This is a genomic window from Bradyrhizobium sp. AZCC 2289 (genome assembly GCF_036924615.1).
In the GTDB taxonomy this organism is placed as follows: domain Bacteria; phylum Pseudomonadota; class Alphaproteobacteria; order Rhizobiales; family Xanthobacteraceae; genus Bradyrhizobium.
Genome location: NZ_JAZHRY010000001.1, coordinates 6,495,687 through 6,951,233, shown reverse-complemented (window position 1 = coordinate 6,951,233; position 455,547 = coordinate 6,495,687). Strand labels below are relative to the sequence as shown.

Genomic DNA, 455,547 nt, shown 5'->3' with positions numbered 1-455,547 from the left:
GACGAACGTGAAGGGATAATTGCTCCTCACGCCATGGATTAGATGCCCGATACCCTCCGAGAACGTTGCGCCATCCCCGCCGAAGGCGATGACTGGCACCTTCATATTTGCAAGCTTGGCGCCTGCTGCAAACGGGATGACACGGCCATGGAGCCCGTGGAAGCGATAGCCCTCGATCTTGTCCGAGCCGTTGCCGTTACAACCGACATCGTAGCAAAGGCAAACCTGCCAGGGATGCAAATTCAATTCCACCAGCGCATACTTCACGGCCGTCCAAATGCCATAGTTGCCGCAACCGTCGCACCAGATGCATTTGGTTTCCGAATAGTACTCGGAAACAGCGGGCGTGCGGGTCTGCGGAGCGATATTCATGATGAGGCACCTGCATGCTCGAAACCGGGAAACTTCGCTTCGCTCTCCGAAATATTCGCGCATCGCTCCAGGACCGACGAAAGCAGCTCATCGTAGAAAAACGGCCGGCCGTCGTACTTGAGAATTCTGTCCGGGATATCCAGACCGCACTCCATCCTGATCAGCATGCCCAGCTGCCCCTGATAGTTCTGCTCCACCAGGACAACGCGTTTGGACCGCTTGACCAGTCTCTGAAGCTCCTGGGTGCGGAGCGGCCAGAGATACGTGTAGTGCAAATACGCAATCTTCCGCCCCCGCAGTTCATCGCTACGCATGACATCCTGCAATACGTCGCCCGTGCTTCCCCAACCGATCGCGAGCAACTCGATTTCGTCGCCTGCATCCATCCAATCGGCTGTCTTCGCGCTGCGACCGCCGGTGCTCAAATGAGGTGCGGGCAGCACCGCTTTTAATCCATGGAACTTCCGCAACCGCTTTTCCATTTGCAACCTGGTATTCAGGCTGGACTCATCCACCGCGCCCACAGCATTGTGTTCATCGCCCTGGGCGCAATAGGTCGCCGCGTCACTGCCGGGAAGCCATCGCAACGAAACGCCGCCCTTGGCGTGCGGGTCAAATCGATCAGACGATTTCAGGAATTTCAGCTTGTCGGGATCGACGACGAGCCGGCCACGATCAATTTCGGCCTTTTCCAGATCGTAGGGGTGTTGGGTGTAGAGCGCCTCGGCGATCTGCTTGTCGGTGAGGACAATGACACTGATTTGATACTGCTCTGCCAGATTGAATGCGACCGGCATCAAATCGAATGCATCCTGGCTATTGCTGACCGAGATTACGCAGCGCGTGAATTCGCCAGCCGAGCAGTTCGCGGCCTGCAAGAGACTGCCTTGGGCCGTCCAGGTCGGCAGGCCGGTCGCCGGACCGGGGCGTTGCGCGAGCACAAACACCGTCGGATTCTCGATCATGGCGTTGAGAGACAGTGTCTCGCTCATGAGATCAAATCCGACACCGGAGGTCGCGGTGAGCGCGCGGGTTCCCATGTACATCGCCCCGCTCACGATCTGCGCGGCGGTGATTTCGTCTTCGGCCTGCTTGACCACCATGTGACTCTTGTTTTCGAACTCGGCAATGAACGACAGCAGCGGGCTTGAGGGCGTCATCGGGTAGCCGGCATAGAGCCGCACCCCCGCATGAACCGCGCCCAGTCCCATCGCCTGACTGCCGGTAATCAGAAGATGGCTGGCAAAGCCTTTGTCAGGCGGCGGCAACGAGACGGAGATCGTCCCCTGCTCTGGATCAACAAAGGAAAATCCCTCATCGATGCATCGCATGTTGAGTTCGAGCAGCGCTTTCTTTTTCGCGAATTTCCCTCCGACGAGGGACTTGAGGGCTTCGATATCCTGGTCAAGCATGGACCAGACAAAGGCGGTCAGCAGCACGTTCGACAGAATTGCCGCCGCACCAAGGCGATTGAGAATATCTTCAACCGGGAAATAGATGACGTGAAGATTTCGCTCCGCGATGAGCTTCTGGTGATGCTCCGGAAACTGCCACCCGGGCGTCACGTGCAGTACGATCCCTCCCGGTTTCAGTTCCTCCATGTTCAGTTCGAGTGCGTGGTGATTGAGCGCGACAAGCAGGTTCACACTGGTTTCGGTGCTGCGGATGTGCTGATTCGAGATGTCGACCTGATAGCTCGCATGCCCGCCCTTGATGAGCGAGGGATACTCGCGATAGCCGAACACGCAATATCCGGATCTCTTGAGACCTTTGGCGATAATCGCGCCAATTGAGTTTATTCCCTGTCCGGAAGCGCCGACGATTTTGAGAGAGATGCGAGACATCGCCTAAGACCAATCTGCCGGCAACGAAGCATCCACCAACTGTTTGCCCCAAACTCTTACTGCCTCCTCCTGGCCGTAGGGTTCGTCTATGATTTTAAGCGTTGGAACAACCAACCGACCATTATGGGCCTCGACGTAGTTCTGCAAATGATCCGCCGTTCGCGCCATGTAAAAGTATCGATGGTCCCCGAGCGCGATACACGCACACGGTTTGCCGGCCAGGTCCAGAGTCTTCGCCTTGCCATGGAGCAGCACCCACATGTGTGGGTTCAATTGTCCTTCGATGCCCCCGGTATTCCAGGTCGAGGAAGCGAGCAGAAGAACATCTCCGCTTAGCAGATCCTGTGGCTGCGCTTTTTCGGCCATCGTTTCCTCGATCTCCCAGCTGGGGGTAGTGCTCTTCAAAGAATCGATCAGCGCCTCCACCACGTACGCCGTGTGACCGCTAGTCGAGGCAAAGACGACATGGAGGGACCGACGCTGAATGAAGTGCGGCACAGCCTCGGCGGTATTGGCGATGTTATTCACGATTTACCTTTGCTTACCCGGTGACAGTTCCCGGCTGGCTTACTTTATCGATAGAAGCTTCCAAGCCGCTCGATGGATTACGCTGCTTTGGCCAAACCAACGTCCGCCCATATCTCCACCAGCGCCTGTACCAAATGTTCGATATCGGCGTCGGTGTGATGCGGGGACGGGGTAATCCGCAGCCTCTCGGTGCCTCGCGGCACCGTCGGATAGTTAATTGGCTGGACATAAATGCCATAGCGATCAATCAGTATGTCGCTGATCTTCTTGCACAGTACCGGATCACGAACCATGACCGGCACGATATGACTGGGATTGTTGAGATGCACGACGCCGGCTTCATCGAGCCGGGAACGCAGCCGCGCCACCCGGTTTTGATGCCGCGCCCGTTCTTCTGAGCTCGATTTCAAATGGCGAATGCTGGTCAGCGCACCAGCAGCTATCGCGGGCGGCAGCGATGTGGTGAAGATAAATCCGGAGGCGAAGCTGCGGACGAAATCGCAGATCGTGGCGGACGCCGCGATATAGCCGCCGATCACGCCAAAGGCCTTTGCCAGTGTGCCCTCGATCACGGTGAGACGATGGCTCAGGCCCTCACGGTCGGCGATGCCGCCACCGTTCGGGCCATAAAGCCCCACGCCATGCACTTCGTCGAGATAGGTCATGGCATTGTGGGCGTCCGCAACGTCGCAGAGTTCCGCGATCGGGGCGATATCACCGTCCATGGAGTATACCGACTCGAAGGCCACCAGCTTCGGCGCGTCCGGATCGAGATCGGACAGTTTTCGTTCGAGATCACGCGGATCGTTATGGTCGAATATCCGCGTTTCGCTACGGCTGTGCCGGATACCCTCGATCATCGAGGCGTGATTGAGTTCGTCCGACAAGATCGTGCAGCCTGGCATGTGCGAGGCCAGCGTGCTGAGCGAGGCCATGTTCGACACATATCCAGACGTAAACAAAAGCGCGGCTTCCTTGCCGTGCAGATCGGCTAGTTCGCGTTCCAGCAGCACATGAAAGTGGTTGGTGCCAGCAATGTTACGCGTGCCACCAGCACCCGCGCCACTGCTGTCCAGTGCCTCGTGCATCGCCGCGAGCACCACGGGATGTTGGCCCATCCCAAGATAATCGTTGGAACACCACACGGTTACTTCGCCAGCGCGGCCGAATTGGTGATGCTTGGCACGGGGAAACGCGCCAACCTTGCGCTCTAGGTCGGCGAATAGGCGATAGCGACCCTCGTGACGAAGAACTTCAAGTTGACGGTGAAAATGAGCTTCGTAGTTCATAACGATCTTCCGTTAACCGCAATCCATTCCAGAGAGTCGCCCTCTTTTTGCGTGTTGAATAGCTGACGGGAGCAGGACACCTGCATTCAGCACACGTCGATAGTTGGAGGCGGATGAAGACCGCACCATGCATACCCTGCGGCCAAGCTCGCGCTTATCTGCCACGCTGCCGTTCGCGGCCTGCATCGAGAGCGAGCTCTCGCGTACAACGAGAAGATAGCCGACTGGGTCCGCTCACGTCGCGTTAGAATGTGTTAGAATTGGTTAGCGCGACCGCCAAAGCAGAGTTCGCGCGCGAGCGCCTCCTGGACCGCCAGACCCTTTTCGCCCAGCGAGGCGAGCGTGCCGCAGGCGCGCCCAGATTCGAACACCTCAATGCGAGGCCTGATCTCCTTGAGACGATCGCGATGACGCAGGACGGTGGCGAGCAGCCTTGCCAGCGAGCTTCAATCCCGCGCTGTTGAATTTTACGTCTGACCGCATTGGTCTTCTCCAAATGCAAATGGGACGCGCCGCGAGATCCATGCGGCCCTGCCAGAAAGCGACGAGGCTGTTGGCCCGACTATTCGAAGATGGTGTTGCAACCGAACCGGCGGGGGCCGGTTCGGCAAAGGCAATTACGACCGTATGAAAGCGAGCAGATCCGCGTTGATCACGTCTGCGTTCGTCGTGCACATGCCGTGTGGAAAGCCCGGGTATACCTTGAGCGTGCCGTTCTTGAGCAGCTTGGCCTGAAGTAATGACGCGTCCTTGTAGGGGACGACCTGATCGTCGTCGCCCTGCATTGCCAACGTCGGCACCGCGATCGCTTTCAGGTCTTCCGTTTGATCGGTCTCCGAGAAGGCCTTGATCCCTTCATAGTGGGCCTTAGCGCTGCCCATCATGCCCTGGCGCCACCAATTCTGGACAATGCCTTGCGAAACTTTCGCGCCCGACCGATTGAAGCCATAGAACGGGCCCGAGGCCACATCGAGAAAGAACTGCGAGCGGTTGGCGGCCAGCGCCTCGCGGAAGCCGTCGAACACCTCGATCGGGGTACCATCCGGGTTTCTCTCGGTCTTGAGCATGAGCGGCGGAACGGCGCTGACCAGAACGGCCTTGGCGACACGGCCTTGCGGCTGTCCATACTTCGCAACATACCGGGCGACCTCGCCGCCGCCGGTCGAATGGCCGATATGGACCGCGTTCTTCAGGTTGAGGTGTTCCGCCACGGCTAAGGCGTCCGCTGCATAATGATCCATGTCGTGACCGTCGCTAACTTGCGACGAACGGCCGTGACCCCGGCGGTCGTGGGCGACGACGCGGTAGCCTTGAGCGAGGAAGAACAGCATCTGCGCGTCCCAGTCGTCCGAGCTCAGGGGCCATCCGTGATGAAAGACAATGGGCTGGGCGCTCTTCGGCCCCCAATCCTTGTAGAAAATCTGTGTCCCGTCCTTAGTCGTTGCGAATGTCATGGTCTCGGCTCCTTGTTCTTGGGTGGAATGGCTCACCTGGATTGAGCGGTTGCGGTGATGGGGGAGAGCAGCGGCGCCGCGGCGACTGCGGCGCCGATGGCAAGGGCTGTCCGTCGGGATGGCGCTGCCACTATCGCTTTCGTTGTTCGGCTTCATCGAGCTCCTTGAAAACTGGATTTGCGGGGTATCGAGCACTGGGAACGGACACCCGAGATCCTGGATCACGCGCGCGAACAGCGCGTTCGCTGTGCCGGGCACCGTGATGGCTTTGCGCTGGCCGATGAGGCGTTTGAGTTCTGCTGCCGACGTCATGAAGCTTCTCCGCGTGTGAGCTGGAGGTCTCCGCGATGTGCACTACCGCACACTCGATGTCCCCGAGCGTTTCGATTGTCATGTTGCTCTTCTCTCGACAGATTATTTCTCTGCGACCGATGGAACCGTGAACATTGGGGTGCAGGACCGAAGATTCCTCGCGATGCGCATGGTCTATCTCCTTAAAACAGAACGAGATGTTGCATGCGAACGAAGGCGAGCACCTGATCGGTCATCACGCCCGCGAGCCCGAGGTAGTTCGCCGGGTCGGTCAATGCTTGAATCTCGTCTCGAGAGAGGTGCGCCATGACGGTCTGCTGCTCGGCGAGCAAGTCTGCCAGCGGCCGATTCTGCTCCAGCGCCTTACGGCAAAGGTCGTAGACAAGATCGTGCGCCTCGTCGCGGCCGAGCGCCGGGGCGAGGCCCATCATCACGGCTTCCGACACGATGAGCCCGTGCGTGGCTTCGAGGTTTGCCCGCATTCGGTCAGGATGCACCTCAAGACCCTTAAGGACAAACACGGCCTGATTGAGCGCACCGGCCGCCAGCGTGAAGATGCTGGGCAGCGTGATCCATTCGATTTCCCAGGGTCCGGTGGCGCGCTCATGATCCTCATCCATGGCGGTGAGCAGTGCTGCTACCGACTGCCGTACTGATGCCGCGGAGGCCGTGATATAGACGCAGGAGATCGGATTGCGCTTTTGCGGCATAGTCGAAGAGGACCCGCGGTTGGCTACGAACGGCTCGCTGGCTTCGCCGACTTCCGTTTGCATCATCAACTTCAGGTCGGTCGCGAACTTTGCGAGCGTGCCTGTCAGGAGACCTAGAAAACAGCCTGCCTCGGCGATACGATCACGCTCCGTGTGCCAGGCAATATCAGGCTGAGCTAAGCCGAGTTCGCGCGCGAGCGCCTCCTGGACCGCCAGACCCATTTCGCCCAGCGAGGCGAGCGTGCCGCAGGCGCCCCCAAATTCGAACACCTCAATGCGAGGCCGGATCTCCTTGAGACGATCGCGATGGCGCAGGAAGGTGGCGAGCAGCCTTGCCATCTTGAAGCCGAATGTGATCGGCACCGCCTGCTGAAGGTTGCTGCGGCCCGCCATGGGCAGGTCGCGATGATCGCGGGCTAGGTTGGCAGTAGCGGCGATCGCTTCGTCCAGCTTGTTCGCGATGATGTCGAAAGAGGCACGGATCTGGAAGACGGTGGCTGAATCAGTGACATCCTGCGTGGTCGCGCCCCAATGGCACCAGTTGCCCGCGTCACCACGGCACAGATGGCTGATCTGATGGACGACACCCAGCACCGGATAGCCGATGTTGAGTGATTCTTCCTCGAGCCTGGAGAAGTCGATATTTTCGACTTTGCAGACGCGGTTGATCTCGGTGGCGGCGTCCTGTGGAATGAGACCAAGTCCCGCCTGGGCACGCGCGAGCGCCGCTTCCCAGTCGAGGTAGCATTGCGTGCGATACTCGTCCGACCAGATCTGCCGAACTTCTCGGTCGCCGAACATATTGCGGAATACTAGCGAGTCGATCGCGCTGGTTGGCATTCGAAGTCTCCTGTCGATATGGACGCAGATCAGGGATCACTTTTTGGATGCCGATTGATACCTCATACTTCTGAGTACGTGACACGGTCTTTCATTGCGATGCGCACTTCGAGGCCCATTCCGTGGGCCGGCAAGCGTGCCAATTTGAGCTCTGGGTCGGCAAGCCGGCTGCTCAATTCGACGGCCGCCCAGGTAGCGCATCGACCTGGACCGTCGCCGTCATACCGGCGACCAGACGAACTCCATCAGGCACCCGATCGATCTCGATGTGCACCGGCACACGTTGAGCAAGGCGTACCCAAGTGAAGATCGGGTTCACCATGGCAAGCCCCTGCCGGTTTGGTTGCGCGTTTGAGACGTTAATGCCGCGCGCGACGCTGCCGACCTTGCCGCGAACGATCTGGCGGTAGCTCATCAATTTGATCTCGGCAGGATCGCCCTCCTGCATGGAGGCAAGTTGCGTTTCCTCAAAATATGCATCGACCCAGAAGGAATCGGCGTCGACGATCGAGATCTCGTTCTGTCCGACGGTGGCATAGTCACCCAGCTGCACCAGGAGATTGGTCACCCAGCCGTTCACCGGAGAACGGATCTGGGTGCGCTCCAGGTTAACCTTGGCCTGATCGCGGTTGGCGACTGCCTGCTGATATTGCGCCTGGGCCGCGACGGCGTTCGCGTTGAAGATCTGTTTCTGCTCCACCGAGACTGACAGGTCGTCGAGTTTACGCCGGCGCTCTGCCTCGCGCTGTGCATTCTGGGCCGTGGCCTGAGCCTGATCGACCGCTGCATCGGCCAACTGAAGGGCGATCTTGTAGTTGGTCGGATCGATTACCAGCAGCAAATCGCCCTTGTGCACGAACTGATTGTCGGCCGCCGATAGCGCGACGATGCGTCCTGCGACCTCCGGCGCCATGGTGACGACATAGGTGCGCACCGTGCCGTCGCGTGTCCATGGCGCCGCCATATACGCGTCCCACATCGCCCACCCGAGTACCATGGCACACCCGGTCGTCGCGAGCGTTATCAGGAGTGGGATAATTCGGATCGGCGCCCTGTGCATGTTGCGCGCCGTTGGCCGGACGGCACAGAAGGCGTGAAGATCACCATTCTTACTCTCCGGTTGGGCTTCAGCATCGAACATTTTGGTTTCAGGATCAGACATGGCGACCTCAGCGTGAAACGGCGAGGACAATTGTCGACAGCACGATGATATACACCGAGAAAACGAACAGCGCCGAATGCCAGACGTAGGCCAGCAAGCCAAAGCGGCCCCCGGCCCTGCGCAAGACCATGGTAACGCACCATGCCGCCAGCATCATCACGGAGATCGGCGCAACGTAGACGCCGAGCAGATTGACCTCGACGAACTTCAAATTGATGCTCCTGCGTCAAAATAAGAGTGATGTCGGACCAAAGCGTCGCAGATCGCCAGAACTCGGCCACGCGCTCGCAGCACAAACGATGTCTGCGGGTTGCCTTGCCCGAGTGAGGCAAGCCGTTGATCGAGTGTGGTCAGCCCCGCGGTTGCAGTAACGCTGTTCCCCTGCGCAAGGGCCTCGAGCGCAGAGTCGAGCTCCGAGACCAGGCCCAATTGGGGTGCGAGGTGGCGAAGGCGGATGATGTCGGTCCCGACCGACAGTGCCGCCAAGAGCTGCGCCCGCTGCAGCGGATCGGCTTGGTCTGGCAAAGCCGCGAGGCGGCTGTACATACGGTTTTCCCAATCGTCTGGTGACCGCTGCACGGCAGCCGTCGCGAGGCGACGCAGGTCGCGCAAGGTCAGCGCCAGCAGCCTTTCGCTCTGCTTTGCCGGAGACAGCGGCGGCAGCAGGCGAAACGACAGGGCCGCAGCGCCGCAGCCCAGAACGATCGCCAGCGCGGCGTTATAGAATTGCACGGTGTCGTAGCTCGTCTGGTTGGCCGGCGCGAGCAGCGGCACGAAATTGCCGGCCAGGGCGGCAAACATCGTTGCCTGCCATGATTGGGCCATCAGGGCACCCGCCGGAACCAGAAAGAGTCCGATCACGATGCTGAAGCCGGCGAAGGTCTCTACATTCGGCAAGCCCGCAAATGCAACGATTGCGGCGCAAACCGCGGCAAGCCCTACCCCCACCGTGAAGCTCATCGCTACCGCGTAGGCCACATCGGCTTTCGGCGCGAAGATGATGACCGAAATCGCCGTAAAGGTGATGGCCAACGCGCCGTTTGGCCAAGCGGTCACAATCCAGAAAACCTCGACCGCCCCTATGGCCACGAATGCGCGCCCAGCATTTATGAGCGGCGGCACCCAATCGGGCACGTGGAGTCTTGTGCGGCGGCGGCGACCTTGGTGACGGGCAGAGTCGTCGACCAGTAACGCCAGTCCGTCAAGGACATTCGACAAGCCAGCAAGCAATCGGGCGGTTTGGTCGGCAATCAACCGTAGCGACGGCGTACCGGCCGGCATGGCGATCAGCCGCCGCACTGCCGCGTCACACAGCTGGCGCATCCTGCTTGGGTCGGTCACCCAAGGCGTCGCATGGCCCTGCGACGGCACGGACCGCAGCTCCAGTGGCACGCTGTTCAGCACAGCATCGGCTTCCTGCCGAGCTGCGTCATCCGGCAAGCGCGCGAGCCGCCACACCACGGCCGACCAACCGGCCAGCGCTTCAAACAAGCTGTCCTTTGCCGCCTGTAGCACTTGCGAATGATAGCGAAGCCTCGAGGATTCTCCGATCGCATGGTCGATCGCAGGGTCGAGCGCGATGACCTGCCGTACGAGCTCGCGTCGAACCGGCTGCATGTCAGACAACGCCGATCCGGCCAGTGTCAATGCGGAGCCGAACCTGCTTGCGATTTGGGCTGACAGGGCCCCGAGCAGCGCCGCGAGCCGCCGTGGAGCACCGCCGAAATCCGTCCCGGCAAGGACGATTCCGGCGCACGCGATACCAATCCAGATCTCGCTCACACGGGTGATTGCGAGTGTGAAGGCTTCGCCGTTGGGGCCGCCGATGGCGCCGAGTTCATCGCCGGCAATGATCGCAGCCGTGTAGCCGGCCAGCGCCGCTGCGTAGCTCGCGAAATTACCCAAGAGCGTGGCGACAAGCGCGCAGGCCGCGCCCCAGAGCGCAAGACTGACGAGAAAACCAGTGCGGTTCTGCGGAAAACACGCCGTCAGCGCCACGATCGCGATCCCACCCACCAAGGTGCCGATCATGCGAAACCATCCCTTGCGCAGCGAGGCGCCGAGAAGCGGCTGGCACACCAGCGCCGCGGACGTGCCGGCCCAGGAAGCATTGTCGAGTTCCAGCCAGAACGCGACGTAGAGAGCAAGACAGACGGAGGCCCACAGTCGCAGACCGAACAGCATCGGCGGGCCGGAGGTCCGCGCAGCGTTCGCCAAAACCGCCTCCCATCGGCTAACCGCCTTCCGGTCCGGCGCCAGCGCGCCCTTGTCGACGGTGTCCACCATCTTTAGTCCTCCCGATAGCGCGGAAGCATCAAAATTAGCGCCACAGATTCGACCGCGTGAGATCGATGACTTTGTCGGTCCGCCCATTCATGATCGTGCCGGCCGCTCCTCGTGCACATCGTGTGTCAGCCCGCGCTGCGGGCAGGTGCGTCACTTGCGACATAGGGCTTCACCATTTTCTTCGGATCGACGACCCGGTCGAATTCGGCCTCCGTGACAAAGCCCAGTTTCAATGCCGCGGCTTTCAATGTGACATCATTGTCCATGGCGTAGTGGGCCATCTTCGACGCCTTATCGTAGCCGATGACCGGGGAAAGTGCCGTGACGAGCATCAGCGAGCGCTCGACGTATGAATTGATCTTCTTCAGGTTAGGCTTGGTGCCCTCGATCAGGAACTTCCGGAAGTTCACGCAGCCGTCGGTCATGATCGTGATGGAGTGGGTGATGTTGAAGATCATCAGCGGCTTGTAGACATTCATCTCGAGGTAACCACCGGCACCACCGAAGCCTACCGCGACGTCATTGGCCATAACCTGCACGGCAATCATTGTCAGCGCTTCACACTGGGTCGGATTGACCTTGCCCGGCATGATCGAGGAGCCCGGCTCATTCTCCGGGATTTCCAATTCCGCAAATCCGGCGCGCGGTCCGCATGACATGAGGCGAATGTCATTTGCGATCTTGTAGAGTGACACCGCCAACGTGCGCAGCGTTCCGGAGAGCTGAACCAGCGCGTCGTGGGAGCCCTGCACAGTGAATTTGTTCGGCGCGGTGATAAACGGCAGCCCGGTGAGCTCGGCAATCTCGGCAGCCGCCGCTTCGGCAAAGCCCGGTGCCGAGTTGATGCCGGTTCCGACCGCCGTGCCACCGAGTGCCAGGCGATACACGCCTTGCAGGGCTGCTTCAATCCGGTCTAGATCGTCCGATAACATTCCGGCGTACCCGGACCACTCCTGGCCCAAGGTTAGCGGCGTTGCGTCCTGCATGTGGGTTCGCCCGATCTTGACGATGTCGCTCCATGCCTGCGATTTCGTGGCAATCGCGTCGCGTAGCGCGGTGACCGCGGGAATAAGGCGCTGTTTGGTGTTGACGGCCGCGGCGATATACATGGCCGACGGAAACGAGTCGTTCGAGGACTGCGCCATGTTGACGTGATCGTTGGGATGAACCGGGGCGTGGCTGCCGAGAGGGGTCCCGGCGAGCTGGCAGCAACGGTTCGAGATCACCTCGTTGACGTTCATGTTGAACTGGGTGCCGCTGCCCGTCATCCAGACATGCAACGGAAACACGTCGTGGTGCTGGCCGGCGAGGATTTCGTCGCAGGTCTGAACGATCAGTTTATATCGCCGATCGTCAAGCCGCTTGCCGATGTGGTTCGCGGTGGCGGCGGCCTTCTTCAGGATGGCGTAGGAGGTGATCATCTCGCGGGGGATCAGATCCGTGCCGATACTGAAGTGCTCGAGCGACCGCTGGGTCTGTGCACCCCATAGCTTGTTCGCCGGCACGTCGACCACTCCGAGGCTATCGGTCTCTTTTCTCATCTCGACCATGGATCTCTCCTGGAATTGCTGCGTAAAGCTACCTATGGGCAGGATCTTTCTCGCGAGCCGGCGGACACTGCGGATCTGGAGCTGCTGAGATGTCGTTGATCTTGAGCACTAGCGCCGTTTCAGCGCGGGCGCGCCGGCAAGCATCCGCGTCGGTCTTGAGATCAATCCCGTATGTCGGGATGATCGCTTTTAGCCGAGGTAACCAGGCGCCTTCGGTCAGCTCGTTTCCAAAGCATTTCTTGAGCACGTCGATCGAGATGGACGCAGCCGTAGAGGCTCCCGGCGAAGCACCCAGCAACGCCACGATCGACTTGTCTTTCGCCGCCACCAGCTCGGTGCCGAATTCAAGATCACCTACCTCGTGATGGGGCCAACCCTTGCTCTGGTGCGGCTTTATGGTTTGCACGCGTACCCCGGCGACGGCCTCTTTCCAATCGGTCTTCACGGCGCGCGGGAAGAACTGCTTCAGGGTCGCAAACTGATGGCTCGAACTCTGCAGGACCTGACCAATGAGATATTCCGACAACTCGATATTGTCGCGTGCCACGTCGAGCAGCGGGATGATGTTGACGAAGCTCAGTGACGTGAACAGGTCGGTAATTGCACCTCGCTTGAGGAAGCGCGTGGAAAATCCTGCGTAAGGGCCGAACAGCAGCGAGTGTTTGCCGCCGATGATGCGTGTGTCGAGGTGCGGCACCGACATTGGAGGCGAGCCCGAGGCGGCCTTGCCATAGACCTTGGCATGATGGCGTTGACTGACGGTGTCGACATCGCAGCGCAGCCAAATGCCGCTAACGGGGAATCCACCATAACCTCTGCTCTCGGGGATTCTCGACTTCTGCAGCAGCGGCAGGGAGCCACCGCCTGCTCCGATGAAGACGAATTTGGCCGACACGGTTACGAGGCCCCCATCATTGGTGTCCTTGACCGATACGCGCCAGCGTCCGTCGCCTTCGCGGTCCAGACCAACGACCTCGCGATTATAGTGAACGTCGAAGCCAGGCTGATCAGACAGGTGTTTGACAAGCAGGTGGGTCAGCGCGCCATAATCGACATCGGTGCCGGTGACGATGCGGGTTGCCGCGAACGGCTCTTGGTCACCCCGCCCGTCCATGATGAGCGGCGCCCACTCAGCGATTTTACTGCGGTCCCCGCTGTACTCCATGCCGTAATAGCAGTGGTGGGCGGACATTTCTTTGAACCGCTCGCGCAGGAACGCGACATTACCAGCGCTCCAGACAAAGCTCATGTGCGGGCACGGGTGTATGAAAGCGCGCGGGTCGGAGATTGCGCCCTTTTTGACTAAGTACGACCAGAGCTGGCGCGACAGGTCGAACTCGGTGTTGACCTCGAGCGCCTTGGAGATATCGACGCTACCGTCTTTGCGTTGGGGTGTGTAATTCAGTTCGCAATTGGCGGCGTGGCCGGTTCCAGCGTTATTCCAGCCCTCCGAGCTTTCCTGTGCGCAGTCGTCAAGCGTCTCGAACATGGCGACAGTCAGCGACGGTTCGAGCTCCTTCAGGAAGATCCCGAGCGTCGCACTCATGATACCGCCGCCGATTAGAACGACGTCGGGACTATCCGAATTACTGAAGGTGGACATGGGAAGTGCTCCTCATCGAGATCGAACGCGTTCAATGCGGTGACGTGTCGTTCGTAACCGCAAGATCAATGATCCGTTTTGCGGAAGGATGCCGCGACGTTGGGCGCTAGAATCACGTAGGCGCGGCGCCAGGACTGGTCGTCCACCAGCCGCCAGCTATGCCCGGTGCCGGTGGTATCCTCGGCCAGCAAAATGTCACCGGGACGGATGATGAAGGTCTCGTTCTTGGCGGTCTTGAACTCAAGCGTACCGGATAGGGTGATGACGAACTGGCGCGTCGGCGCATCATGCGGCGCAAACGTGCCGCCTGACCTGGTCTCGCGGAACGAGATGCTCGACGACACGATCTTGTCGCCGAGAATATCGCCGCGCTCACCCTTTGGAAGATCGATCGTCCCTTCCTCGAATAGCGAGTTACCATCTTGTGCCGTCCAGATCCGCACGCATCGTATCATCACATCTCTCCTTTGAAGAATGGCTGGGCGCAACGTTGTTTACGTCAGGCGAGCTGCGCCTCACCGCTGCCGAACGACCAGTTTTCGCGTTTCACTTCGACGAGATTGACTACAAGGTCCTCCGGACGCAGCCCAATGCGCTCGTGCAGGCTGTCTGCCAGGGTTTTGTAGAAGCCCCTCTTCACTTCGGCATCACGACCCTCGTTCAGCGTCACCTGAACCACGATCGCATTAGCGGAGCGTTCGATGCCGAGGTAGATCCGGTCGATCAGAAGGTCGCCGGGCGCATGCTCGGTGAAGATGTGGAATCGCTCTCCCAGCGGGACCTTGAGAGCCGCATGCATGGCTTGCTGGATCGCTTCGCCCGCCGCCGTTCGATACTCGGCAGGTTTGCCAGCAGGCAGTTCAACGCGAACGAGGGGCATCGGTTTGTCTCCTATCCGGATATTGCGCCTTCTGGCGAGGCTGTGGCGGCGATAGACGTTGAGGATTGTAATCTGGCTAGTCCCTCCGCCTCCGCTCGGCCAAAGCGACACGCGATCTGATCGAACATAGATGCGAGCTCGTCGAACATGGCCGCGTCGCGCGGAATATCCGTTAAAGCTGCGGCAAGCCGGTAATGTTGTGCCCGCTTGCGAAAGTCAGCCGATGTTACTTGTGCGGGCGGGCTCCTTTTGACTTGTTCAGCGCTCATGGTGTGCCTCCCTCGTTTCACTGTTTTGCCGACGTCACGACTTTGCCTCTGAACACGGTCAGGCTGATCGCGGTGTAAAGCAGCATGAGCGGGAATACGAAGAGACCCGCTCCCCAGAACATGAAGGCAAGGCTTGAGTGGGGGGCGGCCGCCTGTTCGACCGTGATCGAAAACGGAACCATGTAGGGCCAAAACGAGATCGCCAGCGTGCCGAAGGCCGCCGCGAAAATGATGGCAGCCATCAGGAACGGCAGTGCATCCTGTCTGCGCTGAATGCTGGCGGCGAGCGTGATTGCGGCTAACATGCCGGCCGCGGGGAAGACGAACAAAAAGGGCCGGTCGAGCCACCGCGTCATGACCCTGAAGTTATCGGAGAGGGCGTAGACGAGCACGACGATCAGGAAGACGAGCAGCGCCGCCGATAGATAAGGGATGAGACGATAGGCGTCGTCGCGTACGTCGTCCTCGCATTTCCGCACCAGCCAACAGGTGCCGAGCAGCGCGTAGCCCACACATAGGCCGATGCCGCAAAGCACCGCAAAGGGACTGAACCAGCCGAATTCGCCGCCGACATATCGGCCGTCAGAGATCGGCAGACCCTGCACGAGAGCGCCCACCATCAAGCCCTGGGTGAACGCCGCGACAAGCGAACCTCCCGCAAAGCTTGCACTCCAGATCCAGCGTAGCCGCTCGGCCCTGTAGCGAAACTCGAACGCGACGCCGCGCAGGATCAGCCCCGCCAGCATCAAGAGGACCGGAAGATAGAACGCCGACATCAAAATCGAATAGACGACCGGAAAGGCTCCCCAGAGGATCACGCCCGAGACGACGAGCCAGGTCTCGTTGCCATCCCAGACCGGCGCCACTGCACTCATCATGGCGTGCCGTCGCGCCTCGTCGGAGGCCACGCCAAAAAGCATGCCAACGCCCAGGTCGAACCCGTCCAGCAACACGTAGATGAGAATGCTGACGGCCAAGAGCGTTACCCAGAACATGACCATGGCTTATTCTCCCGCCGGAACGCGAAGGGCGACCGCAGTGACCGGCTCGTGGACGACCGACAAGGGGCGGTTGGGGATGGCGGCCGCGGGCGGCAGCACGAGGTGCCCGACCGGTCCCGCGCGCAGCAGCCGGTAGATATAGAAAATGCCGAAGGCAAAAATGAAGGTGTAGATTGCACAGAAGACGATGATCGAGATGGAGGCCGCGCGCACGGTCAGCAAGGGCGTCATCGCATCTGCGGTTCTCAGCACGCCGTAAACCGTCCAGGGTTGGCGTCCCACCTCCGCCGTGAACCACCCGGTCAATGTTGCGATGAAGGGGAGCGGAAAGCTGAAGAATGTCGCCCAGAGCACCAGCCTATTGCGCTCGAGACGTCCGTCTCGATTCAGATACGTTCCGGTCCAGGCCAAGGCCAACATGAGCAGGCCGCAGCCGACCATGATCCTGAAACCGAAGAAAGGAATGAGTATCGGTGGCCAGTCGTTTTCGGGAATGCTTTCGAGCCCCACTTCAGCGGCATCGAGACTGTCGGAGTCGATCAAGCTGCCGAAGGGCGCCGGCAAGGTGATCGCGAAGAGATTGCGCCGCTGCGCAACGTCCGGCCACGCGAGCAGGACTTCGGATGCCGGCTGTTCATCGTGCCATCGCGCCTCGATGGCGGCCATCTTCGCGGGTTGGTAACGCACGACGTATTTACCGTTGAGGTGCCCGAAGAAGAGCTGAATTGGCATCAGCACGGCGGCCAGATACAGGCCCATGCGGAGCATGATCTTCGCCTCGGCGGCGAACGTGCCACGCAGCAGATACCACGCGCCGGTGGCAGCAACGCAGAACGCACCGGTCAGGTAAGCGGCAAGCAGCATGTGCGGAAAACGCGACCAGACCACCGAGTTGAAGATGATCTTGGTCCAATCATTCGGCACGAACATGCCGTTCTCGACGACATAGCCGACCGGAACCTGCATCCAGCTGTTGTTGATCATGATCCAGAACGCCGACAGCGTGGTGCCGAGGGCGACCATCGCGGTCGAAAACAGGTAGAACCAGGGGGCGACCCTCTGACGGCCGAACAGAAGCACGCCGAAGAAAGTCGCCTCCAATGCAAAAGCGGTGAAGGTCTCGTAGGCGAGCAAGGGCCCCTGAACTGGTCCGGACATGCGGGACAGTTCGCTCCAATTGGTACCGAATTCGAATGCCATGACGATCCCGGAGACAACGCCGAATCCGAAAGCCACACCGAAGATTTTGAGCCAGAACTCGAACAAGAGGCGGTAGGTCGGGCGCCCCGTCGCGAGATGAAGGGATTCCAGCACGGTGAGCCAGGCTGCCAGTCCGATCGTGAAGGACGGGAAGATGATGTGAAACGATACGGTGAACGCGAACTGCAGCCGCGAGAGAAGGAGTGCCGTGATGTCCATGGTGCGACGCGCCCCTAACGCCAGAGATTGGTCTTTGCGAGATCGATAACCTCGTCGGCCCGGCCGCCCATGATCGCCTTCACCATGTAGAGCGAGAAGCCCTTCGCCATCTCGACGGTGACCGAGGGTGGCATCGCAAGCTCTGTCCGGTTGACGACCGCATCGATGAGAACGGGGCCGTCATGCGCAAAGGCAGCGGCGATTCCGTCCTCGACCTTGGCGGGGTCTTCGATCCGAATGCCGCGAATACCGACGGCTTCAGCCATTGCCGCGAAATTCGGATTCTTGAGCTCAGTGCCAAAATCGAGAAAGCCCGTGGACTTCTGTTCAAGCTCGATGAAACCGAGCGCACCGTTGTTGAACACGACCACCTTGGCCGGAAGGCGGTGCTGCACGAGGGTGAGCAAGTCGCCCATCAGCATGGTAAAGCCCCCGTCACCCGATAGCGAGATCACCTGCCTGCCGGGAAACGCGGCTTGGGCGCCAATCGCCTGTGGCATCGCATTGGCCATCGAGCCGTGCCAGAATGATCCGATCAGGCGTCGCTTGCCGTTCATCGCAAGGTAACGGGCTGCCCAGACCGTCGGCAGACCGACGTCGCAGGTGAACACTGCATCCTCCGCCGCCAGGTCGTTGATCGCCTTGGCGATCTGCTGGGGGTGAATCGGCGTCTTGCCGGTGGCCGGACGAGCAAGCTCATCGAGGCCTTTGCGCGCTTTGCGATAATGTTCGCGAGCCTGGTCGAGATGAGTGCCGTCTCGCTTCTCCCTGAGGCGCGGCAGGAGTGCGTCGATAGTTGCGCGCACGTCGCCAATTACCGCGAGATCAACCGGTGTTCGGCGTCCGATCACTTCCGCCCTCAAGTCGACCTGGGCGATCCGGACTCCTGAGCCGCGTGGGTAGAATTGTCGATAGGGGAAATCGGTCCCGAGCATGAGCAGGACGTCGCAATCGGTCATCGCGTAATAGCCCGATGAAAATCCGATGAGCCCGGTCATGCCGACGTCATACGGATTCTCCCACTCGACATGTTCCTTGCCCTTCAGCGCGTGAACGACGGGTGCCTCGAGACGCTCGGCGAGAGCTACGATCTGATCATGCGCTCCTTGGCAGCCAGATCCGCACAGCATCGTCACGCGGCTCTCTCCGTTGAGCAATGCGGCCAATTGATCCAAAGCTTCATTTGCCGCCGGCACCGCGGGCCGAACTGGCAGGAGATTCGCAGGAAGCGGATCAGACGTCGGAGCGGCTGGCTGTAACGCAACATCGCCGGGGATAACGACCACAGAAACGCCGCGATTGGTGACGGCTTGACGGATCGCAAGCTCCAGCGTGCGCTGCAGCTGGTTGGCACCGGACACAAACTCGCAATAGTGACTGCACTCCTTGAACAGCTGCTCCGGATGCGTCTCCTGGAAATATCCGGAGCCGATCTCACTCGATGGAATTTGCGCGGCGATAGCGAGGACCGGCACGCGGGACCGATGACAGTCGAACAGACCGTTGATGAGATGCAGGTTGCCCGGCCCGCAACTGCCGGCACAGACCGCAAGCTCTCCCGTCAGATGCGCCTCGGCGCCGGCGGCGAAGGCGGCGACCTCTTCGTGCCTGACATGCACCCATTCGATCTTGCCCTGCCGACGAATTGAATCCGTCAGGCCGTTGAGGCTATCCCCGACGATGCCATAAATCCGTTTGACTCCGGCTGCGATGAGGATTTCCGCGAATTGATCAGCCACCGTCTTTGCCATGATCGCTCTCTTCTCAGTTAACGTGGAAGGTCGTGAGACCTTCGATGACCACGCGGGTCCTGCGCAGTCGATTAGGCGATGCGTTTTTATCCTCACACCAGATGAAGATGTTTGGCTGCTTGAGTCAGCTCGTCGCGGAACTCGGGATGCGCGAGCTCGATCAGTCTGAGCGCGCGTTCGGTCGAGGACAGGCCCTTGAGATTCACGGCTCCGAACTCGGTAACGATGTAATGAGTGTCGATGCGCGGCGTGGTAACTGGCCCGTCCAGCCGAGGCACGATGCGTGATACTTTGCCCTTCGCCGCTGTCGAGCGCGCGGCGATGATCGACTTGCCGCCTTTCGACGCATAGGCGCCGCGCACGAAATCGAGCTGGCCGCCCGAGGCGCTGTACTGGTGGCCCAGCATGTGCTCGGAGTTGCAGGCGCCGGTCAAATCGATCTGAATCGTGGCGTTGATCGAGATGACATTATCATTCCGCGCGATGATCTGCGGGTCATTGACATAGTCGACCGGTGCGCTCACGACTGCCGGATTGTCGTTCAAGAAGTCGTACATCGCCTTCTGACCCATGGCGAAAGTGAAGACGGTCTTGCCGCGATCAATCGCCTTGCGCCGGTTATTGACAACCCCGGCGCGCACGAGATCAACGAGGCCAGGATTTAATGCTTCGGTGTGAATACCGAGATCGTTGCGGCCTTTCAGTTCCGCGCAGACGAGGTTTGGCAAGGCCCCAACACCCATCTGCAAGCAGGCGCCATCGGGCACCAGGCGCGCAATAGTCTGGCCGATCACTTCATCCTCGGCCGCAGGTCCGCGTACAGGGAGTTCGAGCAGCGGTACGTGGTGTTCGACAATGGCGTCCACCTCGGACACATGGAGCTCCGCCCCAGCACCATTCACGCGCGGCATGTTCTTGTTGACCTCGACGATGAGCCGCTTGGCCGCGCGGGCGACCTTGGTCGAATAATCGTTACCGGTGCCGAAGCTGAAATAGCCGTGGCGGTCCATCGGCGAGACGGTGCAAACGAAGGTGTCGATGCCGATCTCTTCGATCAGCAGACGAGGGGCCTGATGAAAGTTGTTGGGCACATAGTTGATAACCTTGCGGTCGCCATCCTCGACGCCCCGCTTGATCAGTGCTCGTTCGATCTCGGTGATGAACATGCAGTACGGGCGGATGCGGTCGTTCAGCTCGTAGCGAAGGATCGTCTTTCCGGCGATGCTGGTGGCCTCGAAGTAATAGACATTGAGATTCTCGATACCGCCGGCTTCGGCACGGTCGGCCAGCGCCTTCAGAAGTGCTGGTGGCTCGGTCATAGCCATACCGAATGAGAGCTTTGATCCCGAAGGAATGGATGACACTGCCTCGTCGGGCGTGGTCAATTTCGATTGGTATCGCGCGTCGATATCCATCGTCGTGTCTCCCGTTATTCAAGCGCTCAGTAATTGGCGGCTTCTTCCGGCGAATGGCCGCGGCGATGGACGAGCATGGTGCGTTCGAAACTCATCACCTCGGCGTCGTCCTGGTTGATACCCCGCGTCCGGACTGTGACGATCCCCTGGGTTGGTCGGCTCTTGGACTCACGCTTATGCAGCACAGTGCTCTCGGCATAGAGCGTGTCGCCGGCGAACACCGGATGGCTCGCCTTCACCTTGTCCCAGCCGAGGTTGGCGACGACCTTGGCGCTGACCGTGCGCACGCTCATGCCGGTGAGCAACGCAAGCGTGAAGGTTGAATCGACCAGCATCTTCTTCCACTCGGTTTTGGCGGCGTACGCCGCATCAAAATGGACCTGCTGGATATTGAGGGTCAGCAGGGTGAAGTAGGTGTTGTCGACGTCTAGGACGGTGCGACCGGGGCGATGCTCGAACACGTCGCCGGGCTCGAAGTCCTCAAAATAGAGGCCGGAGGTTTCACGGTAGCGTCGCTCGCCGACGGCCTTGTAAGCTGGCAAGATGATTTCCATTACATTGTCTCCTTCATCACAGTGGGGTCGAGGGGAATCCGTTGTTGGCTCAGGCCTCGAGTCCTGCCGAAACGAGCGTGCGGCGTGCTTTGCGGGCGACAGCCTCGTCGATCATCTGGCCGTCTACCGTGCCGACTCCCTTGGTGTTCTCGGCGAGAATCGCGCGGGCTCTTTTCACTGCTTCGGCACTCGGCGTAAGCGCCGCATTGATTGCGCCGATTTGTGCAGGGTGAATGGCGGCCTTGGCGCTGAAGCCGAACGTTACCGCGCCGTTGACCTCCCGTTTGAGGCCGGGCTCGTCATGCAGGTCGAAGTACGGCGAATCGACTGACACCGCGCCTGCCAAGGCACAGGCGGCGATGAGGCGGCAGCGCACAACGGCGAGAGGTTCCCATGCGACGGTCGCGCCCAGGTCGGCCGCCATATCCGCCGCACCCAGCATCAGACCCGCGAGCCGCGGCGTAGCCGTCGCGATCGCTTCGACCGCGGCGAGGCCACGGGCGCTCTCGATGAGACCGATGAGACGGGTCGCTTTGCCAGCAGCCGTCAGGAGGCGATCGAGTATTTCAAGATGGCCGGCCGTCTCCGTCTTAGGCAGCACCAGAAAGTCCGGAGCAGCCTGGGATCCGAGCAACGCGTCCAGGTCAGAAATGCCCGTACGCGTGTCGAGCCCGTTAATTCGCAGCGCGTGTAGCGCACCATCGGAAGGCTTTCCCGCCAGGTAATCGAGAGCATTGATCCTGGCACGCGCCTTGTCCCCGGGCGCAACAGCGTCCTCGAGATCCAGGATTGCGACATCGGCGCCGACTTGGGAAGCCTTCACAAAGCGTTCCGGGCGGGTTGCCGGCGTGAACAGCCAGCTTCGAGTGCGGATCGGCGCGGTCATGCGGTTGCCTTTCTGGATAAGTTGCGGCCCGCATCACTGGCCTCTCTGCCGGGTGCCTTTGCGTGGCTAAGCAGTTTCACCAAGTCGCGTGCCTGGATGCTTTCGAGGGAAAGCACGGCGTCTTTGATCTCCCGGCTCAACCCCGCGTCGATGCGACCGACCACGAGTCCATCGAATTTTTCGACGGATTCCTCCCATGTGAACGGACGGGAAGCGAGACCCGGGTAGTCTTGGACCTCGTGCTCAATCACGGTCCCATCTTGCAGCCGGATGGTGATCTTGGCGGGCATCTTGCGCGGATATAGAGCCGTGAACTCGTGGTTCGGACGGGTCGAAACCCTCTTCAACAACGCTTGCACGTCAGGCTTGGCGATGCGGTCCGGCTTGAATTGTGCGGGCGTCACATCGCCATCGATGAGGGCGACCGAAAGCAGGTACGGCAAGCTGTGATCCGCCTGTTCCTTGGTACGAATGACTTTGTCCACGCCGTAAAGTCCGCCACCGGCGAAGTCGAAGGCGAGTTGGAACACCTCCGCCTCGATCGAGACAATCTTGTTGGGATCGATTTTTTTCTGCCTGACCAGCTCGACCATGCAATGGACCGCGGATTGCGTGTGGATCATGGAGTTGTACTTCTTGATGGTGCTCTCCGTGACGCCCTCATATCCCTGTTTGTCCCAGTCGATCTCGATCTTCATCCCAAGAAGGTGGTCGATTCCCAGCGGGCCCTCGATCACTTGCAGCGGTCCCTCCACGCCACGACGGGCAAGGAACAAAGTGTTCATGGCACCGAGCGCCGACTGCGCCGAGGCGAGACCCTTCCATTGCGACAGCGGTTTTGCCCGAACGACGGCGAATGACGCATCGCTCACCGCGGCCATTGCCATCGCGTGACCGATCTGCTGCTCGCTCAAGCCGAGCAGTCGCCCAGCGGCAGCGTTGTGCGAGAAGGCCAGTTGCGCTGTGTGGTCTAAGCCGCGCGTCATGAAGTTGGCATGATCAACGAAGCGCGACTGGACCGTGTAGCCCAGGGCCACCCCGAGCATCAGTTCCCTGCCGCTGCCACCGACGTAGTCGGCAATAGTCAGCGCAACGCCGAAATTGTCCGCCGTATGGCAGGTTTCGCTCTGGGCCAGGAAATTGTCCATGATATCGACGTAGCGCACGAGTGCGGTGTGCCAGAACGCGGCGTAGATCGGGTTCGCCCTTCCACCGCCGATCAGCGTGCACGGGCCGGTGCCACCAAATTCTGCAATTTGCTCGCGACAAGCCTGAACAGGGCCGGCCCCGAGGGCGGCGATGCAGCAGCCCAGCGAATCCAGGATGTGAACCGGCAGTTGCTTGCGCGACTCCGCCGAGAGGTCGTCGAATTTGGCGCGAGCGGCGTACCTGGCGAGAGCTTCGACTTGGGTCATGACGAGAATCTCCTTTTTTGGTGGACAGGTTGGTGTTTTTAAGAAGTCAGAGCGATGAAAATCCCCATCGTAACGATCGAGCCGATGACGCTGAGGAATACGGCGGAAGCTGCCTCCTCCTGCGCCACGCGGTATTGCAGCGCGAACATGATCACTATCGGCATGGTTGGAATCGCCGTCGCCAGCACCGCTTCGCTGACAGTGGGTTCGCCGTAGCCGACCCATCGCAATCCACCCAAGACCAGGGCGGGCTGCAGGATGTTCTTAAGGAATACGAGCAACAAGACGTGCAAGCTGGCTTTGATTTTGCCGGATGCGAGCACAATGCCGCTGGCAAACAGAGCGACGCCCCCGGAGGCGTTTCCCAGCAGGGAAAGCGAGTGGACGATGAGCTGAGGAATGTGGAGGCCCACTCAGTACGACCACGAAAGCGAGAATCGGCGCCCAAACCATCGGCTGTTTGACCGTTTCCGCAAGTTTGGCTGCGGGCGACGCCAATTGCTCCTTGCCCTGCGCGGCCAAGCTCGTTCCCTGCGGCTCTCTCCCAGCCGTATCCAGTGCGAGAAGAAGAATCGTGATTGGCACGACGGTGAGGTTGATGACGAGACTGGCTATCGCTATCGGAATGGCGCTAAGCCCACCGAACAGATCACCGAGGACGGCTGGACCTACAAAGGGTACTGCTGGCGCGGAAGCCGTCAGCGCGTACAAGGCGCTGACGCTCGTTGGCAAGCGAAAGATAATACGGTGGAAAAGAAACACCACGCCGTAGAGGCCAATGATGGCGAGGCACAGAGCGATGACTAACGGAATGTCCTGACTGAGTGCCGTGCGCGACGTCGTGACGGTTCCGGTAAAAAGCGTCAGCGGGACGGCATAAAGCAACACCATCCGATTCAGGACCGAGGCATCTTTTGGACCGAGATCGTGACGCCATGCCGCTATGAAGCCGAGCAAGAAGGTGACGACCATCGGAAGGAGTGCGCCTAATATGGTGTTCAGCATTGGCGTCCTCCTCGATCACCGAGCGTTTCAAATGAGGTGAAACGCCCTGACGCTTCGGGTGCTCTCGACCTCCGGCGCCGTTTTCACGGAGCCACGGAAAGCGAGTTCTTGTGCAAGCGCAGCGCATGGACTAGGCGGCGACCGGTTTCTCTTTGAAAAGTTCGGCGACCAGAGCCGAGTCGAGATAAGCTCGAACTGGTACGATCTTGTCGGCCTCGAAAAGGAGGATCCAACAGTAACGATTGTCGAATCTCATGCCGTTCCTCGCCGTCGCCAAGGAATGAAGTTCGACCACTGCCTCGTCGCCTTTGACGATAAGATATTCCAGGTGGAGCTGAGTTCCCTGTGGAACCAATCGACGTCGTCGGCCACGTGTGAAAACGCCGTTCTCCAGACCTTTCACGAACGTAGTCAGGTGTAACAGCCATCTGAATTCTCCTTGACGTTGTGTACTGGTCGACCCTTTGCCACTGCGATGATCAGAGCTTTGGCTCGGCCGCGATCCGCTGCCTACCGTAAGAATTTACGCAGAAGCCGTGGGAAACGCTTGTTAGCTGTTGTAAGATGCCGTTTGTTGTCGTCAGCAGCAGCAACTCGCAGAGCTTGTTGGGCTGAGGTTGGTAGCCAATAACGACAGTCTCCATTGTGACTGTGCAAAACCGGTCCTCGGCTTAAATCCAAACCCGGTGGTCAGGCGGCTACGAAAGATGACGCCATGATGGAACAGGCCACGGCGACCGGAAACGCAATGTCGTTTGGTCCTTTCAGCCTGGACGCGACCGACGGTTCCTCGTGAGAGGCGGACGACGCCTATGAATAATCGGCGCAACCCACAGTCCAAGGATGTGCTTTCTTTTGGCCCGTTCAGCCTGTTTGCGGCCGAGAGGTTGCTCAAGAAGGCTGACGAGCCGGTGCCGCTCGGTGGCCGCGCGCTTGATATCCTGATCGCACTCGCTGAGCGAGCCGGAGAAGTCGTCACTCAGAAGGAACTAATCTCGACCGTGTGGCCAGACGTGACGGTTGAGGAAGCCAACCTCCGCTTCCAAATGTCTGCCCTTCGGAAGGCGCTTGGTGACGGACGAGGCGGCGCTCGCTATGTGTCGAATGTTGCTGGTCGGGGGTATTGTTTCGTCGCTCCCATCACACGCTCGACAGCCGCCCGAACGGTTCCGGTCAACGGGATCGCCACAACGGAAAGAGTTCAAAAGCTGCCACCGCGACTAGCGCGAATGGTCGGCCGCGATGACACCGTTCGAGCGTTGGCGGATCAACTCCAGATGCGGCGCTTCGTCAGCATCGTCGGTCCCGGCGGTGTCGGCAAAACCACCGTGGCAATCTCCGTCGCTCATGCGCTGATTGACGGATTCCAAGATGCGGCGTTCTTCATCGATTTGGCTGCGCTGACCGATGCCAAGCTCGTGCCGACAGCTGTTGCGTCGGCACTCGGGTTGATAGTGCAGACCCAGGACCCGATCGTTGGTCTGCTGGCCTTCATTGGCGACAGGAAGATCCTTCTGGTGCTCGACAGTTGCGAGCACGTGATCGGCGTTGCGGCAGCGCTGGCCGAACGCGTCGTCAGCGAGGCACCACAGGCGCACATCCTGGCCACCAGCTGCGAGGCACTTCGGGTCGAAGGCGAACATGTCCACCTGTTGCACTCACTTGATTGTCCACCCGAGGATGCCGGCCTGACGGCTATGGAAGCGCTCCGGTATCCCGCCGCCCAGCTGTTCATGGAGCGGGCGGCGGCGAGCGGCTATGACGCCGAGCTTAGCGATACCGATGCACCGATCGCCGCCCGGATCTGCCGCCGGCTTGACGGGATCGCACTTGCCATTGAGCTCGCGGCCAGTCGCGTCGGCTCTCTCGGAATCCGTGGAACCGCGGAGCTGCTCGACAACCGCTTCAGCTTGCTCTGGCATGGCCGTCGCACCGCGTTGCCGCGGCACGAGACGCTGAACGCGATGCTCGATTGGAGTTACAGCCTGCTTTCGGAGCGCGAGAAGGTAGTCCTGTGCGGGCTGTCAGTCTTTGTCGGAAACTTCACGCTTCAGGCCGCCGGCTCCGTTGCGGCGGAGACAGAGACAAACGAGGCGGAAATTATCGACGCGGTCGCGAGCCTCGTTGCAAAATCCCTGATCTCCACGACCGTCATCAATGGATCGGCATACTATCGGCTGCTCGACGCCACACGCGCCTACGCCATTGCCAAACTCGCAGAGCGTGGCGAAGCGGATCGCATCGCCAGGCGCCACGTGATCTATTACTCCAAATTTCTCGAACACGACGAGACCATCCAGTCATTGTTCGCGGAACATTGTCTTTCGGGATACGCCCCGCATATCGGCAACGTGCGGGCGGCGCTCGGATGGGCGCTGTCGGACCATGGCGATGCCGCGGTCGGCGTCGAGCTCGCCACCTGGGCCGCGCCGCTGTTCTTCGGACTGTCGCTGTTCGAGGAATGCAGGGGTTGGTGCGAACGGGCGCTGGCCGCGCTCGACGACGCCAGCCGCGGCACCAGACAGGAGATGATTCTTCAGGAAACTCTGGCGCTGTCGTCGATGCTCACCAGGGGTCACACCGATCGGGTTCGCGCCGCAATCGGGCGTGGACTTGCGCTGGCAGAGGTTCGCCAGGACCGTGTGCGCCAACTGCGCCTTCTCTTCGGTCTATCCATCTTTTTCACGCGACTAGGCGACATCCGCGGCGCCCTGGCGGTCGCGGAACAGGGCAGCGTCATCGCTCAGACTGCCAAGTACCCGGCCGGCGCCGTCTGGGCGGAGTGCTGGGTGGGAAATGCTCACCACTTTCTGGGCCACCAAGCCGTCGCACAACTCCATTGTGAGCGTGCCTTGGCACTGGCAGTCGAGCTTGGTACGTTCAACTTCTTCGGTTTTGATCAGCGCATCCGCGCGCTCGTCGTTCTCTGCCGCATTTTGTGGCTGCGTGGCTTTTCTGATCAGGCGCTTCGAATCGCGCAAAAGATAATCGATGAGGCGGCGAGCCGAGATCACCCAATTCTGATCTGTACTACGCTATTTTATGCCTCGAAGTTGTTACTGTGGACCGGTGATTTGTTGAGAGCCGGCGACCTCAGCGAGCAGCTGATCGCATATGCCGGACGATACTCGCTTGCACCGTACCGTGCTCTTGGCATCGCGCTGAAAGGCGAGCTTGCCATTGCCCGCGACGAGCCGGAAGCCGGTCTCGATTTGCTACGGAGCGCGCTGGAGACCCTGCACGCTCAACAGTACAATCTCCTGATCCCGGGCTTCATCGGCGCGTCGGCGGAAGGCCTGCGAAAGACCGGACGATTCGAGGAGGCGCTGTTCACGATCAATGGAGCCATTGCGCGCGCGACAAATAGTGGGGTGGAACTGGACTTGTCCGAACTGCTCCGGATCAAATCGCAGATTCTCGCGGCGCAAGATGACTGCGAATCAGCGATGACCTACCTGACCGAAGCGCTCGCCGTTGCACACGAGCAATCGGCGCTCGCTTGGGAACTTAGGTCGACGATGGTCCTGGCCCACTTGCTCTCCGAAGACGGCCAGCGCGATCACGCTCGGCATACGCTGGCTCTCATGTACGACCGCTTCACGGAAGGATTCGAAACCGCAGATCTCAAGCTGGCGCGCGCGCTGCTTGAGGATTTGCGATAGCTATTTTGGCCGCTCCAAAGCACGCTGGTAGCCACGATACCATTGCCACTCGCAGAGCTGGTGGGTAGCCAATCGTGGCAACCTTTGTTGTTATTGTGCGGAACCGGCTATTGGCCTAAAATCCGAACCAGGTGATCGCTACGAAAGATCACGCCATGATGGAGCCTGCGACAGAGGCCAGAAACGCAATATCGTTTGGCCCCTTCAGCCTGTTCGTGGCCGAGAGGCTGCTCAAGAAGGTCGACAAGCCGATACCGCTCGGTGGCCGCGCGCTCGACATCCTGATCGCACTCGCGGAGCGGCCCGGGGAAGTCGTCACTCACAAGGAACTTATCTCGACGGCGTGGCCGGATGTGACGGTGGAGGAAGCCAACCTCCGCTTTCAAATGGCTGCCCTTCGGAAGGCACTTGGCGACGGACGAGACGGTGCTCGCTACATATCCAATGTTGCCGGTAGGGGCTATTGCTTTGTTGCGCCAGTTACACGCTCGAGCGCCAAGCAACCGGCTCCGGTGACTGAGATCGGCACAACGGAACGAGTCAAAAAGCTGCCGCCGCGACTGGCGCGAATGGTCGGCCGTGATGACACTGTTCGATCCTTGGCGGAGCAACTCCAGAGGTGGCGCTTCGTCAGCATCGTCGGTCCCGGCGGTGTCGGCAAAACCACCGTAGCGATCTCAGTCGCTCATGCGCTGGTTGACGGATTCCAAGGCGCGGTCTTCTTCATCGATCTGGCTGTTCTGACCGATGCCAAACTCGTGCCGACAGCGATCGCGTCGGTACTGGGGTTGATGGTGCAAACCCAGGACCCGGTCGTTGGTCTGCTGGCCTTTATTGGCGACAGGAAGATCCTGCTCGTGCTCGACAATTGCGAGCATGTGATCGGCGTGGCGGCAGCTCTGGCCGAACGCGTCGTCAGCGAGACACCGCAGGCGCACGTCCTGGCGACCAGCCGCGAAGCGCTCCGGGTGGAAGGTGAACATGTCCACCTATTGTACTCACTCGATTGTCCCCCCGAGGATGTCGGCTCGACTGCTATGGAAGTGCTCAAGTATCCCGCCGCCCAGCTTTTCATGGAGCGGGCCGCGGCGAGCGGCTATGGCGCCGAACTGCGCGATATCGATGCGCCGATAGTAGCCCGGAGCTGCCGCCGGCTTGACGGGATCGCCCTTGCCATCGAGCTCGCGGCCAGTCGCGTCGGCTCCCTTGGGATTTTTGGAACCGCGGAATTGCTCGACAACCGCTTCGGCTTGCTCTGGCAGGGCCGCCGCACCGCGCTGCCGCGGCACGAGACGCTGAACGCGATGCTCGACTGGAGTTACAGCCTGCTTTCGGAGCGCGAGAAGGTAGTGCTGTGCGGGCTGTCGGTCTTTGTCGGGGACTTCACGCTTCAGGCCGCCGGCTCCGTTGCGTCGGAGACGGAGGCAGACGAAGCGGACGTTATCAACGCGGTCACGAGCCTGGTTGCAAAATCCCTGATATCCACGACCGTCATCAACGAATCGACCTATTATCGGCTGCTCGACACCACGAGGGCCTATGCCGCCGCCAAGCTCGCCGAGCGTGGCGGGGCAGATCGCGTCGCCCGGCGCCATGCGATCTTCTTTGCCAAGTTTCTCGAGCACGACGAGATCATCCAGTCGTTGTTTGGCGAACACGATCTATCGGGATACGCTTCGCATATCGGCAACGTGCGGGCGGCGCTCGGATGGGCGCTGTCGGACCACGGCGATGCCGCGGTCGGCGTCGAGCTCGCCACCTGGGCGGCGCCGCTGTTCATCGGATTGTCGCTATTCGGGGAATGCAGGGGTTGGTGTGAACGGGCGCTGGCCGCTCTCGACGCGTCCAGCCGAGGCACCAGACAGGAGATGATTCTTCAGGAAGCCCTGGCACTGGCGTCGATGTTCACCAGGGGTCACAGCGATCAGATTCGCGCCGAATACGAGCGCGGGCTTGCGCTGGCGGAAGCGTTCCAGGATCCTGCGCGCCAACTTAGCCTTCTCGTCGGTCTGAACATTTTTCTCACACGACTCGGCGACCTCCGCGACGCCATGGCGGTCGCGGAACGGGGCGGCGCCATCGCGCAGGCTGCCAAGGACCCGGCCGGCACCGTCTGGGCGGAGTGGAGGGTGGGCATGGCGCACCACTATCTGGGCGACCAAGCCGCGGCACAACTCCATCTTGAGCACGGCATGACGCTCGCGGTCGAGCTTGGTGTCTTCAACGCCAACTTCTTCGGTCTTGATCCGCGCATCTCTGCGCTCAGCTGTCTTGCCCGCACCTTGTGGCTGCGCGGCTTCTCCGATCAGGCGCTTCGAATCGTGCAAAACGCCATAGACGAAGCGGCAAGCCGAGGTCACCCAGTTTCGGTCTGCGGTTCGCTGCTTCATGCCCCGATGTTGTTACTGTGGACCGGCGATTTGCAGGGCGCCAGCGACCTCATCGAGCAGCTGATCGTATACGCCGGACGATACTCGCTTGCACCGTACCTTGCTCATGGCATCGCGCTGAAAGGCGAACTTGCCATCGCCCGCGATGAGCCGGAAGCTGGTCTCGATTTGCTACGGGGCGTGCTGGAGTCCCTGCGCGCCCAGCAGCACAATATCCTCATCACAGATTTCATCGGCGCGTTGGCGGAAGGCCTGCGCAAGACCGGGCAATTCAAGGAGGCGCTTTTTACGATCAACGGAGCTATTGCGCGCGCGACAAATAGTGAAGTGGAAATTAATTTGTCCGAACTGCTTCGGATTAAATCGCAGATTCTCGCGGCACGACATGACCGTGAATCCGCCCTGAACTGCCTGACCGAAGCGCTCACCGTCGCGCGCGCGCAATCTGCACTCGCTTGGGAGCTGAGATCAGCGATGGCCCTGGCACGCTTGCTCGCCGAAGACGGCCAGCGCGATCAGGCCCGGCATGCGCTGGCCATCGTCTACGATCGCTTCACGGAAGGATTCGAAACCGCAGACCTCAGGCTTGCGCGCGCGCTGCTTGAGGATTTGCGATAGCCATTTTAGTCGCTCCACGCCAAGCCGACGACCTCCGCAACATTCTTTCCGCCTGGAGACCCGGCGGAACCGGACTCCCTGCACCCGTCTAACACTTTCTAACGTAATCAAACGGGCCAAGCCGTCGTCCATCGGGCATGGTCGTCGCGTGCAAATTGCCCAGAATCTTTCGAGCCCGACACCATGATGAAATCCTCCGTTCCGCCAAACGCTCCCGTCGCCCTCCCACCCCTGGTGGCCGCCTACGTTGAAGCAACCAACAGCTTCGATCTCGAGCGGTTGATGTTCACTTTCGCCGAAGATGCTCTCGTCAATGACCAGTTACGGGACTACTGGGGAAAGCCGACCATCAGAGAGTGGGCGAAACGCGATATTATCGGCGAGAGACTGACGATGAACGTAACCAAAGTCATCAGCCACTACGGGAACTTCATCGTGACAGCCAACGTCGACGGCAACTATGACAAACGCGGCTTACCCGATCCGCTGGTACTCGCTTTCTATTTCATCCCCCAGAGCGATTTGATCGTTCAACTGATCATTCTTCGTAATCGATACGATATTTGAGAATCAACATGGCCGTCGCTATGGTCATTTCAACCAACGAGATCACCTCATCTAGCTGAAGCTCCCTGGGAGTCGATGCGTCGCCCAAAACGCGCGCCTCAGCAGCATGACTAACACAATCTTACAAAGTCAAACTCGCGTACGTCGCGAGATTGCGCGACGCTTTCAATCAGATTTGTTCAATGCCTCCCAACTAGGAGAGCACGTCATGCGCGAGACACACGGACATGTCAAAGCGACAGAAGGCAGCGCGGCTTTTGGTACCCCACGGATGCCAACGCGACCCATGACTTGGAGCATGACGGCCAAGGCGAAACCACACAAGCCGTCCGAGTTTGAGTCAGTGTTACTTGCGATAGCGGCACACGATCTTCGACAGCCACTTCAAGTCATCCAACTCGCTCACGATTTTCTCGGTCGCGGCGATCGAACGACGTCTGAGCTATGCCAGCTACAGTCCGGTCAAGCCGCCATCGATCGATTGAAAAATCAGCTTGACGAATTGGTTGCCGCCCTTCAGCTCAGCGAGCCCGCCAAGAGAGTGAAACTAACTCCGGTGCGGGTCGGGCCGTTGCTGCAGCAAGCTACCTACGCGAAAAAAGTCGCAGCTCTAACAAAGAGAGTCAGCGTTCGTACGGTTCCGACGAGTGCCACGATTAATAGCAACGCGCTGCTTCTCGGTACCGTGCTGCGCAACTTGGTCAGCAACGCGGTCAAATACACACAGCCCGGTGGCCGCATTCTCGTCGGTTGCCGCCACACCGGCCGGAGCATCCGTATTGACGTGTATGACACCGGGATCGGAATTGCCGGGGACCAGATGCCTCTCATGTTCGATGCCTTCACCCGTCTTGATCCTACGCGACGCGACAGTCTGGGCATCGGCCTCTTCATCGTGCGCCAGGCGATCGGAATACTGGGACACCGCATCGACGTCTCTTCCACTCCCTGTCGCGGGTCCCGCTTTTCCATTTTTGCGAGCCGGGCCAAATGAAAGTGAAATGAGCACCACCTATCCCGGCAATAACCGCCATGGAATCGCGCCGCCGCGCAACACCATCGCAAGTTCTACAGTAGGAAAAAATGCGTGACCATCGTCAATATGCTTCGAACGGTGCAGCCAAGCGTTGCGCTATCTGTGATGGCAAGTTTGGTCTCGTCCGATACTACTCGTGGCGAACCTCCTTTTGTTCCAAGAAATGCGTCGATCGCTTTAGAGCTCGCCGGGCAAGTGACTGCAATTGGCTACCCTGGCTCCAAGTTGCCTTAGACCAGGCCCCGAGAACCGCGTGAGGGCACTATGACATTCCAGCTCTCACAACGAGGCAACGAATACCTAAAAACAGCACAGACTTTGCTCCGCGCGGCCAAAACCATGACCGACCAAGCGATTGTGGATCAGCTTAAGGCTCTTGCCGACGACTACCAGCGGCGAGCGGAGAAAGCTTCGCGTGTTGATGCGGCGAAAGCATCGGCTCGCTCGGCTGCTAATGCTGAAAGCGAGGCATTGTTCGAAGGAGGTTGAACATGACCCAGGTGTATTTCCATTGCTCTAACAAAACGAAGGTTTTGGTCGATCGCTGCGGCGCGGTAGTGGACGACCTCGCGGAGGCCCGTGATCACGCGGCCTGCGTCGTGCGATCCCTCACCACCGCGCGCAGCCTCGAAGATTGGCGCGGCTGGATCTTACACGTTAACGACGACCTGGGTGATGAGCTATTCGTTGTCCCCTTCGCTTTCGTGCTCGGCAAGCCCCATTGAGGCTTGCGATCCGGCCACCGATAACGCCGCTTCGCGATAGGCAGTTGGTATCAAGAGAAGCTGCAGCAAAGGTAAGGTTACAAGAGCTTTTCCATTTTTGCGAACCGAGCCGAAAAGAAGTGAATGAGCGCCACTTATCCCACCATCGGAGCAACGCAAAGACGCACGGCAACGAAGAATGGGAGGTGTTTGCGAACAGTTGCGATCGCTCTCGATTTTAAATCCCGCCGACAATGAAATCCGTTTTCTTGGTCGGTAGGCGCTATCCCGGAGCAGCGATCGGTGACGACGTTGCGAACACTGATGATTGTTGCCGGCACTCTTCCTCAAGTACTTTCTGACGGTCGCAGAGTGCCGTGAGCACCGATCACGTTTGGTTTGCTGCATCCATAAAGGAAGTTCAATGATCACAATCAAGCTATTGTCGGCGGGATTGATCGCCACCGTCATGCTCGCACCGCCTACCATGGCCTGCAAGAATTGCTTAGCCAAGCGGCATGTTGCGAAGAAAGCCGATGCGAGCGCGTCCCCCACCGCTCGCTATATTGACGGCTATGCTCGCATTCCAGCGCCGCACGTCGGCCCATTTGCTACACCGCCAGACGGAGAAAATTGCGATGTCGGCGACAACCCGTTTTTATGCTGAGCTGCGCAGAGGAGCGAGCCGACGGTGTCAAGGAGCGAGAACGTCCCCTTTAACGCTACCGTCCCAGTAGCCAACTCTAATTTTACGCAAAGGAGAACTTCCATGAATAGCCAAGACAATCTTCGGCCAAGGTATCCAATGAATCGACGCGCATTCGTAAGCATGGTGGCCGCGGGGGCAGCGAGCACTCTTGTCCAGGGCACCGCCGCCGCTGCACAGCCGGCGCCGACGGCCAAAAACATCGTCCTTGTGCACGGGCTGTTCGCCGACGGGTCATCCTGGTCCGAGGTGATTGCACGATTGCAGGCAGCGGGGCTCAATGCCACATCCGTGCAAAACCCGCTGACAACCCTGCCTGACGCGGTAGCCTCGGCCGAGCGCGTGCTGGCGCGGCAGGATGGTCCGACGGTCCTGGTTGGGCATTCCTTCTCCGGAATGATCGTAACCGAGGCCGGCATGCATCCGAACGTGTCGGCGCTTGTCTATGTGGCGGCGCGGGCACCGGATGCAGGCGAGGACTACACGGCGTTGGCCAAGACATATCCGACGCCCCCGGCATCCGCCGGGATTCTCTTCGACGGTGATGAAGGACGCCTTTCCGAGCAGGCTTTCCTTCACGATTTTGCCGGCGACCTGCCCGAAGCGAAAGCCAGGGTGCTCTATGCCGTGCAGGAACCATTCCACAAGGCTCTGCTCACAGGCATGACCACGCACGCGGCGTGGCGATCGAAACCGAGCTACTATGCGGTTTCAACGGAAGACCGCACCATCAATCCGGACCTTGAGCGCTTCATGGCCAAGCGGATGAACGCCAAGACCATCGAAGTGAAGGCCAGCCATCTGTCGCTGATTTCCCATCCCGAGGAAATCACGCGGCTGATCCTCGAAGCCGCGGGACAGCAAGCCTGACGAGCCCAGCACGTGCAGAGCACGAAAGGAGCAAGGAGCCATGAAACGCTTTGGATCTGCCGCCTGGAACGGCGGTTCGCGTGAAGGCAAGGGTTCGGTCTCGGCCGAAAGCCACGCGCTGGAAACCCATCCCTACACTTTCTTCAGCCGCTACCATGAAAAGCCCGGTACCAATCGGGAGAAATTGCTTGGCGCGGCTTACGCCACCTGTTTCACCATGTCGTTCGTCAGACTGCTCGACATAGCGAACTTCGTGCCGGAGCAGAACGGCCCTGTCACACATTGGAGGCCGAGTTCAACCGAAAACACGCGCGACGATTGAAGCGCAGAGGTAACGGCATAGCGGATAACGAGGCAAGTACGACAGGAGCTAATGATGACGACCATCAAGACCAGAGACGGTGTCGAGATTTACTATAAGGATTGGGGCTCCGGTCAGCCCATCGTGTTCAGCCATGGCTGGCCGCTATCATCGGATGACTGGGACGCGCAGATGCTGTTCTTCCTCAATCACGGCTATCGCGTCATCGCCCATGACCGCCGCGGCCATGGTCGCTCTAGCCAGACCGGCGAAGGCCACGATATAGATCATTATGCCGACGATCTCGCTGCCGTGACATCGCATCTTGACCTGAAGAAGGCCATTCACGTCGGCCATTCCACCGGTGGCGGCGAAGTGGTGCATTACCTGGCGCGGCATGGCGAGAGCCGGGTGGCGAAGGCGGCCATTCTCTGCGCGGTGCCGCCGTTGATGGTAAGGACGCCGGCCAATCCCAACGGCCTTCCCAAGGAAGTCTTTGACGGATTTCAGATACAGCTCGCGGCCAATCGCTCGCAGTTCTATCGCGACGTCGCCTCAGGTCCGTTCTATGGCTACAACCGGCCGGGCGCCAAATCTTCTGAGGCTGTTATCCAGAATTGGTGGCGTCAGGGCATGACGGGCGGTGCCAAGGCGCATTACGACGGCATTGTCGCTTTCTCGCAGACCGATTTCACCGAAGACCTCAAGAAGATTACCGTGCCGGTGCTGGTGATGCATAGCGAGGACGATCAGATCGTTCCCTATGTGGCCGCCGGGCCGTTGTCAGCCAAGCTCCTGAAGAAAGGGACGCTGAAGACCTATAAGGGCTTTCCGCACGGCATGCCCACGACCGAAGCGGCCACCATCAACATAGACCTACTCGCCTTCATCAAGGGTTAGCTGCCAGCCGAATGCCAAAGGCTTCCGGGACAGGGAATTTGCCGGCCCCTTCCCGAGCCTGATTCCAGACTAATAGGCCCTCAACTCACGGCAGTCACGAAGTGCTGTTTGCGCACGAACGGCCGCTTCGCGCCAATAGCGGCCGGTCGCGAAAACCTGTACGGGAAACTTTGGACTGATTGCTGTGCCGCGTAATATCTAATTCCGGCATCAGCCGGCTTGTTGTAAAGCAAAGGGGTCGATGTGTGTACCTGCGGGAGCCGGATATCCAACTCCCGCAAGCCGGTTTTCGTGCTTACCACCTGCCGGAATGCGCGCCGCCATCGACGTGCAGGGATTCCCCTGTGACATTCTGGGCTTCGGTCAAATAGACGATGGCGTCGACGATGTCCTTGACGCTGGAAATCTTACCCAGCGGCGCCAGAGTTTTCAGGAATTCCGCCGGATCGTCCTTGTGCAATGGCGTATCGACCATGCCGGGCGCAACCGTGTTGAAACGAATACCTTGCTTCCCGTATTCGATCGCCAGGTTACGGGTCATGGCATCAAGGCCGCCCTTGGTAATCATCGGTACCGAAACATTCAAGCCCGCGATGGGATTCTCAACCAACGACGACGTGACGCCGACAACACTGCCACCCGACTTCTGGGCCAGCATCTGCTTCACTGCAAACTGCGTGATGTAGAGATAGCCTTCCAGATTGGTTGACGACAGCTTTTTCAGATCTTCACCCGTGTAATCGGTGAATGCCTTCGGAAAGAAGATGCCGGCATTGTTGACCAGCGCATCGATGGAACCGAACTTTCTGATCGCGGTTTCGGCGACCTTCGCGGCCACAGATGCATCACCGATGTCGCCGTCGACCACTGCGAGCTTGGGGGATGCCGGCAATTCCTTCGACTTGGAAACGCTACGCGACGTGGCGACGACGTTATAGCCCTTGTCAAGAAAGGCTTTTACAGCGCCTGCACCGATACCCTGTGAAGCACCCGTTACGATAACTGTCTTACTCATGATCTTCTCCGTTGTTTGGGTTAGCTGCTGATAGATTCGTTGGCTTCTGCTCGAAACACCGGATCGATTGAAATCGGATTCAGGTGATCGAGATAGTTACTCATCGTCTTGAGGGCGACGCCGATTAGAACCTCCATCATTGTGGCTTCGTTGTACCTGGCCTTGAAGAATCGCTCCTTGACACTTTCCGCGACGAAGCCGCGCTCTCTGACCAGTTCTCGAGTCAAAGCAACCAGCGCATCCTGCCTCTCGTCGGGCAGCGATTTCCTGCAGCGAATTGCCTTGATGACCGCGACGTCGAGTTTCATTGCCTTCAGCACCGTGGCATGAGCCGCCGTGCCGTAGAGGCACCTATTTTCGACCGAAGCGGTAAGGAGGATGATCTGCCTTTCCGTCGCAGACAGCGACGAGCCTTCCCAAGCCGTATCAAGCGCAAGATAGCCATTCAGGACTGATGGCGAATTAGCGAACGTCGCCATCAGATTCGAGATAAACCCGAACTTCTTCCGGAAGGCTTTCATAGCTTCCTTCGAGCCAACGGGCGCTGACTCGACAGTTTGGGGTTCAAGGCATTTCATCGTGGTTTACTTTTTCCGGGAGGGACCGGACCGTTTATCGAACGGCAACTTCACTGAGCTGCGTCGACGATGTTCAGGCGCACGTTGAGGCTGCCGCGCGTTGCATCCGAGTAGGGGCAAACGTGATGAGCCTTTTGCACCAGGGTTTCGGCATCGGCCTTCGTCAACCCGGGCGCGTAAATCGCCAGAGCGACGTCAAGGCCAAAACCGCCATCGGCGCGCGGACCGATCCCCACTGTCGCTGTGACGCTGGCGTCGGCGGTCACCTTCGGGCCACCTTGAGCGCCGACGTACTGCATCGAGCTGAGGAAACAGGCCGCATAACCGGCAGCAAACAACTGCTCCGGATTGGTGCCGGCGGCACCATTGCCGCCCAGTTCCTTGGGTCTGGTGAGGTCGACACTCAGGTTTCCGTCTGCAGTGGCAGCGTGGCCAACACGGCCGCCGGTCGCCTTGGCGTTGGTTTGGTACAGGACTTTGGTCGGCATAACTGACTCCTCTTCATCTTCGGCGATGTTCTTCATCGGCGATGCTCTTCATCGATGGGTCTAACAAATGGGGGCAGAGGGTCCGATTGATTAGTCGGAAATATCTGGAATCACTTTTCCATTTATGGAATAGTCGACGAATGGTCGATTTGAATGATATCGCCGTTTTCGTCAGGGTCGCGCAGTTCGAAAGCTTCAGTCGCGCGGCACACGCCCTCGGCATGCCCGTGTCTACGGTCAGCCGGAAAGTTTCGGCGCTCGAAGCAGAGCTGGGCGTCACGCTGCTGCAAAGGACGACGCGCAAGCTTGCGCTGACTTCACAAGGCCGGGATTATTTCAATCAGTGCAGTGAACCGCTCAACCTGTTGTTCGACGCGGAACGGGTTTTGACGCAGACCCAGAAGAAGCCGGAGGGGTCACTCAAAATCTCCGTGCCCGTGGCTTTGGGGCAAGGCCCTTTTCTGGAATTCATTTCTGATTTTATGAAAAACTATCCGCGCATCAAGATCGATCTTTTCATCACCAACGTCTTCTTGGATCTGATCGCTGAAAATGTGGATGTCGGCATTCGCTTTGGTGAATTGAAGGACTCGACGTTAATTGCCAAAAAGCTGGGCAACCAGGTCCGCTATGTCGTGGCCTCTTCCGAATATTTGAAAGATCGAAAACCTCCGATCAAACCCGAAGACCTCAAGCTTCATCAGTGTGTCTTGCTCAACGGCAAGAACGGCGAGGCGGAGTGGGAATTGCTGAATGGACGAAAACGCGCCAGAATTCGTGTTTCAGGTCCCATTTCTAGCCGAGATTTCCAATCGGTCGGTACGTTTGTTGACCGAGGGCACGGCGTTGGTTTTTTGCCTTCGACCTATTGCGACGACAAAATCAGAAAAGGTGAACTCTTGAGGTTGCTGCCCGACTGGACTTCCGAGGAAGTCGACGTCCATACCGTCTACCCCAGAAGAGACTTCCTGCCTTCAAGGCTCCATGTATTTCTCGAAGCATTGAGGGCCTGGAAGAGCCCACTATGGAGCTGAGGCCGAAAAAAAGAAGGTCAGAATCGAAATCCAGCGGCCTGACGACTTGAAGCTGCTCCGCGAAGGGGTTGTCACGCCAAGGGCGCATCGCCGCCGCCGAGGCCGTTGCGTCCCGTCTCTCAACCCGCTCATCGTGTCCGGCCGAGCCATTGTGCCGAAATACGAAAGAGTGTCTTCCTGCCGCCGGCTGTTCGTCCGACGGTCAAGTCCTCCCATATACCGAACAAGCTCAGGGAGTTCCTGGCTTGCCCAAACGTAACCAAGCAAATAGCGAGCGGCCTTTCCATGACAAAAACGGTCAAGATCGACTTCATATCTGATGTGTCATGCCCCTGGTGCGTGATTGGGTTAGGAAATCTGGATGCGGCGCTGAACCGCCTCGATGGGCAATTGACGGCCGACATCCGTTTTCAGCCCTTCGAGCTCAATCCGGGCATCCCACCGGAGGGTGAGAGCCGCTTCGACAACGTAGCGCGCAAATATGGCGTCGGGCGCGAGCAGGCGATCGCGAACCGCGAGCGCCAGCGCGTTCTGGCCGCGCAAGTGGGCTTCGACATGGTGACAACCGACGAAAGCCGGTTCTACAACACATTCGACGCGCATCGTCTGCTGCACTGGGCCCGGATCGAGGGACGACAGGAAGAGCTGAAGCGCGCGCTGCTCGCCGCCTACCATACCAACATGCAGAATCCAGGTGACCGCAGCGTGCTCGTGGCCTCTGCTAAATCTGCTGGCCTTGACGGCGCCGCTGCGCACGATGTGCTTACCTCAGGGCGCTACGCCGACGAAGTGCGCGACGCAGAAGAGAAATGGCAACGAGCTGGGATAAGCAGCGTTCCTGCTGTGGTGATCAACGATCGCTATCTGATCACAGGGGCCCAGCCGCCCGAGGCGTTCGAGCAGGCCATCCGCAAGGCCGTTTCCGAAGCCGCCTGACCGGCGACGCTGCCCTGACCGGACTGCCCTGATCGACGCCTCAAAGGACACGTCATCGCACTAAAGAAACACTGGCATCGGGCCGTAGACGCCCCCAAGCACGCCAGGAAATGCATTGCGCTTGCCGTCCACGGTACCTAAGTCCCAAGCCTGCCAAGGAGCCAAGCAAACGATCTGTGTGACTAGCGCTCGCGTGGTTTGACAAATCGTAACGCCCATTGGTCAGTCTGCCCTTGCACCTGTTTGTCCTTGACGGGCAAGGTATGGTCATCGTCAGGCCGCCGCAGAAAATTGCCTTCTGCAACCAGTTCGAATCCAGCCGCGGTTACCTCGTGGATCACCTGCGCTTTCTCGATGCGATGCAGCCGCGCAATCGTTGGAAGATCGATTCCAACCGGCGCTTCGTGATCGAGTATAAAATAAGTGCCACCCGGCTTGAGACTGCCAAAAACCGCTCTATTAAACGCTACGGTGTCGACTTGGCCATATTGCGCGATCTTGAGGTCATGATAGTTCTGGGTCAGCCAGACCAGGTCGAGAGGCTTAGGGAAGCTGACGGTCCCGAACGGTAGTGCCTCCTCGCTAACGTTGGTCAGTCGCCCCTCTGCAAGCACCGCCGTGAGCCGCCCCGCCCAGTTCACATTCTCGATCGCGTAGACGTGGCCGCTAACGCCCACCGCACCACTCAACATGCGCGTAAAATAGCCGCCGCCAGGAAAGAACTCACCGACGCTCATGCCTGGCTTCACATCGGCAAACGCAAGAGTTTCCGCTGGCTTACGATTTAAGTCAGTTTTCACATCGCCGGCGGGTCGGGTTGAGTCTGCGACAGCCGCCGCCACATTGGCGGGAACAGGACCATCAGCGGCGAGGACATCTCCAACCGTAGCCAACCCGACGGCTGTGAAAGCGCCCAACAACATCAGCCGGAACATAACAACTCCCATCTTTGTCATTTCGCTTCTAACGAACCAGATATAATCGGCTTCGCGCAGCCGGATCGTACCGCCGCTGCCCGTGGTCGCGGCAAGCATCCCACGGTAAGCCACCTAGGATTGATTGTTCGAACCATCGGCGACCAGCTGCGGCGGTCGCGGGTGCTGCACCGCTCGTCGTCAACGAAAGTGTAATGACGGAAACCACGAAGGCTTGGCCCACGCCGGCCACGAGGGCCGGCGACCTGCGCGATGCTACGATTTGGACTACCGAAGCTGTGTGCGGTATGACAATCCCCTCGGTTGACGCGGCCCGTTTTAACCGGGAGTCGCGCGAGGAAATTTGACTCTTGCCATACAGAGCCGAAGGCTTGAACAGCTCGCCGGTCAGGCCTTCAACTGCGCCGCTACCCCGGCGAGATCGCCCATGCCCCAATGCTCGACAATCAGGCCGTCTTGAACCTTGAAAATATCGCAGGACGTGAATCGGAGCGCACGACCGGTGGGCGCAACTCCCGCGAGCGGGCCGTTATGGGTGCCGCTATAGACGAAGCTTGCGGCCGCAATATTGCCGGACACGACCGTGGCCTCGATCTCCACCTTGAGGTCCGGTATTCCCGCCAGCCGTGCAGTGAAAACTGCCACTATCCCCTGCTTCGGCGACTTGCCCTGTGGTGGCGGCGGTGCGGCCGCGCTCGTCTGATGGTTGACGAAATTATCCGAGAACAGCGCCGCGAATGCCGTGAGGTCGTGCGCGCTCAATGTCGCCGCGAACTTTTCGATCCACGGTGCGGTTGCGTTCTTGTCGGCCGCCAAGGCCGGCGCGACAAGGGCCGGCACGGCAAGAGCCGATCCCGCCAACGTGACCGCCTTCAAAAGATTCCTTCTATCCATAAGGGTTCCCCAATCTGATCATCACATTACGCCGCCACTGAATGAACAGGCGGAACAAGAAGCCGATTAGCATCGATATCACTTGGCGGCCAAACCACTTTTCATTGTAGCCGACGAATCTTTCAGAGAGCTGGTATCGGCCAAAACGATTGCTGGAATCTCACTGCTTACTTTCTGCCGACAAACTCAGACAGTAATCATGCCTTTCGCTACTCCCACCCGAACCGCTCAGAGACGACACCATTGAACTCCGCCCTTGTCGCACATTTCTTCGCGTGAGCGGCCTCAATCGTAGCTCGCTCTCTCAGTCAAGCTTCGATGCAGCAGCGGCGAACAACAACTCTGAGGCCGAAAAGATCCGTCGCGACGTCAGCCAGCATCCATTGAAGACCTTGATAACGGAGAGAATTAGTTCTCCTGTTTGTACCCGACGAACATATTGATCGAGCTGAACAGGCGAGCCGTACTCCGCTATCAAGCCGGCAACCGCGCTGTGCACAGCAAGACTGAACGCAAACAGAAAGTCCGCCGAGGCCAAGACTCTGAGGACATTTCCCACGCGGAGATAGGCAGGCCCAAACCACCGTGCTCAACTCCAATCTTGAGCGATCCAATTCCAACATTGATCGCTTCCCGGAGCTCAGTCGTTGCCACGCTCTCGACTTTTCCCAAGCGGCAGCTCGCGGCATAATTATATTGCGCGCGAATTATTCAGCGATAGTGATGATGCCCATTGTTATCTCGACTCAGCTGTTGGATCGGGCCGGCATTCAGCCGTGATACGCAAACAGTTCGATTGGGTCGTTGAAGCCGCGCACCGGAAATTCGCCGACGCGTTCGAGATCAAACTCGCCTCCGACAGCATCGGCGAACGCACGGGATAGCAGCACCGTTCTGCTTAATTGCTTGGTGAGGGCTTCAAGGCGCGAGGCCATATTGACCGCCGGACCGATGACGGTGAAGTCGAGCCGGGTGCGCGACCCGATATTACCATACATGACGTCTCCGACGTGGACACCTATGCCGTAATTCAGCGACGCACGCCCGGTTTCACTATTCTTCTCGTTCAGGGCAACCATGGCCTGACGGGCTTCGGCCACGGCATGCAGCAGATTGGCGCAGGCCTTGGGCTCGCTGAGCGGAATAATCGCAAGCATGCCGTCGCCGATAAATTTCAGGATTTCCCCGCCATGCCGCACGATCGGCTCCGACATTGCGTCAAAATAGCCGTTCAGGAGATCAATGACGTCATCGCGCGGCCAGTTGTCGGAGATCCGGGTGAAATCACGCAGATCGCAGATCATGATGGCGGCATGTACCGTCGTCCCGCTTCCGCGCCTGGTAGCGCCGGCCAAAATGAGCTCGCTGGCATGCGACCCGACATAGGTTTCGAGCAACGTTCGCGCCAGCCGGTTCTTGACACGGATTTCGCTGACCAGCGCTAGAGCCGGCAACAGTTTCAACAAGCCGGCAATATGCGCATCGTCGAAACCGCCGGGCCGGCCGGTTGCAAAGGTCACGACATGCCGCTTGCCGAGCGTATGATACAGCGGCCACGCCACATAGTCGGTCAGGCCTTTCGCCCGCATCTCGTCGTAGACGGCGTGTTTACGGCCCAGCGAAGGATCGCGCTCGAGATTTTCGCGCACCTCGGCGGCCCCCTCATGGATTTCGTTGCCGGGACTATCGATATATTCGGATCGCTCTCTGACATCGTAGTCGACTCTCGTAAGCTCGGCCTCGCGCATCCCGTCGGCCCACATGATCCGGCCGCCAAGCCATTGCGGATGGTGGATCATGACATGAAGCGATGCGCGCTCGACAGGTATGCCCGCGCGCTGGAGCCGGATACACATTTCACCGAAAATTTTGTCAAGGAAGCGCTCATCGCGGGTGTCGTTCGTCAGCCAGTGCACGACGTCGCCGACAGAATACGCCGTGACGGGATCGATGTTTGGCGGCGCGTTCATATTATTGCTCCTGAGCGATGACCTGGATCGACGGCACAGGATAGGTCATGTCCCCGCTCGACGGCGTCGCCGGTCCGCTCGCGCCCATCGGGCTATCCGAAACTCGCTGCGCGGGATGGCGCCGCGGTAGCGCTGCGCTTTCCCTTTCTACCCACAACCCACCTTTGGCAATTCGAGGGCTTTCGACTTCGACCGCGGTTCAAACGAGCTTCGTCTCGACCGCGATGTTGCCGTGCGTCGCCCGGGAATACGGACACACCTCATGCGTCGCCTCGATCAGGCGCAGCGCCACGTCGGCCGCGATACCGGGCAGGCTGACGTTCAGGCGGACCGCGACATCGAAGCCGGCGCCGTTGGGTCCGACGCCGACCTCTGCGTCGACGGCAAGGTCAGCCGGCAGCGCGACCTTCATCCTGCGAGCCACGTGTTCCATCGCCGGCTCGTGGCAAGCGGACCAGCCTGCGGCGAACAGTCGCTCCAGGTTGGTGCCGGTGCCAGAGGCGCCCGGCCTCGACAACTTGATGTCCAGTTTGCCATCATCGCTACGCGATGATCCAACCCGCCCACCGGTGGTATGGACCTTCGCGGCGTGGATTACTTTCTCTGGTCGATTCATGGTGTTCTCCCGTTAACGCTATTTGCTGGCCGGCGGAACCCCTGACGGTGGGGGCTCAAAGTCGGGACGGCGCCTACGCGTACTCGGTCGATCTCGTGACCGATTCCCATGCATCGATTTCCTTGCCTAACGAATTCAACTTCTCCCGGACCAATCTCAATGCGTCGTTGCCAAGCAGTAGATGCATTGGTGGATCGTCGGTTTCCACGGCTTTCAAGATCGCACGCGCAGCTCTGGCCGGATCACCTGCTTGCTGGCCGCTTTTTTCTTCTCGAGCCCGTCGGATGGGGTCAAAGAGCAAATCGTAATCAGCGATGCTCCGCGGCGAACGGATCATCGATCGCCCCGCCCAGTCGGTCCGGAAGGAACCTGGCGCAACTGCCGTTACCTTGATGCCGAAGCCGCGCACCTCATTCGCCAACACTTCAGATATGCCTTCGAGAGCGAATTTGCTGCCCGCGTAATAGGGAATGCCTGCCAAGCCCACATATCCCGCCATCGAGGTAATGTTGATGATGTGCCCACGGCGCCTCTCACGCATGAATGGCAGCACCGCCTTGATCATCTGACGTCGAACTGACGCTTCATCTCTTCGAGTGAGCTCTCTTCAATAGTCCCTTCGTGGCCGTATCCTGCACTGTTGACGAGGACGTCTATTGGACCGACATCCCTTTCGGCCTGTGCGACCTCGGGACCGATGGCCGCGAAATCCGTGACATCCAATATGATGGCTCGCGCGCGTGCGGAGTCCATCGCACCGAACTCCTGTCGCGCTGCTTCGTTCCGCACCGTGCCGATCACGGAATATCCAGACGAGAGCGCTTCTCTTGCCAGCGCCTGTCCGAGGCCGGAACCAGCACCCGTGATCAGAACATTCCGCTTTGCACTCATCGCCATGTCGTTCCTCCACCATCGTAGCTGTGCTCGATGATCTCGTAATTCGCTGACATGGCGTTGGGTCCAGAGACATGCCCGAAGAACGTTGGGAAATGCCGAGGCAATTGTTCCCGCCGCGCCCGTTCTGGCGTTACGAACCTTCGCCTGACGGCGGACTTGATATTACTGGATAAGTCACAGCTCGCCGATTCGACCCGCTCGCATCCGGCGAGCGGGTCGACGCCAAAGCGTCGGCCGGCGACGGGGGGATGAACCGTCTTTGCCTTTCGCTGGAAGGAAAGGGAAGAACTCGAAATCACGAAGGAATCTCTATCATCCGGTCCTGCGCATTTTGAACCTGGAACCACGAATAGCGCAGGCATACATATTGATCTCCATTCCAACCGACACTTCGATAACTTTTGGCGCCGTCCATTTCATGTGGTCACCTCCTGTATTTAGCAATAGCTCCGCTATTGTGCTGTATCCGGCCCTCACTGAAGCGAAGCGGTCGACCAGAGGACCTTGGGACATGCTATTTCTTCGATCGAATTGCGTCGGCCGTCCCCTGGATGAACGCCTGGATCTTCACGACATCGTCATCGGACAATCTGCCCGTAAAATCGGGCATGCCAAGCGACATGAACGGGCCCTTGAAAACGATGTCTTTCAGGTTTGCTATGGTAGCGCTGTCGGAATAGCCTAGGTTCTTAATATTGCCACCCTTGTCGACGCCAGGAGTACCGTGACAGAATCCGCAGTGGCTAACATACAGTTGTGTACCAGGGCCGACGTTCGCCACATCGTACTTTACGCCCTCCAGCAAGTCTCCAATCGGATACTTTGCGAACTCGGGAAGTGGCGCTTTGCCGCCGATGGCAAAGGTGAACACCGTACCTGGACCTTCCTTGTCGGTCGCGCGCTGCATCTCACCATAGACGCCACCCCATCCTACCGCCACCGACACGTATTGTGTGCCATCGACCAAATAGGTTGCAGGCCCGGCGACGACTCCCGTGCCCGTCGGAGAGTCCCAGAGCTTCTCACCCGTTTTTGCATTGTAGGCAACGAAGCGACCGTCAGCCGTTCCCTGGAACACGAGATTACCCGCCGTCGCCAGCGTTCCTCCATTCCACGGAGACGCATAATCCTGCTTCCACACCTGTTCCTGCTTCACCGGATCCCACGCGATCAAACGACCGAAAGGCTGGCTCTTGGGCGGTGTCAGGTTCACATCGTAGCCGAGATTCCAGCCCAATCCGCTCATCGGATTGCCGGGGACGCTGGCGTTGTGTGTCCAGTTCTTCTGGGCCGTCAGATTCATCGGCACATTCTGCGCCGGGATATAGACGAGGCCCGTTTGTGGATTGAACGACATCGGATGCCAGTTATGAGCGCCGAACGGACCCGGGATCGAATCAAATGATTTGTCGCTCCGAGCTTCCGGCACCTCGATCGGTCTCCCACTCGCATCGTAACCGGTCGCCCAATTCACATCGACGTAGTTCTTTGCCGAAATAAATTTGCCGTTGGTGCGATCGATGACGAAGAAAAAGCCGTTTTTCGGCGCATGGAGGATGACCTTGCGCTCCTGGCCATTGAGCATGATATCCGCGAGGATGATCTGTTGCGTCGACGTGTAATCCCAGTTGTCGCCCGGTGTTTCCTGATAGTGCCAGACGTACTTTCCCGTGTCGGGGTTCAGCGCAACGATCGACGCAAGATACAAATTATCACCGCCTGCAGGGCTCCGCAGATTGCGGGTCCATGGAGCTCCGTTGCCGGTTCCGATGTAAACCAGATTCAGATCCGGGTCGTACGCCATCGTGTCCCACGGCGTACCACCTCCGCCATTGACCCAGTATTTTCCCGCCGGATCCCAAGTCTTGGCCGCGGCTGCCATCGACTCATCTTCGTAGGGCTTGCTCGGATCACCGGGTACGACAAACCAACGCCAAGCTTGCTCACCCGTCTCTGCATCATAGGCGGTGATATAGCCACGCACACCGAACTCGGCTCCGCCGTTGCCGATCAGCACCTTTCCTTTCACAACGCGCGGCGCGCCAGTGACAGTGTAAGAATGGCTGTGATCGATGATCGTATCTTTTTCCCAGACCTTTTTTCCGGTGGCGGCATCGATGGCGACCAACCGGCCATCGTAGGATCCGACAAAGACCTTGCCTTTGTAGAGCGCGACTCCGCGGTTCACGACGTCGCAGCAGCCCTTGTAACCGCCCGTCCGCGGTACTTCAGGATCATACGTCCATATCCGCTTTCCGGTACGCACATCGATGGCATGGACCACGCTCCATGACGCCGATACATACATAATTCCGTCAACAATAAGCGGCGTCGCTTCGACACCACGCAGAGACTCGAGATTATAGGTCCACTTAAGACCAAGATTTTTTACGCTTTCCGTATTGATCTGGCTCAGCTTGCTGTAGCGAGTTTCGTAATAATCAAGTCCGTAACTCAACCAGTCTTTGGTGACTTTCGCGTTGGCTATGATCGCTTCGCTGTCGATTGCCGACGTAATCGACTGGATACGTTGCGGCGACAATGCCTGACCACCCGCGTCCTCGCCCGACGCGCTTGTTCCCCACAATATTGTTCCAAGGAGCGCGATCACGACCCCCGCTATATTCAACTTGGATATGGAACGGGTAACAAACTGTGCGGAACAGTAGTGGGGCGCCCTGAGCTTCATTTTCTTCCCCTTGGTTCAAGACGTTAATTTGGACGTTTGCTTAACTCGGCGTATTTTTTATTTGTCCAAAGTAAAGTCCATGTGCTTCGCTTGTTTGGCTGCAGAGAAAATCAGCGGCGTCGGCACATCCAGACTCAAACATGATCGAACTCGATGTCTGATTGACCGCACCCAGTCGCGACGGCACCCGCTCACTGCTATGGGGCGACTAGTGTTACGCCAATTTCGCGTCATACTCGGAGATTCAGCGTACGTTGCTGCCTGGCTGACGTCCAAGTGAGAGGTTCTTTCGAAATTAAAATGACCATCCGCGCTCAAGAGGGTCAAACGAATAAACTTGATAATCTTATCGCCGAAAGAGATGGGTCTTTCGTTCTCACGTGTAATAGCGCCCGAATCTCGATTGGACGACGTTCCATGCGGACGCCAGCGACCAGGAGTGGATGGTGCTGAAGTTCGTAGCTACCTGATTTCAATGTGGTAAGCTTGTGGTCGGCAACGGCTTGTCTCTTAGGTGGGAGGGGACATGAGGCGACGTGATTTCCTGACCGCGCTCGTCGGTACTGCTCTTCTGGCTAAAACAAACGCACAGCAGCCGCGACCGGTTATCGGCTTCCTGCACCAAGGGGCGCTCCCGCCGCCTTCATTGAAGGCTGCCTTCAGGAAAGGACTGATTGAAGTCGGCATCAGTGATGGCCTTGATATTCGCATTGAAGATCGCGCCGCAGACGGCAAATACGATCAACTTCCTGCGCTGGCGGCAGACTTGGTCAACCGTAAGGTGGCGGTCATAGCTGCAGAACTTCTGCCTGCAGCGTTGGCCGCAAAGGCTGCTACTCAGTCGATCCCGATCGTTTTCCTTAGCGGCAGTGATCCGATCAGGTCAGGTCTGGTGTCGAGCATTAACCGGCCCACGAGCAACGTCACCGGCATTGCATTCATGTTCACTAGATTGGGAGCAAAGAATTTGGAATTGTTGCGCGCGCTGGTACCACAAGCCACGGTAATCGCGGCGCTTGCGAACCCGATCAATCCTAACGCTGTGCCTCAGATCAATGACCTGCAAGCCGCAGCAAGAGCCCTTGGCCTGCAACTTGTCACTCTTGGCGCCAGTAACGACGCAGAGCTTGAGAGTGTCTTCCCGACGCTTTCTCAGCAGCAGATCGGAGCGCTGATCGTTATCGCCGATGGCTACCTTATCAGTCGGCAGGACCGACTTGTGGACTTAGCGAACCGCCTTGCGGTACCCACGATCTATCCCCTGCGGCAGTATGCGGTGGCAGGCGGACTATTGAGCTATGGCGCAAAGCTTCCCGACGCGTTTCGCCAATGCGGAAATTATGTGGGGAACATCCTAAACGGCGCCAAGCCCGCCGATCTACCTATTTTGCAGCCGGAAACCTACGAGCTCGTTATCAATCTCAAGACCGCGAAACAGCTCGGCATCACAGTATCACCCAATCTGCTGGCGCTCGCTGACGAGGTGATCGAATGAGGCGGCGCGAGTTGATCAACGTACGTTGCTGCTCAGCGGACGTCGAGGTCGCATGTACTTTCTAGTCAAATGACCATCCGCGTTCGCGAGGGGCAAACATCTCTCTCGCCGAAAGAGATGGGTCTTTCGTCCTCTCCACACGTAATCGACTGGCAAGTCGCGTAAAAGCGCCGGGATCTCGAAGTATCTCGGCAAGTTTAGGCATGGGCGATTATTCTGATGCCCGGAGAGATAACCTTTGCCGCCGAGGCGCGGATCAGTGCGAATTACTGGTTCACCCGTCACCAGTCGTCATGTCATTGAAAACTGTCAGCGCTCGCTGCGCCATCACCCTGATCAGGTTGGCCCGGTAATCCGAGGAGCCGTGGAGATCATTCAACAGACCGTCGGCTGAGATTTTCACACCGTCGAGTGTGCCCGCTGACCAGTTCGGTTTCAGCGCCGCTTCGATCGCCGGTACCCGTATAACTCCGCTTTGGGATGCCCCCGTGGCAGCGGCGCGCACATCGCCCGATATGGTCTTGGCGACGAACACGCCGGCCAGCGCGAGGCGGGATGCGGGAATTTCGCATAGCCCGCCTTAGCCGGGACAGGAAACGAGACGGCGGTGCTCCCGACTTTATGTTCTCCTGACCTCGTCCAAATCAACGGCAGCGCCCACCAGGATTCGCCGTTCTTCGAGATCACCAAGGCTGTTACCGTTTTGCCGTTGGAGCAATGAACGGGCCAAGCTGGGGATCAAATTTGTGTGCCGTGCCGTGTGCCACTTTCCGGGCGCCCCGCTTTTCGGCCGCATAGATCTGCCCCGTCCTCGTCAGCCTTTTTCGACGGAGCTACCGGTACGCAACAATCAAGGTCGGGCTCAGCACCGCAAATAGTTCTCACTCCAGTCGCGATCTTGCCCCGTCATCAAAAACTCATTCGTCCGGCGGACATTATAGTTATTCTCACTTAAGCAAGCGACAAAAGGTCGTCATAGCACCACCGGTCACACTAATACCGATGGTACCAGCGCGTTGGATGATTTCCCACGATGCAAACATCAGCTCGGCTTCTGCACTGATCGCCATTACCGCGCCAGAATTCACACAGCCGCGGCCGTGCGGCCGCCAGACCAAAGAAAATGCCGGGGTCCAAAGACCCCGGCCAGTCTGGGAGGAAACCTTCAAGACTTCGGTACTGTTCATCGCTACAGCGATGTACCAGCCGTACGGGCTCATTGGGTCGCCGGGATCGCCTCGGACATCGGTTACCCGGCCGCTGGAGAAACGCAGGCGAATTCGATCCGAGTGCCGCCAGGCTCTCGCACCATAAAGTGCACCTTGGGGCCCTTGCCCGATCGTTCCGGCGCGAACTCGATCATGGTGCCGGGCCATGCCGCGACACGCTCATGCAAGGCGTCAAGCGCGCTGCGGTCCGCCACCTTCAATGCAAGGTGGTGCAAACCGATATTGCGACGGCGGTCAAACGGCACGCATTTCTCCGGATCCTCAACCTGCCAGAGCGTCACGATGCCGTTTCCGTCCGATACGAACGATGCCGGATAGCTTTGATTCTCACCAACAACCCTCCAACCTAGGCAATCACAAAAGAAGCTCCGCGCAAGCGCGAGGTCCTTTACAGCAAGTCCAACGTGATCGACGCCGACCGTCAACGGGACATTATCCTGCATAGCTGATCTCCTGGTGCTCGCGCGCGTTGTCAATTGCTTCCAATAACTAGACGGACGCCCCGAACAAGACACGCCCCTGAATTGATGGGGACGGCTGATGTCAACAAGGTTAGCATCAGTCATAAAATGCTGGTAGCAACTTAAGGCCGTCAGTTTGCTTCTTGTCGTGATTGATGAACAATGTAGCTCTGTAGTCCCTGATGATCTGCCTGATCCGTTCCATCGATTCGATGGATGCTTGTCTATCTGTGTTGAGCGAAGGAACCCTGCTCTTAGCGAAGTTCTCTTCTAGATGGACAACATCGCCCGACAGTATGATGAAGCCAGAATTTCTCAGGTGGACGAGCAGCGACTGACTACCGGGCGTATGCCCCGGCGTCGATATGAGAAAAATACTTCCATCACCGAACACGTCGAGGTCTCCGTCGATCAGTCGTAAATTCCTGGGATTTCCCATAAGGCGGCGCGCCAGCGCCATCAACTGATTAACGTTTTCGTTTGGCCCATTGCCTCCGTGTATCCATTCATATTCTGTCCGCTGTATCAGAATCTCGGCATTGGGAAACAGAGTGACGTTGCCAATGTGGTCCCCGTGGCTGTGTGAAATGACGACGTAGGTTACGTCGGGCAGCTTGAGACCAATCTCTGCAAGCTGACCCGTTAATGTCTTGTCCAGGTGATAGAGGATCAGCTTGGGCAGAGTCGACCAACCGTTCGGATCGTTAGCCGTCGCCTCCGGCACTCCAGTGTCCCAAAGTAGCCACTGGCTTCCTCGCTTTATGAGCCAGCATGTCGATGAAAACTCTATACTGTGGCCTTGGTTTTCGCCGGGAGTCCAAATCGATTCATCGTTGGCAATTGAGCGTCCGCAATCCAGTCTGAACAGCTTCTCCGCGAAACCAGCGCTACTTGCGTTCGGCAACTCTCCAGAAGAAGCAATCGTGGTACCCGCCAGCAGGGACAGAAGCAGAAACCTACATGCGGAACCAAGATAACGCTTGCGGATCATATTTTCACTCGGCGATCGTTGAGAAAGGACAGTTCAGCTTCGAACTTGAAAGCTCCGAATTACGTCTACATCTGGTTCGACTCCTAAACCGGGTCCTTGGGGAACAGTGATCATTCCGTTCTTCGGAAGCGCTGCATCGCCGTATAGTTGAGCCTCAAGATCAAAGTACCGCCACTCCACTAGGGCGTCTTCCGAGCCTAGCGCGGCGCTTGCGTGTACACTCGCGAGCAAACCAGGGCCGTCATAGAACGAATGGACCATCACCACGGTCGCATTTGCCGCGGCAACCGCGAATACCTTCTGAAGTTCGGAGATACCTCCCATCTTGGCCGGGCTGGGTTGGACGAAGTCGACCGCGCCAGCAGAAAGCATCTGCTGGAACTCCACCAGCGTTGAGGCATTTTCCCCTGCCGCAATGGGTATCCCACCTTCACGACGCAATCGAGCCAAACCGTCGAAGTTCTCTGGAGGCCAAATTGGTTCTTCCAGCCAGCGCAGATTGAACGGTCGCAGCCTGGCGCTCATATCGAGAGCCTCTCGCACGGTCCATGGACAGTTGACGTCCAGTGTGATCTCCACGTTTTCGCCGGCAGCTTTTCGCGCCTCACGGACTGCATCCACGGTGATTTCATGGAGCTTCAAATGGGAGAAGCCATCGGCCAAAGCTCGATTGACGTTTTCGACCAGAATCTGCGGATCGGTGTAGCGAATGAGACTTGCATAGCAAGATAGCTCCGACACCGCAGTACCACCCAATAGTCGGTGTATAGGTTGGCCGGTTGCCTTTCCCAGAATATCCCATAATGCGATATCGATCGCCGAAATCCCGAACATGATAGCGCCACTGCGCCCGAATATATGAAGCCGTTTCTGAACATCGAGCATCAACGATCCGATGTTCAACGCGCTAACGCCGATACACAACGGAGCGACGACCTTTTCTATCGCAGCCTTGACGGCTGGAATTGCGGTGAAGCCGAACGCCTCGCCCCAGCCAATAATCCCGCCCTCGGTCGTTACCTTGACCAGCAAGGAGTCGGCGCTACTTGCATTCTTCTTTCCCCAAGCCGACGCGGCCGACTTGCCGCCTCCTGCGAACGGAATGCTGACAACGATGACTTCGATCATCGCGATCTTCATATCTCGGCCGGCAGTTCCCTGGTCAGGTGGCACCAGCACTCTCCAATGCCCTCGTCTCCAACTTGGCAGGCGCACCGGCCTCGTACAGTGCAAGGACATCGGCGATGGCTCGGTTAAGCGGCGTCGCAACCCCCACAGCGCTCCCAAGTTGGACTACTCCGCCGGATAACCACCGGATCTCCAACGGCCTGCTGCGTTGCAGGTCATGATGCATCGATGACGTCATGTCGGGCGCCACGTCGTCGGCAAGCGCGAGGCGACGCTCGGCATAATCCGCCTGGAGTTTCGCGCCATGGGCGTTTGCAACCGCGACAACCTCCCGCATGACGTCGAGCAGGAACGCCCGCGTCTGCCGATTCTCCCTGATTGGACCGATCGCACTTCGCATGGCGGTAGTGGTGCCGGACAAGCCGACAAGAAACACGTACTTCTCCCAGATTTCCCGAACAACGTTGGTGGACAGTTCGGCGTTGATGCCTCCCTTCTTACAGGCTTGCAAAAGCTCTTCAGCGCGCGTCGACCGGCGGCCATCGAACTCGCCGAAGATCAGTCGTTGCATCGGTCCCGTCTGCCGGATGACGCCAGGGCGATCGATCGTGGTCGCGACGTAGCCGACCCCGCCCATGATCTGGGCCGGGTCATAGGCATTTCGTAACGCGTCGTCCTTGAGCACACCATTTTGGAACGAAATCAGAGTCGTGTCCGGTCCAACCATCGGCTTGATCTGCTCGAGGACCGTCTCCGTGTCCCACAGCTTGACAGCCAGCAATACGAAATCCGCCACACCGAGATCACTGGGATTGTCTGAGGCTCTCACGGGATTGACGCACACCTTTTCAGGACCGCCTTCGACGACTAGTCCGTTCGCGCGGATGGCCGCCAGGTGAGAGCCCCGCGCAAGGAAGCAAACATCTGCGCCGCCTTGCGCAAGGCGGGCGCCAAAGTAGCCGCCGAAACCTCCTGCACCGATCATCGCTATGCGCATAGTGAGCCCCTGACTTATTGAAATGGGGGAATGGTCGAAATACCGACCGAATCGAGGCGCGTATCTTGCATCGATCCAGCTCGCTCTTTGCAAAGAGCCCAGCTCCATTTCGTAAGGGCACAATGTCAATCCGAAAAACGAATAGTTTAGATTACACCTATCTCGACAACAGATTGCGGGCAGACCAGAGGGTATCGCCCGTAAGGACTAAACTGCTTGGGAACTGCATCCGCTGCGTGACAGCGACCTGAGACCAACCGACCTGTACTCGCGCGACCAGACCTGCCCCGCCATAGCGTTGATCCGCCTTACCACTCATACAACATTGATCCCTCATTCAACCGCACAACGGAACAGTGTTCGCCGAACAATGAACGTTCACGTTCGTGCGAACGAGTCATAAACTGAGTTACTGGATGCGATTTTCGCCTCGCGCTGACGGTTGGCAGAGCATGAGAGGCTAATCGACATGCGGCCTAATCCGATCTTGCGTTGAACTCGTATGCCACCGCCCAACACCTGGAGTTCCAAAAATGACCACCTCGCTCGATTATGCGCCGCCGAAAGTCTGGAGTTGGGACAAGCCGAACGGCGGACGGTTCGCGAACGTCAATCGACCGATCGCCGGCCCGACGCACGAGAAGGAGCTGCCCGTCGGTCGCCATCCCCTCCAACTCTACTCCCAGGGAACACCGAACGGCGTGAAGGTGGCCGTGATGCTTGAGGAGCTATTGGCGCTCGGCCACACTGGCGCAGAATACGACGCCTGGCTGATCAGAATCGACCGCGGCGATCAGTTCGGGAGCGGCTTTGTTGAGCTAAACCCCAACTCCAAGATCCCGGCCCTGGTTGATCAAAGCGGACCGATACCGATCCGGGTTTTCGAGTCCGGTGCCATCCTGATATACCTAGCCGAGAAGTTCGGCGCCTTTCTGCCGACCGGACATGGCGCACGCGCCGAATGTCTGTCGTGGCTGTTCTGGCAGGCGGGAAGCGCGCCATATGCGGGCGGAGGCTTCGGCCACTTTTATGCGTACGCGCCGACCAAGATCGAATACGCCATAGATCGTTTCGCCATGGAGACGAAACGCCAACTCGACGTGCTCGACCGGCGCCTCGAAACAAGCAAATTTATCGCTGGCAGCGACTACACGATCGCCGATATCGCCGCCTGGCCCTGGTACGCTGGTCTGACAAGGGGTTGGCTCTATGATGCGGCTGAGTTCCTTCAGGTGCAAGAGTACAAGAACGTTGCGCGCTGGGTAGACGCGATCGCCGAGCGGCCGGCCGTCCGGCGCGGACGAATGGTCAACCGCGTCAACGGCGAAGCCTCAAGTCAACTGCATGAGCGGCACGATGCCAGTGATTTTGAGACAAAAACGCAAGACAAGCTGGCGACTGGAAGGTAGCAGCTCGCGCATTGGGCGTGTCCGGCGACACGCTCAGCGCAGATATCGGTTCGATCACGCGTTGGTGGCTCGCCACCTTGCTCACATTGCTCAAGTTGGATGGCAAGTGGCAGATCATGAACAAGGTCTTCCATCTTGATAGTTGATATTGGGGTCAACGTTCAAGATGGCCAGCGGGAATTTGTAATTCCTTTCCGCGGCATGCGACATCCCCCGTGAGACCGTTGGACCCGGCTTCGGTCAGGTCCAATTTTTTCCATTCTTCGCATCCGGCGTCTAGACTAGCCGAGGGTCTACGACGCCGGCAGGACCCAGCCGCGCGGCGCCGCACGACGTAATACTAGTTAATTCACGAACCGCGATGCAGGAAGTCGACGACGAGTTTTGTCGTCGCGGCCGGCTGTTCTTCCGTAATCCAGTGCCCGCAATCCGGAATGATCACATCTTCGACGTTTTCGGCGACACACCGAACCACCTCGCCGATCATTGAGCCGAATGTAGCTTCACCACCCAAGGCCAAGACCGGCATCCGAAGCTTACCTTTCGCAAGCAACGCTTTGTTGTCGGCCGCATCCTGGCTGAACGACAGAAACTGGGCAAAGCCCGCTCGCATTGCGCCGGGTTGCGCATAGAGCGCCGCATAATGCTGGCGCTTCGCTTCGTCAAACCGCTCCGGGTGCCGGGAAAGTTCGTTCCAGAAGCGGTCGAGATAGATGCGCTCGCGGCCGGCGACCAGGCGCTCCATATCATGACCACCGAAGCCAAAGTGCCACATCGCCGGCTCCTGCAGGATCTTATCCCAGGGTCCGATGCCGGGCAGCGGCGCATCGATCGCCACCCATCGGCTTACGCGCTCGGGGTGGGTAGCCGCAACTGCGTAGCCGACCATGATGCCGATGTCGTGCGCCACCAGTTCGAACGTACGCACACCCAGAGTATCTAGGGCGCCCACCACGTCCGCCGCCAGATTCTTCTTGTCATAGCCGCCATCAGGCTTCGACGAGAAGCCGGACCCACGCAGGTCTGGTACGATAATCGTGCGGTCTCCGATGAGTGCGCTCGCCAGATGACCCCACATGTCGCCCGATGTGCCGAAGCCGTGCAGCAGGACGACTGCCGGGCCATGACCACCGACCCGCACATGGATCGATGTACCGTTGGTTTCGATCGTCTGCGTCTGCATTACAGCCGGGAAGGGATAAATCCCATCTACTTGGACATGCTCGCTCATTTGTTTGCTCCTGGTCTGGGCGCGTGCCGCACCCGTGAGTGTGAACTGGGCTACCGCGCCCAGGCCGATAGCGGTCGTGCTCATAAAATCGCGGCGAGAGGGGTTGGGGTGCTTGATCATGCGAATTTCTCCTCTGCAGATCGAGGTCGGCGAGTACGTAAAGAGCCGTGCCAAAGCCGGGGTCGAGCCTCCGACTATCGGTGATCGAGGCTGGGCGCGGCATCGGCTCGGCACGTTTTAAAACGATCGTAATAAAACCGGAGCAATTGGTCCTCCAGTCCAGGTACCTCGCCTTAAACCAATCTATATTGAGCGTCCGACAAGACGTACTGTGCACCTTTGTCTGCGATCATGATTGTCGGCGTATTGGTGTTACCCGACGTGATAGTCGGCATTACCGATGCATCGATAACGCGTAGCCCATCGAGTCCGATCACGCGTAGGTGCCGGTCCACAACCGTCAGCGGATCATGTTCTATTCCCATTTTCGCTGTGCCGACCGGATGAAAGATCGTCGTTCCGATGTCGCCAGCGGCCTTGGCGAGATCAGCTTCGTTGTCACCGATCGACGGCCCTGGAAGATACTCCTGCGGATGAAAACGACTAAGCGCCTTTTGCTTCATCAAGCGACGGGTCACGCGGATCGCATCGGCTGCGACACGTCGATCCGCGTCAGTCGAAAGATAATTCGGCGCGATGACCGGTTTCGCTAATGGGTCCGCCGAGCGCAGGCGTAAGGTGCCGCGGGACGTCGGCCGGAGATTGCAGGCCGAAACCGTGATCGCCGGGAAGCGATGCAACGGATCCCCAAATCTGTCGAGCGAGAGTGGCTGGACGTGAAACTGGATGTTTGCGCGGTCGAAGTCGGGCGATGAGGTCGTGAAAATTCCAAGCTGGGACGGCGCCATGGTGAGAGGCCCCCGCCGAAACAGTGCATATTCAAGGCCCATCAGCGCGCGTCCTACCAGCGAGTGATAGGTCTCGTTGAGCGTCTTGGTGCCATGCACCCGGTAGATCGCTCTTTGCTGCAGGTGGTCTTGCAGATTGCGCCCAACGCCAGGCCTGTTGGCGACAGTGGTGATACCAAATTCGCCCAGCCATTCTGCCGGCCCCACACCGGAGCGTTGGAGGATTTCGGGTGACCCGATGGAGCCAGCGGACAGGATCACCTCGCCTTTTGCGCGCGCCTCTACTGTGCGTCCATGCTGCCGAAATCGAACACCCACGGCACGCTTACCTTCGAACAGCACCTTCTCGACCAAAACCCCTGTTTCGAGACGCAAGTTGGTGCGATGCAGCACTGGCTTCAGGAAGCCACGCGCCGAAGACCAGCGGAAACCACGCTTCTGATTGACGTGGAAGTAGCCAACGCCGGTATTGTCCCCAGTGTTGAAGTCCTTCGTCATCGGGATACCCATTTCGACGGCGGCCTTCGTCACGCTGTCGAGGACATCCCATCTCACTCCTGGCGGCTCAACACGCCACTCACCGCCGACACCGTGATGTTCAGACTCGCCCATAAAATGATCATCAAGGCGTTTGAAGACTGGACGAACATCCTCCCATCCCCAGCCGGTAAGACCGAGTTGTCGCCAGTGATCGTAATCAGACGCCTGGCCGCGCATGGAGATCATGGCATTGATCGCGGAGGAGCCGCCCACCACCTTGCCGCGCGGATATTTCAGCGACCGGCCGTTAAGGCCCGCTTCGCTCTCTGTCTCGAACATCCAGTCGGACCGTGGATTGCCGATGGCGAAGAGATAGCCAACCGGAATGTGAAACCAGATCCAGTTGTCGTTGCCGCCGGCTTCCAGAACCAGGACACGGTTGTTGCGATTAGTCGATAGTCGATTCGCAACGACGCAACCCGCGGATCCGGCTCCCACGACAATATAGTCATAGTCGCCGTCCAGTTCAGTGCTGGGAACCACCGTCTTCTCCAATGTTGGGATTTCCATTTGCGCTACGAGAACGCCTGCGGGTGCGGATCACACATCGCAGTAGCCGCCCGAAACACAGAGCAGCTCAGCGATGGCGGAAGATCGGGGCCCGTTTGTTGACGAAGGCGTTCATACCCTCCTTCTGCCCTTCGGTTGCGAACGCAGCCTGGAACAGAAGACGCTCATGGCGCAAACCCTCTGAAAGCGGTCCCTCGAATGCGCGATTGACCGCTTCCTTCGCCATCCTCACGGCTGGTGCGTTGTAGCCGGCGATCGTATGCGCAGCTTCCAACGCAACCTGCAAAAGGTCCGTACTCGATACGACGCGCGCAACGAGACCGACGGCCTTCGCCTCCGCAGCACCGATGGTACGACCGGTAAGGATGAGATCCATGGCAAGCGATTTTCCGATTGCACGCGTCAGCCGTTGTGAACCTCCAATACCGGGTAGAATGCCCAGCTTTACCTCGGGTTGGCCGAACTGCGCGTCTTCCGATGCAATAATGAAGTCACAGAGCATCGCGAGCTCGCACCCACCGCCAAGAGCAAACCCGCCGACTGCCGCTACGATAGGCTTGGAGATCGATTTGACTTCGTCCCACGGGCCAAGAAAATCGTTCATGTAGAAGTCGGTGAAGGCCTTCTCGGCCATTTCCGCAACATCTGCGCCGGCGGCGAAGGCGCGCACACTGCCCGTGATCACGATCGCCCCGACCTGATCGTCAGCGTCGAACGCCTTCAAAGCCGCCAGCGTCTCGATCGCCAGTTGGCCGTTCAAGGCGTTCAAGCTCTTTGGCCGATTCAAGGTAATGAGGCCGACACGGTCGCGGCGCTCGACGATGATCGTCCGCAGCGAGTTATTCGCGGGCGTGGCCTCCGGCTGCTCTGAAGGGGACGGGCTGTCTTCGCGGATTGTTGCGACCGTATTGCTCATCGCCTGTTTCCTTCGTTTCGGAGATACCCGTATCATTCCGCCGCTCGCGGCAGCGAGCCGGAGGCATCGATTTCGGTAAGCAGGACATCATCCGGCGCCGCGTTAGCGTAAGCGCCATGAGTAGCCATCAGTTCGTTCAGAATCGCTTCGCGGTGTTGATTGAGCGCCGGCGAAACGGCGGGCGTTTCAACATCGTTCTCGGGATACCCGGAAAGGCGGATGGGGTTGCCCGCAGTACGGATATGACGCAGCCCCTCACCTTTCACTTTCACGATCATGTTGCGGGCTTTGAGTTGCGGATGGTCGAATAGTCTGTCGATTGTATTGATCGGAGAGCAAGGAACGCCGGCCTCGTTCAGCTTGGCAATCCAGCACTCGACAGGCTCTCGCTTCGTAATTGCTTCAATAGCCGTGACCATTGCGGGTCGATTGCTGCAACGCAGGTCATTGCTCATGAAACGGGGATCGAGCGCCAACTCAGGCGATCCGAGCGCATCCGCCATCAACATGAAAAGCGTATCGTTGCCGGCGGCTATGATGACGCGTCCGTCCATCGCGGCGAAGCTTTCGAATGGGGCCAATGAGGGGTGACTGTCGCCCGTGCGACCAGGTATCTTGCCCTCCACATCATAGCGTGCGAGCGCCGTCTCCATTAGCGCCGCTTGGCAGTCAAGCATGCCAATATCGATGCGCGCTCCCTGTGCGTTTTGCACTCGCTTGTAGAGGGCAGAGACGATGCCTACGGTGGCGAAAAGCGCCGCTCCGAGATCGCCAAAACTGGTCCCGACGCGTGAGGGCGGGCCATCCGGCCATCCCGTCAAGCTCATCACGCCTCCCATGGCTTGCACGACCATGTCGTAGCCCGGCAGATCACTGAATGGCCCGGTATGGCCAAATCCCGAAATCGACGCGTAGACAATATGCGGATGCGTTTTGGCCAGCCGCTCGGCGCCATAGCCGAGACGATCCATAACACCAGGACGAAAGTTCTCAACAACCACATCGGCCCGATCAAGGAGCCGTTCGAGCAATTCTCTATCGCGCGGCGATTTGATATCGAGCGCGATGCTCTCCTTGCCGCGGTTGAAGCACATGAAATAGGCTGACTCACCATCGACAAACGGGCCAAACTCACGCGTGTCATCACCGCTGCCAAGCTTCTCGATCTTGATTACACGCGCACCCAAGTCGGCCAGCACCATGGTGCAATAGGGTCCGGCCAATACGCGTGAGAAGTCGAGCACCGTGATGCCCTCGAGCGGTCCCTTTTTTAGAGCCTCCGCGCCCTGCATGATAACTCCTCCAAGACCTTGGCCGTTGCGCATTTGGTACGCAAACAAACACTTAGAACTCTGGCCGATTAGCTTTCGCGTTACCCCCTTCCCGGCTTTCATCCGACGCGAGAAGCGATCAATCGGTCGCCGTCGTCGACCGTATGGCATCTCAGCCCAAAGCAGCGGGGGCCGATATTTCAGCCCGAAAGCTCGGTCGGTGAAGTACCGGTCCACACCAAAGACCTGAATCCGCCCCCACCCCCGGAGCTTAGGCCGACACCAGCAGATTCGTGGTGACCGGCGCTCGATTCGAACCGGTCGCTAGATCGACGGACGAAGGCTCGGGTAGGTATCGAACGTACTGGCATCGAGGGTGCAGCGGCTCTAGCCGCAGCTCCATTCTGATCAATGGCCGGCGCTCTGGCCTCCATCGACATGCAGGATTTCGCCGGTGACAAAGGGAGCGCTTTCCAGAAACATGATCGCGTCGACGATATCTTGAATTTCTCCCATACGTCCGACTGGATGCAGCTTCGCCTTGAAATCATGTGTTTCTGGAGCGTGCATCGGCGTCTTCATAACGCCGGGCGCAACGGCGTTAACCCGAACTCCCTTTTTTGCGTATTCGATCGCCAGGGATTTCGTGGCTGCGTTCAGCCCACCTTTAGTCATCGAGGCAAGGACCGACGGAACGTTGCTGTTGGCGTGATCGATAAGGCTAGTCGTAATCTGCACGATGTGACCCGACTGCTGCTTTAGCATTTCGACCGCGACGCGTTTGGTAACCCGGAAGAAGCCTCCGAGATTGATCGCTATGACCGAACCGTAATCGTCCTCGGTATAATCAACCAGTGGCTTTGCTATGAAGATTCCTGCATTGTTGATGAGAGTGTCGATGCGTCCGAAACGTGCCAAACCTTCCTCGACAATGCGGTCGGCTGTTTTCGGATCGGCAACGTCTCCCGCGATAGTCAGGACGTCCGAATCCTTGCTGGGCTTGATGGACCGGGAATTGGCGATCACTCGGTAGTTGCGATCGCGATACGCCTTCACAAGCCCTGCGCCGAAGCCCTGCGATGCACCTGTGATGATGGCGACTTTCTGCTCTGTTCCCATCGGGTTTCTCATTGATCAGCAGACGACCTGATTGTCATCCGTCGGACGGTCCACGTCTGATGGGTTACTCATAGTACCATTTGCGCGTTTTTCGAATGGCCGCTGGCCGGCAGCTTCTGTTCCCGAAATCGGAACAGTGCACGGTCGAGCAACGCCTGAAGGCGTGAATTGCAGTCAGCTCATGAATTCTCGACGGGCCGCGCGCACGCTTGTCACGATATGCGCATGCACTTCCGACACTCGACGCGTATGATGGGTGTCGGGGTGCGAAACCAGCCAGTAGTTTCGCACGAAGCGGATCTCTGGTAGCAACCGCTTAAGCTCCGGAAATCGTCGCGCGGCGTAGTCGTGCAGTATTCCTATGCCGTGGCCACCCCTCACCGCCTCCATCTGTGCCACCACGCTCCCACACTCGTAGTGCTTGTTCATGAACTTTCCGAGCGCCGATGCGTAGTCGAGCGCCCGGCTGTAGACAAAATCCTCGACATGCGTGACGAAGAGGTGGCCGGCGAGATCGGCCTGTTTCTTGATTGGCCCCAGGCGCTTCAGATAGCTTTCAGCGCCATAGACGCTGAGCGTGTAGTCGGTAAGCTTCTTGACAATGAGCCTACCCTGCTTTGGACGATCCAGCGTGATCGCAATGTCAGCCTCCCGCCTCGACAGCGAGAATGTCCGCGGCAGGGGAACAAGTTGAATGAGCAAGTCGGGATGTTGTGCGGCAAGGGCGCCGAGCTGACCAGCAAGAAAGTAGTTCCCCAGCCCATCGGGAGCGCCGACGCGAACAGTGCCTGAGATTGCCTCCGACGATCTGCCAAGGTGAGCACCGACCTGAAGGAACTCCGATTCAGCCCGCTCGGCTGCAGCAACGAGGGCCTCGCCTGCACTTGTCAGGACGCAGCCCGTCGTACGCCGTTCGACCAATTGAGTTTTCAATTCCTGCTCGAGGGCGGTGAGCTGCCGCGCCACGGTCGCATGATTCACGCCCAAACGCCTGGCAGCACCGAGAATTTGGCCGGTGCGGGCGATCTCCAGGAATATGCGGATACGATCCCAATCCATCGACTTCAATTTCCGCACAACAAATCCGCGATAGCTCTCGCTGATGTGCAGACGTTAACATTTCATGCCGGACTTGTGGAAACAAACAAACAGGTCGGTGCCGGCTGCTCGGTGCTGACAAACGGTGATTTCGGCGGCATGACAACATTGAGCCAAATAATAGCAACCGGGAGGACTGTTCCAATAGGCGTAACAGTGTCTACCGATAAACGTTACACCAATCACACGCCACAACAGCACGGTGATCAAAGTCGTTCCACACTGGCCGGTGCCGATGTTCGCTCCGATCAGAACGCCAGCTGGTCCACCGATCCCGTAGGAAGAGGACACCGACTCGGGGATTGCGCAGGCCTCACAACAACGCGAATGACAGGAACAATACTCGCGTAGAAATTTGGACGGTGTTACCATGCAGCCGATAGAAGCACGCTCAGCAGAGACGGCCCAATGAACTATTCAGAATTGCCACTGACGCGTTATGCGATGAGTGGCGACGTAAGCGTCGCTTATCAGACCATGGGAGATGGTCCCGTCAACATCATAGCCATCCCCGGAATCGTTTCACACGTCGAGTTCTTGCATGAAATGCCTGGGTATACGCCGTTCTTGCAACGTCTTTCAAAATTCGCCCGCGTCATTACGTTTGACAAGCGCGGCCAGGGACTGTCGGACATGATATCTGGCGCCCCCACTCTCGAAGAGCGCATGGATGACGTTCGAGCCGTGCTGGACGCCGTTGGCGCACAACGCGCAGTCCTGCTCGGATTTTCCGAAGGTTGCGCAATGAGCGCAATGTTTGCCGCGTCTTATCCCGAGCGCGTTTCACACCTCGCTTTGTTCGGAGCGTTTGTCCGCTACGCGGAGCTTTTTCCGGTCGCTGACCCGCAGGTAATCGTTCAGGAGCAGATGAAATATTGGGGGACCGGGGCCCTGATGAAAGGTGTGATGGCCAGCAGGGCGACCGATCCTGACGCGGTTGCGAAGTTTGCCAAATTTGAGCGCCTCTCGGCCAGCCCCGGCGCAATGAAGGCCCTCCAGCTATTGAATTTCCAGATCGACGTGGGTCATATCCTCCCAACCGTGCATATCCCGACACTCGTGCTGCACCGTGCAGCCGACGCACAGGTCCCGGTCCAGTTGGGACGCGACTTTGCTGCGCAAATTCCCGGTGCCAAATATATCGAATATCCCGGCATCGATCATGCATTCTGGTCAGGCGACGTAGAGGCATTGCTCGGCGACATCGAAGAGTTCATCACTGGGCATCGCGAGACTGAATCGGCCGATCTGGAGCGCGTCCTGGCCACCGTGCTGTTCACCGACATCGTCGATTCGACGCGTCGCGCTGCCGAAATGGGCGATCAGAACTGGCGTCGGTTGCTGGACAGCCACGATCAGCTGGCGCGTCAGACGGTCGAAAGACACCGTGGCAACTTGATCAAGAACACCGGTGACGGCATTCTTGCCACCTTCGACGGACCAGGTCGCGCCGTTCGTTGCGCGCTGGCATTTTCGGCCGCAGCCAAGCAAATTGGCTTGCCCCTGCGTTCGGGTCTGCATACTGGAGAGATCGAGGTCAGGGGCCGCGATATCGGCGGCATCGCAGTCCACGCGGCGGCCCGCGTAATGGCAAATTCCGGGCCCGAGGAAATCCTCGTATCGCGCGTAGTCTCGGATCTCGTAGCGGGAGCAGGACTGAAGTTCGACGAACGGGGAGCATATGAGCTCAAAGGCCTCCCCGGTCGATGGGATTTGTTTGCAGCCAGTGCGCAATGAGGGCGCTTGGAACGTCAGTCCGTCAATACGGACGGGTCGATAGTGAAGCCCCAACCCGGCCGGCTGGAGACGATGCTGGCGCCTGTTTCGTCTCTCATCAGGGGCTCCTGGTAGAGCGTGTCAAACCAACTGACATATTCATGATAGCTCGCGTTAGGCACGCACGCCATGAGCGCGAGGCTCATTTGCGGAAAGACGTGGGACGACACAGGGATATCGAATGCCTCGCAGAGCGCTGCGGCCTTCATGAACTCTGGAGGTCCCCCCATTCTTTGCAGATCGGGCATCAGAATGTCAGCAGCTTTGAGCTGCAGCAGCTCAAAGATTCCCTGGTGGTTATACGTGTACTCACCAGTGGCAACAGGGATATCGATTGCGGCGACAACCTTGGCTTCTGACTGCGGATTGCTCCCTATAACGGGCTCTTCGTACCAGCCGATATCGAACTCCTCGATCCGGCGCGCGAGCCGGATAGAGGCTTTAGGCGACGCAATCAATTGCGCTGCATCAACCAGCAGTACGACATCGGGACCCAACATCTCTCGAACCGCCCTGACGCGCTCCACGTCCTTGTTGGGATCCGGCAATCCAACGTGCATCTTGATTGCGCGAAAGCCCTGTTCTAGGAGGCCTTCTGCTTCCTTGTGAAGATCGTCGATCGTAGCCGATAGCCACATTGAGTTCACGTAGCTGGGCACGGTGATTCGACAGGCGCCAAGGACATGCGCAACATTGACGCCAAATTGCTTGCCCCGCAGGTCCCAAAGCGCCTCCTCGACGGCAGAAATCGCCAGAGCCGAGACCCCTTGCCGCCCAAAGGCGCGAACGTCGTTAAATGCGTTGAGAACAAAGCTGCCGCTCTGGCCAAGCTGGAGACCGACGACAAGATGTTCGAGGCTCGCGACCATCTCTCGCAGCACCTTTAATCGACGCCCGTTCGTCACATAGCACATCCCCTCGCCGACGAGACCTGCGTCCGTCTCCAGAAATACGCACACACAGTCGATAGACCGCACGTCGTACCTTCCCGTTGAAAAGGGCTTTGCGACAGGCAAGTGGGCGACACGGGTGCGCAGGCGCGTGATCTTCATAGACTTCCTCGCTGGATGCTGGGGTGCCGTCGCGGAAGTGGTTGGAGTGTCGTGTCGGGCGAACTCCGGCGAAGTTCAGGGTAGCGTGTCAAGCAGCGAGGTCAATGGGCTGTGCAATACGCAATTGCTCCGATCTAAGAATCAAAGTGCGTACCTGGAGACTCCGCGATGGGGCGTACCCCAACGCGGACTGATCTTAATCGAAATGACTACCGCTCAATTCGCCTGTTTTGCGGCATCCTCAATCACCTGAGCTACCGCGGCCGGCTGAGAGACAAAAACCGCGTGGCTTGCGGGCACTTCGGTGACCTTGGCGTTCGAACGCTGATACATCCAGCGCTGAAGCTCGGGGGCTATTACGCGATCCTGGGTGGTCAGGATCGCGTAGCTGGGCTTGCTGTGCCAAGCCGCCACAGAGAGGGGGGCAGCCATGGCCTTCTGGGCAAGCTGCTGCTCCGAGTCCGCCATGAACTGAGCTTGCGCCTCCGGTACGTCCGCGGCATAGGTTTCCCGGAACTTCGACGGCGGGATGTAGAAATACTTCTTGTCCGGCGTGGCCCGATTGGTGGCCACCCGCATGGCATCGTTCGGCGCGGCGAACTTCGACATGACCTGACCGCTCGCCTCCCCCTTATCGGGCTGCAGGGCGGCTACATAGACGAGGGCGCTGACTTTAGGATCGGCGCCCGCTTCGGTGATCACCGATCCGCCATAGCTGTGGCCGACCAGCACGACCGGCCCGGTCTGCTGATCGATAACGCGTTTGGTGGCGTCGACGTCCTCGGCGAGGCTGGTGAGCGGCTCCTGGACGATAGTCACGTGGAAGCCGTCTTTGGTTAGGATGTCGTAGACGGCACGCCAGCCTGAGCCGTCCGTCAGCGCGCCATGGACAATGACAATGTCCTTTGCGGCCGGCTTCGTCTCGGCGTGAGCCACCGCGGCTCCCATGGTGATCATGAGGGCTATGGCAACGTTCTTTCGTAGTGTGGGCATGATTGACTCCAAGCTTGGGGCTGAACCGGGACGCGCTAGTAGGAGGCTCGGCTGCGGTGTGCGCGAAATCCGCCGCAACCTCTGTGGCCGGCTTGGCTGGTTCGCAGCTCCGCGGCAGCAGGCATCAGATCTCATGCAAACTGGGGTGTCGTCGCTTGGTAGCTTTGCATTGCCTGTATCTGCTCCCACCACCCGGCGAACCCATCCACCGCGAAGACTTCGTTGGCGTCCGGGGTAAGCGAAACGAGGAAGCAGAGCGGGGCGAGATAGAAATCACCAAGCGAGGGCCGCTCGCCCGCGATAAAGGCACTGCCGCCACGAAGTTTCATTAGCTCCTGCAGCACAAGACGGCTGTTAACGATCCCATTCTTTCTCTTTTCTTCATTTGGTCCGTCGGCGCCGGGGAACAAGTGATATGCAGCGACAGCGATCAGGGCGCTATAACCATAGGATTCAACGATGCCCATCGCCATGCGCATACGCGCTCGGTCCTTTGAATTATCCGGGGTGAACGACGGGCCCGGCAGCACCTCATCCAGATATGGCGCGATTGCGCCGGTTTCGATGAGGCGGACCCCATCGTGGTCGAGCACTGGTACTTTGCCGAACGGATTGCGGGCCAAATGCTCGGGCTGGCGGGGCTCGCCCTTGAGCACGTTCACCGGCACCTGTTCGTAGCGCGCGCCCTTCTCGGCGAGCAACATCCGGATGGTCCGGACATACGTACTGCCGTCGAAACCGTAGAGAACGATCCCAGTCATTTTATTCCCTTCTGCTTGGATTTCGCGCGAACACTGAGATTGCCTCGCCCCGGCAAGAGGCTCACCTTTCCGAGTTAGTTAGACCTTCTGGATGGTCTGAAAATGCCCGTCGTACGGCAATCAGTATTCCTTCATGCGAAACATTGAATGAACCTCACTACGCGATTGGCGTCCTCGTTCTGACGATCCAAGCGGATGCCGGTGAAGACCGTCAGGAATATGCAGATGCGATCCCGACTCATCGACTTCAATTTGCGCACAACAATTCCGCGATAGTTCTCGTTGATATGCAGGTTTCAACGCTTCATATCGAGCTTGTGGAAACAACTTGGAGGTCGTCGTGGTCACGCAAGTCAAGCATTACATCAATGGCAAGCAAATCTCTGGTCGCAGTGGGCGGACGTCGTCCGTCTTCAATCCCGCGACAGGCGAGCAGACGGGACTATTGCCGATCGCGAACGCCGCGGATGTCGCGGATGCCGTCGCTGCGGCAACAAAGGCTGCGCCGGGATGGGCGGCGACGACCCCATTGCGGCGAGCCAGGATACTCAACCGCTTCCTCAGAATTCTCGAGGAACGTATCGACGAACTCGCTGATGTCATTGTCGCCGAGCACGGCAAGGTCCATTCGGATGCCGTCGGTGAAATTCAGCGCGGTATGGAGGTCGTGGAATTCGCGACCGCCGCTCCGCAGCTGTTAAAGGGTGAGTTGACCGAGAACGTCGGCACGCGCGTGGACAGCTACTCCATGCGTCAGCCCCTCGGCGTGGTCGCCGGCATTACTCCGTTCAATTTCCCTGCGATGGTGCCGATGTGGATGTTTCCTGTCGCGCTTGCCTGTGGAAACGCCTTTATCCTGAAGCCCTCCGAACGGGATCCTTCGGCGTCACTGCTAGTCGCGGAATGGCTCAAGGAAGCGGGTCTTCCCGATGGCGTATTCAGCGTGGTCCATGGCGATAAGGAAACCGTTGACGCGCTGCTGCATCACCCCGACATCTCGGCGATCAGCTTCGTGGGATCGACGCCGATCGCGCGGTACATCTATGAAACGGCCGCGACGACAGGAAAGCGTTGCCAGGCGCTGGGCGGCGCCAAGAACCACATGATCATCATGCCCGATGCCGACATGGACCAGGCCGTCGACGCGCTGATGGGCGCCGCTTATGGTTCCGCCGGCGAACGTTGCATGGCGATTTCCGTCGCGGTCCCGGTGGGCGAAACGACTGCCAACAGGTTAATCTCCGCGTTGGCGCCGAAGATTCGTAGCCTCAAAATCGGACCCGGCACCGATCCGGAAGCGGAAATGGGCCCTCTCGTCACCAAGCAGCATCTGGACAAGGTCCGCGGTTACATCGACGCAGGTGTCGCGGAGGGTGCAAAATTGCTCGTGGACGGTCGTGGCTTCACAATGCAGGGCTACCAGGACGGCTACTTCATCGGCGGATCCCTGTTTGATCATGTCACGCCGAATATGAAGATCTACAAGGAAGAGATCTTTGGGCCGGTCCTGTCCGTCGTCCGTGCTCCCGACTACGACACCGCCGCACGGATGATCAACGAGCACGAATTCGGCAACGGCACATCGATCTTCACGCGTGATGGCGATGCAGCTCGGGAATTTGCGCACCAGATCAAGATCGGTATGGTTGGAATCAACGTCCCGATCCCTGTGCCGATGGCATTCCATTCCTTCGGCGGATGGAAAGCGTCGATCTTCGGCGACCACTACATGCACGGCCCGGAAGGCGTTCGCTTCTATACAAGATTGAAAACGATCACGAGCCGCTGGCCAACCGGCATTCGAGCTGGCGCTGAATTCGTAATGCCCACGATGTCTTGATCGCGGCGACGGGCCCGCTGCGCGCTCACGCAGCAGGTCGCGTCCCTCAATCACATGGAGAATTATCATGCCACTCTTGTGCTTCGATCTAATCACGGGTCGTTCGGAAAACCAGATCAAAAAGATATTGGACGTCACCCACGAAGTGATGGTCAACGCCTTCAAGGTACCCGAGCGCGACCGCTATCAAATCGTCAGAGAGCATGCGCCATCTAGAATGATCATCGAGGATACCGGTCTCGGTATCGAACGAACTCCGAACATGATGGTCCTTCAAGTCACCACCCGGCCTCGCAATCGGGCCATGAAGCAAGCGTTCTATAGGTCGTTGGTGGAGAAGCTGGAGGCCGCATGCGGCATAGCTCCAAGCGACGTTGTCGTGACGTTCGTAACGAACACCGACGAGGATTGGTCATTTGGGCTCGGACGCGCTCAGTTCCTCACGGGAGAACTCCAGCAATCGCCGATTGCGGCTGAATAGTTCCCATCGAAACCTAGATCGTCTCAAGCCGCTTCAGCTTGGCTTCGTCCCACTCAATCCCGCTACCGATCCTTTCGGAAGTGAGAACCTTTCCGTCGCAAATGATCAGAGGCTCCTGGACGATTGCGTCTGCCCAGTCGACGTACTCAAGCCAATGGGCGGTGGGCGTCGCGCAAAGGAGGTGCGCGCTGATCTCGGGCATCAGATGCGACGACATCTCGACGCCGTGGGCTGCGGCTATGCCAGCCGCATGTAGCCAACCGGTTACGCCACCTATCCGCGCTACATCGACCATAACGTAATCACTGGCCCGGGCATTAACGGCACGCAGCAAACCTTCCGGACCGTTGAAGTTCTCGCCGATCTGGATGGGGACCCTCAGTTCGCGTGCTATTTCCGCGCTTGCGACATAATCATCATGAGCCATCGGCTCCTCGAGCCAATAGATTCCCTCCCTTTCCAGCTCCCTTCCGCGAAGAATGGCCTCCGCGCTCGTCAGGGCCTGATTGTAGTCCACCATGATCGCAACATCATCGCCGGAAATGCTCCTGCGAACTGCCCGCAAAGCGGCCAGATCCTCGAAGAGAGAGGGATATCCGAGCCGGAGCTTGACGGCCCGGAGCCCGCTCTGCAGAAGAGTTTTGGCCTCTTCCGCAAGGCGATCCGGTTCCATCAGCCCGAGCCCGCGACTGTCATAGGCGCGGAGCGGCTTCGGGCTGGACCCGAGCAGCGAAGACAGAGGAACCCGCTGCACCTGCGCCATCGCGTCCCACATCGCCATGTCCAACAGCGAAAGCGCCATCCGCACGGCGCCAGTCACCCCAAGCAGGGCAAACTGACGCGAAAGGGTCTGCATCGCATCAAACGGCGTGCAATCCCTGCCTTTCAGAAGATCGACCGCCTCGGAGAGATGCGACGATATCGCAACCGCCCCCGAAGGCCGGTAGCAAAACGCATATGCCCTTCCCGTTACGCCGTCTTCGTTGAGCAAATCAACCACCAGCAGCGGCACGGCCTTGACGATCGCCGCACTCGTCCCGAGCGTAAACTTCAGCGGGACCATCATGCCGCGGGTCCTCACCGAGCGAACTCGCTGCGCTCCTGCACTCAAGCCGTCAGCCATCTTGATCATTCAACACTCTTCAGAAAACGCGGCCACTGAGGGTGTCGTAACACAACGCCACCGAAGCCGCTCGCACTGCACATCGCATCATAGCTCGATTCCATCTGCAGCCTATCGGGCTCAGGCTGCCCGGACCGAGCGCCATTGAATGCCCAAGCTCAGGCTTCACGCCTTCTCGACGACCTGCTTCGGGGCCTCTTCGCCGTGAATTCGTCCGGAAATACTCATGTTGTCAGCCGGATGCTCAAACAGAAGAACATTGATGATCTTCGGATCGGACCCGATGGAGTCGTGAGTGACTTTAACGATGTCACGGATCAGCTGCGTCTTGCGGGCCTTGGTAAGGCCGGCGGCGATATGACATTCAATATAGGGCATGGTTACCTCCGATTTGTCATTTCAAACGGGCGATCAGATCTTTATCATTGGCATTGCCTTCGACGAATTCAGGCAAATGCTGCCCGTGTTCCACGAAGTTGATGCCCCGTCCCTCTCTGATGACGAAAAATACGTTGTCGGTGGTTTCGCCGGTCGCCTCGCTGACGACGCGCAGCAGTCCGGCTGAAAGCGCGCGCTTCTGCTCGTCCGAGCGGCCGTACCGCATGTCGCACGAAATCATTGACATCGAGATCCTCCTCAGTTGACGGGAATGACTATTGAATTCCGGGATGAAATGCCGGATAGACGGCCGCGGGGTCGACTTTGCCAAGAAGACCCATCAAGTCGGCGATGGGTCGCTCGTCGATTTTCACGACCGCTTCGACGATGTTGTGGCGTAGCTCCGCATCCGCAAACGGTTCGCTGAGCCAGTTGAACTTCTCGACCGCGCGTTCCCACGATAATGGATTACCGAGACCGCCTTCGTATCCGACCTGTTCACGATCGAACGTGCGGCCATCCCTGGTCTTGATGGCGACACGCGTGCCCAGTTCGTGCGGATATTTCGCAGTGAAGGCATCGTCCGGACGAATCTCCACCCTGCTTAGCAAGGCTTGAGCATCGGCGGCCTGGACACGCGACTGCTCAAGCTGGGCCGGTCCTACCTCGTCATCCAGAAGCGCTGCTGCAATCAGGTACTTCAGATTGTAATCCGCTTGTTCCTTTGTTTGCGGTCTATCCTTCAGGCCGAATGCGCCTCCACCCGCGATATCAAATCCCGATTGGAAGATGTCGCAGCGGACGCCCTCGATGTCTTCGGCCACCAAATCATTGTCGCGCTTCAGCTTGAGTACAGCCTCCAGAACCGGCTGACCATGAATGAGCGAGCAGAACTTCTTCATGATCGTACTCTTGATGATCTCAAGAGAGTCGTTTGACCAGTCAACGTCGATCTTCTGGTCAAACATCCGCAGCAAGCCGTTTGGACCCTCAAAGAGCCCGGACGGACCCGTGAAGCCCCGCTTGGCGAGCGATGCGGAGTAGACGGCCCGCATACCCGTCATTCCCGGTGAAAAGCCCTTCCACTGCGATACCGGTTCAACGTGGACGCAGGTGAGGGAAATGTTGTCGACAGTTGCGATCGAGATCGCATGCGCGATCTGCTCGTCGGTCAGTCCGAACAGCTTTCCTGCTCCCGCTGCCGCGGAGATTGCGAGCTGAATGGCGTGGTTGAATCCCTTGGCCATCACTGGCACGACGGCGGTGAATCGGCACTGGATCTCATAGGCGACCGCAAGGGCAAGCATGAAGTCTTCGCCCGACACCTTTGCGTGTTCCGCGGCAGCCAGGATGGCGCCAAAATTGTCACTAGGATGGCACAGTCCGCCCGGCGACATGTAGCTGTCGAGCAGGTCGACATACCTGACCAGCCCGGAATTGAACAGCGCCGCCTGATCCGGCGCCGTCTTACCGCCGCCAATCAACGTGCACGATCCGCCGGAACGATACTCAGCAAACTGTTCTCGCAGCGCTGCGAACGGCGCCCCCGGAAGCGCAGAGATCGCGCAGCCCAAGCTGTCCAGAATATTTCGTTTGTAGAGCTTGCGCGCGTCAGGCTTCAGCGATGTTGAAACAGCCCGGTCGGCAAAGCTCGCGATCGCATTCACCGTAGAAAGGGATGTTGAACTTTTCATCAGCATGTGAGCGTCCTTGGCCGAATCCAATTCGATCGATCTGGTTTTCGTCGTGCGGGAGAAGCGTGCCTCCGTCAATTGTGATCATCAAGCGAATAGATTCGAGAGGGCAATCTGTGCCGCAGATTGCTCGAGCTACTTTAGAAATCGCTTGAGGAGTGAGCCAACATCACGTGACGAAATCGGGCGGAGTGTAGTCACCCTGAGCCGACGCCATCGATTCTGGCGATTGACCGATCAAATATCGTTGCCACTCAAGCAGGGCTGCGACCCAGATCGGCACACCAAAGCGCGAGCGTTTGCGTCTGCTGAAACGGAATGAGGTTGGGCCTGGCGAGCGAGCGGCACAGGAAATCGTTCGGAGAACCAACCCGCTTGCTCCGCGTACCGGCGGAGAAGGCTATTCGGCGGCTATATGCAATTCCGCGTCCGGTCGTACAATCTGAAGGAAGGCCGAGAGCGCACTGGACACGTAAGAGTCCGTGCGCCGAATGAACACGGTCTGCACTTCAGCAAACTCGGGCGCCAGTTCATGCACCGCGACCTGGCCGTCCTGCCAGGCCGCTGCGACTATGCCCTTGGGCAACAGCGTGATCCCGACACCGGCGGCCACACAGCCCAGAATCGCGTCGATTGAGCCGAATTCCAGAGGCTGTGCAACGAGTATTCCCGCTTTGCTCAACAGATTTTCCAGCCTTATTCGATATGAGCAACCGATGCGGAAAACGATCGTTTTCAGTTCGGTTATCGAGGAAAGATCTTCAATGCCGCGAATTGAGCGAGGAGTTACCAGAACAAGCTCCTCGCGAAAGACGCTCTCCTGTTGCAAATCTTGGTGGTCGACCGGCCCCGCTACAAACGCGCCCTCAAGTCTGCATTCGACAACATCCTCGATGAGACTACAGGTCGTTCCCGTCGTGACCACGGGACGGACCTTCGGGTAGGCTTTTGTAAAGCTTGCGAGTACTGATGGGAGCCGAAGCGCAGCCGTCGTTTCCAGGGTGCCGATTTCCAGCACACCGCCCGGAACGCCGTCATCCCTTGCAGCGGCCTTGGCGTCGCTCAGCAGCCTGGCTATGCGTGCCGAAAAGGGGAGCATCCGCCGCCCAGCAGGCGTGACCTTCACGCCGCGTGCATGCCGCTGGAATAGAAGAACACCAAGCTCGAGCTCCAACGCCCTCACTCGCGCAGTGACATTTGATTGCACAGTGTTCAGCTCAGCCGCCGCCCGGTTCATGCTGCCGTGCCGAGCAACTGCCTCAAAGACTTTCAGATCGGTTGCGTCCATAACATGCCCTATCTTCAAAAGTGAGGGGTTCGGCATTCACGCGCTTGAACGGGTGATATCATGATCCAACCTGTTCGTTTTACAAGACAGAATCCCAGCCACTTCTCTCCAATTTTTGAGCGGCGAGCGGAGTAGGCGATGACAAGGTATCTCCAGAAATAATACCCTTATCGCCAAGGAAGATATCGGCGCGATGGTCAGTGGTGTCCTAGAACCGAGAAATCTGGCTTTCGGCCATCAACAGAGGAAATTGGCCAATGAAGCGATGTCATTAGTTGGTAAGTTGTCGCCATCACCCATTGTGGGGCGGCCCCAAATAAGGAAACTCGCTAAGCAGATCGATGTGGGGCCCAACCTTGTCCCCGATCACCTTCCCGTTTGTGAGGACTGCCAGGAAGACGTCGGCGGCATCCTCGGTGAGCGTACGGCCATTGCTCGGAAACGACGGGGGACACGTCGGGTCGTAGGACAGCACGTCCGGCAGCAGTGATCCCGCCACCCGCCTTGCTTCCTCCGGCGAATAGCCACCGGTGTGCTCCAGCGCATGCGCGAAGACGCCGATGAAACGGGCATCGTCTGCCGGCTCGCCCGCGTGGTAGCTATCGCGCTCGGAGCCGACAAGAAAGACCGCTTGCGCAGGTAACGCACCCCGGTCTGCCTGGATCCAAACTCCGCCCGCGCCGTCCAGCGTGCGCGCCCAAAGGCCGACTCGTTTGGGTCCAAGGGCAGAGTTGGGCAGTTCCAGCACTATGCTGCACACGTCTTTGTCGATAAAGAAATCGTCGCCGGTGAACTGCAGATCGTTCAACGCCCCCCGGGTGTCGAAGAAGAAGGGATCGCTGCGCCAACCCGCGAAGAACCGGTATCGGCCGGCCTCCGTCACGCGCGCGTCCCGACCCATCGACACAGGTGCTGCTTCGAATATGACCTGTCCACTGTCACCCGTTTCGGCGGCCTGCGCACCCTCGACGCGACGCACGGTCGCGGTTTGCGATCCCTCCGCGGAGGACGAGAAGCGCACCCGATACGCGATGTCGGCGACGGCATCGCCGTTCGTATCGATCTTGAGTTCGTACAACGCCTCGGGCGCGAACGGCTCGCGCGTGGTGGGCCCCAGCGGGTTCACGACGGCGGACGGATGGACGTTCATGATGAGGATCGACTTGTCCGCCTCGCCTGGCTTCGAGAAGGCATACAAGTCCGTAAGGTCCAAGCGCGCATCTCCGTGCGGGAAACCGAAATCGGGACCAGAATAATGGTGCGACATGGATCATTTACTCCTCGGTCCTGCCCGCCGGCGCATGAAAGCGGCCGGTTCCCGCGGCAGGCCTCCGCGGCCTCATCTAGGAGGCGGCGTCAAAGAACTCTGCCAACCAAAGCACGTCTGTCAGACGGAACTTCAAAGCAGCGTCGCCTCCAGCGTAATCTTGGTATTAAACAACTTCGAGACCGGGCAGTTCACCTTGGCCAGGCCTGCCAACTTGGCGAACATTGCGTTGTCTGCACCCGGGATCTTCGCCAGTAGCGTCAGATGGACGGACGTAATGGCAAAGCCGTCACCCTGCTTTTCAAGAGTAACTTCAGCCTTGGTCTCCGTATGTTCAACGATGAGTTCGGCCTCGCCGAGGATCCGCGATAGTGTCATGGTGAAACAGGCAGCATGCGCGGCACCGATCAGCTCTTCGGGGTTCGAACCTGGCTTGTCTTCGAGGCGGCTGCCGAACCCATAGGGATAATCCGTTAGTGCGCCGCTATTGGTCGAAATTGCGCCCTCTCCATCCCAAATGCGCCCCTGCCATTTGGCCGAGCCGAATGTCGTCGTCATGGTTACTCCTTTTCGACTGTGGGTGCCTGTCAGGCACGTGACGTAGCCCAACTAAATGACGCCGCCAATATCCGCTAGTCGGAAGACACTTTTTCGCGAAGCGATTGAATGCCGCGTTGATACCTCGCGGCGTTGCATACAAGGCGAGAAAAATGTGTCTTGAGGCGAGGCATGGCGAAATCCACGAATGCACGGACCTTTGGAACGGCAAGCCGACCTTGTGGGGAAATGAGGTGCACGGGCACGGCGGCGGGTTCGTCTTGCGCTAGAAGAATTTGCAGCGCGCCTTGCGAAAGTTGCTCGGCAATGTGATAGGAAAACAGTCGAGTGATGCCACGCCCTTCGACGGTTGAGGCGACGGCGCCACGAACGCTATTCACGACCCAACGTGGCGAGAATTGAACCGACCGAGGGATCGATGATCCCTTCGCTGGCGGAAAGCTCCAGGAGTCGATCCCGAAGTGAGTCATCGCAATGATCTTGTGTTTTGCGAGATCCGCGGGCTGTTCGATTTTCGGATGCGTGGACAAATAGCGGGGCGATGCCGCTACGACACGCCGAACCTCGCCCAACCGGATCGCCACGTGTGTGGAATCCGTCAAATGGGCAATTCGCAAAGCAATATCGATGCCCTCATCAATTAGGCTGACCGGCCTATCCAGCAAAAGTAATCTGACTGAAACGGTCGGATAAGCGTCCATGAAGGCGTCTAAAACCGAACGCAAGACGTCTTCACCTGCCGCAACCGGAGCCGTTATGGTAAGCGTGCCGCGCGGAGCCGATCGCTCACCCGCTGCAACAAGATCAGCTTCTTCGAGATCTGAAATGACGCGGCGACAGACGGCCGCATACCGTTCGCCCGCTTCGCTCAATTTGAACGAACGCGTCGTGCGATGAAGGAGGGTAACGCCAACATGAGCTTCAAGAAACGCAAGCGCACGGCTTATCGCAGCAGGAGACCGCCCCAACTTGCGCCCTGCTTTCCGCAAGCCACCCTCGTCGAGGGCGGCGATGAAGACCTTCATCGCGTCGATTCGGTCCACTTCACTACCGCTTCAAATTGACCCCAAGGCAAACGTAGGGGATCGCCCGGAACGCGACAATAGGGCGAACGCATGATCGATTCTGATAGGGGTATCTGCATCGACGGCTGCTCGGCGAAAGCCTCGTCACGAAAGAGCCGGAACCAAGATCCCGGCTCTCGCGGTGAACACCGTGAGGCGACCGCGACCGGGATAGCCGGTCGCGCGCCTCCATGCCTTCAGATCGGCGGCACCACACCATCTTTTTCTACGAGAAGCACATGCGTCTCAAAGACACCCTGCTTCGTCGGAGTCGTGAGAACGAATACCTTCCTCCCCGCCGTCAGGTCGGCTCGCGTTGCCGGAGCAAAGGTTACAACTGGTGCGCTTTCCGGTACCGTTACCACCTTGCTGCCGCCCTTATAGGAAAGCTTGTGATCAATCCGGCACTATGCGCAGGTTCGCCGATCGTTCTTCCTTTATCCCGCTGCGTTATGGATATTCGAATTTAGGAAATCCGTCGCGCAATCAACACTCTACAGTCTGATGGCCGCGCATCCGCGCCGCCCCTGGATCAGATCAATCACGAGAGCTGCACACAGCAATCGCATTCGCAGATGGCTCCGCGCTGGGCGTCGATTTCCACACTCAACCACGTATCGTCGCAGGCCGCGCGGTCTCCGTTAAGGTGTTCGAGGAGAAGGCTCGCGGGCTCAGGAGCGAACGGCGTCGACACTCGCAGCTACATATCGCCGCTTGTGATCGGAGTTATCACTAAACTTCAATTACCCGTGGGTGAGCCAAGGCCTATGCTCGACTTCTGTCGAAGAAAGGCGAAACGCTCAACATGTTCATCCGTGCCTTTTCCGTCATGGCCGTAGCATCTATGATAATTACGTCCAGCGCTTTCGGCGCGGAACTGGTCGTCATGAGCTCGGTTGGAGCGCGATCTGTGATGGACGAACTCGGGCCTCAATTTGAGCGCGCCAGCGGCGTCGTCCTCAGTTTTAGATACGATACAGCCGCCGCATTGCAGCGTGCGATGGAGGATGGTGCGCGCTTCGATGTCGCCGTGTTAACGTCACCCGTGATGTCAGTGCTTACTGCCGCAAATAAAATAGCAGGGGCTGACCAGTCAACGTTCGCGAGCGCTCTGATTGCAGTAGCGGTCAAACACGGAGCCGCGAAACCCGACATTTCGACGCGGGAGATGTTCGTTCAGACGCTGCTTAGCGCGGACAAGATCTCATACGCCAAGCAAGGGGCGAGCGGCCAGCATTTTCAACGAGTTCTGAAGCAGTTAAATCTTGATGAGGCGCTGAGGGACAAGCTGTTGCCCATGACGGGGGCAAAGGAGATCGAGGCGGTGGCCGACGGATTGGCGACGCTGGGGGTGCAGCTGATCAGCGAGATTCTTCCAATTGAAGGTGTTGACTTGGTTGGACCGCTCCCCGGTGATCTTCAAAATGGCATTGAGCTGAAGATCGCCGTCAGCGCGGAAACCAAGTCGGCCGACATGGCGAGACGATTTATCGCCTACGCCACCTCAAGCGCTGCCGCGGATGTGATCCGCGCGAAGGGTATGATACCGCCGTAGCGCAAGGGCGCACGCGATGGTTCGAGGCGCGCTACGGCCCTTCGATATCGTCGATTGGCCGACTAGATTCCAGCGTTCACCTCTGCAGCAGCACGATAGCCGGACCTGACCGCGCCCTCGATCCACGCTGCATATTCGAGTGAAGTATGCTCGCCGGCAAAGTGGATGCGGCCCTCCGGTCGGATAAGATGCTCCTTCCAGGCGCGGAGCTGCCCTGATGCTGCGATGCCGTATGCACCGCGGGCCCATGGGTCGCGTTGCCACGAATACTCGAAGACCTCATCGATGATCTCCGTGGCACCCGGGAAAACGCGCTCGATGGTACCGGACGCAAACGCATGGCGATCGACCACGCCCATCGCGTCCATGGCAGTTGCGAGTTCACCCTGCTGATAGAGTTGCAGGACACCCGATTCCCCCTGATCGTTGTCGCGGGGACTCCAGATTTCAGCCATCGTGTCGAGCTGGGCGAACCCGCTCAGGCCTTCACGTTCCCACGGTCGCTTTCGTGTCTTGAAGGCGACCTTGGTGGCTGTAGTGTAGCGCATCTGCGCGACAATCAACTGTTTGGCGGAACTCAGAGCCGGGACGATTTCAATGTTCGCCAGCACCGAGAATGGAATCGTGCAAATGACGGCGTCTGCAACGATGTGGTGCTGTCCCGTCGAACTTTCAGCGCTTACCCCAACCTGCAGAGGTTCTTGGCGAATGCTTCGTACAATGCATCCGTAGGCAATCGGCGACCTTAGTCGTACTGCCATGGCCCTTGGCAGAAGATCGTTACCGCCACGAATTCTGCGCAGGCGTGTTCGATCGTAGGTCGCGAGAACGCGAAACAACGTCAAAGCCGAAATCGTCTGCGGAAATGCGCCCAGCGTAAGAAGATTGACCGCGGCGTCCGAAAGTCCCCTGCTCGCCAGGTAATCACGCGCCGTTAGTTCATCGAACCTCATGAGACCCGTGGCCGGCCAATCGGGCCCGTTCATCGTCCCGCTGGCCTTGACCAGTTCAACGCCCGAGAGCATGTGGGTCTTGGTAAGCCCGTCAAGACCGAGCGCCTTCTCCGCGTCAGTCAGATCGAAATGTTGCGCAGGATCGGCGCCCGGGCCAAGAACGAAGCGCCTACCTTGGGCGTATATCACCGCGCTCAGACCGTCGGGATAGAGCGGGTCTGTCTCCAAGCCCATGCGGTCAACATAGTCCATGGCCCATGTGTGCGTTTGAGGAATGCGCCCGGCACCAGCTTCCGCAATCGGCGATCCGCGTCCGTCGCGCATCGTGAGCACCCGCCCACCTGGTCGCGCCTGTGCCTCAACGACGATGACGGCGTGACTAGCCCGCTCAAGTTCAAGAGCCGCCGTCAGGCCGCTCATCCCTGCCCCCAAGACCAGAATGCGCCGTGGGTGTCGTTTCGGAAGCGGCGTCGGCAAGGAAGTCATGGTTCATTGACGGCGATAGGGGCCCAGTCGGTCAAATCGTCAGCGCGTAACCAAATCTTGCAGGTCGTGAGACCCCCGCTGTGCTTGTACGGATCAGGCCTTGACTATTCCGCGTACTGAGCGACGGAAGGTTGCGTCAGCCGCCGATCCCGCTCGGCTTCAGCCGTTGCGATCGATACCAGCCAGCAGACGAGCAGAGTAAGGGGCACGGTGAAAAGTGCCGGGGAGTCATATGGAAAGATCGCGGGACCAAGACCCAGCACTTTTGACCAGATAGTTGGGCCCATTGCCGTCAAAACAACCGACGAGACAAGGCCGAAGGTACCGCCAACGACCGCGCCACGGGTCGTCAAACCGTCCCAGTATATTGCCAACAGTAGCAACGGGAAGTTTGCGCTGGCCGCGATTGCGGTGGCAAGTGCAAGAAGGTAGGCGACGTTCTGACCTTCACACGCCAGTCCAAGCAGTATCCCGAGTACTCCCAGTGTCATCGCGGCGATCCGTGATATCCGAAGCCGCATGCGCTCATCGAGATGCCGGCCGGACAGGCCAACAACGAGATCGTTGGCCGCCGAGGAAGCCCCTGCTATCAGCAATCCCGATACAACGGCCAGGATCGTCGCGAACGCAACCGCCGAGATGAAACCCGCCAGGATGCTTCCACCAACGGCCCGCGCCAAATGGATGGGAGCCAGATTATTTCCGCCAAACAGCACGCCGCTGGCGTTGGCATAGGTGGCATCGCCACGGAGGATTGCGATGCTGCCATATCCGATGACAAACAGCATCGCAAAGAACAGGCCAATGAGACACGTCGCGTAGAAGACTGATACACGCGCTGCTCGCTCGTCGCTAACCGTGAAAAAGCGCATCAGGATGTGAGGCAGCCCTGCGGTACCAAACAGGATTCCGACGCCGAGAGAAAGCGTTGCAACTGCGTCTTGGGCAAAGCCGCGAATATCCATGATCTTGTTGCCGTTCGGATGATTGGTCACCGCCGCTTTGAAGAGGTCGGACACATTGAAACCGAACCTGGCCAGTACCAACGCCGCGATCATGACGCTTCCGCCAATCATTAGAATAGCCTTGATGATCTGTACCCATGTGGCAGCGCGCATGCCGCCGAGGGTCGAAAACACGATCATAAGCAGCCCGACCATGATGACGGACGGCGCGTAACCTATTCCGAACAGCAGTGAAATGAGCTCTCCGGCGCCGACCATTTGCGCGACCAGATAGAAGCTGACGATGACCAGGGTGGAAGCCCCGGCCAGGATGCGAATCGGCCGCTCTCTCAACTTGTGAGTCAGCACGTCGGCGAACGAGTACTTTCCTAGGCGACGGAGCGGTTCTGCGACGAGAAACAGGACGATAGGCCAACTGGCAAGATAGCTTGCAGCTAGGAACATTCCATCCAGACCGGATGCATAGATCGCACCCGACAGCCCAAGGAAGGCACCGGCTGACATATAGTCGCCGGCAATAGCCAGGCCATTCTGGCCTGCCGAGATCGAACTTCCCGCCGTAAGATATTCCGACGAACTTGTTGCACGCCGGGCCGCCCAAAAGCTGATGAGCAGCGTAAGCACCGCGAAGACCACAAAGAACACGATCGTGGAAGATTCAGCCTGGCGAATTTGTGAATCGGATTGCGCAGAGTACGCCGCGTCGCCGACGCCGAAAGTGGATACAGTTGCGAAAAGGAACGGCATGCAGTTCCGTGGAATGCGCATCATTCAATCCTCATGCCGTACGAACACAAACAGGCCGGTCAAAACCACACTGAATGCCATGCAGCTCGCCAACGCGATCATCGCTGGACTGAAGTCAGGTGCAACAACGGCGGCTTGCGTCGTATGCCGTGCGCTGTGGATCAAAAAGGCCATCATCGCCAAGTATGGAACGATCATCACGAGCACCAGCCGGAAACGAAGCGCTCCCGATCTGTTCGCGGTAACGCGCGACGGAACGTATTCGGTGGCTTCATGCACGGTCGTCCCCCTGACGCTTCTGCGTCGCATATCTTGCGATCGGCGGCTTTACGCTAGGCAGCGACTGGTATCGTCATCAAACGATTTTTCGAGATAGCCGTATCTTCCCCGGAGATTGACATGCTGTTTTCTCGGCACACTCAGGCTTGCTGACGCATAGCATGCCCATAGCGGATCGATTCTGCGCCCCTGATTGAAGGTGACGAAGCTCCGGCTCCCGGTCTTATCGTCGCGACAGATACGCCGTTCAGTTCAAATCGCTTCGATATCGAAGATCGGCTCGGATACGATGCCAGCCACCTTGGCGGCTGAAAAAACCTGCCGATCGCCGCCCAACAAACGCCGCACGTCACGCGTTCGCACCATGCTTCGAAACAGGAAGAAATCATGACTGAACGACTCGGGAAAGAACGCGACCGGCCGTCGGCGCTACGGCCAGGCATTTCCAGGCGCGAGGCCCTTTCGCTTGCCACAGCGACGCTCGCCGCCCCGCTGCTGCCAGCATTCGCCAATGCGGCTCAAGGGGCAGAGAGCTCAAACATCCGTCACGCCAATAGGAGTACGCTCATGAGTTTCGTCAAGGTTGGAGACGAAAATTCCACACCCATCGAGATCTATTATGAGGATCATGGTTCGGGTTCGCCGGTCGTCCTCATTCACGGTTGGCCTCTAAACGGCGACGCGTGGGAGAAGCAGGTCAGCGCGCTGTTGGCTGCCGGCCATCGGGTCATCACCTACGATCGACGCGGCTTTGGCCGGTCAAGCAAGCCGGGCATGGGATACAACTACGATACCTTCGCATCCGACCTCAACATCTTGCTGAGTACATTGAATCTCGCCAACGTCTCGCTTGTCGGACACTCCATGGGGACGGGCGAGATTGCCCGATACATCGGCAAGTATGGCACGAAGCGGCTGCACAGGGCCGTGTTGATCGGCACGCTTGGGCCCTATCTGTTAAAGGCGGCGGACAATCCGGATGGCGTGCCAGCAAGTGTATTTAACGGCGTCCGTGCCGGGATCAAAGCCGACCGGCCCGCCGCAATCACGGAGTTCCTCAAGAATTTCTACAGCGTTGGCGGCGCGGACGGAAAGCTCGTCAGCGAACGCGTGATTGAGGCGAATTGGACGGTCGCAATGGGCGCGTCACCCATAGGCACGTTGGCTTGCGTCGACAGTTGGGTCGAGGACTTTCGCAAGGACATTGAACGCAATGACGTGCCGACAATGATTGTACATGGCGATGATGATCGCATTCTACCGGCCGATGCAACGTCGCGGCGGCAAGCGAAACTCATCAAGAACGTCAAGTACGTGGAAATCAAGGGCGGATCTCACGGCATAACATGGACGCGCGCGGAGGAAATCAACGCCGCGCTCGTTGAATTTCTCGCGTAGCGAGAGGCCTTTTACATCGTTCGGGAGTGAACATGAGTTATAAAATTGAAGTCAACGGCAATCCCCACCTCGTCGATGTCGACGGCGATACGCCGCTGCTATGGGTGCTGCGAGACGTGCTCGGTATGACTGGCACCAAATTCGGGTGCGGCATCGCGCAGTGCGGCGCGTGCACCGTGCATATCGATGGCGTCGCGACACGGTCCTGCATCACCAGCGTCGACAGCCTCGGCAAATCTAAGGTCACGACAATCGAGGCGATCGGTAACACGCCGGCAGGCGCCAAGATCCAGAAAGCCTGGCTTGACCATGAGGTCGTCCAGTGCGGCTACTGCCAATCCGGACAGATCATGTCGGCTTCGGCGCTCCTGGCAAGCAATCCACATCCGAGCAATGCCGACATCGATAATGCCATGAGCGGCAACATCTGTCGCTGTGGAACCTATGTACGCATCCGCGAAGCGATCAATCTCGCCGCGCAGACGAATGAGAAACGAGGCTGACCATGATCCGCGATCGCATAGCTTCTTGCGCTTCTGACACCCACCTGTCGCGGCGCAGTTTTCTGGGCACCGGCGCAGCCATCGGCGGCGGCCTGATGCTGAGCCTGAGCCTGCCCCTCGGCCGAAGCGAAGCTGCCAGTTCCGATAGTTTCACGCCGAACGCCTTTATTCGTATCGGCGGAGACGGCCAGGTCGTTCTGACCATGCCTTATGTCGAAATGGGACAGGGCACCTATACCTCGATCCCGATGCTGATCGCCGAAGAGCTTGAAGTGAGCTTGAGCCAGGTGCGCCTCGAGCATGCGCCACCGAACGAAAAGCTCTATGCCAACCCGCTGCTCGGCGTTCAGGCGACCGGCAATTCGAACGCGATGCGCGGCGCGTGGAAGCCGCTGCGCGAAGCTGGCGCCACCGCTCGGATGATGCTGGTCGCGGCGGCCGCCAAGCGTTGGGGCGTCGATGCAAACTCATGCCGCGCGCAGGGCGGCGAGGTGATCCACCACTCGACCGGTCGGCGCCTGAAATACGGTGAGCTTGTCTCTGAGGCGGCCAACATGCCCGTTCCAGGAAACGCCACGCTGAAATCCCCGGGAGATTTCAAGCTGATCGGCACGCGGACCAAACGGCTCGATACACCGGGAAAGGTCAACGGGACCGCGATCTACGGTATCGACGCGCGACCGGCCGGCGTGAAGGTCGCGACGTTGGCGCAATCGCCGGTATTTGGTGGCCGCGTAAAAAGCGTCGACGACACCGCTGCAAAGGCGGTGAAAGGCGTGCGGCAGATCGTTCGGCTGGACGATGCAGTTGCGGTCGTGGCTGATCACATGGGAGCTGCAAAGAAAGGTCTGGCAGCGCTCAAGATCGAATGGGACGATGGTCAGTACGCAAAACTCACCACCGGAAAGATCGCGCGCGAACTCGAACAGGCGACGCTCGGTTCAGGCGCTGTCGCGCAAAGCATCGGTCATGTCGACGAGGCCCTGGCGCGTGCCGCCATCCGGGTCGAGGCGACCTACCAGGTGCCGTTCCTCGCGCACGCAACGATGGAACCGATGAACTGCACGGTCCATGTTCGCAAGGACAGGTGTGATATCTGGATCGGAAACCAGGCCGTAGCCCGTGTTCAGGCGATGGTGGCAAAGGCCGTGGACTTACCTGTCGAGAAAGTCATCGTGCACAATCATCTGATCGGCGGCGGCTTCGGCCGCCGGCTGGAGGCTGACGGCGCGGTCCGCGCGGTCGAGATCGCCAAACATGTTGATGGTCCCGTCAAGGTCGTATGGACCCGCGAGGAAGACATCCAGCACGACATGTACCGGCCCTACTGGTTTGATCGCATCGCGGCCGGCTTGGACGACAAAGGTAGGCCTATAGCGTGGAAGAACCGCTTTGCGGGCTCTTCCGTGATCGCGCGATGGCTGCCGCCGGCCTTCAAGGACGGACTCGATCCCGACTCGACAGAAGGTGCGATCGACCTCGTCTATGACTTGCCGAATTTCCACGTGGAGTTTGTGCGCGTGGAGCCGCCGGCTATTCGGACGGGCTTCTGGCGCAGTGTGGGTCCCTCGCACAACGTCTTCGTGACTGAAAGCTTCATCGACGAGTTGGCGGCGGCAGCCAAGCAGGACGCGGTCGCCTACCGAAGAGCGCTACTCGACAAGTCCCCGCGTGCCAAAGCCGTCCTCGATCTTGCCGCGGAAAAAGCCGGCTGGGGGCAAGCTTTGCCCAAGGGAAGCGGCCGCGGCGTCTCGCTGCAGTTCGCCTTCGGCAGCTGGCTGGCACAGGTAGCTGAGGTCGAAGTCTCGAAAGAAGGCGCCGTCCGCGTTCGCCGTGTGGTCTGCGCGATGGATTGCGGCACCGTGATCAATCCCGACACGGTGCAGGCGCAACTCCAGAGCGGAATCATCTTTGGCGCCACCGCCGCGCTTTACGGCGAGATCACGCTGAAGAGCGGTCGTGTCGAGCAAACCAACTTCGATACCTATCAAATGTTGCGTATGAACGAGACGCCTTCCATTGAGATCCACATCGTAAAAAGCACGGAACCGCCGGGTGGTATGGGCGAGACCGGGACATCGGCAATCGTTCCCGCGATCGCCAATGCGATCTTTGCGGCCACCGGCAAGCGCCTGCGCAAGATGCCAGTCGATGCCAGCCTGCTGAAGCAGGCCTGAGTAAGTGCGTTTTACGTGGAGAGTTTTCGCGATGATTTATGAACTTCGGGTGTATCAGGCCCTTCCGGGCCAAATGGCGAAGTTGCAGACCAGGTTTAAGGACCTGCTTCCTCCCATCTGGAAAAAGCACGGCATCCACGCCATCGGCTTTTGGACGACTCTTGTCGGGGAATCCAGCAACCAACTGACTTACATACTCCAGTGGGAGTCGCTGGCCGATCTCGAGACGACGTGGGCGGCGTTCATGAACGACCCCGCTTGGCACAAGGTGCGCGACGAGGGCGAACGCGATGGACCGATTGTTGCAAACATCAGCAGTGAAATTCTGATGCCAACCGCCTACTCGGCGTTGAAGTAGATTGGCGCTTTCGCAAAGTCCGCAATTCTGATTGAGCAGAGCAAGACCACGCAACATTGGCAGCATCAACTCAAACGTCTCTCTGGATATCCTCATGTAAGCTGTATTGGTCGCCTAACTCCCCCTTTGCGCGAAAGGTAGTCGTGGCTACCAAGGAAATGGGGATCGATCATTGTGTCGAACGCATCGAAACATCTGCAATTCCGACAATGGCGAACGAGGTGCTTTCGGCGCTCAATCCGCTGACCCGCATCCCAACGCTCCAATTGAATACCGGTGAAGTTCTTTTTGATAGCAGCTTGATCTGTGAGTACCTCAATGAGTTCTCGGACGGCAGGTTACTGCCGGAGCCGGGGCCCGCCCGTAGACGAGTTCTCAAGCTGGAACTCTTTGGCGTAGACATCATGGATCGCGCTGTCGTCTGCCGCCAGGAAACTCTCCGGCCAGAAAGCCATCGCTGGAGCGGATGGGTGGATGCTCAGTTTGATCGGATCGGCATGATCCTTGACACTCTCGACGCCAACGTACCGTCTCTCAGTCCTGACCTCGGGACCATCACTGTCGGTTGCGCCCTCGAATATCTTGACTTTCGCTTCCGCGACCGTGCCTGGCGATCGAAACGACCGCGGCTGAGCGCCTGGCACGAGCAATTTGCTTTGCGACCGAGCATGGCAAGCACAAAGCACCCTGAGTAATCAGTTCAATGAGTAGCGGCATGTTCGGTAGGTGTTGTCAAATTGCAGAGGCCGGTCGCCCCGAATCCGTTCACCCTCGGCGGGACGGTCACTTTTGACTGGGAAGGGAGGCATCGCCCTCTGGTGTTTCTCCCAGACTTGCCGGGATCTCTTTCGAGATCCCGGCTCCCTTTTTAGCTCAAACCTGACAATTCTCAGGCAAAGCCCGATGATTTGGTGCCAGCTCCATGGCGGGATTGCCGGCCGCTTTCCTAGACCTCCACAAGCTAAAGGTTGTGCGGAAACAGGCATAACTCCCCGGATATCCGTATCGAAGACTGCTGCCTCACCCCGCCTAGCGGCGTGGCAGCGACTTGAGCAGCGACTTGGCCATCTCCGTGGCCCGATTGATGGCGTTCCGATCGCGATAAACCCTCGAAACGACGAAGCCGCCCTGCACTACCGTTATGAGCATCAGCGCAAGCTCGTTGGCGTCGAGGCGCTTTGCAATTTCGCCGTCGGCTTGAGCTTCGCGCAGAGCTCCTGCAAGGATCTTCTGGAGTTCGCGAAAATAGCGTTCGACCGGCTTCCTCAACGAGGCCTCTGCAATGGACGATTCGCAGGCAAATCTGCCCATCCTGCAACCTTTGAGGCCGTCGCGAGAAACGTCGAGATAGCGGATAACGCGATCCAAAGCAGAACCGTCCGTTCCCACGGTCTCGCGCGCGAGCTCGCACATTTCATCAGACACCTCACCGAAAGCCACAGACGCCAGGTCCATCTTTCCCTTGAAGTGGTGATAGAGGCTGCCTTGCCCCGCACCGCTTTCTTTCAGCAAGTCTCGCGGGCTTACGGCCTCGTAGCCACGCTCCCACATCAACTTCTTGGCTGCCTTAACGAGCTCGCCCTTGGCCTTCATGACACCCTCATGATCGCGTCGAATCAACCGAACGTGATTAGATTTTGTAACTACTAGTATGTACAGACAACCGTCATTAACGGGTATCAGCCATGTTTTCCCCATGCGCGCGTCCATGATCGCGGCACTGTCATGACAGGGACTACGTCTCCGTTTCACGCCGGCGAGCAAACGATCCAAAGTCTCGCCGGTGTGCGCGATCGCATCGAGCGCAAAGGGCGCGCCGTTATTCGGGACTACATGCCGGAGCAGCATCGGGCCTTCTTCGCGGCACTACCGTTCATGGTCGTGGGATTGGCGGACGAGAACGGCTATCCTTGGGCCACCACCTTGTCTGGCCCACCAGGGTTCCTGAATTCGGCGGAACAGAATCTACTTACCATCAAGGCATGGCTCGATCCGGGCGATCCTTTGCGTTCGTGTATTCGGGATGGGGCCCCAATCGGCGGCCTGGGAATCGAATTGTCAACGCGTCGCCGAAACCGGGTCAACGGTCGCATCGAAAATTGCATTGTCGGTGAAGGTTTCGCGATGAGGGTTCAGCAGAGCTTTGGAAACTGCCCGAAATACATTCAGGCACGCAGCGAGCGGCCGCGGATTCGTTCGAGGCCCGTGCCTGAATTCCGAATTGCTCCTCATCTAGGCGATAGCGAGGTCAGCCTTATTGCCGGATCCGACACGTTCTTTGTCGCATCCCGATCGGCGCAACTCGACCAGGAGGAGGCCTCGCAAGGTCTCGACGTCTCCCACCGTGGCGGACGTCCCGGCTTCGTGCGGGTGGTTTCACCCAACGAACTTTGCTTTCCGGATTTCAGCGGCAACCTGCTCTTTAACACGCTCGGGAATCTGGAAGTTGACCCGCGCGCCGGACTTCTGTTCATCGACTTCCAAAGCGGCAGGATGCTGCACATCATCGGCAGGGCCAGGATCTGCTGGGACGTGCCGGAGACGATGCGATCCGCTGGAGTCGAACGGCTCATCTTTTTCGACATCCAATGCGTCGTGACCCGCGACCACGCATTTCCGCATTCGTTCGATTTTGTCAGCTACTCGCCACATTTGGGAACGGAGGGCCAGGATTCCAAAATTCCCCAGTAGGAAGACTCTTCACACGAGGCGCCGACTTCGACCAGCGGACCGCATGTCCGTCCTCGCAAACAAAGCAAGGAGATAGCGATGTTAGATCTAACCCGCCGTAATGCCCCGTTGACGGCAGCATGTGCAGGAGCAGCATTCGGCTGGCCGAAGCGACGCGGCGCAAACTGTTCGACCGCGTCGTGGCCGACAAGGCGCTTGTTACCGGCTACCACTTCCCGTTCCCGGCCGTTGGCAAGATCGTAGCGGACGGCGCAGGTTACACCTTCGCGCCTGCTGCGTAATTTAAGACGACGCCTACGGAGGCGACCATCGTCATCCCGTCGATGGCCGCTTTCGACGCAAAATGGTTTTGGATTCTTCAAGGAAAGGTTCATCGAATGCGCTGGTTTTTGATATCTATCGTCGCCGCGGTCGTTGCGATCGGGGTCTACATCGGGTCTGCCATTGTCTCCCTAAACGGTTTGGTCGGGGCGGCGAAGGCTGGCAACGGCGCCGAGATTCTGGCGCGAACCGATGTGCCTCGACTGAAACGTTCTCTGGTCGACCAGATTGTGATTGCATACCTGATCAGGACCGGTCAGAACCGCCCGATTAAGCCAATTGAGCGGTTGCTGGCAAATACCTACGGAGCAACGATTGCGGATGCACTGGTTGCGAAAATGCTCACCGCGGAAAATCTCACCAATATTCTGAAAAACGGATCGCTTGGTGTCGATGGCGACAGTCAATTGATTGCGCTCGCGGGCATCGATACGTCAAAGGTGCTAGAATCGCTTGGTCGCTTGTCCCTTGTAAAGCCGGTCGAGCTGTCAATCCGGCTGGGCGATGAAGACGGTGCTGGAGCTATCAGTATTCACTTCGAAGGAAACGGCTGGAAACTTTCAGGCCTTAATCTTCCAACGAAAGCCGCCGAAGAACTCGCCATGGGTCTACAGGAAACCAGGCCCGGGAAGGGATAAACCCATCGATGGCGATTCGCGTGAATGTTCCTGAACTTCCGCGCGGATCGTCCAGGAGATAGAGCCGGAATTGTTGAGCGGTGGCGAAGCGGCGGGCGGGTCCGGGGACAAGTGCAGCCCGCGGGGGCGACCGAATTTCTTAAACCGGCTGAAGGCAAACGCCAGCCCAGAACCAAGGGACGAAGCAAAGCCGAATCGGTGATCCGGTTCGCCCTCGGGGAGCCACTGCAAACCTTCGGACATCAGTTCGTCTCAGACCACGAACGGCCGCTTCGCGCCACAAGCGGCCGGTCGGGAATTCTGTTTGCTGAGAGCCCGACTGCTCACTCGTTATAAATAACGGTTACGCGCGCCCCGGCTCGAACCCGCGCGCGATCGCAAGGAGTGATTGCGATGGACGTGACCTACCATGTCGCGACGACGGCGTAGCCGCTAGCGAAGCGGTGAGTGCCCGAGCGCCATACGGCCGTCACGCGCGCGGAGGCGCTCTCGCGCAAGCCCAGCGCGTTGAGCCGCAACGGGGATCCGGCGACCGGCGTGATCCGGAAATTCGGTGACGTGCGCTGTGAGGCCCGACTACCCATCGAGCGAATGCTCGAGGAAGAAACGCAGCATTTCCCTCGTCGCGTCCGGCCCTCGCGGATCGGTGTAGGAGCCGGCGGGACTGCCGCCCGACCACGCGTGGCCGGCGCCGTGAATGTTCCAGTGTTCGGAGATCGCCCGCCCGCCCGAGTCGGTGAGGATGGTGCGGGTATAGGCATGGCCGTCGGGTACGCGGCCAAGAAGCACCTTCGTTGTCGGACTCGTCGCCTTGGCGGACTGCTCGAGAATCCGGTCGCCGTTGTTCGGATGCACCGTGGTGTCGCGATCACCATGGAAAACGATGGTCGGCACAGGAGAGCCGGCCTTCCGAATTGCCTCACCGTTCCCCTGCCGCATCGCGACGAATGCGGAGGGAAGGTCGCTGGCGGCACCGCAGGCGAGGCCGGAATGTATGCCGACAGATGCGTACAGGTCGGCATACGTCGCGCCCATGATGGCGGCGGCAGCCCCGCCGGCCGACAAGCCCGCGACGTAGACGCGCTTCGGATCGATCGCAAGGTCCCGCATGATCTGGCGGGTGATGCCGGCGATCAGCGAGGGTTCGCCCCCACCGCGGCGCTGGTCGCCCGTGCGAAACCAGTTCCAGCATTTCGCCTGGTTGGCTCCGCTCGGCTGTTCGGGATAGGCCACGAAGCAATTCTGCTCTTCCGCCAGGAAGTTCATCCGGGTGCCGGCGGCGAAATCGTCGGGCGACTGGGTGCAGCCATGAAGCATGACCACCAGGGGAAGCGGTTGTCCCTGACAGCGGCTTGGGATGAATAGCTTGTAGGTCCGGCTTCCCGCCGCGTTGCTGAAGGTGCCTTCGATGAACCTTGTGCCCTCGGGCACGATATCCGACGTCGACGGCGGAGCCCGCTTGATCTTACCTCGCAGGCCGAGCCCGGATAACTCTCTCATGCCGTCGAGCGGCGCGGGACGTTTGCGTCTTTGAGCGGAGGCCGCCTGCGGGGGCCGCCGACCTTCGCTCTCCTCGACGACATTAGCCTTTGCGTCAATGGTTGGCGGCTCGAGTCTCGCGAAAGCGGTGCGGGCAGTGCTGCCGGACGTCGGTCCTGGGACCCACTCGCCGCGGAGCATGCGCTGCAGGAGCGCGGTGGCCTCGACCAATTGGCCTGCACGCGTGAGACGGGTTGCTTCACGGACTGTGGTTTGATTCAGCATCGTTTCACCTCATCCTGTCGGCGAGAGCGGCCTTGACCGCGGGAGTGGCATGCAAGGCCCCCAGTACCGAGACCGAGGCGATGGTGGCGCGGGCCAACTCGGGAGTGACGTCCTGGGTGATGGTCGCCAGGCCGAGCACGTTGATGTGCAGCATCTCGCCGGCGCGCTGCGCCGCTTCGAGATCTTCGCGGCTATAATTTCGCAGCCCGAGGTCCAGGCTCTTCCGGGCCGTGGATTGCCTGACGACGTCTGCGTGGCGTTCGAGCTGGTTCCGGATCGCCGTCCGGATGAAATCCGTCCGGTTCGAATAGAACCCTTCCTGCACCATGAGATCGACGTGACCGAGGTCGACATAGCCAAGATTGACCGTGATCTTCTCTGTGTCGGGGGTCCGGGGTCGCAGTTCGCGCACATTATCGGCCATCAAAGCATCCATTTTGCCATCCAGCGGGATGGTATACGGATGTCAGATGGATGTTCCGGTGCAACTTTCAAGGGGTGGCAGGAATGGGAATCGCGGCCAATACGCGAAGGTCGCGGCTATCCGTACTAAAGAATGGTTCACTTCCGTGATGGGCCAGCTCTCCCCGGCCGGTATCACGCGCATCTTTCCGCCGCCGCCGATCAGCGCGTGAGAGCTGACCTCGTCGTCGGTGGGCACGACCGACAGTTCGGTTTCTGGTTTCCAGCCGAGGGTGAGGTCGAGGTCGCCCGGGAAGATCTGCCACCGCGAGCCGTCATCCAGTTCGACGATGTGGCTCTCGGAATGGGACCGATCCTCATGGCGCGTTTCGCGTCGGGCTGGCTCAATGGCGTCGTCCGATCGGCTACTTCTGCCCGGACGGGGCCTGCGCGTTCGAGTCGTTGGGATTGGGCTTGTTGGCCTCGTGATGGCCGACCACACAGCCCGCTGCAGCGCCGAGCTTACCGTGGCCAGCCATGTGGCCAGCAACGCCGCCGACGATGGCGCCCTTGATGCATCCCTTGGCCTCCGCCGGCGAGAAGGAGGTGAGTGCCAGCAGGCAAACGGAGGTGAAAATTGATTTCATGGCTGTTCTCCGAAATCAGGGATGTCCGGCGGGTCAAGTCGTTGGAGGAGGGCCAGTTCCGTCTCGCAACGATTTTGCTAAGTTGGCTACGATGCCCGAGCGTTCGCCTCGACCTTGCGGACACTGGGATGCGATCGACTTAGGCGCCGGCGGCGGCGTCCTCAATTACGAGATCGCCCCGCTCCCCGAGCCTGTCTACTTATTTCTTATCAGTCACGGATGCTGCTTGCGTATGAACGGCCGCTTTGCGCCAGTAGCAGACCTTGGGTCTTGATCCGCTCAGTTGATGGCAAGGGCCGCACTCTCCCCCTCAGTTGCGTGTTGATGCGTTGAGATCGAGTAGCTTTCGCGCTTGAGCTCACTCCAGAGCTCGACCAGGATCTTCGCCGACAAGTGCGCCACATTCTGCTTCACCTCGGCGACGTCGGCTTTTAGTTCGGTCTACGCGCCGCGATCAAGGCTATGCACCTGCGTTGCACTGTCAGGGCCGCCCGTCCCGATTGGCAATGACAGTACCGTGGCCCGCCACAAATTCTACGGGCTCTCAACCCTGTATGGTTATGCTCGCGCCTTCCTCTTCGCCAACCAATCCCGTAAAAGGCCTTCAACGGTCCCGGACACCTTCGTCCCATCTTCGATCGCCGCGATTTTGGCGGCTTTGATCAGGTCTTCGTCAATGATGACCATTAGCGGCCTTTTCCCGACTGGTGCCCTGGGGCCGCTCCTGCCCTTCGCCACCTTCGCTGAACTCCTTTTCACCATCCAACCCTCCCGATTCGAGCATTAACCATAATGCGATTCGATGGGCAGACAGGCAACAATGGAGCGGCACTTGCGCACGCGTGCGCAGTATATATAGTGCGCGCGTTAGCCATCCGTAACTCAATTCACACTTCAACGAGAGAAAGAGCGAGAGACCATGACGCTGTTTTCTGCCAACGACTCCGTGCAGCCCGCCTGCACCACTAACGTCCACCGCCCGATGGGCGATATCGCCGGCCTGCGCGAGGTCCACGACGATGCCGGCCGCCTCACGGTGTCGGCCTTCCCGGTTGCGATGGTGAAGGAGCTGTCGCCGGCGCGTGCTTCGGTTCCGGCCTGCTATGTCCTCGCCAACCACGCCATGGTCCGGATCGGGGAGACCGGGAATGCCCTCCGCAGGCTGTCCACCCACGCCGCCGATCCCACCATGGCTTTCGCCCGTGAGATCTATGTGATCTCGGGCTATCAGCGGGCGTGGTTCGACAAGACGGCTGCGATCTACCTGCAGTACCGCCTGACGGATATTGCCGAACAGGCAGGTCTGGTCGACGTGATCAAGGGCGTGAACCCGCAGGTGCTGGAGTTGCCCAGCCACAAGCGGGCCTCCCTCGACCACTTCGTCGAACATGGCGAAAGGTTGTTGTTCGATGCCGGCTGCCGCGCGTTCCGTTCGAATTTCGCGAGTCAGCGCGGGACGGTGATCGAGACCGAGACCATCATCAGCCCGGACGAAGACGGGCCGATGGAGATCGGGGTGAGCGCGACGCCTTCCATCGGCAGCGAACTCGAGCTCGCTTATGTGGACCTCTGGGCGCGGGGTTACCCGGCGCAGAATGGTTTCGTGGTGATGGCGGGCTCGGAAATCCGCACCGCGGTGAACCCGAGCGTCAACCCGATCCTGCACACCCGCCGCGCGGAGCTCGCGGCCGCGCAGGCCCTGACGCCGATCCCCGGTGTTCAGGACCGGCAGCGCCTGCGCGTGGCGGTCTGGTTCCCGTCGGCCGCTATTGCGGCGAAGACGGTGACCGGCGCCCACGTCGACAGCAGCAAGTGGCAGGCGCCGCGCTACCCGCAGCCGATGTTGATCGCGGTCTAGGGAGCAGAAAATGTCCAAATCAACGAAGGTGCCGGAGCGCAAGCTCCGGCAGGAAGGTGACAATGTCGTCGAGACGGGGCACGGCGGCAACGGTGGGCCGTCGCCAGCTGACAATTCGTCGGATATCGTCAGCCGCATCCCGGACCTGACGCTCCCCGAACCGGCGACCCGCCCCTGGCCGTTCAACCGGGAGGACGCCTCGCCGCTTGCCTGGTGGCGGACGCTGCTGTCGGGCGCGTTCGGGGATGCCGAGCGCCTGCTCCTGCTGACGACGCTCGAACAGATCGACGTGCTCCACGGCGGTGACGACTTCGCGGCCGCGCTCAAGGGCGACCCGTCGGCCGCCATCGACGTCGCATTCTCCATGATGCCGGTGGAGGAGATGACGCTGAAGGTCGACATCGCCATGACGGCGCTGCTGCGGTGTGTGCTTGAGCGCAATGTCGCGGCGGCGCTGGTGCTGGCGCAGGTCCTCGGCCTGACCGACCTCGGCCATGCCTTCGCGACGGAGCTGGCCGCGTCGTGGCTGGCGTATGGCAAGCGCTACTCGGACAATCCGCGCAAGTTCAGCGAGGCCGAGACCGTGCTGCTGACTGCTTTTCAGGAACGTCACCATTATGGAGATGACGCATGAGGGCCCAAATCTTCTCGGATCTCCACGTGAACGTCTCTCCGATCAAACCCATCACCATCGTCCCCGGCGTCGATGTCGTGATCGTCGCCGGCGACGTCTGTGAAGGGATGCTCCGTGCCTTCGAGCAGTTGCGCCGGATCGTCCCGATGGACATCCCGGTCGTGATGGTGCCCGGGAATCACGAATTTTACCGCAAGTTCATCCCTGACGAACTCGCGGTAGCCTTTGCTAACGCCGGTGCGTTCAACCTCCACTTTTTGAACGACACCGCTGTTGAACTAGGTGGCGTCCGGTTCCTGGGTGCAGCGCTCTGGACCGACTATCGAATTTACGGGGAAGCCAACCAGGCCGCGGTGATGAACGCCTGCGCCAAAACCATGAACGATCATCGCTTGATCGGGTGGCAGAAACAGCCATGGTTGCGGTTTAGGCCGCAAGAGGCGGCGCTTTTGCATCACCAGTCGAAGGCGCTCCTGGCCGAAACCCTCGCAGTGCCGTTCGCCGGATCGACTGTCGTTATCAGCCATCACGCAGTGCATTGGAACTCGATCCATCCGCGATTCCGCAGCGATCCGGTGACCGGAGCGTTCCTTTCGGACCAGTCCGCGCTGATCGAGCGTTACCAGCCGACGCTGTGGGTGCACGGTCACGTTCACAACTCGGCCGATTATCACGTCGGGACGAGTCGGATCGTGTGTAATCCGCACGGGTACGGGTCCGAGAATCCCGACTTTAACGCCGCACTAGTGGTGGAACTCAAAGCATGAGCGCCGATAACTCAGACGATTTCGATCTGCCCGCGGTCCAGCGGGATGCCGTCGTCACTGGCGCGGCGGCTGATTCGGCTGACTGGGACGAGCGCCTTGAAGGTCTGCCCAGGCTGCTGCGTTACGCGATGTTGGTCAACGACAATGCCCGTCATGTCGAACAGCGACTGACCGCCGAGATCGACGAACTTTGTCCCAACTTGCCGCTCAACGCGGCCTGGGCGGCGGCGCCGACGGTGGAGGCGGGCCTTGCAGTGGCCGCCGAACTCGACTGCCGTGCCGTCACGGAGAACGATCCGAAGTTACGCGGCTTTGCCGACTGCGTCCGGCTATTGTGCCTGCCGGTACCGCGCGGCGGCGCCTTCTTCGAGGGTCACCAGCGTGTGGCAAAGGCCTTACTGCTCGCGTTTGAGCATGTCCGTGACGGCGATGAGCGGCTCTGCAGCGACATTGAGCGGCTTGTCTTCGGCTGGGCGGCCCTACCCGCCTGCAGCCACATGGTCCTGAGCCACCAATCGGCCGCGCGAAACGCGGTTCTCATCGGCTCGGGCATGGCCAAGCACAGGATCGCCGCCGTGAAGGCTGCGGCTAGACGGGAAAAAGAAAAAGAGAGACGAGCGCGTGAGGAAGCGGAGAAAGAAGCGGCCCAACCCCTACAACAAGGTTCACCTTCGGCCGAAGTGGTGCCTGCAAATCACCTCGTGGTCGCTCGCCTGAGCCGCGAGGCGATGAAGAACGCCAAACTGAGGGAGATACTCGGCCCGCTCAAGGACATCATCAACCTGCCGTTGCCGCTGGTCGCGGTTCCGCCGCTGAACCAAGTGCGCAACACGCTCCTTTACGAATTTCCCTATGCATCAGATGTGATCGACTTTGTGCTCGCCGACCTCGTTGGTCGTACCACGGTGAAGCTGCGTCCACTAATTTTGGTCGGCGATTTTGGCGGCGGCAAATCTCGGTTTGCACGCCGCCTCGGAGAGGTCCTCGGCTTGAGCGTCTGGTGCGAGGACTGCTCGCGCGCCGACGGTGCAGTATTCGGCGGCACTGACCGACGCTGGTATTCCGCCGAGCCGTGTCATCCTTTCCTCGCGATTGCGCAGGCAAAACAGGCCAGCGTTTTGATCCAGCTTGAGGAATTGGAGAAGGCTGCGGTGCGGAATGACTATGGACGGCTATGGGATTGCCTCCTCGGCTTCCTCGAGCTCGAGACAAGTGCGCGCTACCCCGATCCGGCGCTTCAAACGAACCTCCAATTATCACAAGTGTCTTTCCTGGCAACGGTCAACAGTATCGAGCCTCTGCCCGGTCCGCTCCGCGACCGCTTTCGCGTGATCAAGTTTCCGAAGCCAAGCGCGGACGATCTCGATGCGCTCTTGCCGGCCGTGATCGCGGACCTCGCCCAAGAACGCGGTCTGGACGGAAGCTGGGTGCCGCCTCTCGACGGCACCGAACATGCCGCAGTGGCGCAACACTGGCGCGGCGGCTCGGTGCGCCGCCTCCGCCGCATCGTCGAGGCCATCCTGCGCGAACGCGACCTGCGTGCCACGAGGAACTGACCATGACGCACGATCCCACCGAGAAGCCAAAGCCGACGACACCGAACGGGGTGTCGCGGTTGCCACGGCCAGCACGATTGCCGGGGATAACGCCGCGGCCCAGCCCGAGCGGCACCGGGAAAAGCGATAAGATCACCACCAACAATGACAGGACCGACACCGTGACCGACCCTCAGATCGTCTGCCCGAAGTGCAGCACCGAGATCAAGCTGACCGAATCGCTCGCGGCGCCCATGATCGCTGCAACCCGCAAACAATTCGAAGCGCAGCTCGCGGCCAAGGAGGCCGATTTCAATCGCCGTGAGGCCCACCTCAAGCAAACGCAGGCCGACCTCGCCAAGGCACGCGAAACCATAGATGAACAGGTTGCAGCCAAGTTGCGGACCGAACGCGGCGGTATTGCTGAAACCGAGGCCAAAAAGGCGCGCCTTGCGCTCGCGGACGATCTCGGCCAGCGCGACCGCCAGCTTGCGGATCTGCAGCAGATGCTCGCCACCAACAATGCGAAGCTTGCCGAAGCCCAGCAGGTCCAGGCCGAAATGTTGCGCAAGGAACGGGAACTTGAGGACGCCAAGCGCGAGTTGGATCTCACGGTGGAGAAAAAGGTTCAGGAGAACCTGGTTGCGGTTCGCGACAAGGCAAGGCTCGACGCCGAAGATTCGTTGAAGGCCAAGGTGACTGAAAAGGAGATCCAGATCGCCGGCATGCAGCGCCAGATCGAGGAACTGCGCCGCAAGGCCGACCAAGGCTCGCAGCAGCTACAGGGCGAAGCCCTCGAAGTCGAACTCGAATCCCTGCTCCGCAGCCGCTTTCAGCGTGACTTGATCGAGCCTGTCGCCAAGGGCGAGTTCGGCGGCGACGTGGTACATCGCGTGCTCGGCCCCGGCGGCAAAGCCTGCGGCACGATCCTCTGGGAGTCCAAGCGAACGAAGGCCTGGAACCCAGCTTGGGTCGGCAAGCTGCGCGATGACCAGCGCGCCGCCAAAGCGGAGGTGGGGCTGATCGTCTCAAGTGCTCTGCCCAAGGGCATCGCGGGCTTTGACCTCGTCGAGAACGTTTGGGTCACGGAGCCCCGGTTTGCGATCCCCCTCGCCGTCGCGCTCCGCCAGTCGCTGATCGACATCGCCGCCAGCCGCCAAGCACAGGAAGGCCAGCAGACCAAGATGAAGATGGTGTACGCCTACCTGACCGGCCCGCGTTTCCGCCACCGCATCGACGCCATCGTCGAAAAATTCACCGATATGCAGGCCGATCTCGATCGCGAACGCAAGACCATGACGCGGCTGTGGGCCAAGAGGGAGGAACAGCTTAGGGGCGTGCTCGATTCGACCGCCGGGTTGTACGGGGATCTCCAGGGGATCGCCGGTCGCGCTATGCAGGAGATCGAGAGCCTGGACGTGTTGATGATCGAGGTGAAGGGCGAGGCAGCTGAGTAGGCTTTACCAGTCTGTTGCGCGTCCCTAGATCGAGTAGAGCTCGTCGGTCCGCCAAAAGCCTGTCTCGTATCGATGATCCCGCCAATATGGCCACCGCCCTAAACCAAGGATTGTAGGACTGGTCGACACGCGGTCAAGCTCCCCCGCGCTCGGGCTTATCGCCCGCCGAATGAGCCAGCCAGTCTATTCCGGTCGACTAGCCTTATGTTTCGCTGCCCGTCGATTGACTTCTAGGCTAAGTACCCGAAATTGCGAATTCTAAGTGACCCGTCGGCGCGCGCCTGCTTCCCACAGTCATTACCGCCTTTTAGGAGCACGTCGGCTTGCCCTCGCTAGAGGTTTTTGGTCAAGCAAGACCCAAGATCCAGTCAAGTATCTGAGCTCGGATCCCTCCCCGCGCGCGCACTTCGCAGAACCTGAGCGTGGCGGCTGGATCTCGCATGGCCGCGGTAGCCGCTCGCAGCGGCGCCTCCACCGAACCTTCGGCAGCGACCTTGTTGAAGCTGCCGACCAATACGCTAATGGCCTTCAAGAGCACGCCATTCTCGGCCAACTGAGCGAGACATTGAGCCAGTTCGCCATTCGCTTCGGCAACCTTTGCCATCTGCAATAGACCACCGGATCGGGCCGCTTTGGCAATCAAGGTCATGCCTCCTGGCTCCAAAGATGTGCAATCGACAGTCTCGCGGAGCAGAGGATTCGATACGAGAGCGACTAGGGTACGATAAAATTCACGATCCCCAATGAGAGCCATCGCAACTATCCTGATCGCCTTCAGCGCGGTGCCGTCTTCGACCAGTTGAGCAAGGCACTGAGTAAGTTCACCGTCCGCGGCCGCAACCGAGGCCATCCGCAACAGACCGCCGGTCCGAGCCGCCTTTGCGATCAAAACCGCGCCACCAGCAGAAGAAGTCGCGCAATCGACGATTTCGCGAACCGCCGGATCCGATACGAGCGCGTCGAAAGTATGATGAACTTTTCGATCTTTGATCAGCGTAGCCGCGACCGTCTTCACAGTTTCTTTTAGCGCCGGGTCGTCGATGGGCATCTTCACATTGAAGTAATGGAATCCGCCATTCTCATCGATTTTTCGTTGCTTGCGCTTTCGCCCCGCCTCCGAAGATACGCCATCTTCGGGTTCGGGGGGCTCCTGCTGAAGCCCCGCCAGGTCGTCGACGGAAACATAAGCGACCGTCTCCTTCAATCGCAGGCGAGCGAGCTCCCTCCCCGATGGGCGGCCACGCCGCGAGCCGTTACCGCGCGCAGCACTATCGTTATGAACCTCGTCTTGCGAGGAAGGGTCTTCATGAGCGCGCATCGTCATCCACTGTGACTAGTCCCGTGACCAGTCCGCTCCCTAAGCTTGAGTTACGCAAAGCAGGTCGGATTCCGGTCGTGGCCGGAAACTGCGACATGCGTCGAGCGCTAGTTCATGTGAAAACGATTTGGATGCCTTTTGGCCTATGGGCCCAAGGCTTACATTTTACCAAGCGAGTGGATCCGCCTGGAGGGATTGAGCCGCTCAGAAGAGCCGGCGAACCCTGCATGTCTTCAGCCCGCTACGAATTCCACCGTAGAACAGGCGACCACCCTCAAGAGTGGCCGACGCCAACAAGATGGGCCGCGCAAACGCGCCTATCAAGGCCGATAAATCGGCATGGTTAACGAGTAAATGAAGCGCCTCGCGGTAGCGCCGTCTAACGCCTGATGCAATTCTGCCGCGTAGCATCGAATAGCCCGGCGCAAGCTGCAAGGTTCGCCGAAATCAAACCACCGATTAACCGAGATCGATGATCGGTCGAGTTACTTTTTTATCTTTGCTGCGGCACGCCTTACGGCTTCCTCACTAACCTTGCCGGTCCTTTCCCTCATCGTGCCCAGTGTCGCATTTGGCGAAAACTGAGGAATGGGCCTTGAGAGATTCTTGTTCAGTGTATCGCTACGCTTTTGCTGAATCTCCCCGTCGTTATCACGGTGACGACCATCCAATCCTGGTTCCTTCATGGGCAGTTCTCCCGTTGCAAATCGACCACATCAATTGTCGCGCGTCGACGCTGCAATACACTACACGAGCGCAACAGAATGGCCCTCTTGGGGGCCAAATGAGAACTCCCTCTAAGCGACACCGTACGATTCTTCCCAAATAGCAACCTTGCCCGCAAGCTTTACAAGCTCGGCGAGCGTTGCGACAGCATAGCTTAAATGCAAGGATAGCAGATTCGCAACCCATGCGAGAGTAGCCGCGTGCCTAAACCGAAGTCGGGTACAAAGAAAAAGAAGGCGGCGGGCCGAGCTCCCGCGCGGATCGAAAATCCGAGCTGGCTGCGAGAAGACCCAACAGGCGCCGCACCGAACCCGCCGGTGCGGCCGCGAACCGATGTCCTGCCCTTTACGAGTCTGACATGGGAGGACTTCGAAAGGCTTTGCGTTCGGTTGGCCGAACGCGGTGCGAACGTCGAAGCGGCATGGGCTTACGGAAAGACCGGGCATGCCCAGCACGGCATCGATGTGCTCGTTCGTCTGCCGGATGGCACCTATCATGTTTGGCAAAGCAAGCGTCACACGTCCATATCTAAAGCCAAGATCGACGCTGCCGTTCAATATTTTCTTAGACGCAAATGGGCGCAGCGAGCTACGCGTTTCGTGCTGGCGGTCGCATGTGAGTTTTCATCGCCAGCGGTCATAGATGCGATCGAGGCAGCGCGCGATAAGCTACGAGCCCGGAACATAGATTTTGAGGCTCTCGATGCTTCGCACTTGACGCAGCAACTCAAAGACGAACCCATAGTCGTCGATGATTTTTTCAAGCGGCAATGGGTCGAAGCCATTTGCCTACCCGAAGCTGTCGAGCAGTTGCGGCAGAGGCTTTCCCGGTTTGACGCGGCCGACCTGAAAAACGGACTGCAGAGTTGCTACAACTCTTGGATTTCGACCGTCGATCCTGGTCTCCCGATCGTCGGAGTCGACGCACAAGGTCGGACCCGGGCTACTACTCCGTTGCCCAAGCGCTATGTTCGGCCAGACTTGCTCATTCAATCCTCGGAGACCGGAGATACAGCCCCGCCAGAGAGAGATTTGGCCGCAAATCGCCAACCTTCTCGAAATGCGGAATCTGGCAGTAGAGAACCTGATCACAGAGCTTCTGATGTACGGCCCCCACGCGCGTTCTTGCGCGAGCGGAGGATGGAGCTGGATGAATATCTCGGCTCGCATACGCGCTCCCTCGTGCTCGGGGACGCGGGCTCAGGCAAGAGCACGCTGCTACGCTTCCTGGCGCTTGATATTCTATCTAGTGAACCCGTGCTGAAGGTCACACAGGAGCGCTTTAGGACCTTGATCCCGGTGTGGCTGCCTTTTGCGCTCTGGGTCCGAATGAGTGCCGACCGCCACGCCCCAGCTCCCCTTGAAGATGTTGCCGCCGAGTATGTGCACGCGCAAGGCGGGCCCGAGCTGGCTGAAAACATGCGGCGCGCAGTCCTTGGAAAGCGAATTGTGCTCCTCGTTGACGGTATTGACGAGGCCGCCAATCCGGCTGTAGCGCAAACGCTGCTTGCGGTCCTGACGACGCTCATTGATCAAACCGGGATCTCAGTTGTTGCTACATCCCGTCCACACGGCGCGCGCAGCTTAAACGGGCTCGGCGACGCCTGGGAACGCGCGACGCTTGCGCCATTGTCCGACGATCAACGCCATGCGTTGGCAAACTTGTGGTTTGGCCTCTTGGAGCGCTTCGAGGCGGACAACGCAACAGATGCCCAGATTCGTACTCGCTCGCGACAGAAAGCAAATGCGTTCGTTTCCGCGCTTCAAGGAAATGTTGGCATCAACCGCCTCTCGCAGACACCGTTGTTCTTGCTCGCCTTCATAAATCTACATAGCCGCGGGCAGGACCTGCCGAGAAACCGGTTCGCTGCGAGCAAAGAAATTGTCGATCAATTGATGGAGCATCAACCCAATCGTCGCGCCGTCAGCGCACTCTCAACGGATCCATCTCAAGCCGAACCTCGCCTTCGAAACCGGATCATTTCAGACTTCGCCTTTGCGCTGCAAGCCGGAGATTTGCGCGGCGCGATACCCGACGCAGCGGATGAGGATGACGCAGTTGCTCGTGGCGCGCGTCTTATCCTGCACAGACAGAATTCAGGGAATCAAGACGCAGCCGAGGCTTCCGCGCGAGCGATTTTTTCTTTCACCGAGGAACGGGCGGGGCTGCTGGTGAACAAGGCACCTGGCAACATCGGTTTCCTGCATCTTTCACTACAGGAGTATCTAGCCGCACGACATCTGATGCAGCTTTCGGCCGATGACAAAATCGCATTCGTAAGTGTGAACGCCGGCACGCTTCGGTGGCGGGAACCAATTCTCTATCTTCTCGCGATGACACCGAACGAGGCCGACACCGGACAGCTCATCGAGGCCATCGAAAAGGCTCAACCAAAAGACGTCGCTGAACAAGCCGCCCGCGACACCTTGCTGGCCGACGCGGTGTTCGCGGATTTTTCGCATGACCTGGGCGTTGTCCGGCGTGTAGCGAAGGAGTGTCTAGCCGAGGCAGAATCAACGGCATGGGGAGAACGGCAGAGGCATTTGCTCACGGCCGCGGTTGACGGGCTGTTTTCGGAATCCGTCCGCAGTCTATGTCAGACGAAATTGGCCGAATGGGTGCCAGACCGACATGGGTATGCTCGCGGAGCAGCTATTGATGCGATTGGGGGTTGGGATGTTTCTTCGCGAACCGCGGCCATTCCAGCGCTCCTGCGTTGCCTCCGATCCGAGAACGAACACATCTGGCGAAAAGCCGCGCAGGTCCTGCCGCTGATTGCCGAGCGACGCGTCGATGTCAAAGACCAACTTCTCCGATTGGCCAGGACGGCCCCCTCGGTTCAGACAGCCCAGGCAGCGTTGTTTTCAGTGGGGTTTGGCTGGACGCAAGACGAAGATGTTGGGGAGATCGCCCGAAGACTCCGCGCAAGCAGCCATGACGGTCTATCTCTTGACGCGATCCGGATACGCGCGCATCGCGGCGAAACCGATGCGGAAGACTTAGACTGTTTCTACGCGATTGCGTATGGGAGGGAGCGCTATTCCGACAGCCTCTTTGCCCACGATCTTGCTGAATATTTCGCCCTCCACCACCGGGATGCCTTCGCCAAGAAATTGGAGTCATCAATTGCTGCACAATTGGGTGACGGCCCCTTTCGCATGAAGCCGCTTGTGGGCGCCCTCCTTCTCTGCGACTCCAACAACGCCAGCGCACGAAGGGAGCTCTCACAATTGTTGGACAGGGACTGGATGTTGGCCGATCTTTTTACCCGTGGAAATTTCCCGGTTGATCGCGTGACATGGACACCCGACCTGGTCGCCAAGATCGAGACCCAAATCGCAGACAAAAAGCGCTATGGTGACCATGATCTCTATTGGATCGCGAAAACCCTGCGTCTGCCGTACCTGAAACAGAGGTTCCTGGATGGCCTGCGCCAAGGCGAGCATCTGGGCTTCTGGTACTCGCGTGGCCTCGCCGAAATATGGGGAAGAGATGATCCAGAAGTGCAGGATCTCTTCGCGTCAATGCTCGATGCAGATCCAAAGCATTTATCTGATGTGGCTGAAGAGCTTCCGCTCATCATCGATGATCGCGCAGCATGCCGCGCGACCCTTCTGCGCGGCATGCACGCCGATGTTCCACGCTATGACTTCCTGTTGAAGGGCTGCAAAAATTTAGGTGTTACAGCCGAGGACGAGGAAATGGTGCAGGCCGCCCTTGCTGCCGGGGAGCGAAAAAGAGCTCCTCTCTATAGGGACATGTGGTGTGCCAACATTATCGCGACCTTTCCAGCGCACCCGCGGGTACGCATAATCGCAGAAGATGAACTTTTACGACGTGATGGCTCGCTTGGCGCGGTCGCGTTTGGCTACCCGAACGACCCTGATATGTGCCACCGCGTGCTGAACGTTCTTTGTCCGCTTGATCAAAGCGCTCGCATGACCCTTATTCGTGCGCTCGAGACAGCCGCACCTGCGAACGCTGTAGCTCACGAGCTTTTGCTGAACGGCCGACAGGACACGGACGGCCTGGTTTGCGCGGAAAGCATCATGGGCGGGATTGAGGCAACGATTGCTCGCGGTCCATTACCCGAGCAAGATCTTCGCTGGCTCGTCGATGAACTAGACACGGTCGGTCCAGAATATGAAAAGCGCAGAACAGCAGCAGTGATTGGGCTGTTGTTGACCGGCAATATCGACCATTTTGTCAGCGCAAAAGAGCACAGTGGGAAACCTCTCGATGTCGCAATCAATCCGGACTTAGCTAAAGAGGATATTTATCTACGTCGGTTGTTACCGCGGTGGCCTGAATTGAGCCAAGCGCTTGGTGGCGATGCGGAGATATTAAGCCGCTTCGAGATCACTCCCGAACGAACCTTAAAATCATTGCACGCCGGGACTCCTCAAGCGGATAGACTGTTTGGTCTTTTGATGGACAAGGTTCCGTCCGCCCAACATCTTCACAAGAAGGATTTGATTACCGCTTTGGCGGAATTTGCGCCGCAAGGCCAAAGCATGCGTGAGCTGCTCGAAACCATGCTGCGTGACTCGCTTCATGGACGAACGATCGGCGACATCACCGCCATGCTTCACGGCGGCCAAATCTTCGCGGACTATTTCCACGACGATCGTGCCTTGCGTGCCTTGGCGATCGACGCGTTCAACGCTTATCCTGGCAATGCAATGGCAACGGGCGCGCTGGTCGAGATTCTGCTTCGTGAGAACGACCGCGCTCTTGCGGACTCAGTATTCGAGAGGGTTCGCGACCGGCAGTATGATACCGGGACAAATTTGAAGCTCATGGCCGCGTTCAGTTCAAGCGAGGGCGTGATCGAGACGCTAACGGACTTCCTCGCTGAAGATATTGAACAGCAGAGCTGGGCCATTCCCTATTGGGTCCCAGCACTGGTTCGGCGGATCAAAGCGGATCCCACCTTGCAAACGCACATGCGCGCAGCTCTGGCTCAAGCGAGCGTGGCCTCAATCAAGGTGACGTTCGCCGCGCTCTTGGGACGCGGGATGGGTTCCGCCGACGATCTACGGCAGTACGCGATCGAGGAACTAGACAGACTTAATAAGGATCCGATACCGGTCATCGGCTACGATCTAACGACCAATTCGCATCGGCTGCTGTTTCAGGTGCTGACCGAACTCACGCTTTAGGTGTTTCACGTCATCCGGTACATCATCGCGACGTATTCGTTCAGCGAGGGACCAAACGGCATGTAGGTGGCCGCTTCTGCCAGCCAATCGCCACCACCGCGAGCGATTTTCGACGCATGCGCATAGGGGTGAAACTCAGACAGCAGGCAGTTGTAAGCGGTAACAATGTCGGCCGGCCCGGCATGTTCGGCAGAATAAAAAAGCACACAAGCACCGGCGCTCCTTTGATCTGGACTCCGTTGCTGGAAGGTAGCCGCCATGCCGTTGGGCCGCCCCACCACGTCCCTAGGCCTTGAGGCCATCGCCTCAAAATCGAGCCCCTCAAACATCGACCAGTCGATTTCCTTGGGCAGGTCGAAGCTTGCCAGTTCCCGGCACGGCTTGCGGCGCAAGGCCGAGCGTTCGCGGTAGTTGCTGTGGACGTCATCCGGCTCATCGCCCATCTGCAATCGGGTCTTGCGTTTCCTGGAAGCTTGGCTGAACCAAATGATGGGTGGCCGAGGTTAGCGAGAATCCGAGCTGCCGAATGGCCAAATCGTCTTATCTCATGACCATGCTATGCGTCTCCTCAGGCTCAGCAATCGTATTGCTATCGGCCTCTATCGATTTCGTCTCCGCGTCTGTTTTCTTCGACAAGGCGGCGCTCCTGTCGAATTTACGAGCCGTGGCGCGCACGAGCAGAAGGCGCGCCATGTCAAAACGCCATATTTTCTTTGCCCGCTTAGAACCGTCGCGTCGCTTTCCATAGTGCTCGGCCGCAGTACCATCCGCTGCGTGATTAACGATCACCGCAATCTCCGCACGGGAGAATCCGCTCGCCTTCAGGCACGAAATCGCAAAGTGCCTAAAGGTATACGTGCAAACCCGCTTTATTTTGCACTCCTTGCTGGCCCTTGCGAGGTGCGCGTTGAGATTATCCTGTAGCCCAACCCTTCCCCCGTAGTGAGCTTCCCACTTGCGTGTATCAGCCGTCCATTTGTCGAATTCGGAACCGAGACACACGTTCTTGAAAAGCCGCGACCTCTCAAAGTAAGCGCCGATATCAATTTCGCAGGTGTCCGTCAGGCCGCGGCCGTTGGTATGCTTTTCGGCGCCAGCGCGAAGAAAATGCCTTTCGCGCCGCAGAATAAGCATTTCACCAGGACGCCAACCGAGGCGGGAGGCAAGAATAATATATCCGGCGATCCAATTCGAAAATTCATCGTCTCTTGAGCGAAAATAGCGAACGAGCTCACGAACCTCGCTCACGGGGATCGATTTGCGGGGGTTCGTCTTTTTAATCGTCTTGGCCGCCACTTTTTTCTGATGGGCGACTTGTTTGCCTTTTTTGGAAGTCTTGGTCTTGGTGATCGGGCTGGGCCAGTCGGTTTTCAGACGCCGGAGTAGTAATGCTTCCTCGCTTCGTGGATCGAACGCATCGTACTCCAGCATCTTTCTCAGCTCCTGCTCGAGCGCGCTGGCATAGAGCTCGATGGTGTGGCCAGCCCACCGGGCGTGCCCGTTCAGGAACCAATGGACGGTTTGCAGGAGCGGCGACCATGGCGCCTCGTTAGGGTTCTCACGCTGATACTGTGCGACCAGCCTGCTGGTCTCACGTTCGTAGGCAGCGATGGCCTCAGCAGTTCTCTGGTTGCTCGGGCTGGGCCGGTCGGTTTTTAGGCGCCGAAGTAGCAACGCTTCCTCGCTGCGTGGATCGAAAGCGTCGTATTCCAACATCCGTCCCACCTCCTGCTCGAGCGCGTTGGCATAGAGCCGGATGGTGTTGCCAGCCCACCGGGCGTGCCCGTTCAGGAACCAATGGACGGTTTGTAGGAGCGGCGACCATGGCGCGTCGTTAGGGTTCTCACGCTGACACTGGGCGACCAGCCTGCTGGTTTCGCGTTCGTAGGCAACGATGGTGTCGGCACTTCTCTGGCTGCTGGCAAGCACGTCCTGTCCTCCCGGAGTAGCGGTCGCGCCGGCAAGAGAGAAGCGATTCGCGAGAGTGGTTGACGCTTTCCGAATTCCGAAGATCATGGTGAGGCGGGCACCTGAGCCCGCGTCAGTAGCGAAAGGAGACCAAGATGCCCCCAATCCAGGGCTATGAAGCGTCGGTCGAGGCCGCCAAGAGGGTTCTCGAGGCGGCAGAAAGCGCTTTGCCGCGCGACATTGCACAGGCCGTTGCGAATGCGGGCTGGGCAGCGTTTCTGCGCGACAGGCATGACGTGCAGGCGCTGGTCGATCACATCGCCGAGACGGCCCAGCAGCGTGACTTCGTTAGCAAGCTGCATGCTGCCGCCGACAAGGCAAGGCAACAGCAGCCCCAGCGGGGCAGGCCGCCGAAGTCGAACCAGGAGACGGCGCAGAACGTCTCCGGTCATACCGATGTAGGCGCAAACGGCAGCGCCGCTACGATCTAATGTTTCTATAACGTTAGAAAATCCGATCGGCCCTGGCGGCCATTGCTGAGGGGTTCGCGCGGATGTATCATTGATACATTCCCTCGTGTGAACAGCGATCGGTCAAGACTAGGAATTACAATAGTTTACCGGGAATGTGGTAGCGAGAGAGGGACTCGAACCCCCGACCCCAGGATTATGATTCCCGTGCTCTAACCAGCTGAGCTACCTCGCCACGGTTCACCGGCGCGGCCAACTATACCGCATTCGCGAACGCGCGGCATATAAGGAGTGGCTCAAGGACCTGTCAAGCAAAGCCGACCGTCCAGCCAAGTGTCTGCAAAACGGAGTTATTTCGGCCGGATCGTGGGGTCGCCACCGGGGCTGCCGGGGGGCGGGATCACCGGCGTGTTGCCGGCGTCGGGGGTCGGCGCGCGCATCTCGGGGTCGACGCCTGCGGGTGGGCACAGCACACCGTCCGACCGGGCCAGTTTATCGCCCAGCGGTTCGGTCCGCTGGCCGGTCGTGGTTCCTTCCGGCACTGCCGTACCTGGGTGTTGCGGGGCCTGTTGCATCGGCGCGCAATTGGTGGCGCGCGATGGCGACGGCGGGGCGGTCTGGGCTGGCGGTGTCGCCGGCGCAGGCGGGGCCTGGGCTGCCGCCACGCCGGAGGCAGCCATCAGCACACATGAAAGAAGCAGCGCGTGTTTTGTCCTCATGGGGAGAAAACGGCCCGCGCGCGCGGTGGTTCCGGGGAAATTTCAGGATTTGCGGAAGCGGATCAGCGAAAAATGCCCCATCGGCGGCATCGGCCGACGCTCGGCCAGGCTGACGCCGCCATGTTTGGCGGCCCACTCGGTCAACCGCGCCCAGGGAAATTCCGGCCGCCAGCCGAGCCGCCGCGCCAGCGGCGCGAACGCCAGCTCGAAGACACGGCGCGGCCCGCTTTCGGCGCCGATGTGATTGACCAGGATCAGTTCGCCGCCGGGTTTCAGCACACGGATGAAATCATCCAGCGTCGCTTCCGGATCCGGCACCGCCGTGATGACATATTGCGCCACCACCGCGTCGAAAAACGAATCCGGAAACGCCAGATTCTTGGCGTCCATCACCGCCAGCGTTTCGACATTGGTCAGGCCGAGCGCACGCACGCGCTGCTGCGCCCGGCGCAGCATCGGTTCGGAAATATCGACGCCGCATAATTTCGTGCTGCGCGAATAATCCGACAGCGACAATCCCGTGCCGACGCCGACGTCGAGGATTCTGCCGCCGATCTTGTCGGCCTCCGCAATGGTCGATTGGCGGCCGGCGTCGAACACCTTGCCGAAGACGAGGTCGTAGACCGGCGCCCAGCGCCCATAAGCCTTTTCGACCCCCTCGCGGTCGATGTCCCCAGCCATTCCCTGCCCCGAACTTTTTTTATCCACGCACGGCTTCAGCGAGCGGAGGTGGCGCGATGGCTTCCCGCGCCCCCCTCGGCGCCGCGTTTTTCGCGGTTGCGCTCTTGATGAATCCGCCGCCGAGCACGCGCGCCTGCCCCGAAGGCGCGTCGTAAAACACGCAGGCCTGGCCCGGCGATACGCCCTCTTCGCCGGCGACGAGTTCGACCTCAAAGCCGCCCTCCACCGCGCGCAACCAGGCCGGCTGCGGCGCCCGCGTCGAGCGCACCCGCACGAACATCTCGATGCCGTCGCCGATCACGTGCTCCAGCGCGCCATCGCCGATCCAGTTGATGTCGCGCAGCGCGATGCGGTCCATCCGCAGGGCCTCGCGCGGCCCCACCACGACGCGGCGGCTGGCGGCATCGAGCCGCACCACGTAAAGGGGCGCGCTGGCCGCGATGCCCAATCCCTTACGCTGGCCCACGGTGAAATGAACGATGCCCTGGTGCCGGCCGATGACGCGGCCGTCGAGGTCGACGATGTCCCCGGGCTCGATCGCGCCAGGCTTCAAGCGGCCGATGATGTCGGTGTAGCGCCCGGTCGGCACGAAGCAGATATCCTGGCTATCCTGCTTGTCGGCGACCTCGAGATCGAAACGTCGCGCCAGCTCGCGCGCCTGCGGCTTGGTCATGTCGCCGAGCGGAAAGCGCAGATAGTCGAGTTGCTCGCGCGTGGTCGCGAACAGGAAGTAGCTCTGGTCGCGATCGGAATCGGCGGCGCAAACCAGCGCGCGCGATCCATCGCCGAGGCGGCGCGATGCGACATAATGGCCGGTCGCCAGCGCCTTGGCGCCAAGCTCGCGCGCGGTCGCCAGCAGATCGCGAAACTTGATCGACCGATTGCACTCGATGCAGGGCACCGGCGTCTCGCCGAGCGCGTAGCTGTCGGCGAAATTGTCGATCACCGATTCCTGGAAACGGCTCTCATAGTCGAGCACGTAATGCGGAATGCCGATCCGCTCGGCGACATTGCGGGCATCGTGGATGTCGCGGCCGGCGCAGCAGGCGCCCTTGCGATGGGTGGCCGCGCCATGGTCGTAAAGCTGCAGCGTGATCCCGACCACGTCGTAGCCCTCGGCCTTCAGCAAGGCAGCCGTCACCGAGGAGTCGACGCCGCCGGACATGGCGACCACGATCCGTGTGTCCTCTGGGCGGCCTTCAAGATCCAGACTGTTCAGCATGACAGGGGTCATCGACTTAAATCGCGAGCCAACGTCTCGCGGAAAGAGTGAAAAAGCCTTTTACATATAAGGCCTTATGGCATCTTTCGGCCTTCTTGGGCCGGATCGGAAGCCGCTCTTTAATATAGGCCGTATTCCCGGGAGGCAATCAGCCGAACCGGTTTTGGCACGCCGGAGACGGCAAATCTTGCCGCCGGGCAGAAAAGGGGGCCACGGCGACGTCGCTGAGGTCCACCTCTCCAGCTATCAAACCATTGAAAATAAAAGGTATTTTTCGGAAGTCACTGGTGGCCCGGTCCTTGCTGACTGGTAGTTGGAAGTTTCATCAAGAGGATCGCCTGTGGTCAGTGTCACGTCAGAAGCATCGTCAAACCTGTCTTTTCAGGGCACGACGCAGCGATCCACCCGGACCGACTTGGCCCAAGCGCAGAATAACGACAGTTTCTCGGCGCTGGTCGACAGCAATACCTCCGCCAGCAACAGCGACAATCGCCCGCAAGATACCGGCCGCCCGCAAGACACCAGCGCGCCCGCCCCGCGTCGCGGCGACGATCAGGCACCGGCCACCGACAGTGCACCACGCGACAACACTGCGGCGGCCGACAAAACGGCGCAAATCAATGCGGACGACCAGAATGCCGCCGCCAGCGCGCCCGCCAATACCAATGCGGATGCCAACGCCACCGCCAATGCCGATGCGTCCGGCCGCGCGAAAGCGAAATCCGCCTCGAAATCCGACGATACGAAGTCGACGTCAAAATCAAAATTGTCTTCCGCCGAAACTAGCTCGGCGAAGGATCAACCCCAGGCAAAGCAGGACGGCGCAGTCGCAGCGGCCGTCAGCGCCGTCGCCACCGCAATTCCCGTCGCCGCGGCGCCGACCACTGTCCCCGCTGCGCCAACCTCGACGGCCGACAAACCCGCCGCTCCGCTTGCAATCGCCGCGGCCGCGATAGCCGCCACCGCGGCAATTACCGAGGCCGCTCCAGCTGCGACATCCGCGGTAACCGGCACCGACGCCAGCGCATCAACGGCTGCAACCGCAATTGCGGCCAAGGCTGCCGATTCAAAAATCGATCTGCACGCCGCATTTACCGAGGCCCTAAGCGTGCAAGGCATGGCCGGCGACGCCACCGCGACGACCGGGGTTGCGTTGGCAGGATCGGTTGCGACCGGCGCTCCGGCAACGTCGAAAGCCGCAGCGCCGGCGAAAGGCCCGGTCATCGCCAAGGAAGGCATCACAATTTCGGGCGATCAGAACACCGCAACCGGCACGACGGGCGCTCCCGCAACGGCCGCGCCCACCGCAATCGTTCCCGGCGTCACCCAGCCCACCGCGGTCGCCGGCAAACAGAAGGCCGAAGGCGGTGTCGTCGACGCCGTCAAGACCGACGCATCGGGCAATTCCACGCCGCCTTTGGTCGCCAACGCCGCCGCCAATGGCGCTTCCGCGGCTGCCGATGCCGGACAGAACTCGGTCAACGCATCCGACAACAGCCTGCAGGCGGCGGGCGCGCTGCAGCCGCAGTTGCAATCGCCGACCGCCGCTCCGGTCGCCGCGTCACAACTGACGGTCACGGCCGCGACCAACGGGGCCGTGCCCTTGAGCGGCGTCGCCATGGAGATCGCGGCATCGGCCAAGAGCGGCAAGAGCCGCTTCGAAATCCGGCTCGATCCAGCCGACCTCGGCCGCATCGATGTCCGCATCGATGTCGATCGCAACGGCCAAGTGACGTCGCATTTGACGGTCGACAAACCGGAAACGCTGTCGCTGTTGCGGCAGGACGCGCCCCAGTTGCAGCGCGCGTTGGATGACGCCGGCTTCAAGACCGGCGGCAGCGGCCTTCAATTCAGCCTGCGCGACCAGTCGTCATCAGGTCAGAACAGCGGCAACGACAGCGGTCGCAACGCGCAGCGGCTGGTGATCAGCGATGACGACACCACCCGCGCCGCAGTAACGGGCCGGACCTATGGCCGCATGCTCGGATCGAGCAGCGGCGTGGACATCAGGGTTTGAGGAGACGGACATGACGACAGCAGCGGCAGCAGCAGGCGCAAACGCGGCCAGCCCAGTGGTTTCGGGGACGACCCCCCAAACCTCCTCTTCCAGTTCGTCCGGAAGTTCGCTGAGTTCGACCACCGGCGCCACGCTGGCAGGAAACTTTCAAACCTTCCTGACGCTGCTGACGACGCAGCTGCAAAACCAGAATCCGCTCGATCCGCTGGACACCAACCAGTTCACGCAGCAATTGGTGCAATTCGCAGGGGTCGAGCAGCAACTCAAAACCAACGATCAGCTGACGACGCTGGTGTCGCTGCAGCAGACCGCCCAATCGACTCAGGCGCTAGGCTTCGTCGGCAAGACTGCGGTGGTAGATGGCAGCACCACGGCTGTTAAGAATGGCAGCGCGACCTGGGAGCTGAGCGTTCCGACCAATTCCAACGTCAATATCTCGATCAGCAACAGCACCGGGCAAACCGTCTTCACGGGCGCCTATGGCGTCAACGCCGGCAACAATCAACCCTTCACATGGGATGGCAAGGGCAACGATGGCACCCAGTGGCCGGACGGCCAATACAAGCTGACCGCCACCGGGGCGGACAGTTCCGGCAATACCGTCGCGATCTCAACCCAGATTCAAGGCGTGGTCGATTCTGTGGACCTCACCCAGTCGCCACCTTTGCTGTCCATCAATAACCAGACCTATACGGTCAACCAGATCAAGAGCATCGCGCAGTAGCCTGCGCGGCCCGGACAACCACCCGTTCGTTCAGATCCTGCTCCGGCCCGGCCTCCTCCAGAGGCCGGGCCGCATGGCATTACGGTCATTTTCAAGGAGATTCGTATTGAAGCCTTGGGCTTAGGCAAATTTTAAGTCGCTCGGCGTAGGTTGTTAGCTGTGAGTTCAGTGGTTGAGAGTTTGTGAGTACGCCATGACAGAACCCCATCGCCCGAGGGTAAAATACGTCATCGGGCCTGACGGCAGTCCGTTAACAATTGCGGACTTGCCCGCGCCCGGGACCAAACGGTGGGTGATCCGCCGCAAGGCCGAAGTCGTTGCCGCGGTTCGCGGCGGCCTGCTCTCCCTTGAGGAGGCCTGCAGCCGCTACACGCTGACGGTCGACGAGTTCCTCTCCTGGCAGTTTTCCATAGACCAGCATGGTCTGGCCGGGCTGCGGACCACCCGCATCCAGCAATATCGCCAGTAAGCGCGCCCAGAACCCGAAAGATTTGATGAAAATCGGCCTTGTCTTGCAAGGCCGATTTTTTTCATGCCGAACTTTCGCGCCAGGTTTTAACCGTCGTTAACCATATCGAAACCATCCCCTAGGCAATAATTGCCCAGTCGGTCCTTGGGGCCGAATCCCTGGGGGCAGTTGGTGCAAAGTCTCGTTGCTTTCCTGAGAGGTCTGGGTGCGTCACGGTTGATGGCGATGGTGGCGGTGACGACCGCGCTGCTCGGCTTCTTCGCGTTTGTCATCATGCGCGTCACCACGCCGCAGATGACGACCCTGTTTACCGACCTCTCGACCGAGGACTCCTCCGGCATCATCAAGGAGCTGGAACGGCAGGCGATTCCCTTCGAGCTGCGCAACGAAGGCGCCGTCATCATGGTGCCGAAGGACAAGGTCACCCGGCTGCGCATGAAGCTGGCCGAAGGCGGCCTGCCCAAGGGCGGCGGCGTCGGCTACGAGATCTTCGACAAATCCGACGCGCTGGGCACCACGAGCTTCGTCCAGAACATCAATCATTTGCGCGCGCTGGAGGGCGAACTCGCCCGCACCATCCGCGCCATCGACCGCATCCAGGCCGCGCGCGTCCATCTGGTGCTGCCGGAACGTCCGCTGTTCTCGCGCGAAACGCCGGAGCCGTCGGCCTCGATCGTGGTGCGGGTGCGCGGCAGCCTGGAGCCGCAGCAGATCCGCGCCATCCGCCACGTGGTCGCCTCCGCCGTCAACGGGCTGAAGCCGCAGCGGGTGTCGATCGTCGACGAAGCCGGTCAATTGCTCGCCGACGGCGCCTCGGGCGAAGGCGACAACGCGGCCGGCGACGAGCGCCGCACGGCCTTCGAGAAGCGGATGCGCAACCAGGTCGAGGCGATCGTCTCCTCGGTGGTGGGCGCAGGGCGCGCGCGCGTCCAGCTCTCGGCCGACTTCGACTACAACAAGGTCACCCAGACTTCGGACAAGTTCGATCCGGAAGGACGGGTGCTGCGCTCCAGCCAGACCCGCGAGGAATCCTCGGCGACCGCCGAAACCAACGGCCAGGTCACCGTCAACAATGAATTGCCGGGCAACCAGAACAACAACGGCGCGGCACAGGCGCGCGACCAGAGCAAGAAGAGCGAAGAGACCAACAATTACGAGATCTCCCGCACCACCAAGACCGAGGTCACCGAGGCCGGGCGGGTCAACCGGATCTCGGTCGCGGTGCTGGTCGACGGCAGCTATTCCAAGAACGAAAAAGGCGAGATGGTCTATGCCGACCGCACCAAAGAGCAGCTCGACCGGATCGCAGCCCTGGTGCGCTCGTCGATCGGCTTCGACCAGAAGCGCGGCGACCAGGTCGAAGTCGTCAATCTCCGATTTGCCGAAGCGCCGGCCGTCCCCCCGGTGGCCGAGCCGACCGGCCTGCTCGGCATGCTGCAATTCACCAAGGACGACGTCATGTACGTCATCGAGCTCGGCGTGATGATGCTGCTCGGCCTGGTGGTGCTGTTCATGGTGATCCGGCCGCTGGTCAAGCGAATCCTGGCTGCCGAAGTCGTCCCGACCCCCGCCCCGCTACCCGCGCTGACCGACGCTCAATCCGCTGAGGCGCCCGGCCAGGCCCTGATTCCCGGTGGCGCCGCCCAATTGATCGACGTCGCCCAGGTTCAGGGCCAGGTCCACGCGCAAGCCGTGCATCGGGTCGGCGAACTGGCCGAGCGAAATCCGAACGAAACCGCCTCCATTGTTCGTCAATGGCTCAGCGAACCGGTCGAGTGATCTGACATGGCCGTACCGCAAACCACCAACGCCAACGACATCACCACCGTCATCTCGGCGCTGGCGAGCCGTCAGGCCAGCCGGCCCAAGGGCAAGCCCCTGACCGGGCCGAAGCGCGCCGCCATCCTGATGCTGGCGCTGGGCGAGCAATATGGCGGCAAGGTCTGGGCGCTGCTCGACGACGACGAGGTCCGCGAGCTGTCGATTCACATGTCGACGCTCGGCACCGTCGAGGCTGACATCGTCGAAGACCTGCTGCTCGAATTCGTCTCGCGGATGTCGGCGTCCGGCGCGCTGATGGGAACGTTCGACGCCACCGAACGGCTGCTGCAGCAATATCTGCCCGTCGAGCGCGTCACCGGCATCATGGACGAAATTCGCGGTCCCGCCGGCCGCAACATGTGGGAGAAGCTCTCCAACGTCCAGGAAGAGGTGCTCGCCAACTACCTCAAGAACGAATACCCGCAGACCATCGCGGTGGTGCTGTCGAAGCTGAAACCGGAGCACGCCGCCCGCGTGCTGGCAATCCTGCCCGAGGATCTGGCGCTCGACGTGGTCGGCCGGATGCTGAAGATGGAAGCGGTGCAAAAGGAAGTCATCGAGCGCGTCGAGCAGACGCTGCGCACCGAATTCATGTCCAATCTGTCGCAGACCCGCCGCCGCGACGCCCACGAGGTGATGGCCGAAATCTTCAACAATTTCGACCGCCAGACCGAGACCCGCTTCATCACCTCGCTGGAAGAGGAAAACCGCGAATCCGCCGAACGTATCAAGGCGCTGATGTTCACGTTCGACGATCTGATCAAGCTGGACTCCGCCTCGGCTCAGACGCTGATGCGCAATATCGACAAGGACAAGCTCGGTATCGCGCTGAAGAGCGCCAACGAGGAGGTCCGCAACTTCTTCTTCGGCAACATGTCCTCGCGCGCCGGCAAGATGCTGATGGACGACATGGCGGCGATGGGACCGGTTCGGCTGCGCGACGTCGACGAGGCGCAGGCGCTGCTGGTCAATCTCGCCAAGGACATGGCGGCCAAGGGCGAAATCACGCTGACCAAGAACCGCGCCGACGACGAGCTGGTGTACTGATGGCCGCGCCCGCAAAATTCCTGTTCGACATGGACTTCGGGGTGCCCGACAAGGCGCGCGAGAAGCCCGCTACGGCTTCCGAGATCGCGCAGAAGATCGCGTCCGCCGAGGCCCGCGCCTATCGCGACGGCTACGACGCGGCGCAGCGCGAGGCGAAGGCGGAAAGCGACCGCCGCACCGCGCTGGCGCTCGAAGAGATCGGGATCGCGATCAAGGGCATCGCAACGCGCTTCTCCGGCGTCGAAACCCGGATGGAGACCGAAGCCGTCGACGTCGCGGTCGCGGTCGCGCGCAAGCTCTGCAACGAGCTGATTTCCGGCGAACCGCTGGCCGAAATCACCGCCCTGGTCGCCGATTGCTTCTCGCATCTGGTGTCGACGCCTCACCTCGTGGTCCGCATCAACGATTCTCTCTACGAGGCCGCCCGCGAAAAGATCGAACGGCAGGCCGCTCAGAGCGGCTTCGAGGGCCGGCTGGTGATCCTGGCCGAGCCGGAGATCGCAACCGGCGACTGCCGGATCGAGTGGGCCGACGGCGGCGTGGTGCTGGAACGCGCCGCCATCGAAGCCAAGATCAACGAACTTGTCGGGCGCTATATGGCGTCCCGCGATCAGGCCGGGTAGCGGCCATGAGGATTGAGCCATGAGTGACACCGACGCACAGGTTCCGCTGCCCGATCTCAACGCCGCCAATCCGGGGCCGGTCGACGACATCTCCTATAATGAAGACGAACAGGCCTCGCGCATTGCCGCCGATCTGGAGGCCGTGTTCGACGTGCCGGTACAGGTCTCGGCCGTGCTCGGCCGCTCCAAGATGGATGTCGGCGAGCTCCTGAAGCTCGGACCCGGCACCGTGCTGGAACTGGATCGCCGGGTCGGCGAAGCCATCGATATCTACGTCAACAACCGGCTGGTGGCGCGTGGCGAGGTCGTACTGGTGGAAGACAAGCTTGGCGTGACCATGACGGAAATCATCAAGGCGGAACGCAACTAACGTTTTTGACGACACGCGCATGAGCGGCGCGAACAGACGAACAGGAGATTATCATGCGGCTTCTCATCGTTGGCACCCTGAAGGGCCAACTTACGACCGCCACCAAGATCGCGATGGACAACGGCGCGTCCGTGACCCACGCCGAGGTGATCGAGCAGGCGATGGCCGTGCTGCGCGGCGGCAAGGGCGCCGACCTGCTGCTGGTCGATGTCGCGCTCGACATCCGCGACCTGGTGATGCGGCTGGAAGCCGAGCACATCCACGTGCCGATCGTGGCCTGCGGCATCTCCAATGACGCCCGCGCTGCGGTCGCCGCCATCCATGCCGGCGCCAAGGAATACATCCCGCTGCCGCCCGATCCCGAACTGATCGCCGCGGTACTCGCAGCCGTCGCCAACGATTCACGCGACCTCGTCTGGCGCGACGAGGCGATGGGCAAGGTGATCAAGCTGGCGCAGCAGATCGCGGGCTCCGACGCTTCGGTCATGATCACCGGCGAGTCCGGCACCGGCAAGGAAGTGCTGGCGCGCTATGTCCACACCCGCTCGGCCCGCGCCAAGCGGCCGTTCATTTCGATCAACTGCGCGGCGATCCCCGAGCATCTCCTGGAATCCGAACTGTTCGGCCACGAGAAGGGCGCATTCACGGGTGCGGTGGCGCGGCGGATCGGCAAATTCGAGGAGGCCACCGGCGGCACGCTGCTGCTCGACGAAATCTCCGAAATGGACGTGCGGCTGCAATCGAAATTGCTGCGCGCGATTCAGGAGCGCGTTATCGACCGCGTCGGCGGCACCAAGCCGGTTCCGGTCGATATCCGCATCATCGCGACCTCGAACCGCAATCTGGCGGACGCGGTGCGCGACGGTACGTTTCGCGAGGATTTGCTGTTTCGCCTCAACGTCGTCAACCTGAAGATCCCGCCCTTGCGCGATCGTCCGGCGGATATTCTCGAACTGGCGCAGCATTTTGCCAAGAAATATGCCGATGCCAATGGCGTGCCGCTGCGCACGATTTCCGCGGACGCACGGCGGGTGCTGACGTCCAACCGCTGGCAGGGCAACGTTCGCGAGCTGGAAAACACCATGCACCGTTCGGTGCTGATGGCCCAGGGCGACGAGATCGGCGCCGACGCCATCCTGACGCCCGACGGCGACCGTCTCGATCTCGCCAAAACGCCGCCCGCGGTAGCGCATGCGACATTCGCCGCCGAACAGGTCACGCGCGCCCTCGTCGGACGTACGGTCGCCGATGTCGAGCGCGACCTGATCCTGGAGACGCTCAAGCATTGCCTGGGCAACCGGACCCACGCCGCCAACATCCTGGGGATCTCGATCCGCACGCTGCGCAACAAGCTGAACGAATATGCCGACGGCGGCCTGCCGATCACGCCGGCAGGCTCGGGCGAGTATGCGCGGTTTGTGGCGGCGGGCTAACACCCAACGCGTTCCCCGGACGCAGCGCAGCGCGTGAGCGGTGCGCTGCAGATCCGGGGTCCATCGTTGCGCGAAAAAGATGAGCATAGGTCGCGGCTCTGCGGAGCAGCGTGAAGGACGCTGCACCGCGTCCGGGACACGAGACCATCATGAATAACTCGGCGCATCCGGCTTGCGGAAGATGTGAATGGGGTCGCCCGGCTGCAGGTCGCGGCCGGTGAAGACAGCATAGGCGTAGAGCGCCAGATAGGCGATCGCAAGCGCGCCGATCCCGTAGAACGCCCAGACCGCAATACGCTTCATCAAATCATCCCACAGCGTTGAGCGACCATGGCAAAACGGTATCGCCATGGCCACGATAGCCGCGCTCATCTAGCTCGACGGAAAACACCGGGCCTTCTAGTCCGCGCGCGGCCAAAACGCCACCACAAGCGGCATCGATGGCGTTGCCGCGTTATCAAATTTTCACGCACCGATGTTCGTGAATCCATTTGTCCCGCAAGCCCGCTATCCCGCCGCGACCTTCTGCGCCGGTGCGACATTGACCGCCAGTTTGCCGTAACGATCCCTAAACGCCTCGGTGTCGATCTCCTCGAGCTGGATCGCGCCGCTCATCACGCCTTTCTTCCAGGCCTCGTGCTCGGGATCGTTCTGGAATTCCGGCATCACTTCCCTGGCGAACAGTTCCAGCGAGTCGCAGATGTGCTCGTGGCTGTTCTTGCCGGCCTGGTTGAGCAGGATCACCTGATCAATGTGCGAGCTGCGGAACCGGCGCAGCTTCTTGCGGAGGGTTTCCGGCGATCCGATCAGGCCGCCGCGCAACGCCGCCTCCTGGGCTTCCGGATTTTCCCGCTTCCACTTGTGGTACTCGTCCCACATGTTGACGGTGCCCGGTGCGGGACGCGCCCGGTTCTGACCCTGGCCGTAATAGCGCAGCGCGAACTGGAAGAAGGTGGCGCCATCGGCGCGCGCCCGCGCCTCCTCGTCGGTCTTCGCGCACATGAAGAACGACACCAGCGCCATGTTCGGATTGATCTCGTAATCGGCGAGCTTCTTCAGCCGCTTGGTGATCGCATTGTAATAGGCGTGCACCCAGGCGTGCGCCGCATCCGCGCTGACGAACTGGAAGCCGAGCGCGCCGAAACCGTGCTGGCCCGCGCGTTCGATGGTCGGCAATTGCGAGCACGCCATCCACAACGGCGGATGCGGTTTCTGAACCGGTTTGGGCACCACGTTGCGCAAGGGAATGTCGAAATACTTGCCGTGATGCTCGGTGCCGACTTTGGTGAACATCGGGAAAATTGCCTGCACCGCTTCCTCGAACACCTCCTTCTTGGTTTCCATGTCGCGGCCGAACGGCGTCAGTTCGGTGATCGAGGCGCTCTCGCCCATCCCGAATTCGCAGCGGCCGTTGCTCAGCAGATCGAGCACCGCGACGCGCTCGGCAACGCGCGCTGGATGATTGGTGGTGAGCTGAAAAATGCCGTGGCCGAGCCGGATTTTTTTGGTGCGCTGGGAAGCGGCGGCGAGAAAGGATTCCGGGGACGGCGAATGCGAATATTCCTCGAGGAAATGATGCTCCACCACCCAGGCATGGTCGTAGCCGCACCGGTCGGCGGTCTCAAGCTGCGTCAGCGCGTTCTGGTAGAGCTTGAGCTCGTCGCCCTCTTCCCACGGACGCGGCAATTGCAGCTCATAGAAGATGCCGAATTTCATGACGTTCGCTCCCAAGGCCGTTTGCTGGACCGCTTGTTGTTTTCGGTCAGTCTATTCGCGGCGCGGGCCAAGTCTAGCCTCGGTTGTGAAACTCCAATTCCGCGCTGCGGAAGTCGGCTTGATTGGAGCGCGCGAATGGTTAGCTTGTGGCGTGTGAGTCGCGGCCGCGCTCCGCTGCCCGCCTCACCCTCCGCCGAGACCCCATGACCATTTTTACGCCGCATCAGGACTCCGCGCTCAAAGCCGTTGCCGACTGGCTCAAGGCAAAGCCTGGCAAGAACGGCACGCCGCCGGTGTTCCGGCTGTTCGGCTATGCCGGCACCGGCAAGACCACGCTGGCGCGGCACATTGCCGACGCCGTCGACGGCGAGGTGAAGTTTGCGGCCTTCACCGGCAAGGCAGCGCTGGTGATGCGCAACAAGGGTTGCGACAACGCCTCCACCATCCACTCGCTGATCTATCGCGCCCGCGAATCCGGCGTCGAGCAGCCGAGCTTTGAACTCTGGGACGACGCGCCGGCCTCGAAGGCAAAACTGATCGTGATCGACGAATGTTCGATGGTCGATGCCGAGCTTGGCCGCGATCTGATGTCGTTCGACTGTCCGCTGCTGGTGCTCGGCGACCCCGCGCAATTGCCGCCGATCCAGGGCGGCGGCTTCTTCACGGATTGCGAGCCCGACGCGATGCTGACCGAAGTGCACCGCCAGGCGCAGGACGACCCGATCGTGCGGATGTCGATGGATATCCGTGAGGGCCGCGAGCTCGAGATCGGCCGCCACGGCGAAAGCGAAGTGGTCACGCGCAACGAATTGGATCCCGATCGGGTGATGAGCGCCGACCAGGTGCTGGTCGGGCGCAACAACACCCGCCGCGCCTACAACATGCGGGTGCGGCAGAAGCAGAACATCGAGGATCCCTTGCCGGTCGCCGGCGACAAGCTCGTCTGCCTGCGCAACAACCGCAAGAAGGGCCTGTTCAACGGCGGGCTGTGGCGGGTGAAATCGCGCGCGCAGTCGAAGTCCAAAATCATTACCATGCGGCTGTCGCCCGACGAGGACTTTGGCCACAAGGTCACGAAAGTCTCGGTGCGCGGCGATTGCTTCGGCGGCGCGATCGAGACCATCCCGTGGGAACAGCGCAAGCCCTATGACGAATTCGATTACGGCTATGTGCTCACGGTGCACAAGTCGCAGGGCTCGCAATGGGACGACGTGGTGCTGTTCGACGAAAGCTTCGCGTTCCAGGACAGCCGCGCCAGGTGGCTCTATACCGGCATCACGCGCGCGGCGAAGCGGCTGAGTGTGGTGGTGTGAGTTCGTTGCTCCGGCTCGCCCCCTAAGGCCTTGCGCAGGGCGTGGCTTTATTCACGAAACCGTGTGTTTTGGCCGGTGTCTCGGGCCGTAACAAAACCCGCCTTTCTCCGTATCTAGGGGCATCGGAGCGAGCCGCAGCGATTGCGAAACGCGGCTTCCGCTCTAGACTGCTCCCCAACCACCACTCCACGAGGAAACCATGTCCCGTAGCCAATTCAGCCGTCTTTCGCTGTGTGCCGCCGCCATCGGGGCACTGGCCATCGCCGCCTTCAACGTTGCGCCCTCGCTTGCCGCGGAAGATGCTGTCGTCATCCCCGCCCCCACCACCGACGCGCAGGCGGCCGGCGGGATCCAGACCGCAGTGATCGCGGGCGGCTGCTTCTGGGGTGTGCAGGGCGTGTTCCAGCACACCGCGGGCGTGGTCAATGCCGTGTCCGGTTACGCCGGCGGCAGCAAGGCGACCGCCGACTACTCGACGGTCTCCACCGGAACCACCGGCCACGCGGAATCGGTCGAGATCAAATACGACCCGAAGAAGATCTCTTATGGCAAGATTTTGCAGATCTTCTTTTCCGTCGCGCACGATCCGACCCAGTTGAACCGCCAGGGCCCGGACTCGGGCACGCAATATCGCTCGGCGATCTTCACCACCTCCGACGAGCAGAAGAAGGTCGCGGAGGCCTATATCGCCCAGCTCAACGCCGCCAAGGTCTACAAGAAGCCGATCGTGACCAAGGTCGGAGCGCTGGAGGCGTTCTATCCGGCGGAGGCCTATCACCAGGACTATCTGACGCTGCACCCGAGTCAGCCCTATATTGCCTATAACGACATCCCGAAGGTCGAGAATTTGAAGAAGATCTTTGCGGACAACTATATCGAGAAGCCGACGTTGGTGAGCAGCGCGAAAGTCACCAACTGAGAAATTAGTTCCCGTCATTGCGAGGAGCGAAGCGACGAAGCAATCCATTCTTTCTTTATGCCGTTAGATGGATTGCTTCGCTTCGCTCGCAATGACGATCAACCATGGGAGATTCCATGTCCGACACCAAAACGACGGTCAAGGTCGAGAAGAGCGACGCCGAGTGGCGCCGCGAACTGACGCCGATGCAGTACGCGGTGCTGCGCGAGAAGGCGACCGAACGGCCGTTCTCCGGCGAGTACGAGCATGAGCACCGCCAGGGCACCTATACCTGCGCCGGCTGCGGGCAGACGCTGTTCGAATCGGACGCCAAGTTCGATTCCGGCTGCGGCTGGCCGAGCTTTACCGCACCTGCGATCGACAGCCATGTCGACGAGGAACGCGACATCAGCCACGGCATGATCCGGACCGAGGTGCTGTGCTCGAAATGCAATGGCCATCTCGGCCACGTCTTCGATGACGGCCCCGGCCCGACCGGCCTGCGCTACTGCATCAATTCGGCGGCGCTGAAGCTGCAGCCGAAATAACCCGCCTTTCCGTTCGAACGTATTCGAACTTGTCTTTCGCCCCGTGCGACCAAGAGCTGGTCGCGCGGGGTTTTTCTTTGCTTCTTCATGTCCTGCCATGCCGGCGCGCAAAACAAGGGAAGTCGAATGCACATATCCAAACGTCTGTTGCTCGGTCTCGGCCTTGCCGGCCTCATCATGGAGAGCGTTGTGGTCCAGCCCGCCTTTGCCGCCGATAAAGTATCGCTGTTCAAGGTCATCACCGCGAAGGATGAAGTCGTCATCGGGCTTTCGGACGACGAGCTGGCAGAGGTCGACGGCAAGAATGCTGGCGGCATCGCCAGGATGCTGGTCGCCAAGGGCTCGATGAGCGTGTGGCAATACGCGGTGCACAAGTCCGCGTCCGGCGATCTCGAACAGGCGCCGCTGCACAGAATAGGCCTGATCGCCACCGACTCGCTGCGCGTCGAACCCTATGCATCGCCGCTGAAGGTGCTGCCGATCGACGAGACGAAGAAGTGACGGCTCTTCCTTCTGCCCTTGTGGGAGAAGGTGATCCATAGGCGGCCTTCGGCCGCCGTTCTTAAGGCAGGACGCCGATGCTTTGCATCGGCTACGGCAAAGCCGCGCCGGATGAGGGGTCTCTATCCGCGGAGACAGACCCCTCACCCGTCGCCTCGCTTCGTGAGGCGCCACCCTCTCCCACAAGGGGAGAGGGGAAGGGCGCGCAATGACGACCTCAGTTCTCGGCGGATCGACCCTGAGCCCTCGCGATCCGGAATCTGCTTGGTTCCGGCCCGCGAGGGCGTAATATCGGGCGATCGGCCGCCGTCGCGGGAGAATGCCATGTCGCTTGGAGCGATACTCATCATCATCCTGATTATCGTCCTGCTGGGCGGCTTCAGCGGCCGGATCGGCGGCTATGGCTACGGCATGGGCCATTCAGGCATGGGTCTCGGCGGCGTGATTTTAATCGTCCTGGTCATCCTGTGGCTGCTCGGCAAGCTGTAACCCGCATAGGCCATTGAAATAACAGGATTAATTCCGGCTGCCGCGGAGCCATGCGCGGATTCATCATCACCCCCGATATGCGCCGTCAGGAGTCGCATTTCTGTCAAACAGGCTTATATTGGGGCCTGACATGACGTGCACGGCGCGCCGCCGGGATGCGGCCGACCGTCATCCAATCCCCATACGCTCTAACGCAAGAGCCAAAAAGATTGAGGTCACAGACCATGCGTCCATTCAGTTACGATACCGCCGCCGAACTGTTTCCTGCCGCGATCCGCAAGAAGAAGCGGGCGGGTTTTGCATATCGGCGTTTTGGCACCGCGGCCGAAGCGGTTCGCTTCGCGATCGAGGAACTGCCGGCGGACTCGCTGAACGGCGCCTATCTGCAGGTCGAGGAGGCCCGCTTCGACCAGAGCGGCATCCGCACCCTGTATGAGAGCGAAGCCTTTCCGCTGCCGCGCCGTCCCCGTGCGCCCGCGCCTTCGGATGCCGACGCCGACGCCGCCTGATATTTAGCGTCGCTGGACGTCACTGCCCTCGGACCTGGTCCGGGGGCTTTGTTTATTGGCGCGGCTGCTTGTCCATCCAGCGCTTCAGCATCCGCACATTGCGGACATTGGCGCGGAACATGACATCGAAGGCGTCGCCCGCGAGCGGCACCATTCCGACCACGCCATCCACCGCCACATTGGCCAGCATCCTTGCGGTGATATGCCAGGGCGCGCCGAGCGCGCGCGCCTCGCGCACCAGCCACAGCGAGATCGCGGTGGTGATGAGATCGCCGATCACCGGGATCAAACCGATAATGCCGTCGATGCCGTAGCGGATATTGGTGCCGGGCAGGATGAAGGCGACGTCGAGCAATTTCGCCAGCGCATCGAGCCGCGCCAGCCGCTGCTCGCGGGTGAGATTGCCGAACGGATTGGCGCTCGACGTGCCGAAATCGAACCGGAATCCCTCGAACTGCGGATGCAGCCCGGCTTCCGGGATTTCGCGCCCGTCCTGGTCGATCACCTTGCCGCGTGCCTGCGCGCCGCCGAACGGCGGCCGCGAACGCGTGCGGTTGGGGGAATAGATTTCGTCGTTGGACATGGCCATCAGATGGTAACGCCAAACCGCGGCGCAAGTTGCCTCACATTACCACCCTGTCACCTTCCCCGCGCCGCTGACGGCGTCAAGCGGCGGCTGTCGCGGCAATAACGTAACGGCGCTCGTAGGATGGGCAAAGGCGCGCTTGCGCCGTGCCCACCATCTACCAGCGATGATTATCCCGAATGGTGGGCACGCTTTCGCTTTGCCCACCCTACGATTCCTGTAGTCGTCATTGCGAGCGCAAGCGAAGCAATCCATCGTGCGGCAAAGCAAGTGTGGATTGCTTCGTCGCTTTCGCTCCTCGCAATGACGTTGATGGAATTTCCTGATTCAAATTTCAAACAGCTCCCGACACGCCTTCGCGTTCTCGCGGCGCGACGCGCCCGAAGTTTTGCACGAACCTTGTCCCTCGAGAAAAGAGGGAGCAGGGAATGCCGGGTGCGCGCTGCACCCGCGGTCTCGCGTGCAAAGATACAGAAAGAAAAACGCACACGAGCATACAGGTTCAGCGGAAACACTCCGGCATTCCCCGCGCAATGGCTTTACGGCTTATATCGGGCTCCCCGGCGACGAATTCGTCTTGTCACCGTCGCTGCCGGCTTGATGGCGGGACTGATCCGGTCGGATCGAACTCACCACCGGCAGCTTGGCACCAGCAACGGGTGTCGGGACCACACGGTTTTGCCGTACGCTTTGGCGCCGTTCGTCCTGCGCGCCGTTGCTCGCTCACGGAAAACCGCCCTGCGAACACACTTGCGCGCCGACGCTGCCGCGTCCACCGCATCCCCGCCCCACGTCCGTGACGATCGCGATACGCCCCTCTTGCGGGCCGGGATGTCGCGAGCTGGTAGCGCTGATTTGCCCGACGGGACAAGCGGAATATTTTCTTAAGGTAGGCTTGACAGAAAATCACTGATTTGCCCGACGGGCGCGTTTCATCTCTCGCTTAAGATGACGTCGAAATCACCGGCTGCGGTTCGTCGACATATTTATGCACCAGCCACGACGAGATCGTCGCGGGGACAAGGCCGACGATACCGTACAGGAAGAACTGCACCACGCCGGAGTCCGACCCGCGCGAGCCATAGAGCAATTCCGCCGCGGCGAATCCGATCACGCCTACGATCAGCATCCGCAGCACCGGGCGAATGCGCGGGACGTGCAGCAAAATGTCGTCCACCGCGCCGACCATCAGCCCCGGCACGATACCGAACAGATAGCTGAAGGGCAGCGTCTTGACGAAGGTTGCGAAAAACTTTCCGACCTCTCCCCAATTGGCCTGGGTCCAGTATCCCGACGACACCGTGGTCGCGAGCAGCAGCAGGAACCCGCCGAAGAAGGGGCCTATTGCGCCGAAGATCAGATAGCGTTTCATATCGCCCCCTCAAACTCAGGACCTGATGCGCCCTCAGTCTTACGATGCTTTTGCGAAAAGTTCGACAGGCTTCAAGCATCATCCCGGGACGAAGAAGGAAGACGTGGATGCCCGGCATGACGCGGAGATCGCGGTATGAAAAATGGGAACGTCAGGCGGTCGCAGATAACGCCCCAGCCCTACTCCCCCCACGCCGCGAACGCGTCGTTGAACGCGCGTTCGCCGGGGGCGCCTTTTTCGATCGCTATGATGGCGCGGCGCTGGTTGACGTAGACCAGCGGCACGTCGAACCACGAACGCTCCTTCAGGAGCTGCAGATTGCGCGCGCGGTCGGCGTCGACATTGGACAGGCCGACCAGGAAGAAGCCGTCGGTGACTTTCACCGCGAGCCCGGCCAGCGGCGTGCCGCGCGCCTGCTCGTTGGATTTCATCAGAATCCCGGGCACGTTGCCGACGCCGCCGCCGGCGAAATCCTGCGGCAGGATGAAGGTCAGTTCGGCGGTGTGGCTGGCCGGCAGCGACGTGTCGGTATTGCGGCGGAACGACATCGTCATCTTGAACTTGCGGTCGGGAATTTCGATGTCGGCGCGCACGGCGATGTCGGCCTTCTGGTTGCCGCTCGCCTTGATCGGTTCGGTGCGCCAGATCACCGAGCCGACATATTGCTTGCCCTTCGGGTCCGACGGATCCTCGTCATACAGCACCACGCGCTGCGCCACCGGCGCTACCTGCTCCGACGAGCCGGGCTGGCCGACGCGATCGGCGATCTTCGGCTTCGACTGCGGCGCGCTGGCATCCTTCGGCGCTTCCACGGCGGGGGAAGATTTGAACAGGCCGCTCACGGTCGTGACGGCCGACTTGCCCCACAGGATCCCGGCGCCGACCAGAATCAGCACGATGCCGATCGCGATCGCGCTCTTGAACGGAAACACCGTGCCGGCGCGCGCGCGCTTTCTCAGCTCGCGATCGCTGCCCTGCCCGATCCGCGAGCGCGGCTGCGGCGGCTGCGGCATCTGCTGCGGCGGCGGCGCGTAGCGATCGGCTTCCTCGATCGACTCGTCGTAGGAATAGGGCGCTTCCGGATCGGCGCCGCGGTTTTCCATGTTCGGCTCGAGCCGGTCGAATTCCGGCGAGGGCGAAGGAACGTTGGCGTAGGTTTTCCGCGCGTTGCGGCTGGCTTGCGCCGCGGCGCGGCCGAGATCGTCGGCGTCGGCGGCAATGTCGCGGAAGCCGCGCACGCCCGGCGGCTGCGGCATTTGCGGTGCGGAATTGTCGGGGCCGCGGCGCGGCGCGCCGGTGCGCTCACGGGTCGGCGGCAGTTGCGGGTCCTGCATCCCGGCCGGCGGCTGCGGACGCGGCGGCGCGGGCGGCGGGGTGTCGGGGCGCAGATTGCGCGGCGGGCGCTGCGGGTCGCCCTCGCCGAGCGGCGGGCGGGCATCGCGCGGTGGCGGCGGTCCCGGCGGGCGCGGACGGGGTGCCGCCGAGGGTGGCGGTGCCGCCGATGGCGGGCCAGACTCCGGGCGCGCATTGGCGCGGCGGAACGCATCGCCGCCCCGCGCAGCTCCGCCGCCGCCGGGGCGCGAGGCCTCGCGGGCGCGCTGGGCGGCCTCGGATTCGACCTTGCGCACAGCCTCTTCCAGCGACAGCCGCTCGCGGGTGATTTCGGATTCGGACAGCGGCGGCTGCACGCCGCGCAGCTGCGCGATCAGCGCGGCGCGGGCCCGCTCGTAGAGCGCACGGCGGCTCTCGCCGGGGGCACTGGGGTCCAGTCCGGCAATGGCGCGGGCGATCAGCGGGTAATAATCAGCCATAACGACTCAACAATGCGGACTTATGGGTAACAACTCGTTAAGCCTCGAACGGGTTTTGAACCAGAATAGTATCTTCGCGTTCGGGGCTGGTGGAAAGCAGCGCGATGGGACAGCCCACCAGTTCCTCGACCCGCCGGACATATTTAATGGCCTGGGCCGGCAGATCCGCCCAGGAACGGGCGTTGGCGGTCGGCTCCTTCCAGCCCTCGATGGTCTCGTAGACCGGCACCACCCGGGCCTGGGCACCCTCGCCGGCCGGCAAATGGTCGATTTCCTTGCCGTCCAGCATATAGCCGGTGCAGACCTCGATGGAGTCGAATCCGTCCAGAATATCGAGTTTGGTCAGCGCCAGGCCGGTGATGCCGCAGGTGCGGACCGTTTGCCGCACCAGCACGGCGTCGAACCAGCCGCAGCGCCGCTTGCGCCCGGTGTTGACGCCGAATTCCTTGCCGCGGCGGCCGATCTCCTCGCCGATCTCGTTGTTCAGTTCGGTCGGGAACGGGCCCTGGCCGACCCGGGTCGTATAGGCCTTGCAGATGCCGAGCACATAGCCGACCGCGCCCGGGCCCATGCCGGTGCCGGTCGCCGCCTGCGCCGCCACGGTGTTGGACGAGGTGACGTAGGGATAGGTGCCGTGGTCGACGTCGAGCAGCGCGCCCTGCGCGCCCTCGAACAGGATGCGTTTGCCCTCGCGGCGCTTGAGGTCGAGCAGCCGCCACACGGTTTCGGCATAAGGCAGAAGCTTCGGCGCCAGCGCGGTCAGCTCCTTCAGGATGCCGCCGCCATCGATTTCTTCCAGATTGAGCCCGCGGCGCAGCGCGTTGTGATGCGCCAGCAGGCGGTCGATCTTGTGCGGCAGGGTGTCGAGATCGGCGAGGTCCATCAGGCGGATGGCGCGGCGGCCGACCTTGTCCTCGTAGGCCGGGCCAATGCCGCGGCGGGTGGTGCCGATCGCGGTGGCGGCGTTGGAGGATTCCCTGAGCGCATCGAGCTCGCGATGCAGCGGCAGGATCAGCGTGACGTTTTCGGCCACCCGCAGGTTTTCCGGGCTGATGGCGACGCCCTGGCCCTTCAGCTTGGTGACTTCATCGAGGAACGCCTGCGGGTCGAACACCACGCCATTGCCGATCACGGCGAGCTTGGACGGCCGCAACACGCCGGACGGCAGCAGTGCCAGTTTATAGGTCTCGCCATTGATGACGAGCGTATGGCCGGCATTGTGGCCGCCCTGGAAGCGCACGACGATGTCGGCCTGCTCCGACAACCAGTCGACGATCTTGCCCTTCCCCTCGTCGCCCCACTGGGCGCCGACGACGACAACATTGGCCATTTCGAAAGTGTTCCCTGCAACTCAGATGTTTCAGACATGACCTCGCCGGAAAAGAACTGCCCGTCTTTCCGGATCATGCGGTAGCGTGCCCAGCCAAAATCACGGCCGGGGGCCGTTCGCATGCAAGGCAGCCCAACCGGATAAAGGAAGCGGGTGATCTAGGCAAGCAAGAAGGGGGCTTTTAGGCCGCTTTGGATGGTATCCAACCCATTGATATCCCCCGAAAATTTATGGCCGCGCCAAGGCGGTGCGGCGGCAGGGCGCGAACACGGAGCGATCCCCCAGATGTCCAAAACAACGCGTGCGACGCAGGCGCTGGAAAAGCTCGGCGTCAAATTCAGGCTGCACACCTACACGTACGATTCCGACGCCGACCGCATCGGCCTGCAGGCCGCCGAGGCGCTCGGCGTCGAGCCGTATCGGATGCTCAAGACGCTGATGGCCGAGGTCGATGGTAAACCCGTGTGCGTCGTGGTGCCGTCGGACTGCGAGGTCAGCATGAAGAAACTCGCCGCCGCGTTCGGGGCCAAGGCCGCCAAGATGATGCGCCCAGGCGATGCCGAACGGCTCACCGGCTACCATGTCGGCGGCATCAGTCCGTTCGGCCAGAAGAAACGCGTACCGGTCGCGATCGAGCAGGCAGCGCTCGGCCACGCCACCGTGTTCGTCAATGGCGGCCAGCGCGGCCTGCAGATCGAACTCGACCCCAACGATGCCGCGAAGGCGGTTGAAGCGATTGTGCAGGCGCTGACGGCGTGAGTGTCAGCGCCTGACGTCCGTTGCTCAATTCGGTTTGTCTTCGCTGGCGAGGCCAACGCTGACGAAATCGGCGAGCCCGGACAATTCCTCCTCGGAGACGTCGTTGATCGTCAGGCGAAGCTGCATGATCGCCAGATCGATCAGATGCGCGGCAAAGGAAGTGCCCGCGGCATTGACGACGCCGCGTTGCTCCACCAGCACTGCAATGACGCCACGCAGACTGCGGGCGCTCACTTCATCCATGTGTCTTGCTTTCATCTTGGCCATCCCGGTTGCGGTGTTCATTGCGATTCCGAATAGAGCGTATCGGCGGGAACGACGCCGACCGGCGGAACGTAGGGCAGCTCCACGCCGGCCTCGAACAGGGTGTTGCGCCGCCGCGCCTGCCGCAATTCGATCGCGATGTTCATCGGCGGCGGCACCAGCGTCACCGAGGCTTTCGGCCACGGCGCCGGGTTCGGCGAAACGCCGGTGAAGCGATAGGCCGCGGCCATTTCCAGCGCGAGCAGTTGCAGCTCCAGCATCGCAACCCCCATACCCGCGCAGGCGCGCGGGCCGGCGCCGAACGGCACATAGGCATCGGTGGTGTAGCGCCGCGTCATCAGGAAGCGATCGGGCTGCTCCCAATGCCTGGGATCGCGCTGCAATTGCCACGGGCAGATCAGCAGCGAGGTGCCGACCTTGAGATCGCGCCCGCCGAACGAGACCGGCGCCATGACCTCGCGCGAGAACCACCAGGCGCTCGGATAAAGCCGGCACACTTCTTTCACCAGCGTGGCGCTGACGTCGGCGCGCCTGACTGCCTCGACGCGCAGCTCGCCATTGTCGCCGAGGCACTCCGCCGCCTCGTCGGCGACCTCGTCCATCAGGGCCGGCTCCGCGGCCATGTGGTACAATAGCCAGGCCGCGGTCGATCCGGTGGTGTGGTGGCCAGCCAGCAGCAGCGTCAGGATCTCGTCGTGGAGATCCCGGTCGCTCAAGCCGAGCGCCTCGAGATCCCTGAGCGCGCTGGTCGAACCGGCGCTGGCGCGCAGACGCTGGACCACGGTCGACATCGCAAGCTTGGCGCAGACCCGGTTCTTGTTGCGACGATACCAGGCCAGCGGACCAATCGGCAGCACGCGGAACATCTCGTCGGCGAGATCGTCCTCGATCGTTCCGACCGCCTGCACCAGCGCCTCTTCGTCGCCGGAGGAAATCACCTGCGCGCCGAACACGGCGATGCAGATCGTCCGCAGCGCCAGCGTTGCCGTGAAGCGATGCGGATCGAACGATCCGAGGCGAGCGATCCTGGCGCCGACCGCGCGGATCTCAGCGCACATCTGCGGCAGATATTTTTCGACGGCGCCCTTGGCCATGTGCTTTTGCAGCACCGCCCGCCGCCGCTTGTGCTCCTCACCATGCAGCATCAGCGAACTCTCGCCGAGCACCGGCGTCAGCTTCTTGATCAGCCGGCCTTTGCCGACCTCGGTCTCCGGCGCCTTCAGGATCGGCCGGATCAGATCGGGATCGTTGACCAAAAGGACCGGGCTTGGGCCGAGATGCAGTGGCTCGAGCCCCAGCGGAGCGGCGTTGCCGCGCTCCAGCAGAAACTGCAGCGGGTCACGCCGAAATGCTCGAACGTCCGAGAACATGTGTGGCATCGGTTATCTCCAGTTGCCGTCCAAGATCGAGAAATTTGCCAAGGCCCGGATTGTCGCCTTGTTTGACCGGGATTTCGCCGGCGACCGCGGTCAGCGAGCGGCCCCGGCTGTCGGCGCCGATCACTTGCGGGGGGCCGAACCGTCGAGTGCGGATGTTCATCCGCTGTAGGAAACGCTCGTAGCTGAGATCGGCCATCGCGACCAAAGCCTCGGCGCCGCGCAGTTCCGCAAAGCGGAACATCAGCGCGTAATTGAGCCGCGCCGACCATGCTTGGGCGGCGGCCGGCAGGACGCCGAACCGGCTGATTTCCCAGACGTTTCGCCGGTTCGGAAAGCGCCGCACCGCGAGCTGGGGAAACACCGACTGGGTCAGATAGGGGTAATCGGTCCGGATTGCGCGGAAGCCGCCGACGAGGTCCGATCCGAAAAACAGCAGGCAGTGTTCGGTGTACCAGGCATCGAACTGGTCGCGCTCGACCTCGCCGATGGTCGAGAGCATCCAGCCGCAATGGTCGACGAACAGGCGCTTGCGGAGCCGGAGCATCGCCTGCACATGGGCAGGGTCAAGCTCTTCGGTGGTGAATAAAGCATGGTACCGATCGAATGGGTGCGGCATGCCATGTCTCCAGATGACGGGATCATCTGGAACAGAAACTGGAAATTGTGATACCCCCTAAAACCGGGGGTTTTAGTAAAATGGTTCTGGAAGAAGCGATCTCCGCTATCGAGTCATCGGATACGATGGACGAACTCCGCGTGTCGCTGCATCGCATTATTCAGGACTACGGATTTTCGGGCTTCGCCTTCATCGACGCAGGCCGGCCCGAACTCGATCTGCCCTACTACACCGGCACCTATCCGCCGGCCTGGGAACGCGCCTACATCCAGAACGATTTCGTGCACACCGATCCCGCTTTGGCGCGGGTGCGCCGAACCAACACGCCGTTTCACTGGGGCAGCCTGAAACTCCCGGAACGCCAGGGAAGGAAACGGCCTCCCGAAGTGAAGATGATGGACGCAGCCCGAGACCATGGCTTCAAGGAAGGCTTCGTGGTGCCGTTTCACTATCGCGACCGGCTCGGCGCCATCCACTCCAGCTCGACCGTGTTCTTCTGGGAAGACGAGCCACGCTGGTTTCAAAAACTGTTCACCTGCCATCGCAATGAGCTGCATTTGCTGATGATCTACTGGGTGCAGCGGGCGATGGATATCGTCAACCGCGATCAGCGCAACGCGCCGACCATTTTGCGGCCGTCCGACGAGGCGGCGGCGATCCAACTCACGGCGCGCGAGAAGGAAGTGATGGCCTGGGCCGCGCGCGGCAAGACGGTTGCCGATACTGCGCAGATCCTCGGGATTTCGCCGGAGACCGTCGAGGGCTTCATCAAGCAGGCGCTGCGCAAGCTCGATGCGTCGAACAAGACGCACGGGGTCGCCAAAAGCATCGCGCTCGGGATCATCGACCTGTGAGCTGCGCGCGCCGGTGGAACATTACAGGTTGGGTTCCGGGCGATTTACGTCCTATGATTGCGAAATCGTGCCATTTCTGGCAACAATAGAGGGAGGTTAGACGGGTGATTGGCATGCGATCGTTTGAAACGATGCGCGGAACGCGTCGATGACGGACAACCCGACCGATGCGCAAACCGACCGGTTGATAAGAGCGCGATTGCGCGAGATCGGGCTTTCGCAAGCCGATCTTGCCGAATTGCTCGACGCGGCGTTTCAGTCGCCGGCGAAGAACGGCGACAGACCGGCCGGGCCCGACGCCGGCCGGCTGGCCGAGGTCGCCGCCGCGCTTGGCCTCCCGGCCCGCCTGGAAAAAGCCGCGCCCTCATCGGCCGAGAGTTGGGGATCGCAGCAATCGCTGCTCGAATTGCGGTTGCTGCGGGCGTTCTGCGAACTGCGCGATCCCCGTGCCCAGCGGATGCTGGTCTATCTCGCCGAGCAGCTTGCGACATGCGCGGGGCGCAGCCCCGGAGATGCGGGTTAGCGCTGCGGTTTCACGCTGGATCGGGCTTCGCGCATGGTCGCGATGCATCTCCGCCATTGATGAATGTCGAAAATCCGTGTCTGTGACGCAGGCCGGGCGAACCTTCCGGCCCGGCGTCGGTCGCCGGGCAGGCCGCGGCGTCACGAACCGGGCCTTTCGCGAATGTCTGCCATCGAACCCGCCTTGCGCAGTGCTGCCGGAAGCTGGATCGCCAACCAGCCTTATCTGCTGCTTTGCATCACCGCGATGTGCTGGGCCGGCAACGCCATCGTCGGCCGCCTTGCCGCAGGACATATTCCCCCGGTAACGCTGTCGTTCCTGCGCTGGTCGCTGGCGTTTCTGCTGATTCTTCCCTTTGCCTGGAAGCATCTGGTGCGCGACTGGGCCGCGATCCGCGGCCGTCTCGGCACCATGATCGTGCTCTCCCTCACCGGGGTCGCCGCCTTCAATACCCTGCAATATTGGGCGCTCGAGCACACCCAGGCGCTGAACACACTGCTGCTGCAGTCCGCCGCACCGCTGATCGTAGCCCTATGGTCGCTGATCCTGCTCGGCATACGGCTGACGCTGGCGCAGGCCTGTGGCGTTCTGCTGTCGCTGGCCGGCGTGCTGGTGATCCTGCTGCATGGCGACCTGACGACGCTGTCGAACATCGCGTTCAACAAGGGCGATCTGATCTTCACCGTGGCGCTGGCGATCTTCGCGCTCTATTCGGTGCTGACGTTGAAGCGCCCGCAGATCCATGGGCTGTCGTTCGTCGGCTTCACCTTCGGCTGCGGCGCGGCGTGCCTGATCCCGCTGTTCCTCTGGGAACTGTACGCGCGCCCGGTGATGCAGATCGATACCGCGAACCTGCTGACGCTGGCCTATGTCGCGCTGTTTCCCTCGACGCTGGCCTATCTCTGCTTCAATCGCGGCGTGCAGCTGATCGGCGCCAACCGCGCCGCGCCGTTCTTTCACGTGGTGCCGGTGTTCGGAACCGTGATGTCGATCGTCTTTCTCGGCGAGCATCCGCAGGCCTTCCATTTCATCGGCTTCGCGCTGGTGCTGACGGGCGTCTTCGCAGCGTCGCGGAAGCCCAAAACCGTCTGATCGGCCGACTGCTTCGCGGTGACTCATGGCGGCAAATCCGCTATCTCTTGACCCCGCTTCGCAAAGGTCTCGAGATGGCGCGCGCCAGCAATCTGATGATCGGAACCCTGACGCTGGCGTTGATCGCCGGCTCGCTCAGCGGCTGGCTCGGCTATCGGAAATACGCCGGCCTCAAGGGCGAAACGCCGTTTCGGGTGATCTTCGAAGGTTCGGCGTCCGGCGTGCGCAAGGGCAGCAGCGTGAATTTCGCCGGCGTCCGCGTCGGCGAAGTGGTGTCGCTGAAACTCGACCATCACCGCGTGATCGCGATGACGCGGATCGACAGCACTACGCCGATCCACCGGGATACCCAGGTCGGGCTGGAATTCCAGGGGCTCACCGGCATCGCCGCGATTTCCTTCACCGGCGGCTCGGCCGACGCGCCGCCGCCGCCGGCGGGCCCGGACGGCATCCCCGAATTGACCGCCGATCCGGAAGGCACGATGGGCATGCAGGAGAAGATCCGCGTGGCGCTGCGCAACATCGACAAGGTGATCGCCGATAACGAAGTCGCGGTGAAGGATACACTGCGGAATTTCGAGTCGTTCACCGCGCAGCTTTCGAGCAACGGTCAAACAATCACCGACATCATCGACGCCGCCCTATCCGGCGTCGATGCGGCGGACTCGGGCATGACCAAGACAGAAGCTTTCCTGAAGAATCTCGGCAGCGACAAATATGGCGGCGAACTGCTTCCGACCGTGATCTCGCTGCGCGAATTGATCGAGAGTTTTGACAAGAAGTCCGGCGCCCTGATGGCCGACACCCGCAAGATGCTCGGCGACATCAGCCAGTCCATCAACAAGGCCGACCAGAAACTTGGCGGCCGCGGCGGCAGACGCTAACGTGCTCGCTACCAACAAACAAAAATAACGAAAGCGCCCGACGTGCTCGACAAAACCCTCGACAAAACCACTGTGACATCCGATCCGCCAGCCATCGTGAATCGCGCCAGGAGCGCGGTTCCGCGCGCCCTGAAGCGCTATCTTTCGCTCGACGATTTCGAGGCGACGGCGCGGCGGCGACTGCCGAAATTCCTGTACGGCTACGTCTCCGGCGGCGCCGAGACCGACGCTGCAATGCGCGACAACCGAAAAGCCTTCGATGAATACGGCTTCGTGCCGCGCGTGCTCAACGACGTCTCCGGCCGTGACCAGACCACGACCCTGTTCGGCAAGACCTATGCCTCCCCGTTCGGCATTCCGCCAATGGGCTCGTCGGCGCTGTGCGCCTATCGCGGCGACATCGTGCTGACCCGCGCCGCCGCGGCAACCAATTTGCCGATGATCCTCTCGGCCTCCTCGCTGATTACGCTGGAGGATGTGCGCCGCGAGAATCCTTCCGCCTGGTACCAGGCCTATCTGACGGGCCTGCCCGCGCGCATCGAACCGCTGGTCGATCGCGTTGCCGCGGCCGGCTACGACACCTTCGTCGTCACCGCCGACGTGCCGGTGCCGCCGAACCGCGAGAACAACATCCGCAACGGCTTTCAGGTGCCGCTCGCGATCACGCCGCAGGTGGCCTGGGATACGGTCACGCACCCGCATTGGCTGTTCGGCACCTGGGCGCGCACCGTGATCAATCACGGCATGCCGCATTTCGAGAACATGGACGCCAAGCGCGGCCCGCCGGTGCTGTCGAAAAACCTGATGCGCAATATCGGCCATCGCGACCAGCTTGCCTGGAAGCATGTCGAACTGATCCGCAAGCGCTGGACCGGCAAGCTCGTGGTCAAGGGAATTGTCTCGCCCGCGGACGCGCGCATCGCGCGCGAGAGCGGCGTCGACGGCGTGATGGTCTCCAACCATGGCGGCCGCCAGCTCGACTACGCGATGTCGGCGTTGCGCACCCTGCCGGAGATCGCCGCGCTTGCCAACGGCATGACGGTGATGCTCGACGGCGGCATCCGCCGCGGCACCGACGTGATCAAGGCACTGGCGCTCGGCGCCGATTTCGTCTGGGTCGGCCGGCCGTTTCTTTACGCGGCGATCGCCGGCGGCGAAGCGGGCGTGCAGCGCGCCATCAACCTGCTCCACGCCGAGATCGACCGCGACCTGGCCCTGCTCGGCATTCGCAGCATCGGCGAGATCACGCCGGACCTGGTCCGGAAGTTTTGACGCATTCTCCAGTCCGGCGGCTTCATTCTTCGAGACGCACGCTGACGCGTGCTCCTCAGGATGAGGTCTTGGACCCTCATGGTGAGGAGCGCGGCAACGCCGCGCGTCTCGAACCACGAGGCCACGGGCGACGCAACAGGAATGCGTTCTAACCTGCCACGCGCTCACGCATAGCGCGCGGCTCCCATGCAGATAGCGGTCACCGCGAGCAGCGCCGCGGCAAGGCGCTGGGCCGTCGCGATGCGTGAGCGTGCGGCGGCCTCGTCGGCGGTCCCGCTGCGCAGGCTTCTGATCGCACGGCCCGCGATCAAGCCTTGCACACCGGCAGCGACCAGCGCGGCGACGGCGCCGATCGCAAGGATTTTCTCAGGTGTACCGAATGTCCCCTCATGGACCAGATGGCCGAGATAGCCACCGGTCAGGACCGCGATCACCGCCGCCCCCATTTGCGGCCGGAACAGCTGCTCGCCGCCGACACCGCCGGTTCGCGCCAGCGCAAAGCTCGATCCCGCCCAGAACACCGATGACAACACGTGAAGGGACAAGGCTATGATGAGTACGATCTGCATGACACCGCTTTCGGAATGGTCGTTGTAATTAGATATACACCATGTATATTTAATTAGTCAAAAGGATGGCGGATGCGACGACGCGCCTATGTGAGTTCCGTTCGGACCGCGGCCGCGGCGGAAAAGCGCGACCGCGTCATCGAGGCGGCGGCCAGGACGCTGCGCGAGGATGCGAGCATTTCGAGCTTCTCGCTGGACAATGTGGCGAAGGCGGCCGGCGTGACGCGGCTGACGGTCTACAATCAGTTCGGGTCGCGACGGGGATTGCTGGAAGCCGTGTTCGACGAAATCGCGCGCCAGGGCGGTCTTGAAGGGATCGCCGGCGCGATGGCGATCGCCGACCCGCATGCGGCGCTGGACCGCCTGGTCGAAATCTTCTGCGCTTTCTGGAACCGGGACCCCGCCGTCGGCCGGCTCCATGAAGCCATGGCGACCGATCCCGAATTCGCAAGCGCGCTGATCGACCGCAACGAGCGGCGGCGAAGGGGCGTCCGGGTCCTTGTCGACCGCATCGCCGGAAAAGCCGCATCGCGCCGCGCGCGACAGGACGCCGTCGACACGATCTTTGCGATCACAAGCTACGCCATGTTCGCGATGCTAAGCCCCGGCCGCTCGGTGGACGACGTCTGCCATCTCGTGCAGTCGGCCTGCCGTGCGGCGCTGCAGCCGCTGGCGTCTTAGCCGATCTTGAACTTGCTGTACGCCTCCGCCGTCGCGATGATCACGTGTTCGGCGCAACCGTTGCGGCGATGCAAGTCGCAGCGATTTTCGTAATCCGAAGACGTCATCATGTCGATGAAGTCAGCGACGGTCGGGTAATACACCAGCGCGACATAATCCCATTGATTGCCGTCCCGCTCGCCGAGTGCGACCGCCTTGGCGTCGCCGGTCCACAACAGCGTGCCGCCTCGCGCCTTGATCATCGGCACGGTCAGCGCGCTGTAACGCAAATACGCGTCCCAGCCCGAGCCGTCGCCGTCGAGCGAGCGCGCGTGAAACCGCATCAGGTTCACCATCACGACCGGCCCTCGATGCTCGATCTCCTTCAGCCCCTTGATGTTCAACAAATCCACGCCCATGACGCGCTCCTGACAGCATTCGCGAATTCAGGACATTGTAGCATTGCATGTGCGGGACTTGTCTCGCGGCAAAAATCCGGCACAACTCGGCGCAAGACAATGAGCAATCCCGCACCCACGCCACCCGTCCGCGATCCGATCCGGTGGCTCAACAACCAGCCCTATCTGCTGCTGAGCCTGACTTCGCTGTTCTGGGCCGGCAATATCGTACTGGCGCGCCATGTCGGCGACCATTTGCCGCCGATCACGCTGACCACGATCCGCTGGTTCGGCGTCTTCCTGATCCTGCTGCCGTTCGCCTGGCCGCACCTCAAGCGCGACTGGCAGGTGCTGCGCGCCCATCTGCCGCTGATGCTGTTCCTGTCGGCGATCGGATTTGCCTTCAACAACGCGATTTCGTACTGGGCCATGCAATATACCCAGGCGCTGAACGCGCTTCTGATCCAGTCGTCGGGTCCGCTGTTCGTGGCGCTGTGGTCGCTGATCCTGTTCGGCGTGCGGCTGACCGGCGCCCAACTCGCCGGCATCGCGATCTCGCTTGCCGGCGTGTTGACCATCCTCCTGCGCGGCGATTTTGGTGCGCTCGCCGGCATCGCCTTCAACAAGGGAGATGTGATGTTCGGCGCCTCGCTGGTGTCGTTCGCGCTCTATTCGGCGCTGATGCCGCGCCGGCCGGTGACGCATCAGCTATCGCTGATTTCCTTCACCACCTTTTGCGGTGCGCTGATGCTGCTGCCGTTTGCGGTCTGGGAATATTCGACCGGGGCGGTGCTGAAATTCGATTTCCTGACGCTGGCGACGCTGGCCTATGTGCTGATCTTTCCCTCGACGCTGGCCTATCTGTTCTTCAACCGCGGCATAGCCCTGATCGGCCCGAACCGCGCCGCGCCGTTCTTCCATCTGGTGCCGGTGTTCGGCTCGGCGATGGCAATCCTGCTGCTCGGCGAACAGCCACGGCTGTTTCATCTGGTCGGCTATGCGCTGGTGCTCGCCGGCGTCGTGATCGCGTCAAGACAGGGTTCGGCGAAAGTACGGATCGATTGATGGGTCTCGACTGACGTGTCCCGGACGCGGCGCAGCGTTCTTACGCTGCTCCGCAGAGCCGGGACCCAGCTACCATGGGCCCCGGTTCGGCAGCGCACCACTTCGTGCTGCGCCGCGCCCGGGGCACGATACTTCCGCTTACGCGGCGCGGACCTTGACCAGGAATTCGTCGACCGCGTTGCGCAGCATGCCGGACTGGTTGTCGAGTTCGCGAGCATTCGAGAGCACTTCGGTTGCCGCCTTGCCGGTGGCCGACGCCGCCGACGTGACGCCGCCGATGTGAGCGCTGATCTCGCTGGACCCGGCCGCGACCGACTGGATATTGCGCGCGATCTCGCGGGTGGCGTCGCCCTGCTGGTCGACCGCGGTCGAGATGCTGAGGGTGATCTCGCTCATCTGCGCGATGGTCTCGGTGATGCCGCCGATCGAGGCCACCGCCTCGCTGGTGGAAGCCTGCATCGCCGCCACCTGCGCCGAGATTTCCTCGGTCGCTTTCGCGGTCTGGTTGGCCAGCGCCTTCACTTCGGAGGCCACGACCGCAAAGCCGCGGCCGGATTCACCGGCGCGCGCCGCTTCGATGGTGGCATTGAGCGCCAGCAGGTTGGTTTGGGCGGCGATCGAGTGGATCAGCTTGACCACCTCGCCGATCTTCTCGGCGCCGGTGGACAGGGCGCCAACGGTGGCATTGGTGCGTTCGGCATCGCCGACCGCCTTGCTGGCGATCTCGCTCGAGCGCGCCACCTGCCGGGAAATCTCGGTCACCGAGCTCGAAAGCTCTTCGGCTGCGGCCGCGACCGTTCCGACATTGTTCGATGAACTCTCGGAGGCAGCACCAACCGTCGCGGCGCGCGCGCTCGCGGCGCTCGCGGTAGCGGTCATCGACTGCGCGGTGGTCTGCATGCCCGCCGCGGCGGTCGACACCGAGCGGACGATGCCGTTGACGCTGCGCTCGAAGTCGCTGGCGATATTCTCCATCGCGGTGCGGCGCTCGGCCGCGGCCCGCGCCTGCGTCGCCGCCTCGGCTTCCTCGAGTCCGCGGATCCGCACCGCGCTGTCCTTGAAGATCTGAACCGTTGCCGCCATCGCGCCGACCTCGTCGCCGCGCCCGATACCGGGAATCTCGCCGTCCAGTTTGCCGTCGGCCAGCGCCTGCATGCGGGTGCCGAGCATACCGAGCGGCCTTGAGATGCTGCGGCCGATCACCCAGGCAATGCTGCCGGAGATCACGGCGATGCCGAGAATGGCGAGGCCGAGCAGCCACGCGATCGGCGCCAGCTTGGCATCGAGGTCGTCGAGATAGGCGCCAGTGCCGAGATACATGTCCAGGCCGGGGACGGCGACGGCATAGCCGATCTTGCGGATCGGCTTTTCCTGGCCGGGTTTCACATATTCATAGGGCAGAAGGATTTCGCCCCTGGCCTTGACGCCTTCCATCAACTCGCGGGAGAGTATCCGGCCATTGGTCACGACGTCCATGCGGTTGGTCCCGACCTGCTTTGGATCGGGCGCCATCATGGTGATGCCGTCATAGGAGGTGCCAAAAATGTAGCCGGCGCCGTTGTCGTAGGTCATCGCGTTGGCGCGCTTGCTGAATTCGGCGATCGCGGCTTCCTTGGTCATCTGGCCGGCATCGACCTGCTTCTTGTAGCTTGTGCCCAGGTTGCGGACCATTTCGACCATCGACCTGGTCTGGTCGATGCGCGCGTTCAGCATCTCCCGCTGCATCAAATAGCCTGCGAGCGCGCCTGCAATGCAGAGGCCGAGCAGCGTCACGCCCACCAAAATGCCGAGTTTGGGGGTGATCTTGAGGTTGGTCAGCTTCACGGGGTCTCCGGGAATTGGCGCGCGCGATGCGATTGGTGGATTGATTCACCTCACGCTATCGTGAGACCCTTTAGCGCTTCCTTACGATCGATCTCAGTAGAAGTCCGGACGAGGAAAAAACAATCATGGCTTCAAGCAACCGGCGATTGTAGAGAAAGCCGGTGAGGTCGCGTAATAAGATGAGGGCGGCGGCGAACTGCTGCACCAACCAACACCGAAACATCAAATCGGGAGCAGGAAATGTCGAAATTCAGGGTGGTGACGCCGAAAGGCGCAAGCTTCACGGTCGCCGGCGGCGGCTACGACTATGAAAAGGAGGCGCTCGACCCGATCGGCGCCGAGATCGTCGAGGCGCCGGCCAATGAGGCCGAGTTCATCGCCGCGGCCAAAACCGCCGACGCGATCTACGCCAAGGGCATGCGGATCACGAAAACCGTCATCGACGCCCTGGAAAACTGCAAGGTCATCACGCTCGGCAGCGTCGGCGTCGACAGCGTCGACGTCAAGGCCGCTACCGCGCGCGGCATCCCCGTCACCAACATCCCCGATACTTTCATTGAGGAAGTCGCCGACCACGCCATGATGCTGCTGCTCTCCGGCTTCCGCCGCCTCGTTGAGCAGGACAAGATGGTCCGCACCGGCCGGTGGTCCGAGGGCCGCCCGGCGCTGCTGAAGATCCCGCGGCTGATGGGACAAACGCTCGGCTTCATCTCGTTCGGCCGGGTGGCACGCGCGGTCGCCAAACGCGCCGCACCGTTCGGGCTTCGCATGATGGCCTACGATCCCTTCATCCAGGAGACGCTGATTTCAGACCATGGCGTGATCCCGGCGACCCTGTCGGAGGTGCTGTCGCAGTCCGATTTCCTGTCGATGCATGCGCCGGCGCGGCCGGAGGTGCATCACATGCTCGGCGAAAAGCATTTTCGGCAAATGAAGAAGAGCGCCGTCTTCATCAATACCGGCCGCGGCGCCACCGTGGACGAGGAAGCACTGATCAAGGCCTTGCAGGAAGGCTGGATCGCGCATGCCGCGCTCGACGTGCTGGAGACGGAACCGCCGTCGCACAACAATCCGATGCTCTCCATGGAAAACGTGACGCTGACCGCCCATGTCGCCTCGGCCTCGGCGCGTTTCGACGAGGCACGCAAGCGCCGCGTCGGCTACGAATTGTCACTGGTACTGTCAGGCATGTGGCCGGTCAGCTGCGTCAACCCGTCGGTGCTGCAAAACACCGCGCTTCGACGCTGGCAGCCCGTCAGCATGGATCGCGGTCCGAACAGTTAGCGCGCGGTGAAGGAATAGGGCTCTGACCGCCGCGATCTTACTGCCTTTGCGGAGGTCTGGTAATCTGATGGATGAGGGGCGCCGTCCGGGTAGACGGACCCTCGCTGGCAAAAGCGAGGATGTCATGAGATCTTCACGAGAGCTTTTGTTGTCGCGGCGGCGCTTTTGCCTTTGCTGCGTCGGTGGCGCGGCCTACGCCGCCACCGCCGGATGGCTGACGCCCCGCCAGGCATTTGCGGAAGCGCGGGGCCTCGTCAGCCTGATCAAGGACAGCGCCGCGGCATCGCCCATCACCACCTACAAATTGCGAAACAACATCAGCGTACTTGAAGGCTCCGGCGGCAATATCGCCGTCCTCACCGGGCCGGACGGCAAGGTGATGGTCGACGCCGGCATCGGCGTGTCCCGCGCCCGCCTCACCCAGGCACTCGCCGCGCTCGGCGCCGAACCGATCTCACATTTGATCAACACCCATTGGCACTTCGATCATGCCGACGGCAACGAATGGCTGCATTCGGAAGGCGCCAAGATCATCGCGCAAGACAACACCCGCAAACATCTCTCGGAAATTCAGCGGGTCGAGGACTGGGACTATAATTTCCTGCCCGCTGCAAGCGGCGCGATCCCCAGCGAGGTCTTTGCAAAAGATCACAGTCTGAAGCTCAATGGCGCCTCGATCGGCCTCAGATATTACGGGCCTGCGCATACCGACAGCGATATCTCCGTTACGTTTGCCGAGGCCAGCGTCGTTCACGTCGGCGACACCTTCTGGAATGGAATCTATCCGTTCATCGATTATTCGACCGGCGGCAGCATCGACGGCATGATCGCGGCATCCGACGCCAATCTCGCCGCGGTCGCGAACGACACCATCATCATTCCCGGCCATGGACGGCCCGTCAGCAACAAAGGCGAATTGCAGGCGTTTCGCGACATGCTGGTTGCGATCAGGGATAACGTCGCCAGGCTGAAGCAGCAGGGGAGGACACGGGATGAGGCGGTCGCGGCCAAGCCGACAGCCGCATTCGACGCCATATGGGGCCAGTTCGTGATCGATCCCGGCTATTTCACCCGATTGGTCTACGAGGGCGTGTGAGCCCGGACCTCGCCGTCTGCGACTTCACCTGATCGAGAACGCCACCGGCACGCTGAAGGCGACCGCGCAAAGGCGATGACGACCGAGACCATCCGGAAAATATTCGAGGTCGACGTCACGATCGATTTTTGCCGACCGTGGCGTGCCGTTCCTGCTGCCGCAAACGATGCGGCCGGTGGCCGCACCTGTCAGCCGGCCGGGGTCATGATCACGGCCTTGTCCTTGGGCCAGCGCACGCGCCAAGCGAATGCGATATCCCTGACCTCGCCGGGCTTGACCTCGAAAGCCCATTCGAGCACGCCGCGTTTGTCGCGCAGATTGGTCGCGGTCGGCGCCGTCGTCGCCGGCAGCATCTCGACCACGATGTCCTCGTTCTCGCTGGCCGGCAACTGATCCTCGATCGCAATTTTGATCGGGAAGTCATGGCCGTTGCGCACGCTGGTCTTGAACGAACGTTCGTCGGTCTTCGACGTCGTCACGATCAGGCCTGCCGAACCCTCGTTGCGCCTGACGACGGAGCGTTCGATCTTGACCTTGTCGTCGGCGCCGAAGCCGAGCCGCACCATCTCGTCCTTGCCGGCACCCGCCATCTGGCCGCGGCCGACGAATACGCCGTCGCGATAGATCGCGACCCGGCCCGGCAGCAGCGGCGCGTCCTCGCCTTGCTTGAAACTTGCCTCGAGAAACGCGGTGGGATCCGTGACCGGCACCGCGCGGACCGCTAGTTCGGGCGCAATGGTCGCGGTCGACACAAGCAGGCTCTTGGCGCCCTCGCTGGCGCCGACGCTGACGCGGCCCGAAATTTTGAACATCACCTGGAAGCCGCCGACTTCAGCCACCGCCTGCTGCTCGTCGGCTCGTTTCCCGCCTTGCTCGGGCGCCGCCGACTCCGGCATCGGCGCCGGCATCGCGCGAAGTTTTGCATCCGAGAGCGAGCTCACCGCACCCATCGGCCGCGGCGGTTGCGGATATTGCACGATCAGCGAATTCAGCTCGGGCGCGCTGCCGCCGCGTGCGGTCCGGACGGTGGAAACGGCGAGCGCGACATTCGACCAGTCCTCGCCGGTGCTCTGGGTGATTTCGGCGCGCCGCACCAGTTCGAGCGCGGGCTTGCGGTCCTTCGCGCCGGTGTCGAGCCTTGCGTCGTACAGCGGCGCCCAGCGCGCGTTGCGCACGGTGTAGGTCACCCGCAGCGTCGCCCTGGTCGCGGCAGCAGTCGCAAGATCGATCCGGACCTCGAGCTTGCGCGGCGGCTTCTGCGCGCGATCGGATTCCAGCCGCGCGATGTCGCGGTCGATGTCGCGCTGCTTGCGCTCGGCGTCGCGGATCGCGCTGTCCGCGCTTGCGACTTCGTCGGCGACCGCGGCAAAAGCCGCGCGCCATTCGGCGATCGGACGCGCCTCGCCCTTCTCGCCGAGCCCGGCCGGCGAGGTTTCAGCAAATCGCTCGGCAAACTTGCGGCGCGCGGTGGCGGCATTGATCGCACCATCGAGATTGGCGCGCTCGTCCTTCAACGCTTCGATGCGCTTGTCGAGTTCCGGCAGATTGACCGGCGGCGCCGCGCGCGGCGGCCTGGTGTCGATGGCGCCGATCGTGAGCTTTGCACCCGCCTCGCCCTCGACCCGCAGCGAGGACGGATCCAGCGTCAGTGGGAAATCTTTTGCGACCAGCGTGTTGTCGCCGGAGGGGAGATCGAGCGTGATGAGCCGTGTGACGCTGGCGCCATCGGGATAGACCGTGACGGCATCGACCGCCGAGCTGGCGTCGACATCGGCCGCCCGCGCCGGCACCGTGGCCAAGGCGGCCACAACGACCAGACTGGTCGTGACAAGACTGTTCGCAATCGTTCGCATCAATTCCCTCCCGCAAATCTCTGGCCGCCCCGGTGGCACCGGACGCGTAAAAGTCGCACCACCGCCTGTGATGAGACGCTGCGATCAAGGAACTGGTTCGATTGAGGTAACCGTAAGGCGCCGCCAAGGCAGCGCGGGGGCGGCCGCGGCGCGGAATGACGCGGTCGAGAAAACCGTCGGGGCGCGAAGTATCTCACCCTCCCCTGGAGGAGAGGGTGAATTCGCCGCGGCTTAAAACACCAGCCGCGCCTCAAAACACCAGCGGCTCTAGAATACTAAAGCCTTGGCCTGCTTGACCTGCGGCAGTCCCTGCACCTTGGCAAGCACGTCAGCGGGTACCGCGCCGTCGACTTCGACCAACGCGATGGCGTCACCGCCCTGCTTGTGCCGGCCGAGATGGAAGGTCGCGATGTTGATCTTGGCATCGCCGAGCAGGCTCGCGAACGCGCCGATGAATCCCGGTTTGTCCTCATTGGTGACATAGATCATCGACTTGCCGAACTCGGCATCGACCCGGATGCCCTTGATGTCGACCAGCCGCGGCTTGCCGTCGTGATAGACGGTGCCGGACACCGCCCGTTCCTGCCGCTCGGTGGTGACGGCGACCGTGATCAGGCTTTCATAGTCGCTCTGCGCGGCGCGGACGATCTCGTCCACCACCATGCCGCGCTCCTTGGCCACCACCGGCGCCGAGACCACGTTGACCTCGCCCAGCATCGGCCGCAGCAGGCCCGACAGTACCGCCGAGGTGATCGCCTTGATCTTCATCTCGGCGACATGGCCCTCATAGGTGATCTGGACTTTCAGGATTCCGGTTTCGGTGAGCTGGCCGGCGAACGAGCCGAGCTTTTCGGCCAGTGCAATGAACGGCTTCAGCTTCGGCGCCTCTTCCGCGGTGATCGAGGGGAAGTTCACCGCGTTGGAGATCGCGCCGGTCAGGAGATAGTCGGACATCTGCTCGGCGACCTGAAGTGCGACGTTCTCCTGCGCTTCGGTGGTGGCAGCGCCGAGATGCGGCGTGCAGATCACGTTGGGATGGCCGAACAGCACGTTCTTGGTCGCCGGCTCCTCGACGAACACGTCGAAGGCAGCGCCGGCGACATGCTTCGAGTTCAGCGCATCGACCAGCGCCTGCTCGTCGACCAGTCCGCCGCGGGCGCAGTTGACGATGCGCACGCCCTGCTTCATTTTCGCCAGCGCCGCGGCGTCGATGATGTTTTTGGTCTTCTCGGTCAGCGGCGTGTGCAGCGTGATGAAATCGGCGCGCTTGAGCAGATCGTCGAGTTCGACCTTCTCCACGCCGATGTCCTTGGCGCGTTCCGGCGACAGGAACGGATCGAACGCGATCACCTTCATGCGCAGGCCGAGCGCACGGTCGGCGACGATCGAGCCGATATTGCCGCAGCCGACCACGCCGAGCGTCTTGGCGGTAATCTCGACGCCCATGAAGCGGTTCTTCTCCCATTTGCCGGCTTGCGTCGAGGCGTCGGCCTGCGGAATTTCGCGCGCCAAGGCCAGCATCAGGGTGATGGCATGTTCGGCGGTCGTGATCGAATTGCCGAACGGCGTGTTCATCACGATGATGCCCCTGGCGGTGGCGGCCGGAATCTCGACATTGTCGACGCCGATGCCGGCGCGGCCGATCACCTTCAGCTTCTTCGCCTTTTCCAGGATTTTCGCGGTCGCCTTGGTGGCGGAGCGGATCGCCAGCCCGTCATAATCGCCGATGATCTCGGCGAGCTTGTCCTTGTCCTTGCCGAGATTGGGCTGGAAGTCGACCTCGATGCCGCGATCCTTGAAGATCTGCACGGCGGCGGGCGAAAGCGCGTCGGAAATGAGAACTTTGGGTTTGGACATTGGTGTTGATCCGTTGCTGGACGATGCATTTGCTGTCGTCACCCGCGGGCGAAAGTGCGAAGCACGTCTTCGCACTAGAGACCCGCGGGTCCATCTTTTGGATGGATGGCCGGGTCAAGCCGGGCCATGACGATGATGGGATGACGCTACTTACGCCGCCTTTGCGAGCGACGACTTCATCTCGGCAAAAGCCCAGTCGATCCACTGCGTCAGCAGCGCGACGTCGTTGGCTTCCACGGTGGCGCCGCACCAGATCCGCAAGCCCGCCGGTGCATCGCGGTAATGCGCGAAATCGTAACCGGCGCCTTCCTTCTCCACGAGCGCGACCAGCTTCTTGGAGAAATCCGCCTGCGCGTCGGCGGAGAGCGACGTGATCGCGGGATCGGTCACCTTCATACACACCGAGGTGTTGGACCGGATCGCCGGATCCTTCGCCAGGAAATCGATCCACGGCGTCTTCGCCTTCCAGTCGGCCAGCACCTTGGTGTTGGCGTCGGCGCGCGCGATCAGCGCCTTGAGGCCGCCGACCGATTTCGCCCAGTTCAGCGCATCGAGATAGTCTTCGACGCACAGCATCGACGGCGTGTTGATGGTCTCGCCTTCGAAAATGCCTTCGTTGAGCTTGCCGGCCTTGGTCATGCGGAAAATTTTTGGCAGCGGCCAGGCCGGCTTGTAGCTCTCGAGCCGCGCCACCGCGCGGGGCGACAGCACCAGCATGCCGTGCGCGGCTTCGCCGCCCAGCGCCTTCTGCCAGGAGAAGGTGATGACATCGAGTTTTTGCCAGTCGAGGGCTTGCGCGAACGCGGCGGAAGTCGCGTCGCAAATGGTGAGGCCCTCGCGGTCGGACTTGATCCAGTCCGCGTTCGGCACACGCACGCCCGAAGTGGTGCCGTTCCAGGTGAAGACGACGTCGGACGCCTGATCGACCTTGCTGAGATCGGGAATCTCGCCATAGCCGGCATGCAGCTTGGTGACGTCCTTGAGCTTCAGTTCCTTGACGATATCGCTGACCCAGCCCTCGCCGAAGGATTCCCAGGCGATGGTGGTGACGGGCCGCGCGCCGAGCAGCGACCACAGCGCCATCTCGACCGCGCCGGTATCGGAGGCCGGCACGATGCCTATTCTGTAATCGGCGGGCACTTCAAGCACTTCGCGCGTCAGTTCGATCGCGAGCTTGAGCTTCGCTTTACCGATCTTCGCGCGATGCGAACGGCCAAGGGCTGCGTCTTTGAGATTTTCGGGGTTCCAGCCAGGGCGCTTGGCACAGGGGCCGGAGGAGAAATGCGGCACATTGGGCCGCGAAGCGGGCTTCGCTACAGTCATAATCTATCCTTCCAGATAGTAAGCCTCCCCGTTGGGGGGAGGTGTCCCGCCGCGGTGCATAAGGGAAACGACTGGAGTCGTCAAGGAGCTTCGGAGGTATCCGGTACGCCCCGGAAATCAGTGTGATCTCTGGGGATCGGACATGACCCGGGGATCACAACGGGTTGATGCGGCGCCGCTGACCTGCGGCACCGACCGCGCTAGAGAGCGAGAACTACCTCAAGGATTTGCCGAAGCCGCCGCGCAACTTTGCGCGCGGACAAAGCTTCAGAATCTCAAGGTCATGCCGACATGGCTCCGCCCGAATCCGAGCCGCTCGTAAAACCGTTGCGCATCGACGCGCGTCTGGTGGGTGAGCAGTTCGACCAGCTTGCAGCCTTTGGCGCGCGCCTCGGCGACGGCCCATTGCACCAGCTGTTCGCCGATGCCGCGGCTGCGGCAACGACTGGCGACGCGAACGTCCTCGATCAGCGCGCGCGAGGCGCCCTGCGAGCTCAGTCCCGGCAGGATGCAGAGCTGCAGGCAGCCGACGACGGCCCCCTCGCCGTCCACGGCGACCATGAGCTGGAGGTTCGGATCGCGCTCGACCTGCTCGAACGCCTTGAAATAGCAATCCGGCAGCGGATCTTCGAGCCGCTCCCGCGCGCTGCCGAGCGGATCGTCCGCCAGCATTTTGATGATGATGCCGACGTCATCGCGGCGGGCGCGGCGGATGGTGACCTGCGAGATCGGTGCCATGAAATTTTCCGGTAAGATTCAGCGGGCGGGCGGCAGCCCGAGCGATTTCTCGGTCTCGCCGATCCAGCGGCGCACCGCGGCATAGCCGTCGAGATGAAAGCCGCCTTCATGCGCCACGCGCGTATAGGCCAGCAGCGAAATGTCGGCGAGCGAAATCGCGTTTCCGACCAGGAACGGCGTGATGGCGAGCTGGTGCTCCATCCGCGCCAGCGCCGCGTAGCCGCGCTTGACCTTGTCCGGATCGAGATCGGAGGCCGGCTGGCCGAGATAGAGCATCTGGAAACGGCAGACGGCGATATAGGGCTCATGGCTGTATTGTTCCCAGAACAGCCACTCGTCCATCCTGGCCTGCGCGAAGTCATCGGCGGGAATGAGATCGCTGCCGCGCGCGAGATATCGAATGATAGCGTTGGACTGCGCCAGCGTGCGGCCGTCCTCGAAATCGACGGTCGGCACCTGCCCCGCGCTGTTGAGCTTGAGAAACTCGGCGGTGCGCGTCTCGCGCTTAAGCGTGTCGACGGCAATCCAGCTATAGGGCAGCGCGAGCTTGTCGCAGACCCATTTCACCTTCAGGCAATTGCCCGAATTGGTATCGCCGTAGATTTTCATCGATCGCACGCTCCCGGGCGGGAGCGGCATCGGACCAGCGGTGCGGATGCCTGTCAAGGCGCGGAGGGCTAGAACTTGTACCCGACGCCAAAGCGCAGATTATTCGTGCTGAACGAGATGTCCTTGACCGAGACGAAGCGGACATACTCCCACTCCCCGCGCAGGAACACGCTATCCCACAGGCAGTATTCCAATCCGAGGCCGGCGGTCCAGCCCGCCACGAAACTGTTGTTTCGCACGTCGGATTGGGTTTTCGTGGAGGAGCCCAGAAAGTCCGTGTGGTGCGTGGTGGTGTTCGTAAAGATCGGATTTCCAAAACCGTCCAGCCCGACGAACGTTTGCGTCGTGGTGTCGTAGTCATCGAATTTGTTGTAGGAAACCGTGGCCGACCGCGACGCCTGCACGCGCCCGACGGCCAAACCGCCGAACATGTAGGGAAGGAAGTCACCGGCGGCCCAACCCGCTCGCCCTCGAAACGTCACGACGTCCTTGATCTGCAACGCCGCGCTTCCTGAGAGGGTGGTGTCATACGTGTGGGTATGACCCGCCGGAGGGTTTTCGCCGGCCGGATCGACAATCAGGCGACGGAGGGAATCGGTGGACGAGCTCGAGAGATTATTCATGTAGTTGTAGTTGGCCTCGACGCCCAACACGACATCGCTGAACTGATAGTTGCGGCCCACGAAAGCGCCGAAGCCGTTCGCCTGGGCGTGGTTCTTGGAGAGCGAAACCCATTGCGAGACCGGGTCCTGCAACACGCTGTTGCGCAGCATAAAGTTCGTCAGTGATTTCGGAGCATGACTGAAATCCATATCGGCGGAGGTATAGTCAATCTGACCGCCGACGTACCAGCCATCCCAGTTGTGCCGGGAACTGCTCAGCCCGTCGGTCAATCCCCCGCGAAGAATGGGCAGGTCGGGAAAATCGGCCGCATGCGCACCGGTCACCGCTCCGCACATCCCAACCGCCAACAGAAACCTACGCATCGCAACACTCCCATCGACACACTGGACTTGGCGCCGATCATCGCTCGTTAACCTTAACCAATGGTTGTCGCAGGCAACGATTGCCGCGATGTGATCGGAAAACTGCGACGCACCGGCCGCAAAAGCGAAACGGCGCGGGAAAATCCCCGCGCCGTCTGCAATCGTTAACCGATCAAGGGTGGAATTAACCCTTGTTAGCCCTTGCGCACCAGCGGCGGCGCGTACACAGGCGCGCTCTCGAAATTCCAGCGCACCCCGAGCTTCACGTCATGCGACGTGACGTCCTTGATGGTGAACGGACTGCCGTTCACGACCGTGACGCCGTCGAAGGAATTCGTCGGGCCGGTTTTGAAATCACCCAGGTTCATGTACCGATAAGCGAGTTCGATGGTCACGTTGCGTGTGACCTGGTAGCCGAGGCCTGCATGCAACGCCCATGCAAAATTCCATTTCGACGAGTCGGCGGCGTAGGTCGTTGACGGCGAAGTACCCAGCCCGGTGAACAAGCTAACGCCATCGTCGCGGAAGCCGCTGATAGAGTTGCGCGACGCGCCAACGCCGGCACCGATAAAGGGCGTCACGCACCACCACGTGCCGAGATCGACATAGGCGTTGGCCATGACGACCCACTCCGATTTGCTTGCCGTGTAGTTGTCGGCCACGCTGAAACCGGCAAACGCCGCATTCAAGGGAAGGTTTTGGGAGCCGTGGAAATTGGCCTTGCCGCGATATTCGCCGGTGATGTCGCCCCGGAACCAATTGTTGAACCTGTAACCGACGCCGAGGCCAAACATCGTCGAACTGTCCCAGCCGAACCCATGATCCTGGAGCGCGCCGGGGAAGCTGGCGTTGACCGCATCGATGCTCGCGCTGTGCAGACTCTTGAATTGCTGGTTGGTCATCCCGATATCGCCGCGCAGATACCAACCGCCGAAGTCTTCAACGACCGGCGGTGCATAAGGAACTGCGATCGGCATGTCGGCTGCGAACGCGACCGACGACAACAGGGATGCCGCGCCAGCGGCAATGAGGAACTTAACGCTACGCATTGGCTTCGTCCTTTTGGCCGGTGAGGCAGACAAAGCCTCACATCGAAAAACCCACGGCCGGACGATGGCACTAAATGTTTAAGCGGCACTTAACCCTAATTTTTAAGGTTGATAATCCGTGAGGATTTTTTCGCGCGATGCGTTTGCGCCGCGGAATTGATGCATTTTGCAGCACGCAAAATGCCGAAACCGCCATACATCCTAACGATGTGTTGATAAAATATAGCCCGTAACGAAGGAGAGCCCGCGCCGGCGCGCGGGCTTAACGCAGGGATTTGGGCATCTTCGGCAGGAACACCGCGAGCAGCCCGAGCGCCGGCAGGAAGGCGCAGATCTGATAGACGAAGGCGATGCCGGTGTGGTCGGCGAGCTTGCCGAGCACCGCCGCACCCAGTCCGCCGATACCGAAGGCGACGCCGAAGAACACCCCGGAGATCATGCCGAAGCGGTGCGGCATCAGTTCCTGCGCGAACACGATGATCGATGACGTCGCCGACGACAGGATCAGGCCGATGAACACGGTGAGCACCGCGCCGGTGAACAAGCCTGCATAGGGCAGCGCCAGCGTGAACGGCAGCGCGCCGAGGATCGAGAACCAGATGACGTATTTGCGGCCGAACCGGTCGCCGAGCGGGCCGCCGAAGAACGCGCCCGCCGCGTTGGCGGCGAGGAAGACGAACAGATAGAGCTGGGCGGCCTGGGTCGAGACGCCGAACTTGTCGATCAGATAGAAGATGTAATAGCTCGACAGGCTCGACACGTAGAGCTGCTTGGAGAACAGCAGCGCGACCAGCACGACGAGCGCGGTTCTGACCCGCCGCTGGTCCGGCGCGTCCGGATGCCGCTCGACCGTCGCAAGCTTCCGGGTCGCGATCTGCGGCCGGTACCAGACGCCGATCCGCCACAGGATGACGATCGCCAGGAACGCAATCGATGAAAACCAGGCGATCGAGGGCTGGCCGAACGGCACCACGATCAATGCCGCCAGCACCGGCCCCATCGAGGTGCCGAAGCTGCCGCCGAGCTGGAACACCGATTGCGCGAAACCATAGCGCCCGCCCGAAGCAAGGCGGGCGATCCGCGCCGACTCCGGATGGAACACCGCCGACCCCAGCCCGACCAACGCCGCCGCGATCAGGATGACGCCGTAGGCGTGCGCGACGCTCAGCAGCAGCAGGCCGAAAAACGTGAAGCCCATGCCGATGGCGAGCGAAAACGGCTGCGCCTTCTTGTCGGTGAAATGCCCGACCAGCGGCTGCAGCAGCGATGCCGTGAACTGGAACGCCAGCGTGATCAAGCCGATCTGCGCGAAGTCCAGCGCGTAATTGTCCTTCAGGATCGGATAGACCGACGCGATCAGCGACTGCATGGTGTCGTTGAGGAAATGCGAAAAACTGATTCCCGCCAGCACGACATAGGCCGGCTCCGCCGCGGCCGCCTTGACGGCGAAGCCGGGCGTCGCGTCCGGCATCAGCACCGGCGCGACCGGTGCCTGCTCGGAGACGACGACGGGCTTGTTCACGGCAAAATTCCCGGAAAGATTCGACAGCGGTGCATATTTCCTACGCCGCAGGCGCGGCTGCGACCAGCACCATTAGCCGATGGCAGCGATGCGCTCAGGCCGCCGCGGCCTGGCCGAGCGCCGAGACGATGTGGTCGACCACTTCCTCGACCAGGATGCGGTCGTCGCCCTCACCCATCACGCGGATCACGGGCTCGGTGCCGGACGAGCGGACCAGGAGCCGGCCATGGCCGTTGAGCCGATTTTCGCCGTCGACAATCGCCGACTTCACTTCGGCATCGTCAAGCGGCTTGCCGCTGCGGTAGCGTACGTTCTTCAGAATCTGCGGCAATGGATCGAAGCGATGACAGACCTCCGATACCGGGCGCCGGAGTTTTTGCACCACCGCAAGCACCTGCAGCGCGGCCACGAAGCCATCGCCGGTGGTGGCGTAGTCCGACAAAATAATGTGACCCGACGGTTCGCCGCCGAGATTGTAGCCGCCGCTCAACATCTGCTCGAGCACATAGCGGTCGCCGACCGGCGTGCGCACCATCTCGATGCCGTGCCCTTGCAGGAAACGCTCAAGCCCGAGATTCGACATCACGGTGGAGACAACCCCCGGCCGCGAGAGCCGGCCGTCTTCCTTCCAGCTTTGCGCGATCACCGCGAGCAACTGGTCGCCATCGACCACATGCCCGCGCTCATCGACGAGGATGACGCGATCGGCGTCGCCGTCGAGCGCGATGCCGATGTCGGCGCGCATCTCGCGCACCTTGCGGCTCAGCGCCTCCGGCGAGGTCGATCCGCATTCCTTGTTGATGTTGAATCCATCCGGCTCGACCCCGATGGCGACGACATCCGCGCCGAGCTCCCACAGCGCTTCCGGCACCACCTTGTAGGCCGCGCCGTGCGCGCAATCGATCACCACGCGCAGGCCGTCGAGGCTGATGTCGCGCGGCAGCGTGCGCTTGGCGAATTCGATGTAGCGGTCGTGGACGCCGTCGATCCGGCGGGCGCGCCCGAGACTCGCGCTTTGCGACAGGCGGCGGTCGATCGGCTCGTCGAGCAGCTGCTCGATCTGCCGCTCGACGTCGTCGGACAATTTAAAGCCCTGCGGACCGAACAGCTTGATGCCGTTGTCCTCGAACAGATTGTGGGAGGCGGAAATCATCACGCCGAGATCGGCGCGCATCGACTTGGTCAGCATCGCAACCGCCGGCGTCGGCATCGGGCCGAGCAGCAGCACGTCCATGCCGACCGAGGTGAAGCCGGCAACCATCGCGTATTCGATCATGTAGCCGGAGAGGCGCGTATCCTTGCCTATCACGACACGATGGCGATGGTCGCCGCGTTGAAACACCAGCCCTGCCGCCTGCCCCACCTTGAGCGCGAGCTCCGGCGTGATCAGCCCATTGGCACGGCCCCGAATCCCGTCGGTACCGAAATATTTGCGGCTCATGTATCCCCCAAGCTTCAAGACTTCCCAAGCCGTCCCGGCAAGAAGCCTCGAACGCCCACCATCATAGCGTGCAGAGGCCTTATAGTCCCTCAGGCGCTAAAATGACTTCAAAAAATATGATGAATCATTACCGCCTGATAATGGCAAGGTTTGCACCTAACGCATTGTAAAATAAGGAAAACCCGCGCTGCGGCGAGCCGTCGCGGGCATCTACCCCTCAAGTACTACCCCCTGCGCTTGACGTGATGGTCGCCCTTCGACGGCGGCGGCTGGGTGACATTGACAGGGTCCGAGCCCGGAAAAGTCTCCTCCAGCCCCTCCTCCAGGGCGTCGTCCAGCTGGCGCTTTTCGGCGTCCTTTTCAGTTTCCTTTCGGGCTCCCTTGGCGGCTTTGGAAACGGAAATTGGTCCGGTCATTGGATGTCCTCCCGGCTTGCATGGCTACGCAAGGCGCGCGATTTGGCTCGTGGACCAACCATGCTAGATGACAAGCCAGTGAAGAAATACAAGAAGGGCCGGGACGTCCATGAAGCATATTACCTGCATTGAGGATCTGCGGCAGCTGCACAAGCGCCGCGTGCCGAAGGCATTCTTCGATTATGCGGATCGCGGCTCCTATACCGAAGACACGCTGCGCGCCAACCACGACGATCTCCAGCAGATCAAGTTCCGCCAGCGCATCCTGGTCGACGTCTCGAAGCGCGATCTGTCGACCACGATCCTCGGCGAACCTTCGAAAATGCCACTGATCCTGGCGCCGGTCGGGCTACTCGGCATGCAGCATGGCGATGGCGAGATTCACGCCTGCCGCGCCGCGCAGGCCGCCGGCATTCCGTTCACCCAGAGCACGATGTCGATCTGTTCGATCGAGGATATCGCGGCCTCCGTCGACAAGCCATTCTGGTTCCAGCTTTACGTGATGAAGGACCGCGGCTTCATCAAATCCCTGATCGAGCGCGCGATCGCCGCCAAATGCAGCGCGCTGGTGTTGACCGTCGACCTGCAGGTGATCGGGCAGCGGCACCAGGACATCAAGAACGGCATGACGGTGCCGCCGGAATGGTCGCTGTCGAAGCTGCTCGACTTCGCAAGCAAACCCTCATGGGTCGCCGGCGTGCTGCGCGGCAAGCGCCGCAGCTTCGGCAACATCGTCGGCCATGTCAAAGGCACCGAGGATCTCACCAAACTGTCGGAATGGACCGCGTCGCAGTTCGACACTTCGCTGAACTGGAAGGATATCGACTGGATCCGCAGCATCTGGCCGGGCAAGCTGATCCTGAAGGGCATTCTGGACGTGGAGGATGCCGAGATCGCAGCCAAGACCGGCGCGCAGGCGCTGGTGGTTTCCAACCATGGCGGCCGCCAGCTCGACGGCGCGCCGTCGTCGATCGAGGCGCTGCCTGAAATCGTCGACGCGGTCGGCTCCAAGATCGAGATCATGTTCGACGGCGGCATCCGCACCGGCATGGACGTGATGCGCGCGCTGGCGCTCGGCGCGAAGTCCTGCATGATCGGCCGCGCCTATGCCTACGGGCTCGGCGCCGCCGGCGAGGCCGGCGTCGCCAAGGCGATCGACCTGCTCGCCAAAGAACTCACCACGACCATGGGCCTGTGCGGCGTCAACACCATCGCCGAGATCGACGATCGGGTGATTGCGGTTTGATTTCTATCGTCGTCCCGGCTTACTTCCCCTTCTCCCCTTGTGGGAGAAGGTGGCGCGGATGCAGTCCGCGCCGGATGAGGGGTCTCTATCCGCGGAGACAGACCCCTCACCCGTCGCCTCACTTCGTGAGGCGCCACCCTCTCCCACAAGGGGAGAGGGTAAGAAAGATCACATCGGCGGCGTGATCCCGTCGCGGCCGACATTGACGCGGTTGGCTTCGAGCACGCCGTCGTCCTTCTTCACCGCGCCGAAGATGATGATCTTGGCGCCGGGCTTTATCTCGGACTTGTCGCCGGCGACGAAGGTGACGACCGGCGTGTCCGGCGGCACCACGACTTTCTTCTCGCCGTCCTTGTACTTGACCAGGATGTTCTGACCGTCGGTGCCCTTGACCGTCTGGGCGACGGTGGCGTTGGTCATGGTGCTGCCCGGGCGCTGATCCCAGGGCCGGAAGCCTTCGGCGGCGCCGCGCTGATTCTCGGGGAAGATATGAACAGCGACCGCCTTCTGGGTGCCGTCGGGCTCCGGCATCGCGGTGACGCCGATATAGGAACCCTCCTTGATTTCCGACAGCGCGGTCTTGGCGACGCCGAACACCGCGACATTGTCGGTCATGCGGACCTTCATGTCGGTGCCTTCGCGCGACTTGATTGACAGCATGGCGCCATCGACGGCCTCGATGGTGCCGCGAATGCGAACCGGCGGCGGTTGTTGCGCCCAGGCCGCCGTTCCCAACAGAACAGCAGATATCAGCGACGCCGCGAGCACGCGCGGCAGCAGCGAAGAAATCGTCGGCATGGTGTTCCTCCCAAGGCGGTTTCAGCGATCCATCCCCCGCAAACACCGGGAGCGAGTACCTATTCCCGTGCGGCTCTCGTCATTCCGGGATGGTCCGAAGGACCAGACCCGGAATCTCGATCCGGGCTCGTGCTAGCGCACGCCCCGGAATGACACATTGCGTCACATCGGCGGCGTCAGCCCGTCGCGGCCGACGCTGACGCGGTTGGTCTCGAACGAGCCGTCCGGCAGCTTTTTCATGAACGCGATCACCTTGGCGCCGGCCTTGAGGTCGGATTTGTCGGCGGCGACATAGGTCACAACCGGCGTTTCCGCGGACACCAGGACTTTCTTCTCGCCGTCCTTGTATTTGATCAACAGCGTGTGACCGTCATTGCCGACCACGGACTGATCCACCGTCGCATTGGTCATGGTGCTGTTGGGACGCAGATCGTAGGGCCGCGAGCCCTCGCCGGTGCCGCGCATGGCTTCCGGGAACACATGCACCTCGACCGCGTTCTGGCTGCCGTCCGGTCCGGGCACAGTGGTGGTGCCGATGAAGGAGCCGACCTTGATATCGGACAGCGAAATTTTAGTGATCCCCACCACCTGCACGTCGCTGGTCATGTGCAGCTTGACGTCCTCGCCGCTGCGCGACTTGACCGACAGCACGTCGCCGTCGACGCCTTCGATGGTGCCGCGAACCCGCGACGGCGTCGGCGGCTGCTGGGCGATCGCATAAAGCGTCGAGGCGGCGACCATTGCGACGGCGACGAGCGGGCGAATGAGGGTGGAACGATGGGAAGGCATACGATTCTCCGGGGGCGGGGCACGGGGCACATTGACCTAACACTGGACCCCAGCATCGCAATGATATTCCCGCTCAAAAGAGCGCGATCAGCAAGAACGAGAACCGGTTTTGCGTCGAATCGCGCGGCACTTACCAATTAAGAGAAGGCGCGATCTACCAATTAAGAGAAGGCGTGATCGTTTCACCGCTTCACACACCGGCGGATCACGCGTGCGTGAGATCAGCCTCGATCAGCGCACGAAGTTCTGATGTGACCTGCGGCCGCTGCCCGAACCACAATTCGAACCCGCGCACCGCCTGGTGCAGCAGCATGCCGAGCCCGTCGGCGGTCCTCAATCCCCGCGCCCGCGATGCTGCCAGCAACGGCGTTTCCAGCGGCACATAGACGAGATCGGCGACGACGGCTTCCGCCGGCAGCAGGCCGACATTCAATTCGAGCGCGGGCTGGCCGTGCATCCCGAGCGAAGTCGTATTGACCAAAAGCCCCGCGCGCGGCAGCAAATCGCCGATCGCTTCCCATGCGACGGGCAGGACGCGCGCGCCGAATTGATCCGCCAGCGCCCCGGCGCGCTCCATGGTCCGATTGGCCAGATGCACGCGCTGGATGCCGCGTTCGATCAGCCCGAACACGACCGCGCGCGACGCGCCGCCGGCGCCCAGCACCAGCGCGTCCGTCGCCTTGTCCCAGCCCGGCGCGCCGGCGTCGAGATTGTTGATAAAGCCTTCGACGTCGGTGTTGGTCGAACACAATTCGCCGTCCTGGAACCACAGCGTATTGGCGGCGCCGACGGCGCGGGCGCGCGCGTCCGGCTTGGAGAGCGCCAGCGCCCGCTCCTTGTGCGGAATGGTGACGTTGGCGCCGACAAAGCCGCGGAGCGAAAGCCGAAAGACAAAATCCCCGAACTCGTCGGGCGGGACGGCTTCGATGACGTAGCCGCCCTCGATGCCGAGCGTGCGCAGCCAGTAATGATGGATCAGCGGCGAGCGCGAATGCGCCGCCGGCCAGCCGATCAGACACGCGGCGCGGGGTCTTGTTCCTGATGTCATGGCTGTCCAATCGGGCAAGCGGCGTTCGCTGTCAATGCTATCGCGCCGTCGCGGCGACGATCCCGCTCAGCGCCAGCGCGATGGCGGCGGCAAACCAGATCGCGGCGAGATTGATCCAGTGATAGGCGAGCGCGCCGCACAGAGCCCCCGTCACCAGCGCCGCCCACAGTAACAGGTTCGGCGCCCAGGCCCAGCGCGCGCCGCCGGTCAGCGCCGCCGCTACCAGCTGGCCGACCTTGACCAGCGCGCCGGTCACATAAGTGAGGCCGAGCCCGGCGCCGCCATCGATCTGGAACACCGCGTTCTCAAGCCCCATCGCCAGCACGATCGCGGCAACGGCGACATTCGGCAGACCGAACGTGTAGGCGAACGCGGCGACAGCAAGCAACGACGCCTCCGCCAGCAGCACCAAGGGCTGGCGATGGGCGCCGCGGCCGAGCACGATCAGGCTGCCGGCGGCAGCGCCGATCACGAACAGCGCGATCAGCCCGAGCGCCACGGCCGCGTTCTGCCAGTGCCCTTCCGCCAGGCTGACGCCCATCCGCGTCGAGTTGCCGCTCATGAAGGAAACGTACAGCCCGCCGAGATGCAGGAAGCCGATGGCATCGACGTAGCCGGCCACCGCACTCAGTGCACAGGCGAGCGCGACGTTGCGGCGGGAATCAAGCACGATGGTCTTGCGCACCAATCGTCGTGCGCAAGCTAGCGTTGGCTTTGGCCGTCTGTATTGCCAATGATCATGCCCCCGCTTCCAGGGTCATGATCTCTGCAACATTTACGCCGCAACCCGGTGCGCGGCGATGATCTGGTCGGCGGCGCGGCCGGTGACTTCCGCCATGCGGTCGAAAGCCCGCGTAAAGCCGCCGGCGCCGGCGGTGGCCGAGCGCAACTCCACGATCAGATCGCCGATCTCCGCCTCCGGCATGGTGGCGCGGACGCAATCCCATCCGGGCCAGCCCTCGCGGGTATCGAAGCCGAGGATCTGGCCGCGCCGTGCCGACAGAATGGCGTTGATCTTCGCGGTGGCATCGGTCGGACAGACGATCTCAACCTGGTGGATCGGCTCCAGCAGCACCGGCTGGCACTGCGGCAGCGCCTCGCTCATGCCGATCCGTGCCGCGGTGCGGAACGCGAGATCGGAGGAGTCGACGCTGTGGTAGGAGCCGTCGGTCAAGGTGACGTGAAGGTCGATGACGGGGAAACCGAGCGGCCCGCGCGCGAGACCGTCGACCACGCCCTCTTCGACCGCGCCGATATAGTTGCGCGGCACCGCGCCGCCGACCACCTTTTCGTGGAATTCGAAACCGGTGCCGCGCGGCATCGGCTTGATCTCCAGCACCACGTCGCCGAACTGGCCATGGCCGCCGGACTGCTTCTTGTGCCGGCCGCGCTGGGTGATCGCCTTGCGGATCGTCTCCTGATAGCCGATCGCGGGCGGTTGCGATTTGACGTTGACGCCGAAGCGGTCCTTGAGGCGCTCCAGCGCGACGCGCAGATGCATCTCGCCCTGCCCCCACAGCACGATGTCGTGGGTGCGCGGGTTCTGGATCATGGTCAGCGACGGATCCTCCTCGTTCAGCCGCTGCAGGGCCTGGCCGAGCTTGACGTCGTCCTTGCGATCGGTCGCCGAAAGCGAAATCGCCAGCACCGGCGCTGTCGGTTCGAGCGTCACCAGCGCTGGCGGTGCGGTCTTGCCGCTCGACAGCGTGTCGCCGGTCTTGACGCCATCGAGCTTGCCGAGCGCAACGGTTTCGCCGGCCTCCGCCGCGGCGCGTTTGGTATCGTGCGCGCCGTTGACCGCCAGGATACCCGATACCCGCCCGGCTTCGCCCGACGAGGATTGCAGAGTCGCGCCGTCATCGAGATGGCCGGCGAGGAGCCGCGTCAGCGACAGCTTGCCGCCGTGCTGCAGGTGCACGGTCTTGAGCACATAGGCCAGCGCATCCTTTTGCGAGGCGGCGCCGAGGCGCTTTGCGGTCTCGGCAATGCCGGGCGCTTCATGCCGCAGCGCCTTCATCAGCCGCAGCACGCCGTTCTCGCGGGAGGCGGCGCCGAGCAGCACCGGACAGATCAGCCCCTCGCGCAATTCGCGGGCGAGATCGTCGAACACCGCGTCGCGCGGCGGCTGGATGTCTTCGAGCAATTGCTCCATCAGCGCGTCGTCGTGATCGGCGAGCTTCTCCAGCATCGAGAACCGCGCTTCCTTTTCGCGGTCGAGATTGCCGCCTTCGAGGTCGACGACCTCGGAAGGCTTGTGTTCGCGGTAGACAAAGGCGCGCTCCAGCGCGAGATCGACAAAGCCTTCGATCAATTCGCCGTTCCAGATCGGAATTTGGCGCAGCACCAGCGGCACGCGCGACGCCGGCTGCAGGGTCGCGAGCGTCTCGCGGATGCGCTTGTTGGCGCGATCGATCTTGTTCAGGAACAGAAAGCGGGGAATACCGAGATCCTCGAGCTCGCGCAAAATGATCTGCAGTTGCGGCAGCTTCTTTTCATCGGCCTCGCAGACCACGACCGCGGCATCGACCGCGGGGATCGCGGCGCGCATGTCATGCGCGAACTCGATCGAACCGGGACAATCGATAAAGGTATAGCTGTCGCCCATGAAACTCGTGGTGGCGGCGGTGAGGCCGGTGCCCATCTTGTGGTGGCGTGCCTCGGGGCTGGCATCGCCGACGGAAGTTCCGGCATCGACGCTGCCGGCATTACGAATGGCGCCCGTCCGCGCCAAAATTGCTTCTAACAGTGTGGTTTTACCGCTCTGGAAAGGGCCCACCAGCGCAATGCACCGTGGACCTCGGGGACTTCTGACGTCCTGTCCCATTGCCGCCTCCTCATCTGGAGCTCGGCCCTTGATTGGGTCGGCGCACTGATGCTCCGCCCGTCCCGGCGATTTGGCAAGGGAGAAAAATTCGCTGCGGTGCATCGTGAGGCAGGGGCGCCGGCACCACGGCGTCATTGCGAGGAGCCTTAGCGACGACTTGTCCGCCGTAGCTCAGCGAGCGAAGGCGGAAGCAATCCACACTTTCCAAGTGGATGGATTGCTTCGCTTACGCTCGCAATGACGGGGAGAGTTAGGAAGTTACCGTCCCGGCCTAAGTTCCAGGCTTTCCAGCCCGGCAGCGACGTTGACGCCGACCTGGCCCTGCAAGCTGAGCGGCTGCAGCGCGATCGAATTGTTGGAACCGCCGACCAGTACATTGCCGCCGACGCCGACGCCGAGCGTCGCGCTGCCCTGTGCGCCCGCATAATCACCGGTGAGGTCGCCCGGCCCGAGCCGGGCCGCCGGCGCAAACACGCCCCAGGCCAGCGCCGATTCCTGGGTGATGCCGAGATCGAGACCGACCTTGCGGATGGTCGCGATGTAGCGATCATCCGGCACGCCATCGACGCGCAGCACACAACCGAGATTGGTCACGGAACCGACGACGAAACCGACGCTTGCGCCGCCGCGGCACTCCAGAACGCCGACCTGCACCCGTTGCATCGGCGCTTGCGCGTTGGCTCCGGCGATGGATGCGGCCAGCATGGTCAAAGCGGTACTGGCGAGGAGGATGAAGCGACGCATGAGGAATCTCCGGCTGAAAAGCTGTGATGCGAGCAAGAGAACGAAAACGGCGCCGTGCCCGCGGCGCTGCCTGTTCTATGCCACAACGGAAGCCGCGGTGCCAGATTTTGGTCGCTTCGTCATTCTCCGATGCGCAATTGCGCATCGTAGATGGTCCCAACGGGTCCGCGCGCCGCGCGGCCCGATGACAGGCTCCGGACCAGACCTCAGATGCGCAATTGCGCATCGTGGTTCGCGCCAATGCGCGCCCCGGAATGACGGCACTCTTGAAGCAAATAAAAAAGAGGCCCGCTTCCGCGGGCCTCTTTCGCTGCGTTATATTTCTTCAGCCGCGATGGTGATGCCGGTGATGATAGTGCCGGCGGCCGCCGCCGAACTGAACCGGCTGCAGCTCGAGGCCGGCGACACCGGCGGCGACGTTCAGCCCGGTCTGCCCCTGCACGCTGATCGGCTGCAGCGCGTAGGCATTGGCCGGACCGCCGACCAGGAAATTGCCGCCGCCGCCGATGCCGACCGAGGCGTTGGCGCCGACGCCGCCATAATTGCCGGCGAGATCGCCGCGCGCGAGCCTGGAGTTCGTCGCATTCACCGCCCAGGTGAATTGGGTCTGCTCGGTGACGCCGAGATCGAGGCCGATCCGGCGCACGGTGGCGATATAGGGTTCGGGACGGCGGCCTTCGCTCTGGAACACGCATTCGAGGCTGGTGACCGAGCCGACGACGAAGCCGACATTCTGGCCGCCCTGGCATTGCAGGATGCCGGCGCGCACCGGCGGCATCGCGTGGGCGCTGGCGATCGATGCCGCGAGGGCCGCGATGGCGATACTGAGTGTCGAGAGTCGCATTGGTAGTCTCCGCTTGATGAACTGAATTAGCGGAGCGGACAGGAAGGAAGCGCCGTGTCCAAAACAAGGCGCTTCCAAAAAGATGCCTTCAAAACATCAGGGTTCGACGTGTGATGTGATTTGACACGCCTTTTTTCTGACGCGATTTCTTGGCGCGAACCGGAACCCATCCCGCTATCCAGGTGCGGGACAGGCTTCGCTTGAAAGCGCTCTATCTCAAATTGCCACAAAACCGCTGGATGCGCTTGCAGGCGTCTTCGAGATCGGAGGTTTTCGTCGCATAGGAAATCCGGAACGCCGGTCCCAGACCGAACGCGGAACCCTGCACTACGGCGACGCCTTCGTTCTCCAGGAGCTCGGTGACGAAATCCTCGTCATTGGCGAGCACCTTGCCGGACGGCGAGGTCTTGCCGATGGTGCCGGCGCAGGACGGATAGACGTAGAACGCGCCTTCGGGCCGCGGGCACTCGATCCCCTTGGCCTGGTTGAGCATCGACACCACGAGGTCGCGGCGTTCGTTGAACACCTTGTTGTGCACGGGGATGAAGTCCTGCGGACCGTTGAGCGCTTCGACCGAGGCCCATTGCGCGATCGACGACGGGTTCGATGTCGATTGCGACTGGATCGTCGCCATCGCCTTGATCAGTTCCGCCGGGCCGCCGGCATAGCCGATGCGCCAGCCGGTCATGCAATAGGCTTTCGAGACGCCGTTCACCGTCAGGGTGCGGTCGTACAGTTTCGGCTCGATCTGCGCCGGCGTCGTGAACACGAAGTGGTCATAGACCAGATGCTCGTACATATCGTCGGTCATCACCCAGACATGCGGATATTTCACCAGCACGTCGGTGATCGCCTTCAGCTCGGCACGCGTATAGGCCGCGCCGGTCGGGTTCGACGGCGAACATAGAATGATCCACTTGGTCTTCGGCGTGATCGCCTTTTCCAGATCCGCGGGGTTGAGCTTGAAGCCGTGCGCCGCCGTGCAGACGACCGGCACGGTTTCACCGCCGGCGAGCGCCACCATTTCCGGGTAGCTCACCCAATAGGGCGCGGGAATGATGACCTCGTCGCCCGGATTGATGGTCGCCATCAGCGCATTGTAGAGCACCTGCTTGCCGCCGGTGCCGACGATGATCTGGTTCGGCTTGTAGGTCAGTCCGTTCTCGCGCTGGAATTTGCCGATGATGGCTTCCTTCAGCTCGGGGATGCCGCCGACATCGGTGTACTTGGTCTTGCCGGCCTCGATCGCACGGATCGCCGCCAGCTTGATGTTGCCGGGGGTGTCGAAATCCGGTTCGCCGGCGCCAAGGCCGATGACGTTGCGTCCCGCCGCTTTCAGCGCGCGTGCTTTATCCGTGACCGCGATCGTCGCGGACGGCTTCACACGGTCGAGCGCAGCGGACAGGAAGGGCATCATCATCTCCTGGCAAACGTCGTGAACACGGAAATTCACGACTCTATTTGGATGGGATCGGTGCACCCTAAGGCGCTGGACGCTGCATCGCAAGAAGCTTGGCCCGAAACATCAAAACTTTAGAGATCCATCAATGCCGGCCGCCGGATTTGCGCAACATTCGGAAAAATTCCGCGCCGAAATGACTCATTTCTGGCAATGGCTTGCGGTCTCGCCACCAGCCTGATCGATCGAGCGCACCTGCACCGATTGCTCCGAGATGTGCCGCAGGCCGGCTGGCCGGACCGGCCGCGCGGCTGAAGCCCAGGCCCCGCACGCGGCGCCCGAACCGGGCCGGGCACGATAGGAAAAGATCCAGCCGGACGTCCCCTCGGCGACGATGATCGCGTTGCGATCGTATTCGCGCGCGGGCCGGACCGGGCCAAGACTTCCGCGACAAGACTTCCGCGACAAGGCTTTCGCGACAAGACTTTCGCGATTCCGAATCGGCCAGCCAACACGGTTCGCTGCAGCGCGTCGGTGCCGAGAGTCGCGCAAGCGTGATCTGATTTGTTTTGGTGTGTTAGTGGAATCATTCTGCGCGCGTGCAGTGCGGTAGAGGTTTTCGACTTTTTCCATTCCGAACCTCTTGCGACGCACCCGCATCGGCATCATTGTTTAGCCGCGTTGCGACGCGACAAGATGAACCATTGGCAATCCCCTGCGCTGCGTGCAATGCGCTCGATCGATCGAATGAAATCCGAACAGATGTACACGCTCTATTCGATGCAGCGCTCCGGTAACAGCTACAAGGTCCGCCTTGCGCTGGCGCTGCTCAACGCGCCGTATCATGCGATCGAGATCGACATCCTGCGCGGCGAAAGCCGCACGCCGGATTTTCTGGCGAAGAACCCCAGCGGACAGGTGCCGCTATTGGAAGTCGCCGAAGGACGCTACCTCGCCGAGTCCAACGCCATCCTCTGGTACGTCTGTGGCGGCACGCCGCTGGCGCCGGAATCGCGGGTCGAACGCGCCGAAGCGCTGCAGTGGATGTTCTTCGAACAGCACGCGCTGGAGCCCAACATCGGCGCGGCCTATTTCTGGCTGTCGCTGGTCAAGGGCGGCCGTGACCTGCAGACCCACGCGCTGGAAGACTGGATGGAGCGCGGCTATGCGGCGCTGCAGGTGATGGAAAACCACCTCAAGACCCATCAATATTTTGCCGCGGGCCAGCTCACCGTCGCCGATATCGCGCTGTACGGCTACACCCATGTCGCCGACCGCTGCGACTACGATCTGGCGACCTTCCCGGCGATCCGCGCCTGGCTGCGGCGAGTCGAGCAGACCCCCGGTTTCGTGTCGATGGACTGGAGCCCCGAGGCCGAGATCGACGATCCCGCCCGCCTCGCCGCCGGGGCTTGATCATTCGGCAGCCGTCCGGCCGAAAACGCCATAGACGTTAACAATGGCGGAACCAACGTTAACCTTTGCGGCGATTTGGCCATTTTCCGGGCGGGAGCCGCCGCAATATTGCCCGCGAGGATTGCGAGGTTGCCTGACGTCGCGGGTGATTCGTCCGCGTCCTGAAGGATTCGGACCATGATAAGGTCGCCCGGCACGGCCGGCTTCGAAAGCCGCCTTGCGCCTGTCGCCTCTTCCCGATTGACCAACGCCATTGCCGCCTCGCTGGCGATCGGTGCACTGTCGCTGTGCCTCGCGGTCGTAATGACCGTGCTCTCGATCAAGGTCAGCATGGCGATGCCGATTTCGATGTGATCCCGGCGCTTTTCCGTTTGTACCTTTGGCACGGCACTACGCGATGATCGGCATCGCGATCGGTCGATGATGAAAACACCTGTCGGACTAGTGACCGTCGGGCTGACGTTGGCGATCCTGCTGGCGGCATCGCTGCTGATCGCCACCGGCACGCATGGCGAAAGCCGCGATCCGGCGGCACAGGTTCTGTCGCCGGCCGCGAAGTGACGCGCCAGCAACGCATCAGCGACGACCGGCGCTTCAAGTCCATTTGTGGAAGATCAAAAACGCCCCGACGGCGATGAAGCCAAAGCCGAGCGCGTGGTTCCAGCCCAGCGGCTCCTTCAGATACAACACCGAAAAGCAAGCGAACACGACCAGCGTGATCACCTCCTGCATGGTCTTGAGCTGCGCTGCCGAATAGACCGCACTGCCCCAGCGGTTGGCCGGCACCGCCAGCCAGTATTCGAAGAATGCAATTCCCCAGCTCACCATGATGACGAGCGGCAGCGGGCTTTGCTTGAATTTCAGATGACCGTACCAGGCGAAGGTCATGAAGACGTTGGAAGCAAACAGCATCAGGATCGGCAGGATCGACGGAGAAATGGCGGGCATCAAATATCCTCTTGGCTCGGTCACGCGCGCTAACCATCAGGCATGGAACCCTGTTCCACCGGCGCGTTCCATTATCATTTGATTTAAAAACCGCGAAAGTTTTGCCTGACCGGTCAACCACCGCTTCAGGATGCGACCTCAAAAAGCCGCCGCCCTTGGAAATATCTGGGGAAATATCCGGCAAACTGCCCGCTTATTCCGGGAGGCAACGAGAATAATTCCGGGAGACGACGAGGACGGGCATGCGGTTCGACTGGCGTGCAATCTCCGGTCCGGCTCTGACGACGGCGACGGCGTTGACCGCCTTCCTTGTCGATCGTCATGTCATTGCCGTGCCCAATCCGGCTCCATTGTTCGTCTGCATCGTCGCCTTCGCAAGCTCCGTCAGCGGCATCGCCTCCGGCCTGGTCAGCGCTGCGATCGCGGTGGCCTCCTCGGCGATGTTCTTTCTCAATCACCGCGCGCTGCCCGGCTACGACATCTCGGACCTGGTGCGGATGATGATGCTGGCGGCGACGGCTGCCGGCACGGCCGTGATCACCGGCCTGTTGCGAAAAAAATGGATCGAGGCGTTCGCATCCGAGCAGGAACACCACGTCACCTCGATGCGGCTGGCGGCCGCACTCGACGAGGTCGACATCGGCATCGTGCTGCTGGATTCCGACACCCGCGCCGAATTCATCAACCGCGCCTTCCGCGACTATTTCGCGCTGTCCGACGCGCAGGCCGACTCCAAGCCGCCCTTCATCGCGCTGATGTATCACGCCCGCGACACCGGCGCCTACGAACTCCCCGAGGACGAATTGAGCGCCTTCATCGCGCGGCGGACCGAGATGATGCGATCGGGCGATTCCACCCCGATCAACATCAATCTCGCCGACGGGCAGGTGCTGCGCTTCAGTTGCACAGCATTGCCGGACGGCGGACGCATGCTGAGCTATACGCCCGTCACCGATCTCGTCCGTCATACCGACGATCCCGCGCAAGCCGACTATCTGCGGTCGCTGCGCGGCGGCAGCGCGCGCAGCCTCGCCCGGCACTTGCGCGCCGCGGAATAAGCGCGCCGCGCAAGCTGCATCCCGCACGATTGATCCGGCTCACGCCTGCCTATAGTAAAGGCCGGCGCCATATTCGCGCGCTACCTTCCTTGGAAATGCAGGAATACTCATGTCCAGCGATGTCACCGTTCGCTTCGTCACCCGGCAGGACTACGAGCAATGGCTGCCGCTGTGGGACGGCTACAACGCATTTTATAAACGATCGGGGCCGACCGCGCTGGCGGGCGAAATCACCGCGATGACGTGGGCGCGCTTCTTCGACGCCTACGAGCCGGTGCACGCGCTGGTGGCCGAGAGCGGCGGAGAACTGCTCGGGCTGACGCATTATCTGTTTCACCGCTCGACCACGGCGATCGAGCCGACCTGCTATTTGCAGGATTTATTCACCAGCGAGGCCGCGCGCGGCAAGGGCGTCGGCCGCGCCCTTATCAATGGCGTCTACGAGCAGGCGACGCGCGCCGGATCGTCCCGCGTGTACTGGCAGACGCACGAAACCAATCACACCGCGCAGTTGCTCTACGACAAGGTGGCGGAAAAATCCGGCTTCATCGTCTATCGCAAGCTGTTCTGACCGCCTGTGGATAAGTCCGGTTGTCACGGCCGCGTAATAAAGCGCGGCTAGGTTGCGCCTCGCGTATGATCAGGCCCCCCGTCTCAGATCACGCGCCCCAAGCGGCCCCCGTCAGTCGCCGCGTCTGACCGGGGCCGCATCTTTTTGTGCTGCATTCACATGCAATTGACGGCTGCGGGCGACCGGCCTGAGGCCCCACGGTATGACCGCACCTTGCAGCGCCAAGGCGCGCGGGCCACACTATGATCCTGTCCCCTGCCCCTCTCTTGCCCGCACCCTACAGGATCGTTTTCATGCAAATTCGCAATCTCGGCGGCTCCGGCCTGCGCGTTTCCGCCGTCGGCCTCGGCTGCAACAATTTCGGCCAGCGCACCGATCTCGAAACCTCGCGCAAGGTGATCCACAAGGCAATCGACCTCGGCATCACGCTGTTCGACACCGCCGACATCTATGCCGGTATGGGCGGCTCCGAGACCGTGCTCGGCGCCGTGCTCGGCGATCGCCGCAAGGACATCGTGCTGGCGACCAAATATTCCAAGCCGATGAGCAAGGACGGCACCAAGCAGGGCGCCTCGCGCCGCTACATCATGTCCGCGGTCGAGGCCAGCCTGACGCGGCTGAAGACCGATTACATCGATCTCTACCAGCAGCACGATTACGATCCGCTGACGCCGATCGAGGAAAGCCTGCGCGCGCTCGACGATCTGGTCCGCCAGGGCAAGGTCCGCTACATCGGCAATTCGAATTTTCCGGCGTGGCGGATCGCCGAGGCCGAGCACGTCGCGCGCGCGATCAATGTCGGCCGCTTCGTTTCCTGCCAGGACGAATACAGCCTCGTGGTGCGCGGCATCGAGAAGGATCTGTTGCCGGCGGCACAAGAATACAATCTCGGCCTGCTGCCGTTCTTCCCGCTCGCGAGCGGCCTGTTGACCGGCAAATACCAGCGCGGCGCCGCCGCGCCGGAAGATACCCGGTTCGGCAAGGCGCCCGCGCTCAGGGATCGCTACGTGACGCCGCGCAACGAGGACATCGTCGAGAAGCTGCAAGCCTTTGCCAACGCGCGCGGCCACAGCATGCTCGAACTCGCCTTCTCCTGGCTGGCGTCGCGCCCGCAGGTCTCGAGCGTGATCGCCGGCGCCACCCGCATCGAACAGGTCGAGCAGAACGTGAAAGCGATCGACTGGAGCTTGAGCGCGCAGGAGATCGCCGAGATCGACGGGATCACGAAGGGGTGAGCGGACCGAGGCGCCGGCCTCTCGCCCCCTCTCCCCGTTCTTCACGGGGAGAAGGTTGGGGTGAGGGGCTCTATCCGCGACCGCGATCTATCGATCGACTTGTACCCCTCACCCGGATTGCTTCGCAATCCGACATCTCCCCGGAAGCGGGGCGAGGTTAAATGGGCCACGAGTTCACTTCAAAAGTTCGGCCTGAATCGTCGTCAGAACACCTTCGAGATTGCCGAGCACATCATTGTTCCAGAATCGAAGCACCCTGTAGCCTTCTTCATTCAAGCGACGATCCCGTACAACGTCTGCAGCAGATTCATTGTGCTGCCCACCGTCCACTTCGACAATTAGACGTCCATCACGGCAGACGAAATCACAGATGTAGCCGCCTATCGGCTCCTGCCGTACGAATTTTTGCCCGTCGATTTGGCGATTGCGAATTCGATTCCAAAGAACTGTCTCCGCGTCCGTCTGATTGACGCGCAGCCGCCGTGCGGTCCGGATGGTCTTCCGATCTGGCCCACGCATTGCCTCGCCCCTCACCCGGATTGCTGCGCAATCCGACCTCTCCCCGCAAAGTGCCTGTTCGATTCACACATCTTGAAGCCTCAGAGTGGTGCCGAACTTGATGCGCTGGAAGTCGTCCAACCCCCAGCGCATGGTTTTGGGTCCGGGCTTTCCGTAATAGCCGTCCCATCCGCCGAGCCTGGCGATGACCCAGGCAGCGAAGGCGAGGGAACCTTTGGGGTGCGGGTTTTTCTGGCGGGCAGTCTGCCCTTCGAGTTTAGCCGACAGAGCCTCCAGAATGGGTTGATCGTCCGGTTCGAAGGCATCGGCCAGTTGCCGGTCGGTCGTCCCTTCACGAGCCTTGACCAATTGCATGACGGTAACTGTCGCGACGGTTGCGGCTGCGACGAACTTGATCATGACCTGTGGATCGCCAATGTCGGCTTTCTCGATATCGAATCCTGCCGTCTTGAGGGTTCGGAAGAACTCTTCGATGCTCCACCGCATCCGGTAGAGGTCTACAATTCTGCGCGCCTCGGCCGTGTTCGTGACGGTGTGCGTGGTGAGAAGCCGCCAATGAACCGGCTCACCGTCTTCAAGCGGCGAGACCTCGCGAACGTCGACCAATGTCAGGGTAACGCTTGCCGGCAGATCGGGTGCGGCTCCATGTAGCGGCTTGCACAATTTGACGGACGAGAAGCGCAACGCCAGTTCCGCCGCCCGCGCTTTGCGACCCGGTGCAGCAGGGATTTTCACGCTGTACCGATCCGCTTCCGGCAGGTCGTCGATGAACGTGAACAGCAGCGCGTCGGCCTCCTCGGCGTCCTTGATTTTCCGGTTTTGGCAGGCTCGGACGATCAAATGTGTGTTGGTCGGACGACGCGCAAAATGCTCGTAGAAGTCGCTTTCCCGATCCGACAGCACGGTAATGCTGTTCGCCGCTGCCAGTACCTCGCTGGCACACGTCGTTGTATCGAGCCAGCGCTGCGATTCCTTATCTTCCGTCGCACGAGAGCGCCGCGGTGTGACTGCACCAGTGTCCCGATTCCAAATCGTGGCATCCACCAGCCCGAGTAGCGCGCCGGTTCCAATCTCCAGCGCTATCGCAGCATGCAACAGCAGTCCGCCCAGCGCGCCGCCTTTTCCGACAGGTCCATACCCGCTCGCTCGGGCGCGCCGACCTCCCAACGCCAGTTCGCTGGTATCCTGAGCCACAACGATCTCACGGCCCGCCACTCGCGCTGCGGTGCCGTCACACGCATGGCACACCATTTCGTCGGCAGTCACTGCCGGGTTGTGAAGGAACCGCCTGAACCGCATCTCCTGCGATCGACGTCCCGCAAGCCGTCGGATACGACAACCCGGTCGCTCGACGAGGGCCGCGTGGAACGCCGCCCCCCTTTTTCTAGGCGGCGGTCGCCAAACCGTCCCAGCCCAAATTCCATGGCCGCTATCTCCGCTGCGAATCAACGATCCTCAACGGAATCAGCCCCCAAAAATCTCGGCAACCGAAATGTGTGCATATGACAGCCGCAAAGTGCGGGGAGAGGTTAAGCAACCAGCCCCTTCATCGGCTTCACCGGCGCGCTGTCGGGAAAAACCTGCTCGGCCAGCACGCGTTCGCCAAGGCCGAACTGGTCGTACAGCACGCCTTTCATGACCGCGCGCAAATCGGTGGTCGGCGCGAGGTCGCGGCCCTGATAGAGATTGGCGGGCTTCAGCCCCGGCCAGTCCGCGATCACCCTTCCGCCTTTCACCGCACCGCCCGCGAGCAGCGCGATGGTGCCGGTGCCGTGATCGGTGCCTTCGGTGCCGTTGATGCGCGCGGTGCGGCCGAACTCGGTGGCGACCACGATCACGGTGTCGCGCCAGCGGTCGCCGAGCCCGCTTTCGAATTCCGCCAGCGCGCCGTCGAGCCCGGACAAGAGCTGAGCGAGCCGGCCGACCGGGCCGCCTTCATTGGCATGGGTGTCCCAGCCGTCGAAGGCGAGCGCGCCGATCCGCGGACCGTCATCGGCCGCCATCAGTTTGGCCGCGCCGCGCGCCACCAGCCGCATCGCGGCCACGCCGTTGGTGCCGGGTTTCGGCTTCATGTCGTCGCCCTGGGCTGCCTTGTCGAGCTGCAGGCCCTGGGTCAGCGCTGTCGCCAGCGCGGGATCGCGGTGTTGATAGAGTTCGGCAAGCCGCATCGCGGTATCGTCGGCGGCCTGCGGCAGCGCGACCGGTGCCCAGCCGACGGTCGGCGCTGAGCCGCGCAGCACCAGCGGCGTGGTCGGACCGACGGCGAGCGCACGCATCACCCGGTCGCCCCTGGGCAAGTTTTCCAGCGCACGGTTGAGCCAGCCGGACTGCACCCGGCCCGGCTCGGCAAAGCCGCTTTCGAGCACGTCCTGGCCGTCGAAATGCGAGCGGTCGCGATAGGAGGTCGCGACCGCATGGATCACCGCGGCCTTCTTCTCGCGGTACATCCGCGCGAACGCCGGCATCGCCGGGTGCAGCGCGAAGAACGAATCCAGCATCACCGCCGCATTCGGCCCATCGGTCCGCAGCGCGATCGAACCATGCAGGCCGGCATAATCAGGGTCGCCGATCGGAGCCACGGTGGCGAGCCCGTCGAGCGCGCCGCGCAGGATCACGACGACCAGCCGCGGATCGCGGCCGTCGGCGGCGCGCGCGAATTTCGGCAAATAGGCCCAGGCCGCAAAGGAAGCGCCGCCGAGCAGCAGCGCGCGGCGTGACGTGGCCGATGCCATCGGGCTTTCGCAGCAATCCATCGTCATCTCCTCTGGAATTCCGGCGACATCAGCAACAGCGCCAGCGCCTGCTGCCGCGATTCCGCGCGCTCGATGGTCCGCCGCGTTTCCGGCGAGGCGGCGTCCGCCGCGACCAGTTCAAGCAGATCGCGCGGATCGATCCGGTCGGCGAGGTTGGAAGCGATCTGCGCGGAAATATCGAGGCGCAGCTTGATGCCTTCGGGCGCGGCCCAGGCCGCGTTGGTGTCGGGAAACCCGTTCGGCCCGGCGGGCGACCATAATGGCTGGCCCAGCACGTTGAGGCCGTTGAGATAGCGGCCGGGATCTTCCGGATTGCGCGCCAGCAGCCGGCCGCTGGCGACCAGGAATTCGTAAGGCGAGCGCAGCTTGGTCAGCGGCGCCTGCCAGGCCTCATCGGAATCCACAAGCACCGTCGCCAACGCCTTGAGGTCGCCGTCGCTTTTGGTGAACACATCGTGCAGCCGCGCCACCAGCGAAGGCGGCGGCTCGTCGGCTGTGAAGTGACGGGCGAATTTGGTGGCGACGAACTTTGCGGTGGAGGGATGGCGCGCGATATCCGCCAGCACCGCCTCGCCCTGCGCCACGCCATTGGCCTCGTAGATTTTTCCCATCACCCGTTGCGCGCCGGGCTGGTGCGCATTGGCGTTGAACACGAAGGTGCCGGGCGTGCCGAGCTGGCCTTGCCGTCCGGCATAGGTCCAGCCGGTGATGACGCGCGCCAGCGACGTCACGTCGTCCTGCGAATAGCCGCCGCCGACGCCGAGCGTATGCAGTTCCATGATCTCGCGCGCGAGATTTTCGTTCAGGCCGCGGTTGCGGTTGACCCCGGCGCGCGAATCCGGACCGAGCGATTGCTGATTGTCGAGGAAGAACAGCATCGCCGGATGCTGCTCGACCGCCTGCAGCATGTCGGCGAAGCGCCCGAGCACATGCGGCCGGATCGCCTCGCGTTCGAACGAGCCCGCCCACATCCGCGCCAGCGGGCCCTTGTTGGCGGAGATGCAGAAATGATTGGACCAGAACACCACCAGCCGCTCGGCGAATCCGCAATCGGCGATCGTCCCGCGCTGCAGCCGCGCCAGCGCCTCGGCGCGAAACGTCTTCTGGATGATGTTGAGCGGCTGCGGCGGCGGTTTTGCCGCGCCAGGCTGCATCGTTTCGGCCGGCGTCATCGTGGCATTGGCGCTGCCGTTCTCGGCGGTCTGCATTGCCATTTCTTTGGCAGATTCTTTGGCCGGCTCTTTGGCCATGATGTCCTTGGCGATGCTGGAGAGCGAAAGGTTTCGCCGTTGCACGCGCGCATCCGGCGATGCTTGCTGTGGCGGGCCTTCGGTCGCGGTTGCCGGCGCGCCCGACTTCGACGCCGCGTCGCGGGCCTGCTTGATCTCGAACTGATAGTCGAACACCGCCTTGCCCAGCGCCGCAGTCGACGACAGGCCGGGCACTTCGAGCAGCACGCCGTTGGGGCGGGAGAGCTCGGCCTTGACGAAGCCGCGCGGATCGGAGGCGGCATTGACGAAATCGCCCGACGCGCCGCCGCGGGCACCGAAACCGAAGCGATTGAGCGCAACGAGCGCGGCTTGCGAATCGCGGGCCATCGGGTTTCCCTTGAACCATTCCCCGGCGTATATTGGCGCGCAGTATAACGCGCTTCGAAATGAACCCGAGATTAATTCCGCGGCGGGACGCGGCCCAGATTCCATGACAAATCGGTTAGAAACTCTGCCCTCGCGCCGCCTCGCCTGCTCAGGCTGCGGCACCGAATTCACCTGCAACCCGTCGGGTCCGTGCTGGTGCGCGGAGGAGACCTATCTGCTGCCGATGCCGTTCGACGGCGGCGATTGCCTGTGCGCCGATTGCCTGCGCCTGAAGGCGAAGCAGGCGGCAGAAGCGGCTTCGACGTGACCGGCCAATGGAACATCAGTGCCGTCCTGCTCGACATGGACGGCACCCTGCTCGACACCGAAAAAGTCTATTTCAAAAGCCTGATCGCGGCGCTGAATGCGTGCGGCTTCACCGATGACGTCGCTCCGCTGTGCCGCACCATGGTCGGACTTCCCGGCCCCGACTGCGAGCGCCTGTTGATCGATCGTTACGGCGACGACTTTCCGCTCGCCGAGATCACCAAAGCCTTCGTCGCCAGGCGGGATGAATTCATCGGCGCCGGCCTGCCGCTCAAGCATGGCACGATCGAACTGCTCGATGCGCTGCAGGCGATCGAATGTCCCTTTGCGATCGTAACTTCGTCGTCGCGACGCACCGCCCACGAGCACCTGACGCTTGCCGGAATCCGGTCGCGCTTCGACACCATCCTGACCCGTGACGACGTCACGCGCGGCAAGCCAAGCCCCGATCTGTATCTGCTGGCGGCGGCACGACTTGGCGTGAAGCCGGAACTTTGCGTCGCCGTGGAAGATTCCAATCACGGCGTGACCGCCGCGCACGCCGCCGGCGCCATCACCATCATGGTGCCCGACATGGTGCCGCCGACCGAAGAGTCGCGGGCGCGATGCGCCGCGGTGCTGTCCGATCTCAACGCGGTGCGGGCGATGCTGCTTGACCGCGGCGGGCTTGCGCGCCGCTCGTAGTCGTCGTCATGACCGTACCCGGCGTTCCCCGGACGCTGCGCAGCGCCACCAGCGCGTTCACGCGCGTCTTCGACGCGCTATGGCGATGCGCTGCTGATCCGAGGTCCATCGTTCTGCGCGAAGAGTGGGTCCCGGCTCTGCAGTGCACCGCTGAAGAGGCGCTGCACCGCGTCCGGAACACGATACAGCGCGGGCGGCCGTCAACTCCCGGCGCGGCGCCGCGCACGCATGGCGGCGCTGGTCAATGATGCGGCGGCCTCGCCGGCGGTCTCCATGTAGGAGGGGTCGCGATGCAGGAGAACGACGGCGAAGGAACCATCCAGCAGCAGCAATATCTGCCGCGCGAGCCTGGATGCCTGCGCGATCCCCTCCGCCTCGAAGGTGACGCGCAGCCAGCTTTCGAATTTCTTCTTGTGCGCGGCGCCGATCCTGATCGCGGGGTGGCCGGGCATGTTGGCAAGCTCGGCTGAGGTGCGCAGAAAGCCGCAGCCTTTCCATTTCGGATGCCGGGCGGAACGGGCCAGATTCTTGAAGATGGCCTCGATTCTGGCCGGCAAGCCGCCACGGCTCTCGGCGAACCAGCGCTGGAACAGCGCCAGATTGGGCTGGTCCCGGCCGCCGAGATAGGCCGCGATCAAATCGTCCTTGCTGTCGAAATGATAATACAGCGTGCGCTTGGTGACGCCGGCGGCCGCCGCCACCCGTCGACGCTCACGCTCTTGATGCCCTCGCTGTAGAACAGCTTGCTCGCCGCAGCGATGATGCGTTGAGGTGTATCGGTTTCGGGTCGTGTCATGCCGGGTATGTATACCGACCAGTGAATATACACAACATCCGGCGCATCGTACCCGGCGCATCGTACGGTGGCTCCCGACCGAACCAGGGAGACCACCACCATGTCCGACGCCGTGCTGCTCGATATCAAGGACGGGATCGCGCTCGTCACGCTGAACCGGCCGGAAAAACTCAATGCGCTCAATTACGAACTGATCGACCGGCTGATGGCGCGCATGGATATGATCGAGGTCGCGTCCGAGGTGCGCGCCGTAATCCTCACCGGCGCCGGCGACCGGGCGTTTTCCGCCGGGGCCGACATATCAGAATTTTCGGCAAGCCTGCGCCGGGGGACTAATACGGCGATCCGGGACTTTGTCCGGCGCGGGCAAGCCATGACGGCGCGGCTCGAAGCCTTCAGGAAGCCGGTGATCGCGGCGGTCAACGGCATCGCGTTCGGCGGCGGGTGCGAGATCACCGAGGCGGTCCATCTCGCCATCGCCAGCGACAAGGCACAGTTTGCGAAGCCGGAAATCAATCTCGGCATGCCGCCGACCTTTGGCGGCACCCAGCGGCTGCCGCGTCTGGCCGGACGCAAGCGCGCGCTGGAACTGTTACTGACCGGCGATCCTTTCCCGCCGGCGCGGGCGCTGGAGATCGGGCTCGTCAACAGCGTCGTGCCGCACGATGATTTGCTGTTGGCGGCGCGCGAACTGGCTGATCGTATCATCCGGCATTCGCCGCTCGCGGTCGGCAGCATCCTCACCGCGGTGACGCGCGGCCTGAACATGGGCATCGCCGAAGGGCTTCTGGTCGAGAGCGAACAATTCGCCGCGATGGTGCCGACGCGCGATCTCGCCGAGGGGCTCGAGACGTGGGCGGCGCGTTCGCGGTAGGAAGGTGCCGGAGGAGAGTGCTAAACCGCATACCCCGGCGATTTCCGCGCCATGCCGTCGAACGCTTCGAGCAGCCGTTTACGCCATGCGTAAACCGGATCGTCCTCGGCGAGCAGCTTGAACGGGCTGACCACGCGTGCCCACTGGAACGGGCCGAACACGATATAGTCGGCATAATTCGGTGCCGCGCCGCCGAGATAGTTTTGCGTCCGCAGCGTCAGCCGCAATGGCTCGAGCGATTTGCGAAAACCCTCAACCGCCTTGTCGCGGCCGGCCACCACTTCCTCGAGCGGCTTGCCGAAACGGGCCTCGCGGGTCTTGCGGAAATAGGCGGCATCGACCGGCTTCAGATGCGCGGGGATGTCGGCGACGATCAACGGAAACATGCCGCCCATCACGGTGACGTCGCCCCACCAGTTCAGCATCCGCCCCACCGCACGGCCGCCCTCGCCGCCGAACAGCGACGGCCGGTCCGGATAAGTGTCTTCGAGATAATTGGCGATCACCCAGGAATCGACGATCGGCTTATCGCCGTCGAGCAGCACGGGCACCTTTTCGGATTGATGCGGGGCGATCGCAGCCTTGTCGGTAAAACACCACGGGATCGTTTCCGCCGACAACCCCTTATGCGCCAGCGCCATCCGCGTCCGCCAGCAGAACGGACTGAACGGACGGGCGTCGTCGCTGCCGACGAGTTCGTAGAGTTTGAGGGGCATCGATTAGTCCTCGCGCGGGCGTCAAACTCACTCTGTCATTGCCGGACTTGATCCGGCAATCCATCTTCTTGGGAAGATGGATACGCGGGTCAAGCCCGCGTATGACGAGATTGGTTTACGGCTCGATCCCGCGTCACCGCACCACCGCCGCGGTTTGCCCGAACAAGAGCTTGCGCTCTTCCTCGGTGCGGATCGCGGGCTGGCCGAAATTCGGATTGACCTCCTTGGCGAGGGCGTAAGCGCGCACCGTGGCCGGCCGCTCGCGGATGGTCTCGAGCCAGCGCTTCAGATGCGGAAAATCGTCGATGTTCTGCTCCTGGTTCTTGTAAGGCACGATCCAGGGATAGCTCGCCATGTCTGCGATCGAATACTCGCCGGCGATGAATTCACGATCGGAAAGCCGCTTGTTGAGCACGCCGTAGAGCCGGTTGGTCTCGTTCACATAGCGGTCGATGGCGTATTTGATCTTTTCCACGGCGTAATTTCGGAAGTGATGGTTCTGGCCGGCCATCGGCCCGAGCCCGCCCATCTGCCAGAACGTCCACTGGATCGCGTCGTAGCGGCCGTAGAAATCAGCGGGCAGGAACTTGCCGGTCTTCTCGGCGAGATACAGCAGCATCGCGCCGGATTCGAAGATCGAGATCGGCTTGGCCCCGCCCTTCGGCTCGTGATCGACCATCGCCGGGATCCGGTTGTTCGGCGCGATCGCCAGAAACTCCGGCTTGAACTGATCGCCCTTGCCGATGTTGACCGGGAAGATTTTGTAACGGAGGCCGGCCTCTTCAAGGAACATCGTTATCTTGTGACCGTTCGGCGTGGTCCAGTAATGGAGGTCGATCATGGGACGATCCTGGGCTGATGAAACCGTGCATCGCAAAAGTGGATGCCGATGCATGAATGTGGTCGGATCGTGCGCTCAAGTCAATGGTATTGGCATGACGCGCGCGAAAGTGATGGGCGGCGCCGACGTGCATTGAGGTGACGCGCGATCGGACCTAAGTCACGAGGCACACGAACTTAACGACAGTCTTGCCGGAGGACATGCGATGACCAAGGATCTGGCCCGCCGTGATTTTCTGAAAGCTTCAGCCGCATTCGCCGGCGCCGCCGCCGCCAACGCGTTTTCATGCGTCGCGATCGCCCGCGCCGCGCCGATCGAGGTGCCGACCGTGGACAAGCTCTCGATCCGCGTGCTGGCCGACTCCGGTTCGATCAGTTCTTCCGCCCCAAGCAGGCCAACGGGGTATCGATCGTCCCGATGGCGCGCGGCGGCGATTTCCGCATGACGCTGCACAATGAATGGGGACTGTCGCTGTGGCTGGAGTCGCAGGCTGCAGGCAGCCAGCGGACGCTGATGCTGGACTACGGCTACACGCCTGACGTCCTGATCAACAACATGGAGCTGGTCGGCGTCGATCCGTCGAAACTCGATGCGCTGATTGTCAGCCACGGCCACTACGATCATTTCGGCGGCCTCAACGGCTTCGTCGACAAATTCCGCGACAAGCTTCCCGCCGACGTAAAACTCTACGCCGGCGGCGAGGACAATTTCTGCCATCGCGTCAATCCCACAGCGACCAAAGGCCAGTTCACCGATTTCGGCGCGCTCGATCGCCGCCAGCTCGCGGCGCAGAAAGTCACGACCGCGCTGTGCGAGACGCCGACCGTGATCGCCGGCCATGCCTTCACGACCGGCAAGATCACGCGCCGCAGCATGGAGCGCATCCTGCCGCAGACCTGGGTCGAATTCGGCATCAAGGACGGCTTGGGCTGCAATGCCGGCCACTATCTGCCGGTCGAGATGGAAGGCAAGATCGTGCCCGACGAGCACATCCACGAGCATGCGACCTGCTTCAACATCAAGGACAAGGGCCTCGTCACAACGTAAGACAAATTTTTCCGAAATGACTCTGCGAAACCTGATGCCTGAACGCAGCCGCGATCGCATCCAACGGGAACGTTGAGTCGATGATCGGCTGGATGCCGTTAGCGTCGATCGCGGCGATCATCTCCTGCTGTTCCTGGCGAGAGCCCACGGTGATGCCCTTGATCGTCACGTTCTTGGACATGGCCAAAGCGGTAGGGACATCTCCAGCAACCCCGGTCAACACGCCGATCAAGGAGATATGACCGCCGATCCGGCAGGCCTGGATCGACTGGGACAGGGTTCCGGGGCCGCCGACTTCGACGACCGCGTCAACGCCCTGCCCGGTAGCCAAAGCCGCCGCAGACCGACCCCATTTCGGATCGCTCTTGTAGTTGATCAAGTGGTCCGCACCGAGGTCTTTCAAACGCGCCAGCTTTTCATCGGACGACGAGGTTGCGATCACCGTCGCGCCAGCGGCCTTGGCGAACTGAACTGCAAAGATTGAGACACCGCCGGTCCCTTGGGTCAACACGACATCTCCCGGCTTGATCCGCGCCTCGACCATCAGCGCGCGCCACGCGGTCAGGGCGGCGCAAGGCAAAGTGGCCGCCTGGGCAAAGCTCCACCCCTTGGGCAGGCGTGTGAACGCCGTGGCGGGCATGGCTACATACTCGGCGGCGAAGCCATCTATGTGATCCCCCGGCACTCCCCTGAGCCGGTCGCCCGTTGGACCACCTGACGTCCAATTCGGAAAGAAGGTTGAGAGAACATGATCTCCCGTTTTCACGGCGCTGACGCCATCGCCGATGCCCACGACTTCGCCGGCACCATCGGACATCGGGATGCGGCCGTCGGCAGTCTTGATCCTCCCGGAGACGACAGCGAGGTCGTGAAAGTTCAACGAACTGGCGTGCAGTTTGACCAAAACCTGCCCTGGCCCGGCGATCGGTTCGGAGCGTCCTTCGACGACGATCTTGTCGAGCCCCCCTGGGGCCTTAACGGCGGCGACCTTCACGGGAAGTTTGTCTCCAGTCCCTGGATTTCAACGCTTCGCAGAACTCGGTCTGGAAGCCGATCACACCTGAGCCGCTACTTCACCGGCTGAGAGTAAAACAAACCGGCTTTTGGCAACGCCTTTTGCCCCTTGGTGGGTTCCAAAGGCGCATCCGCGCGTCTTGCCAGTTCTTCTCGCAAAGTCGGCGGCTTGTAGAAATGAAGCAGACCTTGGCCGGTTTCATCTACTCTAGGTCAGCGTTTCCTTGGTTCGAATCATATTAGGCAGCCTCGGCGAGTTTGTAAGACCATGTGTGGACGACCGGGTGGCGATTGACGTCCTTGATGCCGAGCATGATGCGTTCCTTGAGCTCCTGCTTGGACGCCACCCGGATGTGGCGCAGGACCGAGCGGGCGAACTTGGAGAAGAAGCCCTCGATGAGGTTGAGCCAGGATCCGTGCTTGGGCGTGAAGGTGAACGCGAAGCGGCCCGCCGGTTGAGTGGCGAGCCAGGCTTGGGTTTCTCTGGAGATATGCGCCGAGTGGTTGTCCAGGATCAGCTTGATCGCCGTACCGGCCGGGTAAGCGGCATTAAGAAGCTTGAGGAATTCGACAAACTCGCGGCTGCGATGGCGGTCTTTGACCAGGGCGTGGACCTTGCCGGTGAGCAGATCGATCCCGGCCAACAGGCTGAGCGTGCCATGGCGCTTGTACTCATGATCGCGCGAGAATGTCGCGTAGGTGCCAGGCACCGGCGGCAAATCCGGCGATGTGGTCGCGATCGCCTGGATTCCCGGCTTCTCGTCGTAGGAGACAATCGCTACCGGCTTGCGCGATGTTTTAGATTTTTTCTTCTTGGCCGCGGCCTTTTTCAGGACCTGGACCTCGCGATAGACGCACAGAACTTCCGCCATCTTCTGTTCGAACTCGGCGTCGCGGCGTTCAAGATGGTAACGCACCTTATGCGGTTTGATTTCCTCTTGACCGAGAATCTTGCACACCGTGCCTTGGACAAGATTGGCGAGACATCCGTGTCCCGCCGCCGCCCCGTGCTCACGCGCATGGCGCGCCAAAAGACGCGTCGTCCACAACTCGTGCGGATAGCCGTGATCCTTGGCCTTGTCGCACGCCAACGCCACCAGCCAGGCTTTGGCCTCCGGCGTAATCACTGGCTCCTTGCCCGGTCTGGGTCGGTCATCAAGCGCCATTAACGGCCCATAGGCCAGCGCCCGCTCGATGCAGCGTTGGACCGTCTGATGATGCACCCCCACCCGCTGTCCAACGGCAAAAAAAGACGGGTTCTCGCGATAAGCCAGAAGCATCTGCGCACGCTGCACCCGGCTCGCTGGCTCGGTGCGAGACCGTGAAACGGTTATCAGACGCGCAACGTCCTCATCTGTCATCACCACTTCAAGCGCTTGCCGCCATGTTGCCATGATGTCGCTCCTCGTTCAGCTCTTCTCAAACGAGGAATCTACCAACAACCTTCCAGTTCCATAGATGTTGGCTTCTCAATGCCGGTTTCATGAAATCGGTCGTCTAGTCGTTGATTTCGGCAATGTGCGCCGCTCACAGCCGGGAATGACGGTCTGTAGGCCCGCGGATGTACGTTCGACGACAGTCATGTTGATGCTCCGAGGCGATTGCCGCAAATTCAGTGTGACACACAGTTCAACACTCAATAACAGTTTTTCGCAGGCTTCCCCCAGGAAATAAGCAGGAGCAGATCGAGGCAGCGCGCCCTGGTGTGACTACGGCTTCCTCGCGACGCTAAGTGCCGCGTTCTCAATGTCCGCTTTCGCCCCGATAGCGACCAGATATCGAATATTGCAGCATGTCCGTTTTGTGCCAATAACGGACTCCGGTACCGCAGCAAATGGCATCATCAATCATTTCGTCAGCACGCAGCAAGAAGGGCTCGGGAATGGTTAGGCCAACAGCCTTCGCGCTCGCCGGGCGTCATTGAAGCTGGTGACAGGGAGGTCATCGGTTTTGAGCGAATTCCCGCTCACCAGTGGAAAAGTGGCCAACTGCCGGCATTAGATGGCCGCCTCGGTCTGCGCGTCGAAAACGTGAAGCCTGGAACGCCGCATGGCAACGCGCAGCTTGTCGGCCACCCTCACCCTCGCGGTCGGCTCGACGCTCGCCACCATGATACTCTCGCCGACCTTCATATCGAGCAGGATTTCCGAGCCGAGTTGCTCGACCACCTCAATCACCGCATCGAAGCACGGGTGGTCGAGATCAGCGCTACCCGCCACTGTGAGGTCCTCCGGCCGCACACCAAGTATGACCTCGCGCCCGTTATGGCCGCGCAGGCGCTGCGCGATCTCGTCCGGCAGCTTGATGCGCAGGCCGGAGTTCTCGGCGATCAGCGATCCGTCCGCCTCGGTCACCGTAACGGCGGCGAAATTCATGGCCGGGGAGCCGATGAAGCCGGCGACGAACTTGTTGGCGGGCTGATTATACAGCTCGAGCGGCTCCCCCACCTGCTGCACCACGCCGTCCTTCATGACGACGACCCGGTCACCCAGCGTCATAGCCTCGACTTGATCGTGGGTAACGTAGATGGCGGTGGTGCCGAGACGCAGATGCAGCTTCTTGAGCTCAACGCGCATCTGCACCCGCAGCTTGGCATCGAGGTTCGACAGCGGCTCGTCGAACAGGAACACGCGGGGGTGGCGCACGATGGCACGGCCCAAAGCCACCCGCTGGCGCTGGCCGCCGGAGAGCTGCCGCGGCTTGCGCTTTAGCAATTCGCCGATGCCGAGGATGTCGGCCGCCTCGCGCACGCGCTTCTCAATCTCGGGCCTTTCGAATTTGCGCATCTTCAGGCCGAATGCCATGTTGTCGTATACGCTCATATGCGGGTAGAGCGCGTAGTTCTGGAACACCATGGCGATGTCGCGGTCCATGGGCGCAAGTGCGTTGATCACGTTGCCGTCGATTGAGATATCGCCGGAGCTGATCGCTTCCAGCCCGGCGATCATCCTGAGCGTCGTGGTCTTGCCGCAGCCGGACGGTCCGACGAACACCACGAACTCCTTGTCGCGGATCTGCAGATTTACGTCTTTGACAGCGTGCACGCTCTCGTAGAACTTGTTGATCCCCTTGAGGACGACCTGTCCCATTCGCTCACCTGCCTCCCAACCACCTGGGCGCATTCTGCATGCGCGCTTTTCAATCCCCATGATCCGGGGTGCTGTCAGCCCTTCACCGATCCGGTCAATCCCGCGACGTAGTGCTCGACGAAAAACGAATAGGCGATAGCGACCGGGATCGATCCGAGCAGGGCGCCAGCCATCAGCGGCCCCCAGTAGAATACATCGCCGCGGATCAGCTCCGATGTGACGCCCACCGACACGGTCTTCTGCGCAGGCGAGGACAGGAAGACAAGTGCATAGATGAACTCGTTCCACGACAGCGTGAAAGCGAAGATGCCGGCCGAGAGGATGCCTGGAATCGCCACCGGGATGACGATGTAGAGCATGGCCTGCCAGCGCGAGGCTCCGTCAATGCGCGCGCATTCCTCGAGCTCCCTGGGCACGGCCTTGAAGTAGCCCATCATCAGCCAGGTGCAGAACGGAATAAGAAATGTTGGATAGGTCAGGATCAGCGACCAGGGCGTATCGCCCAATCGATAGTTGCGGATGATCTCGGCCAGCGGAATGAACAGCAGCGTCTGGGGCACCAGATAGGTAATGAAGATGGCGGTGCCCAGGCTGCCGGCAAATGGAAAGTTCAGCCGCGACAGAGCATAGCCGGCGAACACGCCGCACACGAGCGAGATAGCGGTTGACGCGAGCGCGATGAACGTCGTGTTCCACAGCCACGATGCGAACAGCGTCTCCTCGAACAGGTACCTGACATGGTCCCAGGTCGGTTTCCAGGTCCAGAACGGATTGTAGTTGATCGAATTCCAGGGCCGGTAAAGCTCGCCGTCCGGCCGCACCGAAGTGATCACCATCCAGTAGAACGGGAACAGCAGGAAAAGCAGGAACAGCGCCATGGGGACGTAGAAGAACACCCACTTTCGCCAGATTGCACCCTCGATCATGGCTCAGCGGACCTCCACGCGGCGGATGTAGAGAAGTTGGATGATGACGACCAGAAACAAGACTGGAAACATTGCGAGCGAGATGGCAGCGCCCTCGCTCAAGAGGCCGGTGCCGATGCCGATCTGATAGGCGTAGGTGGCGAACAGGTGCGTTGCGTTGGCTGGTCCGCCGCCCGTCATCACATAGACGATCTGGAAGTCGGCGAACGTCTGAATCACCGAGAACAGCACGACGACCATGGTCACGGGCAGCAGCAGCGGCCAGGTGATGTGCCAGAATCGCTGCCACGGCTTGGCGCCGTCGATGGCGGCGGCCTCGTTGAGTTCGGGACTGATGGTCTGCAGGCCGGCAAGCAGGCTGATGGCGAAGAACGGCACCCCGCGCCAGATGTTGACGATGATAATCGAGATCATGGCGAGGTCCGGGTCGCCCAGCCAGTTGATCCGACCGGTGATCAAGCCGAAATGGTAGAGCAGCCAATTGAGAACGCTGAACGTCGGGTCGAACATCCACTTCCAGGCGAAAGTCGAGAGCACGGTCGGGATAATGAAAGGCAGCAAGATGAAAGCACGGGTAAAAGCCTTGCCGCGGAAATTACGGTTGAGCAGCATGGCCAGCCACAGCCCGAGCGCCAGCTTGAAGACGGTGGTCACGCCCGTATAGACGAAGGTGTTGTAAACGGAGGTGCGAAAGATCCCGTCATTGAAGATCTTGTAGAAGTTAGCGAGGCCGACGAAGTCGCCGGGCATACCGACGCGCGAGCTGGTGACCGACAGCAATATCCCTCGAATGAAGGGATAGGCAATGAACATGCCGAGCAGCACGATGGTCGGCACCAGCAGCACGAACGCCAGCCAGCGCTCGTCCTCGAGCAACCGCTGTCGCCGCGGAGGGGGCGCCTCGCGGAGCGTGGTGGCGGAAACCGCGCTTATCGCCATGTTCGATCCTCGTCGGCCGGAAGATTCCCCTGCTCCCCACGAAAAATGGGGCGGGGAAGGCTTAACCTCAGACGTAGACCTTCGTGAGTTCAGCCTCTGCCCACTTCACGGCATCCTCGGCGGGCATGCCTTGGACGGCCTTTGCGTACATATCAATGATGATGTACTTGGTTACGACCTCGGCTGCCTTGCGCGTAGAGGGCCCTTGGTAGCCAGCGAAGCGCCCTGTGCGCGCCGCTTGCTTGTAGGGCAGCATGATCGGGTCATCGCCCCACAGCTTGTGCTTTTCCCAATCCGTGGTCGGGCCGACCGAGAAGCCCTTCTGGGAGACGAACCACTTGTCGTAGACGCCCTTGGAGTGAATCCAGCCAAGGAATTTCTTCGCCGCATCCTGGTTCTTCGAATAACCCATCAGGAGATTCGAGAACGGGACGTGATAGCTGAACTGCCCGCCGGGGCCCTTGGGCAGCGCGGCGTGCAGGATGTCGTCCTTCAGCTGCCCGCCTGCCTCCGTCTTGTAAGTATCCGGCTTGCGCAGAGCCTCGATGTAGATCGAGGCGCCATTGAGCGTGGCGCTGCACGTCCCGGACAGAAAAGCGCGGTTGTTGTTGGAATCGTCCCAGGCGAGCCCGCCTTCATCGTGGGCGTCCTTCCAGAAGGCCACCATGAACTTCACCGACTCGACCGTTGCTGGGCTGTTCAGCACAACCGTCTTGCCGTCTGCTTCGACCTCTTTGCCGCCCCAGGACCACAGGTAGGGGTAAGTGAAGGCGGGCGCATCGCCGAAGGTGTGACCCAGCGTTTGGCCGATGGGCCGTCCCTTTGCCTTCAGCTTCTTGCCGGCCTCGCGATACTCTTCCCACGTCTGGGGAAATTTTCCATCCGTGTAGCCGATCTCGGCAAACCAGGACTTTCGGTATGCGATCTGCAGGCCGACGATGCACCACGGCACTGCGATCCATTTCTTGCCGTCATTGGCGACAGCGCGGGATGTTTCGTAGAAGCCGCCCTGGCCCTTGCCGAGTTCCTCAGCGATGTCGCTGACGTCTATGACGCTCTCGCCGTAAAGTTGCCCCCAATTGTTGAGGACGCAGACGACGTCGGGGCCCGACCCCGACTGGATCGCCGAGGTGACGCGGGCCTGGATGTCGTTGGCGTTGATGGTCTCGATATTGAGCTTTATGCCGAGCGCCTTCTCGCCCTCCTTGGCGATTTCGTTGCGCAGAAGCTGATCTGACGCCGGAACGAAGTCGGTCCAGCGCAGCCAGTGTACCGTCGTGCCCTGTGCAAAAGCGGGCGCGCGGCCGGTGGCCAGGATGCCGGCCATGCCGCCCACGAGCGCGGTACCGCTCTTGAGGACGTGACGTCGGGTTACTGTCGTCATGCATTCCTCCCTCGGTGTGTCTGAGCTGATGCCCTTTGGCCAGTCTTACGCCGGCTTGGAGTCCCTTTCAGTCTATCGCGCCTCCGTGGTTCAACGCATGCGCACGCGACAACGTGCGCAATACGTTGGCTCGATGATCATTTGTTGGTGTTCCACTTGCAGCGCCGTGGTGGCGAGTTCGCCGCGAAACAGGGTGAATTCTTTGCAGAGCAACGGCGCGATTACATCGCTCCCAGTCGCAACGGCGTACCACGGGCGGCCTGGATCGCGTCGGCGCTGCTGCCAGCGCATGAACCCTACCGTCATAACGGTCCCTCCCGCGCAGCGACGGTCTTGCCGTGGCCAAGCGGGTTTTCCCCGTCTTATATGAAGTTCGGTACCGGAAGCTGGCGCGACGTCATTGTCGCCCGTCGCACCAGGAAATCAAGTGCTAGCTTTGACGCGCCGGCCATGGTCTCGCTTCGTGAACCGGCCGGCCTCCAAAAGTACCGAACCTCTTACATAGGATACTTCATCTGAGGCGACTACAGATCGCCCATAGCTCTTTTTGTGGGTTCGCCGCCCGTTGACGAATCTCCTTTGAGTCAATCGCGCCAGGTCGCCGGCGGGTCCGAAGGGCCGCTTCGCCCCCTTCATTCCTGGGGATCTGGTCCTTCACCAAGAGCAAGCCGGCGGCAAAGAGCCCGCGGGCGCACCTGTCGCAGCCGAAGGCAATCGAAAAGATGGTGACCCGAGCGGAGGCCACGACCTTCCGGCCTTCGATAACCTGACGACGCTCAAGACCTGGGCTGACGAAGGACCGCCGAAGGGCACGCTCTACCACTACCCGAATCGCTACAACCACCAGATCCTATCGTCCGCCGCGCAGCCAGCCCCGCCCAAGATCGCAGTGCAGATCTATTCCCAGGGCCTCATGACCCAGATGACAGTCCGCCACATGCTGGACGAGCCGCTGCAGAAGACGCTCGCCTGGGCTGAGGACGAGGTTGAAGGCTACTTGCGCACGTGAAGTCGCAACACTGGAGGCTTAAGACCAGCGGCACCCTACTGCGACTGTACTACCTGCGCCGAAAAATGACGGGCGACAGGCGCGCATCCCTAAATTGGGTTACATCGTTGCCCAACGAGCAGACGTTTGTCGGCCTCGCTGGCAGATCCCTTCGGTGCAGAGAGTGCTTCAATCGAATCGGGCGGTTATCGATGGCCACGGTCAAGGGTCCTGCCGACGCATGCTATGTCTCAAATGGGTCATTCGCGACCGGGTCGAGCCTGCAGCAAGTCTGGCCATGTCCGCTATGCCGCCGAACGCTGCAATCGCTTCGTGCGCTGGCGGATCGTGCTCATACGTCCACGCCCTGGTCAGTATGACGCGACCGAGCTTCCGGCCAGCAACAGCCAGCTTCCATAGAGGATGTAGTAGCTCGCGACCGTCGTGATCAGCCGGTTCGCCCAGGTGCGAAACTGCGCATCGCTCATGGCTTCGAGAATCCGCCGCGCCAGGCTGGTGCCGAGCATCGAGGCCGCGATCGCGACGCCGGCCAGCACCGGATCGAGCGTGGCGGCCTGGTCGATGATGCCGCCGAAATAGATCAGTTTGGTGAAATGGCTCGCCACCTGGCAGGTCGCCTTGGTCGCGACGATTTCGCGGCGGCCGAAATTGCCGCCGAGAAAGAGGGTGTCCAGCAGCGGACCGGAAACGCCGGTCATCAGCATCAGCCCCATGCAGATCGAGCCGTACAACGCGCCCTGCCAACACTGTCGGGGTTCGGCTTGATGTTCGCCGGCATCAGCCGCGCCATGAACGGCGTCACGCCGAGGAGGAGCAGCGCCACCGGCTTGTCCGGCACGTAGCGGGTGATCGACCACGCGCCGAGCGCGAGCGCGCATCCGATCAGATAGACCATCACCGGCCGCCAGCGGATATGCGCGCGCCACAGGAAAGCGCGCCAGCCGTTCGACGCCATCTGCGTGATCGCATGCAACACCATCGCGGTCGGCAATGGCATCAGCGCCAGCAGCACGCCGATCAGGATCAGCCCGCCGGCCATGCCGAACAGGCCCGACAGGAACGCGGTCGCGACCATCAGCAGTCCGAGCGCGGCGATCAAAAACGGCGTCATCAGAATCTCCGCCGTCATTAGTGCCGCGCTTGGACTGACTGCGCAAACTGAGTTATCTTGCTCTGGCATCAGTTTTCCTGAGGGTTATGTGCGGCGGCTGCTCTTTCTCAACGGTATCAAGGCGTTCGAGGCCGCGGCGCGGAGCGGCAGCTTCGCTGCGGCCGGCGCCGAGATGAACGTATCGGCGGCGGCGATCAGCCGGATGGTGCATCTGCTCGAAGAGCGGCTCGGCGTCGCCTTGTTCGAGCGCAAGGCCAATCGGCTCGTGACCACCGCGGCCGGCCGCGCCTATCAGAGCGGCCTGACGCCGATCTTCGATGCGCTGGCGAGCCTGACCGCGCAGGTCACCGCGCCGGCCAGCGTCCGGGTGCTGACCGTCGGCGTCGGACCGACCTTTGCGATGAAATGGCTGATCCCGCGGCTGGCGGATTTCCGCAAACAGGAGCCGGACATCGAGGTGCGCATCACCACCGGCGGCGCCGCGGCACCGTTCGGCGACGACTGGAGCTGCGGCATCAAGCTCGGCGACGGCGAATGGCCGGGTCTGGTCGCCGAACCGCTGTTTGCCGGCGATCTGTTGCCGGTGTGCACGCCGCGGCTGGCCGGCCCGTTGAAACGGCACGCCGACCTGAAGGGGCCGAGCCTGTTGCGCGTCGCCCATTCGCCGGACGATTGGCCGTTATGGCTGCGCGCCGCCGGAATCTCGCGGGTCACCGCGCGCGGACCGGAGTTTCAATTTTATGGCCAGGCGCTGCAGGCGGCGATCGACGGCCTCGGCATTGCGATGGGCATCCGCCCCTATATCGACGACGACCTCGCCGCCGGACGGCTGGTCGCGCCGTTTGCGCTCAGCGTGCCCAAGGGCATGCGCTGGTATCTGGTCTATCGCGACTTCCGCACCGGGCAGCGCGATTTTACCGCGTTCCGGCGCTGGATCATCCGCGCCGCAACCGAGCCCACCAGCCGCGCCAGGGGCCAGCGCTATGCCGGTTGAGCGGGTCGAAACGCTGGTGATCGGCGGCGGCCAGGCCGGGCTGGTGATGAGCCACCGGCTCAAGCAGCGCGGGCTGTCGCATCTGGTGCTGGAGCGGCACCGGATCGCCGAACGCTGGCGCAGCGAACGCTGGGACGGACTGAAGTTTCAGTTTCCGAACTGGTCGGTGCGGCTGCCGGAGTTTTCGTTTCCTCACACCGAGCCCGACGGGTTTGCGAGCACCGACGCAATTGTGGATTTCATCGACGCTTATGCCGCGTTTGTCGCGCCGCCGATCCGCTGCGGCGTCGAAGCGACGCGGCTGCGCCGCCGCGACGGCGGCTCCGGCTTCATCGCAGAGACCACGGACGGGGCCATCGAAGCGCAAAATGTCGTCGTCGCTACCGGTCCCTATCAGCGCGCCCTGGTGCCGGATTTGTTGCGCGACGACGCCATCGTTCAGGTCCACGCCAGCCGATACAAAAATCCCGAACAGCTGCCGCCGGGCGCGGTGCTGGTGGCCGGCGCCGGCGCGTCGGGCGCGCAGATCGCCGAAGAGCTGCATCGCGCCGGCCGCCGCGTCTTTCTCTCGGTCGGCCGCCACACCCGCCTGCCGCGCCGCTACCGCGGCCGCGACCTGATCTGGTGGCTGAGCGAGCTCGGCATCGACCAGACGACGACCGAGCAGCGCGGGCCATCGCGGTTGCTGCCGGTGATATCGGGCGCCTATGGCGGCCACACCATCGACTTCCGCCGCTTCGCCGCCTGCGGCATGACGCTGCTCGGACGGCTGAAGGCGGCACGCGATGGCGTGATCGAGATCGCACCGGATCTCGCCGAAAGCCTCGCCAGCGGCGACGTTGTCTACGCCACCTTCCTCAACATGGTGGATGCGCACGTCCAGCTCCACGGTCTGGATTTTCCGGACGAACCCGCCGCCCGCGCCCATTTGCCGGATCCACCTTGCGTCAGCGCGCCGTGGTTGCGCGTCGATGTCGGCGCCGAGAACATCAATGCGGTGATCTGGGCCACCGGTTACGGCGTCGATTTCGGCTGGATCGATGTCCCGGTGCTCGATGCGCACGGCGAACCGGTTCACCGCAACGGCATTACCGACATACCCGGCCTGTATTTCCTCGGCCTGCAATGGCTGGCGCGGATGAAATCCTCCTTCCTGTCGGGGGTCGGCGACGATGCGGCCGTGCTCGCCGATCACATTGCCGGACGCGGCTGAAGTTCCCTTTCCCCCGGCGCGCCCTGCGCCTGCGGCGAAATATCGCCGGGACATGTGAACCCCTTCACAAAAGCTTCGGCCAGGCCGTGCTTCCCTTGATCCCGGACAATCACAGGAGTCGCGACATGATTTACGGCGGCTTTGAAATTCAGTCGTTCGAGGCGGGGAGCGGGCTATGGCACGCCAGGATTCAACGGGCCGATCAAGAGCCGGTCGTCATCGATGGCATGCCGTTTCCGACGCTCGAAGTCGGCTTCGCATGGCCCGATCCGGATGCGGCGGTCGCGGATGCGAAAGCTCACATCGACCGGCTGGAGCGGCGCTATGCGACGTCCCGGACCATGCGTTCGAGCGAACCCACGACCTCGCCATAGGCGGCTGGAAAATGGTTGCCCCGTACATGGTTGCCCCCCTGCCGCAGCTTGAACCCGAGCAGCAGCCGCCCTCTTCGGCGCCCGTGATGTCGAACTGCCCGCAATGCAACGCCGACCTCGCGGTGCTGAGCATCATCCCCGGCCGCGGCGGCGCCGAATACTGGACCATGCGGTGCACGAAATGCGGCGGCATCCATCTCGATATCGTCAAATCGTCCGCGCCGCCCCGGGATTCCGGCTACCTGCGTATCTGACCAGATTGTTGCGGCTCATTGCGCGGCCGCCGGCTTTCCCTCCGGCAAAACTCCGGCGGTACTGAGGGCGATGCGGAGCATGCGGGCCAGATCCAGCTTCCGGTACGGCTTGGCGAGCAGCAGCACGCCGCGGTCCAGCCTGCCATGATGGATGATGGCATTTTCGGTATAGCCCGACGTAAACAGCACCTTCAGCGCCGGGCGTCGCCGCATCATCTCCGCGGCAAGCTGCCTTCCGTTCATCCCGCCGGGCATGATGACATCGGTGAACAGCAGGTCGAAGGGCGCGCCGCCAGTGGCGATCGCAAGCGCTTCGACGCCGTTGCCGGCTGACAGGGTGGCGTAGCCCAGGCTCTGGAGCTGGGTGGTGACATAGGCGCGCACCAGCGGGTCGTCCTCCACGACCAAAATCGTCTCGTTGCCGCCTTCGATCTCCGATGTCGGTGGCTCCGCCGCAAGCGACTCCCGCCTTGCATCGGCCTGCGGCAGATAGAGCCTGAATGTCGTGCCGTAGCCCTCTTCGCTGTAGACCTTGATGTGTCCGCCGGATTGCTTGACGAAGCCGTAGACCATGCTCAGCCCGAGCCCGGTGCCCTTGCCGACCTCCTTGGTCGAAAAGAACGGGTCGAACACCCGGTCGCGGATCTCCTCGGGAATTCCGCTGCCGGTATCGCTCACCGCGATCATGACATAATCCCCCGCCTGGACGTCGTTGGCGGCGGCGTAGTCCGCGTCAAAACTCACGTTCTTGGTTTCGAGCGTCAGCTTGCCGCCGTCGGGCATGGCGTCGCGGGCGTTGATCGCAAGATTGAGCAGCGCCGAACTGAGCTGGCCCGGGTCGACCAGGGCCTCGCAGAGCGAGGGCGAAAGTTTCGATACGATTTCGACGTGCTCGCCCAGCGCCGGCCGCATCAGCCGTGAGGATTCGACGATCAGTCGGTTGATGTCGGTTTCGTGCGGTTGCAGCGGCTGCTTGCGGGCGAAGGCCAGCAGATGGCCGGTGAGTTCGGCGCCGCGATCGGCGGCCTCGCTGATCAGCCGGGTGATGGCGGCGAGGTTCGGCTTGGCGGCCACCGCCTCGGCGAGGATTTCGATGGTGCCGGTGATCACGGTCAGAACATTGTTGAAGTCGTGCGCGATGCCGCCGGTCAACTGGCCGATCGCTTCCATCTTCTGGGCCTGCCGCAACTGCTCCTCCGCCGCGACCCGTTGCGTGAGATCCCTGATGAAGGAATTGAACACATAGCCGCCGCGCCGGCGCAGCGCCTTCAGGGACACCTCGACCTTGAGCGTGTGTCCATCCTTGCGCATGGCCTCGACCTCAAAGCGCGAACCGCCAGCCGCGTTCTCCGCGTTGCGGATCAGCCGCTCGGTCATGGTCTCGAATTGCGGCAGCAGCGCCTCCGGCAGCATCAGCTCGGTCGGGTGCTTTCCCATCGCCTCCTGCCGCGACCATCCGAAGATCGCCTCGGCCTGCGGATTCCATTGCAGGATGCAGCCTTGCTCGTCGGTCTGAATGAACGCCTCCAGGGCGTTTTCGATGACGTCCCGCGCCATCTGCTCGCTTTCGAGCAGCGCCTCCTGCGCGATCTTCTGCGCGGTGATATCGCGCACAACCTTGGCGGCGCCGATGACCGCTCCCGACTGCGACCTGATCGGGGCGATGCCGAGCGACACGTCGATCCACCTTCTGTTCTTGTCGACGCGAACGGTTTCGCGGTATTCGATTTTTTCTCCGGCGCGTATCTTGTCCAGGATGCCGCGGACCTCGTCCCGCAGCGGCTCCGGCACGATGATATCGATGTGGCTTCCGATCGCTTCCTGCGCGGTGAATCCGAACAGGCGTTCGGCGGCTGGATTCCAGCCGGTGATGATGCCGTCCAGCGTTTCGGTGACGATCGCATCGTTGGAGGATTCCACCGCGGCGAGGAACAGCTGCTCGTGCTCGAAGGTACGGCGGCGCTGCTCGATCTCCTGATTGAGCGCCGCCGTCTTGGCCCGCGACTCCGCCGCCATGTCGGCGAATGCATTGGCGAGCACGCCGATCTCGTAGCCGCCCCCGGCCGGCAGCGCGACCGTCTCGTCGCGGGCAAACCCCTCGACGGCCTTGGTCATCTGCACCAGCGGCCGCGTCAGCGAGCGGGCGACGATCAGCGCCAGCACGAACGCGCAAAACGTCGCGATGGCGCCGCCCAACAGGCTGGAGTCGCGCACGGAAGTGGCGGCGGCCATCAGCACCGAATACGGCACCGTCTGGATCACCGCGACCTGCGGACCGTCGGCGAGGTGCACGAACTGCACGGCGAACCCGAAGCGCCTGCCGGCCCGGTTCGCAATCACGCGCGGCCCCGAATCGCCGCGCGCGAGGATGCCTGCGAAATCCGGAAAATCGTCCTGGATATGAACCGGCTTGCCGGACGCAAAGCCGAATTCGCGGGCCCGGTCGGGATGCACGAGGAAGTCGCCCTGAGCGTTGACGACATAGCTTCGTCCGCCCTTGACCGCGCTGGAGCGGATCCGGTCGAAGGCCGGCCGCATGTCGACATTGATGATCATGATGCCGAACGGCCGCCCGTCCGGCGCACGCACCGCGGTTGCGACGCGCAGCACCGGAATGGGCGGCGGTTCGACAGTGAGGTCGACCGGCGAGACATAGACCCCGCCCGGCGGCAACGCGATGGTTTGCCTGAAGGCGTCCCGATCGTCCTTGCGCTGCAGTTCACTGTCGGGAACGACGCGGACGGCGCCGCCGGGACCCGAGCGGTCGACCCGCACCAATTCGCGCCCGTCGTCGACCCCGATGTAGCGGAATTCGTAATAATTCGGCTTGGGGGCCAGTTCGGCGGCAAAACGCTGCCCCAGCCGCTTCTTCGACTCCGCTTCGACGGCGGCGGCGGCCGGATCGGTGCCGCGGGCAAGATGCGCGGTCATGATGTCGATGATCGCGACCGCCGAGCGAAAGCCGATCACGTCGGCATGCGCACCGCGGACCGAGGCCGAAAGCTCGTTGGCGAGCAGCTGGGCGTGGGTATCGATCCGGTCCAGGGCCCGGGGCCGGGCAAAATCGGCGATATTGCGATAGGTCAGCACCCCGACCGCGGTTGTCGCCAGCAGCACCAACGCCACCATCGCAACGGTCAACCTGGTCGACAACCTCATGGATTGTCCTCTGCGCGACGCCTCGATCGACGTCCGCACCAATGTGCCCCCCGATTGGTTCCAAATCAACCGACCGCGGCGATATTCCCGGGATCGCCTCGAATCCGCGACGCCCGTTAACGATTTGTGCAGCCTGACGGGCATTCCGTCCTGTCGGCGTCACCGCGAAGATGGTGAATACAGGCGCCGCGCGTCTTGAACATCTTCACCGCCTGACGCGACATAGCTAGCGTCGGCGCCGGCAATGGCGCGCTGCAGAGAACCCCATGCGATATCAAAGCGACGATTTGCGCGCCGCGGCTGCGGCCGGCACCATCACTTCCGATCAGCTCGAGGCCCTGCTCGCGTTCCTCGCGACGCGTGCGCCCGCCCAGCCGGTATCGGCCCCGAAATTCGATGTCGTGCATGTGCTCTGGTACATGGGCGCGCTGATCGTGATCTCGGCCATGGGCCTGTTCTCGACGCTGGCGTTCTCGACAATGGGCGGATCGGCGCTCGCTGCCACCGCGCTGGTCTATGCCGCGCTGTTCGGCGCGGCCGGACACTATCTCTGGACGGTCCGAAAGCTTCGCACCCCCGGCGGGCTGTTGATCGCCATCGCGGTATCCATGATCCCGCTCGCGGTCTACGGCGTACAGGACACCTATGGCGTGTGGAGCAGTTTCGGCAAGCCCGGGACGGTTCGCGATTTCTACGTCTGGGTCAAAGGCAGCTGGATTTTTATGGAAATCGCGACCATCGCCGGCGCGATGATCGCGCTGCGGTTCTACCGGTTTCCCTTTATCGTCTTCATCATGGCCGTGGCGTTGTGGTTCCTGTCGATGGACATCGTGCCCTGGATCACTGGCGCGCCGATCGGCAGCTGGGAAACCTCGCGCCGCGTCTCCGTCGGCTTCGGTCTCGGCATCATCGTTGCGGCCATCATCGTCAATCTGCGGCAGCGATCCGGCGATTTCGCTTTTTGGCTGTATGTTTTCGGCGTCATGACCTTCTGGGGCGGCATCACCGCGACCTCCAACGGCACCGCGATCGACAAGGCGCTGTACTGCGCGATGAATGTCGGCTTCCTGCTGCTCGCCGCGTGCCTGGCGCGCCGGGTGTTCGCGATTTTCGGAACCACCGGCATTGCGATCTATCTCGGCGACCTCGCCGACAAGGCCTTCAAGGATTCAATGCTGTTCCCGTTCGCGCTCTCCCTGATCGGCATCGGCATCATCGCGCTCGGGCTGTATTATCACCGCCATCAGGACAGCATCCGCGCCTGGACCGAACGGCATTTGCCGGAAGCGATGAAGCGGCTGCGCCCCGCGAACGCGCCGCGCTGACGGCCGATAAACCTCGCGGCCTGGCGTCAACGAACCCTTTTCTCGCACGCCGATTGCCCCCATATTCCCGGCATGGCGAAGCATCCTGACACCCCCAAAAAGCCCGGCAAAACCCCGAAATCCAAGGCGCCAAGTTCCAAGGCTTCGAGACCCGACGTGCAGCCGATCGGACCGGCGCTGGCGGAACTGCTCAATCCCGCGATCAATCGCGGCGATGCCGGCATGGGTTCGGGCACCGGCCTGCAGCCGCCGCCGGATAATTCCTGGGATCGCCGCGCCGGCGGCGAGGCTGCCGCGCACCGCGCGCGGGCCTCGACCAGGGAGACCAGCGGCGAAGTCGCCAAGCGCGACGTGCTGCCATCTGCCGCCAACCAGAGCTTTGACGAAGCCCCGCAGGCCAATTACGGCACCTCGGCGACGATCCCGACGCTCGACCCCGAGCTGGCAAGGCAACTCGGCTTCACCACCGAGGAGGAAGACGCCGCAGCGTTAGCGCGGCCACCGCGCAACAAGATGGAGGCGCTCGGCGTCGCCGCGACCGCGGATGCGCTGGACGCGCTGATCCGCGAGGGGCGTCCGGAGTTCAAGGGCGAGGATGGCCAGGTCAAGATCTGGACGCCGCATCGCCCGCCGCGCCCGGAAAAATCCGAAGGCGGCGTGCGCTTCGTCATCAAGTCCGAATACGAGCCGAAGGGCGACCAGCCCACCGCGATCAAGGAACTGGTCGAGGGCATCAGCCGCAACGACCGCACGCAAGTGCTGCTCGGCGTCACCGGTTCGGGCAAGACCTACACCATGGCCAAGGTGATCGAGGCCACGCAAAGACCCGCGATCATCCTGGCGCCGAACAAGACGCTGGCGGCGCAGCTCTATGGCGAGTTCAAGAGTTTTTTCCCCGACAATGCGGTGGAGTATTTCGTCAGTTATTACGACTACTACCAGCCCGAGGCCTATGTGCCGCGGACCGACACCTATATCGAGAAGGACTCCTCGATCAACGAGCAGATCGACCGCATGCGCCATTCGGCGACGCGCGCGCTCTTGGAACGCGACGACGTCATCATCGTCGCGTCGGTATCGTGCATCTACGGTATCGGCTCGGTCGAGACCTATACCGCGATGACCTTTGCGCTGAAGAAGGGCGAGCGCATCGACCAGCGGCAGCTGATCGCCGACCTCGTCGCGCTGCAATACAAGCGCACCCAGGCCGATTTTACCCGCGGCACCTTCCGGGTGCGCGGCGACGTCATCGACATCTTTCCGGCGCATTATGAAGACCGCGCCTGGCGCGTGAACCTGTTCGGCGACACCGTCGAGAATATCGAGGAATTCGATCCGCTCACCGGCCACAAGCAGGACGATCTCGAATTCATCAAGATCTACGCCAATTCGCACTATGTGACGCCGCGGCCGACGCTGGTGCAGGCGATCAAGTCGATCAAATCCGAATTGAAGCTGCGGCTCGACCAGCTCCACAACCAGGGCCGCCTCCTGGAGGCGCAGCGGCTGGAGCAGCGCACCACCTTCGATCTCGAAATGATGGAAGCCACCGGAAGCTGCGCCGGCATCGAAAACTATTCGCGCTATCTCACCGGCCGCCGCCCCGGCGAGCCGCCGCCGACGCTGTTCGAATATGTCCCCGACAATGCGCTGGTGTTCGCCGACGAAAGCCACGTCACCGTGCCGCAGATCGGCGGCATGTTCAAAGGCGATTTTCGCCGCAAGGCGACCCTGGCCGAATACGGCTTCCGGCTGCCCTCCTGCATGGACAACCGTCCGCTGCGGTTCGAGGAGTGGGACATGATGCGCCCGCAATCGGTCGCGGTCTCCGCGACGCCGAGCGGCTGGGAGCTGAACGAAAGCGGCGGCGTGTTCGTCGAGCAGGTGATCCGCCCGACCGGGCTGATCGACCCGCCCGTCAATATCCGCCCGGCGCGAACCCAGGTCGACGATCTCGTCGGCGAGGTCCGCGCCACCGCGCAGGCGGGTTACCGCAGCCTGATCACGGTGCTGACAAAACGGATGGCGGAGGACCTCACCGAATATCTGCACGAGCAGGGCATTCGCGTCCGCTACATGCACTCGGATATCGACACCATCGAGCGCATCGAGATTATCAGAGACTTGCGGCTCGGCGCCTTCGACGCGCTGGTCGGCATCAATCTGTTGCGCGAAGGCCTCGACATTCCCGAATGCGCGCTGGTCGCGATCCTCGACGCCGACAAGGAAGGTTTTTTGCGCAGCGAGACCTCGCTGATCCAGACCATCGGCCGCGCCGCGCGCAATGTCGACGGCAAGGTGATCCTCTATGCCGACCAGATGACCGGCTCGATGGAGCGCGCCATCGCCGAGACCGACCGTCGCCGCGAAAAGCAGGTCGAGTATAACAGCCTCCACGGCATCACACCGGAGAGCATCAAAAAATCCATCGGCGACATCATGAACAGCGTCTACGAGCGCGACCATGTGCTGGTGGAAATCGGCGACGGCGGCATGGCGGATGACGTCATCTCGATCGGCCACAATTTCGAGGCGGTTCTCTCCGACCTCGAAACCCGCATGCGCGAAGCCGCCGCCGACCTGAACTTCGAGGAAGCCGCCAGACTGCGCGACGAAGTCAAGCGCCTCCGCGCCACCGAGCTAGCGGTCGTCGACGACCCCACCGCCAAACAGCGCACCGTGCAAGGCAAGGCCGGCGCCTATGCGGGAGCGAAGAAATACGGCGAAGCCGCGAACCTGCCCGCCAGCGCGATGAAGAAGCGCGGCGGAATGCGCGGCGGCGGTGCCTCTTCCCCCTCGCCCCGTTCTTCACGGGGTCGAGACGAGCGAAGCTCGCTCTTAGAGGGTCGGGGTGAGGGGCGATCCACGGGCGGTCCGAGCGGGACCTCCCGCGTCCACAAACCCCATCTCGACGAAATGCACGGCCCGGAATCCCTGCCCTACCGCCCAAACCGCGCCAAGCCTTCGCGTGACGACACCGATGCCGGCAGCGGCAGCAAAATCTTCCAGCCCACCGACTCGCGCCAATCCGGCCCCGAATTCGGCCCCGCCCCGCGCTCCAGCGGCGGCGCGCCGGGGCATCGGGGCGGGTGGAAGAAGAGGTAGAAGCTAACAGCTAGCAATCCGATAGAGTTCCGCTACGCTGGCGCCATGAAACTCGGCTTTGAAGAATCCCAGTCGTCCTATTCCAGCGGTGCGCAGAACGCCCGCACATGGACCGAAGCCTGGGTCAGCGCGTGGGCGTATTGTCCACACTGCGGCAACGCCAGGATTTCTTCGTTTCCAAACAACAGCCCGCTCGCTGATTTCTTCTGCACCTCCTGCCGCGAGGAGTTCGAGCTCAAAAGCCAAAAGGGCAAGTTCGGCAGCAGGGTTGTCGATGGCGCATTCAAGACAAATGCGAGCGCCTGGCTGCCAGCAACAATCCAAACCTTTTACTGATGAACTACGATCTGAAGTCACTCGCGGTCGTCAATCTCTTCATTGTACCGAAGCATTTTTTCGTCCGCGAGATCATCGAGGAACGAAAGCCGCTAAAGGCTACTGCGCGGCGCGCGGGCTGGATCGGCTCCAATATACTGCTCAGCCGGGTACCTGAGTCCGGCAAGATTCATATCGTACAGAAGGGTATCGTCCGCGAGAAAGACCTCGTTCTCGCCGAATGGCAGAAAACGCTTTTCCTCAGAAATGAATCGCCGGAGACACGCGGCTGGCTGCTCGATGTCATGAAATGTGTGGAATCGCTCGGCAAGCGCGATTTCACGCTTGAAGAAGTCTATGCCTTCGAGCGGCATCTGGGTGACCTCTATCCCGGCAACCAGAACGTCAAACCGAAGATACGTCAGCAACTTCAATATTTGCGTGACCGCGGATTTATTGATTTCATTTCGCGAGGAAATTATCGTTTACGAACCTAGGAGACCTGCATGGCCTGGTTTCTCAACTTCTACAAATGCGATCGATGCAAGCGCCGATGGACCGATGAATGGTCCTGTATGTGCGACGACGAGTGCCCGCATTGTGGTAGACGGGACATGACGCCGTACAATAGCGAGGAACTGACCACACTGATCGAGCAGGAAGGCAATGAGTTCATCGTGCTTTGGTCGCCCGAGACGGCCGAGCACGATCCCGACTACCGCGAACTTGGGCGTTTCCCGACCCGCGAAAAGGCGTTGGAGTTTTTGTCCGCTGACGGGTGATCTGAGGCGCGTCATTCGGGAAGCCGCGCCGCGGCTGTCCGGAATCCACGCTCCCGATCGTGGTTACGGATTCTATGATGTGCAATTGCACATTGGGGAATGACGAGGATGGAAAGATCACCCCAGACTCACCACCCCCACCGCCAGCAGCGACAGGATCAGCATCGTCGTCACCGGTTGCAGCGAGACCGCAGGCTGGGTGCGCCATTGCGCGATCTTTTCGGCGAACGACAGGTTGGCGTCGAAGAACAGCGGCTCGTAGCCGTTCCCCAACAGTTTTGGGAATTTCCGCGCCAGGGGCGGCCCGATCAGCGCGTGAAACAGCGCCGCCAGCACCACAAAGATTACGGCGCCGCCTTTCTCGCCGACGATCTCGTGCCTGCCGGGCAAGCTTGAGCATCAGCACGGCGATGGCGAAGGTCGGCAGGCCCTGGAAGATGGCGGTGAGCGCAAAGCCTTCGAGTCGGTTCGAACGGGTTCTCTCCTCGGTGATGGCATTCATGGCGGCATTCCCTGTGCGGACCGTCCTCGATGAGGACCGTCGTTCCTGAATGCCAGTCTGGCTGCTTGCGCTGGCGCGTGCCGTGATGCGGATCACGCAGCGTTTTTAGAGAGGCTCGTCATTCCGGGATGGTGCGCTAGCACCAGACCCGGAATCTCGAGATTCCGGGTTCGCCGCTATCGCGGCGCCCCGGAATGACAGTGAAGAAAATCACCCCGACCGTCGGCTGCTGGTGTTCTGCACCATATTGCCGTGCGCGGCCTGTTCGCGGATGTTTTGCTTTTCGTCGTCGCGATGGCCCCTGGTGGTGTCGAGGGGAACGGCGGGCGCGCTGCCGGGGCCCTTGTGGCTCTGATTGTCGTCGGGAACGGGCTGGATGCCTTTGGTCGGCGGTTTCCTCATGGATGTCTCCGTTACGCACGCTAGGAAAACGCCGGTCGCGTCGACGGCGTTCCCGGGAATTTCGAGCAAGCCGACCCACAAGCGCTTGTGTTGCTCGACGGGCAAATCACACTCTTGCTCGGTCCAGTGCCGCCAACAAAAATATTCCGCTTGGCGCGTCGGGCAAATCAACTCTAGAAGCCTCGCCGTCCTGTCCTTAAGCGAGGGGCGTTGGCCATCGTCACGAACGTTGGGACGGGATGCGGTGGACGCGGCAGCGTCGGCGCGCAAAATGTTCGCAGGGCGGTTTTCCGTGAGCGAGCAACGGCGTGCAGGACGAACGGCGCAGGCGCGTACGGCAAAACCGTGTGGTTCCGACACCCGTTGCTGGTGCCAAGCTGCCGGTGGCGCGATCGATCCGACCGGATCGCTTCGGCCATCAAGCCGGCAGCGACGGTGACAAGACGAATTCGTCGCCGGGGAGAGCACGGCATAAGCCGTAAAACCATTGCGCGGGGAATGCCGGAGTGTTTCCGCTGAACCTGTATGCTCGTGTGCGTTTTTTTCGTGCATCTTTGCACACGAGACCGCGGGTGCAGCGCGCACCCGGCATTCCCTGCTCCCTCTTTTTGAGGGAGACTTATGCAACAACTCGGACGCATCGCGCCGCGAGGCGGCGGACGTGTATTCGCTGTTTGAAATTTGAATCAGAAATTGACGTGAGGGCGCACGGAAAGTGCTCGGATGAGGCTCGTCATTGCGAGCGAAGCGAAGCAATCCATCTCGCCACGAAAAGAAAGAATGGATTGCTTCGTCGCTTCGCTCCTCGCAATGACGCGGAGAGAAAGCGATGACGCGGAGAGAAAGCGATGACGCGGAGAAAAACTTACAGCTTCTCCTGCCCCGCCCGCGGCGCCGGCTGGCCCTGGCCCTGCTGCTGCTTTTCCTGCTCCTTGGCGCGGTGGCGGCCGTAGAGGCAGCCGGCGGCGGCGCCGAGCACGCCGTGATGGCCGGCATAATGACCCGCGACGCCGCCGACCGCGGCGCCTTTCAGGCAGCCTTTTGCATCGGCCGAAGAAGTCGAAACCAGCGCCAATGCGGCGACGGCAAAAATGGCGGCTGCGGTTTTCATGACGCGGTATCTCCTGACGGGGATGTCGCATCGTTAACGGCCATTGCGCTGCGGGGTTCCACGCTGCCACACTTACAGCTGTCATCGCCCGGCTTGACCGGGCGACCCAGTATTCCAGAGACGCCAGCAATGGAATCGAGAGGCCGCGGCGTACTGGATCACCCGCATGCGCGGGTGATGACGATCAAGTGTGGAGCGGCCCGCCGTTCAGCGGCCGGCGCGCCCGGCCAATGGTGCATTTTCACAAACCACTCTTTTTGGTTGTGTGAACCTTTTTTGCCCTGGTGACGTCCAAAGTGTGCTTCCTTTTGCCGATTGATCCCAAAACCGTTCCGGCCACAATGCAACCGTTCCAAGCGAGTCGGATCGAACGCCGACGGAGAACGAGATGTCTGCGGATCTTCACCGTCAGCGCGTGCTGAAATTTCTCGAGGTCTTCTATTCCGGCGACATCGAAGGCGCGCTGGCGCGCTGCACCGACGACGTCGATTTCCTCGCCAACGCCCCGGTCGACCTCCTGCCGCATATGGGCCACCGCCACGGCAAGGAAGCGATGCGGGAGATGTGGACCACGGTCAACGCCCGCTATTCCGAGATGCGCTACGAGGTGCCGATCCTGGTCGCCGAGGGCGACAAGGTCGCGGCGCATATCAGGGTGTTGTTCCGCAAGCGCAGCAATGATCGGGTGATGCAGTTCGACATCGCGGCTTTCTATACGCTGCGCGACGGCCGTATCGCCGAGATCCGGGAGATCATCGACACCTTCGACCTGGTCCAGCAGGTGCTCGAACGCGACGTCACCGCGGTGCTGACCGGCGGCGAACCAGACGGGATCTAGGCCTCCTCGTCATTCCGGGATGGTCCGAAGGACCAGACCCGGAATCTCGAGATTCCGGGTTCGCGCTTTCAGCGCGCCCCGGAATGACAGCGAAAGTTGCGGAGAGGCCCCGGAATGCCGCCCTAGAATTTCCTCCCGCCGCGTTGAACCTCACCGCCCTCGCCGTGACTTACCACTGGGCTTGTTGCGGATATCGGGGCTGAAGAAGAAGCATGAAGATCGCGTTGCTGGCTTTGCTGGGATTGGCATTGGGGGCGCTGGGGGGTTCAGCGCTCGGGATCGGGGCCGGGCTGGCCTGGGTCGAAATCTTTAAAACCGCGAGTTTTGAAGGGTATAGCGGCATGCTGGTGTTCTTGACCTTCATGCCGCTGGGGGCCGCGGTCGGCGGCATCGCCGGCGCCTTGTTGTTCGGCATGATCGCGATCCGGGACGTCGAAATCGCCATCGAACGCGAGCCCGCACGGCGAAGTGACCGGTAAATGCCCGTAACCGTTGCATTTGTGCAATGCAAAAATGTCAATTGTATTTTGGCTAACTCACCCTATTGTTAGTACACTAATGAATGGCAGCCCTTGACGCCGCGTCAAAGCTGACGCCCGCGGGCACGTCGCTGTTTTAGCAATCCAGTCTTGGGAACCACAGCAAATGACAGAGCACAGTCTCTGGCGTTTTTCGCGCGCGTTTCACCGCGCGATCAATGAGCGCCAGTCCGCAGATCTCGAAGCCCTGCTCGACGAGGAGGTCGACTGGGCGATCTATGGTCCGATCGACATGTTTCCGTTCTTCGGCTCACGCCGGGGCAAGGCGGCCGTGATCGAGGTGATCCGGCAGATCGCCGATAATGTCCGCATCCGTCGCTTCGATCGCGAGTCGATCATGCTGGGGACCGATTCGGCATCCTCGATGATGCGCTATTCGCTGACCGCGCTGGATTCGAACAAGCCGATCAGCTTGCGGATCGCGCATTTCGCGCAGTTCAAAGGCGGCCGGCTGACCAATTTCCGGGTCCTGGTCGACAGCTTCGATCTGGTCGAGCAGACCGTCGGCTATCCGATCCATTTGCCGCGGATGGCGGTGTAAACACCGTACGCCTGCCCGCCATAATTTCGCACCAGAGCCGACGCATGTTCGGCGGCATCTGGAATGCGGGCGGGTAATGACTCCCTCAACACGATTTCGCCGGGCAAGGCTGCCGCTGCTGGTGGCCGGCTTCAGCCTGGCCACGCTCCTGGCGGCGGCTGCGCAGACGCCCCCGGCGGAAGACGATGCGGAAGAACCCGCGGCGGAAGCGACAGCTCCCGACGTCAATGACGCCGATGTCATGAAGGACATCGACGTCAGCAAGCTCGACTGGAGCCAGCTCAATGTCGACGCCTCCACCCTGACCGGCCCCGCCCCGAAAGGCCGTGCCGCGCCGAAGATCGCCGGCGCCGAGGCGTCGTGGTCGTCGAACGCCAAGCCGGACGGCTCGTCCGCCGTCTCGGTCAAGCAGTCGGTCTCGCCGTTCCTGGACACGCGGATCGGCGCCGACATGACGGTCGCACGGCAAGGCACGCTGACGGCTTCGGAAGTGCTGTCGGAAAAACTGGCGAATGGCGGCAACTTGCCGCAATCCTCCGGCACCGCCTGGGCGGCGATCACCGCACCCGGGGTCGGCTCGATCTGGGACAAGACCGCGGTCGAAGCCCGCGTCGATCCCGGCCAGGACCAGAGCAAGCTCGGCACCTCCTTGAGCAAATCGCTGCCGCTCAACGAGCAATATTCGGTCACCCTGCAGAACGACTATCATTTGATCCAGCAGGGCATCGTGCCGGTGCCCGGTATCGTCAGCCGCCCGGTGCGCAGCTACGAAACCGACCAGTCGGCCAGGCTCAGCATCACCGATACCGGCACCAGCTTCACGGCCGGCCAGACGCTGTCGACCAACGACGACAAATGGCTGCGCAAGGTCGGCGCCGAGCAGAAGCTGTTCGACGGCGTCACCATCTCGGGCTCGATCGGTGAAACCGCGCAGGGCACCGCCAACAAGAGCTTCAGCGCCGGGTTCAAGCGCAGCTGGTAGTTAAACCTATACCATTCCGCCATTGCCCAGGAATGATCCAGCCTTGCCGCATATTGGCCCAGATGCGGTCAAAATCGGCAGCCCTGATAGCACCGTTCACTTCGTCGTGCGGGGGACGTCCGCGCTCGCTCAAATGCGAAACAGAGGAATAGCCGATGAACGCTACCATTCGTTCCGATCAAGTTGATGCACCCGAGGATGTCGTCGACAGCAATCTCGCTGCGGTCTCCGAAGTCGAGGCCGGGATCCGCGATTTCGTCCGCAACGATATCGCCTATCTGCGCCGCCCGGCGGTTGCCAGCCCGGAAACGGCGCCGCTCGAGCCCAACACCGAGGCCACCGTCAACAACGTGAACTCGCTGATCCAGCGCGTCGCCGGCACCTCGCTCGCCGAAATCGAGAAGCTGATTTCCGAACTGGAAAGCCTGCGCGACCTGCTGCATGCCGAAGGCCAGCGCGTCCAGCGCGAAATCTCCGGTTACGCCCAGCTCAGCCAGGCCGCGATGAAGTCGACGCGCATGATCGCCGACAACGTCACGCAGTGGAAACGCGCCGCCGACGGGCTTCGCAACAGCTAGACCCTCCCGTCCAGACTTGACCTGCCGCCGCCTCCTGCTAATGGAGCGCGGCGGTTTCGTTTGGCTAAAAATTGATTTGAACTTGCCGGCGGTGAACTGCGACCAACAGCAGGCGCCCGCACCAGGGCTTCAGATTTTGGGGATATTTTTCATGGAAAGCGTTCGGCCGGATAATACCGATCCGATCCCGTTGCGGCATTCGTCGCACAGCATGGGCACCATCTTGATCCGGTTCATCGGACTGCTGGCCGTGGCCGTGGTGGTTCTGGCGCTGATCTGGAGCCGCTAATTTTTCGCGCGCAATGATGGCGTTCTCGCGCCAAAGCCCGCCCCGGATCCGATTCCGGGACGCGCCCTATTCAGCGTCTATGGTTAGCAAATCCTCAACCTATCGGCGGGCGAACGACGTGCTCTCGAGCGTGTAGCCGCCGTCGGCATATCCTTTCACCACCATCGCGGTGGTCAGCATCACCCCCACGGTGACGGTTGCGAAGATAAAGCCGACAAATTTCAGGCTGCTGCGATCTGCCATGGTCGTCCCCTGGGCAACGTTCCCCTGGGATCCATATGGCAGGGACAAAGTTCAAAATGCGTTAGCAAAAAAACGGTTCCGTGGAATCATCGACTGCGCCAAAACGCGGTAGCCAGGCGGTAACCATGTTGGCTTCAGGAACCATTGTTCCGCCGCGGCACGAAGGCCGTCGCCAGAAACGAGAACACCACTTCGCCCTGCTGGTTGGTGCCGGTGTTGCGGGCCTGCAGGATGCCCCATTGGGGACGTTTCTCCGACGTTCGCTTGGTCTCGACCTGGTTCGAAAAGCTGATGGTGTCGCCGGCCAACACCGGCTTGATCCAGCGCAGTTCGCGAAAGCCCGGCGACGGCCCCCACACCGCGACTTCCTCGCCGCGCGCGGTCGCCTCTTTCGCCTGGCGCTGGCCGTCGGCGACCAGGAGCTTCATGCACACCGCGGCAACATGCCAGCCAGACGCCGCCAGTCCGCCGAACAGCGACTTGCGTCCCTCCTCTTCGTCGAGATGGAAACGTTGCGGATCGAATTGCGTGGCAAACTTCTTGATTGAATCCGCCGTGAAGGTGAACGAGCCGAACTCGCGCAGTGCGCCGATCTCGATGTCTTCAAAGAAACGCATCGCGTGCTACTCCGCCGCCCCGGTGCGCCGGCTCACGATGATCGGCGATTCCATCTCGCACAGCACCACGCCGGCGGCATTGCGGATCGTGCCCTTGAACGTCACGATGCCGGTCTCGGGACGGCTGCGCGAAATTCTGGCTTCCGCAACATCGACGTCGAGCATCAGATCGTCGCCCGGGCGAAGCGGCGCCAGCCAGCGCATCTCGTTGACCCCGGGCGAACCCAGCGACGCGGTGCGGCCGATAAAACCGTCGACCAGCATCCGCATCATGATCGAGCCGAGATGCCAGCCCGATCCGGACAGGCCCTTGAGCATCGACTTTTGCGCTGCTTCCTCGTCCAGATGCATCGGCTGCGGATCGTACTCGGCGGCGAAGGCGAGAATTTCCTCCCGCGTGACATGGCGCGGGCCGAATGTGCCGAAACGGCCGGTCTTGAAGTCTTCGAAGGTGAGCGTGGTCATGATGGGGATATAATGGAGGGAAGCCCGATTGTGGCCGTTATTTGCAGCAATCTCAACCCGCCCACTCGCATGGCTCGTCCCTGACTTGCCCGAACCGGTATTCGGAGCTAGCCCATTGCCCTCAGGCACAGCTTGGACGCGAATCATATTCGACCTGCCGGGAGAACCACCGATGTTCGATTTTCAGGACCTGTTTCAGTGGGACCGCTTCATCACGCCCACCATTATCAAGACCTTCTACTGGCTGGTGATCGGATTGATCGTACTGTTCGGCATTTCCGGCATCTTCTCCGGCCTGGCCGCCATGGCGATCAGCCCGTTCGGCGGCTTCATCCTGCTGCTGTCGTCGATCGCCGGCGTCGTCGTCGGCGTGGTGTTTTCTCGCATCGCCGCGGAATTCATCCTGATCGTGTTCCGCATCAATGAGCACCTCGGCGCGATCCGCGACCAGGGGCAGATGCGTTAGGACTTCTGCCGTCGTTGCGAGCCACCGGGTCGCGCGAATGCGCGCCCGATGACAGGCTCCGCGAAGCAATCCATCTTGCCGCGCGATGAAAGAATGGATTGCTTCGTCGCTTCGCTCCTCGCAATGACGCCTTAAGCTTCAACATCTCAGGTATTGAACCTGAAATGCATGACGTCGCCGTCGGCGACGACATATTCCTTGCCTTCCAGCCGCAGCTTGCCGGCGTCGCGCGCGCCGGCTTCGCCGCCCAGCGCGACATAGTCGGCATAGGCAATCGTCTCGGCGCGGATAAAGCCTTTTTCGAAATCGGTATGGATCACGCCGGCCGCCGCCGGCGCCTTGGTGCCGCGGTTGATGGTCCAGGCGCGGGCTTCCTTCGGGCCGACGGTGAAATAGGTGATGAGGTCGAGCAGCTGATAGCCGGCGCGGATCAGCCGATCGAGGCCGGCCTCTTCCAAACCGAGCGTGTCGAGGAACTCGGTGCGCTCCTCGCGCGACAGCGTCGCGATCTCGGATTCGATCTTGGCCGAGATCACCACCGCGACCGCGCCCTCCTTCTTCGCATGCTCGAACACCTGCTTCGAAAAGCCATTGCCGTCCTTGGCCGAGCCCTCCTCGACATTGCAGACATACAGCACCGGCTTGGACGTCAGCAGCCCGAGCATGCCAAAGGCGCGCTCTTCCTCCGGCTTGCGCTGGAGATACCGCGCCGGCTTGCCTTCGCGCAACAGCACCAGCGCGCGGTTGACGAGATCGAGTTGCTCCTTGGCGTCCTTGTCGTTGCCCTTGGCCTTCTTGGAGAGATTGTCGACGCGCTTTTCGAGACTGTCGAGATCGGCGAGCATCAGCTCGGTTTCGATGGTCTCGATATCGGCCAATGGCGCGATCTTGCCTTCGACATGGGTGATGTCGGAATCCTCAAAACATCTCACCACATGCGCGACCGCATCGACCTCGCGGATGGTGGCGAGGAACTGGTTGCCGAGGCCTTCGCCCTTGGAGGCGCCGCGGACGAGGCCGGCGATATCGACGAAGGTCAGCCGCGTCGGGATGATCTGCGCGGATTTGGCGATCTCCGACAGCTTGTCGAGCCTGGGATCGGGCACCGCGACCTCGCCGACATTCGGCTCGATGGTACAGAACGGATAATTCGCCGCCTGCGCCGCGGCCGTCTCGGTCAGCGCGTTGAACAGCGTCGATTTGCCGACATTGGGCAGCCCGACGATACCGCATTTGAATCCCATAATGTGTCCTGAAGTCCGTTGCTGACGGTCGGCGGCGCGTTACGCGGCGCCGTCATCGCCCTTGTCAAAAATTCCCTTGGCCTGCAGCGCCAGGTGCACCCTGTTCTGGAACGTCGAATCCTTGTCGGTCGTGAGCAGACCGGCATTGTCGGCGACCGCCTCGCACAGCGCCTCGACCCAGGGCCGATCGCTCTTGGCGAAATCCGACAGCACGTGGCCGTGCACCAATTCCTTGATGCCGGGATGGCCGATCCCGAGCCGCACCCGGCGATACTCGTTGCCGATATGCGAGGAGATCGAGCGCAACCCGTTATGGCCGGCAATGCCGCCGCCGATCTTGACGCGCACCTTCGCCGGCGGCAGTTCGAGCTCGTCCTGGAACACGGTGATCTCGCCGGCCGCAAGTTTGAAGAAATTCGCCGCTTCCTGAACCGCGCGCCCCGACTCGTTCATGAACGTCGTGGGCTTCAGCAAAACGACGCGTTCGCGATCGAGCGTGCCCTCCGACGTCTCGCCCTGAAAGCGGCGGCGCCATGGTGCAAAACCATGACGCCGCGCAATCTCATCGACGACCGCGAAACCGATGTTGTGCCGGTTGTTCGCGTATTTCGCGCCGGGGTTGCCGAGGCCAACAAAGAGTCGCATGCCGCGGCATCCCGCGTCCGCTTACTTCTTCTTGTCGCCACCACCGGCAGGCGCCTTCGCACCCGCCGCCGGAGCCGCAGCACCTGCCGCAGGCGCAGCCGCAGCCGCACCCGCCGCCGGAGCAGCACCGGGCGCCGCAGCAGCGGCCGGACCGGCCGCAGCAGCAGCAGCCGCAGCCTTCTGTTCTTCGGCATAGCCGGACGGCGGCACGATGGTCACGAGCGTCGCGTCTTCACGCGACAGCGACTTCACGCCGGCAGGCAGCTTGATGTCGGACAGATGCAGCGAGTGGCTGATCTCCAGCGTGCCCGCATCGGCCTCGATGTAGGGCGGAATGTTCTCGACCGAGCATTCGATGTCGATGGTGTGGGTAACGACGTTAATCGTGCCGCCGCGCTTGACGCCGGGCGAGGCGTCGCCGTTCATCACGCGCAAGGGAACGCTGACGCGGATGGTGGCGCCTTCGCCGAGCCGCATGAAATCGACATGGATCGGGAAATCACGCACCGGATCGAGGTGGAAGTCGCGCGGAATCACGCGGTGCTTCTTGCCCTCGAGATCGATGTCGTAAATCGTGGTCAGGAACCGGCCGGCCAGGATGCGCTGGCGCAGTTCGGCATCGTCGACCGAGATGGTCACGGGGGGCTGGTTGTCACCATAGATCACTCCGGGAACTCTCCCGGCGCGACGCTCTGCCCGGGCGGCCCCCTTGCCGCTCTTCGGACGTGCGGTCGCCTTCAATTCCTTGACGGTCGCCATTGTGCTTAAGTCCTTGTTTTCTAAAAAGTTAAAGGCCGCATCGCGGCCCGGTAGCGTCCTACAGCAAGCCTCCAGGGGTGCGGGGGCTGCGGACGTGGCGGGCTTTTAGCCCCAAAGAGGCGAAATGACAAGGAAATGCGGGGATTTTTATGGAGGTTGGGGCCCGAAATGGCCCCGGGTTCGTCATTGCCGGGCTCGACCAGGCTCGACCCGGCAATCCATCCTCCTACGCAAGGACTCTTCTGAAAATTGATGGATGCCCGGGTCAAGCCTGGTCAAGCCCGGGCATGACGAGGATAGCGAAGAACGCCCCTAGCCGCCCGTCTTCATGCTCCCGGCGCCGAGGGCGAAACCCCGAGCTTGGCCTCCAGCGCCGCGATCCGCGTTTTCAGCGCCTCGTTTTCCTCGCGCGCCAGCCGGGCCATGTCCTTGACCGCGTCGAACTCCTCGCGCTTGACGAGGTCGAGATCGCGCAGGATGCGTTCGGCCTGATTGCGCATCACGGAATCGACCTCGCGCTTGACGCCCTGGGCGGCGCCGGCGGCATCGTTCATCAGGCGGCCGATCTCGTCGAAAAACCGGTGGCTGGTCTGGGTCATCTGAAACGCTCCGCTCGCTGCAAATTGCATAATTGGTAGCCAAGGATTGGTAGACAATGGCGATCCGGAGGCCACGGTTCAAGGCCGATGTGATGCCGGTTCGCCTTGTCATGCTGCGGTTTCCTTGCAATCGTATCCAGCGCCCACCACGAAATCAGAATCACAAAACACAAAGAAACGCCCATGATCGACCAGCAAATCGACGTCCCCACCAAGGACGGCAAAACCACCACGTTCATCACCCACCCCGAACGCGGGGGCCCGTTTGCCGTCATCATCTTCTACATGGACGCGCCCGCGATCCGCGAGGAACTGCGCGACATGGCCCGCCGGCTTGCTACGTCCGGCTATTACGTGATGCTGCCCAATATGTATTACCGCTCCGGCGCCATGGAGCTCGGGCCGATCAATCCGGATCCGAATTCGCCCGAGCGCAAGCGCATGTTCGAACTGATGAACTCGCTCAGCATTCCGCTGGTGATGGAAGACACCAAAGCGCTGCTCGCTTACGCCGACGGCCAGGCTGCCGCCAACACGAAGATCGTCGGCACCGTCGGCTACTGCATGAGCGGGCAATACGCCGTCAATGCCGCCACGCATTTTCCGGAACGGGTCAAAGCCGCAGCCTCGATATACGGCGTGCAACTGGCCACCGACCGGCCCGACAGCCCGCATCTGGCCGGCCAAAAGACCAAGGCCGAACTTTATTTCGGTTGCGCCGAGACCGATGTCTACGCGCCGATGGAGATCGTCGAGAAGGTCAAGCAGGAAATGAAGGCCGATGGCGCCAATGCCGAGGTCGAACTCTATCCCGGCACCCATCACGGTTTTGCGTTTCCAAAGCGGCCGGTCTACGACCGCGACGCCGCCGAGCGGCACTGGGAGAGGCTGCTGGCGCTCTATCGTCGCAATCTTTCGTAGATTTAGTACCCGATGCCCTTCCTCACCATCACCTTTCCGGTGTTCGACCCGATCGCGATCTCGATCGGGCCGTTCGCGATCCGCTGGTATGCGCTGGCCTATATTGCCGGCATCGTGCTGGGGTGGATCTACGCGCGTACGCTGATCAAGAACGAAAGATTGTGGGGCGCGCCGGCACCGATCTCGCTGGTGCAGCTCGACGACTTCATCCTGTGGGTCACCGTGGGCATCATCCTCGGCGGCCGCACCGGCTACGTGCTGTTCTACAATCTGCCGTTCTTCATCCAGCATCCGGCCGAGATTTTCGAATTGTGGAAGGGCGGCATGTCGTTCCACGGCGGCTTCCTCGGCTGCGTCGCCGCGGTGATCCTGTTCTGCCGCGCGAATAATCTTCCGATTCTGCCGCTCGGCGACATCACCACCGCGGTCGGGCCGATCGGACTGTTTCTCGGGCGGCTCGCCAATTTCATCAACAGCGAGCTGTGGGGCCGGCCGGCGGATTCCAGCGTGCCGTGGGCGATGGTGTTTCCCAATGGCGGACCGCTGCCGCGGCATCCCAGCCAGCTCTATGAGGCCGGGCTCGAGGGCATCCTGCTGTTTGCGATCCTGGCCGTGATGATCCGGATGGGGGCCCTGAAGCGACCCGGCCTGATCCTCGGCAGCTTCATTGCGATTTATGGTTTTGCCCGGATTACCGGCGAGTTCTTCCGGGAGCCCGACCCGCAGCTCGGATTTCTGTGGGGCGGCTTGACTATGGGTATGCTGCTTTCCGTGCCAATGATTATTGTCGGCGCTATCATTATTGTGACGGCTTGGCGCCGCAAGGCGCCGGAGCCTACCTAGAAATCGATTTAAGGCAGGCCGTGACCGAATATTCGCCGCTGCAGTTCGAGATCAAGAAGCTGATCAAATCGTCCGGGCCGATGCCGGTCTGGCGTTACATGGAACTGTGCCTGATGCATCCCGAGCACGGCTATTACGTGTCGCGCGATCCGCTCGGACGGGAGGGCGATTTCACCACCGCGCCCGAAGTGAGCCAGATGTTCGGCGAACTGCTCGGGCTGTGGGCGGCGTCGGTCTGGAAGGCGATCGGTTCGCCGCCGATGTTGCGGCTGGTCGAACTCGGGCCCGGCCGCGGCACCATGATGGCGGACGCGCTGCGCGCGCTTCGGGTATTGCCGCCGCTGTACCAGTCGCTCAGCGTCCATCTGGTCGAAATAAATCCGGTGCTGCGCGAAAAACAGCGGGCGACGCTGTCGGGCGTGCGCAACATCGCCTGGCATGACAGCATCGACGAGGTGCCGGACGGCCCCGCGGTCATCTTGGCCAACGAATATTTCGACGTGCTGCCGATCCACCAGGTGGTGAAGCGCGAGACCGGCTGGCACGAACGCGTGGTTCAGCTCGACGACAGCGGCCGGCTGGAGTTCGGCCCAGCCGCCGAGCCGACGCCGCGGTTCGAGGTGCTGCTGCCGCCGCTGGTGCGCGCGGCCCCCGTCGGCGCGGTGTTCGAATGGCGGCCCGATGCCGAGATCATGAAGATCGCCAGCCGCGTGCGCGACCAGGATGGTGCTGCGCTGATCATCGATTACGGCCATTTGCGCAGCGACGCCGGCGACACCTTTCAGGCCATCGCCCGTCACAGCTTCACCGATCCCCTGAAGAATCCCGGCCAGGCCGACGTCACCGCCCATGTCGATTTCCAGGCGCTGGTGCGCGCCGCCGAGGATCTCGGCGCGCGCGTCCACGGCCCGGTGACGCAGGGCGAGTTTCTCAAGCGGCTCGGCATCGAAACCCGCGCCGTCTCCCTGATGGCGAAAACCACCCACGAGGTTTCCGCCGATATTTCCGGCGCGCTGAAGCGGCTGACCGATTCCGGCCGCGGCGGCATGGGCTCGATGTTCAAGGTGCTGGCGATCACCGAGCCGAACCTCACCGAGCTCGCGGGCCTGAGCGATGCGCCGGCGGCTGGAGCCGATCGGCCATGACCTTCGGATCGTCGCTGCTCTCGGCCATTCCCGGCCTGCGTCACGCCTTCTCGACCCGCGAGGGCGGCGTATCCGGCGGCATCTATGAAAGCCTCAATGGCGGGCTCGGTTCGAATGACGATCCGGCCCATGTCGCGGAAAACCGCCGCCGGATGGCCGCGCAGATGGGGGTCGCGCCGGAGCACTTCCTCAGCGTGCATCAGACCCATTCGCCGGACGTGGTGGTGGCGACCGGACCATGGCAGGGCGACAAGCCGCGCGCCGACGCCCTCGTCACCCGCACCGAAGGCATCGCCATCGGCGTCACCGCGGCCGATTGCGGACCGATATTGTTGGTCGATCCAGCCGCGCGCGTGATCGGCGCGGCGCATGCGGGCTGGAAAGGCGCGCTGACCGGCGTGCTCGAATCCACCGTGGCGGCGATGGAGAAACTCGGCGCCGACAGAGGCGGCATCGTCGCCGCGATTGGCCCGCTGATCCGGCAGCACTCCTACGAGGTGGGCGGCGAATTCGTCGAGCGCTTCCTGGACGCCGACGCTGATAATGCCGTGTTCTTCATTCCCTCGGTCCGCGACGGCCACGCGATGTTCGATCTCGCCGGCTTCATCCGGATGCGGCTGGAGAATGCCGGCGTGTTGATGATCGACGACATCGGCGTCGACACCTATTCCGACGAGCGTTTTTATAGCTACCGGCGCTCGGTGCATCGCGGGGAGACGGACTACGGCCGGCACATTCATGCGATCGCGCTGGAGCCGTAACCCCGGCAGAAGTCCTTCAACTTGAACGAAAATCTTCCCGCCGCCGTCAACACCGGTCTCACGCTCAATTTACCTTTGTGTCCTCCCTGCCCTAGACCTTAATGCATTTTAACGATATCGCAGGGACCGATGAGGGACACCATCGCCACCCTGAGCCGAATTCCGCGCGCGGCCATTGCCGCGACGCTGCTGATGCTCGCCTGCTCGCTCGGCGGCTGCGCCAGCGGCGGGGCGGTCAACGACTCCTTTGCGATGGCCTCCACTGGCGGGGCCGCCACCGTGGCCTTCGAATCGATCGACGGCCCGCCGCCGCCGGTGTTCGACCGCATGGTGAGCGTGCTCGACAGTGAGTCGAAGCTGCGGAATCTCTCGATCGTGTCGCGCGAAAGCGGCGCCTCCTACCGCATACGCAGCTATCTCTCGGCGCAGGTCGTTCGCGGCAAAACCATGATCGCCTGGGTCTGGGACGTCTATGACAATAACCAGCAGCGCGCGCTGCGGCTCTCCGGCGAGGAACCCGCCGGCAAGGCCGGACGCGACGCCTGGGCCGCGGCCGACGACCTGGTGTTGCGGAAAATCGCACAAGCGGGCCTCAGCGGCCTCTCCGGCATGATCAACGGAACGCCAGCGGATGCGCCGTCGCCCGGCCCGGCGCCCGGCCGCCGCGGTCCGGCGGTGGCGAGCGCGGAGCAAACCGAGCCCGGATCGGGCAGTTTCAGTGTTAGCTCCCTCAGCTACACCGGACATTAGCCAAATCGCCGGGGTAACGGCCATTTTTGCCCGGGAAAACCGGGGCAATGGGTTGCCAGCCGCGCCACATTTGATATCACCTCGCTCGTCTAAACGCGCCGGTTTTGAGGATCTCTCGATATGCTGAACGTCGTATCCAGCAAGGCGCGAGGAGAAGCGTCGATGTCGGCCAAGAATGGCTCGATCAAGCTGGTCGCCGGCAACTCCAATCCCGCGCTGGCCCAGGAAATCGCCAACTGGCTGCATTTGCCGCTGACCAAGGCCGTGGTCCGGCGCTTCGCGGACATGGAGATTTTCGTCGAGATCCAGGAAAACGTCCGCGGCTCCGACGTCTTCATCGTCCAATCGACGTCGTTTCCGGCCAACGACCATCTGATGGAACTGTTGATCATCACCGATGCGCTGCGCCGGGCTTCCGCGCGCCGCATCACCGCTGTGATCCCCTATTTCGGCTACGCCCGGCAGGACCGCAAGGTCGGTTCGCGCGCGCCGATTTCGGCCAAGCTGGTCGCCAACCTGATCACCCATGCCGGCGTCGACCGCGTCATGACGCTCGATCTGCACGCCGCCCAGATCCAGGGCTTCTTCGACATCCCGGTCGACAATCTCTTCGCCTCGCCGGTGATGGTGCGCGACATCAAGGAGCGCTTCGACCTCGCCAATGTGATGGTAGTGTCGCCCGACGTCGGCGGCGTGGTGCGCGCCCGCGGCCTCGCCAAGCGGATCAACACGCCGCTGGCCATCATCGACAAACGCCGCGAACGCGCCGGCGAATCCGAGGTCATGAACGTGATCGGCGACGCCGCCGGATATACCTGCATCCTGGTCGACGACATCGTCGATTCCGGCGGCACGCTGGTGAACGCCGCCGACGCGCTGCTCGCCAACGGCGCCAAGGATGTCTACGCCTACATCTCCCACGGCGTGCTGTCCGGCGGCGCCGCGGCCCGCATCGCCTCGTCGAAGCTGAAGGAGCTGGTCATCACCGACTCGATCCTGCCGACCGATGCCGTGGTCAAGGCGCCCAACATCCGCACGCTCTCGATCGCCGCATTGATCGGCGAAGCCATCGGCCGCACCGCGGCGGAAGAGTCGGTGTCGAGTTTGTTCGACTGAGGGGTCGCGACCTCTCCACGTCATTGCGAGCGAAGCGAAGCAATCCATCTCGCCGTGCAAAGACAAGCTTGGATTGCTTCGTCGCTTCGCTCCTCGCAATGACGGCCTCATGATATGCCTTCGCGACCTCGCCGCATGATTTGCGCGAGTTTTGCTCTGAACATCCCGCCCTCTCCAATCAGAGGGCGCAGGGAAAGCCGGGTGCGCGCTGCACCCGCGGTCTCGCGTGCAAGATGTGCATAAGAATGCGCACACGAGCATACAGGTTCAGCGGAGAACATCCGGCCTTCCCTGCGCAATGGTTTTACGGCTTACTTCGCGCTCTCCCCGGTGATCGGGCTTTCTTGTCACCGTCATCGCGCGGATACTTCCGCGCAACTTGACGCCGGCATCGAGGCGTCAGGACCACACGACTTCGCCGTCCGCATCAGCCACGCTCGTCAGTCGCAGCTTTCGCGTCCACCGCATCCCACCGCGCGTTTCGTGACGATCGCGAGCCGCCCCTCTTGTCGGGTGAGACGGGCGGAGTCAAATCACTGATTTGCCCGACGCGACAAGCGGAATATTTTTTGAGCGAGGTCTGGACAGGGCAAATCACGTTGAAATTATTTAACAAATTAGGCTGTGCGCGCAGGCGTCATAGAGCCAATGCGAGGCGCAATCCGTGGATGAGGCGACCCGTGAATCGTCAAGATCGCAATTAAACAAGTTGGCCACTGATGCGCCGCCGGGCAGCGCGTTCAGCGTTCGGTCAAACAGTCTTATCGGTCTTCGCGCGGCTTGCGTTTACCGAACAGACCAGCGAGCAACCTGCGCGGCCTGCTCCGCCGTGCCTTTCAAGCATTGGCGCGCAGCCTCGATCTGCGCATCGGTTGCACCGTGACTTCGCGCCCACATTTCTGCGGCCGAAGCTGAATACTTTGCCACGTAAACCCGAACCATCGCGCAAGATACTCGCTGCATGAAGCCTCTCTCTGCAAGCGCCTCGGATGAAAGAGATAAGGTCAGCGCAACAGCGCCAATTCCACGCATCAGCATGGTGCCCCCGTCAGTGCCTATGTGAATACCCCAAGGGCACAGGACCAGACTCGTTTCTGATGCGCAAATTAAACTGAAGAGCAGAATGAACTGTCACCAGGAATCGGTGTAACTGCGAGGCAATCAAAGTAGCGCCCAAAAAGTTCCCGCACGGAACCGATCGGCCTTACTCTGGTCTGCTCTTCCCTCAATACTGTTTGACTGTTTAAAGTCTTATTCGGCATGGGACAAAGTCCGATTGCCGCCCACCAACGGACACCGTCAGCCCCACCGCGCCACGCCCGAAATGCCTATAGCGGATGTCATTATTTCTCCGGATCACCAGACTAGCCCGGCATGCCTGCCTCCCGCAGCGCCGCGATCATTTGATTGCGGATGTCCGAAGAGCGGGTAGGAAAAGCCTCTTCCGCATGAGCCGCGCGAAAGTCAGGCTGTGACCTCAGCAGTCGCGCAGCCGCCTGTTGGGCTTCGACAACCCGTCCGGCGCGAACGGCGTTCACGATGTAGGCGCCCAGCGTATGAGCATTCGCGACAACCTGAATTGATTTCGTCGCCGACGCGCAGCCTTCCTCGTAGCGGCCAAGGCAAAAATACGCGAATGAACTTCCGTTCCAGGCGCTTATCCTCAGCGGGTCGAGAGGACTGAGCCTGATCATCCGGTCGAAGCTCTCAATCGCGCGCTCTGCGTCACCACACATCATGCTGACCCATCCCCGGCTGTACCATGCGATCGCGAGATTCGGATTGAGCTCGACCGCCTGCTCGACCATGGATGCGCCCCGATCATATTCGCCGCCGAGATAGGTCAGCACATGCCCGGATCTCGCCAACGTAAACGCGTCGTCGTCTCCCACTCTCGACGCGCAATGAGCAAGCCGAACAGCTTCGGCGCGCTTTTCGGAGGTTAAAGGCACGCCGCTGATCCCCTGTTCAAACATCAGCGTTGCCGCAGCCATCGCAAATGCGGGACCGTATTCCGGATCCTGCTCACATGCCTTGCGGAAAAACTCGCGTGCCTCCGCCAGCGTCCTCGTCTGCGTCAGCGCCATGCCCCGCAAAAAGCAATCGTAGCTGTCCAGGCTCCCGGTGGGCTTCTGCCTCGCCCGCTCGATCTCCGCCTGCTCGAGTTTCGGAGCAATCAAACCGATTACCCTCGTGGTAACCTGGTCCTGCAGGTCGAACACGTCCTCGAGCGCGCCGTCGAATTTGTCCGCCCATGCTAGGCCTAATGTCCGGGATGAGAGAGAGAGAGAGAGAGAGAGAGAGAGAAGCGGACGTCAACCGGCACGCTGCCCTCCTTGCCAGGGGACCCTGCTGCCCGCCCTCGCCGGTTCGTCACTCAAACCCCGGCCGCGGCACCAAATTCATCAGCATGTTGACGTAGCCGCCATCGACAATGATCTCGTCGCCATTGACATAGGACGCGCGGTCGCTGGCGAGATACAGGATGGCGTCGGCCATGTCCTGCGGCATGCCGATGCGGCGTGCGGGAACGACGGCCTTGCGCCGTTCCGTGACGCCCGGCGTATCGTAGAACGACTGGCTCATCGGGGTGACGACGAGGCCGGGGCTGACGACGTTGCTGCGAATGCCATGCGGCCCCCATTCGTTTGCAAGCTGACGCGACAGCATGATGACCCCGGCCTTGCTGACACTGTAGGCGCCGCTCTGCCCCTGGGCATGGCTGCCCGCGATCGACGCGATATGGACCAGACTGCAGCGCCCGAGCTTTCGCATTGGCCGGCCGAAGGTTTGGGCGCAGAGGAAGTAGCCGGTCAGGTTGACGGCGAGGATCGCGTTCCATTCCGCCAGCGACAGGGTGTCCAGCCCACCCGGCCGCAACACCGCCGCGGTGTTGACCAGCACGCTGCACGGTCCCAGCGATTTCTCGATTGCTTCGGATGCGGCGGTCACGCTCTCGACGCTGGTGGTGTCGCATCGCGTCACGACATGCTCGCCGCCCAATTTGCGCAGCTCTGCGCCCGTCACCTCCAGGCCGCGTTCGTCGAGATCGAACGCCGCGACATGGGCGCCGGCGCGGGCGAGGCTCACAGCGGTGGCGCGGCCGATGCCGCCACCGCCGCCCGTCACCACACAAACGCGGCCCGAAAGTCCAAGCCAATCCGACGAATCCTGCCCGGTCATGCGATCACTCTTGGTTGGTGAGCTTATGCCGGACAGCTTAGCCGAAAGCGCAGGCCAACCAAGCGGGATTCAGTCGCCCCACGCGACAGCGCGTGACGCGCCCCGTATTTGAACCCGGGCCAGACTGCCGATAAAGTGCGGCGGCACCGCCGATTTCAAATCGGTGGTGCATGGAGGCGACAGGCGACCGCAGATTGGTTCGTGTCGCTTTCGTGGGCAATCCTGCACAGACCAGGCAGATGGCGAATGGTTTCTTGTAACGGGGCACGACGAACGGAGCAGGTCCAATGACCGCGCCCGGCACGCCATCCGACCTGCCTCCTGTGTTTCAGCCGGTGGTTCAGGATTTGACCCGCGCCGCGATCTTTCTGGTCGTCACTATCAACCCCGGCACGACGAACAGAGCCGTCGTCCGGTCGTTTTGCAGCGATCTTGCGGCGCTGGTCCGCGCGGTCGGCTTCCGCGATATCGAGGGCAACCTCTCCTGCGTGATAGGGATCGGATCCGACGCCTGGGACAGGCTGTTCGGCCAACCGCGGCCGGCGGAACTGCACCCGTTTCGGGAAATCCAGTCCGGCCCGCGCCATGCGGTTGCAACACCAGGCGATCTCATTTTTCACATTCGCGCCAAACGCATGGACCTCTGTTTCGAGTTGGCGACCCAAATCATGGCCCGGCTCGGCGGCGCCGTTTCGCCGGTCGACGAAGTGCATGGCTTTCGTTATTTCGACGACCGCGATCTGATCGGCTTTGTCGACGGAACCGAAAACCCGACCGGACAGGCCGCGGTCGATGCCGCCTATGTGGGAGCCGAAGACGCCGCCTTCGCCGGCGGCAGTTACGTGATCGTGCAAAAATACCTGCACGATCTGGCGGGCTGGAATGCGCTATCCACTGAAGCGCAGGAGCGCATTATCGGCCGCACCAAGCTTTCGGACATCGAGCTCGACGACGCCACAAAACCGGCTTATGCCCATAACGCGCTCGCCAAGGTCGTGGTGGACGGCAAGGAAATCAAGATTATCCGCGACAACATGCCGTTCGGCCGCGTCGCCGAGCAGGAATTCGGCACCTATTTCATCGGTTACGCACGTTCGCCGCGAACGATCGAGCAGATGCTCGAAAACATGTTCGTAGGCCAGCCTGCCGGTAACTACGATCGTTTGCTCGATTTCAGCGTTGCCAAAACCGGCATTCTGTTCTTCGTGCCATCAGCGACGTTCCTGGAAAATATCGCGGCCGACGATCAGGCTGCGGGACCTTCGCCCACGCCTGCCGTCGCAGCGCCAAAGCCGGCGCCGAGGCGCGAAGGTTCGCTCGAGATTGGTTCGCTCAAAGGAGACCCTGCGTCATGAATAATCTTCACCGCGAGCTTGCCCCGATCTCCGACGCGGCCTGGTCCGAGATCGAAGAGGAAACGTCGCGCACCATCAAGCGCTACCTGGCCGGGCGGCGCGTCGTCGACGTCAAGGGGCCGGGTGGAATGGCGCTTTCCGCCATCGGCACCGGCCATCTGCGCAATGTCGCCGCACCCGGAGACGGAATTGTTGCGCGGCAACGCGAGGTCAAGCCGCTGGTCGAACTGCGCGTTCCCTTCGAACTCGATCGCCAGCAGATCGATGACGTGGAGCGTGGCGCCAACGATTCGGATTGGCAGCCCGCCAAGGACGCCGCACGGCTTTTGGCCTTTGCAGAGGACCGGGCGATCTTCGAGGGCTACGCCGCCGCAGGCATCGGCGGCATCCGCGAGGGAACCAGCAATCCGGTCCTGACCCTTCCGCCCGACGTGCGCGCCTATCCCGACGCCATTGCCCATGCCCTGAGCAAATTGCGGCTCGAGGGCGTCAACGGTCCCTATTCGGTGTTGCTGGGCGCCGATGCCTATACAGCTTTGAGCGAGAGCAGCGACCACGGCTATCCCGTGCTGCGGCACATCAAGGGCCTCGTGGACGGCGAAATCATCTGGGCGCCGGCGATATCAGGCGCATTCGTGCTGACGACGCGCGGCGGCGATTTCGCACTGCATATCGGAGAGGATGTGTCGATCGGCTATTCAGGTCATGACGACAAGACGGTCCGTCTCTACCTTCAGGAGACATTTACTTTCCTGCTGCTGACGACCGAGGCCTCCGTTGCGCTGATCGCCAACGCCGGCAAGGCCAAACCCTGATTTTCGCGCAGGGGCATCTCGCAGACACCGCGAATTCGGCAAACTCCGCAGGCGAGATTGGCGGCCGTCGCATCAGTGCAGGCCGCCCCCTCACATGCGGATTCGGACGCCCGGCGCCTGATAGGCGCGTCGCACGCATCAATTTCACTCTTCAAACAGCGGAGTCATTCGCAGACAGAGTTTCGCGATCTCGCAGCATATGACGCCCGGGTTTTGCTTTGAACTTCCCGCCCAATCAGTCGTGGCGGACCAGGATCGCCCAATTAGTCTAGTGGATAAACTCTGACGCCCGGGACCCACTCCGGTTCGCGGCAATAAGGTTGCCGCCATTCGGTGGCCGAATATGGAGCAGGTAATGAATCCTTTGCCGACCGCGAACCCGGAACTAACGCAGTTCTTCCGCCAGTGGCTGGAAACCTTTGCGGGCTACGTCCGTGAGGTCGACTATGCCTCGGCAAGGCCGCACTTCCATCCGGACGTGCTTGCCTTCGGCACGCACAACGATGTCATCTCCGGCCTGGATCAATGGGTCGCGACGCAATGGGACAATGTCTGGCCAAAGACCACTGACTTCCGTCTCGTCCCTGAGCAGACCGCCGTTCTGGCGTCCCCCGACAGCATGATGGCGACCGTGATCGCGCCGTGGACGAGCACCGGCTATCATCCCGATGGTACCCCGTTTCCGCGCCCCGGCCGGGCCACCCTGCTGTTTTCCAGGAATGCCGATGGCTGGCTATGCACGCATTCCCACATGTCGCTCAATCGTGGCGTACCGCAGATGAGCCATGCCAATCGGCCGGTGAAGGCCGGTGGGGCGGGTTAGCCGACCGGGTCGCGCGAACGGCGGATTACGCTCCGCTAATCCGCCCTACAAACTTCGACATCGACGTTCGGCGCGACAGGATGGAGTCTATCGCCAAGCTCGGACCATCAGCTGTGCGCCGGCCAATGCCGGTCGCGGAACCAGGGGCGGTATTCCGACATCTTCGCGCGTTGCGCCTGCGGCGCATGACGCTTGCATGTCGAGGCCTCTTGGCTGTTCTCGGGCGCCCCCCACCGGAGCTCCACGCAGTCGTTGGGATTGTAGGCCATCTCGAAATCCACCGCCCGATCGACCACATCCTTGACCGACAGCGTCCATTGCGAGCCGTCGCTGCGGGTATAGGACACCTTGCGGGAGGCAAGTTCCGAGGCCAGCACGCCCTGCAGGTCGTTCTTCATGTCCGCCACGCTCTTGCCGGCCGGCATCGCGTACCGGTCCGACCGGCGCGCAAAGCGATCGGGAAATCCCCGCACCACGTCGATGGCGATCAACACACGAAAATCGCGCGCCGGGGTCGAGTAATCCTCCCAGGCGCCGGTGGTCGCAAAGATCGAAGCGCCGTCCGGCATGGAGGTGTCGCCGGTCTGCTTGGCCTGATATTTTCGTCCGTTTTCCACCGCAGTGACGCGCGTCCTGATCTGTTCGCTGAGGCTCGCGATGGCGTCCGTCATCGCGCGCAGCGGATCGAGCGGCTCCGGCGACATGACGTCATCCATGCGATCGTAGAAATCCTCGACGGCGATTTGCGACTGCTCGGGCGAGAAATCGCCGTATTGCGGATTCCTGGCGATTTCGGCGTTGCTCAGCCGCCGCGACGGACCGTTCTTTTCGCGCATGATCGGGCGGAAATGCTTGAAGCCGGGGCTGCCGAGCGACGGCTCGTGCGCGAAAAGGAAATTGCCGCGCCAGAAACGCTTCCGCGTGATCGATCCGTCGGGCTCGGCGTCGACGGCCAGGAAGACGCCCGGCGTGCCGTTGGCTTCCGGCACGCGACGCACCAGCATCAGCACGTGGCCGTAGGGGTCGCCGTACACCGTCCCCGGGCGCAGCGACTGTTGTGTCAGCGCCACGGTGTAGAAATCGGCGTTGTCGTCGCCTGCCCGCACCGCCCCGGTATGGACGACGTCGCCGACGTCGCGCAGATATTCGCCAAAATTCGTCGGCCGCTTCGGCTTCGGCGGAGATGGATTCGCAGGCGGAGTTGCCGTTGGCTCGGCCGGCGGCTGCGACCGGCCGAACAAACCCAGCAGGCCGGGAGTCTGCGCGGGTGGAGCGGCGTCGGCCGCCACCGGCGCTGCGTCTTTCTCTGGCGGCGGCGGCGGACGGGTGACCTCGGGATGCTCGACGTCGAACCACTGGTAGCACTGCGGCGGCCTGCCGCCGACGCCGCGCGAGCAATTCGTATAGCCGAACGGCAGCCCCATCTTGAATGCAAAATAGGCGCGCAGGAAATAGACGAAGTCGGCGCAGTCGGGGCGAAGGCCGGTCTGCGCATTGTCCTCGCCGCGTCCCAGATAGTTGAACAGGAAATTGCGGGACTGGTCGCGCAGCACTTCGTGCCAGGCCTTCCAGGACAGATCCTGGTCGACCGGTGCGTCGAACAGCTTCTCGATCCATGCCGAGAACAGCGCTTCGTTCGTGCTGTTCCAGCCATTGCTCACCTGCCAGATGCTTCCCGCCGGGATGCGCACGCCTTCCGGCTTGCGCGCGCTGACGACGATGTCGCGGGTGATCGGGCTGCACTCCGCCGATGCAGGGTCGCGTTCCAGCTTCGCGTGCCAGGTGCCGGCGGCAGGTGCTGCGACCTCGGCGAACCAGGAATAAGGCGGCCCGCCGCGCGGGTCGGACGGTTTGACCGCGACGTTTCCATCGGGCGCGATCAGCAACAGCACGCCCTGGACCGGCTTTTCGGCGACGACCATGACGCGCAGCGGCGCGCCGGTCCAGGGCGCCCGCGGCGACGGCAAGACGGTAATCTCGGCCGGGCTGGCGCAGCTGTCGGATGCCGCTGCGGCCCGGGATGATTCCGCCATCGAGAAGAGCAGGACGAAAAATCCGCCTGCGATCAGCGAGAATGCCGTCGCAGCGGCAGCAAAGCGGCGCGCAAGAAGCATTTGACTGTAACCCCGTAAAGGACTCGAAACCTGGATTGCCCGGCGGGCTTGTGCGCAGGATAGCGAATTAGCGGGGACAAGTCAGCGGAATTGACTAGACTTCGGCATCGGTTCGCGGCCGCCAGGCGACGCTGAAAAGGAGAGAGAAGATTTGCATGCCTTTGCTGGTTCCAAGCGGCGAATTGAAAATTCGGCCAAGTCGGATTGCAAGTCGGATTGACATCATCTTCGGAACGTTGAAGGGGGCCTGCATACGGGTTGCCTGCGTTTGGTCGCTGGTTGTGGGTTCCGTGGCCAACGCTGCCTCGCCGACACCGGTGGCGGCTGAAAAGGGCATGGTGGTCAGTGCACAGCACCTGGCGACGAAGGTCGGCATCGACATTCTCAAGCGCGGCGGCAGTGCGATAGATGCTGCTGTCGCGGTGGGATACGCCCTGGCTGTGGTCTATCCGGCCGCCGGCAATCTGGGCGGCGGCGGCTTCATGACAATCCGGTTTGGCGATGGACGAAAGACCTTCCTCGATTTTCGAGAGAAGGCCCCTCGTGCGGCGAGCCGGGACATGTATCTGGACAAGGACGGAAACGTCATCAAAGGCCTGAGTACGATCGGCTGGCTGGCGGTTGGCGTCCCCGGCACTGTGTCTGGTCTGGAGTATGCGCGGAAAAAGTACGGGACGATGACGCTTGCAGCGTTGATCGAGCCGGCGATCGAACTGGCCGAGGAAGGATTCACGCTGCAGCAAGGCGACGTCGACATGCTCGCTACGGCGACCGAGGATTTCAGTAGACTGCCGGCTACCGGCGAGATTTTTCTCGACAAGGGACTGCCTTTTGTGGCCGGCCAACGGCTGGTGCAGCGCGACCTTGCCGGCACCTTGCGTTCGATCAGGGAGCAGGGCGTTGACGGCTTCTATCGGGGCAAGACGGGGGCGGCCATCGTCAAGGCTGCCCGGGCAGGCGGCGGAATCATCGATCAGGAAGATCTGGATCGCTACGAGACCCGTGAGCTCGCGCCCGTCGAGTGCGATTACCGGTCCTATCACGTGATCTCGGCACCCCCGCCGAGCTCAGGCGGTGTTGCCATATGCGAGATGCTGAACATTCTGGAGGGATATCAACTCCGTGAGCTGGGTTGGGGATCGGCGCAGGCGCTGCATTACGAAATAGAGGCGATGCGCCACGCCTTTGCCGATAGAAGCAGTTTGCTGGGGGATCCGGATTTTGTCAGCATTCCGATCCGGGAGCTGATCGACAAGCGGTATGCGGCAAAGATCCGGGATGCGATAAAGCCCGACAAGGCCGGAATCTCCGGTGATATCAGGCAGGGTGTTGCGCCGCACGAAGGCAGCAACACGACGCACTTCTCGATCATCGACGATGCCGGCAACGCCGTTTCGATGACATATACGCTCAATGACTGGTTCGGAGCGCGGGTCGTTGCATCAGGCACCGGCGTGTTGATGAATGACGAAATGGACGATTTCACGCCAAATCCTGGTGTCGCCAACGTCGACGGGTTTGTCCCGGGAGACGCGAATGCCATCGCGCCGGGCAAGGCCCCCCGAAGTTCGATGACCCCAACGATCATCACCCTGGACGACAAGCCCGTCCTCATTCTCGGTACTCCGGGCGGAGCCCGGATTATCACGACCGTCCTGCAAACAATCCTGAACGTCGTCGATTTCCAGATGAACGTTCAGGAAGCCGTCGATGCCCCCCGCATCCATCAGCAGTGGCTGCCCGATGTAACCAATACGGAGCGATACGCCGTTTCACCTGACGCCCGCAGAGTGCTGGAGAGCATGGGGTATCGGTTTGAGGATTCGCCGCCGGCTAACCACGTATCCGCGATCATCGTCGGTGCGCCGAGTCTTGGCGGAATGGCAATCGCTCGAAACAGGTTCTACGGTGCGAACGACCCGCGTGGCGGCACCGGACTGGCGCTGGGGTATTAGAGCACTTGAGTTGAATTGGCGCCCGCGTTCAGGTCACCTCGCCCCGCTTGCGGGGAGAGGTCGAATTGCGAAGCAATTCGGGTGAGGGGGACTCTCCGCGCACTGAACTCGTGGAGAGTCCCCCTCACCCCAGCCCTCTCCCCGCAAGCGGCTGTTCGATTCACACATCTTGAAGCCTCAGAGTGGTGCCGAACTTGATGCGCTGGAAGTCGTCCAACCCCCAGCGCATGGTTTTGGGTCCGGGCTTTCCGTAATAGCCGTCCCATCCGCCGAGCCTGGCGATGACCCAGGCAGCGAAGGCGAGGGAACCTTTGGGGTGCGGGTTTTTCTGGCGGGCAGTCTGCCCTTCGAGTTTAGCCGACAGAGCCTCCAGAATGGGTTGATCGTCCGGTTCGAAGGCATCGGCCAGTTGCCGGTCGGTCGTCCCTTCACGAGCCTTGACCAATTGCATGACGGTAACTGTCGCGACGGTTGCGGCTGCGACGAACTTGATCATGACCTGTGGATCGCCAATGTCGGCTTTCTCGATATCGAATCCTGCCGTCTTGAGGGTTCGGAAGAACTCTTCGATGCTCCACCGCATCCGGTAGAGGTCTACAATTCTGCGCGCCTCGGCCGTGTTCGTGACGGTGTGCGTGGTGAGAAGCCGCCAATGAACCGGCTCACCGTCTTCAAGCGGCGAGACCTCGCGAACGTCGACCAATGTCAGGGTAACGCTTGCCGGCAGATCGGGTGCGGCTCCATGTAGCGGCTTGCACAATTTGACGGACGAGAAGCGCAACGCCAGTTCCGCCGCCCGCGCTTTGCGACCCGGTGCAGCAGGGATTTTCACGCTGTACCGATCCGCTTCCGGCAGGTCGTCGATGAACGTGAACAGCAGCGCGTCGGCCTCCTCGGCGTCCTTGATTTTCCGGTTTTGGCAGGCTCGGACGATCAAATGTGTGTTGGTCGGACGACGCGCAAAATGCTCGTAGAAGTCGCTTTCCCGATCCGACAGCACGGTAATGCTGTTCGCCGCTGCCAGTACCTCGCTGGCACACGTCGTTGTATCGAGCCAGCGCTGCGATTCCTTATCTTCCGTCGCACGAGAGCGCCGCGGTGTGACTGCACCAGTGTCCCGATTCCAAATCGTGGCATCCACCAGCCCGAGTAGCGCGCCGGTTCCAATCTCCAGCGCTATCGCAGCATGCAACAGCAGTCCGCCCAGCGCGCCGCCTTTTCCGACAGGTCCATACCCGCTCGCTCGGGCGCGCCGACCTCCCAACGCCAGTTCGCTGGTATCCTGAGCCACAACGATCTCACGGCCCGCCACTCGCGCTGCGGTGCCGTCACACGCATGGCACACCATTTCGTCGGCAGTCACTGCCGGGTTGTGAAGGAACCGCCTGAACCGCATCTCCTGCGATCGACGTCCCGCAAGCCGTCGGATACGACAACCCGGTCGCTCGACGAGGGCCGCGTGGAACGCCGCCCCCCTTTTTCTAGGCGGCGGTCGCCAAACCGTCCCAGCCCAAATTCCATGGCCGCTATCTCCGCTGCGAATCAACGATCCTCAACGGAATCAGCCCCCAAAAATCTCGGCAACCGAAATGTGTGCATATGACAGCCGCAAGCGGGGCGAGGGAGAAGACCATTCGCGTCGACCTAATCTCACCCACTTCAGGCCGCACCGGTCAGCTTGCCCAACCAGCCCTTGGGCGCCGCTTCCGCTGGAGCCTCTGCAACCCCTCCGACAACTTCGCCGAACGACTTGAAAAACTCGCCCGCCAGCTTCTTCGCCGTCGAATCGATCAGGCGCGCGCCGAGTTGCGCCAGCTTGCCGCCGATCTGGGCATCGACCTCGTAGTGCAGGATCGTGACGTCAGGGCTTTCGGATTCAAGCCGCACGGCGGCACCGCCCTTGGCAAACCCGGCAACGCCACCGGAACCCTCGCCCGAGATGCGATAGCTGTTCGGCGGATCGAGATCGGACAGCGTCACCTTGCCGCCAAAAGTCGCCTTCACCGGGCCGACCTTGAAGACGACGGTTGCGGTCATCTCGGTCGGCGAGGTCATGTCGAGCGACTGACAGCCGGGGATGCATTGCTTCAGGATTTCGGGATCGTTGAGCGCCGCCCAGACCTTTTCCTTCGAGGCCGGGATCCGCTGGCTGTCGTTCATCTGCATGTTTGGCTCCTAGCTGTTGGCAACAGGGTTGGGGGCGCGCTGGCCGCGGCGGCGCTCGACGGTGATTTCGGCCAGAATCGACATCGCGATCTCCTCCGGCGTGATGGCGCCGAGGTCGAGCCCTGCAGGCGCCTTGACGCGATCGATCGCTGACGCGTCGACGCCTTCCGCGATCAGCTTTTCGCGCAGCGCCGCCATCTTGCGGCGGCTGCCGACGAAGGCGCGATATTCGGCGTCGGTTGTAACAGCCGCGCGCAAGGCGGCTTCGTCACCCCGCCCTTGGGTCGAGACCACGATGAAGCGCCGCGTCTGGTGCAGTTTTCCGGGCGCAAAGCCGTCGACCAGCGCGTCGGCGTCGGGCACCGCGACCAGATCGGCCGCCGGCACCGCCAGCGTGACGTGATAACCGAGCTGCCGCGCCTGCGCCGCCAGCGACATCGCCACCGGGCTGGCGCCAAAAATCAGCAGCGACGGATGCGGCAGCACCGGCTCGACGAAAATATCCATGGTGCCTTTGCTTGGGCATAGGTTGCTGGCGAAGCGGATGCCGCCGCGGGCCTCGCCGGGCTTGACGCCGAGTTCGGCGAGCAGATCTTCCGGCTGCACCGACACCATGCGCGGTTCGCCATCGGCCAGCGCCTCGCGCGCCGCCTTGAGCACCGCGCCGCGCGCGCAGCCGCCGCCGATCCAGCCGGCCACGATGGTGCCGTCGGGCCGGATGATCGCTTTCGCACCGGCTTTCGCCGCCGTCACCGACACGGTGCGCACCACCGTCGCCAGCACGAACGCCTGTTCGGCGGCCTTCATCTGCGCGACCAGATCCATCACTTCGACATGCGCGGTCATCGGTGTGTTTCCTTCAGACCTCAAGCGTGATGCCTCTCGTTTGGGTCACCTCTCCCGCTTGCGGGGGAGCATAGGCCGCCTTTGGCGGCCGTTCTTCGATAAGAACGCCGAAGCGAAGCTTCGGCTGTGGCGCTCGAAGAGCGCGGCGGGTGGGGGAAACTCTCTCAACTTGGACAGTGCGACTCGCGGCGGCACCCCACCCCAACCCTCCCCCGCAAGCGGGAGAGGGGGCGCACTTCCGTCGCCGCGACAGACTCGATTTGATCTCATTCATTCTCACAGTTTCGCCAGATAGGGTTCAAGCTCGGTCAGGCTTTGCAGCGTATTGGCCGGCGCGTAGAGATCGACATGCGGCAGCGCTGCCTGGATACCCCTGGCTTCGGGCGTATAGCCCTGCCACGCCATCATCGGATTGAGCCAGACGATGCGGCGGCAGCGGCGGCCCAGGGCTGCCATCTCGCGGCCGAGCAGTGCGGCGTCGCCGGTCTCATAGCCGTCGGACACGATCATCACCACGGTGCGCGAATGGATCACGCGCGCGGCGTGCCAGCGGTTGAAGGTCTGCAGGCTCTCGCCAATTTTCGTGCCGCCACCGGCGCCCTGCGCCATGATCGAGAGCCGGTCGAGAGCGCGCGCGGCGTCCTTTTCCTTCATGGCGTCCGAGACATGCGCGAGGCGAGTGTGGAACAGGAACGCCTCGGCCTCGCGAAACTCGTCCAGCACGCCGTGGATGAAGCGCAGGAACACGCCGGTATACATGCTCATCGAGCCGGATGCATCCAGCAGCATCACGAGCCGCAGCGGCTTTTCCTTGCGCTGCCGCTTCACCAGCGAGATCGGCACGCCGCCATGGCTGATATTGCCGTGGATCGTCCGGCGCAGATCGAGCCGGTAGCCGCGCCGCCGCGCCAGATCGCGCCGGGTCAGCCGCGTGCGCATACTCTTTGCCAGTTGCGCCGCGACCGCGTGGGCTTCCTCGATCTGTTCGGGATCGGCCATCTTGCGGAAATCGATCTCGGCAAGATTGTCGGCGCGCGAGGCGCCTTCCATGCGGCCTTCGCCGGCGCGGTCGTTGCCCGCGCCATCGGCAGACGGAACCTGATCCGTTGCACTGTCGCCGCCGGCGCGCGGGTCGGGATGGTCGTTCGCCAGATTCTTCAGCGACGGATTGTTGGCCGCCCTGGCCGATCCCATGGTGACGGATCGCGATTTGACCCGTTTGCCGAGCCAGAACGCGTCAAAAATGCCGTCGAATTTTTCCCAGTCGGATTTCCGCGCCGAGAACAGATGCTTGAACGCTGAGCGCAGCAGGCCCGGTTTTTTCGCATAGCCCGCGGCCATCAAGCCAGCCGCGTCCTGCCCTTCGGCGAGGCCGACCGCAAAGCCGCTGTCGCGCAGGGTTTTGAGAAACGCAGCCAGCTTCCCCGAGACGAGGCGGGAAACCTCGTCGAGCTCTTCATAACCGGGGTTGGTGCCGCAGCAGCTCATGCGACTTTCCCCAACAGGCGTTCGCTGACTTCGCGGGTCATGCGCGACTTGTCCTCATGGGTTTTCAGGAGGCACATCAGGGTTTCGTGCACGGTCTCGGGCACGTCGTGCAGGTCGTGCACGTCGAGCCCGACCAGCGCCGCCGCCCAGTCCAGCGTCTCGGCAACGCCCGGCACCTTGCGCAATTCTTCCTTCCGGATGCTTTCGACCATCCGCGCGATCTGCAGCGACAGCGAGGCGCTGGCGCCGGATATCCGCGCCATGATGATGCGCGCCTCGCGGTCGGCGTCGGGATAGTCGACATAGTGATAGAGGCAGCGGCGGCGCAGCGCGTCGGAGAGTTCGCGGGTGCCGTTCGAGGTCAGCACCACATGCGGGATCGTGGTGGCCTTGACCGTGCCGAGCTCGGGGATCGAGACCTGGAAATCCGACAGCAATTCGAGCAGGAACGCCTCGAACTCGTCGTCGGCGCGGTCGATCTCGTCGATCAACAGCACCGGCGGGGTGTCGCGCCGGATCGCCGCCAACAGCGGCCGCTCCAGCAGGTATTTTTCCGAAAAGATCTGGTCCTCGACTGCATCAGGGTTGTCGCCGCGATGGGCCTGGATCGACAGCAATTGCCGCTGGTAGTTCCATTCGTACAGCGCGGCCGATTGATCGAGCCCCTCATAGCATTGCAGGCGGATCAGCTCGGTCGCGTGCGCGGACGCCAGCGCCTTCGCCACTTCGGTCTTGCCGACGCCCGCCTCGCCTTCCAGCAGCAGCGGCCGCCGCAGCAATTGCATCAGCGAGATCGCGGTCGAAAGCTCGCCGTCGGCGATATAGCCGGAGGCGGCCAGCGCTTGCGCGATCTCGTCACGGTTTTTCATTGGCAGTGCGTTTTCCTTGTGCTGCGTCTATCGTGGCCTCATGGTTCGAGACGCGCGAAGACGCGCTCCTCACCATGAGGGTCTAAAGACCTGCCCTGAACTGCCAGACCTCATCCTGAGGAGCGGCGCCTTCGCCGCGTCTCGAAGGATGAAGCCCCCGCTCTGGCAACTGCGTTACGCAAACACTCCCAGGTTCTTCGCCGCCTTCCAGTTGCGCCAGAAATCGTGCGGCATCTGGATATGGGTACTGCCCAAGAACGAGAACGCGTCGTTGACGGCGTTGGAAAACGCCGGCACGCCGCCGACATTCGGGCTTTCGCCGACACCCTTGGCGCCGATCGGATGATGCGGCGACGGCGTGACGGTGAAATCGGTCTCCCAATGCGGGGTCTCGACCGCGGTCGGCATGAAGAAATCCATGAACGAGCCGGTCACCACATTACCGTCGTCATCATAGCGGATTTCCTGGCCCATCGCGATCGCGAACGCCTCGGTGAGGCCACCATGCACCTGACCCTCGATGATCATCGGGTTGATGCGGGTGCCGCAATCATCCAGCGCGTAGAAGCGCCTGATCTTGTAGACCCCGGTGTCGACGTCGATGTTCATGACGCAGATATAAGCGCCGAACGGATACGTCATGTTGGGCGGATCGTAATAGCTGACCGCTTCCAGCCCGGGTTCCATGCCCGGCGGCACCGAATTATAGGCCGCCCAGCAGATGTCCTTCATCGACATCGTCTTCTCCGGCAGGCCCTTGACCCGGAACCCGTCGATATCCCATTCGAGGTCGTCCTCGTGGACCTCGAGCTTGTAGGCCGCGATCATCTGCGCCTTGGCCTTGATCTTGCGCGCGGCCATCGCGATTGCCGCACCCGCGACCGGTGTCGAGCGCGAACCGTAGGTGCCGAGCCCGTAAGGCGCGGTGTCGGTATTGCCCTCCTCGACGATGATGTCGTCGGCGGGAATGCCGATCTCGGTGGCGATGATCTGCGCCCAGGTGGTCTCGTGGCCCTGGCCCTGGCTCTTGGTGCCCACGCGCGCAATTCCTGCTCCCGTGGGGTGAAGGCGGATTTCGCAGGAATCGAACATCGCGATTCCCAAAATGTCGCAATTCTTCGACGGGCCGGCGCCGACGATCTCGGTGAAGAACGACACGCCGAGACCCATGATCTCGCGGGTCTCGCCGCGCTTGAACGCCGCACGCTTTTCCGCCTGCTCCTTGCGCAGGCCGGCATAGTCGACCGATTCCATCATCTTGCGCATCGCGGTGGCGTAATCGCCGGAATCATATTCCCAGCCCAGCGCCGAGTGATACGGGAACTGCTCCGGCTTGATGAAGTTCTTCAAGCGCAATTCGGCGGGGTCCATGCCGAGCTTTTGCGCCAGAATATCCATCCCGCGCTCGATGCAGTACGCCGCCTCGGTCACCCGGAACGAGCAACGATAGGCGACGCCGCCCGGCGCCTTGTTGGTGTAGATACCGTCGACCGATAGATGCGCGGTCGGGAAGTCATAGGACCCGGTGACGATGTTGAAGAAGCCGGCCGGCCATTTCGACGGGTCGGCGCAGGCGTCGAACGCGCCGTGATCGGCCAGCACATGGACGCGGAGGCCCGTGACCTTGCCCTCCCTGGTCGAGGCGATCTCGGTCGTCATGTGGTAGTCGCGCGCGAACGAGGTCGCGGTCAGGTTCTCGATGCGGTCCTCGACCCATTTTACGGGTTTGCCGGTAACGATGGACGCGACCGCCGCGCAGATATAGCCGGGGTAAGCGCCGACCTTGTTGCCAAAGCCGCCACCGATGTCCGGCGAGATCACATGGATCTTGTGCTCGGGGATCTTGGCGATCAGCGCCACCACGGTGCGGATCACATGCGGGGCCTGGAAGGTGCCCCAGATCGACAGCTCGCCCTTGATCTTGTCGAACGAGCAGACGCACTGGCAGGTCTCCAGCGGCGACGGATGGGTGCGGTGATAGGAGATCATCTCCTTGATCGTGACATCTGCCTTCCTGAACGCGGCATCGGTCAGATCCTTGTCGCCGACGGTCCACTCAAAGATGTGGTTGTGATGCTTGCGCGGGCCGTGTGCGCCTGATGTCTTGCCGGCGAGATCCTCGCGCAGCACCGGCGCATCCTTGTCCATCGCCTTGAACGGATCGATCAGCGGCGGCAGCGGCTCGTATTCGACCACGACCTTGTTGATGCCGTCATCGGCGGCATAGCGGTCGGTCGCGACCACAAACGCCACTTCCTGGTTCTGGAACAGCACCTTGCCGTCGGCCAAAACCATCTGCACGTCGCCCGCGAGCGTCGGCATCCAGGCGAGGTTGACGGTCTTCAGCGTCTCCGCGGTGATGACGGCGAGCACACCCGGCACCTTCAGCGCCTCGTCGCCATTGATCGACTTGACCCGCGCATGGGCATGCGGCGAGCGGACGAAATCGCCGTGCAGCATGCCCGGCAGTTTCAGATCGTCGACGTAATTGCCCTTGCCTTGCGTGAATCGGATGTCCTCGACCCGCTTGCGCTTGCAGCCCATGCCTTCGAGTTTGGCTTCACGTTGTTCCCGCGTGGGAGTCATGTCGTTCATTCCGCAGCCTCCTTGAATTCAACGCCATTGATCCTGGCGGCGGCGTACTGGATCGCCTTGACGATGTTCTGGTAGCCGGTGCAGCGGCAGATATTGCCCGATATGCCCATCCGGATTTCTTCTTCCGTCGGCGACGGGTTTTCTTTCAGCAGACGCTGCGCGCGAAGAATCATGCCGGGGGTGCAGAAGCCGCATTGCAGGCCGTGCATCATGCGAAAGCCTTCCTGCAGCGCGTGCAGCGAGCCGTCGGCATTGGCCATCCCCTCGATGGTGGTGATGTCGGATCCCTGGGCCTGCACCGCGAACATGGTGCAGGATTTTACCGACATGCCGTCGATATCGACGGTGCAGGCGCCGCAATGCGTGGTCTCGCAGCCGATATGGGTGCCGGTCAGCGCCAGATTTTCGCGGATGAAATGCACCAGCAGCGTGCGCGGTTCGACGAGGCCTTCGACCTCGGCGCCGTTCACCTTCATGGTGATGTGGGTTTTTGCCATTTGTCCCTCCCCTAACCAGCTTTGGCTGCAGCGCGGGTCAGCGCCCGCGTCACCATGATGCCGCCGACATGTTTGCGGTATTCGACGGGGCCGCGGGCATCCGCGGCCGGCGCCATGATCGCGACCGCTGCGGCAGCAGCCTTTTTCAGCGTCGCCGCATCGAGGCCGGTGCCGATCACCACCTTGGCGGCGTCCTCAGCGAGCAGCGGCGTTTCCGACAGATTGGTGAGGCCGATTTTGCAGGTGGCGACCTTGCCGCCCGCCATCGTCAGCACCACCGCGGCCGCCGCGGTGGCGTAATCGCCGACCTTGCGCTTCAGCTTTTCGTAGGCGTAGCCGTGACCGGCCGCGGGCACCGGAATCGAGATCGCGGTCAGGAGTTCGCCGGGCTCGAGTGCCGTGAAATAGGCGCCCTGGTAGAACTCGCTTGCCGCGACGTCACGCGCGCCCGACTTGCCTTCGAGCCGGTAGCTCGCGCCCAAAATCATCATCAGCGCCGGCATGTCGTTGCCGGGATCGCCATTGGCGACATTGCCGCCGATGGTGCCGCGATAGCGCACCTGGGGATCGGCGATCACAGCAGCGGTTTCCTGCAGGATCGGCAGTGATTTGGCGATCTCGTCCGACGCCAGCAATTGGTGCAGGGTGGTCATCGCCCCGATCACGATATGGCTGCCGTCGCGGCGGATGCCCTTGAGGCCGTCGATGCCGTGCAGGTCGACGAGATGCTCGGGGATGGCGAGCCTGAGCTTCATCATCGGCACCAGACTGTGACCGCCGGCCAGCGGCCTTGCCTCGTCGCCTAGGGTCAAGAGCAGTGTGACCGCGTCGGCGACCGTCGCCGGCCGGTGATAGCTGAATGGGCCAGGAATCATCGTCTCCTCCATTCGTCCTTTGCGCTTTTGAAATTGGCGCGGACGTTGGAGAAGAGGCTGTCTCCTCGCGTTTTGGCCCGCAATCGCTCGGGCACAAGGTCAGGAAATTCGCACGAATTGCGGATAACCGCGCACGAAATGCGTCAGCCTTGCCGACCTAATCAGGAGGCGTGGCGCCGGACGAGACCGAGGCGCGCCTTCACCTCGGCGATCTTGGCGCGGCTGACCGGCACGCGGTGCGGCGACGGGCCGTCGAGTTCGACGATCGCGCCATCGCCCTCCTTGCGGACAAGGGTGACGTGGGGGATTGCGATGATGTGGCTGCGGTGCACCCGGACGAACAGGCCGGGGTCGAGCTGGGCTTCGGCCTCCGAGATCGACCACGGGCACATCCGCTCCCGGGTCCCGTCATGGACCTTGGTGTAATGGGCGTCGGCGCGGACGCTCCTGATATCGGCGGTAGCGATGAAGTGGGTGCCGTCGGCGCCTTCGACCGGCAGCCGGGGTGCGGGTGCCGCGCGGGGCGGCTGGCCGATGCCGCCGAGCGGCGTTGTTGCCCGCAGCCGCGGGCTGGTGGGCGCGCTGCTGGCGTCGGCCGACGGAACATCAGTCGCCAGCATGGCCGGACTGGCGGCGACCATATCGGCCTCTGCCACAGATTTTTTGCGCGGGTCCGGCACCAGCGACAGCAGGAAGCCGGCCGCAATCACAAAGCAGAGCAGCGCCACCACCAGCGACAGCATTTGCGACGACGCCGCCAGTCCCTCGATGTGGTGATGCGATCCCTCCGACGGCGCGACCAGATGCATGCCGGCCATCGCGGTATAGTGCATGCCGGACACCGCAACCCCGAAGGCGACCGCGCTCAGCGCCAGTTGCACGCCGCCCTGCCGCGCCAGGAACGCACGCAGGCCGCCATAGGCCGTGACGATCGCGATTCCGACCGACAGCACGACCATGGCGGCGTCATGCGTCATTCCGAAGTCGCCGGACAGCCCGTGCATGCCGACGTAATGCATGCTGGCGATCCCGAGCCCGAGCAGCACCGCCGAGGACACCACCCGAAGCAGCGACGGTTCGCCGGTCGAGACAAAGAACAGAGAAATGCCGACCACCAGCGCGCAGATCAGGAACGATACGATGGTCGGCAGCACCAGATAGACCGTGCCCGATGGCAGCGGTGCGGCCAGCATGCCGACGAAATGCATGGTCCAGATGCCGATCGCGAGGAAGAACGCGGCGCCGGCCAGCAGCAGCCGATGACTGGCGTCCGGCGTCCCGCGGATGCGCGCAGTGAGGCCGAAGCCGGTGTAACCACCCAGAACCGCGATCACCACCGAGAGCGCGACGAGATAGGGATCGTGTCCTTCGAACATGATCTTATCGGCCGCCCGTCTCCACGGGCATGCCTCCTCCCGCCGCCGACCTTACATGGCCGGCGGCGGGAATGACAATCAACCGATTGTGGAGGTTTTGCCTACACAATCCCCGCCGCGACCTGGCCGCGCAGCCGCTCCAGGCTGAGCAGCGTGTTGGCGCAGGCTTCGGCGACCTCGATGCCCTTGGTCGCGAAATGTTTACGGAAGAAATCGAAATGCGCGGCGCTTTCGTGGAAGTGCTGCGGCGTCAGCACCGCCGAAAACACCGGCACCTCGGTGCGCAACTGCACATCCATCAGCGCCTTGATCACGGTGTCGGCGACGAACTCATGGCGATAGATGCCGCCATCGACCACGAGCCCGGCAGCGACGATCGCGGTGTAGCGCCGGGTCTTCGCGAGTATCTGCGCATGCAGCGGGATCTCGAACGAGCCCGGCACCTCGAACACATCGATGTTGGTGATATGGCGCGCCGCGCTCTCGGCCAGGAACGCGATGCGGCATTCCTCCACCACGTCGCGATGCCAGGACGATTGCACGAAGGCGACCCGCTGCGGTTTGGCAAAACGCGGATGCGCCGGCGGGTGCGCGGGAGGTTCGGGGGTTTGGCTTTTGGGGTTTTGGACTTCAGGCTCTTGCAACATCTGATTCATGGCTTTCCTCTTTCAGGACCAGAATCAGGGCACACGGAACGAAACAGCCACGCGCGAAAGCGCGGCTGCCGCAACCGTTCTCTTTCATCCGGACTTTAACCGTCGGCTTCGGATTCACACCGAATCTGCTGACCCTTTTTCTCTGGTTTCGCAGAGAAGAAGGCGCTCGCGGGCTTGGGCAACGTCACCCTTACCGCCGGTGGGGATTTTCACCCCGCCCTGAGAACATCGGCTGCCCGGCTGGGCAACCTGCCCGGATTATGTCGAACCGGAGCTGTGCCAGCAAGAACCTTCACTATGGGTAATCCGCATGTGCCCATGACGCCAGAGCGAAACTGGGCGATACTCCAGACGGCCTTTGGCCGGAAAAATTAACGATTAAGGCGGGAACCAACGCGCTGAGCCGGCCTGAGCACAATCCGATTCCGGTTTGTTCTCATGACAAGAGTCAACGCACGCGATCAACTGTGGACGAGCGCCGCTTTCGTTGTGGACGGACTCGGGGTGCGGTTGCGCGGATTCCGCAAATCACATCACTTCATCCCGGCAGGCCTCGGGGGGACCCAGGGGATTGCAGCCGGCAGCAGCGCATCGTTTGGCGCGTTCCGGCGCCGTGTGCGTATCAACAGATTTAAAAGAACAAGGGTCGAGACGGCATGTCCCTCCTCGAAGGCATAATTGATTCCCGGACCAATCCGCTCGCGGTCGTCGAGGATATCGCCGCCAATAACAACTGGGCGTTCGAGCGTTCCGGCGAAGACGAGGTGACCATCGTCTCCAAGGGCGACTGGACCGATTACCAGCTCTCCTTCACCTGGATGGCCGAGATCGAAGCGCTGCATCTGGCCTGCGCCTTCGACATGAAGATTCCGGCCGCGCGGCGACCCGAAGTGCAACGGCTGATCGCCGCGATCAACGAGCAATTATGGGTCGGACATTTCGACATCTGGACCCACACCGGCATGATCATGTACCGGCAGGCGCTGCTGCTGCCGGGCGGGCTCACCGCCTCGGCCGCGCAATGCGAGAGCATGCTGGTCGGCGCCATCCACGCCAGCGAGCGCTACTACCCGGCGTTCCAGTTCGTGGTCTGGGCCGGCAAGACGGCGCAGGAAGCCATGAGTGCGGCGATGTTCGACACCGAGGGCGAGGCGTAGGGCGTTTCTTTCCTCCGTCGTCCCGGCGTAGGCCGGGACCCATACGCCGTGACGTCAAGGCTTTAAGCAAACTGCTTGTCGCCCGCCTTTCGCCTTACTAGAACCGCCTGTGGTTATGGGTCCCGGCCTTCGCCGGGACGACGACCATATTTGTGGTGACATTTGAAAAACAGTAGCGCCTTGCAAAACGCTCACGGCACCATCGCCCTTGCCGGCGCAGGAAAAATGGGCGGCGCGATGCTGACCGGCTGGCTGGCGCAGGGTCTCGATCCCAAACGCGTGGTGGTGATCGAGCCGCATCCGTCGGCCGAGATCAACGCGCTGGCCGCCGAGGGCGTTCGCCTCAATCCGTCAGCCAAGCAGGTCGGCGAAGTCGACACGCTGGTGGTCGCGGTGAAACCGCAGTCGTTCCGCGAGGCCGGCGCCGCGCTGAAACCATTCACGGGACCGTCGACGCTGGTGGTTTCGATCATGGCGGGCACGACTATCGCGTCGCTCGAAGCGGTCTGCGGCGGCAGCGTGGTTCGCGCCATGCCGAACACGCCGGCCGCGATCGGCCGTGGCATCACGGTCGCGGTCGCGGCCAAAAAGGTCAGCGCCGCACAGCGCGCGATCGCCGACGCCTTGTTGCGCGCCACCGGATCGGTCGAATGGGTCGCCAAGGAAAGCCTGATGGACGCGGTGACGGCGGTGTCCGGTTCGGGCCCGGCCTATGTGTTCCTGCTCGCGGAGGAACTGGCGCGCGCCGGCGTCGAGGCCGGCCTGCCGGCCGAGCTCGCCACCAAACTGGCGCGCGAAACCGTCGCCGGCTCCGGCGAGTTGCTGCACCGCTCGGACCTGGCGTCGGCCACGCTGCGCCAGAACGTGACATCCCCCGGCGGCACCACGGCGGCGGCGCTCGACGTGCTGATGGGACCAAACGGGCTGCACCCGCTCTTGACGCGCGCGGTGGCCGCGGCGACGCAGCGTTCGAAGGATCTGGCGAAGTAGCAGCACACTCCGACGTCATCCCTGCGTAACGGCTTCGCCGAACCTCATCCTGAGGAGCTTGCGAAGCAAGCGTCTCGAAGGATGGACGCAACACACGGACTCGCGGCCATCCTTCGAGACGCGGCGAAGACGCCGCTCCTCAGGATGAGGTCCGAGATAGCTTCACAGCCTCTCAGGATGACGTTTGAGCAAGCCGCTATTTCGCCCCAAGCCGCTTGTTGAACGCCTCGACATTGACGAGGCCGCGGGCATGGCGGCCGTCGCCGATCTTGCGCTCGCCCTCAAAGGCCTCGACCTCGAAGCGGATCACGCGGCGCTCCACCGCGATCACTTTTGCTGTGGTCCGCACCGTGGCGCCGACCAGCGAGGCGCCGAGATGACGGATATTGACTTCGGTGCCGACCGTGACCCAGCCCGGCGCAAGAAACCTGCGGATGGCGTCACCGGACGCCATCTCCATTTCCAGGATCATCATCGGCGTCGCGTAGACCATCGGCATATCAGGCACGAAATGCCCGACGGTGCGCTCGACCGGCACGACCAGCGTTCGCTCGGCGCTCATGCCAATCTTGATGACGTCGCGTGCGTCCATGATGATCCCGATGCGCAAACACACTCCCCTGTCGTCCGGGCCTCGAGCCGGGACCCATACCGCGTGATGCCAATGTTGCGCGATGCTGGAGCTACGCCCACGCTAACAACAGGCATTGGTGGTTATGGGTCCCCGCCTTTGCGGGGACGACGAGGGGAAATTACTTCTTCGCCGCCGCCGCGCGCTCAACAAACGTCTTGCCGCCCTTCATCTTGTGCGCCAGCGGGGCTTCGTTGATCTGGATCACGACCGCATCGGCATCGACGCCGAGGTTTTTCACCAGCGCCTGGGTGATGTCGCGCATCATGCCGGCCTTCTGCTCGTCGGTGCGGCCGGCGGCCATGCTCACGGTAATCTCAGGCATTGTTGGTCTCCTCGTTCTCGTTTCTTTTTCGTCATGGCCGGGCTTATCCCGGCCATCCACGATGTCCCGCATCAAACAAGACGTGGGTGCCCGGCACAAGGCCGGGCATGACGCGCTGAATGAATAGCTATCCCCACTTCACGTCATGGCGGGCCAGCACTTCGCGCACCTTGGCGATGATCTCACCCTCGGCGCAGGAAAACTGCGCCGGACGGGTCTCCCGCCATTCCTGGTTGGAGGCGATCGCGGCGGCCGCTTTGGCGCCCTCGATCAGATCCTTGATCTGGATTTCACCGCGCGCCTTTTCATCGGAGCCCTGGATGATGACGCAAGGAGAATTGCGGCGGTCGGCATATTTGAGCTGGTTGCCCATGTTCTTGGGGTTGCCGAGATAGAGTTCGGCGCGGATGTTCGCGTTGCGCAGCTGTGCGACCATCTTCTGGTAGTCCGCGACGCGGTCGCGGTCGAACACGGTGACCACGACAGGCCCGAAGTCCGGCGTGGTGTCGAGCTTGCCGAGCATCGTCAGCGCGGCCTGCAGCCGCGACACGCCGATCGAAAATCCGGTCGCCGGCACCGGCTCGCCGCGGAAGCGCGAGACGAGACCGTCATAGCGCCCGCCGCCGCCGACCGAACCGAAGCGCACGGGGCGGCCCTTTTCGTCTTTGGTTTCGAGCGTGAGTTCAACTTCGTAGACCGGGCCGGTGTAGTATTCGAGGCCGCGCACGACAGAAGGATCGACACGAATTTGATCCTCTCCATAACCGGACGCCGTAACCAGCTTCCTTATTTCTTCTAACTCGGCGCGGCCTTCCTGACCAACTTTGCTATCGCGCAAACGAATATCGATCTGCGCATCTTTCTCTTCGGCATCATCTACCTGCTCGACAATGCTGGTAATCAAAACGATGTCAGCGCGGCTAAGTCCGGCACCTTTCGTGAAGTCGCCGGACTCGTCCTTGCGACCTTCACCAAGCAACTGCTGAACTCCGGATATGCCAAGCCGATCCAGCTTGTCGATCGCGCGCATCACAGTCAGCCACTGACCGTCATCGGCAATGCCGAGCGCGTCTCGCACCCCATCAAGCACCTTGCGGTTGTTCACCTTCACCACATAGCTGCCGCGCGGAATGCCCAGCGCTTCCATCGTATCCGCCGCCATCATGCACATCTCGGCGTCGGCCGCCGGTGACGCTGAACCCACCGTATCGGCATCGAACTGCATGAACTGGCGGAAGCGGCCGGGGCCGGGCTTTTCGTTGCGGTAGACGTAGCCGGCGCGGTAGCTGCGATAGGGTTTTGGCAGCGCCTCAAAATTCTCGGCGACATAGCGCGCCAGCGGTGCGGTCAGATCGTAGCGCAGCGAGATCCACTGCTCGTCATCGTCCTGGAACGAGAACACGCCCTCGTTCGGCCGGTCCTGGTCGGGCAGGAATTTGCCGAGCGCGTCGGTGAACTCCATCGCCGGCGTTTCCACCGGCTCGAAGCCGTAGCGCTCATAGACCTCGCGGATTTTCTCGACCATCTGCCGGGTGGCGGCAATGGCGGCGGGGCCACGGTCTTCCAGCCCGCGGGGCAGGCGGGCGCGGAGTTTTTGCGGTTTTTTGAGTTTGTCGGCCATGGGCGGGTGGTACCAGCCGAGGCGCGATGCGGCAACCGGGGCGGCCGCGCCCCCTCTCCCGCGCTTGCGGGGGAGGGCTGGGGTGGGGGCGACGCGAGCGCCGGTGTTTGCGATAGGCCGGATAGACCCTTGCGGTTAGACCGGCATGATTCCCGACAGTTTATACCCGCTGAAACACCCCCACCCCGGCCCTCCCCCGCAAGCGGGAGAGGGAGAAGGAGCACCGGTCACAGCACCTTTCTGATCCAGTCGTGCGGGTCGGCCGCGCGACCGTACTGGATGTCGACCAGCTTCTTGCGCATCCCCATGGCCACGGGGCCGGCAGCACCCCCGCTGATGAGAAAATCGCCGCTCGCCGAACACACCTTGCCGATCGGCGAGATGACGGCCGCCGTGCCGCAGGCAAAGGCCTCTTTCAGCTTTCCGCTGGCGGCATCCGTGCGCCACTGGTCGATCGTGTAGGTCTCCTCGCGCACGCGGGTGCCGGAATCCCTCGCGAGCGCGATAATCGAATCGCGGGTGATGCCCGGCAGGATCGTGCCGAGCGGCGGCGTCGAGAGCGAACCGTCTTCGAACACGAAGAAGACGTTCATGCCGCCGAGTTCCTCGATGTAGCGGCGCTCGACCGCATCGAGGAAAACGACCTGGTCGCAGCCGTGATCGATGGCCTCGGCCTGCGCACGCAGGCTCGCGGCGTAATTGCCGCCGCATTTGACGGCGCCGGTGCCGCCGATCGCGGCGCGCGTGTAGTTCTCCGACACCCAGATCGACACCGGCGCAGGTCCGCCCTTGAAATAGGAGCCGACCGGCGAGGCGATGACGGCGAAGATGTATTCCGCTGATGGCTTCACGCCGAGGAAGACCTCGCTCGCGATCATGAAGGGCCGCAAATAGAGACTGCCCTCGCCGCCTGGAATCCAGGCGCGGTCGATGCGCACGAGCTGCTCGACCGCCTCGATGAACACAGCCTCGGGCAGCGGCGCCATGGCCATGCGCTCAGCCGAATTGTGGAAGCGCCGGGCATTGGCGTCAGGGCGGAACAGGTTCACGCCGTTGTCGCGCTTGTAGGCCTTGAGGCCTTCGAAAATCTCCTGCGCGTAGTGCAGGACGGCTGTGGCCGGATCGAGCGGGAAATTCGCGCGGGATTCGACGCGCGCGCCATGCCAGCCCTTCGCCTGATTGTAGCGGACCACGGCCATGTGATCGGTGAAGACACGGCCGAAGCCCGGGTCCACGAGCCGTGCCGCGCGTTCCTTCTCAGGAGTCGGATTCGCCGCAGGCTGGATTTCGAAGTTCAAACTCATTTTCTTGCTTTCCGCTGTCGAAACCGGCGCGATTGCTGGCGCCGGCCTGTCTCTCCGGGCCTGCCGGCTTAATAGGTCTGGACTTCACCACCACCAGCCTTGCGGCCGGCTTCCATCGTCAACAGGTCGCAGACGACATGCTTTTGCGGAATGCCGAAGTCCAGTATGTTTGTCGAAATGCCGCTCGACAATCGCACGGTGGTCAAATTCGCGGCCCAAACCGCCATTGCTGGGTCTTTCCGGCCGCCTTAGATGTCATCACGATCGAAACGATCTAATATTTCGTCGCTGCTGGTAGTTTTGTAACATTGAACCCAAGATATGTCAACATGACTGACATAAATTTTTCAGGCCCGGCCGGAGCACCCGATTCGAAGGGTGTGGAGGGGGCTGGCGCGCATTCCCGCGACCTGCGCTGGGACATCATCGAGCTGTTGTTCTTCGCCTACCGGGATTTTGTCGGCGACGCCGACCATGAGCTGGAGGCTTTCGGCTTCGGCCGCGCCCATCACCGGGTGATGCATTTCGTCCATCGCTATCCGGGCCTGAAGGTCGCCGACCTCCTCGACGTGCTCCGCATCACCAAGCAGTCGCTCGGCCGGGTGCTCAAGCAACTGCTCGATGAAGGCTATATCGTGCAGAAGACCGGCAATAACGACCGGCGGCAGCGCCTTCTTTACGCCACGGCGAAAGGTGAGGCGTTGGTGGGCAAGCTCGCCGGCCTGCAGACCGATCGCATCAACCGGGCCGTCGCCGATATCGATCCGGCTGGCGTGGAAACCGTGCGCCAGTTCCTGCGCGCGATGATCGATCGCGACGATCCCGACAAGGTGCTGGAAACGATCTTCGGCAGCGGCAGCAAGAAACCAAGGGAGTGATCGTGGCCCAGGGGCTGACAAACGCCGCAACAACGGCGGGGGCGCCGCTGCAGCCAGCCGACGACGCCCCGCATCTGCTGCTGGTCGACGACGACCGCCGCATCCGCGACCTGTTGTCGCGCTTTCTCTGCGGCGAAGGCTATCGCGTCACCACGGCCGCAAGCGCCAACGACGCACGCGCCAAACTGCTCGGCCTGCATTTCGATCTGCTGATCCTCGACGTGATGATGCCCGGCGAAACCGGGTTCGATCTGGCGCGGTTTATTCGCACCTCGTCCTCGGTGCCGATCATCATGCTGACGGCGCGCCACGAGGCCGAAGCCCGCATCGAGGGCCTGCAGATCGGCGCCGACGACTACGTCGCCAAGCCATTCGAGCCGCGCGAACTGGTGTTGCGGATCGGCAATATTCTAAAGCGCACCGCGCCGCCGCCGGTGGAGACGCTGGAGCAGGTCGCGTTCGGTCCCTACGTGTTTCATCTCGAACGCGGCGAACTGCGCCAGGGCGAGGAGATCATTCACCTGACCGACCGCGAGCGCGAAATGCTGCGCATTCTTGCGGCAGTCCCCGGCGACACCGTGCCGCGTGCCGCGCTGACGGGCGGCGGCACCGTCAACGAGCGCGCCGTCGACGTGCAGATCAACCGTCTGCGGCGCAAGATCGAGAAAGATCCCGCCAATCCCTTGTTCCTGCAGGCGGTGCGCGGCATCGGCTATCGCCTGGTCGCGTCCCCATAGAGGCTTTTGTTTTGACGCATTTGCTGCCGCAGATAAGTCTACGCAATCTGCGTCAACTTGATTGCTATCCGAACCGGTATCCACTTCGCTCGAAAACGCTATAGAGTCAGCCAGCATGAGCACGCTCGACACCGGCCTGACCCTGATCCGCAACGCGTCGCAGCGCGTCTCCGCGGTCAATGGCTGGATGGGCAACGCGTTCAAGGGCTGGATGCCGTCGGGGCTCTATGCCCGCGCACTGCTGATCATGATCGTGCCGATGGTGATCCTGCAGACGGTGGTGGCGTTCGTGTTCATGGAGCGGCACTGGAACACGGTGACGCGGCGACTGTCGGCCGCGGTGGTGCACGACGTCGCCGGCCTGATCGACGTTTACAAGGGTTACCCGCAGGACAAGGACCGCGCGCAGTTGCGCCGCATCGCGCAGCGGATGCAGCTGGTGGTCGATTTTCTCCCGGTCGGCGACATGCCGCCGCCCGGCCCGAAACCGTTCTTCTCGCTGCTCGACCAGACGCTGTCGGTGCAGCTCGGCCGCCAGATCGGCAGGCCGTTCTGGATCGATACCGTCGGCAATTCCAATCTGGTCGAAATCCGGATCCAGCTCGACGACGCCGTGATGCGGGTGTTCGCGCAGCGCAGCTCCGCCTATGCCTCGAATTCGGAGATCTTCATCTTCTGGATGCTGGGCACTTCCTCGATCCTCCTGATCGTCTCGGTGCTGTTCCTGCGCAACCAGATCAAGCCGATCCTGCGGCTGGCCGATGCCGCCGAAAGTTTCGGCAAGGGCCGCGAGGCGCCGAACTTCCGGCCCCGCGGCGCGCGCGAAGTGCGCCGCGCGGCGCAAGCATTCCTGGAAATGAAAGCGCGCATCGAGCGCTCGATCGAGCAGCGCACCGCGATGCTGGCCGGCGTCAGCCACGATTTGCGCACCATCCTGACCCGCTTCAAGCTCGAACTCGTCCTGATCGGCGACAGTCCCGAGGTCGACGGCATGCGCCGGGACGTCGACGAGATGTCCGGCATGCTCGAGGATTATCTCGCGTTTGCGCGCGGCGACAGCGGCGAGATTGCGCAGCCGACCGACATGACGCTGGCGCTGGAAGAATTGCGCAGCGACGCCGAGCGCAACGGCCACACCGCGACGGTGGCGTTCCGCGGCCTGCCGGTGGTGACGGTGAAGCCGGCCTCGTTCAAGCGCTGCCTTGCCAATCTCGTCTCCAATGCTGCAAGGCATGCCAACACGATTTCAATCACCGGCCTGCGCGACCACCGTTACCTGACGGTGACGATCGACGACGACGGACCGGGCATTCCGGCGGACATGCGCGAGGAAGTGTTCAAGCCGTTTCTGCGGCTCGACGATGCCCGCAACCAGGACGAGGGCGGCACCGGCTTAGGCCTTGCGATCGCCCGCGACATCGCGCGCTCGCATGGCGGCGACATCATGCTCGGCGACAGCCCGATGGGCGGCCTGCGGGCGGCGGTGCGGATACCGGTTTAAATCGATTTGCAGCTCGGTGGCCTCATCCTTCGAGACGCGCGAAGACGCGCTCATCAGGATGAGGACCTCAGTCCCTCATGGTGAGGAGCGCAGCAAAGCTGCGCGTCTCCGGACGATGCTTCGCATCGCCTTGAGAACCATGAGGCCCGGACACGTGAACGACGCTACTTCGGCAGCTGCGGGATCTGCTTCGGCATCATGGCCTTCAGCTTTTCCATATCCTTGACGTTCATCTTGAGGCCGCCGGGCATCACGATATCGCCGGGCTTCTGGTCGGCCTTGCAGGCGCCGAGCCACTTCGCCTCGATCGACGTCGTTGAGTCGCGCGTTCCGGCGGGACCGCCCGCGCTGTGCGAGGTCGACTTCACGGTATAGGCGGAATTGAAGTCGCCGATGATTTCGGAATGCGAGGTGATCGACATGCCGGCGATGCCGCAGACGGAATCGCTGACATAGCCGGTCGCGGTCTTCTGGATATCCTGCTTGGAGCACATCTCCTTCGCCATCGGCGAGGCCGCAGTGCTCATGTCCTTGTCGGTGGTCTCGTCGGTGCAGTGCTGCATCGTCATTTCCGGCATCGGGGATCCCGTGTGCAGCACCTTCATTTCCCACAGGCCGGCCTTGCGGACCGGCAGGTCCACCGCGCGGGCATCGCCCGCCGACAGCAGCGTCAGCAGGCCAAGGGCCGAACCAAATGAAACAAGCTGCCGCGTCATCGCCCGCAGTCCCGGCTGATTTTTCCTGCGCATGATCCTTTCGGAAGACCGGTTCTTACGTTGCGCCAAGGCGGCCCTCCGGGTCCGGATCATGCTCCAGGCGAAGCGCCTCAGTAGAGCGAGCGCAGCGGCCGCGCATTGGCGCCATAGGGCACCCAGCGGCAGGCGAACGAAATGTAGCCGCCGGGCTGCGGATCGACCGCGAGGAATTTCACCACCTTGCCGTAATAGGCGCAGTGATCGACCGCGAGCTGGCGGGCGTCGACCTGGGTCGCCATCGAAAAGGCAATGATGCCGCCGGTATCGTTGCCCTTGAACGGCGGCACCCAGTCGGCCCGCGCCGGCGCGCCCGTCAATATTCCGCAGATCGCAACCAGGCTCGCCGCCGTGATGATTCGCATTGCAAACTCCATTCGCTCCGCCGCACCTTAAAGCCCCTCGGCGGCCGTGAAAAGAACGCGTGGCGGCCGGCGTGCGGAGTCTGTCCAGGTGTTGCCGCGTTGCACTTGACCTTGTCCGTGCTTCACGGCACCGTCCCCTCCGTTGGATCATCGGCGGATTCCCCATGCGCAACCTGTTCACCTCCCTGAAAACACTCGGCATTGGCGCCGCGTTCGCGCTGCTGGCCTTCGGCCATGCGGCTGAGGCCGCCAACCCGATGGAGCTGAATTTCGGGCTGTTCGGGCCGAAGTATGACGGGCGCGTTGCGGAATGCGAGAAGGCGCTGGGGACCATCACCTCGCAATTCCACGAGAAAGAAAGCACCTTCTGGAACTCCCCGCTGACCATCACCTCCTATGGTCGGATCCATGAAATCGCGTTCCGGCCCTGGCAATCCGACAATATTCCGCGCCGTTATTGCAGCGCCGACGTCATGACCAGCGACGGCAGGCTGCGCACGGTGCATTACTCGATCATCGAGGACGGCGGCTTTGCCGGTTTCGGCCAGGGCGTCGAATGGTGCGTCACCGGACTTGATCGCAACTGGGCCTATAATCCCGGGTGCAAGTCCGCCCGGCCCTGATTCCAGCCTGAATTCTGCCGACAGACGCGGCCGGCCCGATCGTTTTTCGGGCCCGCTGGTATTTTGTTCTTGAAATGTTCCGGTTCCCTGCTAGGCTCGGGGGCAGTCGAGTAGGGGGTGCTGTGATGTTCCGACCGGCCATGATTTCGCGATTTCTCATTTCCCTTGTCATTTTCTCCCTTGTCATCTTCGTCGGCGTCTTCGGCGGGACGGCATCCGCCCAGGACCGCCGGCAAAACGCGCCCGGCGAATTCGATTTTTACGTGCTGTCGCTGTCGTGGTCGCCGTCGTTCTGCGAGGAAGCCTCCGAACGCGGCAATAGCGGGCGCTCGCAGGCGCAGTGCGGCGGCCGGCCGTTCTCCTTCGTGGTGCACGGCCTGTGGCCGCAATATGAGCGCGGCTTTCCCGAATATTGCGAGCGGCCCTCGCCGCGGCTGGAGCGCAATATCATGACCTCGATGCTGGATTTGATGCCGGCGCCCGGGCTGATCTTCAACGAATGGGACAAGCACGGCACCTGTTCGGGACTGGGCGCGCGGGCCTATTTCGAAACCATCCGCAAGGCCCGCGCGGCGGTGAAAATCCCCGAGGAATTCCTGCAATTGTCGGAACCGAAGACGATTGCGCCCGACGATCTCGAAGCGGCCTTCATCAAGGTCAATCCGGGACTGAGCAGTTCGGCGATCTCGGTGACCTGCAACCGCCAGCGCCTCAGCGAAGTACGGATTTGCCTGAACCGGGATCTGCAATTCCGCTCCTGCGAGGAAATCGACCGCCGCGCCTGCCGCCGCGACCAGGTGCTGATGCCGCCGCTGCGGGGCGGCTGAAATCCCCTCCATCGTCATGCCCACGTCTTGCTTTGGCGTGCCTGCCAAAGACGTGGATGGCCGGGACAAGCCCGGCCATGACGAGTAGAGAAGACGCTAGCGTCTTCTCCAAATTGGTCAGCCGATCCCCAAATGAACTACCGACACGCCTTCCACGCCGGCGGCTTCGCCGACGTCATCAAGCACATCGTGCTGGTGCGTATCCTGACCTATCTGCAGGAAAAGCCGGCCGCCTTTCGCGTCATCGACACCCATGCGGGCGCCGGGATCTACGATCTCGGTGGCGATGAGGCGCGCCGCAGCGGCGAATGGCTGATCGGCATCGCCCGGGTGATGCAGGCGCGGTTCTCCGAAAAGGCCCTGCCGCTGGTTACGCCCTATCTCGATATCGTCCGGGCCTTCAATCCGAAAGCCGACTTGAAAGCCTATCCCGGGTCGCCGCTGATCGCGCGCGCCATGCTGCGGCCGCAGGACCGCCTCACCGCCTGCGAAATCGAGCCGAATGCCCGCAAGCAATTGGTCGGCGCGCTGCGCCGCGACACCCAGGCGCGGGTGGTCGATCTCGATGGCTGGACCGCATTGCCGGCCTTCGTCCCCCCCAACGAGCGCCGTGGCCTGGTCCTGATCGATCCGTCGTTTGAGCAAAAGGACGAGTTCGAACGGCTGGCCGACGGATTTACCGAAGCCTACGAAAAATGGCCGACCGGCAGCTATCTGCTGTGGTACCCGGTCAAGAGCCGGCGCATCACCGACGGCCTTGCGCGCCACGTCGCCGGCGTGGCTGAAACCAGCAAGCCGGCCGGAAAATGCCTGCGGCTGGAGTTCAGCGTCGCGCCGCAGGAGCCCGGCGGGCCGCTGACTTCCACAGGTCTCCTGATCGTCAATCCGCCGTGGACGTTGGCGGGCGAGTTGAAGACCATTTTGCCCGAGCTGGAAAAGCCGCTTGGCCAGGGCGGCGCCGGCCGGTTCAGGCTCGAGACCCCCAAACCCTAGGTACCTCCAATGGGTTGAAAATTGCGATTGAGTCGTAGTCAATTTACGCGAAACCGTATTATGCTCAGCGCGTTGAGACTGGCTTTACGTTCCGCTTCCGCGAATGGTTGCGGCGGAGTGACAAGGCCTCAAAAAAATCCAGGCCGATCGGTGGCGTGACCGGTCGGCTCAGGTGGCCAAGCTTCGGACAGCGAATGTCCGGTCGGCCGCTACGCGATATTTGCGTAGCGGCGGAAAAGTGCGGGGGAGGAGTTCCCGATGGCCATGACTGGTACGGTCAAGTTCTTCAATGGAGAACGCGGCTACGGCTTCATCAAGCCCGATGACGGCGGCCGCGATGTATTCGTCCACATCACCGCCGTGGAGCGGGCTGGATTGAAGGATCTGACAGAAGGACAGCGCATTACGTTCGAGGTCGAACCGGACAAGAAGGGCAAAGGCCCCAAGGCGGTCAACCTGGTGATTTCATCGTGAGCCGGGGCATGATCCGGAAAAAGCCTGCCCCGCACTTGATGCGGGGTGGTTGCGGTTTTCCGACGCGACAAACGCAAGACGTTTGCGCGGAGATCATGCTCTGAACACTCGCCGATGAAAGCGGACTGAGTTATTGGCTGTTGAGATATCTGCCGCGCTTGAGCTCGCTGCTCAGATCGTGGAGGCGTGCATGACGTAGCCGCCTCGCGACGGCGCCGTCTGTTCGGCTTCGGGGAAAAAGCGCTTCGCGATCTCGGCCGGGCCGATATCGTCGATGTGCCGGAAGCCGGTCGCGCTCAACTTCTCGCAAAGCGGCCCGGTGTCCAAATAGCTCTGAATGCGCTCGCCCTGCGCAGCCACCCGATCGGCAAGCGCCTGATGCGCGGCACGTCCGGCGGGCGCGATCGAGGCCGCGGGACTGACATAGTCGAACACCACCTCGGCGCCGCCCGGCAGTTGCGCCATGAAGGCAAGCGTCGCAAAGATCGCCTGCTCGGTCAGATAAGGCGTGACGCCGAGCCAGCTGAAAAAGCTGCGCTCGGTGGCCGCGAAACCCGCCGATTGAAGTTGTTGCGCCAGCGTCTGCCGTTCGAAATCGACCGCCACGAATGTCAGCGTCTCCGGCACCGCGATCGAGGCGGCGGCCAGCATTTCGCGCTTGCGCGCCTGGGTCGCCGGATGATCAACCTCGAAAATTCGCAGGCGGCGGGCAAGCGGCGTTCGATAGGCGAGCGTGTCGAGCCCGGCACCGAGCACCACGAGCTGGGTGGCGCCGTCATTGACCGCCACGTTGAGGGCATCCTCGGCAATGCGCGAGCGCGCGGCAATGAACCACCGAAGCAGCGGCCCGGACGGGTGAGCCGCGGCATGATCGAGCGAGACCTCGATCCCGGTCCCGAGAATGCGCGCCGCCAGCGGATCGGCAAGGATCGATGCGCCGTCCAGCACCTGATGCGCCGCGCGCAAGCGGGCGGCTCCCAACGCGGTCAGACTTGGCTGTCCAGGCTGCATATCCCCAGAATTTTAGGCGCCCGCCACCACGCTGTCCACGCGACAAAAAAATCCCGGCGGCTTGATGCCGCCGGGAGGTTGGAAGCCCGATTTTCTTGTTCTCAGAAGTGGTAGTTCACGCCGGCCCTTATCAACCCGAACCGGTAGCCGTTCGACGCGCCTGTAATGACGAAGTTGCTGTCGGCCAGATCGACATAGAGATATTCGACCTTGGCGCTCCAGTTCGGCGCAAAGCCCATTTCGCCGCCGATGCCGGCGGTCCAGCCGGCACTGGTATGGGATTCCGACAGGCCGAAGGTGGTGGCGCGGAGCTCGCCGAAGGCGAGGCCGCCGGTGCCGTAGAACAGGACGTTGCCGAGCGCATAGCCGACCCGGCCGCGCACCGTGCCGAACCAGGGGTTGGCGAACTTCCACGGCGCAAAGGTATCGTCCGCGCCGGTCGCCTGGATGTCGCCTTCGACACCGAACACCCACGGACCTTGCTGCCAGTTGTAACCGGCCTGGACGCCGCCCGCGACGCCGGACGGCTTGGTCAGGTTGTTGTCGACCGAACCCCAGGCATAGCCGAGGTTGCCGCCGAGATAGGGACCGGCCCAGCTATAGGCATTGAGCGGCTGATTGACGGTAAGGGGCGGGCGCGATCCGTAATTGAGGTCGGCCGCCTGCGCCGACATGGTCCAGCCCGCGGCGATCAGCGCCAACGCGCGCAACAGAAACCTGCTCATCACTCAAACTCCACCACGCAACGGCCGTGACCGCCGGCTGGAAGCCGGCATGGTTACGGAACTCCAGCCTTTTCGCGTAAGATTTATCGAGAGTTTTAAGTTAAAGGGTTGTTAAGCGGGGTTACCGGGCCGCTCATCATTCTTAAGAATGTGTTACCGGACGCGGCCTCCCCCGCCCGGCGACCGCTGGCGATGTGGGACCCCAGCGCTTAATTTAGGCCCATGGATCACGATTCTGCCGACCACCCGAAAACGCCCGCCCCGCAGAAGGCAAGGCGCGGTTCAAAGCCGGATTTGCCGCCGCAAGACCCGGCGCTGCTGTCTGATGATTTCGACCCCGCCATTTCGGCCACGGATGAGGACGACGAAGCCCGCCTTCCGGAGGCGCCCGACGAGCCCGCGGAGGCGATCGGCGAGGGTCCGCTGGCGGTCGGCCATGCCGCGATCGAGAACGCGGTGCGGCTGGCGCCGACCTCGCCCGGCGTCTACCGCATGCTCAACGTGGCCCACGACGTGCTCTATGTCGGCAAGGCGAAAAACGTCCGCAAACGGCTGTCCTCCTATGCCCGCGTCAACGCGCCGCTGCCGGCGCGCATCCTGCGCATGATCGCGGCGACCGTCACCGTCGAGATCATCTCCACCTCGACCGAGACCGAGGCGCTGCTGCTCGAAGCCAATCTGATCAAGCAATTGCGGCCGCGCTTCAACGTGCAGCTGCGCGACGACAAGTCGTTTCCCTATATCCTGATCACCGGCGACCATTGGGCGCCGCAGATCCTGAAACATCGCGGCGCGCAATCGCGGCCGGGACGATATTTCGGACCGTTCGCGTCCGCCGGCGCCGTGGGCCGCACCATCACGGCGCTGCAGCGCGCGTTCCTGATCCGCTCCTGCACCGACGGATTTTTCGAAAGCCGCACGCGCCCTTGCCTGCTCTATCAGATCCGCCGTTGTTCGGGCCCCTGCACCGGCGAGATCGATTTCCCCGGCTATACCGAGCTCGTGCGGGAAGCCAACGACTTCCTTTCCGGCCGCAGCCATCTGGTGAAAAAGGAGCTGGCCGGCGAGATGGAAAAGGCCTCGGCCGAACTCGAATTCGAGACCGCGGCACTCTACCGCGACCGCCTCGCCGCGCTGTCGGCGATCCAGTCGCAGCAGGGTATCAATCCACGCACCGTGGAAGAGGCCGACGTGTTCGCGATCCATCAGGAGGGCGGCTATTCCTGCGTCGAGGTGTTCTTCTTCCGCACCGGACAGAACTGGGGCAACCGCGCCTATTTTCCGCGCGCGGAAAAATCGTTCACGCCGGAGGAAGTGCTGGCCTCGTTCCTGGCGCAATTCTACGACGACAAGCCGCCGCCGAAACTGATCCTGCTCTCGCACGAGATCGAGGAAAGCGCGCTGCTGGCCGACGCGTTGTCGGTGAAAGCCGGGCACAAGGTGGAGGTCTCCACCCCCAAGCGCGGCGAGAAGAAAGAGCTGATCGCGCACGCCCTCACCAATGCGCGCGAGGCGCTCGGCCGCAAGCTCGCCGATACCGCAACGCAAGGCCGCCTGCTGGACGGAATGGTCACCACGCTCGCCCTGCCGCATACGCCCAAGCGCATCGAGGTCTACGACAACAGCCATATCCAGGGCACCAACGCGGTCGGCGCCATGATCGTGGCGGGGCCGGACGGTTTCATCAAGAACCAGTACCGCAAGTTCAACATCAAATCGGAGGGCCTGACGCCGGGCGACGATTACGCGATGATGCGCGAGGTGCTGGAGCGGCGCTTCAAGCGGTTGTTGAAACCTGTGGATGGCGACGCCGCGAAGCCCAAGGCGGACATCAAGACGGACCTCAGGGCGGACGACGATTCGTTTCCGCAATGGCCCGATCTCGTCATCATCGACGGCGGCCGCGGGCAACTGAACGCGGTCCGGGAAATATTTGAAAACCTCGGGCTGACTCAGGTCTCGCTGCTGGCGGTCGCCAAGGGTCCGGACCGCGACGCCGGCCGCGAAACCCTGTTCATGCCGGACCGCGAGGCCATCAAGCTCGAGCCGCGCGACCCCGTGCTGTATTTCATTCAAAGGCTGCGCGACGAGGCGCATCGGTTCGTGATCGGCTCGCACCGCAAGCTGCGCAAAAAGGATATCCGCGAGGCCGGCCTGCAGGAAATTCCGGGCATCGGCCCGTCACGCAAACGTGCCTTGCTGCACCACTTTGGAACGCTGAAGGAGATCGAGCGGGCCTCGATCGCCGACCTCGGCAAGGTTCCAGGGGTCAGCGCGGAAAGCGCCCGCAAGATTTTCGAGTTTTTCCACGCCCAGCCGGGTTAAAGGGGGCCTTGAGTCACACCGGCGTCGCCTGCGACCGATCATCGTAGACCCGCCCAGTTGACCTTCACGCTTCAGCGGTATTGGTAAGACGGATGAACATCGCCACGACAAGGGGACAGGGCAAGACCCTGTCCCTCCCGAATATCCTGACCTACGCCCGCATCGCCGCCATCCCGGTGGTGGTCGGCTGCGTTTTCTGGGAATCCATCCTGGACGGCCCGATGTGGCTGCGCTGGGTGGCGCTGGCCGTGTTCATCGCCGCCGGAGTTACCGACTATCTCGATGGCTACTATGCACGAATCTGGGATCAGCAGTCGGCCTTCGGCCGGATGCTCGACCCGATCGCCGACAAGCTCCTGGTCGCGTCCTGCCTGTTGATGCTGGCCGCCGACAACTCGATCCATGGCTGGACGCTGTGGGCCGCGATCGTGATCCTGTGCCGGGAAATCCTGGTGTCGGGCCTGCGCGAATATCTCGCCGGCCTCCGGGTCAGCGTACCCGTCACCAAGCTCGCAAAGTGGAAGACCACCATTCAACTGGTCGCAATCGGCTTTCTGATCGCCGGCGAGGCCGGCGAGCAGATTATCCCCGCGACCACCCTGATCGGCATCGTGCTGCTCTGGATGTCGGCGATCTTCACGATCTACACCGGCTGGGATTATTTCCGCGCCGGCATCCATCACCTCATCAAGGAGGATGAAGGATGAAGGTCAAATATTTCGCCTGGGTACGCGAGCGGGTCGGCATGGCGGAAGAAACCGTCGAGCCGCCGGCGGATGTGCGGACGGTGGGCGACCTGATCGGCTGGCTGACCAAGCGCGGCGAGAGCTATGCCCATGCGTTCGAGACGCCGCGGGTGATCCGCGCCGCGATCGACCATGCCCATGTCAAGCCGGATGCGGCCATCGCCGGCGCCCGCGAGATTGCCTTTTTCCCGCCGATGACCGGCGGCTGACACATGATCAGGACCCGGCGGGCCACGTTAGTGCAAAGTGGGAACCGGTTTTCCCTCGCGACAAACGCGGAACGCGTTTGCGCGGAGATCATGCCCAATAAGAAGCTCTGATGACCGCCATCGCGACCATCCGCATCCAGGAAGCCGATTTCGACGTCGGCCAGGAGATTGCGGCGCTGACCAGGAACCGCACCGATATCGGCGCCGTCGTCAGCTTCAGCGGCATTTGCCGCGGCAGCGAAAACGGCGAACCGATCGCAGCCCTGACGCTCGAACATTATCCCGGCATGGCCGAGGCCGAAATCAAGCGCCATGCCGACGAGGCGCTGTCGCGCTGGCCGCTGACCGGCCTGACCGTCGTGCATCGGGTCGGGCGCATCACGCCCGGCGAAAATATCGTGCTGGTGCTGGCGGCATCCCAGCACCGGCAGGCGGCGTTTCAGGCCGCAGAGTTCTTGATGGATTATCTGAAAGCCAACGCCCCGTTCTGGAAGCGCGAGGAAGGCCTCAAAGGCTCGAGCTGGATCGAGGCCCGCGGCCACGATGACGCCGCAGCAGAGCGCTGGACCAAATCCTGATGGCCAAACCCAGCAAGGTGCCGGCCAAGCGCGGCCGTGCCGGTTCGACATTCCCAAAGGTCGGTTCCGGCGAATTGCTGACGCTGCTCGATTTCATCCGCTTCGCGGTGAGCCGTTTCATCGAAGCCAAACTGGCGTTCGCGCACGGCACCACCGATCCAGTGGCCGAAGCTGCCTTCCTCGTATGCGAAACCCTGCATCTGCATCCCGACCAGTTCGAAGCCTTCGCGACCGCGCGCGTCACGGCGGCCGAAGGCAAGAAGATCCTCGCCCTGATCGCGCGCCGCGTCACCACGCGAAAGCCCGCCGCCTATCTCGTCAACAAGATCTACATGCGCGGCCTGCCGTTCTATGTCGACGAGCGCACCATCGTGCCGCGCTCCTTCATCGGCGAATTGCTGGACTCCCATTTCGGCGGTAACGACGACGAGCAAGGCGGATCGCTGATCGACGATCCCCTGTCGGTGGAAAGCGTGCTCGATCTCTGCACCGGCTCGGGCTGCCTTGCGATCCTGGCCAGCCGGAATTTTCCAAACGCGGCAATCGATGCGGTGGATATTTCCAGGGACGCGCTCGAAGTCGCCGCGCGCAATGTCGGCGATTACGGATTGGAGCGTCGCCTGGCGCTTCACCGCGGCGATCTGTTCAAGCCGCTGGGCGACAAGCGCTACGATCTCATCATTACCAATCCGCCCTATGTCGATGCGGAAGGCATGGCTTCGCTGCCGCGCGAATGCCGCGCCGAGCCGGAGCTTGCGTTCGACGGTGGCGCCGACGGGCTCGACATCGTCAGACGCATCCTCGATGAGGCCAAGGCGCACCTGACGCCGCAGGGCGGGCTGTTGTGCGAGATCGGCCGCGGCCGCCAACAGCTGGAGGACGCCTACCCGCAATTGCCGCTGCTGTGGCTCGACACCGAGGATTCCGACGGGGAAGTGTTCTGGATCGGCGCTGCGGATCTGTAACCTGTAACTTGCCCTCGAAAGCGCCCGGTCGAGGGGAAATATCGCAGCCGCCGGCGTTCCCGCCACGCGCCGAAGCTGATAGTGATGGGCAGCACCAACCCGTTCAAACCCGAAGAGGCCTCCATGTTGGACAAGAGCCCCCACACCGCCGCCGTCAATGTTCCGAACGATCTCGCCGCGCACTGGATGCCGTTCACCGCAAACCGGGCGTTCAAGAAGAACCCGCGGCTGCTCGCAGGCGCCAAGGACATGCATTACATCACCGTCGACGGCCGCAAGATCATCGACGGCGCCGCCGGCATGTGGTGCTGCAACGCCGGCCACGGCCGCAGCCAGATTTCCGACGCGATCGGCAAGCAGGCCGCCGCCCTCGACTACGCGCCGCCGTTCCAGTTCGGCATCCCGCAGGCGTTCGAACTCGCCAGCCGCATCGCCGATCTGGCGCCCGATGGCCTCGACCACGTGTTCTTCTGCAACTCCGGCTCGGAAGCCGCCGACACCGCGCTCAAGATCGCGCTGGCCTATCACCAGATCAGCGGCCAGGGCGGCCGCGTCAGGCTGATCGGCCGCGAGCGCGGCTATCACGGCGTCGGCTTTGGTGGCACCTCCGTCGGCGGCATCGTTGCTAACCGCAAGATCTACGGCTCGCTGCTGTCGGGCGTCGACCATCTGCCCCACACCTACGACCGCGAGAAGCAGGCCTTTACCAAGGGCGAGCCGGAATATGGCGCGCATTTCGCCGACGAACTGGAGCGGCTGGTCAATCTGCACGGCGCCAACACCATCGCCGCCGTGATCGTCGAGCCGATGGCGGGATCGACCGGCGTGCTGCCGGCGCCGAAGGGCTACCTCACGCGGCTGCGCGAGATCACCCAAAAGCACGGCATTCTCTTGATCTTCGACGAGGTCATCACCGGCTACGGCCGGCTCGGCTTCGCGTTCGCCGCCGAACGCTACGGCGTGACGCCTGACATGCTGACCTTCGCCAAGGGCATCACCAATGGTGCGGCGCCAATGGGTGGCGTTCTGATACGCGGCACCATCCACGACGCCTTCATGAACGGCCCGGAACATATGGTCGAGCTGACCCACGGCTATACCTATTCGGCGCATCCGATCGCCTGCGCGGCGGCGCTCGCGACCCTCCATATCTACCGCGACGAAAAGCTGTTCGAGCGGGCCAACAAGCTCGAGTCGAAATTCGCCGACGCGGTGATGTCGCTGCGGAGCCAGCCAGGCGTGGTCGATATCCGCACGGTTGGCCTCACCGCCGGCATCGACCTCGCGCCGCGCCCGGACCTGCCCGGCAAGCGCGGTCTCGACGCGCTGAACAGCGCCTTCCACGACAACGACCTGATGCTGCGGGTGGCCGGCGACACCCTGGCGCTGACGCCGCCTCTGATCGTCACCGAGGACCAGATCGGCGAGATCGTCGACAAGGTCGCCAAGGTGATTCGCGCCACGGCGTAAGGCTACCTGTGTGTCCCGGACGCAGCGCAGCGCCCCTTCGGCTGTGCGCTGCAGAGCCGGGACCCACCGCTGCACCGCGTCCGGGCCACGTTCCTCTCGGAACCTTCAAAACCGATTCACGTTCATCCCCGGCGGGGACATTCTGTCCTCGCCGGTGGAGGGAACCAGGCATGCTCGCGCCTTCGAGCGACCTGCTGCACGCTGGAGTAGGGCTGAAGCTCAACCAGATCAAACGCGCGACGCGATCCTACCTGCGCGACCGCACCCGTCAGGCGACCGGAACCGTCACTTCCTATGCCACCGCCGCCGGGCTGTTCGCCGCGGCGGGTATTTTTCTGATCGCCGCCTGTCTGGTCGGCGCTACCGCGCTATTTCGCTGGATCGAAATCCATTACGGCCAGTTTCAAGCGTTCGGCGCTATCGGAGCACTGCTCGTCGTGATCGCGGCGATCTGCGCGGGACTGGCCGCCGCAAAATTGCGGCAACCTGCGCCCCATTTCCCCTCCCTGACCAGCCGTCTGCGCGTCGCCATCTCGGCCAATCCGATCAAGCCGGACCAGGCCGAAGCCGTCAGGGACACCGCCGCTTCGATCCTGATGGCCCCCTCGGCGCCGGTGACGCGCGCCCATCGCAAGCGACGCCAAGGTCTCGACAGGAACATGCAGGTCGGCCTGGTCCTGACGGCGACATTGCTGGGCTGGGCGGCGGCACGGCGACGGCGGCAGGCGCGTCGAACGGCAATCTGATGTCGCGCGCACGGTCCGAGCACACGAACAATTTGCTCCTGATCGCCGCCACCACGATCCTGATCCTGACCGCGCAGCGCTATTTTCAGTCGATCCCGGCCGCAAAACCTGCGAATGCCGCGATTTCGCCAGCCGGCGATTTTACGCGCGAACTCTCCGAGCACGGTCGCGGCCGCCGTTCGCGCAACCCGTTGCGAATTCCCTCCGCCGGCTGGAAGGACATCCTTCGGCGCACTTATGCGCGGATCAATGACGACCGTCTGCTCGCCACCGCCGCCGGCGTGGTGTTCTTCGCCCTGCTCGCGGTGTTTCCGGCGGTGACGGCGCTGGTTTCCTGCTACGGCCTGTTCGCCGATCCCACCACCATCGGCGCCAATCTGCAGACGCTGTCGCTGATGTTGCCGGAAGGCTCGTTCCAGATCGTGCAGGACCAGATTGCGCGGGTGCTCGAGAAGGGCAGCACCGCGCTCGGCTGGACTTTCCTGTTCGGCCTCGCGCTGGCGGTCTGGAGCGCCAATGCCGGGGTGAAGGCCGTGATCGACGCGCTCAACGTCGCCTACGAGGAGCGTGAAAAACGCAGCTTTGTGAAACTGAACCTGATGTCGCTGGCCTTCACCACGGGCGGGATCGCCGCGCTGCTGCTGATGGTCGGCGCGGTGGTGGCGTATCCGCTGGCGCTCGATCATCTCGGGCTTGCCCCGGAGAGCCGCTTTATCATCAGCCTGGTGCGGTGGCCGCTGCTGTTCGTGATCCTGCTGCTCGTGCTCGGCGTCCTCTACCGGTTCGGACCAAGCCGCCGTGCGGCGCGGTGGGAGTGGCTGAGCGTGGGGACGCTGGTGGCCGCGCTGGTCTGGATCGCCGGCTCCTCGGCGCTGTCCTGGTATCTCCAGAACTTCGGAAATTACAACGCGACCTACGGCTCGCTTGGCGCCGCGATCGGGCTGATGATGTGGATGTGGATGTCGGCCATCATCCTGCTGTGCGGGGCGGAGCTGAATTCGGAAATCGAGCACCAGACCGCCGTCGATACCGCCGTCGGCCATCCCGAACCGCTGGGCGCCCGCGGCGCCGTGATGGCCGATTCGCTGGGACCTGCGGTTCCACCCCCGTCGAAACAACACTAGCCCACCGAATCAACATTAATGCTAAGGTTGCGGCTGCTGGGGGAGTGTGGCGCGCGACATGATTCGCATTTCGACGATTTTCATCGCCATCTGCATGGTGCTGGTCGCGGCTTCGCTTGGCCTTGTGCTGTATTCGGTGGCGGGCATCAGCGGCACGGAATCCGCGATCGTGGCGCTGACCGCGCTGACCTTCCTGATCCTCTACAACGCCGTCTCGATGCGGCTACGCGATCGCACCGACGTCGGCAGCCAGATCGCGGACCTGTCGCGCGGCACCGCCGACCTCGCCCGCCAGGTGGCGGAATTCGGCCGCCGGCTCGCCGCCGTCGAGGGCCGGGTGGTGTCGGCGAATTCCACCAGCGCCGACCGCATCCAGGCCGTGGTCGGCGAAATCAACGAACTCGGCGTGCTGGTCAAACAGCTTGCGGTCTCCGTCGCCAGCCATGACGACATGCTGTCCTCGGGCGTCCCTGCCCCCGCCCCGGTGAGCCAGCCCGATTTCGACCGTAGCGCGGCACCGCTTGCCACCCCGGCTGGCGAGGCGGCAGCTGACATCGCAACCGCGGTCATCAATGCCACCCCGGCGCCGATTGCGGTTGCCGCCGAGGCCGCCGCGCCCTCGCGCAGCCAGCAAGGGCTGCTCGCCGCGGTGAAAACCGCTGTCGAGGAAAACCGGCTCGATATCTATCTGCAGCCGATGGTGACGCTGCCGCAGCGCAAGGTGCGCTACTACGAGGCGGTGACGCGGCTGCGCGACGACAAGGATCAGGTCATCGCCGCCGACGACTTCATCGGTGTGGCCGAAGCCGGCGGCCTGATCGGGCGCATCGACCACATGGTGATGCTGCGCTGTATCCAGGTGCTGCGCCGGTTGATGGTGCGCAACAAGGATGTCGGCGTGTTCTGCAATGTGTCCGCCGCGACGCTGGGCCATTCCGCCAATTTCGCGCAATGCCTGGATTTCCTCGAGGCCAATCGCGCGCTGGCGCCGTCCTTCGTGCTCGAATTCAAGCAGGCGACGTTCCGCAATCTCGGCGCGACCGAGACCGAGCATCTGGCGGCGCTGTCGCAGCGCGGTTACCGTTTCTCGATCGACCATGTCAGCGATCTCAGGATCGAGCCGCGCGAACTCGCCGATCGCGGCGTCCGCTTCATCAAGGTGCCGGCGGCGCTGCTGCTCGACCCGAAGCAGAGTTCGGCATCCGATATTCACCCCTCCGACCTTTCCGACCTGCTCGGCCGCTTCGGCATCGACCTGATCGCCGAAAAGATCGAGGGCGAGCGCGCGGTGGTCGACCTCCTGGATTTTGACGTGCGGTTTGGGCAGGGTTTCCTGTTTGCACCGCCCCGGCCGTTGCGGCCCGAGGGGGCATCTGCTACCGCCGAGGCCGCTCCGAACAAGGCTCAGGACCCCCAAGCACCCCAAGCCCTGGCACCCCAAGCCCTGGTACCCAATGGCTCCAGTAATCCCGCTCCTACCGCCAATCCCGCCATCGATCCGCCAGCGCGGACGACCGGCAATGCCGCGCTGGCGCGCCGCGCCGCCGGACCGGGCTAACCGGCGTGCGATGCCATGACGTCACTTCGATTCGTCGAGAAATTGCGCGACCTCGTCGGTAGCGTCGAGGTCGTGCTCTCCGACATCTGGGGCGTGGTGCATAACGGGCTCGAGGCCTTTCCCGAAGCCTGTGAAGCGCTGCACACCTATCGCCAGCAGGGCGGCACCGTCATCCTCATCACAAACGCGCCGCGGCCGGCCGATTCGGTGCAGCGGCAATTGCGCAAGCTCGGCGTCGCCGACGACACCTACGATGCGATCGTCTCTTCCGGCGACCTGACCCGGCACTTCGTCGCCGGCCATCCGGGCAAGAAAATATTCTGGCTCGGGCCGGAGCGCGACAGTTCGATCCACCGCGGGCTTGATGCCGTGATCGGTCCGCTGGAGCAGGCCGATTACATCATATGCACCGGCCTGTTCGACGACGAAACTGAATCCGCCGAAGACTATCGCGCGATGATGCTGCAGGCGCTCGAGCGCAAGCTGCCGCTGATCTGCGCCAATCCCGACATCGTCGTCGAGCGTGGCGACCGCCTGATCTATTGCGCGGGCGCGATCGCCGAGCTTTATCGCGAACTCGGCGGCGAGGTGATCTTCTACGGCAAGCCGCACCGGCCGATCTATGAGCGCGCGATGCAATTGGCCGCCGAGCAGCGCGGCCGTCCGGCGCCACTCGACCGCGTGCTGGCGATCGGAGATTCGGTGCGGACGGATCTTGCCGGCGCGCACGGCTTCGGCATCGATTTGCTGTTCGTGACCCGCGGCATCCACTCCGAGGAGTTCGAAGGTATCGAACAGCTCGACCCGGCCTCGGTGAAGGAGCTGTTCGGCCACCCGCCCAGGGCGCTGATGCGCGAGCTGCGGTGGTAGCGCACGCCGCCAAGGCGCGATGCTCGTTCAATTAATGCCGTCATGGCCGGGCACAGCCGTCCGAAGGACGGCGTCGCTTCCGCTCGCCTATGTCCCGGCCATCCACGTCTTGACACACGCGCAGCAAAGACGTGGATGCCCGGGACAAGCCCGGGCATGACGAAAATTGGTGCTTGTTGCTTGGTACGCTGAGAACCTTACGCCGTCGCCATGTCCGGGAAGACCGCTTCGATCTTGGTCTTCAGGGTCGCCGCATTGAACGGCTTGACAATGTAATTGTTCACGCCGGCCTTCTTGGCGGCGATCACGTTCTCGGTCTTGGATTCCGCCGTGATCATGATGAACGGCGTGGTGGCCAGATTGGGGTCGGCACGGACTTCCTTGAGCAGGTCATAGCCCGTCATCGGCTCCATGTTCCAGTCGGAGATCACGAGCCCGTATTTCTTGCCGCGCATCTTGTTCAGCGCCTCGGACCCGTCGGAGGCATCGTCGATGTTTTCGAAGCCGAGCTGCTTCAGAAGATTCCGGATGATGCGGATCATGGTGTTGTAGTCATCGACCACCAGAACCGACATGGACAAATCAACCGCCATCTTCTCTCCCCCACTCGACGCTACGCTACAAACAATAAAGAGCTGCGCGACCCGCAGTCCTCCCCCACCTCTAGCAGCAGGCGTTAAACAGCCCGTTAACCGGCCCGTGTCGGATTGTACCCGTTTTGATGCGATTCCAGCGGCTTGACTTCACCGGCGCCGCCACGTCACGGTCCGGCCGCATCGATCCAATTCCTGAAGAATCCTCAGAAAATGACGACTGGCTTTACCGTTATCCGCGACACCACCCCTGCGAACGCCATCCCCCGCGGCGCCGTGGTGGCGATGGGCAATTTCGATGGCGTCCATCTCGGCCACCGTGCCGTCATCGAGGCCGCCCTGCAGATGGGCCGCGCCCACGGCAAGCCGGCTTTTGCGGTGACCTTCGAGCCGCACCCGCGCAGCTTCTTCAGCCCCAACAGCCCGCAATTCCGCCTCACCGACGAGGCCAACAAGCTGCGGCTGCTGGCCGGAACGGGCCTCGACGGCGCCGTGGTGATGACCTTCGACAAGACCCGCGCCGGGACTTCGGCGCAGGATTTCATTCACCATGACCTGATCGGGCGGCTCGGCATATCGGGCATTGCGGTCGGCTATGACTTCCATTTCGGTAAAGGTAGGGTCGGCTCGCCCAGCCTTCTGGTCAGCGAGGCGCCGCGGCTCGGCATCGAGGTCGATGTCCAGGCCCATGTCGACATCGAGGAGCGGCCGGTTTCCTCCAGCGCCATCCGCATGGCGCTGGCCGAGGGGCAGATCGCGGACGCCACCGCCATGCTGGGCGGGCCGTGGTTCATTACCGGCGAGGTGATCCATGGCGAGAAGCGCGGCCGCGATCTCGGCTTTCCCACCGCCAATATCCGCCTCGACAAGAATTGCAGCCTCAAGCACGGCATCTATGCGGTGCGGGTCGGACGCGGTGCCGAGCGCCTCAATGGCGTGGCGAGCTTCGGCCGCCGCCCGACCTTCGACAATGGCGCGCCCTTGCTCGAAGTGTTCCTGTTCGACTTCGAGGGCGATCTCTATGACGCAGTGCTCGACGTCGCCTTCATCGGCTTCATCCGCGACGAACTGAAGTTCGACAGCATCGATGCGCTGGTCCGGCAAATGGACGACGACAGCGCCAAAGCCCGTGCGGCCTTGGCCGCAGCGCCGGACGCGTTTCCAAGGCTCGGGGTGATCTCTTAAACCGCCGGCCCCGGGGCTTTGCGATTCCCCGGCTGGCTGCTATGGAAAGCGCCATGTTTGCGCGGCGCACCATAAGCATTAGCGGCCCGGCTTCCGCCTGAGCTCTCGGCTCGGCGCAAGACCGGGATTTTCCTCGTTCACCCGCGAATGAATCGCGTATCCCGCGCCTTTCCGAGCCAAATCAGAGCATTCATGTCCGACAAGCCGCCAAAATCCGACGCCACTGACTATTCCAAAACCCTGTTCCTGCCGCAGACCGAATTCCCGATGCGCGCCGGCCTGCCCAAGCGCGAGCCGGAAATCCTCAAATACTGGAACGAGATCGACCTCTACGGCCAGCTGCGCAAGGGCGCCGAGGGCCGGGCGAAATTCGTGCTGCATGACGGCCCGCCCTATGCCAACGGCAACATCCATATCGGGCATGCGCTGAACAAGATCCTGAAAGACGTGGTGACCAAGAGCCAGCAGATGCTGGGCTTCGATTCCAACTACGTGCCGGGTTGGGACTGCCACGGCCTGCCGATCGAATGGAAGATCGAGGAGGAGAATTACCGTTCCAAGGGCAAGCAGAAGCCCAACTTCCGCGACTCCGCGGCGATGGTGGCGTTCCGCAAGGAGTGCCGCGCCTATGCGACGCACTGGCTCAACGTGCAGCGCGAGGAATTCAAGCGGCTCGGCATCATCGGCGACTGGGACCATCCCTACGCCACCATGAGCTATCCGGCCGAAGCGCAGATCGCGCGCGAGCTGATGAAGTTCGCCGCCAACGGCACGCTGTATCGCGGCTCCAAGCCCGTGATGTGGAGCGTGGTGGAGAAGACCGCGCTGGCCGAGGCCGAGGTCGAATATGAGGACTACACCTCGGATATGGTGTGGGTGAAATTTCCGGTGACGTCGCCGGCGCATGGCGCGCTCGCCAATGCCTGCGTCGTGATCTGGACCACCACGCCATGGACGCTGCCCGGCAACCGCGCCATCAGCTTCTCGCCGAAAATCGCCTACGGCCTCTTTGAGGTCACCGACGCGCCAGCGGATAACTGGGCCAAAAACGGCGACCTGCTGATCCTCGCAGATGCGCTGGCGGAAAGCGTGTTCAAGCAGGCGCGCGTCACGGCCTATAAGAAAGTGCGCGATTTGCCGGCCGATACGCTCGACGCGGTGGAATGCGCCCACCCGTTGAAAGGTTTTGGCGGCGGCTACGAATTCATCGTACCCTTGCTGGCCGGCGACCACGTCACCGACGACACCGGCACCGGCTTCGTGCACACCGCGCCCAGCCACGGCCGCGAAGACTTCGACGTCTGGACCGCGAATACCCGCGAACTGGACGCGCGCGGCATCAACACCGCGATCCCCTACACCGTCGACGAGAACGGCGCCTTCACCGACCACGCGCCGGGCTTCACCGGAAAACGCGTGCTCAACGACAAGGGCGAAAAGGGCGACGCCAACGAGGCCGTCATCAAGGCCCTGGTCGAGGCCGGCAAGCTGCTCGCACGCGGACGCCTGAAGCATCAATACCCGCATTCCTGGCGTTCCAAAAAGCCGGTGATCTTCCGCAACACGCCGCAATGGTTCATCGCGATGGACAAGGACATTAAGGACAACGGCAAGGCCAGGCCCGGCGACACGCTGCGCGCCCGCGCGCTGCACGCGATCTCGGTGACGCAATGGGTGCCGCCCGCGGGTGAGAACCGCATCAACGGCATGATCGCGGGCCGGCCGGACTGGGTGATCTCGCGTCAGCGCGCCTGGGGCGTGCCGATCGCGGTGTTCGTCCGCGAAAAGGGCGACGGCTCCGCCGAAATCCTGCAGGACGAAATCGTCAATCAGCGCATCGTCGAGGCGTTCGCGGAGGAAGGAGCCGACGCCTGGTATATGGACGGCGCGCGCGAGCGCTTCCTCGGATCCCGCGCGGGCGAGGACTGGAAGAAGATCGACGACATCTGCGACGTCTGGTTCGATTCCGGCTCGACCCACGCCTTCGTGCTGGAAGACCGCCAAAATTTTCCACAACTCGGCCATATCGTCCGCAAGGTCGACGGCGGCCAGGATACCGTGATGTATCTGGAAGGAAGCGACCAGCATCGCGGCTGGTTTCATTCCTCGCTGCTGGAAAGCAGCGGCACCCGCGGCCGCGCGCCCTATGACATCGTGCTGACCCACGGCTTCACGCTCGATGAGAACGGCCGCAAGATGTCGAAATCGCTCGGCAACACCGTCGAGCCGCAAAAGGTGATGAAGGACTCCGGCGCCGATATCCTGCGGCTGTGGGTCTGCGCCACCGACTATGCCGACGACCAGCGCATCGGCCCGGAAATCCTGAAAAACACCATCGAGACCTACCGCAAGCTGCGCAACTCGATCCGCTGGATGCTCGGCACGCTGTATCATCTGAAACCGGGCGACAAGGTCGCAGCCACGGAGATGCCCGAGCTCGAACGGCTGATGCTGCACCGGTTGAGCGAAATCGATGCCGTCGTGCGGCAGGCCTACGAAAACTTCGATTACAAGACCGTGGTCGCGTCGCTTTCGAACTTCATGAACACCGACCTGTCGGCGTTCTACTTCGATATCCGGAAGGACGCGCTGTACTGCGACCCGCCGTCGTCGACGACGCGCAAGGCCGCGCTTACGACGGTCGATATTCTATGCGACGCGATCCTGAAATGGCTGGCACCGATCATCAGCTTTACCGCCGACGAAGCCTGGCTGATGTATCGGCCCGGCGGGTGTGCTTCGGTGCACATGCTGACGTTTCCGCATAATCTGGCCGGTTACCGCGACGATGCGCTGGCCGCGAAATGGGAGACCATCCGCGACGTGCGCCGCGTCGTCACCGGCGCGCTGGAGCTCGAGCGCGCCGCCAAGAACATCGGCTCGTCGCTGGAAGCCTCGCCGCTGGTCTACGTTTCGGACAAGAAGATCCTCGACACGCTTTTTGATTTGGATCTGGCCGAAGTCTGCATCACCTCGAATGCGATGGTGACCAATGACGATGCGCCGGCGAGCGCGTTCCGGCTCAACGACGTTCCGGGCGTCGCCGTCGTGGTCGAAATGGCTGTCGGCACCAAATGCGCGCGGTCGTGGAAGATCCTGCCGACCGTGGGCGAGGACGCCGAATACCCCGACGTCTCGCCGCGGGATGCGCAGGCCTTGCGCGAATGGAAGGCGCTGGGAGTGGCTATCTAGACGCTATCGTCGTCCCGGCGAACGCCGGGACCCATAATCCCGGACGTTCGAGATAAATACGAGATGATGATCGACGGCCTTTCAAAACTGAACCGACACGGCGTATGGGTCCCGGCGTTCGCCGGGACGACACCGGATATTATCTCGGCGGTCACACGATGACCCCTCCCCTTCGCACCGGCGTCCTCGCGGCCATCGCCACCCTGATCGTCGACCAGGCCTCAAAGCTCTGGCTGCTCCACGCATTCGATATCGCCCATCGCGGGGCGGTGAAGGTAACGCCGTTTTTCGACCTGGTGCTGGCCTGGAACCCCGGCATCAGCTTCGGCTGGTTCCAGAGCGAGAGCCCGGCCGCCCAGATCGGGCTGATGGCGGTCAAGGCGGTGGCGGTGATCGTTCTGGCGATCTGGATGGCGCGGTCGCGCACCCTCTTGGCGACGCTGGCGCTCGCCCTGATCATCGGCGGCGCCATCGGCAACGCCATCGACCGCTTTGCCTATGGCGCGGTGGTCGATTTCGCCCTGTTCCACGTCCAGATCGGGGAGAAAATCCTTAACTGGTACGTGTTTAACCTTGCGGATGTGGCCATTGTTGCCGGGGTGGCGGCCCTATTGTATGACTCCTTCCTGGGGGTACCCGCCGCAAAAGCGCCCTGATCCCGGCCGATACGGACCCTCAAAGCGGTATGTTGCTTGCAAGAGCGGAATGACGCCGTAAGCCCGGCGCGCCCCTTGCGGAAATCTTGAATGGGAACAGCGTGATGCGCGAGACCGAAGCCAGCTTCCGGATTGTGCAGAATTCGTCGAGGACGCTGCGTCGCGCCCTGCGTCTTGCCGTCATCGCCGTGGGCGTCGGCCTCGTCATGACCGCGGGCGCCGCCAGGGCCGGCGACGACGATGAAGACGACAAGACCTTCGAGGAAAAGATCATCGAAGGCATCATGAAGGGCATCGGCGGCACCAACATGGAAAACCAGGGCATCGACTATCGCGAGCGCTCGCCGCTGGTGGTGCCCCCCAAGCTCGATCTGCCGCCGCCGGCTTCTACCTCGGCCGAGGTCAAGGCGCCGAACTGGCCCAAGGACCCCGATGAGCAGCGCCGCAAGGCCGCGATCGCGGCCCGCAAGAAAGCCAACAAGGATCCGGTCGAAGCGGCCCGTATCCTGACGCCAAGCGAATTGGCCAAGGGCAAGACCAGCGAAAGATCGTCAGGCGGCGATTCCGTCGACCAGCCCGGCGGCAATCCCGGCACCAACGCGATTCTCAGCCCCTCGCAGCTCGGCTATAACGGCGGCTTCAGCGGCCTGTTCGGCGGCAGCAAAACCGAGACCGCGCCGTTCAAGGGCGAGCCGACGCGGGAGTCGCTGACGCAGCCGCCGGCCGGCTACCAGACGCCGTCCCCGAACTACGCTTACGGGACCGGGCCGAAGGAATCGCTGAACAAGGAATACAATCCGTCCCAGGGCAAGTATGGCGAATAGTTAAGCTTGTCTCGCAGCTTCGTGACATTGCCGGGTTGCCGCGCGGTGTAGCATGCCGCCGTTTTATCCCGAACGCTTGGGTTCGGGCTTCCAGATAGGTCACGATGTCCTCGCACCGGTTCGCCGTTTCACTCTTTGCATTGATCTCGACGCTCGCTTTCTCCACCGGCAGCGTTCCCGCCCAGACCACGGTGACGTCGGAACGCCCCGCCAGCTTCACGCTCGGCAACGGCCTGCAAGTGGTGGTCATTCCCGACCATCGCACCCCGGTGGTCACGCAGATGATCTGGTACAAGGTCGGCTCCGCCGACGAGACTCCCGGCAAATCCGGACTGGCGCACTTCCTCGAACATCTGATGTTCAAGGGCACCAGCAAGCATCCCGCCGGTGAGTTCTCCCAGACCGTGCTTCGTGTCGGCGGCAACGAGAACGCCTTCACCTCAACCGACTACACCGGCTATTTCCAGCGCGTGCCGCGCGAGCAGCTCGGCACCATGATGGAATTCGAGGCCGACCGCATGACCGGCCTCATCCTCAAGGATGAAAACGTGCTGCCGGAGCGCGACGTCGTGCTCGAGGAATTCAACATGCGGGTCGCCAACAACCCGGATGCGCGGCTGACCGAACAGATCATGGCGGCGCTGTATCTCAATCACCCCTATGGCCGCCCCGTGATCGGCTGGCACCAGGAAATCGAGAAGCTCGACCGCGAGGATGCGCTGGCGTTCTACAAGCGCTTCTATGCGCCGAACAACGCGATCCTGGTGATCGCCGGCGACGTCGACGCCAAGGACATCCGTCCGATGGTGGAAAAGAATTTTGGCGAAATCCCCGCGCAGCCGGCCATTCCCGCGCAGCGTGTCCGTCCGCAGGAACCGGTACCGGCGGCGCCCCGCACCGTGACGCTGTCCGATCCGCGCGTCGAACAGACCGGCTTGCGGCGCTATTACCTCGTTCCCTCTTCCGCCACGGCTGCCGCCGGCGAAGGGCCGGCGCTTGACGTGCTCGCGCAATTGATGGGCGGCGGTGCCAATTCCTACCTTTACCGCGCGCTGGTGATCGACAATCCGCTCGCGATCAGCGCCGGCGCCGGCTACCAGGGCACCGCGCTCGACCCGACGCAGTTCTCGATCTCGGTTTCGCCGAAGCCCGGCGTCGAGTTTTCGCGAATCGAGCAGGTGATCGACAAGGTGATATCGGACGTGGGGCAGAACACCGCCCGCGCCGAGGACCTGGAGCGGGTCAAGACCCAGCTGATCGCCGAGGCGATCTACGCCCAGGACAATCAGGCGACGCTGGCGCGCTGGTATGGCGGCGCGCTCACCACCGGGTTGAGCATCGACGACATCAGAAGCTGGCCGGATCGGATTCGCGCCGTCACCGCCGAACAGGTGCGCGACGCCGCGAAAAAATGGCTCGAGAAGAATCGTTCGGTGACCGGCTATCTGATCAAGGATCCGACGCCGAAACGCGAGGAGAAGCGCTCGTGAATTATTTCCTCACACGGCGCGCCGCCCTGATCGGCGGCGCCTGCCTCGCATTCACGGCGCTTTCAACCGCACCCTCGGAGGCCGCGGCCAAGATCCAGCGCCTGGTTTCCCCCGGCGGGATCGAGGCCTGGTTCGTGCAGGACGCGACTGTGCCCTTGATCGCGATGGAATATGCCTTCGGCGGCGGCGCCACCCAGGACCCAGCCGGAAAGCCCGGCGTCGGCAACATGGTCGCCGACCTGCTCGATGAAGGGTCCGGGGATCTCGATTCCAAGACCTTCCACGAGCGCCTCGACCGCCGCGCGATCGAATTGAGCTTCTCGTCGACGCGCGACTATTTCCGCGGCTCATTGCGGATGCTGAAGGACAACAAGGACGAAGCCTTCGACCTGCTGCGGATGTCGCTGACATCGGCACATTTCGACCCGACCGACGTCGAACGGATTCGCGCCCAGGTAACCTCGGGGCTGCGGCGCGACTCAACCAACCCGACCGCGCTCGCCAGCCGCAAATTCCTCGAAGTCGCCTTCGGCGATCATCCCTACGGCCGGCAGGCAACCGGCACGCTGGACAGCGTGCCGAAGATCGATGTCGCCGACATGAAGGATTATGTCAGCCGCGTGCTGGCCAAGGATACGCTGCGGGTCGCCGTGGTCGGCGACGTCGACGCCGACACGCTCGGCAAGCTGCTCGACAAGACCTTCGGCACGTTGCCGGCCAAGGCCAATCTTGCAGCGATTGCCGATGTCGTGGCCACCAAGCCGCCACAGCGCGCCTTCATTCCGCTCGACGTGCCGCAGACCGTGGTGACGTTCGGCGGTCCCGGCATCAACCGCCACGATCCGGATTTCATGGCCGGCTATGTCGTCAACCACATCCTCGGCGGCGGCGGCCTGTCGTCGCGGCTGTACAAGGAAGTCCGCGAGAAGCGCGGACTGGCCTATTCGGTCTATGAATCGCTGCTCTGGATGGACCACTCCGCGCTGTTCGTCGGCAACACCGGCACCCGTGCCGACCGCGCCGGCGAAACCGTCGACGCCATCGAGAAGGAAATCCACCGCATCGCCGAGGAAGGCCCGACCCAGAAAGAGCTGGATGAGGCAAAATCCTATTTGAAGGGCTCGCAGATGCTGGCGCTCGATACCTCGTCGAAGCTGGCGCAGGCGCTGCTGCAATACCAGCTCGACAAGCTGCCGATCGACTACATCGAAAAGCGCAACGCCATCGTCGATGCGGTGACGCTGGACGACGCCAGGAAGGCCGCGCAGCGGCTCTGGGGCCACGGCCTGCTTACCGTGGTCGTCGGCCGCGCCCCGCAGGCGGCCGCGCAACCGGCAGCGGCGGCACCGGCCGCGAACTAGCGCCAACCACGCGGATTGCACCCTACGCGGTCGGGAACGCATCCTCATCTTTCTTCGTCATGGCCGGGCATAGCCGACCGAAGGACGGCGTCGCTTTCGCTCGCCTATGCCGGCCATCCACGTTTTCTTTTTGACGTACACCGATTAAGACGTGGATGCCCGGAACGCCTGGCGCGAAGACGCGCTTCGCGCTTCTGCCCGGGCATGACGATTTTTGGTGAACGCCATGCTGCGGGTTGCCCGCGACCTTACGATCGACGAGAACGACATCGAGATCGGCTTCGTCCGCGCCTCCGGGCCGGGCGGGCAGAACGTCAACAAGCTCTCGACCGCAGCCCAACTGCGTTTTGACACCCGCAAGATCACGCTTCCCGAGGACGCCGCGCTGCGGCTCAACCGGCTCGCCGGCCAGCGCATGACCAAGGACGGCGTGATCGTGATCCACGCCCAGCGCTTCCGCACCCAGGAGCGCAACCGCGCCGACGCCATCGACCGCCTGCTCGAACTGCTGCGCGAGGCCATGGTGAGGCCGATACCGCGGCGGGCCACCAAACCGACCTTCGGATCGAAGCAGCGCCGTCTCGAAGGCAAAAAACGCCGCAGCGACGTCAAGGCCAAGCGCGGCTCGGGGCAATTCGACGATTGACAAGAAATCCGACGGGCGGACGGGCCTTCCTTGTGGCGGAAAAGAAACTCCGGCCGACGCGCGACCGGAGTTTCCCGCTTCGAAAAAGAGCCCGTCGAAGGGCGCGGCGCTCTAGTTGCGCTTGATTCCGGTCGCGGGATCGGAGGCTGCACCACCGGTACCCCTTGGCGCTCCGCTACCGGCACCTACCGTACCTTTCGCGCCGGTCTTGGCACCGACGCCGGCCTTTTCTCCGGCGGCACCTGTCTGCGCCTGCGCATCGAATTCCTCGTCGCCGCTACCTGACGCTCCGCCCTGCATGTTGGTCGCTCCGCCCTGCATATTGGTCTTGCCCTGTGCGCCGCCGCGGATACGGGTGTCGGACGACGCACCTTGCGCCAGCACGGGTCCGGCGAGCATGGCCGAGATGGCAAGCGCGACCGCTGAGGTCTTCACTAACTTCATTCACTTCTCCCAAGTTTGATGGGGATGAACAGTCCGGCAATTCGCAGCGCCGTCCGCCTGCACCTGACCTGCTCATCGCCCGGAATAGATCGTGTCGCGAACGGCGCACTCGCCATGCAAGCCGCGTCGTGTGGTCATCGTGCAGAAATTTCGGGGTGATTTCGCGAAACCTTGGCCACGGACCGACCGCATATGCGGCGGTCCGGCACCTGACACGACATCATTCACAAAAATTCCGCGAAAATACCTTTTGACACATCGACGCCGACGGCGGCCGGCCAACTCCGGAATAAATTCGGAGCTACGGCGACAATTGAGAAGCTACCGGCGACGCCGGCGCTGGCTTGCGGTTTCGACCAGACCGACCGTCCAGCACATCGGACAGCCGCGAAACGCCAGCAGCGCAAGGGCGCCGAGCGCCAGCGAACCCCATGGATGGATCGCGGCGATTGTGACGGCATACCAAAGCGCCCCAATTCCAACAAAGCCACGCAAACTGTGCTCGAAGAGCGTGTTGCTCGCAAACATGATTTTCTACTCCAAATGGATGGACGTCAGTCGCGGATCAGATATTCGCGGATCATGATCCGCGCGCGGTGAAGGCGGGCCTTGGCGCTCTCGCGGGTCAGGCCGAGGACGGCCGCGATCTCATCGATCGTCATTTCCTCGATATCGCGAAGCAGAATGACTTCGCGATAATGCTCGGGCAGCGACTGGATGGCGCGGCTGAGATCGATCCGAATGTCCTCGGGGCGCAAATGCGCCAGGCGGGCTTCCCCCGCATCAAGTGGATCGTCGGGGATTCCGATCGACATGCGCAGCAGGCGGTGGCAGGCCCGCCTTGCGACCGCGAACAGCCACGCCGAAAACGAAGTCACCGCCCGCAGCGTTCCGATACGCCGATACAACAGCAGCAGCGTTTCCTGGACCGCATCGTCGATATCGGCCACCCGGCAATTGCGCGCGGCATAGCGCCGGACGTCGGGCTGCGCCGCCGCTATCAGCGACAACAGGGCTTTTTCGTCCCCGCACCGCGCGGCGTCGATCAGCCCTGGGGGGCAGCGTCCGGTTCGCGCCAATGCCGTCATGACGAGGAAAGCCTTCTGCCGACCATGGCGCACATCGGGCAGAATCCGACAAATCCGGTCAAGGCGGTAACCACTCCAGAGCAGGCAAGGAGCCCGCCCGCAATCATCGCCGCACCCCCGACAACCCGCGCGGCACGCTCCCAACCTGACAAATTCTTGCGATAAAACATAGCAACTCCTCGTGACTGAGCGAGAGAACTGAACACGTTCTCCCCCCATAGAGCCGCCCGAACGCCGTCTCGGTTCGCGAGTCGTCAGATTTTTTGCAAAACGGCCATCCCGCCGAGTTCGGGAACCGGTTTGGCCCAAGCGGGTTGGCTGAAGTCATGACCGCTTTTGTTCTGCGGTGAAACAGCCCGCTACTACCACCGCTTGTCTGCCGCGACCTAAAGTCTGTGCACGCAAACGGTGATGCACATGACAAGGCTGCGCGCGACACGGGCAATCGGGCTGGGATTCTGCGGCGCGTTGTTCGTCGTGCAGGTTGCCGGCGCGCAAATGCCGCTGCCGGCGGCCAAGCCGCCCGATGGGGCGACGCTGTTCAAGCAGCAATGCGCAACCTGCCACACCGCGAACCTCTCCGACCCGGTCCGGCAAGGTCCGTCGCTATTCAAGATCGTCGGCAGGCCGGCCGGCAGGATGGACGGCTTTCACTACTCCGCCGGCTTCGCAAAGGCCGACTTCGCCTGGGATGAGGCCAGGCTCGACGCCTGGCTGACCAATCCGCAGCAGATGATTCCCGGCGCCGTCATGGCCTATCGCCAGGCGAAGCCCGAGACCCGCGCCGCCGTCATCGCCTATCTCAAGGAGCTGAACTGAATGGCAAAACCGGTTCACTCGATGATCCGCGTGCTCGACGAGGCGAAATCGCTGGATTTCTACACGCGCGCCTTCGGGCTCAAAGTCGCCGACCACCTCAAATTTCCGGATTTCGCATTAATCTATCTGCGACATCCCTCCTCGCCCTTCGAGGTCGAACTGACAGTCAATTTCGATCGCAAGGAAAGCTATTCGCTAGGCGACGGCTATGGCCACCTCGCCGTCGTCGTCGATGACATCGACGCCGAACACGCAAGATTCGAGCAGGAAAAGCTGTCGCCCGGACCGCTGCGCGACTTCAAGCATGACGGCAAGACGCTGGCGCGCTTCTTCTTCGTCGCCGACCCCGACGGTTACAAAATCGAAGTGATCCAGCGCGGCGGCCGCTTTGGCTAATTGCAATCAACAAGCATTCAACGGAGGACAACCCATGAGAGAAGTCGATCGTCGAAGCAAATATAATCGCCGCGTCTTTCTCCAAGGCGCAGCCACGACAGTGCCCGCAGTTGCCATCGCAACAAGCGCGGGCCTGGGGATCACCGACGCCTGGGCTGACGATGCGACCACGCTCACGCCGGCGACGCTGAAGACGCTGGTGAAGATGGCGCGCGATATCTATCCGCACGACTTCCTCGGCGACAGCTACTACATCACCGCGGTCAAGCCGTGGGACGGCAAGGCGGCGAAAGATCCCGCGGTGAAGTCGCTGATCAACGACGGCGTGGCCCGGCTCGACCAGGAGGCAAACGATCGCCACAATGTCCCCTATGCCCAGGTGCCATGGGAGAACGATCGCGTGGCGCTGCTGCAGCGCATCGAGCAGACAGCCTTCTTCCAGCAGATCCGCGGCGACCTCGTCGTCTCCCTCTACAACCAGAAAGAGGTTTGGCCGAAGTTCGGTTACGAGGGCTCGTCGGCCGAACATGGCGGCTACATCAATCGCGGCTTCGCCGATATCGACTGGCTCCCGAAGGCTTGATCCCGCGCAACTGACGGTGAGGAGGAAACAAAATGGCAAAATTCGATCTGAATGACAGCAGCGTGGTCGTGATCGTGGGCTCGGGCGCGGGCGGCGGCACATTGGGCAATGAGCTCGCGCAAAAGGGCGTCAAGGTCGTGATCCTTGAAGCCGGCGCGCGCATCGAGAACCAGGACTTCGTCAACGACGAATGGGAGAGTTTTAGCCAGCTCGCCTGGTCCGACATGCGCACCACATCGGGGAACTGGCGCGTGGCCAAGGACTTCCCCAACGTTCCGGCCTGGATCGTCAAGGCGGTCGGCGGCTCGACGACCCACTGGGCCGGCGCGTCGCTGCGCTTCGACGAACACGAATTCAAGATCAAGACGACCTATGGCGGCATGCCCGGCGCCAATCTGCTGGACTGGCCGATCACGCTCGCCGAAATGGAACCGTGGTACGCCAAGGCCGAAGACAAGATGGGAGTGACGAGGACCAACGGCATTCCCGGCCTGCCCGGCAACAATAATTTCAAGGTGATGGAAGCAGGCGCCAGGAAGCTCGGTTACAAGGAAGTCCATACCGGCCGCATGGCGATCAACAGCGAGCCGCGCGACGGCCGCGGATCCTGCCAGCAGATCGGCTTCTGCTTCCAGGGTTGCAAATCCGGTGCGAAATGGTCGACGCTCTACACCGAAATTCCCAAGGGCGAAGCCACCGGGAATCTCGAAGTGCGCCCCAACAGCATGGCGATCAAGATCGAGCATGATGCATCCGGCAAGGTGACCGGCGTGGTTTATGCCGACGGGTCCGGCGCCATGCAGCGCCAAAAGGCGCGCGTGGTGGCGGTTGCCGGCAACTCGATCGAAAGCCCGCGCCTGTTGCTCAACAGCGCTTCGAACCTGTTCCCGGACGGCCTTGCCAATTCCTCCGGTCAGGTCGGCCGCAACTACATGCGGCACATGACCGGCAGCGTGTATGCCGTGTTCGAAAAATCGGTCCATATGTATCGCGGCACCACCATGGCCGGCATCATCCACGACGAGGCGGCGAACGACCCCAAACGCGGCTTTGTCGGCGGCTATGAGATGGAGACGCTGTCGCTCGGCATACCCTTCATGGCCGCGTTCCTCAATCCGGGCGCGTGGGGACGATCGTTTTCGAGCGCGATGGAAGCCTATCCGCGGATGGCGGGCATGTGGCTGGTCGGCGAGGACATGCCGCAGGAAACCAACCGCATCACGCTCGACCCGAAGGCGAAGGACAAGTTCGGCATGCCGGTCGCGAGCGTGCATTTCGACGACCACCCCAACGACCTCGCGATGCGCGATCACGCCTACAAGCACGGCTCCGCCGTCTACGAGGCCGTCGGCGCCACCGTGACCTATCCGACGCCGCCCTATCCCAGCACCCACAACATGGGCACCAACCGGATGAGCGAGAAACCGAGGGACGGCGTGGTGAACAAGTTCGGCCAGACCCACGACGTCAAGAACCTGTTCGTGTCTGACGGCAGCCAGTTCACCAGCGGTGCCGCCTGCAACCCGACGCTGACGATCGTATCGCTCGCGATCCGCCAGGCGGACCACATCGCCGGCGCGATGCAGCGCAAGGAGATCTAGGTTCGTTAAACCAAAGCGGCTCTGTCCGGAACGGGACAGGGCCGCTTCCTTTTGGACGTGAGCAAATTCTATTCGGCGGCGTCGAGAATGGCCGCTTCATTGCGGTGAAATTCCGGGACGGCGACGGCGTTTCTGGAGCGATAGATCAGGCATGAGCAGCGCAGCAACGACGCGAAATTATTGACCTCGCCATGGTGGTCGAGGACTTCGTTGTGCAGCGTGGTGAGGAACTTGGCGAGGCTCATGCCCTCCTTCGCGGCGATTTCCTCCAGCGTGTCCCAGAACGACATTTCCAGCCGGATCGAGGTGCAGTGCCCGCCGATCCGCAGCGATCGGGTCTGCGATTCATAGTCCCGCTGAGGCTGGTGCGCGAACAGATGGCACATGGCGTTCCTCCCGTCGGATTATAATTTTTCTAAACGATATACCCGTGCCTGCGACCTCACAATCCCGGGCAGGGAACACCTGAATCAATCTCGAACATCAGCATCTTCAAGGCGATAGTTCGCCTTCATCCCCAGCGGGGAACGAATTCCGCTTGCCGCCCATGCATTTGCCGTCGTACCCGCCTAGAATACGCACCACGCTTCGAATCGCGACCGAGACCCCATGCCCGTCCGCCAGCTCCCCGAACAGGTTGTCAACCGCATCGCCGCCGGCGAGGTGGTCGAACGTCCTGCGAGCGTGGTCAAGGAACTCGTTGAAAACGCCATCGACGCCGGCGCCAGCAGGATCGACATTTTCACCGATGGCGGCGGCCGGCGGCGGATCGGCATCACCGATGACGGCAGCGGCATGACCCATGGCGATCTGGCGCTGGCGGTCGATCGCCACGCCACCTCCAAACTCGATGACGAGGATTTGTTGCGGATCCGCACGCTCGGGTTCCGCGGCGAGGCCCTGCCCTCGATCGGCGCCGTCGCCAAACTCGGCATCACCACGCGCCACGCCAGTGAACCCCATGCCTGGTCGCTGTCGGTCGAAGGCGGCGCGAAATCGCAGATCATGCCGGCGGCCCTTGGCCAGGGTACCCGCGTCGAGGTCAGCGATCTCTTTTATGCCACGCCGGCGCGGCTGAAATTTTTGAAGACCGACCGCACCGAGGCCGAGGCGATCCGCGAAGTGGTGCGGCGCCTCGCCATGGCGCGGCCTGATATCGCCTTCACGCTGGCCGGCGAGGAGCGCGCGCCGGTGACCTGGGCTGCGGCCCTGCCCAGCGCCGCAGGCCGGCTGACCCGGCTTGGCGATATCCTGGGAAGCGACTTTCGTTCCAGCGCGATCGAAGTGCACAGCGAGCGTGAAGGCGTCGTGGTCGAAGGCTTTGCCGCCGCGCCCTCGCTCACGCGCGCCAACGCGCTCGGCCAGTATCTGTTCGTCAACGGCCGCCCGGTGCGCGACAAGCTCATTCTCGGCGCGGTGCGCGCGGCCTATTCCGATTACCTGCCGCGCGACCGCCATCCTGTGGTGGCGCTGTTCGTGACGCTGCCGCCGCAGGAAGTCGATGCCAATGTGCATCCGGCCAAGACCGAAGTCCGGTTCCGCAACGCCGGGCTCGTGCGCGCGCTGATCGTGCACGCGCTGAAGGACGGGCTCGCCCGCGAAGGCAGGCGCACCGCCGCCAATACCGACGGCGCGGCCATCTCCGCATTCCGTCCGTCGCTGACGCCACGCCCGGCCAATTGGGACTGGCAGCGCTCGCCGGCCTATCCGGTGACGCCGATGCCTGGTTTCGGCGCCTCGGCGGCAACCGCCTTTGCCGAGCCGGGCCAGGCCGCGTTCGACGTCGGCACGCCGACCGCCGACGTGCGTTTCCAGGAAGCGCCATCGGCCGATCTGCTCGACCGTCCGCTGGGCGCGGCGCGAACGCAGATCCACGAGACCTATATCGTGTCGCAGACCCGCGACGGCTTGATCGTGGTGGACCAGCACGCCGCCCATGAGCGTATCGTCTATGAACGGCTGAAGGCGTCGCTTTCGAAGAACGGCGTGCAGCGGCAGATCCTGCTGATCCCGGAGATCGTCGAGCTTGACGAGGCGACGGTGGAGAAGCTGCTGGAACGGGCCGAGGAACTCTGTTCCTTCGGGCTTGCGATCGAATCCTTCGGCCCCGGCGCTGTCGCGGTGCGCGAGACGCCGTCGCTGCTCGGCAAGGCCAATGCGAGCGGCCTGCTGCGCGACCTCGCCGAGCATATGGTGGAATGGGACGAGGCGCTTCCGCTGGAGCGCCGGCTGATGCATGTCGCCGCCACCATGGCCTGCCACGGCTCGGTGCGCGCCGGCCGCCGCCTCAAGCCGGAAGAGATGAACGCGCTGCTCCGCGAAATGGAAGACACGCCGAATTCCGGCCAGTGCAATCACGGCCGCCCGACCTATGTCGAACTGAAGCTGTCGGATATCGAGAAATTGTTCGGGCGAAGGTAGCACCGCCGCATTATCCCGCTCTTAGAAACACGAACTCCGTATCGTCGTAGGCCCGCCGCTCCAGTTCCTCGAAACCCTGGGGCGCAGCGAATGCCGCCGCTTTCGCCTCCTCGACCACGAGCAGCGCGCCCGGCGTCAGCCAGCCGCCGTCGCGCAGCGAGGCTAGCGCCTTGTCTGCCAGGCCTTTGGCGTAGGGCGGATCCAGAAACACCAGCGAGAACGGCTCGACCGGATGCGCCGGGCCGAGGTCGGTGGCATCGCGGCGGTAGACTTTCGTGACGCCACCAAGGCCGAGCGCCTCGACATTGTTGCGCAACAGCGCCCTAGCCTCGGCGCCATTATCGACGAACAGCGTGAATTTGGCGCCGCGCGACACCGCCTCGATGCCGAGCGCGCCGGTGCCGGCGAACAGGTCGAGCACGCGCGCGTCTTCGATCGGATCGTCATAGGCGTGGACGAGGATATTGAAGACCGACTCGCGCAAGCGATCCGCGGTCGGGCGGATCTCGCGCGACGACGGTGACGCGAGGTTACGGCCCTTCAATCGTCCACCGACGACGCGCATTAGAATTGCTCGTCATGCCCGGGCTTGACCCGGGCATCCACGTTCTTAATCCATCGACCCAAGCAAGACGTGGATGGCCGGGTCAAGCCCGGCCATGACGGCGTATTGGGGGCTGGCGAGATCGTCCCAACCATCGAGGCTCACTCGTCCCGCGGCTTCAGGTCGCGCTTGCCGTGATAGCCGCGCTGCGGGCGGCGCGGAGGGCCGTAGCCATTGGCCTCTTCCTCGTTGCGGGCGCGGGCTTCGTCGCTGCCGGTGCGCTGTACCAGCACGCGGCGGCCTTTGCGGTCGGCGATCAGTGCGCTCTTGCCCAACGGCTTGAACGGTTTTTTGCCGCGCGGGCCCGCATCGTCGGCGGGCTCGTCCTTGGCTTCGCCCGGCATCGGCCGATTGAAGTCGGCGCCTGCAAGGGTTGCGATCTTTTCACCGAGTTGCTCGCGCAGCACCCGGGTCTTGACCTCCTCGACCTGGCCCTCGGCGAGTTCGCCAAGCTGGAACGGACCATAGGACACCCGGATCAGCCGGTTCACCTCGAGGCCGAGATGCGCCATCACGTTGCGGACTTCGCGGTTCTTGCCTTCGCGGATCGCGAACACCAGCCAGACATTGGCGCCCTGGTCGCGCTCCAGGGTCGCGTCGATCGAGCCGTATTTGACGCCGTCGACCTCGACGCCCTTTTTCAATTCATCGAGCTGCGCCTGCGTCACCTCGCCATGGGCGCGGACGCGATAACGCCGCAGCCAGCCGGTGTCGGGCAGTTCGAGCGCGCGCGCCAGCCCGCCATCGTTGGTCAGCAGCAGCAGCCCTTCGGTGTTGAAATCGAGCCGGCCGATCGAGATCAGCCGCGGCAGGCCTTCCGGCAGATTGTCGAACACCGTCGGCCGCCCTTCCGGGTCGGCGTGCGTGGTCATCAGGCCGCGCGGCTTGTGAAACATCCACAGCCGCGTGCGCTCGCGCGGCGGCAACGGCTTGCCGTCGACGGTGATGACATCGTTGGCGGTGACGTCGAGCGCCGGCGAATTGATGACGCGGCCGTTGACGGTGACGCGGCCCTGCGTGATCCATTCCTCGGCGTCGCGGCGCGAGGCCAGCCCTGCGCGCGACACCACTTTTGCGATACGCTCGCCGGATTTTTTTTCGCGCGGCGGCCGCGGCCCGCGCTTTTCGAATTCAGTCGTGCGCTCGCGATAGGCGCCACGGCCGCCGAACGCCGGACGTTTTGCAAAAATCCTGCTGTCGTCCTCGTTCTCGCGGCGCGGCCGATCCTCACCGGCCTCGCTGCGCGGATGTTCCTGCCAGTCGGTGCGGCCCTCGGGGCGCTGACGCGGGCGGTCGAATTTGGGACGGTCCTCGCGGGGACGGTCGAATTTCGGACGCTCACGAAACGGGCGGTCGCCGGAGGGGCGATCCTCGCGCGGCTTGTCGTAGCGAGGTTTGTCAAAACGCGGCTTGTCGAAATTCCGCGCACCGTCACGCGGCGGACGGGAATCGCGTTCGCCACGATCCTCGCGCTTCTGCCACGGTTTGGAATCTCCGCGATCCCCCGCGTCGCGATTCCGGCCACCATCCGGGCGGCTGCCAAAGTCCTTGCGCGGACCACGGTCCGGCGCGCCGCGGGAAAATTTCTTGTCGTCGCCAAATTTGCGCTCGGGGCGATCGCCGTCACGCGACGGCCGCGGACCGTACGGACGATCGCCGCGCGGCCGGTCGCCGTCTTTGCGAAAACCTTCGCCACGCGGGGTATAGGGCCGCTTTTCGCCATCGCGTTCCCGCGGCGTATAGGGCTTTTTGTCGCCGAATTTTCGGTCGGACGATCGCGCAGCCGGGCGGGCGTCGTCGCGATCGCCACGATTGAAGTTCGGACGGTCGCCACGCGGCGTGTACGGGCGCTTGTCGCCGCCACGGTCTTCGCGCGGTTTGAACGAGCGCTTCTCGCCGTCGCGGTCGTCGCGCGGCCGAAATTCCTTCCGCGGTCCACGATCGGGACGATCGCCAGCGGGACGGTCGTCGCGATTGAATCGCGGCGGCCGCGGCGCGTCGCCAAAATCCCGGCGCGGCGGACGATCGTCGCGATTGCCCGCGTAAGGCTTGCCGCCGCCGGCATAGGGCTTCTTGCCGAAGGGTTTGGCGCCGTCGGATTTGCCGGCAAAGCCGCGCTTGGCGAATTTCTTCTCCGGCCCGCGCGCGGCGCCGGAGCGGCCCTTGCCGCCGGACGGGCGGTCACGCCGGCCGCGGGAATCGTTGTCTTTATCATTATCGCGGGGCATGAATGTCTCTCGTAAACGAATGAAATGGCGATCAGGCTGACGTGGATGGGCTGTCATAGCGATAACGCGCGCGCACTTGGCTCAAGGCGCATTCTCACGCAAAACCGGTATCCACTTTTGCTGAAGGCGCACCTCATAGCAGGTTTCTTCCGATGATACGAGGCATGACCGCCCCTTCTTTCATGGATTTGGCCCTGAAAACCGCCGAAAACACCGGAAAAGCGGGCGAAGTTCCGATCGGATGCGTGATTGTCAGGGGGTACGAGGTCATCGCCACCGCCGGCAACCGGACCCTGACCGACCGCGATCCGACCGCGCATGCCGAGATTTTGGCGATCCGGCAGGCCGCGGAGACGATCGGCACCGAGCGGCTGGTCGATTGCGACCTCTATGTCACGCTGGAGCCGTGCACGATGTGCGCCGCCGCGATCTCGTTCGCGCGGATCCGGCGATTGTACTATGGCGCCGCCGATCCCAAGGGCGGCGCGGTCGATTCCGGCGTGCGGTTCTTTGCCTCTCCGACCTGTCATCATGTCCCCGAGGTCTATTCCGCCGTCGGCGAAACCGAGGCGGCGACGCTGCTGAAGGAGTTTTTCAAGGTGCGAAGGTAGGCCTAATCTCGTCATTGCGAGCGAAGCGAAGCAATCCATCTCGCGGCATACCGGATAGATGGATTGCTTCGTCGCTTCGCTCCTCGCAATGACGGGAAAATTACGCCGCCAGGAAAAACTCCCTCAACAATTTCGCCGTTACCTCCGGATTCTCCTCCGTCAGAAAATGTCCGGAATCGACCGGCGATCCCGTGACGTTGGTCGCCCAGTTCTTCCAGGTATCGAGCGGCGTGGCGGCGGCGCTGGCGACGCCCGCGTCGCCCCACAGGGCCAGCATCGGGATCGTGATTTTTTTGCCGGCGTCGTGATCGGCCTTGTCGATCTCGTAATCGGCATAGGCGCCGGCGCGATAATCCTCGCACATCGCATGCAGGCGGGAGGGATCGCGGAACGGCGCCAGATAATGTTCGAGCGCGCGCGGATCGATTGCCGCAAGCGTCTTCGACTTGGTCTGGCTCGCCATCTTCTGCTTGAGGAAGAAATCCGGATTGCCCGATATCAGTGTCTCCGGCAGCGGATATGGCTGCGCCAGAAAGGTCCAGTGATAGATCTTCAGCGCATAGAGCCGGTTCATGCGCTCCCAGTAATTATAGGTCGGCAGGATATCGAGCACCGCCAGCTTCGAGAGACGCCCGGGATGATCGAGCGCCAGCCGGTACGAGACGCGCCCGCCGCGGTCGTGGCCGGCGAGCGCGAAATGGACGTGGCCGAGTTGCTCCATCGCCTCCACCATCGTCTTCGCCATTGCGCGCTTGGTGTAGGGCAAATGCTCCTTGTCGCTGTCGGGCATGTCCGACCAGCCATAACCCGGCAGGTCCGCGATAATCAGCGTGAATTTGTCGGCGAGCTGCGGAGCGACGCGGTGCCACTGCACATGGGTTTGGGAAAATCCGTGCAGCAGCATCAGCGGCGGCCCCTTGCCGCCGACGCGCGCGAAGATGCGCCCCGCCGAGGTGTTGATCCATTCGGAGCCAAAGCCGGGAAACAAATCGGCGAGATCGGGCATGGTCACACACTTTCATAAAATCATCCGCGAAAGCGGATGATCCAGTATTCCAGCGACAGCAGCGATCGACCCGAGAGGCCGCAGCGTACTGGGTACCCCGCTGGAGCCTGTCATCGGGCTCGCTGAAAGCGAGACCCGGTGGCGGGGGACGACAGTTGTTGTTGCTTCAAACTTTGTTTGCCGTTGCCGCTGGCATGTCGCGGGTTTATGCCATTGCCAGGCCCAACCAACAACAAACCGAAACGAGGAAATGCCATGTCGATCGATTTCGAGATTCCGGCCGAAGCCAAGGCGATCCGCGAAAAGGTCCGCAAATGGGTGCATGACGAATGCATCCCCGCGGAAAAGGAACTCGATACCAAGCCGCTCGCCGAGGTACTGGGCCCGCTGCGGAAGAAGGCTCGCGCACAGGGCCTGTGGTGCCCGTGGGTACCGAAGGAATATGGCGGCATGGGCCTCGGCCCGCTGGCCAACGCGCTGGTGCAGATGGAGCTCGGCGAGAGCATGCTCGGCGCGCTGTCGATGAACACGCAGGGCCCCGATGACGCGTCGATGATGACGATCCTGGCCCATGGCACGGAATATCAGAAGGAGAAATTCCTCAAACCCCTGCTCAATGGCGACAAACGGATCTGCTTCTCGATGACCGAAAAGGCCGCCGGCGCCGACGCCACGGGCATGCAGACCACCGCGGTGAAGGACGGCAACGAGAATTACCTCCTCAACGGCGAGAAATGGTTCTCCTCTTCCGCCAGCGTCGCCGACATGGCGCTGGTGATGGCCAAGACCGATCCGAACGCGCCGCGGCACAAGCAATATTCGACCTTCCTCGTCGAACTGCCGAACCCCGGCTACAAGATCAAGCGCAATGTCGCGAACATGGCGCTCGAGGGACCGCATGACGACGTGATCCATGGCGGCCACTCCGAGATCGAGATCAGGGATCTGAAGGTGCCGGCCGACAATCTCGTCGGCGGCGAAGGCAACGGCTTTGCCATGGGCCAGCACCGCCTCGCCTATGGCCGGCTGCGCCATGGCATGCACAACGTCGCCAAGGCCCAGCGCGCGCTCGACATGGCGGCCGCGCATGTGACCAAACGCTCGACCTTCGGCACGCTGCTCGCCGACCGCCAGGCGGTGCAGTTCATGCTCGCCGATTGCGCCAGCGAGCTCTATATCGGCCGGCTGATGCTGCTGCATATCGCCTACAAGGCGGAAAAGGGCATGGACATCAGGCAGGAGAACTCGATCGCAAAGATCTTCCATGCGCACATGGTGCACAAGGTGATCGACACCGCGATCCAGCTCCACGGCGCGCTCGGCTTCAGCCAGGATACGCCGCTCGCCAAATGGTACACCCAGGTCCGCGCGCAACGGCTGGTCGACGGTCCCGACGAAGTGCACAAATGGCGGATCGGCAAGAACGTCATCAAGGCGTTCCGCGAGCACGGCACCACGGCGAGTGCGGCCGGTGGGGATTTGCTCTAGTTGGTACATCGGGTCCTCGTGGTTCGAGACGCGCGGCGTTGCCGCGCTCCTCACCATGAGGGTCTGGAACCTCATCCTGAGGAGCCGCGAAGCGGCGTCTCGAAGGATGAAGCCACCGATCTCTCAATCAAACATGCCTTCGCGATCTCGCCGCATGATTTGCGCGAGGTTTTCCTGAAATGTCCCGCCCTCGGAACTCAGAGGGCGCAGGAAATGCCGGATGCACGCTGCACCCGCGGTCTCGTGTGCAAACATGCACAAAAAAACGCACACGAGCATACAGGTTCAGCGGAGGCAATCCGGCATTCCCTGCGCAATGGCTTTACGGCTTATAACGCGCTCTCCCCGGTGAACGGGCTTTCTTGCCACCGTCGCCATGCGGATCGCTCCACACAACTTGACGCCAGCGTCGGGGCGTCAGGACCACACGACTTCGCCGTACGTTTCAGCGCCGTTCGTCAAAGGCACATCCGCGTCCACCGCATCCCACCGCACGTTCGTGACGATCGCGAGCCGCCCCTCTTGTCGGGTGAGACGGGCGGATTCAAATCACTGATTTGCCCGACGGCGAAAGCGGAATATTTTCTTGGCGCGGGCTTGACAGGTTTTGGGTGATTTGCCCGTCGGGCTGGATTTGAAGAACGCGCCCAAAGCCTCAACGTCATTGCGAGCCACCGGGTCGCGCGAATGCGCGCCCGATGACAGGCTCCGCGAAGCAATCCATAGCGGTCCACGCCGAGGAATGGATTGCTTCGTCGCTACGCTCCTCGCAATGACGACGGAGGTAGTGTCACCCCTTCGCCCGCTCCGCCTCCACCGCCTGCCAGGCGATGTCGCGGCGGCAGAAACCGTCGGGCCATTTGATGCGATCGACCGCCTGATAGGCGCGCGTTTGCGCTTCGCTGACGGTCTTGCCGGAGGCGCAGACGTTCAGCACGCGACCGCCATTGGCGAGAATGGCGCCGTCCTTTGCCACCGTGCCGGCGTGGAAGATTTCGACACCCTCGATTTTAGCCGCGTCATCGAGCCCCTCGATGCGCGTGCCCTTGGTGTAATCGCCAGGATAGCCTTTGGCCGCCATCACCACCGTCAGCGCCGGATCGGGAAACCAGCGGAGGTCGAAGTTCTTCAACTGGCCGTCGCAGGAGGCGAGGAACGCCGGCACGATGTCCGACATCATCCGCAGCATCAAGACCTGGCATTCGGGATCGCCGAAGCGGACGTTGTATTCGAACAGTTTGGGTCCCTGCGCCGTCAGCATTACGCCGGCATAGAGTATGCCGCGGAACGGCGTGCCGCGCGTCTTCATGCCGGCGACCGTCGGCAGGATGATCCGCGCCATGATCTGGTCGTGGATCTCGGGCGTCACGAACGGGGTCGGCGAGTAGGCGCCCATGCCGCCGGTGTTCGGCCCCTGATCGTGATCGAACACCCGCTTGTGGTCCTGCGCTGTGGCCAGCGCGATCGCGGTCTCGCCGTCGCACAGCGCAAAGAAGCTGATCTCGCAGCCCGATAAAAATTCCTCGATCACGACCTCGGCGCCGGCCGAGCCGAATCCGCCTTCGAACATCATCGCGATGGCGGCTTCGGCCTCCGACAAAGTCTTGGCAACCACCACACCCTTGCCGGCGGCGAGGCCGTCGGCCTTGACGACGATCGGCGCGCCCTGCGCGCGCACATAGGCCAGCGCGTCGGCAGCGTTACCGAAACGCCGGTAGGCGCCGGTCGGAATGTTGAATTCGCTGCAGAGGTCCTTGGTGAATCCCTTGGAGCCTTCGAGCTGGGCGGCGAGTTTGCTCGGTCCGAACGCCTTGATCCCGGCGCTCGTGAGGTCGTCGACGATCCCGGCTGCGAGCGGCGTCTCCGGACCGACCACGACCAGATCCACCGCGTTGCGTTTGCAGAAATCGATCACATCAGGATGATCGGCGACATCGAGCGCAATGCATTCGGCTTCCCGGGCGATCCCGGCATTGCCCGGCGCGCACCATAGTTTCGTCAGCAGCGGGGACGCCGCAATCTTCCACGCCAAAGCGTGTTCGCGGCCGCCGGAACCGAGCAGAAGGATGTTCATGAGGAGTGGCCAATTAAGGGTGCGAGACCGTGTCGGTCGCACGAGTCTCCCTCATCCTGCAAGGGGGGATTGCCGTCATTCGGGGATGCGCCGTAAGGCGCAGGCCCGGAATGACGACCTTTATTTGCCGCCCCCCGAGGCCGCGATAATCTCCTGCAGCATCGCGACATGGCGAGCGAAGGCGCCGCGGCCGGCGGCGGTGGCCGTCACCGTGGTCTGCGGCTTCTTGCCGACAAAGGCCTTCTCGACCGAGACATAGCCGGCCTTGGCCAGCGTCTCGATATGGGCGCCGAGATTACCGTCGGTGGCGCCGGTCAGCTTTTTCAGTTTTGAGAACTCAAGCCCCGTGGTCGCCGGCAGCGCGTTGAGCGCCGCCATGATCCGCAGCCGCAGCGGCTGGTGGATGATATCGTCGAGTTCAGTCATCATCAAATCCGGCGCATCCAGAGGCCGCCGAGGACAAGCCCGCCGCCGTGGACCACCGCCATCCACAACAGGAAGGCCGGCCCGATGTAGTAGTAGCCGATCAGCGTCAAGGCGGTCGTGCAGACCGCGATCACGATGAATGCGTAACCGAACCACAGGCCGGCGAGTGCATAAAACAGCATGCCATAGAGGGCCCAGAACACGATCATCTGGCGCGGACCGAAATGGCCGAGCATGACCGTGCAAAAGGCGCCGAATGCACCGATCAGCAGGAAGGTGATCAACGAGCGGATCGGAAAGGCGCGGGCACCGGGGCGAAGGTTGCTGACGAAGCCGATCGCGATGGTGACGGCGAGGCCGAGGAGATTGGTGACAGTCCAGATCGTGTAGCCCTGGCGCGGCCAGGTGTAGTTGGCGATGTAAGCCGCAAACACCAGCACGCCCCATATCGTGATGATGATGCTGGATATCTGATAGATCTGCGATTGGCGGACGCGCCGAACGACGTCGTTGATGTCGTTCAGCGCCGCGCTGGCCTGCTGGCTGTCGATCATGACGGGACTCCGCCCTGCTCGACCAGCTTGATGGAGGCTGACGGCGCGTCCGCTGGCGGGCGATGCTTCCCGATCAAAACATAGGCGATCGTCATCACCACAATCGACAAGACAAATGCCGCCATCCCGATCTGCCCGCGCGTCATCGGCGGCGCCAGCCGCACCGCGATTTCCGTCGCGGCCGCTGATATCGGCGACACGTAGGACCAGGAGATCAAGGAATAGTGGGTCAGTCTCCAGTTCGCCGGCCGCGGGCTGCGCAGGAGCGGCACGATCGCCGACACAACGCAGGCGAAGTTTATGATCGCGGCGACATGGAACAGGTTGAAACTGCCGCTGAACCGATAGACCAGCATCGCCGTCCCGTCAGCGACCAGCATGGCGTAGACATAAAAGTAGCCCCGCGCGCGATGGCCTGCGCCGCGCTTCGGGCGCAGGAACTGGATCAGCCCAACGGCGATGCACAGCATCGCCAGGGTGACGTGGATTGCGCCTGCGAAGGTGAGATTGTGGAACAAGGGTCAGCCCTCCCAACCAACCTGTAACCCGAATATAGAGTACTCTGTATCATAGAGTATGGTGACAGACAAGCCCTCGCATTGGCGATGACGGCGAAAAGTCCCTACCTTGCGCCAAAGCCCGGAAAGACCGAATCGATTGCCGATGCCGCCAGCGGAAAACCTGATCAACGCGCCTGAATTCACCGTCTCGGAACTCTCCTCCGCCCTGAAGCGGACGGTGGAGGACAATTTCGGCCATGTCCGCGTGCGCGGCGAAATCTCCGGCTTCCGCGGGCCGCACTCCTCCGGGCATTGCTATTTCGCGCTGAAGGACGAGAGCGCCAAGATCGAGGCGGTGATCTGGAAGGGCGTGCATGCCCGGATGCGGTTCAAGCCGCAGGAGGGGCTGGAGATCATCGCGACCGGCAAGCTCACGACCTATCCGGGCTCGTCGAAATACCAGATCGTGATCGAGGCGATCGAGCCGGCCGGGATCGGCGCGCTGATGGCGCTGATGGAAGAGCGCAAGAAGAAGCTTGCCGCCGAGGGCCTGTTCGACGAGGCGCGCAAGCAGTTGCTGCCCTGGCTGCCGGAAGTGATCGGCGTCGTCACCTCGCCGACCGGTGCGGTGATCCGCGACATCCTGCACCGGCTGGAAGACCGCTTTCCGCGCCGCGTGCTGGTATGGCCGGTCAAGGTGCAGGGCGAAGGCTCGGCCGAACAGGTTGCGGCCGCGATCCGCGGCTTCAATGCGCTGCCGGCGGGCGGCAAGATCCCGCGGCCGGATTTGCTGATCGTCGCGCGCGGCGGCGGCTCGCTGGAGGATCTGTGGTCGTTCAACGAGGAGATCGTGGTCCGCGCCGCCGCCGACAGCATGATCCCGCTGATCTCGGCGGTCGGGCACGAGACCGACATCACGCTGATCGATTTTGCCGCCGACAAGCGCGCCCCGACGCCGACCGCGGCTGCCGAAATGGCCGTCCCGGTGCGCAGCGAATTGTTCGTCGAGGTTGCCGCGCTGGCGCGGCGCACGATGGTGTGCTGGCTGCGCGGCCAGGAGAGCCGCCGCAACGAACTGCGCGCCGCGGCGCGCGCGCTGCCGGCGGCCGGCGAGTTGCTGGCGATCCCGCGGCAGCGGCTGGATCATCTGGGCTCTGCGCTGCCGCGCGGATTGAAGGCCAATACGCATGCGCATCATCGCCGCTTCGCGCAGATCAGCGCGGGGCTGACGTTGCGCGTGCTGCACGGACAGGTCTCGCAAGCCAGGCAGCGCCTGACCGTCTCCGGCGAGCGGATGAGGCTTTCCACCCGCGCGCTATTGCGCAACCGCAGGGATCGCTTTGCCGGGCTGGAAATCAGGCTGAAAGCCTCGAAGCTCTCCAATGCGCAGGCGCAACGGACCAAAATCGCGCGGGAACGCGAGCGCACGCAACGGCTGGCCGAGCGCGCCCGCCGCGCGCTGGTGACCGCCATGCAGCGGCTCGAGGCGCGCGTCGCCCATAGCGGCCAATTGCTGTCGGCGCTTTCCTATCGCGGCGTGCTCGCGCGCGGTTTTGCATTGGTTCGCGACGAACAGGGTCACGCCGTGCACGCCGCGGCTGCGGTCGGGCCGAACGCGCATCTATCGATCGAATTCGCCGACGGCCGCGTCGCGGCGACCGCGGATGCGGACCGGCCGGCAGCGACCGCAGCACCGGCGAGCGAACCGAAGGCTGTCACGCGTGAGCCGAAGACGGCCGTCCCGCCCAAGCGCGTCGCAAAGCCGGTCGATCAGGGAAGTCTGTTTTAAGCGCGCGGCCTCTCACCGTCATGGCCGGGCTTGTCCCGGCCATCCACGTCTTCGTTTCTTGACGCCGCCAAGTCGCGGATGCCCGGGCATAGGCGCGCGGAAGCGACGCCGTCCTTCGGACGGCTGTGCCCGGGCATGACGATCTATTTCGCCAACATCACCGCGCCAGCCACTCGGCGACACGCTTTTGCGAATCGGCGCGCGCTTCGGCGTCGGTGCCGATATGGCCGTGCTCCGGCACCGCGGCGTCGGCGTTGCCGCCGACCGCATGCAGCGGCAGATTGGCGCGGTCGAAATCATGGGCGGCGCCGGGATAGACTTCGATCCGCGTCAGCGCGGTGCGGCCGCGCGCGCCGTCGACCATCTGGCGGCAGGCCGACGGCGAACTGACGTCGTCCTTGGCCCCGATCAGGAGCAGCGTCGGCACCCGCGCGCTCCAGCCGAGCCCGGAGGAAATGCGGCAGTCCGGATAGAATGCGATCGCCGACCGGAATTCCGGCGCGGTGCCACGCGACGACTGCGGCCGCACCGCCCACAGCAAGGCGCTGGCGCCGTTCGCCCATCCGATCAGGCTGATGCGGTCATGCGCGGCCCAGGGCTGCTGCGCCAGCCATTGCCGCGCCGCCGTGATGTCGGCGACCCGCTCGCGGCGTGCGCGCACGTGCCGCTCGTTGACCCGGCATTGCGGGCCGAGCTCGCGCGAGCCGTAGCTGTCCGGCAGCAGCACCGCATGACCGGTCTTCAACAATTGTTCCGACCAGTCGCGGTAGCGCGGCAGCACCGGCTCGGAATGTCCGCCCAATCCGCCGCAGCCATGCAGCGCGATCACGGTGGGAAACGGCCCGTCGCCGTCCGGCTTGTAGAGCTGGGCGTGCAGGGTCAGATTGGCCGCGGGGATGTCGACCTGATGCGGCGCGGGCAATGCCGCCGCCTCCGCGGCGAATGCCAGCGCCAAGGTCGAGGCAACGGCCAAGACAAAATGCGTCAGGAATGCGGTTGCTGACCGAGGGCGCATCGGGTCTGGCCGGATCTTGATCGCGCTGGAAACGCAGCGAACCATGGGCCGAAGGCTATCATGCGAAAGGGGCACAAAATCATCACAAGTAGGTGGGTTTCGGGGGCGGACACTACGACCTATTTATGATAGATCGAATCTCGAAAATACACTTAAGGCCTCCCGAACGGGCCGGGCCTATCGGAGAATTCAACGGTGCTGAATAAATTCGGTCCCTCGGGCAGTGGCGAAGCGCAGGTGCAATATCTGGACGGCGATTTCCGCGTGATCTCGCCAGGGACCTATGTGCGCTGCGCGATCACCGACGCGCGGATCCCGCTCGACGAACTGAAATACTGGAGCGTCGATTTGCAGGAAGCCTATGCTGTTCCCTCTGCCGTGCTGCAGCGGCATTTTCCCGGCGCGCTGAAGGCGTGAACTCGTCGTCCCGGCCCAGTGCGCAATTGCGCACAAGGAGCCGGGACCCATAGTCACAGGTCGTCGTGGTTATGCCAAGCTGATGCGCCAGCTGTTCTCAGTTATTAACAGCGGTGGTTATGGGTCCCGGCTCCTTGTGCGCAATTGCGCACTGGGCCGGGACGACAAGGATTGTTAATCGCGAAATTTCCTGTCGCGCGCCTTGAACAATCGTTCCGTCACGAACTTCCGCAACAGCGCCGCGTCGTCGAATTCCAGCGTCACCGCGAACGGCACGATCGCGCGGGCCCAGCCGGGCACTTCCCCATTTGTCTGCAGCCGCGCAAAATCCTTTTCCGTCGTCACCAGCGTCAGCCCGTCGCGTTTGGCCTGCGCGATCAGCGCCTCGATCTCGCCTTGCGAAAACGAATAGTGATCGGCGAAGGCGCGCTGCCTGACCAGTTCGATCCCGCTGGCGCGCAAGGTTGCGAAGAAGCGGGCGGGATCGCCGATGCCGGCAAAGGCCAGCACGCGCTGGCCGCGAAGCGACGCGACCGACGCGTCATCGGGTTTTAGACGCGCGCGCAGCACCGGCTTTCCGCGCGACGTGAGTTCGGCCGCCACCGCCTCGGCAGCGGCGCCCTGGCCGACAATGACCAGCGCATCGGTGCGCGCCAATTGCGGCCGCAGCGGCGCGCGCAAGGGGCCGGCCGGAAGCACGCGACCGTTGCCGAGGCCGCGGTCGCTGTCGATCACGATCAGGGAGACGTCCTTGGCCACCGACGGATTCTGGAAACCGTCATCCATCAGGATCACGGACGCGCCTTGCGCGCGCGCCAGCGGGACGCCGTCGGCGCGCTCGCGCGAGACCACCACCGGCAGCGCTGCAGCCATCATCAGCGGCTCGTCGCCGACGTCGGCGGCCGCATGCCTGACGGGATCGACCCTGACCGGGCCGCGCAATTTGCCGCCATAGCCGCGGCTGAGCACGACCGGCGTCTCGCCGAGATCGCGCAGCAGTCCGGCCAGCGCCAGCACCGTCGGCGTCTTGCCGGCGCCGCCGACATGATAATTGCCGACGCAGAGCACGGGAATGCCGGCATCGAGACCATCGCGCTGCAGGCGTTTGGCGGCGATGGCGCCATAGAGCGCGCCGAGCGGCCTCAATAGATGCGATTTCCAGGAAGGCGGGCCGTGCCAGAAGCCCGGCTCACGCATTCGCGGCTCCCATTTCGAGCCGCAGCTGCAACAGATAGGGCTCGAGCGCCGCAAGCGTGCGTTCGAGCGCGCCGCCGAGCTGTTCGACCACGCGCTCGGAGGCCGCCAGCGATGCTTCGCGCGCCTTGGGATCGGCCAGCAGCTGGCCGAGCTGTTTCACCAGCGCCTCCTGGCTATCGGCCCGTCGCGCGCCGCCGGCCGCATCGAGCGCTTCGTAGACATCGGTGAAATTGAAGACATGCGGGCCATGAACGATCGCCGCGCCGAGCTTGACCGCCTCGATCGGATTTTGCCCGCCATGTTCAATCAGCGATCCGCCCATGAACACGATCGGCGCCAGCCGGTAGAACAGGCCCAGTTCGCCCATGGTATCGGCGACATAGATATCGGTCGCCGCCGTCGGCAATTGCTCGCGCGAACGCAAGCTTGCGTGCAGGCCCAAAGCCTCGACAGTGCGGGCGACGGCCTCGCCGCGATCGGCATGGCGCGGCACGATCACGGTCAACAGTCCCGGAAAGAAGCCGGCCAGCGTCTTGTGCGTCTCCGCCAGAATCTCTTCCTCGCCGGGATGCGTGGATGCGGCGACCACGATCGGGCGGCCGCGTGTCATCGCCATCAGCCGCTCGAGCTTTGCCGGATCGGCCGGCGGGGCCGGAACATCCAGCTTCAGATTTCCGGTGGTCACGACGTTGCGGCTGCCGAGTGCCGAAAAGCGATCCGCATCGAGTTGCGACTGCGCCAGGCAGACATCGAACCGGCCGAGCAGCGCCGAAATCGTGTTCGAGACCCGGCGCCAGCGCGGAAACGAGCGCTGCGACATCCGCCCGTTGATCAAGACCATCGGCAGCCGCCGCGCCGCGCTCGCCAGGATCAGATTCGGCCACAGGTCCGATTCGATGAACAGCGCCAGCGACGGGCGCCAGTGGTCGAGAAACCGCGCGACGTAGCGCGGCGCGTCGTAGGGCACATATTGATGGATGACGTCGGGAGGGAACCGCTTGGCGACGATTGCCGCCGACGTCACCGTGCCCGAGGTCAGGAGGATGCGGAGATTCAGCGCCCGCAGCTTCTCGATCAGGGCGGCTGCGGCCAGCACCTCGCCGACGCTGGCGCCGTGAATCCAGACCAGCGGTCCGTGCGGCCGGACGTCGTCGCTCATGCCGCGCCGTTCTCCGACCCGCGCCGGATCTTCCTTGCCGAGCTTGAGCCGCCGCTTGATCAGCGCAGGCGCCAGCGGCACCATCGCGAACGACAGTTTCCGGTAGACGCGCAACGTCATCGGTAGCGAATTAGCCAAGCGCTGCCTCCGGACGCCCGACGGCTGCGTAGGCGCGGCGGGTCGCTTCGTTCAGGTAAGTCTCCACCTGCAGCCGCAGCTTTTCCATGGTCTCGGCGTCGGCGTCAGGCGGCACGTACACGGCATCGATACCTACCACGGCGCCGCGTCCGAATGGCAAATTGATCGTGCTACTGTCCCAATTCTTCAACCGGATGAACCGGCTGGTGACCATCGCAAACGGCAGGATCGGCCGTCCGGACTCCCGCGCCAGCATGATCAGGCCGAGGCCCACGACCCGCGCGCGCTTCGGCACGTCGGCGGTCGTTGCCACATTCCAGTTTTCTTCCAGCGCCAGCACCATCTCCCTGAAGGCGCCGACGCCGCCCTTGCGGTGAAAGGCCCCGCCATGATCGCCGGAGCCCCGGATCGTGCGAATGCCGAGCCGTTCCGCGGCGATCGCGTTGAATTCGCCGTCGCGATGCCGCGAGATCAGCACCTTTGCCCGGTACGACTCCTTGGTCTTGATAAACGGCGTCATGAAGTGCTGGCCATGCCAGAACGCGAGGATCGCCGGCATGACCGGCTCGACCTGCTCATAGACATCGACCGGGTCGTATTTGAACCGGTTGGTCAGCCAGACCAGCCGCAGATATTCGGCCGCGAGGAAACCCAGCGCGCGCTGAACCCAGCTGCTGCGCAGCAAATCGCGAACTAATCTTTTCAACGGGAGGGCTTTGTTTCTTGACCCGGATCCAGCAGCCGGTGGAGGTGGACCACGAAATAGCGCATGTGGGCATTGTCCACGGTCTGCTGCGCTTTCGCCTTCCAGGCCGCATGAGCCGAAGCGTAATTGGGGTACACGCCGACGATTTCGACCTGATCGAGATCCTTGAACGTCGTGTGTTCGAGATCGGTCAACTCGCCGCCGATGACGAGGTGAAGCAATTGCGGCTGGGCACTATCTGGCATGATGGTCTTTCCTAAACGAGGTGCCCGGCAAGCAGCACTGGTCGTGAGCACAGGATTTCCGGCGCGCGTCGACGTGTTCAGGGCAACGGACGGTTTCGAAAATGCTCGACAATGCGTGCATGACGATCGTGTCCCGCTGCCACCAGCACCCCGTGCGCCACCTCCCGGCGATTGTACTCGATCGTGTCCCCCGAGAGCGCGGTCATCCTACCATTCGCTTCCTGCACGATCAAATTGGCCGCCGCAAGGTCCCAGTCGCGGCTCTGGCCGCCCGCAAAAGCGGCATCGAGGCTGCCCTGCGCGACCCGGCACAGCCGCAGCGCCAATGAACCGATTCGCGGAAACAGCGTGATTTCTTCCGCCGACGGGCTCAGCCGCTGCACCAGCGGTTTGGGGCCGGCCATGCGGGAAAAATCCAGCTCGGTGCCGGCGGTCGCCGATACCGCAACGTCGTTGAGCGTCGCGCCCTGCCCGCGCGCGGCAAAGAAGAACTCTTCGCTGACCGGCGCGAACACCGCCGCCAGCACCGGTGTTGCGCCCGCCACCAGCGCCACGCTGACGCACCAGTCTTCGCGGCCCGCGAGATAGGCGCGGGTGCCGTCGATGGGGTCGACGATCCAGACCAGCGGCTTGCCGAGACGCTCATCGTCGTCGACGCTTTCTTCCGACAGCCAGCCATAGTCCGGCGTCGCTGCGCGCAGCCTGCGTTCAAGCAGATCGTTGACGGCGATATCGGCCTCGGAGACCGGCGACGAGGCGCCCTTGGTCCAGTTCTTCAACTCGGTGCGAAACAGCGACAGCGCCAGCGCGCCCGCCTCGCGCACGGTGTCGGTCAGCAGGGCGGCATCGCGTGCGCTGGTGTTGTCGATCGTGTCAGCGTCCGCCAAGCGTCAAACCCTCGATGCGCAGCGTCGGCGCATTGACGCCGTAGCGGAACTCCAGATCGTTGGCCGGGACCAGCGATTTGAACATCGGCAGCAGATGGCCCGCGATCGTCACTTCGCTGACGGGATAGGTGATCTCGCCGTTCTCGATCCAGAAGCCGGACGCGCCGCGGCTGTAGTCGCCGGTGACGCCATTGACGCCAGAGCCGATCAGATCGGTGACGTAAAATCCCTGTTTAATATCGGAGATCAGCTGTTTCGGCGTCAGCTCGCCCGCTTCGAGATGCAGATTGTAGGAAGACGGCGACGGCGACGACGATACGCCGCGATGGGCGTGCCCGGTCGTGACCATGCCGAGCTCGCGGGCAGTTGCGGAATCCAGGAGCCAGGTGGTCAGCACGCCGTCATCGATGATCGCGAGCTTCTTGACCTTGACGCCCTCGACGTCGAAGGTCTGCGAACGCAGGCCGCGCACCCGCAGGGGATCGTCGATGATGCGGATGTTGCCGGCAAACAATTGCTCGCCCAGACGGTCTTTCAGGAAACTGGTCTTGCGCGCGATCGATGCGCCGTTGACCGCGCCGACGAGATGGCCGACCAGCGATCCCGCGACCCTCGGATCGAACACCACGGGCACCTTGCAGGTCTCGACCTTGCGCGGATTGGACCTTGCCACCGTGCGTTCGCCCGCCTTGCGGCCGACGCTTTCAGGCGAGGCGAGATCGGAGGCATGCGGCGCCGACGTGAAATCGTAGTCGCGCTCCATGCCGGTGCCGTCGCCGGAAATCGCGGTCATCGAGATGCCCTGGCTCGAGCGCAGATAAGAGCCGTGGAAACCGGTGGAGGTCACCAGCACCATGCCACCGATACCGCTCGAGGCGGACGCGCCGCCGGATTTGCTGACGCCCTTGACCGCGAGGCCTGCGGCTTCCGCCTCCATGGCGCGGCGCTCGAGTTCCGACGTCGACGGCACCTTGCGGTCGAGCAAATCGAGATCGGGGAAATCGCGCGCCAACAGCGACGGATCGGCCAGCCCGACATATTTGTCGTCGGGCGCCACGCGCGCCATCGCCACCGCGCGCTCGGCCAGCTTGGCGACGCCATCGCCGCTGATGTCGTTGGTCGAAACCACCGCCTGGCGCTTGCCGACCAGCACGCGCAATCCGACATCGTCGCCTTCGGAACGCTCGGATTCCTCGACGCGCCCGTCGCGCACTTCGACGCCCTGCGACACGCCGCGCACCGCCACCGCATCGGCGGCGTCAGCGCCCGCGCGCCTGGCGGCCTCGACGAGGCGCTGCGCCAGCGTCGAGAGCGCGGATTGGTCGAACAGGTCGGAGGTCGCGTCTTTCGACGAACGCGGCGAAGCCTTGGATGGTGAAGCCTTGGATGGTGAAGAGTTCACAAAAAAAATCCCTGACATTGAAGCGAGCGGGAACGCAGATCAGCAGGCCCACCAGATGTGCCTGATTCACAGGGATTTCAAGCATTTTGCGGCTGGAAAAGCCAAACAATTTCGATAATCACGCAAGGTCTCGTCAATCATGTGAGCCAAGGTCTTGTCAATCATGCGAGCGGATGAAGGGCAGGTCACGGCGGGTTAACCAGTCTTTTTAAGGCGAAACGGAAACGGCTCCGCTAAGGTCTCAGCTATCGACCGGGAACATAATCCTGGCGGGGAGACTAAAGCCGTGAGGCGTCAAACATCAACAAGCGGGATCAATCCCGCCGGGTCGAGCCGTGTCATGCGGCTCGACCCTCTTTCTCTTCCGCTCAGCTTCCAAGCGCAGGATACCCGCGCAGACGGCGGCGTGCGGAGAATCGAACTTCACCGCGAACGCGTCGTGCTGCACCGTGCCGTCCAAGGCATGCAGATGGCCATTAACGTTCGCGTCAGCGACTTTCTCGGCGTTGGCCTGCGCGGCCTCGACGACGCGCAGATGCTGGTGCTGGTCCATCGCGACCCGTCCTTGAACATCCCGCTCGGCGTGAGCTCCGACCGCGACGAGATTACTTCCGCCTGGCAGATGTGGAGCGATATCTTCCAGCTGCCGCAATTGCCGGAAGACCACCCGAGCGAACCGGCGGTCCGGCGCCGGCGTCACAACGCAATCCGCGCGCGGCGTCCGAAATTTCTGGTGCGGCGCCGCGGCGGCGACCTGCTCAACCCTGCGAATATCCATCAGGGCGAGCGCGAGATCATCGCGCGGGATTAGGGCGGGTAAATCAGGCTTCTGCAAGCGCGGCTTGCTGATTTCCGATTCGCACCGAAAGCGACCGAATTATTGCATCGCCGCGAAATGACGCGATGTGCCATGTGCGGACATCAACCACTGTTCGGCGCAGTCGTCACGACCGTCCGTCAACACTATCCGATACTCACCTCTTTCCATACTCCGTGAATACGTAGTCGCGGTTCTGCACCACCGTGTGGCACGCGAACCCGCACTTCGCGTCGTTTTCCTGGGGCGGATTGTCCGCCACGGTGGCGGGCCTAAACGTATCGGACACCGCGTCATACTCAAACGCGCCCCATCCCCATCCCCATCCGCCGCTGTCCGCGAACCTCTTGCTGTCCTTCACCATGAAATCAACGTCATGCTGGGTACCGGGCACGGTTGGCTGACCAGGGTACGTCTCTTGTTTTTTCGGGGTCCAGTGAATTTTCGCCATCTTGGCGCCGTCTGCGAAAGGCTTGCCAATGTCGGGCACGCCCTGCCTATAGGCGTCGATCATCACCGGATTCCCAACGATCACAGCAATTACGCCTTCGTTCTCACTGATCGCGATCACCGGCCAGTCCTCGTATCCCCTGAACTCAGAGAACGCGAGCCCGTTCGGTACTTGCAAAGTGTACTTGTCCTGCGCGGAAATCGCGACACCGGCCGCCAAGACGGCGATCAACACCGAAATAACTAGACTGATCGGCGTGCTTTTCTTCATTGTCGCATCTCCCTCATTCGGTTTAGCGGCGGATAACCCTTTGCTGGAAATCGCCTCGTCGCATCGCCTTCTCCGAGGCTCGGGACTGCGCCGAACTGCAGCAAATCATGTCATCGTGCAGCGTCAGAATCCCTTCATTCCGTTTGGACTTGAACGGCAGCACCGTGGTTATCGGGAGTGCCGGGAAGGATCACCAGGTAGCGACGCGGGATCTTGTCCTCGCCACGTACTAACTGGCGGATTGGTCCGATTGCATTGACAACGGCTGCGCCCGCGGGGTTGGTCATGAATCCTTGCAGTGGTTCGAGAACGCCGGTCCCCGACGGCTCACTCGCCAACGCAAGCAGATATGGCTTTCCTGGCTCGAGCCCGGTGACCGCGGCCTCTAATACTTGCACCAAGCCCTGATCCGACAGCGAAACGCTGGTGGGCGCTTTCTCCTCTTTGTTTGCTCCCGGCAGCGCGAGCCACAGCTGCGCCGATTGGCCAGCCACGCCGAGTGGCTGCAGGTTGTTGGTTCCGAGACCTTCGGGGACGACCATCATTCTGGTCATTGCCGCGTTGAGGGTGCCGCTCACCGCGGGCACGGCAACGGGCACGTATACGAGGGCTTGCGGAGCTTGGCCGATCGGACTAGTCGCGATCACTTCGTTCTTTAGTGTATCAATTGCGGCTACCTTATCCTCGTTCTCGAGGCCGACATAGACTCGCGTGCCGTCCCCAGATGGCCAGATACCATGAGGTAACTTGCCCACCGGAATGGTCGCGACCCGCTCAAAATTGTCAGTGCGGAACACCTTAATTTCGTTGAGCCCGCCGATAGTGACATAGGCGAACATGCCGTTGGCATTGCGCACGATATTGACGTGGTTGGTGATCGGACCGGTGTCGAGGGTCTTCAAGAGCGCGAATGGCGGTTGCCCATCGAACACTTGGGTCTTGCCGGTGTCTTTCAGGGTAAACCAGACCTGCTTGCTGTCCGGCGTTGCGGCGATGTTGGGACAGAACGGGCTAGCTTGCGGAACCCTGCCGACGATTTTGTGATCGGCAACGGTGATGACTTCGGTCTCTGGTGTAAAGGAGGAGCAGACATAGCCGTATTTGCCGTCGGGGGAGAAGATCGTCATGCCCGGACCGTTGGGAACGGTAATCCGTGTCTTCTCCTCGTAAGTTGTGCCGTCCAGTACGGAGACGTAGTTCTCGCCGCGGACGACGACCCAAACCTCACTGCCATCCATGGTAAAGAACGGTTCGTGCGGAGAGCGCCCAACATAAGTTATGTGCTTTACACTATTGGTCGCGGTATCGATGAAGATCACCGCATTCGAGCCGATGGCGACAACGGCAATGGTGCGATGATCGGGCGAAAACCCCATGCCGTGCACCAACAGCTGGCCCTTATAGAGCGGACTGAGATTGGCCGGCAGCGGATCGCCGAGACGGATGGTGCCAACGAGCTTGTTGTCGACGGGATCGGTGACGGAGACGGTGTTCGAGTACTGTTCAGCGGAGTAGACGCGATCTTGATGGCTGATGGGAATGTCGGGATCGGAAGCGGCGGACGGCACCTGACCGGCGACGGCGTAGCAGGCACCGATAAGAGCTGTCGTGAGCAACAGAACGACCACAATTGAGCTGCGTCCCATATCACTGCTCCTTTACCAGATGTTGTGCATTACTCGATTTTCGAATCGCTCATTGCCGCGGGCGGGATTTGATCAGGCGACGGTACCGACGGCGGCAGTGGTTGGCCCAGCGACAACCGCATCGCAGTGATCTCTTGCAGCTGGGTGACGATGATTTCCTGAGCCATGCGCCGGAGTGGCTCATTGCGTCCGTAACGGAGTTCGGCCTGCGCCATCTCAATCGCACCCTGATGGTGGGGCACCATCATCGCCACAAAGTCGGTATCGACATCGCCCGACGGCCTGATACCCATGTCGATCATCATCTTTGTCATCGCGCTGACATTCTCGGCGAGGTACGGAGCCTCCGCGGCAGGCGCGGAACCAAAAGGCTTCGCGCAGATTGCTGAGATGTAGTCTGCAAGCGATTGCGGGTTGTTCGAATAGACAGTCAGATATGCTGTCGCGGCAACAGCGCCGACCGCGATCGCCGCGAGGTGTGAGCCTACTGACAAGCGAAGGGTTGGCGACACAGCGGTGCCTCCGGCCAGCCGCGACCGCGACAACGTCTTCTGCGGCCCGCGGAACATTACGCGGGTAGAGTCGTTCAACGCGTCACGGTTTCGAATGGTTCCATACGTCCGCGGATGGTGGCCTTTCTCGCGTGCTGCAGCGGCTTCTCCCGCGCTGTAGGCGGCCGTTGACGATCGATGAGGCTGCTTACGTTGATCTAAATCAAAAACAGGACGGCAGCGTAGCAAGTTCCGGACATCTCTTATGGGTCATTCGCGACCGGGGTCGAGCCAGCGGCAAATCCGGACATCAATTATCAGGGCGAGCGCGAGATCATCGCGCGGGATTGAGCTTTATTCTAGCCGCATACAGCGACGTCATCCTGAGGTGTGCTCTTCGCGCGCTTCGAAGGATGGCAGCACGCACCGGTGCAAGTCATCCTTCGAGGCTCGCCGAAGATGGCGAGCACCTCCCGAGTGAGCGCAATTGCGCTCATCCGGGATGACGTCGTTAGATCGCCCGCATCACGGCATCCACCAGCAATCCCGCAAACAGCAGCAGCCCCGCGTCGCGGTTGGATTTGAAGATCCGCAGGCATAGCGCGGGATCGCCGATATCGAGCCGCCGGATTTGCCGGATCAGATGCGCCGCGAACGCGGCAAGCCCGATCCATGCCGGCCATCGCGCCCCCGCCGGCACCAGCGCAACGCCGATCAGCGCGACCGCGAGCGTGTAGAACACTGCCAGCGCCCGATGGGTGCGCGCGCCGAACAGGCGCGCGGTGGATTTGATGCCGATCAGCGCGTCGTCCTCGGCGTCCTGATGCGCGTAGATGGTGTCGTAGCCGATCACCCAGGCGATCGAGCCGGCATAGAGCGCGAGCGCGGTCAGGTCGATCCGTCCGAGGATGACGGCAAATCCCATCAGCGCGCCCCAGGAGAAGGCCAGCCCAAGCACGACCTGCGGCCACCAGGTGATGCGCTTCATGAAGGGATAGACCGCGACGATGATCAGCGAAGCGATGCCGGTCACGACCGCGAAGCGGTTGAATTGCAGCAGCACGAGCAGCCCGATCAGCGCCTGCAGCACCAGGAAGGCGAGCGCCTGCGGCACGCTCACTTGGCCAGCCGGTATCGGCCGCGACCGCGTCCGCTCGACTTTTGCATCGAGATCGCGATCGGTGATGTCGTTCCAGGTGCACCCCGCCCCGCGCATCACAAAGGCGCCGATGAAGAACAGCACGACGACGAGGGGCAGTTGGCCGATTGCGCGCGAGACGTCGGTAGCCAGCGCCGCCGACCACCAGCACGGCATCAACAGTAGCCACGATCCGATCGGCCGGTCGAAACGCGAGAGCCGCAAATAGGGCCGCGACCACGACGGCGCGCGCGTGTCGACCCAGTTGCCGGTCGCATCGGCGACGCGGGCGGTGGCGTCGCTCATCTTGGACAGGTCATCGGGTGAGAACGTTGCCGTTCAGCGTATCGAACGTGCTGCCGCCCTTTTGCGTCGGCGTCGCTTCCGGAGCCGACGCCGAGGAGCCCAGCACTTCGCTCAGGCTCGGCGCGGCCGGCCCGCGCGTCTGCGCCTGCTGCGCCACCGCGCAGACCTTCTTTAGCATTCCTTCGGTGTTCTTGTGGCCGGCCTTGAGCTGATCGCCGATCTGCGGCGGAATTCCGCATTTGGCCGAGTTGGCTTCGATGTATTTGATCATCTTGATTTCGGACTGGCCGAAATTTCCGATCAGCTTGCAGGCCTCGTCCGGCGGCGCATGCCGCTCGCTCGCGGCCTTGATCAGCTTGCCGCGCTTCTCCGCCTCTTCGCGCAAGGGAATGAACCCTTTCATGCAGGCGTCCGCCGCACCGCCGGATGGCGGCGCCGGTCCGCGCTCGAACGCCGAGCCGGAGATCGGCGCGGCTCCGCCGGAGGGAAATGCGGACGGCGTGGCGCCGATGGAGGCCGATGGCGCTGCGCCGTTAACCGGCGGAAATGCGGGATCGTTGGGCTGGACGGATTGATTGGGCAGCGGCGCCGGGAACGCGCCCTGCGCGAAGGCCTGACCCGCATGGATGGTCACGGCTAAGGTCAGCGGCACAATCAGGCGGCGGATGATCACGGGTGTTTCTCCGGCAAGGTCCAGCGGGCCCCAACGTCTTCCGATCGAAGCGCGACTTGCGATAAGGCATTTTACGATTGCTGGGGCCCCTTAACAACCCGTCGAATTGGGCAACAGCGCGGCGTAGGGCCGCGCTGCGGTCAAAAATCGCCTCCAGATTCTAACGCTTTAGGCTAAAAGCGGCGCCGATCGGGCCATTAGCGCCGCCTGAACTCGACTTTCGGGCCCCGGCCTCTTGGTCGACGCCAAAGGCGGCCGAATCGGGCGCGTTGTCATTGCCGCCGCGCGCGAATCGTCCTGACCGGGCAGCGGAGCGGCAAATGCGCCCCGCGCGAAAACCTGACCCGCTTGAAGGGCGACAGCGGCAGGGGTCAGAGGCACAATCAAGTGGCGGATCATCAAAGCCCCAGCGGTCTTGCGGATCGAAGCGGGATTTCCGAATAACGGCGTTTTACGCCTAGAAGGCGGCACGGATTGGACCTCGCAAAATGCCTGAACTCGACTTGCGCGCCCCCCGCTTGTTCGTCGATGCCCCCTTGAGCCCGGGGCAATCGGTTACGCTCGAGCAAAACCAGAGCAATTATCTGGGCAACGTGCTGCGGCTTTCCGCCGGCGAATCGATCCTGGTTTTCAACGGACGCGACGGCGAGTGGCAGGCCGAGATTGCGGGCCGCAAACGGCCGGACAGCCTGACGATCACAGCCCAAACCCGGCCGCAGGATCGCCTGCCCGATATCGCCTATGTGTTCGCGCCGCTGAAACATGCCCGGCTCGACTACATGGTGCAAAAGGCAGTCGAAATGGGTGCGTCGTCGCTGCAGCCGGTTCTGACGCGATTCACCCAGGTCTCACGGGTCAATGGCGAGCGGATGCGTGCCAATGTCATCGAAGCCGCCGAGCAATGCGGCATCCTGAGCCTGGCCGAGGTCGCCGAGCCCGTGCCCTTCGATCGCTTCCTGAGCCAGCGCGAGAGCAGGCGGCTGCTGGTGTTTTGCGACGAGGCCGCCGAGGTCGAAAATCCGTTGGAGGCGCTGCAGGGGACCTCGGCCGCGGCCGGGATCGACGTCCTGATTGGCCCCGAGGGCGGATTTGCCGAGGAGGAGCGCGCGCTGTTGTTGCGGCAGCCGCAAACCTTGAGGCTTTCGCTGGGACCACGGATCCTGCGGGCCGACACCGCCGGCGTCGCGGCGCTGGCGCTGGTGCAGGCGGCGCGTGGCGACTGGGGCGGATCGGGCTAGCCAAGTCCGGCTAAAATCGTTAACGCACCCGGTCATTAAGCCACTTGCATTAAGCCACTTGGCCAATCGCTGTCGAAACCCCGCTTTGGCCGTGCTAAGGGCTGCGCCAGCCGAGCCCTTGGAACCACCGCAACCCCTCTGGAACCCGATTTTCGGGGCTATTTGGACGTCGAAATGACCGTGACCGCCGCCGTAAGTGGTGCCACCGGGTCCGCCGCATGGGCGGACGCACTGCTGTGGTCGTTTGCGCAGGCCGGTTACGTCCGGGCCGAGCCCGCCATCCTGCAGCCGGCCGAGCCGTTCCTCGATCTCTCCGGCGAGGACATCCGCAAGAGCCTTTATCTGACGACCGACCCCAGCGGCGAGGAGCTGTGCCTTCGTCCCGATCTCACCATTCCGGTGGCGCGGGACTATCTCGCCTCCGGCCAGGCCGGGCAGCCCCAGGGTTTCAGCTATCTCGGCCCGGTATTCCGCTATCGCGGCGGCCAGCCGAGCGAGTTCTTGCAGGCCGGCATCGAATCCTTCGGCCGGCAGGATCGCGCCGCGGCGGATGCGGAAATGCTGGCGCTGGCGCTGGAGGCGACCACCGCCTTTGGACTGAAGGATGTCGAAATCCGCACCGGCGACGTCGCGCTGTTCAACGCACTGATCGACGCGCTCGGGCTCTATCCGGTCTGGCGGCGGCGGCTGATCAAGGATTTCAACCGCAAGGTCAGTCTCGCCGAGGATATCGAGCGGCTGACGCTGGCGACCGCACCCGGCCGCAACGAATATGAGGGCGTGCTGGCGGCCCTTGCCGGCTCCGACCGCAAGGCGGCGCTGGCGCTGGTCACCGACCTGATGTCGATCGCCGGCACCACCAATGTCGGCGGCCGTACGGTTGCCGAAATCGCCGACCGCTTCCTCGAACAATCGACCTTGAAGGGCGGCGCGCTGCCGCGCGATGCGCTCGGGATCATCAAGCGCTTCCCTCGCAATCGCGGGCGATCCTGATGACTCAATCGCACAATTGCGGGCGCTGGCCGAGGACGCCAAGCTCGATATCACTGCGGCGATCGATCAGTTCGAAAGCCGCGTCGGCTTCATGGCCGCGCGCGGCATCGACACCGGCCTGACGCGTTTTTCCACCTCGTTCGGGCGCGGCCTCGATTATTACACCGGCTTCGAGTTCGAGCTGCACGCCAGGGGCAATGACGTCGAGCCGCTGGTGGCGGGCGGCCGTTATGATGGGTTGATGACCCAGCTCGGCGCCGCCTCCCCGATCCCCGCGGTCGGATTCTCGGTGTGGATCGAAACCCTGACGCAACTGGGCAAGCCCGCGCGCGGAGGCCAATCATGACCGCGCCGTTCGTTCTCGCGGTCCCCTCGAAAGGCCGCCTGCAGGAAAACGCCGAAGCGTTCTTTACGCACGCCGGGCTGTCGCTGGCAAAACCGCGCGGCGCGCGCGACTATCGCGGCACCATCGCGGGCCTCGACCATGTCGAGATCGCCTATCTCTCGGCGAGCGAGATCGCTTCCCAGCTTTCGCGCGGCATGGTGCATCTCGGCGTCACCGGCGAGGATCTGGTGCGCGAAAGCATCGCCGATGCGGACAAGCGCGTTCTCCTGATCGACACCCTCGGCTTCGGCAGCGCCAATGTCGTGGTCGCGGTGCCGCAGGCTTGGATCGACGTCCGCACCATGGCCGATCTCGACGACGTCACCACCGGCTTCCGCGCCCAGCATAACCGGCGGATGCGGGTGGCGACCAAATACATCAACCTGACCCGGAGCTTCTTTGCCTCCCACGGCGTGGTCGACTACCGCATCGTCGAGAGCGCCGGCGCCACCGAAGGCGCGCCCGCGGTCGGCACCGCCGAGATGATCGTCGACATCACCACGACCGGGGCCACGCTCGCCGCCAATGGTCTCAAGGTGCTCGACGACGGCATCATCCTGCGCAGCCAGGCCAACCTCGTGGCCTCAAAGGACGCCGACTGGTCGAGCGAAGCGCGCGAAACCGCGCGCGTCATCCTCGATCACATCGCCGCCCGCGCGCGCGCCAGCAAGTACCGCGAGGTCCGCACCCGTTTTGCCGGCTGCAACGACGCGCTGCTAACCGAAGCGCATAATCGTTTCGGCGTGGTCGCGCCGTTCGGCGGACCGACCTCTTCCGGAATGCTGACGCTGCACTGCCCGCCGATGCACCTTTACGCGCTCGGCAGCTTCCTTCGCCAGCATGGCGCCGACACCGTGTCGGTGGCTTCGCTCGACTATGTGCTCGACCGCGAAAACCCGCTGTTCGCCAAACTCGAGGCGTTCCTGCGGCCGTGAGGCGTTTTCGTTCATGGTTGCGACAGCAAGCGGCGAGTAGCATATGCTGCCATGGGAACTTTGGAACCTGACCGATGATGCTGGGTACGGACGTTTCTAGCCTGTCGACCACCGCGGCCAATGCTGCGGCGCAGGGGCTGTCGATCGTCGTGCCGCTGTACAACGAGGCCGCAGGGCTCGCACCGCTGCACGAGCGGCTGGTCGGCCTCGCCAAAACGCTGAGGGGCCGTTACCGCCTCGCCTGCGAAGTGGTCTATGTCGATGACGGCAGCGCCGACGCCACGCTCACCATTGCGCGCGGCCTCGCGGCGGATGCGCTCGACGTCCAGGTGGTGTCGCTGTCGCGCAATTTCGGCAAGGAAGCGGCGCTGATGGCGGGACTCGACCATGCAAGGCGCGGCGCGGTCCTGTTCATGGACGGCGACGGCCAGCACCCGCCGAGCCTGGTCGAGAGGCTCGTCGGCCACTGGATCGATGACGGTTACGACGTCGTCTATACGGCGAAGGCCCATCGCGACAATGAATCGTTCCTGCGCCGGCTTGCGGTGCACGGCTTCTACGCGCTGATCAATTGGGGCGCGCGGCAGAAAATCCCCGAGGATGCCGGCGATTTCCGCCTGCTGTCGCCGCGCGCGGCCGCCGCGCTGAAGCAGCTTCCCGAGCGCAACCGGTTCTTCAAGGGGCTCGCGACCTGGATCGGTTTCCGCCAGATCCGCGTCGACTACGAGCCGGCGCCGCGCGCGCATGGCGTCACCACATTCAGCGCGGGCCGGCTGGTCGGCCTGTCGATCGAAGGGCTGACCTCTTTCTCGGTGGCGCCGCTACGGTTTGCCAGCCTGCTCGGCGTCGTGTTGGCGGCGGGGGCTTTCCTGTTCGGCCTCTCCATCCTGTGGGAGGTCTGGACCACCGGAAAGCAGGTTCCCGGCTATCCCTCGCTGGTGATCGGCCTGATGACCATCGGCGGCGTGCAGCTCATCATGATCGGCATTGTCGGCGAATATATCGGCAAGATCCTGTCGGAGTTGAAAGCGCGTCCGATCTATTTCGTTGCTGAACACAGCGAGAAGCGCGCTGAAGCCGAACCGGCTGAACGCGATGGCGAGCGGACCGCCGCCGAATGAACGACGCCGCGCCTTCGCGCCGGATCTGGCTGTGCGCCGATGATTACGGTCTCAGTGAAGGCGTCAACCGCGGCATTCGCGACCTGATCGCGCGCGGCCGTCTCAATGCGACATCGGCGATGGTGGTCGGTGCTGCGATCGGCCGTGACGAGGTCGCTGCACTGAAGCGCGTCGCCGCCGACCGCCAGCGCTGCGCGATCGGGCTGCACGCGACCCTGACAGCCCCGTTCCGTCCGCTGACGATGCACTTCCGGCCGACCGACGGCGGCATGTTCCTGCCGTTTGCAAAGATGTTGCGCGCAGGCCTGTTGCGGCGGCTCGATCCCGAGATCATCCACGCCGAGCTGATGGTGCAGCTCACGGCGTTCAAGGATCTGTTCGGCCGCGATCCTGAGTTCGTCGACGGCCACCAGCATGTGCAATTGTTTCCGCAGATCCGCGACGCATTTCTGCAAGCCGTCAGGGAAGCCGCGCCCGGCGCCTGGGTTCGGCAGGGCGGACGCCGGCAACCGCTGGCACAACGGCTCGGCGCGCCCAAGGCGCTGGTGCTCGACGTCCTCAGTGCGCAATTTCGCAAAAAGGCTTCGCGCGCGAACATCGCCTTCAACCCCGCCTTCGCCGGTGCCTATGATTTCACCGGCCAGCCGGATTTCGGCGTGCTGATGCGCCAATTCCTCGATTGCTTGCCGGAGGGCGGCCTCGTGATGTGCCATCCCGGCTTCGTCGATGAAACCCTCGTCAGCCTCGATCCCCTGACCACCCAGCGCGAAACCGAGCACGCGTATCTGGCAAGCGCCGATTTCCCGGCGCTATTGGCCGCGAATAATGTTACACTGGATTGATATCGCTGAGGAAAGGCCGGCCGGCCGTTTTGTCGCATACCGAAATTTAATCCGCCCTCCCACTACTTGCGACACAAAGCCCGCCTACATCTCCAGCGCGCTTCGACACCCATTCGACGCGAGGGAGAAGGCCATGACACCGCAAGAACGCCAACTGATTGACGATCTTTTCGACCGGCTCGCCAAACTGGAGAACACCCCGCGCGATCCCGAGGCCATGTCCGCGATCATGCAAGGCCTGCGCAAGGCGCCCAACTCCGTGTACGCGCTGGTGCAGACGGCGCTGGTGCAGGACGAGGCGCTGAAGCGCGCCAATGCCCACATCCAGGAATTGGAAGCGGCGCTTTCGCCTGAACAGAATCAATCCGGACAAGGTCAATCCGGCGGCTTCCTCGATTCGATGCGCGACGCGATCTTCGGGCAAGGCCAGCCGCCGCATGGTTCGGTGCCCAACGTCCGCGCGCCCGATATGGGCAGCCGCCCGGTATGGAACAGCGGCCAGGTGTTGCAGCAGTCGCAATCGCCCGGACAGTATAATCAGCCGCCGTATGGTCAGTCCCAGTCCTATGGCGGCCAGCCTTATGGCGGTCAGTCCTATGGCGCGCCGCAATCTCCGATCGGCGGTGGCGGCTCGTTCCTGGGAACCGCGGCTGCGGCCGCGGCCGGCATGGTCGGTGGATCGCTGCTGCTCGGCAGCATCCGTTCGATGATGGGCGGCGGCGGCCATCAAGCCTTCGCCGATTCCAGCGGACTTGGCGGCAACCAGAAGCCGTGGAGCGATCAATCGGGCAGCGACCTGGCGCGGGATGCCGGGATCAACGACATCGGCTCCTCCGGACAGCGCGCCGACGATGGCTCCAGTTCGCGCGCCGGCCTGTTCGACCAGGCGTCGAACGACGACGACAACGACAACGACATGGATCACGATTCCGACGGCTTTGATGACGACGGCGGTTCTGACTACGCCTGAGCCGATTCATCCCTCAAAAATAAAACGGCCGCCCGATCGAGCGGCCGTTTTTGATTGAGCTCCCCGCAATCAGATGACGACGACCTTGGTGCCGACGCCGACGCGGCCGTAGAGATCCATCACGTCTTCATTTCGCATCCGGATGCAGCCGGACGAGACGTTGGTGCCGATGGTCCAGGGCTCGTTGGAGCCGTGGATGCGATAGAGCGACGATCCCAGATACATCGCGCGCGCGCCGAGCGGATTTTGCGGACCGCCTTCCATGTGCCGCGGCAGGTCGGGACGGCGCACCAGCATTTCCGGCGGCGGCGTCCAGGCCGGCCATTCCTTCTTGGCCGAGATCGTCTTGACGCCGGACCAGGTGAAGCCGGGCCGGCCGACGCCGATGCCGTAGCGCAACGCCTTGCCGTCGCCCTGCACCAGGAACAGGAACTTGTTCGGCGTGTCGACGACGATGGTGCCGGCGCCTTCCTTGCCGTGATACTCGACCACCTGCTTTTCATATCTGGGATCGAACGGGCGCTGCGCGGGATCGGCCGCTTCTTCCTGCTGCGGCATCGATTGCTGCGGGTCCATCGGCGGCAGCAGCGAACGCCGCGCGCCGTATCCGGGCTGCTGCTGATACATCGGCTGCTGCAGGTTGCCTTGCCCCGGTCCGTCGCCGAACAGGAATTCGATGAAGCCGCCGCCCATGTTGGAGCGTTCGGCGGAGGCCATGCGCACCGGCGCCGGCGGCGCGGGCTGATTGGCGTAGACTATTGCAGGTTCGGGAAGCGGCGCGACATCGATCGCCAATGCTTGATGAGGACCCGCAACCAGGAAGGACGCGCTGGCCAGCAGCGCGAGGGACATTTTCTTCATCGACGTACTCTGTACTGTTTCGTCACTGTTCAGTTCTTGGGAGCGTCTGAACGCCGCCGTTGCACGCGATCAATTAAAATCAAAACCGCATCGGTTTGGTAAACGGAAACGGCGTTTCGATTCACCACGTCGTCAATCGCGCGCGGATTTGTCCGGTAGCGTTTATTTTGAGTGAACGCTGGCCGCGCATGGTTAATCGATGGTGTGCAGCGGCCGGCAAAGACGCGGCGGCCTGTTCCCGCGCGTGAACCTCACGTTAAATCGCATCTGCGTAAAACATTGGGAGTGAAGGGGTGGGAAAAAACTCATGTCGGTCAGTCGCAAGCGTTTTCGTATTGAAGAAGCCATTATGGGCGAAGTGCCAATGTCCGCCGACGGCGAGGACATCGGCCCGATGCATCGCGAGATCATGGCCGAGCTCCGCTCCATCCGCGCCCAGATGGCCAACGGCACCGGCCGCGCCGCGGTGACCGAAACCGCCGAAGCGTCGGTCGCGCGCGAGGTTGCCGAAGCCCACACGCTCCTGGAAACCTATCGCGCCCAGATCGAGCAGTGCGAAAAGCTCAAGGTCGAGCTCGACCTGATCCACGACGCCATCAACCGCACCAAGCGCGAAATCGCAACCCTGCACGGCAAGAGCTTCGACGGCGGCGAAATGGCCAAGGTCAATGGCGAGCTCGGCGCCGTGGTCGGCGGCACCGAACAGGCCACCCAGCAGATTCTCGAAGCCACCGAGGCGATCGATCAGGCTGCGACCGCGCTGTCCAAGAACACCTCGCCGGACCAGCAGAAGCTGCTCAGTGAGGAAATCCAGGAACGCGTGATCTCGATCTTCGAGGCCTGCAACTTCCAGGATCTCACCGGCCAGCGCATCAGCAAGGTGATGGGTGCGATGAAGTTCATCGAAAGCCACATCACCGTGATGATGGAAATCTGGGGTGGCGTCGACGCCATCAAGGCCCACGCGGCGCCGATCGTCGATCACCGCGAAGGCGACGCCAAGCTGCTCAACGGCCCGAAGCTGGACGGCGACATCGGTCACGCTTCCCAGGACGACATCGACGCGCTGTTCGACTGAATTTTGGACACGCCGGGGCAACTCCCGGCGGCACCGTCCTCCGAACGACGAAACGCCGGCGCGATGCCGGCGTTTTCTAATTTCGGGTTAGGTTAAATTTCTGGCGGCTCAGGCGCGGGGCGCGCAGCGGACATAGACCATGTTGCCGTAGCGGGTCGCGGCATCCTTGTCGATGAAGCGGGTGATCAGGACGCGGCCATCGAACGAGACGATCTCGCGGTCCTGCTCGCCGGGGGTCGGCCCCGCCGGACCGATATAATTCTTGCCGCTCGGGCTGCCCTTCAGCCGCAGCTCCTGCGGCGTCGCCTGGTCGGCCAGATGCATGACCACGCCGCCGGACTGGCCGGCGCCGATCACGTAGGGTTGCCTGCACTGGTCCTTCGCCATCTTTTCGGTGCGGGCGCGATCCGTCGGATTCTGGAACGAGGCGAGGCCCCAACGGCCGACGATTTCGTCGGCCCGGATGCTCGCCGGCATTTCCGGGGCGACCCCGGGTTCCGTCGGTTCAGCCGTGGTGTTCGACGATAGCGACGGCAGGCTCATGCTGCCGCACGCCCCGAGGAATATCGACAGCGCCGAGGCGGCCGCCAGGTTGGCCACCGCACGCGCATTCCGTAACCCGATCATCGCATTCCCCCGAGCAATTTCCCGGCCGCACCCGTCATGCAGCCAAGCGCAAAACGTCAGCCGGAGCAATGACGTCCATTAAAATACGTCGCCGCTCCGATTTGGTTTCCCAGTGAGCATCCTATATTGGCCTCACCAAGGCCTTAACCCTCTTGCTTGACAGGATCGGCGCCAAGCCATATTCCCCGACCCACAATTAGCACTCCAATACCATGATTGCTAAAGGCGTGGGGCCTCCTGCCCCGCGGTGTCGACCAGCCGGCATTACACGCCAGTCTCGATGAACCAGACCTGAAACCAAGCCTCCAAGAGGAAATGTCATGGCTAAATCCACATTCCGTCCGCTGCATGACCGCGTCGTGGTCAAGCGTATCGATGCCGAAGAGAAGACCAAGGGCGGCATCATTATTCCCGACAGCGCCAAGGAAAAGCCCTCGCAGGGTGAAGTCACCGCGGTCGGCCCGGGCGGCCGTGACGAAGCTGGCAAGCTGATCCCGATCGATCTCAAGGTCGGCGACCGCGTGCTGTTCGGCAAATGGTCGGGCACCGAGGTCAAGCTCGACGGCGAGGAGCTCCTGATCATGAAGGAGTCCGACATCATGGGCGTGCTGGCCTGACAACACACTGACCTCACCCTGAGGAGGCAGCGAAGCTGCCGTCTCGAAGGGTACTTTCCACAAGCTCATCCTTCGAGACGCGGGCCAAGGCCCGCTCCTCAGGATGAGGTTCATTTCCCAGGAGCAATCAACCATGGCCGCCAAAGACGTTAAGTTTTCCGGAGACGCCCGCGATCGCATGCTGCGCGGCGTCGATATCCTCGCCAACGCAGTGAAGGTGACGCTCGGCCCCAAGGGCCGCAACGTCGTCATCGAAAAGAGTTTTGGTGCCCCGCGCATCACCAAGGACGGCGTCACCGTCGCCAAGGAAATCGAGCTCGACGACAAGTTCGAGAACATGGGCGCGCAGATGCTGCGCGAAGTCGCCTCCAAGACCAACGACACCGCCGGTGACGGCACCACCACGGCGACCGTGCTGGCGCAGGCGATCGTGCGCGAAGGCGGCAAGTCGGTCGCCGCCGGCATGAACCCGATGGACCTGAAGCGCGGCATCGACATCGCGGTCGCAGCCGTGGTCAAGGATATCGAAAAGCGCGCCAAGCCGGTCGCGTCCTCCGCCGAGGTCGCCCAGGTCGGCACCATCTCGGCCAATGGCGACGCCGCCATCGGCAAGATGATCGCGCAGGCGATGCAGAAGGTCGGCAACGAAGGCGTCATCACGGTCGAGGAAAACAAGTCGCTCGAGACCGAGGTCGATATCGTCGAGGGCATGAAGTTCGACCGCGGCTACCTGTCGCCCTACTTCATCACCAATGCCGAGAAGATGACGGCCGAGCTCGAGGACGTCTACGTGCTGCTGCACGAGAAGAAGCTGTCCGGCCTGCAGTCGATGCTGCCGGTGCTCGAAGCGGTGGTTCAGTCCGGCCGCCCGCTTTTGATCATCGCCGAAGACGTCGAAGGCGAGGCGCTGGCGACGCTGGTGGTCAACCGCCTGCGCGGCGGCCTGAAGGTCGCCGCCGTCAAGGCGCCCGGCTTCGGCGATCGCCGCAAGGCGATGCTGGAAGACATCGCGATCCTGACCGGCGGTCAGCTGATCTCCGATGAGCTCGGCATGAAGCTGGAAAGCGTCACCATCAACATGCTCGGCCGCGCCCGCAAGGTCGTGATCGACAAGGAAAACACCACGATCGTCAGCGGCGCCGGCAAGAAAAAGGACATCGAAGCCCGCGTCGGCCAGATCAAGGCGCAGATCGAGGAGACCACCTCGGACTACGACCGCGAGAAGCTGCAGGAGCGTCTGGCAAAACTCGCCGGCGGCGTCGCGATCATTCGCGTCGGCGGTGCGACCGAGATCGAGGTGAAGGAGAAGAAGGATCGCGTCGAGGACGCCCTCAATGCGACCCGCGCCGCGGTGCAGGAAGGCATCGTGCCCGGCGGCGGCGTGGCGCTATTGCGCGCCAAGAAGGCGGTCGGCCGTCTCACCAACGACAATTCCGACGTCCAGGCCGGTATCAATATCGTGCTGAAGGCGCTGGAAGCCCCGGTCCGCCAGATCTCCGAGAACGCCGGCGTCGAAGGCTCGATCGTGGTCGGCAAGATCCTCGAGAACAAGTCGGAGACCTGGGGCTTCGACGCCCAGACCGAGGAATATGTCGACATGGTTGCCAAGGGCATCATCGACCCGGCCAAGGTGGTGCGCACCGCCCTGCAGGACGCGGCTTCCGTGGCCGGCCTGCTGGTGACCACCGAAGCCATGGTCGCCGAACTGCCGAAGGAGCCGGCGGCTCCGATGCCGGGCGGTGGCGGCGGCGGCATGGGTGGAATGGGCGGCATGGGCTTCTAAGGCCCCCGTCCGTTACCTCTGATGAAATCGAAGGCCGCCTCCGGGCGGCCTTCTTTTTGGCTAATGACATCGAGGTTTGGTAGCTACGACCATACCGATTCTGTCCTTTCGAGGAATTTCAGATGCGCGCGCTCCTGCTCTGCCTGTTCGGTCTGGTGACGGCCTCGCCGGACCTCGCTTTCGCCCAGATGAAACTCCCCTCCAAGGCCGCGCCTGGCGCCAACGAGGTCAGATATTTCACCTCGATCGACGGGTTGATGGACGGCAATGCCGACGTGGTCCTGAAGGAAACCCGCCAGGGCAAGAACGTCACCGCGGCCGTGCTCGATGTCTGCTACCCCGCCGAGAAAGGTTCCGACCGCAAGGACCGCTTTGTCGCCAACCTCGCCGTCAACGGCCAGAACCTGACCGGCGCCACGCAAACCGTCAGCGATAAACTGCCGGTCACCATCAAGCTGACGCGCAAGCCCACCGGCGACAGTTTCGAATTCCGTGGCCAGATCACCGTCGGCCAGACCGTGACCGAGGTGACGTCTTCGGACAATTCCGATCTCAGCGAGAAGGAATTTCTCGATAACCAGACCACCGATGACGGCATCACGCCGGCTCCTAAGGACTTTACCGAGGTGTCGCCGGAATCGGTCGGCGTGCGGGTCAAGCTCGACGCCGCGCTGGACTACCTGAAGAGCCTGAAGGGCGAGGCCGTCGAGGTCGGCCTTGGCAGCCTCTCCGTGTCCTGCGATGCGATGCGCGCCGGCGAGCAGACCATCAACCTCACCGTCGATCCCGATCACGCCGCAGCCCTGATCGCCAGGGCGAAGTCGGCGCCCGGCGTGGTTGCGGCCGGCTGGACCAGCGGCAGCATGGAGATGGATCGCACCATCCGCTTTGCGTCAGCGGAATGGCGCGACGGCGACAAGATCAACAAGGACAAGATCGCGTCGGCGGTTTCCAGCGTGCTGGCCAGGACGCTTGCGGCGAAAGCCGACGCTGCGGCGTGGAACGCCAATACCGGAAAACTGAAACTGACCTTCAAGCGTCCGAGCCAGGTCTATCCCGCGCTCGGCCTCACCGAGAGCGTCGAGATCACGGCGCAGGTGTCGCCGGACAAACCGGGCGCATCCGACCGGCTGATCCTGTGGATCTCGAGCCCCGTGATCACGACATCGGACGAATCCGCGGGTCCCAGGCTGAACCTGTCCGAAGAGGCCAGCGGCGACGAGGAAGGCGGCGAGCCCAAGAACGACAACGGCTCGGTCGACGCGTTGGCCAGGGAATTCAAAGGCCAGCGCTGGGATGCCGACAAATCGGTCTGGAAATAGGCCGTTTTTCGTAGATCCCGGGACAGTGCCCGAGCCTTCTCCGTTCCGATTTGCATCGGAACGGAGGCTCTATTTATTTTTGACGCGTTTTCTACCGCAGATAAGTCTACGCAATCTACGTAATCTTGATTGCTATGCGAACCGGTATCCACCCCGGATCAAGTCCGGGGCCGGCTTAGCTTGAAAACGCTATAGAGCGCTTGCGCCATGCCGTCAGCGCGTTTGACACGGTGCGCCATTGCGGCAATGAACCCTCTCCGTACACGGGTTCCAGGGGTTCAGGCCGAATGGCGCGTTATGACGTAGTGGTGATCGGCGCCGGCCTTGGCGGTTTGACGGCGGCGGCAATCCTCGCACGCGCCGGACGCAAGGTGCTTGTGATCGAGCGCAGCAACTCGGTGGGCGGCGCGGCGTCGAGCTACAAGTCCGGCGATCTCTTCATCGAAGGTTCATTGCAGGAAACCAGCAACCCTCAGGATAGCAGAGATCCCAAGCACGCCGTGCTGACGCGCGCGGGCGTGCTCGATGCCGTCAAATGGGTCCCGGCCGGCGCGCTCTACGAAGTGCGCGGCGGCCCGCTCCAAAAACCGTTCGTGCTGCCCGACGATTTTGCCGCGGCGAGGGTCGCGCTGACCGAGCGATTTCCGGCGGCGCGGGCCGGCATCCAGCAACTGCTCGACGAAATGGAGGGCATCGCGTCCGCGGCGGCCGCACCCTCATCCGACGAAGCGCCGCAGTCATTGTCGCAAAAGCTCGATCAATTGTTCGGCGACAATGAAGCCGTCAAATGCGCGCTGGCGGCCAATCTTTCTTATTTCCACGACGACCCGGGATCGCTGTGGTGGAGCTTCTTTGCCAGGGCGCAGGGAAGTTACCTTTTGAGCGGCGGACGCTTCGTGCAGGGCGGCTCGCAGCGGCTCTCGAGCGCGCTGGCCCGCGCCGTTCGCACAGCCGGCGGCGAGGTAGTGCTGCGCCGCGTTGCCTCCCGTATCGCGCTCGACCCGCAGGGCCGGACCAGCGCCGTCACCCACACCGCCAAAGACGGCAGCGACGCGCAAATCGCGGAATGCGCGCGGATCATCGGCGGCGCGGCGCCGGCCGCGCTGGCGCCGCTGATGCCGGAAGACGCGGCGGAGAAATTGACCAGAGGCCACGCAGGCCTGACGCCGTCGATCTCCCTGTTCGCGCTGACACTCGGGCTGACGAAGCCGCCACGCGAATACGGCGTCACGGCCTATTCCACGCAATTGCTGCCGGACGACATGAAGCGGCTGGCCGATTACGGGCGCGGCGCGGCCTTGATGGCGGACGAGCCCGCTGAGCGAATGCCGCCGATGTCGATCGTCGATTACGCCGCAATCGATTCCGGCGTTCCCGCGCCGCCTTATGTGTTGTCGGTGTTCGGGCCGGACTGGCTGTCGAACTGGGACAGTTCGGACCTGGATGCCTATCGCGAGAAGCGCGGGCGGTGGCAGCAGGCGATGCTTCGCTATCTCGACAAATTCTATCCGGGCCTCGCCTCCGGCGTGGTCGCATCGTCGTTCAATACTGCGCTGTCGGTCCGGCAATATCTCAACGCGCCCGATGGCGCCGTTTATGGATTTGCGCCGACGCCGCCGCCGCCGGCCGGTAGCGCCCTGGTCCGCTCGCCGCGCACCGCGGTATCAGGACTTTATCTCGCATCCGCCTATGCCGGTTTCGGCGGCTATACCGGCGTGGTGCAGGCCGGCGGCGCCTGCGCCGACATGATTTTGGGCGAGAGCTGATGACCACGTAGCCCAATTGACACATGCGTCGACACAGCGCGCCCGGCGAGGTCGCCGCTACTTGACTCGCCGGCGAAGCCTCTTCAGTGTCCCGCATGGTAGTGCCCGCAAGGGCTAATCAAGGGAATACGGTGCGTCCGTGTGATGCGGACAATGCCGTAGCTGCCCCCGCAACTGTAAGCGGCGAGCCGGCGACCATTTCATACCACTGGGATCGTCAAATCCTGGGAAGGTGGTCCAAGGCCGCGACCCGCGAGCCAGGAGACCTGCTACCAGCCATGGTCATGCGCGAACGCGTCGGGCGGGGTGCTCCGAAGCGTCGCAACAGCTGTAGCTATCTGCCGCATCAAAGGCGAAGGGCGGATAGTCTCGGCAAGCGTGCATGACGGGTTGATTGTTCGCCGTCGAGCGTGTCGTGTCCATTTTCAATATCGGCAACTTCCAAGCGCCGTCGCGCCTTTGCGCGCGCACGGTTTTGATCTCACGTCTGCTGCCCGGCGCTGCGTTTCCGCTACTGGTGGCCGCGACACCCGTGTTCGCGCAACAGCGGACACTCGATCCCGTGGTGGTGTCGCCGCCGAAGCCGCAAAGCGCAACGCACGCGGGCGGCGAGCCGCAAGGCGTGCCAAGGCGCGCGCAGCGCACCGCGCGGAATCCGACGGCAAAACCCGCGCCGCTGCCACCGTCCGATGCCGCGCCGACGCCGCTCAACGGCAACGCCGTCGCGGCGAGCGCGAGCCGGCTCGGCCTCACCGTGCACGAGACGCCGGCGGCGGTCGATGTCGTGACCCAGCCGGCGATGCGCGAGCAGGGTTATCGCACCACCACCGAGACCGCGCAGGGCGCGGTCGGCGTGCTCGCGGGCGATGCGGCCGGCGCACCCGGCGGCTTCTCGATGCGCGGCTTCAGCTTTGGCGACGTGACCACGCTCTACAACGGCATCTGGATCGGACCGCAGAGCATCACCTCGCGGGTGATGGAGACGGCCAATCTCGAACAGGTCGAATTCGTGCACGGTCCATCGTCGATTATGTCGGGGCTCGCCGCGATCGGCGGCTCGGTCAATTATGTGAGCAGGCAACCGGTCACCGGCCCGGTCAGGAACGAACTCGACACCTCCATCGATACGCTCGGCACCTATCGCACGCATTTCGGTTCGGGCGGCAGCACGACCTTGCCGGGACTCGACTATCGATTCGACGTCAGTTCGTCGAAGATCAACAGCTTCGTCGACGGCGACTATCAGCAGCTTAACAGCGTCGCCGGACAGCTCAATTACCGGGTAAGCGACGCCTTCAAGGTGTTCGGCGCCGTCGATTACAAGCGCGACGACGGCCATGCCTATTGGGGCACGCCGCTGGTGACGACCGCATTCGCCGGCGCCTTCGCCACCCACGGCGTGGTGACCGGCAATGCGCTCAACATTTTCAATGCTGCAAGCGCATCCGACACGTCCGCCGTGTTCGGTCCGGTCACTGTCGATTCGCGGACGACCCGGACCAACTACAATGTGGCCGACAATTCCACCGGCGCACACGAGCTGTGGCTTCGCGGCGGATTCGAATGGAACATCAATGACGACGTCACGCTCAAGAACCAGGCCTATGAGTACGGCGCCAGGCGTCACTGGTATGACAGCGAGACCTACGCCTTCAACACCGGCACCTCGCTGATCGACCGCGACCGCTTTTTCGTCACCCACAAGCAGCAGGTGGTCGGCGACAACACCGATCTCGTCTGGAATTCGTCTTTCTTCGGGATCGAAAACCGCCTGGCCGGTCAGCTGCAGGTCAGCCGCAACGACATCCAGTTCGCCCAGGAGGGAAATCCGAACACGTTCCCGGCCGACTCGGTGACCGTGCTCGATCCCGACCCCGGCCTCTACGGCGTGCCGCAGCCGAACATCCGCAACAGCCGCCTCGACAATATCGCGGTCTCGATCGAGGACCGCCTGAAGATCACGCCGATGCTCGCTTTGATTGGCGGCATCCGCGCCGAGGATTTGACGCTCTCGCGTGACGGCGTCAATTTCGACGGCACGATCCCGGCGGGCCAGCCCTTCAGCAAGACATGGACGCCGGTGTCCTACCGCGCCGCCACCACGTTCGAACCGGTGAAGGGGCTGATGTTCTACGGCATGTACGCCACCGCCTTTGATCCGGCCGCGGCCGGCATCTTCTCGGTGACCCCCGGCACATCGCTGGAGTTGACCAGCGCGCGCATCTACGAGACCGGCGTCAAGGCGATCTCTCCCGACAAGCGCGCGGAGTTTACCTTCTCGGCCTACGATATCGAGCGCCGCAATGTCTATGTGCAGATCACCAACGCGGTGGCATCGCTCGCAGGTGCGGTCCACACCAGGGGCATCGAGATCGCGGGCGCGCTGCGTCCGGTCGACAATCTCAAGCTCTGGGGCAATGTGGCGTTCACGGAAGCACGTTACGCCGATTTCGATTTCTTCTCCGGCAATACGCCGTCGAATGTCGCGCCCGTGATCATCAACGCCGGCGCGTCCTGGCGGTTCGATAACTGGCGCTGGCCGGTCGAGATCGGCGGCTCGGTGCGGCATGTCGGACAGCGCTTCCTCTACGAGGACGACCGCACCGTCATGCTGCCTTACACCACGGCGGATCTGTTCGCCTTCGTCGACGTGCCCGGCCGCGACTTGCCGTGGCAAGGGGTGGACAGGATGCGGTTAGCGTTCCGTGTCCGTAACGTGACCAACGCGCTCTATGCGCAATGGTCCGACCCCGGTTATCCCGACCAGGTCTATCTTGGCGCGCCAAGGACGTTCGAACTGTCCGCCTCGGCGAAGTGGTGATGCGCATTATCGCAAGACTGCACCGCTGGTGGGGTGTCGCATTTTGCCTGTTGTTTGCGACGTGGTTCGCCTCGGGCATCGTCATGCATTTCGTGCCGTTTCCGGCACGAGGCAAGGCGGCGGCGACTTTGGACCGCGCCGAAGTTCACACCGAAGCGGCCGCGCGGGATGTTGCGGCCGGTTACGGGCGCGCGTACGGGCTCGACCTGTCGCGCGCAGACGTCGAGCGCGTGGCTTACGATCAATGGACGGTGTCGGGCGATTATGATTCCGATCGTCCGCTTTATCGCGTCATGCTGAACGACGCCGCCCGCACCGAGCTCTACATCTCGTCGACGGCGGGAGATGTTGTTCTGGTGACGACACGGCGGATGCGCATGCTCAATTATGTCGGCAGCATCATGCACTGGATTTACCCGGCGCCGCTTCGCCACCACGCCGAGGCCTGGCGCGCGCTGGTATGGTGGCTGTCGCTGATCGGGGCAATCGGCGCAGGCCTCGGCGTCGTCATCGGCCTCGCCCGGCTTGGTGCCGCTATCCGGCAGAAGACGCCGGCCTATCAGGGCTTGCTGGCCTGGCACCACGGGCTCGGCCTCGTCTTGGCGCCGTTTATCCTCGGCTGGATTGTCTCCGGCTTTCTGTCGCTGGGGGATGACTGGCCCCTGCGTAGCCTTCACACGTTCGATTTTGCCCCCCTCTCGTCGCGTCCGCTGCTGCGGTCGGCCGTGATCGTGACGCTCTGTCTCTGCGGCCTCGCTTTCAGCCTGACCGGCGCCGTGCTGGCGTGGCGGATGACGGCGCGCTCGCCTGAGCGCCAGGCCGCGCGGACCCAATGACAGAGCCTGACAAACCGTTATCGTGGGCACGCGCCGGGCGGCTTTCGGCCTATGACCGGATCGATCCGCTGGATGCGGGAGCCCGATGGAGGATTCGACTTGAAAGAGGAAGCTCGCTGGCGCACCGACATCGAATCCTTGGTCTTCCCGATCGGGGATCAAGCCGCGACCTGTGCCGTTCACCGCGGGGCGTTTCGGACGTTGCTGGGTGCGGAACCGACGCCGCAAGCCTGCCTCGCCTATTTCGGGGAATTCGAAGACGCATTCAGAGCGGCCGCCAGCCTCAAGATAGCGCGCAAATGCATCCCGGCCGGCACGAATCTTCATCTAACGAGTCGCGACATCGCCCGAATATTGCTAGAGTCGAGCCAAATCAAACGCGGAGAACAACGATGACTCAGTCCCAGGTCACGCATTTGCCGGTCGCGGCCGGCCAGCTTGGTCGGCTTGCCCAATCGCTTATGGCAATGATGCTCGGCCTCTTCATCGTGGGCGTCGTGGGTTTCTCCAATATCGATGTCGTTCACAACGCCGCACACGACGTGCGCCATTCGAACGCTTTCCCTTGCCATTGATCAGGTCGCATGGGCACCTTTCGTTCGATCGTGTTTTCATCGGTCATTGCCGGTTTCACCGTTGGCCTGATCGTTACCGGGCTCCAGCAATTCGGCACGGTACCGTTGATTTTGAAGGCCGAGGTCTTCGAGAAGGCGGTCGAGGCTCATCAAGGCGCGCACGCCGCGGCAAGTCCGCAGGAAACGGTCGCCAGCCACAGCCATTCGGACCATGTGCACGCCGCGGAGGCATGGGAGCCCAGGGACGGGCTCGAGCGCAACGCCTACACTGCGGCCGCGAACGTGCTGACCGCCATCGGTTTTGCGCTGCTGCTCGCCGGCTTCTTCTCGGTGCGGAGCGGCGCGACGGGCGAGAGCGTGTCGTGGCATGAAGGCTTGATGTGGGGGCTGGCAGGCTTCGTCGTCTTCACGATCGCCCCCGGAATTGGCCTGCCGCCGGAATTGCCGGGCGTGCCAACGGCACCATTGCTGTCGCGTCAGATCTGGTGGGGCGTGGCCGCGCTGGCGACGGCAGCGGGCCTCGGGCTCGTTGTTTTCCGCCGGTCCGTGCCGGCCTCGATCGCAGGACTGATGCTCATTGTGTTGCCCCATCTGATCGGGGCGCCGGAACTTGAACATGTCGACACCAACGTGCCCAGTTCACTGTCCCACCAGTTCGTGGTTGCCGTGACGCTGACGAGCCTGGTGTTCTGGTCCGTGCTGGGCGGCCTGACGAGCATCGCTTTCGCCTATTTCGACGGCGAAAGCGTAAAGCGGCATCAGCTTCGGGCCTGAGGTGATCGCCTCACGACATCAATGCCAGAATCCGGGGGATGCGAGGTGGGGCTGTCACCGCGTCATCAGAGCGGGCCGAGGATGGCCCATCGAAGATCACAGAATTCCTTCACGGCCGCCGTGACGCCACTGCTGATGATGTCCCGGCGTTCGGGCGATTCCATCTTGAGCTCTTCGTCCCGGTTGATGATCGAGCCCGCCTCGAGCAGGACCGCAGGCATCCGGGTCTTTCTCAGCACGATGAGCTGATCGTAGCTATATACACCGGTTTCCTTGTTCAGCAGCGGGTGCTGGTACCGACCCATGATGGGCTGGGTATATTGCTGGGCATATTGCAGGCCCTCGGCCTTCATTTCCTTGCCGACCAGTTCGGCAAACGAGAGGCTGGTCTTGAAGTCCGGATTGTCGCGGGAGACGAAGACGGAATAGCCGCTGAAGCGGTCGCTGAAATGACTTTTCTTGCCCTCGAATTCCCAGTTCTCGAGGAACGAGTTGGGCACGGAATCATGGTGGATCGACAGGAACAGATCGGCTTGCAGCTTGTTGGCCGCGTCGACTCGCCTGACCAGGCTCGGCCTGGCCTTGCCCTCGGTCACGAGCAACCTGGTCCCGGCAAAGCCTTCGGCCTTCAATTTCTCCTCGATCCGCTGCGCAAGCCGCAGATTGAAGAGGAACTCGGCGACGTTGCGGGCGCTGATCGCGCCTTCCGAATCCGCAGTATGTCCCACATCCAGAACGATCCGGAATTTTTGGGGATCGCACGTGGTTGCGACCGGTTTCAAAGCGGAAGGGCTCAAGGCGACCGGCCCGAGGGCGGCAAGCTTTACAGTGTGGCGCTTTGGCGACGCGGCGGATTTCGCCAAAGTGGCTGACTTTGGCGAGGCGACGCGCTTTGGCGATTTGCCGGGCTTTGACGGGCCTTTGAAGGCATCCGACAGCCAGCCGGCTTCGCTGACCTCGATCGGCAGAAGCACCAATGCGGCCATCGCGGCGATGATGGTGCAGCGGCGGGGCGAAACGCCAAAGCACGATCCGGCGAATTTTCTCCCTGACGACAGCAATCCCTGCTTTCCCCGGAGTGATTTTCCGTGCGCGCCTGATGGCGGCACAAGACGGCGCCAGCGGGGATTATGAACCATGAATTACCGGTTGCAAGCGGCCTGATCGCGAGACCCTAAGAGTAAGTTTGATTGTATCGTTGTCGTCACACGATCCGCTCGGGATCGTCACGTTGCGGAACCCGGCGAAACGCGGTCCGATCGGCGGCTGCCGACGTCACCTCTTTTGCCGCGCCTTGATTTCGTCGAATTTGGCAAGCGCCTCTTCAAACTTGGCATTGAAGAGCCACATCGCGTCAAGAATCTCGCGGTAGGTTGCAGACCTTCTTGCCCTGTCGGCTTGTCCAAAGGTGAAAATGCTGTTGTTTCGCAGATATCCCATGATCCTCGGGTCGGAAATTCTGTAGTTGACCAGGTCGCCAGACTTGAGTGCAGACCTGGTCGGAGCGGGAATAATCTGGATCAGCTCAAACAGCTTCATTTGATCGATCGGATTCGGCAGGGTTTTCACGATCGCGGTTGCCTGCGGGAAAATATCGGCGTGGGCGCTCATCAGGGCATCCCGCACGGCGGTCCAGTGATTGAACCGGTGATCCAGATTGCCGGCCCGCGCCTCTTCCCTGTCGTCACGAAGGCTCAGCGCAGGATCAAAGGCGGCCATCGAGGTTTTGATCGCGGCCCACTTCCTTTGCCCGTTTTGATCTTCGGATGGACCGGTTTGCAGACTCCCCTTGTAGGTATTCGAGCGCGCATTCCCGATGTTCTGATTGCCGTTTGTCTCCGCAAAGAACAGCCCCAGGCTGATACGGCCCGCCGCTTCGGCACCGGCCGCATCGAGGCCCTTGGCCCGCGCGATAGCCGTTCCCAAATCGACGACGTCCTTGAATGGCGTATCCGATTTTTGCGCGTTGGCGGGCGGCGCCTGCATGAGGTCGAACAGTTTCCTGTACTGATCGAGCAGCGGCTCAACGCCGGCGTCGAGGTACGCCGGAGGGATTCCGTATTTGTTGGGCCCGCCGATCCTGGACGGAACAGCGTCGGTGAGGTCCTTGTACGCGCTCAGCATGTTGTTGCGTGCAAGGTAGAGGGCTTGTCCTGGCAGGTTCGGCAGCCGTTGATTCGAATCGATCTGTGCGCGCCGCTGGCCCAGGATCGCCTCGAAATCGCTTGCGGCCTTGTTATACGCTGCGAGTGCGTCCGATTGCTTTTTCGCGAGCGCGGCCGGCTGCCCCATGGCGGGGGACATGAGGCCGAGATTGCCGATCGCGGCCGGGACGAGCAACGCCGTCGTATTGATGGCTGCATCGATGGCGACGGAAACCGGCGGCGTGAAGAAAACTCCGAGAGCAAGCGCAGCCGCGAGCGCAGCAGCGGCATGACTTCTCATCCCCATGGCGGTCTCCCAAAATTTCACCGGACATTACTCATTGGATCGTAAACAATGAATGCGCCGCTTGGCGAGACGAAAGCCGCAAATCCGATGCAATGCCCGCTTCCGGCACGGGGCTTGAGGTAAGCGCTGCCTTGGCGCAAGACCGCGCTTGAGGGAAGAGCGGACATCGTTCCTTGCCTGAGGGGTCCGCTTGTGATCCGGTAGCGAGCCCAAGACACGCCTTGGGAAGCAAACCCTGCGAAAGATGATGAGTTTCTTCGAGCGACTGAAGACAGCAGCGGCAGCCGAGTGGCGGGCCTACACCGGGCACCCCTTCACGAACGCCCTGGCTGACGGTTCGCTCACTGAGGCGGCGTTTCGTCACTACCTCGTTCAGGACTATCTGTTCCTGATCGAGTTCGCCCGCGCCTACGCGCTCGCCGTCTACAAGTCGCCCAAGCTCGCCGACATGCGCGAAGCGGCGGCCGGCCTCTCGGCCATTCTCGACGTCGAGATGAACCTGCATGTAAAACTCTGCGCCGGCTGGGGCCTGTCACCCGCAGATCTTGAACAAGCGCCTCCGGCGATCGAGATGCTGGCCTATACACGCTACGTGCTCGACGCGGGAATGCGCGGCGATCTGTTGGCGCTCAAGGTGGCGCTGGCGCCCTGCGTGATCGGCTACGCCGAGATCGCGACGCGGCTCGCCGCGCAACCCGGCGCGTTCGCTGCAACGAACCCGTATCGCGAGTGGATCGCCGAATATGCCGGCGCGCCGTACCAGGTGGTCGCGGCGAAAGCGCAGGCGCACCTGGATGGTCTCGCCGATCTCTACGCCACGCCGGCTCGCGAGGCCGAGCTGATCGCGATTTTCAAGGAAGCCACCCGGCTCGAAGCCGACTTCTGGGAAATGGGCTGGCGCGTGGGGCCAATGTCCGGACCGCGCAGCCGCATTGGCGGGAACTAACGGGCCGTGGTCGAACAGGCCGTCGTCACGCGCGGAACTACCGAAGATTGAAATTGCCCTGATGACAAATTGGGTGCGCGGCAGTAGCCTGCGGCAAAATAAAATGCACGGGAGGATGGCATGCCAGACGCAACGGTTGCAGCACGTGCTTCGGAAGCGACGAGCAGTACGAAGCAACAGCTCGACGTCGCGGTGGTGGGTGCCGGGTTTGCCGGCCTGTATCTTCTGCATCGGTTGCGCAAGGCCGGCTTCAGTGCCGCGGTGCTGGAGGAAGCCGGTGATGTCGGCGGAACCTGGTACTGGAACCGGTATCCCGGCGCGCGCTGCGACATCCAGACCATCGACTACAGCTACACGTTCGATCCCGAGCTGGAGAGCGCGTGGCAATGGTCGGAGAAATACGCCACCCAGCCGGAAATCCTGCGCTATCTCGGCTTCGTCGCCGACCGCTACGAACTGCGGCGCGACATCCGCTTTCAAACCAAAGTCACTGCGGCGAATTGGGATCAGGCCACCGAACGCTGGCTGCTCAAGACCGACAATGGCGCGACGATCTCCTGCCGCTATTACATCATGGCCACCGGCTGCCTCTCCGCGCCAAAACCGCCGGAGATCGACGGCGTCAAGGATTTCAAGGGCGAGGTTTATTTCACCGGCCGCTGGCCACATGAAGAGGTCAAGCTCGCCGGCAAGCGCGTCGCGGTGATCGGCACGGGATCATCCGGCATCCAGTCGATCCCGCTGATATCAGAGCAGGCGGCGCAACTGACCGTGTTCCAGCGCACGCCGAACTTTGCCCTGCCCGCCCACAATGGTCCTGCACCCGCGGAGCGCATTGCAATGCTGCAAGGCGACCGCGCCGGCTACCGCGAGCAGGCGCGCTGGTCGATGGCGGGTGTACCGTATCCCCAACAGACGGCGGTCAGCTGGCAATTGAGCGATGCCGAGCGCCGCGAGCGGTTCGAGCAGGCGTGGGCCACCGGCGATCTCGTCTACATCCTGACCCAGCTGTGGGCCGACCAGGGCGTCGATGTCGAGGGCAACGCGCTGCTCGCCGAGCTGATCCTCGAGAAGATCCGCGCGACCGTGAAGGATCCCGACACGGCCGCCGCGCTGAGCCCGCATGACCATCCGTTCGGCGCAAAACGTCCCGGCCTCGATACCAACTACTACGCCACCTACAACCGTCCCAACGTCACGCTGGTGAATCTGCGGCAGGAGCCGATCAAACAGATCACGGCCTCCGGCATCACGACCGACAAGCGCACCTTCGACGTCGACGTGATCGTGTTTGCCACCGGCTTCGACGCCATGACAGGGGCGATCATGGCCGTGCATCCAATCACCGGCCGCGGCGGCAAATCACTGTCCGACGTCTGGGCCCACGGGCCGCAGACCTATCTCGGGCTCACGGTCGCGGGCTTCCCCAACCTGTTCATGATCACCGGTCCCGGCAGCCCCTCGGTGCTGTCGAACATGGCGGTGTCGATCGAACAGCACGTCGACTGGGTGGTCGACCGGCTGGTGGCGATGCGCGAGGCCGGCTTCACGACAGTCGAGGCGACCGACACGGCGCAGGCCGGCTGGGCGCGGCACATGGCCGACTGTGCGACGCTCACGCTGCATCGGCTGGCGAATACCTGGTACACGGGCGCCAACGTTCCCGGCAAGGCGCAAGGCGTGATGCCCTATACCGGCGGCGTCGGCCCCTACCGCAGCATCTGCAACGAGGTCGCAAACGGCGGCATGGTCGGCTTCAGGCTCACCGGACCCAACGTTTCAGAGCAATGCAACGACGGCGAGGTCGTTCGCCTGCAGCCGGACGTGCGGCTGGTGCTGGGCATGCTGGCGGAGATGAACCTGCCGCCGATCGAGTCGCTTGGCGCCCAAGGCGCGCGCGACTTCCTCAACGAGTTCAACAAGGGCCGTCCTGCCGGCCGACCGGTCGGCGAGGCCGTTGACGGCACGCTGCAAGGCGCCGATGGTCCGCTGCCCTATCGGCTCTACCGGCCGGCGACGCCGGGGCCACATCCGATCGTGGTCTATTTCCATGGCGGCGGCTGGGTGCTGGGCGATGAGCAGTCCGACGATCCGTTCTGCCGTGACCTGTGCCGGCGAACCGGGATGATCTTCGTCAGCGTCGGCTACCGGCATGCGCCCGAGCACCGCTTCCCGGCGGCGGCAGAGGATGGCTACGCGGCAACGCGGTGGATCGCCGAGCACGCGGCCGACCTCGGCGGCAGACCGGGACCGGTGATGGTTGCAGGCTGGAGCGCCGGCGGCAACATCGCGGCCGTCACCTGCCAGCTGGCGCGTGACCGCGGTGGCCCAGAGATCTCGGGCCAGCTTCTGGTTTGCCCGGTCACCGACTGCACGTTCGACCGCCCGTCCTACACCGACAACGCCACGGGCTACTTCCTGACGCGCTCGCTGATGTACTGGTTCTGGGACATCTACTGTTCGCCCGCGGACCGGACCGATCCGCGCGCCTCGCCGCTGCGCGGCAAGCTCGATGGGCTGCCTCCGGCCCTGGTGGCGATCTGCGAGTTCGATCCGCTGCGCGACGAGGGTGTCGCCTACGCCGAAGCGCTGGCGACCGCCGGCGTGCCGGTCGAGCAGTTGAAGGCGCGCGGCCACTTCCACTCGTCGCTGACCATGGTCGACGTGGTGATCACCGGCGTCAGCGTGCGCGTGCAGATGGCTGAAGCGTTGCGCCGGTTCGCCGGGCTTGCTCCCGAAAGCAGACAAGGTGACGAGGGTGTCCGATCGGATCGGGCTGCCTCACCGCACAAAATCGACGCGGCTGCAGGGTAGGACGCAGGAACAAACGCTTGCGCTGCGTGCAGCCGACGACCTGAGCACGTCGCCGGTGAGTGAGACTAGCGGTTGACCGCAATCCGCAAGCGCTTTTTCCACTATCATCATCAAGCGTTCGACGTTCGATCTTGAAGGCGAAACGACGGTCTTCGAGGACGTTGGCGCGAGTGGCGTACGGGTTGGATGCCGCTGTTGCGCTAAGTGCGGATCACCCCTCACTACAGAACCGGACGTGGCACCGGAAGTGATGTTCGTGAAAGCCGGCGGGATCGACAACATCGACAACAATGAGTGGTTTCAACCCGTCACGGAGCTGTTCGTCACCCGCCGCCGTCCGTGGGTAGCGCCCGTGCCTGGCGCCCAGCAGCTCGACGGGAAGCCAAGCTGCACGGCGGCGTACTGCGTGCCACACCAACGCCAGCAACGACGATCGCCAGTACCACGGTGATCTGTCCGAGGATCACGCGTGCGACATCCGCTCAGGTCGTTCCGCGAAGGTCGAGAAGCACCTTTCCGCCCCGCTGGGCGTGAAGAACCGCTTCGCGCAATGAGGACAGAGGATAGGTTGCCGCGATGGGCACCTGGATCGCGCCGGAAGCGGCGAGCGGTACGGTTTCACGTAACGCCGCGTGAATCTTTGGCTCGATGTCGGGATGGTTCAGGAAGAAGCCTTTGACGACGATGCGCTTCACGATCAGGTCGAACGGGTTGATCGCGACCGGCCCTCCGCCCATGTACGCATAGACAACGAAGATCCCATGCTCGCTGAGCGCGCCGGCGATCATGGCGCTGCTCTTGCCCGCCACTCCGTCGACGGCGAGCGGCACGCGACCGTTTCCGACGGCTGCCCGGATCTTGTCGAGCGCGCCGTCTTCATCCACGACCACGAGGTCACCGCCGACGGCCTGCAGCTCGGGAATGAGCTCCGGGCGGCGCACGAGATTGATCGTCTTCATGCCCCGCGCCTTGGCGATGGCGATAAGCGATCGGCCGACACCTGAATTGGCCGCGTTCTGGACGATCCAGTCGCCAGGCTTGAGATCGGGCGCTTCGTCGAGGAGTAGAGACGCCGTGGGTGGATTGATGCCCAGCATCGCCAGTTGCTGCGGTTCGGCCTCGGGGAGGCTGAACAGACCTGTCGCCGGCACGACCAACCGTTCGCGCCAACTGAATGCATAGAGCGGGATGAGGACCCGATCGCCGACCTTTAGACCGAAGTTTTCACCCATGAATCGCATAAGTATCTGATGCGGTTTGATCATTCGTCCGCGAGGCTACTCGGTTACTGGACACGAACGGGATTGAGCCCGAGCAGATCGAAGGCCGCCTCCTGGAGGGCGGTTGGTTTGGAGTGAAGGGTAAAGCGGTGCTTGGGGCGCGCGGGCACGTGCATGGTGTTGCGAGCGAGTGTTCCGAGATGCGCAATGAGGTCACCGAAGCTCATGACGCGCTGACCGTCTGCCGATCGCCTGGTTGTCTTCTTGACCTTGACGACGTCTGACGGTGCGGTGGCCGCAACTGGAGAAGTTCGCTCCGCTTTGGCTGCTGCCAGATCGGTGTCGTGGAACAACAGCGGCGCTAGGGCCTCCCGTAGGAGCCACTCGACATGGTAGGCGAGCATGCACAGGAAGACATGAGCCCGCACCCTGTCCGCGGTCCAATGACGGATCGGCCGGATTTCCAGATCGACGCTCTTCAGGGATCGGAATGCCCGTTCGACGTGCGAGAGATCCTTGTAGGCCTGAACTGCTTCTGCGGCATTCAGATGCTCGGCAGGCATGCTGGTTCGGATCACATAGATGCCGTCGAGGCGCGCCTCTGCCTCGATCTGATCGAGCCGTCTATGCCAGGAGAGATGACCATCGCGGATCGTAACGACGAAGTGCTTGGCCATCTTTCTTTTGTTAAGAACCGCGCCGACCGCCAGACCTATTTCGGCAGCGTCACGCAAGGGAGCGTTCCTGCGCCGGACCTTGGCTTCGATCCGGGCCAGTTCGCGTTCAGTCACTGCTAACAAGTCCTCACGCTTGCGCGCCCGTTCGGCGGCGAGGTCGTGATTGCGGCACGCGATCAGCCGTTCGCCTGGGAACATGTCCGGCGCGCTGATTTCGGCGAGATCGCGATCATCGAACAACGACAGCTGTAACGGCCCATTTTCCGCGGCCAGCGCCTGCACCGCCGGTGCACGCAGGCAGGTGATCCAATCGAGATTCGCGGGCCTAAGTTCGTCGCGAATGCGGGCCGAGGTGATCATGCCGCGATCTCCGACCAGCACCAGACGACTGATCCTGAAGCGATCCTTCACCTTCTCGATCTGCGCGCTCAAGGTTGAGGGATCCGCGGTGTTGCCGTCGAACACCTCCACGGCGATCGGCAGTCCCTCGCGTGTGCAGAGCAGCCCATAGACAATTTGCGGCCGGTCCTTGCGGTGATCCCGGCTGTGGCCATAGCGCGCCAGCGGGCAGCAGCGGCCCTCGAAGTAAGATGAGCTGACGTCATAGAGGACCAGCACGCCGTCTTCGAGATGCCGCCGCGCCAAGCCATTTTCGACGCGGCCCTGACGTTCGAGCAGCCAATCCAGCGCCTCATAGGCCTCCCGCTCCTTGACCCGGCCAAGGTGCAAGACCGCGCCCAGACTCGATACCGCCGTCTCCTCATCGATCGCGCGGACAAAGCCCAGCTTCGATCGTGGCGCAATCAACCGATCAACCACCATGGCGACAACGAGATCGCAGCAGCGTCGCGAGGCCGGATCCTTCGCCGCACCCAGAATCAACCGGTCGAGGCCAATCTTGCGGATCATTCCAAGCGCCGCCGCAACATGGCCGTGCGGCAATGAGCGCTCGACTTCCAGTTCCTGCGGACCAGTGCCGATGACCGTTCCGCCCTTCAGCACCGCCTTCAACGTATCGATCATATCACGCGGCAGCTTGCTGAGATTGGCCAACGTCCGCTTCTGCGAACGGCCTTGCTCGTCGCGATAACTCTCCCGCAGCAACACCGCAGGCGGAGAGTCTCGATTGGGCACCATCTCGATGAACATGCCCGAATCGAATCATATCCTCGCCGATTTGGGAATCCCCTTACATGGACACAATCACAGGATCATTCCCACCCTAACCCACTGCACTGACTCAAGTCTCTCCTGACGACACGAGCAAACTTCGGTTTAGATGCTCCACGCCGCTCCCAACCGCCAGGACGCGGCCGACGCCCTCATTGCCGACAACGCTGGGTAGCGACGGTCGAACCGGAAATGCGCCCTGAATCACGTATAGGTCGTTCATATTGATCGGCGCGTACTCGACACCGACCAACACCTCACCGGCAGCCGGTCCCGAAGGCTCCGGCACGTCGGCAAGCTCGAGCACTTCCGTCGGTTCACCAAAGGCCTTGATCAGCGCTGCACGCATTGGCGATTTTCCCCATTGACTTAGAGGCTGCCGAAATCGACGAGGTCGCGACCGGCGAGCGGCCCGCCCGCCTGCTGCAAGCGGCCACCGGTCGCGAGACCGCCGAGGTAGACCGGCACGAAGCCGAAGCCCTCGATCACGCTCTTGACGAATTCGGTCGGCTCCGGGTGATCCCCGGAGACGAAGATGACGCGGCGGCCACCATTCTTTATGGGTCCTTCATTGAAGCGAGCGGTGACGATCGAATTGAACGCCTTCACGACCCGTGCGCCCGGCGCCAGGCCGGCTACCACTTCGCTCGCCCCCTTGCCGCCCAAGTCGGCCAGCACGAGTTTGGGGCTGTACTCGATGAACGGATTTGTGGCGTCGATGAGCACTCGGCCGTTCCACGCTGGCAGGCCCCGTAGCGCGTCCTCGACATTCGGCCAGGGAACGGCGAGCAGGACATAGTCGAGGCTTGCGGCCTCCTCGACCGTGGCCGTGAATGCTCCACGCCCGAGCTCAGCAACCTTTCTGGCAAGAGATTCTGGACCACGTCGGCTGCTCAAGACCGCTTGATGGCCAGTCGCCAGAGCCTCTCGCGCGAATGCAAGTGCGACCGTGCCGGCGCCGATCGTGCCGAACTTCATGGTCCGGCCTCCTAATTTCTCGAGAAATCGATAAGAACGACGCCGGCCCGGCCTGCTTGACTGACATGCGCAACGGCGTGGGCGATCCGGGACGGCGCGTACCGTTCGGCAACCTCGAACAGGGTTCCGGGCTCATGCGCAAGTCGCTGTGCGAGCGCAATATCGGCTTTGCGCTGCTCCGGTGGCTGCTGCATCCAACTGCCGAGCACCACACCTTTGAGCGTGAGGGAGCGGGGCGGAAATAGACGGATGTCGCTCGTCTCCCCGCCGAGCGAGCCGAAATTTATGACGGTCCCGGTCCGTTCAGCCAACAAATCCGCGACGTCGCCCAACAGACGCCCGCCGACGCTGTCGATCGCGGCGTGGATCTTGGCGCCCTCTGCGGCGGCCCTAACGCGGTCCTTCCAGCCCGCAACCTCCGTCGCGAAAACCGGGGACCCTGGCAAGATCCCGGTGAGTTTCGCCGCGCTAGCTTCGCTTCGGACCAGTCTGATGACCTTTACGCCCCGCTCCGTCAGAACCTTGCCGATAAGGCGCCCGACAGCGGATCCTGCTCCAGTGAGCAGCGCGACGACCGCGGTACGCGCGTCAGGGGGAAGCGAGTCGTGTGCCGCGCGGATCACTGTAAGAGCCGTGACCGTGTTAATCAGCATCTGCGCGCCGACTTCGTCCGGAATCGAGTCCGGCAACGGCACTACGGAGCTGGCCGGAACGGCGGCTTCATCGCTCCAGGCGCCTGATGCGGGGAAGAAGGCCACTCTGAGGCCCTGCTTCAACCCGAGAGCAGGATCGACCTGGGGGCCGACCTCGCTCACGACGCCGGCGCCTTCAAATCCGGGTACCCGCCCACCGGAGGCGACTGTCGGCGGCGTTCCGAACGCTGGCGAGCCCGTGACACCGTGAAGATCGCCGGGATGGATCGGCGCGTAAGATAAGCGGACGCGAACTTGATCTGGCCCAAGCGACGTGGAGGGGCCGCCTTCGACCCGAAGCACTCGCGCCGGTTCTCCGAGTTCGTGGTGGACGATTCTTCTCATGTGAATCTCCAGCGGCTTGAGGCCCGCATCGGTAGCATTGTCACTTCGAGCTGCCGTCGACATTGAAGTGCGAGAGATAAGCCCAGAGATTGGCTATTTCGGTTTCGTCCTTGATGCCCGCGAACACCATCTTGTTCCCGGGAATCTTCCCCCTCGGATTGGCGATGAAGGCGGCGAAGCTGGTCCCATCCCAAACGAACCCTGCATTCTTCACAGCGGGTGAGTACTGGTATCCCCCTGCCGCACCAGTTCGGCGCCCAACCAATCCGTTGAGCTCAGGGCCCAACCTGTTCTTCGCCCCTGGCCCGACGGCGTGGCAGGCTTGGCACTTGCCAAACGATACCTTTCCAGTCGAGCTGTCCTGCGCCGCCGCAATACCAGGCGCGGCGAGAAAGGCCGCGGCAAATATGGAGTATGCAGCTAGTCGTTTCACGTTCCATCTCCCATCGCCTGAATCAATCCGTACGGCCGACTTCGATTTGTCAAACGAAGGTGACTCCATTGCCTCCGAAGGGCTGAGTCCGAATGCGCTTGCCGGTCGCTGAGAAGATGGCGTTGCCAAGAGCCGTGCCTACCGGCATCGTCCCAACCTCGCCGAAGCTGCCCGGCTCGTCGCCAACCGAGATGATCCCGACGATGACATCGGGCGTCTGGTCGATACGGAGGATCTCATACGTATCGAAATTGGTCTGCTCGGGCGCCCCACCCGCGAGGGAGATACGCTCGCTCATGGAGTTGCTCAGACCGAATATCATTCCAGCCTCGACCGCTCGTTCGGCAAGTAGCGGATTGATTGCGAGACCGGAGTCACAGACGCCAACCAGCCGTTCCACTCTGAGGGCGTCCGCCGTTCCAGAGACCTCTGCGATCACGGCGAGTCTGCAGCGATAGAATTCCGATTGGAGATACGCGATGCCCTGGTGGTGACCTGGGGCAGTCTTGCCCCAGCCGGCAATCGCGGCAGCACGGTCGAGGACTGCGATACTTCGGGCGTCTTTCGACAATAACCTGCGACGATAGGCCAGCGGATCTGCACCCGCGATGTGCGCCGCCTCGTCAATCATTGTCTCCAGCATGAAGCCGTTATGCGTATCGTTGTTGCCGCGAAAGGCGCCAATGCGGACCGGAAGCGGGACGTTGACGTAGGTTCCCGCTTCATTCGGAATTCCATACGCGCCGCCTACCAGGTTGAACATCGGCAAGTCCACCGGCTTCTTCTTCGCGTAGAACCACGGGAACAACCGTTGCCACAGACCGTCACACGCGATTTTCGCTTCGTAGGCCACGGGAGTCCCATCGGCGCCGAGACCCATGCGCACGCGGCCCAGGAACGCGGTACGATGCTGGTCGACCCGGAGGTCTTCCTCTCGAGTCCAGACCACTTTCACAGGTCGCCCGGCTGCCTTCGCCAGCAGCACCGCCTCGGTCGTATGCTCCATCCCGGAGCGCCGGCCGAAGTCTCCGCCCTGATACTCGTTGTGCACGATGACGGTCGACGGGTCGATACCGAGCGCGCGTGCCGCGTGGCCCGCATCCAGGCTGGGCGATTTGGTGGAAAGCCACAACTCGACTTGGTCGCCGCTAACGCGGGCGGTACATGAGACAGGCTCCATACATGCGTGCGACAGGAATGGCATCGAGAACTCGGCCTCGAGAACCTTCACGGCGGACTTCATCGCGGTCGCGACGTCTCCATGGCCCCCCATCGTCGGGTGCCCGGGCTGCTCCAGTCCCCGCCTCAGCGCGGCCGCGACTGTGGTGGAAGAGGCGTTGTCATTCGGATGGCTAGCGTATGTCTCCCGCACTTCGGCCAGGGCCTTAACAGCCTGCCAATATTGATCGGCGACAACGGCCACGCCTTGCGGCACCGCCATGATCAGCCTGACGCCCGGCATGCTCTTGGCTTTGGCGTCATCGATCGCCGCGACTGTCGACCCATAGGCGGGGCCGTGTCTTACGGCCGCGTACAACATGTCCGGAGCTTCGAGATCAAGTCCGAAGCGAGCGCTCCCGTCGACCTTTGGCGGAACATCCAACCGGTCCAACGGCTGACCGATCAGGAGAAGCTCCTTTCGAGCGCGCAGCCGAGGCTCTGCCGGAACCGGCTCCTTGGCCGCAGCCGCCGCCAGTTGTCCGAATGTGAGATAGCGGCCGGAATGCGAGTGTGTCACTTTGGATTCCGACACGGACAAGTCGCCCGGGCTGACCCCCAATTGCTTCGCCGCTGCGGCGACGAGCATCTCCCGCGTCGCCGCTGCGGCTCGGCGCATTGTGCCATAGAAGCCTGGGATCGAAGAGCTCCCGGCGGTCAAGACGAGCCCTTCGTAGAGCATCGGATTGATGTATTCTGGCCGTCGTTCCGTAGTGAACCGGTATCGCATTCGCGGCCAAGCGGCTCCCAACTCGGCAGCGATGACCTGGGTCATGCCGGTCGAGTTCCCCTGACCACCCTCGGTTTGCGCAATGATCGCCGTGACGACATCGTCCTCACCGATAGCAAGGAAGGCGTTGAATTGCCCGGAGACCCCTGACGGTTCACCCGCGCGTCCGGGGCTGACCGGTAGTTGGAAAGCGAGGAGAAAAGCGGTCGTACCGATCCCCTCAAGGAAGCCGCGGCGGCTAGTTCCCCCGACTATCTCGCGGCCAGAGCTGGTCTCGACGGTGTTCATGGCCGCACGCTCGCTATTGACCGAGATGCTTCGAGGCGTCCGCGATCGCGGCGCGGATCCGCGGATAGGTGCCGCATCGACAGATGTTGCCGCTCATTGCGGAGTTGACGTCATCACGCGAGGGCTTCGGGTTGGACCCGAGCAACGCTACCGCAGACATGATCTGACCCGACTGGCAGTAGCCACATTGGGGCACATTGTTCTTGATCCAGGCTGACTTGACTGCTTCCGCAACGGGTCCGGAGATTGCTTCGATCGTCGTGACCTTGCCGTCCCCGACGTCGGCAAGAAATGTTTGGCACGAGCGGACAGGCTGGCCATCCAAGTGCACGGTGCACGCACCGCAGAGCGCCTTTCCACAGCCGAATTTCGTTCCTTTGAGACCTAGGAGATCTCGAATAGCCCAGAGCAGGGGCATGTCGGGGTCGACCCCCTCCAAGACCCGCTCCTGTCCGTTCACCGTGAGCTTCATCGCTCGCAGCCTTCCTTGCCGTCCATGTGGTCGCAATCCGGCTCCAATCGAGCACGGTGGCCGTATTCCCGGATTATGCTAAGGTGCTTCCATCTCCTCGGCGGTTTCAATTGCCGGAAGGGTCAAAGTTCTGACCGGGAGGGACAATGCGATGACTGGAATCGCCGCACACGAAATTGGCATCGTGGATTACCCTGGTGCGCAGGTGGCCTGTATCCTGGGCCTTACCGATTTGTTCGGCGCCGCTTCCACGATTGCGCTCGATCAACGGCGATCTGGCCAAAGCCCGCTTCGCGTTACGCACTGGAAACCGATCCATTGCGGCGCCGCGAAACTTTCATGTGTCTATGACAGCGCACCGCGCGGCAGCCCAAAGCCGCGAACGCTGATCATCCCGCCGACCATGGTGAACCTTCCAGATCCTGACGTCCCCGCCGGCGTGGTGTCCTGGGTCCGTAATCGCCATGCCGCCGGCACCACGTTGGTTTCTCTGTGCTCGGGTGCGTTTATCCTTGCCGAAACGGGCCTCGTCGACGGCCTTTCAGTTGCCACACATCAGATTTGCGCAGAGGCGCTGGCGAAGCGTTTTCCGCAAATCGTCGTCGATACGAGTCGGCGCATCATTGACCATGGCGACATCATCACGGCGGGCGGATTTCTGTCATGGATCGATCTTGGACTGTTTCTCGTTGACAGGATTTTCGGCCCGGTTATGTGGGCGGAGACGGCGCGCTTTGTTCTTTCCGGCCCAGCCGCGGGTGAGGCGCGCTATTTTACAGGCTTTGCTCCTCCTCAGACGCACGGAGATCGAGCCGTGTTGAAGGCTCAGGAGTGGGTGCACATGAGGGACGGACGAGGCGTCTCCCTTGCGGCCATGGCGACGGCCGCGGGACTGGAACGGCGCACGCTGCTGCGGCGGTTCGCGAGTGCAACGGGCATGAGCCCGATCGAGTATTGTCGGGCCGTTCGCATTGCGCGAGCGCGCGAGCTCCTGGAGGGAGGGGACACCTCGCAGAAGCAGATCGCCCAATCGCTCGGCTATAAGGACGTGGCCTCATTTGCACGTGTATTTCGCAAGGCCGTAGGTTCGGCGCCGGGAGCCTACCGCAAAAGGTTTGGCCGCAACGGCATCTCGCCAGCCGATTTCGCAGCAAAAGATGGCTCACGTCAGAAGAAGCGCATATTCGAGGCCGGCCTTCAGACGGGCTGAACGAGGCACCGTCACATGCCGACCGACCTTCCAGAATGCATTGTTACCGTGGATTACGCTCTGCTAATCCGGAGGCAGGATTCTCTCGTAGCGTGCTCGCGCGGACTTACCAGGTCCGTTATCGGCACTTTTCGGACCTAACGCGATGTCCGACTTGAGTCCGCAATGCGCACCAAAGCGGACCTCCGTCGACGCCTCTCGATTTATGAGTCCACGCCCTAATTGGTATTGAGACGGAAGCGCAGCGTCGTCGCCCCGACAAACGACACGACGTCGCCCTGCCGCTTCCAGGTCGCCGCATCGGTCAGCGCCGCGATCAGATCGTCGTCGGCCTGCGCCCGCTCCGGCGGACAGGGACGGTTCTCCATCTCACCGGCGACGAAAATCACGGTATTGCCCGCCACCGAGAATTGGCCCTTGCCGCCCTTGCACCAGAGTTCGAGGATCACCTCGCCGCTGTCGCCGATATCGAGGTCCGGGATTCGTTTCGACCCCGGCATGCGCGCGGCTTCCAGGGTCATTTCCATGCCGAACGGAAAACCGTCATCGGCGTGCGCCGGGCCTGACATCGGAGCGACCGACAAAAGTGTCAAGGCGACAGCCGTCTCTCTCCAAATGCGTGCGACTGAAATCATATAACCCCTCAAAATCGTCCAACCTAGATTCTTGTTTTGACGCGTTTTCTTCACGCGAACCGGTGCCCACTTCGCTCGAAAACGCTCCAATAGTGCGCCGCCGTTCTATTGGATGTGCCCGACCTTGACCAGATTGGCGGCGGTAAAAAATATCCAAAAAAAAACAAGTCCCCGCGGGTTGCCGCCGCCCGCGGGGATCTTTGGTTGTTCGCGCGTCGAAGCGCGGTCTACTTCAGGACCATCGCCGTGAACGGATAGACGTAGGCCTGCAACATCACGAGAATGCCGACGAGACACGCCAGCGCGATCGAGTGCTTGAACACGAAGCGCAGGATGGTGCCTTCATGCCCATACCAATTGGTCGCCGTGGAGGCGACGACGATCGATTGCGCGTCGATCATCTTGCCCATCACGCCGCCGGACGAGTTGGCGGCGCCCATCAGCACCGACGACAGCCCAAGCTGTTCGGAGGTGATCTTCTGCAGATTGCCGAACAGGATGTTCGACGCCGTATCCGACCCCGTCAACGCCACGCCCAACCAGCCGAGCAGCGTGCCGAAGAAGGGATAGAGCACGCCCGTTGCGGCAAATGCCAGACCGAGCGTCGCGTCGACGCCGGACAGCCGCGTCAGCGTGCCGATCGCCAGCATCGCCGAGATCGTGATCAGCGAAATCGCGCACAGCCTGATGGTGCGGCCATATTCCGAAATCATCCTGGCCGGCGAAAACCCCGCCAGGAAGCCGGAAATGATCGCGGCAATCAGCATGCCCGTGCCGGTGAACGACAGATAGGTGAAGGCGAAGACGGCACCTTCCGGCGTCGGCTTCGCCGCCACCGGCGGCACCTTGTTGATCATGTTGTGCAGATCGGGAACCGGATAGTTCCATGTAAAGATCGAATTTGCCCAGGTCTTGAACGCCCCATTGCCCCAGATCAGCATCACGACGCAGACGACGATCCATGGCAGCAACGCGCTCCACAGTTCGCCTTGCGTCAGCTCGGTCTTGTCCATGGGCTTCGGCGCCGTCATCGTCGCCGCCGATTCATCCCTGCCGCGCAGCGCCGGCGACAACCAGAGCTGCTTCGGCTGCCATACCCTGAGGAACAGGATCAGGCAGCCCATCGAGATCAGCGAGGCGCCGATATCGACGATCCAGGGATTGATGTAGTTCGAGATCACGAATTGCGGGATCGCGAACGTCAGGCCGGTGACCAGGATCGCGGGCCAAACATCCTTCATGCCGCGCCAGCCGGCGAACGCCCACACCACCCAGAACGGCACGATCAGCGAGAACACCGGCAATTGCCGGCCGACCATCGCGCCTAGAATATAGGGATCGAGACCGGTGACGGAGGCGAGGCCCTGGATCGGCGTGCCCAGCGCGCCATAGGCGACCGGGGCGGTATTGGCGATCAGCGACAGGCCGGAAGCGGCCAGCGGCGAGAAGCCGAGGCCGATCAGGACCGAACCGGTGATGGCGACGGGTGTACCAAAGCCGGAAGCGCCCTCGAAGAACGCACCGAACGAAAACGCGATCAGCAGCAATTGCAGGCGCCGGTCTTCGGTGACGCCGCCGACGGCGCGTTTCAACAGCTCGAATTGGCCCGTTGCCACCGTGATCTGATAGAGAAAGATGACGTTCAGCACGATCCAGCCGATCGGGAAGAACCCGGCGACGATGCCGAGCAGGGAGGCGCGGATCGACATCCCTGCCGGCATGGTGAAGACAAAGATCGCGATCAGGTTGGTCAGGATCACGGCGATGATGGCCGCCATATGCGCCTTGACCTTGCCGCTGGCGATCAGCACCAGCAGCGTTACCACCGGAATTGCGGCGGCGATCGTCGACAACGTGGCATTGCCGAGCGGATTGTAGATTTGATTCCACATGTTGCGGATCCTCCCCACGCCATTATGCAGCGCGCCGGCCAGCGTGAACGGTCTGGCGCGCCTGGCGTGATCGCGGAGGTGTCCCGGTGATGTGCGAAATCTGCCTGCGAATTTGGCAGCGCCAAAAATCGCTCACAAAGCCGCGAAATCCAAAGGTCCCCCGCCCCTCGCCGTTACCGCCATGCTAGGGTTGAGTCGAATGCCGGGACAAGCGAACGCTTGCATGCCAGAGCTACGACTTTAGTCTAGAGCACCCTGATTGTCCCGATTTCTCAGGCCTTTGCAGCCATCTCCCGGAGACGATAATCCGTGAACAACATTCGCTCGACACTCGCGACGGTGTGGCGCATCGCCATCCCGTATTTCCGTTCCGAGGATAAATGGGCCGGCCGCGGCCTGCTCGCCGCGGTGATCGTCATCGAGCTGGCGCTGGTCGGAACCGACGTGCTGGTGAACCAGTGGCGCAACCGGTTCTACAACGCCTTGCAGGCGAAGGATTGGGACGGCTTCGTCCGGGAAAACATCATCTTCTGCGTTCTGGCCGCCATCTCCGTCGTGCTTTCGGTCTACCAGCTCTATCTCAATCAGTGGCTTCAGATCCGCTGGCGCAACTGGATGACCACCCAATATCTCGGCGAATGGCTGCACGACGCCAACCACTACCGCATGCAGCTTCAGGGCGACGCGGCCGATAATCCCGATCAACGCATCACCGACGACGTCAAGCTGTTCGTCGGCCAGACCCTCAGTCTCGGCGTCGGGCTGTTGAGTTCGATCGTCTCGCTGGCGTCCTTTGTCGTGATTCTCTGGGGGCTGTCCGCGGAGGCGCCGTTGCACATGTTCGGCAACACGTTCGCCATCCCCGGCTACCTGGTATGGGGCGCGCTGATCTACGCCATCTTCGGAACGGCCCTGACGCAATGGATCGGCTCGCCGCTGGTCCACCTCGATTTCCAGCAGCAGCGCCTCGAGGCCGATTTCCGTTTCAACCTGGTGCGGGTCCGCGAGAACTCCGAGCAGATCGCGCTGCTGCAGGGCGAAGGCGCCGATCGCCAGCGGCTGTCGGAGCGGTTCGGCCGCGTCGTCGCCAACTGGTACGGCATCATGAGCCGGACCAAGCGATTGACGGCGTTTACCCAAAGCTACTCGCAGGCCGCCGTGATCTTCCCCATGATTCTCGCGGCACCCGCCTATTTCGCCAACAAGATCCAGCTCGGCGCCCTGCTGCAGGCCGCCGAAGCATTCGGCAAGGTGCAGGAGGCGCTGTCCTTCTTCGTCTCGATCTATCGCACGATGGCGGAATGGCGCGCGGTCGTCGCCCGTCTGGACGGATTTGAGAAGGCGATCTCGGGCGCTGCAGCGCTTGCGACCAGCCCCGGTTCGATCGGGAAATTGTCGTCGCCGGGCGGCGAAATCGACCTGCGCGAGCTTCTCGTACGCCTGCCCAATGGCGCACCCCTGGTCGCGGCGAAGAGTCTCAGCCTGCGGCGCGGCGAGCGCACCTTGGTCACCGGTCCGTCCGGCTCCGGCAAGTCGACCCTGTTTCGCGCCATTGCCGGCATCTGGCCGTTCGGCAGCGGTTCGATTTCAATTCCGGCGAACGCCTCGCTGATGACGCTGCCGCAAAAACCATATTTTCCGATCGGGCCGCTGCATGCGGCGATCGTCTATCCCGCCGAAGCCGAAACCTTCGGCCCGGACCGGGTCCGGGATGTTCTCACCCAGGTTGGCCTGCCGCAGCTTGGCCCGCGGCTTGAGGAGGAAGCGCACTGGAACCGGATGCTCTCGCTTGGCGAGCAGCAGCGGCTTGGGCTGGCGCGCGCGCTGTTGCATGCGCCGCAATATCTGTTCCTCGACGAGGCGACCGCTTCGCTCGATGAGCCCTCGGAAGCGGCGCTCTACCGTTTGCTCGAGGAGAAATTGCCGGGGACTGCCATCGTCTCGATCGGGCATCGCTCGACGCTGCAGGCGTTCCACCAGCGCAATGCCGTGCTGGTTCGCGACGGCGAACAGTTCGCGCTAAAGGACGGAGGCGAGCGTGCCACGACGCCGTGACGACGCTACAACCAGCGCCGCGGCCATGACTGGCGGCGAAGCCAGTGGTGCCAGACATAGGCGAACGCGGCCAGCAGCAGCGCGCCGGCCAGCACCGGCGCCAGCAGGAACGACCACGGCAAATTGTTGGAAACCACCAGCAGCGGGTTGATACCCGCCGGCGGGTGAAACGTTCTTGTCAAATACATCGCCAGGATCGACAGGCCGACGGCGGCGGCCGCCGCCCAAGGCTGCGGGCCGGTCAGCTTCAGCACGGCGAGCCCGACCAGGGTTGTGACGAGGTGCCCGCCGATCAGGGCACGCGGTTGCGCCGGCTCCGCTTCCGGCGATCCGATCACCAGCACGATCGAGGTCGCAAACGGGATCACGAACAGCGGATAATGGGCGGCGACGGAGAACCACTCCATGGCGCCGATCGCGATCGCGCCGCCAAGGCCCGCAACCGCTCCTGCCAGGATGTTGCGGTAATCGATGCGGAAAATCGCATGGCTCGCCGCGCGCCGCCAATCCCATTTCATCTTCACGCCAACCGGTCCCCACCCCCGGATCAAGTCCGAGGGCATGCTTCGTTCGAAAACGCTATAGCAGCCCCCGCAAAAGAAAAGGGGCGGCAGATCGCTCTGCCGCCCCCATATCTTCGACTTGGAAGATCTTCGACAGGAAGATATTACTTCAGGTTGCTCACCGCGGTCAGGTCAGCCGAGAGCTTGGCGATGCCGGTCGCGCCGCACCAGTTGGATTCGAACCCACCCGGGTTGATGAGCGAGACGCTGCCAGCTGTGGCAACCCGTGCCGTGTAGTCGCTGGTGAAGGCGTTGCACGCACCCTTGGAGAGGTTGGTGTCGGAGTAGCGCAGATCGAGCGTGAACACCTTGTAGGTGAAGCCGACGCCGATGTTCCAGGTGTTGTAGCTCGGCTCAGGAATACCAGCGGCGAAAACAGTGCCGGGGCCGGTGCCGTAGAAGCGGTCAGACGTACCGAGCCACTGACGGCCGAACTCGCCGGAGACGTACATGCCGACGCCGCTGGTGCCGAAGGTGGTGCTCGGTGCGGTCCACTTGCCAGTGATCGAAGCGTAGTTGCCCCAAGCGCCGAGGTTCAGGAAGTTCGGCGAGTAGTACTCGTTGGCGCCGATCGAGAACTGGTCGTTCAGGGTCACGTTGACCTTGGCATAGCCTTCATAAAAGCTGGCATTCTTCTTGGCGAAGTTGCCGTTGATCGGAAGACCGCCGGTGACGGGGTCGGAATTGCCAAACGGGCTGACGGCGCAGCTTGCGTCGGAGCCGGGAATGCCCGAACCCGGGACCGCGGCGGCGTTGTAGCAGGTGCCACCCGGATAGATGTAGCCCCAGACACCGAAGTCGAAGGCGAACATGCCGACGGTCGGGCGGATACCGCCGTAGATGTCGATTTCAGCGGCGGCGCGGTTCGGGAACGAGATGCTCTCACCGGCGGCGCCGACGTAGAGTTGGAGGTCCTTGTTGATGTTGTAGCGCGGCTCGAAGTAGGCGGCGACCGACGGCTTGTGGTTGGACTGGGTGACACCGCGGAACACGTAGTCGTTCATCAGCGCGCTGCCGAAGGCGACGTCCCAGGGATCGAACGGTGCCGGCGGCGGCGCCTTGACGGCCTTGACGGCCATATCCGCAGCGAGAGCCGAGCCCGATACCATTGCCAGCGCCGTTGCTAACAAAGCCAGTTTCTTCATGACGATCCCCATCACCTTATAAAACAGTCCCGTTCCGGCGCCCCCAGGGCATGCGATAACCGACTGCAACCAAATTCCTTAACCTGAAGCCAATCTGGAACGCGCCATCCGGCAGGTGAAGCAAAAAAGACAAGCATCTGCTGACTTTTTAGGCGTTATGACCAATTCGGGGAATGTTGTTGACGGGTGTTGCATTCCCACAACAATCTTGGCGCTCTCCGTGTCGGCTGGGCGACATCTGGAACCAGGAAAAACACCGGCATGTGCACGGGGACGCCGCGCGCACCGAATCATCCGTGAAGGCCTCGGCCTCAGCCCTCTTTTGTTTGAGCATGATCTCCGCGCAAACGCTTCGCGTTTGTCGCGAGGGAAAACCGGGGCCTACTTTGCGCCAACGCGGCCCTACTTGCCCGGATCATGCTCTGGGAAAGTGGATTTCATGAAAAAGGCCGCAGCGATGAATGCTGCGGCCTTTCGATCGAGTTCTGCCGGCTGAACGGCTGCTAACCACTTCCGTCGGAACCACCGGAAGACCACGACGTGGATGTTGGCGTGGGGCTCGCTGAGGGCTCGCTAGGGGTAGCCCAACTGTGGGCGACGGCCGGCTCGGGGGCCGGTGCCGGCGCTGCGACCGGGGCGGCGGGTTTGGGAGTAGCAGACTTGGGAGCAGCCGGCTTGGGAGCAGCCGGCTTGGGAGCAGCCGGCTTGGCGGCGGCCTTCTTCTTTTTCGCAGGGCTCCTCTTGGCGGCCATTTTCGGCGCGGCCATCGACTTTTTGGCGGATTTCTTGACGGATTTCTTGGCGCCCTTCTTGGCCTTCGCCGATTTCCTGGCCGATTTCTTGGCGGCCTTCTTCGAAGATTTCTTCGCGGCTTTCTTCTTCGCCGTTACAGCTTTCTTGGCCTTTTTGGCCTTCTTGCTTTTCTTGCTCTTCTTCGCTTTAGCCATTGTGATCCTCCTGTTGCCGCTGATCCGTGTCCGTCGAGCGCTTCGAATAGTCCGCTTGGCCCAGCTCGGGATGACGCTTCTTCGAAGCGCCTTCCCGTTCTATTTTTTTTGTCTGAGCATGATCTTTCGGAAAACCGGTAGCCATTTGCGCTAACGCGGCCTTCCGGGTCCGGATCATGCTCGGCTGATCGATCAATTCAATCCTGGCCGCGAACCTCCTGTCGCCCAATCGAGAAGCTCAATCGTGTGCACCACAGGAACTGACGTGCCGCTGGCAATCTGAATCATGCACCCAATATTGCCCGCAGCGATCATGTCCGGTTTGACTGTCGCAATATTGGCGACCTTGCGGTCGCGCAATCTGCTAGCAATGTCGGGCTGGAGAATGTTGTAGGTCCCCGCCGAACCGCAACACAAATGGCTCTCGGGTACATCTTTCACCACGAATCCATTCTTGGAAAGCAATTCTTTCGGAAGCGCTGTGATTTTCTGTCCGTGCTGCAGCGAACAAGCCGAATGATAGGCGATGGTGAGGTTGCCGTTTTGCGTTGAAGGAAGCAGCTCGATGCCGGCGAGATATTCGGTGATATCCTTTGCCAGAAGGGATATTCGCGCAGCGGGACCAGCGAATTCGCGGTCCTCGCGCAGCATGAAACCGTAGTCCTTGATGACGGTGCCGCAGCCCGATGTCGTCACCAGGATGGCGTCGAGGCCGGCTTGTTCCAGCTCCCTTTGCCACACCGAGATGTTGGCGCGGGCGCGCGCCAGCGCGTCGCCATCGTGCCCGAGGTGATGGGTCAGCGCGCCGCAGCATTGTTCGTCCTTGACCAGCACCACCTCGACGCCGTGCCGCGTCAGGAGATTGATCGCAGCCTGGTTGATGCGCGGCGCCAGCACCTGCTGGGCGCAGCCCTGCAGCAGCGCGACCCGCCCGCGCTGCTCGCCAATGGCCGGAAAGACGCTGCCGCCGGCGGGTCCCGGCGCCGGCAGGCCGTTCGGCGCCAGCGCCAGCATCGCCTTGATCCGCCGTAGCAGGGTCGGCGAGGCCGATCCGGCTTTGGGGGTCGGCAGCAGGACCGCGAAGGGCCGGCCGAGCCGCGCCAGGATCATGCTGGCTCGAAACAGGCCTGGCCGCGGCAGCACCCAGGCCAGCACCTGGCGCAAGAGGCGTTCGGCCAGCGGCCGTGAGAAGTCCCGCTCGATCCTGACCCGCGCCTGATCGACCAGATGCATGTAGTTCACGCCCGACGGGCAGGTGGTCATGCAGGCAAGGCAGGAGAGGCAGCGGTCGATGTGCTTGACCACTTCCGCCGTCGGCGGCCTGTCCTTTTCCAGCATCTCCTTGATCAGATAGATCCGGCCGCGCGGGCTATCGAGCTCGTCGCCGAGCAGCACATAGGTCGGACAGGTCGCGGTGCAAAAGCCGCAATGCACGCAGGCGCGCAGGATCTTGTCGGCTTCGGCGATATCGGGATCGGCCAGTTGCGCGAGTGAGAATTCGGTTTTCATGTCGCGACCGCCCGGATCAACCGGCCCCGGTTGAGGATGTTTTTGGGATCGAAGCTCAAGCGAACGCGCTCGCTGAGGCCGGCGAGGCCGCCGGCTTGCGGATGGAACACATCGACATGGCGCCGGACCTGTTCGGACGCCCGTATCAGCGTCGCATGGCCGCCCGCGGCGTCGACGCGCTGACGCACCAGCGCCGCCTGCGCGTCGGCTTTGGGCGGCAGCGCAGCCCAGATCAGCCCGCCGCCCCAGTCATAGATGACGTCGCCGCCGCTGTCCCGCGCCAGCGCCTGACCGAGCGCGCCGCCGGAAGCCGGCGGACAGACGATCCGCCACACCGGCCACGCCCCCAGCGCCCCGCCGGCGGCGAAGGGCTGTACGTCGCGGATGGAACTCCAGACCGCCGCGGAGGCGCCATCCTGCAGGATTTCCGCGCCCCCAAACGGGGCAAGGGACTTGGCGAGCGAAACCGCACGATGCGCGGCGGATGCCGCAATGCCTTCCAACCGCAGCAGCGTGACCGCCTGGCCCGTCGAGCCCAGCCCGGCCAGCGCCTCTGACGCGGGCCGGAACGCCGAATTGGGCAGATGCGCCGCGCCGGAGACATCGAATGGCGAGCCCAGCGCCGCCGTCATCGCGCGGTTGGCGGTGACGTCGTCGAGGGAGCGCAGCATCAGGGTGCGTTCGCTCTCCGGCTTCGGCATCACCTTCAGCGTCACCTCGGTCATGACCGCGAGCGTGCCCCACGACCCGCAAAGCAATTTGCAGAGATCGTAACCGGTGACGTTCTTCACCACCCGCCCGCCGGTCTTGAAGCTGTCGCCGAAGCCGGACACCGCATGCGCCCCAAGCAGATGGTCGCGCGCGCCGCCGGCCTTGATGCGCCGCGGGCCCGCGAGGCCGGCGCCGATCATGCCGCCGATGGTGCCGATGCCGGGCGTGCCCAGCAACGCGGAAGTGTCGACCGGCTCGAACGCGAATTGCTGGTTTTTCGAATCGATCAGCGACTGCACGTCGGCGAGCGGCGCGCCCGCCTGCACCGTAATGATCAGCTCGTTCGGTTCGTAGGCGGTGACCGCGTTCAGCTCGGAAAGATCGAGCAGCGCATTGGTCGCCATCGGCTGGCCGATCAGGCGCTTGGAGCCATGACCGATGATTTCCAGCGGCTGGTCGCTGGCGATCGCCGCGCGCACCACCTGCTCGACGTCGGCGGCGTTACGTACTTTGGAGGTGTCCATCGGAATCTCTAGACGATTGCGCGCAGCGGCGACTTCCGCAACACGAAAGCCGACGCTGCGAAGCTGCCGACAGCTGCAACCGCCGTCAGCAACAGGGCCTTCGCAATCGCATTCAGTGCAACCGCGTGCAGCAGGATGGCGGAACCGATCAGGATCGGTGGATGGATGAGATAGACGCCGAACGCGTTGTCGGAAAGCCACCGCGCGACCGGCCCCTGTCGGTCGAAATGTCGTCGGTAGACAGCAAGCATCAGCAAACCCATTCCCACACAGACAAGCGCTTCCCACAGGCATTTTCCGGCACTGACCGGATTGAAGCCGCCCGCATATTGCGCCCTCTCGCCCTGCAAGCCACCGCCGAACAAGATGAGCGCCGCAAATAGCGGGATTGCAAGGGTCAGTGCGAGCGATGCCCATTGGATGCAAAAACGTTCGGGAAGCTCGGTGATCCAGTGGCCGCGATAGCCCAACGCGCCGGCCGCGAACATCAGGATATATTGCGGAAAATCACCGGGATGGACATTGAGCACCGATGCCCCCTCGGACATGCCGACACGGACCAGAAACGTCGAGGCCGCCATGATGGCGATGAAGATCGCCACTGCTGCCCCATCCCGGCGATCGCCGGCAGGCTCGATCCGGCTCTCTTTCCATCCGGTCAGGCGGATCAGGCCGTAGATGATCGCAAACACGAGAAGTGCCGCGCAAAACCACATCGGCCCGGTTTCCGACAGCCACTCCCCGTCCTTGAGGTGAAGCAGCCACTGGTGTCCAAAAAACCCGCTGCCCCAGGTCCGGGACAGGAAGTATTCGGTGAGCGGTCCGATCACGAGCATGTACAATAGCGTCGGCAATCCGAGCCGGACAAAGCGGTCGCGCAGGAACCGCGAGAACCCCTTCCGGTCATAGGCGGCGGCGGAGAAATAGCCGGCAATGAAGAACAGCGCGGCCATGAAAAACGCCTGCAGAAAGCTCTGGTAGACCCCGAAGAAAAGCGCGGTGCCGAGACCCGTCTGCTGCCGATCGACGTAATACCAGTATCCGAACGGACTGTAGGTGTCGCTCGCGTGCATGCTGAGCACCAGAATGATCATCGACCACCTGATGTTGTCGATGAACAGCAAACGGGATGCGCTTCGCGCTTCGGTCACCGCGCCGGCCGTCTCGCCCATCGGGATGTCGGTCATCGTGTGACACCGGGGATCGTGCCCCCGGGCCCTCAAAACCTTGGCAATTCGGGGAACGCCAGCTTGCCGCCGTGCACATGCACGCGGCCGAGCTCGGCGCAGCGGTGCAGGGTCGGAAACACCTTGCCGGGATTGAGCAGGCCCTGTGCGTCGAACGCGCATTTCAGCCGCTGCTGCTGGTTGAGATCGATCTCGCTGAACATTTCCGGCATCAGATCGCGCTTCTCGATCCCGACCCCATGCTCCCCGGTCAGCACGCCGCCGAGTTCGACGCAGCAGCGCAGGATATCGGCGCCGAACGCCTCGGCCCGCTCCATCTCGCCGGGCTGGTTGGCATCGTACAGGATCAGCGGATGCAGATTGCCGTCGCCGGCGTGGAACACGTTGGCGACGCGCAAATCGTATTTGACCGAAAGGTCGCGGATGCGCGCCAGGGCCTTCGGCAGCGCGCCGCGCGGAATGGTGCCGTCCATGCAGAGATAGTCGGGCGAAATCCGCCCCACCGCCGGAAACGCCGCCTTGCGGCCGGCCCAGAATAAATTGCGTTCAGCTTCCGAGTTGGAGATCTGGCAGGTCGTCGAGCCGCAGCGCTGCGCGATCGCCTCGACACGCCGGATCAACTCGTCGACCTCCACGCCGGGGCCGTCGAGTTCGATAATCAGCAGCGCCTCGACGTCGAGCGAATAGCCGGCATGGACGAAGGCTTCGGCGGCGTGGATCGCAGGCTTGTCCATCATCTCCATGCCGCCCGGGATGATGCCGGCGCCGATGATTTCGGCCACGCATTGGCCGGCCGCCTCGACTTGCGCAAAGCCGACCATCAGCGCGCGTGCGGTTTCCGGTTTCTGCAGGATCCGCACCGTGATCTCGGTGATGACGCCGAGCAGGCCTTCGGAACCCGTGATGATGCCCATCACGTCGTAGCCGCTGGTTTCCGCGGACTTGCCGCCGATGCGGAGGATCTCGCCCGTGATCAGCACGATTTCGCAGCCCAGCACGTTGTTGGTGGTCATGCCGTATTTCAGGCAGTGCACGCCGCCGGAATTCTCAGCGACATTGCCGCCGATCGAGCACGCAATCTGCGACGACGGGTCGGGCGCATAATAGAATCCGGCATGCGCCACCGCCTGGCTGATGGCGAGGTTGGTGACGCCGGGTTCGGTCACCACCACGCGGTTGTCGAAATCGATCTCGCGGATGCGCTTGAATTTGCCGAGGCCCAGCAGCACGCCGTCGGCCAACGGCAGCGCGCCGCCGGACAGCGAGGTGCCGGAACCGCGCGGCACTACCTTGATGCCCTGCTCGAAGCAGTATTTCAGGACGCGCGACACCTGTTCGGTGGTGTCCGGCAGCACCACAACCATTGGCGGCTGGCGATAGGCCATCAGACCGTCGGACTCGTAGGGGACCATTTCGGCCGCGCTGTCGATCACGCCCTCACCCGGCACGATCGCCCGCAAGGCGGCGACGATGGCGTCGCGACGATCCAGAACCGCCTGATCCGAAGCCGGCATCATGATGGCCATGCGTGTTCCCTCCAGGCCCCGCGCCTTATCGAATTGTCACGACAATTCAAGCACGTCTGCCCCGGTTTGGGTAGGCCATCCGGAAGTCGGATTGCCGCCCTCCAGGCGGAGAGTTCTCTCTGGGGCAAGCCTGCCATGCCGAAACCAGTCAAGGTTTCGTGGCTTGTCCAATCGAAGCGGGCCATGCCACAAGCAACCGCACCTCTATCCGGGAAAAATGAAGAGCACCCCATGACAAAATTGAATTTCGGCGCGCTGATTGTCCTCACCTCAATGGCTGCCGCATCGGGCGCGCTGGCGCAGGACGCCGCCGCCGGCAAGACCTCATTCAACAAATGCCTGGCCTGTCACGCGATCGGCGAAGGCGCCAAGAACAAGGTCGGTCCCGAGCTCAACGGCATCGACGGCCGCAAATCCGGCACCGCGCCGGATTATTCCTATTCGGACGCCAACAAGAATTCCGGCATCACCTGGAACGAGGCCCAGTTCAAGGAATACATCAAGGACCCGAAGGCGAAGATTCCCGGCACCAAGATGGCGTTCGCCGGCATCAAGAACGAGAAGGAGATCAACGATCTCTGGGCATTCATCTCGCAATACGACAAGGACGGCAAGACGAAGTAGGTCGAAAGCCACGCTTGGCCGCTGTGTCTGCCTTGGACCGCACGCGAGAGCCAGGGCAGACAGCGCGTGAGGTCCGGGCGGTGCTGCACCCGGACTCATGCGACGTGACCGATATCCGCCATCACTCGATCACCTCGTCGGCGCGGCCGAGTAGCGTTATCGGAACGATGACGCCAAGCGCCTTGGCGGTTTTGAGGTTGATGCGCAACTCGATTTTGGTGGCTTGCTGGACCGGAAGGTCCGCCGGCTTTTCGCCTCTGAGAACACGGCCGACATACGCGCCGGTGAGACGATAGGCATCGACGATGTCGGCGCCATAGCTGATCAAGCCGCCGGCCGCGGTGAACACGCGGTTGGCGCCTATCGTTGGCACCGCGTACCTGGCCGAAAGCGCTGCGAGCTGCCTGCCCCGGCCCGCGAAGATTGCAGTTCCGGCTCCGATCACCAGCCCGCTCGCCCGCAACTGGTTAGCCCTTACGAATACCGCTTCGAATTCGCTTTCGGTGCTGGCGCCCAGCACATGGAGCTCAAGACCCAGTGTGCGGGCCGCGGCCCGCATCTGGTTGGCTGAGGTCTCTGCCACGGTGGGATCGCTCGGGTCGACGAGAAACGCCATGCTTCGCGCCGCGGGAAGTAGCTCGTGCAGCAATTCCAGCCGCTTCGGCGCAACTTCCACATTCGTTTGGGTCACGCCTGTGACGTTGCCGCCTGGCCGGTTCAGACTGGTGACAAGGCCGAGCTGGACTGGGTCGGCGGCGGTTTCGAAGACGATCGGAACGGTCGTGGTTGCCGCCTTTGCAGCCAGCGCCGCCGGCGTGCTGGTGGCGGCAATGACTGTGACCTGACGCTGAACCAGATCGAGCGCCAGCGCCGGAAGGCGGTCATTTTGGCCGTCCGCCCAGCGGTATTCGATCGTCACGTTGCGGCCATCGGCGTAACCGGCTTCGCCGAGCCCTTTGAGAAAAGCCGCCAAGAACGTCTCGTAGTTTTGGGCCGGAAGCGGCGTTGAGGAAGCCGATCACCGGTATCGCGCCCTGCTGCGCGCGTCCGGCTCGCGGCCAGGACACTGAAGTCACGGCCGCCGCGCCCCCGAGAAGCGTGATGAACTCGCGTCGCCTCATGGTCGCCCTCCGGCAGCGACAACATGCTACCACGTGGCCGATCGGCTTCGGCACCGCCTAATTGGCCGCCGCCGTGCTCCTTGCCGTGCCGCCGATCATCGCCTCGATCTCTGCAATCACAAGATCGGGCACCGCGTTCTGCACCATGTGGCCGACGCCGGGCAGCACGATCAGCCTGGCGTTCGGCGCGGCGGCGGCGAGCGGGCGCGAATGGATGCTGGTCGATACCGTTTTGTCGGCGTCTCCAGCCAGAATCGTGATCGGCGCCTTGATCCCGGCGTAGCGCGGCGCCTGTTCGGCGACCGCCGCCTTCAGCGTCACCAGATCCCGGGCATTGGCGAGAAACTCGCGCGGCCGCAGCAGCAATGGCGTCGCGGTGCCCTCGACAAATCCGTCCGGCATGGTCTGCGGCAGAAACACGCCGCGGGCGCCGGGTTCGGCGACGAAAGTGCCGAGCGGCAGCGTGATCGTGTAGGCCAGCAGCGAGCCGATCACGGGCAGGGTGACGATCTCATTGTAGCGTCCGACCCCGCCCGGCCAGGGATAGGCGACCGGCGCCAGCATCACGAGCCCGGCTACGCGCTGCGGATAATCCAGCGCCATGCGCAGGCCGAGCGCGCCGGCCCAGGAATGCACCACGAAGATCGCCCGGCCGACGCCGAGTTTCGCCAGTGCCTCGTCGATCATCCGGCCCTGGATTTCAGGCGTCGAGTCCTCGAGACTGGCGCGCGTACTCCAGCCGTGCCCCGGGCGATCGATCAGGATCACGCGATGATTTCTCGCCAGCCTGTCGCCGACCGGCTGCCGCATCACCTCCAGATTCGAGCTCGCGCCATGCAGCATCACGATCGGCGGGCCAATCGCGTCCCGCGGGCCGATATCGACGACGTGAAGCGCGGCACCCGCCACCTCGATCATCCTGCCCTGGACGGGATGGGCGCGCTCCGCGCGCAAGACGCCCGCCTGCGTGACCAGCGCGAGGAACGCCAGCGCTGCCACGACGATCACTGCCACCATTGAATATGTCCGGATGATCTTGTGCACCCATCAGCTACGGCTGTGGGTGGTGCGGGTTTCGAGGCAGCGGGCCGTCTGTTTGCGTCAAGTCAGATTGTGTCAAGTCGGAGTGCGTCAAGTCGGAGCGGCCCACGCGCCGAAGAGTTTTCCACAAACCGGCCAACCCTGTGGATAGCGGGGTCATACAGGCGTCATCGGCTCTTTTATACGATCGCGTTAGCACTTTCGCCACGGGACGGCGTGCCTGATCGGGGGCGGTTGATGCCGAACCTGTACCCAAAATCCACAGGAACGCGGGCGGAGGCCAAACATTGTTCCACGGTACCATCGGAGGACTTGCAATGATCACCGACCCCAACGAAAGAGCCATCGACCAGATCGTGGCGGCCTGCAACGGCGACCTCCGCGGCGCGCTGAAGGCGCTGCTGCTGGTCAACGAGCACCTCGAGGCCGAGCTCGCGCAGCTCTACGCCGCCGCCCGGGGCGAATTGACCGGCGGCAGCAAGCTTCTGCACTAGCAAGGCTCTGTCCTGGCAAGGCTCTCTCCTAGCAAAGTTCTGCCTGGATTGTGGCTTGTCGCGTGTTCTTCCCGCGGAGCGGTTCGCGCTATGACGCGCCGTCTTTCTCGGCGGCAGGATCATCCTTCGGGCAGACGCCGATGGTCGAGCGTGCGAGTCTGGCTTCCGCGGCGGATCGGTAAGGACCGTCTCCGAACCAAAAATTGCCACCGCCATACGGATAGATGACCGGATTACGGGTGACGATGTCGCATTTGCTCGTCGCGCGATTGCCGACCACCCAATAGAACCCATCCGGAAATGAGGTTGCACCGGTCGCGACGATCATCGCGCCGGCGAGCAGCAATGATTTCATGGCTTCGCTCCGGCACGCTATTCACAGCGAACACAGGCGCGATAGCGAGAAACGTTCCCGCTCACAATCGGTCGTCTTAATTCTTGGTTAACCACGCGCTTCGCGGGTCGATCTATTTGGGCACGATCTGTCGCGAAAGCCGTGTGCTAGATATCGCGGCCTTCGACCTTTTCGCTGAGCGTCTTGACCAGCTCCGGCACTTTTTCGAGGTGCGGGTTGACCGCCAGCGCCTTGCGGAAGGCATCGAGCGCGCGCTTGTCGTCGCCGATATCCTGCATGATCATGCCGAGCCCGGCCAGCGCCCCGAAATGACGGGGTTCGCGGCTCAGCACCTGCTCGATGTCCTCGAGCGAATGGGTGTAGTCGTTCCTCAGGTAATAAAGCGTCGCGCGCCGGTTCCAGGCCTCGATATAATCGGGACGCAGTTTGACCACGGCATCCAGCAGTTTTAGCGCGACATCCATCTGCTGGGCGTCCATCGCTGCCTTGGCGCGCACCATCAACAGGGCCGCGGTATCGCTCGGGGTCTGCAGCCACAGCGCCCAGATCCGGGCCTCGACATGCTTGGCGCTGGTCTCATCCGGTGCTGCCTTGAGCGCGCCGAACAGGAAATCCAGACCACGGGTGCGATCGGCGCCGACCTTGGGCAGCTTGCTCGGCGCTTCCGGCAACTTCTTCTGCTGCTGGGGTGGCGGGATGACCCTTGGGTCGCCCTGGGCGGAGGCCACCACGGGCGCGGCAATCATCGCCGCAGCGATGATCGCAATCCGGCAGTTCCATGCACGCGGGAATCGAAAAGCCATGCTGGAAGTCTAGACGCGGAAAATCGCGCTGCAAAGCAGCACGTCGTCAAAGACCTGTGAAGCGAGGCGGTGGCGCGCGATTCCCGAAACGGGAACTCAGCCCTGACGGGCCTTGAAGCGGCGCTGCACCTTGTTGATCACGTAAACCCGGCCCTTGCGGCGGACCAGACGGTTGTTGCGGTGGCGGCCGCGCAGCGATTTCAGCGAGTTACGGACCTTCATGGGACAATCCTGATGCTTTGAAAGGCCGTGTTGGAGGCCGAACCGAGTTGATGCCCGAAAGTGGCAAAATGAGGTTACTCCCGCCAGCGGCGATCCGCCCGGGATGAGCGGTTTCTAAGCCATCGCATGGCCGAATGTCAATCAACCACTCGCAAAGCCCCCAATCTGCCTTGTCCGGCCGTTATGAAATTGATTCTCCAGCTTTTTTCGCCGGGAAACAGCGTCAATTAGCCTCAGATTTTGCACCCCGGCGCGGGCCCGACCCGTATAAGAGGAATCACGTCGGTCGAGCTGACGACCACGCCTCCCCCGATTGGAACTGACCTCCGTATGACGACCGCTCCCCGGCCGACCGCTCAGACTGCCGTCCTTACGCCCGAAGATCTCATCACCGCTTCCGCGGCCGACGCCGGGATCCTGCTGCCCGCGGGCGTCAGGCCGTTTCGGCTGAACTGGCCCTATATAGTCGGGATCGGCGCCTACCACGCCGTGGCGCTGATGGCCTTTCTGCCCGGCTATTTTAGTTGGAGCGGCCTGATCGTCGCCATCCTGGGCACGCATCTGTGCGGACTGTTCGGCATCAACCTTTGCTATCACCGGCTGCTCACCCATCGCGGCCTCAAATGTCCGAAATGGCTGGAGCACGCGATGGTGGTGATCGCGATGTCCTGCCTGCAGGAAACCCCGGCCCGTTGGGTCGCGATCCACCGCCGGCACCACCAATTCGCCGACGAGCAGCCCGACCCGCACAGCCCGCTTGCGGGTTTCTTCTGGAGCCACATCGGCTGGATTCTGGTCGATCAGCCGGAACTCGCCCGGCTCGGCATTTACGAACGCTATGCCAGGGACATCCTGCGCGATCGCTTTTACGTCGCGCTCGAACGCCACAACTGGCTGGTCTGGATCAATCTCGGACAGATGCCGCTGTTCTTCGGCGCCGGATTCGCAGTGGCCTGGCTATCGGGAGAAGCAACGATCGATGCGGTACGGACCGGACTTGGCATTCTGATGTTCGGCGTCTTCGTCCGCACCGTGCTGGTTTGGCATATTACCTGGGCGATCAATTCGGTGACGCATCTGTGGGGTTACCGGAACTACGAGACCGACGAGGACAGCCGCAACAACCTCGTCGTCGGCCTGATCTCCAACGGCGAGGGTTGGCACAATAACCATCACGCCGACCCGCGCTCGGCCCGCCACGGTCATCGCTGGTGGGAGATCGACAACACCTGGCTCACCATCCGCGTATTGGCGCGGCTTGGTCTTGCCACCGACGTGGTGGCGCCGAATGCGCATCTTGCCGGGCGCCCCAAGGGCGGCAGGCTGACGACACGCGGATCGACCGGCGTCCCGGCCGAGTGAAGGTCAGGCCGCCGCATCCAGCGGGAATTCGACCATCGCCTCGCCGGTCGCGACCTTCTCGTCGTTCTGGTTCCGCACCAGGACGTCGATCAGCACCCAGCGCGAATTTTTCGTCACCTGCTTCGATTTCACGATGCCCAGGGGCTGGATGGTGTCGCCGGGCCGCACCGGCTTGACCCATCGCGTCTCCAGGCGGCGGTGGATCGCGCCGCGCGGATAGGCCCAGTCGGTCAGCATCCGCGAGATCAGCCCGAAATTATTCATGCCGTGCATGATGATGCCGCCGAAATTGGTCTTGCCGAAACTGCCCTTCATGTAGTCGTCGTCGAGATGCAGCGGGTTGTAGTCGAGCGAGGCGTCGCAGAACAGGCGGATGGATTCGCGTGAGACCGCAAATTTCGGTCCGTCGATGGCGTCGCCGGCATTCAGGTCTTCGAATGTGGTCGTCATGATCCCTCCCCTCTGATTGAAGTTCACTCGGGCCGGATGGTCTGGCCGCGGCCGGAACAGATGACGTCGCCATGCTGGTTGAAGAAGACGTTGTCGTGCACCACAAACAACCGCTCGCGCTTGATGAACTTGTCGAGCGCGCGGGCCTGCAAGGTGATGACATCGCCCGGCCGCGCCGGGATGTTGTAGCTCCAGGACTGCCCGGCATTGACGGTGCCCGGAGAGCGCATCCAGTCATCCGCCGGGGTGCAGGAGAACATCAGGAGGATATGAATCGAGGGCGGCGCGATCAGCCCGCCATAACGCGTGGTCTTGGCGTAAACCTCGTCGAAATAGATCGGATGGGTTTCGCCGACCGATTTGCAGTACAGCTGGATCGCCTCCCGCGTCAGCGTGTAGGGGATAGTCTTGCGCGGCTCGCCGGGGACGATGTCGTCCCAGACCTTGCGCAGATTGGCGTCTCTCCAGAAATCGGTCTCGAAGGCTTCCGCCTGCGCCATCGCATCCTCCTTGATCATTGTTCGGTTTCTGGGTTTTGCTTCTGCCGCCTTGCGGAATTTGTTATATAGTATAATCAATTTGCCAAACCGCAAAATCAAGCCGCCGGGAACCCCGAAATGCCCAAGCTGAAGCTGCCCAATATCGAAGACGTCGTGGCGATCGACATCCACACCCATGCCGAAGAGCCCTGCGGCATGCATGGCGACGACGGCTATGATGATTTCCAGGCGCAGATGGCCGACTACTTCAAGTCGCCGCACAAGCATCCGCCGACGGTGCCGGAAACCGCGGCCTATTACCGCTCCAAGAAGATCGCGGCGGTGATCTTCCCCGTCGATGCCGAGCGCGAGACCGGATTCCGCCGCTACAATAATTACGAGATGCTGGAAGTAGCTTCCGAAAATCTCGACGTCCTGATCCCCTTCGTCAGCATCGACCCGCACAAGGGCAAATTGGGCGTGCGCGAGGCGCGCAAGCTGATCGAGGAGTACGGCGTCCGCGGCTTCAAATTCCATCCGACAATGCAGGGCTTCTATCCGAACGACCGCATGGCCTATCCGCTCTACGAAGCCATAAATGAAGGCGGCGCGATCGCGCTGTTCCACACCGGGCAGACCGGCGTCGGTTCAGGCATGCCCGGCGGCATGGGGATGCGCCTGAAATATTCCAACCCGATGTACATGGACGACGTCGCGGCGGATTTCCCGGATCTGAAGATCATCCTCGCCCACCCGTCCTTCCCCTGGCAGGAAGAGGCGCTGTCGGTCGCGACCCACAAGCCGAACGTCTATATCGACCTCTCCGGCTGGTCGCCGAAATATTTCCCGCCGATCCTTGTGCGTTACATCAACTCGATCCTGCAGGACAAGATGCTGTTCGGCTCGGACTGGCCGGTGATCACCCCGGACCGCTGGCTGGCGGATTTTGCCAAGCTCGACATCCGCGACGAGATCCGGCCGAAGGTATTGAAGGCCAACGCTCGCCGGATTTTGGGTATATAAGCGACGCTGCATCACCGGCCGGGATCGTGACCTGTGACGAACTTCGCAAAAGCCGCTGCCTTGGTCGCCGCATTCCTGACCGGAAATGCGGCCGGCGGCGTTGCGGCTGAATCCTCCCCGATCGTCGTCGAAATCGAGAACCCGCTTGCCAGCCCACATCCGCTCCAGGGTTATTTGAGGCAGGCCGGCACTGCGGGCCCCTCGCCCGCCGTCGTGCTGCTGCATAGTTGCAACGGAAATTGGGCGCGGCTCGACGAACGCTGGGGGAAGCGGATTGCGTCCTGGGGCTATGTGACGCTTACCGTGGACAGTTTCGGTCCGCGCGGCATCAAGAACTGCGACGACAGCCCTCCGCTCGATCTGGCCACGGACGCCTACCGCGCCCTGAACTTTCTGGTGCGCGCGCCATTTGTCGATCCGGATCGCATTGCCGTGCTGGGTTTTGCGCAAGGCGGTCGAGTGGCCCTGATGTCGGTCGAACATGGCGCCATCGAACAGACTTCGCCAAACAAATTCCGGGCTGCCGTCGCTTTTTATCCGCCCTGCGGCTCGTTTAGAGGCGATGTGACCGTTCCCACCCTAATCCTGATCGGTGAGCGCGATGACCTGAACCCCGCGACAGCCTGCCGCGACATGGTCGATGGCCGCGACGATATGGGAATATCACGACGGCCGGCCGAGGGTGTTCCGATCAGGCTTATCGTCTATCCCGGCGCCTATCACGCCTTCGACGCGCCCAACCTCAAGACCACGACAAACCTCGCGGGGCACCACCACGAGTTCAACCAATCGGCGACCGATCAATCGATCGCGGCGCTCCACGAATTTCTCGACGCGACGATCGGTCCGAAAATAGCAGAAAAGTGAGGTTTGCGAGGTGAGCATCAAAGCCGTCGTGTTCGATGCCTATGGCACGCTTTACGACATCCAGTCGGTCGCCGCCGTCACCGAACAAGAGTTTCCCGGCTACGGCGACATCATCACCCAGATCTGGCGCATCAAGCAGCTCGAATATACCTGGCTGCGTTCGCTGATGCGGCGCTATGAGGATTTCGCGGTCGTGACGCGAGAGTCGCTCGCCTACACTTTGCGATGCCTCGGGCTGAAATACGACGCTGACGCGTTCGAACGCATCATGGACAAATATCTGCATCTGGATCTTTATCCCGACGCGCTGGCTTCGCTCACGGCGATGAAGCCCAACAAGCTCGCCATTCTCTCCAACGGCAGCCCCGGCATGCTCAACGCGCTGGTGAAGAACAGCGGGCTTGAGAGCGTGCTCGATGCGACCATCAGCGTTGACGCGAAGAGAATCTTCAAGCCTAGTCCGGACGCTTACACGCTGATCGAATCCACCCTCGATATCCCGCCCTCGGACGTGCTGTTCATATCCTCCAACCCCTGGGATGCCTGCGGCGCCAAGGCCTTTGGCCTGAACGTCGCATGGATCGAGCGGGTGACGCCGGAAGCCATGGCGCTGGCTTGCATCGAGAGCGAGGCCGTCGCCCCGCTCACGATGTTCAAGGCGATCCGCACCCAGATGGACGAGCTCGGGCTCGAGCCCGATTACCGCATCCGCGCGCTGTCCGAATTGCCCGGTCTGATTGCCCTGAGGTCCTGAAACATGAGTCTTGAGTCCGTCCGCGCCTTCTTCGCCGAGAAGGCGCCCGAAATCTCCGTGATCGAATCGGCCGTGAGTTCCGCTACCGTGGTGCTGGCGGCCGAGGCCTATGGCGTCGAGCCGGCCAGGATCGCAAAAACGCTGAGCCTGCGGATCGGCGAACGCGTCGTGCTGATTGTCGCCGCCGGCACGTCGCGGATGGACAACAAGAAGGTGAAGGCGCTGTTCGGGGGCAAGCCAAAGATGCTCGGCCTCGACGAGGTCGCCGAGATCACCGGCCACGAAGTCGGCGGCGTCTGTCCGTTCGGACTGAAGACGCCGTTGCCGGTCTATTGCGATGTGTCGCTGAGGGCGTTCGATGTCGTGGTGCCGGCTGCGGGATCGACCCACAGCGCGGTAAAAATCACGCCGGCGCGGATGGCGGAGCTGACATCAGCCGAATGGGTCGACGTCTGCGAGCACAGACCCGAACGCGAAGCGCCGGCCTACTCGTCATCGTCAGAAGGCGAAGGTTGCACCGGCCGCGGCTGAGCGGCGCGCGCGCGCGGCTGCTGGGGCACGCGCGGCGGCGTCGGCTGCTGCTGCTGCGCGCTGGCGTTCGATTCGAACACCGCGCGGCAATTATTCGATAGTTGCGGCGTATTCTGCCGCAAACAGCTCACGATGCGGCTGACGTCCGGGATCTGATCGCCGCAGAGACGCCAGACATCGGGGGTGCAGGCCATCTGCTGTTCCCAGGTTCCGCGATATTCGTCCGAAAACGCCGGAGTTTGAGCGGCCATTCCACCGCCGATCGATACCAGGAGGCTCAGGACAATCCGCTGCATCCTCATGCCGGGGTTCCCTTCTTCGAATCCAGTTGACGCGCAAGTTCCACGCGGTGGCGGTGGAGTAGTCTCAACCCTGTCAATCGAATGAGGCCGGGCAAGGTTCGCGGCGGACAAAAAAATGTGAAGCCATGTCCCCTACTCCACCTTTCCGATCTTCTTCACCGCGGCGATCAGCCGCGCCGAGTCCTCGGCGACGAATTTTGAAAATTCCGGCGCGTCAAGGTAAGCGACCGGGCTGCCCGCGGTCTCGAAGGTCTTGATCACTTCCGGCGCTTTGACCGCCTGCGCCATCGCTTCGCGCAGCCGCGTCATGATCGGCGCCGGCAAGGCGCTTTGCGCGAACAGCCCGGCCCAGATGTAGAATTCGACATCCCTGTAGCCGAGTTCCCTGAACGTCGGCAGATCGGGAAAACTCGGGATCCGCTCGGCGCCCCAGTTCGCCAGCACGCGCATCTTGCCGTCATCGACCTGCTGCTTCAGCGTACCTGGCGCCGAGGCCAGCGCCTGCACCGTGCCGCTGAGCAACGCGGTCAGCGCGGGACCTGCGCCGCGAAACGGCACATGCAGCAATTTGATGCCGGCGCTGGCCGCGAACATCTCCATCGCGACATGCAGCGTGCCGTACGGACCGGACGAGCCGTATGGAATTTGTCCCGGACGCTTTTTGGCATCGTCGACCAGATCCTGCAGCGTCTTCCACGGCGCCGAGGCCGGCACCGCAAGCAGCGTCGGATCGGCCAGCACGCGCGCGACCGGTGCGAATTGCGAGACTTCGTAGGCGACCGGACGGTCGAACAGCCGGTCGGCTTCGGGCAGCACCGCCAGCGACGACAGCGTCATCAAGAGCGTGTAGCCGTCGGCATCGGCGCGCGCGGCCTGCGCATTGCCGATCGATCCGCCGGCACCGCCGGCGCGGTTGTCGACGATGCAGGGCTTGCCGAGGATGCGCTCCAGCGCCAGCGCCACCGGCCGCGCCGCGAGATCGGCCTGGCCGCCGGCCGGAAACGGCACGATCATGGTGATGTTGCGCGAGGGATAGGGAGTTTGCGCGAAAGCGCCATACGAGAGCGCGGTGTGCGCCAGCGGCAACGCCGCGGCAACTTTCAAGAGTTCGCGGCGGTTCATCGGCAGTTTCTCCCCAGGGATTTTGTTTTGGTTTGTGAAAAGAGAGCCTAGCCGAAACCGCAGCCATTGCGATAGCCGCGCGCCTCTTACCCTCCCCTGGAGGGGCCAAACAAACAGCGCGACGCGCTTACCTCTTCCTCCCCTTCGCAAAATGCTTCGCCAGAAAATCCGCCAGCACCTCGACGCGCGCGGGGCGCGGGCCGCCGGGAGGCGTCACCAGATGCACGGCGCCTTCGGGCTGCTTCCAGCCCTTCAGGATCACCTCGACCTCGCCTGAAGCGATCGCCTCGCCGACGATGAAGTCCGGCAGGTCGGCGATGCCGAGCCCGGCGAGCACCGCCGGCAACAGCGCTTCGCCGTTGTTGACACGCAATTGGCCAGCCGGCCGCACGCTGGCTTGTTCGCCAGCCGCGTTGGTGTAGTGCCAGACGCCGGCCGTCGAGAGATAGGCGTAGCCAAAGCATTTGTGCTGCGCGAGATGCATCGGATGCGTCGGCCGGCCATGGCGTTTCAGGTAAGACGGCGCCGCTACCGTGTAGCGCGGCGTCGCGCAGAGCCGCCGCGCGATCAGGGAAGAATCCGGCAGCCGCGCGATGCGCAGGCCCGCATCAAAGCCTTCGCCGATCAGATCGACCGTCGCGTCGCTCAAATGCAGATCGATCGAGACCTCGGGATAGGCGGCCAAAAATTCCGGCAACAGCGGCGCCACCGCCTTGACCCCGAAGGTCATCGGCACCGCGAGCCGAACCAGCCCGCGCGGCGCCATCGATTGCGACAACGCCTCGTTCTCCGCCGCCTCGCCATCGGCCAGCAAGCGCGTCGCGCGCTCCGACAGTTTTTGCCCGGCATCGGTCAGCGCGAGCCGCCGCGAGGTGCGGTTGAACAGCCGCGCGCCGAGCCGCTCCTCCAGCCGGCTGACCGCTTTCGAGACCGTGGCCTTGGACAGCGCAAGCTCGGCTGCGGCCGCCGCAAACGACCGTAATTCCACGACTTTTGCGAAAATCGCGAGGCCTTCAAAGTCAGGGAGTTTTGCCATCGGGGGCGGCCTTAGGTTCTATTTTGGAAACAATGAGTTTCAATAGTTTCTATTTCTATACCACAGCGGGAGGCATATCGAAGTGTTATCGGAATTCAAGTTACGGAGAAATCCCATGATCAAGAAGCTTTCAGGCAAGGTTGCCCTCGTCACCGGCGGCTCGCGCGGCATCGGCGCGGCGAGCGCCCGGGCGCTGGCCAATGAAGGCGCCAATGTCGCCATCAGCTATGTCGCCTCCCCCGACAAGGCCGAAGCGGTGGTTGCGGAATTGCAGGCCAGCGGCGTCAAGGCCCACGCCTACAAGGCCGACCAGGCTTCGTCCGCTGAAGTCGATCAACTGGTGAAGGACGTCGCAAAGGATTTCGGACGGCTCGATATCCTCGTCAACAATGCCGGCGTTGCCGTCGGCGGACCGATCGACGATGCCAATACCGACACCGCGGCGCTGGCGCGCCAGGACGCGATCAACGTCCACGGCGTGATTACCGCGATCCGCTCGGCCTCGAAGCTGATGGGCGAAGGCGGACGCATCGTGACCATCGGTTCGGGCATCGCAACCCGCGCTTCGTTCCCCGGTCTTGCCGACTACGCCGCCACCAAGGCCGCGGTCGTCGGCTACACCAAGGGCGCATCGCGCGACCTCGGACCGCGCGGCATCACCGTCAACGTGCTGCAGCCGGGCTCGATCAACACCGACATGAACCCGGACGACGATCGCGAGTTCGCCGACGCCCAACGCAAGCAACACGCGCTGCAACGCTTCGGCACCGCGGAGGAGATCGCCGCCGGCGTCGTGTTCCTCACCAGCCCCGAAGCCTCGTTCGTGACCGGCACGGTGCTCAATGTCGATGGCGGCTTCGGCGCCTGATCCAAACGACCGTCAAGGCCGGGCGCGGTGCGCCCGGCACCCCCTGTCATCATCCAAAACGATAAGGAATATCCCATGATCGAACTCAGACCTTTTGCAAAACTCGGCGGTGCCGATCACGGCTGGCTGAAGGCGAAGCATCACTTCTCGTTCGGCAGCCATTACGACCCCAGCAACGTGGGCCACGGCAGCTTGCGCGTCTGGAACGACGACGAGATCGCGCCGAACTCAGGCTTTCCCGCCCATCCCCACGCCAACATGGAAATCATCACCTATGTCCGCGAAGGCGCGATCACGCATCAGGACTCACTTGGCAACAAGGGCCGCACGGAAGCTGGCGACGTCCAGGTGATGAGCGCCGGCAGCGGCATTCGTCATTCCGAATACAATCTGGAGCCGGCAAAGACCAAGATCTTCCAGATCTGGATCGAGCCGACGACGCAAGGCGGCCACCCGACCTGGGGCGCCAAACCGTTCCCGAAGTCGGATCGCTCCGGCAAGCTCGTCACCATCGCCAGCGGTATCGACGGCGACAAGGATGCGCTGCCGATCCGGGCCGATGCGCGGGTGCTCGCCACCACGCTGAAGGCCGGCGAGAGCGCGGAATATGCGCCGGGGAAAACCCGCAACCTCTATCTGGTCCCGGCGGCTGGCAGCGTCGAGGTCAACGGCGTCCGCGTCAACGCCCGCGATGGTGCTGCGATCCGCGGTGAAGCCAAGCTCAGGATCACCGCGCTGGAGGATTCCGAACTGGTGCTGGTCGACGCGGCGTAGGCACCCCCACCCCTCATGCGCGGGCAATAGCCCGCGCGTGTCATCTCGCAAGAACAACCACTACAAACTTAACGGAGAACCATCATGGCCAAAGTACTCGTCCTCTATTATTCCGCCTACGGTCACATCGAGACGATGGCGAACGCCGTCGCCGAAGGCGCCCGCAAAGCCGGCGCCACCGTCGACGTCAAGCGCGTGCCCGAACTGGTGCCGCCGGATGTCGCGAAAGCGTCGTATTACAAGGTCGATCAGGCGGCGCCGGTCGCCAAGGTCGAGGATCTCGCCAATTACGACGCCATCATCGTCGGCACCGGCACGCGGTTCGGCCGGATGAGTTCGCAGATGGCCAATTTCCTCGATCAAGCCGGCGGCCTCTGGATGAAGGGCGCCCTGCACGGCAAGGTCGGCGGCGCCTTCACCGCGACCGCGACCCAGCACGGCGGCCAGGAGACCACGCTGTTCTCGATCATCACCAACCTGTTGCACTTCGGCATGACGATTGTCGGCCTGAACTACGGGTTTGCCGGCCAGATGAAGCTCGACGAAGTCACCGGCGGCGCGCCCTATGGCGCGACCACGATCACCGGCGGCGACGGCAGCCGCCAGCCGAGCGAAAACGAGCTCGCCGGCGCGCGCTATCAAGGACGGGTGATCGCGGAGACCGCGAATAAACTGCATGGCTGATGCGATAGAGGCGGCATTCTCATTTGGGAATGCCGCCCCCACCTATCCCAAGGGGACGATGGGTTATCGCTATGGTCGAAATTCTTTTCATGGCTCAGCTGGTGCGCAATCCGCTGCAGGCGATTGCACGGCGCTGGTGGTGCCGCAGCCTGTTCCGCGCCACGCGCGGCGCGCGCCGCTGCCCGGAATGCACCAAATCGTGAAGCTCGCGTGAGGAATTCGTGATAGGCGATATGCCTTCACGTTCACCGCGCACAGGGTTCAGGCATGAGCAACATATTGCAAGCCCCGTGGCCGGAATTGCCGACCGCGGCGTGGCGTGACACCTATGCGACGGTTCAGCTGTGGACCCAGATCGTCGGCAAGATCCGGCTGACGCGGTCACCCTGGCTCAATCATTCCTGGCATGTCGCCCTCTACGTCACCCCGCGCGGGCTGACGACGTCACCGATTCCGGACGGCGCGCGGGCGTTCCAGATCGACTTCGATTTCATCGATCACGCCTTGCGCATCTCGGCCAGCGACGGCGCGGAGCGGCAGTTCGCGCTGGCCGGGCGGTCAGTGGCGAGCTTTTACGCTGCGGTGATGGCGGCCCTCAGGGAGCTCGGCATCGCCGTCACCATCGACGAAATGCCGAATGAATTGCCGGATCCGGTCCGGTTCTCGCAAGACAGCGCCCATGCGTCCTACGACCCGGATGCGGTGCGGCGCTTTCTGCAAATCCTCGTGAATTGCGACCGCGTCTTCAAGCAGTTCCGCACCGGCTTCCTCGGCAAAGCAAGCCCGGTGCATTTCTTCTGGGGCAGTTTCGATCTGGCGGTAACGCGCTTTTCCGGACGGCGCGCGCCGCGCCATCCCGGCGGCGTGCCCAATCTGCCCGACGCGGTGGCACACGAAGCCTATTCGCACGAGGTCAGCAGCGCCGGCTTCTGGCCGGGCGGCGGCGCGAACGACTATCCCGCTTTCTATTCCTATGCCTATCCCGAACCCGCAGGCTTTCGCACAACGAAGGTGAAGCCGGACGCGGCCTTCTTCAGCGAAGCGCTGGGCGAGTTCATCCTGCCCTATGATGCCGTGCGTACCGCCGTCGATCCCGACAAGGCGCTGCTCGATTTCCTGCAAGGCACTTATGAAGCGGCGGCGATCTCGGCGAAATGGGATCGCGATGCGCTGGAATGCGCGCCGGGCCAGCCCGGCGTAGTGCGGCAGGTTTAGTGCTGCAGCTCCGGCTTGGTCACCGTCTGCCTGATTTCCGTGCCGCAGTCGGAGCATTCATAGGTGAAGTCGATCTTCGCCATGCTCCAATGCGGTTCGACGTCCTTGACGTACATCGGAAGACCGACGCAGATCGGACAAATAATGAAGGCTGGCTCGGCGTCTTCGTGATGGTGAATATAGGCTGGCATGTCGGTTCTCCCCACGGAAGCACTCACCTATCGCCCTTGACCCGAACAGCAGCTTACGCCTCCGCAGTTGCCACAATCATGAACTCTTGCGAACACAGGAAGAACGACCGCACAATCCTGCTGAGTGTGGCAGATCTGCACGACCGTGACTCTTTTGCAACGGACGTCAGTTCTCTTCGCGCGACGCCGGTTTGCCAAGCGCGCGTTTCAAAAAGGCGGTGAGCCGCGGATATCTGCGCAGTTCGCGCGCGGTGCGATAGCGCAACGCATGAGGCAATCCGCGCCAGCTCAAGGCCGCGCTGACATCGACCAGCGGCAACCGCGTGACGCCGAAGCGGCGCTTGTACGCATAATTGCCGGTCGAGAAGTCGAATTCCCGAACGCCGTCCTTGTGCAGCGCTGCCATCGTCCGCTCGATGATCAGCCGGCCCGGCGAACAGTTCGACCATTTGTCGCCGGCATTGCTGATGCGGACCATGACGTAACGCGAACCGCTGCGGATGCCGAGCAGCGTCGCCACTACTTCGTCGCCGACCGTGAGCGCCGATACCAGGGCGTAACCGCTGCCGACGCCATCGCGGACCAGATTGCGGTAGAACGCGGCACAGGTTTCGTCGTTGAGGATGAAGTTGAGGCCGAGGCTTTGCATCCGCGTGCCCTGCTGGACTTCGGTGGTCGAGAGAATTCGCCGTGCCTCATGATGATCGGTGACGAAGCTGAAGCCTGCGGCCGGGTCGCGCGTGAACACGCGCCAGCTCCGCTCGAGTTCCTTGCGCACGGTCTTTTCCAGCGTGTAGCGCCAGCCGTCGTAATCCTCGCCGGTGGTGACGACGTTGCCGTTGGCCGCACACGGGCCGGCATCGTCGAGCAGCGCCAGCGGATTGGGCCGGCCGCCGAGATCGACCGGGACCTTGCGGAGACGGATCAGATCGGCGCCACCGGGCATTTTGCGCAAGGCCGCCCGTAAATCCCGCCACAGCGCGCGCGCTGCGCGGGCGTCGCGCGGTGCCGCATTGCCCAGGATCGGGGCGTTGTAATCGGTGAGATCGAGATCGGCGAATTCGATGATCCGCATGCCCTTTTGCCGACGGCGGATCAGCGGCAGCAACGCCGCCTGCTCGCCGCTCGCGGCATCGGTGACGACGGCAATCAACGGCTCGACACCATCGGCACCGGCAAAGGCGCCATACCAGGCCTCGCACCATTGCGGATGCTGGAACGGCGTCGACGGGTTGATGTCGTTCCAGCGCGCCGTGGCTTGTTTCCAGTCACGGACCAGTTCGACGCGGAAGCTACCCGCGCGGGTCTTCGGCCGCGCGTCCAGCTCTACCAAATGTTCCGCCAGCACCGTCATCGTCGGGACAATCCGCTCACGCCGCCTTCGGCAGGTCGACGATCTTGCCGGGCTGGGCGGCATCGAGGCGGAAGTCGATCGGGCGGCGCACGCTGCGCTCGCGCTTGACCCATTTGCCGTCGCGCAACAGCTTCTGCATCACCGCCTTGGCGAAGAACGACGGACCACGCAGATTGCGCGTCTTCGGCGTGTAGCCGAAGCGATGGCGCAGCATGCCGTTGGCGAGGTTGACGATCTCGTTACGCCGGATTTCCTCGTTGGTGTAGGAGATGGTCATCGAGACGCTGAAGGTGTCGAGGTTCTCGACCCGATGCGGCGCGTTCATCTGCCAGCCCAGCATCTGGCCGGGGCCGATGTCGAGCACCTTGGCGTGGTCGTCGTACCATTCCTTGTAGGGCAGATCGACTTCGACATTGAACAGCGCGATGTCTTCGAGATGTTGCGGCGTGATGAACGGCGCGGTGTTGGGATAGACATAGACGCGCTTGCGGCCGGCGATCTGCACCAGGCTCTGTCCCGGCAGGTCGGCGTGATAATACACTTGCGCGTCGGGTGACGAGATCAGGATGCTTTCCTGATGGCCTTTCGGCATCTGGAAGCCAGGCACCTTGGCGACAATTTCCTCGAACATCCTGTCGACCAGCTTGCGGTAGCGGCTGTCGACCGCGCCGACATCGCGCATGTTGAGCCAGAGCCCGCCGCGGGAAATCGCCTCGATCACTTCGCGCCCCGAGAGATTGCCGATATCGCCCTCGCGCCACAACTTGCTGGAGCCGCGGGCGCCGGTCTGCACCAGGCTATAATGTTCGCGCGGATAACCTTCGATCAGCTTGGCGAGATCGTCCATCGAGAACGCCGGCGACTTGTGCATTTCGTGCTCGAGCCGGATCGGCTGATGGCTCCACAATTCGGAATGCGTCTGGTCCCATTTGTTGAAGATCTTGCTGGTCGTCATTGTCGCGCTCCTGTTGACTTCCTGTTCCATTGCCGCGGTGACCGCGATTCCGGTTGTCCCGAAATCCTGGGGTCGCCGCCAAACCTTTGGCCGCCCGATGTCCCGTAATGAGACGGCCGGGCAATCCCTGCGATCAGATTGGCAAGAACGGTGCCGCCGAGGGCTTGCGGCCGCTTACCGGAAGCTAATGTCTGCGCTGTATGGCTAACGCGGATGTTTTTGGGAAACTTCGCAGCGCTACGATGACGTCAGACCCCCGATACCGGGCGCTGTTTCTTGGCGCGGGACCGCAGATGCAGTGCGGCGTCGGGCATTTTACGCGGTTGCTGCAAGAGAGGATCGAAAAGCTCGATCCCGGCAGCAGCACGACGTTAACCCTGACGCGTACCGAAGGCACCTTCGGTGAGAGCTGGCGCGCCGTCGGCTCGGCACAGAGCGTGGTCTGCAACTTTCCCATCGTGGCCTGGAAGCGCGTGATCCTGGCCCCGCTGCTGACGCTCGCGATGGCGAAGCTGCGACGGCGCAAAATTGTCCTGATTCAGCACGAATGGGGCGGGCTGCACTGGTTGCGACGGCTCACCTACATTCCGGCGCTGTTGCTGGCCGACAGCATCATCATGTTCTCGCCGCTGGTGCGGCGTGAGCTCGCCGACGATCTCCTAGTGGGCTGGACCGCCGGCAAAAGCGTGCTGGCGCCGCTGCCGCCGAACATCGAAGCGCCTGCAGAAAAAGCGGATTCGGATTTGCGCCGGCGCCTCGCCGCCGCCCGGAAAGCGGGGCGGCTGGTGATCGGTCATTTCGGATCGATTTATCCGGCCAAGCAACCCAATGCGCTGCTCCATATCGGCGCGATATTGAAGGAGCGCGGGCTCGAGCCGCTGATCGTCTATATCGGCTCGTTCATCCGCGGCGTCGACAATGTCGAGGAGGGCTTTCGCGCTCGCGCCGCCGAGCTCGGCATCACCGACGACGTGATCGTGAGCGGCTTCGTCGCCTCCGACCAGGAGGTGTTCGGCCTGTTCAATGAGGTCGACGCCTTCTGCTATCCGCTCGATGAAGGCCTCACGGCCCGGCGTTCCAGCATCCTCACCTGCGTGCAATCCGGCCGGCCGCTGATCGTGACGGGTCCTGACTTGCCCGATGAATTCGATCACCACCAGCGTTTCAAGGAATTGATCGACCGCGGCGCCATCGTGCTGGTCGCGCGCGGGTCGGATGATGACGTCCACGCCGACCGGATCGTCACCGCACTTAAATCGACCTCGGTGCCGGCGTCATTCGATTTCGACGGATGGTGGCAGGACGCGGCGGAGGCGGTACGCGCGCAGCTCTGAACGTCACGCCCGCGCGCGAAACCGCGCCAGATAATGCAAGCCGAACATCGCCACCAGGAACGTGAACCACAGGGGATCGGCGCGGTCGAGGAAGAAGCTCTCCATCGACGACAGATAAAGCCCGAACAGCCAGATCCGCAAAAATACCATCGCCAGCGGACCGTTGTTGCCGCCCTCGTCCGTGCCCTGGAAATCGCGCAGCGGCTTGACGACGATCGCCGCCATCAAAAGCGCGAGGCCCGGCAAACCCATGCCGAGCGTGCTGTCGAGATAGCCGTTATGGCTGTGGGAGGCGTAGGCCGCCCATTCCTTGCCTTCCGGCAGGTTCTGGATGGCACTGCTGCCCCAGAAGGACGCGAAGCCGTAGCCGGTCGCCAGCCGTCCCTGCAGCGATTGCACGGCGAAGGTCCAGATGTCGAGGCGGCCGGTGAAACTCGAATCCAGCGGCAACAATTTGGCAATTTCGGCGAGGCTTTCGCTCATCACCGTTCCGACGCTGAGCAGGTTCAACAGCAGCAGCGGCGTCAACAGCATCACGGCACGCAGCCAGAACGAACGAACCACCGACGTCAGCGACGTCAACAACAGCACCGCAAAGCACAGGCTGAGCGAACTCTTGCCGGCGGAATAGAACAGAAACAGCGACGACAGCCCGACCACCGCTACCCCGGCAATCCATCCACCGGCCCGGATAAGGTAGATGCCAAGGAAAAGCAGCATCGCCATCATGGCGGCCGCCATGTTCTTGTGGCCGAACGACCCGCGCCAGTTTCCCGCGAGCTGCGGCTCCTGCAGATCGGTCGCCTGATGGATCGAAAGATGCGGCGCCAGCAATATTCCGAGATAGCAGATCGCCAGCAAGGCCAGCGTGGCGGTGCTGAACCAGCGCATCATTTCAGTTTGCGATTTCGCCAGCAGCGGCAGCGCCGCCGCGACCGCGACGACGCAGGCCGACAAAGTGAAGCGCCGGATCGACGTGCTCGGGTCGAACGACAGCACGACCGTCAGGCACAACCAGCCGGTAAACAGCACGAATGCCGGCGACAACAGCGTCTTGAGCCCCTGGATGTTGTCGCGCATGGCGAGTGCGACGGCCAGCACCGCGAGGCCGCCGAATGCCGCATAGGTCATCACCTCGTTGCCGGTCGTGACGTCGCCGATCTGCATGGTGGAGAGGTCTTCGAACGGCCGCAGCGTCACCCACGCCAGCAGCAAAGCGCCGACGAACACGGCGCCGCGGACGATGTCCATCACCTGCTGGCGCCAGATCTCGCCGACGACGGCGTGGACTTGCGAGGTGGTGACGAACTGGCTCACGAGACGATCTTCGAGGCTTTGTAAGGTTGCGGCTCGATGCCGATCGCGGCCAGCGCGCTGCCGACGGCCACCGTCATCGGGTGCATGGCGATGCTCGGCTTGCGTTCGGTCAGAAACGCCCGCACGGCGTAGGTCAGCGACAGCGGCAGCGCCGCGAACAATTTGAGACCAAGCTTGATCCGCGACCAGACCGTCGGCGTCGCCTTGCGCTGGACGTGATAGTTGATCGCACCGATCCGCAGGCCGCGCGTGATCAGCCAGCTCAGGCTGGTCCGGCTCTGCGGCACGGTCTCATTGATGGTGGCTTCTGACACCCAGTGGAATTTCATGCCAAGGCGCCGGCAACGGTAGAAAAAATCGGTGTCGCCGCCGCCTAGGAAATTGAAGCGCAGATCGAAGGCGGGAGCGCCCACGCGCGCAAACACCGGCCGCCTGATCAGGCAGTTGCCGCAGCCATAGATGACCGGCACCGGGCCCGAGCTGTCGTAGGCCGGCGCAAAGGCCGGATGACGGCGCAGCCCGCGCTTGAGCGCGTCATCGAAATTCGGCAATACCGGCCCGCCCACCACGTCGGCGCCCGTCGTCTCCGCTGCTGACACCATCAGCTCGAGCCAGTCCGGTGAGGCGATTTCATCATCGTCGATCATCAGAAAACTGGTCGCCGCGGGGAACGTCGCCAGCGCGGTCTCGAACGCGGCGTTGATCGCATGACAATTGCCCTGGCGCTGCTCAACGACGCAGAGCCCCGGAAATTTTCCCGACGCCAGGAATTCCACCGCAACCGGAACGCTCTCGGTCCGCAGCGCGTCGTTCTCGACGATGACGACGGCAAAGCGGCGGCCGGTGCGTTGCCCGGCAAGCGACTCCAGCGTCTGCCGCAGGTGCTGCGGCCGGCGGAAACTTGGAATGCAGACCACGATCTCGATCGAAGGATCGAGCGCCGGCGAGATCGCCACCCAGGCGCGCGACGCATCCGGCATGGTCTCAACGTCTTCGGGCAATCCGGTCGAAATCTGGCTCATGGCGAATTCTCGGCGGTTCTCTGTCGTCGTCCCGAAACGGGATCGCTCCGCGATATCGGGACATCGTCGTTCCGGGACGATGGTTCGTTCCGGGAAGCTCTCGGAACCCAAACGTTACAAAGGCATTGTTGCAATATCCGGTCCGGCAGCGCCCCTTGCCGCGCCGATTTCTTGCGACGGTTAACGGACGGCGTTAACCCGAGCTAAACAGCGCGCGTCGGGGCATCAGCGGCTGAACAGTTTTCTGAACAGCTGCTGTGATTCGGGAAACTGATCGTTGTCGATCTGCGTGGGCCACAATCCATCGACGTCAAAATAGGCCGCATAGCCGATAATGGCTTCGTTCTTGACGAACCAGTCATGCATCTGCTGGACGAAAAATGGATTGTCGCCGGCATTGCCGACGCCCCATTCGGGATAACTCATGCGCTTGCCGTGCCGGACCGCAAAGTCCCGGTGCCACTCAAGGCCGAACGGTGCTTTCACATAGAAGAGGTCCCATCGCTCCTCCACCGAGCCTTCGTGCTTGAAATCGTAGACATCGAGGCCGATGGTGTTGACGACGTCGTCGCCGGGATACGCCAGATCCGCGGCGCTGTCCTGGGCGCCCCACCCCGGACACCAGTCGTAGCTGAAATCGGCGGAGTGTTGCCTGAATATTCCGACCACGCGCCGGAACGCCCTGATGTAGTCGGCCTCCTGGTCCTTGGCGAACCACGGCATGGTTGAAAGATTCATTTCCCAGCCAAGGCGGATGATTGCCTTTGGCTGCGCTTCGGCGATCGTGCGCGCCGCCGCCTCGAATTCGGCATCGTGAAGGCCATCGGCGACGTCCGCGAGCGGCGTCCCCTTGACCGTCAGCGGCACCGACCAAACCACGTTCCGCGCCGGGTTGAGCTTTTTCCAGATTCCCGGCACCCAGCCGAATTTGTAAAGATCGTCCCAGGTCGATTGCCCATAGAAGTCGACGCCGAGCACCGACGACGGCTCCTGCTTCAGCCACTTCTCCCAGGCCTGCAGCATGCGTTCGCGACCCACCGGCCCCCAATCGACGAACGCACCCGCAAACTTCGCCGGGTTTGAGAATCCGCGCGACGCGGCACGTGCGTCACTTCCAGCCGAGGCAAGGCTGCCCAGTACGAACACCATCAGGACAAGTGCCGGCCATTTGGACCGATGCCAATGGCGGCGCGTTCGATCAGTTCGACGCATGGTCTGCGCTCGCAAATTTCCTCAAGAAGACTGAAAGCCTTCGCCCGACTTCAACGGACCCCTTTGCCGTGAGATGGCCGGCGTCGAACTGCATGGGAACGCGGTCATCCGCGAACTCGTCGCAATGACCATTGTGGCAAACGGCGTCATAGACCGAGAGGTAGGTCGCGCCACGCGCGGTCACCATCTCTTGCATCGCCAGATCGCGCTCCCGAATGCCGGGCGTACGTCTGGCGTTTGCCGACGCGGGGCTGTCGCGCAGGATTTCATCGGCGAGAAGCCGCGGCAGCGCCGCGTCATATTCGACGATTGGCCCGAGCACCGTGACGTCGACGCCTCTCGACTTCAATATCTCCAGCGTGGTCGACAGGATCGGCAGGTCTTCGTCTTTCCACGATGCGGCAAGAAGAACCTTGTCGATTTTGTTATTGACGAGAAAATCGTCGAACACATACCGCATCAGGGTTCGGCACACCCGCGTATCGTATCGCGATCCCGGCAGCACGGCCGGACGGCAAAGGCTCGCGGTGGCCTGCATGATGTTCACTTCCGGCATCGCTGAAGCCAGACCGGACCAGAGATGCGCCGCATGGCTGTCGCCAACGAGCAGATAATTCGGCCGCGTCGAATCCAACTTCATGCAGGTCTCGGCGTCGAACTGCTGGCGGTTGGTCAACAGGAAACAACGCCCGGTGCGGAACTGGCTTGAGGAATCGTAGGCGAGATAGGCACCGATCTCCACGGCGCGATCCGGAAAACGCGACGGCGCTCCGCCGACGATCAGCGTCAATCCACACAGCGTAAACACCGCCGCCATTGCCGTCGACGCCGCACCGAAAGCGGCGGCTTTGGACGTCTCGCGCGCCAACGCACGGAACGGGAGCTCAACCAGTTTCCACGACAGATAGGCGATACCGACCGACAAGACGATCAGCGTCAGCTTGGCCGACGCGGGCGAGTCGGCCGAGAACAGCGCGTCGGTGCGCTGGAACACCGTCAGCGGCCAATGCCACAAGTAGAGCGAATAGGAGATCAGGCCGATGAATACGATCGGCGACAGCGACAGCAACCGTCCGACCTGCGAAATCCCGCGCTCGCTGGAGGCAATGACCAGGGTAGCGCCGACGCTGGCCAGCGACGTCAACAGAAGCAGCGGCGCCGATGACGATCCCAGAAAAATGACGCCGAGCAGGAGCAACAATCCCGTGGCACCGCAGAGATTTCGCCAGAACCCGGTTTCCGGTGCCGGGATAAACCCGATCGCGAGCAGTGCGCCGAGCGCCAGCTCCCACGCGCGGAATGGCGTGAGGTAGAAGACAAAGGTCTGGTTTCGATAGCTGACCGCGAGTGCTGCGGCAAAGGAGAGCGTGGCGGCGATCGCAAACAGGAGTTTTGCGCGCCTTGGCGCAAACCGGTAGGCAAGCAGCATCAAGAGCGGCACGACGAAGTAGAACTGCTCCTCGACCCCCAGCGACCACGTGTGCAACAACGGCTTGGTTTCGGCCGCCGCCTCGAAATATCCGGCGGTCTGCGCGAAGTAAAAGTTCGAGACCGACGCGACCGCGCCGGCAAGGCTCCTCGAATAGTCCTGCAGCTCGACCGGAAGGCAATAGACATAGGCCAGGACGCTGGTGACCAGGAACATGACGAACAGCGCGGGCAGGATGCGCAGGATCCGGCGCTTGTAGAAATCGCCGAGCGAGAACGATCTGCTGCGAATGTCGGCGTCGATCATGCCGCAGATCAGATAGGCCGAAATAACGAAAAAGATGTCGACGCCGACGAAGCCGCCCGAGAAGCCGGGAACGCCGATGTGGTAGAGCAGCACTGGCACAACGGCGAGCGCCCGCAGGCCGTCGATATCGGCACGGTACTTCATGGCGCGAACGCCGGTTCGGAGCCGCCCGCGGCGAAGGCCGTCGCCGTGCCAAAAGCGGACATCCCGGACAGTCCGGTTGTGCCGAAAAGAACTGACCTCACGGCCCAGTTGCCGCTCGCGAGGAAATCCAGCCGGAAATGCGACCCTATCGTCATGCGTCCATACCTTCGCCGAACCACCTCGGCGATACCGGCTCAGGCTCTGCAAATTCCGGGCAATAGCAGTTCAGTGCGGCTGCAGCGCGCGAATGCGGCTTGAACGATGGTTACCACGCGCGGTTAACCGCCACGCGATGGTTAAGCGCGCGCAAAGTTAACCACACCAAACCGCAGCAATGGCTCGCGGCGCGGTCCGGCACCGATCTTGCTCATTGACTGGCACACGGAAACGGCACCCAGAGAACTGCTCGTGAATGTTATCGCCAGAGAAACCTGCGAGATGAATCCCGTCGCGTTGTTAACCCCAACCTATGGGCGCGACCTCGAGCTCTGCACACTGCTTTGCGAGAGCGTGGACCGTCACGTCATCGCGTTCTCGAAGCATTATCTGCTGGTTCCCGACTGCGACCTGCCGTTGTTCGCCCATCTCGCCAGCGAGCGGCGCATCGTGATTCCGGCATCGGCCTACCTGCCGGATTGGCTGCGGCCGCTGCCGCGCATCATCCAGCGCAAGCGGCGGCAGTTCTGGTGGTCGTTGCGGGCAAAGCCGGTGAGCGGCTGGCACGTCCAGCAATTCCTGAAGATCGCCGCAACCATCTCGCTGCCCCACCAGCGCTATTGTATCCTGGATTCAGACGTTGTGTTTTTCCGGGATTTCGACCTGTCGCGTTTTGAGTACCCGAATCCGATCCCGCTTCTGACCATGGAGAACGCGGTTATCGCGGATCAGCCGCGCCATTCGCGCTGGGTCGAGACCAGCCATCAGCTTCTGGGATACCCCACGCCGACGCTCCCGGCATCCGACTTCATCGGACACATTATATTCTGGGACCAGCAGACCACGCGCGCCCTGACTTCCAGAATCGAGTCCGTGACCAGCCTCGACTGGATCGACGCCCTCTGCAAGACCCGCGAGTTCTCCGAATACATGCTGTACGGATATTTCGTTCAGAACGATCCGGCTTTTTCCACTGTCCATCGCGCCGTCCCGACGACGCCATGCGTCAGCTATTGGGAACAGCCGACGCTGAGCAAGGGTGAACTCAACCAGTTGCTCGAGAGCGCCAACAGGCACGACGTCGCGTTCTCGATCGCATCCTTCTCCGGCACACCGGTCGAAACCATTCGCGCAGCGATCGCCGAGAGCGACGCCATCCTTGCTCCGTTAGCCCTCACCGACGAACCCGCGGGGCTTGCAGCACTATGCTGATCGGGCAAGCCAGCATCAATCTGACCGCCAACATCCTCTCGGCGTTGCTGGGACTGTTGAGCGTATTCATATTTACCCGGCTGCTGTCGCCGCATGATTATGGCGTCTATCTGCTTGGCACAGGCTTCGCTGCCGTCGTCAGCGTTTTCCTGGTCGGCTGGTTCCGTAATCTCATTCTCAGCGGCCACGCGCGCAACGACGGTACCGACGTCCGCGGGCTGGTGATTTCAGGATATTTGATCTGCTGCCTGACCGCGCCGATCGCATACGGGTTGGGACGGCTGCTCGGGCTGGACCCGACGGCGGCACTGGCGGCGGTGGTGCTTTCGGTCGCTATCGGCCTGTTCGAACTGACCCAGGATCTGGTTCGCGCCCGGCTGATGGCGATCTCGGTCATGAAGGCCACCTTGGTCCGCGCCGTTGCGGTGCTTGGCCTTGGCGTTGTGGTAGCGCTCGTCAGCCCGGCCGGCTTCCTGCTGCTGTTGTCGTCCGCACTGGCTTATCTGATCGCGGTACTGGTGCAGTCGCGCACATCCTGGCGCGGCACCATCGTCACATTCGACGGCGCCCGTCTGGCGGCGCTGGCGAAGACGGGCCTGCCCCTGACGCTGTCGCTCACCCTGCTCGGGATTTCCAGCGTCACCGACCGCTTCATGATCGCCAATCTGGTTGGCGCCGCCGACGCCGGAAAATATGTCGCAGCGCTCGACCTGGTCCGGCAGACCCTGATGATGCCGGCGATGAGCGCCGCTGCAGCGTTTTTCCCGCTCGCGGTGCAGATCCACGCCAGGCAAGGCGACGCGGCGGTACGCTCGCATCTCGCCGAATGCGTCGAGCTGCTGCTCAGCATCACCCTGCCGGCCTGCCTCGGCTTTGCGGTCATTTCCTCCCACGTCGCCAACGTCATTCTCGGCGCCGACTTCCGCGAACTGGCGGCGCAGACCATGCCGATCGTCGCCGTCGCCGTGATCTTCCAGATCCTGACGCAGCAATATCTGCATGCAAGCTTCCTGCTGTCGGGCCGCAACGCGTTCTATCTGATCAACACCGCCTCGATCATCGTCGCCAATGTGATCCTGACCTATGTTCTGGTCGACCATTACGGCACCGTCGGCGCGGCCTGGGCACGTCTCGGCGCCGACGCCTTCGGATTTGCCGGTGCGCTGCTGCTCAGCCGCTTTGCCTTCCCGGTTCCGCTTCCGCTCGGCCGGCTGGCCTTGACGGTGATCGCCGGACTGGTGATGGCGATCATCGTCGGCGCGCTCGACCGAAGCCTGCATGTTGCGGATTTGGCCGCCTGCGCCGTGCTGGCGGGCGCCGGGCTCGTCACCTACGCGGCGCTGTGCTGGCTGTTCGACATTTCCCGGATTCGCGGGCGCCTGAAGACCGGCGTTGCGATGTTCCGGACCAAATTCGCAAACATCAACATTGGATGAACCAATGACCAAGACATTAGCTCTCGATCCTGCTCATGCTTCTCCCGCCGACACGGCCGTCAAGCCGGCGCCGGCGCATCCGCAATCCCTGCTCGATCTGCCACCCGGCGAGGCGCGACAGAGCCTGCTGACCGTTCACAGCATTCTCGAGGCGAGACTGCCCGCGGCCGGCCTTGCGATTTACGAGGCCGGCGGCGGCTCGACCAGCTTCCTGCCGCTCAACGTGCTGCGCCGCGCCCACGTCACCGTGGTCGATATCGACGAGGACCAGATCCGCAACAATGATTACGCGCAGGAGACGATCCTCGGCGACATCCAGACCTATCGCTTCGCACCCGACAGTTTCGATCTCGTCATTTGCTACAATGTGATCGAGCACGTGCCCGACGTCGAAGCCGCCCTGCTTGGCTTCTGCCAGTCGCTGAAGCGGAACGGCATGATCCTGATCGGCGCGCCGAATCCGAGGTCGCTGTCCGGCGTCGTCACCAAATACTCGCCGCACTGGTTCCATGTCTGGTTCTACCGCCATGTGCGCGGCGACAAAAACGCCGGCCAGCCCGGCTGCGCGCCGTTCCCGACCCACTTCCATCCGCTGGTCACGCTGTCGAATCTCGAAGCCTTTGCCGACAGGCACGGCCTGCAGATGATCTATCGCAGGCAATACGAGAGCCCGCGCTATCCGGAAATGCGCCGGCGCAAGCCGTTGTTCGCCGCCCTGGTCGACGCCGTCGCTACAGCGATGAATTTTTTCCTGTCCGGCAAGACCGACGTGCGGCACGGCGACTACCACGTGATTTTGCGAAAGCGATGAAAATGAACGCGATGTTGTCCGAAGCACGGGTGAAGGTCAGCCACCGGCTGGCGATGCATCTGCACGTCGACCTGGTTCGGCTGCGCAATGCCACGCCGATGGTCAGCTTCACTTTCGACGATCTTCCAAGAAGCGCGGTGACCACCGGCGCCGAAATCCTCGAAGCGCATGGCGCGCGCGGCACGTTCTATGTGTCGGGCGGCCTGGTCGGCGTCAACACGCCCGACTGGGACTCCGGCGACGCCGCGGATGTCGTGTCGCTGTATCGTCGCGGCCACGAGATCGGCTGTCATACCTTCTCGCATCGGCGCGCCTGCGATCTCGACGAGCTATCGCTGGCTGACGAGATCGCGCGCAACCGCATTTATTTTCGTTCGCTCGATCCCTCCATCGAGATCGGGACCTTCGCCTATCCGTTCGGCTACGGATCGTTCGCCCGAAAGCAGATGCTCAAGGACGCGTTCGTGTCCTGCCGCAGCATCGTCCCCGGCGTGAATTGCGGCAGCGTGGACATGCAGTTCCTTCGCGCGATGCCGCTGATCGATCGCCAGATGACCCGCGACGGGATCGAGCGCGCCTTCGACGAGGCGCAAGAGAATAATGGATGGTTAATTTTCTACGGTCACGACGTCGCCGAGGAGCCGAGCCCCTACGGCTGTTCGCCGGCGCTCGTCGATCACGCCCTCGCGGCGGCGGCGCGCCGGAAAATCCCGGTCCTGACCATGGCGGAGGCGCAGCGATGTGCCCGCGTTTAAACGCTTTGTTTGCCATTTCGGTGAATAGTCCCTCAATGAGTATGGTTAATTTTCCTGTGTGCGTTGTTTCCGCGTTGGCCTGTAGCGCGCGTGGCGTAACCCGAAGAGTAACCCCTCAGCCGAAGCGTGCGGCAGTTGGAATGGAAGCTGGGGTCGATGCTTATTTATGACGAGCCGATAGACCAGGCCAAACCAGACGCAATGCCCGCGCCGGTATCGGCGTCTGCCGGTTTCAGCGTGCTGGATCTGGCCCAGTTGCTGTGGCAGCGGAAAATCGCGATCGCCTCGGCGGCGCTGATCTGCGCCTGCGTCGCGGTCGCGATCGGCAAAAGCCTGTCACCGAAATACACTGCAAGCGCCCAGCTTTACGTCGACCCGCGCGAATTGCAGCTGGTCGATCGCGAACTGACGCCGCGCGCCCAGGATATTTCCGGCCTTGCGATGGTGGTCGAGAGCCAGGCGCGCCTGATCACCTCCAACAATGTGCTGCTGCAGGTGATCCGCGACACCAGTCTCGACACCGATCCCGAATTCGGCGGCACCGGCGCCAAAGGCATCTTCGCTTCGCTGCTGGGCCTGTTCGGGATCGAGTTCCGCCCGACCGCCGAGCAGCAGAAGCTGGTTCAGATGGGCGCGCTGGAAGCGCTGAACCGCCACATCAATGTGAAGAAGACCGACCGCACCTTCATCGTCGACATCGACGTCTGGTCGTATGACCCGGCCAAGGCGGCGATGCTCGCCAACGCGATCTCCAAGGCGTATCTCGCCGAATCGAAGCAGTCGCAGGCCACCGCCGCAAGGCGCGCGACCAGCGACCTCTCCGGCCGGCTGAAGGAATTGCAGGAACGGCTCCGCAACGCCGAGAACACGCTCGCGGTTTACAAGGCACAGAACAATTTCGTCGGCACCCAGGACACGCTGATCAGCGACCAGCAGCTCTCCGCCAGCAACCAGCGGCTCGCCGCGGCGCGGGCGCTGACGCTCGACGCCCAAGCCAAATACGACCAGATCGAAGCCAGCCGCCGCGCCGCCACCGATGCCGGCGCGATCCCCGAGGCGCTGCAATCGCCGACCATCGCCAATCTGCGTGCGCAATTTGCCGAGGCCAAGAAGCGCCAGGCCGAGTTGCAGAGCGAATTGGGACCGCGGCATCCCGCGCTGCGCCAGATGGACAAGCAGGTCGAGGACCTGCGCCGAACCGTCAATGAAGAAGTCGAGCGCTACGCCCAATCGGCCAGGAACGATCTCACCCGTGCCCGCGACTACGAGGCTTCGCTGAACAAGGCGCTCGAGACCCAAAAGCGCCAGAGCGTCCAGATGAGCCAGGCCTCGGTGCGGTTGCGCGAGCTCGAGCGCGACGTCGAGGCGAGCCGGGACGTCTATCAGTCGTTCCTCAAGCGCTCGCGCGAAACCGAGGAACAGGAAAGCCTGAACACCTCTAGCGCGCGCGTCATCGGCGATGCCACCGTGCCGCAACGACGCACCTTCCCGCCGGCGATGAGCCTGATCGCGATGATCGGCTTTGTGTTCGGCGCGCTGGCCGCGGCCGCCTGGATGATCGCCATCGACCGCCTGACGCCGGGCGCAGGCCCGCTTCAGACCAAGACACCGTTCGCCCCGGGGAAGCGGACCGTTGCCGCGGCCCCGAAGCAGCCGCCCGCCACGCCAGCGCGAGCTCAGCCCGTGGTGAGCGCGATCGAGAAGCCGCTGATTGCCCAGTTGCAGGAGTCCGACGTGATGCGGACGCTGGGTGGAATCCTGGCGACGGGCAGCACGGCCGACGTCACCCGGCTCGGCTGGCCGACGCTGCGCGCGGGCCTGCCGCTGATGACATTCCCCGACACGATGCGCGAAATCCGCGCCACGCTGGATAAGCGCACAGCCGCCAAAACCACGCCCGTGATGGCCGCGATCGGTGCAGCCGCTGGCGATGACCGCAGCATCGTTGTGGTGAACATTGCGCTGTCAGCCGCGCGCGACGGCGCCAAGGTACTGATGATCGACGCCGATCACAAAGCGCACGCGCTGACGGACAAGGTAAGCCACCTCGGCAAGCGCGAACCAAGCCGCCTCGGCTGGCTCAGCATCGGCAGCAAGGCGACGCGCGCCATCGAGACCGTAAACGGAATTTCGATCCTGCCCGCCATCCAAAGCGCCGATGCGAGGGTGCGTGATGTCAAGGCAGGCGACGCCATCCGCAACGCGATCGAGCAGGCGCGCGCCGCCGGCGGCTACGACCTGATTATTCTCGACGGACCAGCGATGCCGTGGAGCGCGGCCGACCGCAATCTCATCGGTATCGCCGACGGCCTCGTCGCGGTGCTAGCGGTCCATCTCGATATCAACGACAGCATGGAAGACATCATTGCCGCCCTCGATGGGGCGGAGCGCAAGCTGGTGGGCGTCATCCTGAACGAACTCAACCCCGCGGTCGTCAGCCGTCACCGAGACCAACAATATGCGTGAGCGTCGCGTAAATCCCGTCGGGAGAGCCGCCACCGCCAGCGTGACCCGCATCACATTGGGCGGGCTTCGGCTCGCCGTGCTCGATCTCGAGCAGACCGCGAACTTCATGATCGACATGGTGTTCCCGCAACGCCGAACCAATCGCCCGCTCTATCTGACCTCGGCCAATGGCGAAGTGCTGGCACGCTGCTCGACCGAACCGATGACCGATCGGTTGTTTCGTGCCGCCGACCTGATCAATGCCGACGGCCAGCCGCTCGTCACCGTATCGCGGTTCAAATCATCGACACCGCTTCCCGAACGCGTCGCGACCACCGACCTGTTTCACGTCGTCGCCCGCAAGGCCCAGGCGACGGGATTGACCTTCTACATGTTCGGCGCGGATGAGGCGGAGAATGCCGCCGCCGTCGCCAATGTTCGCAGCCGGTATCCCGCCCTGAAGATCATCGGCCGTTCGCACGGCTATCTCAGGGGCGATGCGCTGCGCACCAAGGTCGATGAAATCAACGCGCTGGCGCCGGATTATCTGTGGGTCGCGCTCGGCGTGCCCTATGAACAGGCCTTTGTCGAGGAATACGCCGCGCGCCTGTCCAATGTCGGCGTCATCAAGACGTCGGGCGGATTGTTCAACTTCCTGTCCGGCAGCCGGGCGCGCGCGCCGCAATGGATGCAGGGCGTCGGGCTGGAATGGGCCTGGCGCATCTGGCTGGAGCCGCGCCGCCTGTTCTGGCGCTACCTGACCACCAATCCGCGCGCGCTCTATCTGCTGTTCAACAAGAGCCGGCCGTCGGTCACTGACCGGACGGGCGACTGATGAGCGGCCGTCCCGCCATCCTGGTCACGGGCGGCGCGGGCTATATCGGCTCGCATTGCTGCAGGGCGCTGGATGCGGCCGGCTATCAGCCGGTTTGCTACGACAATTTTTCCACCGGCCACCGCTCGTTCGTCACGGGCGCCCTGGTCACCGGCGACATCGCGGACAAGGCCACGCTCGCGCACACCTTTGCCCAACATGACATCACCGCCGTCATGCACTTCGCCGCGTCAAGCCTGGTCGGAGAATCCGTCGTCGATCCGCAGAAATACTACCTCAACAATCTGGCCGGCACGCTGGCGCTGCTGGACGCGATGCGCGCGGCCGGCTGCAACCGCCTGGTGTTTTCGTCCACTGGTGCGGTCTACGGCAACGCCGACAGCCAGGCCCTGCCCGAAAATTACGCCTGCGCGCCGATCAATCCGTATGGCGCCTCCAAATGGATGATCGAGCGCGTGCTGGCGGATTATCGCGCGGCTTACGGGCTCGGTTCATTCGCACTGCGCTATTTCAACGCCAGCGGCGCCGATCCCTCAGGCGGTATCGGCGAGCTGCGCGACGTCGAGACTCATCTCATTCCCCGCGCCATGATGGCATTGCAGGGGCACGTGCCCGACTTTGCGGTGTTCGGCGACGATTACGCGACACCCGACGGCACCGCGATCCGCGATTATATCCACGTCACCGATCTGGCGGCAGCCCATGTGCTGGCGCTCAAGCTACTGCTGCAGGGACATTCGGGCGGCGCCTTCAATCTCGGCACCGGCAAGGGATTTTCGGTGCGTGAGATACTCGCGGCCATCCAGGCCGAGACCGGCCGCGAGGTGCCGCATGTGGTCAAGCCACGGCGCGCCGGCGATCCGACCTACCTGGTCGCCGACCCGTCCGCCGCGCGCGCGATATTGAATTTCGAGCCCGCGCATTCGGACCTTGCGACCATCATCCGCACCGCCTGGGCCTGGCATAAAAAAGCTCACCCGCCGAAGACGGGTGAGCCTGTTTTCGGCTCGGCGAGCCTGTCGCCGGCGGCCTGAGTTACAGCGGCTTGATCTGCACCTTGCGGAACTTGACCACGCCCGAACCATACTGAAGCGCGATATGGCCGCTGGCGTGCTTTGAGTCCTGGGCGTCGACGGTCTTTTGGCCATTGAGCACGACAACGAAGTGCGGGCCCTGCGCGGTGATCTCGTAGGTGTTCCATTTGCCGGCGGCCTTCGGCATCGGATCGACCTTGCCGACATCGACGATCGCGCCGGTTCCGTAGCTCGGGTCGGGCCGCTTGTCGAAGATATTCACCTCATAGCAAACCTTCGAGTCGATCTTCTTTGTCTCCTCGCAACGGATGAAGATGCCGCTGTTGGCCTCCTCATCGGTCCAGAACTCCGCCCTGATCTGGAAATCCTTGTAGGGATTCTTGGAGACGAGATAGGACAGGTCCTTGCCGTCGAGCTTGTCGGCGACCAGCGCGCCGTCTTTCATCGCCCAATTGGCTTTTCCAACCTCATCCCAGTCACCCATCTTGCTGCTGTCGAGCAGCGTGATCCAGCCATCGCTCTGGCCGGACGCCACGCCCGAAAATTGAAAGGCGGCGGCGCCGATCAAGAGACCCGCCGCAAGTGCCGACAAACGCTTCATCTAGAGTTTCCTCCCTTGTTTTGGTTGGCCGCAACCTAACACCACAACGCGCGGCGTAAATCCGTTTTTCATGCTGCAGTTGCGTTGTGCAATGTTTCTATTGTCGCACCACGCATGCACATGCGCATCTTGCCCCGCGGGAACGAGACCGGCTAGCATTGGAGACAACCAAGATGGGCGCGTTTCAGATCACGTCAAAAATGGAGGAACCCATGCAGCCGAGAAACCGGCTTTGGCGATATCTCGTGGCGCCGCTCGCGTTCGCCGGCATGCTGAGCATCGGTTCTGCCGCCGAACTCAATCCCGCCGCCGTCATCTACAAATTGCCGGACCAGATCCCATGGAGCCCGGTCAACGCAGCCGGCGCACAAAACGCCGTCGTTGTTGGCGATCCCGCCAAACCCGGCTTCTACATGGTCTACACCAAATGGACCAAGGGCAATCATTTCAGCCGCCCGCATTTCCACCCCAACGACCGTTACATTGTCGTGCTCCAGGGCACCTGGTGGGTAGGATCCGGCCCGAAATTCGACCCCGCCAACACGACGCCGATGCCCGCCGGGAGTTTTGTGACGCATTTCGGCAAGCAGGTGCATTGGGACGGCGCCAAGGATGAAGACGCCGTGTTGCTGATCATGGGTGAAGGCCCGGCGACCTCCACGGCGGCGGAGGAGAAATAACACCGGCGCAGCACTGCCGGCGACGGCAAAATTGAGGGCCCGGCAACCTGGCGGGCGGTCCACGTATTTGCGCCCGTCGCGGATACGGCTATCATCGGCACCAACAAGGGATTTCGATGATGCATCCGGCCGCAAAGCTGCAATTCGAGCGCGTTGTCGACGAGTTTGTGCGTTGGCGCGTGCTTGGTGAGGACGAGCGACCGCCGGCCCCGGCATGGTGGTGGGGCCCGGCGATGGAGGTGCGGGATATTTCGTTTAAGCTGCCGCCGGGCAGTTCCGCCCGGCTGGGATTGTCCGATGGCGCGAGCTACGCGGCGGGCGCCAAAGTCCTGTTTCAATCGCTGGCCGGCCAGACGTTCCAGCCATGGCCATATGATTTCTCGCGCAAGGTGGATTCCACCGATTCCGATGTCCGCGACCTGCATCCGCAACCGTCAGACGACAGCGCTTTTCAGGCTTGAGCGCGGAATGGCGTATTCCGGCGCGTCGCCGCCTTCGGGCTGAAGCGGCGGCGAGGCAAACCGCGGCGCGGCGCGCAGCAGATCGGCCATTTCCCGGGACGGCAGCGGCTTGCTGAACAGAAAGCCCTGCATTTCGTCGCAGGAATGGTCGCGCAGGAACGCCTCCTGCTCGACGGTTTCGACGCCTTCAGCAATGATCGTCATACCCAGCGCCTTGCCCATGCTGATGATCGCCTGCGCGATGGCCCGGTCCTCGGAATCATCCGGCAGGTCGCGAACGAAGGAACGGTCGATCTTGATGGTGTCGATCGGAAACTGCTTCATCAGCGACATCGACGAGTAGCCGGTTCCGAAATCGTCGATCGCAAGCCGGATGCCACGGCTCTGGATCGCATCAAGCACCTTGATCGCGCGCGACACGTTGCGCATCACCATGCTTTCGGTGACCTCGAGCTGTAGCAATACCGGCGACATGCCGCTTGCCAGCAATGCCTCGTCGACGTCGTGCAACAGATGCGCGTCGGCGAATTGCCGCGGCGAGAGATTGACCGCCATCGTCACCGGCCGCAGGCCGCGGCGCTGCCACGCCATATTCTGCGCGCAGGCTTCCTTCAACACCCAGCGCCCGATCGGGACGATCAGCCCGATCTCCTCGGCAAGTGGAATGAATTGCGCTGGCGACACCATGCCGAGGTCGGGATGCGTCCAGCGCAGCAACGCCTCGACGCCGGTGATCTGCCCGCTCGCCATATCGACTTTCGGCTGGTAGTGCAGCGAGAACTGGTTGCGCTCCAGCGCACGGCGCAAGGCGATTTCCAGTGTCAGGCGCTCGATCGATTGCGCCTTGATCTCCCTTGTGAAGAAGCGGAAGCCGTTCTTGCCGTCTTCCTTGGCAAGATACATCGCCATGTCGGCATTCTTGGTCAGAGTCTGCATGTCGGCACCGTCGGACGGGTACATCGCGATACCGATCGAGGCCGTGGTTTGGCATTCGTGACCGCTCAATTGCAGCGGCTGGCTGAGCGCAGACAAAAGCTCGCCGGCGACGCGTTCGACGTCATGGCGTTCGGCTGTTTCTTCCAGGATGACGACGAATTCGTCGCCGCCAAGCCGGGCCACGACGTCGCTCGCGCGCAAGGCGCTGCGCAGCCGGCCCGCGATCTCCACCAGCAACATGTCGCCGGCGTCGTGCCCCAGCGAGTCGTTGATGACCTTGAACCTGTCGAGATCGATGAACAGCAGGGCAAATTTCCGGCGGTAACGGCTCGCGGCATCGATCGCATGGCGAAGCAGTTCGTTGAACATCTCCCGGTTGGGAAGATGGGTCAGACTGTCGTGCGACGCCAGATATTCGATCCGCTCGTCGGCCTTGTTCTTCTCGTCGGCGCGGTCGAAGCTCTCCAGCGCGAACGACACGTTGTCGGCGAGCCGCTGCAGGAGCTCGGCGAATTCCGGCGTGAACGTGTCCTTTTCGGTTGCGACGAAAATCATGACGCCAGCCACCTGGCCGCGCGCGAACAATGGAAAGGACGTGCCGGACTTGGTCCCATCGCTGCGAGCCCTGGCATGAAAAGCGCGGGTATGCGGATCAGCGAAATAATCATTGATGATGCAGGCCCGCCGTGACCGGATCGCCCTGCCGCACGCTCCGCGCCCTTCCGGATGCGCCTCATTGACCGACAGTGTGACCTTCCATGCCCCCTCCGCGGTCGGTCCGGCGGTGGCGACGATGTCAAGATAGTCGCTGTCTGATCTCACCAGCGCTATGGTTGTGGAGGTGAACTTGCCGCCAGTTGCCGCTGCCTCGCTGACCAACTGGTAAAGTTGGGTGCGGGATCCCGCCCGCATGATCGCTTCGTTGGTTGCGCTGAGCGCGGCGAACATGCGCGACAGCCGCTCCTTCTGCTCATCGGCCCGCGCCTTTTCATCGGCGCGGTCGAAATTGTCGAGCGCGAACGCGACATTCTCCGTCAACCGCTGCAGCAACCCGATCAATTCGGGGCTGAACGCACCGAGTTCACTGGAGAGAAACACCAAGGCGCCGATCGCCTCGCCGTCCTTCAGCAACGGCAAAGCCGCGCCGGATCGGGTCCCGCTATCGCGCACGACGGTGTAGAAATGCGCCGAGGTACCGAATTCATCCAGATAATCGTTGCTGATGCAAGGCTTTCGCGTGCGGATCGCGACCCCCGTGAGGCCCTGCCCTTCGGGGCGACTGGCATCGGCCGATAATCGCACCTCTTTTGCCCGCGCCTTGTCGGGTCCGGCGGATGCGACGTTTTCCAGGAAATCCTCACCGGGCCGCAGCAGCGCGATTGCCGTGGAGGTGAATTGGCCGCCGACGGCAGCGGCCTCGCAGACCAGTTCAAACAGCTCGTGGCGAGACTTGGCCCGCATGATCGCCTCGTTGGTCGCACTCAATGCTGCGAACATGCGCGTCAGCCGTTGCTTTTGCTCCTCGGTCCCGGCCTTCTCGTCGGCGCGATCGAAACTTCCGAGCGCAAAGGAGACGTTATCGGCCAGCCGTTGCAGCAGCTCGGCGAATTCGGGAGTAAACGTGCCGCTTTCGGAGGAGATGAAAAGCATCACGCCAACAGGCTTCCCGTCAACCAGCAGCGGAAATGCCGCGCCTGACTTCGCACCCCGGCTGTGAATGACGTCTTGAAACGGAGCGCCTCGCGGGTCGCCGGGAAAATCGTTCGCAATGCAAGCCTGGCGCGAACGGAACGCCGTGCCGCAGAGCCCACGCCCTTCCGGAAGCGCCTCGTTGATCGAAACCTTCAGCCGGCGCGCGTTGTTTGCAGTCGGCCCGGCGACGGCAACCATATCCAGATAGTCGCTGTCGGGCCTGACCAGAACGATGCTGGTCGAATTGAATCTTCCGCCCTTCGCCGCGGCCTGGCAGGCCAGTTCGAACATTTCCGATCGCGATCTGGCCCGCATGATCGCTTCGTTGGTCGCGCTCAGCGCCGCGAACATGCGCGTCAGGCGTTCCTTTTGTCCATCCGCTCTGGCCTTTTCGTTCGCGCGCTCGAAATTATCGAGCGCGAACGAGACGTTCTCCGCAATCCGCGCCAATAGCGCGATGATCTCCTCGTCGGCCGCCCATGATTTGCCGACCGAGAACATCAATACGCCGACGCTCTCGCCGGCCTTGATCAAGGGAACCGCGACGCTGGCAACGACGCGGGTCTCGCGTCCGGCCTGTTGCCAGGGCCCGCTGTCGTGGTCGACGCAAGGCCGCTGCGTCCGGAACGCCTCGCCGCAGATGCCCTTGCCAAACTCATCATCGGGATCGATCGAAAACTGGGTCCGTGCGATCAGATCGAGCCTCTCGCCGGTGGCGGCGGCCAGCTTCAGCCAGATCGAGCCCGGCTCGGCCAGCAGGACGGCGGTGGCCACGGATTTCCCGCTGTGGACGGCGGCATCGCAAACGCGCTGATAGAGCTCCTGCTCGGTCTTGGCGCGAAGAATGGCTTCGTTGGTCGCGCTGATGGCGCCGAACATCCGGGCGAGCCTTCGCATCGCCCGCTCGCTGTTCTTGCGCGCCGCCTCATGGTCGAAATTGTCCAGCGCAAATGAAAGGTTCGCCGACATGCGCTCGAGCAGCGTGACGATCGGGCGATTGATTGACCCCGGCTCGTGCCGGGTCACGAGCAACACGCCGACGCTGCGCCCATTGCAGGTCAGCGGCAGCGCAGCAGCCGCGCCGACATGCCCGGCGCGCGCTCCCCGACGCCAGGCCAGCGAACGCGCGTCATTCAGGAAATCGTTGCTGATGGATACCTTCTGGTCGCGAAAGGCCTGCCCAAGACCCCGGACCCCTCAGGCGTATTGGCAACAATCGAAATATCGATGCTGCGCAGCCTGACGATATCCTCGCCGAAGCCGGCAGCAAAGCGCAGCAGGCTGGTCTCCGGCTCCAGCAAAAAGACAGCCGTCGCCAGGAAGTCTCCGCTGGAAAAAGCGGCTTCGCAGACCTTCTCGTACAATTCCTCTGGCGATTTGGCGTACAGGATCGCTTCGTTGGTTGCGTTCAACGCCGCGAATGTACGCGCGACGTTCTTGAGCTCCCCCAGCAGGCAACGCGGCCGGCCCCTGGGGGATTTATGCGGAGGAGACGCCTAAATGGACGTTATTGTCGGCTCCAAACCGCGATTCAGAGTAAATGCAACGCCAACAACGAGGCCAGAAGCCCCGAAGAACTACGGTTCCGTTGATGAATTCGTAACCCTGCCCTCGGCGACGGCTGCCCGCGCGATTTGCCAGGCAGCGCCGCGGCCGGTTTCGCCCTGTGAAATTCGCAGCGCACGAGGCCGTGCCGACGGCATGGCCACCCGGATATTCTGCCCTTGCTCTCAAGCCATCGCTTTGAGACCATGCCACCGGCGACAACAAACAAGACCCGCCTTTCGCGCGGGCGCCAACGAGGAAATCCCATGCCGATCGTCCAGGCCGACCGTCTCGCGCGCATCGGCACCGCGCTGCTCAGGGCCGCCGGCGCGTCGGACGAGGAGGCCAGCGCCGTGGCGGTCGGCTGCGTCAACGCCAACCTCGCCGGCCACGATTCGCACGGCATCATCGCGGTCCCGACCTATATCGACCGCATCAAGGCCGGCCATATCGTGCCCGGCGCGAAATGGACCATCGTGCAGGAATCGCCGACCACCACGGTGATCGACGGCCATTGGGGTTTTGGGTTTCACGTCAACGCCAAGGCGATGGCGTTGACGATCGAGAAGGCGAAGACCGCCAACGTCGCCGCCTGCACGGTGTTCCGGCAGAGCCATGTCGGGCGGCTCGCGCATTATCCAATGATGGCGATGCAGGCCGGCATGATCGGAATTGCCACCGCCGATTCCGGCCGCTCGCCCAAGCATGTGGCGCCGTTCGGCGGCCGCGAGGCCCGGCTTGGCACCAATCCGATCTCGATCGCGGTGCCGTCCGATCTCGAGGCGCCGTTTTACCTTGATATGGCGACATCGGCGGTGGCCGCCGGCAAGATCGCGCTCGCCGTCGCGCGCGGTGAAGAAATCCCGACCGGCTGGATCATCGATGCCGAGGGGCGGCACACCACCGACCCCAGGGAATATCGTAAGGGCGGTGCATTGCTGCCGCTCGGCGGCAGCGAGGGCTACAAGGGCTCTGGCCTTGCCGCGATGGTCGAGGTGCTGTGCGGCTTGCTGACCGGGCTCGGCTTCGGGGTCGAACCGACCGGGCGTCACAACGACGGCTGCTTCATGGCGGTGTTCAACGTCGCCGCGTTCCGTCCGTTGCAGAATTTCAAGAAGGAAGTCGCCGAATTCGCGCACTATCTGAAATCCACGCCCCCCTCGGAAGGCTCGGGCGGCGTGTTCTATCCGGGCGAGGTCGAATATCTGCGCGAGCAGAAGCGCAGGAAAGAGGGCATCGAGATCGAGGACGCGACCTGGGACAAACTGACGGCGCTGGCCACCGACTACAAGCTCATCACTGAGCTCGATCTGAAGTGACAATTCGCTTGGCCGACCAAGGGAGAACAACATGACACGGCAAATGGCGCTGGTGGGCTTTTTGCAGGCGCAGAACTGCACCAACCTGCCGAGTTCATGGCGGCACCCGGAATCGCGCGACGATTCGATGTCGGCCGATTATTATCAGGAGATCGCCCGGATTCTCGAAGCCGGCAAATTCCACATGGCGTTCTTCGACGACCGGCTGGCAATGCCGGACCGCTACGGCAGCGATCATACCCATACCGTGGAATACGGCATCCGCTGCGTGAAGATGGATCCGATCGTGGTGCTGACCACGATGGGCATGGTGACCGAAAAGCTCGGCCTGGCCTCGACCTGCTCGACCACCTATTACGAGCCGTTCGACGTGGCACGCCGCTTCGCCACCCTCGACCTCATGACAGGCGGCCGCGCGGCCTGGAACGTGGTCACCTCGGTCAATGACGGCGAAGCCCATAATATGGGCAAGGACGCGCACCTCGACCATGATCTCCGTTACGACCGCGCCGACGAGTTCATGGAAGTCGTGCTCGGACACTGGGACTCCTGGGAAGACGGCTCGCTCATCATCGACAAGAAGAGCGGACGGTTCGCCGATCCGACCAAGGTGAAGCGGCTCGATCACAAGGGCGCGTTCTTCAAGTCGCGCGGTCCGTTCACGGTGCCGCGCTCACAGCAGGGTCATCCGGTCGTCATCCAGGCCGGCGCTTCCGGACGCGGCCAGCGCTTTGCAGGCCGATGGGGCGAGGTGATTTTCACCGCCGCGCGCAATCTGGCGAATGCCAAACAGGGCTATGACGCGATCCGGAATGAAGCGGCGAAAGCCGGCCGCGATCCCGACCAGATGTTTCTGTGCAATCTGATCACGCCGGTGTGCGCGGCGACCAAGGCCGAGGCCGAGGACAAGATGGCGCTGATCGGCAAGCTGCCGCTGGAGATCGATGCGCTGTCGCTGCTTGCGGAGGGACTGAATTTCGATTTCGGCGCCAAGGGCATCGACGAGCCGCTGACGACGGAAGAACTGCAGGGCATGCAAGGCATGCTCGGCATCCGCGACGGCGTGCTGAAGACCTCCGGCAAAACCAATCCGAGCACACGCGATTTCATCACTTTCTCCGGCCGCGGCCAGACCCAGGACGCCATTGTCGGCGGACCGAAGGAGATCGCCGACAGGCTGGAAGAAATGTTCCTCGGCCGCGGCTGCGACGGCTTTGTCATTGCCGCGACCTATGTCCCCGGCTCCTATGCCGACTTCGTCAACCATATTGTGCCGGAATTGCAGCGCCGCGGGCTGTTCCACAGGGATTACACCGGCAAGACACTGCGCGAAAATCTGGGCTTGCGGCGTCCGGCCGCCGGCGCCTGGAAAACCCGGCCGCAAGCCGCGGCCGAATAAGAACAAGAGGAAATTTCATGCGTTGGCTCAAATTCACCGCCGCCGGCAAGACATCCTGGGGCGTCGTCGAGGGCGACAAGGTGATCGCCGTCAGCGGCGAGCCCTTCGGCGAATGGCAGCGCACGCCGCAATCGCATGCGCTGAAGGACGTCAAGATCGAACTGCCGCTGATCCCTCGCACCTTCTATTGCGTCGGCCTCAACTACCTCAAGCATCTCAAGGAAGCCGCCGACAAGGCCGGCACGGTCCCGAACATCCCTGACAGACCCGAGATCGGCTATCGCGCCCAGAACGCGCTGATCGCGCATGACGAAGACGTGGTGATCCCGGCGACCGCCACCGAAAAGATCCACTACGAAGGCGAGATCGTCGTCGTGATCGGCAAGAAGGCCAAGCATCTTACCGAGGCCGACGCAATGTCCTGTGTGTTCGGCTACACCATCGGTAACGATGTCAGCGAACGCACCTGGCAGAAGGCCGATCGCGGGCTGTGGCGGGCCAAGAACGCCGATACCTTCAAACCGATGGGCCCGTGGATCGAGACCGATGTCGATCTCGCCGGGATGGAAACGGTCATCCGGGTCAACGGCAAGGAAACCGGCCGCTTCCACACCAACGACATGATCTTCGGCATCGTGCCGTTCATCGTCGAGTTGACGAAATATTTCACGCTGTGGCCGGGCGACGTGATCTGGATGGGCACCGACGGCGCCTCGCCGGACCTGAAGGCTGGCGACGTCGTCGAGATCGACATCACCGGCATCGGCACGCTGCGCAACAAATTCGTCGCCGAGAAGCGATAGCGCATGGGCCGCCATTCCACCGCGCATTATTTCCTCGAAGGGCTGGTCGATCTCGGCGTCGAATACATCTTCGCCAATCTCGGCACCGACCATGTGTCGCTGATCGAGGAAATGGCGCGCTGGGACAAGGAGGGCCGCAAGCACCCCGAGATGATCCTGTGCCCGCATGAAGTCGTGGCGGTGCATATGGCCGGCGGCTACGCGCTGGCGACCGGGCGCGGCCAGGCGGTGCTGGTGCATGTCGATGCCGGCACAGCGAATGCCTGCATGGCGATCCAGAACCTGTTTCGCTACCGTCTGCCGGTGATGCTGTTCGCCGGCCGCGCCCCGCATACGCTGCATGGCGAACTGACGGGATCGCGCGACAGCTATGTGCATTTCGTGCAAGACCCCTTCGATATCGCGAGCATCGTCCGCCCCTATGTCAAATGGGAATATTCGCTGCCCTCCGGCGTCGTGGTGAAGGAAGCGCTGGCCCGCGCCAGCGCCTTTGCGCAGAGCGATCCGCCCGGCCCGGTCTACATGATGCTGCCGCGCGAAACGCTCGCGGAAGAATGGGACGAGGCCGCGATGCCGGCCTATCCGCCGGCGCGTTACGGCAGCGTGCACGCCGGCGGCATCGAGCCCGCGCGGGCCGACGCAATCGCGAAAACCCTGATGGCGGCGGAAAACCCGGTTGCGTTCGCAGCCTATCTCGGCCGCAAGCCGCAGGCGGTGGCGATACTCGACCGGCTGGCGCACGCGACCGGCGTCCGCGTCGCCGAATTCAACTCGATCGACCTCAATATTCCGCAGGATTCGCCGTGCTTCGCCGGCGCCGATCCGCTGCCCTTGCTCGAGCACGCCGATCTCGGCCTGCTGCTCGATTCCGACGTGCCGTTCGTGCCGAAATATGCCGCACAAGCGAATGCGATGAAATGGATCCAGATCGATGTCGATCCGTTGAAGGCGCATTTTCCGATGTGGGGATTTGCAACGGACATGCGGATCCAGGGCGATTGCGCGGTGGTGCTGCAGCAGGTGCTCGATGCGGTCGAAGCCCGCGCCGATGACGCCTATCACAAGCGCATAGCCGAACGCATCGCGAGCTGGAGCAGCGCGCGCGAGACGTCCGCGAAGCGCCGCGCCACGGCCGGCGCCAATAAAGGCGTCGCAGGCGCGCTCAACCCGGCCTTCGTGTTCGCGACGCTGAGCGGAAAGCTGTCGCAGGACGACGTCGTCCTCAATGAAGCCATCCGCAACGGACCGGTCCTGCAGGAACACGTGACCCGCACCAGGCCGCAGAGTTACGTGGGCCTCGCCGGCGGTGGGCTCGGTTTCAGCGGCGGCATGGCGCTGGGGCTGAAGCTCGCGCGATCCGATCGCCGCATCGTGCAAGTGATCGGCGACGGCGGATTTCATTTCTCCTCGCCGGACAGTGTCTACGCGGTGGCGCAGCAGTACCAGATACCGATTTTCACGATCGTGCTCGACAATGGCGGCTGGCAGGCAGTGAAATCGGCGGTGCAGCGGGTTTATCCGAAGGGCATCGCCGCCGAGACCGACCAGTTCCAGTCGCGGCTGATGTCCAGCCGCCAGGGCGACCGGCGGGATTTTTCCGACGTGGCGAGAGCATTCGGCGCCTACGGCGAATGCGTCACCGAGCCGGACGAGCTTGCGGCCGCCATCGATCGCGCGTTTGCGGCGCTCGATGACGGCAAGGCCGCCGTACTGCATGTTCACGTCACACGGCTTTGAATTTTCGATCGCTTTGAAGGGACCAATTCCATGAGAATGCGGGACCGTTATTCTCTGATTGCCGCGTGCCTTGGATTGCTGGCGATTGTTGCTCCCGCTTCCGCACAGGAAGATGTCTCAAAATATCCGTCGCGCGCCATCCACATCATCGTCGGCTTCGCCGCCGGCGGCGGCAACGACATCATCGCGCGCGTCTTCGGACAGAAACTGTCCGAAAGCCTCGGCCAGCCCGTCATCGTCGAAAACAAGCCCGGCGGCGGCGCGATCGTCGCGACCGAATATGTCGCGAAATCCGCGCCCGACGGCTACACGCTGCTGATGAGCGCCAGCGGCATATCGATCAATCCGGCCGTCTACGCCAAACTTCCCTATGACGCGGTCAACGACTTTGTCGCGGTCTCCGAACTCGCCTCGTTTCCGCTGATCATGGTCGTCAACGCTTCGTCGCCGATCAAATCGGTGGCGGAGCTGGTGACCTATGCCAAGGCCAATCCCGACAAGATGAATTATGCGAGCTCATCCGCCTCGTTCCAGCTCGTGACCGAGCTGTTCAAGCAGAAGACCGGCGCGCCGATGCAGGTCATTCCCTACAAGAGCGCCAACGAGTCGGTGCTGGCGGTCATTTCGGGCCAGGTGACCACGACCATTGCGGATGCCGGTCCGGTCCTCAGCCAGGTCAAGGCCGGAACGGTGCGCGCGCTCGCGGTTGCGGCGCCCAAACGGATGGAGGACTTGCCTGATGTCCCGACCCTGAAGGAGGCCGGCGCCGACGTCGACGCCGTGCTGTGGAGCGGGATTTTTGTGCCGAAAGCCACGTCGCCCGAAATCGTGAAGAGGCTCGAAGGCGAATTGATGCAGATCGCCAAGCTGCCCGACGTGATTGCGCGCCTCAAGCTGCTCGGTATCGACACTGTCGGCAATTCATCGAACGAGTTCGCGAAGATCCTGGCAGCCGACCTCGCGCGGTGGGGTGCGGTCGCCAAGGCCAGCAACATCAAGATCGAGCAGTAGCGCCGGTTCGTTTCGGCAAGATCAGCTCGACGATGACGGTGGCGACCGCAGCAACCGCGATATTGAGGATCAGCGCGCCAAGCCCGACATAGAACACATAGCTGGCGCCGCCGAGATCGACGGTCGCGAGCGGCTTCAGGCCATTGCTCCACGCCGTCCACGACCCCCAGCCGATGCCGGCCGCCCAGCCGAGCAGCAGACCTTCGGCGCGGAACCAGCGCGTGAACAATCCGAACACCAGCGCCGGAAAGGTCTGCAGGATCCAGAGGCCGCCGAGCAGTTGCAGGTCGAGGGCGTATTGCGTCGGCAGCAACAGGATGAAAGCGAGCGCGCCGACTTTGACCACCAGCGACGCTATTTTTGCCACCGCCGCCTCCCCGGCATGGCTGATGCCGGGATTGACGTAGGACTTCCAGACGTTGCGGGTGAACAGATTGGCGGCGCCGATACTCATCACCGCCGCCGGCACCAGCGCGCCGATCGCGATCGCCGCAAACGCGAAGCCGGCGAACCATGACGGGAACAATACCTTGAACAGCATCGGCACCACGTCGTTGGGCGAGGATACCTTGATGTGGGCGGCATAGGCCATGTAGCCGAGCAACGCGATCAGGCCGAGCAGCAACGTATAGGCCGGCAGCAGGATCGCATTTTTGCGAATGGTATCGGCGGATTTCGACGCGAAGATACCGGTCAGCGTGTGCGGATACATGAAGGCGGCCAGCGCCGAACCCAGCGCCAGGGTTGCATAAGACAGCATCTGCGCCGGCTGCAAAATGAGCCCGGTCGCGCCGCCTTTTGCGGTGAAGGCATCGTTGGCCGCAGCAAACACCGCGCCATAGCCGCCGAGTTTTGCCGGCACCACGACCACAGCCACCAGCACCACGATATAGATCATGATATCCTTGACGAAGGCGATCAGCGCCGGCGCGCGCAGGCCGGAGCTGTAGGTGTAGAGCGCGAGAATGATGAAGGCGGCGACGAGCGGCAGTTCACCGGTCAGTCCCATCGCCTTGATCACCACGCCCATGCCGATCAGTTGCAGGGCGATATAGGGCATGGTCGCGACCATACCCGTCATCGCAACGGCCAGTTCGAGCCCGCGCGAATTGTAGGTGCCGTGGACGACATCGGCCGCGGTGACATGGCCGTTGGCATGCGCCTGCTTCCACAGCACCGGCATGACTGCGAACACGAAGGGATAGACGATGATGGTGTAAGGCAGCGCAAAGAAGCCGTAGGCGCCGACCGCATAGACCAGCGCCGGCACCGCGATCACGGTGTAGGCGGTATAGAAATCACCGCCGACCAGGAACCAGGTGATCCAGGTGCCGAACTGGCGCCCGCCCAGTCCCCATTCATCGAGGTGTTCGTTGACCGGACCGGCTTTCCAGCGCGCCGCGAAGAAACCCATCACGGTAACGAGCGCAAAGAAGAAGATGAAGACCGAGAGCGAGACCCATTCGATCTGATCAGCCATGACGATGCCCTTCCCTCAAGGCGCTTCGTCAGGCGTGCGGCTGCGATAGACCAGCCAGATCAGCAGCGAAGAGATCGGCACCCAAGCGAGCTGGTACCAGTAGAAAAAGGGAAATCCGAACAGCGATGGCTCGGTGAAATTGTAGAAGGGCACCCATAACAGGCCGATAAACGGCACCAGCAACAGGATCCACATGGCGGACTCCAGGCTCGCGCCGGCGTCTTCGGCCGGCGTTCCCGGTACCCAAACGATCCAGGGAGCGGATCGTTGCTTCACAATCGGGATTTGCGTTGCTGCAGTGCGACGCCGGACGAGTTGATCGGCCCTCCGCGCCGGAAATTCGTCCTCAAAAATGAGGACAGGCGCAAAGCCCGATGGAGGATAAAGTCCAGGCCGAAACCCGCCTTCACCCAACCCTCGATAAGGAGAACGCCATGGGTCGACGCAGCAAGCGTGCATTGATAATCGAGGCAGCCATCGCGAGCCTTGTGATTTGCGGCGGATGGCATTCCGCGCCGGCCCTGGCCGAAACGGCGATCGACCTCGACGGACTTACCGCGGCGCAGGCCGCGGCCGATCTGTGCGCCGGAAAGATCAACAGCAAGGCGCTGACCTCAGCCGCGCTGGCGCGCGCCAAGGCAAACCCAAACCTCAACGCATTCATCACGCTGGATGAGGCCGGCGCGATCAAGGCCGCCGAGGCATTCGACGCCCGCCGCAAGAAGGGGGCCTGCAAGCCCCTTGGCGGCGTGCCGGTTGTGGTCAAGGACAATATCGAGGTGGCTGGCCTGCCCACCAGCGCGGGAACGCCGGCGTTGAAGGGGTACGTTCCGCGCAAGGATGCGCCGGTGGCCGCAAAATTGCGGGCGACCGGTGCGATCATCATCGGCAAGACCAACATGCACGAGCTCGCCTTCGGCATTTCGGGCTACAACACCGCGTTCAAGACCGGCGCCGAATTCGGCGTACGCAACGCCTATGATTTGACCAAAATCGCCGGCGGCTCGTCGTCCGGAACGGCGGCTGCGATCGGCGCCCGGATCGTGACCGCTGGTCTCGGCACCGATACCGGCGGATCGGTCAGGATTCCCTGTGCGCTGAATGGATGCGCGTCGCTGCGTCCAACCGTCGGCCGTTATCCGCAGGAAGGGATCGCGCCGATCTCCCACACCCGCGACACCCCCGGCCCAATGGCTTCCACCATCGCCGATTTGGCGCTGCTCGACCGCGCGCTGGCCGGCGGCGGGGCGATCACGGCGGCTAGCCCGAAGCAGATACGCATCGGGATCGTCAAAACCATGCTGGCGAATCTGGACGGCGATACCGAAGCGGCATTCCGCGCGGCAGTCGATAAACTCAAATCGCAGGGCGTGACGGTCATCGATGTCGAGATGCCGAAACTGGCCGAGCTCAACGGCCAGGTCGGATTTCCCGTCGCGCTCTACGAGGCCTATGACGACATGGTGGCCTTTCTCAAGCGCAGCGGCACCGGCATCACCATCGAGCAACTGGCGAAGGGGATCGCAAGCCCCGACGTGAAGGGCACCTATGACGGGCTCGTCATTCCGCGCAAATTGCCCGGCCCCGACAACACCGTCGTCGATGCCAAGCCGGCTTACGACGCGGCCATGAAAACCGCCCGGCCCGCGCTGCAGGCGCTCTATCGGGATACATTTGCAAAGGAGAAGCTCGACGCCATCGCATTCCCGACCACGCCGAAGGTCGCGATACCGGCAGAGCCCGACGCCAGCAGCCTCGCCAACTTCATCCTCTTCATCCAGAACACCGACCCCGGCAGCAATGCCGGCATTCCCGGCATCCAGATCCCGATCGCACTCGGCGCATCGTCAAAGCTGCCGGTCGGGCTCGAACTCGATGGGCCCGCGGGAAGCGATCGCCGGCTGGTGGCCATCGGCATCGCGTTTGAGAAGGTGTTTGGACGACTGCCGGCGCCATCGGCGCACTAGACGCGGCGTCAATGGTGCCTGGCGACGCCGCTTCGGCGGCGTACGCCGATCTTGTCGACAATGCGGTTCAGATGGGTCCGGATGGTCGAGATTTCGACTTCAAGCCGATGCGCAATCTCCTTCGCTGACCACAACGTCGGCGATCATGCGCGCGATCTCGAACTCGCGTACCGAGAGTTTCAGGATCGGCGATTGACCGTAAGGCTCCGCCGCGGCCGGACCGCCCGAAGCGCGGGCGACAGCACCCGGCTTTCTGCAGCGGCGATTTACATGACCGACAGCCAGCCTAACTGATTATGGCGACCATGTGGAACCCGCGGAACGGATCGCGACCAAAAGCGCGACCGGCCCGACAAACCGACATCAGAACGCCGGACCCTGCCCGTTTCTGCCGTAGGTAATGCGCGGGGTTTGCAGCGTGCCGTCCAGCTGCTTTTTCGCAGCGGCCACGAAGATCCTGGTGCCGGGCTGCACCTCTTCCCGCTTGCCCATTTCATAGGTGACGACGACGGTCTCGGGCGTCACCAGCAGCTTCTTCTCGCCGTCCTTGTATTTCACCGACAAAACCTGGCCGTTGACGCTGTCGACGGCCTGCTCGACATTGGCGTTGGTCATCTTGCTCTTGGGCATCAGGTCCCAGTCATAATGGCCCTCGCCGGTGCCGCGCATCGATTCCGGGAAGATGTGGACCTCGATGGCTTTCTGGGTGCCGTCCTCCTGCATCATGCCGGCGGAACCGACGAACATGCCCGGCTTGATGTCGGCCATTTTTGCCGGAACGATTGCGACAAACAGCGGATTGTCGCTCACCGTCAGCTTCAGCTCCGCGCCGTCGCGATTCTTGACCACATAGACCGGACCTTCGATGCGCTCGACAGTGCCGCGGATGCGGACGGTTTCCTGGGCTGAAGCCGGCAGGACCATGCAGATGGAAATGAAGCTGGCGGCAGCCAGTACGCGTCGTGCCATGCCGGACATGGTCATCCTCCCTGGGTTCTGGATCGCTCGTTGACGGCTCGTTGTTGCGGTGAAAGTCGTCTATGCAACCCCAGGGGGTGAACAATATTCCCTATTCGGGCTTGATGCCCGCGTCCTGGATCACCTTGCGCCAGCGGGCTTCCTCGCCGTCAAAATAGCGATCGAGCGCGTCCGGCGGCTGCGCGACCATGACGAGGCCCTCGTTGACGCCGAGTTTCTTGAACGCTTCGGATTGAACGGCCTTTGCGGCCGATTTGTTGAGACGATCGACGATCTCGGGCGGAGTCTTGGCCGGTGCATAGAGACCATACCAGGCTTCCGCCGCGTAGCCGGGAACTCCGGCTTCCGAAACCGTCGGCAGTTGCGGGAAGGCCGGCGAGCGTTCCGCCGACGTCACCGCGATCGCGCGCAACTGGCCGGCCTCGACCAGCGAGGCCGCACTTGCCACCGTCGTGAACATCACCTGGATCTGCCCGCCGATCAGGTCGGTGATCGCGGGCGCGGCGCCCTTATAGGGCACCGTGGTCAGATTGACCTTGGCCATATGCTTGAACAGCTCGCCCGCCAGATGCGCCGAGGTCCCGGTGCCATAGGTGCCGTAAGAGAGTTTGTCGGGATCGGCCTTCGCCGCCGCGATCAAATCCGCGACCGACTTGATCGGGGAAGCGGGATTGACTACGACGATGTTGAGGGAGCGCGCCACCAGCGCCACCGCCGCGAAATCATGGTGCGCGTCATAGGGCAGTTTCGCCTGCAGGCTCGGATTGACCGCATTGGCAAACGTGCCCATCAGCAGCGTGTAGCCGTCAGGCGCGCTGGTCGCGACGGACTGGGTACCGATGATGGTGCCTGCCCCGGTTTGTTCTCGATGATCACGGAGACGCCGAGATCCCGGGCCATCTCCTGCGCCAGCGTGCGGGCGACCACATCGGTGCCGCCGCCCGGCGCGAATGGGACCACGATCTTGATCAAGCGATCGGGATAGCCGGCCGAAGCCGGGCCGTTCAGCAGCGCGCATGCTGCAAGCGCTAACAAAACCGACTTGAAAATTCGAGATGACATGCAAAGCCCGATCGCAGGAGGAGACTCCTTCATACACTGGCGCGCTATGCAAGGAAGGATGATGGTCATGACGCGGCGGGCACGTGCAGACGGAACAGCCATCGACTAGCATCCTCGCCAACGACATGAGCAACAAATATCGGGGGAGGATGACATGAGGTATTGGCTGGCCGGACTGATTATGTTGATCGCGCCATCGGCGTTCGCGCAGCAGGCGGTCCCCACTATCGCCTTCGATTCCGTCCCCAATCCGCTGAAGCTGCCGCCGAACATGTATTTCGGCGAAGTGTCGGGCGTATCGGTCAATTCCAAGGGACATGTCTTCGCGCTGTCGCGCGGCAACACCTCGGGGCCGGCCTACGCCGCCGCGGCGACGCAACTGCTGGAGTTCGATGCGAAAGGCCAGTTCGTCCGCGAGATCGGCAAGAACCTGTATGCGTGGTCGTTCGGGCACACGGTCAAGATCGATCCCCAGGACAATATCTGGGTGACCGACAAGGGCTCGGACATGGTGATCAAGTTCGATCCCGAGGGCCGCGTCGTCATGGTGTTCGGCCGCAAGCAGGAAGCCTCCGACGAGGACACCGCGCCGCTGAAACATCCAAAGCCGCCGCTGCCCGCCGAGGACGGCCGGTTTCGCCAAGTCACGGATGTGGCCTGGGACAAGGCCGGCAACACCTTCATCAGCGACGGCTATATCAATTCGCGCGTCGCCAAGGTGGACAAGGACGGCAACTGGCTGAAGTCATGGGGCGACCGCGGCAAGGAGCCCGGCCAGTTCAACACCCCGCACTCGATCGCGACCGACGCCAACGGCAATGTCTATGTCGCCGATCGCGGCAACCACCGGATCCAGGTATTCGACGGCGACGGCAAATTCCTGCGCCAGTTCACCATCGACGTGCCGGTGCCGCCGGGCGCAAAACCTGCGATCGGCAAGATACCGGATGAAGCGATGATGGCCGGCGGCACGTTCTTCCCCGGCTCGCCGTGGTCGATCTGCATTACACCGCCGCCCAACCAGGTGCTCTACAGCTCCGATTCATGGCCCGGCCGCATCTACAAACTGACGCTCGATGGCAAGGTGCTCGGCGTACTCGGGCAGTCCGGCAAGCAGCTGAAGCAATTCGGCTGGATTCACGCGATGGCGTGCCCGTCGGAGAATGTGCTGTATGTGGCGGAGCTGCTGAACTGGCGGGTGCAGAAGTTGTTGCTGAAGCCGTAGTCGGGTTCGTCATTCCGGGATGGCCCGAAGGACCAGGAATCTCGAGATTCTCAGGTGCGCAATTGCGCACCTAGTTCGATGCTTCGCATCGCCCCGGAATGACGGCTCAAATCATCCGGGCCACGGCCGGAATCTTCCGCAGCATCACCGTGAGCCCCCAGCTCAGCGACAGCGTGCCGGCGAATACGACCGCGGCTTTAACGGCGGCCGGCCACGAATAGTCATACACCGCGTATTGCAGCCAGATGATGAAGATGTAGTGCACGAGAAAGATGCCGTAGGCCGACGGCCGCATCGCTTCAAGCAGGCCGATCTTGGATTCCGAGAGCCGCAGCGACCCAGCCAGGACCGTAAACGTCATCGCCGCGCTGAACAGCGCGAAGACGAGGCCGTAGGCGGCTCGCCATGACAGCGGCGGCGCGGTGAAATCCACCACCGAATTGTGGTGCGCATAGACCAGCAACAGGATCGCGCCATAGAACAGCAGCGAAATGGCGAGCCACGTCGGCCAGCGTTTTACCACTTCGCCATTATCCGCAAGTATGCCGGCCTTGAGACTGACGGCGCCGATGCCGACTCCAGTCAGGAAATAGCCGGCGTAGAGCAGGATCCGGCTGGTCTGGATCGGAAGCGGGTAGCCGCCCGGCTCCAGCCAACTCGTATCGCCGAATATCAGGTGCATCGGCAGATAGACCACCACCGAGAAGATCAGAAAACTTATGAAGGCCGTCACCGGCCGGTTGCGAAGAGCAAAGATGGCCCAGCCCAGTGCCGCGACAACACGCGGCGCAACCGACCACACCGCGGCGGCGACGAAATCCAGCGCCAGCAGCACCCACAAAAACCAAGCCGGCCCCGAGGGCCAAGGTCCGACCGTCAGCGTGTGCCACCAGAAATGCGAGAAGTTGAAGTCGGTCGTGCCGGGCAAATGATAGCGCAGGAAGGTCGGATAATAGGCGACCGGCATCAGCACGAAGATCGAGATCAGGAAGGGCACGCCGAGCCGCCAGGCACGATTGCCCAGGAAATTGGCAGCGCCCCGTCGCGTCAGGCTGCCGTGAACGAACAGGCCGGAGATCAGGAACATGCAGGCCATGAAAAAACTGTCGTTGAACAGCACCACCAGATCGAAGCCGAGCCAACGCATTTTGTCGCCGGTGCCGAAATGGGTGTAGTTGACGACGGAATGGTGGATCAGCACCAACAGAATGATGAACGTACGCGCACGATCGAGCGCAACGATGCGTGCCTTCGCCCTGGTGCCCTGATTGTTTTCGTTGGTCTTGCGCAGCATTCATTCAGCTCCAGGTGAGCTGACGTTCGATCATTTTTCGAACGCGTCGTAAACCAGCTTCTTCAGATTCACCTCAACGTGCATCCGCCCGGACGGGGCATCTTCCATCAAGACAAAAAACATGTCCTGGGCACGGTCGACCACGATATAGACGCCGGTGGCGCCGTCCCATTTGATCTCGCCAGGCGAGCCCGGCGGCGGCGGCACCGCATTACCGGGATCGGTACGGACGCCGAAACCATAGCCGAAGCCGAAGCCGTCGCCTGGATAGTAGAAATAATTGCGCGCGACGCCTGAGCCCGGACCGATATGGTCGGTGGTCATCGCCGCGAATGCCGCCGGGCTGAGATAGGTCTTGCCGTCCAGGGTGCCGCCGTTCAGCAGCATCTGCCCATAGCGCGCGAAATCGGCGATGGTCGAAACCATCCCGCCGCCGCCGGATTCCCACCGCGTGATGTCGAGCGAGTTGCGCTCGACATGGCGGTCGCGGCGCAGCGGCTGGGCATAGCGCGCCCGCTCGGCCGGATCGGTCAAAAAGAACTTTGTCGTTGTCATCCCCAAGGGATCGAGCAGCTGCGTCTTTTCGAACTGATACAGCGACTGCCCGGACGCGACCTCGATGACGCGGCCGAGCACGTCGATCGAATGCCCGTAATCCCACAGCGTGCGCGGCTGCTCGGCCAGCGGCACTTTGGCGATCCGCTCGGCGAACCCGGCATTGTCGAAATCGCCGAGATAGATGCTGCCATAGGCGGCCTTCACCAATCCCTCGCCATAGAATCCGTAGGTGATCCCGGACGTATGCAGCAGCAGATCCTCGATCGTGACCGGCCGGACCGGCGGCACGAGGTCGAGCACCGGATGACCGGTAGCGTCCTTGCGCTCGACGCCGACTTTCACACCGGCGAATGATGGAATGTACTTGGCTACGGGATCGCCCAACGCGATCTTGCCGCGATCGACCAGCATCATCGCCGCGAAGCTGGTGATGGTCTTCGTCACCGAATGAATCGGAAAGATCGCGTCCGAAGTCATCTCGATGCCGGCGTCGACATCGCGCTTGCCGAAACATCTGAAATAGACCGGCTTGCCGTGACGCTGGATCAGGACGACGGCGCCGGGAATGTTTCCTTTCGCGACCTGGTCGTTGATGAAATCATCGATGCGGGAAAGCTTGTCGAGCGACAGCACAGCGTTTGGCGGCGGGCCGAATTCGGCGGCGGATAGGGAGGTGGTAATCGAGGCGAATGCGATCGCGGTATAAAGCGTCACGTAACGGCCGGGTGACGCTGATTTGCACATGAACATCCGCCGGCGTTCCCATATTTGTCGAGCGAAACTTATGGCATTGCCGCACGCTGTGGCAACGTCATTGCGAGCGAAGCGAAGCAATCCATGTCGCCACAATGAAAGAATGGATTGCTTCGTCGCTTCGCTCCTGCAATGACGGCCAAAATCGCGTCATCACGAATACGGATTGATCAACTTCTGCAGCTCGGCGCTGTGATGCGCGAGCATGTCGATAAAGGTCCTGACCTTCGCCGACAGATGATGGCGATGCGGATAGACCGCGTTCATCGATAATTCGACCGGCCGATACTCAGGCAACAAACGCACCAGACGGCCGGATTCGAGATCCTCATGAACCAGAAAACCCGCGGCAAGAGCTATCGCGTGGCCGTGCAGCGCGGCCACGCGTAGCGTCTCGCCGCTATTGGAGATCAGATTGCCGGATACCCGCACCGATGCCGGCATACCCTTGCGGTCGACGAACCGCCATTCGTCCTGATAGGGATAATTGACATGGCGAACGCAATTGCGCTCCGACAAGTCGGACAATTGCTCCGGCCGGCCGTATTTCTCGACATAGGCATGCGAACAGCACAGCACCTGCCGCCAGGTGGCGAGGCTGCGCACGATCAGGCTCGAGTCCGGCGGCTGTGTCATGCGGATCACTACATCGTATCCCTCGTCGACCATGTCGACGTTTCGCTCACCCATGCTCAGATCGACCTTGGTGTCGGGATATGTCGAAAGGAATTCGGCGACCACCGGCGCGATGAATGGCACGATGTGGGTCGCGGCATAGATCCTCAGCGTGCCGCGCGGCGTCGATTGCTGGGCGCCGGCGATATCGTCGGCCTGCTCGAGATCGGCGAGGATCTGGACGCAGCGGTCGTAATAGGCCTTGCCGATTTCGGTGAGGCTGACCTTGCGCGTGGTGCGCTGAAGCAGCCGCGCGCCGAGCCGGTCTTCCAGCGACTGGACGTGGTTGCTCACCATCGTCGTGGACATGTTGAGGCGGCGCCCGGCGGCGGAAAACCCGCCGCTATCAACCACCCGGACAAAGGCCGTCAGACTGGTCAAACGATCCATCGGCAAGTCTCCGATTATCCGCTCTCACCGGATAATGCTTCCAGTTTTCCCAGGATTATCACATCGTCGATGACATTGCATCTTCAGGGCGTACCCGGCGCCCTCGTGGGAGGACGCTCCCGAGCTTCCCAGAGGATGCCATGTCGACCACTTCTTATGTCACTGATACTGCACCTAAAATTGGTCTTCGCCCCTCCCGTAAGGCGGTCAAGCGCGCGGCTTTGGCGCTGGCCCTGACCCTCGGCGTCGCCGCCGCCGCGGATTTTGGCTACGGCTATCTCACCATCGGCCGCTATCTGGAGACGACCGATGACGCCTATGTGAAGGCCGACTCCACGATCATCTCGCCAAAAGTCTCCGGCTATATCGCCCAGGTGCTGGTCGGCGATAATGAGAAGGTCAAAGCTGGCCAGTTGCTGGCCCGGATCGACGATCGCGATTTCAAGGCCGCGCTCGACCAGGCACATGCCGACGTCGAAGCGTCGGAAGCCGCCGTGCGCAACCTCAATGCGCAGATTTCGCTGCAAGCGCCGATCATCGAGCAAGGCACCGCCGACGTCGCCGCCGCCGAAGCCAATCTGCAATTCGCCCAAGAGGAACAGGCCCGCTACGACGGGCTGATGAAGACCGGCTCCGGCACCATCCAGCGCGCCCAGCAGACCGACGCGGCGCTGCGCGAAAAGACGGCCCAGCTCCAGCACGGCAAATCGGGGCTGCTGGCCGCGCAGCGCAAGGTCGACGTCCTCACCACCGAACGCGCCAAGGCGGTCGCGCAACTCGATCGCGCCCGCGCGGTCGAAACGCAGGCGGCGCTGAACCTGTCCTACACCAGGATCACAGCACCGGTCGAAGGCACGGTCGGCGCCCGTTCGCTCCGGGTTGGCCAGTATGTGCAGGCCGGCACGCAGTTGATGGCGGTCGTGCCCCTCGATGCGGTCTATGTGGTCGCGAATTTCAAGGAAACGCAGCTCACCCATGTGCGCAACGGCCAGCCGGTCGAAATCAATATCGACAGCTTTCATGGCACCAAACTGCGGGGCCATGTCGACAGCCTGTCGCCGGCCAGCGGTCTCGAATTCGCGCTGCTGCCGCCCGACAACGCCACCGGGAATTTCACCAAGATCGTGCAGCGCGTGCCGGTGAAGATCGTGCTCGACGACCACACGCTGACCGGCCTGCTGCGCCCGGGCATGTCGGCCGAGCCGACCGTCGACACCAAGGCGACCGTGCTGGCCGAGCGCGAAACCAGGGCCCGACTTGCCTCGGACGTTGCCCCCGCCCGCCCGAACGCCCGCCCGAACGGCGGCTAAGCACCTCGGTCCGGTCAGGCATTATCAAATTTGACCGGATAATCCTTCCACATTTTTCCTGATTATCGAAGCCAACCGCCTAATGCATCCTACCTCGACCGAGCAAGAGGAGACCGCCATGACCACGTTCCAGCCCGCGCTCGGCGCCGTTTCCGCCGGCATCGGCGCGCCCAAAGGCGCAGCGACCCCGGGCAAGGCGACGCCGGCGATCTCGGCAAAGACCTGGATCGCGGTGATCGGCGCCACGCTCGGCGCCTTCATGGCGGTGCTCAACATTCAGATCGTCAACGCGTCGCTCGCGGATATTCAGGGCGCGATCGGCGCCGGCATCGATGATGGCGGCTGGATCTCGACCTCCTATCTGGTCGCCGAGATCGTGGTGATCCCCTTGAGCGGCTGGCTCGCGCAGGTGTTCTCGATCCGCATCTATCTTCTGACCAACGCGGTGCTGTTCCTGCTACTGTCGATGGCCTGCGCCTTCGCGCAGGACCTGCCGCAAATGATCGTGCTCCGCGCGATCCAGGGTTTTACCGGTGGCGTGCTGATCCCGATGGCGTTCACGCTGATCATCACGCTGCTGCCGAAGGCAAAGCAGCCGGTCGGTCTGGCGCTGTTCGCGCTGTCGGCGACGTTCGCGCCGGCGATCGGCCCGACCATCGGCGGTTATCTCACGGAAAACTGGGGCTGGCAGTTCATCTTCTATGTCAACCTCGTACCCGGCGCGATCATGATCGGCATGCTGTGGTTCTCGCTGGAAGCAAAACCGATGAAGCTGTCGCTGCTGCGCGAGGGCGACTGGCCGGGCATCATCACCATGGCGGTTGGCCTCAGCGCGCTGCAGACCGTGCTGGAAGAAGGCAACAAGGACGACTGGTTCGGCTCGCCCTTCATCGTCAGGCTGTCGGTTATCGCGGCCGTTGCGCTGACCGCGTTCCTGTGGATCGAGCTGACCGCAAAGAAGCCGCTGTTGAACCTGCGCCTGCTGTTCCGCCGTAATTTCGGCTTCGGCATGTCAGCCAATTTCCTGCTCGGCGTCGCGCTGTACGGTTCGGTGTTCATCCTGCCGGTCTATCTGTCGCGCATTCAGGGCTACAACGCCGAACAGATCGGCATGGTGCTGGCCTGGACCGGCCTGCCGCAACTGCTGCTGATCCCGTTGGTGCCGCGGCTGATGCAGCGCTTCGACCCGCGGCTCATCATCGGCATCGGCTTCGCGCTGTTCGCGGCCTCCAACTTCATGAACATCTATATGACCAACGACTACGCCACCGATCAGCTGTTCTGGCCCAACATCGTTCGCGCGCTCGGCCAGGCGCTGGTGATGGCGCCGCTGTCGGCGGTCGCAACCGCCGGCATCGAGGCGGAGAATGCCGGCTCGGCGTCGGGCCTGTTCAACATGATGCGCAACCTCGGCGGCGCAGTCGGCATAGCCTTGCTGCAGACGCTATTGACCAAGCGCGAGCAGTATCATTCCAACGTACTGATGCAGTCCGTCTCGCTGCTGGAACCGGCGACCCGCATCCGGATCGAGCAACTGACCCAGTATTTCACGAGCCACGGCGTCACGGACCACGCCGAAGCGTCGCACCGCGCGGTGATCGCGATCGGCCACATCGTGCAGAAGCAGGCCTTCATCCTGGCCTTCAGCGATACCTTCTATCTGCTCGGTGCCGCGCTCATCGTCGCGCTCATGGCAGCCCTGCTGCTGAAGAAGCCGAACCATCTTGAAAGCGGCGGCGCCCACTAGGACTATCTATCAAACCGAGAAAGGAGAACGACCATGAAACCCCGCATGAACTACTACCAGGCCGCGCCCGATACGCTCAAAGCGCTCAGCGCGCTGGAAGCCCAGATACAGGCTTCAGGTCTCGAACAGTCGCTGATCGAACTGGTCAAGACCCGGGCCTCGCAGATCAACGGCTGCGCCTACTGCATCAACATGCACACCCAGGACGCCCGCAAGCATGGCGAAACGGAACAGCGGCTGTATCTGTTGAATGCCTGGCGGGAATCCCCCGTTTACACCGACCGCGAACGCGCCGCATTGGCGTGGACCGAGGCGGTGACCCTGATCTCGGAAACCCACGCGCCCGATGACCTCTATGAAGACGTCCGCGCCCAGTTCTCGGAAGCGGAGACCGTCAATTTGACCATGCTGATTGCGACCATCAACGCCTGGAACCGGCTCGCGATCAGTTTCCGCGCCGTGCCTCCGGTGAGGGCGAAGGCCGCGGTGGCGTAAAGCACCGCGAATGGCGGCCTCATGGTTCGAGACGCGCGGCGCTGTCGCGCTCCTCACCATGAGGAGGTGGAGGACCTCATCCTGAGGAGCACGCGCTAGCGTGCGTCTCGAAGGATGAAGCCACCGAACTGCAATGTACCCCCGTTACAACGCCGTTGCCTTGGCGAATTCGACATAGATCTCGCGCAGCCGATCCGTCATCGGACCGGGCTTGCCATTGGCGACCTTCTTGCCGTCGATCGTCACCACCGCCTGCACGAACACGGTGGCGCTGGTGATGAAGGCTTCCTTGGCGGCCAGCGCCTCCTCGATCGAAAACGCGCGCTCCTCGACGCGGAGCTGGCGTTCTTCGGCGAGTGCGACCACCGCCTTGCGGGTGCAGCCGGGCAAAATCGCGCTGCCATTCTGCCGCGTCACCAGCACGTCGTCCTGGGTCAGGATGAACGCCGATGACGAGCCGCCTTCGGTCACCTTGCCGTCCTCGATCATCCAGGCCTCGCCGGCGCCCGCTTCCGCCGCGGCCTGCTTGGCCAGCACCTGCGCCAGCAGCGCCACGCTCTTGATATCGCGCCGGGTCCAGCGCAGGTCGGGCACGGTGATGACGCCGATGCCTGATTTGGCCGACGGCGCGCCAATGATGTCCTTGACCGAGGTGAACATGATCAGCGTCGGATTAACGCCTTTTGGAAACGCGAAGTCGCGGCCGGTATCGGCGCCGCGCGTCACCTCCAGATAGACCATGCCGTTGACGAGGTTGTTGCGCGCGACCAGTTCCTTCTGAATTTCCTGAATCCGCGCCGTCGTCTCCGGCAATTCAAGCTGGATTTCGCCGACCGAGCGCTCCAGCCGCGCCAGATGCGAGGCATTGTCGATCAGCTTGCCGTCAAGCACGGCGGCGACCTCGTAGATGCCGTCGGCGAACAGGAATCCGCGATCGAGGACGGAGACCTTGGCCTCGGACATGGGCACGAACGAGCCGTTGACGTAAGCGATCTGTTCCAAAGCGAGGTCTCCTGGGGGCGGGCAAGTGGTTGCGGCGGACAGTATAAGCCAATCGTTAACGCTTGATCGACGGATTTTGGGGATCAAACGCGATATTGCATACCCTCGTCATTGCGAGGAGCGCAAGCGCCGAAGCAATCCATACTTGCTTTGCCGCACGATGGATTGCTTCGCTTCGCTCGCAATGACGGGGATGGGCAGCCATGCGCTCAATGCGACAAAATCTTCGACAAAAACTTCTGCGCGCGGTCGCTGCGGGGGCTGCCGAAGAAATCGGTCTTCAGCGCATCCTCGACGATTTCGCCCTGGTCCATGAAGATCACCCGGTGCGCGACCTTGCTGGCGAAACCCATCTCATGGGTGACGACCATCATGGTCATACCCTCGCGGGCGAGATCGACCATCACGTCAAGCACCTCGCTGATCATTTCGGGGTCCAGCGCCGAGGTCGGCTCGTCGAACAGCATCGCGATCGGGTCCATCGCCAGTGCGCGGGCAATCGCGACGCGCTGCTGCTGTCCTCCGGACAATTCGGCCGGGTATTTGCGGGCGTGGTCCTTCAGCCCGACGCGGTCGAGCAATTTTGCAGCCTTGGCCATCGCCTCGTCATGCGACCGGCCCAGCACCTTCTCCTGCGCCAGGCACAAATTCTCAATGATCTTCAAATGCGGGAACAGCTCAAAGTGCTGAAACACCATGCCGACACGGGCGCGCAGCTTTGGCAGATCGGTCTTGGGATCGTTGACCTTGATGCCGTCGAGGATGATCTCGCCGCTCTGAAACGGCTCCAGCGCGTTGACGCATTTGATCAGCGTCGACTTTCCCGAGCCCGACGGGCCGCATACCACCACCACTTCGCCCTTGGCGACGCTGGTGGTGCAATCCTTCAGCGCCTGGAAACTCGGCCCATACCATTTATCGACGTGGCTGATCTCGATCATGAAGGCCCCTACCGGACAATGGCAATGCGCGCCTGCAGGCGCCGGACGCCGAAGGACGCGAAACAGGAAATTGCGAAATAGACCACGGCTGCGAACAGGTACATCTCGACCAGCCGGCCGTCGCGCTGCGCCACCTTGCTGGCGGCGCCGAGGAAGTCCGGGATCGAGAGCACATAGACCAGCGACGTATCCTGGAACAGCACGATGGTCTGCGTCAGCAGCACCGGCAGCATGTTCCGGAACGCCTGCGGCAGCACGACATAGCGCATCGACTGGGCGTAGGTCAGGCCAAGCGCGCTTGCGGCGGCGGGCTGTCCTTTCGAGATCGACTGAATGCCGGCGCGCATGATCTCCGAGAAATACGCCGCCTCGAACAGGATGAAGGTGACGAGCGAGGAGGTGAACGCGCCGACGCGGATCGGCCGCGACGATCCGGTCACCCATTGCCCGATATAGGGCACCAGGAAATAGAACCAGAAGATGACCAGCACCAGCGGCAGCGAGCGCATCAGATCGACATAGAGCCCGGCGATGCGGCCGAGCAGTCTGTAGCCTGAGAGCCGCATCAGCGCGATCAGCGTGCCGAAGATCAGGCCGCCCAACGCGCCCAGCCCCGTCAGCGTCAGCGTGAACGTCATGCCGTCGAAGAACAGATAGCCGAGCGAGCGGCGGATGACGTCGAAGTCGAAATTGGCGAACATCAGCTATTTCCCCGTGATGTAACCGGGGATCGCTATGCTGCGCTCAAGGAAGCGCATGGCGATGACAACCACGATATTGATCAGGAGGTACAGCACGGTAGCACCGGTGAAGGCCTCGAACACCTGAAACGAAAATTCCTGCATCGCCCGAGCCTCGCCGGTCAGCTCGATCAGGCCGATGGTGATCGCCACCGAAGTGTTCTTGATGGTCGAGAGAAATTCGGAGGTCAGCGGCGGCATGATGATCCGGAACGCCATCGGCAGCAGCACATAGCGATAGGTCTGCGCCGTCGTCAGCCCGAGCGCGGTCGCCGCCATCTTCTGTCCGCGCGGCAGGGAGTTGACGCCGGCGCGGGTTTGTTCGGCGACGCGCGCGGACATGAACAGGCCGATCCCGATGACCGCGGTGTAGAACGGCGCATAGGGCATCTGCTTCAGCCACAGCCCCCACGCCTGCGGCACGATTTCCGGCAACACGAAGAACCAGATGAACAACTGCACCAGCAGCGGCATGTTGCGAAAAAATTCGACATAGGCGAAGCCGATCCGGGACGCGGCCTTCGACGGCAGCGTGCGCATGACGCCCACAACCGCGCCGAACACCAGCGCAATGATCCAGGCGCAGAGCGAGGTCTCGATCGTCAGCAGCAGCCCGGACAGCAGCATGTCGAGATAGGTGCCGGTCCCGTTCGGGGCCGGCTCAAAGAAGATGCTCCAGTTCCAGTGATAGTTCACGCGAGCTTTCCGTGCGCCAGGGCTACGCCGTCGACCGGCTCACATCGCCTTGTAGGAATCCGGATCGGGAGAATCCGACGGCTTCGAAAATTCATGCTTCAACTCCGCGCCGATCGGCGTGTTGAGGTTCAATCCCTTGGGCGGGATTTTTTGCATGAACCACTTGTCATACAGCTTCTGGCCGTCGGCGCTCTGGTACAGCGCGGCGGTGGCGGCATCGACGACCTTCTTGAAATCCGGATCGTCCTTGCGCAGCATGATGCCGTAGGGCTCGGGCTTGGAGAACGCGTCAGTGGAAATGACGTAGGCGCCGGGATCTTTCGACCCGGCGACGAAGCTGGCGAGCAGGATATCGTCCAGCACCGCCGCAACCGCACGATCGGTCTCGACCATCAGGAACGATTCGGCATGCTCTTTCGCCGGGATGATGTTGATGCCGAGGCTGCGGGCGGCGTTGGCTTCGGTGAGTTGTTTGATGTTGGTGGTGCCCGAGGTCGAGGCCACCGATTTACCCTTGAGGTCCTCGATCGAGCCGAGCTTGCTGGACTTCTTTGACACGAAGCGGGTCGCGGTCAGAAAATGGGTGTTGGTGAACGCCACCTGCTTCAGCCGGTCGGCGTTGTTGGTGGTCGATCCGCATTCGAGGTCGATGGTGCCGTTGGCCAGCAACGGGATACGGGTCGACGACGTCAACGGGTTGAATTCGACCGCGAGCTTGTCGAGCTTGAGGTCCTTCTTCACGGCGTCGACGATCGCAAGGCAGATGTCGATCGCAAAGCCGATCGGCTTCTGGTTGTCGTCCAGATAGGAGAACGGGATCGACGAGTCGCGGTAGCCGATGGTGATGGCGCCGGTTTCCTTGATTTTCTTCAGCGTCCCCGTCAGCTCTTCGGCGTTGGCCTGCGCGGCGCAGAAAGCGGCGCCGATCACGAGCCCAACCATACGCAGGCGTTTCATTCGTCTCTCCTCGCTTGGATGGCGGCAATAATGCACAAATCGGGCCGGAAAAGAACGCAACTTTCGGCCGCCTCACGGCCCAGGACTCCAGAACTTAAGACTCCAGAACTTAAGGCCCATGCAATGGTCGGGCCATTGCATGGGCCAGCAAACCCTCAGCGTGGGTCAGGACGCCGTTATTTGTAGGAATCGGGATCCGGCGAATCCGACGGTTTGGCGAACTCGTTCTTCAGCTCCGCGCTGATCGGCGCGTTGAGGTTCAAGCCCTTGGGCGGAATCTTCTGCGTAAACCACTTGTCATAGAGCTTCTGACCCTCGCTGCTGGTATAGAGCGCCGCGGTTGCGCCATCGACCACCTTCTTGAACGCCGGATCGTCCTTGCGCAGCATGATGCCGTAGGGCTCGGGTTTTGAGAACGCGTCCTTGGAGATGACGTAGTCGTCGGGCGCCTTGGATCCGGCGACGAGGCTTGCCAGCAGGATGTCGTCCATCACGAAGGCGACCGCGCGGTCGGTCTCGACCATCAGGAAGGCTTCGGCGTGATCCTTGGCCGGGATGATATTGACGTTGAGGCCGCGCGCTGCGTTGGCTTCGGTCAGCTGCTTGATGTTGGTGGTGCCCGCCGTCGAGACCACCGACTTGTCCTTGAGATCGGCGATCGCGTTGATCTTGTTTGCCTTCTTGGAGACGTAGCGGCTCGCCGTCAGGAAGTGGGTGTTGGTGAAGGAGATCTGCTTCTGGCGCTCGGCATTGTTGGTGGTCGAACCGCACTCGAGGTCGACGGTGCCATTGGCCAGCAACGGGATGCGGGTCGACGAGGTTACCGGATTGAGCTTGACTTCGAGCTTGTCGAGCTTGAGCTCCTTCTTCACGGCGTCGACGATCTTGTAGCAGATGTCCATCGCAAACCCGATCGGCTTCTGGTTGTCGTCGAGATAGGAAAATGGAATCGAGGAATCGCGGAAGCCGAGCGTGATCGCGCCGGTTTCCTTGATGTTCTTCAGCGTTCCCGTCAGCTCTTCGGCGTTGGCCTGGCCGGCGCAGAGCGCGGCGGCAAGCGCGTAACCGATGATGTACTGGCGTTTCATACGTGTACTCCTTGTCTGGTTGGTATCGATTGCGTGAGAATCTCGCCGAGAACCGGCGCGATGTAGCGGCGAAACTGTTCGGGGTTCTCGCTCATCGGGAAATGACCGAGCTGCTCCATGATCTCGACGCGGGCGCCCCCGATGGCGGCCGCGGTTCGTTTGGTGTCTTCCGGCGTACAGGAAAAATCATACTCGCCCGTGAGCAGATAGAGCGGGCATACTTTAGTATCGATTGCCTCGACCCGGCCGCGCAAATCGCCGTCGACCCGGTAGAAATAGAGATCGCCCTTGAAAACGCCGGGACCGCCCTGTTTGTAGCCCCACAGCGTCTCCATCCGCGAGGCTTGCGGGCTCTGCGGCGCGATCAGGCCGGATACCAGCGCGGCGCAAATCTCGCCGCCATGGACATCGGGGCGGTTCAGCCAGGTGGTGTCGTACCAGGGGGCCTGAAAATCGGCGGCTTCGAGCCCGATCAGCGCGCGGAATTCGGCGGCATGGTCGATCGCGAGATTGAGCACGATGCGGCCGCCGATCGAACACCCCATCACCACGGGCTTGTCCAGCTTCAACGCGCCGCAGAACGCGCGGATCGTCTGAGTGTAGCGCGCGGTGGTGAGCTGATATTCCTCACCGCTCCAGTTCGCCGGCGGATTCGACTTGCCATGCCAGGGCATGTCGAAGGCGATGATGCGGAAGTTCTTTGCGAACTCTTCATCCGCCAGCAGATGCCGCCATTGCCGTCCGTCGGAGCCCGCGGTGTGCAGGCACACCAGCGGAATGCCTGCGCCGTTCTCCTCGAAATAGATGCGATGCATCGCGCCATCGATCTCGACATGGACGTAGCGGCCGACCATCGGCTCGATGGTACCGTTCACGACGACACCGTTGCAGCGTCAGGCCGCGGCAGCGCCAGCAGGTCCTTGAAATACTGCAGATGCGCCATGAAGGGGTGCAGATCGCCTTCCAGCACCGCCTCCCCGCGCTTGGTCAAAGCGAGCAGATCGTGCCAGCCCGGCTTCGGCACAGCTTGCCAGTATTCGGCCCATGCGGCTGATGTCGCACGATACGAGAAACGCCAGGATCGCATCAACACCGGCGCTTGTGTCAGGTCGGTTATCCGGCCGGCCCGGATCGACACGTGGAATGGACGACCCATCGGACCGAGCAGGCAGTCGCAGTCGAGAAACCGGGCGCGCATGACCAGCGCCGGAGTTCGTTCGAGCAATGCGGGGATTTCAGCGAACGCCTTGATAACAGCGGCGTCGGGAGCATCCGAAAGTGGCGTCATGCGATTTGAGGCAGCGGTCCTGCAATGCCGGCATTGGCGGCGCATGATGGCCTGAAAGCCCGGGCGCCCGCAAGACGCCGTGGCCTTTAGCTTACCTTGATAATTGCCTTAGCCGAATTCGCCTTGGCGGGCTGCGCCATCGCCCGCGCCAGCACTTGCGCCTCCTTTTTCAACATCTCGGCCAGTTCCACCTCGCGCCGCCGGATGCGGTCGCTGGAAGCGCCGATGCTCAGCGCCGCCACCACCTCGCCGGCATCGTCGCGGATCGGTACGCCGACCCCACCCATGCCGGGATAGGCGGCATCGATCAGCACGGTGTGGCCATGCTTGCGCGCCGCCACGATCCGCTCGCGCAAATATTTCGGGGTGATACGCGGCGATTTCGCCAGCCGCGGCACGATCACTTCGATGATCGCCTCGATCTCGGCGTCGGGCAACCATACCATCAAGGCGAGGCTGCCGGCTCCGACCCCGAGCGGCCTGCGGCTGCCGATCTGCAGGTAATTCGGCTGCAGCGGATGGCTGCCGACCGAACGCGCCAGATACAGCGCCTCGACGCCGCTGCGCACCGACAACAGCGCGGTGTCGGCGGATTTCTCGGAAAGCCGCAGCAGGCTCGGCTGCGCCAGTTCGGCGATATCGACCGAACGCCGCGCGCCGACCGCCATCACCCGCGCCTCCTGCCCGAGTTCATAGGTCTTGGCGCCGGCGACGCGGCTCACAAAACCTTCCTCGATCAGGGAGGCGAGGATACGCAATGTCGTCGCCTTGTTGAGCGACGTGGCGTCGGCGATATCGGTCAGGCGCAGCGGCGAACGTTGCGCCAGCACCCGCAGGACCGCGCACACTTTCTGGATCGCGTTGAACTTGTCGGGCTGGCCCGGCACGAGTTGCAGCTTCTTCTTGCCCGCTCTCGCTGGCGTCTGCATGGTGGACGCGTTCATGCCGCCCTGCCCTTGCGCATCGCGCTGGAATAGCGCGGGCAGATTTCTTCCGCAAACCGCGTCATCATCGGACCTGGCGTCGGGTAGTAGTCGCTGAAATGATGTTCCAGCAGCCAGGCGGCGTCGTAGCCGAGCCGATGGCCCAGCGCGCAATCCGCCATCAGGTCGGAATAGAGTTGCTGGTCGGGCACACCGGCCACGTCGGCCGCCGCCGCCTGAAATCCGAATCGAACGTCCTGCATCAATCGCCTCTCCACTACTCCCCTGATCCTAGAGAGAGCGGCGCGCGTGCGACAGAGCTTTATTTCGTCTAGCGAAACTCTGAACCGAAATATTTACCGATATTGCAGGATTCCTGTTCACTTCAGCAATAGTATTCCGCTAGGCGAAACCGTCATCCGCGGACGTTTGCCGGATCGTGACCAGCGCACAGAGGCTCACGACGGCGCAGAACGTGAGGTAATATCCGGGCGCGAGATCGCCGAACAAGGCAAAGCTTCCCATCCAGGTCATGGTCGCCGGCGCCATGCCGCCGAATATCGTGACACCGATGTTGTAACTCAAGCCCAGGCCGGTGGCGCGTGTTGCCGGCGGAAACAGTTCGGACATCAGCGCCGCGAGAGGCCCGAAGTAAATGGCCTTCATGGCGCCGAGGCAAAGCACGACCAGAAGGATCACCATCGGCGTCGGCGTTGTCGTCAATATCAGGAAGGCCGGAAAGACTGAGACCAGCAGCAGCAGACAGAGCGCGATCATGTGAGTGGTGCGTCCGATGCGGTCCGAGATCATTCCCGCGATCGGCGGCAACAAGGTGACGGCAACGCCGGCAGCCAGCGCCGCCAGAAACCCAACCGACGGCGCCAGCTTCAGCGTTTTGACCACATAGGTCGGCATGTAGACGATCAAATAGTTGACGGAGGTCGTCACCGCGATCGCGCCGATTCCGAGCAGCACACGAAGCTTTTGCTCTGCGAACACCTTAGCCACCACGGGTTCGTGTTTGGCGGCCGGCGGCGCGGTCGCGTCATCGATATTGTTTCGGATGTAGATGCCGATCGGCCCAATCAGCACACCGAACAGGAAGGGAATGCGCCAGCCCCAGGATTGCAGGTCGGCGGGACTCATCGCCGAGGTGAGCCAGGCGCCGAATCCCGATGCCAGCAATCCACTCAGCCCCTGGCTTGCGAATTGCCAGCTTGCGACGAAGCCACGCCGGTGCGGCATATGCTCCACCAGAAACGCGGTCGAGCTTCCGAACTCGCCGCCGGCGGAAAAGCCCTGCACCAGACGCGCGAGGATGACCGCGATCGGTGCAAGAAGGCCGATGGTCGCGTAGGTCGGCATCAACGCCAGCGACAGCGTACCGAACGTCATCATGACGATGGAGACCATCAGCGACGCCTTGCGGCCGTAACGATCGGCATAGGCGCCAAGCATGACCCCACCGATCGGACGCGCCAGGTACGACAGTCCGAACGTACCGAAGGTCAGCAGCAGCGACGTCGTCGGATCGTCATTCGGGAAGAAGGCTTTCGACACATAAATGGCAAAATAGCCGTAAACGGCGATGTCGTACCATTCCAGCGCGTTGCCGATCGAGGTGGCGACGATGAGCTTTGTAACGTCCTGTTGTTTCGGCACAGACGATACTTCACGCCCTTCGACCGCGGAAAACGCCATCTACAATCCCTTTCAGCGATGCTGGTCTGTTTCGCTCATGTCCTCCAGGACTTGGGCTAAGACTTGGGCGGCAACTCACCCAAATCCCAGAACAGACCGGCCATGATGGCCAGCGCTTCCTCGGTGACGGGCAGCAGAATGTGTTCGTCCGGCGCGTGTTGCGAGCAACCGGGATAGGAGTGCGGGATCCAGATCGTCGGCAGGCCGAGCCCTTCGGCAAAGACGCCGTTGGGCAGCGAGCCGCCGATATTCGGCAGGATCGCCGGCGCCTTTCCCGTGGTCTGCCGGATCGAGTTCGCCGCCCAGTTGACCCAGGGGCTGTCGAAATCGGTGCGCGACGCGCCAAACCGCTGCTGTCCGCTGACTTCCACCATCGGAAAGCCGCCTGCGTGCAGATGTGCCCGAACCGCGTCGACCACCTTTTCATATTCGGTGCCGACCACGAAGCGAAGCTGCAGGACGGCGCGCGCCACCCCCGGAATCGCGTTCGCCGGCTGCTCGATATTGCCCGATGACATCGCCAGCACTTCCAGCGTGTTCCAGGCATAGACGCGTTCGGCGGCGGACAGGCCATCCTCGCCCCAGTTCTCGGAAACCTGCGGCTCATCCGCCGTGGGCTCGACCTCAACATCGGCAAGTGCGGCGCGGATCTGGTTCGAGATGCGCGGCGGCTTCATCACCTCCAGCTTCATCCGCCCCCTGTGATCGACCAGCGAGGCGATGGCGTTTGCCAGGATGGTCGCGGGATTGGCGAGCAGGCCACCCCAATTGCCGGAATGATTGCCGCCTTGGCGAAGGTTCACGTCGAGATGGATTCGCACGCCGCCGCGGCAGCCGAGGAAGACGGTGGGACGATCCGCCGAAAGCCGCGGGCCGTCGGAAGCGAGCAACAGATCGGCCGCCAGCTCATGATGCAGTGACTGGCAGACCTGCGCCAGATCCGGCGAGCCGATCTCCTCGCTGGTCTCGATGATGAACTTGGCATTGAAACCGAGCTTGCCGCCGCGGGCCTCGCGGACGGCGCGCAGTGCCGCGATGTTGATGCTGTGCTGACCCTTGTTGTCGGCGGTGCCCCGGCCATAGACGCGATCGCCTTTGGTCGTTGTTTGCCACGGATCAAGATTGTCGCGCCATTCGCCGACCATGCCGCCGACGACATCGCCATGGCCGTAGGAGAGGACCGTCAACAACGAAGGATCCTCGCGATAGTCAGCCAGCAGATACGGGCCCTTGCCGATCGGCGACTCGATCACCCGGGTCGAAAACCCGAGCTCTTCAAATGCAGGCTGCAGTCCTTCCACGAGATAGGCGCGCAAGGGATCGCCCGGCAAAGGTTGCTGGCTCTGTGTCTGAAACCCGACCCTGCGGTTGAGCTCGGCAAGAAACTCTCCGGAGTGAAGATGCTGACGTGCACTTGCGATCGCGTCGTCTCTGGTCGCCATGGTATTCCTTCGCACTCTAAATGAATCTGGTTCAGTCCCTATTATCGAGATATCAAGACCACCGGAAGTGCTGCTTCGGCAAATGGGTCTTGCCAAAATGCACGGGCATGCAACAATTCGCCGTTGGAAACGTCACTTATGAAAAAGCAAATCCGGCTCAACGCCTTTGCCATGAACTGCGTGGCGCATCAGTCGCCCGGGCTGTGGACGCATCCGCGCGACCGCACCATCGACTATAACCGGCTGCCCTATTGGCTCGATCTGGCCAAAACGCTGGAGCGCGGCCGGTTCGACGGCCTGTTTCTCGCCGATGTGCTCGGCGTCTATGACGTATTCGGCGGTAGCCCGGATGCCGCGCTGCGCAACGCGACACAGACGCCGGCGAACGAGCCTCTGATGCTGATCCCGGTGATGGCGGCGGTGACGCAAAATCTCGGCTTCGGCGTCACCAGCAATCTGTCGTTCGAACCGCCCTATCCGTTTGCGCGGCGGATGTCGACGCTGGATCATCTGACCGAGGGCCGGATCGGCTGGAACGTGGTGACCGGCTATCTCGACAGCGCCGCGCGCGGCGCCGGCAAGGACAAGCAGACCGCGCATGACGACCGCTACGAGATCGCCGACGAATATATGGAACTGGTCTACAAGCTCTGGGAAGGCAGCTGGGAAGACGGTGCCGTGCTGCGCGATCGCGCGCGCGGCATTTTTGCCGATCCCGCCAAGGTGCACCGCATCGAGCACGAAGGGAACAACTATCGGCTCAATGCCATCCATCTGAGCGAGCCGTCGCCGCAGCGGACGCCGGTACTGTATCAGGCCGGCACCTCGCCGCGCGGCCGGCAGTTCGCGGCCCAGCACGCCGAATGCGTTTTCATGTCGGGGCCGTCGGCAAAAATCATTGCGCCGCGCGTTTCCGGCATCCGCGAACTCGCCGCGAAGGTTGGCCGTAACCCCGCCGAGATTTTGATGTTCAGCATGATGACGATCATCCTTGGCCGCACCGAAGCCGAGGCAAAGGCGAAATACGCCGACTATCGGAGCCACATCAATCCCGAGGGCGCGCTGGCGCTGATGTCGGGCTGGACCGGCGTCGACTTCTCGAGCTACGACCTCGACCAGCAGGTCCGCCACGTCCAGAACGACGCCGGCCGCACTGCGCTGGACAACGTCACCCGCGCCGATCCGGACCGGGTCTGGACCGTGCGCGAGGTCGTCGAACATGTCGGCATCGGCGGCGCCGGACCGGTCGTGGTCGGCACGCCGGAAAAGGTCGCCGACGACATCGAGACCTGGTTCGAAGCGACCGACGTCGACGGCCTCAACGTCGCGTTTGCGACCTCGCCCGGCGATTTCGAAGATATCGCCGACATGCTGGTGCCGGAACTGACGCGGCGCGGGCGCTACAAGGATGCCTACACGAGCGGCACGTTGCGCGAAAAACTGTTCGGCGCCGGGCGCGCTCGGCTGACGGCGGAGCATCCGGCCGCGCAGTACCGGCCGCATATGAGCGCGAAGGCGGCGGAGTAAAAGCACCGCTCGCGCAAAGCCGTCATTGCGAGGAGCGAAGCGACGAAGCAATCCACACTTGCTTTGCCGCATGGATTGCTTCGCTTCGCTCGCAATGACGAGTTGATGGATCACGCCTCAATTCACCGCGTTGCTCACCACCACCTCGATCAATTTCGCCCCCGGCCGGCTGAACGCCGATTTCAGCGCCGGCTTCAACTGCGCAGGATCGGTGACCTTCGCCGCCTCCAGCCCGAGCGAATTTGCGATCCCAGTAAAATCCACCGGCGGATCGATGAAATCCATGCCGACGTAATGGTCGTCGCCGTGGAAGGCGAGCAGCCGCTGCTTGATGATGCGGTAGCCGCCATTGTTGACGATGATGAAGGTCAGCGGCAGCTTGTGGTTGGCCGCGGTCCACAGCGACTGGATCGAATACATCGAGCTGCCGTCCCCGGAGTAACACACCACCGGCCGGTCGGGGTTGGCGAGGCTAACGCCGACGGAGGCCGGCAGGCCCCAGCCGATGCCGCCGGAGGCCAGCGCATGATAGCCGTAGCGATCGCGATGCGGGCGCAGCGCCAGTATCTGGCGTGACGACGTCAGGCCTTCATCGACGAGGATGGCGTTATCGGGCATCGCCTCGACCACCTGCAACGACAGCCAGTCCGCATCGATCGGCGATTTATCGCTGGCCTTCGAGATCTGGTCGACCAGCATCCCGCGCTTCGCGGTCCAGTTCTTCGATGCCAGCGCTGCCAATCCCTGCTTGGCACGCGTCTCGAGCGCGGCGCCGCCGGCCGCTTTCAAGGTCGGAGCCAGCGCGCGCAAGGTTTCCTTCACGTCTGCCTTGATCGCGATCTCGGCGCCGTAATTCTTGGCGAGATCCCAGTCGACCAGGCCGACCTGCACGATACCCAGTCCGTCCGGCATCGGATCAATCTCGCTGTAGACCGACATCCGCAACGGATCGCCGCCGAGCGCGATGATGAGATCGTAAGGCTGCAGCGCATCGCGGGCGATCTTCTGGACCCGCGCCAGCGCGCCCATGAAGCAGGGACTCTCGGACAGGAAGTGCGCGCCGTAAGGCGTCGAGGATTGATAGGCCGGGCAGCCCAGTGTCTCCGCAAGCTGGGCTGCTTCCTCCAGCGCGTCGCTCTTGACGATCTCGTCGCCGACAATGATCACCGGCCGCTCGGCTTTGAGGATGCGCGCCACCAGTGCCTGCAGCGATTCGTCGGAAGGTTTTACGCGGGTATCGACCCGGGTCGAGCGGCCGAGTTCGATGCCGGCTTCGGCGTTCAAAATATCCCCGGGCAGCGAAATGAACACCGGCCCGGTCGGCGGCGTGGTCGCTATTTTTGCGGCGCGGCGCACGATCCGCGGCAAATCCTCCAGCCGCGTCACCTCGACCGCCCATTTCACCAGCGGCTCGGCCATCTGCAGCAGCGGCCCATACAGCACCGGCTCCATCAGCCCGTGGCCCTGCTCCTGCTGGCCGGCGGTCAGGATCATCGGCGTGCCCGTGAACTTCGCATTGAACAGCGAGCCCATCGCATTGCCAAGGCCGGGCGCGACGTGGACGTTGCAGGCGACGAGTTTCCCCGATGCGCGGCTAAAACCGTCGGCCATCGCCACGACCAGGCTTTCCTGCATCGCCATCACATAGGTGAGGTCGGGATGGTCCTTCAGCGCGTGCATGATCGGCAATTCGGTGGTGCCGGGATTGCCGAACAAATGCGTGATGCCCTCGTCCTTCAGCAAAGCAAGGAATGCCGAACGCCCCGTAATGCGATTTTTCATGTCCCCTCCTGCCCGCGGCGCGTTGACCTGCGGGATGAGGGCACATGATCAAACCTGCACGGCCGAGGCAATGGACGACGGTCATGGCTGCCCTGCGCGGCCAACCGCAAACGACTTCGTGTCAGCAGGCGCTGACATGTCCGGGCGATGCGCGCCGAACTTGACGGCGGCCGTCTGATATGTAATCAATCTGTTACACTTTATGTCCCGGATAGAAGCAAAGACAGACGCCTTTCGTGCCATCGCCGATCCAACCCGGCGGGCCATTCTCGATCGTCTGCGCGCCGGACCGGCGAATGCCGGCACGCTTGCGGCCGATTTTCGGACCAGCCGGCCGGCCGTTTCGCGGCATTTGAGGGTGCTGCGCGAGGCACGTTTGGTCGTCGACACGCGGATCGGGCGCGAACGCGTCTATGCTGTGAACCCAATGCCGCTGCAAAGCGTTGCCGGCTGGCTGGAAGGCTACCGCGCATTCTGGCAGGCGAGTTTGACGCGGCTGAAGCGTAACCTGGAGGCAAAATGAGTGAGATCAAAACGCGTGCACGCGCAGTTGCAGACCTGATCGACGGCCGCATCGTCGCCTCCGTCGAACTCGCCACGACGCCGGAACGGGTGTTTCAGGCCCTGGCCTCGCGCGAGATCGTCGACTGGTGGGTTAATCCGGGCGTGTTCGACACGCGGGAATGGAGCGGCGACGTCCGGGTCGGCGGGCAATGGCGCGCCTCCGGTATCGCGCGAGGCCAGCCCTATACGCTCGAGGGAAAATTCCTCGAGGTCGACGCACCGCGAAAACTGGTCCAGACGTGGCACCTGGCCGGGGCGGCCGGCACGCCATCGACTGTGACCTATCTGTTGGAGCCGATCGACGGAGGCACGCGCCTTACGGTGCATCATCAGGACATTGTCGCGCCCGACCAACGAAGCAATGTCGGCGCCGGCTGGCGCGCGAGCTTCGAACGTCTTGCGGAAATTCTGTCGGATCATCACGGATAACACGCCGATGGCCTATGATGAAAAGGTGGCCATACGGATCGGAAAATTGCTGTCGAGCCGGACCGACGTCGTCGAGAAGAAGATGATGGGTGGCCTCTGCTTCATGGTCGGCGGCAACATGTGCTGTTCCGTCAGTGGAAAGGGCGGCATTCTGGTGCGCGTCGGACCGGACGCGCATCCGTCGGTGCTAGGCGAGCCGCACGTCCAGCCGATGGAAATGCGCGGGCGCATGATGACCGGCTTTGTGCGCATCGCACCGGAAGGGTACGGGACCGATGCCGGACTGAAGAAATGGATCCAGCGCGGCCTCGATTTCGTCGCGTCGATGCCCGCCAAATCGTCGGCGCGAAAAACGTCGCGAAGCAAGGCGCCGAAGCGGCAACGAAGAGCCTGATCAAAACATCCCCTCTTGATTGACGCGCTTCTTCTTTTTCGAGCGCTGCCAGACCACACCGGGAAAGCCTTTCAGCGGCACCAGCGGCTCGCCGGTATAGGCCCATTCCTGCAGTTCCTCGATCGCGATGTGATAGAGCGGCTGCCGGCCGGTGCGGCCCGAAAACAGCGCGCGCGGAATGTTCACCATATGCGGCGAGCGCGCGCGTTCGTAAAACAAGGGGGTGCCGCAATGCGCGCAGAAACTACGCACGGTCTTTGTCGCCTTGTCCTCGTAGCGCGTGATTTCGGCTTTGCCCTTGGTGATGCGAAGGCGCTTGCGCCAGCTTCCGACATAGGTCGCATAGGCCGCGCCATGCGCGCGGCGGCTCGAGGCCGAATGATCGTGCCAGGCCCAGCGTGCGGGGACGTCGATCTCGAAGCCAACTTTGCCGCACAGGCATTGGCCTGACGTCATTCCTGCTGCAACCGCTGCTTTTGCCATTTGCGCTTTCTGTCTCAGCCGTCATTGCGAGGAGCGATAGCGACGAAGCAATCCACCCTTTCTTTCCGTGGTGAGATGGATTGCTTCGCTTCGCTCGCAATGACGGCAACTTCAGGCCTGCTCCAATTCATCATGCGCAGGATAGTCAGTGTAACCCTTCTCCTCCCCGCCATAGAACGTCGCGCGGTTGTAGGGCGTCAGCGGATAGCCGCGCTGCAGGCGCCGCGGCAAATCCGGATTGGAGATGAAGATGCGGCCGAACGCGATCGCGTCGGCATGGCCTGCGGCGATCGCGGCTTCAGCCGTTTCTCCGGTAAAGCCGCCGGCGGTAATCAGCACGCCCTTCCAGATCGGCCGGAACAGCACCATCGCCGACGGCACGTTCTGATGGTTGACCTCGGCACGGCCGGCGCCGCTGGACCGCGGCTCGATGAAATGCAGATAGGCAAGGCCCAACGGATTGAGCGATTGGACGGCATGGGTGTAGAGCGGCATCGGGTCGGGCTCGCCGCTGCCGTTGGCAACACCGTAGGGCGACAGCCGCACGCCGACGCGGTCGGCGCCCCAGACCTCGGCCACAGCCTTGGTCACTTCCATCAGGAAGCGCGTGCGGTTCTCGATCGATCCGCCGTACTGGTCAATGCGCAGATTGGTATGCGACTGTAAAAACTGCTCGATCAGATAGCCGTTGGCGCCGTGAACCTCGACGCCGTCGAACCCGGCCTTCAACGCGTTCTTCGCGGCTTCCCGGTAGGCGTCGATCACGCCTGGAATCTCCGAAGTCTCCAGCGCGCGCGGCGTCTCGTAGGGCACCGCCTTGCCGTCGGCCGTGCCGGTCTTCAAATCAGGAATCGCTACCGCTGACGGTGCGACCGGTAGCAAGCCGCCGGGCTGGAACGAGGAATGCGACACCCGCCCGACATGCCAGAGCTGGAGCAAGATCACGCCGCCGTTGGCGTGGACGGCATCGACGACCTCCCGCCATCCCGCGATCTGCTGCTCGGTGTAGATGCCGGGGACGCCGGGGCTGCCGAAACCGGTGACCATCACGGGCGATGCTTCGGCGATGATGAGCCCGCCCGGCGTCGCGCGCTGGGCGTAATATTCGACGTTCAGGGGCCGCGGCGCCAGAGACGGCTTCGCCGCCCGCATCCGCGTCAGCGGAGCCATCACGAGACGATGCTTGAGCTGGAAGGGACCGATCTTGAGCGGTGAAAACAACGATGGAAAGTTCATGCCTGCCCCGGATTTTCTTCTATGATCTGGATATGTAACCGGTTCATCTTGTTCGTTAAAGCCGTCAATGGCAAAGCGGGGAACGAAGATCTCCCATGCCGGTTCGTGCATGGTAGGTATGGCGCCAGCCCGATAGATGCGCCAGATATTTGTCCGGAGGACCGCCGATGCCCCATGCCGCAATGTCGCTCAATCATGTTGCCGTGATCACCGGAGGCGCGTCCGGCATCGGGCTCGCCGCCGCGATGCGGTTCGCGCAGCTCGGCATGAAGGTCTGCATTGCCGATCTTGGCGCCGACCGGCTCAAGGAGGTCGCGACAAAACTGGCATCGGTCGCGCCAGGCGGCGCCGACAGCATCATGACCGCGGCTGCCGATGTCAGCCGTTTCGACGAGGTAGCAGGACTGGAAGCCATGGTGCAAAAACGGTTCGGCGGCACCGATATCCTGATGAACAATGCCGGCATCGGCCCGGACAGCACCAGCTTTGGCCCGCTGGAGAACTGGCAGCGCATCCTCGCCGTCAATCTCTGGGGTGTCATCCATGGCTCGCAGGTTTTTGCGCCTCACATGATCGAACGCGGCCGTCCCGGCCTCATCATCAACACCGGTTCCAAGCAGGGCATCACCACCCCGCCCGGCAATCCCGCCTACAATGTCTCCAAGGCCGGCGTGAAAGCCCTCACCGAGGCGCTGCAGCATGAATTGCGCAACATTGATGGCTGCAGGATCAGCGCGCATCTGATGATTCCCGGTCATGTCTTCACCGGTCTCACCTCGCGCGGCCGTACCGAAAAGCCTGCGGGCGCCTGGACCCCGGAGCAAACCGTGGACTTCATGATCGCGCGCATCGACGCCGGCGATTTCTATATCCTTTGCCCCGACAACGACGTGCCGCGACAACTCGACGAACGGCGCATGCTGTGGGCCGCCGGCGACATCGTCGAGAACCGCCCGGCGCTGTCGCGCTGGCATCCGGACTATGCGGAGGCGTTTGCGAAGTTTGTGAAGGGTGGCTAGACCGCGCATGTGACGCGCGCCTGCGTTGCTCCAAAGAAAGCCGTCGTACCCCGCGAAAGCGGGGTATCCAGTACGCCGCGGCTTCTCGGTTCAATCACTGGCGTCTCTGGAATACTGGGTCGCCCGGTCAAGCCGGGCGATGACGAGCAAGTGTGTGACGCATTCGTTGCGCAAGGACACAGCTCCGCGATCTCGCGGCTCAATTCGCCCGAGTTTTGCTCTTCACTCCCGCCCTCCGAAAACAGAGGGCGCAGGAAATGCCGGGGGCGCGCTGCACCCGCGGTCTCGTGTGCAAACATGCACAAAGGAAACGCACACGAGCATACAGGTTCAGCGGAGGCACCCCGGCATTCCCTGCGCAATGGTTTTACGGCTTATATCGTGCTCTCCCCGGTGAACGGGCTTTCTTGCCACCGTCGCCATGCGGATCGCTCCACATAACTTGACGCCAGCGTCGGGGCGTCAGGACCACACGACTTCGCCGTCCGCGTTGGCTGCGTTCGTCTTGCGCAGTCTTCGCGTCCACCGCATCTCACCGCGCGTTTCGTGACGTTGCGCAACGCCCCTCTTCTTGGGTGAGACGCGCGGAGTCAAACCACTGATTTGCCCGACGGCGAAAGCGAAATATTTTTTTGCGTGGGACTGGACAGGTTTTTGCTGATTTGCCCGTCGGGCGGGTTTTTGCACGTCGCACCCGGCGCGCCAGCGGACGCTACAGCGTTTCCTGCTTGTGCCCGCATTGCTTGCAGGTGAATTTGACCCGGGTTGCGCCCTTTTCCGCCTGCAGGCGGTTGGGCGCGCCGCATTTGCCGCAGGTGGTCTCGATCCTCGTATTGCCCTGTTTCACGACCAGGGCTTTCTTTTCCATGGTCTCGCGGATCAGGCGCTCGGCCTCCTCGCGCATTTCTTGTTTCGACATCGGCCGCACCTGTCATGAAGAACGCTCGCTCTGCAATATAGCATGCACATGTCAAATTGCTATTCCGTGTGCGTTCCGCACCGGGACGCGGCCAGGTTCGGCCGCCCCGGCAGCACGACGGCGTCGGCTCACGGGCGGCGATACCACCGTCCGACATCGGACACCCATGCTGACAGAAGCGGCGCAAGCATTTCCGCATATGAACGGGATCACACTCACCGGTCATTTAAACTTGAACAGCAGGAATGTTGTCGAACCATCGATGTTTTGTTAGCGTGCAAGTATTGCATTCTACTATCTCTGGTTTGAATCTGGCTGAAGCGGCATTTGCGGCGGCCGACAGCGATCCGAAGATGATCCAGCCGTCGTAACCATTGTCGATTCTGCAACCTGACCTGCAATTGTCCGGCTTTCTCAAAGCCCTTTGGAATTGTTGCGATTCCGAGTCCATTTTTAAATTGACTAACATCATGGGAGACGAGCATGAGTGCCCAACCTGCCAAGATCAGCAATGCGGTCGAGCTTCCCAACAGCGTCCATCAATTGCCGACCGGATCGAGAGCGCTACGCCGCACCAGCGAGCAGCGGTGGATCGAACTCACCGTCGGCGTTCGCCGCAGCCAGCAGTTGCCGGATCTGTCCGATCTCGACGACAAGCTTCCGGGAGCGCGCACCTACATGACCCGCGATAAGCTCGCGAGCCAATACGGCGCGGATGAGAAATCCGTCGCGGCGATCGAGGCCTTTGCGAAGGCCAACAACCTCGTCGTCACCCACAAGGAGACGGTCTCGGCCCGGATGGGCCTTGCCGGCACCGTTGCCGATGTCAGCAAGGCCTTTGGCGTCACGCTGTTCGACTACTCGCATCCGAAGCTTGGTGACTTTCACGCCCGCACCGGGCCGGTGCACGTGCCACCGGAAGTCGCCGAGGCGATCACCGGCGTCTTCGGCCTGAACAACCATCGCGTCCTGCGGCGTACGTTGCAATCGCGGACGGTGGAGGCAAGCGCCGCCCACGCCGCGAGGGCCTGGTTCATCCCGACCGAACTCGCCGACATCTATAATTTCCCCGCTGGAGGCGCCCAGCAGCAATGCATCGGCCTGCTCGAGTTCGGGGGCGGCGTCGACACCGGCGACCTCACCAGCTATTTCCAGACGATCCAGCAACCGGCCCCCGACGTGCAAATCGTCGCCGTCGACGGCGTTTCGACCGATCCGGGCTCCGACCCCAACTCGACGGGCGAAGTCATGCTCGACGTCGATGTTGCCGGGGCGCTGGCCAATGGCGCGAAGATCGTCACCTATTTCGGGACGTTCGACGAGAAGGGACTGGTCGACGTGCTAGCCAAGGTGGTCAGCGATTCCGCAAACGACCCTTCGGTGATCTCGATCAGCTGGGGCTGGGACGAGAACGAGAACTTCAACAACAGCGGCGTCATCTGGTCGCCGGCCGCGATCGCGCACTGCAACGCGAGTTTCCTGGCTGCGGCACATCTCGGCATCACGGTGTGCGTCTCCACCGGGGATGACGGCGCGGAGGCACAGATGCAGGACGGCCGCGCGCATGTGAACTATCCGGCGACCAGTCCCTATGTCCTTGCGGTCGGAGGAACGACGCTTCACGTCCGCAAGAACGCGAGCGGCACCAAACAGATCACCGAGACGGTGTGGAACGATCGCGGGGGCGGCACCGGCGGCGGCGTCAGCGACATCACGCCGGTCCCGGCCTGGCAGAACGGCAAGGTGGTCAAATCGATCAACCCCGGGCATTTCGCGGGCCGGGCAATTCCCGACGTCGCAGCCGATGCCGATCCCGCGACCGGCTATCTGACGAAGTCGAACGGCAAGCTCACGGTGGTCGGGGGCACCAGCGCTTCCGCGCCGCTCTGGGCCAGCCTGATCGCGCGTATTAACGCGACCATGGGCAAGCGGGTCGGCAACTTCAACGCGCTGCTCTACAGCAAATTCGGTCCGAACAACGTGCTGCGCGACATCACCGCCGGCAACAATGACGTGGAAGGGCTGCTGAACGGCCAGTATCCCGCAGGCCAGGGATGGGATGCGTGCACCGGTTGGGGCTCGCCGGACGGCAAGAAGCTGCTGGCCGCGTTCCAGGGCAACCCGACGAGCTAAAGCGTTTTAGAGCGAGGAATATCAGGCGGTTACGAACCGGCCGTGCGCCAAGCGCCGGCCGGTTCGGCTTTGCGGCCTGTCATCGGCCTGAGACCATCGTGATTAATGACTTCGGGTACGGCGCAGATCGTCCCCGGTTCAACCGACCGGGCGTTGCTGCGTCAGCATACCCGCAAACGTCTTCGCAAAAGTGTGAGCATCGCCCGGCCATCTGGCCGACAGGTAATTGCGATCGCGAACGACAAAGGCCGGCGTCGCGTTGTCGAGGGTGTCACGCTCAAGGCCGGACGTCTTGCGGCGAAAGTGCGGATCGGTCCGCGGCACGTCGCAAAAATCCTCGGCGCGGGCCAGTGCGCGCGTTACTTCCTGCTGCACCGACATAAAGCCCTTCGGTTGCCCGGCCTGCTCCAGATAGGTGCGGTAATAATCCGGATCCCAGAACCGCGTGATGCGCGCCACCGACCAGGCGCTGTTCTCGAACGCCCAGGTCAGGGCGGTGGTCCGATATCCCCGCAGCACCGACTGCCCGGTCCGTTTCGAGCGGCTGCGCGCGGCCAGCAGCACGCCGTGGCAGATCGCCGCCACCGGCTTTGCCGCATCGAAGCAATCGGCGACGATGTTCTGCAGGGTTTCGCTTTCGAGATATTCGCGCATGCCGCGCGCGCGATGCCCGCCGGGCAGCAGTAGCGCATCGTATTCAGCGGGATCGATCGCATCCCAGCGCCGTGGCGCCAGATAATTCGGGTCCGCGGTCATTGCAGCGTAAGCCGTCCGCGCGTCGCGGTTGGCTCGCATCAGAAGCCCGATCAAGGGAAGATTCCGCAACAGCGGAATGGCGCCCCAGGGATCGAGGCCCCGCCCCGTCAGCATCATGTCGTCGGCGGCCGCGGGCCGTCCGTCCGGCGTCGCGAAAAGGACCGTATGTCCGGCGCGCGCGAGCACGAGCCAGCTCACCGCCGCTTCGCTTGGATCGAAATCCCGCGCCGGTAAGGGGACCAGGACGCGCGCCGCCATGGTTGCCTCCTTGGAAGGTGTCAGCCTCTCACACTGTCAGCACCGTCGAACCCGTGGTCTTGCGTGCGGCGAGATCGGCATGCGCCTTGGCCGCGTCCTTTAGCGGATAGGTCTGGTGCACCTCGATCTTGACCGCGCCCGACTTCACCACCTCGAACAGCTCGCCCGCCATGGCGACGAGGTTTTCGCGTTTGGCGGCGTAGGTGTTCAGCGTCGGGCGGGTGACATAGAGCGATCCCTTCTGCGCCAACAGGCCGAGGTTGAGCGGATCGACGTTGCCGGAGGACGCGCCAAACAGCGCAGCGACGCCGAGTGGCGCGAGGCAATCGAGCGATTTCAGAAACGTGTCCTTGCCGACGGAATCATAGACCACGGGCACCTTCTTGCCGCCGGTGATCTCGTCGACGCGTTTGACGAAATCCTCGCGTGTATAGACGATGGTGTGGGCGCAGCCATGGGCCCTGGCGAGCTTTGCTTTTTCATCGCTGCCGACGGTGCCGATCACGGTAGCGCCGAGATGTTTGGCCCACTGGCCGAGGATCAGGCCGACGCCGCCGGCGGCGGCATGCAGCAGGATGGTGTCGCCGGCCTTCACGCGATAGGTCTGGCGGATCAGATATTGCGTGGTCAGGCCCTTCAGCATCATCGCCGCCGCGGTTTTGTCGTCGATGCCGTTGGGCAGTTTCAACAGGCGATCGGCCGGGATCAGCCGCGCTTCGGCATAGGCGCCCATCGGGGCTGCACCATAGCAAATGCGGTCGCCGGGCTTGAGATCGGTGACGCCGGGGCCTACTTCCTCGACCACACCGGCCGCCTCGCCGCCGAGCCCGCTCGGCAGTTGCACCGGATACACGCCGGAGCGATTGTAGATGTCGACAAAGTTCAGCCCGACCGCGGTGTGGCGGATGCGCGCCTCGCCCGGGCCGGGCTTGCCGAGGGCGACTTCCTCCCAGACCAGAACTTCGGGGCCGCCGGTCTGATGAAAACGGATGGCGTGCGTCATGGAATGGCTCCTTCAGGTGAGGTGAACGACAGGGAAAATTGTTGCGGCGGCTCTAGGTCTCGACGATGACGTAATTGTCCTCGACGTGGACCGGAAAGGTCTCGGCGACATACGGGCCCTTTTCGAGCCCCTCTGCCAGCACTTCGCCGCTCTCGACCGCGACCGGATACGACCTCACCTTGACCCGCTGCGGATCGAACCAGGATTGGCCGTTGCGCATGTCGAATTCCCAGCCGTGCCAGGGACAGCGCAGCAATTCACCGACGCGCGAGCGCTGGTAGACGCCGGGCTCCGGCGAGGTCAGTCGCGCCACGCACGCCGCCTTCGCCAGCGGCGCGCCTTCGTGCGGGCAGCGGTTGAGCAGGGCAAAGAATTCACCGTTGACGTGGAAGATGACGATGTCGCGTCCTTCCACGCCGAACACCTTGTTGCCGCCAAGCGGGATATCTGAGGTGCGGGCGACGATGTGCCGGGTCATTTACGCACGTTTACAGCTTGTAGAGCGCGCGGGCGTTGCTGCTGAAGATCTTAGCCCGTTCGATCTCCGTCAGCGGCGTCTTGAACGCGAAGCGCGGATCGTCAAAGTCCCAATGCGGATAATCCGACGAGAACAGCAGGCGATCGACGCCAACCCATTCGATCAGCGAGCGCAGGTGTTTTGCTTCATCCGGCTCGTCGATCGGCTGGGTCGTGAACCAGAAATGCTCCTTCACATATTCGGACGGGCGCCGCTTGAGGTGCGGCACCTCGCTGCGGAAGCGGTCGAAATGCCGATCCATCCGCCACATGGTCGACGGGATCCAGCCGAAGCCGCCCTCGATGAACACGATCTTGAGTTTCGGGAAACGCTCCGGAACGCCTTCGAGCACGAGACTGGTGAGCATCGACCCCATCGTATGCGCATTGGACTGATGCTCCTCGCAATAATAGGACGGCCAGCCGCCGCCGGTCGGCGCGTGCCCGCCATAGCCGCCGACGTGAATGCCGAGCGGCAGGCCGAGCGCCTCGGCGCGTTCGTAGATCGGCCAGTAGCGCCGGCGGCCCAGCGGCTCGTTGGCGCGCGGGCAGACATTGATCTGCACGTAGCGCCCGGTTTTTGCGCAGCGCTCGATCTCCGCAATCGCGAACTGCGTGTCGTCCTGCCCGGCCAGAATCGAGGCCTTCAGCCGCGGCTCGCGGTCGGACCAGAATGCCAGCTGCCAGTCGTTGATGGCGCGCTGGATCGCGGCGCCGAATTCGAGGTTTTGCTGCGAGAAGATGAAGAGGTCGAGCACCTGCAAAATGCCGAATTCGACATCGAGCGGATCGAGGTGCTGCTTCTGCATGAAGGCGAGATCGGAGCCGGGCGGCCCGCCGGTCGGCGGCCAGGCGTCGCGCCGCGCAATCAGAGGCGAGGAGCGCGGATAGGGCGTGGTGCCGATATAGGGCGTGCGCAGATGGCTGCCATATTCCTTCAGATGCTCCTGCCAGCGTTTCGACATGAACCGGTGCAGGTCGGTGTGCGCATGAAGGCTCGGATGCACGTCGCAATCGATGATCCGCAGCCGGCTTTTGGCGGCGACTTCCTGCTGTGGAATGGGGCGGTCGATGACATCACTCATGCGATCCTCCTTTATTCTGGATCATGATCTCTTCGGAAAACCGGTATCCACTTTTCCGGATCATGATCGACTACGAGTCAAGCCTGAGCCGCGGAAAGGTTTCCAGCGGGTTTTCTTCACACATGCGCGAGACGATACTCTTCGGCAGATGCGGCGGCATCGGGTCGTCGCCGTCGAACTGCCAGTGCGGATAATCCGACGCGAACAAGAACATCTTGTCGGAGCCGATCTGCTCGATCACGTCGGCGACGCCAGCGGCATCCGGCGGGCCGTCGAAAGGCTGCATGGTGACGCGGATGTGATCGCGCATGATCGAGGCCGGCTCGCGCTCGACCCAGGGCACCTCGACGCGCACGCCGCGCCAGGTCTTGTTGGCGCGCCACATGAAGGCCGGCAGCCAGCTCACGCCGGATTCCATCAGCACCACTTTCAACCCCGGGAATTTGCCGAACACGCCCTCATAGATCAGGCTCAAGACTTGCGCCTGGAACGCCTGTGCTTCCGCGAGATAATATTCGTAGCGATAGGACGGCCAGCCGATCGAGCTCGGCGCGCCGCGGTACTGGCTGCCGGCATGGATCGCGATCGGCAGTTTGTATTTCTCGGCCACCTGATACACCGGCCAAAAATGCCGCCGCCCGAGCAGCGTCTCGCCTTGCGACAGCACCAGCACGGAGACGAAGCGCTCGTCGGCGGCGCGGCGCTCGATTTCCTCGACCGCCAGATCCGGCGCCTGCATCGGCACCACGATCGAGGCGCGCAATCTTGCATCCTTCGCCAGCCATTCGGCCGCGATCCAGTCGTTGATCGCCTTGCAGAAGCCGGCCGCCATATAGGGATCGAACACCGCCTGCGCGCCGTAGACCACATTGCAGATCGCGTGGCTCGAACCGAGCTGGTCGAACGCGCCGCGCTGCACCATTGCGAGATCGCTCCCGGGCTTGCCCTCGGCGGGTCGCCAGTCGGGCCGGCCGGAAAGCGGCATCGAGGGCGGATAGGAGTTGAGGTCGAGGCCGTCGATCGCGCGGCTGACCACCTGCTCTTTCCAGTGGTCGTCGAGATAGGGCAACAGCGTGGTGCGGGTGCCACCCACCGCGGGATGAATATCGCAGTCGATCCGCGTCGCCGCCATGGAGGGTTCCTCAAGACTTTGTTTTTGGCGAACGATGTGTCGCGGGCGCAAATGTGCCGCCGATGGTTGGCAAGAGCAAGGGTCTAACTGCGGAGCCGGTCTGTCCGGACGGCACACCGGCGCGGCCTTCGCCTGGTTTCGGAACCGATATTTCGGGATTGCGTGTGATATCCCTCACTATTTTGGATTGCGCCGCATGCTATCGACGGCAATCCCGCATTCCAGACGCCGAGGAGGCAAAAATGAAGCTTGGAAAATTGGCAGTCCTGACAGTTTCGCTTTCGCTGGCCGGCGGCACCGCCGCCTCCGCGGCCCCGACCACGGTATCGGGATCGACGGCACTGGCATTGGCCGGCGTGGTGGCACCCTATTCGCTGTTGCCGTCCGCCGAGAAGAAGGCAGTGGCGGCGTTATTCGAGGGGAATTCCAAAATCAGCTACGCCAAGAAGATCACCGTCACCGCCGACAAGATCGTGTGCCGGACCTCCAATGTCGACATCACCGCGCGCTCCTGCGAACTGACCTTCAAGACGACCACGCGCAGCCTGAAGGGGCGCGAGGCCAACGAGATCTACGCTACCGAAGTGACGGCGGGCGTTCCCTCCGACGGCGCCGCCGGATCGATCTTCGAGGCTCTCTCCAAGCTCTCCTGCACCCTCGACCCCAAGGTGATCAAGGAAAACGCCGGCGGCGGCGCCGACTGCACGTTCGAGCCGGGGAACTAGAGCGTTTTCGAGCGAAGTGGGCACCGGTTCGCGTGAAGAAAACGCGTCAAAACAAGAATCTAGAGGATGATCGGTTCTGATTCAATCAGAACCGATCATGCTCCGGGCTCCGGAAAAAGTGCCGAACTGGCGGGAATCGCCCGCAACTGCTATCGATGCCGGATCGATTCAGCAGGGAGCGAATATTCCGCATGCGAACGCGCCGTAACGCTGCGCTTCGAAGCTTGCGGTTGATGCTCGCAGCGAGCGTCGTCTTTCCCTTGTTGCTGTTCTGCTATGCATCCTGGGCGAACTACCATACCGCCTTCAGCCGCGCCGATGAGCGGATCAAGCAGGGGCTGGACCTCAGCGCCGAGCAGGCGCTACGGGTGTTCCGCTCGATCAACGTGACGTTCGACAGCGTCGAGCAGATCACGCGCGGACGCACCGAGCAGACGCTTCGCATCAACGAAGCCGAGTTGAGCGAGCGCCTCAAGCAGTTTGTCAACGCGCTGCCGGACATCGGATCGGTCTGGATCCTGAACGCGCAGGGCGACGCCATCGTATCCTCGCTGTACTTCCCAGTTGCACCGGCCGCGAACGCGCCCGATCGCGCTTATCTGAAAAGCCAGTTGGCCCCGGATTCGAACCTTCATGTCGGCGAGGTGCAGCGCATCCGGATGACGGGGCGGCTGATCGTTCCCGTCAGCAAATGGCGCACGGACACCTCCGGAACCTTCTCCGGCATCACCGAAATCTCGGTCCTGCCCCAGGCCTTCGAGCGGCTCTATGAACCGCTGGCCGAGCGCACCAGCGCGAGCTTTGCCCTGATCAGGGACGACGGCGCCGTACTCGCGCGTTACCCGGTGCCGACCACGACCGGCATCAAGCTCGACGCTTCCACCGGCTTCGGCAAATTGGTTGCGCGCAGTCCCGAAGGCGGCCAATACACGTCGGTTTCCGGTGTCGACGGGATCGAGCGGCGATTTGCGGCGCGCAAGCTCGAGGGATTCCCACTCTATGTCACTTCGAGCCTGGCAACCCGGGATATCGTGCAGGGCTGGCTGTGGCAGATGGCCGGCCATCTGGTCTACGGACTTCCCGCGACCGTCTTTTTCATCGTGCTGATCCTGCTGGCGATGAAAACAACCGGCCAGCTTTATGACGAGGCCGAACGGCGCGAAGCCGCCGAAGCCAGCCTCCGCCAGGCGCAGAAAATGGAGGCAGTCGGGCAATTGACCGGCGGCGTGGCGCACGACTTCAACAATCTCTTGACCATCATCCTCGGCAATCTGCAGCTGGCATTGCGGCAGACGCCGGAAGGCAGGCAACAGCGATTATTGACCAACGTTTATCATGCCGCTGAGCGCGCGGCAGAACTCATCAAGCGGCTGCTGGCGTTTTCGCGCAACCAGCCGCTCAATCCGCGCCCGATCGACGCCAACCGGCTGGTGGCGGATATGTCCGATCTTCTCGGCCGCACGCTGGGCGAGACCATTCTCATCGAAACCGTACGCGGCGGTGGGCTATGGCTGACGGAAGTCGACCAGGCGGAACTGGAATCCGCGCTGCTCAACCTCGCGATCAACGCGCGCGACGCGATGCCACCGGGCGGCAAGCTGACGATCGAAACCGGCAATGCATCTCTCGATGAGGCCTATTGCGAGACCGTGGACGGCGTGAAGCCGGGTCAATACGTCATGATCTCGATGACCGATACCGGCACCGGCATGTCGCAGGAAGTCATCAGCAAGGCGTTCGATCCATTCTTCACCACCAAGCCGGCCGGTACCGGGACCGGTCTCGGCCTTAGCCAGGTCCATGGCTTCGTCAGACAGAGCGGCGGCCACATCCGCATCTACAGCGAACCGGGCGAGGGAACGACAGTCAAGATTTACCTGCCCCGCAGTTTCATCCAGCGCGCCGAAGCCAAAAATAAAACCAAAACTCCCGAGAGCCAGAAAGGCAGGCTGGAAACGGTCCTCGTGGTGGAGGACGATCCGGACGTCCGTTCCTACGTGACGGAAACATTGCGCAGCCTCAATTACGGCGTCCTCGAAGCGCCCGACGGCGAAACCGCGCTTGCCCTGGTTCAACGGCCCGGCCCGATCGACCTGCTGCTGACCGACGTCGTGATGCCCGGAATCAACGGCCGCGCGCTTGGCGACGCCGCAAGACAACTTCGCCCGGGGCTGAAGATACTCTATATGACCGGTTACTCCCGCAACGCCATCGTGCATCAGGGACGGCTCGATCCCGGCGTCTCGCTGATCCAGAAGCCGTTCTCGGAGAGTGCGCTGGCTTCCCGCGTTCACGGAGTTCTTTCGACGGCCGAAAACTGAGCCGGCGCCGGTCGCACGAAATTTTCCGCTCCGCTACACCTGCGCCTGCGGCGGATAGTAGATCGGCGTCTGGGGATCGCGGTGCCAGTCGTATTCGGCGGCCGAAACCGCGTTCTCCGCGACCGCGCGTCCTGCCATCCGGGAGACGAGATAAAATCCCATGTCGGTGCTGGCCGAAACGCCAGCGGAAGAGACATATCTTCCGGCATCGACCCAGCGGGAGACGCTGTCCCACAGCACCTTCGGGCCCCACAGCCTCACCGCATCGAACGCCCCGTGATTGGTCGCGGCCGGCAACCCGTCGAGCAGCCCGGCGCGCGCCAATACCCCGGCCCCGGTGCAGACCGACGCCATGATCTTCACCTTGGCATCCATCGCGTGGATCCAGTCGAGCAGGGCCGCGACGTCGGCCGGGTGATCTTTTTCATCGAGCAGCGGCCAGGTTCCGCCGCCGCCCGGTATCATCAGCAAATCGAGCGGCTCCTGCAGCGCCTTCTTGAAATCCCAATCGGGCGCCACGGATGGTCCGTTGATGCTTTTGACGTTGCTGCCGTCCCGGCTGATCAGGACGATTTCGAACGGATAGGGCGGCGGGTCAGAATAGCCAGTGCCGAGGAAGCGCGCGATCGAAAACGCCTCGGCGAAACCCCAGACATCGATCGGCTCGAAATTCGGGTAGACGAATATGCCGATTCTCTGGGTGCGCGGAAACACCGGGCTCGTCATCTCACCGTCCTCCTGATTGCCGTAGCGCAACGGGTTCCTCGATTGCTTCGTCGTGATGCCGGCGTTGCCAGAATGGCGTTTCGCGCCAGCGTTGCTCCATTCGATAGACCTCGCGCCTGTCCTGCCGGTAGCGCGCATATTCGGCCGATATGATCCGTCGGTACTTTGCTGATCCGCCTTCGACGCCCCGAATTGCGTCGAGAAGGGCGAAGGCGCCGAGCTTGCCGGTGCGCAGCGCCTTGAGGATTCCCGCCGAGGACAATGGATCCCAACTCGACGCGGCATCGCCGACCGCCACCCAGCGCGAGCCGCTCACCGTATCAAGGCAATGCGAGCGCGCCGACCATGTGGTGATCCGATCGGGAACGTCCGCGTTCAGCGCCCGCGCAGCGGTCGCCGGCGCCGCGCGCAGATGCGCCAGCCAGCGCTCCCGCCGCGCGAGACCGTCGCCATGAACGATGTCCGCATCGCTCATCCAGACCAGCACCAGTTTCCCGCCGGGGACCGGTGAGGAGTACCACCATCCATTCTCGCAGGCTTCGACCAGCGTCGCGTGATCGCGCGAGGTTTCTTCGCGCAGCTGCACGATCGCGGCGATGCCGACCAGCCGATCGGCAAAGTGCGGGCGATGGCCCAGCGCCGCGGCGAACCTCGCCGACCGGCCGCTTGCATCCACCACGAAATCAGCGGCCACCGCGAGCGGCTGGCCGTTGCGGCAGAGCGTCAGCCGCCAACGGCCGTCCCTGCCCTGCACCACGCCCTCAAAGCGCGTGGCGCGCCAGATCGTAACACCTGCGGCTTCGGCGGCCGCACGCAAGGTCTCGTTGAACGCGGCGCGGTCGAGATGCCAGGCATTGCCGCGCGTCGAGAGCATGAACTCATTGGCGTGCGGACGGTCGCTGCCCCAGCACGCCATAGTCTGGACGGATTCGAGCACGCCGCCGCGTGCGACCTCGTCCCAGCAGCCAAGCCCTTCCAGAAGCTGTCGGGCGCCGGGCGCCAAGGTTTCTCCGACATGCCAATCGGCAAGCATTTCCGCTTCGACCAGCAGAACCCGCAAGGTCCGATCAAACTTCTTCAGTTCGATCCCGGCGGCGGCGCCGGCCGGTCCGCCTCCCAAAATGACGACATCGTAGAACGGCGGATGCACGGAAAGCATCATGAGGCCGGCGTGTCCGACGCCTCGAACTGGAAGCTATTGGTGTCGTTTCCATTTTTATCTTCGATTCTGAGAAAGAATCGCAGGGATGCCCATGCCGTGACCATCGCAAGGTCACCGGAATTGGTCACCGATGTGGGTGACCACGGCAGCGAGCCGAAATAGACGGGACGGTGCACCGGCCACCAATAGGTCAGTTGCGCCATCGACGCGACCGGATCGCCGGTGTTTTCCGGCGCGATGCTGTTCCATTCGCGATAGGTGACGTCGATCGGCTGGTTGGTGCATTCGTTGAAATCGGATTGCCAGGGAACGGCGCTGTATTTCGTCAGGTCGCCCGGCTCCAGACCTTCCTCGAGGCTGGCGTCGGCCGGTTGGCTGAGTTCTCCCTGGGTGACCGTCCTGGACGGATGAATCCGGTAAGGCCCGGAATAGATCGCGAGATTCCGCATGATCCAGCCGGCTTCGGCACCCGGGCAGAATGCGCCGCCCAGCCCCGCCGCCAGCGCGCCGCGATCCAGCGCCGCCCCGGCGCCGGCAACCAGCGGCGGAGGTATGATGTCTTCCTTGCTCTCGTCGATGAACAGGCCGTCCGCCCATTGCTTGAGCAGGAAGAGCATGGTGTCGGTGAGACGGAAGAATTTCGAAGGCGCGACGTTCGATATCGGATTGTCGCCGCACAACAGCGGCATCGCGAAAAGCCTGGATCCCGGCTTGCTCGGACTCGCCGGCGCGAACAGGTCGTTTTCCTGGCCGGCCTTGCGCAACACACCGTAGAGAAATTGCCGCATGTCGTAACGGCGTTTGCGATCAGCTTCCGGCTCGCCATCGAATAGCGGCACCGACAGGTCGTTGAAATCAAAATTGCCGTGGGGGTTGGAGTTGTGCGGATTGCCGCCGGTCAGCGGATCCTTGTCGATGAAATTCTGCGCATCGAGCGGACGCATCAGGATCGGCAGGATGTCGCGGCCGAAATACGGGCGGAAGGCGGGATTCCACTTCGCCAGTCCCCGCCAGATCTTCAACCCCGCCGCATCCTGCGGCACCTTGGCCGCCCCGTCATAGGGCAGCACCCCGTACAGATACGGCACATAACCGAACTGCCGGACGGCGATGTCGAACAGCAGATCGTCCATCGTCACGACATCGAGCGCCTGCGGCACGTAGCGGGGATAGCCGACGATCACCCAGGCCGGATCGATCGACGCCGGCATCGGCCCGGGATCTCCGGGGGTAACCGGGTTGCCGTCGATCGCCACGACCGTGCCGACAAACCGCGCGCTGACCGGCCCGTCGGACGTATCGTCGAACCAGCCGTCATTGTTGGCATAGGCTTCGATCTTTGGATTGCCAAAGCCGCCGAGCATCGAGCCGGAATTCCCGAATCCGCCGAGCACCAGCAGCCGGTTGGCTTTGGCCTGTTGCGTGCAACGAAGTTCGCCGAGACTGGTGATCGAGTGCGGCGTCAGGTCCGGCGGAAAGCTGGTCGGCCCGGCGCTGCGATTGTCGAACACGGCGTGCGGCGCGCCCTTGAAACTGACGCTGCGCGGGCCGGGATCGATGATGAGACGCTGCCGCTCCTCGCTGTTGGTGATGTCGGCGTTGCGGAGCGCGTGATCGGCGGTATAGCCGTGCTCTCCCTGTGTCTCGTCGAACGTGTACCAGCTCGATTTCTTGTTGGCGAGATAGGCGGTCCATTGGATGTCGTCGACCTGGACCGTGAGCAGCTGACCGTTGCGCTTGTTCACGATGTCGACTTGATCGCCGATCAAGACCTCGCGGCCGTCGGGGGATTTGTCATCGTAGACGAATACGCGAAACCGTGCCGCCTGGCGCAGAATGCGATGCTCGGCGTCCTTGAAGTCGGTGACGCCGACTTCGTTGCCCTCCGCATCGAGGATCGGGTTGCCGCTGCCGTCACACCGGATCGGCAGTTGCCCGCCCTGGTCGGACGCAATGTAGAAACCTTCCGGGCTGTTGCCGATCCGGGCGATACCGATTGCGGGATGAATACGAAATGTTGCCATGGCGGGCCTATTGTTGTTTCGATGTCGAGGGTCGATCGAAGAAGTTGAGCGAAACCGCGTCGATTTTCAGCGCGTCGGCCGCCGGCGTACCGTCGGTGTTGAGAACCACGAGATTGACCGCGAACGATGTCGCGCCCTGGCTGGCGAGGCGCTTGACCGCATCGGTGGCATTGAAGCGGATGTTGCTGGGCGTCTTGTGCGGACGCGGGCGCAGATCGAAGGGATCGGTCCGCGGCGCCGGCACGTCGCAATGTCCGGGTCCTCCGATACAGACTCCCGTGAACATGCTGGCGATCCCGACATAATTCGGATTGCCGCGGGTCGGCGTCGCGACGCTGGCGTCCGGCGTATTGAGGAAGGCCCTGATGTGGAAGCCCGGCCGCGCCACATACTGCACGGCATGCAGCCTGATCTCGGCCCGGCCGTGCAGGGCGATCACCTTCGGATGCACGGCGCTCGCGACCGACTGGAAGCGCTGGATCGGGACGGCGCTGTTGGTGAGGAACGATTTCGAGGCCATCATGTATTCGTAGCCAAGCCGCGAAATGCTGTAGGTGTCGTCCACGGTCAGGTTCCACGGCGGCAAAGGATCGCCGGGATCGTCGGGCCCGCCGCCGGGATGGCGCCGTTGCCATTCCGACCAGAGCCTGTCGCAATTGCTGTGATGGCCCCAGAAGATCGGATCGAAGGCGGTGGTCCCCGGATCCTGCATGTCGCCATAAATCGCTTCGTTCGGCGCGACGTTGATGAACGGATTCTGGCCACCCGAGAAATTGTGAATCAGGTTATGTACGGTCTCCAGCGAGCCGAAGAACTGGTTGCCCCTGCTGCCGCTGCCGAAATCGAAAAAGTCATCGATCCCCAGGATCCGCTCGACATCGCCCGGCGTCGGATAGGCTTCGAAGATCAGGTCGCTGTTGCCGCCGGGCCAGCGTTTCCAGTCAAACAGCGGGTTGATGTCGCCAAGGACCGTCTTGATCGCCTCATCGCTGGCGGGGTCGGCGCCGTACTGGATGCCGGCATCGATGAACAGGCGCGCGCCCGAACTGTAGCTCGTGCGCAGTTTGGCGCGCAGACCGGCCAACACGGCCTGCGGGACCTTGCCGCCGTCGGTCAACTTGCGCAGTCCGTCCTCGTCGATCCAGCATTGATAGGCCGGCGGCACGTAACCATTGTCGTTGGTCGCGGCGCCCATGTCGTCGAGCGAGGCCTGCACGTTCTGGCTGTCGGCGGCCCAGTCCCAATAAGGCAGCGTCACGGTCGGATCGATATCCTGCAGCTGTTTCTCGAAACCATAGAGATAGGCGCGATGCCAGGTCAGGAACTGCTCCCAGCCGTGCTGGCACTGATTGGCGTGAATGCGCGCCCAGTAGGCAAAGCTGCGCTCGTCCTGGGGATACACATCGAGCGATTTCATTTGCGCGATCGCGGCGCGCAGCCGGCGCAATTCTTCGTCCGAGAGGTGCTCGACGTTCTTGCGCGCCTTCACGCTGCCGGTTTCCTCGGCCAGTTGATTGGTCGGCCCCTCGAACAGCGCATGCGGCGCGTGTCCGGCCGCCAGCGCGGTGCTCATCTCGCTGACATGCGCGGCCTGGACGCGACTGTGATCTTCGTCCGCGCCGGGACACCCGTCAGCGATCCACTGCGCGATGAAGACGATGTCGGCTTCGGCGACCCGCTTGCCGCCCCAGGGAAGCGGCGGAAACTGCGTGCCGTCGAACGGGAATTGACCGCGCAAACCGCGCACCAGTCCGGCCTCCGCCGCGCCGCCCGACGAGGGCGCCGCCGCATGGCAATGATCCTCGGCGTGACAGCATGACGGCGCGGCTGCCGGCGCCGCGGCTGCCGCACCGCCCGGGCGCATCATCGCGATACCGTAAAGCTCGAAACTGCGCAGCTCCGGCAGCGGCAGGTTCCAGAAGCGCGGATGATTTGAATAGGTGGCGGTGGACGTACCCGCAGCCGCATCCATGATCGCCCGAAAGCGCTGATGACGCGACGGCGGCTCCACAACGTTCGATTCCGGCATGATCTTCACTTCTGGCTCGGCGAAATTTTTGCGGTCACGGGCGACGCCGCGACGCGGAGGGGCAACACGTAACGCGTTCTACAAACGCCGCTCGCGGCGGCGCGACCGGCTCCGTCCTTGCGTCGCAGACGCGACGATCAATCTCCTGGCGGCGAAACGTTCGAACCGATCGGCAATCTTCGGCGCGGATCGCGAAAATCATAAATAACGCACTAACATCAAAACTATTATGACCGAAAAAGACAATTTAAGGTAGCGTCGAGCCCGGTAACCGTCAACGTGCATTCGCGCCGGCGGCGCCGAGACGAAGCGACGAATCGGGCACGCAAAGGATCGGTCGATCCGGCTTGTTGATCGGCGTCAGCATTGACGCGCGCATGAACGAGACTTCGCCCCAACCATGCGAACGGTTTGATCGCCGCGATCAATGTGGAGCCGGTGAACGCACGCAGCGTCCATCCGCGGATTTGGTTCGTCGCGCGCGATACCGATCCCTGCCGCCGACAAACGGGCGCGCTCGATTCGCAGACCTCGCGCTGGCGACGGCCGGATGGGTCTGGGGTGTTACGCGGGGCGACGCCAATGGCCGACCGAGCCAAAGTCACCGCCTCGACCCGGAAATAGCCGGCCGAGCCAGGCGGTCACCGGGAAATCCGGGCGAAACACGACCGCCGGTCAACTGTCGGGGAATTTCCGGGATTGCGGTCGGTGAAGCATAGAATGGTGGTGTGCGCAGTAAGATACGAACCGGTCTCCGCACTTTTGAGCCCTGTTATCCTGTAAATTTCACGTATTGGGGCCTTCGGGCTCACCGATTGGCCGATTCTTTAGAAAACATCGGGGCTTGCATCACACCCAGGGGCTATTCGAGCAATTAAAAAACTGGCGGGGAACAGGTCCCGAACAGGTGTGTAACAGGTCCAATACTGGTCGGGCCGGATGACATACAGTGAGCCTTCACTTGTCCCGCTGACACGAACGGCACGGACAACGACGCGAGCCACTCATAGGAAAAAGGGAGCGCAAGATGCGCTCCCATTAAAGATCATTTAGCTCTGAGCTATTCAAGGCATGCGGCAATAGGGATCCAGGCTGGCCTTTAACAGCGTGACCACGCGCTTGAATTCGTCTGTTACATCTTCAGGATTCTTACGGATACGATATTCGGCATCCGCAATCGCCTCGAGGTTCGAAAGCTGCAACTTCAAGTGCTCCAACGTATATCGTTCCCGCCTCTTATTATATTCGATGATCGCCTTCATATCGCCTGAAGCGGCCTTGAGAATTAACTGCATGTCGATTGCGTGGCTCGCAGGAACCAGCTTTCGCTTCCCCTTCTCTGTAATGGGAATAAGAGTTTCAGCAGCATTAAAGAAATCCTCCCTAAGCTGCTCGTCCGAAATCCTGAGCGGCATCTTTCGCCGGCGACCGCGCGGATTTCCGCAAGTACCCTTTTCGAATTGACCTAAATTATTACGGCCCATTGCGGCCTCCCCAATTCATGGAGCGCGCCACAAAACAAAATGGCGCGGCTCCAGATGATTCCAAGTCTGCGGATGCAAAACTTGACCCATCGGGCGTCACGCCGTCATTTTCGAACTACTTGCCGGATTTGTGCATCACGCAAAGTCCCAAATGGACCCCACCCAGCTCTCGTCACGAGGCATGTTGGTTATAATAGATATCGGCATTTTGAGCAAGTGGAACGGCTCAGTTGTGCCGATGCACCAGAGGTTTTTGCGATTTCTTCAATCTCACAGTAATGATTACTGCAAGGGATCGCCCCTGCGCTGTTCGACCTCTGCGAATGTTTCGTCGGTGACCGCCATCGTGGCCTGTTGGCCTGTGTAAGACTGCCAACGGCGAATGGCCACATCGACATACAGCGGATCCAATTCGATGGCCCGCGCCCTGCGACGGGACTTGTGCGCAGCCATGATCGTGGTCCCCGAGCCGGAAAATGCGTCCAGCACAATGTCGCCACGGCGCGAACAATCCTTGATCGCGTCGATCACGAGCGCGGTCGGCTTCACGGTTGGATGCATTTCGAGCTCGGCATCGCGGCCGGACCGAAACGTGTTCACGCCCGCGTAGTCCCAAACGTTTGTTCGGTAGCGTCCGTGCTTTCCGAGTTCGACCGTATTCACATGCGGCGCAGTACCGACCTTATAGACAAACACCAACTCATGCTTGGAACGGTAAAACGATCCCATCCCACCATTGTTTTTGTTCCAGACACAGAGATTCTTGAGTTCAGAATAGATTCCGCTGGCGGCATTCATCACCTCACCAAGGTGGCGCCAGTCCATGCAGATGAAATGCACGGCTCCGTCGATGCTTGCCGCTGCCAGGTTCCCAAAGACGGTCTTGAGGAAGTGCTCGAACTCGGCCGAGGTCATTTCGCCGGACGCCATCTTGAATTCGCGGTGCTTGACCGCGCCGAGCCCGCCGACATGACCGTCGATCCGAACGTTATAGGGCGGGTCGGTAAAGACGAGACGCGCCGGCTCGCCATCCAGCAGGTCTTCGTAGGAAGCGGGATCGCAGGCATCGGCGCAAAGCAAGCGGTGGTCGCCGAGATGCCAGAGGTCGCCCAGTCTTGAAACTGCCTCGGTATGCGGGGGCGCAAGGAGATCACTTCGGTCCACCCGTTCCGCTTCGGTAGGGCCATCGACCAGTAGGTCGATTTCGGCGGTCTCAAACCCCGTCACTTCCAAATCGAAGCTGATCTCCGCCCCGACCAGTTCCCGCCACAGCCCCTTCAGCTGGTCTATTTCCCAGTCAGCGTTGAGGGCGATCTTGTTGTCGGCCAGCGAGAAGGCAATCTTTTGCTCCGCCGTGAGGTGGGAAAGCCGCAACACCGGGACCGTCTCAAGCCCTGCAATCCGGGCCGCCTCGCACCGCCCATGCCCGACCAGGATGACCCCATCCTCATCGACCACAACGACACTGTTGAACCCGAACTCACGGATGGAGCCGGCGATCTGACTAAGCTGCTTTTGGGAGTGCTGGCGGGCATTCCGCGGGTTCGGCTTAAGCTCGGCGATGGGCAGGTGTCCGATTCGAAAATCACTCATAAGCGCCTCCTTCCAGGAGGTCTATGTATATCAGTAAGTATAGTATACTTCAATCTCACTTCGCTGAGGCCTTTGATTTTGGGCGATGTGGTTAAGCTCAGCCGCGGATGGTGATCTCGACGTCTTCTGGTTTGACGCCGAAGGTGACGGCCAGCG

General features: G+C 62.3%; 438 protein-coding genes, 1 tRNA gene, 10 pseudogenes and 2 riboswitches (2 of these 451 running past the window's edge). Of the genes and pseudogenes, 196 read left to right on the top strand and 253 right to left on the bottom strand.

The window, feature by feature from the left end:
• From V1289_RS33030 to V1289_RS32925, 22 genes are all read right to left on the bottom strand, one after another.
• Positions 1-372 carry the 5' portion of a thiamine pyrophosphate-dependent enzyme gene (locus V1289_RS33030; protein WP_334402311.1) on the bottom strand. It extends 516 nt beyond the left edge of the window, so the window shows 372 of its 888 coding nt (coding positions 1-372); its start codon is at positions 370-372; its stop codon lies beyond the left edge, outside the window.
• Positions 369-2,216, bottom strand: coding sequence for a 2-oxoacid:acceptor oxidoreductase subunit alpha (locus tag V1289_RS33025; protein ID WP_334402309.1), 1,848 nt, complete (start codon positions 2,214-2,216; stop codon positions 369-371). Before V1289_RS33025 ends, V1289_RS33030 begins: the two co-directional genes overlap by 4 nt.
• 3 nt (positions 2,217-2,219) lie before the next feature.
• Entirely contained in the window at positions 2,220-2,744 is a 525-nt protein-coding gene (locus V1289_RS33020; RefSeq protein WP_334402307.1) for a flavodoxin family protein, read from the bottom strand.
• Between the two features lie 77 nt (positions 2,745-2,821).
• Positions 2,822-4,033, bottom strand: a complete 1,212-nt coding sequence (gene hemA, locus V1289_RS33015; protein ID WP_334402305.1) for a 5-aminolevulinate synthase — start codon at positions 4,031-4,033, stop codon at positions 2,822-2,824.
• Positions 4,034-4,650: 617 nt separating this feature from the next.
• Positions 4,651-5,487, bottom strand: a complete 837-nt coding sequence (locus V1289_RS33010) for an alpha/beta fold hydrolase (protein WP_334407777.1) — start codon at positions 5,485-5,487, stop codon at positions 4,651-4,653.
• A gap of 494 nt (positions 5,488-5,981) precedes the next feature.
• Positions 5,982-7,349: a 3-carboxy-cis,cis-muconate cycloisomerase gene (gene pcaB, locus V1289_RS33005; RefSeq protein WP_334402304.1), complete on the bottom strand. Its 1,368-nt coding sequence runs from the start codon at positions 7,347-7,349 to the stop codon at positions 5,982-5,984.
• 172 nt (positions 7,350-7,521) lie between these two features.
• Positions 7,522-8,511: an HlyD family secretion protein gene (locus V1289_RS33000; protein WP_334402302.1), complete on the bottom strand. Its 990-nt coding sequence runs from the start codon at positions 8,509-8,511 to the stop codon at positions 7,522-7,524.
• Between the two features lie 7 nt (positions 8,512-8,518).
• Positions 8,519-8,722, bottom strand: a complete 204-nt coding sequence (locus V1289_RS32995; protein WP_334402299.1) for a DUF1656 domain-containing protein — start codon at positions 8,720-8,722, stop codon at positions 8,519-8,521.
• Positions 8,719-10,695 carry an FUSC family protein gene (locus tag V1289_RS32990; RefSeq protein ID WP_334407776.1) on the bottom strand — a complete coding sequence of 659 codons (1,977 nt, stop codon included), beginning with the start codon at positions 10,693-10,695 and terminating at the stop codon, positions 8,719-8,721. Before V1289_RS32990 ends, V1289_RS32995 begins: the two co-directional genes overlap by 4 nt.
• A gap of 227 nt (positions 10,696-10,922) precedes the next feature.
• Positions 10,923-12,347 (bottom strand): class II fumarate hydratase, encoded by a 1,425-nt coding sequence (fumC, locus tag V1289_RS32985; protein ID WP_334402297.1) that lies wholly within the window; start codon positions 12,345-12,347, stop codon positions 10,923-10,925.
• A 28-nt stretch (positions 12,348-12,375) separates the two neighbouring features.
• On the bottom strand, positions 12,376-13,950 hold the full coding sequence (gene mqo / locus V1289_RS32980) for a malate dehydrogenase (quinone) (RefSeq protein WP_334402295.1): 1,575 nt from the start codon (positions 13,948-13,950) through the stop codon (positions 12,376-12,378).
• A 65-nt stretch (positions 13,951-14,015) separates the two neighbouring features.
• Positions 14,016-14,405: an AraC family ligand binding domain-containing protein gene (locus V1289_RS32975; protein ID WP_334402293.1), complete on the bottom strand. Its 390-nt coding sequence runs from the start codon at positions 14,403-14,405 to the stop codon at positions 14,016-14,018.
• Between the two features lie 44 nt (positions 14,406-14,449).
• Positions 14,450-14,830 carry a tautomerase family protein gene (locus V1289_RS32970; protein WP_334402291.1) on the bottom strand — a complete coding sequence of 127 codons (381 nt, stop codon included), beginning with the start codon at positions 14,828-14,830 and terminating at the stop codon, positions 14,450-14,452.
• 286 nt (positions 14,831-15,116) lie between these two features.
• Positions 15,117-16,100, bottom strand: a complete 984-nt coding sequence (cydB, locus tag V1289_RS32965) for a cytochrome d ubiquinol oxidase subunit II (protein ID WP_334402289.1) — start codon at positions 16,098-16,100, stop codon at positions 15,117-15,119.
• A 3-nt stretch (positions 16,101-16,103) separates the two neighbouring features.
• Positions 16,104-17,519, bottom strand: coding sequence for a cytochrome ubiquinol oxidase subunit I (locus tag V1289_RS32960; protein WP_334402287.1), 1,416 nt, complete (start codon positions 17,517-17,519; stop codon positions 16,104-16,106).
• A 14-nt stretch (positions 17,520-17,533) separates the two neighbouring features.
• Positions 17,534-19,270 carry a ubiquinone-dependent pyruvate dehydrogenase gene (poxB, locus tag V1289_RS32955; protein WP_334402285.1) on the bottom strand — a complete coding sequence of 579 codons (1,737 nt, stop codon included), beginning with the start codon at positions 19,268-19,270 and terminating at the stop codon, positions 17,534-17,536.
• Positions 19,271-19,362: 92 nt separating this feature from the next.
• Positions 19,363-20,685, bottom strand: coding sequence for an acetyl-CoA hydrolase/transferase family protein (locus V1289_RS32950; RefSeq protein WP_334402283.1), 1,323 nt, complete (start codon positions 20,683-20,685; stop codon positions 19,363-19,365).
• Between the two features lie 26 nt (positions 20,686-20,711).
• Entirely contained in the window at positions 20,712-21,239 is a 528-nt protein-coding gene (ripB, locus tag V1289_RS32945; protein ID WP_334402281.1) for a (R)-specific enoyl-CoA hydratase RipB/Ich, read from the bottom strand.
• Between the two features lie 49 nt (positions 21,240-21,288).
• Positions 21,289-22,125, bottom strand: coding sequence for an itaconate degradation C-C-lyase RipC (ripC, locus tag V1289_RS32940; protein ID WP_334402280.1), 837 nt, complete (start codon positions 22,123-22,125; stop codon positions 21,289-21,291).
• Positions 22,122-23,540: an MmgE/PrpD family protein gene (locus V1289_RS32935; protein WP_334402278.1), complete on the bottom strand. Its 1,419-nt coding sequence runs from the start codon at positions 23,538-23,540 to the stop codon at positions 22,122-22,124. Before V1289_RS32935 ends, ripC begins: the two co-directional genes overlap by 4 nt.
• A 38-nt stretch (positions 23,541-23,578) precedes the next feature.
• Positions 23,579-23,908: an AEC family transporter gene (locus tag V1289_RS32930; RefSeq protein WP_334407775.1), complete on the bottom strand. Its 330-nt coding sequence runs from the start codon at positions 23,906-23,908 to the stop codon at positions 23,579-23,581.
• Positions 23,805-24,545: an AEC family transporter gene (locus tag V1289_RS32925; protein WP_334402276.1), complete on the bottom strand. Its 741-nt coding sequence runs from the start codon at positions 24,543-24,545 to the stop codon at positions 23,805-23,807. The genes V1289_RS32930 and V1289_RS32925 overlap by 104 nt, the downstream gene beginning before the upstream one ends.
• A gap of 812 nt (positions 24,546-25,357) precedes the next feature.
• Here V1289_RS32925 and V1289_RS49915 point away from each other — a divergent pair.
• From V1289_RS49915 to V1289_RS32875, 11 genes and pseudogenes are all read left to right on the top strand, one after another.
• Positions 25,358-25,663, top strand: a pseudogene (locus V1289_RS49915) (winged helix-turn-helix domain-containing protein); the annotation flags it as partial.
• Between the two features lie 111 nt (positions 25,664-25,774).
• Positions 25,775-28,207: an ATP-binding protein gene (locus V1289_RS32920; RefSeq protein ID WP_334402274.1), complete on the top strand. Its 2,433-nt coding sequence runs from the start codon at positions 25,775-25,777 to the stop codon at positions 28,205-28,207.
• A 155-nt stretch (positions 28,208-28,362) separates the two neighbouring features.
• On the top strand, positions 28,363-31,215 hold the full coding sequence (locus V1289_RS32915; protein WP_334402273.1) for an ATP-binding protein: 2,853 nt from the start codon (positions 28,363-28,365) through the stop codon (positions 31,213-31,215).
• Positions 31,216-31,398: 183 nt separating this feature from the next.
• Positions 31,399-31,782, top strand: a complete 384-nt coding sequence (locus V1289_RS32910) for a hypothetical protein (RefSeq protein WP_334402271.1) — start codon at positions 31,399-31,401, stop codon at positions 31,780-31,782.
• 208 nt (positions 31,783-31,990) lie between these two features.
• On the top strand, positions 31,991-32,776 hold the full coding sequence (locus V1289_RS32905; RefSeq protein WP_334402269.1) for a sensor histidine kinase: 786 nt from the start codon (positions 31,991-31,993) through the stop codon (positions 32,774-32,776).
• A gap of 306 nt (positions 32,777-33,082) precedes the next feature.
• A complete protein-coding gene (locus V1289_RS32900; protein WP_334402267.1) occupies positions 33,083-33,307 on the top strand; it encodes a hypothetical protein in 225 nt (74 codons plus the stop codon).
• Between the two features lie 2 nt (positions 33,308-33,309).
• Positions 33,310-33,543: a DUF6894 family protein gene (locus tag V1289_RS32895; protein WP_334402265.1), complete on the top strand. Its 234-nt coding sequence runs from the start codon at positions 33,310-33,312 to the stop codon at positions 33,541-33,543.
• 403 nt (positions 33,544-33,946) lie between these two features.
• Entirely contained in the window at positions 33,947-34,189 is a 243-nt protein-coding gene (locus tag V1289_RS32890) for a hypothetical protein (protein WP_334402263.1), read from the top strand.
• A gap of 138 nt (positions 34,190-34,327) precedes the next feature.
• Complete coding sequence (locus tag V1289_RS32885) at positions 34,328-35,098, top strand: alpha/beta fold hydrolase (RefSeq protein WP_334402261.1); 771 nt, start codon at positions 34,328-34,330, stop codon at positions 35,096-35,098.
• A gap of 40 nt (positions 35,099-35,138) precedes the next feature.
• The gene (locus tag V1289_RS32880; protein ID WP_334402259.1) at positions 35,139-35,420 is read left to right on the top strand and encodes a hypothetical protein; all 282 of its coding nucleotides are present in this window, start codon (positions 35,139-35,141) and stop codon (positions 35,418-35,420) included.
• A 54-nt stretch (positions 35,421-35,474) separates the two neighbouring features.
• Positions 35,475-36,299: an alpha/beta fold hydrolase gene (locus V1289_RS32875; protein WP_334402256.1), complete on the top strand. Its 825-nt coding sequence runs from the start codon at positions 35,475-35,477 to the stop codon at positions 36,297-36,299.
• Between the two features lie 295 nt (positions 36,300-36,594).
• On the opposite strand, the gene V1289_RS32870 is transcribed toward V1289_RS32875, so the two are convergent.
• The 3 genes from V1289_RS32870 to V1289_RS32860 all read right to left on the bottom strand — a co-directional run bounded on the left by V1289_RS32870 (position 36,595) and on the right by V1289_RS32860 (position 38,380).
• A complete protein-coding gene (locus V1289_RS32870; protein ID WP_334402252.1) occupies positions 36,595-37,314 on the bottom strand; it encodes an SDR family NAD(P)-dependent oxidoreductase in 720 nt (239 codons plus the stop codon).
• A 20-nt stretch (positions 37,315-37,334) separates the two neighbouring features.
• The gene (locus V1289_RS32865) at positions 37,335-37,835 is read right to left on the bottom strand and encodes a carboxymuconolactone decarboxylase family protein (protein ID WP_334402250.1); all 501 of its coding nucleotides are present in this window, start codon (positions 37,833-37,835) and stop codon (positions 37,335-37,337) included.
• Between the two features lie 107 nt (positions 37,836-37,942).
• Entirely contained in the window at positions 37,943-38,380 is a 438-nt protein-coding gene (locus V1289_RS32860) for an organic hydroperoxide resistance protein (protein ID WP_334407774.1), read from the bottom strand.
• Between the two features lie 140 nt (positions 38,381-38,520).
• Between V1289_RS32860 and V1289_RS32855 the strand changes: the two genes are divergently transcribed.
• Both V1289_RS32855 and V1289_RS32850 read left to right on the top strand, forming a co-directional pair.
• Entirely contained in the window at positions 38,521-39,414 is an 894-nt protein-coding gene (locus V1289_RS32855) for a LysR family transcriptional regulator (protein ID WP_334402248.1), read from the top strand.
• A 285-nt stretch (positions 39,415-39,699) separates the two neighbouring features.
• The gene (locus V1289_RS32850) at positions 39,700-40,350 is read left to right on the top strand and encodes a DsbA family oxidoreductase (protein WP_334402246.1); all 651 of its coding nucleotides are present in this window, start codon (positions 39,700-39,702) and stop codon (positions 40,348-40,350) included.
• A 182-nt stretch (positions 40,351-40,532) separates the two neighbouring features.
• Here the strand turns inward: V1289_RS32850 and V1289_RS32845 are convergent, their stop codons facing one another.
• From V1289_RS32845 to V1289_RS32815, 7 genes and pseudogenes are all read right to left on the bottom strand, one after another.
• Positions 40,533-41,384: a class I SAM-dependent methyltransferase gene (locus V1289_RS32845; RefSeq protein WP_334402245.1), complete on the bottom strand. Its 852-nt coding sequence runs from the start codon at positions 41,382-41,384 to the stop codon at positions 40,533-40,535.
• A gap of 288 nt (positions 41,385-41,672) precedes the next feature.
• Complete coding sequence (locus V1289_RS32840; RefSeq protein ID WP_334402244.1) at positions 41,673-42,179, bottom strand: ester cyclase; 507 nt, start codon at positions 42,177-42,179, stop codon at positions 41,673-41,675.
• Between the two features lie 770 nt (positions 42,180-42,949).
• Entirely contained in the window at positions 42,950-44,149 is a 1,200-nt protein-coding gene (locus tag V1289_RS32835; protein ID WP_334402243.1) for an adenylate/guanylate cyclase domain-containing protein, read from the bottom strand.
• A gap of 199 nt (positions 44,150-44,348) precedes the next feature.
• On the bottom strand, positions 44,349-44,765 hold the full coding sequence (locus tag V1289_RS32830) for an organic hydroperoxide resistance protein (protein ID WP_334402242.1): 417 nt from the start codon (positions 44,763-44,765) through the stop codon (positions 44,349-44,351).
• A gap of 73 nt (positions 44,766-44,838) precedes the next feature.
• Positions 44,839-45,656, bottom strand: a pseudogene (locus V1289_RS32825) (oxidoreductase).
• Between the two features lie 318 nt (positions 45,657-45,974).
• Complete coding sequence (gene pqqA, locus V1289_RS32820; RefSeq protein WP_334402240.1) at positions 45,975-46,082, bottom strand: pyrroloquinoline quinone precursor peptide PqqA; 108 nt, start codon at positions 46,080-46,082, stop codon at positions 45,975-45,977.
• Positions 46,083-46,176: 94 nt separating this feature from the next.
• Complete coding sequence (locus tag V1289_RS32815) at positions 46,177-48,351, bottom strand: PQQ-dependent dehydrogenase, methanol/ethanol family (RefSeq protein ID WP_334402238.1); 2,175 nt, start codon at positions 48,349-48,351, stop codon at positions 46,177-46,179.
• Positions 48,352-48,877: 526 nt separating this feature from the next.
• Here V1289_RS32815 and V1289_RS32810 point away from each other — a divergent pair.
• Positions 48,878-49,846 (top strand): ABC transporter substrate-binding protein, encoded by a 969-nt coding sequence (locus tag V1289_RS32810; protein ID WP_334402236.1) that lies wholly within the window; start codon positions 48,878-48,880, stop codon positions 49,844-49,846.
• Positions 49,847-50,120: 274 nt separating this feature from the next.
• On the opposite strand, the pseudogene V1289_RS32805 reads toward V1289_RS32810, so the two are convergent.
• The 6 genes and pseudogenes from V1289_RS32805 to V1289_RS32780 form a co-directional block, all read right to left on the bottom strand.
• Positions 50,121-50,455, bottom strand: a pseudogene (locus V1289_RS32805) (FAD binding domain-containing protein); the annotation flags it as partial.
• A 338-nt stretch (positions 50,456-50,793) separates the two neighbouring features.
• On the bottom strand, positions 50,794-51,066 hold the full coding sequence (locus V1289_RS32800; RefSeq protein WP_334402234.1) for a hypothetical protein: 273 nt from the start codon (positions 51,064-51,066) through the stop codon (positions 50,794-50,796).
• Between the two features lie 29 nt (positions 51,067-51,095).
• Positions 51,096-51,500 carry a VOC family protein gene (locus V1289_RS32795; RefSeq protein WP_334402232.1) on the bottom strand — a complete coding sequence of 135 codons (405 nt, stop codon included), beginning with the start codon at positions 51,498-51,500 and terminating at the stop codon, positions 51,096-51,098.
• Between the two features lie 133 nt (positions 51,501-51,633).
• Positions 51,634-52,527 carry an N-acyl homoserine lactonase family protein gene (locus tag V1289_RS32790; protein ID WP_334402230.1) on the bottom strand — a complete coding sequence of 298 codons (894 nt, stop codon included), beginning with the start codon at positions 52,525-52,527 and terminating at the stop codon, positions 51,634-51,636.
• A gap of 33 nt (positions 52,528-52,560) precedes the next feature.
• Positions 52,561-53,655, bottom strand: coding sequence for a mandelate racemase/muconate lactonizing enzyme family protein (locus V1289_RS32785; RefSeq protein WP_334402228.1), 1,095 nt, complete (start codon positions 53,653-53,655; stop codon positions 52,561-52,563).
• 34 nt (positions 53,656-53,689) lie between these two features.
• Positions 53,690-54,652, bottom strand: coding sequence for a ketopantoate reductase family protein (locus V1289_RS32780; RefSeq protein WP_334402226.1), 963 nt, complete (start codon positions 54,650-54,652; stop codon positions 53,690-53,692).
• 533 nt (positions 54,653-55,185) lie between these two features.
• On the opposite strand from V1289_RS32780, the gene yghU reads away from it, so the two are divergent.
• On the top strand, positions 55,186-56,061 hold the full coding sequence (gene yghU / locus V1289_RS32775) for a glutathione-dependent disulfide-bond oxidoreductase (protein ID WP_334402224.1): 876 nt from the start codon (positions 55,186-55,188) through the stop codon (positions 56,059-56,061).
• 17 nt (positions 56,062-56,078) lie between these two features.
• Positions 56,079-56,207: a nuclear transport factor 2 family protein gene (locus V1289_RS32770; protein WP_334402222.1), complete on the top strand. Its 129-nt coding sequence runs from the start codon at positions 56,079-56,081 to the stop codon at positions 56,205-56,207.
• A 203-nt stretch (positions 56,208-56,410) separates the two neighbouring features.
• On the opposite strand, the gene V1289_RS32765 is transcribed toward V1289_RS32770, so the two are convergent.
• The 6 genes from V1289_RS32765 to V1289_RS32740 all read right to left on the bottom strand — a co-directional run bounded on the left by V1289_RS32765 (position 56,411) and on the right by V1289_RS32740 (position 63,615).
• Entirely contained in the window at positions 56,411-57,412 is a 1,002-nt protein-coding gene (locus tag V1289_RS32765) for an alpha/beta fold hydrolase (protein WP_442896098.1), read from the bottom strand.
• A gap of 173 nt (positions 57,413-57,585) precedes the next feature.
• Positions 57,586-59,235, bottom strand: coding sequence for a GMC family oxidoreductase (locus tag V1289_RS32760; protein WP_334402220.1), 1,650 nt, complete (start codon positions 59,233-59,235; stop codon positions 57,586-57,588).
• Between the two features lie 82 nt (positions 59,236-59,317).
• On the bottom strand, positions 59,318-60,085 hold the full coding sequence (locus tag V1289_RS32755; protein WP_334407772.1) for an enoyl-CoA hydratase: 768 nt from the start codon (positions 60,083-60,085) through the stop codon (positions 59,318-59,320).
• 113 nt (positions 60,086-60,198) lie between these two features.
• Complete coding sequence (locus tag V1289_RS32750; RefSeq protein ID WP_334402218.1) at positions 60,199-61,458, bottom strand: CaiB/BaiF CoA transferase family protein; 1,260 nt, start codon at positions 61,456-61,458, stop codon at positions 60,199-60,201.
• A gap of 387 nt (positions 61,459-61,845) precedes the next feature.
• The gene (locus V1289_RS32745; RefSeq protein ID WP_334402216.1) at positions 61,846-62,556 is read right to left on the bottom strand and encodes an SDR family NAD(P)-dependent oxidoreductase; all 711 of its coding nucleotides are present in this window, start codon (positions 62,554-62,556) and stop codon (positions 61,846-61,848) included.
• 174 nt (positions 62,557-62,730) lie between these two features.
• On the bottom strand, positions 62,731-63,615 hold the full coding sequence (locus tag V1289_RS32740) for a LysR family transcriptional regulator (protein ID WP_334402214.1): 885 nt from the start codon (positions 63,613-63,615) through the stop codon (positions 62,731-62,733).
• Positions 63,616-64,062: 447 nt separating this feature from the next.
• Here V1289_RS32740 and V1289_RS32735 point away from each other — a divergent pair, with 447 nt between their 5' ends.
• A complete protein-coding gene (locus V1289_RS32735) occupies positions 64,063-65,391 on the top strand; it encodes an adenylate/guanylate cyclase domain-containing protein (RefSeq protein WP_334402212.1) in 1,329 nt (442 codons plus the stop codon).
• 14 nt (positions 65,392-65,405) lie between these two features.
• On the opposite strand, the gene V1289_RS32730 is transcribed toward V1289_RS32735, so the two are convergent.
• The 3 genes from V1289_RS32730 to V1289_RS32720 all read right to left on the bottom strand — a co-directional run bounded on the left by V1289_RS32730 (position 65,406) and on the right by V1289_RS32720 (position 68,236).
• Positions 65,406-66,482, bottom strand: coding sequence for a mandelate racemase/muconate lactonizing enzyme family protein (locus V1289_RS32730; RefSeq protein ID WP_334402209.1), 1,077 nt, complete (start codon positions 66,480-66,482; stop codon positions 65,406-65,408).
• A 216-nt stretch (positions 66,483-66,698) separates the two neighbouring features.
• The gene (locus V1289_RS32725) at positions 66,699-67,439 is read right to left on the bottom strand and encodes an alpha/beta fold hydrolase (RefSeq protein WP_334402207.1); all 741 of its coding nucleotides are present in this window, start codon (positions 67,437-67,439) and stop codon (positions 66,699-66,701) included.
• A gap of 167 nt (positions 67,440-67,606) precedes the next feature.
• Positions 67,607-68,236, bottom strand: coding sequence for a glutathione S-transferase family protein (locus V1289_RS32720; protein WP_334402205.1), 630 nt, complete (start codon positions 68,234-68,236; stop codon positions 67,607-67,609).
• Positions 68,237-68,576: 340 nt separating this feature from the next.
• On the opposite strand from V1289_RS32720, the gene V1289_RS32715 reads away from it, so the two are divergent.
• Positions 68,577-70,076: a CoA-acylating methylmalonate-semialdehyde dehydrogenase gene (locus tag V1289_RS32715; RefSeq protein ID WP_334402204.1), complete on the top strand. Its 1,500-nt coding sequence runs from the start codon at positions 68,577-68,579 to the stop codon at positions 70,074-70,076.
• Between the two features lie 67 nt (positions 70,077-70,143).
• Positions 70,144-70,557, top strand: coding sequence for a tautomerase family protein (locus V1289_RS32710; protein WP_334402201.1), 414 nt, complete (start codon positions 70,144-70,146; stop codon positions 70,555-70,557).
• Positions 70,558-70,570: 13 nt separating this feature from the next.
• Here V1289_RS32710 and V1289_RS32705 read toward each other — a convergent pair whose 3' ends face one another.
• From V1289_RS32705 to V1289_RS32670, 8 genes are all read right to left on the bottom strand, one after another.
• Positions 70,571-71,620 carry an enolase C-terminal domain-like protein gene (locus V1289_RS32705; protein WP_334407771.1) on the bottom strand — a complete coding sequence of 350 codons (1,050 nt, stop codon included), beginning with the start codon at positions 71,618-71,620 and terminating at the stop codon, positions 70,571-70,573.
• Between the two features lie 225 nt (positions 71,621-71,845).
• Entirely contained in the window at positions 71,846-72,058 is a 213-nt protein-coding gene (locus V1289_RS32700; protein ID WP_334402199.1) for a tautomerase family protein, read from the bottom strand.
• Between the two features lie 16 nt (positions 72,059-72,074).
• Positions 72,075-72,299 (bottom strand): tautomerase family protein, encoded by a 225-nt coding sequence (locus V1289_RS32695; RefSeq protein ID WP_334402197.1) that lies wholly within the window; start codon positions 72,297-72,299, stop codon positions 72,075-72,077.
• Between the two features lie 34 nt (positions 72,300-72,333).
• Positions 72,334-73,758: an MmgE/PrpD family protein gene (locus tag V1289_RS32690; protein WP_334402195.1), complete on the bottom strand. Its 1,425-nt coding sequence runs from the start codon at positions 73,756-73,758 to the stop codon at positions 72,334-72,336.
• 394 nt (positions 73,759-74,152) lie between these two features.
• Positions 74,153-75,040 carry a LysR family transcriptional regulator gene (locus V1289_RS32685; RefSeq protein ID WP_334402193.1) on the bottom strand — a complete coding sequence of 296 codons (888 nt, stop codon included), beginning with the start codon at positions 75,038-75,040 and terminating at the stop codon, positions 74,153-74,155.
• Positions 75,041-75,332: 292 nt separating this feature from the next.
• A complete protein-coding gene (locus V1289_RS32680; RefSeq protein WP_334402191.1) occupies positions 75,333-76,307 on the bottom strand; it encodes a DUF4331 family protein in 975 nt (324 codons plus the stop codon).
• Positions 76,308-76,439: 132 nt separating this feature from the next.
• Positions 76,440-76,865 (bottom strand): OsmC family protein, encoded by a 426-nt coding sequence (locus V1289_RS32675; RefSeq protein WP_334402188.1) that lies wholly within the window; start codon positions 76,863-76,865, stop codon positions 76,440-76,442.
• Between the two features lie 74 nt (positions 76,866-76,939).
• Positions 76,940-77,908, bottom strand: coding sequence for a LysR family transcriptional regulator (locus tag V1289_RS32670; protein WP_334402186.1), 969 nt, complete (start codon positions 77,906-77,908; stop codon positions 76,940-76,942).
• An 826-nt stretch (positions 77,909-78,734) separates the two neighbouring features.
• Here V1289_RS32670 and V1289_RS32665 point away from each other — a divergent pair.
• Positions 78,735-79,484, top strand: a complete 750-nt coding sequence (locus tag V1289_RS32665; protein ID WP_334402184.1) for a molybdate ABC transporter substrate-binding protein — start codon at positions 78,735-78,737, stop codon at positions 79,482-79,484.
• A gap of 62 nt (positions 79,485-79,546) precedes the next feature.
• Here V1289_RS32665 and V1289_RS32660 read toward each other — a convergent pair whose 3' ends face one another.
• The 3 genes from V1289_RS32660 to V1289_RS32650 form a co-directional block, all read right to left on the bottom strand.
• Positions 79,547-80,923: a flavin monoamine oxidase family protein gene (locus tag V1289_RS32660; protein WP_334402182.1), complete on the bottom strand. Its 1,377-nt coding sequence runs from the start codon at positions 80,921-80,923 to the stop codon at positions 79,547-79,549.
• A 104-nt stretch (positions 80,924-81,027) separates the two neighbouring features.
• Positions 81,028-82,659, bottom strand: coding sequence for a sodium:solute symporter family transporter (locus tag V1289_RS32655; protein WP_334402180.1), 1,632 nt, complete (start codon positions 82,657-82,659; stop codon positions 81,028-81,030).
• Positions 82,660-82,914, bottom strand: a complete 255-nt coding sequence (locus V1289_RS32650) for a hypothetical protein (RefSeq protein ID WP_334402178.1) — start codon at positions 82,912-82,914, stop codon at positions 82,660-82,662.
• A gap of 567 nt (positions 82,915-83,481) precedes the next feature.
• Here V1289_RS32650 and V1289_RS32645 point away from each other — a divergent pair.
• The 5 genes from V1289_RS32645 to V1289_RS32625 are packed head-to-tail and all read left to right on the top strand — an operon-like array spanning position 83,482 to position 88,045.
• Positions 83,482-84,312 (top strand): alpha/beta fold hydrolase, encoded by an 831-nt coding sequence (locus V1289_RS32645; protein WP_334402176.1) that lies wholly within the window; start codon positions 83,482-83,484, stop codon positions 84,310-84,312.
• A 32-nt stretch (positions 84,313-84,344) separates the two neighbouring features.
• Positions 84,345-84,815 carry a (2Fe-2S)-binding protein gene (locus V1289_RS32640; protein WP_334402174.1) on the top strand — a complete coding sequence of 157 codons (471 nt, stop codon included), beginning with the start codon at positions 84,345-84,347 and terminating at the stop codon, positions 84,813-84,815.
• Between the two features lie 2 nt (positions 84,816-84,817).
• Positions 84,818-86,992, top strand: coding sequence for a xanthine dehydrogenase family protein molybdopterin-binding subunit (locus tag V1289_RS32635; protein ID WP_334402172.1), 2,175 nt, complete (start codon positions 84,818-84,820; stop codon positions 86,990-86,992).
• 31 nt (positions 86,993-87,023) lie between these two features.
• Positions 87,024-87,350 (top strand): NIPSNAP family protein, encoded by a 327-nt coding sequence (locus V1289_RS32630; protein ID WP_334402170.1) that lies wholly within the window; start codon positions 87,024-87,026, stop codon positions 87,348-87,350.
• Between the two features lie 56 nt (positions 87,351-87,406).
• Positions 87,407-88,045, top strand: coding sequence for a glutathione S-transferase family protein (locus V1289_RS32625; protein ID WP_334402168.1), 639 nt, complete (start codon positions 87,407-87,409; stop codon positions 88,043-88,045).
• 334 nt (positions 88,046-88,379) lie between these two features.
• Here V1289_RS32625 and V1289_RS32620 read toward each other — a convergent pair whose 3' ends face one another.
• Positions 88,380-88,943, bottom strand: coding sequence for a TetR/AcrR family transcriptional regulator (locus V1289_RS32620; protein WP_334402166.1), 564 nt, complete (start codon positions 88,941-88,943; stop codon positions 88,380-88,382).
• 132 nt (positions 88,944-89,075) lie between these two features.
• Here V1289_RS32620 and V1289_RS32615 point away from each other — a divergent pair, with 132 nt between their 5' ends.
• The 3 genes from V1289_RS32615 to V1289_RS32605 all read left to right on the top strand — a co-directional run bounded on the left by V1289_RS32615 (position 89,076) and on the right by V1289_RS32605 (position 91,000).
• Entirely contained in the window at positions 89,076-90,041 is a 966-nt protein-coding gene (locus tag V1289_RS32615) for a pyridoxamine 5'-phosphate oxidase family protein (protein WP_334402164.1), read from the top strand.
• Positions 90,042-90,160: 119 nt separating this feature from the next.
• Positions 90,161-90,322, top strand: a complete 162-nt coding sequence (locus V1289_RS32610; protein WP_334402163.1) for a hypothetical protein — start codon at positions 90,161-90,163, stop codon at positions 90,320-90,322.
• Positions 90,323-90,418: 96 nt separating this feature from the next.
• Complete coding sequence (locus V1289_RS32605) at positions 90,419-91,000, top strand: DUF2939 domain-containing protein (protein WP_334402162.1); 582 nt, start codon at positions 90,419-90,421, stop codon at positions 90,998-91,000.
• 576 nt (positions 91,001-91,576) lie between these two features.
• Here the strand turns inward: V1289_RS32605 and V1289_RS32600 are convergent.
• The 3 genes from V1289_RS32600 to V1289_RS32590 all read right to left on the bottom strand — a co-directional run bounded on the left by V1289_RS32600 (position 91,577) and on the right by V1289_RS32590 (position 93,813).
• Positions 91,577-92,764 (bottom strand): extracellular catalytic domain type 1 short-chain-length polyhydroxyalkanoate depolymerase, encoded by a 1,188-nt coding sequence (locus V1289_RS32600; protein WP_334402160.1) that lies wholly within the window; start codon positions 92,762-92,764, stop codon positions 91,577-91,579.
• A gap of 4 nt (positions 92,765-92,768) precedes the next feature.
• A complete protein-coding gene (locus tag V1289_RS32595) occupies positions 92,769-93,188 on the bottom strand; it encodes a CopG family transcriptional regulator (protein WP_334407769.1) in 420 nt (139 codons plus the stop codon).
• Between the two features lie 403 nt (positions 93,189-93,591).
• On the bottom strand, positions 93,592-93,813 hold the full coding sequence (locus tag V1289_RS32590; RefSeq protein WP_334402158.1) for a hypothetical protein: 222 nt from the start codon (positions 93,811-93,813) through the stop codon (positions 93,592-93,594).
• 919 nt (positions 93,814-94,732) lie between these two features.
• Between V1289_RS32590 and V1289_RS32585 the strand changes: the two genes are divergently transcribed.
• The 5 genes from V1289_RS32585 to V1289_RS32565 all read left to right on the top strand — a co-directional run bounded on the left by V1289_RS32585 (position 94,733) and on the right by V1289_RS32565 (position 100,064).
• Complete coding sequence (locus tag V1289_RS32585) at positions 94,733-95,671, top strand: hypothetical protein (RefSeq protein WP_334402156.1); 939 nt, start codon at positions 94,733-94,735, stop codon at positions 95,669-95,671.
• 10 nt (positions 95,672-95,681) lie between these two features.
• The gene (locus V1289_RS32580) at positions 95,682-96,305 is read left to right on the top strand and encodes a hypothetical protein (protein ID WP_334402154.1); all 624 of its coding nucleotides are present in this window, start codon (positions 95,682-95,684) and stop codon (positions 96,303-96,305) included.
• Positions 96,302-97,072, top strand: coding sequence for a metallophosphoesterase (locus V1289_RS32575; protein WP_334402152.1), 771 nt, complete (start codon positions 96,302-96,304; stop codon positions 97,070-97,072). Before V1289_RS32580 ends, V1289_RS32575 begins: the two co-directional genes overlap by 4 nt.
• Positions 97,069-98,628 (top strand): ATPase, encoded by a 1,560-nt coding sequence (locus tag V1289_RS32570; RefSeq protein ID WP_334402149.1) that lies wholly within the window; start codon positions 97,069-97,071, stop codon positions 98,626-98,628. Before V1289_RS32575 ends, V1289_RS32570 begins: the two co-directional genes overlap by 4 nt.
• A gap of 161 nt (positions 98,629-98,789) precedes the next feature.
• On the top strand, positions 98,790-100,064 hold the full coding sequence (locus tag V1289_RS32565; RefSeq protein WP_334407767.1) for a DUF2130 domain-containing protein: 1,275 nt from the start codon (positions 98,790-98,792) through the stop codon (positions 100,062-100,064).
• Between the two features lie 346 nt (positions 100,065-100,410).
• Here V1289_RS32565 and V1289_RS32560 read toward each other — a convergent pair whose 3' ends face one another.
• Together V1289_RS32560 and V1289_RS32555 are read right to left on the bottom strand one after the other, a co-directional pair.
• A complete protein-coding gene (locus tag V1289_RS32560) occupies positions 100,411-101,268 on the bottom strand; it encodes a hypothetical protein (RefSeq protein ID WP_334402147.1) in 858 nt (285 codons plus the stop codon).
• Positions 101,269-101,867: 599 nt separating this feature from the next.
• Positions 101,868-102,068 carry a hypothetical protein gene (locus V1289_RS32555; RefSeq protein ID WP_334402145.1) on the bottom strand — a complete coding sequence of 67 codons (201 nt, stop codon included), beginning with the start codon at positions 102,066-102,068 and terminating at the stop codon, positions 101,868-101,870.
• A 240-nt stretch (positions 102,069-102,308) separates the two neighbouring features.
• On the opposite strand from V1289_RS32555, the gene V1289_RS32550 reads away from it, so the two are divergent.
• Positions 102,309-107,270: an NACHT domain-containing protein gene (locus V1289_RS32550; RefSeq protein ID WP_334402143.1), complete on the top strand. Its 4,962-nt coding sequence runs from the start codon at positions 102,309-102,311 to the stop codon at positions 107,268-107,270.
• Positions 107,271-107,275: 5 nt separating this feature from the next.
• Here the strand turns inward: V1289_RS32550 and V1289_RS32545 are convergent, their stop codons facing one another.
• A complete protein-coding gene (locus tag V1289_RS32545; RefSeq protein ID WP_334402141.1) occupies positions 107,276-107,719 on the bottom strand; it encodes a hypothetical protein in 444 nt (147 codons plus the stop codon).
• A 91-nt stretch (positions 107,720-107,810) separates the two neighbouring features.
• Complete coding sequence (locus tag V1289_RS32540; protein WP_334402139.1) at positions 107,811-109,286, bottom strand: hypothetical protein; 1,476 nt, start codon at positions 109,284-109,286, stop codon at positions 107,811-107,813.
• Between the two features lie 47 nt (positions 109,287-109,333).
• Between V1289_RS32540 and V1289_RS32535 the strand changes: the two genes are divergently transcribed.
• Positions 109,334-109,669, top strand: a complete 336-nt coding sequence (locus V1289_RS32535; protein ID WP_334402137.1) for a DNA-binding protein — start codon at positions 109,334-109,336, stop codon at positions 109,667-109,669.
• Positions 109,670-109,806: 137 nt separating this feature from the next.
• Here V1289_RS32535 and V1289_RS32530 read toward each other — a convergent pair.
• From V1289_RS32530 to mnmA, 4 genes are all read right to left on the bottom strand, one after another.
• Positions 109,807-109,883, bottom strand: a tRNA-Met gene (locus V1289_RS32530).
• 115 nt (positions 109,884-109,998) lie between these two features.
• Positions 109,999-110,367 (bottom strand): hypothetical protein, encoded by a 369-nt coding sequence (locus tag V1289_RS32525; protein WP_334402135.1) that lies wholly within the window; start codon positions 110,365-110,367, stop codon positions 109,999-110,001.
• Positions 110,368-110,409: 42 nt separating this feature from the next.
• The gene (locus V1289_RS32520) at positions 110,410-111,048 is read right to left on the bottom strand and encodes a class I SAM-dependent methyltransferase (RefSeq protein ID WP_334402133.1); all 639 of its coding nucleotides are present in this window, start codon (positions 111,046-111,048) and stop codon (positions 110,410-110,412) included.
• Between the two features lie 19 nt (positions 111,049-111,067).
• Entirely contained in the window at positions 111,068-112,282 is a 1,215-nt protein-coding gene (gene mnmA, locus V1289_RS32515) for a tRNA 2-thiouridine(34) synthase MnmA (RefSeq protein WP_334402131.1), read from the bottom strand.
• A 403-nt stretch (positions 112,283-112,685) separates the two neighbouring features.
• Between mnmA and V1289_RS32510 the strand changes: the two genes are divergently transcribed.
• From V1289_RS32510 to flbD, 8 genes are all read left to right on the top strand, one after another.
• Entirely contained in the window at positions 112,686-114,287 is a 1,602-nt protein-coding gene (locus tag V1289_RS32510) for a flagellar hook-length control protein FliK (protein ID WP_334402129.1), read from the top strand.
• Between the two features lie 10 nt (positions 114,288-114,297).
• Positions 114,298-115,011 carry a flagellar hook assembly protein FlgD gene (locus V1289_RS32505; protein WP_334402127.1) on the top strand — a complete coding sequence of 238 codons (714 nt, stop codon included), beginning with the start codon at positions 114,298-114,300 and terminating at the stop codon, positions 115,009-115,011.
• A 193-nt stretch (positions 115,012-115,204) separates the two neighbouring features.
• Positions 115,205-115,480: a CtrA inhibitor SciP gene (sciP, locus tag V1289_RS32500; protein ID WP_002714638.1), complete on the top strand. Its 276-nt coding sequence runs from the start codon at positions 115,205-115,207 to the stop codon at positions 115,478-115,480.
• 171 nt (positions 115,481-115,651) lie between these two features.
• Entirely contained in the window at positions 115,652-117,259 is a 1,608-nt protein-coding gene (gene fliF, locus V1289_RS32495) for a flagellar basal-body MS-ring/collar protein FliF (protein WP_334402125.1), read from the top strand.
• Between the two features lie 6 nt (positions 117,260-117,265).
• Complete coding sequence (gene fliG / locus V1289_RS32490) at positions 117,266-118,348, top strand: flagellar motor switch protein FliG (RefSeq protein WP_334402123.1); 1,083 nt, start codon at positions 117,266-117,268, stop codon at positions 118,346-118,348.
• Entirely contained in the window at positions 118,348-118,971 is a 624-nt protein-coding gene (locus V1289_RS32485; RefSeq protein WP_334402121.1) for a FliH/SctL family protein, read from the top strand. Before fliG ends, V1289_RS32485 begins: the two co-directional genes overlap by 1 nt.
• Positions 118,972-118,990: 19 nt before the next feature.
• A complete protein-coding gene (gene fliN / locus V1289_RS32480) occupies positions 118,991-119,341 on the top strand; it encodes a flagellar motor switch protein FliN (protein ID WP_309182695.1) in 351 nt (116 codons plus the stop codon).
• A 53-nt stretch (positions 119,342-119,394) separates the two neighbouring features.
• Complete coding sequence (gene flbD / locus V1289_RS32475; protein ID WP_334402120.1) at positions 119,395-120,774, top strand: sigma-54-dependent transcriptional regulator FlbD; 1,380 nt, start codon at positions 119,395-119,397, stop codon at positions 120,772-120,774.
• Between the two features lie 147 nt (positions 120,775-120,921).
• On the opposite strand, the gene V1289_RS32470 is transcribed toward flbD, so the two are convergent.
• Together V1289_RS32470 and V1289_RS32465 are read right to left on the bottom strand one after the other, a co-directional pair.
• Entirely contained in the window at positions 120,922-121,077 is a 156-nt protein-coding gene (locus tag V1289_RS32470; protein ID WP_334402118.1) for a hypothetical protein, read from the bottom strand.
• Between the two features lie 204 nt (positions 121,078-121,281).
• Positions 121,282-122,490, bottom strand: a complete 1,209-nt coding sequence (locus V1289_RS32465) for an LLM class flavin-dependent oxidoreductase (protein ID WP_334402116.1) — start codon at positions 122,488-122,490, stop codon at positions 121,282-121,284.
• Between the two features lie 203 nt (positions 122,491-122,693).
• Here V1289_RS32465 and V1289_RS32460 point away from each other — a divergent pair, with 203 nt between their 5' ends.
• The 6 genes from V1289_RS32460 to V1289_RS32435 all read left to right on the top strand — a co-directional run bounded on the left by V1289_RS32460 (position 122,694) and on the right by V1289_RS32435 (position 126,748).
• Entirely contained in the window at positions 122,694-123,803 is a 1,110-nt protein-coding gene (locus tag V1289_RS32460; RefSeq protein WP_309182692.1) for an ATP-dependent DNA helicase, read from the top strand.
• A 199-nt stretch (positions 123,804-124,002) separates the two neighbouring features.
• Positions 124,003-124,722 (top strand): peptide-methionine (S)-S-oxide reductase MsrA, encoded by a 720-nt coding sequence (msrA, locus tag V1289_RS32455; protein WP_334402114.1) that lies wholly within the window; start codon positions 124,003-124,005, stop codon positions 124,720-124,722.
• A gap of 116 nt (positions 124,723-124,838) precedes the next feature.
• Positions 124,839-125,249, top strand: coding sequence for a peptide-methionine (R)-S-oxide reductase MsrB (msrB, locus tag V1289_RS32450; protein ID WP_334402112.1), 411 nt, complete (start codon positions 124,839-124,841; stop codon positions 125,247-125,249).
• Positions 125,250-125,375: 126 nt separating this feature from the next.
• On the top strand, positions 125,376-125,750 hold the full coding sequence (locus tag V1289_RS32445; RefSeq protein ID WP_334402110.1) for a hypothetical protein: 375 nt from the start codon (positions 125,376-125,378) through the stop codon (positions 125,748-125,750).
• Positions 125,751-126,074: 324 nt separating this feature from the next.
• Positions 126,075-126,239 (top strand): DUF3309 family protein, encoded by a 165-nt coding sequence (locus tag V1289_RS32440; RefSeq protein WP_074279130.1) that lies wholly within the window; start codon positions 126,075-126,077, stop codon positions 126,237-126,239.
• 224 nt (positions 126,240-126,463) lie between these two features.
• The gene (locus tag V1289_RS32435; RefSeq protein ID WP_074279128.1) at positions 126,464-126,748 is read left to right on the top strand and encodes a hypothetical protein; all 285 of its coding nucleotides are present in this window, start codon (positions 126,464-126,466) and stop codon (positions 126,746-126,748) included.
• A 52-nt stretch (positions 126,749-126,800) separates the two neighbouring features.
• Here the strand turns inward: V1289_RS32435 and V1289_RS32430 are convergent, their stop codons facing one another.
• From V1289_RS32430 to V1289_RS32415, 4 genes are all read right to left on the bottom strand, one after another.
• On the bottom strand, positions 126,801-127,337 hold the full coding sequence (locus tag V1289_RS32430; protein WP_334402107.1) for a DUF4112 domain-containing protein: 537 nt from the start codon (positions 127,335-127,337) through the stop codon (positions 126,801-126,803).
• Positions 127,338-128,277: 940 nt separating this feature from the next.
• The gene (locus tag V1289_RS32425) at positions 128,278-128,706 is read right to left on the bottom strand and encodes a DUF5413 family protein (RefSeq protein ID WP_334402105.1); all 429 of its coding nucleotides are present in this window, start codon (positions 128,704-128,706) and stop codon (positions 128,278-128,280) included.
• A gap of 179 nt (positions 128,707-128,885) precedes the next feature.
• Positions 128,886-130,517 carry a hypothetical protein gene (locus tag V1289_RS32420; RefSeq protein ID WP_334402103.1) on the bottom strand — a complete coding sequence of 544 codons (1,632 nt, stop codon included), beginning with the start codon at positions 130,515-130,517 and terminating at the stop codon, positions 128,886-128,888.
• 37 nt (positions 130,518-130,554) lie between these two features.
• Complete coding sequence (locus V1289_RS32415; protein WP_334402101.1) at positions 130,555-131,847, bottom strand: adenylosuccinate synthase; 1,293 nt, start codon at positions 131,845-131,847, stop codon at positions 130,555-130,557.
• A gap of 285 nt (positions 131,848-132,132) precedes the next feature.
• Between V1289_RS32415 and ybaK the strand changes: the two genes are divergently transcribed.
• Positions 132,133-132,606 (top strand): Cys-tRNA(Pro) deacylase, encoded by a 474-nt coding sequence (ybaK, locus tag V1289_RS32410; protein ID WP_334402099.1) that lies wholly within the window; start codon positions 132,133-132,135, stop codon positions 132,604-132,606.
• Between the two features lie 24 nt (positions 132,607-132,630).
• On the opposite strand, the gene V1289_RS32405 is transcribed toward ybaK, so the two are convergent.
• Genes V1289_RS32405 through V1289_RS32395 form a run of 3 tightly spaced genes read right to left on the bottom strand, consistent with a single transcriptional unit; the run spans position 132,631 to position 134,865 of the window.
• Complete coding sequence (locus tag V1289_RS32405; RefSeq protein WP_334402097.1) at positions 132,631-132,891, bottom strand: hypothetical protein; 261 nt, start codon at positions 132,889-132,891, stop codon at positions 132,631-132,633.
• A complete protein-coding gene (locus tag V1289_RS32400) occupies positions 132,888-134,249 on the bottom strand; it encodes a cytochrome P450 (RefSeq protein WP_334402095.1) in 1,362 nt (453 codons plus the stop codon). The genes V1289_RS32405 and V1289_RS32400 overlap by 4 nt, the downstream gene beginning before the upstream one ends.
• Entirely contained in the window at positions 134,209-134,865 is a 657-nt protein-coding gene (locus tag V1289_RS32395; protein WP_334402093.1) for an acyl-homoserine-lactone synthase, read from the bottom strand. The genes V1289_RS32400 and V1289_RS32395 overlap by 41 nt, the downstream gene beginning before the upstream one ends.
• Before the next feature lie 80 nt (positions 134,866-134,945).
• On the opposite strand from V1289_RS32395, the gene V1289_RS32390 reads away from it, so the two are divergent.
• From V1289_RS32390 to V1289_RS32370, 5 genes are all read left to right on the top strand, one after another.
• Complete coding sequence (locus tag V1289_RS32390) at positions 134,946-135,719, top strand: LuxR family transcriptional regulator (protein ID WP_309182680.1); 774 nt, start codon at positions 134,946-134,948, stop codon at positions 135,717-135,719.
• A 148-nt stretch (positions 135,720-135,867) separates the two neighbouring features.
• On the top strand, positions 135,868-136,242 hold the full coding sequence (locus V1289_RS32385) for a hypothetical protein (protein WP_309182679.1): 375 nt from the start codon (positions 135,868-135,870) through the stop codon (positions 136,240-136,242).
• A gap of 162 nt (positions 136,243-136,404) precedes the next feature.
• On the top strand, positions 136,405-137,334 hold the full coding sequence (locus V1289_RS32380) for a DMT family transporter (RefSeq protein ID WP_334402090.1): 930 nt from the start codon (positions 136,405-136,407) through the stop codon (positions 137,332-137,334).
• A 47-nt stretch (positions 137,335-137,381) separates the two neighbouring features.
• On the top strand, positions 137,382-138,218 hold the full coding sequence (locus V1289_RS32375) for an MlaD family protein (RefSeq protein ID WP_334402088.1): 837 nt from the start codon (positions 137,382-137,384) through the stop codon (positions 138,216-138,218).
• Positions 138,219-138,290: 72 nt separating this feature from the next.
• Positions 138,291-139,490 (top strand): alpha-hydroxy acid oxidase, encoded by a 1,200-nt coding sequence (locus V1289_RS32370; RefSeq protein WP_442896209.1) that lies wholly within the window; start codon positions 138,291-138,293, stop codon positions 139,488-139,490.
• 164 nt (positions 139,491-139,654) lie between these two features.
• On the opposite strand, the gene V1289_RS32365 is transcribed toward V1289_RS32370, so the two are convergent.
• A complete protein-coding gene (locus V1289_RS32365) occupies positions 139,655-140,059 on the bottom strand; it encodes a hypothetical protein (protein ID WP_334402084.1) in 405 nt (134 codons plus the stop codon).
• Positions 140,060-140,131: 72 nt separating this feature from the next.
• Here V1289_RS32365 and V1289_RS32360 point away from each other — a divergent pair, with 72 nt between their 5' ends.
• Positions 140,132-140,740: a TetR/AcrR family transcriptional regulator gene (locus tag V1289_RS32360; RefSeq protein WP_334402082.1), complete on the top strand. Its 609-nt coding sequence runs from the start codon at positions 140,132-140,134 to the stop codon at positions 140,738-140,740.
• On the opposite strand, the gene V1289_RS32355 is transcribed toward V1289_RS32360, so the two are convergent.
• Positions 140,737-141,138 carry a DUF1330 domain-containing protein gene (locus V1289_RS32355; protein ID WP_334402080.1) on the bottom strand — a complete coding sequence of 134 codons (402 nt, stop codon included), beginning with the start codon at positions 141,136-141,138 and terminating at the stop codon, positions 140,737-140,739. The two genes, V1289_RS32360 and V1289_RS32355, sit on opposite strands and share 4 nt — an antisense overlap.
• Before the next feature lie 99 nt (positions 141,139-141,237).
• On the opposite strand from V1289_RS32355, the gene V1289_RS32350 reads away from it, so the two are divergent.
• A complete protein-coding gene (locus V1289_RS32350) occupies positions 141,238-142,182 on the top strand; it encodes a DMT family transporter (protein WP_334402078.1) in 945 nt (314 codons plus the stop codon).
• A gap of 138 nt (positions 142,183-142,320) precedes the next feature.
• On the opposite strand, the gene V1289_RS32345 is transcribed toward V1289_RS32350, so the two are convergent.
• Positions 142,321-144,006: a methyl-accepting chemotaxis protein gene (locus V1289_RS32345; RefSeq protein ID WP_334402076.1), complete on the bottom strand. Its 1,686-nt coding sequence runs from the start codon at positions 144,004-144,006 to the stop codon at positions 142,321-142,323.
• Between the two features lie 240 nt (positions 144,007-144,246).
• On the opposite strand from V1289_RS32345, the gene V1289_RS32340 reads away from it, so the two are divergent.
• Both V1289_RS32340 and V1289_RS32335 read left to right on the top strand, forming a co-directional pair.
• Positions 144,247-145,290 carry a C-terminal binding protein gene (locus tag V1289_RS32340; protein ID WP_334402074.1) on the top strand — a complete coding sequence of 348 codons (1,044 nt, stop codon included), beginning with the start codon at positions 144,247-144,249 and terminating at the stop codon, positions 145,288-145,290.
• A gap of 124 nt (positions 145,291-145,414) precedes the next feature.
• Positions 145,415-146,386, top strand: a complete 972-nt coding sequence (locus V1289_RS32335) for an MBL fold metallo-hydrolase (protein WP_334402072.1) — start codon at positions 145,415-145,417, stop codon at positions 146,384-146,386.
• A gap of 188 nt (positions 146,387-146,574) precedes the next feature.
• On the opposite strand, the gene V1289_RS32330 is transcribed toward V1289_RS32335, so the two are convergent.
• From V1289_RS32330 to V1289_RS32285, 10 genes are all read right to left on the bottom strand, one after another.
• Positions 146,575-148,239: a mucoidy inhibitor MuiA family protein gene (locus V1289_RS32330; protein ID WP_334402070.1), complete on the bottom strand. Its 1,665-nt coding sequence runs from the start codon at positions 148,237-148,239 to the stop codon at positions 146,575-146,577.
• 267 nt (positions 148,240-148,506) lie between these two features.
• Complete coding sequence (gene serA / locus V1289_RS32325; RefSeq protein ID WP_334402069.1) at positions 148,507-150,096, bottom strand: phosphoglycerate dehydrogenase; 1,590 nt, start codon at positions 150,094-150,096, stop codon at positions 148,507-148,509.
• A 150-nt stretch (positions 150,097-150,246) separates the two neighbouring features.
• The gene (locus tag V1289_RS32320; protein WP_334402067.1) at positions 150,247-151,419 is read right to left on the bottom strand and encodes a phosphoserine transaminase; all 1,173 of its coding nucleotides are present in this window, start codon (positions 151,417-151,419) and stop codon (positions 150,247-150,249) included.
• A 267-nt stretch (positions 151,420-151,686) separates the two neighbouring features.
• Positions 151,687-152,157 (bottom strand): GNAT family N-acetyltransferase, encoded by a 471-nt coding sequence (locus V1289_RS32315; protein WP_334402065.1) that lies wholly within the window; start codon positions 152,155-152,157, stop codon positions 151,687-151,689.
• Between the two features lie 18 nt (positions 152,158-152,175).
• A complete protein-coding gene (locus tag V1289_RS32310) occupies positions 152,176-152,766 on the bottom strand; it encodes a glutathione S-transferase family protein (RefSeq protein ID WP_334402063.1) in 591 nt (196 codons plus the stop codon).
• Positions 152,767-152,834: 68 nt separating this feature from the next.
• A complete protein-coding gene (locus V1289_RS32305; protein WP_334402061.1) occupies positions 152,835-153,713 on the bottom strand; it encodes an outer membrane protein in 879 nt (292 codons plus the stop codon).
• A 233-nt stretch (positions 153,714-153,946) separates the two neighbouring features.
• On the bottom strand, positions 153,947-154,801 hold the full coding sequence (locus tag V1289_RS32300) for an outer membrane beta-barrel protein (RefSeq protein WP_334402059.1): 855 nt from the start codon (positions 154,799-154,801) through the stop codon (positions 153,947-153,949).
• A gap of 262 nt (positions 154,802-155,063) precedes the next feature.
• Positions 155,064-156,323 (bottom strand): MFS transporter, encoded by a 1,260-nt coding sequence (locus V1289_RS32295; RefSeq protein WP_334402057.1) that lies wholly within the window; start codon positions 156,321-156,323, stop codon positions 155,064-155,066.
• Between the two features lie 94 nt (positions 156,324-156,417).
• Positions 156,418-157,764, bottom strand: coding sequence for a phosphoglucosamine mutase (gene glmM, locus V1289_RS32290; RefSeq protein ID WP_334402055.1), 1,347 nt, complete (start codon positions 157,762-157,764; stop codon positions 156,418-156,420).
• A 224-nt stretch (positions 157,765-157,988) separates the two neighbouring features.
• Positions 157,989-158,180, bottom strand: a complete 192-nt coding sequence (locus V1289_RS32285) for a hypothetical protein (RefSeq protein ID WP_309182661.1) — start codon at positions 158,178-158,180, stop codon at positions 157,989-157,991.
• A gap of 109 nt (positions 158,181-158,289) precedes the next feature.
• On the opposite strand from V1289_RS32285, the gene V1289_RS32280 reads away from it, so the two are divergent.
• On the top strand, positions 158,290-159,426 hold the full coding sequence (locus tag V1289_RS32280) for an alpha-hydroxy acid oxidase (RefSeq protein WP_334402053.1): 1,137 nt from the start codon (positions 158,290-158,292) through the stop codon (positions 159,424-159,426).
• A 168-nt stretch (positions 159,427-159,594) separates the two neighbouring features.
• On the opposite strand, the gene V1289_RS32275 is transcribed toward V1289_RS32280, so the two are convergent.
• From V1289_RS32275 to V1289_RS32235, 9 genes are all read right to left on the bottom strand, one after another.
• A complete protein-coding gene (locus tag V1289_RS32275; protein WP_334402051.1) occupies positions 159,595-160,224 on the bottom strand; it encodes a hypothetical protein in 630 nt (209 codons plus the stop codon).
• 162 nt (positions 160,225-160,386) lie between these two features.
• Positions 160,387-161,013: a hypothetical protein gene (locus V1289_RS32270; protein WP_334402049.1), complete on the bottom strand. Its 627-nt coding sequence runs from the start codon at positions 161,011-161,013 to the stop codon at positions 160,387-160,389.
• 205 nt (positions 161,014-161,218) lie between these two features.
• Positions 161,219-162,061, bottom strand: coding sequence for a shikimate dehydrogenase (locus V1289_RS32265; RefSeq protein WP_334402048.1), 843 nt, complete (start codon positions 162,059-162,061; stop codon positions 161,219-161,221).
• A 37-nt stretch (positions 162,062-162,098) separates the two neighbouring features.
• Complete coding sequence (locus tag V1289_RS32260) at positions 162,099-162,731, bottom strand: YoaK family protein (RefSeq protein ID WP_334407765.1); 633 nt, start codon at positions 162,729-162,731, stop codon at positions 162,099-162,101.
• 105 nt (positions 162,732-162,836) lie between these two features.
• A complete protein-coding gene (locus V1289_RS32255; protein WP_334402047.1) occupies positions 162,837-164,885 on the bottom strand; it encodes an elongation factor G in 2,049 nt (682 codons plus the stop codon).
• Positions 164,886-165,143: 258 nt separating this feature from the next.
• Positions 165,144-165,629 (bottom strand): DUF992 domain-containing protein, encoded by a 486-nt coding sequence (locus V1289_RS32250; RefSeq protein ID WP_334402046.1) that lies wholly within the window; start codon positions 165,627-165,629, stop codon positions 165,144-165,146.
• Positions 165,630-165,954: 325 nt separating this feature from the next.
• Entirely contained in the window at positions 165,955-166,473 is a 519-nt protein-coding gene (locus V1289_RS32245; RefSeq protein ID WP_334402045.1) for a DUF992 domain-containing protein, read from the bottom strand.
• A 211-nt stretch (positions 166,474-166,684) separates the two neighbouring features.
• Positions 166,685-167,887, bottom strand: a complete 1,203-nt coding sequence (locus V1289_RS32240) for a pyridoxal phosphate-dependent aminotransferase (RefSeq protein ID WP_334402043.1) — start codon at positions 167,885-167,887, stop codon at positions 166,685-166,687.
• Between the two features lie 186 nt (positions 167,888-168,073).
• A complete protein-coding gene (locus V1289_RS32235; protein WP_334402041.1) occupies positions 168,074-168,505 on the bottom strand; it encodes a hypothetical protein in 432 nt (143 codons plus the stop codon).
• Positions 168,506-168,634: 129 nt separating this feature from the next.
• Here V1289_RS32235 and V1289_RS32230 point away from each other — a divergent pair, with 129 nt between their 5' ends.
• The 3 genes from V1289_RS32230 (at position 168,635) to V1289_RS32220 (ending at position 169,849) form a co-directional block, all read left to right on the top strand.
• A complete protein-coding gene (locus tag V1289_RS32230; protein ID WP_334407763.1) occupies positions 168,635-169,288 on the top strand; it encodes a glutathione S-transferase family protein in 654 nt (217 codons plus the stop codon).
• Positions 169,289-169,465: 177 nt separating this feature from the next.
• Positions 169,466-169,642: a hypothetical protein gene (locus tag V1289_RS32225; RefSeq protein WP_309182651.1), complete on the top strand. Its 177-nt coding sequence runs from the start codon at positions 169,466-169,468 to the stop codon at positions 169,640-169,642.
• A 66-nt stretch (positions 169,643-169,708) separates the two neighbouring features.
• Positions 169,709-169,849, top strand: coding sequence for a hypothetical protein (locus V1289_RS32220; RefSeq protein ID WP_334402038.1), 141 nt, complete (start codon positions 169,709-169,711; stop codon positions 169,847-169,849).
• A gap of 33 nt (positions 169,850-169,882) precedes the next feature.
• Here the strand turns inward: V1289_RS32220 and V1289_RS32215 are convergent, their stop codons facing one another.
• Complete coding sequence (locus tag V1289_RS32215; RefSeq protein WP_334402036.1) at positions 169,883-170,236, bottom strand: DMT family protein; 354 nt, start codon at positions 170,234-170,236, stop codon at positions 169,883-169,885.
• Positions 170,237-170,478: 242 nt separating this feature from the next.
• Here V1289_RS32215 and V1289_RS32210 point away from each other — a divergent pair, with 242 nt between their 5' ends.
• The 3 genes from V1289_RS32210 (at position 170,479) to V1289_RS32200 (ending at position 173,100) form a co-directional block, all read left to right on the top strand.
• On the top strand, positions 170,479-171,294 hold the full coding sequence (locus V1289_RS32210; protein ID WP_334402034.1) for a PAS-domain containing protein: 816 nt from the start codon (positions 170,479-170,481) through the stop codon (positions 171,292-171,294).
• Between the two features lie 109 nt (positions 171,295-171,403).
• Entirely contained in the window at positions 171,404-171,865 is a 462-nt protein-coding gene (locus tag V1289_RS32205; protein WP_334402032.1) for a GNAT family N-acetyltransferase, read from the top strand.
• Between the two features lie 293 nt (positions 171,866-172,158).
• Complete coding sequence (locus V1289_RS32200) at positions 172,159-173,100, top strand: aldo/keto reductase (protein WP_334402030.1); 942 nt, start codon at positions 172,159-172,161, stop codon at positions 173,098-173,100.
• A 174-nt stretch (positions 173,101-173,274) separates the two neighbouring features.
• Here the strand turns inward: V1289_RS32200 and V1289_RS32195 are convergent, their stop codons facing one another.
• The 4 genes from V1289_RS32195 to V1289_RS32180 form a co-directional block, all read right to left on the bottom strand.
• Positions 173,275-173,619: an endonuclease domain-containing protein gene (locus V1289_RS32195; RefSeq protein WP_334402028.1), complete on the bottom strand. Its 345-nt coding sequence runs from the start codon at positions 173,617-173,619 to the stop codon at positions 173,275-173,277.
• A 63-nt stretch (positions 173,620-173,682) separates the two neighbouring features.
• A complete protein-coding gene (locus V1289_RS32190; protein WP_334401931.1) occupies positions 173,683-174,918 on the bottom strand; it encodes an IS4 family transposase in 1,236 nt (411 codons plus the stop codon).
• A 230-nt stretch (positions 174,919-175,148) separates the two neighbouring features.
• Positions 175,149-176,378 carry a DUF1501 domain-containing protein gene (locus V1289_RS32185; RefSeq protein ID WP_334402026.1) on the bottom strand — a complete coding sequence of 410 codons (1,230 nt, stop codon included), beginning with the start codon at positions 176,376-176,378 and terminating at the stop codon, positions 175,149-175,151.
• Positions 176,375-177,970, bottom strand: a complete 1,596-nt coding sequence (locus V1289_RS32180; protein ID WP_334402024.1) for a DUF1800 domain-containing protein — start codon at positions 177,968-177,970, stop codon at positions 176,375-176,377. The genes V1289_RS32185 and V1289_RS32180 overlap by 4 nt, the downstream gene beginning before the upstream one ends.
• A 103-nt stretch (positions 177,971-178,073) precedes the next feature.
• On the opposite strand from V1289_RS32180, the gene V1289_RS32175 reads away from it, so the two are divergent.
• Positions 178,074-178,277 (top strand): hypothetical protein, encoded by a 204-nt coding sequence (locus V1289_RS32175; RefSeq protein WP_334402022.1) that lies wholly within the window; start codon positions 178,074-178,076, stop codon positions 178,275-178,277.
• The gene (locus V1289_RS32170; protein WP_334402019.1) at positions 178,274-178,960 is read left to right on the top strand and encodes an HAD family hydrolase; all 687 of its coding nucleotides are present in this window, start codon (positions 178,274-178,276) and stop codon (positions 178,958-178,960) included. The genes V1289_RS32175 and V1289_RS32170 overlap by 4 nt, the downstream gene beginning before the upstream one ends.
• A 200-nt stretch (positions 178,961-179,160) precedes the next feature.
• On the opposite strand, the pseudogene V1289_RS32165 reads toward V1289_RS32170, so the two are convergent.
• Positions 179,161-179,756: pseudogene (locus tag V1289_RS32165) on the bottom strand (TetR/AcrR family transcriptional regulator).
• A 100-nt stretch (positions 179,757-179,856) separates the two neighbouring features.
• Here V1289_RS32165 and V1289_RS32160 point away from each other — a divergent pair.
• Positions 179,857-180,630, top strand: a complete 774-nt coding sequence (locus V1289_RS32160) for a crotonase/enoyl-CoA hydratase family protein (protein ID WP_334402016.1) — start codon at positions 179,857-179,859, stop codon at positions 180,628-180,630.
• 20 nt (positions 180,631-180,650) lie between these two features.
• Here V1289_RS32160 and V1289_RS32155 read toward each other — a convergent pair whose 3' ends face one another.
• Both V1289_RS32155 and V1289_RS32150 read right to left on the bottom strand, forming a co-directional pair.
• On the bottom strand, positions 180,651-181,346 hold the full coding sequence (locus tag V1289_RS32155) for a glutathione S-transferase family protein (RefSeq protein WP_334402014.1): 696 nt from the start codon (positions 181,344-181,346) through the stop codon (positions 180,651-180,653).
• 133 nt (positions 181,347-181,479) lie between these two features.
• Entirely contained in the window at positions 181,480-182,187 is a 708-nt protein-coding gene (locus tag V1289_RS32150) for a glutathione binding-like protein (protein ID WP_334402012.1), read from the bottom strand.
• A 205-nt stretch (positions 182,188-182,392) separates the two neighbouring features.
• On the opposite strand from V1289_RS32150, the pseudogene V1289_RS32145 reads away from it, so the two are divergent.
• Positions 182,393-183,225: pseudogene (locus tag V1289_RS32145) on the top strand (MBL fold metallo-hydrolase); the annotation flags it as partial.
• Here V1289_RS32145 and V1289_RS32140 read toward each other — a convergent pair.
• From V1289_RS32140 to V1289_RS32110, 7 genes are all read right to left on the bottom strand, one after another.
• The gene (locus V1289_RS32140) at positions 183,224-184,228 is read right to left on the bottom strand and encodes a zinc-dependent alcohol dehydrogenase family protein (RefSeq protein ID WP_334402010.1); all 1,005 of its coding nucleotides are present in this window, start codon (positions 184,226-184,228) and stop codon (positions 183,224-183,226) included. The pseudogene V1289_RS32145 and the gene V1289_RS32140 sit on opposite strands and share 2 nt — an antisense overlap.
• 259 nt (positions 184,229-184,487) lie before the next feature.
• A complete protein-coding gene (locus V1289_RS32135) occupies positions 184,488-185,642 on the bottom strand; it encodes an IS630 family transposase (protein WP_334402008.1) in 1,155 nt (384 codons plus the stop codon).
• A 603-nt stretch (positions 185,643-186,245) separates the two neighbouring features.
• On the bottom strand, positions 186,246-187,337 hold the full coding sequence (locus tag V1289_RS32130; RefSeq protein WP_334402006.1) for an ABC transporter ATP-binding protein: 1,092 nt from the start codon (positions 187,335-187,337) through the stop codon (positions 186,246-186,248).
• Between the two features lie 74 nt (positions 187,338-187,411).
• Complete coding sequence (locus V1289_RS32125) at positions 187,412-188,263, bottom strand: carbohydrate ABC transporter permease (protein ID WP_309182631.1); 852 nt, start codon at positions 188,261-188,263, stop codon at positions 187,412-187,414.
• Positions 188,264-188,266: 3 nt separating this feature from the next.
• Complete coding sequence (locus V1289_RS32120) at positions 188,267-189,202, bottom strand: carbohydrate ABC transporter permease (protein ID WP_334402004.1); 936 nt, start codon at positions 189,200-189,202, stop codon at positions 188,267-188,269.
• Between the two features lie 67 nt (positions 189,203-189,269).
• Positions 189,270-190,586: an ABC transporter substrate-binding protein gene (locus tag V1289_RS32115; RefSeq protein WP_334402001.1), complete on the bottom strand. Its 1,317-nt coding sequence runs from the start codon at positions 190,584-190,586 to the stop codon at positions 189,270-189,272.
• 90 nt (positions 190,587-190,676) lie between these two features.
• Entirely contained in the window at positions 190,677-190,892 is a 216-nt protein-coding gene (locus V1289_RS32110; protein WP_334401999.1) for a hypothetical protein, read from the bottom strand.
• A gap of 295 nt (positions 190,893-191,187) precedes the next feature.
• Here V1289_RS32110 and V1289_RS32105 point away from each other — a divergent pair.
• Positions 191,188-191,595 (top strand): annotated as a pseudogene (locus V1289_RS32105) (ABC transporter substrate-binding protein); the annotation flags it as partial.
• A 350-nt stretch (positions 191,596-191,945) separates the two neighbouring features.
• Here the strand turns inward: V1289_RS32105 and V1289_RS32100 are convergent.
• A pseudogene (locus tag V1289_RS32100) lies at positions 191,946-192,706 on the bottom strand (TSUP family transporter).
• An 88-nt stretch (positions 192,707-192,794) separates the two neighbouring features.
• Here V1289_RS32100 and V1289_RS32095 point away from each other — a divergent pair.
• The 4 genes from V1289_RS32095 (at position 192,795) to V1289_RS32080 (ending at position 195,541) form a co-directional block, all read left to right on the top strand.
• Positions 192,795-193,700, top strand: coding sequence for a LysR substrate-binding domain-containing protein (locus tag V1289_RS32095; protein WP_334401997.1), 906 nt, complete (start codon positions 192,795-192,797; stop codon positions 193,698-193,700).
• Positions 193,690-194,913 (top strand): NAD(P)-binding domain-containing protein, encoded by a 1,224-nt coding sequence (locus tag V1289_RS32090; protein ID WP_334401996.1) that lies wholly within the window; start codon positions 193,690-193,692, stop codon positions 194,911-194,913. The genes V1289_RS32095 and V1289_RS32090 overlap by 11 nt, the downstream gene beginning before the upstream one ends.
• 125 nt (positions 194,914-195,038) lie before the next feature.
• A complete protein-coding gene (locus tag V1289_RS32085) occupies positions 195,039-195,287 on the top strand; it encodes a hypothetical protein (RefSeq protein WP_309182625.1) in 249 nt (82 codons plus the stop codon).
• 26 nt (positions 195,288-195,313) lie between these two features.
• Positions 195,314-195,541, top strand: a complete 228-nt coding sequence (locus V1289_RS32080) for a hypothetical protein (RefSeq protein ID WP_334407761.1) — start codon at positions 195,314-195,316, stop codon at positions 195,539-195,541.
• A 15-nt stretch (positions 195,542-195,556) separates the two neighbouring features.
• Here V1289_RS32080 and V1289_RS32075 read toward each other — a convergent pair whose 3' ends face one another.
• Positions 195,557-198,700 carry a PAS domain S-box protein gene (locus V1289_RS32075; protein ID WP_334401994.1) on the bottom strand — a complete coding sequence of 1,048 codons (3,144 nt, stop codon included), beginning with the start codon at positions 198,698-198,700 and terminating at the stop codon, positions 195,557-195,559.
• Between the two features lie 266 nt (positions 198,701-198,966).
• Here V1289_RS32075 and V1289_RS32070 point away from each other — a divergent pair, with 266 nt between their 5' ends.
• The 5 genes and pseudogenes from V1289_RS32070 to V1289_RS32050 all read left to right on the top strand — a co-directional run bounded on the left by V1289_RS32070 (position 198,967) and on the right by V1289_RS32050 (position 204,227).
• Positions 198,967-200,025, top strand: coding sequence for a hypothetical protein (locus tag V1289_RS32070; protein WP_334401991.1), 1,059 nt, complete (start codon positions 198,967-198,969; stop codon positions 200,023-200,025).
• 72 nt (positions 200,026-200,097) lie between these two features.
• A complete protein-coding gene (uvrB, locus tag V1289_RS32065; protein ID WP_334401990.1) occupies positions 200,098-203,130 on the top strand; it encodes an excinuclease ABC subunit UvrB in 3,033 nt (1,010 codons plus the stop codon).
• Between the two features lie 45 nt (positions 203,131-203,175).
• Positions 203,176-203,654, top strand: a pseudogene (locus V1289_RS32060) (DpnI domain-containing protein); the annotation flags it as partial.
• A gap of 96 nt (positions 203,655-203,750) precedes the next feature.
• Entirely contained in the window at positions 203,751-203,942 is a 192-nt protein-coding gene (locus tag V1289_RS32055; RefSeq protein ID WP_334407759.1) for a hypothetical protein, read from the top strand.
• A gap of 9 nt (positions 203,943-203,951) precedes the next feature.
• The gene (locus V1289_RS32050) at positions 203,952-204,227 is read left to right on the top strand and encodes a hypothetical protein (protein ID WP_334401988.1); all 276 of its coding nucleotides are present in this window, start codon (positions 203,952-203,954) and stop codon (positions 204,225-204,227) included.
• Positions 204,228-204,344: 117 nt separating this feature from the next.
• Here V1289_RS32050 and V1289_RS32045 read toward each other — a convergent pair whose 3' ends face one another.
• From V1289_RS32045 to V1289_RS32035, 3 genes are all read right to left on the bottom strand, one after another.
• Positions 204,345-204,617, bottom strand: a complete 273-nt coding sequence (locus tag V1289_RS32045; RefSeq protein ID WP_334401986.1) for a hypothetical protein — start codon at positions 204,615-204,617, stop codon at positions 204,345-204,347.
• Between the two features lie 322 nt (positions 204,618-204,939).
• Positions 204,940-205,131, bottom strand: coding sequence for a hypothetical protein (locus tag V1289_RS32040; protein WP_334401984.1), 192 nt, complete (start codon positions 205,129-205,131; stop codon positions 204,940-204,942).
• Between the two features lie 865 nt (positions 205,132-205,996).
• Positions 205,997-206,242, bottom strand: coding sequence for a hypothetical protein (locus V1289_RS32035; protein ID WP_334401982.1), 246 nt, complete (start codon positions 206,240-206,242; stop codon positions 205,997-205,999).
• A 388-nt stretch (positions 206,243-206,630) separates the two neighbouring features.
• On the opposite strand from V1289_RS32035, the gene V1289_RS32030 reads away from it, so the two are divergent.
• The 6 genes from V1289_RS32030 (at position 206,631) to V1289_RS32005 (ending at position 210,009) form a co-directional block, all read left to right on the top strand.
• Positions 206,631-207,080, top strand: coding sequence for a nuclear transport factor 2 family protein (locus tag V1289_RS32030; protein ID WP_334401980.1), 450 nt, complete (start codon positions 206,631-206,633; stop codon positions 207,078-207,080).
• Positions 207,081-207,292: 212 nt separating this feature from the next.
• Positions 207,293-207,559 (top strand): hypothetical protein, encoded by a 267-nt coding sequence (locus V1289_RS32025; RefSeq protein ID WP_334401978.1) that lies wholly within the window; start codon positions 207,293-207,295, stop codon positions 207,557-207,559.
• A gap of 166 nt (positions 207,560-207,725) precedes the next feature.
• The gene (locus tag V1289_RS32020) at positions 207,726-208,160 is read left to right on the top strand and encodes a nuclear transport factor 2 family protein (protein WP_309182613.1); all 435 of its coding nucleotides are present in this window, start codon (positions 207,726-207,728) and stop codon (positions 208,158-208,160) included.
• Positions 208,161-208,236: 76 nt separating this feature from the next.
• Positions 208,237-209,142, top strand: a complete 906-nt coding sequence (locus V1289_RS32015; protein ID WP_334401975.1) for a hypothetical protein — start codon at positions 208,237-208,239, stop codon at positions 209,140-209,142.
• A 155-nt stretch (positions 209,143-209,297) separates the two neighbouring features.
• Complete coding sequence (locus V1289_RS32010; RefSeq protein WP_334401973.1) at positions 209,298-209,720, top strand: hypothetical protein; 423 nt, start codon at positions 209,298-209,300, stop codon at positions 209,718-209,720.
• A 151-nt stretch (positions 209,721-209,871) separates the two neighbouring features.
• Positions 209,872-210,009 (top strand): hypothetical protein, encoded by a 138-nt coding sequence (locus V1289_RS32005; protein ID WP_171986011.1) that lies wholly within the window; start codon positions 209,872-209,874, stop codon positions 210,007-210,009.
• Positions 210,010-210,108: 99 nt separating this feature from the next.
• Here V1289_RS32005 and V1289_RS32000 read toward each other — a convergent pair whose 3' ends face one another.
• The 3 genes from V1289_RS32000 to V1289_RS31990 form a co-directional block, all read right to left on the bottom strand.
• Positions 210,109-210,252: a hypothetical protein gene (locus V1289_RS32000; RefSeq protein ID WP_309182610.1), complete on the bottom strand. Its 144-nt coding sequence runs from the start codon at positions 210,250-210,252 to the stop codon at positions 210,109-210,111.
• 134 nt (positions 210,253-210,386) lie between these two features.
• Positions 210,387-210,869 (bottom strand): MaoC family dehydratase, encoded by a 483-nt coding sequence (locus tag V1289_RS31995; protein ID WP_334401968.1) that lies wholly within the window; start codon positions 210,867-210,869, stop codon positions 210,387-210,389.
• Positions 210,870-210,875: 6 nt separating this feature from the next.
• Positions 210,876-211,334 carry a MaoC family dehydratase gene (locus V1289_RS31990; protein ID WP_334401966.1) on the bottom strand — a complete coding sequence of 153 codons (459 nt, stop codon included), beginning with the start codon at positions 211,332-211,334 and terminating at the stop codon, positions 210,876-210,878.
• A 172-nt stretch (positions 211,335-211,506) separates the two neighbouring features.
• Here V1289_RS31990 and V1289_RS31985 point away from each other — a divergent pair, with 172 nt between their 5' ends.
• A complete protein-coding gene (locus tag V1289_RS31985; protein ID WP_334401964.1) occupies positions 211,507-211,800 on the top strand; it encodes a DUF4282 domain-containing protein in 294 nt (97 codons plus the stop codon).
• A 146-nt stretch (positions 211,801-211,946) separates the two neighbouring features.
• On the opposite strand, the gene ychF is transcribed toward V1289_RS31985, so the two are convergent.
• From ychF to V1289_RS31965, 4 genes are all read right to left on the bottom strand, one after another.
• Positions 211,947-213,044 carry a redox-regulated ATPase YchF gene (gene ychF / locus V1289_RS31980; protein ID WP_334401962.1) on the bottom strand — a complete coding sequence of 366 codons (1,098 nt, stop codon included), beginning with the start codon at positions 213,042-213,044 and terminating at the stop codon, positions 211,947-211,949.
• A 39-nt stretch (positions 213,045-213,083) separates the two neighbouring features.
• Positions 213,084-213,689: an aminoacyl-tRNA hydrolase gene (gene pth, locus V1289_RS31975; RefSeq protein WP_309182605.1), complete on the bottom strand. Its 606-nt coding sequence runs from the start codon at positions 213,687-213,689 to the stop codon at positions 213,084-213,086.
• Positions 213,690-213,710: 21 nt separating this feature from the next.
• A complete protein-coding gene (locus V1289_RS31970; protein ID WP_334401959.1) occupies positions 213,711-214,448 on the bottom strand; it encodes a 50S ribosomal protein L25/general stress protein Ctc in 738 nt (245 codons plus the stop codon).
• Between the two features lie 326 nt (positions 214,449-214,774).
• Positions 214,775-215,047 carry an accessory factor UbiK family protein gene (locus V1289_RS31965; RefSeq protein WP_334401956.1) on the bottom strand — a complete coding sequence of 91 codons (273 nt, stop codon included), beginning with the start codon at positions 215,045-215,047 and terminating at the stop codon, positions 214,775-214,777.
• 183 nt (positions 215,048-215,230) lie between these two features.
• Between V1289_RS31965 and V1289_RS31960 the strand changes: the two genes are divergently transcribed.
• The 6 genes from V1289_RS31960 (at position 215,231) to V1289_RS31935 (ending at position 220,583) form a co-directional block, all read left to right on the top strand.
• Positions 215,231-215,968 carry a dienelactone hydrolase family protein gene (locus tag V1289_RS31960; protein ID WP_334401954.1) on the top strand — a complete coding sequence of 246 codons (738 nt, stop codon included), beginning with the start codon at positions 215,231-215,233 and terminating at the stop codon, positions 215,966-215,968.
• A 12-nt stretch (positions 215,969-215,980) separates the two neighbouring features.
• Positions 215,981-216,811, top strand: a complete 831-nt coding sequence (lgt, locus tag V1289_RS31955) for a prolipoprotein diacylglyceryl transferase (protein ID WP_334401952.1) — start codon at positions 215,981-215,983, stop codon at positions 216,809-216,811.
• Between the two features lie 20 nt (positions 216,812-216,831).
• The gene (locus tag V1289_RS31950; RefSeq protein ID WP_334401950.1) at positions 216,832-217,956 is read left to right on the top strand and encodes a class I SAM-dependent methyltransferase; all 1,125 of its coding nucleotides are present in this window, start codon (positions 216,832-216,834) and stop codon (positions 217,954-217,956) included.
• Complete coding sequence (pgeF, locus tag V1289_RS31945; protein WP_334401948.1) at positions 217,953-218,717, top strand: peptidoglycan editing factor PgeF; 765 nt, start codon at positions 217,953-217,955, stop codon at positions 218,715-218,717. Before V1289_RS31950 ends, pgeF begins: the two co-directional genes overlap by 4 nt.
• A 129-nt stretch (positions 218,718-218,846) precedes the next feature.
• On the top strand, positions 218,847-219,467 hold the full coding sequence (locus V1289_RS31940) for a hypothetical protein (RefSeq protein WP_334401947.1): 621 nt from the start codon (positions 218,847-218,849) through the stop codon (positions 219,465-219,467).
• A 162-nt stretch (positions 219,468-219,629) separates the two neighbouring features.
• Positions 219,630-220,583 (top strand): ribose-phosphate pyrophosphokinase, encoded by a 954-nt coding sequence (locus V1289_RS31935; RefSeq protein ID WP_074280171.1) that lies wholly within the window; start codon positions 219,630-219,632, stop codon positions 220,581-220,583.
• A gap of 786 nt (positions 220,584-221,369) precedes the next feature.
• On the opposite strand, the gene V1289_RS31930 is transcribed toward V1289_RS31935, so the two are convergent.
• The 3 genes from V1289_RS31930 to V1289_RS31920 all read right to left on the bottom strand — a co-directional run bounded on the left by V1289_RS31930 (position 221,370) and on the right by V1289_RS31920 (position 223,766).
• Positions 221,370-221,621 (bottom strand): hypothetical protein, encoded by a 252-nt coding sequence (locus V1289_RS31930; protein ID WP_334401943.1) that lies wholly within the window; start codon positions 221,619-221,621, stop codon positions 221,370-221,372.
• Between the two features lie 326 nt (positions 221,622-221,947).
• Positions 221,948-222,805, bottom strand: a complete 858-nt coding sequence (locus V1289_RS31925) for a tetratricopeptide repeat protein (RefSeq protein ID WP_334401941.1) — start codon at positions 222,803-222,805, stop codon at positions 221,948-221,950.
• A gap of 151 nt (positions 222,806-222,956) precedes the next feature.
• Positions 222,957-223,766: an SDR family NAD(P)-dependent oxidoreductase gene (locus tag V1289_RS31920; RefSeq protein WP_334401939.1), complete on the bottom strand. Its 810-nt coding sequence runs from the start codon at positions 223,764-223,766 to the stop codon at positions 222,957-222,959.
• Positions 223,767-224,053: 287 nt separating this feature from the next.
• On the opposite strand from V1289_RS31920, the gene V1289_RS31915 reads away from it, so the two are divergent.
• The 3 genes from V1289_RS31915 (at position 224,054) to V1289_RS31905 (ending at position 226,759) form a co-directional block, all read left to right on the top strand.
• Positions 224,054-225,121, top strand: a complete 1,068-nt coding sequence (locus V1289_RS31915) for a Dyp-type peroxidase (protein WP_334401937.1) — start codon at positions 224,054-224,056, stop codon at positions 225,119-225,121.
• Entirely contained in the window at positions 225,118-225,936 is an 819-nt protein-coding gene (locus V1289_RS31910; RefSeq protein ID WP_334401935.1) for a family 1 encapsulin nanocompartment shell protein, read from the top strand. The genes V1289_RS31915 and V1289_RS31910 overlap by 4 nt, the downstream gene beginning before the upstream one ends.
• A gap of 355 nt (positions 225,937-226,291) precedes the next feature.
• Positions 226,292-226,759: a YybH family protein gene (locus V1289_RS31905; protein ID WP_334401934.1), complete on the top strand. Its 468-nt coding sequence runs from the start codon at positions 226,292-226,294 to the stop codon at positions 226,757-226,759.
• Positions 226,760-226,866: 107 nt separating this feature from the next.
• Here the strand turns inward: V1289_RS31905 and V1289_RS31900 are convergent, their stop codons facing one another.
• Entirely contained in the window at positions 226,867-228,873 is a 2,007-nt protein-coding gene (locus tag V1289_RS31900) for a hypothetical protein (RefSeq protein WP_334401933.1), read from the bottom strand.
• A gap of 236 nt (positions 228,874-229,109) precedes the next feature.
• On the opposite strand from V1289_RS31900, the gene ggt reads away from it, so the two are divergent.
• Entirely contained in the window at positions 229,110-230,828 is a 1,719-nt protein-coding gene (ggt, locus tag V1289_RS31895) for a gamma-glutamyltransferase (RefSeq protein WP_442896208.1), read from the top strand.
• Between the two features lie 160 nt (positions 230,829-230,988).
• Here ggt and V1289_RS31890 read toward each other — a convergent pair whose 3' ends face one another.
• The 10 genes from V1289_RS31890 to V1289_RS31845 form a co-directional block, all read right to left on the bottom strand.
• The gene (locus V1289_RS31890; protein WP_334401931.1) at positions 230,989-232,224 is read right to left on the bottom strand and encodes an IS4 family transposase; all 1,236 of its coding nucleotides are present in this window, start codon (positions 232,222-232,224) and stop codon (positions 230,989-230,991) included.
• A gap of 263 nt (positions 232,225-232,487) precedes the next feature.
• Positions 232,488-232,994, bottom strand: coding sequence for an SRPBCC family protein (locus tag V1289_RS31885; protein ID WP_334401928.1), 507 nt, complete (start codon positions 232,992-232,994; stop codon positions 232,488-232,490).
• A gap of 9 nt (positions 232,995-233,003) precedes the next feature.
• Positions 233,004-233,840, bottom strand: coding sequence for an XdhC family protein (locus tag V1289_RS31880; protein ID WP_334401926.1), 837 nt, complete (start codon positions 233,838-233,840; stop codon positions 233,004-233,006).
• A 276-nt stretch (positions 233,841-234,116) separates the two neighbouring features.
• Positions 234,117-235,328 carry a vWA domain-containing protein gene (locus V1289_RS31875; protein WP_334401924.1) on the bottom strand — a complete coding sequence of 404 codons (1,212 nt, stop codon included), beginning with the start codon at positions 235,326-235,328 and terminating at the stop codon, positions 234,117-234,119.
• A complete protein-coding gene (locus V1289_RS31870) occupies positions 235,325-236,197 on the bottom strand; it encodes an AAA family ATPase (RefSeq protein ID WP_334401922.1) in 873 nt (290 codons plus the stop codon). Before V1289_RS31870 ends, V1289_RS31875 begins: the two co-directional genes overlap by 4 nt.
• A 174-nt stretch (positions 236,198-236,371) precedes the next feature.
• On the bottom strand, positions 236,372-238,792 hold the full coding sequence (locus tag V1289_RS31865; protein ID WP_334401920.1) for an aerobic carbon-monoxide dehydrogenase large subunit: 2,421 nt from the start codon (positions 238,790-238,792) through the stop codon (positions 236,372-236,374).
• Positions 238,789-239,289: a (2Fe-2S)-binding protein gene (locus tag V1289_RS31860; RefSeq protein WP_334401918.1), complete on the bottom strand. Its 501-nt coding sequence runs from the start codon at positions 239,287-239,289 to the stop codon at positions 238,789-238,791. The genes V1289_RS31865 and V1289_RS31860 overlap by 4 nt, the downstream gene beginning before the upstream one ends.
• An 11-nt stretch (positions 239,290-239,300) precedes the next feature.
• Complete coding sequence (locus tag V1289_RS31855) at positions 239,301-240,164, bottom strand: FAD binding domain-containing protein (RefSeq protein WP_334401916.1); 864 nt, start codon at positions 240,162-240,164, stop codon at positions 239,301-239,303.
• 161 nt (positions 240,165-240,325) lie between these two features.
• Positions 240,326-241,540 (bottom strand): MHYT domain-containing protein, encoded by a 1,215-nt coding sequence (locus tag V1289_RS31850; protein ID WP_334401914.1) that lies wholly within the window; start codon positions 241,538-241,540, stop codon positions 240,326-240,328.
• A 101-nt stretch (positions 241,541-241,641) separates the two neighbouring features.
• On the bottom strand, positions 241,642-242,196 hold the full coding sequence (locus V1289_RS31845) for a 6,7-dimethyl-8-ribityllumazine synthase (protein WP_309182578.1): 555 nt from the start codon (positions 242,194-242,196) through the stop codon (positions 241,642-241,644).
• A 72-nt stretch (positions 242,197-242,268) separates the two neighbouring features.
• A riboswitch (FMN riboswitch) is annotated at positions 242,269-242,427 on the bottom strand.
• 425 nt (positions 242,428-242,852) lie between these two features.
• Here V1289_RS31845 and V1289_RS31840 point away from each other — a divergent pair.
• Both V1289_RS31840 and proC read left to right on the top strand, forming a co-directional pair.
• Positions 242,853-243,353: a YbjN domain-containing protein gene (locus tag V1289_RS31840; RefSeq protein WP_074279000.1), complete on the top strand. Its 501-nt coding sequence runs from the start codon at positions 242,853-242,855 to the stop codon at positions 243,351-243,353.
• A gap of 225 nt (positions 243,354-243,578) precedes the next feature.
• The gene (proC, locus tag V1289_RS31835; protein ID WP_334407757.1) at positions 243,579-244,343 is read left to right on the top strand and encodes a pyrroline-5-carboxylate reductase; all 765 of its coding nucleotides are present in this window, start codon (positions 243,579-243,581) and stop codon (positions 244,341-244,343) included.
• 196 nt (positions 244,344-244,539) lie between these two features.
• Here the strand turns inward: proC and V1289_RS31830 are convergent, their stop codons facing one another.
• From V1289_RS31830 to V1289_RS31810, 5 genes are all read right to left on the bottom strand, one after another.
• Positions 244,540-244,935 (bottom strand): thioesterase family protein, encoded by a 396-nt coding sequence (locus V1289_RS31830; protein ID WP_334401911.1) that lies wholly within the window; start codon positions 244,933-244,935, stop codon positions 244,540-244,542.
• A 160-nt stretch (positions 244,936-245,095) separates the two neighbouring features.
• Positions 245,096-245,299, bottom strand: coding sequence for a tautomerase family protein (locus tag V1289_RS31825; protein ID WP_025590867.1), 204 nt, complete (start codon positions 245,297-245,299; stop codon positions 245,096-245,098).
• A 127-nt stretch (positions 245,300-245,426) separates the two neighbouring features.
• The gene (gene hisS / locus V1289_RS31820) at positions 245,427-247,043 is read right to left on the bottom strand and encodes a histidine--tRNA ligase (RefSeq protein WP_442896207.1); all 1,617 of its coding nucleotides are present in this window, start codon (positions 247,041-247,043) and stop codon (positions 245,427-245,429) included.
• A 104-nt stretch (positions 247,044-247,147) separates the two neighbouring features.
• The gene (locus V1289_RS31815) at positions 247,148-248,224 is read right to left on the bottom strand and encodes a branched-chain amino acid aminotransferase (RefSeq protein ID WP_334401907.1); all 1,077 of its coding nucleotides are present in this window, start codon (positions 248,222-248,224) and stop codon (positions 247,148-247,150) included.
• Positions 248,225-248,292: 68 nt separating this feature from the next.
• Positions 248,293-248,451: a hypothetical protein gene (locus V1289_RS31810; RefSeq protein ID WP_309182574.1), complete on the bottom strand. Its 159-nt coding sequence runs from the start codon at positions 248,449-248,451 to the stop codon at positions 248,293-248,295.
• A gap of 102 nt (positions 248,452-248,553) precedes the next feature.
• Between V1289_RS31810 and V1289_RS31805 the strand changes: the two genes are divergently transcribed.
• The 3 genes from V1289_RS31805 to V1289_RS31795 all read left to right on the top strand — a co-directional run bounded on the left by V1289_RS31805 (position 248,554) and on the right by V1289_RS31795 (position 251,340).
• Positions 248,554-249,102 carry a MarR family winged helix-turn-helix transcriptional regulator gene (locus V1289_RS31805; protein WP_074278995.1) on the top strand — a complete coding sequence of 183 codons (549 nt, stop codon included), beginning with the start codon at positions 248,554-248,556 and terminating at the stop codon, positions 249,100-249,102.
• 14 nt (positions 249,103-249,116) lie between these two features.
• Positions 249,117-249,839: a response regulator transcription factor gene (locus V1289_RS31800; RefSeq protein ID WP_334407756.1), complete on the top strand. Its 723-nt coding sequence runs from the start codon at positions 249,117-249,119 to the stop codon at positions 249,837-249,839.
• 115 nt (positions 249,840-249,954) lie between these two features.
• Entirely contained in the window at positions 249,955-251,340 is a 1,386-nt protein-coding gene (locus V1289_RS31795) for an ATP-binding protein (RefSeq protein WP_334401903.1), read from the top strand.
• A 164-nt stretch (positions 251,341-251,504) separates the two neighbouring features.
• On the opposite strand, the gene V1289_RS31790 is transcribed toward V1289_RS31795, so the two are convergent.
• A complete protein-coding gene (locus tag V1289_RS31790) occupies positions 251,505-252,056 on the bottom strand; it encodes a DUF3617 domain-containing protein (protein ID WP_334407755.1) in 552 nt (183 codons plus the stop codon).
• 110 nt (positions 252,057-252,166) lie between these two features.
• Positions 252,167-252,457: a hypothetical protein gene (locus tag V1289_RS31785; protein WP_334401901.1), complete on the bottom strand. Its 291-nt coding sequence runs from the start codon at positions 252,455-252,457 to the stop codon at positions 252,167-252,169.
• A 164-nt stretch (positions 252,458-252,621) separates the two neighbouring features.
• On the opposite strand from V1289_RS31785, the gene V1289_RS31780 reads away from it, so the two are divergent.
• From V1289_RS31780 to V1289_RS31765, 4 genes are all read left to right on the top strand, one after another.
• Positions 252,622-253,080 (top strand): hypothetical protein, encoded by a 459-nt coding sequence (locus V1289_RS31780; protein ID WP_334401899.1) that lies wholly within the window; start codon positions 252,622-252,624, stop codon positions 253,078-253,080.
• A gap of 125 nt (positions 253,081-253,205) precedes the next feature.
• Positions 253,206-253,907, top strand: a complete 702-nt coding sequence (locus V1289_RS31775; RefSeq protein ID WP_334401897.1) for a ribonuclease T2 — start codon at positions 253,206-253,208, stop codon at positions 253,905-253,907.
• Between the two features lie 132 nt (positions 253,908-254,039).
• The gene (locus V1289_RS31770; protein ID WP_334401895.1) at positions 254,040-254,900 is read left to right on the top strand and encodes a 23S rRNA (adenine(2030)-N(6))-methyltransferase RlmJ; all 861 of its coding nucleotides are present in this window, start codon (positions 254,040-254,042) and stop codon (positions 254,898-254,900) included.
• 258 nt (positions 254,901-255,158) lie between these two features.
• A complete protein-coding gene (locus tag V1289_RS31765; RefSeq protein WP_028350729.1) occupies positions 255,159-255,374 on the top strand; it encodes a cold-shock protein in 216 nt (71 codons plus the stop codon).
• A 171-nt stretch (positions 255,375-255,545) separates the two neighbouring features.
• Here the strand turns inward: V1289_RS31765 and V1289_RS31760 are convergent, their stop codons facing one another.
• Positions 255,546-256,385, bottom strand: a complete 840-nt coding sequence (locus V1289_RS31760; RefSeq protein WP_334401893.1) for a class I SAM-dependent methyltransferase — start codon at positions 256,383-256,385, stop codon at positions 255,546-255,548.
• Between the two features lie 101 nt (positions 256,386-256,486).
• Positions 256,487-257,110, bottom strand: a complete 624-nt coding sequence (locus V1289_RS31755) for an outer membrane protein (protein ID WP_334401891.1) — start codon at positions 257,108-257,110, stop codon at positions 256,487-256,489.
• A 222-nt stretch (positions 257,111-257,332) separates the two neighbouring features.
• On the opposite strand from V1289_RS31755, the gene uvrC reads away from it, so the two are divergent.
• The 10 genes from uvrC to V1289_RS31705 all read left to right on the top strand — a co-directional run bounded on the left by uvrC (position 257,333) and on the right by V1289_RS31705 (position 267,701).
• Positions 257,333-259,435, top strand: coding sequence for an excinuclease ABC subunit UvrC (uvrC, locus tag V1289_RS31750; protein ID WP_334401890.1), 2,103 nt, complete (start codon positions 257,333-257,335; stop codon positions 259,433-259,435).
• Between the two features lie 92 nt (positions 259,436-259,527).
• Positions 259,528-260,142: a CDP-diacylglycerol--glycerol-3-phosphate 3-phosphatidyltransferase gene (pgsA, locus tag V1289_RS31745; protein WP_334401889.1), complete on the top strand. Its 615-nt coding sequence runs from the start codon at positions 259,528-259,530 to the stop codon at positions 260,140-260,142.
• A complete protein-coding gene (gene moaD, locus V1289_RS31740; protein WP_334401888.1) occupies positions 260,139-260,390 on the top strand; it encodes a molybdopterin converting factor subunit 1 in 252 nt (83 codons plus the stop codon). Before pgsA ends, moaD begins: the two co-directional genes overlap by 4 nt.
• 110 nt (positions 260,391-260,500) lie before the next feature.
• The gene (locus V1289_RS31735) at positions 260,501-260,968 is read left to right on the top strand and encodes a molybdenum cofactor biosynthesis protein MoaE (protein WP_334401886.1); all 468 of its coding nucleotides are present in this window, start codon (positions 260,501-260,503) and stop codon (positions 260,966-260,968) included.
• The gene (gene prmB / locus V1289_RS31730) at positions 260,968-261,933 is read left to right on the top strand and encodes a 50S ribosomal protein L3 N(5)-glutamine methyltransferase (RefSeq protein WP_334401884.1); all 966 of its coding nucleotides are present in this window, start codon (positions 260,968-260,970) and stop codon (positions 261,931-261,933) included. The genes V1289_RS31735 and prmB overlap by 1 nt, the downstream gene beginning before the upstream one ends.
• 123 nt (positions 261,934-262,056) lie before the next feature.
• Positions 262,057-263,403, top strand: a complete 1,347-nt coding sequence (locus V1289_RS31725) for an aspartate aminotransferase family protein (protein WP_334401882.1) — start codon at positions 262,057-262,059, stop codon at positions 263,401-263,403.
• A gap of 170 nt (positions 263,404-263,573) precedes the next feature.
• Positions 263,574-264,149 (top strand): phage holin family protein, encoded by a 576-nt coding sequence (locus V1289_RS31720; RefSeq protein ID WP_334401881.1) that lies wholly within the window; start codon positions 263,574-263,576, stop codon positions 264,147-264,149.
• Positions 264,149-265,273 (top strand): YihY/virulence factor BrkB family protein, encoded by a 1,125-nt coding sequence (locus tag V1289_RS31715; protein WP_334401878.1) that lies wholly within the window; start codon positions 264,149-264,151, stop codon positions 265,271-265,273. The genes V1289_RS31720 and V1289_RS31715 overlap by 1 nt, the downstream gene beginning before the upstream one ends.
• 58 nt (positions 265,274-265,331) lie before the next feature.
• Positions 265,332-266,831 (top strand): EAL domain-containing protein, encoded by a 1,500-nt coding sequence (locus V1289_RS31710; protein ID WP_334401876.1) that lies wholly within the window; start codon positions 265,332-265,334, stop codon positions 266,829-266,831.
• Positions 266,832-266,846: 15 nt separating this feature from the next.
• Positions 266,847-267,701 carry a TIGR01459 family HAD-type hydrolase gene (locus V1289_RS31705; RefSeq protein WP_334401874.1) on the top strand — a complete coding sequence of 285 codons (855 nt, stop codon included), beginning with the start codon at positions 266,847-266,849 and terminating at the stop codon, positions 267,699-267,701.
• Between the two features lie 197 nt (positions 267,702-267,898).
• Here V1289_RS31705 and V1289_RS31700 read toward each other — a convergent pair whose 3' ends face one another.
• Entirely contained in the window at positions 267,899-268,294 is a 396-nt protein-coding gene (locus V1289_RS31700) for a response regulator (RefSeq protein ID WP_192738834.1), read from the bottom strand.
• A gap of 213 nt (positions 268,295-268,507) precedes the next feature.
• On the opposite strand from V1289_RS31700, the gene V1289_RS31695 reads away from it, so the two are divergent.
• From V1289_RS31695 to arfB, 7 genes are all read left to right on the top strand, one after another.
• Positions 268,508-269,479, top strand: coding sequence for a bifunctional riboflavin kinase/FAD synthetase (locus tag V1289_RS31695; protein WP_334401869.1), 972 nt, complete (start codon positions 268,508-268,510; stop codon positions 269,477-269,479).
• A gap of 192 nt (positions 269,480-269,671) precedes the next feature.
• On the top strand, positions 269,672-272,671 hold the full coding sequence (gene ileS / locus V1289_RS31690; protein ID WP_334401867.1) for an isoleucine--tRNA ligase: 3,000 nt from the start codon (positions 269,672-269,674) through the stop codon (positions 272,669-272,671).
• A gap of 158 nt (positions 272,672-272,829) precedes the next feature.
• Positions 272,830-273,327: a signal peptidase II gene (gene lspA, locus V1289_RS31685; RefSeq protein WP_334401865.1), complete on the top strand. Its 498-nt coding sequence runs from the start codon at positions 272,830-272,832 to the stop codon at positions 273,325-273,327.
• A 104-nt stretch (positions 273,328-273,431) separates the two neighbouring features.
• Positions 273,432-274,151 (top strand): hypothetical protein, encoded by a 720-nt coding sequence (locus V1289_RS31680; RefSeq protein WP_334401863.1) that lies wholly within the window; start codon positions 273,432-273,434, stop codon positions 274,149-274,151.
• Between the two features lie 104 nt (positions 274,152-274,255).
• A complete protein-coding gene (locus V1289_RS31675) occupies positions 274,256-275,641 on the top strand; it encodes a M16 family metallopeptidase (RefSeq protein ID WP_309182554.1) in 1,386 nt (461 codons plus the stop codon).
• A complete protein-coding gene (locus V1289_RS31670; protein WP_334401860.1) occupies positions 275,638-277,002 on the top strand; it encodes a M16 family metallopeptidase in 1,365 nt (454 codons plus the stop codon). The genes V1289_RS31675 and V1289_RS31670 overlap by 4 nt, the downstream gene beginning before the upstream one ends.
• A 226-nt stretch (positions 277,003-277,228) precedes the next feature.
• Positions 277,229-277,648: an alternative ribosome rescue aminoacyl-tRNA hydrolase ArfB gene (arfB, locus tag V1289_RS31665; RefSeq protein WP_334401858.1), complete on the top strand. Its 420-nt coding sequence runs from the start codon at positions 277,229-277,231 to the stop codon at positions 277,646-277,648.
• Positions 277,649-277,759: 111 nt separating this feature from the next.
• On the opposite strand, the gene V1289_RS31660 is transcribed toward arfB, so the two are convergent.
• The 4 genes from V1289_RS31660 to V1289_RS31645 form a co-directional block, all read right to left on the bottom strand.
• Positions 277,760-278,092, bottom strand: coding sequence for a hypothetical protein (locus V1289_RS31660; protein WP_334401856.1), 333 nt, complete (start codon positions 278,090-278,092; stop codon positions 277,760-277,762).
• A 321-nt stretch (positions 278,093-278,413) separates the two neighbouring features.
• The gene (locus V1289_RS31655) at positions 278,414-278,620 is read right to left on the bottom strand and encodes a hypothetical protein (protein ID WP_334401854.1); all 207 of its coding nucleotides are present in this window, start codon (positions 278,618-278,620) and stop codon (positions 278,414-278,416) included.
• A gap of 26 nt (positions 278,621-278,646) precedes the next feature.
• Entirely contained in the window at positions 278,647-279,180 is a 534-nt protein-coding gene (locus V1289_RS31650) for an RNA polymerase sigma factor (protein ID WP_334401852.1), read from the bottom strand.
• The gene (locus V1289_RS31645; protein WP_334401850.1) at positions 279,177-279,350 is read right to left on the bottom strand and encodes a YgaP family membrane protein; all 174 of its coding nucleotides are present in this window, start codon (positions 279,348-279,350) and stop codon (positions 279,177-279,179) included. The genes V1289_RS31650 and V1289_RS31645 overlap by 4 nt, the downstream gene beginning before the upstream one ends.
• Positions 279,351-279,678: 328 nt before the next feature.
• On the opposite strand from V1289_RS31645, the gene V1289_RS31640 reads away from it, so the two are divergent.
• The 4 genes from V1289_RS31640 to V1289_RS31625 are packed head-to-tail and all read left to right on the top strand — an operon-like array spanning position 279,679 to position 282,579.
• Positions 279,679-279,999: a c-type cytochrome gene (locus V1289_RS31640; RefSeq protein ID WP_334407753.1), complete on the top strand. Its 321-nt coding sequence runs from the start codon at positions 279,679-279,681 to the stop codon at positions 279,997-279,999.
• Entirely contained in the window at positions 280,000-280,395 is a 396-nt protein-coding gene (locus V1289_RS31635) for a VOC family protein (RefSeq protein ID WP_334401848.1), read from the top strand.
• Between the two features lie 34 nt (positions 280,396-280,429).
• Positions 280,430-280,978 (top strand): gluconate 2-dehydrogenase subunit 3 family protein, encoded by a 549-nt coding sequence (locus V1289_RS31630; protein WP_334401846.1) that lies wholly within the window; start codon positions 280,430-280,432, stop codon positions 280,976-280,978.
• A gap of 32 nt (positions 280,979-281,010) precedes the next feature.
• Positions 281,011-282,579, top strand: a complete 1,569-nt coding sequence (locus V1289_RS31625; protein WP_334401844.1) for a GMC family oxidoreductase — start codon at positions 281,011-281,013, stop codon at positions 282,577-282,579.
• Between the two features lie 68 nt (positions 282,580-282,647).
• Here the strand turns inward: V1289_RS31625 and V1289_RS31620 are convergent, their stop codons facing one another.
• Positions 282,648-282,965, bottom strand: coding sequence for a ribbon-helix-helix domain-containing protein (locus V1289_RS31620; protein ID WP_334401842.1), 318 nt, complete (start codon positions 282,963-282,965; stop codon positions 282,648-282,650).
• 223 nt (positions 282,966-283,188) lie between these two features.
• Here V1289_RS31620 and mutL point away from each other — a divergent pair, with 223 nt between their 5' ends.
• On the top strand, positions 283,189-285,000 hold the full coding sequence (mutL, locus tag V1289_RS31615; RefSeq protein ID WP_334401840.1) for a DNA mismatch repair endonuclease MutL: 1,812 nt from the start codon (positions 283,189-283,191) through the stop codon (positions 284,998-285,000).
• Positions 285,001-285,010: 10 nt separating this feature from the next.
• Here mutL and rsmD read toward each other — a convergent pair whose 3' ends face one another.
• Positions 285,011-285,565: a 16S rRNA (guanine(966)-N(2))-methyltransferase RsmD gene (gene rsmD, locus V1289_RS31610; RefSeq protein WP_334401838.1), complete on the bottom strand. Its 555-nt coding sequence runs from the start codon at positions 285,563-285,565 to the stop codon at positions 285,011-285,013.
• A 140-nt stretch (positions 285,566-285,705) separates the two neighbouring features.
• Complete coding sequence (locus tag V1289_RS31605) at positions 285,706-287,832, bottom strand: pseudouridine synthase (protein ID WP_334401836.1); 2,127 nt, start codon at positions 287,830-287,832, stop codon at positions 285,706-285,708.
• Between the two features lie 152 nt (positions 287,833-287,984).
• On the opposite strand from V1289_RS31605, the gene V1289_RS31600 reads away from it, so the two are divergent.
• Positions 287,985-288,443, top strand: a complete 459-nt coding sequence (locus tag V1289_RS31600) for a nucleoside deaminase (RefSeq protein ID WP_334401834.1) — start codon at positions 287,985-287,987, stop codon at positions 288,441-288,443.
• Between the two features lie 100 nt (positions 288,444-288,543).
• Here the strand turns inward: V1289_RS31600 and V1289_RS31595 are convergent, their stop codons facing one another.
• A complete protein-coding gene (locus V1289_RS31595) occupies positions 288,544-289,449 on the bottom strand; it encodes an alpha/beta fold hydrolase (RefSeq protein WP_334407752.1) in 906 nt (301 codons plus the stop codon).
• A 255-nt stretch (positions 289,450-289,704) separates the two neighbouring features.
• On the opposite strand from V1289_RS31595, the gene V1289_RS31590 reads away from it, so the two are divergent.
• Positions 289,705-290,937 carry an acyl-CoA dehydrogenase family protein gene (locus V1289_RS31590; RefSeq protein ID WP_334401832.1) on the top strand — a complete coding sequence of 411 codons (1,233 nt, stop codon included), beginning with the start codon at positions 289,705-289,707 and terminating at the stop codon, positions 290,935-290,937.
• A gap of 790 nt (positions 290,938-291,727) precedes the next feature.
• On the opposite strand, the gene purD is transcribed toward V1289_RS31590, so the two are convergent.
• From purD to V1289_RS31570, 4 genes are all read right to left on the bottom strand, one after another.
• Entirely contained in the window at positions 291,728-293,011 is a 1,284-nt protein-coding gene (gene purD / locus V1289_RS31585) for a phosphoribosylamine--glycine ligase (RefSeq protein ID WP_334401830.1), read from the bottom strand.
• Positions 293,012-293,131: 120 nt separating this feature from the next.
• Positions 293,132-293,437 carry a winged helix-turn-helix domain-containing protein gene (locus tag V1289_RS31580; protein WP_334401828.1) on the bottom strand — a complete coding sequence of 102 codons (306 nt, stop codon included), beginning with the start codon at positions 293,435-293,437 and terminating at the stop codon, positions 293,132-293,134.
• A 2-nt stretch (positions 293,438-293,439) separates the two neighbouring features.
• Entirely contained in the window at positions 293,440-293,991 is a 552-nt protein-coding gene (locus tag V1289_RS31575; protein WP_334401826.1) for a hypothetical protein, read from the bottom strand.
• Positions 293,988-294,509: a DUF2306 domain-containing protein gene (locus V1289_RS31570; protein ID WP_334401824.1), complete on the bottom strand. Its 522-nt coding sequence runs from the start codon at positions 294,507-294,509 to the stop codon at positions 293,988-293,990. Before V1289_RS31570 ends, V1289_RS31575 begins: the two co-directional genes overlap by 4 nt.
• A gap of 145 nt (positions 294,510-294,654) precedes the next feature.
• On the opposite strand from V1289_RS31570, the gene xseA reads away from it, so the two are divergent.
• Entirely contained in the window at positions 294,655-296,280 is a 1,626-nt protein-coding gene (gene xseA / locus V1289_RS31565; protein ID WP_334401822.1) for an exodeoxyribonuclease VII large subunit, read from the top strand.
• A gap of 157 nt (positions 296,281-296,437) precedes the next feature.
• Here the strand turns inward: xseA and V1289_RS31560 are convergent, their stop codons facing one another.
• On the bottom strand, positions 296,438-297,295 hold the full coding sequence (locus V1289_RS31560; protein WP_334401820.1) for a dienelactone hydrolase family protein: 858 nt from the start codon (positions 297,293-297,295) through the stop codon (positions 296,438-296,440).
• 195 nt (positions 297,296-297,490) lie between these two features.
• Between V1289_RS31560 and V1289_RS31555 the strand changes: the two genes are divergently transcribed.
• Positions 297,491-297,712, top strand: coding sequence for a DUF2093 domain-containing protein (locus tag V1289_RS31555; protein ID WP_334401818.1), 222 nt, complete (start codon positions 297,491-297,493; stop codon positions 297,710-297,712).
• Positions 297,713-297,886: 174 nt separating this feature from the next.
• Here the strand turns inward: V1289_RS31555 and lpxK are convergent, their stop codons facing one another.
• The 6 genes from lpxK to V1289_RS31525 form a co-directional block, all read right to left on the bottom strand.
• Positions 297,887-298,909, bottom strand: a complete 1,023-nt coding sequence (gene lpxK / locus V1289_RS31550) for a tetraacyldisaccharide 4'-kinase (protein ID WP_334401816.1) — start codon at positions 298,907-298,909, stop codon at positions 297,887-297,889.
• A complete protein-coding gene (locus tag V1289_RS31545) occupies positions 298,902-300,188 on the bottom strand; it encodes a 3-deoxy-D-manno-octulosonic acid transferase (protein ID WP_334407750.1) in 1,287 nt (428 codons plus the stop codon). The genes lpxK and V1289_RS31545 overlap by 8 nt, the downstream gene beginning before the upstream one ends.
• 10 nt (positions 300,189-300,198) lie before the next feature.
• Positions 300,199-300,912 (bottom strand): lysophospholipid acyltransferase family protein, encoded by a 714-nt coding sequence (locus V1289_RS31540; RefSeq protein ID WP_334401814.1) that lies wholly within the window; start codon positions 300,910-300,912, stop codon positions 300,199-300,201.
• Entirely contained in the window at positions 300,909-301,157 is a 249-nt protein-coding gene (locus V1289_RS31535; RefSeq protein ID WP_334401812.1) for a DUF4170 domain-containing protein, read from the bottom strand. Before V1289_RS31535 ends, V1289_RS31540 begins: the two co-directional genes overlap by 4 nt.
• A gap of 77 nt (positions 301,158-301,234) precedes the next feature.
• A complete protein-coding gene (locus V1289_RS31530; protein WP_334401810.1) occupies positions 301,235-302,044 on the bottom strand; it encodes a 3'(2'),5'-bisphosphate nucleotidase CysQ in 810 nt (269 codons plus the stop codon).
• Entirely contained in the window at positions 302,031-303,446 is a 1,416-nt protein-coding gene (locus V1289_RS31525) for a TldD/PmbA family protein (RefSeq protein WP_334401808.1), read from the bottom strand. The genes V1289_RS31530 and V1289_RS31525 overlap by 14 nt, the downstream gene beginning before the upstream one ends.
• 286 nt (positions 303,447-303,732) lie before the next feature.
• Between V1289_RS31525 and V1289_RS31520 the strand changes: the two genes are divergently transcribed.
• A complete protein-coding gene (locus V1289_RS31520) occupies positions 303,733-304,257 on the top strand; it encodes a DUF6101 family protein (protein WP_334401806.1) in 525 nt (174 codons plus the stop codon).
• A 163-nt stretch (positions 304,258-304,420) separates the two neighbouring features.
• On the opposite strand, the gene V1289_RS31515 is transcribed toward V1289_RS31520, so the two are convergent.
• The 5 genes from V1289_RS31515 to V1289_RS31495 form a co-directional block, all read right to left on the bottom strand.
• Complete coding sequence (locus V1289_RS31515; RefSeq protein ID WP_334401804.1) at positions 304,421-304,984, bottom strand: cytochrome P460 family protein; 564 nt, start codon at positions 304,982-304,984, stop codon at positions 304,421-304,423.
• Positions 304,985-305,118: 134 nt separating this feature from the next.
• Positions 305,119-306,630 (bottom strand): YncE family protein, encoded by a 1,512-nt coding sequence (locus tag V1289_RS31510; protein ID WP_334401802.1) that lies wholly within the window; start codon positions 306,628-306,630, stop codon positions 305,119-305,121.
• Positions 306,631-306,659: 29 nt separating this feature from the next.
• Entirely contained in the window at positions 306,660-307,199 is a 540-nt protein-coding gene (locus tag V1289_RS31505; RefSeq protein ID WP_334401800.1) for a DUF305 domain-containing protein, read from the bottom strand.
• A gap of 433 nt (positions 307,200-307,632) precedes the next feature.
• Positions 307,633-308,565 carry a 4-hydroxybenzoate octaprenyltransferase gene (ubiA, locus tag V1289_RS31500; RefSeq protein ID WP_334401798.1) on the bottom strand — a complete coding sequence of 311 codons (933 nt, stop codon included), beginning with the start codon at positions 308,563-308,565 and terminating at the stop codon, positions 307,633-307,635.
• Between the two features lie 10 nt (positions 308,566-308,575).
• The gene (locus V1289_RS31495) at positions 308,576-309,235 is read right to left on the bottom strand and encodes a hypothetical protein (protein ID WP_309184845.1); all 660 of its coding nucleotides are present in this window, start codon (positions 309,233-309,235) and stop codon (positions 308,576-308,578) included.
• A gap of 491 nt (positions 309,236-309,726) precedes the next feature.
• Here V1289_RS31495 and V1289_RS31490 point away from each other — a divergent pair, with 491 nt between their 5' ends.
• The 6 genes and pseudogenes from V1289_RS31490 to V1289_RS31465 all read left to right on the top strand — a co-directional run bounded on the left by V1289_RS31490 (position 309,727) and on the right by V1289_RS31465 (position 315,722).
• The gene (locus V1289_RS31490; protein WP_334401796.1) at positions 309,727-310,476 is read left to right on the top strand and encodes a 16S rRNA (uracil(1498)-N(3))-methyltransferase; all 750 of its coding nucleotides are present in this window, start codon (positions 309,727-309,729) and stop codon (positions 310,474-310,476) included.
• A 174-nt stretch (positions 310,477-310,650) separates the two neighbouring features.
• Positions 310,651-311,815: pseudogene (locus tag V1289_RS31485) on the top strand (ATP phosphoribosyltransferase regulatory subunit).
• Positions 311,812-312,789: an ATP phosphoribosyltransferase gene (hisG, locus tag V1289_RS31480; protein WP_334401794.1), complete on the top strand. Its 978-nt coding sequence runs from the start codon at positions 311,812-311,814 to the stop codon at positions 312,787-312,789. The pseudogene V1289_RS31485 and the gene hisG overlap by 4 nt, the downstream one beginning before the upstream one ends.
• 74 nt (positions 312,790-312,863) lie before the next feature.
• Complete coding sequence (locus tag V1289_RS31475) at positions 312,864-313,910, top strand: glycosyltransferase family 2 protein (protein WP_334401792.1); 1,047 nt, start codon at positions 312,864-312,866, stop codon at positions 313,908-313,910.
• Positions 313,907-314,752, top strand: a complete 846-nt coding sequence (locus V1289_RS31470) for a ChbG/HpnK family deacetylase (protein ID WP_334401791.1) — start codon at positions 313,907-313,909, stop codon at positions 314,750-314,752. The genes V1289_RS31475 and V1289_RS31470 overlap by 4 nt, the downstream gene beginning before the upstream one ends.
• Positions 314,753-314,885: 133 nt before the next feature.
• A complete protein-coding gene (locus V1289_RS31465) occupies positions 314,886-315,722 on the top strand; it encodes a DUF2076 domain-containing protein (protein ID WP_334401789.1) in 837 nt (278 codons plus the stop codon).
• 69 nt (positions 315,723-315,791) lie between these two features.
• Here V1289_RS31465 and V1289_RS31460 read toward each other — a convergent pair whose 3' ends face one another.
• Positions 315,792-316,583, bottom strand: a complete 792-nt coding sequence (locus tag V1289_RS31460) for a L,D-transpeptidase family protein (RefSeq protein WP_309182514.1) — start codon at positions 316,581-316,583, stop codon at positions 315,792-315,794.
• A 307-nt stretch (positions 316,584-316,890) separates the two neighbouring features.
• On the opposite strand from V1289_RS31460, the gene V1289_RS31455 reads away from it, so the two are divergent.
• Positions 316,891-317,661, top strand: coding sequence for a protein phosphatase CheZ (locus V1289_RS31455; RefSeq protein WP_334401787.1), 771 nt, complete (start codon positions 316,891-316,893; stop codon positions 317,659-317,661).
• Positions 317,662-317,769: 108 nt separating this feature from the next.
• Here V1289_RS31455 and V1289_RS31450 read toward each other — a convergent pair whose 3' ends face one another.
• Positions 317,770-318,288, bottom strand: coding sequence for a hypothetical protein (locus V1289_RS31450; RefSeq protein ID WP_309182512.1), 519 nt, complete (start codon positions 318,286-318,288; stop codon positions 317,770-317,772).
• A 320-nt stretch (positions 318,289-318,608) separates the two neighbouring features.
• Here V1289_RS31450 and V1289_RS31445 point away from each other — a divergent pair, with 320 nt between their 5' ends.
• From V1289_RS31445 to V1289_RS31405, 9 genes are all read left to right on the top strand, one after another.
• Positions 318,609-318,905 (top strand): co-chaperone GroES, encoded by a 297-nt coding sequence (locus V1289_RS31445; RefSeq protein WP_074278937.1) that lies wholly within the window; start codon positions 318,609-318,611, stop codon positions 318,903-318,905.
• A 133-nt stretch (positions 318,906-319,038) separates the two neighbouring features.
• Positions 319,039-320,688 carry a chaperonin GroEL gene (groL, locus tag V1289_RS31440; protein WP_334401782.1) on the top strand — a complete coding sequence of 550 codons (1,650 nt, stop codon included), beginning with the start codon at positions 319,039-319,041 and terminating at the stop codon, positions 320,686-320,688.
• Positions 320,689-320,810: 122 nt separating this feature from the next.
• A complete protein-coding gene (locus V1289_RS31435) occupies positions 320,811-322,010 on the top strand; it encodes a hypothetical protein (protein WP_334401780.1) in 1,200 nt (399 codons plus the stop codon).
• Between the two features lie 287 nt (positions 322,011-322,297).
• Complete coding sequence (locus V1289_RS31430; protein WP_334401778.1) at positions 322,298-323,776, top strand: phytoene desaturase family protein; 1,479 nt, start codon at positions 322,298-322,300, stop codon at positions 323,774-323,776.
• Positions 323,777-323,858: 82 nt separating this feature from the next.
• Positions 323,859-324,064: riboswitch (cobalamin riboswitch) on the top strand.
• A 127-nt stretch (positions 324,065-324,191) separates the two neighbouring features.
• Positions 324,192-326,597, top strand: a complete 2,406-nt coding sequence (locus V1289_RS31425) for a TonB-dependent receptor domain-containing protein (protein ID WP_334401776.1) — start codon at positions 324,192-324,194, stop codon at positions 326,595-326,597.
• Entirely contained in the window at positions 326,597-327,433 is an 837-nt protein-coding gene (locus tag V1289_RS31420) for a hypothetical protein (RefSeq protein WP_334401774.1), read from the top strand. Before V1289_RS31425 ends, V1289_RS31420 begins: the two co-directional genes overlap by 1 nt.
• A gap of 51 nt (positions 327,434-327,484) precedes the next feature.
• On the top strand, positions 327,485-327,829 hold the full coding sequence (locus V1289_RS31415; protein ID WP_334401772.1) for a hypothetical protein: 345 nt from the start codon (positions 327,485-327,487) through the stop codon (positions 327,827-327,829).
• The gene (locus V1289_RS31410) at positions 327,826-328,008 is read left to right on the top strand and encodes a CbtB domain-containing protein (protein ID WP_334401770.1); all 183 of its coding nucleotides are present in this window, start codon (positions 327,826-327,828) and stop codon (positions 328,006-328,008) included. Before V1289_RS31415 ends, V1289_RS31410 begins: the two co-directional genes overlap by 4 nt.
• Positions 328,009-328,017: 9 nt before the next feature.
• Complete coding sequence (locus V1289_RS31405; RefSeq protein ID WP_334401768.1) at positions 328,018-328,782, top strand: CbtA family protein; 765 nt, start codon at positions 328,018-328,020, stop codon at positions 328,780-328,782.
• 65 nt (positions 328,783-328,847) lie between these two features.
• On the opposite strand, the gene V1289_RS31400 is transcribed toward V1289_RS31405, so the two are convergent.
• Together V1289_RS31400 and V1289_RS31395 are read right to left on the bottom strand one after the other, a co-directional pair.
• The gene (locus tag V1289_RS31400) at positions 328,848-329,843 is read right to left on the bottom strand and encodes an N-acetylmuramoyl-L-alanine amidase family protein (protein ID WP_334401766.1); all 996 of its coding nucleotides are present in this window, start codon (positions 329,841-329,843) and stop codon (positions 328,848-328,850) included.
• Between the two features lie 214 nt (positions 329,844-330,057).
• Positions 330,058-331,074, bottom strand: coding sequence for a hypothetical protein (locus V1289_RS31395; RefSeq protein WP_442896097.1), 1,017 nt, complete (start codon positions 331,072-331,074; stop codon positions 330,058-330,060).
• 406 nt (positions 331,075-331,480) lie between these two features.
• On the opposite strand from V1289_RS31395, the gene tenA reads away from it, so the two are divergent.
• From tenA to V1289_RS49910, 3 genes and pseudogenes are all read left to right on the top strand, one after another.
• A complete protein-coding gene (tenA, locus tag V1289_RS31390; protein ID WP_334401764.1) occupies positions 331,481-332,179 on the top strand; it encodes a thiaminase II in 699 nt (232 codons plus the stop codon).
• A 120-nt stretch (positions 332,180-332,299) separates the two neighbouring features.
• Positions 332,300-334,993 carry a flavin-containing monooxygenase gene (locus V1289_RS31385; protein WP_334401762.1) on the top strand — a complete coding sequence of 898 codons (2,694 nt, stop codon included), beginning with the start codon at positions 332,300-332,302 and terminating at the stop codon, positions 334,991-334,993.
• Between the two features lie 97 nt (positions 334,994-335,090).
• A pseudogene (locus V1289_RS49910) lies at positions 335,091-335,444 on the top strand (GFA family protein); the annotation flags it as partial.
• A 31-nt stretch (positions 335,445-335,475) separates the two neighbouring features.
• Here the strand turns inward: V1289_RS49910 and V1289_RS31380 are convergent.
• From V1289_RS31380 to V1289_RS31345, 8 genes are all read right to left on the bottom strand, one after another.
• Complete coding sequence (locus tag V1289_RS31380; protein WP_334401760.1) at positions 335,476-336,225, bottom strand: zinc-binding dehydrogenase; 750 nt, start codon at positions 336,223-336,225, stop codon at positions 335,476-335,478.
• Positions 336,226-336,278: 53 nt separating this feature from the next.
• Entirely contained in the window at positions 336,279-338,039 is a 1,761-nt protein-coding gene (locus V1289_RS31375) for an IS1634 family transposase (RefSeq protein WP_334395305.1), read from the bottom strand.
• A gap of 91 nt (positions 338,040-338,130) precedes the next feature.
• Positions 338,131-338,409, bottom strand: a complete 279-nt coding sequence (locus V1289_RS31370; RefSeq protein WP_334401758.1) for an alcohol dehydrogenase catalytic domain-containing protein — start codon at positions 338,407-338,409, stop codon at positions 338,131-338,133.
• Between the two features lie 20 nt (positions 338,410-338,429).
• Positions 338,430-339,038: an NADPH-dependent F420 reductase gene (locus tag V1289_RS31365; protein WP_334401756.1), complete on the bottom strand. Its 609-nt coding sequence runs from the start codon at positions 339,036-339,038 to the stop codon at positions 338,430-338,432.
• 11 nt (positions 339,039-339,049) lie between these two features.
• Complete coding sequence (locus tag V1289_RS31360) at positions 339,050-340,075, bottom strand: zinc-binding dehydrogenase (protein WP_334401754.1); 1,026 nt, start codon at positions 340,073-340,075, stop codon at positions 339,050-339,052.
• Positions 340,076-340,115: 40 nt separating this feature from the next.
• On the bottom strand, positions 340,116-340,508 hold the full coding sequence (locus V1289_RS31355) for a c-type cytochrome (protein WP_334401752.1): 393 nt from the start codon (positions 340,506-340,508) through the stop codon (positions 340,116-340,118).
• A gap of 49 nt (positions 340,509-340,557) precedes the next feature.
• Entirely contained in the window at positions 340,558-342,744 is a 2,187-nt protein-coding gene (locus V1289_RS31350) for a xanthine dehydrogenase family protein molybdopterin-binding subunit (RefSeq protein ID WP_334401751.1), read from the bottom strand.
• Positions 342,745-342,757: 13 nt separating this feature from the next.
• Positions 342,758-343,216 (bottom strand): (2Fe-2S)-binding protein, encoded by a 459-nt coding sequence (locus tag V1289_RS31345; protein ID WP_334401750.1) that lies wholly within the window; start codon positions 343,214-343,216, stop codon positions 342,758-342,760.
• Positions 343,217-343,367: 151 nt separating this feature from the next.
• Between V1289_RS31345 and V1289_RS31340 the strand changes: the two genes are divergently transcribed.
• On the top strand, positions 343,368-344,426 hold the full coding sequence (locus V1289_RS31340; RefSeq protein ID WP_334401749.1) for a GlxA family transcriptional regulator: 1,059 nt from the start codon (positions 343,368-343,370) through the stop codon (positions 344,424-344,426).
• 218 nt (positions 344,427-344,644) lie between these two features.
• Here the strand turns inward: V1289_RS31340 and V1289_RS31335 are convergent, their stop codons facing one another.
• Together V1289_RS31335 and V1289_RS31330 are read right to left on the bottom strand one after the other, a co-directional pair.
• Positions 344,645-344,995, bottom strand: coding sequence for an META domain-containing protein (locus V1289_RS31335; protein ID WP_442896096.1), 351 nt, complete (start codon positions 344,993-344,995; stop codon positions 344,645-344,647).
• Between the two features lie 293 nt (positions 344,996-345,288).
• Positions 345,289-346,953 (bottom strand): L-lactate permease, encoded by a 1,665-nt coding sequence (locus V1289_RS31330; RefSeq protein WP_334401747.1) that lies wholly within the window; start codon positions 346,951-346,953, stop codon positions 345,289-345,291.
• Between the two features lie 309 nt (positions 346,954-347,262).
• On the opposite strand from V1289_RS31330, the gene V1289_RS31325 reads away from it, so the two are divergent.
• A complete protein-coding gene (locus V1289_RS31325; protein ID WP_334401745.1) occupies positions 347,263-349,008 on the top strand; it encodes an ABC transporter ATP-binding protein/permease in 1,746 nt (581 codons plus the stop codon).
• 5 nt (positions 349,009-349,013) lie between these two features.
• Here V1289_RS31325 and V1289_RS31320 read toward each other — a convergent pair whose 3' ends face one another.
• Positions 349,014-349,526 carry an HPP family protein gene (locus V1289_RS31320; RefSeq protein ID WP_334407745.1) on the bottom strand — a complete coding sequence of 171 codons (513 nt, stop codon included), beginning with the start codon at positions 349,524-349,526 and terminating at the stop codon, positions 349,014-349,016.
• 149 nt (positions 349,527-349,675) lie between these two features.
• Positions 349,676-350,716 (bottom strand): TorF family putative porin, encoded by a 1,041-nt coding sequence (locus V1289_RS31315; RefSeq protein WP_334401743.1) that lies wholly within the window; start codon positions 350,714-350,716, stop codon positions 349,676-349,678.
• 660 nt (positions 350,717-351,376) lie between these two features.
• Here V1289_RS31315 and V1289_RS31310 point away from each other — a divergent pair.
• Positions 351,377-351,817, top strand: a complete 441-nt coding sequence (locus V1289_RS31310; RefSeq protein ID WP_334401741.1) for a hypothetical protein — start codon at positions 351,377-351,379, stop codon at positions 351,815-351,817.
• Positions 351,818-351,855: 38 nt separating this feature from the next.
• Here the strand turns inward: V1289_RS31310 and glcF are convergent, their stop codons facing one another.
• From glcF to V1289_RS31290, 4 genes are read right to left on the bottom strand one after another with little or no spacing between them, the layout of a single operon-like run.
• Complete coding sequence (gene glcF / locus V1289_RS31305) at positions 351,856-353,172, bottom strand: glycolate oxidase subunit GlcF (RefSeq protein WP_334401739.1); 1,317 nt, start codon at positions 353,170-353,172, stop codon at positions 351,856-351,858.
• Positions 353,169-354,407: an FAD-binding protein gene (locus V1289_RS31300; protein WP_334401737.1), complete on the bottom strand. Its 1,239-nt coding sequence runs from the start codon at positions 354,405-354,407 to the stop codon at positions 353,169-353,171. The genes glcF and V1289_RS31300 overlap by 4 nt, the downstream gene beginning before the upstream one ends.
• Before the next feature lie 8 nt (positions 354,408-354,415).
• Positions 354,416-355,594, bottom strand: coding sequence for an acyltransferase family protein (locus V1289_RS31295; RefSeq protein ID WP_334401735.1), 1,179 nt, complete (start codon positions 355,592-355,594; stop codon positions 354,416-354,418).
• 32 nt (positions 355,595-355,626) lie between these two features.
• Complete coding sequence (locus V1289_RS31290; RefSeq protein WP_334401733.1) at positions 355,627-357,120, bottom strand: FAD-linked oxidase C-terminal domain-containing protein; 1,494 nt, start codon at positions 357,118-357,120, stop codon at positions 355,627-355,629.
• 231 nt (positions 357,121-357,351) lie between these two features.
• Between V1289_RS31290 and cycA the strand changes: the two genes are divergently transcribed.
• On the top strand, positions 357,352-357,744 hold the full coding sequence (gene cycA, locus V1289_RS31285) for a cytochrome c-550 CycA (protein ID WP_334401731.1): 393 nt from the start codon (positions 357,352-357,354) through the stop codon (positions 357,742-357,744).
• Positions 357,745-357,865: 121 nt separating this feature from the next.
• On the opposite strand, the gene V1289_RS31280 is transcribed toward cycA, so the two are convergent.
• Positions 357,866-358,717, bottom strand: a complete 852-nt coding sequence (locus V1289_RS31280; RefSeq protein WP_334401729.1) for an ABC transporter substrate-binding protein — start codon at positions 358,715-358,717, stop codon at positions 357,866-357,868.
• 205 nt (positions 358,718-358,922) lie between these two features.
• On the bottom strand, positions 358,923-359,882 hold the full coding sequence (locus V1289_RS31275; RefSeq protein WP_334401726.1) for an alpha/beta fold hydrolase: 960 nt from the start codon (positions 359,880-359,882) through the stop codon (positions 358,923-358,925).
• 341 nt (positions 359,883-360,223) lie between these two features.
• Here V1289_RS31275 and V1289_RS31270 point away from each other — a divergent pair, with 341 nt between their 5' ends.
• Entirely contained in the window at positions 360,224-360,400 is a 177-nt protein-coding gene (locus tag V1289_RS31270; RefSeq protein ID WP_334401724.1) for a hypothetical protein, read from the top strand.
• An 88-nt stretch (positions 360,401-360,488) separates the two neighbouring features.
• Here the strand turns inward: V1289_RS31270 and V1289_RS31265 are convergent, their stop codons facing one another.
• From V1289_RS31265 to ykgO, 3 genes are all read right to left on the bottom strand, one after another.
• The gene (locus tag V1289_RS31265) at positions 360,489-360,755 is read right to left on the bottom strand and encodes a hypothetical protein (RefSeq protein WP_334401722.1); all 267 of its coding nucleotides are present in this window, start codon (positions 360,753-360,755) and stop codon (positions 360,489-360,491) included.
• A gap of 146 nt (positions 360,756-360,901) precedes the next feature.
• Positions 360,902-361,558, bottom strand: coding sequence for a tetratricopeptide repeat protein (locus V1289_RS31260; protein ID WP_334401720.1), 657 nt, complete (start codon positions 361,556-361,558; stop codon positions 360,902-360,904).
• Between the two features lie 96 nt (positions 361,559-361,654).
• On the bottom strand, positions 361,655-361,780 hold the full coding sequence (gene ykgO, locus V1289_RS31255) for a type B 50S ribosomal protein L36 (RefSeq protein WP_002718645.1): 126 nt from the start codon (positions 361,778-361,780) through the stop codon (positions 361,655-361,657).
• Between the two features lie 330 nt (positions 361,781-362,110).
• On the opposite strand from ykgO, the gene V1289_RS31250 reads away from it, so the two are divergent.
• Positions 362,111-363,142 carry an acyl-CoA desaturase gene (locus V1289_RS31250; protein WP_334401718.1) on the top strand — a complete coding sequence of 344 codons (1,032 nt, stop codon included), beginning with the start codon at positions 362,111-362,113 and terminating at the stop codon, positions 363,140-363,142.
• 3 nt (positions 363,143-363,145) lie between these two features.
• Here V1289_RS31250 and V1289_RS31245 read toward each other — a convergent pair whose 3' ends face one another.
• Both V1289_RS31245 and V1289_RS31240 read right to left on the bottom strand, forming a co-directional pair.
• Entirely contained in the window at positions 363,146-363,592 is a 447-nt protein-coding gene (locus tag V1289_RS31245) for a MaoC family dehydratase (protein WP_334401716.1), read from the bottom strand.
• 23 nt (positions 363,593-363,615) lie between these two features.
• Positions 363,616-364,092 carry a MaoC family dehydratase gene (locus V1289_RS31240; RefSeq protein ID WP_334407744.1) on the bottom strand — a complete coding sequence of 159 codons (477 nt, stop codon included), beginning with the start codon at positions 364,090-364,092 and terminating at the stop codon, positions 363,616-363,618.
• A gap of 117 nt (positions 364,093-364,209) precedes the next feature.
• On the opposite strand from V1289_RS31240, the gene V1289_RS31235 reads away from it, so the two are divergent.
• Genes V1289_RS31235 through V1289_RS31220 form a run of 4 tightly spaced genes read left to right on the top strand, consistent with a single transcriptional unit; the run spans position 364,210 to position 367,246 of the window.
• Entirely contained in the window at positions 364,210-365,094 is an 885-nt protein-coding gene (locus V1289_RS31235) for an amidohydrolase family protein (protein WP_334401713.1), read from the top strand.
• A 33-nt stretch (positions 365,095-365,127) separates the two neighbouring features.
• Entirely contained in the window at positions 365,128-365,961 is an 834-nt protein-coding gene (locus V1289_RS31230; RefSeq protein ID WP_334401711.1) for a dienelactone hydrolase family protein, read from the top strand.
• A gap of 10 nt (positions 365,962-365,971) precedes the next feature.
• On the top strand, positions 365,972-366,715 hold the full coding sequence (locus V1289_RS31225; protein WP_334401710.1) for a haloacid dehalogenase type II: 744 nt from the start codon (positions 365,972-365,974) through the stop codon (positions 366,713-366,715).
• 3 nt (positions 366,716-366,718) lie between these two features.
• Positions 366,719-367,246 (top strand): YbaK/EbsC family protein, encoded by a 528-nt coding sequence (locus V1289_RS31220; RefSeq protein ID WP_334401709.1) that lies wholly within the window; start codon positions 366,719-366,721, stop codon positions 367,244-367,246.
• On the opposite strand, the gene V1289_RS31215 is transcribed toward V1289_RS31220, so the two are convergent.
• From V1289_RS31215 to V1289_RS31205, 3 genes are all read right to left on the bottom strand, one after another.
• Positions 367,201-367,548, bottom strand: a complete 348-nt coding sequence (locus tag V1289_RS31215) for a hypothetical protein (protein WP_334401708.1) — start codon at positions 367,546-367,548, stop codon at positions 367,201-367,203. The two genes, V1289_RS31220 and V1289_RS31215, sit on opposite strands and share 46 nt — an antisense overlap.
• Positions 367,549-367,680: 132 nt before the next feature.
• Positions 367,681-368,670 carry a Bug family tripartite tricarboxylate transporter substrate binding protein gene (locus V1289_RS31210; protein WP_334401706.1) on the bottom strand — a complete coding sequence of 330 codons (990 nt, stop codon included), beginning with the start codon at positions 368,668-368,670 and terminating at the stop codon, positions 367,681-367,683.
• A 127-nt stretch (positions 368,671-368,797) separates the two neighbouring features.
• Positions 368,798-369,706 carry a LysR family transcriptional regulator gene (locus V1289_RS31205; protein ID WP_309182476.1) on the bottom strand — a complete coding sequence of 303 codons (909 nt, stop codon included), beginning with the start codon at positions 369,704-369,706 and terminating at the stop codon, positions 368,798-368,800.
• A 115-nt stretch (positions 369,707-369,821) separates the two neighbouring features.
• Between V1289_RS31205 and V1289_RS31200 the strand changes: the two genes are divergently transcribed.
• From V1289_RS31200 to V1289_RS31180, 5 genes are all read left to right on the top strand, one after another.
• A complete protein-coding gene (locus tag V1289_RS31200) occupies positions 369,822-370,574 on the top strand; it encodes an SDR family NAD(P)-dependent oxidoreductase (RefSeq protein WP_334401703.1) in 753 nt (250 codons plus the stop codon).
• 75 nt (positions 370,575-370,649) lie between these two features.
• Positions 370,650-371,348 (top strand): pirin family protein, encoded by a 699-nt coding sequence (locus V1289_RS31195; RefSeq protein ID WP_309182474.1) that lies wholly within the window; start codon positions 370,650-370,652, stop codon positions 371,346-371,348.
• 84 nt (positions 371,349-371,432) lie between these two features.
• Positions 371,433-372,032: an NAD(P)H:quinone oxidoreductase gene (gene wrbA, locus V1289_RS31190; RefSeq protein ID WP_334401700.1), complete on the top strand. Its 600-nt coding sequence runs from the start codon at positions 371,433-371,435 to the stop codon at positions 372,030-372,032.
• A gap of 71 nt (positions 372,033-372,103) precedes the next feature.
• A complete protein-coding gene (locus V1289_RS31185; RefSeq protein ID WP_334401698.1) occupies positions 372,104-372,235 on the top strand; it encodes a hypothetical protein in 132 nt (43 codons plus the stop codon).
• A 64-nt stretch (positions 372,236-372,299) separates the two neighbouring features.
• Positions 372,300-373,247 carry a DUF5996 family protein gene (locus tag V1289_RS31180; RefSeq protein WP_334401696.1) on the top strand — a complete coding sequence of 316 codons (948 nt, stop codon included), beginning with the start codon at positions 372,300-372,302 and terminating at the stop codon, positions 373,245-373,247.
• Here V1289_RS31180 and V1289_RS31175 read toward each other — a convergent pair.
• The 3 genes from V1289_RS31175 to V1289_RS31165 form a co-directional block, all read right to left on the bottom strand.
• On the bottom strand, positions 373,244-373,438 hold the full coding sequence (locus V1289_RS31175) for a hypothetical protein (protein ID WP_334401693.1): 195 nt from the start codon (positions 373,436-373,438) through the stop codon (positions 373,244-373,246). The genes V1289_RS31180 and V1289_RS31175 overlap by 4 nt on opposite strands.
• 166 nt (positions 373,439-373,604) lie before the next feature.
• A complete protein-coding gene (locus tag V1289_RS31170) occupies positions 373,605-374,792 on the bottom strand; it encodes a GNAT family N-acetyltransferase (protein WP_334401691.1) in 1,188 nt (395 codons plus the stop codon).
• A 16-nt stretch (positions 374,793-374,808) separates the two neighbouring features.
• Entirely contained in the window at positions 374,809-375,747 is a 939-nt protein-coding gene (locus V1289_RS31165; protein ID WP_334401689.1) for a hypothetical protein, read from the bottom strand.
• 242 nt (positions 375,748-375,989) lie between these two features.
• Here V1289_RS31165 and V1289_RS31160 point away from each other — a divergent pair, with 242 nt between their 5' ends.
• Entirely contained in the window at positions 375,990-377,081 is a 1,092-nt protein-coding gene (locus V1289_RS31160; RefSeq protein ID WP_334401688.1) for a hypothetical protein, read from the top strand.
• Between the two features lie 3 nt (positions 377,082-377,084).
• On the opposite strand, the gene V1289_RS31155 is transcribed toward V1289_RS31160, so the two are convergent.
• From V1289_RS31155 to V1289_RS31140, 4 genes are all read right to left on the bottom strand, one after another.
• Positions 377,085-378,398 carry an O-antigen ligase family protein gene (locus V1289_RS31155; RefSeq protein WP_334401687.1) on the bottom strand — a complete coding sequence of 438 codons (1,314 nt, stop codon included), beginning with the start codon at positions 378,396-378,398 and terminating at the stop codon, positions 377,085-377,087.
• On the bottom strand, positions 378,395-379,420 hold the full coding sequence (locus tag V1289_RS31150; protein ID WP_442896095.1) for a glycosyltransferase family 2 protein: 1,026 nt from the start codon (positions 379,418-379,420) through the stop codon (positions 378,395-378,397). The genes V1289_RS31155 and V1289_RS31150 overlap by 4 nt, the downstream gene beginning before the upstream one ends.
• 225 nt (positions 379,421-379,645) lie before the next feature.
• Complete coding sequence (locus V1289_RS31145) at positions 379,646-380,632, bottom strand: glycoside hydrolase family 26 protein (protein ID WP_334401684.1); 987 nt, start codon at positions 380,630-380,632, stop codon at positions 379,646-379,648.
• Positions 380,619-382,511, bottom strand: coding sequence for an acyltransferase family protein (locus V1289_RS31140; RefSeq protein ID WP_334401682.1), 1,893 nt, complete (start codon positions 382,509-382,511; stop codon positions 380,619-380,621). Before V1289_RS31140 ends, V1289_RS31145 begins: the two co-directional genes overlap by 14 nt.
• A gap of 438 nt (positions 382,512-382,949) precedes the next feature.
• On the opposite strand from V1289_RS31140, the gene V1289_RS31135 reads away from it, so the two are divergent.
• From V1289_RS31135 to galE, 7 genes are all read left to right on the top strand, one after another.
• On the top strand, positions 382,950-383,879 hold the full coding sequence (locus V1289_RS31135; protein ID WP_334401680.1) for a DUF6492 family protein: 930 nt from the start codon (positions 382,950-382,952) through the stop codon (positions 383,877-383,879).
• Positions 383,873-385,315 carry a lipopolysaccharide biosynthesis protein gene (locus tag V1289_RS31130; RefSeq protein ID WP_334401678.1) on the top strand — a complete coding sequence of 481 codons (1,443 nt, stop codon included), beginning with the start codon at positions 383,873-383,875 and terminating at the stop codon, positions 385,313-385,315. Before V1289_RS31135 ends, V1289_RS31130 begins: the two co-directional genes overlap by 7 nt.
• Positions 385,316-385,319: 4 nt before the next feature.
• Entirely contained in the window at positions 385,320-386,126 is an 807-nt protein-coding gene (locus tag V1289_RS31125) for a class I SAM-dependent methyltransferase (protein WP_334401676.1), read from the top strand.
• A 2-nt stretch (positions 386,127-386,128) separates the two neighbouring features.
• A complete protein-coding gene (locus tag V1289_RS31120) occupies positions 386,129-386,881 on the top strand; it encodes a polysaccharide deacetylase family protein (protein WP_334401673.1) in 753 nt (250 codons plus the stop codon).
• Between the two features lie 156 nt (positions 386,882-387,037).
• Entirely contained in the window at positions 387,038-389,347 is a 2,310-nt protein-coding gene (locus tag V1289_RS31115) for an exopolysaccharide transport family protein (RefSeq protein WP_334401672.1), read from the top strand.
• Complete coding sequence (locus V1289_RS31110) at positions 389,340-390,161, top strand: WecB/TagA/CpsF family glycosyltransferase (protein WP_334401670.1); 822 nt, start codon at positions 389,340-389,342, stop codon at positions 390,159-390,161. The genes V1289_RS31115 and V1289_RS31110 overlap by 8 nt, the downstream gene beginning before the upstream one ends.
• Positions 390,161-391,195 carry a UDP-glucose 4-epimerase GalE gene (gene galE, locus V1289_RS31105; protein ID WP_334401669.1) on the top strand — a complete coding sequence of 345 codons (1,035 nt, stop codon included), beginning with the start codon at positions 390,161-390,163 and terminating at the stop codon, positions 391,193-391,195. The genes V1289_RS31110 and galE overlap by 1 nt, the downstream gene beginning before the upstream one ends.
• A gap of 1 nt (position 391,196) precedes the next feature.
• Here the strand turns inward: galE and V1289_RS31100 are convergent, their stop codons facing one another.
• The gene (locus V1289_RS31100) at positions 391,197-391,796 is read right to left on the bottom strand and encodes a 3-keto-disaccharide hydrolase (RefSeq protein ID WP_334401667.1); all 600 of its coding nucleotides are present in this window, start codon (positions 391,794-391,796) and stop codon (positions 391,197-391,199) included.
• Positions 391,797-392,008: 212 nt separating this feature from the next.
• Here V1289_RS31100 and V1289_RS31095 point away from each other — a divergent pair, with 212 nt between their 5' ends.
• Both V1289_RS31095 and V1289_RS31090 read left to right on the top strand, forming a co-directional pair.
• A complete protein-coding gene (locus V1289_RS31095) occupies positions 392,009-392,476 on the top strand; it encodes a cupin domain-containing protein (protein ID WP_334401665.1) in 468 nt (155 codons plus the stop codon).
• 116 nt (positions 392,477-392,592) lie between these two features.
• Positions 392,593-392,937 carry a hypothetical protein gene (locus V1289_RS31090; RefSeq protein ID WP_334401663.1) on the top strand — a complete coding sequence of 115 codons (345 nt, stop codon included), beginning with the start codon at positions 392,593-392,595 and terminating at the stop codon, positions 392,935-392,937.
• Here V1289_RS31090 and V1289_RS31085 read toward each other — a convergent pair.
• On the bottom strand, positions 392,911-396,702 hold the full coding sequence (locus V1289_RS31085) for a bifunctional diguanylate cyclase/phosphodiesterase (protein WP_334407740.1): 3,792 nt from the start codon (positions 396,700-396,702) through the stop codon (positions 392,911-392,913). The genes V1289_RS31090 and V1289_RS31085 overlap by 27 nt on opposite strands.
• A complete protein-coding gene (locus V1289_RS31080) occupies positions 396,699-396,929 on the bottom strand; it encodes a hypothetical protein (protein ID WP_334401661.1) in 231 nt (76 codons plus the stop codon). Before V1289_RS31080 ends, V1289_RS31085 begins: the two co-directional genes overlap by 4 nt.
• Before the next feature lie 447 nt (positions 396,930-397,376).
• On the opposite strand from V1289_RS31080, the gene V1289_RS31075 reads away from it, so the two are divergent.
• Genes V1289_RS31075 through V1289_RS31055 form a run of 5 tightly spaced genes read left to right on the top strand, consistent with a single transcriptional unit; the run spans position 397,377 to position 403,379 of the window.
• Positions 397,377-398,429, top strand: coding sequence for an Ldh family oxidoreductase (locus tag V1289_RS31075; protein ID WP_334401659.1), 1,053 nt, complete (start codon positions 397,377-397,379; stop codon positions 398,427-398,429).
• Positions 398,430-398,460: 31 nt separating this feature from the next.
• The gene (locus V1289_RS31070; protein WP_334401657.1) at positions 398,461-399,828 is read left to right on the top strand and encodes an LLM class flavin-dependent oxidoreductase; all 1,368 of its coding nucleotides are present in this window, start codon (positions 398,461-398,463) and stop codon (positions 399,826-399,828) included.
• A 17-nt stretch (positions 399,829-399,845) separates the two neighbouring features.
• Positions 399,846-400,631: a fumarylacetoacetate hydrolase family protein gene (locus tag V1289_RS31065; RefSeq protein ID WP_334401655.1), complete on the top strand. Its 786-nt coding sequence runs from the start codon at positions 399,846-399,848 to the stop codon at positions 400,629-400,631.
• A gap of 3 nt (positions 400,632-400,634) precedes the next feature.
• Positions 400,635-402,368: a thiamine pyrophosphate-requiring protein gene (locus V1289_RS31060; RefSeq protein ID WP_334401653.1), complete on the top strand. Its 1,734-nt coding sequence runs from the start codon at positions 400,635-400,637 to the stop codon at positions 402,366-402,368.
• A gap of 30 nt (positions 402,369-402,398) precedes the next feature.
• A complete protein-coding gene (locus tag V1289_RS31055) occupies positions 402,399-403,379 on the top strand; it encodes a Bug family tripartite tricarboxylate transporter substrate binding protein (RefSeq protein WP_334401651.1) in 981 nt (326 codons plus the stop codon).
• Here the strand turns inward: V1289_RS31055 and mctP are convergent.
• Together mctP and V1289_RS31045 are read right to left on the bottom strand one after the other, a co-directional pair.
• A complete protein-coding gene (gene mctP / locus V1289_RS31050) occupies positions 403,363-404,859 on the bottom strand; it encodes a monocarboxylate uptake permease MctP (RefSeq protein WP_334401649.1) in 1,497 nt (498 codons plus the stop codon). The genes V1289_RS31055 and mctP overlap by 17 nt on opposite strands.
• 15 nt (positions 404,860-404,874) lie before the next feature.
• On the bottom strand, positions 404,875-405,054 hold the full coding sequence (locus tag V1289_RS31045) for a DUF3311 domain-containing protein (RefSeq protein WP_334401647.1): 180 nt from the start codon (positions 405,052-405,054) through the stop codon (positions 404,875-404,877).
• 341 nt (positions 405,055-405,395) lie between these two features.
• Here V1289_RS31045 and iaaH point away from each other — a divergent pair, with 341 nt between their 5' ends.
• Positions 405,396-406,826, top strand: a complete 1,431-nt coding sequence (iaaH, locus tag V1289_RS31040; protein WP_334407739.1) for an indoleacetamide hydrolase — start codon at positions 405,396-405,398, stop codon at positions 406,824-406,826.
• A gap of 8 nt (positions 406,827-406,834) precedes the next feature.
• Here the strand turns inward: iaaH and V1289_RS49905 are convergent, their stop codons facing one another.
• The gene (locus tag V1289_RS49905; protein WP_442896094.1) at positions 406,835-406,960 is read right to left on the bottom strand and encodes a LuxR C-terminal-related transcriptional regulator; all 126 of its coding nucleotides are present in this window, start codon (positions 406,958-406,960) and stop codon (positions 406,835-406,837) included.
• Between V1289_RS49905 and V1289_RS31035 the strand changes: the two genes are divergently transcribed.
• Positions 406,908-407,120, top strand: a complete 213-nt coding sequence (locus V1289_RS31035) for a hypothetical protein (protein WP_334401645.1) — start codon at positions 406,908-406,910, stop codon at positions 407,118-407,120. The genes V1289_RS49905 and V1289_RS31035 overlap by 53 nt on opposite strands.
• A 69-nt stretch (positions 407,121-407,189) precedes the next feature.
• Here V1289_RS31035 and V1289_RS31030 read toward each other — a convergent pair whose 3' ends face one another.
• The 3 genes from V1289_RS31030 to V1289_RS31020 form a co-directional block, all read right to left on the bottom strand.
• Positions 407,190-407,804, bottom strand: coding sequence for a hypothetical protein (locus tag V1289_RS31030; RefSeq protein WP_334401644.1), 615 nt, complete (start codon positions 407,802-407,804; stop codon positions 407,190-407,192).
• 91 nt (positions 407,805-407,895) lie between these two features.
• Complete coding sequence (locus V1289_RS31025) at positions 407,896-408,645, bottom strand: tripartite tricarboxylate transporter substrate-binding protein (protein WP_334407738.1); 750 nt, start codon at positions 408,643-408,645, stop codon at positions 407,896-407,898.
• The gene (locus tag V1289_RS31020; protein ID WP_334408031.1) at positions 408,594-408,866 is read right to left on the bottom strand and encodes a hypothetical protein; all 273 of its coding nucleotides are present in this window, start codon (positions 408,864-408,866) and stop codon (positions 408,594-408,596) included. Before V1289_RS31020 ends, V1289_RS31025 begins: the two co-directional genes overlap by 52 nt.
• 154 nt (positions 408,867-409,020) lie before the next feature.
• Here V1289_RS31020 and V1289_RS31015 point away from each other — a divergent pair, with 154 nt between their 5' ends.
• Complete coding sequence (locus V1289_RS31015) at positions 409,021-410,091, top strand: peptidyl-alpha-hydroxyglycine alpha-amidating lyase family protein (protein WP_334401643.1); 1,071 nt, start codon at positions 409,021-409,023, stop codon at positions 410,089-410,091.
• 106 nt (positions 410,092-410,197) lie between these two features.
• Here V1289_RS31015 and V1289_RS31010 read toward each other — a convergent pair whose 3' ends face one another.
• The 3 genes from V1289_RS31010 to V1289_RS31000 all read right to left on the bottom strand — a co-directional run bounded on the left by V1289_RS31010 (position 410,198) and on the right by V1289_RS31000 (position 413,761).
• Entirely contained in the window at positions 410,198-411,385 is a 1,188-nt protein-coding gene (locus V1289_RS31010; protein ID WP_334401642.1) for an acyltransferase, read from the bottom strand.
• A 30-nt stretch (positions 411,386-411,415) separates the two neighbouring features.
• Positions 411,416-412,687, bottom strand: coding sequence for a serine hydrolase domain-containing protein (locus V1289_RS31005; protein WP_334401641.1), 1,272 nt, complete (start codon positions 412,685-412,687; stop codon positions 411,416-411,418).
• Between the two features lie 162 nt (positions 412,688-412,849).
• Positions 412,850-413,761: a LysR family transcriptional regulator gene (locus tag V1289_RS31000; RefSeq protein ID WP_334401639.1), complete on the bottom strand. Its 912-nt coding sequence runs from the start codon at positions 413,759-413,761 to the stop codon at positions 412,850-412,852.
• A 140-nt stretch (positions 413,762-413,901) separates the two neighbouring features.
• On the opposite strand from V1289_RS31000, the gene V1289_RS30995 reads away from it, so the two are divergent.
• The 3 genes from V1289_RS30995 to V1289_RS30985 all read left to right on the top strand — a co-directional run bounded on the left by V1289_RS30995 (position 413,902) and on the right by V1289_RS30985 (position 417,313).
• Positions 413,902-415,071, top strand: coding sequence for an HlyD family secretion protein (locus V1289_RS30995; RefSeq protein WP_334401637.1), 1,170 nt, complete (start codon positions 413,902-413,904; stop codon positions 415,069-415,071).
• A 118-nt stretch (positions 415,072-415,189) separates the two neighbouring features.
• Complete coding sequence (locus V1289_RS30990) at positions 415,190-416,818, top strand: MDR family MFS transporter (RefSeq protein WP_334401635.1); 1,629 nt, start codon at positions 415,190-415,192, stop codon at positions 416,816-416,818.
• A gap of 33 nt (positions 416,819-416,851) precedes the next feature.
• Entirely contained in the window at positions 416,852-417,313 is a 462-nt protein-coding gene (locus V1289_RS30985; protein ID WP_334401632.1) for a carboxymuconolactone decarboxylase family protein, read from the top strand.
• A 144-nt stretch (positions 417,314-417,457) separates the two neighbouring features.
• Here the strand turns inward: V1289_RS30985 and V1289_RS30980 are convergent, their stop codons facing one another.
• From V1289_RS30980 to V1289_RS30925, 12 genes are all read right to left on the bottom strand, one after another.
• Positions 417,458-418,315 carry a D-amino-acid transaminase gene (locus V1289_RS30980; protein ID WP_334401630.1) on the bottom strand — a complete coding sequence of 286 codons (858 nt, stop codon included), beginning with the start codon at positions 418,313-418,315 and terminating at the stop codon, positions 417,458-417,460.
• Positions 418,316-418,524: 209 nt separating this feature from the next.
• Positions 418,525-419,256 (bottom strand): amino acid ABC transporter ATP-binding protein, encoded by a 732-nt coding sequence (locus V1289_RS30975; RefSeq protein ID WP_334401628.1) that lies wholly within the window; start codon positions 419,254-419,256, stop codon positions 418,525-418,527.
• 8 nt (positions 419,257-419,264) lie between these two features.
• The gene (locus V1289_RS30970) at positions 419,265-419,957 is read right to left on the bottom strand and encodes an amino acid ABC transporter permease (protein WP_074278881.1); all 693 of its coding nucleotides are present in this window, start codon (positions 419,955-419,957) and stop codon (positions 419,265-419,267) included.
• Between the two features lie 3 nt (positions 419,958-419,960).
• Positions 419,961-420,692: an amino acid ABC transporter permease gene (locus V1289_RS30965; protein WP_334401626.1), complete on the bottom strand. Its 732-nt coding sequence runs from the start codon at positions 420,690-420,692 to the stop codon at positions 419,961-419,963.
• A 39-nt stretch (positions 420,693-420,731) separates the two neighbouring features.
• Positions 420,732-421,649: an amino acid ABC transporter substrate-binding protein gene (locus V1289_RS30960; RefSeq protein WP_334401624.1), complete on the bottom strand. Its 918-nt coding sequence runs from the start codon at positions 421,647-421,649 to the stop codon at positions 420,732-420,734.
• A gap of 176 nt (positions 421,650-421,825) precedes the next feature.
• Positions 421,826-422,737, bottom strand: a complete 912-nt coding sequence (locus tag V1289_RS30955) for an amino acid ABC transporter substrate-binding protein (RefSeq protein WP_334401622.1) — start codon at positions 422,735-422,737, stop codon at positions 421,826-421,828.
• On the bottom strand, positions 422,734-423,612 hold the full coding sequence (locus tag V1289_RS30950; protein WP_334401620.1) for an alpha/beta fold hydrolase: 879 nt from the start codon (positions 423,610-423,612) through the stop codon (positions 422,734-422,736). The genes V1289_RS30955 and V1289_RS30950 overlap by 4 nt, the downstream gene beginning before the upstream one ends.
• Entirely contained in the window at positions 423,609-424,025 is a 417-nt protein-coding gene (locus tag V1289_RS30945) for a hypothetical protein (RefSeq protein WP_334401618.1), read from the bottom strand. The genes V1289_RS30950 and V1289_RS30945 overlap by 4 nt, the downstream gene beginning before the upstream one ends.
• Before the next feature lie 86 nt (positions 424,026-424,111).
• Positions 424,112-424,969, bottom strand: coding sequence for an IclR family transcriptional regulator (locus tag V1289_RS30940; protein ID WP_334401616.1), 858 nt, complete (start codon positions 424,967-424,969; stop codon positions 424,112-424,114).
• Positions 424,966-425,211, bottom strand: a complete 246-nt coding sequence (locus tag V1289_RS30935) for a hypothetical protein (RefSeq protein WP_334401614.1) — start codon at positions 425,209-425,211, stop codon at positions 424,966-424,968. Before V1289_RS30935 ends, V1289_RS30940 begins: the two co-directional genes overlap by 4 nt.
• Before the next feature lie 139 nt (positions 425,212-425,350).
• A complete protein-coding gene (locus tag V1289_RS30930; RefSeq protein WP_334401612.1) occupies positions 425,351-426,649 on the bottom strand; it encodes an MFS transporter in 1,299 nt (432 codons plus the stop codon).
• A gap of 56 nt (positions 426,650-426,705) precedes the next feature.
• Positions 426,706-428,091, bottom strand: coding sequence for a M20 family metallopeptidase (locus V1289_RS30925; protein WP_334401610.1), 1,386 nt, complete (start codon positions 428,089-428,091; stop codon positions 426,706-426,708).
• A gap of 138 nt (positions 428,092-428,229) precedes the next feature.
• Between V1289_RS30925 and V1289_RS30920 the strand changes: the two genes are divergently transcribed.
• Positions 428,230-429,618 carry an LLM class flavin-dependent oxidoreductase gene (locus V1289_RS30920; RefSeq protein WP_334401608.1) on the top strand — a complete coding sequence of 463 codons (1,389 nt, stop codon included), beginning with the start codon at positions 428,230-428,232 and terminating at the stop codon, positions 429,616-429,618.
• 117 nt (positions 429,619-429,735) lie between these two features.
• Here V1289_RS30920 and V1289_RS30915 read toward each other — a convergent pair whose 3' ends face one another.
• Positions 429,736-431,400 (bottom strand): thiamine pyrophosphate-binding protein, encoded by a 1,665-nt coding sequence (locus tag V1289_RS30915; protein ID WP_334401606.1) that lies wholly within the window; start codon positions 431,398-431,400, stop codon positions 429,736-429,738.
• Positions 431,401-431,602: 202 nt separating this feature from the next.
• Between V1289_RS30915 and V1289_RS30910 the strand changes: the two genes are divergently transcribed.
• Genes V1289_RS30910 through V1289_RS30900 form a run of 3 tightly spaced genes read left to right on the top strand, consistent with a single transcriptional unit; the run spans position 431,603 to position 432,787 of the window.
• Positions 431,603-431,923 carry an ArsR/SmtB family transcription factor gene (locus V1289_RS30910; RefSeq protein WP_334401604.1) on the top strand — a complete coding sequence of 107 codons (321 nt, stop codon included), beginning with the start codon at positions 431,603-431,605 and terminating at the stop codon, positions 431,921-431,923.
• On the top strand, positions 431,920-432,393 hold the full coding sequence (locus V1289_RS30905) for an SRPBCC family protein (protein WP_334401602.1): 474 nt from the start codon (positions 431,920-431,922) through the stop codon (positions 432,391-432,393). Before V1289_RS30910 ends, V1289_RS30905 begins: the two co-directional genes overlap by 4 nt.
• A gap of 7 nt (positions 432,394-432,400) precedes the next feature.
• Positions 432,401-432,787: a TfoX/Sxy family protein gene (locus V1289_RS30900; RefSeq protein WP_334401600.1), complete on the top strand. Its 387-nt coding sequence runs from the start codon at positions 432,401-432,403 to the stop codon at positions 432,785-432,787.
• Here V1289_RS30900 and V1289_RS30895 read toward each other — a convergent pair whose 3' ends face one another.
• Entirely contained in the window at positions 432,788-433,270 is a 483-nt protein-coding gene (locus V1289_RS30895; protein ID WP_334401598.1) for a GFA family protein, read from the bottom strand.
• A 111-nt stretch (positions 433,271-433,381) separates the two neighbouring features.
• Positions 433,382-434,506: an alkene reductase gene (locus tag V1289_RS30890; RefSeq protein WP_334401596.1), complete on the bottom strand. Its 1,125-nt coding sequence runs from the start codon at positions 434,504-434,506 to the stop codon at positions 433,382-433,384.
• A gap of 167 nt (positions 434,507-434,673) precedes the next feature.
• Between V1289_RS30890 and V1289_RS30885 the strand changes: the two genes are divergently transcribed.
• The gene (locus V1289_RS30885) at positions 434,674-435,525 is read left to right on the top strand and encodes an SDR family NAD(P)-dependent oxidoreductase (protein WP_334401594.1); all 852 of its coding nucleotides are present in this window, start codon (positions 434,674-434,676) and stop codon (positions 435,523-435,525) included.
• 712 nt (positions 435,526-436,237) lie between these two features.
• Here V1289_RS30885 and V1289_RS30880 read toward each other — a convergent pair.
• On the bottom strand, positions 436,238-436,444 hold the full coding sequence (locus V1289_RS30880) for a hypothetical protein (RefSeq protein WP_334401592.1): 207 nt from the start codon (positions 436,442-436,444) through the stop codon (positions 436,238-436,240).
• A gap of 483 nt (positions 436,445-436,927) precedes the next feature.
• On the opposite strand from V1289_RS30880, the gene V1289_RS30875 reads away from it, so the two are divergent.
• Positions 436,928-438,577 (top strand): S53 family peptidase, encoded by a 1,650-nt coding sequence (locus V1289_RS30875; protein WP_334401590.1) that lies wholly within the window; start codon positions 436,928-436,930, stop codon positions 438,575-438,577.
• A gap of 138 nt (positions 438,578-438,715) precedes the next feature.
• Here V1289_RS30875 and V1289_RS30870 read toward each other — a convergent pair whose 3' ends face one another.
• The 5 genes from V1289_RS30870 to V1289_RS30850 form a co-directional block, all read right to left on the bottom strand.
• Positions 438,716-439,591, bottom strand: a complete 876-nt coding sequence (locus V1289_RS30870) for a type 1 glutamine amidotransferase domain-containing protein (protein ID WP_334401588.1) — start codon at positions 439,589-439,591, stop codon at positions 438,716-438,718.
• A gap of 28 nt (positions 439,592-439,619) precedes the next feature.
• A complete protein-coding gene (locus V1289_RS30865; RefSeq protein WP_334401586.1) occupies positions 439,620-440,594 on the bottom strand; it encodes a quinone oxidoreductase family protein in 975 nt (324 codons plus the stop codon).
• A gap of 52 nt (positions 440,595-440,646) precedes the next feature.
• Entirely contained in the window at positions 440,647-441,072 is a 426-nt protein-coding gene (locus tag V1289_RS30860; protein WP_309182408.1) for a Rieske (2Fe-2S) protein, read from the bottom strand.
• 10 nt (positions 441,073-441,082) lie between these two features.
• On the bottom strand, positions 441,083-442,195 hold the full coding sequence (locus V1289_RS30855) for an amidohydrolase family protein (RefSeq protein WP_334401582.1): 1,113 nt from the start codon (positions 442,193-442,195) through the stop codon (positions 441,083-441,085).
• Between the two features lie 70 nt (positions 442,196-442,265).
• The gene (locus tag V1289_RS30850) at positions 442,266-443,327 is read right to left on the bottom strand and encodes an amidohydrolase family protein (RefSeq protein ID WP_334401580.1); all 1,062 of its coding nucleotides are present in this window, start codon (positions 443,325-443,327) and stop codon (positions 442,266-442,268) included.
• Between the two features lie 242 nt (positions 443,328-443,569).
• On the opposite strand from V1289_RS30850, the gene V1289_RS30845 reads away from it, so the two are divergent.
• Both V1289_RS30845 and V1289_RS30840 read left to right on the top strand, forming a co-directional pair.
• Positions 443,570-444,052 carry a hypothetical protein gene (locus V1289_RS30845; RefSeq protein ID WP_334401578.1) on the top strand — a complete coding sequence of 161 codons (483 nt, stop codon included), beginning with the start codon at positions 443,570-443,572 and terminating at the stop codon, positions 444,050-444,052.
• Between the two features lie 233 nt (positions 444,053-444,285).
• Positions 444,286-446,373: an ATP-binding protein gene (locus V1289_RS30840; RefSeq protein ID WP_334401576.1), complete on the top strand. Its 2,088-nt coding sequence runs from the start codon at positions 444,286-444,288 to the stop codon at positions 446,371-446,373.
• 33 nt (positions 446,374-446,406) lie between these two features.
• Here V1289_RS30840 and V1289_RS30835 read toward each other — a convergent pair whose 3' ends face one another.
• The 7 genes from V1289_RS30835 to V1289_RS30805 form a co-directional block, all read right to left on the bottom strand.
• Entirely contained in the window at positions 446,407-447,099 is a 693-nt protein-coding gene (locus V1289_RS30835; protein WP_334401574.1) for a DJ-1/PfpI family protein, read from the bottom strand.
• A gap of 1 nt (position 447,100) precedes the next feature.
• Complete coding sequence (locus tag V1289_RS30830) at positions 447,101-448,261, bottom strand: tryptophan 7-halogenase (protein WP_334401572.1); 1,161 nt, start codon at positions 448,259-448,261, stop codon at positions 447,101-447,103.
• A complete protein-coding gene (locus tag V1289_RS30825; protein ID WP_334401570.1) occupies positions 448,258-450,285 on the bottom strand; it encodes a LodA/GoxA family CTQ-dependent oxidase in 2,028 nt (675 codons plus the stop codon). Before V1289_RS30825 ends, V1289_RS30830 begins: the two co-directional genes overlap by 4 nt.
• 7 nt (positions 450,286-450,292) lie before the next feature.
• A complete protein-coding gene (locus tag V1289_RS30820) occupies positions 450,293-452,314 on the bottom strand; it encodes a tyrosinase family protein (protein ID WP_334401568.1) in 2,022 nt (673 codons plus the stop codon).
• A 1,064-nt stretch (positions 452,315-453,378) separates the two neighbouring features.
• Positions 453,379-453,798, bottom strand: coding sequence for a DUF5681 domain-containing protein (locus tag V1289_RS30815; protein WP_334401566.1), 420 nt, complete (start codon positions 453,796-453,798; stop codon positions 453,379-453,381).
• 282 nt (positions 453,799-454,080) lie between these two features.
• A complete protein-coding gene (locus V1289_RS30810; RefSeq protein WP_334401564.1) occupies positions 454,081-455,391 on the bottom strand; it encodes a site-specific DNA-methyltransferase in 1,311 nt (436 codons plus the stop codon).
• A 97-nt stretch (positions 455,392-455,488) separates the two neighbouring features.
• Positions 455,489-455,547 carry the 3' portion of a hypothetical protein gene (locus V1289_RS30805; RefSeq protein WP_334401563.1) on the bottom strand. Its footprint extends 451 nt past the window's final position, so 59 of the gene's 510 nt are visible here — the last part of the coding sequence; its start codon lies off the right edge, out of view; it ends in the stop codon at positions 455,489-455,491.

Coding starts and splice junctions, on each gene's coding strand:
- V1289_RS33025 (WP_334402309.1), bottom strand. CDS start 2,216: ATGTCTCGCATCTCTCTCAAAATCGTCGGCGCTTCCGGACAGGGAATA.
- hemA (WP_334402305.1), bottom strand. CDS start 4,033: ATGAACTACGAAGCTCATTTTCACCGTCAACTTGAAGTTCTTCGTCAC.
- V1289_RS33010 (WP_334407777.1), bottom strand. CDS start 5,487: ATGACATTCGCAACGACTAAGGACGGGACACAGATTTTCTACAAGGAT.
- pcaB (WP_334402304.1), bottom strand. CDS start 7,349: ATGCCAACCAGCGCGATCGACTCGCTAGTATTCCGCAATATGTTCGGC.
- V1289_RS33000 (WP_334402302.1), bottom strand. CDS start 8,511: ATGTCTGATCCTGAAACCAAAATGTTCGATGCTGAAGCCCAACCGGAG.
- V1289_RS32990 (WP_334407776.1), bottom strand. CDS start 10,695: ATGCTGTTCGGTCTGCGACTGTGGGCCTCCGTCTGTCTTGCTCTCTAC.
- fumC (WP_334402297.1), bottom strand. CDS start 12,347: ATGGTCGAGATGAGAAAAGAGACCGATAGCCTCGGAGTGGTCGACGTG.
- mqo (WP_334402295.1), bottom strand. CDS start 13,950: ATGTCCACCTTCAGTAATTCGGATAGTCCCGACGTCGTTCTAATCGGC.
- V1289_RS32975 (WP_334402293.1), bottom strand. CDS start 14,405: ATGATACGATGCGTGCGGATCTGGACGGCACAAGATGGTAACTCGCTA.
- V1289_RS32970 (WP_334402291.1), bottom strand. CDS start 14,830: ATGCCCCTCGTTCGCGTTGAACTGCCTGCTGGCAAACCTGCCGAGTAT.
- cydB (WP_334402289.1), bottom strand. CDS start 16,100: ATGGTCATGTTCTGGGTAACGCTCTTGGCCGTCAGCATTCTCATCTAC.
- V1289_RS32960 (WP_334402287.1), bottom strand. CDS start 17,519: ATGGACATCACGGCACTCCTTCTCTCGCGGCTGCAGTTCGCGTTCACC.
- poxB (WP_334402285.1), bottom strand. CDS start 19,270: ATGGCAAAGACGGTGGCTGATCAATTCGCGGAAATCCTCATCGCAGCC.
- V1289_RS32950 (WP_334402283.1), bottom strand. CDS start 20,685: ATGGATATCGACGCGCGATACCAATCGAAATTGACCACGCCCGACGAG.
- ripB (WP_334402281.1), bottom strand. CDS start 21,239: ATGGAAATCATCTTGCCAGCTTACAAGGCCGTCGGCGAGCGACGCTAC.
- ripC (WP_334402280.1), bottom strand. CDS start 22,125: ATGACCGCGCCGATCCGCACTCGAAGCTGGCTGTTCACGCCGGCAACC.
- V1289_RS32935 (WP_334402278.1), bottom strand. CDS start 23,540: ATGACCCAAGTCGAAGCTCTCGCCAGGTACGCCGCTCGCGCCAAATTC.
- V1289_RS32925 (WP_334402276.1), bottom strand. CDS start 24,545: ATGCTGAACACCATATTAGGCGCACTCCTTCCGATGGTCGTCACCTTC.
- V1289_RS32920 (WP_334402274.1), top strand. CDS start 25,775: ATGGTCGGCCGCGATGACACCGTTCGAGCGTTGGCGGATCAACTCCAG.
- V1289_RS32915 (WP_334402273.1), top strand. CDS start 28,363: ATGATGGAGCCTGCGACAGAGGCCAGAAACGCAATATCGTTTGGCCCC.
- V1289_RS32910 (WP_334402271.1), top strand. CDS start 31,399: ATGATGAAATCCTCCGTTCCGCCAAACGCTCCCGTCGCCCTCCCACCC.
- V1289_RS32905 (WP_334402269.1), top strand. CDS start 31,991: ATGCGCGAGACACACGGACATGTCAAAGCGACAGAAGGCAGCGCGGCT.
- V1289_RS32900 (WP_334402267.1), top strand. CDS start 33,083: ATGACATTCCAGCTCTCACAACGAGGCAACGAATACCTAAAAACAGCA.
- V1289_RS32895 (WP_334402265.1), top strand. CDS start 33,310: ATGACCCAGGTGTATTTCCATTGCTCTAACAAAACGAAGGTTTTGGTC.
- V1289_RS32890 (WP_334402263.1), top strand. CDS start 33,947: ATGATCACAATCAAGCTATTGTCGGCGGGATTGATCGCCACCGTCATG.
- V1289_RS32885 (WP_334402261.1), top strand. CDS start 34,328: ATGAATCGACGCGCATTCGTAAGCATGGTGGCCGCGGGGGCAGCGAGC.
- V1289_RS32880 (WP_334402259.1), top strand. CDS start 35,139: ATGAAACGCTTTGGATCTGCCGCCTGGAACGGCGGTTCGCGTGAAGGC.
- V1289_RS32875 (WP_334402256.1), top strand. CDS start 35,475: ATGACGACCATCAAGACCAGAGACGGTGTCGAGATTTACTATAAGGAT.
- V1289_RS32870 (WP_334402252.1), bottom strand. CDS start 37,314: ATGAGTAAGACAGTTATCGTAACGGGTGCTTCACAGGGTATCGGTGCA.
- V1289_RS32865 (WP_334402250.1), bottom strand. CDS start 37,835: ATGAAAGCCTTCCGGAAGAAGTTCGGGTTTATCTCGAATCTGATGGCG.
- V1289_RS32860 (WP_334407774.1), bottom strand. CDS start 38,380: ATGCCGACCAAAGTCCTGTACCAAACCAACGCCAAGGCGACCGGCGGC.
- V1289_RS32855 (WP_334402248.1), top strand. CDS start 38,521: ATGGTCGATTTGAATGATATCGCCGTTTTCGTCAGGGTCGCGCAGTTC.
- V1289_RS32850 (WP_334402246.1), top strand. CDS start 39,700: ATGACAAAAACGGTCAAGATCGACTTCATATCTGATGTGTCATGCCCC.
- V1289_RS32845 (WP_334402245.1), bottom strand. CDS start 41,384: ATGCTTGCCGCGACCACGGGCAGCGGCGGTACGATCCGGCTGCGCGAA.
- V1289_RS32840 (WP_334402244.1), bottom strand. CDS start 42,179: ATGGATAGAAGGAATCTTTTGAAGGCGGTCACGTTGGCGGGATCGGCT.
- V1289_RS32835 (WP_334402243.1), bottom strand. CDS start 44,149: ATGAACGCGCCGCCAAACATCGATCCCGTCACGGCGTATTCTGTCGGC.
- V1289_RS32830 (WP_334402242.1), bottom strand. CDS start 44,765: ATGAATCGACCAGAGAAAGTAATCCACGCCGCGAAGGTCCATACCACC.
- pqqA (WP_334402240.1), bottom strand. CDS start 46,082: ATGAAATGGACGGCGCCAAAAGTTATCGAAGTGTCGGTTGGAATGGAG.
- V1289_RS32815 (WP_334402238.1), bottom strand. CDS start 48,351: ATGAAGCTCAGGGCGCCCCACTACTGTTCCGCACAGTTTGTTACCCGT.
- V1289_RS32810 (WP_334402236.1), top strand. CDS start 48,878: ATGAGGCGACGTGATTTCCTGACCGCGCTCGTCGGTACTGCTCTTCTG.
- V1289_RS32800 (WP_334402234.1), bottom strand. CDS start 51,066: ATGAGCCCGTACGGCTGGTACATCGCTGTAGCGATGAACAGTACCGAA.
- V1289_RS32790 (WP_334402230.1), bottom strand. CDS start 52,527: ATGATCCGCAAGCGTTATCTTGGTTCCGCATGTAGGTTTCTGCTTCTG.
- V1289_RS32785 (WP_334402228.1), bottom strand. CDS start 53,655: ATGATCGAAGTCATCGTTGTCAGCATTCCGTTCGCAGGAGGCGGCAAG.
- V1289_RS32780 (WP_334402226.1), bottom strand. CDS start 54,652: ATGCGCATAGCGATGATCGGTGCAGGAGGTTTCGGCGGCTACTTTGGC.
- yghU (WP_334402224.1), top strand. CDS start 55,186: ATGACCACCTCGCTCGATTATGCGCCGCCGAAAGTCTGGAGTTGGGAC.
- V1289_RS32765 (WP_442896098.1), bottom strand. CDS start 57,412: ATGATCAAGCACCCCAACCCCTCTCGCCGCGATTTTATGAGCACGACC.
- V1289_RS32750 (WP_334402218.1), bottom strand. CDS start 61,458: ATGCAGGGCGCGGAGGCTCTAAAAAAGGGACCGCTCGAGGGCATCACG.
- V1289_RS32745 (WP_334402216.1), bottom strand. CDS start 62,556: ATGGGAACAGAGCAGAAAGTCGCCATCATCACAGGTGCATCGCAGGGC.
- V1289_RS32740 (WP_334402214.1), bottom strand. CDS start 63,615: ATGGATTGGGATCGTATCCGCATATTCCTGGAGATCGCCCGCACCGGC.
- V1289_RS32735 (WP_334402212.1), top strand. CDS start 64,063: ATGAACTATTCAGAATTGCCACTGACGCGTTATGCGATGAGTGGCGAC.
- V1289_RS32730 (WP_334402209.1), bottom strand. CDS start 66,482: ATGAAGATCACGCGCCTGCGCACCCGTGTCGCCCACTTGCCTGTCGCA.
- V1289_RS32725 (WP_334402207.1), bottom strand. CDS start 67,439: ATGATCACCATGGGAGCCGCGGTGGCTCACGCCGAGACGAAGCCGGCC.
- V1289_RS32720 (WP_334402205.1), bottom strand. CDS start 68,236: ATGACTGGGATCGTTCTCTACGGTTTCGACGGCAGTACGTATGTCCGG.
- V1289_RS32710 (WP_334402201.1), top strand. CDS start 70,144: ATGCCACTCTTGTGCTTCGATCTAATCACGGGTCGTTCGGAAAACCAG.
- V1289_RS32705 (WP_334407771.1), bottom strand. CDS start 71,620: ATGGTCCCGCTGAAGTTTACGCTCGGGACGAGTGCGGCGATCGTCAAG.
- V1289_RS32700 (WP_334402199.1), bottom strand. CDS start 72,058: ATGCCCTATATTGAATGTCATATCGCCGCCGGCCTTACCAAGGCCCGC.
- V1289_RS32695 (WP_334402197.1), bottom strand. CDS start 72,299: ATGATTTCGTGCGACATGCGGTACGGCCGCTCGGACGAGCAGAAGCGC.
- V1289_RS32690 (WP_334402195.1), bottom strand. CDS start 73,758: ATGCTGATGAAAAGTTCAACATCCCTTTCTACGGTGAATGCGATCGCG.
- V1289_RS32685 (WP_334402193.1), bottom strand. CDS start 75,040: ATGGACGCAACCGATCTGAAAGTCTTTGAGGCAGTTGCTCGGCACGGC.
- V1289_RS32680 (WP_334402191.1), bottom strand. CDS start 76,307: ATGTCGCACCATTATTCTGGTCCCGATTTCGGTTTCCCGCACGGAGAT.
- V1289_RS32675 (WP_334402188.1), bottom strand. CDS start 76,865: ATGACGACGACATTCGGCTCGGCCAAATGGCAGGGGCGCATTTGGGAT.
- V1289_RS32665 (WP_334402184.1), top strand. CDS start 78,735: ATGTTCATCCGTGCCTTTTCCGTCATGGCCGTAGCATCTATGATAATT.
- V1289_RS32660 (WP_334402182.1), bottom strand. CDS start 80,923: ATGACTTCCTTGCCGACGCCGCTTCCGAAACGACACCCACGGCGCATT.
- V1289_RS32655 (WP_334402180.1), bottom strand. CDS start 82,659: ATGATGCGCATTCCACGGAACTGCATGCCGTTCCTTTTCGCAACTGTA.
- V1289_RS32645 (WP_334402176.1), top strand. CDS start 83,482: ATGAGTTTCGTCAAGGTTGGAGACGAAAATTCCACACCCATCGAGATC.
- V1289_RS32640 (WP_334402174.1), top strand. CDS start 84,345: ATGAGTTATAAAATTGAAGTCAACGGCAATCCCCACCTCGTCGATGTC.
- V1289_RS32635 (WP_334402172.1), top strand. CDS start 84,818: ATGATCCGCGATCGCATAGCTTCTTGCGCTTCTGACACCCACCTGTCG.
- V1289_RS32630 (WP_334402170.1), top strand. CDS start 87,024: ATGATTTATGAACTTCGGGTGTATCAGGCCCTTCCGGGCCAAATGGCG.
- V1289_RS32620 (WP_334402166.1), bottom strand. CDS start 88,943: ATGAAGGCCAAGGGCGAGCTCGTTAAGGCAGCCAAGAAGTTGATGTGG.
- V1289_RS32615 (WP_334402164.1), top strand. CDS start 89,076: ATGACAGGGACTACGTCTCCGTTTCACGCCGGCGAGCAAACGATCCAA.
- V1289_RS32610 (WP_334402163.1), top strand. CDS start 90,161: ATGTGCAGGAGCAGCATTCGGCTGGCCGAAGCGACGCGGCGCAAACTG.
- V1289_RS32605 (WP_334402162.1), top strand. CDS start 90,419: ATGCGCTGGTTTTTGATATCTATCGTCGCCGCGGTCGTTGCGATCGGG.
- V1289_RS32600 (WP_334402160.1), bottom strand. CDS start 92,764: ATGCTGAATCAAACCACAGTCCGTGAAGCAACCCGTCTCACGCGTGCA.
- V1289_RS32595 (WP_334407769.1), bottom strand. CDS start 93,188: ATGGCCGATAATGTGCGCGAACTGCGACCCCGGACCCCCGACACAGAG.
- V1289_RS32590 (WP_334402158.1), bottom strand. CDS start 93,813: ATGAAATCAATTTTCACCTCCGTTTGCCTGCTGGCACTCACCTCCTTC.
- V1289_RS32585 (WP_334402156.1), top strand. CDS start 94,733: ATGACGCTGTTTTCTGCCAACGACTCCGTGCAGCCCGCCTGCACCACT.
- V1289_RS32580 (WP_334402154.1), top strand. CDS start 95,682: ATGTCCAAATCAACGAAGGTGCCGGAGCGCAAGCTCCGGCAGGAAGGT.
- V1289_RS32575 (WP_334402152.1), top strand. CDS start 96,302: ATGAGGGCCCAAATCTTCTCGGATCTCCACGTGAACGTCTCTCCGATC.
- V1289_RS32570 (WP_334402149.1), top strand. CDS start 97,069: ATGAGCGCCGATAACTCAGACGATTTCGATCTGCCCGCGGTCCAGCGG.
- V1289_RS32555 (WP_334402145.1), bottom strand. CDS start 102,068: ATGAAGGAACCAGGATTGGATGGTCGTCACCGTGATAACGACGGGGAG.
- V1289_RS32540 (WP_334402139.1), bottom strand. CDS start 109,286: ATGATCTTCGGAATTCGGAAAGCGTCAACCACTCTCGCGAATCGCTTC.
- V1289_RS32535 (WP_334402137.1), top strand. CDS start 109,334: ATGCCCCCAATCCAGGGCTATGAAGCGTCGGTCGAGGCCGCCAAGAGG.
- V1289_RS32525 (WP_334402135.1), bottom strand. CDS start 110,367: ATGAGGACAAAACACGCGCTGCTTCTTTCATGTGTGCTGATGGCTGCC.
- V1289_RS32520 (WP_334402133.1), bottom strand. CDS start 111,048: ATGGCTGGGGACATCGACCGCGAGGGGGTCGAAAAGGCTTATGGGCGC.
- mnmA (WP_334402131.1), bottom strand. CDS start 112,282: ATGACCCCTGTCATGCTGAACAGTCTGGATCTTGAAGGCCGCCCAGAG.
- V1289_RS32505 (WP_334402127.1), top strand. CDS start 114,298: ATGACGACAGCAGCGGCAGCAGCAGGCGCAAACGCGGCCAGCCCAGTG.
- sciP (WP_002714638.1), top strand. CDS start 115,205: ATGACAGAACCCCATCGCCCGAGGGTAAAATACGTCATCGGGCCTGAC.
- fliG (WP_334402123.1), top strand. CDS start 117,266: ATGGCCGTACCGCAAACCACCAACGCCAACGACATCACCACCGTCATC.
- V1289_RS32485 (WP_334402121.1), top strand. CDS start 118,348: ATGGCCGCGCCCGCAAAATTCCTGTTCGACATGGACTTCGGGGTGCCC.
- fliN (WP_309182695.1), top strand. CDS start 118,991: ATGAGTGACACCGACGCACAGGTTCCGCTGCCCGATCTCAACGCCGCC.
- flbD (WP_334402120.1), top strand. CDS start 119,395: ATGCGGCTTCTCATCGTTGGCACCCTGAAGGGCCAACTTACGACCGCC.
- V1289_RS32470 (WP_334402118.1), bottom strand. CDS start 121,077: ATGAAGCGTATTGCGGTCTGGGCGTTCTACGGGATCGGCGCGCTTGCG.
- V1289_RS32465 (WP_334402116.1), bottom strand. CDS start 122,490: ATGAAATTCGGCATCTTCTATGAGCTGCAATTGCCGCGTCCGTGGGAA.
- V1289_RS32460 (WP_309182692.1), top strand. CDS start 122,694: ATGACCATTTTTACGCCGCATCAGGACTCCGCGCTCAAAGCCGTTGCC.
- msrA (WP_334402114.1), top strand. CDS start 124,003: ATGTCCCGTAGCCAATTCAGCCGTCTTTCGCTGTGTGCCGCCGCCATC.
- msrB (WP_334402112.1), top strand. CDS start 124,839: ATGTCCGACACCAAAACGACGGTCAAGGTCGAGAAGAGCGACGCCGAG.
- V1289_RS32445 (WP_334402110.1), top strand. CDS start 125,376: ATGCACATATCCAAACGTCTGTTGCTCGGTCTCGGCCTTGCCGGCCTC.
- V1289_RS32440 (WP_074279130.1), top strand. CDS start 126,075: ATGTCGCTTGGAGCGATACTCATCATCATCCTGATTATCGTCCTGCTG.
- V1289_RS32435 (WP_074279128.1), top strand. CDS start 126,464: ATGCGTCCATTCAGTTACGATACCGCCGCCGAACTGTTTCCTGCCGCG.
- V1289_RS32430 (WP_334402107.1), bottom strand. CDS start 127,337: ATGGCCATGTCCAACGACGAAATCTATTCCCCCAACCGCACGCGTTCG.
- V1289_RS32425 (WP_334402105.1), bottom strand. CDS start 128,706: ATGAAACGCTATCTGATCTTCGGCGCAATAGGCCCCTTCTTCGGCGGG.
- V1289_RS32420 (WP_334402103.1), bottom strand. CDS start 130,517: ATGGCTGATTATTACCCGCTGATCGCCCGCGCCATTGCCGGACTGGAC.
- V1289_RS32415 (WP_334402101.1), bottom strand. CDS start 131,847: ATGGCCAATGTTGTCGTCGTCGGCGCCCAGTGGGGCGACGAGGGGAAG.
- ybaK (WP_334402099.1), top strand. CDS start 132,133: ATGTCCAAAACAACGCGTGCGACGCAGGCGCTGGAAAAGCTCGGCGTC.
- V1289_RS32405 (WP_334402097.1), bottom strand. CDS start 132,891: ATGAACACCGCAACCGGGATGGCCAAGATGAAAGCAAGACACATGGAT.
- V1289_RS32400 (WP_334402095.1), bottom strand. CDS start 134,249: ATGCCACACATGTTCTCGGACGTTCGAGCATTTCGGCGTGACCCGCTG.
- V1289_RS32395 (WP_334402093.1), bottom strand. CDS start 134,865: ATGCCGCACCCATTCGATCGGTACCATGCTTTATTCACCACCGAAGAG.
- V1289_RS32390 (WP_309182680.1), top strand. CDS start 134,946: ATGGTTCTGGAAGAAGCGATCTCCGCTATCGAGTCATCGGATACGATG.
- V1289_RS32385 (WP_309182679.1), top strand. CDS start 135,868: ATGACGGACAACCCGACCGATGCGCAAACCGACCGGTTGATAAGAGCG.
- V1289_RS32380 (WP_334402090.1), top strand. CDS start 136,405: ATGTCTGCCATCGAACCCGCCTTGCGCAGTGCTGCCGGAAGCTGGATC.
- V1289_RS32365 (WP_334402084.1), bottom strand. CDS start 140,059: ATGCAGATCGTACTCATCATAGCCTTGTCCCTTCACGTGTTGTCATCG.
- V1289_RS32360 (WP_334402082.1), top strand. CDS start 140,132: ATGCGACGACGCGCCTATGTGAGTTCCGTTCGGACCGCGGCCGCGGCG.
- V1289_RS32355 (WP_334402080.1), bottom strand. CDS start 141,138: ATGGGCGTGGATTTGTTGAACATCAAGGGGCTGAAGGAGATCGAGCAT.
- V1289_RS32350 (WP_334402078.1), top strand. CDS start 141,238: ATGAGCAATCCCGCACCCACGCCACCCGTCCGCGATCCGATCCGGTGG.
- V1289_RS32340 (WP_334402074.1), top strand. CDS start 144,247: ATGTCGAAATTCAGGGTGGTGACGCCGAAAGGCGCAAGCTTCACGGTC.
- V1289_RS32335 (WP_334402072.1), top strand. CDS start 145,415: ATGAGATCTTCACGAGAGCTTTTGTTGTCGCGGCGGCGCTTTTGCCTT.
- V1289_RS32330 (WP_334402070.1), bottom strand. CDS start 148,239: ATGCGAACGATTGCGAACAGTCTTGTCACGACCAGTCTGGTCGTTGTG.
- serA (WP_334402069.1), bottom strand. CDS start 150,096: ATGTCCAAACCCAAAGTTCTCATTTCCGACGCGCTTTCGCCCGCCGCC.
- V1289_RS32320 (WP_334402067.1), bottom strand. CDS start 151,419: ATGACTGTAGCGAAGCCCGCTTCGCGGCCCAATGTGCCGCATTTCTCC.
- V1289_RS32315 (WP_334402065.1), bottom strand. CDS start 152,157: ATGGCACCGATCTCGCAGGTCACCATCCGCCGCGCCCGCCGCGATGAC.
- V1289_RS32310 (WP_334402063.1), bottom strand. CDS start 152,766: ATGAAAATCTACGGCGATACCAATTCGGGCAATTGCCTGAAGGTGAAA.
- V1289_RS32300 (WP_334402059.1), bottom strand. CDS start 154,801: ATGCGTAGCGTTAAGTTCCTCATTGCCGCTGGCGCGGCATCCCTGTTG.
- glmM (WP_334402055.1), bottom strand. CDS start 157,764: ATGAGCCGCAAATATTTCGGTACCGACGGGATTCGGGGCCGTGCCAAT.
- V1289_RS32285 (WP_309182661.1), bottom strand. CDS start 158,180: ATGACCGGACCAATTTCCGTTTCCAAAGCCGCCAAGGGAGCCCGAAAG.
- V1289_RS32280 (WP_334402053.1), top strand. CDS start 158,290: ATGAAGCATATTACCTGCATTGAGGATCTGCGGCAGCTGCACAAGCGC.
- V1289_RS32275 (WP_334402051.1), bottom strand. CDS start 160,224: ATGCCGACGATTTCTTCGCTGCTGCCGCGCGTGCTCGCGGCGTCGCTG.
- V1289_RS32270 (WP_334402049.1), bottom strand. CDS start 161,013: ATGCCTTCCCATCGTTCCACCCTCATTCGCCCGCTCGTCGCCGTCGCA.
- V1289_RS32265 (WP_334402048.1), bottom strand. CDS start 162,061: ATGACATCAGGAACAAGACCCCGCGCCGCGTGTCTGATCGGCTGGCCG.
- V1289_RS32255 (WP_334402047.1), bottom strand. CDS start 164,885: ATGGGACAGGACGTCAGAAGTCCCCGAGGTCCACGGTGCATTGCGCTG.
- V1289_RS32250 (WP_334402046.1), bottom strand. CDS start 165,629: ATGCGTCGCTTCATCCTCCTCGCCAGTACCGCTTTGACCATGCTGGCC.
- V1289_RS32245 (WP_334402045.1), bottom strand. CDS start 166,473: ATGCGACTCTCGACACTCAGTATCGCCATCGCGGCCCTCGCGGCATCG.
- V1289_RS32240 (WP_334402043.1), bottom strand. CDS start 167,887: ATGCCCTTCCTGTCCGCTGCGCTCGACCGTGTGAAGCCGTCCGCGACG.
- V1289_RS32235 (WP_334402041.1), bottom strand. CDS start 168,505: ATGGAAAAAGTCGAAAACCTCTACCGCACTGCACGCGCGCAGAATGAT.
- V1289_RS32230 (WP_334407763.1), top strand. CDS start 168,635: ATGTACACGCTCTATTCGATGCAGCGCTCCGGTAACAGCTACAAGGTC.
- V1289_RS32225 (WP_309182651.1), top strand. CDS start 169,466: ATGATAAGGTCGCCCGGCACGGCCGGCTTCGAAAGCCGCCTTGCGCCT.
- V1289_RS32220 (WP_334402038.1), top strand. CDS start 169,709: ATGATGAAAACACCTGTCGGACTAGTGACCGTCGGGCTGACGTTGGCG.
- V1289_RS32215 (WP_334402036.1), bottom strand. CDS start 170,236: ATGCCCGCCATTTCTCCGTCGATCCTGCCGATCCTGATGCTGTTTGCT.
- V1289_RS32210 (WP_334402034.1), top strand. CDS start 170,479: ATGCGGTTCGACTGGCGTGCAATCTCCGGTCCGGCTCTGACGACGGCG.
- V1289_RS32205 (WP_334402032.1), top strand. CDS start 171,404: ATGTCCAGCGATGTCACCGTTCGCTTCGTCACCCGGCAGGACTACGAG.
- V1289_RS32200 (WP_334402030.1), top strand. CDS start 172,159: ATGCAAATTCGCAATCTCGGCGGCTCCGGCCTGCGCGTTTCCGCCGTC.
- V1289_RS32195 (WP_334402028.1), bottom strand. CDS start 173,619: ATGCGTGGGCCAGATCGGAAGACCATCCGGACCGCACGGCGGCTGCGC.
- V1289_RS32190 (WP_334401931.1), bottom strand. CDS start 174,918: ATGCGGTTCAGGCGGTTCCTTCACAACCCGGCAGTGACTGCCGACGAA.
- V1289_RS32185 (WP_334402026.1), bottom strand. CDS start 176,378: ATGACGATGGATTGCTGCGAAAGCCCGATGGCATCGGCCACGTCACGC.
- V1289_RS32180 (WP_334402024.1), bottom strand. CDS start 177,970: ATGGCCCGCGATTCGCAAGCCGCGCTCGTTGCGCTCAATCGCTTCGGT.
- V1289_RS32175 (WP_334402022.1), top strand. CDS start 178,074: ATGACAAATCGGTTAGAAACTCTGCCCTCGCGCCGCCTCGCCTGCTCA.
- V1289_RS32160 (WP_334402016.1), top strand. CDS start 179,857: ATGTCCGACGCCGTGCTGCTCGATATCAAGGACGGGATCGCGCTCGTC.
- V1289_RS32155 (WP_334402014.1), bottom strand. CDS start 181,346: ATGCCCCTCAAACTCTACGAACTCGTCGGCAGCGACGACGCCCGTCCG.
- V1289_RS32150 (WP_334402012.1), bottom strand. CDS start 182,187: ATGATCGACCTCCATTACTGGACCACGCCGAACGGTCACAAGATAACG.
- V1289_RS32135 (WP_334402008.1), bottom strand. CDS start 185,642: ATGGCAACATGGCGGCAAGCGCTTGAAGTGGTGATGACAGATGAGGAC.
- V1289_RS32130 (WP_334402006.1), bottom strand. CDS start 187,337: ATGGGACAGGTCGTCCTCAAGGGGATCAACAAGTTCTACGAGAGCGTG.
- V1289_RS32125 (WP_309182631.1), bottom strand. CDS start 188,263: ATGATCGAGGGTGCAATCTGGCGAAAGTGGGTGTTCTTCTACGTCCCC.
- V1289_RS32120 (WP_334402004.1), bottom strand. CDS start 189,202: ATGGCGATAAGCGCGGTTTCCGCCACCACGCTCCGCGAGGCGCCCCCT.
- V1289_RS32115 (WP_334402001.1), bottom strand. CDS start 190,586: ATGACGACAGTAACCCGACGTCACGTCCTCAAGAGCGGTACCGCGCTC.
- V1289_RS32110 (WP_334401999.1), bottom strand. CDS start 190,892: ATGACGGTAGGGTTCATGCGCTGGCAGCAGCGCCGACGCGATCCAGGC.
- V1289_RS32090 (WP_334401996.1), top strand. CDS start 193,690: ATGCCGGTTGAGCGGGTCGAAACGCTGGTGATCGGCGGCGGCCAGGCC.
- V1289_RS32085 (WP_309182625.1), top strand. CDS start 195,039: ATGATTTACGGCGGCTTTGAAATTCAGTCGTTCGAGGCGGGGAGCGGG.
- V1289_RS32080 (WP_334407761.1), top strand. CDS start 195,314: ATGGTTGCCCCCCTGCCGCAGCTTGAACCCGAGCAGCAGCCGCCCTCT.
- V1289_RS32075 (WP_334401994.1), bottom strand. CDS start 198,700: ATGAGGTTGTCGACCAGGTTGACCGTTGCGATGGTGGCGTTGGTGCTG.
- V1289_RS32070 (WP_334401991.1), top strand. CDS start 198,967: ATGCGATATCAAAGCGACGATTTGCGCGCCGCGGCTGCGGCCGGCACC.
- uvrB (WP_334401990.1), top strand. CDS start 200,098: ATGGCGAAGCATCCTGACACCCCCAAAAAGCCCGGCAAAACCCCGAAA.
- V1289_RS32055 (WP_334407759.1), top strand. CDS start 203,751: ATGAAATGTGTGGAATCGCTCGGCAAGCGCGATTTCACGCTTGAAGAA.
- V1289_RS32050 (WP_334401988.1), top strand. CDS start 203,952: ATGGCCTGGTTTCTCAACTTCTACAAATGCGATCGATGCAAGCGCCGA.
- V1289_RS32040 (WP_334401984.1), bottom strand. CDS start 205,131: ATGAGGAAACCGCCGACCAAAGGCATCCAGCCCGTTCCCGACGACAAT.
- V1289_RS32035 (WP_334401982.1), bottom strand. CDS start 206,242: ATGAAAACCGCAGCCGCCATTTTTGCCGTCGCCGCATTGGCGCTGGTT.
- V1289_RS32030 (WP_334401980.1), top strand. CDS start 206,631: ATGTCTGCGGATCTTCACCGTCAGCGCGTGCTGAAATTTCTCGAGGTC.
- V1289_RS32025 (WP_334401978.1), top strand. CDS start 207,293: ATGAAGATCGCGTTGCTGGCTTTGCTGGGATTGGCATTGGGGGCGCTG.
- V1289_RS32020 (WP_309182613.1), top strand. CDS start 207,726: ATGACAGAGCACAGTCTCTGGCGTTTTTCGCGCGCGTTTCACCGCGCG.
- V1289_RS32015 (WP_334401975.1), top strand. CDS start 208,237: ATGACTCCCTCAACACGATTTCGCCGGGCAAGGCTGCCGCTGCTGGTG.
- V1289_RS32010 (WP_334401973.1), top strand. CDS start 209,298: ATGAACGCTACCATTCGTTCCGATCAAGTTGATGCACCCGAGGATGTC.
- V1289_RS32005 (WP_171986011.1), top strand. CDS start 209,872: ATGGAAAGCGTTCGGCCGGATAATACCGATCCGATCCCGTTGCGGCAT.
- V1289_RS32000 (WP_309182610.1), bottom strand. CDS start 210,252: ATGGCAGATCGCAGCAGCCTGAAATTTGTCGGCTTTATCTTCGCAACC.
- V1289_RS31995 (WP_334401968.1), bottom strand. CDS start 210,869: ATGCGTTTCTTTGAAGACATCGAGATCGGCGCACTGCGCGAGTTCGGC.
- V1289_RS31990 (WP_334401966.1), bottom strand. CDS start 211,334: ATGACCACGCTCACCTTCGAAGACTTCAAGACCGGCCGTTTCGGCACA.
- V1289_RS31985 (WP_334401964.1), top strand. CDS start 211,507: ATGTTCGATTTTCAGGACCTGTTTCAGTGGGACCGCTTCATCACGCCC.
- ychF (WP_334401962.1), bottom strand. CDS start 213,044: ATGGGATTCAAATGCGGTATCGTCGGGCTGCCCAATGTCGGCAAATCG.
- pth (WP_309182605.1), bottom strand. CDS start 213,689: ATGCGACTCTTTGTTGGCCTCGGCAACCCCGGCGCGAAATACGCGAAC.
- V1289_RS31970 (WP_334401959.1), bottom strand. CDS start 214,448: ATGGCGACCGTCAAGGAATTGAAGGCGACCGCACGTCCGAAGAGCGGC.
- V1289_RS31965 (WP_334401956.1), bottom strand. CDS start 215,047: ATGACCCAGACCAGCCACCGGTTTTTCGACGAGATCGGCCGCCTGATG.
- V1289_RS31960 (WP_334401954.1), top strand. CDS start 215,231: ATGATCGACCAGCAAATCGACGTCCCCACCAAGGACGGCAAAACCACC.
- lgt (WP_334401952.1), top strand. CDS start 215,981: ATGCCCTTCCTCACCATCACCTTTCCGGTGTTCGACCCGATCGCGATC.
- pgeF (WP_334401948.1), top strand. CDS start 217,953: ATGACCTTCGGATCGTCGCTGCTCTCGGCCATTCCCGGCCTGCGTCAC.
- V1289_RS31940 (WP_334401947.1), top strand. CDS start 218,847: ATGAGGGACACCATCGCCACCCTGAGCCGAATTCCGCGCGCGGCCATT.
- V1289_RS31935 (WP_074280171.1), top strand. CDS start 219,630: ATGTCGGCCAAGAATGGCTCGATCAAGCTGGTCGCCGGCAACTCCAAT.
- V1289_RS31930 (WP_334401943.1), bottom strand. CDS start 221,621: ATGCTGATGCGTGGAATTGGCGCTGTTGCGCTGACCTTATCTCTTTCA.
- V1289_RS31920 (WP_334401939.1), bottom strand. CDS start 223,766: ATGACCGGGCAGGATTCGTCGGATTGGCTTGGACTTTCGGGCCGCGTT.
- V1289_RS31915 (WP_334401937.1), top strand. CDS start 224,054: ATGACCGCGCCCGGCACGCCATCCGACCTGCCTCCTGTGTTTCAGCCG.
- V1289_RS31910 (WP_334401935.1), top strand. CDS start 225,118: ATGAATAATCTTCACCGCGAGCTTGCCCCGATCTCCGACGCGGCCTGG.
- V1289_RS31905 (WP_334401934.1), top strand. CDS start 226,292: ATGAATCCTTTGCCGACCGCGAACCCGGAACTAACGCAGTTCTTCCGC.
- V1289_RS31900 (WP_334401933.1), bottom strand. CDS start 228,873: ATGCTTCTTGCGCGCCGCTTTGCTGCCGCTGCGACGGCATTCTCGCTG.
- V1289_RS31890 (WP_334401931.1), bottom strand. CDS start 232,224: ATGCGGTTCAGGCGGTTCCTTCACAACCCGGCAGTGACTGCCGACGAA.
- V1289_RS31885 (WP_334401928.1), bottom strand. CDS start 232,994: ATGCAGATGAACGACAGCCAGCGGATCCCGGCCTCGAAGGAAAAGGTC.
- V1289_RS31880 (WP_334401926.1), bottom strand. CDS start 233,840: ATGACCGCGCATGTCGAAGTGATGGATCTGGTCGCGCAGATGAAGGCC.
- V1289_RS31875 (WP_334401924.1), bottom strand. CDS start 235,328: ATGAGCTGCTGCGGCACCAACCCCGGTTATGAAGAGCTCGACGAGGTT.
- V1289_RS31870 (WP_334401922.1), bottom strand. CDS start 236,197: ATGAAAAACCGTGACGAGATCGCGCAAGCGCTGGCCGCCTCCGGCTAT.
- V1289_RS31865 (WP_334401920.1), bottom strand. CDS start 238,792: ATGAACGACATGACTCCCACGCGGGAACAACGTGAAGCCAAACTCGAA.
- V1289_RS31860 (WP_334401918.1), bottom strand. CDS start 239,289: ATGGCAAAAACCCACATCACCATGAAGGTGAACGGCGCCGAGGTCGAA.
- V1289_RS31855 (WP_334401916.1), bottom strand. CDS start 240,164: ATGATTCCTGGCCCATTCAGCTATCACCGGCCGGCGACGGTCGCCGAC.
- V1289_RS31850 (WP_334401914.1), bottom strand. CDS start 241,540: ATGTTCGAAGGACACGATCCCTATCTCGTCGCGCTCTCGGTGGTGATC.
- V1289_RS31845 (WP_309182578.1), bottom strand. CDS start 242,196: ATGAATCAGATGTTGCAAGAGCCTGAAGTCCAAAACCCCAAAAGCCAA.
- V1289_RS31840 (WP_074279000.1), top strand. CDS start 242,853: ATGTCCCTCCTCGAAGGCATAATTGATTCCCGGACCAATCCGCTCGCG.
- proC (WP_334407757.1), top strand. CDS start 243,579: ATGGGCGGCGCGATGCTGACCGGCTGGCTGGCGCAGGGTCTCGATCCC.
- V1289_RS31830 (WP_334401911.1), bottom strand. CDS start 244,935: ATGGACGCACGCGACGTCATCAAGATTGGCATGAGCGCCGAGCGAACG.
- V1289_RS31825 (WP_025590867.1), bottom strand. CDS start 245,299: ATGCCTGAGATTACCGTGAGCATGGCCGCCGGCCGCACCGACGAGCAG.
- V1289_RS31815 (WP_334401907.1), bottom strand. CDS start 248,224: ATGAGTTTGAACTTCGAAATCCAGCCTGCGGCGAATCCGACTCCTGAG.
- V1289_RS31810 (WP_309182574.1), bottom strand. CDS start 248,451: ATGGCGGTTTGGGCCGCGAATTTGACCACCGTGCGATTGTCGAGCGGC.
- V1289_RS31805 (WP_074278995.1), top strand. CDS start 248,554: ATGACTGACATAAATTTTTCAGGCCCGGCCGGAGCACCCGATTCGAAG.
- V1289_RS31795 (WP_334401903.1), top strand. CDS start 249,955: ATGAGCACGCTCGACACCGGCCTGACCCTGATCCGCAACGCGTCGCAG.
- V1289_RS31790 (WP_334407755.1), bottom strand. CDS start 252,056: ATGACGCGGCAGCTTGTTTCATTTGGTTCGGCCCTTGGCCTGCTGACG.
- V1289_RS31785 (WP_334401901.1), bottom strand. CDS start 252,457: ATGCGAATCATCACGGCGGCGAGCCTGGTTGCGATCTGCGGAATATTG.
- V1289_RS31780 (WP_334401899.1), top strand. CDS start 252,622: ATGCGCAACCTGTTCACCTCCCTGAAAACACTCGGCATTGGCGCCGCG.
- V1289_RS31775 (WP_334401897.1), top strand. CDS start 253,206: ATGTTCCGACCGGCCATGATTTCGCGATTTCTCATTTCCCTTGTCATT.
- V1289_RS31770 (WP_334401895.1), top strand. CDS start 254,040: ATGAACTACCGACACGCCTTCCACGCCGGCGGCTTCGCCGACGTCATC.
- V1289_RS31765 (WP_028350729.1), top strand. CDS start 255,159: ATGGCCATGACTGGTACGGTCAAGTTCTTCAATGGAGAACGCGGCTAC.
- V1289_RS31760 (WP_334401893.1), bottom strand. CDS start 256,385: ATGCAGCCTGGACAGCCAAGTCTGACCGCGTTGGGAGCCGCCCGCTTG.
- V1289_RS31755 (WP_334401891.1), bottom strand. CDS start 257,110: ATGAGCAGGTTTCTGTTGCGCGCGTTGGCGCTGATCGCCGCGGGCTGG.
- uvrC (WP_334401890.1), top strand. CDS start 257,333: ATGGATCACGATTCTGCCGACCACCCGAAAACGCCCGCCCCGCAGAAG.
- pgsA (WP_334401889.1), top strand. CDS start 259,528: ATGAACATCGCCACGACAAGGGGACAGGGCAAGACCCTGTCCCTCCCG.
- moaD (WP_334401888.1), top strand. CDS start 260,139: ATGAAGGTCAAATATTTCGCCTGGGTACGCGAGCGGGTCGGCATGGCG.
- V1289_RS31735 (WP_334401886.1), top strand. CDS start 260,501: ATGACCGCCATCGCGACCATCCGCATCCAGGAAGCCGATTTCGACGTC.
- prmB (WP_334401884.1), top strand. CDS start 260,968: ATGGCCAAACCCAGCAAGGTGCCGGCCAAGCGCGGCCGTGCCGGTTCG.
- V1289_RS31725 (WP_334401882.1), top strand. CDS start 262,057: ATGTTGGACAAGAGCCCCCACACCGCCGCCGTCAATGTTCCGAACGAT.
- V1289_RS31720 (WP_334401881.1), top strand. CDS start 263,574: ATGCTCGCGCCTTCGAGCGACCTGCTGCACGCTGGAGTAGGGCTGAAG.
- V1289_RS31715 (WP_334401878.1), top strand. CDS start 264,149: ATGTCGCGCGCACGGTCCGAGCACACGAACAATTTGCTCCTGATCGCC.
- V1289_RS31710 (WP_334401876.1), top strand. CDS start 265,332: ATGATTCGCATTTCGACGATTTTCATCGCCATCTGCATGGTGCTGGTC.
- V1289_RS31705 (WP_334401874.1), top strand. CDS start 266,847: ATGACGTCACTTCGATTCGTCGAGAAATTGCGCGACCTCGTCGGTAGC.
- V1289_RS31700 (WP_192738834.1), bottom strand. CDS start 268,294: ATGGCGGTTGATTTGTCCATGTCGGTTCTGGTGGTCGATGACTACAAC.
- V1289_RS31695 (WP_334401869.1), top strand. CDS start 268,508: ATGACGACTGGCTTTACCGTTATCCGCGACACCACCCCTGCGAACGCC.
- ileS (WP_334401867.1), top strand. CDS start 269,672: ATGTCCGACAAGCCGCCAAAATCCGACGCCACTGACTATTCCAAAACC.
- lspA (WP_334401865.1), top strand. CDS start 272,830: ATGACCCCTCCCCTTCGCACCGGCGTCCTCGCGGCCATCGCCACCCTG.
- V1289_RS31680 (WP_334401863.1), top strand. CDS start 273,432: ATGCGCGAGACCGAAGCCAGCTTCCGGATTGTGCAGAATTCGTCGAGG.
- V1289_RS31675 (WP_309182554.1), top strand. CDS start 274,256: ATGTCCTCGCACCGGTTCGCCGTTTCACTCTTTGCATTGATCTCGACG.
- arfB (WP_334401858.1), top strand. CDS start 277,229: ATGCTGCGGGTTGCCCGCGACCTTACGATCGACGAGAACGACATCGAG.
- V1289_RS31660 (WP_334401856.1), bottom strand. CDS start 278,092: ATGAAGTTAGTGAAGACCTCAGCGGTCGCGCTTGCCATCTCGGCCATG.
- V1289_RS31655 (WP_334401854.1), bottom strand. CDS start 278,620: ATGTTTGCGAGCAACACGCTCTTCGAGCACAGTTTGCGTGGCTTTGTT.
- V1289_RS31650 (WP_334401852.1), bottom strand. CDS start 279,180: ATGACGGCATTGGCGCGAACCGGACGCTGCCCCCCAGGGCTGATCGAC.
- V1289_RS31645 (WP_334401850.1), bottom strand. CDS start 279,350: ATGTTTTATCGCAAGAATTTGTCAGGTTGGGAGCGTGCCGCGCGGGTT.
- V1289_RS31640 (WP_334407753.1), top strand. CDS start 279,679: ATGCCGCTGCCGGCGGCCAAGCCGCCCGATGGGGCGACGCTGTTCAAG.
- V1289_RS31635 (WP_334401848.1), top strand. CDS start 280,000: ATGGCAAAACCGGTTCACTCGATGATCCGCGTGCTCGACGAGGCGAAA.
- V1289_RS31630 (WP_334401846.1), top strand. CDS start 280,430: ATGAGAGAAGTCGATCGTCGAAGCAAATATAATCGCCGCGTCTTTCTC.
- V1289_RS31625 (WP_334401844.1), top strand. CDS start 281,011: ATGGCAAAATTCGATCTGAATGACAGCAGCGTGGTCGTGATCGTGGGC.
- V1289_RS31620 (WP_334401842.1), bottom strand. CDS start 282,965: ATGTGCCATCTGTTCGCGCACCAGCCTCAGCGGGACTATGAATCGCAG.
- mutL (WP_334401840.1), top strand. CDS start 283,189: ATGCCCGTCCGCCAGCTCCCCGAACAGGTTGTCAACCGCATCGCCGCC.
- rsmD (WP_334401838.1), bottom strand. CDS start 285,565: ATGCGCGTCGTCGGTGGACGATTGAAGGGCCGTAACCTCGCGTCACCG.
- V1289_RS31605 (WP_334401836.1), bottom strand. CDS start 287,832: ATGCCCCGCGATAATGATAAAGACAACGATTCCCGCGGCCGGCGTGAC.
- V1289_RS31600 (WP_334401834.1), top strand. CDS start 287,985: ATGATACGAGGCATGACCGCCCCTTCTTTCATGGATTTGGCCCTGAAA.
- V1289_RS31595 (WP_334407752.1), bottom strand. CDS start 289,449: ATGCCCGATCTCGCCGATTTGTTTCCCGGCTTTGGCTCCGAATGGATC.
- V1289_RS31590 (WP_334401832.1), top strand. CDS start 289,705: ATGTCGATCGATTTCGAGATTCCGGCCGAAGCCAAGGCGATCCGCGAA.
- purD (WP_334401830.1), bottom strand. CDS start 293,011: ATGAACATCCTTCTGCTCGGTTCCGGCGGCCGCGAACACGCTTTGGCG.
- V1289_RS31580 (WP_334401828.1), bottom strand. CDS start 293,437: ATGACTGAACTCGACGATATCATCCACCAGCCGCTGCGGCTGCGGATC.
- V1289_RS31575 (WP_334401826.1), bottom strand. CDS start 293,991: ATGATCGACAGCCAGCAGGCCAGCGCGGCGCTGAACGACATCAACGAC.
- xseA (WP_334401822.1), top strand. CDS start 294,655: ATGCCGCCAGCGGAAAACCTGATCAACGCGCCTGAATTCACCGTCTCG.
- V1289_RS31560 (WP_334401820.1), bottom strand. CDS start 297,295: ATGCGCCCTCGGTCAGCAACCGCATTCCTGACGCATTTTGTCTTGGCC.
- lpxK (WP_334401816.1), bottom strand. CDS start 298,909: ATGCGTGAGCCGGGCTTCTGGCACGGCCCGCCTTCCTGGAAATCGCAT.
- V1289_RS31545 (WP_334407750.1), bottom strand. CDS start 300,188: ATGACGTTGCGCGTCTACCGGAAACTGTCGTTCGCGATGGTGCCGCTG.
- V1289_RS31535 (WP_334401812.1), bottom strand. CDS start 301,157: ATGCCAGATAGTGCCCAGCCGCAATTGCTTCACCTCGTCATCGGCGGC.
- V1289_RS31515 (WP_334401804.1), bottom strand. CDS start 304,984: ATGAAGAAAAGCACGCCGATCAGTCTAGTTATTTCGGTGTTGATCGCC.
- V1289_RS31510 (WP_334401802.1), bottom strand. CDS start 306,630: ATGGGACGCAGCTCAATTGTGGTCGTTCTGTTGCTCACGACAGCTCTT.
- V1289_RS31505 (WP_334401800.1), bottom strand. CDS start 307,199: ATGTTCCGCGGGCCGCAGAAGACGTTGTCGCGGTCGCGGCTGGCCGGA.
- ubiA (WP_334401798.1), bottom strand. CDS start 308,565: ATGAGCGACGCCACCGCCCGCGTCGCCGATGCGACCGGCAACTGGGTC.
- V1289_RS31490 (WP_334401796.1), top strand. CDS start 309,727: ATGCCTGAACTCGACTTGCGCGCCCCCCGCTTGTTCGTCGATGCCCCC.
- hisG (WP_334401794.1), top strand. CDS start 311,812: ATGACCGCGCCGTTCGTTCTCGCGGTCCCCTCGAAAGGCCGCCTGCAG.
- V1289_RS31475 (WP_334401792.1), top strand. CDS start 312,864: ATGATGCTGGGTACGGACGTTTCTAGCCTGTCGACCACCGCGGCCAAT.
- V1289_RS31470 (WP_334401791.1), top strand. CDS start 313,907: ATGAACGACGCCGCGCCTTCGCGCCGGATCTGGCTGTGCGCCGATGAT.
- V1289_RS31465 (WP_334401789.1), top strand. CDS start 314,886: ATGACACCGCAAGAACGCCAACTGATTGACGATCTTTTCGACCGGCTC.
- V1289_RS31460 (WP_309182514.1), bottom strand. CDS start 316,583: ATGAAGAAAATGTCCCTCGCGCTGCTGGCCAGCGCGTCCTTCCTGGTT.
- V1289_RS31455 (WP_334401787.1), top strand. CDS start 316,891: ATGTCGGTCAGTCGCAAGCGTTTTCGTATTGAAGAAGCCATTATGGGC.
- V1289_RS31450 (WP_309182512.1), bottom strand. CDS start 318,288: ATGATCGGGTTACGGAATGCGCGTGCGGTGGCCAACCTGGCGGCCGCC.
- V1289_RS31445 (WP_074278937.1), top strand. CDS start 318,609: ATGGCTAAATCCACATTCCGTCCGCTGCATGACCGCGTCGTGGTCAAG.
- groL (WP_334401782.1), top strand. CDS start 319,039: ATGGCCGCCAAAGACGTTAAGTTTTCCGGAGACGCCCGCGATCGCATG.
- V1289_RS31435 (WP_334401780.1), top strand. CDS start 320,811: ATGCGCGCGCTCCTGCTCTGCCTGTTCGGTCTGGTGACGGCCTCGCCG.
- V1289_RS31430 (WP_334401778.1), top strand. CDS start 322,298: ATGGCGCGTTATGACGTAGTGGTGATCGGCGCCGGCCTTGGCGGTTTG.
- V1289_RS31420 (WP_334401774.1), top strand. CDS start 326,597: ATGCGCATTATCGCAAGACTGCACCGCTGGTGGGGTGTCGCATTTTGC.
- V1289_RS31415 (WP_334401772.1), top strand. CDS start 327,485: ATGACCGGATCGATCCGCTGGATGCGGGAGCCCGATGGAGGATTCGAC.
- V1289_RS31410 (WP_334401770.1), top strand. CDS start 327,826: ATGACTCAGTCCCAGGTCACGCATTTGCCGGTCGCGGCCGGCCAGCTT.
- V1289_RS31405 (WP_334401768.1), top strand. CDS start 328,018: ATGGGCACCTTTCGTTCGATCGTGTTTTCATCGGTCATTGCCGGTTTC.
- V1289_RS31395 (WP_442896097.1), bottom strand. CDS start 331,074: ATGGGGCAGCCGGCCGCGCTCGCGAAAAAGCAATCGGACGCACTCGCA.
- tenA (WP_334401764.1), top strand. CDS start 331,481: ATGAGTTTCTTCGAGCGACTGAAGACAGCAGCGGCAGCCGAGTGGCGG.
- V1289_RS31385 (WP_334401762.1), top strand. CDS start 332,300: ATGCCAGACGCAACGGTTGCAGCACGTGCTTCGGAAGCGACGAGCAGT.
- V1289_RS31380 (WP_334401760.1), bottom strand. CDS start 336,225: ATGGGTGAAAACTTCGGTCTAAAGGTCGGCGATCGGGTCCTCATCCCG.
- V1289_RS31375 (WP_334395305.1), bottom strand. CDS start 338,039: ATGTTCATCGAGATGGTGCCCAATCGAGACTCTCCGCCTGCGGTGTTG.
- V1289_RS31370 (WP_334401758.1), bottom strand. CDS start 338,409: ATGCGTGCAGCGCTGATCAAGGCCTTTGGTGAACCGACGGAAGTGCTC.
- V1289_RS31365 (WP_334401756.1), bottom strand. CDS start 339,038: ATGAAGTTCGGCACGATCGGCGCCGGCACGGTCGCACTTGCATTCGCG.
- V1289_RS31360 (WP_334401754.1), bottom strand. CDS start 340,075: ATGAGAAGAATCGTCCACCACGAACTCGGAGAACCGGCGCGAGTGCTT.
- V1289_RS31350 (WP_334401751.1), bottom strand. CDS start 342,744: ATGAACACCGTCGAGACCAGCTCTGGCCGCGAGATAGTCGGGGGAACT.
- V1289_RS31345 (WP_334401750.1), bottom strand. CDS start 343,216: ATGAAGCTCACGGTGAACGGACAGGAGCGGGTCTTGGAGGGGGTCGAC.
- V1289_RS31340 (WP_334401749.1), top strand. CDS start 343,368: ATGACTGGAATCGCCGCACACGAAATTGGCATCGTGGATTACCCTGGT.
- V1289_RS31335 (WP_442896096.1), bottom strand. CDS start 344,995: ATGTCAGGCCCGGCGCACGCCGATGACGGTTTTCCGTTCGGCATGGAA.
- V1289_RS31330 (WP_334401747.1), bottom strand. CDS start 346,953: ATGTGGAATCAAATCTACAATCCGCTCGGCAATGCCACGTTGTCGACG.
- V1289_RS31320 (WP_334407745.1), bottom strand. CDS start 349,526: ATGAAATGGGATTGGCGGCGCGCGGCGAGCCATGCGATTTTCCGCATC.
- V1289_RS31315 (WP_334401743.1), bottom strand. CDS start 350,716: ATGAAGAAACTGGCTTTGTTAGCAACGGCGCTGGCAATGGTATCGGGC.
- glcF (WP_334401739.1), bottom strand. CDS start 353,172: ATGAAAACCGAATTCTCACTCGCGCAACTGGCCGATCCCGATATCGCC.
- V1289_RS31300 (WP_334401737.1), bottom strand. CDS start 354,407: ATGGACACCTCCAAAGTACGTAACGCCGCCGACGTCGAGCAGGTGGTG.
- V1289_RS31295 (WP_334401735.1), bottom strand. CDS start 355,594: ATGACCGACATCCCGATGGGCGAGACGGCCGGCGCGGTGACCGAAGCG.
- V1289_RS31290 (WP_334401733.1), bottom strand. CDS start 357,120: ATGGCCATCATGATGCCGGCTTCGGATCAGGCGGTTCTGGATCGTCGC.
- cycA (WP_334401731.1), top strand. CDS start 357,352: ATGACAAAATTGAATTTCGGCGCGCTGATTGTCCTCACCTCAATGGCT.
- V1289_RS31275 (WP_334401726.1), bottom strand. CDS start 359,882: ATGGTGGCAGTGATCGTCGTGGCAGCGCTGGCGTTCCTCGCGCTGGTC.
- V1289_RS31270 (WP_334401724.1), top strand. CDS start 360,224: ATGATCACCGACCCCAACGAAAGAGCCATCGACCAGATCGTGGCGGCC.
- V1289_RS31265 (WP_334401722.1), bottom strand. CDS start 360,755: ATGAAATCATTGCTGCTCGCCGGCGCGATGATCGTCGCGACCGGTGCA.
- V1289_RS31260 (WP_334401720.1), bottom strand. CDS start 361,558: ATGGCTTTTCGATTCCCGCGTGCATGGAACTGCCGGATTGCGATCATC.
- ykgO (WP_002718645.1), bottom strand. CDS start 361,780: ATGAAGGTCCGTAACTCGCTGAAATCGCTGCGCGGCCGCCACCGCAAC.
- V1289_RS31250 (WP_334401718.1), top strand. CDS start 362,111: ATGACGACCGCTCCCCGGCCGACCGCTCAGACTGCCGTCCTTACGCCC.
- V1289_RS31245 (WP_334401716.1), bottom strand. CDS start 363,592: ATGACGACCACATTCGAAGACCTGAATGCCGGCGACGCCATCGACGGA.
- V1289_RS31240 (WP_334407744.1), bottom strand. CDS start 364,092: ATGGCGCAGGCGGAAGCCTTCGAGACCGATTTCTGGAGAGACGCCAAT.
- V1289_RS31235 (WP_334401713.1), top strand. CDS start 364,210: ATGCCCAAGCTGAAGCTGCCCAATATCGAAGACGTCGTGGCGATCGAC.
- V1289_RS31220 (WP_334401709.1), top strand. CDS start 366,719: ATGAGTCTTGAGTCCGTCCGCGCCTTCTTCGCCGAGAAGGCGCCCGAA.
- V1289_RS31215 (WP_334401708.1), bottom strand. CDS start 367,548: ATGAGGATGCAGCGGATTGTCCTGAGCCTCCTGGTATCGATCGGCGGT.
- V1289_RS31210 (WP_334401706.1), bottom strand. CDS start 368,670: ATGAACCGCCGCGAACTCTTGAAAGTTGCCGCGGCGTTGCCGCTGGCG.
- V1289_RS31205 (WP_309182476.1), bottom strand. CDS start 369,706: ATGGCAAAACTCCCTGACTTTGAAGGCCTCGCGATTTTCGCAAAAGTC.
- V1289_RS31200 (WP_334401703.1), top strand. CDS start 369,822: ATGATCAAGAAGCTTTCAGGCAAGGTTGCCCTCGTCACCGGCGGCTCG.
- V1289_RS31195 (WP_309182474.1), top strand. CDS start 370,650: ATGATCGAACTCAGACCTTTTGCAAAACTCGGCGGTGCCGATCACGGC.
- wrbA (WP_334401700.1), top strand. CDS start 371,433: ATGGCCAAAGTACTCGTCCTCTATTATTCCGCCTACGGTCACATCGAG.
- V1289_RS31185 (WP_334401698.1), top strand. CDS start 372,104: ATGGTCGAAATTCTTTTCATGGCTCAGCTGGTGCGCAATCCGCTGCAG.
- V1289_RS31180 (WP_334401696.1), top strand. CDS start 372,300: ATGAGCAACATATTGCAAGCCCCGTGGCCGGAATTGCCGACCGCGGCG.
- V1289_RS31175 (WP_334401693.1), bottom strand. CDS start 373,438: ATGCCAGCCTATATTCACCATCACGAAGACGCCGAGCCAGCCTTCATT.
- V1289_RS31170 (WP_334401691.1), bottom strand. CDS start 374,792: ATGACGGTGCTGGCGGAACATTTGGTAGAGCTGGACGCGCGGCCGAAG.
- V1289_RS31165 (WP_334401689.1), bottom strand. CDS start 375,747: ATGACGACCAGCAAGATCTTCAACAAATGGGACCAGACGCATTCCGAA.
- V1289_RS31160 (WP_334401688.1), top strand. CDS start 375,990: ATGACGTCAGACCCCCGATACCGGGCGCTGTTTCTTGGCGCGGGACCG.
- V1289_RS31150 (WP_442896095.1), bottom strand. CDS start 379,420: ATGAGCCAGATTTCGACCGGATTGCCCGAAGACGTTGAGACCATGCCG.
- V1289_RS31145 (WP_334401684.1), bottom strand. CDS start 380,632: ATGCGTCGAACTGATCGAACGCGCCGCCATTGGCATCGGTCCAAATGG.
- V1289_RS31140 (WP_334401682.1), bottom strand. CDS start 382,511: ATGAAGTACCGTGCCGATATCGACGGCCTGCGGGCGCTCGCCGTTGTG.
- V1289_RS31135 (WP_334401680.1), top strand. CDS start 382,950: ATGAATCCCGTCGCGTTGTTAACCCCAACCTATGGGCGCGACCTCGAG.
- V1289_RS31130 (WP_334401678.1), top strand. CDS start 383,873: ATGCTGATCGGGCAAGCCAGCATCAATCTGACCGCCAACATCCTCTCG.
- V1289_RS31125 (WP_334401676.1), top strand. CDS start 385,320: ATGACCAAGACATTAGCTCTCGATCCTGCTCATGCTTCTCCCGCCGAC.
- V1289_RS31120 (WP_334401673.1), top strand. CDS start 386,129: ATGAACGCGATGTTGTCCGAAGCACGGGTGAAGGTCAGCCACCGGCTG.
- V1289_RS31115 (WP_334401672.1), top strand. CDS start 387,038: ATGCTTATTTATGACGAGCCGATAGACCAGGCCAAACCAGACGCAATG.
- V1289_RS31110 (WP_334401670.1), top strand. CDS start 389,340: ATGCGTGAGCGTCGCGTAAATCCCGTCGGGAGAGCCGCCACCGCCAGC.
- galE (WP_334401669.1), top strand. CDS start 390,161: ATGAGCGGCCGTCCCGCCATCCTGGTCACGGGCGGCGCGGGCTATATC.
- V1289_RS31100 (WP_334401667.1), bottom strand. CDS start 391,796: ATGAAGCGTTTGTCGGCACTTGCGGCGGGTCTCTTGATCGGCGCCGCC.
- V1289_RS31095 (WP_334401665.1), top strand. CDS start 392,009: ATGCAGCCGAGAAACCGGCTTTGGCGATATCTCGTGGCGCCGCTCGCG.
- V1289_RS31090 (WP_334401663.1), top strand. CDS start 392,593: ATGATGCATCCGGCCGCAAAGCTGCAATTCGAGCGCGTTGTCGACGAG.
- V1289_RS31075 (WP_334401659.1), top strand. CDS start 397,377: ATGCCGATCGTCCAGGCCGACCGTCTCGCGCGCATCGGCACCGCGCTG.
- V1289_RS31070 (WP_334401657.1), top strand. CDS start 398,461: ATGACACGGCAAATGGCGCTGGTGGGCTTTTTGCAGGCGCAGAACTGC.
- V1289_RS31065 (WP_334401655.1), top strand. CDS start 399,846: ATGCGTTGGCTCAAATTCACCGCCGCCGGCAAGACATCCTGGGGCGTC.
- V1289_RS31060 (WP_334401653.1), top strand. CDS start 400,635: ATGGGCCGCCATTCCACCGCGCATTATTTCCTCGAAGGGCTGGTCGAT.
- V1289_RS31055 (WP_334401651.1), top strand. CDS start 402,399: ATGAGAATGCGGGACCGTTATTCTCTGATTGCCGCGTGCCTTGGATTG.
- mctP (WP_334401649.1), bottom strand. CDS start 404,859: ATGGCTGATCAGATCGAATGGGTCTCGCTCTCGGTCTTCATCTTCTTC.
- V1289_RS31045 (WP_334401647.1), bottom strand. CDS start 405,054: ATGTGGATCCTGTTGCTGGTGCCGTTTATCGGCCTGTTATGGGTGCCC.
- V1289_RS31035 (WP_334401645.1), top strand. CDS start 406,908: ATGGTCGAGATTTCGACTTCAAGCCGATGCGCAATCTCCTTCGCTGAC.
- V1289_RS31030 (WP_334401644.1), bottom strand. CDS start 407,804: ATGTCCGGCATGGCACGACGCGTACTGGCTGCCGCCAGCTTCATTTCC.
- V1289_RS31020 (WP_334408031.1), bottom strand. CDS start 408,866: ATGTCATCTCGAATTTTCAAGTCGGTTTTGTTAGCGCTTGCAGCATGC.
- V1289_RS31015 (WP_334401643.1), top strand. CDS start 409,021: ATGAGGTATTGGCTGGCCGGACTGATTATGTTGATCGCGCCATCGGCG.
- V1289_RS31010 (WP_334401642.1), bottom strand. CDS start 411,385: ATGCTGCGCAAGACCAACGAAAACAATCAGGGCACCAGGGCGAAGGCA.
- V1289_RS31005 (WP_334401641.1), bottom strand. CDS start 412,687: ATGTGCAAATCAGCGTCACCCGGCCGTTACGTGACGCTTTATACCGCG.
- V1289_RS31000 (WP_334401639.1), bottom strand. CDS start 413,761: ATGGATCGTTTGACCAGTCTGACGGCCTTTGTCCGGGTGGTTGATAGC.
- V1289_RS30995 (WP_334401637.1), top strand. CDS start 413,902: ATGTCGACCACTTCTTATGTCACTGATACTGCACCTAAAATTGGTCTT.
- V1289_RS30990 (WP_334401635.1), top strand. CDS start 415,190: ATGACCACGTTCCAGCCCGCGCTCGGCGCCGTTTCCGCCGGCATCGGC.
- V1289_RS30985 (WP_334401632.1), top strand. CDS start 416,852: ATGAAACCCCGCATGAACTACTACCAGGCCGCGCCCGATACGCTCAAA.
- V1289_RS30975 (WP_334401628.1), bottom strand. CDS start 419,256: ATGATCGAGATCAGCCACGTCGATAAATGGTATGGGCCGAGTTTCCAG.
- V1289_RS30970 (WP_074278881.1), bottom strand. CDS start 419,957: ATGTTCGCCAATTTCGACTTCGACGTCATCCGCCGCTCGCTCGGCTAT.
- V1289_RS30960 (WP_334401624.1), bottom strand. CDS start 421,649: ATGAAACGCCTGCGTATGGTTGGGCTCGTGATCGGCGCCGCTTTCTGC.
- V1289_RS30955 (WP_334401622.1), bottom strand. CDS start 422,737: ATGAAACGCCAGTACATCATCGGTTACGCGCTTGCCGCCGCGCTCTGC.
- V1289_RS30945 (WP_334401618.1), bottom strand. CDS start 424,025: ATGACGCCACTTTCGGATGCTCCCGACGCCGCTGTTATCAAGGCGTTC.
- V1289_RS30940 (WP_334401616.1), bottom strand. CDS start 424,969: ATGAACGCGTCCACCATGCAGACGCCAGCGAGAGCGGGCAAGAAGAAG.
- V1289_RS30935 (WP_334401614.1), bottom strand. CDS start 425,211: ATGCAGGACGTTCGATTCGGATTTCAGGCGGCGGCGGCCGACGTGGCC.
- V1289_RS30930 (WP_334401612.1), bottom strand. CDS start 426,649: ATGGCGTTTTCCGCGGTCGAAGGGCGTGAAGTATCGTCTGTGCCGAAA.
- V1289_RS30925 (WP_334401610.1), bottom strand. CDS start 428,091: ATGGCGACCAGAGACGACGCGATCGCAAGTGCACGTCAGCATCTTCAC.
- V1289_RS30920 (WP_334401608.1), top strand. CDS start 428,230: ATGAAAAAGCAAATCCGGCTCAACGCCTTTGCCATGAACTGCGTGGCG.
- V1289_RS30915 (WP_334401606.1), bottom strand. CDS start 431,400: ATGAAAAATCGCATTACGGGGCGTTCGGCATTCCTTGCTTTGCTGAAG.
- V1289_RS30910 (WP_334401604.1), top strand. CDS start 431,603: ATGTCCCGGATAGAAGCAAAGACAGACGCCTTTCGTGCCATCGCCGAT.
- V1289_RS30905 (WP_334401602.1), top strand. CDS start 431,920: ATGAGTGAGATCAAAACGCGTGCACGCGCAGTTGCAGACCTGATCGAC.
- V1289_RS30900 (WP_334401600.1), top strand. CDS start 432,401: ATGGCCTATGATGAAAAGGTGGCCATACGGATCGGAAAATTGCTGTCG.
- V1289_RS30895 (WP_334401598.1), bottom strand. CDS start 433,270: ATGGCAAAAGCAGCGGTTGCAGCAGGAATGACGTCAGGCCAATGCCTG.
- V1289_RS30890 (WP_334401596.1), bottom strand. CDS start 434,506: ATGAACTTTCCATCGTTGTTTTCACCGCTCAAGATCGGTCCCTTCCAG.
- V1289_RS30885 (WP_334401594.1), top strand. CDS start 434,674: ATGCCCCATGCCGCAATGTCGCTCAATCATGTTGCCGTGATCACCGGA.
- V1289_RS30880 (WP_334401592.1), bottom strand. CDS start 436,444: ATGTCGAAACAAGAAATGCGCGAGGAGGCCGAGCGCCTGATCCGCGAG.
- V1289_RS30875 (WP_334401590.1), top strand. CDS start 436,928: ATGAGTGCCCAACCTGCCAAGATCAGCAATGCGGTCGAGCTTCCCAAC.
- V1289_RS30870 (WP_334401588.1), bottom strand. CDS start 439,591: ATGGCGGCGCGCGTCCTGGTCCCCTTACCGGCGCGGGATTTCGATCCA.
- V1289_RS30865 (WP_334401586.1), bottom strand. CDS start 440,594: ATGACGCACGCCATCCGTTTTCATCAGACCGGCGGCCCCGAAGTTCTG.
- V1289_RS30860 (WP_309182408.1), bottom strand. CDS start 441,072: ATGACCCGGCACATCGTCGCCCGCACCTCAGATATCCCGCTTGGCGGC.
- V1289_RS30855 (WP_334401582.1), bottom strand. CDS start 442,195: ATGAGTGATGTCATCGACCGCCCCATTCCACAGCAGGAAGTCGCCGCC.
- V1289_RS30850 (WP_334401580.1), bottom strand. CDS start 443,327: ATGGCGGCGACGCGGATCGACTGCGATATTCATCCCGCGGTGGGTGGC.
- V1289_RS30845 (WP_334401578.1), top strand. CDS start 443,570: ATGAAGCTTGGAAAATTGGCAGTCCTGACAGTTTCGCTTTCGCTGGCC.
- V1289_RS30840 (WP_334401576.1), top strand. CDS start 444,286: ATGCTCGCAGCGAGCGTCGTCTTTCCCTTGTTGCTGTTCTGCTATGCA.
- V1289_RS30835 (WP_334401574.1), bottom strand. CDS start 447,099: ATGACGAGCCCGGTGTTTCCGCGCACCCAGAGAATCGGCATATTCGTC.
- V1289_RS30830 (WP_334401572.1), bottom strand. CDS start 448,261: ATGATGCTTTCCGTGCATCCGCCGTTCTACGATGTCGTCATTTTGGGA.
- V1289_RS30825 (WP_334401570.1), bottom strand. CDS start 450,285: ATGGCAACATTTCGTATTCATCCCGCAATCGGTATCGCCCGGATCGGC.
- V1289_RS30820 (WP_334401568.1), bottom strand. CDS start 452,314: ATGCCGGAATCGAACGTTGTGGAGCCGCCGTCGCGTCATCAGCGCTTT.
- V1289_RS30815 (WP_334401566.1), bottom strand. CDS start 453,798: ATGGGCCGTAATAATTTAGGTCAATTCGAAAAGGGTACTTGCGGAAAT.
- V1289_RS30810 (WP_334401564.1), bottom strand. CDS start 455,391: ATGAGTGATTTTCGAATCGGACACCTGCCCATCGCCGAGCTTAAGCCG.